This is a genomic window from Bacillus sp. LJBS06 (assembly GCF_016924995.1).
Lineage (GTDB): Bacteria > Bacillota > Bacilli > Bacillales > Bacillaceae > Bacillus > Bacillus stercoris.
In genome coordinates this window covers 1,812,956-2,274,328 of record NZ_CP070483.1, presented here as the reverse complement: position 1 = coordinate 2,274,328, position 461,373 = coordinate 1,812,956, and the positions used below count along the sequence as shown (strand labels likewise).

Annotated in this window: 390 protein-coding genes, 1 tRNA gene, 2 other RNA genes, 17 pseudogenes and 2 riboswitches (1 of these 412 running past the window's edge); of the genes and pseudogenes, 209 read left to right on the top strand and 201 right to left on the bottom strand. The window is 42.4% G+C overall.

Annotation, left to right across the window (positions count from 1 at the left end; translation table 11 throughout):
- The first annotated feature begins 56 nt into the window (after positions 1–56).
- The 6 genes from cotD (at position 57) to JQX68_RS11345 (ending at position 3,615) form a co-directional block, all read left to right on the top strand.
- The gene (cotD, locus tag JQX68_RS11370) at positions 57–281 is read left to right on the top strand and encodes a spore coat protein CotD (RefSeq protein WP_040082809.1); all 225 of its coding nucleotides are present in this window, start codon (positions 57–59) and stop codon (positions 279–281) included.
- Positions 282–370: 89 nt separating this feature from the next.
- Positions 371–913 carry an SLOG family protein gene (locus tag JQX68_RS11365; protein WP_147772163.1) on the top strand — a complete coding sequence of 181 codons (543 nt, stop codon included), beginning with the start codon at positions 371–373 and terminating at the stop codon, positions 911–913.
- Between the two features lie 77 nt (positions 914–990).
- On the top strand, positions 991–1,287 hold the full coding sequence (gpsB, locus tag JQX68_RS11360) for a cell division regulator GpsB (RefSeq protein WP_003225629.1): 297 nt from the start codon (positions 991–993) through the stop codon (positions 1,285–1,287).
- Positions 1,288–1,351: 64 nt separating this feature from the next.
- Positions 1,352–1,733: RNase P RNA component class B (gene rnpB, locus JQX68_RS11355), an RNA gene on the top strand.
- Between the two features lie 100 nt (positions 1,734–1,833).
- The gene (locus tag JQX68_RS11350; RefSeq protein WP_147772162.1) at positions 1,834–2,982 is read left to right on the top strand and encodes a THUMP domain-containing class I SAM-dependent RNA methyltransferase; all 1,149 of its coding nucleotides are present in this window, start codon (positions 1,834–1,836) and stop codon (positions 2,980–2,982) included.
- Between the two features lie 183 nt (positions 2,983–3,165).
- Complete coding sequence (locus JQX68_RS11345) at positions 3,166–3,615, top strand: hypothetical protein (RefSeq protein ID WP_147772161.1); 450 nt, start codon at positions 3,166–3,168, stop codon at positions 3,613–3,615.
- A 212-nt stretch (positions 3,616–3,827) separates the two neighbouring features.
- On the opposite strand, the gene JQX68_RS11340 is transcribed toward JQX68_RS11345, so the two are convergent.
- Complete coding sequence (locus JQX68_RS11340; protein WP_010327933.1) at positions 3,828–3,980, bottom strand: YpzG family protein; 153 nt, start codon at positions 3,978–3,980, stop codon at positions 3,828–3,830.
- A gap of 163 nt (positions 3,981–4,143) precedes the next feature.
- On the opposite strand from JQX68_RS11340, the gene JQX68_RS11335 reads away from it, so the two are divergent.
- Both JQX68_RS11335 and JQX68_RS11330 read left to right on the top strand, forming a co-directional pair.
- Positions 4,144–4,335: a hypothetical protein gene (locus tag JQX68_RS11335; RefSeq protein ID WP_014664362.1), complete on the top strand. Its 192-nt coding sequence runs from the start codon at positions 4,144–4,146 to the stop codon at positions 4,333–4,335.
- 102 nt (positions 4,336–4,437) lie between these two features.
- Positions 4,438–6,363 (top strand): ATP-dependent DNA helicase, encoded by a 1,926-nt coding sequence (locus tag JQX68_RS11330; protein ID WP_205440309.1) that lies wholly within the window; start codon positions 4,438–4,440, stop codon positions 6,361–6,363.
- Between the two features lie 41 nt (positions 6,364–6,404).
- Here JQX68_RS11330 and kduD read toward each other — a convergent pair whose 3' ends face one another.
- Both kduD and kduI read right to left on the bottom strand, forming a co-directional pair.
- Positions 6,405–7,169, bottom strand: coding sequence for a 2-dehydro-3-deoxy-D-gluconate 5-dehydrogenase KduD (gene kduD / locus JQX68_RS11325; protein WP_014664360.1), 765 nt, complete (start codon positions 7,167–7,169; stop codon positions 6,405–6,407).
- A 1-nt stretch (position 7,170) separates the two neighbouring features.
- A complete protein-coding gene (gene kduI, locus JQX68_RS11320) occupies positions 7,171–7,998 on the bottom strand; it encodes a 5-dehydro-4-deoxy-D-glucuronate isomerase (protein ID WP_069149766.1) in 828 nt (275 codons plus the stop codon).
- 221 nt (positions 7,999–8,219) lie between these two features.
- Here kduI and kdgR point away from each other — a divergent pair, with 221 nt between their 5' ends.
- The 14 genes from kdgR (at position 8,220) to exnP (ending at position 22,855) form a co-directional block, all read left to right on the top strand.
- Positions 8,220–9,239: a pectin utilization transcriptional regulator KdgR gene (kdgR, locus tag JQX68_RS11315; RefSeq protein ID WP_148343702.1), complete on the top strand. Its 1,020-nt coding sequence runs from the start codon at positions 8,220–8,222 to the stop codon at positions 9,237–9,239.
- A gap of 37 nt (positions 9,240–9,276) precedes the next feature.
- On the top strand, positions 9,277–10,251 hold the full coding sequence (gene kdgK / locus JQX68_RS11310) for a 2-dehydro-3-deoxygluconokinase (protein WP_069149764.1): 975 nt from the start codon (positions 9,277–9,279) through the stop codon (positions 10,249–10,251).
- A gap of 1 nt (position 10,252) precedes the next feature.
- A complete protein-coding gene (gene eda, locus JQX68_RS11305) occupies positions 10,253–10,843 on the top strand; it encodes a bifunctional 4-hydroxy-2-oxoglutarate aldolase/2-dehydro-3-deoxy-phosphogluconate aldolase (protein ID WP_069149763.1) in 591 nt (196 codons plus the stop codon).
- A 44-nt stretch (positions 10,844–10,887) separates the two neighbouring features.
- On the top strand, positions 10,888–11,880 hold the full coding sequence (gene kdgT, locus JQX68_RS11300) for a 2-keto-3-deoxygluconate transporter (protein ID WP_040082818.1): 993 nt from the start codon (positions 10,888–10,890) through the stop codon (positions 11,878–11,880).
- Between the two features lie 111 nt (positions 11,881–11,991).
- On the top strand, positions 11,992–13,497 hold the full coding sequence (gene ypwA / locus JQX68_RS11295) for a carboxypeptidase (RefSeq protein WP_205440308.1): 1,506 nt from the start codon (positions 11,992–11,994) through the stop codon (positions 13,495–13,497).
- Between the two features lie 140 nt (positions 13,498–13,637).
- A riboswitch (purine riboswitch) is annotated at positions 13,638–13,738 on the top strand.
- Positions 13,739–13,828: 90 nt separating this feature from the next.
- Positions 13,829–14,413 (top strand): xanthine phosphoribosyltransferase, encoded by a 585-nt coding sequence (gene xpt / locus JQX68_RS11290; RefSeq protein WP_040082820.1) that lies wholly within the window; start codon positions 13,829–13,831, stop codon positions 14,411–14,413.
- On the top strand, positions 14,410–15,726 hold the full coding sequence (gene pbuX, locus JQX68_RS11285; protein ID WP_205440307.1) for a xanthine permease PbuX: 1,317 nt from the start codon (positions 14,410–14,412) through the stop codon (positions 15,724–15,726). The genes xpt and pbuX overlap by 4 nt, the downstream gene beginning before the upstream one ends.
- A 73-nt stretch (positions 15,727–15,799) precedes the next feature.
- The gene (bpsA, locus tag JQX68_RS11280; protein ID WP_240345544.1) at positions 15,800–16,897 is read left to right on the top strand and encodes a type III polyketide synthase; all 1,098 of its coding nucleotides are present in this window, start codon (positions 15,800–15,802) and stop codon (positions 16,895–16,897) included.
- Between the two features lie 3 nt (positions 16,898–16,900).
- Positions 16,901–17,407: an alkylpyrone methyltransferase gene (gene bpsB, locus JQX68_RS11275; protein ID WP_205440306.1), complete on the top strand. Its 507-nt coding sequence runs from the start codon at positions 16,901–16,903 to the stop codon at positions 17,405–17,407.
- Positions 17,408–17,477: 70 nt separating this feature from the next.
- Positions 17,478–17,567 (top strand): Fur-regulated basic protein FbpC, encoded by a 90-nt coding sequence (fbpC, locus tag JQX68_RS11270; protein WP_100069434.1) that lies wholly within the window; start codon positions 17,478–17,480, stop codon positions 17,565–17,567.
- Positions 17,568–17,742: 175 nt separating this feature from the next.
- Entirely contained in the window at positions 17,743–21,324 is a 3,582-nt protein-coding gene (dynA, locus tag JQX68_RS11265; RefSeq protein ID WP_205440305.1) for a dynamin GTPase, read from the top strand.
- Between the two features lie 64 nt (positions 21,325–21,388).
- Positions 21,389–21,646, top strand: a complete 258-nt coding sequence (locus JQX68_RS11260) for a YpbS family protein (protein WP_014664348.1) — start codon at positions 21,389–21,391, stop codon at positions 21,644–21,646.
- A gap of 74 nt (positions 21,647–21,720) precedes the next feature.
- Entirely contained in the window at positions 21,721–21,867 is a 147-nt protein-coding gene (locus JQX68_RS11255) for a hypothetical protein (protein ID WP_003230761.1), read from the top strand.
- A gap of 97 nt (positions 21,868–21,964) precedes the next feature.
- Entirely contained in the window at positions 21,965–22,855 is an 891-nt protein-coding gene (gene exnP, locus JQX68_RS11250; RefSeq protein ID WP_014664347.1) for a 5'-3' exonuclease ExnP, read from the top strand.
- 7 nt (positions 22,856–22,862) lie between these two features.
- On the opposite strand, the gene sspL is transcribed toward exnP, so the two are convergent.
- Genes sspL through JQX68_RS11235 form a run of 3 tightly spaced genes read right to left on the bottom strand, consistent with a single transcriptional unit; the run spans position 22,863 to position 24,120 of the window.
- Entirely contained in the window at positions 22,863–22,991 is a 129-nt protein-coding gene (sspL, locus tag JQX68_RS11245) for a small, acid-soluble spore protein L (RefSeq protein ID WP_003218255.1), read from the bottom strand.
- Between the two features lie 41 nt (positions 22,992–23,032).
- Positions 23,033–23,431 (bottom strand): reverse transcriptase-like protein, encoded by a 399-nt coding sequence (locus tag JQX68_RS11240; protein ID WP_147772151.1) that lies wholly within the window; start codon positions 23,429–23,431, stop codon positions 23,033–23,035.
- Positions 23,431–24,120, bottom strand: coding sequence for a queuosine precursor transporter (locus JQX68_RS11235; protein ID WP_040082830.1), 690 nt, complete (start codon positions 24,118–24,120; stop codon positions 23,431–23,433). The genes JQX68_RS11240 and JQX68_RS11235 overlap by 1 nt, the downstream gene beginning before the upstream one ends.
- Positions 24,121–24,202: 82 nt before the next feature.
- On the opposite strand from JQX68_RS11235, the gene JQX68_RS11230 reads away from it, so the two are divergent.
- Entirely contained in the window at positions 24,203–24,883 is a 681-nt protein-coding gene (locus JQX68_RS11230; protein WP_014664344.1) for a ribonuclease H family protein, read from the top strand.
- A complete protein-coding gene (locus tag JQX68_RS11225; RefSeq protein WP_004397944.1) occupies positions 24,876–25,058 on the top strand; it encodes a zinc-finger domain-containing protein in 183 nt (60 codons plus the stop codon). Before JQX68_RS11230 ends, JQX68_RS11225 begins: the two co-directional genes overlap by 8 nt.
- A 27-nt stretch (positions 25,059–25,085) precedes the next feature.
- Here the strand turns inward: JQX68_RS11225 and JQX68_RS11220 are convergent, their stop codons facing one another.
- Positions 25,086–25,355, bottom strand: coding sequence for a DUF2564 family protein (locus tag JQX68_RS11220; protein ID WP_040082832.1), 270 nt, complete (start codon positions 25,353–25,355; stop codon positions 25,086–25,088).
- A 155-nt stretch (positions 25,356–25,510) separates the two neighbouring features.
- Between JQX68_RS11220 and degR the strand changes: the two genes are divergently transcribed.
- Positions 25,511–25,693, top strand: a complete 183-nt coding sequence (gene degR / locus JQX68_RS11215; RefSeq protein WP_014664342.1) for a transcriptional regulator DegR — start codon at positions 25,511–25,513, stop codon at positions 25,691–25,693.
- Between the two features lie 51 nt (positions 25,694–25,744).
- Here degR and cspD read toward each other — a convergent pair whose 3' ends face one another.
- The 4 genes from cspD to metA form a co-directional block, all read right to left on the bottom strand.
- A complete protein-coding gene (cspD, locus tag JQX68_RS11210) occupies positions 25,745–25,945 on the bottom strand; it encodes a cold-shock protein CspD (protein WP_003153604.1) in 201 nt (66 codons plus the stop codon).
- A gap of 15 nt (positions 25,946–25,960) precedes the next feature.
- Entirely contained in the window at positions 25,961–26,107 is a 147-nt protein-coding gene (locus JQX68_RS11205) for a hypothetical protein (RefSeq protein ID WP_136654129.1), read from the bottom strand.
- 80 nt (positions 26,108–26,187) lie between these two features.
- The gene (locus JQX68_RS11200) at positions 26,188–27,336 is read right to left on the bottom strand and encodes a diglucosyl diacylglycerol synthase (protein ID WP_095431546.1); all 1,149 of its coding nucleotides are present in this window, start codon (positions 27,334–27,336) and stop codon (positions 26,188–26,190) included.
- Between the two features lie 230 nt (positions 27,337–27,566).
- Positions 27,567–28,472: a homoserine O-acetyltransferase MetA gene (gene metA / locus JQX68_RS11195; protein WP_014664339.1), complete on the bottom strand. Its 906-nt coding sequence runs from the start codon at positions 28,470–28,472 to the stop codon at positions 27,567–27,569.
- Positions 28,473–28,799: 327 nt separating this feature from the next.
- Between metA and JQX68_RS11190 the strand changes: the two genes are divergently transcribed.
- The 10 genes from JQX68_RS11190 to JQX68_RS11145 all read left to right on the top strand — a co-directional run bounded on the left by JQX68_RS11190 (position 28,800) and on the right by JQX68_RS11145 (position 37,130).
- Positions 28,800–29,282: a glutathione peroxidase gene (locus JQX68_RS11190; RefSeq protein WP_040082835.1), complete on the top strand. Its 483-nt coding sequence runs from the start codon at positions 28,800–28,802 to the stop codon at positions 29,280–29,282.
- Between the two features lie 13 nt (positions 29,283–29,295).
- Positions 29,296–29,913 carry an Mn(2+)-dependent (deoxy)ribonucleoside pyrophosphohydrolase gene (hdhQ, locus tag JQX68_RS11185; RefSeq protein ID WP_147772150.1) on the top strand — a complete coding sequence of 206 codons (618 nt, stop codon included), beginning with the start codon at positions 29,296–29,298 and terminating at the stop codon, positions 29,911–29,913.
- Positions 29,914–29,972: 59 nt separating this feature from the next.
- A complete protein-coding gene (locus tag JQX68_RS11180) occupies positions 29,973–31,106 on the top strand; it encodes a conserved virulence factor C family protein (protein WP_147772149.1) in 1,134 nt (377 codons plus the stop codon).
- Positions 31,107–31,394: 288 nt separating this feature from the next.
- Positions 31,395–33,071 carry a dihydroxy-acid dehydratase gene (gene ilvD, locus JQX68_RS11175; RefSeq protein WP_147772148.1) on the top strand — a complete coding sequence of 559 codons (1,677 nt, stop codon included), beginning with the start codon at positions 31,395–31,397 and terminating at the stop codon, positions 33,069–33,071.
- A gap of 107 nt (positions 33,072–33,178) precedes the next feature.
- The gene (gene brxA / locus JQX68_RS11170) at positions 33,179–33,613 is read left to right on the top strand and encodes a bacilliredoxin BrxA (protein WP_040082838.1); all 435 of its coding nucleotides are present in this window, start codon (positions 33,179–33,181) and stop codon (positions 33,611–33,613) included.
- A gap of 41 nt (positions 33,614–33,654) precedes the next feature.
- Complete coding sequence (locus tag JQX68_RS11165) at positions 33,655–34,437, top strand: class I SAM-dependent methyltransferase (RefSeq protein WP_147772147.1); 783 nt, start codon at positions 33,655–33,657, stop codon at positions 34,435–34,437.
- Positions 34,438–34,697: 260 nt separating this feature from the next.
- The gene (locus JQX68_RS11160; protein ID WP_009967559.1) at positions 34,698–35,309 is read left to right on the top strand and encodes a YpjP family protein; all 612 of its coding nucleotides are present in this window, start codon (positions 34,698–34,700) and stop codon (positions 35,307–35,309) included.
- Positions 35,310–35,326: 17 nt separating this feature from the next.
- On the top strand, positions 35,327–35,860 hold the full coding sequence (locus JQX68_RS11155; RefSeq protein WP_040082840.1) for a phosphatidylglycerophosphatase A family protein: 534 nt from the start codon (positions 35,327–35,329) through the stop codon (positions 35,858–35,860).
- Positions 35,861–36,002: 142 nt separating this feature from the next.
- Positions 36,003–36,509 carry a dihydrofolate reductase DfrA gene (gene dfrA, locus JQX68_RS11150; RefSeq protein WP_147772146.1) on the top strand — a complete coding sequence of 169 codons (507 nt, stop codon included), beginning with the start codon at positions 36,003–36,005 and terminating at the stop codon, positions 36,507–36,509.
- A complete protein-coding gene (locus tag JQX68_RS11145) occupies positions 36,510–37,130 on the top strand; it encodes a lysophospholipid acyltransferase family protein (protein WP_147772145.1) in 621 nt (206 codons plus the stop codon).
- 32 nt (positions 37,131–37,162) lie between these two features.
- Here JQX68_RS11145 and trhA read toward each other — a convergent pair whose 3' ends face one another.
- Both trhA and JQX68_RS11135 read right to left on the bottom strand, forming a co-directional pair.
- On the bottom strand, positions 37,163–37,804 hold the full coding sequence (trhA, locus tag JQX68_RS11140) for a PAQR family membrane homeostasis protein TrhA (protein ID WP_014664329.1): 642 nt from the start codon (positions 37,802–37,804) through the stop codon (positions 37,163–37,165).
- Positions 37,805–37,824: 20 nt separating this feature from the next.
- The gene (locus JQX68_RS11135) at positions 37,825–38,820 is read right to left on the bottom strand and encodes a sigma 54-interacting transcriptional regulator (protein ID WP_147772144.1); all 996 of its coding nucleotides are present in this window, start codon (positions 38,818–38,820) and stop codon (positions 37,825–37,827) included.
- A 248-nt stretch (positions 38,821–39,068) separates the two neighbouring features.
- Between JQX68_RS11135 and ilvA the strand changes: the two genes are divergently transcribed.
- The 7 genes from ilvA to JQX68_RS11100 all read left to right on the top strand — a co-directional run bounded on the left by ilvA (position 39,069) and on the right by JQX68_RS11100 (position 44,437).
- Positions 39,069–40,337, top strand: coding sequence for a threonine ammonia-lyase IlvA (gene ilvA, locus JQX68_RS11130; RefSeq protein WP_040082842.1), 1,269 nt, complete (start codon positions 39,069–39,071; stop codon positions 40,335–40,337).
- An 85-nt stretch (positions 40,338–40,422) separates the two neighbouring features.
- Positions 40,423–40,674 (top strand): YpmP family protein, encoded by a 252-nt coding sequence (locus tag JQX68_RS11125; protein ID WP_014664326.1) that lies wholly within the window; start codon positions 40,423–40,425, stop codon positions 40,672–40,674.
- 147 nt (positions 40,675–40,821) lie between these two features.
- On the top strand, positions 40,822–41,403 hold the full coding sequence (locus JQX68_RS11120) for an SCO family protein (RefSeq protein ID WP_134975421.1): 582 nt from the start codon (positions 40,822–40,824) through the stop codon (positions 41,401–41,403).
- A 77-nt stretch (positions 41,404–41,480) separates the two neighbouring features.
- Positions 41,481–42,248, top strand: a complete 768-nt coding sequence (locus JQX68_RS11115) for an SGNH/GDSL hydrolase family protein (RefSeq protein ID WP_134975422.1) — start codon at positions 41,481–41,483, stop codon at positions 42,246–42,248.
- Positions 42,249–42,257: 9 nt separating this feature from the next.
- The gene (locus tag JQX68_RS11110) at positions 42,258–42,821 is read left to right on the top strand and encodes a YpmS family protein (protein ID WP_040082845.1); all 564 of its coding nucleotides are present in this window, start codon (positions 42,258–42,260) and stop codon (positions 42,819–42,821) included.
- A gap of 12 nt (positions 42,822–42,833) precedes the next feature.
- Positions 42,834–43,028, top strand: coding sequence for a protein YpmT (gene ypmT, locus JQX68_RS11105; protein WP_147772143.1), 195 nt, complete (start codon positions 42,834–42,836; stop codon positions 43,026–43,028).
- Positions 43,029–43,099: 71 nt separating this feature from the next.
- Positions 43,100–44,437, top strand: a complete 1,338-nt coding sequence (locus JQX68_RS11100; protein ID WP_147772142.1) for an MATE family efflux transporter — start codon at positions 43,100–43,102, stop codon at positions 44,435–44,437.
- Between the two features lie 49 nt (positions 44,438–44,486).
- On the opposite strand, the gene JQX68_RS11095 is transcribed toward JQX68_RS11100, so the two are convergent.
- Complete coding sequence (locus JQX68_RS11095) at positions 44,487–44,912, bottom strand: MarR family transcriptional regulator (protein WP_004398634.1); 426 nt, start codon at positions 44,910–44,912, stop codon at positions 44,487–44,489.
- A gap of 131 nt (positions 44,913–45,043) precedes the next feature.
- On the opposite strand from JQX68_RS11095, the gene msrA reads away from it, so the two are divergent.
- The gene (gene msrA, locus JQX68_RS11090) at positions 45,044–45,577 is read left to right on the top strand and encodes a peptide-methionine (S)-S-oxide reductase MsrA (RefSeq protein ID WP_014664320.1); all 534 of its coding nucleotides are present in this window, start codon (positions 45,044–45,046) and stop codon (positions 45,575–45,577) included.
- Positions 45,578–46,012, top strand: a complete 435-nt coding sequence (gene msrB / locus JQX68_RS11085) for a peptide-methionine (R)-S-oxide reductase MsrB (protein ID WP_134975425.1) — start codon at positions 45,578–45,580, stop codon at positions 46,010–46,012.
- A 43-nt stretch (positions 46,013–46,055) separates the two neighbouring features.
- Here msrB and JQX68_RS11080 read toward each other — a convergent pair whose 3' ends face one another.
- Positions 46,056–47,081 (bottom strand): SDR family NAD(P)-dependent oxidoreductase, encoded by a 1,026-nt coding sequence (locus tag JQX68_RS11080; RefSeq protein WP_014664318.1) that lies wholly within the window; start codon positions 47,079–47,081, stop codon positions 46,056–46,058.
- A gap of 343 nt (positions 47,082–47,424) precedes the next feature.
- On the opposite strand from JQX68_RS11080, the gene JQX68_RS11075 reads away from it, so the two are divergent.
- The gene (locus JQX68_RS11075; protein ID WP_136654119.1) at positions 47,425–48,573 is read left to right on the top strand and encodes a phytase; all 1,149 of its coding nucleotides are present in this window, start codon (positions 47,425–47,427) and stop codon (positions 48,571–48,573) included.
- Between the two features lie 74 nt (positions 48,574–48,647).
- Here JQX68_RS11075 and cgeB read toward each other — a convergent pair whose 3' ends face one another.
- Together cgeB and cgeA are read right to left on the bottom strand one after the other, a co-directional pair.
- The gene (gene cgeB / locus JQX68_RS11070; protein WP_014664316.1) at positions 48,648–49,601 is read right to left on the bottom strand and encodes a spore maturation protein CgeB; all 954 of its coding nucleotides are present in this window, start codon (positions 49,599–49,601) and stop codon (positions 48,648–48,650) included.
- Positions 49,602–49,607: 6 nt separating this feature from the next.
- Positions 49,608–50,009 (bottom strand): spore crust protein CgeA, encoded by a 402-nt coding sequence (gene cgeA, locus JQX68_RS11065; protein WP_040082853.1) that lies wholly within the window; start codon positions 50,007–50,009, stop codon positions 49,608–49,610.
- 205 nt (positions 50,010–50,214) lie between these two features.
- Here cgeA and cgeC point away from each other — a divergent pair, with 205 nt between their 5' ends.
- The 14 genes and pseudogenes from cgeC to JQX68_RS10995 all read left to right on the top strand — a co-directional run bounded on the left by cgeC (position 50,215) and on the right by JQX68_RS10995 (position 60,647).
- Entirely contained in the window at positions 50,215–50,520 is a 306-nt protein-coding gene (cgeC, locus tag JQX68_RS11060; protein WP_014664314.1) for a spore maturation protein CgeC, read from the top strand.
- Positions 50,521–50,583: 63 nt separating this feature from the next.
- Positions 50,584–51,864, top strand: coding sequence for a spore maturation glycosyltransferase CgeD (gene cgeD / locus JQX68_RS11055; RefSeq protein WP_205440304.1), 1,281 nt, complete (start codon positions 50,584–50,586; stop codon positions 51,862–51,864).
- A 28-nt stretch (positions 51,865–51,892) separates the two neighbouring features.
- On the top strand, positions 51,893–52,672 hold the full coding sequence (gene cgeE / locus JQX68_RS11050; RefSeq protein ID WP_040082856.1) for a spore maturation N-acetyltransferase CgeE: 780 nt from the start codon (positions 51,893–51,895) through the stop codon (positions 52,670–52,672).
- A 43-nt stretch (positions 52,673–52,715) separates the two neighbouring features.
- Positions 52,716–52,865, top strand: a complete 150-nt coding sequence (locus tag JQX68_RS21975) for a YjcZ family sporulation protein (protein WP_370881202.1) — start codon at positions 52,716–52,718, stop codon at positions 52,863–52,865.
- A pseudogene (locus JQX68_RS11040) lies at positions 52,859–53,013 on the top strand (hypothetical protein). The gene JQX68_RS21975 and the pseudogene JQX68_RS11040 overlap by 7 nt, the downstream one beginning before the upstream one ends.
- Positions 52,994–54,328 (top strand): aspartate aminotransferase family protein, encoded by a 1,335-nt coding sequence (locus JQX68_RS11035; RefSeq protein ID WP_205440303.1) that lies wholly within the window; start codon positions 52,994–52,996, stop codon positions 54,326–54,328. The pseudogene JQX68_RS11040 and the gene JQX68_RS11035 overlap by 20 nt, the downstream one beginning before the upstream one ends.
- Positions 54,329–54,334: 6 nt before the next feature.
- Entirely contained in the window at positions 54,335–55,024 is a 690-nt protein-coding gene (locus JQX68_RS11030) for a CoA transferase subunit A (protein WP_136654114.1), read from the top strand.
- Positions 55,009–55,662 carry a 3-oxoacid CoA-transferase subunit B gene (locus JQX68_RS11025; RefSeq protein ID WP_205440302.1) on the top strand — a complete coding sequence of 218 codons (654 nt, stop codon included), beginning with the start codon at positions 55,009–55,011 and terminating at the stop codon, positions 55,660–55,662. Before JQX68_RS11030 ends, JQX68_RS11025 begins: the two co-directional genes overlap by 16 nt.
- An 8-nt stretch (positions 55,663–55,670) precedes the next feature.
- Positions 55,671–56,981: a peptidase gene (locus tag JQX68_RS11020; RefSeq protein ID WP_205440301.1), complete on the top strand. Its 1,311-nt coding sequence runs from the start codon at positions 55,671–55,673 to the stop codon at positions 56,979–56,981.
- Positions 56,959–57,786 (top strand): putative beta-lysine N-acetyltransferase, encoded by an 828-nt coding sequence (ablB, locus tag JQX68_RS11015; RefSeq protein ID WP_205440300.1) that lies wholly within the window; start codon positions 56,959–56,961, stop codon positions 57,784–57,786. Before JQX68_RS11020 ends, ablB begins: the two co-directional genes overlap by 23 nt.
- A 28-nt stretch (positions 57,787–57,814) precedes the next feature.
- Positions 57,815–59,230: a lysine 2,3-aminomutase gene (kamA, locus tag JQX68_RS11010; protein WP_040082863.1), complete on the top strand. Its 1,416-nt coding sequence runs from the start codon at positions 57,815–57,817 to the stop codon at positions 59,228–59,230.
- On the top strand, positions 59,227–59,505 hold the full coding sequence (locus JQX68_RS11005; protein WP_040082864.1) for a YokU family protein: 279 nt from the start codon (positions 59,227–59,229) through the stop codon (positions 59,503–59,505). The genes kamA and JQX68_RS11005 overlap by 4 nt, the downstream gene beginning before the upstream one ends.
- An 86-nt stretch (positions 59,506–59,591) precedes the next feature.
- On the top strand, positions 59,592–59,816 hold the full coding sequence (locus JQX68_RS11000) for a YozE family protein (RefSeq protein WP_003241575.1): 225 nt from the start codon (positions 59,592–59,594) through the stop codon (positions 59,814–59,816).
- Positions 59,817–59,966: 150 nt separating this feature from the next.
- Positions 59,967–60,647, top strand: coding sequence for a hypothetical protein (locus tag JQX68_RS10995; RefSeq protein ID WP_014664302.1), 681 nt, complete (start codon positions 59,967–59,969; stop codon positions 60,645–60,647).
- Here JQX68_RS10995 and JQX68_RS10990 read toward each other — a convergent pair.
- The gene (locus tag JQX68_RS10990; protein ID WP_040082865.1) at positions 60,644–60,787 is read right to left on the bottom strand and encodes a hypothetical protein; all 144 of its coding nucleotides are present in this window, start codon (positions 60,785–60,787) and stop codon (positions 60,644–60,646) included. The genes JQX68_RS10995 and JQX68_RS10990 overlap by 4 nt on opposite strands.
- Positions 60,788–60,905: 118 nt before the next feature.
- Here JQX68_RS10990 and JQX68_RS10985 point away from each other — a divergent pair, with 118 nt between their 5' ends.
- From JQX68_RS10985 to yodL, 3 genes are all read left to right on the top strand, one after another.
- Positions 60,906–61,082 (top strand): YozD family protein, encoded by a 177-nt coding sequence (locus JQX68_RS10985; protein ID WP_003231166.1) that lies wholly within the window; start codon positions 60,906–60,908, stop codon positions 61,080–61,082.
- A gap of 78 nt (positions 61,083–61,160) precedes the next feature.
- Positions 61,161–61,772, top strand: a complete 612-nt coding sequence (gene pgpB, locus JQX68_RS10980; protein ID WP_147772022.1) for a phosphatidylglycerophosphatase PgpB — start codon at positions 61,161–61,163, stop codon at positions 61,770–61,772.
- A 60-nt stretch (positions 61,773–61,832) separates the two neighbouring features.
- Positions 61,833–62,147, top strand: a complete 315-nt coding sequence (gene yodL, locus JQX68_RS10975) for a shape determination protein YodL (RefSeq protein ID WP_014664300.1) — start codon at positions 61,833–61,835, stop codon at positions 62,145–62,147.
- Between the two features lie 38 nt (positions 62,148–62,185).
- On the opposite strand, the gene JQX68_RS10970 is transcribed toward yodL, so the two are convergent.
- Complete coding sequence (locus JQX68_RS10970; RefSeq protein WP_003231174.1) at positions 62,186–62,311, bottom strand: hypothetical protein; 126 nt, start codon at positions 62,309–62,311, stop codon at positions 62,186–62,188.
- A 201-nt stretch (positions 62,312–62,512) separates the two neighbouring features.
- Between JQX68_RS10970 and deoD the strand changes: the two genes are divergently transcribed.
- Positions 62,513–63,214, top strand: coding sequence for a purine-nucleoside phosphorylase (gene deoD / locus JQX68_RS10965; RefSeq protein ID WP_003241589.1), 702 nt, complete (start codon positions 62,513–62,515; stop codon positions 63,212–63,214).
- 82 nt (positions 63,215–63,296) lie between these two features.
- Positions 63,297–64,118: an LD-carboxypeptidase LdcB gene (gene ldcB, locus JQX68_RS10960; RefSeq protein WP_014664298.1), complete on the top strand. Its 822-nt coding sequence runs from the start codon at positions 63,297–63,299 to the stop codon at positions 64,116–64,118.
- A gap of 80 nt (positions 64,119–64,198) precedes the next feature.
- Here ldcB and JQX68_RS10955 read toward each other — a convergent pair whose 3' ends face one another.
- Together JQX68_RS10955 and JQX68_RS10950 are read right to left on the bottom strand one after the other, a co-directional pair.
- A complete protein-coding gene (locus tag JQX68_RS10955; protein ID WP_205440299.1) occupies positions 64,199–64,450 on the bottom strand; it encodes a hypothetical protein in 252 nt (83 codons plus the stop codon).
- A gap of 86 nt (positions 64,451–64,536) precedes the next feature.
- Positions 64,537–65,238, bottom strand: coding sequence for a class I SAM-dependent methyltransferase (locus JQX68_RS10950; protein ID WP_014664296.1), 702 nt, complete (start codon positions 65,236–65,238; stop codon positions 64,537–64,539).
- 152 nt (positions 65,239–65,390) lie between these two features.
- Between JQX68_RS10950 and ctpA the strand changes: the two genes are divergently transcribed.
- Positions 65,391–66,791, top strand: a complete 1,401-nt coding sequence (gene ctpA / locus JQX68_RS10945) for a carboxy-terminal processing protease CtpA (RefSeq protein WP_069149737.1) — start codon at positions 65,391–65,393, stop codon at positions 66,789–66,791.
- Between the two features lie 34 nt (positions 66,792–66,825).
- Here the strand turns inward: ctpA and JQX68_RS10940 are convergent, their stop codons facing one another.
- Complete coding sequence (locus JQX68_RS10940; RefSeq protein ID WP_147772021.1) at positions 66,826–68,316, bottom strand: sodium:solute symporter family protein; 1,491 nt, start codon at positions 68,314–68,316, stop codon at positions 66,826–66,828.
- Positions 68,316–68,516 carry a DUF3311 domain-containing protein gene (locus tag JQX68_RS10935; protein ID WP_014477095.1) on the bottom strand — a complete coding sequence of 67 codons (201 nt, stop codon included), beginning with the start codon at positions 68,514–68,516 and terminating at the stop codon, positions 68,316–68,318. Before JQX68_RS10935 ends, JQX68_RS10940 begins: the two co-directional genes overlap by 1 nt.
- 183 nt (positions 68,517–68,699) lie before the next feature.
- Here JQX68_RS10935 and JQX68_RS10930 point away from each other — a divergent pair, with 183 nt between their 5' ends.
- Both JQX68_RS10930 and JQX68_RS10925 read left to right on the top strand, forming a co-directional pair.
- A complete protein-coding gene (locus JQX68_RS10930; RefSeq protein ID WP_147772020.1) occupies positions 68,700–69,611 on the top strand; it encodes a ring-cleaving dioxygenase in 912 nt (303 codons plus the stop codon).
- A 14-nt stretch (positions 69,612–69,625) separates the two neighbouring features.
- A complete protein-coding gene (locus JQX68_RS10925; RefSeq protein WP_071577941.1) occupies positions 69,626–70,228 on the top strand; it encodes an alpha/beta hydrolase in 603 nt (200 codons plus the stop codon).
- A 43-nt stretch (positions 70,229–70,271) separates the two neighbouring features.
- Here the strand turns inward: JQX68_RS10925 and JQX68_RS10920 are convergent, their stop codons facing one another.
- Positions 70,272–70,880 carry a nitroreductase family protein gene (locus JQX68_RS10920; protein ID WP_014664292.1) on the bottom strand — a complete coding sequence of 203 codons (609 nt, stop codon included), beginning with the start codon at positions 70,878–70,880 and terminating at the stop codon, positions 70,272–70,274.
- A gap of 129 nt (positions 70,881–71,009) precedes the next feature.
- On the opposite strand from JQX68_RS10920, the gene yodB reads away from it, so the two are divergent.
- Positions 71,010–71,348: a transcriptional regulator YodB gene (yodB, locus tag JQX68_RS10915; RefSeq protein ID WP_147772019.1), complete on the top strand. Its 339-nt coding sequence runs from the start codon at positions 71,010–71,012 to the stop codon at positions 71,346–71,348.
- 366 nt (positions 71,349–71,714) lie between these two features.
- On the opposite strand, the gene JQX68_RS10910 is transcribed toward yodB, so the two are convergent.
- Complete coding sequence (locus tag JQX68_RS10910; protein ID WP_147772018.1) at positions 71,715–72,104, bottom strand: tautomerase family protein; 390 nt, start codon at positions 72,102–72,104, stop codon at positions 71,715–71,717.
- Between the two features lie 451 nt (positions 72,105–72,555).
- Between JQX68_RS10910 and JQX68_RS10905 the strand changes: the two are divergent.
- A pseudogene (locus tag JQX68_RS10905) lies at positions 72,556–72,735 on the top strand (GntT/GntP/DsdX family permease); the annotation flags it as partial.
- 86 nt (positions 72,736–72,821) lie between these two features.
- Entirely contained in the window at positions 72,822–73,058 is a 237-nt protein-coding gene (locus JQX68_RS10900; RefSeq protein ID WP_069149732.1) for a hypothetical protein, read from the top strand.
- 31 nt (positions 73,059–73,089) lie between these two features.
- Here the strand turns inward: JQX68_RS10900 and JQX68_RS10895 are convergent, their stop codons facing one another.
- Positions 73,090–73,563, bottom strand: a complete 474-nt coding sequence (locus JQX68_RS10895) for a spore germination protein GerT (protein WP_147772017.1) — start codon at positions 73,561–73,563, stop codon at positions 73,090–73,092.
- Between the two features lie 98 nt (positions 73,564–73,661).
- On the opposite strand from JQX68_RS10895, the gene rarD reads away from it, so the two are divergent.
- From rarD to bshB2, 4 genes are all read left to right on the top strand, one after another.
- A complete protein-coding gene (rarD, locus tag JQX68_RS10890) occupies positions 73,662–74,558 on the top strand; it encodes an EamA family transporter RarD (protein ID WP_147772016.1) in 897 nt (298 codons plus the stop codon).
- 75 nt (positions 74,559–74,633) lie between these two features.
- Positions 74,634–74,912 carry a hypothetical protein gene (locus tag JQX68_RS10885; protein WP_040082881.1) on the top strand — a complete coding sequence of 93 codons (279 nt, stop codon included), beginning with the start codon at positions 74,634–74,636 and terminating at the stop codon, positions 74,910–74,912.
- Positions 74,909–75,259: a YojF family protein gene (locus JQX68_RS10880; RefSeq protein WP_003231213.1), complete on the top strand. Its 351-nt coding sequence runs from the start codon at positions 74,909–74,911 to the stop codon at positions 75,257–75,259. Before JQX68_RS10885 ends, JQX68_RS10880 begins: the two co-directional genes overlap by 4 nt.
- Positions 75,260–75,277: 18 nt before the next feature.
- A complete protein-coding gene (gene bshB2, locus JQX68_RS10875; protein WP_040082883.1) occupies positions 75,278–75,943 on the top strand; it encodes a bacillithiol biosynthesis deacetylase BshB2 in 666 nt (221 codons plus the stop codon).
- 25 nt (positions 75,944–75,968) lie between these two features.
- Here the strand turns inward: bshB2 and rsbRC are convergent, their stop codons facing one another.
- Both rsbRC and JQX68_RS10865 read right to left on the bottom strand, forming a co-directional pair.
- Positions 75,969–76,817, bottom strand: coding sequence for an RsbT co-antagonist RsbRC (gene rsbRC / locus JQX68_RS10870; protein WP_147772015.1), 849 nt, complete (start codon positions 76,815–76,817; stop codon positions 75,969–75,971).
- A 14-nt stretch (positions 76,818–76,831) separates the two neighbouring features.
- Positions 76,832–78,190, bottom strand: coding sequence for an MATE family efflux transporter (locus JQX68_RS10865; protein ID WP_014664281.1), 1,359 nt, complete (start codon positions 78,188–78,190; stop codon positions 76,832–76,834).
- 265 nt (positions 78,191–78,455) lie between these two features.
- On the opposite strand from JQX68_RS10865, the gene cdaS reads away from it, so the two are divergent.
- The 8 genes from cdaS to odhB all read left to right on the top strand — a co-directional run bounded on the left by cdaS (position 78,456) and on the right by odhB (position 90,071).
- Positions 78,456–79,079, top strand: coding sequence for a cyclic di-AMP synthase CdaS (gene cdaS, locus JQX68_RS10860; RefSeq protein ID WP_147772433.1), 624 nt, complete (start codon positions 78,456–78,458; stop codon positions 79,077–79,079).
- Positions 79,080–79,314: 235 nt separating this feature from the next.
- Positions 79,315–80,532 carry a macrolide family glycosyltransferase gene (locus JQX68_RS10855; RefSeq protein ID WP_147772014.1) on the top strand — a complete coding sequence of 406 codons (1,218 nt, stop codon included), beginning with the start codon at positions 79,315–79,317 and terminating at the stop codon, positions 80,530–80,532.
- Positions 80,533–80,911: 379 nt separating this feature from the next.
- Positions 80,912–82,150, top strand: a complete 1,239-nt coding sequence (gene cwlS, locus JQX68_RS10850) for a D-gamma-glutamyl-meso-diaminopimelic acid endopeptidase CwlS (protein ID WP_069149728.1) — start codon at positions 80,912–80,914, stop codon at positions 82,148–82,150.
- Between the two features lie 93 nt (positions 82,151–82,243).
- Positions 82,244–82,834 (top strand): superoxide dismutase family protein, encoded by a 591-nt coding sequence (locus JQX68_RS10845; protein ID WP_147772013.1) that lies wholly within the window; start codon positions 82,244–82,246, stop codon positions 82,832–82,834.
- A gap of 63 nt (positions 82,835–82,897) precedes the next feature.
- The gene (locus JQX68_RS10840) at positions 82,898–83,812 is read left to right on the top strand and encodes an AAA family ATPase (RefSeq protein ID WP_080478239.1); all 915 of its coding nucleotides are present in this window, start codon (positions 82,898–82,900) and stop codon (positions 83,810–83,812) included.
- 10 nt (positions 83,813–83,822) lie between these two features.
- Positions 83,823–85,739, top strand: coding sequence for a vWA domain-containing protein (locus JQX68_RS10835; RefSeq protein WP_014664274.1), 1,917 nt, complete (start codon positions 83,823–83,825; stop codon positions 85,737–85,739).
- A 228-nt stretch (positions 85,740–85,967) separates the two neighbouring features.
- Positions 85,968–88,802, top strand: a complete 2,835-nt coding sequence (gene sucA, locus JQX68_RS10830) for a 2-oxoglutarate dehydrogenase E1 component (protein ID WP_147772012.1) — start codon at positions 85,968–85,970, stop codon at positions 88,800–88,802.
- A 15-nt stretch (positions 88,803–88,817) separates the two neighbouring features.
- Positions 88,818–90,071 (top strand): 2-oxoglutarate dehydrogenase complex dihydrolipoyllysine-residue succinyltransferase, encoded by a 1,254-nt coding sequence (gene odhB / locus JQX68_RS10825; protein ID WP_147772011.1) that lies wholly within the window; start codon positions 88,818–88,820, stop codon positions 90,069–90,071.
- 48 nt (positions 90,072–90,119) lie between these two features.
- Here odhB and JQX68_RS10820 read toward each other — a convergent pair whose 3' ends face one another.
- Positions 90,120–91,085 carry a bile acid:sodium symporter family transporter gene (locus JQX68_RS10820; RefSeq protein WP_147772010.1) on the bottom strand — a complete coding sequence of 322 codons (966 nt, stop codon included), beginning with the start codon at positions 91,083–91,085 and terminating at the stop codon, positions 90,120–90,122.
- Between the two features lie 220 nt (positions 91,086–91,305).
- On the opposite strand from JQX68_RS10820, the gene JQX68_RS10815 reads away from it, so the two are divergent.
- Positions 91,306–92,643: a sodium-dependent transporter gene (locus tag JQX68_RS10815; protein WP_040082893.1), complete on the top strand. Its 1,338-nt coding sequence runs from the start codon at positions 91,306–91,308 to the stop codon at positions 92,641–92,643.
- Positions 92,644–92,676: 33 nt separating this feature from the next.
- Here the strand turns inward: JQX68_RS10815 and JQX68_RS10810 are convergent, their stop codons facing one another.
- The 3 genes from JQX68_RS10810 to dhaS all read right to left on the bottom strand — a co-directional run bounded on the left by JQX68_RS10810 (position 92,677) and on the right by dhaS (position 96,998).
- Positions 92,677–93,522: a superoxide dismutase gene (locus JQX68_RS10810; protein ID WP_014664269.1), complete on the bottom strand. Its 846-nt coding sequence runs from the start codon at positions 93,520–93,522 to the stop codon at positions 92,677–92,679.
- Positions 93,512–95,410, bottom strand: a complete 1,899-nt coding sequence (sqhC, locus tag JQX68_RS10805) for a sporulenol synthase (RefSeq protein ID WP_147772009.1) — start codon at positions 95,408–95,410, stop codon at positions 93,512–93,514. The genes JQX68_RS10810 and sqhC overlap by 11 nt, the downstream gene beginning before the upstream one ends.
- Positions 95,411–95,510: 100 nt before the next feature.
- Positions 95,511–96,998 (bottom strand): aldehyde dehydrogenase DhaS, encoded by a 1,488-nt coding sequence (dhaS, locus tag JQX68_RS10800; RefSeq protein WP_147772008.1) that lies wholly within the window; start codon positions 96,996–96,998, stop codon positions 95,511–95,513.
- A 229-nt stretch (positions 96,999–97,227) separates the two neighbouring features.
- Between dhaS and JQX68_RS10795 the strand changes: the two genes are divergently transcribed.
- Positions 97,228–97,431 (top strand): DUF6501 family protein, encoded by a 204-nt coding sequence (locus JQX68_RS10795; protein WP_003231245.1) that lies wholly within the window; start codon positions 97,228–97,230, stop codon positions 97,429–97,431.
- 354 nt (positions 97,432–97,785) lie between these two features.
- The gene (locus JQX68_RS10790; RefSeq protein ID WP_003220141.1) at positions 97,786–98,130 is read left to right on the top strand and encodes a PH domain-containing protein; all 345 of its coding nucleotides are present in this window, start codon (positions 97,786–97,788) and stop codon (positions 98,128–98,130) included.
- 78 nt (positions 98,131–98,208) lie between these two features.
- On the opposite strand, the gene JQX68_RS10785 is transcribed toward JQX68_RS10790, so the two are convergent.
- Both JQX68_RS10785 and JQX68_RS10780 read right to left on the bottom strand, forming a co-directional pair.
- On the bottom strand, positions 98,209–98,442 hold the full coding sequence (locus JQX68_RS10785) for a hypothetical protein (RefSeq protein WP_014664266.1): 234 nt from the start codon (positions 98,440–98,442) through the stop codon (positions 98,209–98,211).
- A 4-nt stretch (positions 98,443–98,446) separates the two neighbouring features.
- Complete coding sequence (locus tag JQX68_RS10780; RefSeq protein ID WP_004399338.1) at positions 98,447–98,710, bottom strand: hypothetical protein; 264 nt, start codon at positions 98,708–98,710, stop codon at positions 98,447–98,449.
- A gap of 66 nt (positions 98,711–98,776) precedes the next feature.
- Between JQX68_RS10780 and yocM the strand changes: the two genes are divergently transcribed.
- Complete coding sequence (gene yocM, locus JQX68_RS10775; RefSeq protein ID WP_014664265.1) at positions 98,777–99,253, top strand: salt stress-responsive protein YocM; 477 nt, start codon at positions 98,777–98,779, stop codon at positions 99,251–99,253.
- Here the strand turns inward: yocM and JQX68_RS10770 are convergent.
- Positions 99,240–99,467, bottom strand: a complete 228-nt coding sequence (locus tag JQX68_RS10770; RefSeq protein ID WP_069149723.1) for a hypothetical protein — start codon at positions 99,465–99,467, stop codon at positions 99,240–99,242. The two genes, yocM and JQX68_RS10770, sit on opposite strands and share 14 nt — an antisense overlap.
- 76 nt (positions 99,468–99,543) lie before the next feature.
- On the opposite strand from JQX68_RS10770, the gene JQX68_RS10765 reads away from it, so the two are divergent.
- From JQX68_RS10765 to JQX68_RS10740, 6 genes are all read left to right on the top strand, one after another.
- Positions 99,544–99,876 carry a hypothetical protein gene (locus JQX68_RS10765; protein WP_147772007.1) on the top strand — a complete coding sequence of 111 codons (333 nt, stop codon included), beginning with the start codon at positions 99,544–99,546 and terminating at the stop codon, positions 99,874–99,876.
- A 74-nt stretch (positions 99,877–99,950) separates the two neighbouring features.
- A complete protein-coding gene (locus JQX68_RS10760) occupies positions 99,951–100,442 on the top strand; it encodes a TraR/DksA family transcriptional regulator (RefSeq protein ID WP_014664262.1) in 492 nt (163 codons plus the stop codon).
- Between the two features lie 150 nt (positions 100,443–100,592).
- Complete coding sequence (gene azoJ, locus JQX68_RS10755; RefSeq protein WP_014664261.1) at positions 100,593–101,219, top strand: FMN-dependent NADH-azoreductase AzoJ; 627 nt, start codon at positions 100,593–100,595, stop codon at positions 101,217–101,219.
- A 232-nt stretch (positions 101,220–101,451) separates the two neighbouring features.
- A non-coding RNA gene (gene ssrS / locus JQX68_RS10750) (6S RNA) lies at positions 101,452–101,638 on the top strand.
- 141 nt (positions 101,639–101,779) lie between these two features.
- On the top strand, positions 101,780–103,555 hold the full coding sequence (gene recQ, locus JQX68_RS10745; protein ID WP_014664260.1) for a DNA helicase RecQ: 1,776 nt from the start codon (positions 101,780–101,782) through the stop codon (positions 103,553–103,555).
- A gap of 247 nt (positions 103,556–103,802) precedes the next feature.
- Positions 103,803–104,666: a LysM peptidoglycan-binding and 3D domain-containing protein gene (locus JQX68_RS10740; RefSeq protein WP_014664259.1), complete on the top strand. Its 864-nt coding sequence runs from the start codon at positions 103,803–103,805 to the stop codon at positions 104,664–104,666.
- A 570-nt stretch (positions 104,667–105,236) separates the two neighbouring features.
- On the opposite strand, the gene desR is transcribed toward JQX68_RS10740, so the two are convergent.
- The 5 genes from desR to JQX68_RS10715 all read right to left on the bottom strand — a co-directional run bounded on the left by desR (position 105,237) and on the right by JQX68_RS10715 (position 109,846).
- On the bottom strand, positions 105,237–105,836 hold the full coding sequence (desR, locus tag JQX68_RS10735) for a two-component system response regulator DesR (RefSeq protein WP_014664257.1): 600 nt from the start codon (positions 105,834–105,836) through the stop codon (positions 105,237–105,239).
- Positions 105,837–105,854: 18 nt separating this feature from the next.
- Positions 105,855–106,967 carry a two-component sensor histidine kinase DesK gene (desK, locus tag JQX68_RS10730; RefSeq protein WP_014664256.1) on the bottom strand — a complete coding sequence of 371 codons (1,113 nt, stop codon included), beginning with the start codon at positions 106,965–106,967 and terminating at the stop codon, positions 105,855–105,857.
- 120 nt (positions 106,968–107,087) lie between these two features.
- Positions 107,088–108,146 carry a Delta(5) desaturase DesA gene (desA, locus tag JQX68_RS10725; RefSeq protein WP_205440298.1) on the bottom strand — a complete coding sequence of 353 codons (1,059 nt, stop codon included), beginning with the start codon at positions 108,144–108,146 and terminating at the stop codon, positions 107,088–107,090.
- Positions 108,147–108,307: 161 nt separating this feature from the next.
- Positions 108,308–109,285, bottom strand: a complete 978-nt coding sequence (locus JQX68_RS10720; RefSeq protein WP_205440297.1) for a S66 family peptidase — start codon at positions 109,283–109,285, stop codon at positions 108,308–108,310.
- Between the two features lie 63 nt (positions 109,286–109,348).
- A complete protein-coding gene (locus JQX68_RS10715) occupies positions 109,349–109,846 on the bottom strand; it encodes a hypothetical protein (RefSeq protein WP_205440296.1) in 498 nt (165 codons plus the stop codon).
- Between the two features lie 170 nt (positions 109,847–110,016).
- On the opposite strand from JQX68_RS10715, the gene JQX68_RS10710 reads away from it, so the two are divergent.
- Positions 110,017–110,799: a VLRF1 family aeRF1-type release factor gene (locus JQX68_RS10710; RefSeq protein ID WP_205440295.1), complete on the top strand. Its 783-nt coding sequence runs from the start codon at positions 110,017–110,019 to the stop codon at positions 110,797–110,799.
- Positions 110,800–110,936: 137 nt separating this feature from the next.
- A complete protein-coding gene (locus JQX68_RS10705) occupies positions 110,937–111,473 on the top strand; it encodes a DUF420 domain-containing protein (RefSeq protein ID WP_003231280.1) in 537 nt (178 codons plus the stop codon).
- Between the two features lie 89 nt (positions 111,474–111,562).
- Here JQX68_RS10705 and JQX68_RS10700 read toward each other — a convergent pair whose 3' ends face one another.
- On the bottom strand, positions 111,563–112,240 hold the full coding sequence (locus tag JQX68_RS10700; RefSeq protein WP_040082907.1) for a lysozyme family protein: 678 nt from the start codon (positions 112,238–112,240) through the stop codon (positions 111,563–111,565).
- A 192-nt stretch (positions 112,241–112,432) separates the two neighbouring features.
- Between JQX68_RS10700 and czrA the strand changes: the two genes are divergently transcribed.
- A complete protein-coding gene (czrA, locus tag JQX68_RS10695; protein ID WP_003231284.1) occupies positions 112,433–112,756 on the top strand; it encodes a Zn(II)-responsive metalloregulatory transcriptional repressor CzrA in 324 nt (107 codons plus the stop codon).
- Between the two features lie 26 nt (positions 112,757–112,782).
- Here the strand turns inward: czrA and csk22 are convergent, their stop codons facing one another.
- Entirely contained in the window at positions 112,783–113,328 is a 546-nt protein-coding gene (gene csk22, locus JQX68_RS10690) for a mother cell-specific sporulation protein Csk22 (RefSeq protein ID WP_014664250.1), read from the bottom strand.
- 206 nt (positions 113,329–113,534) lie between these two features.
- Between csk22 and JQX68_RS10685 the strand changes: the two genes are divergently transcribed.
- The 7 genes from JQX68_RS10685 to csaA all read left to right on the top strand — a co-directional run bounded on the left by JQX68_RS10685 (position 113,535) and on the right by csaA (position 118,326).
- On the top strand, positions 113,535–114,473 hold the full coding sequence (locus JQX68_RS10685) for a helix-turn-helix transcriptional regulator (RefSeq protein ID WP_014664249.1): 939 nt from the start codon (positions 113,535–113,537) through the stop codon (positions 114,471–114,473).
- Positions 114,474–114,526: 53 nt separating this feature from the next.
- Complete coding sequence (locus JQX68_RS10680; RefSeq protein ID WP_040082911.1) at positions 114,527–115,009, top strand: GyrI-like domain-containing protein; 483 nt, start codon at positions 114,527–114,529, stop codon at positions 115,007–115,009.
- A 77-nt stretch (positions 115,010–115,086) separates the two neighbouring features.
- Complete coding sequence (locus JQX68_RS10675; protein WP_134975445.1) at positions 115,087–115,788, top strand: MBL fold metallo-hydrolase; 702 nt, start codon at positions 115,087–115,089, stop codon at positions 115,786–115,788.
- Positions 115,789–115,793: 5 nt separating this feature from the next.
- Positions 115,794–116,369 carry a TetR/AcrR family transcriptional regulator gene (locus JQX68_RS10670; protein ID WP_134975446.1) on the top strand — a complete coding sequence of 192 codons (576 nt, stop codon included), beginning with the start codon at positions 115,794–115,796 and terminating at the stop codon, positions 116,367–116,369.
- A gap of 76 nt (positions 116,370–116,445) precedes the next feature.
- Complete coding sequence (locus JQX68_RS10665; protein WP_148343713.1) at positions 116,446–117,189, top strand: GNAT family N-acetyltransferase; 744 nt, start codon at positions 116,446–116,448, stop codon at positions 117,187–117,189.
- Positions 117,190–117,203: 14 nt separating this feature from the next.
- Positions 117,204–117,929 carry a helix-turn-helix domain-containing protein gene (locus JQX68_RS10660; protein ID WP_080478332.1) on the top strand — a complete coding sequence of 242 codons (726 nt, stop codon included), beginning with the start codon at positions 117,204–117,206 and terminating at the stop codon, positions 117,927–117,929.
- Between the two features lie 64 nt (positions 117,930–117,993).
- Positions 117,994–118,326: a chaperone CsaA gene (gene csaA, locus JQX68_RS10655; protein ID WP_014664243.1), complete on the top strand. Its 333-nt coding sequence runs from the start codon at positions 117,994–117,996 to the stop codon at positions 118,324–118,326.
- A gap of 476 nt (positions 118,327–118,802) precedes the next feature.
- On the opposite strand, the gene JQX68_RS10650 is transcribed toward csaA, so the two are convergent.
- Positions 118,803–119,072: a hypothetical protein gene (locus JQX68_RS10650; protein WP_134975448.1), complete on the bottom strand. Its 270-nt coding sequence runs from the start codon at positions 119,070–119,072 to the stop codon at positions 118,803–118,805.
- On the bottom strand, positions 119,047–119,397 hold the full coding sequence (locus tag JQX68_RS10645; RefSeq protein WP_014664240.1) for a winged helix-turn-helix transcriptional regulator: 351 nt from the start codon (positions 119,395–119,397) through the stop codon (positions 119,047–119,049). Before JQX68_RS10645 ends, JQX68_RS10650 begins: the two co-directional genes overlap by 26 nt.
- A gap of 168 nt (positions 119,398–119,565) precedes the next feature.
- On the opposite strand from JQX68_RS10645, the gene JQX68_RS10640 reads away from it, so the two are divergent.
- Positions 119,566–120,312 carry an SDR family NAD(P)-dependent oxidoreductase gene (locus JQX68_RS10640; RefSeq protein ID WP_148343714.1) on the top strand — a complete coding sequence of 249 codons (747 nt, stop codon included), beginning with the start codon at positions 119,566–119,568 and terminating at the stop codon, positions 120,310–120,312.
- Positions 120,313–120,754: 442 nt separating this feature from the next.
- Here the strand turns inward: JQX68_RS10640 and JQX68_RS10635 are convergent, their stop codons facing one another.
- Positions 120,755–120,928: a hypothetical protein gene (locus tag JQX68_RS10635; RefSeq protein ID WP_169051584.1), complete on the bottom strand. Its 174-nt coding sequence runs from the start codon at positions 120,926–120,928 to the stop codon at positions 120,755–120,757.
- 44 nt (positions 120,929–120,972) lie between these two features.
- On the opposite strand from JQX68_RS10635, the pseudogene JQX68_RS21895 reads away from it, so the two are divergent.
- From JQX68_RS21895 to JQX68_RS10625, 3 genes and pseudogenes are all read left to right on the top strand, one after another.
- Positions 120,973–121,125 (top strand): annotated as a pseudogene (locus tag JQX68_RS21895) (ABC transporter ATP-binding protein); the annotation flags it as partial.
- A gap of 13 nt (positions 121,126–121,138) precedes the next feature.
- A complete protein-coding gene (locus JQX68_RS10630; RefSeq protein WP_041906951.1) occupies positions 121,139–121,351 on the top strand; it encodes a bacteriocin-like WGxF protein in 213 nt (70 codons plus the stop codon).
- An 81-nt stretch (positions 121,352–121,432) separates the two neighbouring features.
- Positions 121,433–121,966 (top strand): GNAT family N-acetyltransferase, encoded by a 534-nt coding sequence (locus tag JQX68_RS10625; RefSeq protein WP_003230849.1) that lies wholly within the window; start codon positions 121,433–121,435, stop codon positions 121,964–121,966.
- Positions 121,967–122,088: 122 nt separating this feature from the next.
- Here the strand turns inward: JQX68_RS10625 and yokF are convergent, their stop codons facing one another.
- Positions 122,089–122,979: an endonuclease YokF gene (yokF, locus tag JQX68_RS10620; protein WP_148343715.1), complete on the bottom strand. Its 891-nt coding sequence runs from the start codon at positions 122,977–122,979 to the stop codon at positions 122,089–122,091.
- Between the two features lie 180 nt (positions 122,980–123,159).
- Here yokF and JQX68_RS10615 point away from each other — a divergent pair, with 180 nt between their 5' ends.
- The 9 genes and pseudogenes from JQX68_RS10615 to JQX68_RS10580 form a co-directional block, all read left to right on the top strand.
- Entirely contained in the window at positions 123,160–123,411 is a 252-nt protein-coding gene (locus tag JQX68_RS10615; protein ID WP_042976294.1) for a SunI/YnzG family protein, read from the top strand.
- A gap of 87 nt (positions 123,412–123,498) precedes the next feature.
- Positions 123,499–123,774, top strand: a complete 276-nt coding sequence (locus JQX68_RS10610) for an SMI1/KNR4 family protein (RefSeq protein ID WP_240345543.1) — start codon at positions 123,499–123,501, stop codon at positions 123,772–123,774.
- A pseudogene (locus JQX68_RS21890) lies at positions 123,758–123,949 on the top strand (hypothetical protein); the annotation flags it as partial. The gene JQX68_RS10610 and the pseudogene JQX68_RS21890, both read left to right, overlap by 17 nt.
- Positions 123,950–124,547: 598 nt before the next feature.
- Positions 124,548–125,327, top strand: a complete 780-nt coding sequence (locus JQX68_RS10605; protein ID WP_205440294.1) for a sulfite exporter TauE/SafE family protein — start codon at positions 124,548–124,550, stop codon at positions 125,325–125,327.
- 447 nt (positions 125,328–125,774) lie between these two features.
- Positions 125,775–126,848: a sensor histidine kinase gene (locus JQX68_RS10600; protein ID WP_148343717.1), complete on the top strand. Its 1,074-nt coding sequence runs from the start codon at positions 125,775–125,777 to the stop codon at positions 126,846–126,848.
- Positions 126,841–127,485 (top strand): response regulator, encoded by a 645-nt coding sequence (locus tag JQX68_RS10595; RefSeq protein WP_046559696.1) that lies wholly within the window; start codon positions 126,841–126,843, stop codon positions 127,483–127,485. The genes JQX68_RS10600 and JQX68_RS10595 overlap by 8 nt, the downstream gene beginning before the upstream one ends.
- 178 nt (positions 127,486–127,663) lie before the next feature.
- On the top strand, positions 127,664–128,863 hold the full coding sequence (locus JQX68_RS10590) for an FAD/NAD(P)-binding oxidoreductase (protein ID WP_148343718.1): 1,200 nt from the start codon (positions 127,664–127,666) through the stop codon (positions 128,861–128,863).
- Positions 128,864–129,021: 158 nt separating this feature from the next.
- Entirely contained in the window at positions 129,022–130,434 is a 1,413-nt protein-coding gene (locus JQX68_RS10585; protein WP_148343719.1) for an MBL fold metallo-hydrolase, read from the top strand.
- A 62-nt stretch (positions 130,435–130,496) separates the two neighbouring features.
- Positions 130,497–131,126 (top strand): annotated as a pseudogene (locus JQX68_RS10580) (DinB/UmuC family translesion DNA polymerase); the annotation flags it as partial.
- Positions 131,127–131,180: 54 nt separating this feature from the next.
- On the opposite strand, the gene phrK reads toward JQX68_RS10580, so the two are convergent.
- The 4 genes from phrK to JQX68_RS10560 form a co-directional block, all read right to left on the bottom strand.
- On the bottom strand, positions 131,181–131,303 hold the full coding sequence (gene phrK / locus JQX68_RS10575; protein ID WP_069839317.1) for a phosphatase RapK inhibitor PhrK: 123 nt from the start codon (positions 131,301–131,303) through the stop codon (positions 131,181–131,183).
- Positions 131,300–132,415 (bottom strand): response regulator aspartate phosphatase RapK, encoded by a 1,116-nt coding sequence (gene rapK, locus JQX68_RS10570; protein ID WP_103032192.1) that lies wholly within the window; start codon positions 132,413–132,415, stop codon positions 131,300–131,302. Before rapK ends, phrK begins: the two co-directional genes overlap by 4 nt.
- A 180-nt stretch (positions 132,416–132,595) precedes the next feature.
- Positions 132,596–132,688 carry a phage holin gene (locus JQX68_RS21730; RefSeq protein ID WP_234698031.1) on the bottom strand — a complete coding sequence of 31 codons (93 nt, stop codon included), beginning with the start codon at positions 132,686–132,688 and terminating at the stop codon, positions 132,596–132,598.
- A gap of 815 nt (positions 132,689–133,503) precedes the next feature.
- Positions 133,504–133,878, bottom strand: coding sequence for a YoqO family protein (locus tag JQX68_RS10560; protein ID WP_134975449.1), 375 nt, complete (start codon positions 133,876–133,878; stop codon positions 133,504–133,506).
- 348 nt (positions 133,879–134,226) lie between these two features.
- Between JQX68_RS10560 and JQX68_RS21725 the strand changes: the two genes are divergently transcribed.
- The gene (locus JQX68_RS21725) at positions 134,227–134,568 is read left to right on the top strand and encodes a GNAT family N-acetyltransferase (RefSeq protein WP_240345542.1); all 342 of its coding nucleotides are present in this window, start codon (positions 134,227–134,229) and stop codon (positions 134,566–134,568) included.
- A 411-nt stretch (positions 134,569–134,979) separates the two neighbouring features.
- On the opposite strand, the gene JQX68_RS10550 is transcribed toward JQX68_RS21725, so the two are convergent.
- Positions 134,980–135,129, bottom strand: coding sequence for a hypothetical protein (locus JQX68_RS10550; RefSeq protein WP_147771997.1), 150 nt, complete (start codon positions 135,127–135,129; stop codon positions 134,980–134,982).
- Between the two features lie 231 nt (positions 135,130–135,360).
- Positions 135,361–135,818, bottom strand: a pseudogene (locus JQX68_RS10545) (ATP-dependent DNA ligase); the annotation flags it as partial.
- A gap of 160 nt (positions 135,819–135,978) precedes the next feature.
- Here JQX68_RS10545 and JQX68_RS10540 point away from each other — a divergent pair.
- Positions 135,979–137,268, top strand: a complete 1,290-nt coding sequence (locus JQX68_RS10540) for a Na+/H+ antiporter NhaC family protein (protein ID WP_205440293.1) — start codon at positions 135,979–135,981, stop codon at positions 137,266–137,268.
- Between the two features lie 132 nt (positions 137,269–137,400).
- On the opposite strand, the pseudogene JQX68_RS10535 reads toward JQX68_RS10540, so the two are convergent.
- Together JQX68_RS10535 and JQX68_RS10530 are read right to left on the bottom strand one after the other, a co-directional pair.
- Positions 137,401–137,960: pseudogene (locus tag JQX68_RS10535) on the bottom strand (transposase); the annotation flags it as partial.
- A gap of 273 nt (positions 137,961–138,233) precedes the next feature.
- Complete coding sequence (locus tag JQX68_RS10530) at positions 138,234–138,407, bottom strand: hypothetical protein (protein ID WP_205440292.1); 174 nt, start codon at positions 138,405–138,407, stop codon at positions 138,234–138,236.
- Between the two features lie 305 nt (positions 138,408–138,712).
- Between JQX68_RS10530 and xynA the strand changes: the two genes are divergently transcribed.
- The 5 genes from xynA to JQX68_RS10505 all read left to right on the top strand — a co-directional run bounded on the left by xynA (position 138,713) and on the right by JQX68_RS10505 (position 141,596).
- Positions 138,713–139,354, top strand: a complete 642-nt coding sequence (xynA, locus tag JQX68_RS10525) for an endo-1,4-beta-xylanase XynA (protein WP_069149704.1) — start codon at positions 138,713–138,715, stop codon at positions 139,352–139,354.
- Between the two features lie 314 nt (positions 139,355–139,668).
- Entirely contained in the window at positions 139,669–139,839 is a 171-nt protein-coding gene (locus JQX68_RS10520; protein ID WP_169051583.1) for a hypothetical protein, read from the top strand.
- Positions 139,824–140,726, top strand: coding sequence for a CPBP family intramembrane glutamic endopeptidase (locus JQX68_RS10515; RefSeq protein WP_205440291.1), 903 nt, complete (start codon positions 139,824–139,826; stop codon positions 140,724–140,726). Before JQX68_RS10520 ends, JQX68_RS10515 begins: the two co-directional genes overlap by 16 nt.
- A 187-nt stretch (positions 140,727–140,913) precedes the next feature.
- Positions 140,914–141,108, top strand: coding sequence for a hypothetical protein (locus tag JQX68_RS10510; protein ID WP_103032170.1), 195 nt, complete (start codon positions 140,914–140,916; stop codon positions 141,106–141,108).
- An 86-nt stretch (positions 141,109–141,194) separates the two neighbouring features.
- Complete coding sequence (locus tag JQX68_RS10505; protein WP_240345541.1) at positions 141,195–141,596, top strand: UPF0715 family protein; 402 nt, start codon at positions 141,195–141,197, stop codon at positions 141,594–141,596.
- A gap of 72 nt (positions 141,597–141,668) precedes the next feature.
- On the opposite strand, the pseudogene JQX68_RS21970 reads toward JQX68_RS10505, so the two are convergent.
- Positions 141,669–141,761: pseudogene (locus JQX68_RS21970) on the bottom strand (hypothetical protein); the annotation flags it as partial.
- Positions 141,762–141,908: 147 nt separating this feature from the next.
- On the opposite strand from JQX68_RS21970, the gene JQX68_RS21720 reads away from it, so the two are divergent.
- Entirely contained in the window at positions 141,909–141,989 is an 81-nt protein-coding gene (locus tag JQX68_RS21720; protein ID WP_240345573.1) for a hypothetical protein, read from the top strand.
- Between the two features lie 29 nt (positions 141,990–142,018).
- Complete coding sequence (locus JQX68_RS21715) at positions 142,019–142,333, top strand: hypothetical protein (protein ID WP_240345572.1); 315 nt, start codon at positions 142,019–142,021, stop codon at positions 142,331–142,333.
- Between the two features lie 604 nt (positions 142,334–142,937).
- Here the strand turns inward: JQX68_RS21715 and JQX68_RS10500 are convergent.
- Positions 142,938–144,374 (bottom strand): flavin monoamine oxidase family protein, encoded by a 1,437-nt coding sequence (locus JQX68_RS10500; RefSeq protein ID WP_205440290.1) that lies wholly within the window; start codon positions 144,372–144,374, stop codon positions 142,938–142,940.
- A gap of 128 nt (positions 144,375–144,502) precedes the next feature.
- Between JQX68_RS10500 and JQX68_RS10495 the strand changes: the two genes are divergently transcribed.
- Both JQX68_RS10495 and ppsA read left to right on the top strand, forming a co-directional pair.
- Positions 144,503–145,057 (top strand): SMI1/KNR4 family protein, encoded by a 555-nt coding sequence (locus JQX68_RS10495; RefSeq protein WP_205440289.1) that lies wholly within the window; start codon positions 144,503–144,505, stop codon positions 145,055–145,057.
- 333 nt (positions 145,058–145,390) lie between these two features.
- Positions 145,391–147,991: a phosphoenolpyruvate synthase gene (gene ppsA / locus JQX68_RS10490; protein ID WP_205440288.1), complete on the top strand. Its 2,601-nt coding sequence runs from the start codon at positions 145,391–145,393 to the stop codon at positions 147,989–147,991.
- A gap of 410 nt (positions 147,992–148,401) precedes the next feature.
- Here ppsA and JQX68_RS10485 read toward each other — a convergent pair whose 3' ends face one another.
- The gene (locus JQX68_RS10485) at positions 148,402–148,620 is read right to left on the bottom strand and encodes a hypothetical protein (RefSeq protein ID WP_240345571.1); all 219 of its coding nucleotides are present in this window, start codon (positions 148,618–148,620) and stop codon (positions 148,402–148,404) included.
- A 414-nt stretch (positions 148,621–149,034) separates the two neighbouring features.
- Between JQX68_RS10485 and JQX68_RS10480 the strand changes: the two genes are divergently transcribed.
- Positions 149,035–149,400, top strand: a complete 366-nt coding sequence (locus tag JQX68_RS10480) for a DUF3221 domain-containing protein (RefSeq protein ID WP_041521357.1) — start codon at positions 149,035–149,037, stop codon at positions 149,398–149,400.
- 194 nt (positions 149,401–149,594) lie between these two features.
- Here JQX68_RS10480 and JQX68_RS10475 read toward each other — a convergent pair.
- Positions 149,595–149,798, bottom strand: a pseudogene (locus JQX68_RS10475) (hypothetical protein); the annotation flags it as partial.
- Positions 149,799–150,121: 323 nt separating this feature from the next.
- Here JQX68_RS10475 and JQX68_RS10470 point away from each other — a divergent pair.
- Complete coding sequence (locus JQX68_RS10470) at positions 150,122–150,553, top strand: hypothetical protein (RefSeq protein ID WP_172640281.1); 432 nt, start codon at positions 150,122–150,124, stop codon at positions 150,551–150,553.
- A gap of 165 nt (positions 150,554–150,718) precedes the next feature.
- On the opposite strand, the gene JQX68_RS10465 is transcribed toward JQX68_RS10470, so the two are convergent.
- Entirely contained in the window at positions 150,719–151,597 is an 879-nt protein-coding gene (locus JQX68_RS10465; protein ID WP_148343729.1) for a DMT family transporter, read from the bottom strand.
- Between the two features lie 100 nt (positions 151,598–151,697).
- Between JQX68_RS10465 and JQX68_RS10460 the strand changes: the two genes are divergently transcribed.
- Positions 151,698–152,570, top strand: coding sequence for a LysR family transcriptional regulator (locus JQX68_RS10460; RefSeq protein WP_168780992.1), 873 nt, complete (start codon positions 151,698–151,700; stop codon positions 152,568–152,570).
- A gap of 127 nt (positions 152,571–152,697) precedes the next feature.
- Here JQX68_RS10460 and JQX68_RS10455 read toward each other — a convergent pair whose 3' ends face one another.
- The 3 genes and pseudogenes from JQX68_RS10455 to JQX68_RS10445 form a co-directional block, all read right to left on the bottom strand.
- Complete coding sequence (locus JQX68_RS10455) at positions 152,698–153,495, bottom strand: DUF817 domain-containing protein (protein ID WP_147771985.1); 798 nt, start codon at positions 153,493–153,495, stop codon at positions 152,698–152,700.
- 105 nt (positions 153,496–153,600) lie between these two features.
- Positions 153,601–153,857, bottom strand: a pseudogene (locus tag JQX68_RS10450) (helix-turn-helix domain-containing protein).
- 10 nt (positions 153,858–153,867) lie between these two features.
- Positions 153,868–154,350, bottom strand: coding sequence for a DUF2975 domain-containing protein (locus tag JQX68_RS10445; protein ID WP_147771984.1), 483 nt, complete (start codon positions 154,348–154,350; stop codon positions 153,868–153,870).
- Positions 154,351–154,686: 336 nt separating this feature from the next.
- Here JQX68_RS10445 and JQX68_RS10440 point away from each other — a divergent pair, with 336 nt between their 5' ends.
- Together JQX68_RS10440 and JQX68_RS10435 are read left to right on the top strand one after the other, a co-directional pair.
- A complete protein-coding gene (locus JQX68_RS10440; protein WP_069149695.1) occupies positions 154,687–155,598 on the top strand; it encodes a VanW family protein in 912 nt (303 codons plus the stop codon).
- An 85-nt stretch (positions 155,599–155,683) separates the two neighbouring features.
- Positions 155,684–156,178 (top strand): hypothetical protein, encoded by a 495-nt coding sequence (locus JQX68_RS10435; protein ID WP_147771983.1) that lies wholly within the window; start codon positions 155,684–155,686, stop codon positions 156,176–156,178.
- 388 nt (positions 156,179–156,566) lie between these two features.
- Here the strand turns inward: JQX68_RS10435 and JQX68_RS10430 are convergent, their stop codons facing one another.
- On the bottom strand, positions 156,567–156,953 hold the full coding sequence (locus JQX68_RS10430) for a hypothetical protein (RefSeq protein WP_147771982.1): 387 nt from the start codon (positions 156,951–156,953) through the stop codon (positions 156,567–156,569).
- 308 nt (positions 156,954–157,261) lie between these two features.
- Here JQX68_RS10430 and JQX68_RS10425 point away from each other — a divergent pair, with 308 nt between their 5' ends.
- The 3 genes from JQX68_RS10425 (at position 157,262) to oxdD (ending at position 159,969) form a co-directional block, all read left to right on the top strand.
- Entirely contained in the window at positions 157,262–158,023 is a 762-nt protein-coding gene (locus JQX68_RS10425; protein ID WP_147771981.1) for a GNAT family N-acetyltransferase, read from the top strand.
- A gap of 162 nt (positions 158,024–158,185) precedes the next feature.
- Entirely contained in the window at positions 158,186–158,668 is a 483-nt protein-coding gene (locus JQX68_RS10420; protein WP_147771980.1) for a DUF4944 domain-containing protein, read from the top strand.
- A 122-nt stretch (positions 158,669–158,790) separates the two neighbouring features.
- A complete protein-coding gene (oxdD, locus tag JQX68_RS10415; RefSeq protein WP_147771979.1) occupies positions 158,791–159,969 on the top strand; it encodes an oxalate decarboxylase in 1,179 nt (392 codons plus the stop codon).
- A gap of 499 nt (positions 159,970–160,468) precedes the next feature.
- Here oxdD and JQX68_RS10410 read toward each other — a convergent pair whose 3' ends face one another.
- Positions 160,469–161,149 carry an SOS response-associated peptidase gene (locus JQX68_RS10410; RefSeq protein ID WP_134975462.1) on the bottom strand — a complete coding sequence of 227 codons (681 nt, stop codon included), beginning with the start codon at positions 161,147–161,149 and terminating at the stop codon, positions 160,469–160,471.
- Positions 161,150–161,380: 231 nt separating this feature from the next.
- A complete protein-coding gene (locus JQX68_RS10405) occupies positions 161,381–162,418 on the bottom strand; it encodes a polysaccharide lyase family 1 protein (protein WP_103032155.1) in 1,038 nt (345 codons plus the stop codon).
- A 172-nt stretch (positions 162,419–162,590) separates the two neighbouring features.
- Here JQX68_RS10405 and JQX68_RS10400 point away from each other — a divergent pair, with 172 nt between their 5' ends.
- Positions 162,591–163,268 carry a YoaK family protein gene (locus JQX68_RS10400; protein ID WP_069839340.1) on the top strand — a complete coding sequence of 226 codons (678 nt, stop codon included), beginning with the start codon at positions 162,591–162,593 and terminating at the stop codon, positions 163,266–163,268.
- Between the two features lie 273 nt (positions 163,269–163,541).
- Positions 163,542–164,240 carry an expansin ExlX gene (gene exlX, locus JQX68_RS10395; protein WP_040082974.1) on the top strand — a complete coding sequence of 233 codons (699 nt, stop codon included), beginning with the start codon at positions 163,542–163,544 and terminating at the stop codon, positions 164,238–164,240.
- Between the two features lie 37 nt (positions 164,241–164,277).
- Here the strand turns inward: exlX and hpaB are convergent, their stop codons facing one another.
- Positions 164,278–165,729 carry a 4-hydroxyphenylacetate 3-monooxygenase, oxygenase component gene (hpaB, locus tag JQX68_RS10390; protein WP_147771978.1) on the bottom strand — a complete coding sequence of 484 codons (1,452 nt, stop codon included), beginning with the start codon at positions 165,727–165,729 and terminating at the stop codon, positions 164,278–164,280.
- 326 nt (positions 165,730–166,055) lie between these two features.
- Between hpaB and JQX68_RS10385 the strand changes: the two genes are divergently transcribed.
- Entirely contained in the window at positions 166,056–167,741 is a 1,686-nt protein-coding gene (locus JQX68_RS10385; RefSeq protein WP_205440287.1) for a methyl-accepting chemotaxis protein, read from the top strand.
- A 114-nt stretch (positions 167,742–167,855) separates the two neighbouring features.
- Here the strand turns inward: JQX68_RS10385 and JQX68_RS10380 are convergent, their stop codons facing one another.
- Together JQX68_RS10380 and JQX68_RS10375 are read right to left on the bottom strand one after the other, a co-directional pair.
- The gene (locus tag JQX68_RS10380; protein ID WP_014664192.1) at positions 167,856–168,143 is read right to left on the bottom strand and encodes a YozQ family protein; all 288 of its coding nucleotides are present in this window, start codon (positions 168,141–168,143) and stop codon (positions 167,856–167,858) included.
- 43 nt (positions 168,144–168,186) lie between these two features.
- Positions 168,187–168,312 carry a hypothetical protein gene (locus JQX68_RS10375; protein WP_014664191.1) on the bottom strand — a complete coding sequence of 42 codons (126 nt, stop codon included), beginning with the start codon at positions 168,310–168,312 and terminating at the stop codon, positions 168,187–168,189.
- A 275-nt stretch (positions 168,313–168,587) separates the two neighbouring features.
- On the opposite strand from JQX68_RS10375, the gene JQX68_RS10370 reads away from it, so the two are divergent.
- On the top strand, positions 168,588–168,992 hold the full coding sequence (locus tag JQX68_RS10370) for a UPF0715 family protein (protein ID WP_040082980.1): 405 nt from the start codon (positions 168,588–168,590) through the stop codon (positions 168,990–168,992).
- A gap of 386 nt (positions 168,993–169,378) precedes the next feature.
- On the opposite strand, the gene JQX68_RS10365 is transcribed toward JQX68_RS10370, so the two are convergent.
- Entirely contained in the window at positions 169,379–169,672 is a 294-nt protein-coding gene (locus JQX68_RS10365) for a hypothetical protein (RefSeq protein ID WP_147771976.1), read from the bottom strand.
- Positions 169,673–169,775: 103 nt separating this feature from the next.
- Positions 169,776–171,818 carry a molybdopterin oxidoreductase family protein gene (locus JQX68_RS10360; RefSeq protein WP_147771975.1) on the bottom strand — a complete coding sequence of 681 codons (2,043 nt, stop codon included), beginning with the start codon at positions 171,816–171,818 and terminating at the stop codon, positions 169,776–169,778.
- A gap of 146 nt (positions 171,819–171,964) precedes the next feature.
- Positions 171,965–172,056: riboswitch (SAM riboswitch) on the top strand.
- Positions 172,057–172,151: 95 nt separating this feature from the next.
- Here JQX68_RS10360 and JQX68_RS10355 point away from each other — a divergent pair.
- The 6 genes and pseudogenes from JQX68_RS10355 (at position 172,152) to JQX68_RS10330 (ending at position 179,359) form a co-directional block, all read left to right on the top strand.
- Complete coding sequence (locus JQX68_RS10355) at positions 172,152–173,186, top strand: 2-hydroxyacid dehydrogenase (RefSeq protein WP_147771974.1); 1,035 nt, start codon at positions 172,152–172,154, stop codon at positions 173,184–173,186.
- Between the two features lie 4 nt (positions 173,187–173,190).
- Positions 173,191–174,654, top strand: coding sequence for an FGGY-family carbohydrate kinase (locus tag JQX68_RS10350; RefSeq protein WP_147771973.1), 1,464 nt, complete (start codon positions 173,191–173,193; stop codon positions 174,652–174,654).
- Positions 174,655–174,748: 94 nt separating this feature from the next.
- A complete protein-coding gene (locus tag JQX68_RS10345; RefSeq protein ID WP_071580939.1) occupies positions 174,749–175,993 on the top strand; it encodes an MFS transporter in 1,245 nt (414 codons plus the stop codon).
- A gap of 189 nt (positions 175,994–176,182) precedes the next feature.
- Complete coding sequence (locus JQX68_RS10340) at positions 176,183–177,013, top strand: lipase family protein (RefSeq protein WP_147771972.1); 831 nt, start codon at positions 176,183–176,185, stop codon at positions 177,011–177,013.
- A gap of 24 nt (positions 177,014–177,037) precedes the next feature.
- Positions 177,038–177,865, top strand: a pseudogene (locus tag JQX68_RS10335) (lipase family protein); the annotation flags it as partial.
- Positions 177,854–179,359 (top strand): arylsulfotransferase family protein, encoded by a 1,506-nt coding sequence (locus tag JQX68_RS10330; RefSeq protein ID WP_147772430.1) that lies wholly within the window; start codon positions 177,854–177,856, stop codon positions 179,357–179,359. The pseudogene JQX68_RS10335 and the gene JQX68_RS10330, both read left to right, overlap by 12 nt.
- A gap of 156 nt (positions 179,360–179,515) precedes the next feature.
- On the opposite strand, the gene JQX68_RS10325 is transcribed toward JQX68_RS10330, so the two are convergent.
- From JQX68_RS10325 to JQX68_RS10315, 3 genes and pseudogenes are all read right to left on the bottom strand, one after another.
- Positions 179,516–180,049, bottom strand: a complete 534-nt coding sequence (locus JQX68_RS10325; protein WP_147771971.1) for a GNAT family N-acetyltransferase — start codon at positions 180,047–180,049, stop codon at positions 179,516–179,518.
- A gap of 41 nt (positions 180,050–180,090) precedes the next feature.
- Positions 180,091–180,863 (bottom strand): annotated as a pseudogene (locus JQX68_RS10320) (hypothetical protein).
- A 69-nt stretch (positions 180,864–180,932) separates the two neighbouring features.
- Entirely contained in the window at positions 180,933–181,238 is a 306-nt protein-coding gene (locus tag JQX68_RS10315; protein WP_014664180.1) for a DUF948 domain-containing protein, read from the bottom strand.
- A 152-nt stretch (positions 181,239–181,390) separates the two neighbouring features.
- Here JQX68_RS10315 and JQX68_RS10310 point away from each other — a divergent pair, with 152 nt between their 5' ends.
- The 4 genes from JQX68_RS10310 (at position 181,391) to proB (ending at position 184,918) form a co-directional block, all read left to right on the top strand.
- Positions 181,391–182,107 carry a 3-ketoacyl-ACP reductase gene (locus tag JQX68_RS10310; RefSeq protein ID WP_040082991.1) on the top strand — a complete coding sequence of 239 codons (717 nt, stop codon included), beginning with the start codon at positions 181,391–181,393 and terminating at the stop codon, positions 182,105–182,107.
- A 289-nt stretch (positions 182,108–182,396) separates the two neighbouring features.
- Complete coding sequence (gene rtp, locus JQX68_RS10305; RefSeq protein ID WP_003220337.1) at positions 182,397–182,765, top strand: replication termination protein; 369 nt, start codon at positions 182,397–182,399, stop codon at positions 182,763–182,765.
- A 147-nt stretch (positions 182,766–182,912) separates the two neighbouring features.
- Positions 182,913–183,806 (top strand): pyrroline-5-carboxylate reductase, encoded by an 894-nt coding sequence (proC, locus tag JQX68_RS10300; RefSeq protein WP_010886524.1) that lies wholly within the window; start codon positions 182,913–182,915, stop codon positions 183,804–183,806.
- Complete coding sequence (gene proB, locus JQX68_RS10295; RefSeq protein WP_172640265.1) at positions 183,803–184,918, top strand: glutamate 5-kinase; 1,116 nt, start codon at positions 183,803–183,805, stop codon at positions 184,916–184,918. Before proC ends, proB begins: the two co-directional genes overlap by 4 nt.
- Before the next feature lie 49 nt (positions 184,919–184,967).
- On the opposite strand, the gene gltC is transcribed toward proB, so the two are convergent.
- Positions 184,968–185,870: a glutamate biosynthesis transcriptional regulator GltC gene (gene gltC / locus JQX68_RS10290; protein WP_014664178.1), complete on the bottom strand. Its 903-nt coding sequence runs from the start codon at positions 185,868–185,870 to the stop codon at positions 184,968–184,970.
- 146 nt (positions 185,871–186,016) lie between these two features.
- Here gltC and gltB point away from each other — a divergent pair, with 146 nt between their 5' ends.
- Together gltB and gltD are read left to right on the top strand one after the other, a co-directional pair.
- Positions 186,017–190,576, top strand: a complete 4,560-nt coding sequence (gltB, locus tag JQX68_RS10285; RefSeq protein WP_205440286.1) for a glutamate synthase large subunit — start codon at positions 186,017–186,019, stop codon at positions 190,574–190,576.
- A gap of 16 nt (positions 190,577–190,592) precedes the next feature.
- A complete protein-coding gene (gltD, locus tag JQX68_RS10280; RefSeq protein WP_069149677.1) occupies positions 190,593–192,074 on the top strand; it encodes a glutamate synthase small subunit in 1,482 nt (493 codons plus the stop codon).
- A gap of 59 nt (positions 192,075–192,133) precedes the next feature.
- Here gltD and JQX68_RS10275 read toward each other — a convergent pair whose 3' ends face one another.
- Entirely contained in the window at positions 192,134–193,123 is a 990-nt protein-coding gene (locus JQX68_RS10275; protein WP_069149676.1) for a zinc-binding dehydrogenase, read from the bottom strand.
- A gap of 128 nt (positions 193,124–193,251) precedes the next feature.
- On the opposite strand from JQX68_RS10275, the gene yofA reads away from it, so the two are divergent.
- Complete coding sequence (gene yofA / locus JQX68_RS10270; protein ID WP_205440285.1) at positions 193,252–194,109, top strand: LysR family transcriptional regulator YofA; 858 nt, start codon at positions 193,252–193,254, stop codon at positions 194,107–194,109.
- A 126-nt stretch (positions 194,110–194,235) separates the two neighbouring features.
- On the opposite strand, the gene ggt is transcribed toward yofA, so the two are convergent.
- Positions 194,236–195,999, bottom strand: a complete 1,764-nt coding sequence (ggt, locus tag JQX68_RS10265; protein WP_205440284.1) for a gamma-glutamyltransferase — start codon at positions 195,997–195,999, stop codon at positions 194,236–194,238.
- Positions 196,000–196,183: 184 nt separating this feature from the next.
- Here ggt and JQX68_RS10260 point away from each other — a divergent pair, with 184 nt between their 5' ends.
- From JQX68_RS10260 to JQX68_RS10250, 3 genes are all read left to right on the top strand, one after another.
- Entirely contained in the window at positions 196,184–196,414 is a 231-nt protein-coding gene (locus tag JQX68_RS10260; RefSeq protein WP_003231472.1) for an excisionase family DNA-binding protein, read from the top strand.
- A 316-nt stretch (positions 196,415–196,730) separates the two neighbouring features.
- Positions 196,731–197,276, top strand: coding sequence for a site-specific integrase (locus tag JQX68_RS10255; RefSeq protein ID WP_147771967.1), 546 nt, complete (start codon positions 196,731–196,733; stop codon positions 197,274–197,276).
- 52 nt (positions 197,277–197,328) lie between these two features.
- Positions 197,329–197,401: transfer RNA gene (locus JQX68_RS10250), tRNA-Arg, on the top strand.
- Between the two features lie 90 nt (positions 197,402–197,491).
- Here JQX68_RS10250 and iseA read toward each other — a convergent pair.
- The gene (gene iseA, locus JQX68_RS10245) at positions 197,492–198,037 is read right to left on the bottom strand and encodes a DL-endopeptidase inhibitor IseA (RefSeq protein ID WP_014664171.1); all 546 of its coding nucleotides are present in this window, start codon (positions 198,035–198,037) and stop codon (positions 197,492–197,494) included.
- Positions 198,038–198,321: 284 nt separating this feature from the next.
- On the opposite strand from iseA, the gene JQX68_RS10240 reads away from it, so the two are divergent.
- The 20 genes from JQX68_RS10240 to nrnB all read left to right on the top strand — a co-directional run bounded on the left by JQX68_RS10240 (position 198,322) and on the right by nrnB (position 252,316).
- Positions 198,322–199,713: an MATE family efflux transporter gene (locus JQX68_RS10240; protein WP_014664169.1), complete on the top strand. Its 1,392-nt coding sequence runs from the start codon at positions 198,322–198,324 to the stop codon at positions 199,711–199,713.
- Positions 199,714–199,845: 132 nt separating this feature from the next.
- Positions 199,846–200,823, top strand: coding sequence for an aldose 1-epimerase (gene galM, locus JQX68_RS10235; RefSeq protein WP_147771966.1), 978 nt, complete (start codon positions 199,846–199,848; stop codon positions 200,821–200,823).
- A gap of 33 nt (positions 200,824–200,856) precedes the next feature.
- Positions 200,857–202,332: a D-alanyl-D-alanine carboxypeptidase/D-alanyl-D-alanine endopeptidase gene (gene dacB, locus JQX68_RS10230; RefSeq protein ID WP_147771965.1), complete on the top strand. Its 1,476-nt coding sequence runs from the start codon at positions 200,857–200,859 to the stop codon at positions 202,330–202,332.
- Between the two features lie 369 nt (positions 202,333–202,701).
- A complete protein-coding gene (locus tag JQX68_RS10225; RefSeq protein ID WP_205440638.1) occupies positions 202,702–210,387 on the top strand; it encodes a non-ribosomal peptide synthetase in 7,686 nt (2,561 codons plus the stop codon).
- A gap of 24 nt (positions 210,388–210,411) precedes the next feature.
- The gene (locus JQX68_RS10220; protein WP_147771963.1) at positions 210,412–218,091 is read left to right on the top strand and encodes a non-ribosomal peptide synthetase; all 7,680 of its coding nucleotides are present in this window, start codon (positions 210,412–210,414) and stop codon (positions 218,089–218,091) included.
- A gap of 18 nt (positions 218,092–218,109) precedes the next feature.
- On the top strand, positions 218,110–225,777 hold the full coding sequence (locus JQX68_RS10215; RefSeq protein WP_147771962.1) for a non-ribosomal peptide synthetase: 7,668 nt from the start codon (positions 218,110–218,112) through the stop codon (positions 225,775–225,777).
- A 25-nt stretch (positions 225,778–225,802) separates the two neighbouring features.
- Positions 225,803–236,617: a non-ribosomal peptide synthetase gene (locus JQX68_RS10210; RefSeq protein WP_205440637.1), complete on the top strand. Its 10,815-nt coding sequence runs from the start codon at positions 225,803–225,805 to the stop codon at positions 236,615–236,617.
- A 7-nt stretch (positions 236,618–236,624) separates the two neighbouring features.
- Entirely contained in the window at positions 236,625–240,464 is a 3,840-nt protein-coding gene (locus JQX68_RS10205) for a non-ribosomal peptide synthetase (protein ID WP_147772429.1), read from the top strand.
- 110 nt (positions 240,465–240,574) lie between these two features.
- Complete coding sequence (locus tag JQX68_RS10200) at positions 240,575–240,967, top strand: DUF1360 domain-containing protein (RefSeq protein ID WP_014476970.1); 393 nt, start codon at positions 240,575–240,577, stop codon at positions 240,965–240,967.
- Between the two features lie 153 nt (positions 240,968–241,120).
- Positions 241,121–242,653 carry a glycoside hydrolase family 10-like protein gene (locus tag JQX68_RS10195; protein ID WP_147771960.1) on the top strand — a complete coding sequence of 511 codons (1,533 nt, stop codon included), beginning with the start codon at positions 241,121–241,123 and terminating at the stop codon, positions 242,651–242,653.
- A 108-nt stretch (positions 242,654–242,761) separates the two neighbouring features.
- Entirely contained in the window at positions 242,762–242,926 is a 165-nt protein-coding gene (locus JQX68_RS10190; RefSeq protein WP_129093188.1) for a hypothetical protein, read from the top strand.
- Positions 242,916–243,218, top strand: a complete 303-nt coding sequence (locus tag JQX68_RS10185; RefSeq protein WP_147771959.1) for a DUF5367 family protein — start codon at positions 242,916–242,918, stop codon at positions 243,216–243,218. Before JQX68_RS10190 ends, JQX68_RS10185 begins: the two co-directional genes overlap by 11 nt.
- Positions 243,219–243,269: 51 nt before the next feature.
- Positions 243,270–244,412: an acyl-CoA dehydrogenase gene (locus tag JQX68_RS10180; protein ID WP_014664158.1), complete on the top strand. Its 1,143-nt coding sequence runs from the start codon at positions 243,270–243,272 to the stop codon at positions 244,410–244,412.
- A 43-nt stretch (positions 244,413–244,455) separates the two neighbouring features.
- Complete coding sequence (locus JQX68_RS10175) at positions 244,456–246,105, top strand: AMP-binding protein (RefSeq protein WP_147771958.1); 1,650 nt, start codon at positions 244,456–244,458, stop codon at positions 246,103–246,105.
- A 9-nt stretch (positions 246,106–246,114) separates the two neighbouring features.
- Positions 246,115–247,449 (top strand): acetyl-CoA carboxylase biotin carboxylase subunit, encoded by a 1,335-nt coding sequence (locus JQX68_RS10170; protein ID WP_014664156.1) that lies wholly within the window; start codon positions 246,115–246,117, stop codon positions 247,447–247,449.
- Between the two features lie 14 nt (positions 247,450–247,463).
- Positions 247,464–247,685, top strand: coding sequence for an acetyl-CoA carboxylase biotin carboxyl carrier protein subunit (locus JQX68_RS10165; protein WP_014664155.1), 222 nt, complete (start codon positions 247,464–247,466; stop codon positions 247,683–247,685).
- Between the two features lie 14 nt (positions 247,686–247,699).
- Complete coding sequence (gene ldeG, locus JQX68_RS10160) at positions 247,700–248,599, top strand: hydroxymethylglutaryl-CoA lyase (protein WP_014664154.1); 900 nt, start codon at positions 247,700–247,702, stop codon at positions 248,597–248,599.
- 20 nt (positions 248,600–248,619) lie between these two features.
- Entirely contained in the window at positions 248,620–249,402 is a 783-nt protein-coding gene (locus tag JQX68_RS10155) for an enoyl-CoA hydratase (RefSeq protein ID WP_069149665.1), read from the top strand.
- 10 nt (positions 249,403–249,412) lie between these two features.
- Complete coding sequence (locus tag JQX68_RS10150; RefSeq protein ID WP_081483621.1) at positions 249,413–250,948, top strand: acyl-CoA carboxylase subunit beta; 1,536 nt, start codon at positions 249,413–249,415, stop codon at positions 250,946–250,948.
- Between the two features lie 168 nt (positions 250,949–251,116).
- The gene (gene nrnB / locus JQX68_RS10145) at positions 251,117–252,316 is read left to right on the top strand and encodes an oligoribonuclease NrnB (RefSeq protein ID WP_147771956.1); all 1,200 of its coding nucleotides are present in this window, start codon (positions 251,117–251,119) and stop codon (positions 252,314–252,316) included.
- A 48-nt stretch (positions 252,317–252,364) separates the two neighbouring features.
- Here the strand turns inward: nrnB and uptA are convergent, their stop codons facing one another.
- The 3 genes and pseudogenes from uptA to JQX68_RS10130 all read right to left on the bottom strand — a co-directional run bounded on the left by uptA (position 252,365) and on the right by JQX68_RS10130 (position 254,385).
- Positions 252,365–252,961 carry an undecaprenyl phosphate transporter UptA gene (uptA, locus tag JQX68_RS10140; protein WP_003231529.1) on the bottom strand — a complete coding sequence of 199 codons (597 nt, stop codon included), beginning with the start codon at positions 252,959–252,961 and terminating at the stop codon, positions 252,365–252,367.
- Between the two features lie 72 nt (positions 252,962–253,033).
- Positions 253,034–253,927 carry a UTP--glucose-1-phosphate uridylyltransferase GalU gene (galU, locus tag JQX68_RS10135; RefSeq protein ID WP_147771955.1) on the bottom strand — a complete coding sequence of 298 codons (894 nt, stop codon included), beginning with the start codon at positions 253,925–253,927 and terminating at the stop codon, positions 253,034–253,036.
- Between the two features lie 6 nt (positions 253,928–253,933).
- Positions 253,934–254,385 (bottom strand): annotated as a pseudogene (locus tag JQX68_RS10130) (GtrA family protein).
- A 576-nt stretch (positions 254,386–254,961) separates the two neighbouring features.
- On the opposite strand from JQX68_RS10130, the gene xynD reads away from it, so the two are divergent.
- The gene (gene xynD / locus JQX68_RS10125) at positions 254,962–256,503 is read left to right on the top strand and encodes an alpha-L-arabinofuranosidase (protein WP_147771954.1); all 1,542 of its coding nucleotides are present in this window, start codon (positions 254,962–254,964) and stop codon (positions 256,501–256,503) included.
- A gap of 109 nt (positions 256,504–256,612) precedes the next feature.
- The gene (xynC, locus tag JQX68_RS10120) at positions 256,613–257,881 is read left to right on the top strand and encodes a glucuronoarabinoxylan endo-1,4-beta-xylanase XynC (RefSeq protein WP_147771953.1); all 1,269 of its coding nucleotides are present in this window, start codon (positions 256,613–256,615) and stop codon (positions 257,879–257,881) included.
- Between the two features lie 547 nt (positions 257,882–258,428).
- Here xynC and JQX68_RS10115 read toward each other — a convergent pair.
- The 3 genes from JQX68_RS10115 to JQX68_RS10105 form a co-directional block, all read right to left on the bottom strand.
- A complete protein-coding gene (locus JQX68_RS10115; protein WP_040083025.1) occupies positions 258,429–258,692 on the bottom strand; it encodes a YnfE family protein in 264 nt (87 codons plus the stop codon).
- A 74-nt stretch (positions 258,693–258,766) separates the two neighbouring features.
- Positions 258,767–260,266: a cellulase family glycosylhydrolase gene (locus JQX68_RS10110; RefSeq protein ID WP_147771952.1), complete on the bottom strand. Its 1,500-nt coding sequence runs from the start codon at positions 260,264–260,266 to the stop codon at positions 258,767–258,769.
- A gap of 329 nt (positions 260,267–260,595) precedes the next feature.
- The gene (locus JQX68_RS10105) at positions 260,596–261,993 is read right to left on the bottom strand and encodes an alanine/glycine:cation symporter family protein (protein WP_040083027.1); all 1,398 of its coding nucleotides are present in this window, start codon (positions 261,991–261,993) and stop codon (positions 260,596–260,598) included.
- Positions 261,994–262,503: 510 nt separating this feature from the next.
- On the opposite strand from JQX68_RS10105, the gene JQX68_RS10100 reads away from it, so the two are divergent.
- Together JQX68_RS10100 and JQX68_RS21865 are read left to right on the top strand one after the other, a co-directional pair.
- Positions 262,504–262,857 carry a hypothetical protein gene (locus JQX68_RS10100; RefSeq protein ID WP_014664143.1) on the top strand — a complete coding sequence of 118 codons (354 nt, stop codon included), beginning with the start codon at positions 262,504–262,506 and terminating at the stop codon, positions 262,855–262,857.
- A gap of 25 nt (positions 262,858–262,882) precedes the next feature.
- Positions 262,883–263,008, top strand: coding sequence for a hypothetical protein (locus JQX68_RS21865; protein WP_003231548.1), 126 nt, complete (start codon positions 262,883–262,885; stop codon positions 263,006–263,008).
- Between the two features lie 40 nt (positions 263,009–263,048).
- Here the strand turns inward: JQX68_RS21865 and parC are convergent, their stop codons facing one another.
- The 3 genes from parC to JQX68_RS10085 all read right to left on the bottom strand — a co-directional run bounded on the left by parC (position 263,049) and on the right by JQX68_RS10085 (position 268,244).
- Positions 263,049–265,469: a DNA topoisomerase IV subunit A gene (gene parC, locus JQX68_RS10095; RefSeq protein ID WP_014664142.1), complete on the bottom strand. Its 2,421-nt coding sequence runs from the start codon at positions 265,467–265,469 to the stop codon at positions 263,049–263,051.
- Between the two features lie 3 nt (positions 265,470–265,472).
- Positions 265,473–267,440: a DNA topoisomerase IV subunit B gene (gene parE, locus JQX68_RS10090; protein ID WP_014664141.1), complete on the bottom strand. Its 1,968-nt coding sequence runs from the start codon at positions 267,438–267,440 to the stop codon at positions 265,473–265,475.
- Positions 267,441–267,836: 396 nt separating this feature from the next.
- A complete protein-coding gene (locus JQX68_RS10085; protein WP_040083030.1) occupies positions 267,837–268,244 on the bottom strand; it encodes a CoA-binding protein in 408 nt (135 codons plus the stop codon).
- A gap of 169 nt (positions 268,245–268,413) precedes the next feature.
- Here JQX68_RS10085 and plsY point away from each other — a divergent pair, with 169 nt between their 5' ends.
- On the top strand, positions 268,414–268,995 hold the full coding sequence (plsY, locus tag JQX68_RS10080) for a glycerol-3-phosphate 1-O-acyltransferase PlsY (RefSeq protein ID WP_014664139.1): 582 nt from the start codon (positions 268,414–268,416) through the stop codon (positions 268,993–268,995).
- Positions 268,996–269,082: 87 nt separating this feature from the next.
- The gene (locus JQX68_RS10075) at positions 269,083–269,370 is read left to right on the top strand and encodes a HesB/YadR/YfhF family protein (protein ID WP_014664138.1); all 288 of its coding nucleotides are present in this window, start codon (positions 269,083–269,085) and stop codon (positions 269,368–269,370) included.
- 30 nt (positions 269,371–269,400) lie between these two features.
- Here the strand turns inward: JQX68_RS10075 and JQX68_RS10070 are convergent, their stop codons facing one another.
- The 7 genes from JQX68_RS10070 to acnA all read right to left on the bottom strand — a co-directional run bounded on the left by JQX68_RS10070 (position 269,401) and on the right by acnA (position 274,234).
- Complete coding sequence (locus JQX68_RS10070; RefSeq protein ID WP_014664137.1) at positions 269,401–269,700, bottom strand: hypothetical protein; 300 nt, start codon at positions 269,698–269,700, stop codon at positions 269,401–269,403.
- Between the two features lie 15 nt (positions 269,701–269,715).
- Positions 269,716–270,132 (bottom strand): YbgC/FadM family acyl-CoA thioesterase, encoded by a 417-nt coding sequence (locus JQX68_RS10065; RefSeq protein ID WP_014664136.1) that lies wholly within the window; start codon positions 270,130–270,132, stop codon positions 269,716–269,718.
- Positions 270,133–270,216: 84 nt separating this feature from the next.
- Positions 270,217–270,468: a small acid-soluble spore protein Tlp gene (gene tlp, locus JQX68_RS10060; protein ID WP_147771951.1), complete on the bottom strand. Its 252-nt coding sequence runs from the start codon at positions 270,466–270,468 to the stop codon at positions 270,217–270,219.
- A gap of 35 nt (positions 270,469–270,503) precedes the next feature.
- A complete protein-coding gene (gene sspN / locus JQX68_RS10055; protein WP_003221249.1) occupies positions 270,504–270,650 on the bottom strand; it encodes an acid-soluble spore protein SspN in 147 nt (48 codons plus the stop codon).
- Between the two features lie 64 nt (positions 270,651–270,714).
- Positions 270,715–270,840 (bottom strand): FbpB family small basic protein, encoded by a 126-nt coding sequence (locus JQX68_RS10050; RefSeq protein WP_003244964.1) that lies wholly within the window; start codon positions 270,838–270,840, stop codon positions 270,715–270,717.
- A gap of 80 nt (positions 270,841–270,920) precedes the next feature.
- The gene (locus JQX68_RS10045; RefSeq protein ID WP_071581690.1) at positions 270,921–271,433 is read right to left on the bottom strand and encodes a redoxin domain-containing protein; all 513 of its coding nucleotides are present in this window, start codon (positions 271,431–271,433) and stop codon (positions 270,921–270,923) included.
- A gap of 71 nt (positions 271,434–271,504) precedes the next feature.
- Positions 271,505–274,234, bottom strand: a complete 2,730-nt coding sequence (gene acnA / locus JQX68_RS10040) for an aconitate hydratase AcnA (RefSeq protein WP_147771950.1) — start codon at positions 274,232–274,234, stop codon at positions 271,505–271,507.
- Between the two features lie 226 nt (positions 274,235–274,460).
- Between acnA and sspO the strand changes: the two genes are divergently transcribed.
- The 4 genes from sspO to yneK all read left to right on the top strand — a co-directional run bounded on the left by sspO (position 274,461) and on the right by yneK (position 275,919).
- Complete coding sequence (gene sspO / locus JQX68_RS10035) at positions 274,461–274,607, top strand: small acid-soluble spore protein SspO (protein WP_003244839.1); 147 nt, start codon at positions 274,461–274,463, stop codon at positions 274,605–274,607.
- 30 nt (positions 274,608–274,637) lie between these two features.
- Positions 274,638–274,784, top strand: coding sequence for a small acid-soluble spore protein P (locus tag JQX68_RS10030; RefSeq protein ID WP_003221237.1), 147 nt, complete (start codon positions 274,638–274,640; stop codon positions 274,782–274,784).
- Positions 274,785–274,864: 80 nt separating this feature from the next.
- The gene (cotM, locus tag JQX68_RS10025; RefSeq protein WP_147771949.1) at positions 274,865–275,257 is read left to right on the top strand and encodes an outer spore coat protein CotM; all 393 of its coding nucleotides are present in this window, start codon (positions 274,865–274,867) and stop codon (positions 275,255–275,257) included.
- A 233-nt stretch (positions 275,258–275,490) separates the two neighbouring features.
- Positions 275,491–275,919 (top strand): DynA interaction protein YneK, encoded by a 429-nt coding sequence (yneK, locus tag JQX68_RS10020; RefSeq protein ID WP_147771948.1) that lies wholly within the window; start codon positions 275,491–275,493, stop codon positions 275,917–275,919.
- A 30-nt stretch (positions 275,920–275,949) separates the two neighbouring features.
- Here the strand turns inward: yneK and JQX68_RS10015 are convergent, their stop codons facing one another.
- The 3 genes from JQX68_RS10015 to ccdA form a co-directional block, all read right to left on the bottom strand.
- Positions 275,950–276,441, bottom strand: coding sequence for a CcdC family protein (locus JQX68_RS10015; protein ID WP_080478227.1), 492 nt, complete (start codon positions 276,439–276,441; stop codon positions 275,950–275,952).
- 78 nt (positions 276,442–276,519) lie between these two features.
- Positions 276,520–276,882 (bottom strand): response regulator, encoded by a 363-nt coding sequence (locus JQX68_RS10010; RefSeq protein WP_014113939.1) that lies wholly within the window; start codon positions 276,880–276,882, stop codon positions 276,520–276,522.
- 88 nt (positions 276,883–276,970) lie between these two features.
- Positions 276,971–277,678 (bottom strand): cytochrome c-type biogenesis protein CcdA, encoded by a 708-nt coding sequence (gene ccdA / locus JQX68_RS10005; protein WP_095432849.1) that lies wholly within the window; start codon positions 277,676–277,678, stop codon positions 276,971–276,973.
- A 219-nt stretch (positions 277,679–277,897) separates the two neighbouring features.
- Here ccdA and ynzD point away from each other — a divergent pair, with 219 nt between their 5' ends.
- The gene (ynzD, locus tag JQX68_RS10000) at positions 277,898–278,071 is read left to right on the top strand and encodes an aspartyl-phosphate phosphatase YnzD (protein ID WP_024121579.1); all 174 of its coding nucleotides are present in this window, start codon (positions 277,898–277,900) and stop codon (positions 278,069–278,071) included.
- Between the two features lie 73 nt (positions 278,072–278,144).
- On the opposite strand, the gene JQX68_RS09995 is transcribed toward ynzD, so the two are convergent.
- The 6 genes from JQX68_RS09995 to yneA all read right to left on the bottom strand — a co-directional run bounded on the left by JQX68_RS09995 (position 278,145) and on the right by yneA (position 282,510).
- A complete protein-coding gene (locus JQX68_RS09995) occupies positions 278,145–278,363 on the bottom strand; it encodes a YneF family protein (protein ID WP_003221221.1) in 219 nt (72 codons plus the stop codon).
- An 85-nt stretch (positions 278,364–278,448) separates the two neighbouring features.
- Positions 278,449–278,895 carry a sporulation inhibitor of replication protein SirA gene (sirA, locus tag JQX68_RS09990; protein ID WP_003231591.1) on the bottom strand — a complete coding sequence of 149 codons (447 nt, stop codon included), beginning with the start codon at positions 278,893–278,895 and terminating at the stop codon, positions 278,449–278,451.
- A gap of 152 nt (positions 278,896–279,047) precedes the next feature.
- Positions 279,048–281,051 carry a transketolase gene (gene tkt, locus JQX68_RS09985; RefSeq protein ID WP_147771947.1) on the bottom strand — a complete coding sequence of 668 codons (2,004 nt, stop codon included), beginning with the start codon at positions 281,049–281,051 and terminating at the stop codon, positions 279,048–279,050.
- Positions 281,052–281,219: 168 nt separating this feature from the next.
- Complete coding sequence (locus JQX68_RS09980; RefSeq protein ID WP_003231595.1) at positions 281,220–281,453, bottom strand: DUF896 domain-containing protein; 234 nt, start codon at positions 281,451–281,453, stop codon at positions 281,220–281,222.
- A 67-nt stretch (positions 281,454–281,520) separates the two neighbouring features.
- On the bottom strand, positions 281,521–282,174 hold the full coding sequence (locus JQX68_RS09975) for a YneB family resolvase-like protein (RefSeq protein ID WP_040083041.1): 654 nt from the start codon (positions 282,172–282,174) through the stop codon (positions 281,521–281,523).
- Between the two features lie 18 nt (positions 282,175–282,192).
- On the bottom strand, positions 282,193–282,510 hold the full coding sequence (yneA, locus tag JQX68_RS09970) for a cell division suppressor protein YneA (RefSeq protein ID WP_147771946.1): 318 nt from the start codon (positions 282,508–282,510) through the stop codon (positions 282,193–282,195).
- Positions 282,511–282,659: 149 nt separating this feature from the next.
- Here yneA and lexA point away from each other — a divergent pair, with 149 nt between their 5' ends.
- The gene (gene lexA / locus JQX68_RS09965) at positions 282,660–283,277 is read left to right on the top strand and encodes a transcriptional repressor LexA (protein ID WP_003238209.1); all 618 of its coding nucleotides are present in this window, start codon (positions 282,660–282,662) and stop codon (positions 283,275–283,277) included.
- Between the two features lie 433 nt (positions 283,278–283,710).
- Here the strand turns inward: lexA and fosM are convergent, their stop codons facing one another.
- Entirely contained in the window at positions 283,711–284,145 is a 435-nt protein-coding gene (gene fosM, locus JQX68_RS09960; protein WP_136654421.1) for a FosM family fosfomycin resistance protein, read from the bottom strand.
- Positions 284,146–284,360: 215 nt separating this feature from the next.
- Here fosM and JQX68_RS09955 point away from each other — a divergent pair, with 215 nt between their 5' ends.
- Positions 284,361–284,810 carry a YndM family protein gene (locus tag JQX68_RS09955; RefSeq protein WP_014664120.1) on the top strand — a complete coding sequence of 150 codons (450 nt, stop codon included), beginning with the start codon at positions 284,361–284,363 and terminating at the stop codon, positions 284,808–284,810.
- A gap of 26 nt (positions 284,811–284,836) precedes the next feature.
- Here JQX68_RS09955 and pghL read toward each other — a convergent pair whose 3' ends face one another.
- The 9 genes from pghL to JQX68_RS09910 all read right to left on the bottom strand — a co-directional run bounded on the left by pghL (position 284,837) and on the right by JQX68_RS09910 (position 293,766).
- On the bottom strand, positions 284,837–285,595 hold the full coding sequence (gene pghL, locus JQX68_RS09950; RefSeq protein WP_014664119.1) for a gamma-polyglutamate hydrolase PghL: 759 nt from the start codon (positions 285,593–285,595) through the stop codon (positions 284,837–284,839).
- Positions 285,596–285,820: 225 nt separating this feature from the next.
- Positions 285,821–286,135, bottom strand: a complete 315-nt coding sequence (locus tag JQX68_RS09945; protein WP_147771945.1) for a hypothetical protein — start codon at positions 286,133–286,135, stop codon at positions 285,821–285,823.
- 77 nt (positions 286,136–286,212) lie between these two features.
- Positions 286,213–287,853, bottom strand: a complete 1,641-nt coding sequence (locus tag JQX68_RS09940) for a YndJ family protein (RefSeq protein WP_147771944.1) — start codon at positions 287,851–287,853, stop codon at positions 286,213–286,215.
- Entirely contained in the window at positions 287,850–288,467 is a 618-nt protein-coding gene (locus tag JQX68_RS09935) for a DUF4166 domain-containing protein (RefSeq protein ID WP_136654425.1), read from the bottom strand. Before JQX68_RS09935 ends, JQX68_RS09940 begins: the two co-directional genes overlap by 4 nt.
- Before the next feature lie 4 nt (positions 288,468–288,471).
- Positions 288,472–289,278: a hypothetical protein gene (locus JQX68_RS09930; protein WP_147771943.1), complete on the bottom strand. Its 807-nt coding sequence runs from the start codon at positions 289,276–289,278 to the stop codon at positions 288,472–288,474.
- A 147-nt stretch (positions 289,279–289,425) separates the two neighbouring features.
- On the bottom strand, positions 289,426–290,640 hold the full coding sequence (locus JQX68_RS09925) for a Ger(x)C family spore germination protein (RefSeq protein WP_147771942.1): 1,215 nt from the start codon (positions 290,638–290,640) through the stop codon (positions 289,426–289,428).
- The gene (locus tag JQX68_RS09920) at positions 290,630–291,721 is read right to left on the bottom strand and encodes a spore germination protein (RefSeq protein WP_014664113.1); all 1,092 of its coding nucleotides are present in this window, start codon (positions 291,719–291,721) and stop codon (positions 290,630–290,632) included. The genes JQX68_RS09925 and JQX68_RS09920 overlap by 11 nt, the downstream gene beginning before the upstream one ends.
- 28 nt (positions 291,722–291,749) lie before the next feature.
- Complete coding sequence (locus tag JQX68_RS09915; protein WP_147771940.1) at positions 291,750–293,312, bottom strand: spore germination protein; 1,563 nt, start codon at positions 293,310–293,312, stop codon at positions 291,750–291,752.
- Between the two features lie 265 nt (positions 293,313–293,577).
- Entirely contained in the window at positions 293,578–293,766 is a 189-nt protein-coding gene (locus tag JQX68_RS09910; protein ID WP_014664111.1) for a hypothetical protein, read from the bottom strand.
- A 258-nt stretch (positions 293,767–294,024) separates the two neighbouring features.
- Between JQX68_RS09910 and JQX68_RS09905 the strand changes: the two genes are divergently transcribed.
- Positions 294,025–294,459 carry an SRPBCC family protein gene (locus JQX68_RS09905; protein WP_136654429.1) on the top strand — a complete coding sequence of 145 codons (435 nt, stop codon included), beginning with the start codon at positions 294,025–294,027 and terminating at the stop codon, positions 294,457–294,459.
- 67 nt (positions 294,460–294,526) lie between these two features.
- Here JQX68_RS09905 and JQX68_RS09900 read toward each other — a convergent pair whose 3' ends face one another.
- Positions 294,527–294,925: a hypothetical protein gene (locus JQX68_RS09900; protein WP_014664109.1), complete on the bottom strand. Its 399-nt coding sequence runs from the start codon at positions 294,923–294,925 to the stop codon at positions 294,527–294,529.
- A gap of 185 nt (positions 294,926–295,110) precedes the next feature.
- On the opposite strand from JQX68_RS09900, the gene JQX68_RS09895 reads away from it, so the two are divergent.
- From JQX68_RS09895 to JQX68_RS09875, 5 genes and pseudogenes are all read left to right on the top strand, one after another.
- Positions 295,111–295,299: a twin-arginine translocase TatA/TatE family subunit gene (locus tag JQX68_RS09895; protein WP_014664108.1), complete on the top strand. Its 189-nt coding sequence runs from the start codon at positions 295,111–295,113 to the stop codon at positions 295,297–295,299.
- A 175-nt stretch (positions 295,300–295,474) separates the two neighbouring features.
- Positions 295,475–295,720, top strand: coding sequence for a hypothetical protein (locus tag JQX68_RS09890; protein ID WP_014664107.1), 246 nt, complete (start codon positions 295,475–295,477; stop codon positions 295,718–295,720).
- 182 nt (positions 295,721–295,902) lie between these two features.
- Positions 295,903–296,258, top strand: a pseudogene (locus JQX68_RS09885) (YoqO family protein).
- 163 nt (positions 296,259–296,421) lie between these two features.
- Positions 296,422–297,138 carry a YrpD family protein gene (locus JQX68_RS09880; RefSeq protein ID WP_040083056.1) on the top strand — a complete coding sequence of 239 codons (717 nt, stop codon included), beginning with the start codon at positions 296,422–296,424 and terminating at the stop codon, positions 297,136–297,138.
- A 455-nt stretch (positions 297,139–297,593) separates the two neighbouring features.
- Positions 297,594–297,806 carry a hypothetical protein gene (locus JQX68_RS09875; protein ID WP_040083057.1) on the top strand — a complete coding sequence of 71 codons (213 nt, stop codon included), beginning with the start codon at positions 297,594–297,596 and terminating at the stop codon, positions 297,804–297,806.
- Positions 297,807–297,834: 28 nt separating this feature from the next.
- Here JQX68_RS09875 and JQX68_RS09870 read toward each other — a convergent pair whose 3' ends face one another.
- Positions 297,835–298,401 carry a hypothetical protein gene (locus JQX68_RS09870; protein ID WP_069149648.1) on the bottom strand — a complete coding sequence of 189 codons (567 nt, stop codon included), beginning with the start codon at positions 298,399–298,401 and terminating at the stop codon, positions 297,835–297,837.
- Between the two features lie 539 nt (positions 298,402–298,940).
- Positions 298,941–299,780: a thymidylate synthase gene (locus tag JQX68_RS09865; protein WP_136654431.1), complete on the bottom strand. Its 840-nt coding sequence runs from the start codon at positions 299,778–299,780 to the stop codon at positions 298,941–298,943.
- A gap of 314 nt (positions 299,781–300,094) precedes the next feature.
- On the opposite strand from JQX68_RS09865, the gene JQX68_RS09860 reads away from it, so the two are divergent.
- On the top strand, positions 300,095–300,742 hold the full coding sequence (locus JQX68_RS09860; protein WP_345774682.1) for a VanZ family protein: 648 nt from the start codon (positions 300,095–300,097) through the stop codon (positions 300,740–300,742).
- 92 nt (positions 300,743–300,834) lie between these two features.
- Here JQX68_RS09860 and dutA read toward each other — a convergent pair whose 3' ends face one another.
- Positions 300,835–301,263, bottom strand: a complete 429-nt coding sequence (gene dutA, locus JQX68_RS09855) for a dUTP diphosphatase DutA (RefSeq protein ID WP_069149646.1) — start codon at positions 301,261–301,263, stop codon at positions 300,835–300,837.
- A 34-nt stretch (positions 301,264–301,297) separates the two neighbouring features.
- On the bottom strand, positions 301,298–301,759 hold the full coding sequence (locus JQX68_RS09850) for a DUF2691 family protein (protein ID WP_147771939.1): 462 nt from the start codon (positions 301,757–301,759) through the stop codon (positions 301,298–301,300).
- 645 nt (positions 301,760–302,404) lie between these two features.
- Here JQX68_RS09850 and alr point away from each other — a divergent pair.
- Positions 302,405–303,589 (top strand): alanine racemase, encoded by a 1,185-nt coding sequence (alr, locus tag JQX68_RS09845; protein ID WP_103032104.1) that lies wholly within the window; start codon positions 302,405–302,407, stop codon positions 303,587–303,589.
- Positions 303,590–303,692: 103 nt separating this feature from the next.
- Here the strand turns inward: alr and JQX68_RS09840 are convergent, their stop codons facing one another.
- Positions 303,693–305,108 carry a sugar porter family MFS transporter gene (locus JQX68_RS09840; protein ID WP_147771938.1) on the bottom strand — a complete coding sequence of 472 codons (1,416 nt, stop codon included), beginning with the start codon at positions 305,106–305,108 and terminating at the stop codon, positions 303,693–303,695.
- Positions 305,109–305,517: 409 nt separating this feature from the next.
- On the opposite strand from JQX68_RS09840, the gene JQX68_RS09835 reads away from it, so the two are divergent.
- Positions 305,518–306,129 (top strand): thermonuclease family protein, encoded by a 612-nt coding sequence (locus JQX68_RS09835; RefSeq protein WP_147771937.1) that lies wholly within the window; start codon positions 305,518–305,520, stop codon positions 306,127–306,129.
- A 213-nt stretch (positions 306,130–306,342) separates the two neighbouring features.
- On the opposite strand, the gene JQX68_RS09830 is transcribed toward JQX68_RS09835, so the two are convergent.
- The 3 genes from JQX68_RS09830 to xylA form a co-directional block, all read right to left on the bottom strand.
- The gene (locus tag JQX68_RS09830; RefSeq protein WP_147771936.1) at positions 306,343–307,041 is read right to left on the bottom strand and encodes a glycoside hydrolase family 11 protein; all 699 of its coding nucleotides are present in this window, start codon (positions 307,039–307,041) and stop codon (positions 306,343–306,345) included.
- Positions 307,042–307,284: 243 nt separating this feature from the next.
- Positions 307,285–308,787: a xylulokinase gene (xylB, locus tag JQX68_RS09825; protein WP_136654436.1), complete on the bottom strand. Its 1,503-nt coding sequence runs from the start codon at positions 308,785–308,787 to the stop codon at positions 307,285–307,287.
- 146 nt (positions 308,788–308,933) lie between these two features.
- Positions 308,934–310,271 carry a xylose isomerase gene (gene xylA, locus JQX68_RS09820; RefSeq protein WP_147771935.1) on the bottom strand — a complete coding sequence of 446 codons (1,338 nt, stop codon included), beginning with the start codon at positions 310,269–310,271 and terminating at the stop codon, positions 308,934–308,936.
- A gap of 250 nt (positions 310,272–310,521) precedes the next feature.
- Between xylA and xylR the strand changes: the two genes are divergently transcribed.
- Positions 310,522–311,676 carry a transcriptional repressor XylR gene (xylR, locus tag JQX68_RS09815; RefSeq protein WP_069839403.1) on the top strand — a complete coding sequence of 385 codons (1,155 nt, stop codon included), beginning with the start codon at positions 310,522–310,524 and terminating at the stop codon, positions 311,674–311,676.
- Between the two features lie 108 nt (positions 311,677–311,784).
- Here the strand turns inward: xylR and xynB are convergent, their stop codons facing one another.
- The 21 genes and pseudogenes from xynB to spoVK all read right to left on the bottom strand — a co-directional run bounded on the left by xynB (position 311,785) and on the right by spoVK (position 331,496).
- On the bottom strand, positions 311,785–313,386 hold the full coding sequence (xynB, locus tag JQX68_RS09810; protein ID WP_147771934.1) for a xylan 1,4-beta-xylosidase: 1,602 nt from the start codon (positions 313,384–313,386) through the stop codon (positions 311,785–311,787).
- Positions 313,387–313,416: 30 nt separating this feature from the next.
- A complete protein-coding gene (locus JQX68_RS09805) occupies positions 313,417–314,808 on the bottom strand; it encodes an MFS transporter (RefSeq protein WP_147771933.1) in 1,392 nt (463 codons plus the stop codon).
- Between the two features lie 876 nt (positions 314,809–315,684).
- The gene (locus JQX68_RS09800; RefSeq protein WP_205440636.1) at positions 315,685–315,849 is read right to left on the bottom strand and encodes a hypothetical protein; all 165 of its coding nucleotides are present in this window, start codon (positions 315,847–315,849) and stop codon (positions 315,685–315,687) included.
- A 268-nt stretch (positions 315,850–316,117) separates the two neighbouring features.
- Positions 316,118–316,759 carry a DUF3885 domain-containing protein gene (locus JQX68_RS09795; RefSeq protein WP_040083078.1) on the bottom strand — a complete coding sequence of 214 codons (642 nt, stop codon included), beginning with the start codon at positions 316,757–316,759 and terminating at the stop codon, positions 316,118–316,120.
- Between the two features lie 280 nt (positions 316,760–317,039).
- Positions 317,040–317,552 carry a GNAT family N-acetyltransferase gene (locus JQX68_RS09790; RefSeq protein WP_040083079.1) on the bottom strand — a complete coding sequence of 171 codons (513 nt, stop codon included), beginning with the start codon at positions 317,550–317,552 and terminating at the stop codon, positions 317,040–317,042.
- Between the two features lie 513 nt (positions 317,553–318,065).
- Positions 318,066–318,818, bottom strand: coding sequence for a hypothetical protein (locus JQX68_RS09785; protein ID WP_240345563.1), 753 nt, complete (start codon positions 318,816–318,818; stop codon positions 318,066–318,068).
- Between the two features lie 46 nt (positions 318,819–318,864).
- Positions 318,865–319,056 (bottom strand): hypothetical protein, encoded by a 192-nt coding sequence (locus JQX68_RS09780; RefSeq protein ID WP_147771931.1) that lies wholly within the window; start codon positions 319,054–319,056, stop codon positions 318,865–318,867.
- A gap of 104 nt (positions 319,057–319,160) precedes the next feature.
- Positions 319,161–319,337: pseudogene (locus tag JQX68_RS09775) on the bottom strand (peptidoglycan-binding domain-containing protein); the annotation flags it as partial.
- A 35-nt stretch (positions 319,338–319,372) separates the two neighbouring features.
- A pseudogene (locus JQX68_RS09770) lies at positions 319,373–319,591 on the bottom strand (terminase large subunit); the annotation flags it as partial.
- Between the two features lie 118 nt (positions 319,592–319,709).
- The gene (locus JQX68_RS09765; protein ID WP_481748476.1) at positions 319,710–320,102 is read right to left on the bottom strand and encodes a phage terminase small subunit P27 family; all 393 of its coding nucleotides are present in this window, start codon (positions 320,100–320,102) and stop codon (positions 319,710–319,712) included.
- 226 nt (positions 320,103–320,328) lie between these two features.
- Positions 320,329–320,694 (bottom strand): HNH endonuclease, encoded by a 366-nt coding sequence (locus JQX68_RS09760; RefSeq protein ID WP_147771930.1) that lies wholly within the window; start codon positions 320,692–320,694, stop codon positions 320,329–320,331.
- Positions 320,695–320,752: 58 nt separating this feature from the next.
- Positions 320,753–321,415, bottom strand: coding sequence for a hypothetical protein (locus JQX68_RS09755; RefSeq protein ID WP_071581925.1), 663 nt, complete (start codon positions 321,413–321,415; stop codon positions 320,753–320,755).
- A gap of 18 nt (positions 321,416–321,433) precedes the next feature.
- Positions 321,434–322,384: a hypothetical protein gene (locus tag JQX68_RS09750; protein ID WP_205440635.1), complete on the bottom strand. Its 951-nt coding sequence runs from the start codon at positions 322,382–322,384 to the stop codon at positions 321,434–321,436.
- 578 nt (positions 322,385–322,962) lie between these two features.
- Complete coding sequence (locus JQX68_RS09745; protein ID WP_071582071.1) at positions 322,963–323,493, bottom strand: hypothetical protein; 531 nt, start codon at positions 323,491–323,493, stop codon at positions 322,963–322,965.
- A 662-nt stretch (positions 323,494–324,155) separates the two neighbouring features.
- A complete protein-coding gene (locus JQX68_RS09740) occupies positions 324,156–324,782 on the bottom strand; it encodes a hypothetical protein (RefSeq protein ID WP_147771929.1) in 627 nt (208 codons plus the stop codon).
- Between the two features lie 145 nt (positions 324,783–324,927).
- Positions 324,928–325,305 (bottom strand): ArpU family phage packaging/lysis transcriptional regulator, encoded by a 378-nt coding sequence (locus JQX68_RS09735; protein WP_147771928.1) that lies wholly within the window; start codon positions 325,303–325,305, stop codon positions 324,928–324,930.
- A 634-nt stretch (positions 325,306–325,939) separates the two neighbouring features.
- Entirely contained in the window at positions 325,940–327,274 is a 1,335-nt protein-coding gene (glnA, locus tag JQX68_RS09730) for a type I glutamate--ammonia ligase (protein WP_014664076.1), read from the bottom strand.
- Positions 327,275–327,332: 58 nt separating this feature from the next.
- Complete coding sequence (gene glnR / locus JQX68_RS09725; RefSeq protein ID WP_014664075.1) at positions 327,333–327,740, bottom strand: transcriptional repressor GlnR; 408 nt, start codon at positions 327,738–327,740, stop codon at positions 327,333–327,335.
- Between the two features lie 109 nt (positions 327,741–327,849).
- Complete coding sequence (locus tag JQX68_RS09720; protein WP_014664074.1) at positions 327,850–329,115, bottom strand: methionine gamma-lyase family protein; 1,266 nt, start codon at positions 329,113–329,115, stop codon at positions 327,850–327,852.
- A gap of 17 nt (positions 329,116–329,132) precedes the next feature.
- A complete protein-coding gene (gene hflX, locus JQX68_RS09715; protein WP_040083090.1) occupies positions 329,133–330,395 on the bottom strand; it encodes a GTPase HflX in 1,263 nt (420 codons plus the stop codon).
- A gap of 132 nt (positions 330,396–330,527) precedes the next feature.
- A complete protein-coding gene (spoVK, locus tag JQX68_RS09710) occupies positions 330,528–331,496 on the bottom strand; it encodes a stage V sporulation protein K (RefSeq protein WP_003231746.1) in 969 nt (322 codons plus the stop codon).
- Positions 331,497–332,142: 646 nt separating this feature from the next.
- On the opposite strand from spoVK, the gene cwlC reads away from it, so the two are divergent.
- Positions 332,143–332,910, top strand: a complete 768-nt coding sequence (cwlC, locus tag JQX68_RS09705) for a sporulation-specific N-acetylmuramoyl-L-alanine amidase (RefSeq protein ID WP_147771926.1) — start codon at positions 332,143–332,145, stop codon at positions 332,908–332,910.
- Positions 332,911–332,973: 63 nt separating this feature from the next.
- On the opposite strand, the gene JQX68_RS09700 is transcribed toward cwlC, so the two are convergent.
- The 9 genes from JQX68_RS09700 to JQX68_RS09660 form a co-directional block, all read right to left on the bottom strand.
- Positions 332,974–333,594, bottom strand: coding sequence for a hypothetical protein (locus JQX68_RS09700; RefSeq protein ID WP_147771925.1), 621 nt, complete (start codon positions 333,592–333,594; stop codon positions 332,974–332,976).
- A gap of 48 nt (positions 333,595–333,642) precedes the next feature.
- Positions 333,643–334,632 carry a class 1b ribonucleoside-diphosphate reductase subunit beta gene (gene nrdF, locus JQX68_RS09695; protein ID WP_014664066.1) on the bottom strand — a complete coding sequence of 330 codons (990 nt, stop codon included), beginning with the start codon at positions 334,630–334,632 and terminating at the stop codon, positions 333,643–333,645.
- A gap of 17 nt (positions 334,633–334,649) precedes the next feature.
- The gene (gene nrdE, locus JQX68_RS09690) at positions 334,650–336,752 is read right to left on the bottom strand and encodes a class 1b ribonucleoside-diphosphate reductase subunit alpha (protein WP_014664065.1); all 2,103 of its coding nucleotides are present in this window, start codon (positions 336,750–336,752) and stop codon (positions 334,650–334,652) included.
- Complete coding sequence (gene nrdI, locus JQX68_RS09685; RefSeq protein ID WP_014664064.1) at positions 336,712–337,104, bottom strand: class Ib ribonucleoside-diphosphate reductase assembly flavoprotein NrdI; 393 nt, start codon at positions 337,102–337,104, stop codon at positions 336,712–336,714. The genes nrdE and nrdI overlap by 41 nt, the downstream gene beginning before the upstream one ends.
- Positions 337,105–337,347: 243 nt before the next feature.
- A complete protein-coding gene (locus JQX68_RS09680; protein ID WP_003245262.1) occupies positions 337,348–337,578 on the bottom strand; it encodes a hypothetical protein in 231 nt (76 codons plus the stop codon).
- Between the two features lie 81 nt (positions 337,579–337,659).
- Positions 337,660–337,932 carry a YmzC family protein gene (locus JQX68_RS09675; RefSeq protein WP_040083098.1) on the bottom strand — a complete coding sequence of 91 codons (273 nt, stop codon included), beginning with the start codon at positions 337,930–337,932 and terminating at the stop codon, positions 337,660–337,662.
- 200 nt (positions 337,933–338,132) lie between these two features.
- On the bottom strand, positions 338,133–338,354 hold the full coding sequence (hfq, locus tag JQX68_RS09670; RefSeq protein WP_003221097.1) for an RNA chaperone Hfq: 222 nt from the start codon (positions 338,352–338,354) through the stop codon (positions 338,133–338,135).
- A 39-nt stretch (positions 338,355–338,393) separates the two neighbouring features.
- Positions 338,394–339,338, bottom strand: a complete 945-nt coding sequence (gene miaA / locus JQX68_RS09665; RefSeq protein WP_014664061.1) for a tRNA (adenosine(37)-N6)-dimethylallyltransferase MiaA — start codon at positions 339,336–339,338, stop codon at positions 338,394–338,396.
- Between the two features lie 99 nt (positions 339,339–339,437).
- Entirely contained in the window at positions 339,438–339,851 is a 414-nt protein-coding gene (locus JQX68_RS09660) for a YmaF family protein (RefSeq protein ID WP_080478223.1), read from the bottom strand.
- 89 nt (positions 339,852–339,940) lie between these two features.
- On the opposite strand from JQX68_RS09660, the gene JQX68_RS09655 reads away from it, so the two are divergent.
- From JQX68_RS09655 to ebrB, 3 genes are all read left to right on the top strand, one after another.
- Positions 339,941–340,216 carry a hypothetical protein gene (locus JQX68_RS09655; RefSeq protein WP_069149627.1) on the top strand — a complete coding sequence of 92 codons (276 nt, stop codon included), beginning with the start codon at positions 339,941–339,943 and terminating at the stop codon, positions 340,214–340,216.
- A gap of 135 nt (positions 340,217–340,351) precedes the next feature.
- Complete coding sequence (ebrA, locus tag JQX68_RS09650; RefSeq protein ID WP_014664058.1) at positions 340,352–340,669, top strand: multidrug efflux SMR transporter subunit EbrA; 318 nt, start codon at positions 340,352–340,354, stop codon at positions 340,667–340,669.
- A gap of 13 nt (positions 340,670–340,682) precedes the next feature.
- Positions 340,683–341,036, top strand: a complete 354-nt coding sequence (gene ebrB, locus JQX68_RS09645) for a multidrug efflux SMR transporter subunit EbrB (RefSeq protein ID WP_040083104.1) — start codon at positions 340,683–340,685, stop codon at positions 341,034–341,036.
- 13 nt (positions 341,037–341,049) lie between these two features.
- Here the strand turns inward: ebrB and JQX68_RS09640 are convergent, their stop codons facing one another.
- From JQX68_RS09640 to JQX68_RS09630, 3 genes are all read right to left on the bottom strand, one after another.
- The gene (locus tag JQX68_RS09640) at positions 341,050–341,502 is read right to left on the bottom strand and encodes an OsmC family protein (RefSeq protein WP_095432816.1); all 453 of its coding nucleotides are present in this window, start codon (positions 341,500–341,502) and stop codon (positions 341,050–341,052) included.
- Positions 341,503–341,571: 69 nt separating this feature from the next.
- Entirely contained in the window at positions 341,572–342,279 is a 708-nt protein-coding gene (locus tag JQX68_RS09635; RefSeq protein WP_014664055.1) for a poly-gamma-glutamate hydrolase family protein, read from the bottom strand.
- 279 nt (positions 342,280–342,558) lie between these two features.
- Entirely contained in the window at positions 342,559–342,792 is a 234-nt protein-coding gene (locus tag JQX68_RS09630) for a hypothetical protein (RefSeq protein WP_014664054.1), read from the bottom strand.
- Between the two features lie 222 nt (positions 342,793–343,014).
- On the opposite strand from JQX68_RS09630, the gene aprX reads away from it, so the two are divergent.
- The 4 genes from aprX (at position 343,015) to JQX68_RS09610 (ending at position 347,157) form a co-directional block, all read left to right on the top strand.
- The gene (aprX, locus tag JQX68_RS09625; RefSeq protein ID WP_147771924.1) at positions 343,015–344,343 is read left to right on the top strand and encodes a serine protease AprX; all 1,329 of its coding nucleotides are present in this window, start codon (positions 343,015–343,017) and stop codon (positions 344,341–344,343) included.
- Positions 344,344–344,453: 110 nt separating this feature from the next.
- On the top strand, positions 344,454–345,278 hold the full coding sequence (locus JQX68_RS09620; protein ID WP_147771923.1) for an MBL fold metallo-hydrolase: 825 nt from the start codon (positions 344,454–344,456) through the stop codon (positions 345,276–345,278).
- A 78-nt stretch (positions 345,279–345,356) separates the two neighbouring features.
- Complete coding sequence (gene ymzB, locus JQX68_RS09615) at positions 345,357–345,713, top strand: protein YmzB (protein ID WP_147771922.1); 357 nt, start codon at positions 345,357–345,359, stop codon at positions 345,711–345,713.
- Positions 345,714–345,942: 229 nt separating this feature from the next.
- A complete protein-coding gene (locus JQX68_RS09610; RefSeq protein ID WP_147771921.1) occupies positions 345,943–347,157 on the top strand; it encodes a cytochrome P450 family protein in 1,215 nt (404 codons plus the stop codon).
- Between the two features lie 42 nt (positions 347,158–347,199).
- Here JQX68_RS09610 and JQX68_RS09605 read toward each other — a convergent pair whose 3' ends face one another.
- From JQX68_RS09605 to JQX68_RS09535, 16 genes and pseudogenes are all read right to left on the bottom strand, one after another.
- Entirely contained in the window at positions 347,200–354,807 is a 7,608-nt protein-coding gene (locus JQX68_RS09605; RefSeq protein ID WP_147771920.1) for a beta-ketoacyl synthase N-terminal-like domain-containing protein, read from the bottom strand.
- Between the two features lie 14 nt (positions 354,808–354,821).
- A complete protein-coding gene (locus tag JQX68_RS09600; protein ID WP_205440647.1) occupies positions 354,822–371,285 on the bottom strand; it encodes a non-ribosomal peptide synthetase in 16,464 nt (5,487 codons plus the stop codon).
- 67 nt (positions 371,286–371,352) lie between these two features.
- Complete coding sequence (locus tag JQX68_RS09595) at positions 371,353–384,114, bottom strand: type I polyketide synthase (RefSeq protein WP_147771919.1); 12,762 nt, start codon at positions 384,112–384,114, stop codon at positions 371,353–371,355.
- 15 nt (positions 384,115–384,129) lie between these two features.
- A complete protein-coding gene (locus JQX68_RS09590; protein ID WP_205440634.1) occupies positions 384,130–397,755 on the bottom strand; it encodes a type I polyketide synthase in 13,626 nt (4,541 codons plus the stop codon).
- Positions 397,739–412,858 (bottom strand): non-ribosomal peptide synthetase, encoded by a 15,120-nt coding sequence (locus JQX68_RS09585; protein WP_205440633.1) that lies wholly within the window; start codon positions 412,856–412,858, stop codon positions 397,739–397,741. Before JQX68_RS09585 ends, JQX68_RS09590 begins: the two co-directional genes overlap by 17 nt.
- A gap of 44 nt (positions 412,859–412,902) precedes the next feature.
- Positions 412,903–413,652, bottom strand: coding sequence for a polyketide synthase (locus JQX68_RS09580; protein WP_095431334.1), 750 nt, complete (start codon positions 413,650–413,652; stop codon positions 412,903–412,905).
- A 39-nt stretch (positions 413,653–413,691) separates the two neighbouring features.
- Positions 413,692–414,471, bottom strand: coding sequence for an enoyl-CoA hydratase/isomerase (locus tag JQX68_RS09575; RefSeq protein ID WP_082033004.1), 780 nt, complete (start codon positions 414,469–414,471; stop codon positions 413,692–413,694).
- A complete protein-coding gene (gene pksG, locus JQX68_RS09570) occupies positions 414,459–415,721 on the bottom strand; it encodes a polyketide biosynthesis 3-hydroxy-3-methylglutaryl-ACP synthase PksG (protein WP_134975504.1) in 1,263 nt (420 codons plus the stop codon). Before pksG ends, JQX68_RS09575 begins: the two co-directional genes overlap by 13 nt.
- Complete coding sequence (gene pksF / locus JQX68_RS09565; RefSeq protein ID WP_147771916.1) at positions 415,722–416,969, bottom strand: polyketide biosynthesis malonyl-ACP decarboxylase PksF; 1,248 nt, start codon at positions 416,967–416,969, stop codon at positions 415,722–415,724.
- Positions 416,947–417,195, bottom strand: a complete 249-nt coding sequence (locus JQX68_RS09560) for an acyl carrier protein (RefSeq protein ID WP_003231809.1) — start codon at positions 417,193–417,195, stop codon at positions 416,947–416,949. The genes pksF and JQX68_RS09560 overlap by 23 nt, the downstream gene beginning before the upstream one ends.
- Positions 417,196–417,256: 61 nt before the next feature.
- A complete protein-coding gene (gene fabD, locus JQX68_RS09555) occupies positions 417,257–419,560 on the bottom strand; it encodes an ACP S-malonyltransferase (protein ID WP_147771915.1) in 2,304 nt (767 codons plus the stop codon).
- A complete protein-coding gene (locus JQX68_RS09550; RefSeq protein ID WP_134975507.1) occupies positions 419,557–420,531 on the bottom strand; it encodes an acyltransferase domain-containing protein in 975 nt (324 codons plus the stop codon). The genes fabD (JQX68_RS09555) and JQX68_RS09550 overlap by 4 nt, the downstream gene beginning before the upstream one ends.
- A 500-nt stretch (positions 420,532–421,031) precedes the next feature.
- Positions 421,032–421,898 carry an ACP S-malonyltransferase gene (gene fabD, locus JQX68_RS09545; RefSeq protein WP_147771914.1) on the bottom strand — a complete coding sequence of 289 codons (867 nt, stop codon included), beginning with the start codon at positions 421,896–421,898 and terminating at the stop codon, positions 421,032–421,034.
- Positions 421,895–422,092: pseudogene (locus JQX68_RS21965) on the bottom strand (hypothetical protein). Before JQX68_RS21965 ends, fabD (JQX68_RS09545) begins: the two are co-directional and overlap by 4 nt.
- A 182-nt stretch (positions 422,093–422,274) precedes the next feature.
- Positions 422,275–422,952, bottom strand: coding sequence for an MBL fold metallo-hydrolase (locus JQX68_RS09540; RefSeq protein WP_040083127.1), 678 nt, complete (start codon positions 422,950–422,952; stop codon positions 422,275–422,277).
- A 185-nt stretch (positions 422,953–423,137) separates the two neighbouring features.
- Positions 423,138–423,755: a TetR/AcrR family transcriptional regulator gene (locus JQX68_RS09535; protein ID WP_147771913.1), complete on the bottom strand. Its 618-nt coding sequence runs from the start codon at positions 423,753–423,755 to the stop codon at positions 423,138–423,140.
- 120 nt (positions 423,756–423,875) lie between these two features.
- Here JQX68_RS09535 and JQX68_RS09530 point away from each other — a divergent pair, with 120 nt between their 5' ends.
- The 3 genes from JQX68_RS09530 to JQX68_RS09520 all read left to right on the top strand — a co-directional run bounded on the left by JQX68_RS09530 (position 423,876) and on the right by JQX68_RS09520 (position 425,747).
- Positions 423,876–424,433: a hypothetical protein gene (locus JQX68_RS09530; protein ID WP_041521340.1), complete on the top strand. Its 558-nt coding sequence runs from the start codon at positions 423,876–423,878 to the stop codon at positions 424,431–424,433.
- Positions 424,434–424,587: 154 nt separating this feature from the next.
- Positions 424,588–425,043, top strand: a complete 456-nt coding sequence (locus JQX68_RS09525) for a regulatory YrvL family protein (protein WP_014664034.1) — start codon at positions 424,588–424,590, stop codon at positions 425,041–425,043.
- A 578-nt stretch (positions 425,044–425,621) separates the two neighbouring features.
- Positions 425,622–425,747, top strand: coding sequence for a YjcZ family sporulation protein (locus tag JQX68_RS09520; protein WP_014664033.1), 126 nt, complete (start codon positions 425,622–425,624; stop codon positions 425,745–425,747).
- A gap of 201 nt (positions 425,748–425,948) precedes the next feature.
- On the opposite strand, the gene JQX68_RS09515 is transcribed toward JQX68_RS09520, so the two are convergent.
- Positions 425,949–426,602 carry a BA5345 family protein gene (locus JQX68_RS09515; RefSeq protein WP_014664032.1) on the bottom strand — a complete coding sequence of 218 codons (654 nt, stop codon included), beginning with the start codon at positions 426,600–426,602 and terminating at the stop codon, positions 425,949–425,951.
- Between the two features lie 222 nt (positions 426,603–426,824).
- Between JQX68_RS09515 and JQX68_RS09510 the strand changes: the two genes are divergently transcribed.
- Complete coding sequence (locus JQX68_RS09510; protein ID WP_014664031.1) at positions 426,825–427,013, top strand: hypothetical protein; 189 nt, start codon at positions 426,825–426,827, stop codon at positions 427,011–427,013.
- A 62-nt stretch (positions 427,014–427,075) separates the two neighbouring features.
- Here the strand turns inward: JQX68_RS09510 and JQX68_RS09505 are convergent, their stop codons facing one another.
- The 30 genes from JQX68_RS09505 to asd all read right to left on the bottom strand — a co-directional run.
- A complete protein-coding gene (locus JQX68_RS09505; RefSeq protein ID WP_205440632.1) occupies positions 427,076–427,456 on the bottom strand; it encodes a hypothetical protein in 381 nt (126 codons plus the stop codon).
- A gap of 409 nt (positions 427,457–427,865) precedes the next feature.
- Positions 427,866–429,749 (bottom strand): DNA mismatch repair endonuclease MutL, encoded by a 1,884-nt coding sequence (mutL, locus tag JQX68_RS09500; protein ID WP_147771911.1) that lies wholly within the window; start codon positions 429,747–429,749, stop codon positions 427,866–427,868.
- A gap of 15 nt (positions 429,750–429,764) precedes the next feature.
- Positions 429,765–432,356: a DNA mismatch repair protein MutS gene (mutS, locus tag JQX68_RS09495; protein WP_147771910.1), complete on the bottom strand. Its 2,592-nt coding sequence runs from the start codon at positions 432,354–432,356 to the stop codon at positions 429,765–429,767.
- A 132-nt stretch (positions 432,357–432,488) separates the two neighbouring features.
- The gene (gene cotE, locus JQX68_RS09490; protein WP_003221022.1) at positions 432,489–433,034 is read right to left on the bottom strand and encodes an outer spore coat protein CotE; all 546 of its coding nucleotides are present in this window, start codon (positions 433,032–433,034) and stop codon (positions 432,489–432,491) included.
- 262 nt (positions 433,035–433,296) lie between these two features.
- Positions 433,297–433,728 (bottom strand): regulatory iron-sulfur-containing complex subunit RicA, encoded by a 432-nt coding sequence (gene ricA, locus JQX68_RS09485; RefSeq protein WP_014664027.1) that lies wholly within the window; start codon positions 433,726–433,728, stop codon positions 433,297–433,299.
- 1 nt (position 433,729) lies between these two features.
- Positions 433,730–435,259: a tRNA (N6-isopentenyl adenosine(37)-C2)-methylthiotransferase MiaB gene (gene miaB / locus JQX68_RS09480; RefSeq protein WP_014664026.1), complete on the bottom strand. Its 1,530-nt coding sequence runs from the start codon at positions 435,257–435,259 to the stop codon at positions 433,730–433,732.
- Positions 435,260–435,403: 144 nt separating this feature from the next.
- Positions 435,404–436,582, bottom strand: a complete 1,179-nt coding sequence (locus JQX68_RS09475; RefSeq protein ID WP_147771909.1) for a glycine C-acetyltransferase — start codon at positions 436,580–436,582, stop codon at positions 435,404–435,406.
- Between the two features lie 13 nt (positions 436,583–436,595).
- Positions 436,596–437,639, bottom strand: coding sequence for an L-threonine 3-dehydrogenase (gene tdh / locus JQX68_RS09470; protein ID WP_147771908.1), 1,044 nt, complete (start codon positions 437,637–437,639; stop codon positions 436,596–436,598).
- A 263-nt stretch (positions 437,640–437,902) separates the two neighbouring features.
- On the bottom strand, positions 437,903–438,163 hold the full coding sequence (gene spoVS / locus JQX68_RS09465; protein ID WP_003154135.1) for a stage V sporulation protein SpoVS: 261 nt from the start codon (positions 438,161–438,163) through the stop codon (positions 437,903–437,905).
- Between the two features lie 198 nt (positions 438,164–438,361).
- A complete protein-coding gene (gene ymdB / locus JQX68_RS09460) occupies positions 438,362–439,156 on the bottom strand; it encodes a 2',3'-cyclic-nucleotide 2'-phosphodiesterase (RefSeq protein ID WP_040083141.1) in 795 nt (264 codons plus the stop codon).
- A 69-nt stretch (positions 439,157–439,225) separates the two neighbouring features.
- Entirely contained in the window at positions 439,226–440,788 is a 1,563-nt protein-coding gene (gene rny / locus JQX68_RS09455; protein WP_003221010.1) for a ribonuclease Y, read from the bottom strand.
- Positions 440,789–441,064: 276 nt separating this feature from the next.
- Positions 441,065–442,240 (bottom strand): serine hydrolase domain-containing protein, encoded by a 1,176-nt coding sequence (locus JQX68_RS09450; protein ID WP_014664022.1) that lies wholly within the window; start codon positions 442,238–442,240, stop codon positions 441,065–441,067.
- A gap of 167 nt (positions 442,241–442,407) precedes the next feature.
- Positions 442,408–443,454: a recombinase RecA gene (gene recA / locus JQX68_RS09445; RefSeq protein WP_003245789.1), complete on the bottom strand. Its 1,047-nt coding sequence runs from the start codon at positions 443,452–443,454 to the stop codon at positions 442,408–442,410.
- Between the two features lie 172 nt (positions 443,455–443,626).
- Positions 443,627–444,877: a competence/damage-inducible protein A gene (locus tag JQX68_RS09440; RefSeq protein ID WP_147771907.1), complete on the bottom strand. Its 1,251-nt coding sequence runs from the start codon at positions 444,875–444,877 to the stop codon at positions 443,627–443,629.
- A 17-nt stretch (positions 444,878–444,894) separates the two neighbouring features.
- Entirely contained in the window at positions 444,895–445,476 is a 582-nt protein-coding gene (pgsA, locus tag JQX68_RS09435; RefSeq protein ID WP_014664019.1) for a CDP-diacylglycerol--glycerol-3-phosphate 3-phosphatidyltransferase, read from the bottom strand.
- A gap of 49 nt (positions 445,477–445,525) precedes the next feature.
- Positions 445,526–446,440: a cell shape determination protein RodZ gene (gene rodZ / locus JQX68_RS09430; protein ID WP_069839434.1), complete on the bottom strand. Its 915-nt coding sequence runs from the start codon at positions 446,438–446,440 to the stop codon at positions 445,526–445,528.
- 18 nt (positions 446,441–446,458) lie between these two features.
- Positions 446,459–447,250, bottom strand: coding sequence for a DUF3388 domain-containing protein (locus tag JQX68_RS09425; RefSeq protein WP_040083145.1), 792 nt, complete (start codon positions 447,248–447,250; stop codon positions 446,459–446,461).
- Positions 447,251–447,379: 129 nt separating this feature from the next.
- The gene (locus JQX68_RS09420) at positions 447,380–447,637 is read right to left on the bottom strand and encodes a DUF3243 domain-containing protein (protein WP_003245199.1); all 258 of its coding nucleotides are present in this window, start codon (positions 447,635–447,637) and stop codon (positions 447,380–447,382) included.
- Between the two features lie 80 nt (positions 447,638–447,717).
- Positions 447,718–448,446, bottom strand: a complete 729-nt coding sequence (gene ymfI / locus JQX68_RS09415) for an elongation factor P 5-aminopentanone reductase (RefSeq protein ID WP_041521338.1) — start codon at positions 448,444–448,446, stop codon at positions 447,718–447,720.
- Between the two features lie 54 nt (positions 448,447–448,500).
- Positions 448,501–449,787 carry an EF-P 5-aminopentanol modification-associated protein YfmH gene (gene yfmH, locus JQX68_RS09410; protein ID WP_040083147.1) on the bottom strand — a complete coding sequence of 429 codons (1,287 nt, stop codon included), beginning with the start codon at positions 449,785–449,787 and terminating at the stop codon, positions 448,501–448,503.
- Positions 449,784–451,064, bottom strand: a complete 1,281-nt coding sequence (gene yfmF / locus JQX68_RS09405; protein ID WP_147771906.1) for an EF-P 5-aminopentanol modification-associated protein YfmF — start codon at positions 451,062–451,064, stop codon at positions 449,784–449,786. The genes yfmH and yfmF overlap by 4 nt, the downstream gene beginning before the upstream one ends.
- A gap of 198 nt (positions 451,065–451,262) precedes the next feature.
- Positions 451,263–452,474: a bacillibactin exporter BcbE gene (gene bcbE, locus JQX68_RS09400; protein WP_080478329.1), complete on the bottom strand. Its 1,212-nt coding sequence runs from the start codon at positions 452,472–452,474 to the stop codon at positions 451,263–451,265.
- A gap of 136 nt (positions 452,475–452,610) precedes the next feature.
- Positions 452,611–453,336 (bottom strand): GntR family transcriptional regulator, encoded by a 726-nt coding sequence (locus JQX68_RS09395; RefSeq protein ID WP_003245732.1) that lies wholly within the window; start codon positions 453,334–453,336, stop codon positions 452,611–452,613.
- A gap of 144 nt (positions 453,337–453,480) precedes the next feature.
- Complete coding sequence (gene spoIIIE / locus JQX68_RS09390) at positions 453,481–455,844, bottom strand: DNA translocase SpoIIIE (RefSeq protein WP_205440631.1); 2,364 nt, start codon at positions 455,842–455,844, stop codon at positions 453,481–453,483.
- Between the two features lie 130 nt (positions 455,845–455,974).
- On the bottom strand, positions 455,975–456,187 hold the full coding sequence (locus tag JQX68_RS09385; RefSeq protein WP_003231871.1) for a YlzJ-like family protein: 213 nt from the start codon (positions 456,185–456,187) through the stop codon (positions 455,975–455,977).
- Positions 456,184–456,921 (bottom strand): translocation-enhancing protein TepA, encoded by a 738-nt coding sequence (gene tepA, locus JQX68_RS09380; protein WP_014664011.1) that lies wholly within the window; start codon positions 456,919–456,921, stop codon positions 456,184–456,186. Before tepA ends, JQX68_RS09385 begins: the two co-directional genes overlap by 4 nt.
- A gap of 116 nt (positions 456,922–457,037) precedes the next feature.
- Positions 457,038–458,705, bottom strand: a complete 1,668-nt coding sequence (rnjB, locus tag JQX68_RS09375) for a ribonuclease J2 (protein WP_014664010.1) — start codon at positions 458,703–458,705, stop codon at positions 457,038–457,040.
- 177 nt (positions 458,706–458,882) lie between these two features.
- On the bottom strand, positions 458,883–459,755 hold the full coding sequence (dapA, locus tag JQX68_RS09370; protein WP_003245816.1) for a 4-hydroxy-tetrahydrodipicolinate synthase: 873 nt from the start codon (positions 459,753–459,755) through the stop codon (positions 458,883–458,885).
- 30 nt (positions 459,756–459,785) lie between these two features.
- On the bottom strand, positions 459,786–461,000 hold the full coding sequence (gene dapG, locus JQX68_RS09365; protein ID WP_205440630.1) for an aspartate kinase: 1,215 nt from the start codon (positions 460,998–461,000) through the stop codon (positions 459,786–459,788).
- A 91-nt stretch (positions 461,001–461,091) separates the two neighbouring features.
- Positions 461,092–461,373, bottom strand: partial view of an aspartate-semialdehyde dehydrogenase gene (gene asd, locus JQX68_RS09360; RefSeq protein WP_014664007.1) — the final stretch only. The gene runs 759 nt beyond the window's last position; only the last 282 of its 1,041 coding nucleotides appear in the window; its start codon lies off the right edge, out of view; it ends in the stop codon at positions 461,092–461,094.

Sequence of the window (461,373 nt, the reverse complement as noted above, 5' to 3'; positions counted from 1 at the left end):
CCCCTTATGTTTCATAACCTAATATTGTAATAAAGTTATGGAAAGGGGATCTTATTATGTACCACTGCAGACCGCACGTGATGGCGCCGATTGTCCATCCTACGCATTGCTGTGAGCACCATACGTTTTCCAATACTGTCGTGCCGCATATTCATCCACAGCATACGACAAATGTAAATCACCATCATTTTGAGCATGTTCACTACTATCCACACACATACTCTAGCTATGATCCGACAACACATCAGCATTTTCAGGCAGGAAAACCTTGCTGCGATTAGTATTGAATCGTGCAGACTGATTGGTGTAACACGCAACATTAAAAATGGGGCCCTGAAGGGGACCCCATTTTTTAAAAGCAGGTGAAAACTTGAAAGTTTTGGCTATTACGGGATATAAACCGTTTGAATTGGGGATTTTTAAGCAGGATGATAAGGCGCTGTATTACATAAAAAAAGCGATTAAAAACCGGCTGATCGGATTTTTAGATGAGGGCTTAGAATGGATTTTAATTTCGGGACAGCTTGGAGCGGAGCTGTGGGCTGCTGAAGCTGCATATGATTTGCAGGAGGAATACCCTGATTTAAAGGTAGCTGTAATTACCCCTTTCTACGATCAGGACAAGAACTGGAAAGAGCCTAATAAAGAGCTTTACGAAGCTGTCCTGGCACAGGCTGACTACGAAGAAAGCCTGACTCACAGGCCGTATGAAAGCCCGCTTCAGTTTAAACAAAAAAATCAGTTTTTTATAGAAAAATCAGACGCCTTGATGCTGTTATATGATCCTGAAAAGGAAGGATCTCCAAAGTATATGCTTGAGACGGCTGAAAAGAGACGCGAACGGGACGGGTATCCCATCTATTTTATCACGATGGATGACTTGAGAGTGACAGTGGAGGAAGACAGCTACTAACAAAGAGAGAGAAATTTGACAACCGTACAGATTTCTGAAAAAATATATGTGATGATTCACGATACGAGGTGAAAAAGATGCTTGCTGATAAAGTAAAGCTTTCTGCGAAAGAAATTTTGGAAAAAGAATTTAAAACAGGCGTTAGAGGCTACAAGCAAGAAGACGTTGACAAATTTTTAGATATGATTATTAAGGATTATGAAACCTTCCATCAAGAGATTGAAGAACTGCAGCAGGAAAATCTGCAGCTGAAAAAACAGCTTGAAGAAGCCAGCAAGAAACAGCCTGTGCAATCTAACACAACAAACTTTGATATTTTAAAACGGCTGTCTAACTTAGAAAAACACGTTTTTGGCAGCAAGCTTTATGATTGACGCGCTTGAAAAAAATGGCGCTTGTAAATTGTAATCAGTTGTTATATAATAATTCATGTTCTTAACGTTCGGGTAATCGCTGCAGATCTTGAATCTGTAGAGGAAAGTCCATGCTCGCACGGTGCTGAGATGCCCGTAGTGTTCGTGCCTAGCGAAGTCATAAGCTAGGGCAGCCTTTAGGGGCTGACGGCAGGAAAAAAGCCTACGTCCTCTGGATATGGCTGAGTATCCTTGAAAGTGCCACAGTGACGAAGTCTCACTAGAAATGGTGAGAGTGGAACGCGGTAAACCCCTCGAGCGAGAAACCCAAATTTTGGTAGGGGAACCTTCTTAACGGAATTCAACGGAGAGAAGGACAGAATGCTTTCTGTAGATAGATGATTGCCGCCTGAGTACGAGGTGATAAGCCGTTTGCAGTACGACGGAACAAAACATGGCTTACAGAACGTTAGACCACTTACATTTAAAATGATGAAAACAAGCTCTCCCGTATAAGGAGAGCTTTTATCTTGAAATGAGAAAAGTTTTAAAAGACAGGGTGATACGATGAAGAAGTATACACTAATTGCAACGGCGCCGATGGGTATTGAAGCGGTTGTCGCAAAGGAAGTACGAGATTTAGGATACGAATGCAAGGTTGATAACGGGAAAGTTATTTTTGAAGGTGATGCGCTCGCCATCTGCCGTGCAAACCTTTGGCTTAGAACAGCCGACCGCATAAAGGTTCAGGTTGCTTCCTTTAAAGCGAAAACATTTGATGAGCTGTTTGAAAAAACGAAAGCGATTAACTGGCGCTCATTTATACCTGAAAACGGGAAATTCCCTGTCATCGGAAAATCGGTAAAATCAACACTTGCAAGCGTTCCCGACTGTCAGCGGATTGTCAAAAAAGCAATTGTCGAAAAGCTTAAGCTGCAGTCCGGCAAAGCCAATGATTGGATTGAAGAAACAGGTGCTGAGTATAAAGTGGAAATTTCTTTATTGAAAGATCAGGCTCTTATTACACTGGACTCATCAGGGACAGGCCTTCACAAACGAGGATACCGTGTCGATCAGGGCGGCGCGCCAATTAAAGAAACACTTGCAGCTGCTTTGGTGCAATTAACCAATTGGACGCCGGACCGTCCGTTTGCCGATCCTTTCTGCGGTTCCGGAACAATCGCGATTGAAGCGGCATTAATCGGCCAAAACATCGCTCCGGGATTCAACCGCGATTTTGTCTCAGAGGATTGGGAATGGATCGGCAAAGACCTGTGGGACAAAGCGCGGCTTGAAGTCGAAGAAAAGGCAAACTATGACCAGCCGCTTACGATTTTCGCAAGCGATATAGACCACCGCATGGTTCAAATCGCTAAAGAAAATGCAGAGGAAGCAGGACTGGGAGATTTCATCCAATTTAAGCAGATGCAGGTCAAAGACTTCACAACGAATCTGGAGTTTGGCGTAATTGTCGGCAATCCGCCATATGGAGAGCGTCTCGGCGAGAAAAAAGCTGTTGAACAGATGTACAAAGAAATGGGGCAGGCGTTCGAGCCGCTTGATACTTGGTCTGTGTATATGCTGACATCAAATGAAAACTTTGAGGAAGCATACGGCAGAAAAGCAACGAAGAAACGCAAGCTCTTTAACGGGTTTATTAAAACGGATTATTATCAATATTGGTCAAAGAAAAAGAAAATTCGCAATAAAGAATAGTCTTATTAATTGTTTAGTCAGATAATGGATATTAAGATCTTCCATATCTGGCTTTTTTGTTTGAAATAATAACGTGTTTATTACTTTAAGGGAAAAAAAAGAAATTTAATAGTTAAATAGGTTGATTTCTATATATAGTTATTTTAAAATAAATTTTGTATAAAAAAGAAGGAGCTGGAATATATGAGATTTTTATTAAAGAAAAGTACTTTGTTGATTACTACTCTACTTATAATAAGTACTTCTTTTGCTTTTGATTCTACAGCAGAAGCTGCAACTAGTTCATGGCAAACTGTAAATGGTGTAAAAGGTTGTAAAGTTAGAGTGTATACTGATGCTTCTACATATACAAAAAGAGCAAGTTCAATAGATACCTATGCTGAGACAAATGGTAAATGTGGGACATTAAACTACCGGATGGGCGTAACAACTAGAGATGGTGGGTGGAATCTTGGTAATTATTTTATAAAGGGGTCTTTTTCTAAAAGAACGCCTATTAAGAAATTTTACTTTAGTAAATTAGCAAAACCCGAGTTTAAAGAACGTTGGGAAGTAAACGTGGAGTTATACAAAGGAAGTAAATTCAAAGATGCTGTACAATCTAAAATATTTTATGTAGAAAAAAGAAAATAAAATATATTGATACATGACTTGTCAACTTTTATTTAAAAGTTGACAAGTTTTTTTAAAATATTGCATATTCAATATATACATTTCTTACAACTACTGTATTAATAAGATTTGATTTTTTTGTTTTAATATGAATTTTTCATATTACTTCAACTTAAGAAAGAACAAAGGCATAATTTGCCTTTGTTCTCACATCTTTCAGCCATATTCTATCGTTACCAACGGTGAGCTTTCGCATTGCTTCTCAATATAATGTTGGTTTGGGACATTTCAGTGTGACCGTTTACTTGAGACTTAGAACGTTTAGGCCGCGTCCAATTGTGATGAAACAGTTCAGAATGCTGATCTAATCGGTTTCTATAACTCATGTCAACATCACTCCCTGATAGAATATTGTTGATAAGACGGATAATCCAAAGACGGAATATCAAGTGTAGTTTGTGCAAGTTTCGGGGATAACATGCGGTAAAGCATGTATATAAAATGAAAAGTTCGCATACAATGATGATTATTTCCATCAGAGGTGATCTCATGCTGAACAGCGAACATTTTAATCTTATTCAAAGGGCGCTTGACGCAACAGCAAACGAGCTGAAGGAGCTCGGGACTGATTCGTCTCCGTCTGTGATGTCGCATGCGCAAAATGATTTAGAAAAAGCGGTAGAACATATTTATTCAACAGACCATCCTTTTTTATCGTCGCATGTGATCAATCGCAAGTAAACTGCAAAAAACTTGGCAATGCCAAGTTTTTTTATTGTATTCATCAGCGGAAAATGATATTATTGGTGGTCTGAATGTCGAATAGTTGGGGGTTGGAACTAGGTGACAACATCACGTTTGCCTTTTTCTTTAACGAAAACAAAGAATTTTTATGAAGAATTGAACAATTGGATTGGTGACGTGTTTTACGATATCCTTCCCGAAAAAGGGTTTGATCTTCGGGATGAGCAAGTATTTATGGCTTTTCAGCTGGAGCGGGCGTTTAAAGAGAAAAAAGTCATGTTCGCCGAAGCTGGAGTGGGAACGGGGAAAACGCTGGTTTATCTTCTGTTTGCGATCAGCTATGCAAGGTATGTCGGCAAACCGGCCATCATTGCTTGTGCCGATGAAACATTAATCGAACAGCTGGTGAAAAAAGAGGGCGATATTTCAAAGCTGGCTGAGCATCTTGATCTGAAAATTGATACAAGGCTGTCAAAATCACATGAGCAATATTTATGCTTGAAGAAGCTTGAAAAAACAATGCAGCGTTCTGATGATGATAAATGGCTGGATCTTTATGAATCGTTACCGTCATTTGTCCATGAGTCACAGGCGATGCAGCGCTTTTATCCGTATGGCGACCGTAAGCAGTACGCAAATCTATCAAATGAAGAATGGTCTGACGTAAGCTACGACTCGTTTCAGGACTGTCTGACTTGTGATATGAGACACAGATGCGGCCTGGCGCTTTCCAGAGATTACTACCGCAAGTCAACGGACTTAATCATATGTTCTCATGATTTTTATATGGAGCATGTATGGACGGAAGAATCACGCAAACGAGAAGGGCAGCTGCCGCTTTTGCCTGATCATAGTGCAGTTGTATTTGATGAAGGGCATTTGCTAGAGTTTGCTGCACAAAAAGCGCTTACCTACAGAGTGAAGCAGTCTACACTTGAATTGTTTTTAGAACGTTTGCTGCAAAATGACATCAGAGAAGAGTTTGCAGAATTGATTGAAGATGCACTTGCTGCAAACGACGAATTTTTCTATGTTCTTTCTGAAGAATCAAAAGAAGTAGCCGGTTCACACCGTTTAGAAATAAAAAATGACCAGCGTGTCAAAAAGACGGCGGACGAGCTTTGCCGTTTACTTGATAAAATCGGTGAGGCACTTGTATTCGAGTCTGAAATGTACACGATTGATCAATACGAGCTGTCAGTTGTAGAAGAGTATGTTGAACAAATGGCGTATTCATTATCTCTATATCAAAAGGACGCGATCAGCTGGCTGGAGAAAAAGGAAGCAGAATCCACTTTTGTCGTGATGCCGAGAACGGTAGCAGAAGTACTTGGCGAAAAGGTGTTTTCTAAGAAAATCCCTTATATCTTCTCGTCTGCTACGTTGTCAGAAGGCGGTTCATTTGATTATATTGCCGACAGTCTCGGGATTCATGATTATTTGTCATTAACTGTTGATTCCCCTTATGATTATGACGAGCAAATGACTGTTAATCTATACACAAAAACAGACATGGCGGCTGAACAAAAAGCGGCTGAGACGATTGAAACAATCAAACGTTACAAAGGTAGAACCCTTGTGCTATTCCCTTCTTTTGAAGAATTAAACGAGTTTAAAGAGCTGTCGGCTGCATGGGAGCTGCCGTATCCGATTTTCTTTGAAGGTGATGAAGAAATCAGCAGCTTAGTGGAGAAATTCCAAGAGGAAGAGGAAACAGTACTTTGTTCGGTTCACTTATGGGAAGGACTCGATATTCCTGGTGACGCATTGAGGAATGTTACAATTTGGTCATTGCCATTCCCGCCTCATGACCCTGTATTTACTGCGAAACGCAACGGAGCGAAAAAAGATCCGTTCGAAGAAGTGGATCTGCCATATATGTTGTTACGCGTACGGCAGGGCATCGGGCGTCTGATTCGCTCGAATCAAGACAGCGGCTCGATTCACATTTACGCTGGCGGAGAAAATGAACGCATCATTGATGAGGTCAAAAAGGTCCTGCCTGTTGAACCGCATATGATGTAATAGGAAAAGCTGACGATCTTGTTCGTCAGCTTTTTTCATTGTCAGCGGGATAGCCAGCCTCCATCAACAGCTAAGATATGTCCATTCACATAATCTGAAGCACGTGACGCCAAAAAGACTGCTGTCCCTCCGATATCATCCGCTTGGCCCCAGCGGCCGGCAGGAATTCTTTTTAAAATGTCCTCATTTCGCTTTTCATCATCCCGAATAGGCTTTGTATTCGCAGTAGAAATATAGCCTGGGGCGATTGCATTGACCTGAATGCCCGATGCTGCCCACTCATTTGCAAAGGATTTTGTCAAACCGGCAACAGCGTGTTTGCTCGCGGTGTAAGCAGGAACGAGTATCCCGCCTTGAAAAGACAGGAGAGAGGCGATATTAATTATCTTTCCATAACCTCTTTTCAGCATGTGTCTGCCTGCCAGCTGTGTCAGAATAAACAAGCTGTTTAGATTGACATTCAGTACGTGCTGCCAGTTCTCTTCTGCAAAATGTTCCGCTTTTTCTCGATGAATAATACCCGCATTATTAACAAGGATGTCGATCTGCCTGTTTTCGAACAGCTCAGCTGCTGAATTCTTGATCGCTTCCGGCTTGCTCATGTCCAATGTAAAAGATGTAAATGTCCGGCCTTCCTGTTCCACAAGCTGCTGTGTTTCAGACAGACTGCTTGTATGTGATGTGCCGATAATATCAGCGCCAGCCCCGGCCAGCGCTTTGGCAATTCCTTGACCGATCCCTGTTCCCGGGCCTGTCACCAGCGCTGTTTTTCCTTCTAGTGAAAAGGCGTCATGCAGATAACCCATCTTATTTCAGCCCATCCATCGGAATGAGATCCATGTCCGTAAAAGTATAATTTTCTCCAGCCATCGCCCACACAAAGCTGTAATTTGATGTTCCTGCGCCAGAATGAATAGACCAGGCGGGGGAAAGGACAGCCTGCTCATTACCAACCACAAGGTGGCGTGTTTCGTCTGGCTGGCCCATGAAATGAAACACCTTTGAGTCTTTTTCAAGATCCAGGTAAAGATAAGCCTCCATCCGACGGTCATGAACGTGAGCCGGCATGGTATTCCAGTTGTTGTTTTGATCTAACATCGTTATTCCCATCATCAGCTGGCAGCTTTTAATGCCATCCTGATGTATGACTTTGTACAGGCTTCTGACATTAGACGCTGCATCATCACCAAGGCGGTCCGGTGTCAGCTCAGATAGGGCGGCTTTTTGTGTCGGATAGCTTTTGTGGGCGCAGGAGGAGACGAAGTAAAACTTCGCTTTTTCCCCGTTCAAGCTTGAAAACGATACATCCTGATTGCCCATTCCAATATAGAGAAAATCCTTTGTTTGAAGCACATATTCATCATCGCCAACCCTGACAGCACCAGGCTGGCCGACATTAATAATCCCGATTTCACGCCGTTCCAAAAAGAAGTCTGTTTTTAGAAAATCACCTGCATCAAGCTTCAGTTCACTTTGCCCTGGAGCGGCTCCGCCGATGACAACCCGGTCTTCATGTGAGTAATACATCGTAAGTTTGTTTTCTGTAAATAAAGAATCCATTAAGAAATGACTGCGAAGCTCCTCTGTTGTAAAGCGTTTTACTTGTTCAGGATGTACAGAATAACGATTTTCCATTATATTTCCCCCTTGGTTAGGATTTCAGCATCACTTGAATGAAAATATTTTGGTAACGGTTTCAAAGAAAATTTTAGGATAAATAGTGTAAAGAGTCAACGAAAAAATAATGAATTGACACATTATTAAAAAAACTCTTCCCAAATGTTAAAATTATGGTATTCTTTTGTTGTAACGGTTTTGAAATCGGTTTCAAATATAAGAGATACAGGAGTACTTGAATGAAAAAGAAAACAACAGGCCATACAACCATCAAAGATGTAGCTGAATATGCAGGAGTTTCGAAATCAACAGTTTCCCGCTATATTAACGGAAAAATTGACGCGATTTCTCCTGAAAAAGTGAAAAACATTAAAAAGGCAATCGCAGAACTGAATTATCGGCCGAGTAAAATGGCCCAAGGTTTGAAAATAAAAAAAAGCAAGTTAATTGGATTTGTTGTAGCGGATATTACAAACCCTTTTTCGGTCGCTGCTTTTAGGGGAGTCGAAGAGGTTTGTGATCAATATGGCTACAGCATTATGGTGTGCAACACAGATAACAGTCCTGAAAAAGAGCGGGAAATGCTCTTAAAGCTAGAAGCCCATTCGGTTGAGGGCCTGATTTTAAACGCAACAGGGGAAAACAAGGATTTGCTGCGCGCTTTTGCTGAACAGCACATTCCGACGATCTTAATTGACCGGAAACTGCCGGATCTGAAACTGGATACCGTAACGACTGATAACAGATGGATCACTAAAGAGATTCTTCAGAAGTCTTACAGCAAAGGGTATACTGATGTCGCGCTGTTTACCGAACCAATTTCCTCTATCAGCCCTCGTGCAGAAAGAGCAGCGGTGTATCAGGAAATGGCTGCGGTTCAAAATGTGAACGGGCTTGTCAGAATGTATGAAATTGACGTAAAGGACAAGGAGCAGCTTAAAGCGGCGCTTCGTTCTTTTCACAAGGAGATGCCGGAGCAAAAAAAAGCGATTCTGGCTTTGAATGGCTTGATTATGCTGAAAATCATCAGCTGTATGGAAGAGCTTGGCCTGCGCATCCCTCAAGATATAGGGATTGCAGGGTTCGATGATACGGAATGGTACAAACTGATCGGTCCAGGCATTACAACGATCGCTCAGCCGTCACATGATATGGGCAGGACGGCGATGGAACGTGTATTAAAAAGGATTGAAGGTGACAAAGGAGCGCCTCAAACCATTGAATTGGAGGCAAAAGTCATCATGAGAAAGTCACTTTAATCCTAGGTGCCCTCAACTAAGAGGAGGTTGGGAAGAGATGAAGCTTGATGCGGTGACATTCGGTGAATCAATGGCCATGTTTTACGCAAATGAGTATGGAGGCCTTCATGAAGTATCCACTTTTTCTAAAGGGCTTGCCGGAGCAGAAAGCAATGTCGCCTGCGGCCTTGCCAGACTCGGATTCCGAATGGGATGGATGAGCAAGGTCGGCAATGATCAGCTCGGCACGTTTATTGTACAGGAACTTAAAAAAGAGGGAGTGGATGTGTCCCGCGTGATCCGCTCGCAGGACGAAAATCCCACCGGGCTGCTGCTGAAGTCAAAAGTGAAGGAAGGTGACCCGCAAGTTACCTACTATAGGAAAAACTCAGCTGCAAGCACATTAACTTTTACTGAATATCCAAAAGATTATTTTCAATGCGCAGGCCATTTGCATGTGACAGGCATTCCGCCTGCCTTATCAGCTGATATGAAAGACTTCACGTATCATGTCATGAAAGACATGAGAAACGCCGGGAAAACCATTTCATTCGACCCTAATTTAAGGCCTTCGCTTTGGCCTGATCAAGCAACAATGATACACACAATCAATGATTTGGCTGGGCTTGCAGACTGGTTTTTTCCGGGGATTACAGAGGGAGAGCTATTGACCGGAGAAAAAACACCTGAAGGTATTGCTGATTATTATCTGAAAAAAGGAGTCAGCTTTGTTGCTATTAAACTCGGAAAAGAAGGCGCTTACTTTAAAACGGAGACAAGTGAAGGATTTCTAGAAGGCTGCAGGGTCGATCAGGTGGTTGATACAGTCGGCGCCGGAGACGGATTTGCAGTCGGTGTAATCAGCGGTATCCTAGATGGTTTGTCGTACAAGGATGCGGTGCAAAGGGGAAATGCGATTGGCGCTTTGCAAGTTCAGGCACCGGGGGATATGGACGGTTTGCCGACCAGGGAGAAATTAGCTTCTTTTTTATCTGCTCAAAGAACGGTTCGCCAAAAGAAAGGGGATTATTAATATGGAGTCCAAAATCGTTGAAAACCGTCTGAAAGAAGCAAGGCTGATTGCAGTCATTCGCTCAAAGGATAAACAGGAGGCCTGTCAGCAGATTGAGAGTTTATTAGATAAAGGGATTCGTGCAGTTGAAGTGACGTATACGACGCCCAGAGCATCAGATATTATCGAATCCTTCCGTAATAGGGAAGATATTTTAATTGGCGCGGGCACGGTCATCACCGCGCAGCAAGCTGGGGAAGCTGCTGAGGCTGGCGCACAGTTTATTGTCAGTCCGGGTTTTTCAGCTGATCTTGCTGAACACCTTTCTTTTGTAAAGACACATTATATCCCCGGCGTCTTGACTCCGAGCGAAATTATGGAAGCGTTGACATGCGGTTTTACTACATTAAAACTGTTCCCAAGCGGTGTGTTTGGAATTCCGTTTATGAAAAATTTAGCGGGCCCTTTCCCGCAGGTGACCTTTATTCCGACAGGCGGGATTCATCCGTCTGAAGTGCCGGATTGGCTTAGAGCCGGAGCAGGTGCCGTCGGTGTCGGCAGCCAGCTGGGCAGCTGTTCAAAAGAGGATTTACAGGCTGTTTTCCAAGTGTAAGGGGTATTGTTTTTTCATAACCGGAGGATGGGAGAATCCACAATATGAAAATCAAGGCGACAATTGAACGGGTACCTGGCGGAATGATGATTATTCCGCTATTTCTTGGAGCGGCGCTCAACACGTTTGCTCCTGGAACAGCGGAGTTCTTTGGAGGTTTTACGGGTGCTTTGATTACTGGAACGCTGCCGATACTGGGTGTTTTTATCTTTTGCGTAGGAGCAACGATTGATTTTCGTTCTTCAGGCTACATCGCAAGAAAAGGAATCACGTTATTATTGGGGAAGGTCGGATTTGCAGCGCTGCTCGGCGTGATCGCAGCGCAATTTATACCTGACGAAGGCATACAATCCGGCTTTTTTGCAGGCCTTTCTGTTTTAGCAATTGTCGCGGTAATGAATGAAACGAACGGCGGACTGTATTTGGCGCTTATGAACCATATGGGAAGAAAAGAGGATGCGGGCGCTTTCGCCTTTATTAGTACAGAATCAGGTCCTTTTATGACCATGGTGACGTTTGGTGTGACGGGACTTGCCGCATTCCCATGGGAAACGCTGGCAGCGACAGTCATCCCGTTTTTGCTCGGATGTATACTTGGAAATCTGGATCATGATCTCAGGGACTTATTCAGCAAGGTTGTGCCAGCGATCATTCCATTTTTCGCCTTTTCGCTCGGCAATACCTTGAATTTTGGAATGCTGATCCAATCAGGGCTGCTCGGCATTTTTATCGGAGTTTCTGTCGTCATTTTATCGGGCAGCTCCTTGTTTTTGCTTGATCGTTTTGTCGCGCGGGGGGACGGTGTCGCGGGTGTGGCGGCTTCTTCTACGGCGGGGGCGGCTGTAGCTGTCCCATACGCATTAGCGGAAGCGAATGCCTCATTTGCCCCAGTTGCTGAATCGGCAACTGCAATTATAGCGACGAGCGTTATTGTCACCTCGCTCTTAACCCCGCTGGCAACAGTGTGGGTGGATAAAAAAATCAAACAGAAAAAGAGGAGAACACCTCCGCCAAAAAATCAAATGACGATCAACTGAATAAAAAGGCTGCCGCCAAACGTACCGGCAGCCTTTTATACAAACAATTTGACTTTCATTCCCCCTTCCATTAGCCTGTAATGGAACGGCTAGAATAGGGAGGGAATGGATATGGAGATACATACATATGAAAAGGAATTTTTTGATCTTTTAAAACGAATTTCACATTACAGCGAAGCAGTCGCGTTAATGCACTGGGACTCCAGAACAGGCGCGCCGAAAAACGGCTCAGAGGACCGGGCTGAAAGCATCGGCCAGCTTTCAACAGATATATTCAATATCCAGACATCCGATCGAATGAAAGAGCTAATCGATGCCTTGTATGAACGATTTGATGACTTGTCAGAAGATACGAAAAAAGCGGTGGAACTGGCAAAAAAAGAGTATGAAGAGAATAAGAAAATCCCTGAGGCTGAATACAAAGAATACGTGATTCTGTGTTCAAAGGCAGAAACAGCATGGGAGGAAGCGAAAGGAAAATCTGATTTTAGCTTGTTTTCTCCTTATTTAGAGCAGCTGATTGAATGTAATAAACGTTTTATTACGTACTGGGGATATCAAGAGCATCCTTATGATGCATTGCTTGATTTGTTTGAGCCCGGTGTTACGGTAAAGGTGCTTGATCAGCTGTTTGCTGAGCTGAAGGAAGCGATTATCCCTCTTGTTAAACAGGTGACAGCTTCCGGAAATAAACCAGATACAAGCTTTATTACAATAGCGTTCCCGAAAAAAAAGCAAAAAGAGCTCAGTCTGTATTTTTTACAGGAGCTTGGCTACGATTTTGATGGCGGAAGACTTGATGAAACCGTTCATCCGTTTGCAACTACGCTGAACCGGGGAGACGTTCGAGTCACGACGAGATATGATGAAAAAGATTTTCGGACGGCAATCTTTGGCACCATTCATGAGTGCGGGCACGCGATATACGAGCAAAATATTGATGAAGCACTGAGCGGCACGAACTTGTCAGACGGTGCATCAATGGGAATTCATGAATCTCAATCATTATTTTACGAGAATTTTATCGGCCGCAACAAGCATTTTTGGACACCGTACTATAAGAAAATTCAAGAGGCATCACCTGAACAGTTCAAGGACATCTCCCTGGATGATTTTGTCCGGGCAATCAATGAATCAAAACCTTCATTTATCAGGGTTGAAGCGGATGAATTGACGTATCCTCTTCATATCATCATCCGTTATGAAATTGAAAAAGCGATTTTCAGCAATGAAGTGTCTGTAGAAGAACTGCCATCGCTTTGGAATCAAAAATACCAAGATTATTTAGGGATTACACCGCAGACGGATGCAGAGGGGATTTTACAGGACGTCCATTGGGCAGGAGGAGATTTCGGTTACTTCCCATCCTATGCGCTCGGCTACATGTATGCGGCTCAGCTGAAACAAAAAATGCTTGAGGATCTCCCTGAATTTGACGCTCTCTTAGAAAGAGGGGAATTTCATCCGATAAAGCAATGGCTGACGGAAAAGGTGCATATTCATGGAAAACGGAAAAAGCCGTTAGACATTATTAAAGATGCGACAGGAGAAGAACTGAACGTTCGCTATTTAATTGACTATTTATCAACCAAATATTCAAATCTCTATTTGGCATAATCAAAGCCTGGCGGCGCGGCCGCCAGGCTTTTTATGATCGGATTCCTTTTAAATACGAATGATATCTAAAAAAAAGAAAATAAAGTTCGGAAATTTTCACTTTCAGCCTATGCAAGAGATTAGAATCTTGATATAATTTATTACAATATCATAGGAACACTCATATAATCGCGTGGATATGGCACGCAAGTTTCTACCGGGCACCGTAAATGTTCCGACTATGGGTGAGCAATGGAACCGCATATGTACGGTTTTTTGTTATATCAGCATTGCTTGCTCTTTATTTGAGCGGGCAATGCTTTTTTTATTCTCATAACGGAGGTAAGACTGGATGGAAGCACTGAAAAGGAAGATAGAGGAAGAAGGCGTCGTGTTATCAAATCAAGTATTGAAAGTGGATTCTTTTTTGAATCACCAAATTGATCCGCTGCTTATGCAGAAAATTGGTGACGAATTTGCGACCAGGTTTGCACAAGATGGTATTACCAAAATTGTGACAATCGAATCATCAGGTATCGCTCCCGCTGTAATGACTGGCTTGAAGCTGGGTGTGCCCGTTGTCTTCGCGAGAAAGCATCAATCATTAACACTCACCGACAACTTGCTGACAGCGTCCGTTTATTCCTTTACGAAGCAAACAGAAAGCCAAATCGCGGTGTCTGGGACCCACCTGTCGGATCAGGACCATGTGCTGATTATCGATGATTTTTTGGCAAATGGACAGGCAGCGCACGGACTCGCGTCAATTGTGAAGCAAGCGGGTGCTTCTATTGCAGGAATTGGCATTGTGATTGAAAAGTCATTTCAGCCGGGAAGAGATGAACTTGTAAAACTGGGCTACCGAGTGGAATCTTTGGCAAGAATTCGGTCTTTAGAAGAAGGGAAAGTGTCCTTCGTACAGGAGGTTCATTCATGAAAAATGGATTCGGCAAAACGCTGTCATTAGGGATTCAGCATGTTCTTGCCATGTATGCCGGTGCCATTGTCGTTCCTCTGATTGTCGGAAAAGCAATGGGACTGACTGTCGAACAGCTGACCTACTTAGTATCGATTGATATTTTTATGTGCGGTGTGGCTACACTTCTGCAAGTATGGAGCAACCGCTTTTTCGGGATCGGACTTCCGGTAGTGCTTGGCTGTACATTTACAGCTGTATCGCCGATGATTGCAATTGGATCTGAATACGGGGTTTCAACGGTTTACGGAAGCATTATTGCTTCAGGCATTCTAGTGATACTTATTTCATTTTTCTTTGGAAAGCTCGTCTCGTTTTTTCCGCCGGTTGTGACAGGCTCTGTTGTTACGATTATCGGTATTACTTTGATGCCGGTTGCCATGAATAACATGGCCGGCGGAGAAGGAAGTGCAGATTTCGGAGATCTCTCCAACCTTGCCCTTGCTTTTATCGTTTTGAGTATCATTGTGCTTCTATACCGTTTTACAAAAGGCTTTATCAAGTCCGTCTCGATTTTGATCGGTATTTTGATTGGGACCTTCATCGCTTATTTTATGGGGAAAGTTCAATTTGATAATGTGTCGGATGCGGCAGTTGTACAAATGATTCAGCCATTTTACTTCGGAGCGCCGTCTTTTCATGCAGCGTCTATCATTACGATGTCCATCGTTGCGATTGTCAGTCTTGTGGAGTCTACAGGTGTTTACTTCGCCTTAGGTGACCTGACAAACCGCCGTTTGACAGAGAGAGATTTGTCTAAAGGCTATCGCGCTGAAGGGCTGGCTGTGCTTCTGGGCGGTATTTTTAACGCTTTTCCTTACACGGCATTCTCTCAAAATGTCGGGCTTGTTCAGCTCACAGGAATCAAAAAAAATGCTGTCATTGTGGTCACAGGTGTGATCTTAATGGCATTCGGGCTGTTTCCAAAGATCGCTGCTTTCACGACGATTATTCCATCTGCCGTTTTGGGCGGTGCAATGGTGGCGATGTTTGGAATGGTGATCGCTTACGGAATTAAAATGCTTAGCCGCATTGAATTTGCGAAACAGGAAAATCTGCTGATTGTTGCCTGCTCAGTGGGTTTGGGACTCGGTGTGACCGTTGTGCCGGATATTTTCAAACAGCTTCCGAGTGCACTTACGCTTCTTACAACGAATGGCATTGTAGCGGGCAGCTTCACTGCAGTTGTCCTAAATATTGTATATAACGTATTTTCTAAAGCCAAAAAAACAGAACAAGAAGCTGACCTTACGGAAAAAAAAACAGCAGTCTAACTCCGCCGCGGCGGAGTTTTTTTTGCATATAAAAAAGATCGTTGCGGCACAATGTATGCAAAGAGGTGATTGCATGGCGTTTATTTTATCCATTGGAACAAGTCTTCCTGTATATGATGTAAATCAAGAGAAAGCGGCTGAGTTCGCCCGCTATATGTTTCAGCATTCCTTTAAGGATATTGACCGGCTGTTATCCTCCTTTAAAAACGGGCAAATCCATTCGAGACAGTTTGTTAAGCCGATTGAATGGTATAAAGAGGAGCACAGCTTTGAAGAAAAAAATCAAATATACATAGAAGAAACACTTAAGCACAGCAGGGAGGCTGTTCGTGAGTGCCTCTCTCACCCTGAATTTGTTCAAGAAGCCATACCTTATGAGAAAGTGGAAGCGGTTTTTTTCGTCTCCAGCACAGGTCTTTCCACACCGAGTATCGAGGCGCGGCTTATGAATGAACTTCCGTTTTCTCCATATACGAAGCGGGTTCCGATTTGGGGCTTAGGCTGTGCAGGAGGGGCCAGCGGGCTTGCGCGCGCAGCCGAATACTGCAAAGCGTATCCGGAGGCTTTTGTGCTTGTCATTGCTGCTGAGCTGTGCAGTCTGACATTTCAGCCGGAAGATAAAACGAAAAGCAATCTGATCGGCACCTCGCTATTTGGTGACGGCGTTGCCGCAGCGTTATTATGCGGAGAGAAGGCAGACCGCAGGGTGTCAAAACTGAAGCTTGCCCCGAAGATAACAGACTCCCAATCTGTTTTGATGAAACAATCAGAAGATGTCATGGGCTGGGACTTTACCGATCAAGGATTCAAAGTCATTTTCTCACGAGACATACCAACTTTGGTAGAAAATTGGCTCAAAACAAATGTACAGATTTTTTTGGACAAACATCGGCTGTCATTCTGTGATATAAGTGTTTTTTTGGCGCATCCAGGCGGAAAAAAAGTGATCGACGCATACATCAAAAGTCTTGGACTGTCGTCAGAAAAGCTTTCATCAGCGCAAAACATATTGCGAAAACACGGAAATATGTCTTCAGCCACACTCTTGTATGTGGTCAAAGACCATCTGCAGAACGGACATAAAAAGGAAGCTGAACGGGGACTGATTGGCGCATTAGGGCCGGGTTTCTCATCAGAACTGCTATTATTCAGCTGGGAAAAGGGGGCTTGACTTATGTTTTGGTTGTTGATCGCCATTCTCATTGTTCAAAGAGCAGCAGAAATGGCAGTAGCCAGACAAAATGAACAAAAGGTAAAGAAGCAAGGAGCAATTGAATTTGGCGAGAGCCACTATCCGTATATCATTACGATGCATATCCTTTTCTTTATGTCTTTAATTGCTGAAGTGCTGCTGATGAATAAACAGCCGTCAAGCTGGTGGATCGGTATCGCCGCAGTTATTTTAAGTGTACAGGCAGTGCGATATTGGGCGCTTTGTTCCTTGGGAGCATATTGGAATACGAAAATCCTTGTCGTTCCAGGTGCGGAGCTTGTAAAAAAAGGTCCTTATAAATGGATGAAACATCCAAACTATGCTGTTGTTATACTTGAAATTTTGCTGATTCCGCTGCTTTATCAAGCGTATGTCACCATGTGTCTGTTTTCCGTATTCAATGCCGTGTTGTTAACCGTCAGAATTCGCGCAGAAGACAAGGCATTACATGAATACAGTGTAAAATAGCGATTGAAAATCATTCTCACTCATGTTAAAATGAATTTGAAAAAGATTCTCAATCAGGATGGTGAATCAAATGACAATGCTGTTTTTGCTCGGAGCGGTTTGTACATATAGTGTTTTGATTGGTTTTGTATTAAAAGGAATCTCTAATAAATCTGTTTGATGAATCTGGAACTTGTAAAAGTTGCAGATTTTCTTTTATAGAGGCTGCCGTAATGGCGGCTTTTTTCTATTCTCCTAAAGAAATTTGGTTTATTCTTGTGTAAAATGAAAAGGGAATGAATTCAGACCTTTCGAAAAAGGTTCACAATTGAAACGGCACAAAGGGGTACAGGCTTATGACAGATCAAAACAGAAACGAGCTTTTGCACAAAACTGGGGAACTTTATCAGCAATTTATTGAGAATCAAGATGAACAAAGGGCTGCTAAACTGGCTGCGGTCATGAAAAAAGCGGCAGATGAAGAGGTTTATATCGCGTTTACGGGGCATTATTCAGCGGGGAAATCATCACTGCTGAACTGCCTGTTAATGGAGAATATTTTGCCGACAAGCCCGATCCCAACGAGCGCTAACCTTGTTGTGATCAGAAACGGGGAAAAGCGAGTTCGGCTTCATACAACAGACGGAGCGTGTGCTGAGCTGGAAGGGGCTTACCAGAAAGACAAGGTACAGCAATATTGCAAAGACGGTGAACAGATTGAAAGCGTCGAAATTTTTGACAGGTATACTGAGATCGATTCCGGGGTTGCGTATATTGATACTCCAGGGATCGATTCAACGGATGATGCGCATTTTCTATCGGCTGCTTCTATTCTTCACCAGGCGGATGCGCTGTTTTACGTTGTTCACTATAATCACGTACACGCTGAGGAAAATGTAAAGTTTCTCAGATCAATAAAAGATAGCATTCCGAATGTGTATTTTATCGTTAATCAAATTGACCGCCATGACGAGACGGAGACAAACTTTGGAGACTATAAAAAACAGGTAGAGGAGATGCTTTGCAATGAAGGGATTTCAAAGGAAGCGCTCTATTTTACGTCAGTAACAGAACCTGATCACCCGTTTAATCAGATTGGGGCTTTGAGAGAAGAGTTAAAAAGAATAGAAAAGCAATCAAAAAACAATTTGCAGGCTTTAACCGAACAAAAGATCCGTAATCTGCTGAAGAAACATACGGAAATGCTGAAGAAAGACGAAACAGACGGCCCGAGTTTCGCTGAACAGCTTCACATCCAAACTGGACTGGTCCAATCGCTGCGTGATCAATTGGATGAGGCTGCAAATCAGGCGGCTGAGGCAGAGAAGAGGATGCAGGAAGAAATCAATCGTATTTTAAAAAACGCCAACCTGACGCCTTTTGAAATGCGTGAATTGGCGGCTGCATTTTTAGAGTCACAAAAGCCTTCTTTTAAAACCGGCTTTTTCTTTTCTAAAGCGAAAACTGCACAAGAAAGAGATAAAAGGCGGAATGTTTTTTTCTCTGATGTGACCAAACGAACAGAGGCCGAAGCGGATTGGCACATAATAGACACGCTCCATAAACTCGCCAAAGCATTTGATGTCCATAACGTTGAGAGTGAAAAGCTGATTCAGTCCTATCGCACTCCGCTTGATATAAGCATCATTGAACGCGCGGTCAAGCAAGGTGCAGCCTTTTCTTCTGAATATGTATTGCAATATACAAAAGACTTGGCAGAGCTGGTCCGGAAAGAGGCGAAAAGAGAGGCCGCAGACATCATAAAGGTACTCTCCGCTATGGTGAAAGAGCGTGTTTCCAAAGACGTGCAAACAATTAACGACCGGCTCGCCCAAGAATCAGAAAAACTTGTCCTTCTTCAAGAACAGGCTCGTTTAGAGAATCATGCCCGAGAGAAAATCAATCGCCTGTGGGCCATTTGGGAAGAAGAGTCCGAATGCCCGATGCATATAGACACAGAATGGTTTAAATTGAAGAAAAAAAGAGTGGCGGCTCCAGAACAGAAACAAGGCCGAGGCCAGCTGGCGGAGCAGCAGATGCCGAATTCAGAAATCAAAATAGAACAAGAACTGCCGCTTCAAGACCAAATCAATCGCTTTTACACTTTGTCTGATGTTTTAGGCGAAAGCAGCATGTTGTCAAAGCATATTTCAGCGTTTCGTGAAAGGGTTAAACGGCTTGAGGAACGGAAATTTACACTTGCTCTTTTTGGAGGCTTCAGTTCGGGGAAATCATCTTTTGCCAATGCGCTTGTTGGCGAAAGAGTGCTGCCATCCTCACCAACGCCAACCACAGCAACAATTAACAAAATCACAAAGCCAATCAATGGCAGCCTAAACAAAACAGCGGATGTAGTATTTAAGACGGAGGATGACATAACAGCTGAAATTTTGCAGCTCACCGGAATATCAAAAGAACCCACAGGTCGTTCCTTCACAGAGAAGTGGGAAAAGGCAGTCAAAAAAAACAGGCTGCAAGAAGAGCACGTGAAATTGATCAGAAATTTCGTGCTTGCATACGAGAGGTATCAGCAGTATATAGAGGAACAGAAGATATTAACGATTCCGCTGTCTGAAATAAAGCCGTATGTAGCAGAGGAAACAACGGCCTGTGCGGTGAAAGAGGTAACAGTCTACTATACATGCCCGCTCACTGAAAAAGGGATTACGATTGTTGATACACCCGGCGCGAGCAGCATGAATAAACGGCATACAGAGCTGGCATTCCAATATATCAAAGATGCGGATGCATTTTTTTATATGACCTATTATCAACACTCCTTTTCAAAAGGAGATCGTTCATTTTTACGAAAGCTCGGACTTGTGAAAGAATCGCTCAGCATGGATAAAATGTTTTTCGTTATTAATGCCGCAGACCTTGCAAAAGATAAAACAGAGCTTGAAACAGTGACCGATTATGTCAGCGCAGAGCTTGTAAAAGAAGGGGTTTATGAGCCGCAGCTCTTTACCGTTTCAAGTAAGGAGGAGCTGCTGGGAAAACCGGAATCATTTTATAACCAGTTCCCGAAAGTAAGAAAACACTTAGATCGGTTTATCGAAGTGGACGTAAAAAAAGCGTCCGCTACACAGCTCAGTTTGGAAGCAGACAAACTATGCGAAACTGTTTTCCAGCTTCACAAATCCCAGCATCAGTCCATAGAAGAGAAGGAAGCGCAGAAACAGCGTCTCATGCTGTCATTTGAGCAGGCAGTTGCCGATATCGAGAAACGGCGGAACTCAGAAACCATCATTGAGAAAGTGAAAAAAGATACAAGAGAGCAGCTTTATCACATTACACAGCGATTATCGTATTTTGCAAATGATTTATTAAAATCGGCGTTCCATCCCGGGCTGCAAAACGGGGATTGGAAAAAGAATGTGAGTAAGGCGATGACAACAGCCTTGCATGAATACCAGTTTGAATATATTCAGGAAATCAAAACGCTTGATGTTCGCATGAGCGGTTTCATCGAACGGCATATCACAGAAGAATGGCTGGATAACTTTCAAAAAACATTAAACGCAGACGGTTATTTTTCCATTTATGCGGGTGATCAGCATTTGAGCGGCATACAGCTGAAGGAAGTTGAACCAAAAATGGAAGAACGTGTTTTTGAAAAGGAACTAAAAGAGGTCAAATCACCGAAGCAGTTTTTTGAGCAGAAAGGAAAAGCGGCCTTTATCGAAGCTGTACGGTTGAAACTTACGAAAATCACAGAGGCATGGATAAAAAATGAAGAAGAGAGCCTGATCTCTCATTACACAGCTCACCTCAGACGCTTACAGGAAGATATGGCTGAAAAGGCAATCGCGCAAATAACGGATCAAAAAGAGACGTATTTCAGAGGATATGCAGAAGGGGAACATGCGAAAGAGATTGAAATGGCGTACCAAGCGTGCATCTCCTGGAAAAGTTCAGACAATACAATAAAAATGTAAAATTCAGTTGGCTTGTATGTCAGGTCATGATAGACTAAATAGAAAAAAGCGAGATGAACGATTAATGTCAGAGGTACATAAAGCAATTTCAGCACATTCATCAAAACAGCACGAGCATATCAAAGCATTTATGCGTCTTGAAAATATGCGTGAAATGGCCATTGAAGAAGCTGTTGCTAAATGCAAAAACGATGAGCCTTTTACTACAGACGCTATTAATGACATCACCGAGCAAATGAATCAGCTCGCTAAAAAAGGCATCGTCCCGACAAGACGGCTTGTATCAAAAGAAATGGTCAGAGAATACGTAAGCCGCGTGTAAGCTGGATGATCCTGCCGCGATTGAATCTCCTGCCGGATGCACATACTATGGACATCCGACGTAAGGGGGGATTCATGTTGGGCAGAACAAAGCTGGGAAACAGAAATGCACAGGCGAATAACAATGCCAAAAAGAAAAACGGATTTCAAACCCATTTTGACTCTTACGCAGGACGCGAAGCTGAGAAGCTGATCGCCAGCAACAAAAGACACAACGACTGATGATACCCAAACAGTATCTCTTTATTAGAGATACTGTTTTTTATTTTGGGCCGCTTTATGCTAAAATAGAAGGAATGAAAGAAAAGGGAGTTATCAGATGAATAATAATAAACTATTGCTGGTTGACGGCATGGCTCTTTTATTTCGGGCTTTTTTTGCCACGGCCGTACATCGCAACTTTATGATAAATGACAGCGGGGTGCCGACGAACGGCGTCAACGGCTTTTTAAAGCATTTGATTACAGCCGTGGAAACATTCCAGCCGACACACGTCGTATGCTGCTGGGACATGGGGAGCAAAACGTATCGTAATGACTTGTTTCAAGATTATAAGGCAAACCGCAGCGCACCACCTGTGGAACTGATCCCGCAGTTTGATTTGGCAAAGGAAGCAGCCGCTGAGCTTGGGATCATGAATATTGGCTTTGCCGGTTATGAAGCAGATGATTGTATTGGAACTCTTGCCGATTTATTTGCAAATGAAGCAGACATTACGGTCGTAACAGGGGACAGAGACTTACTCCAGCTGCTAACGGATAAAGTAAGCGTTGCTCTGCTTCAAAAAGGAATCGGAAATTATAAAGTCTATACAAAAGAGACTTTTTATGAAGAAACAGGGGTAATGCCAAAAGCTTTGATTGATATTAAAGCGCTTATGGGTGATTCCAGTGATAACTATCCCGGCGTCAAAGGGATTGGAGAAAAAACAGCCTACAAACTGATTCGTGAATATGAAACGATTGACCGTTTATTGGAAAATCTTTCTCTTCTTCCAAAGGGACAGCAGGGAAAAATTCAGCAAGGTTTAAGTGATTTGGAGATGTCGAGGAAGCTTGCGGAAATTCATTGCTCTGTGCCGCTGGTCTGCACACTGAAAGACGCTTTATTTACTTTGCAAATGGAGCAGGCGGCTCAAATGCTTCGCCGCCACCAAATTAAAGGAATTGAGCGCATGCTTGAAAAGCTGAACGCTAGAGAGATCGTATAGATCTTCTCTAGCGTTTTGTATTGCTTTTTTTTGCCCTTTCCTCAAGCTCTGTTTTAGGGTCATTATGTGTATTGCCTTCCAGGTCGCCTTGCGGAGTAACGCCGCCAGTCAGCCGGCCTTTATCTTTCTTTTTCATGTTAGTTCACCTCGCCATTAGGATGAACCAATGACTAAGATTTAATTCTTTTCATTCAGCCGAATTGCTTCTTTTGCCAGAAGATCGGCTTTTTGGTTTTGCTTGCCCGGTATCCATTTGATGAAAAAAAGAGGGAAGGCTGCTTTTAGACAGGTGATTTCCTCTACAAACGGCTGAAACGTTTTATTTTTAACCATTTCAAGCTCAGCGGCGCGCTCCACAATATCTGAATCCGTTCGAAAGGAAACCGATTGATACCCGCGCGTTGCGCATAGCTTCATCCCTTCAATTAATGCAAGAAATTCCGCTTCCTGGTTTGTATGCACTCCGATTGGAATAGAGAAAGATTCTGCTTTCCCCTCATGTTTGATAAAAATGCCGATACCGGAAGGCCCGGGATTACCAGCGCTTGCGCCGTCTACATATATTTCTGTAGGCATTATGAACTCCTTTCATCATTAGGTATCATTTTTTTGGCTGCATAAGCATAAGGCAATGAAATTAAAGATACCGCAAACTTAATCAAATATGTAGAAATAAAAATATGAAGCCAAACGTCTGCCGGATAAATGCCGAAAAAAGCGACAGCAGTGAATATGAATGTATCAAACAACTGGCTGACTGCTGTACTGCCGCCGTTTCTGAGCCATAAAAGCCGATCAGAAGGAAATATCCTTCTAATTGCCGAATATACATAAACATCCAGCGTTTGGCTGAAGATAAAGGCAAGCAGACTTCCTAACGCAACTCGCGGAAGGAATCCAAAAATCGTTTCCAGCGCTGTTTGTGATATGTCGCTGGAAGCCGGTTCGAAAAGCAGCACGCCCTGCATGACAAATGTCAGCGTCAGGAGCGTTGAGAATCCGAGCCATACCGCTTTTCTGGCTTCAGCCGGTCCGTATTTTTCATTCAGTACATCTGTCGCAAAAAAGATTGTGCCATACATCACATTCCCGAGTGTCGCTGTTAAGCCAAACAGTTCCACTGTTTTGACGACTTGGAGGTTGGCGCAGACTGTCGCAAAACCGATCCAAACAAACAGTCCCATTTTGCCAAATCCTTTATAAAATAAAAGAACAATGATAAAATGAATGATCGCAAAAAAGATCCAAAACGAATTATTAAACAAGATGAAAAAGCTTCCTTTCCGGGGTAAGATTGGTTTGATTATAGCATAAGCCCGGCAACTAATGAATGGTAAGGTGATCGTAATGAAGCTCAGACCGCATTTAAAAATAGAAGCAAAAGGAACGGGATCCGTCTCATTTTTCAGCGAAGACTGGCTGACAGCACAGCAGGCACGTATGCTCGCCAGAGAGCTTGGACGTTTTCCATACATGAAAGAGCTAGAGTTCGAAGACGAGAAAGGCGGCAGCTGGACGCTGAAGGAATTGGAAAAGCTGACCGAGGAGCTTGCTCAAGAGCCTGATAACATCACTGTTTATTTTGATGGCAGTTTTGATAAGGAGAGCGAACTTGCGGGTCTAGGGATTGTCATCTATTATTCGTTGGGAGGAGTCCAGCATCGTTTGAGAAAAAATAAAAGCTTTAGGCTGAAAACCAATAATGAAGCTGAATATGCGGCACTTTATGAAGCAATAAGAGAAGTAAGAGAGCTTGGGGCAAGCAGAAATTCAATTACAATCAAAGGGGACTCACTTGTTGTACTGAATCAGCTTGACGGCAGCTGGCCTTGCTATGATCCATCTCATAATGAATGGCTGGACAAAATAGAAGCACTCCTTGAATCACTGAAGCTTACTCCAACCTACGAAACGATACAACGGAAAGACAACCAGGAAGCTGACGGCCTCGCTAAAAAAATTCTATCCCATCAATTCGTAGAAAGCCACACGAAATTAGACCGTAACGGAGATGACGATATTGGATAAGAAAATGATCTTTAAAGAACTGACAGAACTGCACGATGAATATTGCAAAGACTGTTTTATTAAGAAGCAATTTCGCAAAGAATTTGGCAAAACTTATGCACATTCATTTTGTATCAATAAATGTACGGTTGGTGAAAAATTGAAAGCATACGGAGATGTCTTAACCAATCACTAAAAATAAAAACCGCAGAAGCTGCGGTTTTTATTCTTTGAATTCATCGAGCTGATGCTCGCTGTCATCCAGCAGCTGCTGTTGCTGCTTTACAAATTCAGGATCGTCGAGAGCTGCCAGCTCTTCAGAGTGTGACAGTTCTCTAGCATCCTCAATGGCTTGGTATGCTGAGTCGACTAATGTTTTGCTTTGGCCTCTCGTCGCAGCTCCTGTTGTTTTCTGCGCTGTTTCCACTGCTAGTTCCAGCTGCCGCTTATCCGTAAAGCCAGTCTGATCCTCATTATGGAATTTTGAAGTCAACAAAAACACCTCCACAATTATTTTGCAGAGTTTTTTTGAAATTTATGTACCAAAATAGAAAATAAAATAAAAATAAGCCGATATAACTATTGAACCAGAAATAATAGGACTGTTTTACTATTTGAGGTATCTTGATAGAGAAGGGGAACGCAGCTATGGATGATAAAGATTTGAAGTCGATCCTTCACAAAACATTTATAGAAATATACAGTGATTTAGAAGAACTGGCGGATATCGCGAAAAAAGGAAAACCGTCAATGGAAAAGTATGTTGAAGAGATTGAACAGAGGTGCAAACAAAACATTTTGGCGATTGAAATCCAGATGAAAATCAAATAGGAGAGGCGAATGCCTCTCCTCTATTTGTCATCTCATCATCATGTATTGAGTTTAGAGTTTTACAACATTAGAAGCTTGAGGTCCACGATTACCTTCGACAATTTCAAAAGAAACTTCTTGTCCTTCTTCTAATGATTTGTATCCTTCTCCTTCGATAGCTGTGAAGTGAACAAATACATCGTCTCCGCCTTCAACTTCAATGAAGCCGAATCCTTTTTCGTTGTTGAACCATTTTACTTTACCGTTTTGCATATTGCTTAATTCCTCCTAGTACTGTAGCACCCATGTGCTAAAAAAAATTTTGTCATCATTTAACTTTGATTCATTGTTAAATGATGGTTCAACTATACACCATCTGGGAGCACCCGTCAAGTTGCGAATCGGCTTATTTTTGAAAAGGAAGGCGAGTTTCACGAAAAAATGTAACCGCTTTTATTAATGGCTAAATATAAATAAAAAGAGCACACGGTTTTCGTATGCTCTCAAGTACGCCATTAAGATAGCGCTTTGGTCTTTTGTTTGGCTGTCATCATTTCTGATTCTTTCAGGATATCCTCTAAAATGACTTCAGAGGAGTTTGCTAAATGAAGGCCCTTAATGTTTTTCTTCATGCGCTGCAAGGTATCTTCATCTGCAAGAAGGGAAGTGACTGACTCGAGAATCTCCTCATGACGGTTCACGACGATGGCAGCTCCGCGGTCTTCAAAGAAGTTTGCATTTTCTTTTTCCTGGCCAGGCACAGGTTTGTACAGAATGACAGGCACACCGATGGCAGTTGCTTCAGTCAAAGTTATGCCGCCTGGTTTAGTAATCATGCAATCTGTGATCCGGAATAGCTCATCAATGCGCTCCACATAGCCCAGAACTTTTAATTTGTCACCGTTTTCCGCCTCAAGCGGACTCAAAGATTCTTTTAAAGCCGTATTTTTCCCGCACACGACAACCACTTGCACTTGCTCATCTTTGACAAGGTTTTCGCACAGCTCTTTTACGTTCTTTAATACACCGTGGGCACCTGCCATGATCAGAAGCACTTTTTTGTCTGGCGAAAGATTGTACTTTTTATATATCGGTCCAACCGGCATGGATTCTTCAAATTGCGGCCTGATTGGAATTCCTGTGATTTTTACGTTGCTTGGATGAGTGCCGATCTCCAGCAGTTTTTCCTTCACGTAATCTGTCGCCACATAATATTTATCCACGTTCTCGTGAACCCAAATTTTATGAAGGCAAAAATCAGTCATAACATTGAAGGTAGGAATGACTCTTCCTGTTCGGCGTCTGTACTCCGGCACGACAATCATCGGAAATGTATTAATAATAATATCGGGCTGATGTTCATCAACAAGTTCGCCCAATCTTTTATTACCCATTTTAAAGTAAATATTGAATTTACGTTTATTATAGATTTTGTCAACTCCGTAATAAAACAAACGATAAAACTGTTTCCCGATTGAGAAGCTTTTTAAATAAAGGTATTGAGTTACCTCTGAAACAATCGGATTTGACTCTTGGTACAAATTAGAAACTGTTACATGCTGAAAGCCGAGCCTTACACATTGTTCATAAAGTGTTTTGGCTACCTGCACATGTCCATTTCCGTAATTTGCAGTCAAAATTAATACTCTTTTATTGGTATTCAAGTAAATTCACCTCAATGTAATCAACAACAAGCAAGCTTCATGCATCGTAAGGAGTTATTGTCTATACATAAACATAACACAAATACATAATCGAATTATTAATGCAGTGAAAAAGTTAAGCTAATTTTAAATGATTTGGATTCCAGTATTTTAAATTTTTGTTATAGGCAGACTGAATCAGATGTATTTTATCATATTTTTTGCTCAGCGTATCACTAAAATAAGAAAAATTAGTCCCATTCATAAGGAGTTTCTTGGTAAACGTAATAATTCAGCCAGTTCATAAACAATAATGTGGCATGCGCTTTCCAGCGATTCACTGGCTCGTTGCTGCCTTTTGCAAAATAATGTTTAGGCGCCTCGACAGTAGAAAGGTTTCGTTCCAAATCTCTTTCATACTCTTGAAGAAGCGTATTTGTATCATATTCAGGGTGCCCTGTCAAAAAGACTTGTTTTTCGTCTTTAGACACAATTAAGCAAACCCCGGCTTCCTTTGATGCGGTAAGAATGTTTAACTCGGACACTGCTTGAAGCTGTTCCATATTTATATCTGTATGCCGGGAATGCGGCACGTAGTATAGCTCGTCAAAACCTCTTACCAATCTTTCGTGTTTTGAAAGAACGGTATGCTCGAACACACCGAAGATTTTTTTCGGCATTTGAATTTTTTCCACACCATAATGGTAATACAAACCTGCTTGAGCGCCCCAGCAAATATGCATGGTTGAAGTAACATTTGTTTTGCTCCACTCCATGATTTCCTTGAGCTCTTCCCAATATGAAACCTCTTCAAACGCCAAATGCTCGATCGGCGCACCGGTGATAATCATTCCGTCAAACTTCTTGTGACGGATATTGGAAAAAGTCGTGTAAAATTCGTCAAGGTGTTCTCTTGCAGTGTTTTTCGGCGTGTGTGTGCTTGGGATTAAAAATGTGAAATGAACCTGTAAAGGCGAATTTCCAAGCAATCTGAGAAGCTGAGTCTCTGTTTGGATTTTTTTCGGCATCAAATTTAAGATAATAATTTTTTGCGGCCGGATATCCTGATGAAATGCTCTGCTTTCATCCATTACAAATATATGTTCACTTTCAAGCACCTGTTTTGCCGGCAGGTGTGTTGGTATATTAATAGGCAACGTGCCACCTCCATTATTTCCCCGTTTAATTTTCTTCATTATAGGAATTTTCACGCCAATTTTCAATCTATCTATACGTGTTGAGGGGGAAACAACAGAAAACTCTTTATATAAAACGCACTGACACATCTTTTGGTTTCACAGAAAATGATTTTCCATGATGTCGGAGGGAATTGAAATGTTTTATAGAATGATAAGATAAAAACGAACCCTAGGAATTGAAAATAAACGACTGCTCATGTCGTCAAGTTTCTTAATTGATGTTTACATTTTGAATTGAAATTTAAAAAAGATAAAATATTCACCAGGGACATAGGAGGGAATTACATGTCTATATATCATATGAAGGTACGTACAATAACAGGGAAAGACATGACACTTCAGCCTTTCACGGGAAAGGTACTGATGATCGTGAATACTGCAAGCAGGTGCGGTTTTACTCCCCAATTGAAGCAGCTGCAGGAATTATATGATACATATCAGCAGGAGGGGCTTGAGATCTTAGGGTTCCCCTGCAATCAATTTATGAACCAAGAGCCTGGAGAAGAGGCTGACATACAGGAATTTTGCGAAACAAATTACGGTGTTACGTTTCCCATGTTTTCAAAAGTGGATGTAAACGGAAAAAACGCCCATCCGCTGTTTGTGTATTTGACAGAGCATGCAAAAGGAATGCTGGGAACTAAGGCAATTAAGTGGAACTTCACGAAATTTATAGTGGATAGAAATGGAGAAATCGTTGGCCGTTATTCACCAAATACAAATCCGAAAGAGCTGGAAGATGCTATCGTGAAGCTATTAGGGCAATGAAGAGGGTGTTTTTGTGAAGAAATTGAAGCAGGCAGAGCAAATCAGGACATGGGTTCAATCTATCCTGACTGGCGAAAGCTCTGGACATGATTATCATCATGTATCAAGAGTTGCAGATCTTGCTGTGTATATTGGAGAAAAGGAAAAAGCGGATTTGTTCATTGTTGAAACGGCGGCTTTGGTTCATGATTTAATTGATGTGAAGCTGCCTGACACGGTCAGGCTTTCTGTGAGCGAAGTGTATGATCAGCTCGTTTTTTTCGGGGTAGGAAAAGAGGATGCTGACAGAGTGATTCATATTATAACAAGGATGTCCTTTCGGGACAGGGGGAAATTGGCGAAGGAGCCGCTCTCAATTGAAGGAAAAGCTGTACAGGATGCTGACAGACTTGATGCGATTGGTGCTGTCGGCATTGCGAGAGCTTTCATGTTTGCGGGCGCAAAAGGGTATGGCCTTTATGGAGATGATCAAAGCGCCTACGCTCATTTTTTTCATAAGCTGCTGTGGCTGAAAGATATGATGAATACAGACACTGCACGGGAACTGGCAGAAGAAAGACACGATTTTATGCTTCAGTTTGTCCGCCAATTAGAAAAAGACATACCCGGGATTGATGCCAAAACGTCGTAATAGAAGGCTTGGAACGACTGTGATAGAATAAGTCACAGATATGCTATAGGAGGACGATCATGAAGATAAAATCAATTGAACCTACACCAAGCCCGAATACAATGAAAGTCATCTTAACGGAAGAGCTTCCGGCGGGCAAAAGCAATAACTATAAACCTGAGCAAGCAGAAGGCGCACCGCCCGTTATAGCGGAAATCCTTAAAATAGATGGAGTTAAAGGGGTATATCACGTCGCAGATTTTCTAGCTGTTGAACGGAATGCAAGATACGACTGGAAAGACATTTTACCGCAAGTCCGCACTGCATTTGGGATGGAAAGTGCTGAAAGCGCAGAAGAAAACCGCTCTGAACAAGAATCTTTTGGAGAGGTAAAAGTTTTTGTGCAGATGTTCAGCGGCATTCCTATGCAAGTTAAATTGACGGATGGGGAGCGGGAAGAGCGCTTCGGCTTACCTGAGCGCTTTCAGCAGGCGATCTTAAAACTCAGATCTGAGGCTTCCAATGTTGTATTTGAACGGGCCTGGAAAGAACAAGGTGTCAGATTCGGCGACTTTAATGAAATCGGCCATGACGTGACAGAAGAGCTTCAGGCGGCATACAGTGATGAACGGCTGAAACGACTAACAGAAGCAGCTGTTCAAGGAAAGAGCGAAGCAAAACAAGCAGTACAGCGCAAAGCGTATAAAGTAACGCTCGACATGCTCGATGATGAGGACTGGAAAAAGCGTTATGCGCATCTGGAACAGATGGATCCAAAAGAAGAGGATATCCCGGTTTTACAGAAGGCATTGGATGATCCAAAGGTGTCCATCAGAAGACAGGCTGTTGTGTACTTAGGAATGATTGAAACACCTGATGTTCTTCCTCTATTGTATAAAGCACTTGAGGACAAAGCGGTCTCAGTCAGAAGAACGGCCGGAGACTGCCTGTCTGATATCGGCGATCCTCAAGCCATTCCTGCTATGATCAAGTCGTTAAGCGACTCCAGCAAGCTTGTTCGTTGGCGTGCGGCTATGTTCCTGTACGAAGTCGGCGATGAAAGTGCAATTGAAGCTTTGCGCGCTGCCGAAGATGATCCCGAATTTGAGGTCAGCCTTCAAGTGAAAATGGCGCTTGAGCGTATTGAACATGGAGAAGAAGCAAAAGGATCTGTTTGGAAACAAATGACAGAGAGCAGGAAAAAGGGTGAATAGAGATGAAAAAGGTGCAGATCATGCACCTTTTTTATGTGAATTCACTTTTTATAAAAATTATTTCGAATATTGTTGAAAAATATTCGAAAACTATTTATAGTAAGTAACAATATTAATAGTTGGAGGGTTCAAATCGAAAGAAAGCTATATAAATATAAAAACACAAAAGAACAAACCAAGGCGAGGGCGGCCTGAAATTATCTTTTTCGCAAAAACAGTCCATAAATAAACTGAAAATTGTTAAAATAAAATCCAATCTAACAATTGAAAGAATTTAGGGGGATCACCATGGCAGAATTACGCAGTAACATGATCACACAAGGAATCGATAGAGCTCCGCACCGCAGTTTGCTTCGTGCAGCTGGTGTAAAAGAAGAGGATTTCGGCAAGCCGTTTATCGCGGTGTGTAATTCATACATTGATATCGTTCCCGGTCATGTTCACTTGCAGGAATTTGGAAAAATTGTAAAAGAAGCAATCAGAGAAGCAGGAGGCGTGCCATTTGAATTTAATACCATTGGAGTAGATGATGGCATCGCGATGGGGCATATTGGTATGAGATATTCGCTGCCAAGCCGTGAAATCATCGCTGACTCTGTGGAAACGGTTGTATCCGCACACTGGTTTGACGGAATGGTCTGTATTCCGAACTGCGACAAAATCACGCCGGGAATGCTTATGGCGGCAATGCGCATCAACATTCCGACGATTTTTGTCAGCGGCGGGCCGATGGCGGCAGGAAGAACAAGTGACGGGCGAAAAATCTCCCTTTCCTCAGTATTCGAAGGGGTAGGCGCCTACCAAGCAGGAAAAATCAATGAAAACGAGCTTCAGGAACTAGAGCAGTTCGGATGCCCAACGTGCGGGTCTTGCTCAGGCATGTTTACGGCGAACTCAATGAACTGTCTGTCAGAAGCACTTGGTCTTGCTTTGCCGGGTAATGGAACCATTCTGGCGACATCTCCGGAACGCAAAGAGTTTGTGAGAAAATCGGCTGCGCAATTAATGGAAACGATTCGCAAAGATATCAAACCGCGTGATATCGTTACTGTAAAAGCGATTGATAACGCGTTTGCACTCGATATGGCGCTCGGAGGTTCTACAAATACCGTTCTTCATACGCTTGCTCTTGCAAACGAAGCCGGCGTTGAATATTCTTTAGAACGCATTAACGAAGTCGCTGAGCGCGTGCCGCACTTGGCCAAGCTGGCGCCTGCTTCGGATGTGTTTATTGAAGATCTTCATGAAGCGGGCGGCGTGTCAGCGGCTCTGAATGAGCTTTCCAAGAAAGAAGGAGCGCTTCATTTAGATGCGCTGACTGTTACAGGAAAAACTCTTGGAGAAACCATTGCGGGACATGAAATAAAGGATTATGACGTTATTCATCCATTGGATCAGCCATTTACTGAAAAGGGCGGTCTTGCTGTTTTATTTGGTAATCTGGCTCCGGACGGCGCAATCATTAAAACGGGCGGCGTACAGAATGGGATTACAAGACACGAAGGGCCGGCTGTCGTATTCGATTCTCAGGACGAGGCACTTGACGGCATTATCAACCGAAAAGTAAAAGAAGGCGACGTTGTCATCATCAGATACGAAGGGCCAAAAGGGGGACCTGGCATGCCGGAAATGCTGGCGCCAACATCTCAAATCGTTGGAATGGGACTCGGACCAAAAGTGGCATTGATTACGGACGGACGTTTTTCCGGAGCCTCCCGTGGGCTCTCCATCGGTCACGTATCCCCTGAGGCCGCTGAGGGCGGACCGCTTGCCTTTGTTGAAAACGGAGACCATATTATCGTTGATATTGAAAAACGCATCTTGGATGTACAAGTGCCAGAAGAAGAGTGGGAAAAACGGAAAGCAAACTGGAAAGGTTTTGAACCGAAAGTGAAAACCGGCTACCTGGCACGTTATTCTAAGCTTGTGTCAAGTGCCAACACTGGCGGTATCATGAAAATCTAGTAGGTGAGGACACTTACTTCTGTATTTTAAGGCGTGAACATTTGAAATCCGGCCCTCTCTATAGTATCCTTTACTTCAGATGAAGGATACTAGAGGGGGCTTTTTTTATGTCAATGGCTTATGAAGAATACATGCGTCAGCTTGTCGTACCGATGCGCCGCGAGCTGACTGGAGCAGGTTTTGAAGAGTTAACAACAGCGGAAGAAGTAGAAAACTTTATGGAAAAGGCAGAGGGCACAACTCTTGTAGTCGTTAACTCTGTATGCGGCTGCGCCGCAGGCCTTGCACGTCCTGCAGCAACACAGGCAGTTCTCCAGAATGACAAAACGCCTGACAATACGGTGACTGTATTTGCGGGCCAAGATAAAGACGCTACTGCAAAAATGCGTGAGTATTTTACTGGCCAAGAGCCTTCTTCACCGTCAATGGCTCTTTTGAAAGGCAAAGAAGTTGTACATTTTATTCCGCGTCATGAAATTGAAGGACACGACATGGAAGAAATTATGAAAAATCTGACTGCTGCCTTTGATGCACACTGCTAAGTGCCCGTTTTCCGGGCATTTTCTTTTTGGGAGTACAGAAGATGATAACAACAAGCTATAGACCGTCTGAACACACCATAAAAACTGCAAAGCGGCTATCTAAAGAGCTAAATATGCCATACTGCGGCCGAAATAAACAAACGGTTGAAAACCTGCTGAAGTCAGCTGAACGTGATTTGCTTGTGGTCGGCAAAGAGCGATTTGAGCTATTTACGAAACAAGGTGCCAAATTCTTTTTTCATCCGAATACCGCGATGTTCAGAGCCAAACGCTTCTTACGCGGTGAGCAAGAGCCGATGCTTCGGGCTGCCGGTTTATCGGAAGGGGATACGTTTTTAGATTGCACACTCGGGCTGGGGTCAGATGCCATTATTGCAAGTATGGCGGTAGGCGAAACGGGGTCTGTGGTTGGGATGGAAAAAAACCATCTTGTATCCGTTTTAGTGAGGACGGGGCTGCATTCATGGGAAACAGGTATAGAAGAGCTTCAAGCAGCGATGAGAAGAATCCAGGTAAAGAATGGTGATTGCTTAGAATACATCAAGCAGCTTCCTGACGGCTCTGTTGATGTGGTTTACTTCGATCCAATGTTTCATGAACCTGTAGAGACCTCTGACGGTATTGCGCCTTTACGCGATTTGGCTGAGGATTCCGTTTTGCACGAAGAGTGTATCAAGGAAGCGGTACGCATTGCCAGAAAAAGTGTTGTGCTAAAAGACCACTGGAAAAGCCCGCGGTTTGAACAGTTTGGTTTTCATGTCATAAAAAGAAAAACAGCACTGTTCCATTATGGTGTCATTCAGGCAAGTAAAGAAATCCCGTGATTCATACCACGGGATTTTCTGTTAATCGGTGACTTCCATGACGACAAAGTATAACAATGTCAAGAGTGAAACTGTGGCAAACAGAGCGTCAATCATGCGGAAAGCCTCCTTTCACAGAATATTGTAAGCGTTTTTACACAAAGTGCATAGCAACGAATCTCCTAATTTGTATATCAGTTTCATATAGTACATGACTTGAATGTTTTGGTTGTGCTAAAATAAGAGAAACATGACAATAAAATAGAGAGGAATAAGCAGTCATGAAATTGTGGATGAGAAAGACCCTTGTGGTTTTATTTACCATTGTGACGTTCGGGCTCGTATCTCCTCCGGCTGCTCTTATGGCGGACAAGCCTTCCGGACAGCCGAGCAGTCTTGAGCAGAATGATTACACCGCTTTTTATGATGAGCATGACCTGTACGATGATGAGTCGGATGACAGGCGAGATCCTGAACTGCTTTTTCAATCGTACAAGGAACAGCTCCTTGACAGTGCTGAGGATCAGTCCTTTTTAAAATTCGGCAGCAGAATCGCTCCGGTCATTGAAGATGATTATCGGAAAGAGATCCTGCCAAAAATCGAAAATGTGATTAGTGATTATTTAGCGACATTGCAAGATGATGAAGCGTACCAAGATGTTGTGATCTCAAGCATGCCTTCAGCAGGCAAAACGGAAAAAATATTCAACGTCTACAATCGGACAACTGGAGAAGATCTTCTGAGATTCCATGTGCGCAGAGACCATCCGCCTCATGACGGCTACTGGTTTAATTTTCATTATCATACAGCAGAAGATGGATTTCAATCACATCATGAGCTTGGGAGCATTTACTGGGACCGCAACACGCCTCCCAACTGGATGAGTGCCTAAAGGAGATGCCATTAGACATGAAAAAGTACACAATGAATGAAATGGTCAATATAACAAAAGATATGCTGAATAAACGGGGCGTTATGATAGAAGATATTGCACGCATTGTTCAAAAACTTCAGGAAAAATACAATCCAAACTTGCCGCTCAGTGTTTGCATGGAGAATGTAGAAAAAGTCTTGAACAAACGTGAAATTATTCATGCTGTTTTGACAGGACTTGCACTCGATCAGCTTGCAGAACAAAAGCTTCTCCCCGAACCGTTGCAGCATCTTGTTGAAACAGATGAACCGCTTTACGGCATAGATGAAATCATCCCGCTTTCAATCGTTAATGTGTATGGGTCGATCGGCTTGACCAATTTCGGTTATTTGGATAAAGAGAAGATTGGTATTATTAAGGAACTTGATGAAAGTCCAGACGGTATTCACACCTTTTTGGATGATATTGTGGCAGCTCTTGCTGCAGCAGCGGCGAGCAGAATTGCGCATACGCATCAGGATCTGCAAGATGAAGAAAAAGAACAGGATGAAAAGCCTGTCGTCAGCTGACTATAAAAAAATCATTTCTGGGTTCAGAAATGATTTTTTATTGTGTTACACTACAAGAAGACTACTTTTAAAGGATGAAAAAAATGAAACAGTATAAGGATTTATGCAGACATGTTTTAGAGCAAAAAGGGGCGGTCAGCGTATGATTTCATTTATTTTTGCGATGGATGCCAACAGGCTTATCGGCAAAGACAATGATTTGCCGTGGCATTTGCCCAATGATCTTGCATACTTTAAGAAAGTAACATCGGGCCATTCAATCATTATGGGCCGGAAAACATTTGAATCGATCGGACGTCCGCTTCCAAATCGGAAAAATATTGTCGTCACATCAGCGCCGGCTTCAGAATTTCCGGGATGCACGGTTGTCAGTTCGTTACAGGATGTACTGGATATTTGTTCAAGCTCTGAAGAATGCTTTGTGATCGGAGGGGCTCAGCTCTATACGGACCTGTTCCCTTATGCGGACAGACTGTATATGACGAAAATTCATCACGAGTTTGAAGGTGACCGTCACTTTCCTGAATTTGATGAAGGCGATTGGGAACTGATTTCTTCTGAGCAGGGGATCAAGGACGAAAAAAACCCGTATGATTACGAATTTCTCGTGTATGAAAAAAAGAATTCTTCTAAAGCGGGAGGATTTTAATTGGTTCGCTACAGCTTTCTAATGGTTTATATTGTGTATATGCTGTTGAAAAATATGAAACAATTATTTAATCAAACAATGCTCGACCCTCGTCTGTCATATAAAAAACAGATGACTCTTGTGTACGAACAGCCAAAGGCATTTTTGGAAGGCTGTATTGGCATCTCCGGTTCAGTTGTGACAATCCATCAGCCAGAGCCAATCCCACATGGTCCTGTTTTGTATGTGCACTCTCGTTTGCGCTTGGCTGAACTGGCCTTAATTGCTGGATATATTGAGGAACCGGCCGGCTTTATCGCCAACCCAAAAGTGTTCCGCTTGCCTTTTATCGGGCAATGGCTGGATCGGATGGATGTGATTTCAGACGGTCATTCAGAGAAGGTATATGAAAATGTGACAAAACAGCTGGAAAAGGGGCAAAGCTTGATTCTTTCACTAGATGGTTCTATTGATCCTGTAGAACTTGCAGCCCGCTATCAACTTCCGTTAGTGATGGTGGAAACGAAAGGAACAGAGCACCTGCAAAAGGGGTCGCTTTTTAAACGCTTAAAACCAGCCGACATTGAATTGTCATTTTCAAAAGCTTATATACCTGCCAATGAAAAACAATTACGTGCATAAAAAAGCGCAGTCGTTAAGACTGCGCTTTTTTGTTACGAAAGGAACGGTACCTTTACACAATAGAAAAGCACGCAGAAAAACATAGCAGCGCTCCCGCCCAATACGAAGCTGTGCCAAATGGCGTGATGGAAGGGAATTTTTTTCCAAATGTAAAAGATGGTTCCGACAGAGTATAGAATGCCGCCGAGAAAAAGAAGGCTGAATCCCGCTCCGCTCAGCGAAGCATATAAAGGTTTAACCGCAATAATCATCAGCCAGCCCATGATCAAGTACACTATGGTTGACAGTAGGATAAAGCGTTTCACGAAGAAAATTTTAAAGACAATTCCACCCAGGGCAAGTGACCATACGATAACCAGCAGGGTAAAGCCGAGTGTGCCTTTCAGCGGTCCGAGTAAAAAAGGCGTGTAGGTTCCTGCGATGAGTACGTAAATCGCGCTATGATCGATAATCTCCAAAATGTCCTTCGTCTTTTTATGTGTGATGCTGTGAAGCAGTGTAGAGCTCAAATATAACAGCAGCATAGAGACACCGAAAATCGTAAAGCTGACAATGTCCCAGGCAGACCCGTAATTAGCCGCGAATATGATTAAAAACACTAAAGCAGGGATGGATAAGAGTACACCAATGCCGTGTGTAATGGCATTGGCGATCTCTTCTTTCATTGTAAACAAGTGCATTCTCCTTTCGATCGCTAAATCATTTGATTTTTTAACGTCTCTATAAAGCGCAAGCCCTCAAAGGTAATTTTTGTGCCGGCGCGTCCGCGGCTTTTGGTGACATAGTCTTTTTTCTCCAAATAGTCGAGACGGCTTCTGACCTGCTGTGGCGTTAACGAGGTTTGGGTATTTTTGCTGTGTTCAGAAATGATCCGTCTGCTGGCAGGTTCTCCTTTTTCATTCAATACTTTTATTGTTTCCAAAATAAACAAAAACTCAGCTTTTTCCATTAAAGTCAGCAGCTTTGCTTTTTTCTTTAAGGTTTTTCCGTCTATCGCGCCTCTAATATATGGCGGCAGGTCATGTGGATGAATCGTTCCCCCGCTTGATACTGCCGCCATATAATCTGCAGCGTTTTTTAATTCCCTGACATTGCCTTCAAATGTATGCTGCTCAAGCACCGGAAAGACAGAGGGGTCGATTAACAATTGCTGCCCGGAATTTGAGAGGAAATATTGTGTCAAAAGCGGTATATCGCTTTTTCGTTCAGATAATTCGGGCAGTGTGAGCGTTAAAATGTTCAGCCTGTAAAATAAGTCTTGCCTGAAGGAATGTTCCACGGATCCGTCTGCAGAGGCACAGATCATTCGCGGCTTCTCCATGTCTGAATCAAACGCTTTTAACAGCTGAGCTTGTACAGAAGCCGGCATGCGCCATACTTCATCAAGAAAAAGGGTTCCTCGTGCCGTTTTGTGAAAAGCACCTGAGTTTCCGTTAGGACCAAAAAGCTCATGCATAAGGCTTTCTTCAGAATGCGTGCTGCAATTGACGCTTATAAACGGTTCATTGCTTCTCGAAGATTCCAAGTGTATGGCATATGCGAAATGATTTTTGCCTGTTCCGATTTTTCCTGTTATTAAGACAGGAAGCTCAGATAATGAGAACTGCTTGGCGATTCGCTTTGCTTCCAGGAAAGTTTGATGTTCTCCGATTAGTTGTTGAAAGGTATTGAGTTTTGGTGCGCTATTCATCAATTGGCTCCTTTTGGTTCTAATTGGTTTCATTATATCATGCCTTTTGGCTGAAAACACTCTTTATTTTACGATCATCTTTTTTCTTGAGTCTGCAGGATAATGGTTAAACAGAAGTTTCCACGAGATGTAGTGGACATAGTCTGTATTTTTTTAATTATTAAATAAAAATAATTGTCTTATTTTTTGAATATTCGTGTTATAATGGCATATTAAATAGGGATTTAAAACAAGAAAGGAATCTGTACATGAAACCGTTGTTGAAAGAAAACTCTCTCATCCAAGTGAAAGACATTTTGAAGGCTCATCAAAACGTAAAGGACGTTGTCATTCACACACCTTTGCAGAGGAATGACAGACTTTCTGAGAGATATGAATGCAATATCTATTTAAAACGTGAAGACTTGCAAGTTGTTAGATCTTTTAAGCTCAGAGGGGCTTATCATAAAATGAAACAGCTTTCCAGCGAGCAGACAGAAAACGGAGTGGTGTGTGCAAGCGCCGGAAACCACGCGCAAGGCGTGGCATTCTCGTGTAAACATCTTGGCATTCACGGAAAAATTTTTATGCCGTCTACTACACCGAGACAAAAAGTATCTCAAGTTGAACTATTCGGAAAAGGATTTATCGATATTATTTTGACAGGCGATACGTTTGATGACGCGTATAAAAGTGCCGTAGAGTGCTGTGAGGCGGAATCTCGGACGTTTATCCATCCGTTCGATGATCCGGATGTGATGGCCGGACAAGGAACGCTCGCAGTCGAGATTTTAAACGACATTGATGCAGAACCGCATTTTCTTTTTGCAAGTGTCGGAGGCGGCGGTCTTCTCTCAGGGGTAGGTACATATTTGAAAAATGTGTCTCCTGATACAAAGGTAATTGCTGTTGAGCCGGCGGGAGCGGCATCCTATTTTGAATCAAACAAATCTGGGCATGTCGTCACACTTGATAAAATTGATAAGTTTGTAGATGGGGCAGCAGTTAAAAAAATTGGAGAGGAAACCTTTCGGACGCTGGAATCTGTTGTTGATGACATTCTCCTTGTCCCTGAAGGAAAAGTATGTACATCCATTCTTGAATTGTATAACGAATGTGCGATTGTTGCTGAACCGGCCGGAGCTCTTTCTGTCTCAGCGCTTGATTTGTACAAGGATGAAATTAAAGGAAAAAATGTGGTGTGTGTGGTTAGCGGGGGAAATAATGATATAGGAAGAATGCAGGAAATGAAGGAGCGATCCTTGATTTTTGAAGGTCTTCAGCATTATTTTATCGTCAACTTTCCGCAAAGAGCGGGGGCACTCCGTGAATTTCTTGACGAAGTCCTAGGGCCGAATGATGACATTACAAGGTTTGAATATACGAAGAAAAATAACAAAAGCAACGGACCTGCTCTTGTTGGCATCGAGCTGCAGAACAAAGCCGATTATGGGCCGCTGATTGAACGGATGAACAAAAAACCGTTTCATTATGTAGAGGTCAATAAGGATGAAGACTTATTCCATCTGCTGATCTAATTTTTTTCGCAACCGCGCAAAATGACAGACAGCCAGGCTGGCATCATATATAATAGAAGAAAAACAAAAAAAGAGGATTGATAGCTTGTTACTCAAAAGCCTAGAGTTCAAACGCGGTGACGGGATTCAGGTGAAAGTGACAGAAATACCTGTATTAAAGGAAGATGAGCACTATTTCTTTATGTTACATCACCATTTGCAATTCTACTTAAAAGAAGTGTTTTCATCAAACAGCAGGACAAAAGTGTATTCTTTCCGACATTATATGAAGCGCCGGATGAAGTGGGCAGATTATCAGGCTGTTTTTCATCAAGAGGTGTTAAAGCACAACGCATAACATGCCGTTTTTTACCTGTATGTCCTCCTTTGTAATCGTTAATGGGGAGGCATGCAGGATTTTTTTTGCTCAGTATCGAATACAAATATGGGACAGTAAGGACAGGTTTTAGAAAGCGTTTTTATGCTGGCTGAAAGGATGAATGTCATGAAGGTTATCAAAGGTTTAATGGCTGGGCTGTTTTTTCTGCTTTTGTGTGCCTGCGGAGGACAGCAGATTAAAAATCCGCTCAATTACGAAGTGGAGCCTTTTACATTTCAAAACCAAGACGGCAAGAACGTTTCATTAGAGAGTTTAAAAGGAGAAGTATGGCTGGCGGATTTTATTTTTACCAATTGTGAAACTGTATGTCCGCCGATGACTGCTCATATGACCGATCTGCAAAAAAAACTGAAAGCCGAGAATATAGATGTCCGCATCGTATCATTTAGTGTTGATCCAGAAAACGATAAGCCGAAACAGCTGAAGAAATTTGCCGCAAATTATCCATTATCTTTTGATAACTGGGATTTTCTCACCGGATACAGCCAGAGTGAGATTGAGGAGTTCGCACTTAAGAGCTTTAAAGCGATCGTAAAGAAACCGGAGGGAGAGGACCAAGTCATTCATCAATCTTCTTTTTGGTTAGTAGGCCCGAACGGCAAGGTGCTGAAAGATTATAATGGAGTGGAAAATACACCGTACGATGAAATTATCGCCGATGTAAAATCAGCAGGCGCACTCAAGTAAGCTAGAAGACTAGGCATTTGCAAATCTTCTAAAACATGATACACTTTCCACTAGTAGAATGGGAAGGAGCAACAAGATTGAAGCTGCGCATTTTTTCAATCATGGCTGGTTTGATTTTGCTTCTTACTGCTTGTACGAGCATACGTACAGCATCTGAGGGAAAACAAAAAGATCATGAAACGAAAACGAAAGAGCACATTGTCATAGCGGCTGTCGGAGATTCGCTGACAGAAGGAGTTGGAGATCCCGATGGAAAGGGATATGTCGGCAAGGTGGCGGATTCTATCCGGTCAGATAAACAAGTCAAAACGGTTGACGTGAAAAATTATGCCGTAAAAGGGAACCGTTCGGATGATTTATTAGAAAAACTAAAAGATAAAAAGGTTCAAAAAGGCATAAAGGACGCAGATTATGTCTTTTTTACAATTGGCGGTAATGATTTGATGAAAGTCCTTCGCCAAAACTTCCTGCAATTAACCGTTGAACCGTTTCAGGAAGCGGAAAAACCGTACGAAAAGCGCTTTGAAAAAATCATTTCTGAAATTCGCAAGCTGAATGATCACGCTGAGCTGATTTATGTCAGCATGTACAATCCGTTTACGTTTACATTATCTGAACTAAATGAAATAAACGGTGTTGTCACGGATTGGAACCATATTGCTGAAAAAGAGCTGAAAAAGGATAAGCATGCGAAAATCATTTATATCGAAGATTTGTTCAACAAAAAAAGTGACAGCAGCCGAATTTCTGAGGAAGATGATTTTCATCCTAATGGTACGGGTTATTCTCTAATCGCGAAGCGCGTCTATCAATCCATAAAAAAAGAAGGATTACCGAAAGAGTAGGGTGACAGCATGAATAAGTGGAAACGACTGTTTTTTATATTGCTTGCAATCAATTTTATCCTCGCTGCCGGGTTTGTTACACTTGTTTTGCTCCCGGGAGAGCAAGCTCAGGTGAAGGATTCATCTGAGAGCGAGTATGGATTTCAAGTGACAAGCACAAAAGAATCATTAGCTGCGTTTGTTAACTCATATTTAAACGACAAGGCATCAAACAAGCTTGATTATAAAGTAGAGATTGATGATGATGTTCATGTCGCAGGGAAAATCAAGGCATTTTCTACCTCTATTGATGCTTTTATCGCTTTTGAACCGACCGTGAAAAAAAACGGTGATGTAGAGTTGAATGTTACGAAATTTTCGTTAGGGAAATTGAGTATACCGATTAGCTTTGTGTTAAATTATATGGACAGCTTTTATGAATTGCCGTCATTTGTCCACGTTCACCCCGGAGATAAAAGCATTGAAGTGCGTTTGTCAGAAATGCCTTTAACGAATGGTATGTATGTCAAAGCGGATAAAATAAATTTAGAAAATGATGAAATTGAATTTTCCTATTACCATCCTAAACAATAGAGGTGACTGAAAATGAAACAGGTTTACCAGTATTTCAGTTTATTATCCTTTACATTTTCCCTGTACTTCGGCTGGCTGGCTTATCATCATCTGGCCGCTGAAGACATGGATCAAATGTATTTGAATGTTTCCTATTGTGCCTTGTTCCTAAGTGTGATGGTGTTTACATTCGGTATGGGAGACCGGAAAAAAACCGATAAATCATGAAAAAAGAGACATGAAACAACGTCTCTTTTTTCGTGCGGTCCGAAGAAAATTTGAGAACACAAGGAGAAAAGATGAGAGCAAACGATTTTACACAGGGGAACGTGCTGAAACAGCTTGTACTGTTTTCAACGCCTATTATGCTCGGAAACGCATTGCAGGTTTCCTTTCAGTTTATAGACAGCTTGTGGATCGGCAATTTACTGGGGGCACAGGCTCTTGGGGCAGCTGCGGTATCAAGCACGATTGTTCTAACCGTGCTGTCTTTTATTTTGGGCCTTAACAATGCGACGTTAACCATTTTATCTCAGCAAAAAGGAAAAGATGATGTAAAGGGAATGACGTCGTATATTAACGCTTTTGTTGTTTTATTAACAGGCCTAAGCATCGGATTCGGCGCGGCCGGTTTTTTTCTGTCAGAGCTTTTGCTGCGTCTTCTAAAAACGCCGGAGTCAATGCTGCCGCTTGCTGAGACTTATTTACAGATTCAATTTATCGGCATTTTATTTTTATTTGGTTATAACTTTATCAGTACTGTGCTTCGGGCGCTGGGCGACAGCAAGACACCGCTCCGGTTTATTGCGTTTGCTGTTGTACTGAATACAGTGCTGGCGCCGCTCTTTATTTCTGTGTTTCGCATGGGAATAGCGGGTGCGGCTTATTCAACGATTTTGTCACAAGGCGTTGCGTTTCTGTATGGGTTGTTTTATGTCATCAAACACAAGCTTGTGCCATTCTCAATGCCGAGAGTGCCCAAGTGGGGAGAGTCCGCGTTGATTTTGAAACTAGGGATTCCGGCAGGTCTGCAGATGATGGTGATTACAGGCGGTATGATGGCGATTATGAGTGTTGTCAACTCATACGGGGAGCACGTGGTATCAGGTTTTGGCGCGGTCCAGCGGCTCGACAGCATCATCACGCTTCCAGCAATGGCTGCCGGTACGGCCGTCAACAGTATGGCAGGGCAAAATATCGGAATCGGAAACAATAAAAGAGTAGGAACGATTGCAAGGCTTGGTGTGCTGGCTGTTATTTCCTGCATGCTGGTGATTGCGGTTATGATTTGGGTGTTTGGTAAATACCTTATAAGGTTATTTATCAGCGAGCCTGATGCGGTCGCATTTGGTGAACAATATTTGCGGTGGATCGCGTTTTTCTACCCTTTTATTGGGATTAATTTCGTGCTGAACGGAATCGTAAGAGCCGCGGGAGCGATGCTGCAGGTGCTGGTTTTAAATTTGATCTCGTTTTGGGTGCTGCGATATCCTTTCACGGTTCTCTTTTCAGCTTGGCTTGGACAAAAAGGAATCGGGCTTGGAATCGGAATGAGTTTTTTATTTAGCAGCTGCGCGGCATTTTTGTATTACAGGTATGGCCGCTGGAAAACAATGAAGCTGTTCACTGAAAAATAAGTGAAGAACTGCGAAAAGCACATACCTATATAGCGGTATGTGCTTTTTTTTACCGTTTTTTATCAAGTTTGCTGAAGAGCTCGATTAAAGTGGCAAGTTCAGCATCAGTGTAACAGTCAAAGCGTTTAAAGAAATATTCCGTTTTTTTCTCGTTAAAGTGCTGAAGGACTTTTTCGCCAGCTTCAGTGATATGAATGCGAATGATACGTCTGTCTTCCTTCGATCTGATTCTCGTAATCCATTCCTTTTCTACCAGCGCATCAGTCACAGCCGTAATGTGGCTTGCCGATACCTCTAAAATAGGCGCAAATTCAGTGACTTTTTTAGGCCCTTGCTCACTGAGGATCCGAAGAATGGTGAATTCATTCCGCGACAGCTCTTTATCTAAAATTTCATTTATTTCATTGCGTATTTGTTTAAAGACTTTACGGAGTAAAGTTTCCATATCGTACATCATCTGTGTTCTTACTTTCAAATTTGTGAACCTCCATTACATAAGCATATTGCTTAAAACCTATAGATTTTATTGAAAAGCAGAATCATTTTCATTTTATTTTTACATGCTATAATATAATAATACCACGTATTAACAAAGGAGGCACCAGTATGTCTGAAAAAAAAGAAATCGCCACATTTGCAGGAGGCTGTTTTTGGTGTATGGTTAAACCTTTTGACGAACAGCCGGGAATTGAAAAAGTGGTGTCCGGGTATACAGGCGGCCATACTGAAAACCCTACGTATGAAGAGGTGTGCAGTGAAACGACAGGACATCGTGAAGCTGTTCAAATCACGTTTCATCCTGATGTATTCCCTTATGAAAAACTGCTTGAATTATTTTGGCAGCAAATCGATCCGACAGATGCCGGCGGACAGTTTGCTGATCGCGGCAGTTCCTACCGCGCAGCCATTTTTTATCATAATGATAAACAAAAGGAGCTTGCGGAAGCTTCCAAGCAACGTCTGGCGGAAAGCGGGATCTTTAAAGATCCGATTGTAACGGACATTTTAAAAGCTGAACCTTTCTATGAAGCGGAAGGCTACCATCAGCATTTTTATAAAAAGAATCCAGCACATTATCAGCGCTACCGGACAGGTTCCGGACGTGCCGGATTTATTAATGAGCATTGGGGAGATAAATAAATGGCGTACAATAAAGAAGAAAAATTGAAGTCATTAAATCGCATACAATATGAAGTAACGCAAAAGAACGGCACGGAGCCGCCGTTTCAAAATGAATATTGGGATCATAAGGAAGAAGGGCTTTATGTAGACATTGTATCAGGCAAGCCATTGTTTACATCCAAGGATAAATTTGATTCCCACTGCGGCTGGCCAAGCTTTACAAAACCGGTTGAAGAAGAAGAAGTGGAAGAAAAACTGGACACGACTCATGGCATGATTCGCACAGAAGTAAGAAGTCGAACTGCCGACTCTCATCTTGGCCATGTATTTAATGACGGACCGGGGCCAAACGGGCTTCGTTACTGCATAAATTCAGCAGCGCTGCGGTTTGTACCAAAGCATAAGCTGAAAGAGGAAGGATACGAAAGTTACCTGCATCTCTTTGATAAATAAAATATTAAAAACAGGCCTGCCTAATGGATAGACAGGCTTGTTTTTATGCCTTTTTCTCTTGATGCAAGTCTTCAATAATCTGGGCAATTCTTTCTTTCGTAATGAGCGGGGCCTGATCAGATTGATACCCAGGCAGATTGACTTTGCGAAAGTCAGGATGTTTTTCAGGCTCTGGAAGGATCGCATAAAGGTTGCCCCATTCATACAGTGATTCAATTTCATGCGGGGATGTTAATTCTTCGTGAAGCTTTTCACCTGGACGCTTGCCGACTTCTACTGCAGCCGGCCGCGGGAGCCCGTGCTGCGATGCATATTCTTCAAATCCATGAATCAGTTCTTCAAGTTTCAGTGATTCCATTTTAAAAATAAAGGTTTCTCCGCCTTTTGTAATCGCAGCTGATTGCAAAGTCAATGTAGCTGCATCGTCTATTGACATGAAAAATCTGGTCATGTTCTTGTCTGTGATAGTCAGAGGCTGACCCTCCATCATCTGTTCAAATAATATAGGGATGACCGAACCCCTGGAGCCCAGAACATTTCCGAAGCGGACCGAACAAAACACGGTTCCTTTGTTTTGAACGTGGCGGTTTGCTTGATGAAACAGCTTTTCAGATAACAGCTTGGTGGCACCCATTGTGTTCACAGGAGATACAGCTTTATCTGTACTGATATTAATGACATGCTGCACTCGGTGTAAAAGGGCAGCTTCCACCACATTTTGTCCGCCGATGAGATTGGTCTGGATCGCTTCAAATGGATGATCCTCACATGTCGGAACCTGTTTTAGCGCAGCCGCGTGAAAGACGATATCGACGCCTTTCATCACCTGATTCACCCTTCTGTGATCGCGCACATCTCCGAGTACAAATAATAGCCGCTTATCCTCCGCATACTTTTGGCTCATGACATACTGTTTACTATCGTCTTTGCTGAATACAATCACTTGTTTAGGTGTAAGCAGCAAAAGGCGTTTGACAATTTGACTCCCGATTGAACCTGTTCCGCCAGTGACTAAAACTGTTTTGTTATGAAAAAATGGTTTTAGTTCTGCTGTTTGCTGTTTAGGCATGGCTTATCCTCCAACTCTCGTTTCTCTACCATGCATCATATGTTCAACTTTATAATCGAATTAATGAAAGCAACCAATAAAACAAAATTTAGGGGAATGATCATGTCACAACGTGTTCTTTTTTAATAGAAAATGATGAAACTAAATAAACAATGTACTAAATATTCATTATGTTTTTATTTCGCACCTCAAAAACAAAGCTGACAAAGTCATCTCACGTACCTCTTTAGGGAAAGTTGTTTATGAGCCAGAAACCCTATAAAAAAAAGTTCATTTTCCTCACGGTAAATACTTGTATATATTTTACAATAAGGATGATAGTGAAAAAAGAGGAGGGTACCAAATGAAGGTTTCAAAAACAATGCTGCTAAGCACCGCCGCGGGTTTATTGCTTAGCCTGACAGCAAACTCGGTGTCGGCTCATGATGTGAGTGAGGAACATCATTTCAAAGTGACTGCGCAAACGGAGACAGATCCGGTCGCTTCTGGCGATGACGCAGCTGATGATCCGGCTATTTGGGTACATGAGAAACATCCGGAAAAAAGCAAATTAATTACGACAAATAAGAAATCAGGGCTCGTCGTGTATGATTTAGATGGAAAGCAGCTTCATTCTTATGAATTTGGCAAGCTCAATAATGTCGATCTGCGCTATGATTTTCCATTGAAAGGTGAAAAAATTGATATTGCTGCCGCATCCAACAGGTCTGAAGGAAAAAATACAATTGAAGTATATGCAATAGACGGGGATAAAGGAAAATTGAAAAGCATTACAGATCCGAAACATCCTATTTCCACTGGTATTTCTGAGGTTTACGGATTCAGCCTGTATCACAGCCAGAAAACAGGAGCATTTTACGCATTAGTGACAGGCAAACAAGGGGAATTTGAGCAATATGAAATTGTTGATGGTGGAAATGGTTTTGTAACAGGAAAAAAAGTGCGTGAATTTAAGTTGAATACTCAGACTGAAGGGCTTGTTGCGGATGACGAGTACGGAAATCTATACATAGCAGAGGAAGATGAGGCCATCTGGAAATTTAACGCTGAGCCAGGCGGAGGATCAAAGGGACAGGTTGTTGACCGTGCGACAGGAGAACATTTGACAGCTGATATTGAAGGACTGACAATCTATTATGCACCAAATGGCAAAGGATATCTCATGGCCTCAAGTCAAGGAAATAACAGCTATGCAATGTATGAACGGCAGGGGAAAAATCGCTATGTGGCCAACTTTGAAATTACAGATGGAGAGAAGATAGACGGTACTAGTGACACGGATGGTATTGATGTTCTCGGTTTCGGGCTTGGTCCAAAATATCCGTATGGGATTTTTGTGGCGCAGGACGGTGAAAATATAGATAATGGACAAGCAGTCAATCAAAACTTCAAAATTGTATCGTGGGAACAAATTGCACAGCATCTCGGCGGGATGCCTGATCTTCATAAACAGGTGAACCCGAGGAAGCTGAAAGACCGTTCTGACGGCTAGAAAAGAAAGAAAGCAGCTGAACAAGCTGCTTTTTTCTGTGAATGAAAAAATCGTTCATAGCAATGAACGATTTTTCAAGAAAGCGCCAGATGAATCGCCTTTAGTGTTGCGGGAAGCTCATCAAACGTAAATGCAGGTACGGTCTCATTATAATTGGCTGCTGCAGCTTTATGCCGTTCTTCAGGGTTTTTGATATAGAAAGCGGTTTTTTCCTTAAAGTCGTCCATGCCGTGATAAGAAATAAAGGATGAAAAAGGATGGGCCGCGGGTAAATCGGTTAATTGAAATGCTTCGCATGCAGCGATATCAAACGTTCGGTTATTAAAACTGGCATTTTTGATGCGCATAGTATTTTGGTTGAAAGCAAAATGATAGGGCCGATGCGCATTGATTACGATATCTGCTCCGTTATAATAATGAACGGCCTGTTCGGGTGGAACCCATGTGCTGACGACATCAATGTGCGGCTGTTTGAGCACTTTTTTAGGCAGATATTTTCTCCATTCCTTGCCGATTACCCGAACCGTGAAAGGCAGATGGACCGCTTCTTTCATAAGCTGAACCCGATTAGGGTAAGGATAGCCGATGATTAACAGATTTGAATGATAGGAATGTTCGGTGCCCATTTTTTTAAACAGCCGATGGTTAACTGGTATCGGAACATAATAGACGTTCTGGTAGCCGAGCTCTTGATAATAGAAAGCGGCATTTTGTTCAATCGTTAATATGGCGTCAGCAAGCTTAATTACCTGTAGGCTGATATCAATATAAAATGGGTCTTCGGTCAGCCAAACATACACGGGGATATCCTTACCCTTTAACCAGGTCAGCCAGTCGTGAGGAACGCGGTCTCCAACCATTATAAGTGCGAAGTCCGGCTGAAACGCTTCGATCTTCACCAAATATTCTGCTTCAGGTTTATCTGCAATCATATACTCTGTATGAGTGTTCTGAAAACATTCTTCAGCCCAGCGATCAAAATAACTGTATATGCCTCCGTATCCCGACTGGATATACAAGACTTTCATCGGATGTTATGAAAAGAACGTAACGCTTTCTACTTTGTCTACATCAATTAATGTTGTAGCTTGACCTGCCGGAGTGACGGAGCTTTCCTGTGTTACAAAGACGATACCGTGAACTTGATCGAAAGCAACGAAAACAACCGGCCCGATCATGTCACCTGAATCAGTCACAATGCTGATTGTCGTGCCTGGCGTAATTCTGGCAAAAATCCATCTTGCCGGAAGGGAAGGGTCTAAAATAGATTCTGCCGTAACCGTTTCACTTTCATCTACTTTTTGATCGATGGCAGCTTCAAGCAAGGCTTTAAGATTACTTTCCATGTTTTCTCCTCCTTCTGTTGCAGTTGGAAATAAAGGACTTAAAACGGTTTTAATTAAATCCTTTTTTAACTGTGCATTTTCAGAGCTCATTACACACACCTCCTATTCGATAGTGAACTCACGTTAATCTATTCTTCTGGCTGTTGTTTGGTATGAGTCGAACGCCGTACCAGACCTATTTTTCATGTATTTAAGGAAAATGCTGATTTTTTAATGGAGTGGACATAGCCCTATACCATACATCAAAGTCGCTCATATTGTGAAACAGAGTAAAGGGATAAGGGAGAGGGATTATTTGGATTTAGAGAAACAAGTGGATCGAGAAGAAAACCAAGATGAACTGCATTTTATTTTGCTTTTGCTGATTCTGCTTATTCGTCAATCATCTACTGAAGGAAATCCATCTGATCTCAGACGCCAGCTCGTTTTTGCAAAGGAGCTGGGCGTACCGGTTTCAAAAGTTCATTTGATCAACGGAGATACGCTTCAGAATGTCATCGTAAAAGAAGTACTGACTGATTTGGTTATTTTTCAAAACCCGTTAAATAACACGAGATCTCATGTGTCACTCTCAAGTGTTGTAAGCTGGGGTGCTTTTTAAATGATGACAGAGGCTCTGCTTGCTGCGGAGCCGTTTTTATGTTTGACGGCGGGGGCGGTATAGATGGGAGAGAAAGTGTCTATTATTTTAACAAGTTACAACAAACCTAAATATTTGCAAAAAGCGATCGAAAGTGTGATTCAGCAAACGCATGATCTTTGGGAGCTTTTTATTATGGATGATCATTCGAATGAAGAAACAACTGCGGTGATTCACAAGTATCTCCATGACCGGCGCATTCAATATCATAACAGTTTCGTGCAACCTGCAGATCGATTAAAAACAGCCCGTTATGCCACATTAATTAACAGTGCGCTCCCATTTGCAGACGGTGATTACATTTCCTATCTTACTGATGACACTGTTTATCATCCCGAGCGGCTGAGCCGTATGGTGCAAGAATTTTCACATCAGCCTGAAGCGCAGGTTGTCTATTCAAAACAAAAAGTTGTACATGTAAACGAAAGGGGAGAGGAAATCTCACATTTCTACAGAAATGCCAATGCAGTGCTAGAGCAGGCGGCTTTTCATGTTGATCATTGTTCAGTAATGCATCGCCGTTCGCTACTTAATCTCATTCACTATAAATATGGAGGCTATTGGGATGATGATATGAAGCATTGGAATCATGGCGACGCAATTTTTTGGGCGAGACTCAACAACTTTACCCCATTTCTGCCGATAAATGAAGTATTAGATACAACTTATAAAACCCCAGATTCATTTCAAAATGCATATCGGTTTCTGCCCGCCGATTTGATTGACGGCTCTTTTGTGAAAGGTTCAGATCAAACTGTGTATTTTCTTGATCAGGGTGTACGGCACCCTGTCGGGGAAAAGTGGAGTTTTTGGTATCTAAATCGGACTGTCGCTGTTCCAGACCCATATTTATTCCAATATAGGATGGGGAAAATTTTAAACATTCCGAATTATATTTTATTAAAGGAAGCTGACCATCCTGCCATATTTTATATCGAAGCCGGAAAAAAAAGGCGCATTGTGGACCAGTATGCGTTTCAATTTTATCAATTTCAAAGAAAAGACATATTGACAGTTGGAAAAGAGGAGCTGGAGGCGCTTTTGGAAGGACCGCCGATTATGTGGAAACGATCTGAATTGATCAAAAATCCGCCTGGCCGAAGACTGTTTTTCATCGATCGCGAGCCGTTTTTGTTTCTAAACGGCTTCTTTCACCCAATTAGTGAACAAGTAGCAAGGAAGTTTTTTTTACATCAGAAGCCAATCTCCGCTTCTTTCCGAAATATTCAGCAATTTCCAATTGGAAAGCCGTTTTATCCGGTGTACGATGAGATTATAAAGAAATTGAACATTGCAACAGAGTAAAGGGATAGGTCATAAAAAGGAGACGTTCATGACAGGACATTATGCAAAAACGGAACATCAATATATATTGTTAACGTCTGAATCGACATCGTTTGATCATTACAGCGTATACAGAGATCCTCAGCTTCCGCAAATTTTTTCTCATAATTTTGTTCAGCTCCATGATACGTTTCCATTGGAGCGGTTATTGAATTTTTTGCCCTCCGTACCAAAGCTGCTTGAAGCGAATTATCTCCATTTAAAAGCATCGCCGCAGCATGTTTTTCCGCTCGGTTTGAAGCAGTCGCTTGTAAAAAGCGGTTTTGTCGTCGAGGATGAGCTGCTATATGACATGAAGCTTAGTGACTGGAAGGGACAGATGGGACATCCTTTAACCGCATGGGGGACGGCAAAGAGCCTTAGCGACGGATCTTCTATTATGAAAATTTACGATTCCATTTATATTGGAGAAGCGATCGCCGAACAAAAATTAAATAGAAAATATCCTTTCTACGAAGCGGGTACAATCATTCTTGTTGTTTGTTATAGCGACCAGGCACAGAAAATTCCCATTGGGTGCGGAGAGCTGTTTATCGATCAGCAAGAGAAAACAGCTAAAATCGAAGAAGTGGCAATTTTAGATCAGTTTCAAAGGAGGGGCTACGGCAGTATCTTAGTGCAAGAAATGCTGTCCATCGCCAAATCACTAGGAATGGAAGCAGCCTACTTAGTCGCTACAAGCACAGACGGTGCAACCCATTTTTACGAAAAGCTGACATTTAAAAAATATGAGCGGGTGCATACTGTTTTTCATTATTTCCTTACATGAAATAGGCGTTTGCACAAACCATTTGGGACTTGGCCCGCATAAAATGCCGTATATCGTGATAAGAAAGGATGAAAACAGCATGTATGGATACCCTGGATACGGTTACGGATTTGGCTGCGGGACAAATACATTTGTATTGATTGTCGTCTTGTTCATTTTATTAATTATTGTCGGAGCCGCTTTTATTTGCTAGATGCTGAAATTCAAAAAGAGCCTTCCCCTTCAGGGAGGCTCTTTTTATGTGAAAAAGTTTTTGCTGGGAACGTCATGCCGCCATTTGGACACTCATACAATATGTTAAAAGGGTTTTGAGGTGGGAGCATGAGCAGTTATTTGATTAAGCCGGAGCTTAGCTCGGTCTATCCGGTTGTCGGTTATGCGAGGGGTTCATATGTTTATGATCAGACCGGAAAAAAATATCTTGACGGCTCGTCAGGTGCGGTGACATGTAATATCGGCCACGGAGTTCGTGATGTGACTGAGAAGCTGAAAGAACAGCTTGATCAGGTGTCTTTTGCTTACCGCTCACAGTTTACGAGCGAGCCCGCCGAGCAATTAGCCGCTCTCTTGGCACGGGAGCTGCCGGGAGATGTGAATTGGTCTTTTTTTGTCAACAGCGGATCAGAAGCGATAGAAACAGCGATGAAAATCGCCATTCAGTATTGGCAGGAAAAAAAGCAAACACAAAAATCCATCTTTTTGTCTCGGTGGAGCAGTTACCACGGAATAACTTTGGGAGCGCTTTCATTATCTGGTTTTTATGAAAGGAGATACCGGTTCACCCATCTCATAGAGCGGTATCCAGCTATCTCAGCTCCACACCTTTATCGGCTGAATCAAGAGAAGGCAGAAAATTTTGTTCAGTCTGCAGCTGATGAATTGGACACTGCGATCAAGAGAATCGGAAGCCAATTCATCGCCGGCTTTGTGGCTGAGCCAATTATTGGTGCTGCAGGAGCAGCGATTACTCCGCCTCCGGGATATTATGAGAAATTAAGCGAGGTATGCCGCACACACGACGTGCTTTTTATTGCAGACGAAGTCATGACAGGGCTTGGGAGAACAGGAAGGATGCTTGCGACAGAGCATTGGCACACCATTCCTGATATTGCTGTACTGGGCAAGGGTCTCGGTGCGGGGTATGCCCCTATTGCTGCTGCTGTTGTATCTGATTCTATTGTTGAAACGATTAAACAAGGATCAGGTGTGATTATGAGCGGCCACACATATAGTGCACATCCCTATTCAGCCAAAGCTGCTCTTGAAGTTTTGCGGTATGTGTTAAAGCACGGCTTGATCAAACAATCAGAAATAAAAGGAGCTGTGCTGAGGAAGAAGCTTGAAGAGGCGGCGTCTCAAAGCGGCATCATAGGTGATGTGCGCGGAAAGGGTCTGCTATTAGGCATTGAATTTGTGGCAGACAAGAAAACGAAGAAAGTGTTTCCGCCAGAACAGGCGGTAACCCAGCTTATTGTCAGCGAGGCGAAAAAACGCGGGCTGATTGTTTATCCTTCCAAAGCTGGGATAGACAGCGGAGAAGGAGATGCTGTCATTATTGCCCCTCCTTTTACCATTTCTGACGGTGAAGTTGAAGAGCTTATCTCTATTTTTTTAGAAACAGTTGCAGCGGTCGAAAAAAACTTAAAAAAGGATTGACATCAAATGGCGCCATTTCAAAAAGCAATCAGCATTGAAACAGCAATTGCAGATGTTCAGGACGGATCGGTTCTGATGTTTGGCGGTTTTGGAGGAGTCGGGTCGCCTCCTTCATTGATTGAGGCTATTTTGGACAGCGGTGTAACGGATTTAACTGTTATTTGCAATGACGCCGGTTTCCCGGAGATAGGGATCGGCCCGCTTATTGTTAATCAACGGGTCAAAACCCTGATCGCCTCGCATATCGGTTCCAATCCTGTAGCGGGGAAACAGATGACAGACGGGACATTAGAAGTTCAATTTTCACCTCAGGGAACGCTTGCGGAGCGGATTCGCGCCGGCGGAGCAGGACTTGGCGGTATTTTAAGCGATATCGGCATTGATAATCAAATGGTTTGCGAGGAAAAGGACATCGTAACTGTGGCGGGAAAACGATATTTGATAGAAGAAGCGCTGACGGCTGATTTTGCTTTCATCAATGCGTGCATTGCCGATGAATTCGGCAATCTAACGTATGACAAAACCGCGCGCAATATGAATCCGTTAATGGCAATGGCCGCCAGGAGAACCTTTGCCGAAGCTGGGCGTATCGTCCCGATGGGAGAGATTTCTGAAGAAATGATTGTCACACCGGGGGTTTTTGTCGAGGGGGTTGTACGAAGTGAAGGAGTGAAGTGGAAATGGGCTTGGGAGTAGCAGAAAGAGAACAAATCGCAAAACGGGCTGCTGCTGAAATTAAGCAGGGCATGATTGTGAATCTCGGCATCGGCATCCCATCCTTGGTCCCTAACTTTTTGCCAACTGACATGCAGGTCATGTTTCAAGCCGAAAACGGTGTCCTTGGCATTGGAGAAAGTCCTGAAAAGGGAGAAGAGGATGCGCATTTATGCAACGCTGCGGGATATCCTGTCCGGGCTGTAAAAGGGGCTTCCTATTTTGATACTACGATGTCTTTTGCAATGATCAGAAGAGGCAAAATTGACATTACCATCTTAGGCGCCCTGCAGGTGAGCCAAACAGGCGATTTGGCAAATTGGCTTGTTCCGGGAAAAAAGGTGCCGGGTATGGGCGGGGCGATGGAGCTTGCCCAAAAAGCGAAAAAAGTGGTTGTTGTCATGAGTCATACAGATCAAAAGGGTAGGCCTAAATTAACAGAAAGATGTACGCTGCCGTTAACTGCCGCAGGCTGTGTGGATTTGATTATTACCGAAAAAGCGGTTCTTGAGGTCGATGGCCATCACTTTATTTTAAAAGAGCTGATGAATGGCTCGACAATCGAAGAGGTGACGAGGCTGACAGAGGCTGAAATCAAAATAGATATGCCTTTTTCTTAAGAGGGGGAATGAGGATGCAAGACATTGAAAGAAAAGTTATCGGGTGGCTTGATCAGCATTCGGCCAAAGCCATTCGTCTTCTCAAAAGGCTGATTGGGGAAAAAAGCACTTTGGGGTCAGAGTTTAACGCCCAAGCTGTTGTGCTTGAAAAACTCCGGCAATTTCATATGGACATTGATGTATGGGAGCCAAGCCTAAAGCAATTAAAACAGCATCCCTACTTTAAATCAAATCGTTCTGATTTTCATGAGAGCCCGAACATCGTGGCGAAAAAAACAGGAGCAGGCGGAGGCAGGTCCCTGATTTTGAACGGCCATATCGATGTTGTGCCTGAAGGAAACGTAAAGGATTGGAAGTATGAACCGTATCAAGCTTTCGAAGAGAACGGTAAAATATACGGCCGTGGCTCAACGGATATGAAGGGAGGCAATACAGCCCTTCTTTTTGCTTTAGAAGCCTTGCACGCCTGCGATGTCAAATTGAAGGGAGATGTATTGTTTCAGAGTGTTGTAGATGAAGAGTGCGGCGGCGCCGGAACACTGTCTGCCATCATGAGAGGCTATCGTGCTGACGGGGCGCTGATACCTGAACCGACGAATATGAAACTATTTATAAAGCAGCAGGGCTCAATGTGGTTTCGAATCACAGTGAAGGGATTAGCGGCACATGGGGGCACACGCTACGAAGGGGTAAGCGCGATTGAAAAAAGCATGCATGTTATCACAGCGATACAAGAGCTGGAAAAGGTCCGCAATGCGAGAATCTCAGATCCGCTGTATGACAATATCCCAATACCGGTACCGGTGAATATCGGCACCATCTCAGGCGGTGCCTGGCCATCTTCGGTTGCAGACCGTGTCGTCATAGAAGGGAGATGCGGAATTGCCCCCCATGAGAAACCAGAAGCTGTCAAACTTGAATTGGAAAACTGGCTGAAGGATTTAGAATACCGTGACGAATGGTTTAAACGCCATCCCGTAGAAGTAGAATGGTTTGGCGCTCAGTGGCTGCCGAATGATTTACCAGATGACCACCCTTTAATTTCTGTGCTGCAATCAGCCTATCAAAAAATGAAACAGACAGAGCCGATTCTCGAAGCTTCCCCGTGGGGAACGGATGGAGGGCTTTTATATCATGCAGGAGATACGCCAGTGATCGTCTTCGGGCCAGGGGAAACAAAAGCGGCCCATCAGGCCAATGAATACATTGAGCTTGAAGCCATGATAGAATCTGCTAAAATTATTGCACTTTTTGTCATGGATTGGTGCGGGCTTCATACAGACGGGGAGGATGCGGATGCTCAAGTCGATAAAGAGTAGCGGTGTCACAGCAGTTTTGGACCATGACAGCTTTAATAAACGAATCAGAGTGGTCTGTTATGACGGAGCCATTGAGAAGGCCCTGCCAGATATCGTGGCAGCGGCGAAAGAAGAGAATGCGGAAAAAATCATCGTCTATACGAAGCAGCATGATGAACCAATGCTTGTCAAACAATTATTTGCGCCGGAGGGTTATCTAAAGGGCTATTATCTCGGCCATTCGGCTTGTGTCATGGTTCGTTACCTTTCAGAAAACCGGAGACAAACAGATTCATATACTGAGGAACAGGAGATCATCGAATCCTTATATCGCACAGTGCCCTGTCTCCGCAACGACAACATACCCGTATTTACGATGAGAAAAGCAGAAACAAACGACATGTATCAGCTGTCAATGCTGTATAAAAAAGTATTCCGTACGTATCCGACCCCCGTATTTGACCCCGCTTATATTGAAAAGACGATGAAGGCAAATACGGTGTATTATATCATGCTTGATCATGACCGCTTGATCAGCGCAGCAAGCGCAGAAATCAATCCAGAGCTGGGGCATGCAGAAATAACCGATTGTGCTGTGCTGCCGGAATACCGCGGCCATTCGCTGACAAGCTTTTTAATCAAGGCGTTAGAAAAAGAAATGGCTGGAAGGGATATCTTCCATGTGTTTTCTCTCGCCCGTGCTTCGTCTTTTGGGATGAATGCTGTGTTGTACCATTCAGGTTATCAGTATGGCGGAAGGCTGATCAATAATTGCTTTATAGCCGAAGGTCTTGAAAACATGAATATTTGGTGCAAACAACTGTAAGTCAAAACATGCGCGAGGAGGAGTTCGTTTGGAAAACAAATGGTATAAACCGAAACGGCATTGGAAGGAGATCGAGTTATGGAAGGACGTTCCGGAAGAGAAATGGAACGATTGGCTTTGGCAGCTGACACATACTGTTAGAACGTTAGATGATTTAAAGAAGGTCATCAATCTGACCAAGGAAGAAGAGGAAGGTGTCAGAATTTCTACAAAAACGATCCCCTTAAATATTACGCCTTACTATGCTTCTTTAATGGACCCCGACAATCCGAGATGCCCGATCCGCATGCAGTCTGTGCCGCTTTCTGAAGAAATGCACAAAACAAAATACGATCTGGAAGACCCGCTACATGAGGATGAAGATTCACCGGTACCGGGTCTGACACACCGCTATCCCGACCGTGTGCTGTTTCTTGTCACGAATCAATGTTCCATGTACTGCCGCTACTGCACAAGAAGGCGTTTTTCCGGACAAATCGGAATGGGAGTCCCTAAAAAACAGCTGGATGCTGCAATTGCTTATATCAGGGAAACACCTGAAATCCGTGATTGTTTAATTTCAGGCGGTGACGGGCTGCTTATTAATGATCAAATTTTAGAATACATTTTAAAAGAGCTGCGGAGCATTCCGCATTTGGAAGTCATCAGAATCGGAACAAGGGCGCCCGTCGTCTTTCCGCAGCGCATTACCGAACAATTGTGCGAGATATTGAAAAAATATCATCCGGTCTGGCTGAACACCCATTTCAACACAAGCATCGAAATGACAGAGGAATCCGTTGAAGCCTGTGAAAAGCTTGTGAACGCAGGTGTGCCGGTCGGAAATCAGGCTGTCGTATTAGCGGGTATTAATGATTCGGTTCCAATTATGAAAAAGCTTATGCACGATTTGGTAAAAATCAGAGTCCGTCCGTATTATATCTACCAATGTGATCTGTCAGAGGGTATCGGGCATTTCAGGGCGCCTGTTTCCAAAGGTTTGGAGATCATTGAAGGGCTGAGAGGGCATACCTCAGGCTATGCGGTTCCTACCTTTGTCGTTGACGCACCAGGCGGCGGAGGTAAAATCGCCCTGCAGCCAAACTATGTCCTGTCACAAAGTCCAGACAAAGTCATCTTAAGAAATTTTGAAGGTGTGATTACGTCATATCCGGAACCGGAGAATTATATCCCCAACCAGGCAGACGCTTATTTTGAGTCCGTTTTCCCTGAAACCGCTGACAAAAAGGATCCGGTCGGGCTGAGTGCTATTTTTGCTGACAAAGAAGTTTCATTTACACCTGAAAATGTAGACAGAATCAAAAGGAGAGAGGCATACATCGCAAATCCGGAGCATGAAACATTAAAAGACCGCCGTGAGAAAAGGGATCAGCTTAAAGAAAAGAAATTTTTGGCGCAGCAGAAAAAACAGGAAGAGATTGAAAGCGGAGGAGATTCTTCATGAAAACATGCGAATGGTGCGGCGAACTTGAAGCGGTGCCCGGAAGGAACACGGTGTACTGGGAGCTCCCTGATGGAACGAGGGCTATAGAATTGACAGACACCCCCGCCATGGTATGTGCTGCCTGCGGTATGAGCTATCAAGAGGAAAATACGGTTAAGGAGATTGAGGATCAGCTGCTTTTGATTCAAACAAAAAAACTGCCTGAAAGCCTAACGTATCAGCAGCTCATGGAGACAGAAAGGATTTTGAAACGCAACTATTTTGACTTCTCCTGAGTCATGTTTCAGTATTCTTTTGTTGTAATTTTACACTTGAACTGTATAATAGAACAACAAAAGACAGACACCAGGAGGGGAAACCCATGAAATCCTTTTATCACTATTTATTAAAATACAGACACCCGAAGCCGAAGGACAGCATCAGTGAATTTGCCAATCAGGCGTATGAGGATCACAGCTTTCCGAAAACATCAACCGATTATCATGAAATCAGTTCGTATTTGGAGCTGAATGCTGATTATCTTCACACGATGGCAACGTTTGATGAAGCTTGGGATCAATACGAGGCTGAAGTGCACGGCAGATAATAGCTGTTTCATCCGCAGATCACTGCGGATTTTTTTATGTCCATATTCATACCATAATTGGATATTTCCTTTGGTTTTCATGCCCATGCGAATTGGCTTCCCCCGGCATACGATAGCGTATGAGAAATGTTGCGGCGAGGGGGAGACACCATGAAGCAAAATAAACCGAAATTCCAAGTAGGGGATATCGTAGTCGTCATTATGTATGGAACAGTTGGCACCATCACAAAAGTGCATCAAATTGATAAACACTATCTTTATGAAGTCAATCATAACGAAGTTTTATACTTTGAATCGTCCATTCAGCTTTATAAAGATTATGAGGGTGTCATTGTCGACATGGAAAAGCTTGATATTGAATATGAATTCCTTATTGGGGACGTTGTTTATGTAAAAGATTATGGAAAAGAACTCTTTCGCATTATCGGCCACAGAACAGAAATTTGGAGATATTTAGAAGATGGCTGGGAGGATATCATTTATGAGCTCACCCGTTTAAAGGATGGAGAGTGGCTTGAAACGGAGGAAGAGGATCTCACGCTGGTGCTTAGAAAATATGAAATGGACCAGTTTGTACACCAGCTGTTGTTTGTCCACTATGTCGGAGAAACTGGCCATGAGATCGGCGAAGATATCGCATCGTCTGCTCTTCTTCAGTTTGAAGGCGATGATGAAGATCAAGATACCCTTCACATCCTTGCTGTATCAATTGTTGATGAGCTTCTGGATATTTATAATGATTACAAAATTCTGTACGAAATGTTTCATGATGAAGAGTATAAAGATATGATGAAGTTTGTTCTGGAAAGTTTAAAAGAGCATTTCAGTTAGTTTGTGAACATACGGATCAAGATATATAAAAAATAAGGCAGACAGCCCCAAATCATGACACGCGTCATCCCTTTGAGCGTTTTTTCCATTATGATATCAAATCTTTCTCCGTCCAGTGCTTCCATCATTTTAGCGATCATAGCGTCAGCCTCCCATGGCTCGTTTTTTATTCAATATATGACTGAAAGAATTGTTTAGAACACCGGGTATAATTCAGCCTGTTTTTTCATAAAACATAAAAAAGGAGGCGGTACGGAGATGAAAGAGATAGATCTTGTGATTGATACGGAAGAAATCGCTGAATTTTTTTACAGAGAGCTTGCAAGACGGGGCTACATACCGAGTGAGGATGAGCTGTTTGAAATCGCTGATATTACCTTTGATTATTTGATAGAAAAATGTATGATAGATGAAGAGCTGGATGAAGATGAGTGAGGCTTAAAACCGGAGCGGTCAGCTCCGGTTTTATTATTCATGTTCTATGACTTCTGTGAAATTGAGGTGGTTACATTGTTGTACAAGCCCGTTAGTTTGTTTCTTTTCTTCCTCATTCTAGCTGCGGCCATTCATACAAATGCTGTTCAGTCTGCAGATGAAGCCATAAGCAAAGCGGCTGTTTTGATCCGCCAGCCATGGCTTAATGATGTCATGACAGGAATCACGCATCTTGGTGCTTCTTCTTTTCTGCTTCCTCTAATTGTGATCATCGGAGCGGGCCTGTTTTTCTACAGAAAAACATGGGATGGCCTGTTGATGCTCTTGGTATTCGGCGCAGATCGGCTGTTAAACAAAGTCCTAAAAGAATGGATCGAAAGAGTGAGGCCTGATTTTGCACCGCTGGTTCATGAATCATCCTACAGTTTTCCGAGCGGCCACTCTATGAATGCTGCTTGTGTCTATCCTGTCATTGCTTATTTTTTAGTGAAACACCTCCCGTTTTTGTCCAAGCATAAAAAAATGGTATATACCATTGCCGGCGTAATCACTGTTTTGGTCGGCTTAAGCAGAGTCTATCTGGGGGTTCATTTTTTGACAGACGTGTTAGGAGGCTTCAGTTTCGGCTTGCTTCTGTTTTTCCTGGTAAAAGATTTTGACGAAAAGATTAAGCGGTTTCGACAAAAATAGAGAGAGGAAAACACAGCAAAAAAGCCAATATGTTAAAGAAATAAAAGGGAGGGGATCTTGATGATGTTATCCGTGTTTAAAAAGAAGTCTTGTTCCTATGACGTGACAATATTTCAAACACCCCGGTTTGGCGAAAAAAAGGGCTACAAAGCCGTCTATCGAACTGAACTGAACGGGAGCGATCATCAAGATGTACTGAAAAGAGCGTTCTCTTTGTTTAATGTATTCGACACTGTTCCGAGTGATTATGATGCGAGATTTATGGCTACAGGGGACGTGATCCTGATTGATGAAGGCAGAAAAGGGAAAACATATTATCAACTGCTTCCCGCCGGCTGGAGGAAAATCAACCGTCTGATTGTACAAACAACATAACGAAAAGAAAACTGCGGAAATCCGCAGTTTTCTGCAATTTAAGGCTTGCGTTTGGCAGCGGAATATTCTTTCCCGTGTGCTTCTTCAGCTGCAATGATATCTTTTTCAGGTATATGATTGTTCTTTTTTTGGCCGGTGATCCGGTTACGATGTTTTTTACCCATGTCCCACCCCTCCTTCCTGCGGTTAGGTTTTCAAATTAACACCCCGATTATCCGCTTTTCTCAGAAAGCGCCTAACAGATCCCCGAACATTTCTTTTTTCTGCATATTCCTTTATAATCAATGCTGAAGTTTGTTTCATCATGACATTCGTTGTAAAATGGACGGGCTGGATGATAATTTAGATTTACAGGAGGATATGAGATGAGCGTACATATAGGTGCTGAAAAGGGACAAATTGCGGATACTGTGCTTTTGCCGGGTGATCCTCTCAGAGCAAAATTCATTGCAGAAACGTATCTTGAAAATGTAGAATGCTACAATGAAGTCAGAGGCATGTATGGGTTTACCGGTACATATAAAGGCAAAAAAATCTCAGTGCAAGGCACGGGAATGGGCGTTCCGTCTATTTCAATTTATGTGAATGAATTAATTCAAAGCTACGATGTGCAGAATCTAATAAGAGTAGGTTCTTGCGGCGCTATCCGTAAAGATGTCAAAGTGCGAGATGTCATTTTAGCGATGACCTCCTCAACTGATTCACAAATGAACAGAGTCGCTTTCGGAAGCATTGATTTTGCGCCTTGTGCAGATTTCGAGCTTTTAAAAAATGCCTATGATGCCGCAAAGGATAAAGGCGTGCCGGTGACTGTAGGAAGCGTATTTACTGCTGACCAGTTCTACAATGACGATTCACAAATTGAAAAGCTTGCAAAATACGGTGTGCTGGGTGTTGAAATGGAAACCACTGCATTGTATACATTAGCAGCGAAGCACGGAAGAAAAGCGCTGTCAATTCTCACCGTGAGTGATCACGTATTAACAGGAGAAGAAACGACAGCGGAAGAGCGTCAAACCACATTTCATGATATGATAGAAGTGGCTTTACATTCCGTATCACAATAAAATAAATCAAGAGGCGTGCTGGGTGCCGGCAGCCTCTTCTTTATGAATGCGGAAACGATTGATAAAAGGAAGGTAATGTAATATGAAAAAGTCCGGTAAATGGTTCTCACTGGCTGCCGCTCTGAGTGTAACGGCAATAGTCGGAGCCGGCTGCAGCATGTCAAATGGAGATGCTCAAAAGGATACGAAAACCACAGCAGAAACAAAGCAAGCAGAACAAAAAACAGCTGACAGCAAAAAAACAAACACCCAGGACAGTGAGTTTTCATTGGAAAGCAAGTATTTCAATGATATTAAAAAAGTGGACGGTCTGGAAACCATTCAAAATCCAGAAAATATACTCGCGCTTGTCAATAAACAATACGCGCTGCCCGGAAACTATGAACCTAGCGATCTTGTCATACCTGATGTGGAGTTTTCTTTTGAAGAAAAGATTCAAAAACGTTATATCAGAAAGGAAGCGGCAGATGCGTTAAAAACGATGTTCGATGCTGCGAAAAAGGAAGGCTATGAACTGGCGGCTGTCTCAGGATACCGTGCGTATGACAGACAGAAAGTCATTTTCGACAATGAAGTAAGCCTTAAAGGAGAAAAGAAGGCAAGAGAAGCGGTTGCTTATCCAGGTGAAAGTGAGCACCAAACAGGCCTTGCGATGGACATTTCCAGCCGAAGCAATGGCTTTGAGCTAAATGAAGCCTTCGGTAGCACGGCCGATGGGAAATGGGTGCAGGACAATGCTTATAAATATGGCTTTGTCATTCGCTATCCGAAAAATAAAGAAGATATTACGAAATATGAATATGAGCCATGGCACCTGCGCTATGTAGGCAAAAAGGCCGCGAAAGTCATGCATGATAATGATTTAACGCTGGAAGAGTACTTTGAAAAAGTGAAAAAAATCTAAAAGAGATAGCCCGCTTACCATTGATAAGCGGGCTTACTTGTATTCGGTAATCTAGCATTGATCTGACTATGATTCTCTATTTACCAGAAGAATAAACCAGCCAGAGCCACTCCTGCAATTAAACCGAGGGAAATCCCGTAAGCTGCTCCGTATCCCCAATAACCGCCCAAATATCCGTAACCGAAACCTCTTGGCCCTGCGCCGACCGGAGCAATAAAAACTCTGTCTCTTGTTACACGGGTAATTCTGCCGACGTGAACTCTTCCGCCTCTCTCTGTAATTCTGACGACTTTACCTTGATGGTTACGGCAAAGATGGTAATATCTCTCCAATATTGTTCCCTCCTATACTGACTTTCTATCAGCATATGATAGATAGGAAAAAAAGGTTGGACGAAAATAGGGGGCGATACGCCGTTTTACTTATACGCGATAAAAATACAATGACCCATATACTCACTATATATTTGCATGAGCTGATAGTGTGTTTGAAGCGTATCGTAATAGATGGGGGCGATCGTTTGCGATAAATCCATTTCTGTGGTTGGTTCAAATTCCATGTCTTCTGGAAGCAGTGTCATCGCTTCCGTTTTTTGAAAGCCATAAGATCTTAAGAGTTTATGCCATTCGCTTTCTTCATGCAAGCAAGTAAATCCGTAAAAATCCATCATTTGATTCTTTTCTGCAGGGGGCATCGGTTTTTTTAAAGCTGCTTCAATACCAATCAGCATCCCGCCAGGTTTTAAAACTCTTGAAATTTCTTGAAGAGAGGAAGTCAGGCGTGAAAAACTGAGGACCGACTCTGACAGGACGCAGGAAAAGGACTCAGAAGAAAACGGGAGATGTTCCAGCTCTGCCTGATATGCAGGGATGGCAAGCCCTTCATTTGCAAATCTTTTTTTCGCTTTTTCAAGCATGATAGGATCTTTATCAACGACTGTCACAGGATACAGCAAATGTCCTAAATAAGCCGCTGTTTGCCCTGTTCCGCATCCAGCATCAAGTATCGGCTGGTCCGGGGAGGGCGCAGCCTTTTGCAAGACTGCTTTTGAAAAAGCCAGCCCGCCTGGGTGCGCTCCTGCGACACCGAATAAGGACAGCATTTCTAAATATCGGCTCAATATCGAATCCTCCTTTTTCTTTATCATATGTCGTATAAAGACATAGGTTTATGAAAAGCAAAAGAAGGGCGTTTCTCTCTCATTTCTGCTCCGAGTTGACGAATAAGAATTCGTCCATGATAATAATGTAAGAAGAAAAAGGTGGTGTTTAATTGAAACGGCAATTAAAACTGTTTTTTATTGTGCTGATCACTGCGGTTGTCGCTTCAGCGCTTACTTTATTTATTACGGGCAATTCCAGTATCCTGGGCCAAAAATCAGCAAGCACAGGAGACAGCAAGTTCGACAAATTAAATAAAGCGTATGAGCAAATCAAGAGTGATTATTACCAAAAAACAGATGATGACAAATTAGTAGACGGAGCAATTAAAGGAATGATTCAATCTCTGGATGATCCGTATTCCACATATATGGATCAAGAGCAAGCGAAATCATTCGACGAAACGATTTCTGCATCTTTTGAAGGAATCGGTGCCCAAGTGGAGGAGAAAGACGGAGAAATCCTTATTGTATCACCAATTAAAGGTTCACCTGCTGAAAAAGCCGGTATTAAACCAAGGGACCAAATCCTAAAAGTGAATGGAAAAAGCGTTAAAGGCATGAATGTAAATGAGGCCGTTGCTTTAATCCGAGGCAAAAAGGGCACAAAGGTGAAGCTTGAGCTGAACAGAGCGGGAGTGGGTCATATCGATCTTTCCATTAAACGCGATACCATTCCTGTAGAGACTGTCTATTCAGAGATGAAAGACAACAACATCGGAGAAATTCAAATCACTTCTTTCTCTGAAACAACAGCTAAAGAGCTGACAAATGCGATTGACAGTTTAGAGAAAAAAGGCGCCAAAGGCTATATTTTAGACTTGAGAGGCAACCCGGGCGGCTTAATGGAACAAGCGATTACGATGAGCAACCTGTTCATTGATAAAGGGAAAAACATCATGCAGGTTGAATACAAAAACGGTTCAAAAGAAGTCATGAAGGCTGAAAAAGAACGTAAAGTGACCAAACCGACCGTCGTTTTGGTAAATGACGGTACAGCAAGCGCCGCCGAAATTATGTCCGCTGCCCTTCATGAATCGTCAAACATACCGTTAATCGGTGAAACGACATTCGGCAAAGGCACAGTGCAAACGGCAAAAGAATATGATGATGGCTCTACCGTCAAACTGACAGTCGCCAAATGGCTGACTGCTGACGGTGAATGGATTCACAAAAAAGGCATCAAACCTCAAGTGAAAGCAGAGCTGCCTGATTACGCGAAGCTGCCGTATTTGGACGCAGATAAAACGTACAAATCAGGTGATTCAGGCACAAACGTTAAAGTGGCCCAGAAAATGCTCAAAGCACTTGGTTACAAGGTAAAGGTTACCGGTACGTATGACCAGGATTTTGTATCTGTCGTCAAACAGTTCCAGAAAAAAGAGAAACTGAAAGAAACAGGCGTATTGACTGGCGATACAACAACGAAATTAATGACAGAACTTCAAAAGAAGCTGTCAAATAATGATACGCAAATGGAAAAGGCAATTGAAACACTAAAAAAAGAAATGTAAAAAAACCATACGCGGCTGCCGCGTATGGTTTTTTTTATGCACCTTTTTGATTCGGGTTAGCGTCTTGTTTTTTGCCAAATAAACCTTCAATGACAGGATTGGATCCCGCTTTTTTAACGAACAGCGGATTCAGGACAACCACAGCGATCATGTTAGCGGCCAGTCCCCAGAATCCTTCATAAATGCCATGTGCGGACTGAGTGGTGTACACAATAAACGTTACCGCAAGACCGGCTAATAATCCGATAATCGTCGCTTCTTTCGTTTGGTTTTTCCAGAACAGGCTGACAGCAATCGCAGGGAAAATTTGCACCATACCGGATACGCCTAATAGCTGAAGTGTCACTAAAGCAGTCGGAAACAGCATTCCAAACAGAAGCGCAAGGCCGATGACAACAAACACCATTGAACGTGTGACGAGGGTCAGCTTGCTTTGAGACACAGTCGGATGAATCAAGTCGCGGTACAAGTTATTGGCGAACAAATTTGATGCCCCGATTGCCATGATGGAACAAGGGATCAATGAAGCAAGAGCAATCGTGGCATATGCAAAACCTTGTGCCACGCCGCCGTAAGATGTTTGAATCAAATGCAGCAGCGCCAGTCTTGGATTTGTATCTTCCGGCAGAACAAGAAAGGCGATAAAGCCAAGAAAAATGACCAAAATTAACACAATATTGTATAGCGGCAAAAACATGCTGTTTTTTCTTACTGCATCGGCGCTTTTCGCTGTAAAAACGCCTGTAGCGGCGTGTGCCCACATAAAAAGTGCCAAGGCGGAAACAATAGATGCTGTGATAAACCAAGGAATGCCTTTTGGCCCTTCTGCCGGTATCGTCAGCATTTGCGGCGCTTCCTTCACTAACGTGTCAATCATTGGCGTCCAGCCGTTAAAATGAATGAGAGGGAGGGACACCACCATAAACAGCATAATGACCCATACTAAAATGTCTTTAATGATAGCTGTAAATGTAGGCCCTTTAATCCCGCTGAAGAATGTATAAAGAGCAACGAGAATAAATGAAATGATTACAACGAATTTCACATTAATATATCCGGTGCCGGCAACCTGAAGCGTGTCTTGAATGCCGCTCAGCTGAAGGCATATGTACGGAATAAGCATGAGTACCCCGACGATGGCAACAAGGCTTGCCAAAAGCTTACTGTTAAAACGTTCCCGAGCGTAATCCGCGAGTGTTGTTAATTTATGAATTTTTGCAACTTTCCAAAGTTTAGGTAGGAAGAAGTAGGCAATAAAGTAGGCCAACACAGAGTAGGGAATGGCGAAAAATGCAACGCTTCCCCCTGTAAAAGCCGTACTGGTTAACCCCAAGAACGTATAGGCCGTATAGAGGTCAGCGCCTACTAAAAACCAGACGAGAAGACCGCCGAAGCGCCTGCCGCCGACAGACCATTCTTCCACAGAAGTGCGTGAGGATTTGTCTCTTCCAGCAAGAAACCCGATACAGACAACGGTTAAGACGATAATAGCTGTAATAAGAAGTGCAGTCAGATTCCCTTGCATTATTCAAGTCCTCCATCTTTTTTTTGCATCTGATAAATGCCAAACGAGCATAACGGCGTAATGATAATCCACAACAGCAGCCAAAAGTGGAAAAACGGCAGGCCGAACATAATCGGTTCTATTCGATTCACAAGCGGCAAAAGCGCGAGCTGAACGAATGGCAAAAGAATAAGAATAACAATAAGTGCTTTTTTAACCATTTACTTTCCTCCTGAAACATGATAATGCTCACTATAATAGCAGTTGTAAGATAAGATCACAAGATAATTATTAGAAAAAAATGATTTTTTCAATTATTTAATCAAAACACATGGTTTGCATCCTTTTCAATAAAGGTTTAAAATGATAAATATCTTGAAATCGAGATAAATAGGAGTGAGTAAATGAAAACTGAAGGATTGCACCATGTCACAGCATTTGCGAGAGATCCGCAGGAAAACTTGCGATTTTATACAGAAGTGCTTGGGCTCAGGCTTGTTAAAAAAACAGTAAACTTTGATGATCCCGGAACGTATCATTTTTACTTTGGGAATCAAAATGGAGATCCCGGCACAATAATGACCTTTTTCCCGTTCCAAGGAAGCGGACAGGGAACGGTCGGCAAAGGCCAAGCGGGCCGGGTGTACTTTTCAGTTCCTGCAGGCTCCCTGTCTTTTTGGAAGGAGCGTCTTGAGAAAAACGGGCTGAACCTAGAGGAAAAGACGTTATTCGGTGAAAAGAGCCTTATTTTTGATGATACAGAAGACCTTCCGCTGGCGATCATGGAGGATGCGAAAAGCAGCAAAAGCGAGTGGACGCCTGATGGGATCACAACAAATGAAGCAATTACGGGAATGAAAGGCGTGCTGCTGTATTCCTACGACCCGCAGGCAACCATACAATTGTTAACGGAAAGCTTTGGATATATCAAAGTGGCCGAAGAAGATCAGATTGTCAGGCTGACATCCTCAGCAGCTGTCGGCGGCGTCATTGACGTTCATTTACATCCTGAAAAAAGAGGGGTGGGAGGTTATGGGACGGTACACCATGTAGCGTTTCGGACAAAGAAAGAGGAACAGGCGAAATGGCTGCCGATTATTGCTGAACACCATCTGCCTGCGTCAGAAATCCTTGACAGGGAATACTTTACATCCGTTTATTTCAGAGAGAAAGGCGGTATCTTATTTGAAATCGCCACAGATGAACCGGGTTTTATGACAGATGAATCATTTGATAAGCTGGGGACTTCCTTAAAACTGCCTGATTGGCTGGAGAAACATAGACAACAAATTACAGACATTTTGCCTGAACTTTAAAGGGGGAATTTATGATGAAGCATATTTATGAAAAAGGGACATCTGAAAACGTACTTTTGCTGTTGCATGGCACGGGCGGAAATGAACACGATCTGCTTTCATTGGGCCGGTTTATAGACCCTCATGCCCATTTGCTTGGTGTCAGAGGATCAGTGCTTGAAAATGGAATGCCGCGATTTTTCAAACGTCTGAGTGAAGGGGTTTTTGATGAAAAGGATCTTGTGGTGCGGACAAGAGAATTGAAAGATTTTATCGACGAGGCTGCAGAAACGCATCAATTTGATCGCAGCCGAGTGATTGCAGTCGGTTATTCAAACGGCGCAAATATTGCGGCAAGCCTGCTTTTTCATTATAAAGATGTGTTAAAAGGGGCTATTCTGCATCATCCAATGGTCCCGATTCGCGGTATCGAGCTGCCTGATATGGCGGGGCTTCCCGTTTTTATCGGTGCCGGGAAATACGACCCTCTCTGCACGAAGGAAGAATCAGAAGAGCTTTACCGCTATTTACGTGACAGCGGAGCATCAGCCTCCGTTTTCTGGCAGGACGGGGGCCATCAACTGACTCAGCATGAAGCTGAACAGGCCCGTGAATGGTACAAAGAAGCGATTGTATAAAAAAAACCTTAGTCCGTATGTCGGACTAAGGTTTTTCATATCCTTACAGCCAAGTTGACACTTTTGAAAGCGGCAGGCGGTTGCTTTGATGGGCAGGTTTTACTGCTTTGCCGATTGAAATAAGCATAACAGGAACATAGCGTTCACTGATATCAAACTGCTTTTGGAACTGCTCTTTGTTAAATCCGCCGATTGCGCAAGTATCATAGCCTTTTGCTTTTGCGGCAATCATAAGTTGCATAGCAGCTAAAGAAGCATTTAAGAAAGCGGAATCACGTGCGAATTGCTCGCTTTGGTAGGCACCGTTGATTTGGCCGAGCAAAGTCTGTTTGATTTCATCTGTAATATAGCCTTGGCTTGCTAATTCAGCGTAAACTTCTTCACCGTTTTCATTTGCCTTTAAATCGCCTAAAATGGCAACAACAGCAGAAGACTCAACGATTTGTTTTTGATTATACGCTACAGGAAGAAGTGCCGCTTTTGATTCATCGCTGTGGAATACTGTAAAATGCCAATGCTGAAGGTTCCAAGCTGAAGGCGCTTTAGCGGCAAGATCCAATAGCTCAGTAAGCTCTTCCTTAGAGATCGGGGCATTTGTATCATATTCCTTTACAGATGCTCGTGCTTTTAAAACATCCAGAGTATTCGTCATAGTGTTTCCTCCTTCGGATAAACGTGGTATGATAATAGAAAAGTTAGAAGCTTACTAAATGTAACTTGAAAGATTATTGTAATGGATCATTGAATACATGTCAATCAATAGATGAAGGGATGAGGACTTGTGGGAAATACAATGTGCCCTAAAATGGAAACCGCTTTCTCATTGCTGGGAAAACGATGGAACGGTCTGATCATCCATGTGCTTATGGATGGGCCGAAACGGTTTAAAGAGATAACGGAAACAATACCGATGATCAGCCAAAAAATGTTGGCGGAGCGCCTGAAAGAGCTTGAACAAAACGAGATTGTCGAACGGCAGGTTCTCCCTGAAACGCCGGTCAAGGTCATCTACACGCTGACTGAAAAAGGGACAGCGCTTCAAGCTGTATTCCAAGAGATGCAGGTATGGGCAGATCAATTTTGCGAGCCTGGTGACACAGTGTGCGAAGAAGAGAAATAAGGAAATTAGCGTCTGGAAAAAGAGCTTTTGTTTCAATGATGAGTCATGTAAGTGTCGGTTCACACCCGTTTACATGACTTTTTATATTTGTCAGAATGGCATTTCGGGATTTGCAAACGTGTCATGTAGAAGGAAGTATGCTTAAAATAAGAAATAACCCATAAGTTACAGCGTGCAGCCTGTTGTGGTTTACCCTGTTATGCAAATTACAATGCGGAATGCTAACCGCCAGCAGTTTCCAATTGGCATAGAGACTGGATTTCAAAAAAGATCCAGGCACCTCGTTTTGCAGGATGATTTCATTCTGGTTCCGTAAGAAGAGAGAGCTCTTTTGAGCTCTCTCTTTTTTTATGAAGAAGCGAAATCTTATAGTTTTCCATTCAAAAATTGAGCCTCACCGAGACCGAAACTCCAGTCTGCGTCACCATTCTCAGTAATAGATACCATGAGGTCTTCAGGGGAGATTCCGCATTTTTCTTCTAGCTTTTCAGCAAGCAGGGCATACAATTTTTCCTTTTGGCTCTTTGTTCTTGTTTTGCTTGTCATACTGATAATGACCAGATCCTTGCTTCTTTGCAATCCTAATCCTGTATCCTGGATCATAAGCTCGTTTGCAGGATGCTGGTGGACTATTTGATAACGGTCTCTTTCGGGAACACCAAATGCTTCAACCATTGCTTGGTGAGCAGTATCTAATAACAATTGCAGCGATTTTTCGTCACGTCCTTCAATTACATCAAAACGCAATAATGGCATGTGAACGCCTCCTCTTGTGAAGTTGTTATCCGTCTGTTTTCATATGGGTTCAGTTGCTTTCAGACAATGGATAGAATTATTGATTGGCAATCAACTTTAAAAAAACATAACACATAACCAACAGTTAATCAACATATAACTAATAAATCGTTGTGACAGACGATAGGTAATCGAAAAAACTCATAAAACAATTGAAAGTTATTGATTAGGAGATGAGTATAAAAACATTAGTTAATCAAAATATAACAATCATATAACCAAGACGTTTTTTAGATATTAATGAAAACGATTTCTTTTTATCAAGGCATGAAAAGCGCTGAAACATCGCGAGATTCATATCAAACACTTTTGGAGGGTACCATGCCGATTCTAATTGTAGCTGCCGGTGATTTACAAATTCAGGAATAAAAGTATGCAGACGGCGGTTGTGATTGCCTCTTTTATCATTGGCATTGCCCTAACCGGAGCGGGCAGTGTCATTGCGTGTCATGTAAATGATGCAGGATTTTGGATGGTAAAGGAATTTTTCGGTTTGAGCCTGAAAGAAACATTTCAAACCTGGACGCTGCTTACAACAGTTCTTTCCGTTACAGGGCTCGGCTGTGTGTTATTGGCAGGGCTTGTTGTGTAACAATCTATAGATTCAGTCTATAGCCCAATCGTTTTTCTTCTTTATTGAATACCTTACGTATAGGCAGACATAAAGGAGGAAAAATCTTGTACCCTCATCATTCGTATTATCGCGGGAATCTCGGTCCAGCCGGATACCCGGCGCGTAGTCCTTTTTTGTTTGGCGCTCCTTTAGTCGGCGGTTTATTAGGCGGTTTTCTTGGGAGTGCCCTGTTTAACTATTCTCGTCCCTATGCTTATCCGCCTGGCCCTTATGGATACGGAGGCGGACCGTACGGTTTTGGTGCCGGCGTGCCATATGGGGGATATCCCGGCTTCTATTAATAAAAACGGCCTGCATTTTGCAGGCCGTTTTTTATCGGATGATTTCTACCTCAGACATATTGTAGTCTTGCTGCTTCTGAAACATGACTTCCAGAAGGCCATCCTTATAGACGGCTTTTGTTCCTTTGCGTTTGACTAAACAAGGAAGGTTTACTTTTTTCGGATGATCTGACCTTGGGAAGTTTTCCAACCATAATTCGTGAGATGTGTGTTTAATTCTCACTTGTTCCAGCTGTTCTTCGCCGATTGGAACCTTTACAAACACATGGTCTGCTGTTTCGAATATATCAATATCAGGTTTGACATCAGATTTTGCATCAGGTTTGGCGGGCTGTTCTTTTTGGGGGAGAGGATCGCGGAAAGGAAATTGAGCCGCATAATCACTGCCGAACACACTTTCCATCACACGATTGACATACGTTTCAACTTCTTTCGGATCAGCTTTTTTTAATGCTTCTTTAGAAAATTGATTGTGGAAAGGAAAGTACTTGTTCCACTCAAACATTGTCTTCACATCCTTTCTTCACGGACAAAATAGTATATGCCCGCCAGATCTTTCACGTGATATAATATAAGATGCTCTAAAGAAAGGCAGGGATATCAATGCAACATGCAGAAACAAAAAAAGGCGTTCTTTACACAGCCGTTTCCTTTATCATGTGGGGGCTGTTTCCGCTTTATTGGAAGCTTCTCGAACAGCTGCCGGCTCTTGATATTTTGGCTCATCGTATTATATGGTCTTTTGTTTTTATGTGTATCGTACTTTTTTTCTTGCGCCAATGGAAAATAGGATGGCAGGAGCTGCGCTCTTTGAAAAAGAACGGAGGAATTCTTTCTTTATTTCTCGCTTCTATCCTGATTTCGATTAACTGGTTTGTTTACATATGGGCTGTCAATCATGGCTTTTTGCTTGAGGCTAGTCTTGGTTATTACATTAATCCGCTTGTATCAGTGCTCCTTGGGATTATATTTTTAAAGGAAAAACTGAATCGCCTGCAATTAGTGGCCGTTTCGATTGCGGCGGCCGGCGTCATTATCTCGGCGTTCCAATACGGCTCCATTCCTTATGTCTCGCTTCTGCTCGCATTCAGCTTTGGACTGTACGGGTTAAGTAAAAAAAGAACAAGCCTGCCAAGCGCCATCGGTTTAACGCTGGAAACATTCATGATTATGCCGATTGCATTGGGATATTTACTGTTCAGCGGACATGCTCAGCCAGCGGGTGCAGAAAGCGGAGGGACGTGGCTGCTTCTCTTTTTGGCCGGTGTGTTTACGGCATTGCCCCTTTTATTGTTTGCGGAAGGAGCGAAACGGCTGCCGCTGTACCAAGTCGGTATCTTACAATATATTGCGCCAACCATTACTCTGCTGATTGGGCTGTTTGTTTACCATGAGCCATTTTCAAGCTCGAAGGCTTTTACATTCAGCTGTATATGGGCTGCGCTGCTCTTGTTTACGTTTTCACAAGTGAAGTGGAAACGGGCGTCAAAAAGCCATTGAGGCCTTTGGCTTTTCAGCTGATGCATATATTATGTATAATCATTTCATGTATGTAAGACATAAAGGAGCAAGACGATGGACAATGATAAAGAGATAGTGAAAGCCTACGCTTCACTTTGGAATAACCGATCTCTCGCACATGATGACGCAGAAGCGGTAGCAGAGGCGATTGATCTTGAGCTTTTGGATAAACGTACACATCCAAGACTCCGAAAACCGATGCTGGAAAAATATTTTGCCGCAATTCAGCGCATTGTGAATTCACAGCTCGAACCGGCTGTGAAATATCAGCTGGTCAAATTACATACAAAACGTGCAGAGTATTTAAAAGAAGAAAGAGGGGAGCAATCATGAAAGCAATCATAAAAGAAGATGTGCAAGCATCTTTAGAACGATATGCGGACCGCCCTGTATATATCCATTTAGAAACCACCACAGGTTCTTATTCAGCGCATTTAAATGAAAAGAACATGACGGTTGTTGCATATATCCGCAATGCAAAAGTCACTTATCATCAGGCAAAAATCAAAGGCAATGGACCTTACCGCGTTGGCTTGAAAACAGAAGAAGGCTGGATTTATGCTGAAGGCTTGACTGAATACACGGTAGATGAAGAAAACCGTCTATTAATGGCGGGACACCTGCCGGGCGGTAAACTGGCTATTTCTCTGCAAATCAGTGAAAAACCGTTCACAGTTTAAAGAAAAGGGTGAATAATAATGAAAGAACATGTATTAGTAATCCTGCCTCACCCTGATGATGAATCATATGGAGTGGCAGGCCTCATTGCCTTAAACAGAAAAAAAGACATTCCCGTTACGTATGCTTGTGCCACTTTAGGTGAAATGGGCAGAAATATGGGCGATCCATTTTTCGCGAATCGGGAAACGTTGCCGCTGCTAAGAAAACAAGAGCTCATCAACGCTTGCAAAGAAATGGATATCAATGACCTTCGTATGCTTGGACTCCGTGACAAAACGCTCGAATTTGAAGATGATGAGTATTTAGCTGATATTATGGAAGAGATCATAGATGATGTAAAACCAAGTTTAATTGTCACATTTTATCCCGGACACGGTGTGCACCCTGACCATGATGCATGCGGGGAAGCGGTTATCCGTGCATTGTACCGCAAAAAGAAAGAAGACCGTCCGCGTACAATCTGCATGGCTATTACCCGCAACAGAGAAGAGATTCTCGGCGAAGCTGATGTGGTACTTGATATCAAAGAAGTAGCTGATATTAAAATGAATGCGTTAAGAGCTCACCGCACACAAACAGAAGGTATGCTCAGAGAGCTTGAAGAGAAATTAAAAAATAATGAACCTGTTATGGCAACATGGTTTGAAGAAGAAATATATTGGACGTATCAATGGAATGATTAATCAAAAAGGTATAAGGCCTTAAGCCTTATACCTTTTTTAATTTTAAGTCCGATGCAATTGCTGAAGCGAGGGTGGATCTCAAGGAAATGTCATCGAAAGACAACCCTAGCTGAACCGCTGTTTGCGCGATTTCCGGACGGATTCCCGACAAAGTTGAAGAAACACCGATTAAACGCAGCGCCTCAATTAAACTGAACAGCTGGTGGGCAACCATTGTATCAATAATTGCTACCCCTGACAAATCAATATACAGCTGTGTCACCTTTTTCTTCGCACATTGATGCAGAGTGTTTTCCATAATCAGTTTGGCGCGAACCGTATCAATATCTCCGATTAAAGGCAGCAGCCCGACGCTGTGAAAAAGCACAATGACCGGCGCGCTCAATTCAGTAATCATATCTTTTTGGGCCTGCAGCTGAAGGCTTGTGTTTTTGTACATTTCTTCTATAAAAATATGGATCACAAGATCAAACGCTTTGATAAGGGAATGATACAGGTCTTCAGCTTCTTCGCCTTTCACAGTATCCTGATTGAGATGGACAAATTCTTTCACATAGGAAACATATAAATCTCTCACTCTGACAAACTCACGAATAATATAGTGGATAGGAGTCTTTAAATGCTCAGGATCCTGTGTCACTTCAAAGGCCCATTCTTTCAGGATAGGCAGGTATACTTCCTCATCATCTATGAAAATACGATTGATCTTATAATTGAAGGCGAGGTTCTGGCTTTTTAAATTGTGAATGACAGCAGGGTCTGTTGATGCATAAATGGAATTTGGATCAGTCTCCTCAATTGTTTCATACCATGTTGAACTGATGGTCTCCGCATGCTGAGAAAGATACTCGTATAATTTGTTGTTTTTTGCCATGATTGACACCTCTTTTACATGTATTGTTTTTGCGAATAACGTTTTTGCAGTTTTGCCAGCCTGAAAAACAGCCCAACTGCGCCGGCGGCGAGTCCTGCGATTAATCCAATCCAATAGCCGAATGCACCCAGACTTGTAAACGTACCGACCATATAACCGACCGGAAGGCCAATGATCCAGTAAGAGACAAAAGCAGCCGCAAGCGTATAGTTCACGTCTTTGTACCCCCTGAGCGCTCCTTGGATCGGTGCGGCCACAGCATCGGAAAGCTGAAAAAACAGCGCATAAATTAAAAAGTGCTGTGTCAGCCTGAGCACATCGGGGTCAGAAGTGTACATGCCCGCAATTTGTTCTCTGAATAACAGGATACAGGCGGCTGTGAACAAAGAAAAGCCGATCGCCATCATGATGCCGATTAAGCTATATGAGCGTGCATCTCTAAATCGGGCTGCACCCGCTTCAAACCCGACTACAATTGTTAAAGCCATGGACACGCTGAGCGGCAGCATATATAGAAGAGACGCAAAATTCATGGCTGCCTGGTGGGACGCGATGGTCACTGTATGAAAATGGCTCATTAGAAGCGTAACAGCTGCGAAAATGCTCGTTTCAAAAAATACAGCGAACCCAATAGGCAAGCCGATTTTGAGTAGATTTTTGCATGCTTCCCAAGAGAACTTATACATCGTAAGGAAAATCCCGTATTCAGAAAACGGTGCGTTTTTATGGATAATGAAAAAACTGAAAACGCAGATACACCAATAAGTAAGCGCGGATGCCAGCCCTGCGCCGACGCCGCCAAGTGCCGGCATGCCGAATTTCCCGAAGATAAATACATAATTCAATACAAAATTGATTGGAAGAGAACTGAGTGTAATCATCATTGTGACTCTCGTTTTTCCTAATGAGTCGATGAATGATCTCAACACGGTGTAAACAAATAAAGGGAAAATTCCCAGTGATAAAAAGCCTAAAAAGTGTTTAGCAATCTGATGCACGTGAATATCAAGGTTCAATCGGCCAAGAATAAGGTCAACTGCAGCATATCCAATCACTAAAACGGCGATGCTAAGAAGCGCGGCCACGTATACAGCTTGTAAAACAGTAAAAGGAATCTTCTGTTTTTTCTCGGCGCCTAATAACTGAGCGACAATCGGGGTGACCGCCATTAATATACCTGCCAGTCCTGTGTAAACAGGGGTCCAAAGGCTTGAGCCAATCGCGACACCCGCTAAATCAGCGGGGCTGACTTTCCCTGACATCACCGTATCTAGAAAAGTCATTAGAGAAAGCCCCGCCTGGGTAATGAATATCGGGATTAAAATGTGCAAGAGCTGTTTGATCTTTTCCCGGGCGTTTTGAGTTTCTTTCATACATTGATCCCCGTTTCTTTTTCATAACGAGAGAAATTATAACATTTTATGTATAAAAAGCAATGAACGCCTGGCCTATTCTTTTTTTGTCGGTTTCGTTTTTCTAAACATTTGGGCATAAATAAAAGAAAGCGAAATCACGCCTAAAAAGGTGCAAATATACTGAATGATTCTTTCGATTTCCATTCTTTACATCCCTCCTTTCCCTATAGAATGTGCATCAATAAGATAAGCATTCGTGAAAAGTTGGAAATTTGAACAGGAGATGAAGGCTATGCGTTATGAACAGATATCAGAAAATGCATTCAAAGGGAAAATACAGGTGTACTTAGAGCAAATATTAGGGGATGCATCGTTAATTTTGAAAACGCTTCATGAACAAGACCAGTGCCTTCTTTGTGAATTAGATGAGTTAGGGCACATTTTTCAGGATATGCAGGGGATTGCATCATCTTTTTATTTGCAATCATACATTGAGGAGTTTACGCCGGCATTCATAGAGCTGGCCAAGGCGATTAAAGCCTTATCGGAGCATAAGCACGGCGCCTTAATTGTGATTGAAAGAGCGGATCCAGTTGAACATTATATTCAAAAAGGCACCGCTCTTCATGCCGAGATCAGCTCATCATTAATTGAAAGCATCTTTTTCCCCGGAAACCCTCTTCATGACGGTGCTTTATTGGTGAGAGAAAACAAGCTTGTGTCAGCAGCCAATGTGCTCCCGCTGACGACGAAGGAAGTGGATATCCATTTGGGAACCCGGCACCGGGCGGCTCTCGGTATGTCGGGCTATACGGATGCGCTTGTGCTTGTGGTTTCAGAGGAGACAGGGAAGATGTCGTTTGCCAAAGACGGTGTATTATATCCGTTAATTTCACCAAGAACGTAAAAATAATGAAAATGGCCTGATTTAGAATCCTGCCATGAGACAAAATGACTGAATTCGCATCTTTATTAAAGCATTCGCTTCAAGCTGAATGCTTTTTGTCTTGAAGACAGAAAATATAAAGTGGTAGAAAAGTTATATGTTATTAATATTAATTAAGTGAAATACTTTACCTGTTTATGTATTTATAGTACCGTATGAAATATTACATAAATTTTCAAAGGAAGGGTGCTGCCGCATGGCTAATGTATTAATGATCGGTTTTCCCGGTGAAGGGCATATTAATCCCTCTATCGGTGTGATGAAGGAGCTGAAATCCCGGGGGGAAAACATTACGTACTACGCAGTGAAGGAATATAAAGATAAAATCACAGCACTTGATATTGAGTTTCGTGAGTTTCATGATTTCAGGGGGGATTACTTCGGCAAAAACGCAACCGGTGATGAAGAAAGAGACTTTACTGAAATGATCTGCGCTTTTTTGAAAAGCTGTAAAGATATTGCGACTCATATTTATGAGGAAGTCAAACATGAATCGTATGATTATGTCATCTATGATCACCATCTTCTCGCGGGTAAAGTCATTGCCAACTTGCTGAAGCTGCCGAGATTTTCATTGTGTACAACCTTTGCGATGAATGAGGAATTTGCTAAAGAAATGATGGGAGCGTACATGAAAGGGTCACTTGAAGATTCGCCTCATTATGAATCATATCAGCAGCTTGTAGAAGCTTTAAATACTGATTTTCAAGCAGAGATCAAAAAGCCATTTGATGTTTTTTTAGCTGATGGTGACTTGACGATTGTCTTTACATCAAGGGGATTTCAGCCAATGGCTGAGCAATTCGGTGAGCGGTATGTTTTTGTCGGCCCTTCCATTACTGAAAGAGCCGGAAACAATGATTTCCCATTTGATCAAATTGACAATGAAAACGTGCTGTTTATTTCAATGGGAACCATTTTTAACAATCAAAAGCAGTTTTTTAATCAATGCCTTGAAGTGTGTAAAGACTTTGATGGTAAAGTTGTGCTTTCCATCGGCAAACATATTAAAGCAAATGAGTTAAACGAAATTCCTGAAAATTTCATTGTACGCCCGTATGTTCCTCAGCTTGAGATCCTGAAAAGAGCCAGCTTATTTGTGACCCACGGCGGGATGAACAGCACAAGTGAAGGTTTGTATTTTGAAACACCACTTGTTGTCATACCGATGGGAGGTGACCAATTCGTGGTCGCAGATCAGGTGGAAAAAGTCGGCGCAGGAAAAGTAATTAAAAAGGAAGAATTATCTGAAAGTCTGCTGAAAGAGACGATTCAAGAAGTGATGAACAATCGCACGTATGCTGAAAAAGCAAAAGAAATTGGACAATCACTGAAAGCGGCAGGCGGCTCTAAAAAAGCGGCCGACAGCATTCTTGAAGCTGTAAAACAAAAAACTCAATCAGCAAATGCATAGTGTAAAAACCTGTTCTTATCGAAAGAACAGGCTTTTTGCCTTTTCATAAGAATGCAGAGGAAGGGATTTGGCAGATCGATAGAGAATGATAAGAAAAACAGACAAGAAAGGAGGAAAATCTGCTTCATTCATCAATAGAAAACCATCATTTTTACCCTCACTTAAATAGTTCCTTAGACTTTCGAAAAACATATCGTGTTTATGTAAAATGTTAGATGTTTATTTGAAGGTTTAAAGGTCGAATGATGCTGAAAATGCTGCCAAATGTTTGAAAAAGGGTTTAACTTGCTGAAAAATTGACGATAAAACAGTTGTATGCCATTTTTGGAAACAAAATACTAGCTGTTTTTGCCAAAAAACAGTTTAGGAGGTTGAATGAATGAAAAAGAAAATTGTAGCCGGCTTGGCTGTTTCTGCAGTTGTTGGGTCGTCGATGGCCGCAGCACCCGCGGAAGCAAAAACGATAAAAGTAAAAAGCGGTGACTCTCTTTGGAAACTTTCCCGCCAGTATGATACGACAATATCAGCTCTGAAATCCGAAAACAAATTGAAATCAACGGTGCTTTACGTCGGACAAAGCCTTAAAGTTCCTGAAAGCGGCAGCAAAAAAAGCACGACATCCTCGTCTAACTCAAGCAAAACGTCAACATACACAGTTGCCTATGGTGATTCCCTATGGATGATTGCTAAAAATCATAAAATGAGTGTATCTGAGCTTAAAAGCTTAAACGGCCTGAGCAGTGACCTGATTCGTCCGGGGCAAAAGCTTAAGATCAAAGGGACAAGCAGTTCAAGCGGATCAAATGGATCAAAGAAAAACAGCGGTTCCAATTCTTCAGGTTCTTCAAAAAGTACATATACAGTTAAGCTCGGTGACTCACTGTGGAAAATCGCAAACAGCTTAAATATGACTGTAGCTGAATTGAAAACATTAAATGGCTTAACATCAGATACGCTTTATCCTAAACAGGTGCTCAAAATAAAAGGAAGCAGCTCACCTAAGAGCGGAAACAGCGGTTCCAAGAAGCCGCCAAACGCCAATTCCCCAAAAACAACGACGTACAAGGTAAAAGCAGGCGATTCACTGTGGAAAATTGCAAATCAGCTTGGAGTCACTGTCCAAAGCATCCGTGATAAAAACAATTTATCATCGGATGTGCTGCAAATCGGGCAGGTTCTGACTATTTCGGGAACATCAAAATCTAATCCGACAAAGCCAACAAAGCCAAAAGATAACTCAGGGTCAAACATTCAAATAGGCTCGAAGATTGACAGAATGATAACGGAAGCGAAAAAATATGTCGGAGTGCCGTACCGATGGGGCGGAAACACGCCTGCCGGTTTTGATTGCAGCGGCTTCATTTATTACCTCATTAATAATGTATCATCTATATCAAGATTGAGTACGGCAGGATATTGGAATGTCATGCAGAAAGTAAGCCAGCCGTCAGTAGGAGACTTTGTCTTCTTTACCACATATAAATCCGGCCCGTCTCACATGGGGATTTATCTAGGCGGCGGTGATTTTATTCATGCAAGCTCATCGGGCGTCGACATTTCCAATCTCAGCAATTCGTATTGGAAACAACGATACTTGGGCGCACGAAGTTATTTTTAAAAATGAGCATGGCAAAAAGCCTTTTACAGGCTTTTTTGTTTATATCAGACAATGATTGACCACACTGTTAGAAAAAAACAAGGGGGAGACAGTATGTACCGTCTCTTGCTGTTGATAATGCTGACGGCACTGGGAGTTGCGGGATGCGGACAAAAAAAACCTCCAGACCCGCCTAATCGGGTGCCGGAAAAAAAGGTGGTTGAAACGTCAGCGTTTGGTCACCACGTCCAGCTGGTCAATCGTGATGGGAAAGCAGTCGGTTTCATAGAGATCAAAGAATCGGATGATGAAGGCCTCGATATTCACATTTCTGCAAACAGCCTGCGTCCAGGGGCTTCCCTCGGTTTTCATATTTATGAGAAAGGTTCTTGTGTCAGGCCGGATTTTGAATCAGCGGGCGGTCCCTTTAATCCGCTGAACAAAGAACATGGCTTCAACAATCCGATGGGGCATCATGCCGGAGATCTGCCGAACCTTGAAGTCGGTGCTGATGGAAAGGTAGATGTCATTATGAATGCGCCTGACACCTCATTGAAAAAAGGAAGTAAACTAAATATTCTCGACGGAGACGGGAGTGCGTTTATTATTCATGAGCAAGCCGACGACTATTTGACAAACCCAAGCGGCAATTCTGGTGCGCGTATTGTCTGCGGAGCCCTTTCGGGAAATAACGAGAAGCAGTAATATCATCCAAGCCCTTTTGTATTGAGCATACAGGGGCTTTTTTAGTATACTCGTTAATGGAATATGAATAGGAAAGGGAATCTGTCTATGACAACTCAACTACAGCACTTAACATTGCCGGAAGATATACAACAAAAGCTATTATCATATAAAGATCAGCCAATTTCCCCAGAGTTTCAATCGCTCATCGGAACATCAGGCTATGAGGCGGAGGATGAAGCCATTTTATTCGATGCCATTATTGCATTAGCCATGGGAAAAAATGTCCTGCTGAAAGGGCCTACAGGTTCAGGAAAAACAAAGCTGGCTGAAACATTGTCCAGCTATTTTCATAAACCGATGCACAGCGTCAACTGTTCAGTCGACTTGGACGCTGAGGCATTGGTCGGCTACAAAACGATTGAAAATCAATCTGGCCAGGCGACAATCGAGTTTGTTTCAGGGCCTGTTACAAAGGCAATGAAGGAAGGCCATTTTCTTTATATAGATGAAATCAATATGGCGAAGCCGGAAACACTGCCTATTTTAAACGGTGTATTAGATTACAGAAAAATGATGACAAATCCGTTTACAGGAGAGGTCATACGGGCTAAAGGCGGTTTCGGAGTCATTGCAGCCATCAATGAAGGCTATGTCGGAACTGTTCCTCTAAATGAAGCTTTGAAAAACCGTTTTGTCATCATTGATGTGCCTTATATTAAAGGCGAGCTGCTGAAACAAGTGCTTATGTCTCAGTCAGCCTTGAAAGACGAGAAATTGATTGACAGATTTATTACGCTTTCCTCTGATTTGATTGTTCAGGCCAATAACGGACAGGTGTCTGAAGAAGCGGCATCCATCAGAGCTTTAATCGATACATGTGATTTAGCCGCTTATATTCCGCCGCGCCGTGCCATTGAGCGGGGAATTGTAGAAAAGCTTGATGATGACCGGGAAAAAGCCGCCGTCCGAAATATTGCAGAAACTCTGTTTGAATGAGGGGGCTGCGATGAAATTTATCAAATTTAACGACAGCACGATTGATTCGTTTTTATTTATGATGCTGGCTGATTTGGCCAAAACACTCACCAAGAGTGAAGCGGTAGAAGTAGAGTATGGCGTTCAGTCCTATTACAATCCATTCGAAAAGAAAATCTATATGAGCCACTTTTGGAAAGACAGGGCAGCAGAGGACATGGAAGCGGGGCTGAAAAGCGACGTCTACCTGCGTTCAGTCGGAACAAGATATAGCTCGCTGCATGAGTTCGCGAACTTTTTGAGTGATATCCATCGCCGCCTTACATTCAAAAGTTTTGCCAAGCAGCTGTTTATGCTGCTTGAAGACATCAGGATCGAAGAATGCATCAAACGTGAGCGCCCGGGTACGAAACATGTATTTGCAAAACGAAAAGACATGTACAGAAAACATTTCTCAACCCAGCTCACCTTAAATTTGGAACGAAGCATTTTTACGGATGCGCTCTTTTGCGCGATCTATGTCAAGCTCACTGCGGAATCACCGCTTGAGACCCTTCCGTCCATGCGTGAAGATATCGATCTGATGCGCCCATTTATTGAGCAGCAGCTCTTGCTTGTGTATGAAGCAGATTCGACACGGCAGGTTCTGAAAATTGTGGAGGACCTCATGGACGGGCTTGAAGAGGTGCTCGATAAAGATATGCTCAACACTTACTTTTTTTTGCCGGAGCTGGATTATGCAAAAGCTGCTGATCAGCCGTTATTCGAAGAAGAGAAAAAAGCGCCGAAGCTGAGTGATGACATTACGCTTCCAAAACAATCAGACGGTGATGAGGATATTCATGAAGAAGAAATGCCGACATGGCACAGGGAAACAGAAGCACCGTCTAAAAGTTTTCTTCAATTTGATATTGAGCACGGCGCAAAATCGGATTTAGGAAAAGATGCAGCAAGGGAAGGCGACGATGGAGATCAGGCCCTTGGCTCTGTTCAAGGATCAGCCAGACAAACGAAACGGAAAGACTATTCCAAGCTGGAAGCGCTGGAATCCCAAAAAGATCAGCCGAATGGAGCGGGTATGGCTGACGGCAAAGAAAATAAATACGCATTCCCAATTTATAAAGAACCGCAGCCGGCAACAAACGAAGAAGAGCTTTCTTATAAACAGCAGGCAAAAACGATAGAATCGTATCAAAAGCGTTTGAAACAAATGATTCAAAAAACGCTGGAGCATAAAAAAACATTGCCAAGAACAGACCTTCATGCAGGGAGACTGAACAATAAGCTTCTCCGGTATTTCACTGAGCGAAATCCGCGCCTGTTTTATAAAAAGCAAGAACCATCTTCAGAAATCGACGCTGTTTTTACATTACTGGTGGACTGTTCAGCCAGCATGTTCGACAAAATGGACGAAACAAAACGAGGAATCGTGCTCTTTCACGAAGCGTTGAAATCGGTAGCGGTTCCGCATCAGATTGTCGGCTTCTGGGAGGACACAAATGATGCGACCGAAACAAGCCAGCCAAACTATTTCAATACGGTTATTCCCTTCCAATCATCATTAAGACAAGAATCTGGGCCGGCAATTATGCAGCTTGAGCCAGAGGAAGATAACCGTGACGGGTACGCGATCCGCCAGATGACAAAAAAAATGCTGCAGCGCAGCGAGGCGCAAAAGTTTTTAATTGTTTTCTCAGATGGAGAGCCGGCTGCATTTGGCTACGAACAAAACGGAATCGTCGATACAAGTGAGGCGGTTATCGAAGCTCGAAAAAGAGGAATAGAAGTGATAAATGTTTTTCTCTCCAACTCAGAAATAGAAGAATCGCAAATGAAGACAATTCAGGATATGTACGGAAAATTCAGTATATTTGTCCCGGATGTTGATCAGTTACCGGATGTTCTGTATCCGCTGCTGAAAAAACTGCTTCATAAAAGCATAGGATAGCCCTTAATCCTATGCTTTTTGGCGTTTCTTTTTTCGAATGATTAAATTTTTTGTTTTTTATAAAGGTTTTTTACTATTTTGTGAACAATCAAGGTAGAATCAAATTGCAAACAGTGGTAAAATATCGTTGGAAGCGTTTTTATTACATAATTTTGGACACAGCGTTCGAAAGTTATTTCAAGATAGTGAATCAATCACTTGATTATCTAAGTTGGGGGTAATATTCAAATGTTTCAAAATAGTATGAAACAACGAATGAATTGGGAAGATTTTTACGGTCCGAACCTCGGCTATGCGCTGGAGCTTTACGATCAATATACCCAGGATCCGGACAGCATTGACCCGGATTTGAAGGAAATGTTCGACGAGCTCGGTGCTCCGCCAAGCGAGTTAAAAGAGGCCTCGGGAACAAAAGAAAAGGGACGTGTTACAGCTGATCTGATTCAAAAGATCGCATCCGCAGTCAGACTTGCAGAAGATATCCGAACCTATGGCCATTTAAACGCTTCCGTCAATCCGCTCAGAAAGGATGGGAAAAAGAGTGAACTTTTTCCATTATCCGATTACGGGCTAACAGAAGAGGAAATAAAAGCAATACCTGCGTCAGTCATCTGTAAAGACGCTCCTAAAAACATTACGAACGGTTTAGAAGCCATTCAGTATTTACGAAATACGTATAAAAGAACCATCTCATTTGAATTTGACCATGTGCATGACTTCAAAGAGCGCGAATGGCTGACAAAGATGATTGAATCTGGCGAGCTGTTCCAGAAGAACTCAGATGAAAAGCTGTCAGCTGTGTTGGAAAGACTGACAGAAGTAGAGGGCTTCGAGCAGTTTTTGCACCGCACATTCGTCGGACAGAAGCGCTTTTCCATTGAGGGTCTGGACGCTCTTGTTCCAGTGCTTGATGACATTATTGCACAATCTGTCAAATCAGGAACGACAAGCGTCAACATCGGGATGGCGCATAGGGGACGCCTGAATGTCTTGGCACATGTGCTTGGCAAGCCGTATGAAATCATCTTCTCCGAATTCCAGCATGCGCCGAACAAAGATCTTGTTCCGTCTGAGGGATCAATTGGGATCAGCTACGGCTGGACAGGGGATGTCAAATACCATTTGGGGGCGAATCGGGAGCTTCAAGACGCTGAAACAAAATCAGCGCGAATTACGTTAGCAAACAACCCGAGCCACTTGGAATTTATCAATCCGATTGTTGAAGGCAGCACAAGAGCGGCACAGGAAACGCGAACACAAAGCGGATATCCGGTGCAAGACGAAACAAAATCGCTTGCCATTTTAATTCATGGAGACGCTGCATTCCCTGGGGAAGGAATCGTCGCTGAAACATTGAATTTAAGCTCCTTAAAAGGGTATCAAGTAGGCGGTGCGATTCATATTATCGCCAATAACATGATCGGATTCACAACAGAAAGCGCTGAATCAAGATCGACAAAATATGCCAGCGACTTGGCAAAGGGCTATGAAATTCCGATTGTTCACGTGAATGCGGATGACCCAGAAGCTTGTCTTTCTGCTGTGAAGTTTGCAGTCGAATACCGAAAAACATTCAACAAGGATTTCCTGATTGACTTGATCGGGTACAGACGCTATGGACACAACGAAATGGATGAGCCGTCAACCACTCAGCCAATGCTGTATGATGCTGTCAGAAAGCATCCGACCGTCAAACAAATTTTCGCTGAAAAACTCGTAAAAGAAGGTGTGCTTACCGAGGAAGTCGTTCAAAATATCGAAAAATCGGTAACGAAGCGCATTGAGGACGCTTATCAGAAAGTACCGTCTAAAAAGGAACATATCACCTGTGAAATTGAACTTCCAGAGCCTGTATCAAACGGTTTCCCTGATGTGGACACATCGATTGATTTTGATGTGCTTCGCAAGCTGAATGGCGAATTGATCAACTGGCCGGAGTCATTTAATGTTTTCGGCAAGCTAAAGCGCATTTTAGAAAGACGCGCCAAGGCGTTTGATGATGACAGAAAAGTGGAATGGTCTTTGGCAGAATCACTTGCGTTTGCTTCAATTTTGAAAGACGGAACACCGATTCGTTTAACAGGACAGGATTCCGAGCGCGGAACGTTTGCCCAAAGAAACCTTGTGCTTCATGACAGTGAGACGGGCGAAGAATTTGTGCCGCTTCATCACTTATCTGACTGCAGCACATCATTTGCCGTTCATAACAGCCCGCTGTCGGAAGGATCAGTTCTCGGGTTTGAATACGGCTATAATGTTCATTCACCAGAAACGCTTGTGTTGTGGGAAGCGCAGTACGGAGATTTTGCCAACGCTGCTCAAGTGTATTTTGACCAATTTATTTCTGCCGGACGCGCAAAATGGGGCCAAAAATCCGGATTAGTCATGCTGCTTCCGCACGGTTACGAGGGACAGGGGCCTGAGCATTCAAGCGGAAGAATCGAGCGGTTCCTGCAGCTTGCCGCGGAGAACAACTGGACGGTTGCCAACCTGACAAGCGCGGCACAGTATTTCCATATTTTAAGAAGACAGGCTAAAATGCTGCTTCGTGAAGAAATCAGACCGCTCGTCATTATGACGCCGAAAAGCCTTCTTCGCAACCCAAATACGGTGTCGGAAGTGCAGGAGCTAAGCGAAAGCCGCTTCCAGCCTGTTTATGAACAGTCGGGACTTTCTCATGACTATGAAAAAGTAACCAGACTCGTGTTATCCAGCGGTAAAGTGTCAATAGACATCAGTGATCATTTTAATAAGCTAGAAGACGGTAAAGAGTGGCTTCACATTGCGAGAATTGAACAGCTGTATCCATTCCCGGCAAAAGGAGTCAAAAAATTATTTGCAAAACTTCCGAACCTGAAAGAAATCGTTTGGGTGCAGGAAGAGCCGCAGAACATGGGAGCTTGGAGTTATATCAGCCCGTATTTGACAGAGATTGCACCAGAGGGAGTAAACGTTCAATATATTGGACGAAGAAGACGATCCAGCCCTGCAGAGGGAGATCCGACAGTTCATAAAAAAGAACAGGAACGTATTGTATCTGATAGCTTGACTCGCAAAAACTAAGGGGGAAATGAAAAAATGGCGGAAATTAAGGTACCTGAATTAGCAGAATCAATCTCAGAAGGAACAATAGCCCAATGGTTAAAGCAGCCTGGTGACTATGTAGAACAGGGTGAATATCTGCTTGAACTAGAAACGGATAAAGTGAATGTTGAATTGACAGCAGAAGAATCGGGTGTACTTCAAGAGGTATTGAAAGATTCGGGTGATACCGTCCAGGTCGGAGAAATTATCGGTACGATTTCAGAAGGCGCGGGTGAAAGTTCTGCCCCTGCTCCTACAGAGAAAGCAGAAAGCAAGGAAAGCGTGAAAGAAGAGAAACAGGCTGAACCAGCTGCACAAGATGTGAGTGAGGAAGCGCAATCTGAAGCAAAATCAAGAACGGTCGCTTCTCCGTCAGCCCGTAAGCTGGCGAGAGAAAAAGGAATTGACCTGTCTCAAGTTCCAACTGGAGATCCGTTTGGAAGAGTGCGCAAGCAGGATGTCGAAGCGTATGAAAAACCAGCATCAAAACCTGCTCCTCAGCAAAAACAGCAGCCTCAGGCTCAAAAAGCACAGCAAAGCTTTGACAAACCTGTCGAAGTGCAAAAAATGTCACGCCGCAGACAAACGATTGCAAAACGCCTTGTAGAGGTGCAGCAAACATCGGCGATGCTGACTACATTTAATGAAGTGGACATGACGGCTGTCATGAATCTCAGAAAACGCCGCAAAGATCAATTCTTTGAGCAAAACGAAGTAAAGCTCGGCTTTATGTCTTTCTTCACGAAAGCGGTCGTCGCTGCATTGAAAAAATATCCGCTGTTGAATGCGGAAATTCAGGGCGATGAGTTGATCGTTAAGAAATTCTATGATATCGGTATCGCTGTTGCGGCTGATGAAGGCCTTGTTGTTCCGGTAGTACGTGATGCGGACCGCCTGACATTTGCAGGAATCGAAAAAGAGATCGGCGAGCTGGCGAAGAAAGCAAGAAACAATAAATTAACCCTTAGCGAGCTTCAGGGAGGTTCCTTTACGATTACAAACGGAGGGACTTTCGGTTCACTGATGTCAACTCCGATCTTAAACAGCCCTCAAGTCGGTATACTGGGCATGCATAAGATTCAGCTGCGCCCAGTAGCAATTGATGAAGAACGTTTCGAAAACCGTCCGATGATGTATCTCGCTTTATCTTATGATCACCGGATTGTAGACGGTAAAGAAGCGGTTGGCTTCCTCGTGACAATCAAAAATTTACTGGAAGATCCTGAACAGCTTTTATTAGAAGGATAATAAAAAAAGGTACATCACTTTATCGTGATGTACCTTTTTTGATGATATTTAAAGTGATAGATTGCTGCTTTTGGATCCTGCTTGTTTCTTTTTCACTTTTTTAGACCAATATGTTGCAAGCATAGAACCTGAAAGGTTATGCCACACACTGAATATTGCGCTTGGCACGGCAGATAGCGGTGAGAAATGGGCCGTGGCAAGTGCAGCCCCAAGTCCTGAGTTTTGCATGCCGACTTCGATTGCAATCGCTTTTTGAGAAGGGTAATCCATTTTTAAAAGCTTTGCGCCCATAAATCCAAGCAAATAACCGATACCGTTATGCAGGATAACAACTGAAAAAATCAGCAACCCTGATTGAAGCAGATTTTCCCGGTTGCCGCTGACGACAGCTGAGACAATCGCCACGATGCCAATGACAGAAACAAGCGGAAGGGCATGTACGGCTTTCGCCACTTGTTTTCTGAAAAACATTTTGACGATCACACCTGCAATGATTGGAAATAAAACCGCTTGTAAGATTGAAAGAAATAAAGATCCTGGCGAGACAGGAAGCCATTCCTTGGCAAACAGCATAATCAAAACCGGAGTTAAAACGGGTGCCAACAAGGTAGATACTGTTGTAACAGCAACAGAAAGGGCCGTATTTCCTTTTGCTAAAAATGTCATGACATTAGAAGCAGTTCCCCCTGGACAGCAGCCGACAAGAATAACACCTACTGCGATTTCAGCCGGAAGATGCAGTCCAATTGAAAGGCCGAAAGCAACGAGCGGCATGATGGTATACTGAGCAATCACCCCAATAATGACATGCCAAGGTTTTCTGAGCAGCTCTTTGAAATCATCGGCTTGCAGTGTAAGTCCCATCCCAAACATGATAATACCAAGAAAAATCGTAATATAAGAACTGATCCATGTGAAAAAAGACGGGAAGGAAAATCCCAGCATGGCAAACACAATGACCCATATGCCAAAGGTTTGTCCCGCAAAATGGCTTATTTTTCTAATGGTGTCCATAAAAACACTCCTAACACATTCATCAAGAACTTCAGCAGAAATTCTCACAGATTTTTAAACATTCTCTTATTATAATTAATTTTCTGAATAATTCAATATCAATCGTCTAATAATAGTCGATAAATTTATTATGTAAACTAATCAAAATGTTCTTGACTATATAGGAAGATATTCTTACAATGAACCTTTATAATGGGTTAGACAAAATAGGAGTGATAGGGTGAAGGAAGCGAATCAATGGTCTTCGAAGATCGGCTTTATTTTAGCCGCGGCAGGATCAGCTATTGGGCTTGGCGCGATATGGAAATTCCCATATGTAGCTGGAACCAGCGGAGGAGGCGCATTTTTACTTATTTTTATTTTATTTACGGTTTTAATCGGATTGCCTTTATTGTTAGGTGAATTCATCATAGGTAGAAAAACGCAGAAAGATGCCGTTCAGTCCTATAAAACACTTGCTCCAGGAACGAAGTGGCATTGGATCGGATATTTAGGCATGGTAACGTGCTTTATTCTTCTCTCCTTCTACAGTGTCGTCGGCGGGTGGATTTTAATTTATATTATAAAAGGCTTCACTGGCGGTTTGTCGCAAACATCTGGTTTTGATACGATATTTGCAAGTACCATTTCAAATCCTTATTTGGCTGTAGGAGGCCAGTTGCTCTTTATGGCAGTGACCATTTTGGTTGTTGCAAAAGGAGTTAGCAGCGGAATTGAAAAGGCTAGCCAAGTATTAATGCCGGCGCTATTTATATTATTTATTATTTTAATGGTGCGTTCTGTTACCCTTGACGGTGCGATGGAAGGGCTCAAGTTTTTCCTGATGCCTGATTTTTCAGCGATTGACGCTAATACGATTTTGTATGCGATGGGCCAGTCCTTTTTCTTATTAAGTGTCGGTGTATCTGTCATGGTTACGTACAGCTCTTATTTAGGGAAACAGGAAAATCTTGTGCAGTCCGCTGTATCAGTAACTGTATTGAACGTACTTGTTGCAGTTATGGCAGGGATTGCGATTTTTCCAGCTGTATTTTCATTTGGTCTCAAGCCAGACCAAGGACCGATTCTGTTATTTAACGTGCTGCCAACTATATTTAATCAAATGCCGTTCGGAATTATCTTTTTATTAGCATTTTTAATTCTATTTTTATTTGCTGCATTGACATCTGCTTTTTCAATGCTGGAAATTTTGGTCGCAGTGCTTTCAAAAGGTGATGTCAATAAGAGAAAACGATTCGCTTGGTTAGGCGGAATCGCTATATTTATTGTCGGTGTGCCGTCTGCACTATCATACGGTGTCTTAAGTGACGTTTCTATATTTCACTTATCCATTTTTGATGCGGCCGACTATCTTGTGAGCAATATTTTAATGCCGTTAGGCGCGTTATTGATCTCGATTTTTGTCCCGCTTAAAATACCGAAACAGGATTTGTTTGACGAACTGAAAAGCGGTTCCAGCCTCAAACGGAAGTGGTTTGCGGTTTGGCTGCTGCTTATTCGTTATCTATCTCCTGTTGCCATCATCATCGTGTTTTTGCATGTGATAGGCATTTTTTAAACACACGAAGCCCCCGGGGAAAGGGGGCTTTTTTTAATAGAGTTTCCAAACGACTTCTTTTGCCTGCTCAAAACGTTTTTCTGCCTCGCGCCAATCCACGACATTCCACCAGTGATCGACATAGCTGGCCCGGTCATTTTTATATTGCAAATAGTAGGCATGCTCCCATACGTCAAGCGGTAAAAGAGGGATCACATCCCACTGGCTGAAGAGCTGGTGTTTTTCTGCTGTTAGAATCTCCAGCCGTCCTGATCGAGGTGCCCAGACCAGAATGGCCCAGCCGACACCTTCCACTTTTTTAGCGGCTTGGGTAAAATGTTCTTTAAAAGCGGAATAGCTTCCAAATGAAAGGTCAATCATTTGAAACAATGCCCCTGTAGGGCGCCGCTTTCCGTTTGGATGCATGGAAAACCAGAAAATACTGTGCAAATAATGGCCTGCTCCATGGAACGCAAGCTCTCTTTCCCAATGAGTGATCAAGTCAAAATTCTTTGTCGCCCTCGCTTTTTTAAGCTCCAATTCTGCTTTGTTCAGCCCATCGACATAGCTTTGATGATGTTTTGTATGATGAAGGACCATAATATCGCGTGAAATATAAGGCTCTAAGGCGGAATATTTGTATGGAAGCTTTGGCAGTACATGTTTCCCTATAGGGACATAAGCGCGTCTTTCATTTGTATCATCTGATTCTGTAATATCCCGGTAAAGGGCAGCTGCCTGCTTATACCAATCTTCTTCTGTTGTTTGGTCATCTTCCAGAGCCTCAATCATCTTGTCGATTTGATCTTCGAACTGGTCAAGCTGTCCCCGCTTTTGAATCTGGTCTTTCAGTGCTTCACACCAATTGAACATCTCCGTTTGATAAGATTCACGTTTCATTTGCTGTCTCCTTTTCAATAGAATCAAAATACTTCCCGACAGCCAGCAAAGAGAATACATATGGATAACTGTGATAGCGAATATAAAATTGCTTTGGCAATCCGATTCCTGCTGGATATGCGAGGTTATCGGCGCTGTATGAACTGCTGTCAGTAAGGTAGTGCATGCCTTTTACAACAGACGGATGTTCGGGATTTTCGTATGTGAGCAAAGCGTCTAAAGCCCAGGCCGTTTGTACAATGGTTCCTCTTTGAAGCGGTACGTATGTTTTGATTTCGGCGCTTTTGCAAGATTCTCCCCAGCTCCCGTCATCATTTTGTATGGATTTGAGCCAACGCAGAGCCTTTTGTATAGCGGGGTGCTTTCGGTCAACCCCGCATGCATGCATACCCATAAGAGCAGCCCAGGTGCCGTAAATGTAGCAAACACCCCATCTCCCGTACCATGACCCATTTTGTTCCTGATTCTGGAAAATCCACTTCACTGCGCGTTGAATATGCTGATGTTTTTCTGTGAAGCCAACTTTCTCGCCTAAAAAATGCAGTACACGTCCGGTGAGGTCGGCGGTTGAAGGGTCAACTGCAGCGTCCTCGGCGGATTCAAGCGGCAGATGGCGAATCAGTGGATGGTTCACATTTTTTTCAAAAGCAGAAAATCCGCCATCATTGTTTTGCATCGATAAAAGCCAAGACACCCCTCGTTCCCAAGCTGCAGGAGAATAATTGCGGGGAATCGCTTTTAAAACAGCTGCAGTGTCGTCACAGTCAGGGTTATTTGTATTAATGTTTGAAAAACCCCAGCCGCCGGGAATTGAATTTGGATTTTTGACAGACCAATCTGCTATTTTGGCATGCTGGCGTTCTAGCAAAAAGTCGGCTGCTTTTGTAACAAAGCCATCCGTTTCGGTCACACCATTTTTTTGAAGAGCATAGCTGATTAGAGCTGTATCCCAAACAGTTGAAGTAGAGTTTTCTAGATAAGGAATCCCGTTGCATTTAGTCATCAGTGATTTGATGCCGTTAATCGCCCTCCTGATAACAGGGGAGTAGCGCGACACACCTAGTGACAGAAGGCTGTAAACCATAAATATGGTTGCACTCGCATAGCTGTATAATGTTCCGTCTTTTTCAATCCGGTCCAGCATATACGTTTTAGCTGTCTGTAAGCCCAGCTGCTGGAACGCAAATGGCGCATGGAAAATGCGTTTCCAATGTGACAAAATAGACGTGAGATCTCTTTCTTCAAAAGCATCAGACCGAAGCCAAGTGAAAGGGTTTTTTGTCATGTGCGGATCGAGATGGCGAAGAGATTGAATATTGCGGTTATTAAGGATAAATCGCTGATTGAGTGTTACAGCCATAGGAGCAAAATGAATACGGGCATATGAGCTGAACTGATAGAAATGAACCGGCAATGTTGGAGGGAGCGCCATAAGTGATAATGGTAAATACAAAGCAGGCCAAGGATAAAGCCCGTTCGCGGCAAGCATCCATTTTGTCATGAAATGTACATGTCTCAAACCTCCATGTGAGATGATAAATTGTTCGGCTTTTTTCATGTGTGGGTCAGATCTGTGAAAACAGCCAGAAGCCAGCATCCCGACATATCCTTGGACAGTAGCCGTTAGATTTCCGGGAGTTTCATCGGGATAATTGATAAATGTGCCATCGGGCTGCTGTTTTGCACGTATGCCAGCGGCAAGTGCTGATATCAGTTCTTTTTCATTTTCGCCGTCATCTAGGGAGGTCAGGAGCAAAATAAAAAAGGAATTTGTCATGATTGGTCCTTCAAAGCAAAATGTCCATGAACCATCAGCATTTTGCCTGTCTCTTAACTCCGTAACGGTTTTCTTTTGAAAACGCCTCACTTTCTCCTGAAGTGTGCCCACCACGCTCAACTCCTTCAGAAGCATATATATTCAGCATCTTTTATGGGCATTACAGAAAGAAAAAAACTGCTGGCAGGCAGCAGTTTTTTAAACATACATGTTAGTCTTCAAGATTTATCCAAACACTTTTAACTTCTGTGTAATTATTCAAGGCATATGATCCCATTTCTCGTCCGAGTCCTGACTGTTTATAACCGCCAAATGGAGATGCCGCGTCGAACACATTATAGCAGTTCACCCAAATGGTTCCGGCTTGAAGGCGGTCCGCGATATAGTGCGCCTGCTTGACGTTCTCTGTCCACAGTCCGGCCGCAAGCCCATATTCTGAATGGTTTGCCCGTTCAATAACTTCATCGACTGTTTCGTACGGAATGGCAGTCAGCACGGGTCCGAAAATTTCTTCTTTTGCGATGGTCATTTCATCTTCAACATTCGCAAACACAGTCGGTGCGACAAAATATCCTTCTTCAAAAGGACAGCTTCCGCCAGTCACTGCTTTTGCTCCTTCATCTTTTCCTTTTTGAATATAGGAAAGAACGCGTTCATGCTGTTCCTTGCTTACGAGAGGCCCGATTTGCGTATCTTTATGAAGACCCGCTCCTTGGCGGAGTGACTCAGCATAGGACACCATTTCATCAACAACTTCATCATATTGGTCTTTATGAATGAAGACACGGGAGCCCGCACAGCAGACCTGGCCCTGGTTAAACATCACACCGTTTAAAGCGCCCGGGATTGCTTTTTTCAAATTCGCATCCGGCAGAAGAATATTAGGCGATTTTCCGCCCAGCTCCAATGTAACACGCTTAATGCTTTTCGCTGCGGTGGACATGATTTTCTTTCCAATTTCAGTCGAACCGGTAAAGGCAATTTTATCAACCGCTTCGTGGTTCGTCAGCGCTTCTCCCGCATCTTCACCGAATCCTGGGATGATGTTGATTACACCGGCAGGGAAACCGGCTTGGTCAATTAATTCTGCCAAATAAAGGGCTGAAAGCGGTGTTTGTTCAGCTGGTTTGAGAACGATTGTACAGCCTGTTGCAAGTGCCGCGCCCATTTTCCACATCGCCATCAGGAGCGGGAAATTCCATGGAATGACCTGGCCGACGACACCGACAGGCTCATGACGCGTATAATTAAAATAAGCGCCGGAAACCGGAATCGTCTGTCCTGTTATTTTTGTACACCAGCCTGCGTAATAGCGCATATGCTCGATAGCCAGCGGAATATCTCCATTAGTCGTTTCATTAATTGGTTTCCCATTATCAAGTGTTTCAAGCTGAGCAAGCTCAGTTTTATGCTCTTCCATTAAGTCTGCCAGCTTATACATCAGCCTGCTTCTCGAAGCTGGAGACATTGTTCTCCATTCGCCTTGATCAAAGGCTTTCCGGGCAGCTTTCACCGCTTTGTCCACATCCGCAGCCTGGGCTTCATACAGCGTCATCAAGGTTTCGCCGGTCGCCGGGTTGGGAGTGTCAAAGGTTGCCCCTGAGGCACTCGGAACAAATTTACCATCAATATAAAGCTTCTTTGTTCCCTGTAAAAATGTCTCCAGCCTTTTCGTCACTTGCATCGTTAAAGAACTCATTCGTAACAAACCTCCAGTCATTTTTTATGGTCTGTCCTGAGATTCTTGGTGATAGCACATTGATTTCTTGATTGCATAGCAGAAATAAGCTGTGATATTTGCTGCAAACGTAAGCGTATACAAACATTCTATAATAGAAAACAAGGCAAAATCAATGAATAACCGATATTGCAATTTACAAAAGAAAAAAGCTACAATAAGCTTATAGATAAGTAAAGGAGATTTCATCATGATTCATAAAAATTGGCTTGAAAAAGAAACAATCAAAAAGGTAAAATGTGTGCAGACAAACGCAAAAAAATATATCGTAAACCGGGTCTTAACTCCGGGAAAAGAATATGAAGTGAAAAATGAAACAGAGGAGTTTCTCTTTGTGGTCGACAATACGAATAAAGTGGGCGGCTACTATAAAGAATACTTCGAAGAGATGTAATGTTTCCTTAAAGCATCAGACAAACTAGTTAAAAGCAGTCGATACATAAAACCGCAGCTCAGCTGCGGTTTTTTTGTGATTAAACAGGAAATATAAAACAAAATGCATGAAACATTAAAAACAACTTTTTTTATAAAAACATTGCTGAATATTGAAACTTTTTCCTCAATATGTGCGTATTACTTGATGACAACAGCTTAAAAGCCGAAAAACAAATCAAAAATTTGAAAAATGTAATCTGTTCGTAATGGTTTAAATGTCTTCTATGTCGTATTCTTATATAGGGATAAAGGACTTATTTTTATGTAGTGAATGATAAAACAAATAGATAAATGCAGAAAGAGGGGTTCTTCATTGGGTATTTTTTCTGTTAGCAGATCAACGGACGCAAAGAAGCTTGAAGCTTTGCTCGTTGAAGGGGAAAGAATAGAATCGATTTATAAGCTCCGAGTGGACCAAATTTGCTTTACAAATAAGCGGATCATTTTCTTTGACAATAAAATGTTTTCCAAAAAGAAGGTTCGTGTATTTCTTCCATATAAAACAATTGAAAGCTTTGCCATCCAAGAAGCGGGAATGTTTGATCCGGACACTGGGCTTTTACTGATGACAAGAAGCAAAACGTTCGAATTAGAATTTGCGAAAGACACCGATTTAAGCGAAGTTCAGGCGGTGTTGACAAAGCATTTGTGCAGCTGAATATTTCATGAGCCAGCCGTTCAAAAAATGGTTAGGCTTTTTTTTATAAAAAAACAGGGCATATGCGCCCTATTCTGGTTATACCACACTGTTTTTCGCTGAGTTCGAATCAATAAGATCTGCATCTAATACATTTGAAATCGGTACGACAAGAGGAGTAAAGTCGCCATTTTCTTCTCCAAAGCCTTGATTTATTTTGGCTGATAAAAAGTAATCGACCTGCTGATACGGACCGAGTGTTAAAGAGGAACCACGGTCCATCGTATTGATTTTAAATCCGCCGACATTCACGACGGAGGGTGAAAAGAACATCTCATCACTTCCTTTTGATCGAAGAGTTAACCGCTTCACTTTCAAAAGAGGCCGGAGAATCAATTTGGTCTCTGTCATCCACATGGCTTCTCGTGCCCATAAATCCGCTCGCATCTCCAAAATTCTGTCCGTAGCCTTGATTTTTTTTATCTGAATTTTGCCATTCTGCCAATAAATTTTGTCCTACGTTAACCGCTGAAGCATTTTCAAAGGAATTAATTTTCAGCATGAAAATATTAATATTGATATACGGAGTTGGTTGAACCACAGGCAAACCTCCTTTCTATAGTTGTATGCTGGCGGTTATAAAGTATGTTAAGACAGGGGGCTTCAAATGGATTTCGAAAAGATGAAGCAGTGGATGGAATTCGCACAGCAGATGTACGGCGGTGACTTTTGGAAACAGGTATTTGATGAAGACCAAAAAACCCCTTTTATGACAAATGGCCAATCTCCGTTTCCGTTTTCGCAGCAAGATCAGCGAGGGAAAGGAGATGCTTCATTTCCAAGCATGGATATTGTAGATACCGTTACGGAAGTCCAGTTTTTGATTTATCTTCCAGGCTACCGTAAACAGGACGTTCACATATTATCGTACGGAGATTATTTAGTGGTGAAGGGGCAGCGCTTTTCCTATTTTAATGAACAGGACTTTCGCCAAAAAGAAGGGAAGTACGGAAGTTTTGAAAAGAAAATTCCGCTTTCCGATCATCTTCATGGAAAGATGAGTGCCATTTTTAAAGACGGAATCCTATACATCACCATTCAAAAAGACGAGGGTCAAGCGAAAACCATTGTTATTGATGATTGATTTTCATACTGAGTGCATCTGCCCCGTCACGGTCATCAATTGATTCAATCGGAATGACCATGGCCACAAAATCTGCATTTTGTTCCCCGAAACCGTTATTTCTTTTGATAGCAGAGCACTTGTTCCTTAATTCCGCAGAACCAAAGGTAAGGGATGAGCCGCTGCCTATCGTGTTAGTTTTGAGATGAGCAATATTGATGTTAGTCGGAAGCATGAAAACCTCTCCTTTCTTTGGGATATACACATTATATATGTAGACGAAAGAGGAGTATGCAAAGGGTCGTGATGTCATGAAAAAAATGCTTAGGTCCCTGATCAGGCATTGTTTGAAATCAGAACTTGACAAACTGCGTGAATGTGAAGAAAGGCTTTCACGGCTTGAGGAACAGAACAACAGCAGCAAACAGCAGGCTGAAGAAACCTATATACATATTGAAACGCTGAATGTTGAAAAAATTGATTATCATCTCGAATTCGGCGAGCTGACCATTGATGAACTGAGCGGCAGATTAAATATAGGCGCAACCTATTATATGCCGCCAGAAGAGAAAGACAAAAAGTGCCAGCGAAAATCCGAAGCGCCACCAACACCAGCGGTCACGATCCGTTCAAAAAGGCAGTAGCTCATCCTTCCATCCATGTTCCCATGTTTGACAGGAGGCAAAACGGGAAACAGAATAGAAAGGAGAGGATATACATGGCACTGACAAATGAACAAACACAGCATCTCTATCATAAATTGCTCGATATGCAAAAAGAATTGTCTGGAGAGAAAAAGGAAACAGAATCAATGACAGAAGAAGTGGGGGAGCTTTCCAATGGGGTTGACAACCATATGGCAGATCACGGTACGCTCGTCACAGACCGGATGACAGACCAAACGGTGAGAGAGATTGACCGGGAGCTGTTAGAGGAGGTTAACCATGCATTACAAAAGATGAAAGAAGGAACTTACGGGGTGTGTGAAAAAACGGGCCAAGACATTCCTTACGAAAGACTTGAAGCTGTTCCCTATGCGAGAATGACAGTTGAGGCGCAAGCTGATATGGAGGATGACCTTGAGGCAGATGCTCCTTCATATGAACGAGCGTTTCACGAACAGGTAAAAGATCTATCCAACAAAGAAACAATTGATCAAAAAAGTTCACAGACGTATGAAATCTTGGATCGTGAACAAGATTCGAAGTAAAAATGCCAGGCAAGTACACCGATATTAGATGTACTTGCTTTTTTTTTGAAAAAAATCTCATATTCAAAATAAAGTGATTGACTTTGAGTAAAAAAGAAAGTAACATACTATTTGTAAGTAAATATAAAAAGTTTACCGGGAGGAATACAAATGTCTACAGTTTTATTTGTAAAATCAAGCGACCGTACAGCTGAAGAAGGCGTTTCAACTAAACTTTACGAAGCTTTCTTAGCTGCTTATAAAGAAAATAACCCTAATGATGAAGTGGTTGAATTAGACCTTCATAAAGAAAACCTTCCTTACCTTGGAAGAGATATGATTAACGGAACATTTAAAGCAGGTCAAGGAATGGAAATGACAGAAGAAGAGAAAAAACAAGCAGCAATTGCCGACAAATATCTGAATCAGTTTGTAAAAGCTGACAAAGTTGTTTTCGCATTCCCGCTTTGGAACTTCACAGTGCCAGCAGTGCTTCATACTTATGTTGATTACCTGTCTCGTGCAGGCGTTACATTCAAATACACACAAGAAGGACCAGTTGGTTTAATGGGCGACAAAAAAGTTGCACTCCTTAACGCGCGTGGCGGCATTTATTCTGAAGGACCAATGGCTTCTTTAGAAATGTCATTAAACTTCATGAAAACAGTTCTTGGTTTCTGGGGTGTTCAAGACTTACACACAGTTGTCATCGAAGGACATAACGCAGCGCCTGATCAAGCGCAAGAAATCGTTGAAAAAGGTTTACAAGAAGCAAAAGATCTTGCTGCAAAATTCTAATGAACAAAAACTCCTATCATTGCGATAGGAGTTTTTTTGTATACATATTTATATAGAAGAAAGTGATGAATCCTCTTAGCGAAAAAAGGCTGTTTTTTTATTGTAATATATTTTTTGATTTGTCGAATCTTTGGATATAATAGCGAAAAAACATTTTTATTGGCTGGAAAAAGTTTTTCTAAACAATTGTTCTGGCCTCTTGATTAAAACCGCCCGATGGTGTACTATATAAAAGAAGCTACTTTGTGCGTATTGTTAATTAAGTTTTAACCTTTAAGCTGTAATAGGGAGTTTTATATCGAAGCCGGAATGTCATGCCTCCATTGCTGAGGACGACAGGAACGTTTCTGCAAACACCCACTTTGAGGAGTGGTGGTTTAAAACTTTCTTACTTGCATACGGCAAGATGTAGCGAAAGCCATTTCCTTTTCGGAAATGGCTTTTTATTTTATCTGAAAAGGTTGGTATAGCAAAAAAATCAATTTTTGTGTGAAAGAAATGAAGGCCTCTTTTTTATGATATGATGGGAGAAATTCAAGGAAAAGCGAGGTTTACACATTATGTTACATAGAGCCCAATCCCTTCTGGCTCATTATTTTGGTTATGAAAAGTTTCGCAGCGGCCAGGATGAAGCGATCCGCTTGGTAACGGAAGCGAGGCAAAATACGGCCTGTATTATGCCAACGGGAGGCGGCAAATCGATTTGCTATCAAATTCCAGCATTAATGTTTGAAGGGACGACGATCGTCATTTCACCGTTGATTTCCTTGATGAAGGATCAAGTTGATGCATTAGAAGAAGCGGGGATTAACGCCGCCTACATTAATAGCACACAATCCAATCAGGAAATATACGAGAGGCTGAACGGACTCAAAGAAGGGGCTTATAAGCTTTTTTACATTACACCAGAGCGACTAACGTCCACGGAGTTTATCCGGATTTTGCAGGGCATAGATGTTCCTTTGGTCGCAATAGACGAGGCGCATTGTATTTCTCAATGGGGGCACGATTTCAGGCCAAGCTACAGAAATATTGAAATTTTGTTCCGTGAATTACACGACAAGCCTGTCATCATGGCGTTAACAGCAACAGCCACACCCGAGGTTCATGATGATATTTGCAAACAGCTGCACATTCAAAAAGAAAACACGGTATATACCGGATTTTCACGAGAAAATTTAACCTTTAAAGTAGTAAAAGGAGAAAATAAAGATCGTTTTATAGATGAATATGTGCAAAACAACAGACATGAAGCAGGAATTGTCTATACCGCGACCAGAAAAGAAGCTGATCGGATATATGAGAGATTGAAACGAAATCAGATCAGGGCAGGGCGGTATCACGGGGGTTTGGCTGATGATGTGAGAAAAGAGCAGCAGGAAAGGTTTCTTAATGATGAGCTTCAAGTGATGGTGGCAACCTCTGCTTTTGGAATGGGGATTGATAAATCAAATATCAGATTTGTTCTGCATGCACAAATTCCAAAAGATATGGAAAGCTATTATCAAGAGGCTGGACGAGCTGGGCGGGACGGCCTTGCCAGTGAATGTGTTCTCCTGTTTTCACCGCAGGATATTATGGTGCAGCGCTTCTTAATTGAGCAATCAGAACATGAAGAAAAACAAAAGCAGGATTTAAAAAAGCTGAGACAAATGGTCGACTATTGTCATACGGAAGATTGTCTGCAGCGTTTTATCCTTATGTATTTCGGAGAAAAGGAGCCTGATGCGTGCGGACAATGCGGAAACTGCACTGATACAAGGGCGGCCCATGACGTGACGCGGGAGGCGCAAATGGTCTTATCTTGTATCATTCGCATGAAAGAACGATTTGGCAAGACGATAGTTGCCCAAGTGCTTGCCGGCTCCAAAAATAAAAAAGTTCTTGAAAACGGTTTTTCGGACCTTTCAACATACGGAATATTAAAACACCAATCAGTTGGCGAAATCAGTGATTTTATTGAATTTCTTATTTCTGACGACTTTATCAGGATGTCAGATGGTACGTTTCCGACTCTTTTTGTCAGCAGTAAAGGAAGGAATGTGCTGAGAGGAGAATTATCAGTCACGAGAAAAGAAGCGTTAAAAGCGGCAGCGATTACTGAAAATGACGAGCTGTTTGAACGATTGCGCATGGTTCGGAAAGAAATCGCGGCTGAGCAGGGTGTTCCGCCATTTGTTGTTTTCTCTGACCAAACGTTAAAAGAAATGTCAGGAAAACAGCCCGTAAATGATGAGGAACTTTTGTCTATAAAAGGAGTCGGAGAACAAAAAAGAGCAAAATACGGCCGGCTTTTTTTACAAGAAATACAGGCTTATGCAAGGATGACAGACTAAAAAAACAGAAAATCAATCTTTTTTTCTATAAAAAACACATTTTATTTTCTCTGTTTTGCCTTAAAATAAAAAGACTTGCGAAGCCTATTATATCAAGGGTTCAGCAAGTCTTTCCATCAGAGAGAAATCCTTCATGTAAAGGAACTGTAATCTAAATCATATCTTTTTGTTATTGATTTGACATTTACGTGTGTTACGATATCACCTGTTAGCCGCCAATAAAAAGCTAACAAGGGAGGATTTACTTATGAAGAAGACGATTATGTCCTTTGTGGCAGTTGCTGCACTTTCAACAACTGCATTCGGAGCTCACGCTTCTGCAAAAGAAATTACGGTGCAAAAGGGTGATACGCTCTGGGGAATCTCTCAGAAAAACGGAGTGAACCTAAAGGACTTAAAAGAATGGAACAAGTTAACTTCTGATAAAATCATTGCAGGAGAAAAACTGACCATTTCTTCAGAAGAAACAACCACTAATGGGCAATATACAATTAAAGCGGGAGATACGCTTTCTAAGATTGCTCAAAAATTCGGCACGACAGTCAACAACCTGAAAGTTTGGAATAACTTAAGCTCTGACATGATCTATGCTGGATCAACTCTTTCAGTAAAAGGTCAGGCAACAGCAGCAAACACAGTTGTTGAGAATGCGCAAACAAGCGCACCTCAAGCTGCACCAAAACAAGAGGCTGTGCAAAAAGAGCAACCTAAACAAGAAGCTGTACAACAGCAACCTAAACAAGAAACAAAAGCTGAGGCAGAAACTTCTGTTAACACAGAAGAGAAGGCTGTTCAATCAAATACAAATAATCAAGAAGCTTCAAAAGAATTAACAGTTACTGCTACTGCTTACACTGCTAACGACGGCGGCATCTCCGGCGTTACGGCAACAGGCATTGACTTAAATAAGAACCCGAACGCGAAAGTTATCGCGGTTGATCCTAATGTGATTCCGCTAGGTTCTAAAGTCTATGTTGAAGGCTACGGGGAAGCAACAGCAGCAGACACTGGCGGCGCTATTAAAGGAAATAAAATTGACGTATTTGTACCAAATAAAAGCGATGCATCAAATTGGGGCGTCAAAACTGTAAGTGTGAAAGTCTTAAACTAATGATATAGATTGTGATAAAAGACATGAGCTTTTGGCTTGTGTCTTTTTTTCTTTATCATATGCTGATAAAGAAAAGTGGTCCCGTTTTTCTTTTTATGTGCGATTCAGGGGCTCCGTGTTCAATGAATGATTTCACATTCCAGAGACATTTTGCACCATGGCATTTATAGCTGGTTGTTAATATCCTTGATCGGCGAAATGAGCTGTTGTGTATCTTTTTTTGCGGATAAAAGGCAGTTGGATGTAGCAGTTGCCCTATACGGAATCGGATTCATTTTAGGCGGTTTTTTATTGTCATATTAGGCACTCTTGCAGTTGGGCAAGGCAGCTTGTGAGCGGAGTTGGTCAGCAGATGACTTTCCATATTAAATACGCAATTCAATTGATATCAGCAATTCAGCAGATGTGCAGTGGCGGCGATTTTAATAGGACAACTAGTCAATCTGAGGCTGTTAAGCATATCATCGTCCAGCTGGCTTTAAGAGTGAAGGATATCGATCCGTCTTATTCCGGTTCCGGCGATGTATTCAGGTTAACAAAAAAGATCTTGGCATCTGCCAAGATCTTTTTTTATTTAAACCAGCCTTTTTCTTTTGAACGGGTAATGGCTTCAATTCGATTTTTCACTTCAAGTTTTTCTAGAATCATTGAGATATAATTTCGCACCGTTCCGCTTTTGATGCTGAGTTCTTGAGCGATTTCTTTGGTATTTTTACCGTTAGCCACAAGTTCAAGCACTTCTTTTTCTCTATCTGTAAGAGGGTTAGCCTCGCTGTATAAGTCCTCCATCAGCTCAGGTGCATAGATGCGCTTTCCGTTCATAACGCTACGGATGGCGCAGGCGAGCTCTTCGCTCGGACTGTCTTTTAATAAATAGCCTTTTACGCCTGCTTTAATAGCTCTCTGAAAGTAGCCGGGTCTGGCAAAGGTGGTTAGGATTATAATTTTGCAGCCTGTATTCTTTAACTCCTCGGCAGCTTCAAGGCCTGTTTTTCCAGGCATTTCAATGTCCATAATACATACATCAGGCTGGCGTTTTTTGACAAAATCAACAGCATCTTGGCCGGTTGTCCCTTTTCCTACGACTTCCATATCGTCTTCTAGGTTTAGAAGTGATCCTAAAGCGCCCAGCAGCATTTGCTGATCTTCTGCAATAAATATACTAATCATGTAAGCCATCCTTTATGTTTATTTTGAATTATTAGGAATTGCCATGGTAAGCTTGGTGCCGTTTTCGGTATCGATGTGAAGGCTTCCGTTTGCAAACTCAAGCCGTTCTCTCATCCCGAGTAAGCCATGTCCTTTAGAAAAGGAATTTTCTTCTCCTTTAAATGTTCCATCGTCAGACACTGTAATGACAACTTCCTTCCAGAGCTGCTGAATGTCTACTCGGCAAGTTTTAGCCTGACTGTGTTTGACGACATTTGTGACAGCTTCTTTTAAGCACATGCTCAAAATGTTTTCATTTAGCAATGAGATATTTTCGGGCCACTTCTCTTCTTCATAGATAAACGTAATGTCTGCGGCTTCGAGAATCTGTTTGATGTTGATCAGTTCATCCTTGAGACGGATGCCTTTCATGGAGGATACGATTTTTCTTACTTCATTTAAAGAAGTTCTCGCTGTTTGCTGAACACTTTTCAGTTCACGAGCTGCTTGTTCGGGATCTTTGTATATCAATTTTCTCGCTAAGTCGCTTTTTAATCCGATAAGAGAAAGCTTTTGTCCAAGCGTATCATGGAGATCGCGGGCAATTCGCTGCCGTTCTTCTAATTTTACCAGTTCTGCAATCCGTTCATTTGCATCCTCAAGCTTTTCTTCCAGCCGTTCGCGTTCCTTGCGGCTTCTTATACTGAAGGGCAATAAAATCGCGCTGATGAGGGTAATGACGACAAAAGGAATTTGAGTCAAGAAGAATTCCTTTTTTAATACGAGACTGAAATTAGCTGCGACAGCCGCGCTTATTAAATGGACATAATATAAAATGTGAAAAGGGACGCGTTCCTTAATGTTTCCAATAAAATACGCGATAAAAAAAGCAAAATAAATATAACTGAACAGAGTAATGGAGGACGTCGAAATGCCGATTAATAAAAATCCCCACAAATAAATGGTCCAGCCTTTTGAGACGAAAGCAAATCTATATACGGAAAAAAATAAAAGCGTCAAAATGATGCCGACAATAATAACAAATGTAGATGATGATTTCCATATAAAGTAGAAGGGGAGAATGAAAAATATTGTCCATATATAGGGCGTAATCCCGCTTAGTTTTTGAAATGTAAAATGCTTTTTAATCATGATCTTACCTCATTTTCAGCCTTTTCATCTTACTTGTAACTTTATCATTGTGAAAGCCGGAATGCACCCTCCAATAATAAAAAGGAAGTCCTCTAGTATATTAGAAGACCTCCTTCATCATCAGGCGTTCTTTCGCAACTGCTCTTTATCTGGTGAACCAGGCGAAGAGCTTGAAGGTTTATGTTTGATGTCCCGAAAGGACACAAATTGTTTTTTATCTTCATCCCAAAGGCGGAATGCAAGTGATTGCAGACTTGTTTTTAAGGTAATTGTCGGTACGTTTTTTAATGGTTCGTGATGTTCATGAGCCACTTCAAGCTTATAGTTAGGCACTTTTGGACTCAAATGATGCACGTGGTGGTAACCGATATTGCCTGTCAGCCATTGAAGCAGCTTCGGAAGCTTATAAAATGAACTGCCTTCAACAGCGGCCTGAACATAGCTCCAGTTTTCATCCGCTTCAAAATAAGAATCTTCAAAGGTATGCTGCACGTAAAACAGCCAAACACCGATTGAACCTGAAATCAGAAATATCGGGCCTTGAACGAGCAAAAACGATTGCCAGCCAAAGATCAGACAGCAAGCGGCAGCCAACGCGGCAATTGCCAGATTCGTAAGGTATGTGTTTACACGCTCCTTGCGTCTTGCGCCTTTTTTGTTAAAACGGTTCGTGATCAGAAAAACATAAATCGGTCCGAGAATAAACATGATAAACGGGTTTCTATAAAGTCTGTAGGCAAGCTTTGTTCGTCTGGATGCAGCCTTATATTCGTTCACTGTTAACATCCAGATATCACCTGTTCCGCGTTTATCCAGATTGCTGCTTGTCGCATGGTGAATCGAATGGCTGTGCTGCCATTGAAGATACGGGAATAAAGTCAGGACACCTGTCAGAAAACCAAGAATATGGTTATAGCGTTTTTGTTTGAAAAAAGATTGATGGCAGCAGTCATGGAAGATGATAAAAATTCTTGTCAGAAAACCCGCGGCAATCACTGTTAATGCGAACGTAAGAAGATAGGAGACATTGAGGCTGAGATAAGCAAGAAACCACAGGCCGAAGAATGGAATAAACGTGTTCAAAAGCTGAATCAGGCTGTTTTTCGTTTCAGGCTGAGCAAATGCAGCGACTTGCTTTGTCAGCTGTTTTTGTTTATGTGCAACGGTTTGTTCAGTCATAGTAAGTATCCTCTCATTGTGTGTCTCGGTTCAGTATACACTAATGAGAGAAGTCTTTTGTAGTAGCACACATCATGCCTCCTATATGACATTTGTCATGTCTGGTGCGCCTTGCATAACCGATTACGCTAAAAAAGCTTGTAAAAAAATTTACAAGCTGATTAATGTTTATCGATCCATATTCGCGATGTGCCCGAAACAGCTTCAATTCTGCATGTTCCCCCTATAGGGAATGTGGCAATTGGCGAGGTATGTCCAGCATTTATGTTTGCGATGACCGGGATGCCGGATAATTCTTTTTTTGTTTCGATCATGGCTTTTACGAGATCTATTGATACGTTTGATGCTTTCTGAAATCTGCCGATCAAAATACCCTTTACATGTGAAAAAGCGGGGAGGTGGATGAGTGATTGCAGATCGCGGTCAAACATGTGGATGTCTGACATATAATCATCTTCAATCAATAAGATGGTATGTTCTGTTTCTGGAAAATACTCCGTTCCCTGCAGCAAATTAAGCGTGCATAGGTTTCCGCCAATCAAAGTGCCTTCCGCATAACCCTCTTGAATCACAACAGGTCCGTTATTTGGATAAAAGCGTCTGCTTTCTTGATCCAAATACCAGCGGTCATCGCTCCATTCGCTCGAAGGATGAATCTCAAACGGATTGTCCGAAGCGCAGCAAGAAAGAAAATAATCTTGTGTATAATCGAGCCCTTTTTTCATTGCAAATGTTGAAAAGTGGGGGCCTGAATACGTAACAAGACCCGTTTTTTGATAAATGGCATTGCTGAGGGCCGTTATATCAGAATAGCCGCACAGAATTTTTGGATGCTGTTTGATTTTTTCGTAATCAAGATAGCGCAGCAGCTGATTTGAATTGAAGCCTCCGAGTGTCGTTAAAATCGCTTTGACGCCTGGATCAAAAAAGGCCGTGTGCAGATCATGGACTCTTGATTCGATAGAGGATGAATCAAATTCGTTACATTCATTTGCATGTTCAGCAATGGTGACCCGATAACCTAAGCGTTCTAATGTTGTTTTTGCTTGAACTTTTGCTTCGTTTGATAATATAGACATGCTGGTTGCGGGAGACACGATCCGGATCTCGTCTCCCTTTTTCAGTTTTGAGGCGTACATAGAGCCCTCCATCAATGGTTTTACACCATTACAGCACATCTTGGCTCATTATTCCAGATTTTTTTACAAATCAACCCACTTAATGCTGCCGGATTGTGTATCAGGATCGACGCATACTTTGAATTGATGTTTTTCATAAAAATGAATCAGCCGGTCTACATGATTCCAATCACGCTTGGCAATGTCGCCTGTGACTTTCGGAATATTGTGGTCTCTTGCAATATCTTTTAAATATTTCATGCAAATGGAACCAAACCCGTGATTCGGAGGGCCTTTAATGTCTCCGATATGAATGGCATCATCCTTGTAAGACGCTACAAGTGAAAAACTGCCTTTTCCTCTGTAAGCCGTTTTACAATCAGTAAGCATAATTTTGCATGTTTGGCCATCATCAATCGAGGAAACAATCATCCACTCTTGATGTTTCGATTGATCAATACCAAGCACTTTGGCATCCTTAGATAAATCCTTCATATTCTCCTGCATTCGGTAAATTTGAAATTCTAATTCATTTAGCTCTTTCTCAAGCTCTTGACGATTTTTTTCTTTAATAGTAAACAAGATCAAACTCCTTTCAAAAAACTGCTTAGAAACACAGTTACCAATTGTATTAAAAGAGAGGCGTATTGTAAACAACAATTCCATTATTACTAGAAATTAGCGCTAAGTCAGGTTTGATCATTTTTAAGAGAGGAAAAAGAAAACTAACCTGTGAAAAAGGAGGAAGCGGAATGGCGATTGATTCATTGATTAACAAATTACAATATGTCCAATTGGAACCGCCGGATAAAATTCTCTCCCTGTATCTCAATACAGATACGAGAGATCCAGAGCAGCAGAGGGGGGAATGGAAGATTGTCCTAAAGTCAGGATTCAGCCGATTAAAAGAGTATTTGGCTGCTAGTAATCCAGAGGAGGAGAAGTGTCTGGATGGAATCAGAGCTAAAATGAATCAATACCTGAATGCAATGGGAAAAGACATGCCCCGCAGTCTCGTGTTTTTTGTTTCCGACAGTGGCATATGGGAAGCGATTAAGCTTCAAGTCCCTGTAGATACTAGATTTTACTGGGAAGAAACAGCTGTCCTGGATCAGCTAAGGGATTTGCGCCAAACATACCCAAGTACGGCGTTTATTTTAACTCAGCAGCATGAAGTGAAAATTATTGAAACCGTTTTAGGGGAAATTGAGACGGTGGAGCGTTATGAGTATGATATGATCAATGAGTCTTGGAAGAATTGCCGTTCCGCTGTAAACAAAGCGGAAGCATTTGAAGAGAACCGGATGAGGGAACATGTAACAGAGAACCAATCGAGACTATATAAGCGGCTGGCTGCCAGCCTAGATCAAAAAGCTGCTGCGAAAAGATGGGAACGAATGGTCATCGCCGGGGATAAAGAAACGGCTGATATCTTGGATCAGCATATGAATAAACCCATTCATTCGAAAATTCAAAAGAACCTGCTGAATGAAAATGAACATAAGGTCATTGAACATCTGATAAAAGAAGCGTAAACCTAACAGGGCCGGGGCTAATAGCCGCCGGCCTTTGAAGTGTGTCTAATTTCTGACGAAGCAGTCGAAAACGTTGACATCTTCTTTGAATTTGCATACGATTTGGATAGCCAGTACAAATTAGGAGAGGTCACCAAATGAATCAAACAGAAAATAAACCGAAAAATTACACGGGGATTGTCCTCACGCTGACAGTTCTGATTAACGGTTTAATCGCAGTGCTGTTTTTTATGCCTAAATTAGATCAGTTCAGCCATGCGAATATTCACATTTTGCCCATGCTGAATGCGATATTCAACAGCTTTACGTTTATCTTCTTATTGGCCGCGCTGATTATGATTAAACAGAAAAATATTAAAGCTCACAAACGCTTTATCTTAGCCGCATTCACAACAACATTACTATTTTTGATTTGCTATGTGACTTACCACTCGATTGCGGAAAATACGCTTTATGGCGGAGAAGGTATTATGCGTCCGATTTACTTCTTTATTTTAATTACACATATCTGCCTTTCTGCAATCATTGTGCCGCTTGCGCTGTTTACGCTGATCAGAGGCTTCAGCATGCAGGTAGAGCGCCATAAAAAAATCGCCAGATGGACAATGCCTTTATGGCTGTATGTAAGCCTTACAGGCGTTATTGTATATTTGATGATTTCACCATATTATTAAAAGCCATACTGAGTATGGCTTTTTTTACATGTAAACATGACAAAAGCCCAAATTCATGTTTGGGCTTTTATCAGCAAATTGATAGACTCTTATTCATGAGCCTTGGATTCCATGGTTTCAAGTGTTGCAACCTGCATAGATTCTTCAACAGTTTTTGTTTTTTCTTTTACTTTTTCTGCATACGTATAATCACCGTAGCAATACGGATAGCGGAAATTCTTCATGTTTCCCCCGCAAGTATACAGATCAGGATTTTTTTTGACTTGCTGCTCGGAGTATTGTTTTGCCAATTCCTCAGTATGCGTTCCTCCATGTTCAGCTACAAAATCAATGTAACCTGCCCCCATGTTGTAGCTTTGAATAATAGTATCCAAATCCACACCTTTTTCCTTACCGGTCTTGTACATGAGGGTAAATTGCTTGATGCCTTGTTTAACACTGAGTTGAGGGTCTGTTATCTCATTGCGTTTTAACCCCAGAGATTCAGAGGACTGCATGGGATCATTGCCTTTTCCTTTTGACTCCTGATACATCATGCCTAATATGAGTGATGTATAATGAGAGAGTCCTTGGCTTTCAAGCTCTTCTTCCACCAAGGGTTTGTAATCGGTTAAACGTTCCAAAACAATCGTTTTTGTATCGATCGGAAGTTTTTTGATTAAATCCCGGTTAAAAAAAAGCAATACCAATAAAAAAGAGGCGATGACAAAGACAAAAATCATCATAAAACCCGCAGCAGCGAAACAGCCTTTTCTCTTTTTCTTCACTGTGTTTCACCCTCAATGTTTGGAGCAGTATGACCTTTTTATTATGACATAGAACGATAAATCAGACCAAGTAAAAACCTAATTTGAAACATAAATTTAAACTATGAGATTGAAATGGAATACAAGCAGGCTGTTTTGCACTCAAGCGCATTTGTTATAAGATAAAATTATGAATAAAGAAAGGTGATACATATGACTGAATTTAGAGAAACGGAACAATCGGCTGCTGATCTGGACGAGGAGACTTTGTTTCTAGTAGCGCAAACATTCAAAGCGCTTTCTGATCCTACCCGAATCAGAATTCTTCATTTATTGTCACAGGGTGAACATGCAGTAAACGGAATTGCAGAAAAGCTGAATTTACTGCAGTCTACAGTGTCCCACCAGCTTAGATTTTTAAAAAATCTCCGGCTTGTCAAATCGCGCAGAGAAGGAACATCAATTTATTACTCTCCGGAGGATGAACATGTTTTAGATGTTCTTCAGCAAATGATCCATCATACACAGCATGATTGAAAAAGACATCCTTGCTTAACTCGCTGTTAGCGGGCAAGGATGTCTTTTTCTTTATTGTGTCTGTGCTGTTCGAGTTCGTTTCGGCTAAGCTTGATGACAAAAGAGGAAAAACCGATATAATAAACGGCTATCAGAAAAAAGACGCCAATTGTCAGAGGGTCCGTTCCGATTGACTGACTGTATGATCCAAGGCTGTTTAGATCAGGTGAGGTAAGATAAAGCTCCGTCACTCGATACAGAAATCTTGATAGAAATAAAGTTAAGAGAATCATCTCTACCCAAATATGAGTCCGAAAATAGATCTTTCCTCTGCGTTTTTTAAAGGAGATGTTTTTCTTAGCGAAAAAGACAAGGAGCCATCCGCCAAGAATACCCATAATGAGATATCCATATAAAAAAGGGTGGATGAGGCTGAAGATTGAAAGCACAAAAGCAAACAGCGAGAAAAGAATGATGCGGGTGAACAGCCAGCGGGGCTTCAGCGGCTGGTATCCGATGGACCTTTTAATTTTTTTATACAGAAAAAAGATGATGATCATGGCAGGATAAACGCTTTGAAGTGTAAAATGCATGATGTGAAATCCCCTCCGTTGAGAAGTGTATGCTTATCCGGTTGGAAATAGTAGCTGAAATCAAATACTGAACACAAAAAAGAAGGGGGAACCCCTGTTTTCATAACATATGCGAGGTGTATGTGGCCGCATAATAGATATGCCCAAGCTTTATCAAAATGTTATGATTGTTTTGATGGGAAATACAAGAAGAAAAGGTGCGCAGAATGAAACTGGAACGTTTGTTAGCGATGGTTGTATTATTAATCAGCAAAAAACAAGTGCAGGCTGCTGAACTTGCTGAGCTGTTTGAAGTATCAGTCAGAACCATTTACCGTGATATTGAGACGATCAATAGGGCTGGTATTCCAATTGTGACCTCACAGGGCTCCGGGGGCGGAATTGGCATTATGGAGACGTATCGGCTTGAGAGAGAGTGGCTGAAGGAGGAGGAGCTGTTTGCGATCGCTTCTGCTTTGCAGAGTGTTTCATCTATGCACGAACCTGTTTCTCACAGCACAGCTTATCAAAAAATCAAGCACCTCATACCTGAGCAGTCAGCCGAAGCATTTAAGCACCAAACTGAAAAATGGTTTATTGACATGACGGCTTGGGGCCAGACTGAGGATCAAAAGGCGCTTCGTGAGAAAATCAGCGCCGCCATCGATCGATTGTCAACGATATCTTTTACATATACAAGCGCAAGCGGGGAAACACTGCTTCGGGAGACTGAACCTTATACATTGGTTTGCAAGGCGGGGCACTGGTATTTATATGCCTACTGCCTGGTAAGAAATGATTTTCGTTTTTTTAAACTAAACCGGATGAAAGATCTGGCCATCTTACATCAGACCTTTATTAGAAAAGACATTCAGCTGGACACTTTGCCATGGGATAAGAGATGGTACCAAAAGGACCGTTTAACTGAATTGGTTATTCTTGTTCAGCCGGCAGCACGTCAGCGCATAGGTGAATGGTTCGGATATGATGTCCTTCACTGTGATGAAAATGAAATCTGCCGGGCAGTGATTTCGCTTCCTGAAGATCAATGGCTGATCGGTTTTTTGCTCCAGTTCGGAAAGGATATTGAGGTTCTGCAGCCTCTTCATATACGAGATAAAGTAAAAGAAACCATTCATCACATGCAAAAAATATATGAAACCTGACACACTGCTGTCAGGTTTCTTTGTCTATAATCTTAAAAAAAGGAGGAGATCGTATGGGCTTTTCACATATGACACACTTAGACCGGAAACGATTTGCCGGACTTTCACAACGGACAAGCAACGCACTGGAAATGACGGAAGAAAGGAGGATTCCGGCACTGTGGGACCAATTCTGGAAGCAGGATATGAGCGTTCTTTTATCACAGGGAGAAAAAGACCAGAGCATTATTGCCTTATATTCGAATTATGAACAGGAGACAAATGGGCTTTACACATTTTCAATCGGAACGTTTCAGGAATACGACGACATCCTTCCGGAACCATATGAAAACATTGATTTGCCGGCTTCCGCTTATGCCGTTTTCACTTCCAGAATCGGTCCTATTGAAGAGATTGTGCTTGAAACGTGGAAGGACATTTGGACGTGGGATAAGCGACATCTGCGCACGTTTACAGGTGACTTTGAGGTGTATGATCGAAGTGCTGCAGTGCCACAGCGGGCACAAGTTAACATTTATGTAGCGATAAAAAAATAATAAACTCTTGAAAAACTAATGGTATTAGTTAATAATAAAACTAACGCCATTAGTTTTTTGTTAGGGGGAATAAAAAGATGAGAATGACTCAGTATCAAACCGTTTGGCAGCTGACTTTTTTTCCAGCATTGTTTCCAGTCAATTGCTATTTAGTAGAGGAAGAAAACGAAGTCACCCTTATTGATGCCGCGCTTCCAGGCAGCTATAAAGGAATCATTCAAGCTGTGAATCAAATTGGAAAACCGCTTCAGCATATTTTACTGACTCATGCACATGGGGACCATGTTGGATCACTGGATACATTGGCACAAACATTTCCGCATGCGAAGGTCATGATCTCGGAACGGGATTCATTCTTGCTTCAAGGTGACACATCCTTGCGGCAAGATGAGCCGCAGACGCCTATAAAAGGAGGTATTCCGAAACACATACAAACAAAGCCTCACCAACTGCTGACGGGCGGTGAAACAATTGGTTCCCTGCTTGCCATCCCTACACCCGGCCATACACCAGGCAGCATGTCATTTCTTGATACAAGAAACGGCACTTTAATAGCAGGGGATGCGTTTCAGTTGCGCGGAGGAATCGCTGTATCAGGCCAGATAAAATGGACGTTTCCTTTTCCCGCTTTCGCCACATGGAATAAGGAGGAGGCCATCAAAAGTGCACAATTGCTCGCCGATAAGTCGCCTTCCTGTCTCGCTGTCGGACATGGGAATTTTCTGCGATCACCCTCAGAGCGGATAGGACAGGCGATCCAAAAAGCAAAGAAAGGATGATGAGCATGTCACCGAGAATAGGATTAACCCAAAAAATGATTATAGACACTGCAGCTGAGATCGCTGATCAGGAAGGGGTAAATGGTGTCTCACTTGCAGCGCTTTCTAAAAAAATGAATGTACGCCCTCCGTCATTGTATAACCATATCAACGGGCTGCAAGCAATCAGAACAGAACTTGCTGTCAGAGGGCTGACAAAGCTTTTTGATCAAATGGCGGACTCCGTAACGGAACGAAAGGGAGATTCGGCTATGCTTTCTTTAGCTCATGCATATGTTGATTTTGCAATTGAAAATCCCGGATATTATGAAGCGGCTCTGCTTAAGGTTCAGGACAAAAGAGCGGAAATCGCTTCAAATCAAATTGTCCGTCTTGTGACAGAGCTGCTCATTGAAAACGGCTATGCAAGTGAAAAGACTGCCATTCATGCGACAAGGGGGCTTAGAAGCCTGCTGCATGGCTTTGCTGCTTTAATTGCAAAAGAAGCATTTGAACGCGAGGAGAACATTTCAGAAAGCCTGTCATTTTCAATTCGGACGTTTTTGTCAGGTTTATTAATAAGCAATAAAACTATTATGTAAACCTATAAAAGGTGTCTTATATTTCTGAATATTGTATAATGTCAAGGGAGTATACAAAGGGGAGAGGCATTATGCAATGGATGACATTCACAAGATTGAACGGTTAGCGGCAGCTTCATGGCCGCCTTATATTCAAAAAAACATAGGGAAATGGCTTCTCAGAGCGAATTTTGGCGTAACCAAAAGGGCAAATAGTGTATGGACTTCTGCGGATATGCCTGAAGGTGATTTTCAGCTTGAGGCCGAACTTTTTTATCAAAGTTTAGGCTTGCCTGTTTGTTTTCATATTAGCAACGCATCACCGAAAGGGCTTGATGACGCATTGGCAGAAAGCAGATATGAAAAGGTTGACGAGTGCTTCCAAATGACGGCGTTGTGCCGGTCGATTATGAGCCGAACAAATGACAACAGCCGATTTACATACAAGTGGGAACAAGAGCCATCATCTGTTTGGATAGATGAATTTATTCAATTAGAAGGGTTTTCGCCCGAGCGTCACAAAGGTTACAAACACATTTTCGAACGCATGCCGCCGTGTAAAACTTTTTTTAAGATGTATGACAAAGGAAGCCTGACAGCGCTTGGCACGGTTTCTGTTATTGATGGTTATGGCGGACTCAGTAATATCGTTGTAGCCGAGGAGCACAGAGGAAAAGGAGCAGGAACCCAAGTGATCAGGGTGTTGACTGAATGGGCAAAAAACAACGGAGCGGAACGCATGTTTTTACAAGTGATGAAAGAAAATCTGGCGGCAGTTTCGTTATATGAAAAAATCGGATTTTCGCCTATATCGGAACACCATTACCGGATGAAAAGATGACCAAAGAAAGGGGGTTGCTGATGGAATCGCTTCAAGAGATTATTTGCGAAAAACGGACATACACACGCCTATATCATTCACATAAGCACGCGTACAGCCAATTTCTATTTCCGCTTCAAGGAAGTATAGATCTTGAGACTGAGGGGCGCCAGGTGAAATTAAATCCGGATCATTTTTTATATATTCCGCCGGAGTGCGAGCATCGCTTCCGTTCTATCGGAAGAAATGAATGTCTTGTACTGGATGTTCCGCTTCATGCAATGAAAATTGATGAGTATCGTGCAGGATCGGGAATTGAAGCTGCACTCGATCCTTTCTGGTCTTCGATCAGGTACTTGCTGACAGAGGAAGCAAAGGCCGGAACAGCCAACTCGCTTCATATGCTAGTACAATACATAAAAGAAAAGCTTCAATCCCATAGCTATGCTTCAATTGCATACATTCACAGCCATTTATTTGAGCGGCTGACGATTAAGAAGCTGGCAGAAATCGAGCATTATCACCCAGCTTACTATTCAAGCTGGTTCAAAAAACAGACAGGGAAGTCCCCGCAGAACTATATTGCCGACCTTCGCCTTGAGGAAGCAAAACGAATGCTGATGGAGAGAAATGAAACCCTTACCGTCGTGAGCGAGGCGCTGGGCTTTCAAAACCTTTCTTCTTTTACCAGATGGTTCACAAAAAGCACAGGAATGCCGCCCCGCCTGTATCGAAACACCTTATATTCAGATAAAAAATAATGGCTGTTTGGTTAAGCGAATCTTGAATATCTCCTTTACAATAGGAGAAAAAGGAGTTATTGATATGGCAGTCATTGAAGACTTTGAGAAATTGGATATCAGAACGGGAACAATTGTAAAAGCGGAAGAATTTCCTGAAGCAAGAGTACCGGCAATCAAGCTTGTAATAGATTTTGGGACGGAAATCGGCATAAAACAATCGAGCGCGCAGATCACGAAGCGTTACCAGCCGGAAGTTCTCGTCAACAAGCAAGTCATAGCAGTCGTGAACTTTCCGCCCCGCCGGATCGCTGGATTCAAATCGGAAGTCTTGGTCCTTGGCGGCATTCCCGGCCAGGGCGACGTCGTTCTGCTGCAGCCAGATCAGCCTGTTTCAAACGGAACAAAAATCGGATAACACAAAAAAGACGTTTGCCTAAGGCAAACGTCTTTGCGTATTGAGGCGATGCACCACACGCCACATTCGTGTGTACCGTAAAGGCATGTACATCGGCTTACACAATTCAGCTCATCGCTATATGAATATAGCATGGCGGGCGTAGGAATGCAAGGTAAATTTGTAATTGTGAGTGAATTTGTTGTCAGAAATCGTCTTATTTTGTCGAACATAAGCGAAACACACAATTCCAATCATGATATTGTTAATTTGTATTTACAATAGATAGCTTATGTTTTATCGTCCAAACTTAGAAAAGTGACTTAACTGTGACCTGAGTGTGACCTCCAACACCGTTTTGATAATGTGAATAAAACCTGTTAAATCAATAAACACGTACTAAATAATAAGGTGAATACAGGGGAGTAGTGTGACCTGGATTTTTAATTCAGGTCTTTTTTATGCACAAAAAAATGCCTATCTAAAGATCATAGGCATTAAATATTATTATCAATATCTTCATTTATTTTTTGGCTAAGTTTCTGAACCTTCTCTTTAACATTTGAAACAGCTCTTTTTTGAATCTCATCAAAGTTCTCTTGAATATAGTCCATGACACTTCTTATTAAAACTCCGCTTTCAAAATTGAATATCTCATTTATTTCTGACTGTTCTTCATCTGTTAGGTGATGGTATTGAAGTTGTTTAGCATTTACTTCAGCAGCTACATCAATCCTAACTTTAGTTGTCTGGTTGTACAATTTCATATTCGCCTTCTGCATACTCTTGCTCCGCATAATGGCTTCCCCATTGACATAGCTCCTGCAAGATAGGTTTAAGAGATTCTCCAAGTTCAGTGGATGAATATTCAACCTTCGGCGGTACTTGATTATACATCTTTCTGCTCACAAGTCCACTGGCTTCAAGCTCTCTAAGTGTTTGAATCAGCATTTTCTGAGTTATATTTGGGATAATGCGCTTTAATTCACTCGTTCTCTTTGGTCCATTCATTAAAAAGTATAATACAAGGCCTTTCCATTTTCCACCAATAACTTCCTTTGTCACTTCAAACCCACAGCTAAATTTTTTCATGTCGAAAGCTCTCCATTCCACATTTATTACTTTTTAGTTACTATATCACAAAAAAGTGGGTACTTCCGATAATGTGCTTACTGAAGGATACTATATCTTGTAAGTTGTTCTTCAAGTACTTAAAGGTACTAGACATAAAATAAAATTAATTCTAAAGGAGTGTTAAGTATGGGTAAATTTGAAGGTAAAATAGCGCTTGTAACGGGTGGAACAAGCGGGATTGGTCTTGCTACAGCACAAAAATTTGTAAACGAAGGTGCATATGTTTATATCACGGGACGTAGACAAAACGAACTTGATAAAGCTGTTAACCAAATTGGCAAGAACGTAACCGGTGTTCAAGGTGATATATCTAAGCTTGAAGACTTAGACAAACTATATGACATTATAAAGCAGGAAAAAGGTAAGTTGGACATTCTTTTTGCTAATGCAGGCATCGGCAACTTCCTTCCATTAGGTGAAATTACTGAAGAGCAGGTTGATAGGACGTTCGACATTAACGTTAAAGGAACCATCTTTACTGTTCAAAAAGCGTTATCACTATTCCCGAACAAAGTAGGTTCTATTATTGTAACGGGCTCTACTGCTGGATCAATTGGCAACCCTGCGTTTAGTGTATATGGAGCATCTAAAGCAGCATTAAGAGCACTAGTTCGCAACTGGATTCTTGACCTAAAAGGTACTGAAATCCGTGTAAATGTGGTTAGTCCAGGAGTTATTCTTACACCTGCATACGATGAGCTTTTTGGTGATGCACTTGAAGGAGCAATGGAAAATACCAGAAATACTGTCCCAGCTGGAAAAGTTGGGACACCTGAAGAAGTAGCAAACGCTGTATCTTTCCTTGCTTCAGACGAAAGCAGTTACTTGACGGGTGTTGAATTGTTCGTAGATGGCGGGCTAGCACAGGTATAATTTCACTGCGCAGAGATTACAAATAGTCCCCAAAAAAGGTTAATGGGGATTTACTTGAAGAAGTCGTATAAAAAAGTCGTTTTCCTTAAAGGACAGGGAATTCGACTTTTTTATGTTTGAATTTGATTAACGTTGTAAATTTGCATTTACCTGGGGCTACCACTAAATGACCTGTAAAAAAGATTACTTTGTGAATAAATGTACTTAAAGTAACGAGGGCGTTAATTGAAGAACAAACAACACCGTTGTTGTAGTAAATGAGGTCATTTGTTGTACAAAAAAAGGATAGTTGAATACAGGCATTTTCACCCTGTTCATCTATCCTCTTTTTTTGTTTATAAAATGTGTGACATTTCAGTTGGTTGCTTAATTATTAATAATATTAAACATTTTCTTGACTTTTAATAAAAAATAATATTCCTGTCCTTGTATTCTAATACTTTTAAAAATATTTAAAGGAATCCTTATGTCCTGAATAACCACAAATGCTGCATACATAATCACCTGTGCTTGTACCAAGGTAATACTCTTTATCGGGTCTATTAGGATGGTCGCAAGGTGGATTCCCTTTTTCTTTCCAAGCTTTTCTTAACTCAGCTGCTTCGCTCATTTGCATACTAGTATTTTCCTTTCCGGTTGTATAAAATAGTATATACCTAGGCCGATGAACCGACCGGAAACCTTGATGAGTACAATAAGAACATTATTCTTTCTCTTTTCCATCAGTTGAAAGAAATGGGGAAAACAATCATATGTGTAACGCATGATCCAGAAATAGTTAACTGCTCTGATAGAGTAATAAATCTTTCGTAAGGAGTTGTTCTTGATGAAACATATTACCTTTGCAATTTCTACAAGCATCCTGATTATTATTACCGGTATTGTTCACAGGGTTATTTTTAGACTATTTGGATTTCCATTCGATGAAGCGCTTTTCTTCTGGGGCGGGTTTGTAGTTGTTTATTTTGTTTTAGCTTTGATTGCTTCCTTACTCTTTAGAAATGTTGGTTCTAGTAGCAGCAGGAGATATCAGGCGTAACTATCTGGTCATTAAGGGAGTGCAATTTATAGGATGAAGAAAAATCTTATGGTAATTAATTAAAAGAACAGGAGACTATGAATGGAATTCTTAATTAGACAAGAACTCACACATGAATATAATACGACTGAAGAAATTGTTAAAAGAGCTTTTTTAAATGAAGAATATAGTGACAAGAAAGAGCATTTACTTGTAAATAGGATTAGAAAATCAGATGCATTCATTCCTGAACTTTCATTGGTCGCATTAAATCAAGATAAAGATATCGTAGGCCATGTCCTTTTATCTAAAATAAAAATCATAGATGGCGATAACACTGTCGATTCTTTAGCACTCGCTCCAGTTTCGGTTGCGCCTGATTATCAGAAAAAAGGAATTGGGAGTAAATTAATTCGTACTGCGTTAAAAAACGCAATAGAGCTTGGTTATCGTTCAGTAATTGTTTTAGGACATAAAGATTATTATCCAAGGTTTGGTTTTAAGCCAGCTAGCTTATGGAATATAAAAGCCCCATTTGAGGTGCCTGATGAAGTGTTTATGGCTCTAGAATTAGCAGATAATTCTCTTGAAGATGTGCAAGGTATCGTTAATTATTCAAAAGCTTTTTTTGAGTAAAAATTAGATGATTGATTAGATATTGTTAAAAAGAGGTTGTCCCGATTTTTTTAATCTGTGGATAGCCTCTTTTTGTGTAAAGAGCCCAAAAAATAAAAAAGAAAGCCAATAAGGGCTTTCAATTAGCGTTCACATGCATAGTGGTCATGATCCCTGTCCATTTTAGATTGGTAAGCAGGGTGGGAGCTAGGCACTCCATTCGGATATTTCTTTCTTAACTCTGTGCAATTTTTAAATGTTTCTGTTTCTCCAGTTGTCTCTGAAGAAGCTTCTTTTTCAGTTGTAGTCGAAGTTTCACTTGATGCCTTTGGAGTAGTAGGCTGTTTAGCTGCCGGTTTAGATGTTGTTGCTTTTTTAACTGCAGTGGTTTTCTCTTTCATACAGCCATTAAATCCTCGGTCGGTCACATATCCATTCTTGCTCCAGATTGAAAGCTTCTCTGATTTTGCCTCCTGCTCGTCTTTCTTAAATTGGTCTATGTATTTGGTGTTTGGCTCATATACATATGCTACTCTGGCCAATCCTTCTTTTAGCAATGTTTCCTGAACAGATTTGCCATCCACATAAACATAAGCTAATAGTCTTCCGTATTTATCTCTGCGATCGCCTTTGTCAAATTCAAGCTGCAGCTTACCACTGTTAACCAATTCCTTGTTTCGCTTAGACGCATCTTCACCATATGGTTGAACACAAGAATTTGGTTTCTTAGTTTCAGGTGTATCAACGATCAAGTAGCGGACTGTATCTACATTTCCGTTGTAGGTAACTTTAATTGTGTCACCATCAACAGATCTATCTAGAGTAACATCGACCAATTCCTTTTTGTCTTTTTCCTTAGATTTGTCAGCAGTTTTTTCTTTAGTAGATTCCTTTTGTTCTGTTTTCTTTTCCACATCCGTAGACGCTTGTGGTGTCTCTTTTTCTGTGCTTACTTTTTCAGAATCATTTGAGCTGCAGGCTGCCAATGATAAGCTCAAAGTGAATGCTGCAAAACCTAATAGTACTTTCTTCAATTTCATTTCCCCTTTTAGAATGTTTGTTCTCTATTTATATCGGTAAACCATCAATAATTATAATCCTGTATCCAATTATTGTTAATTTAATTTTTCCTTAATATCTTCGCATTTCTCTTTAAAACTTCCAGGCGCATGTTAAAATTTCACTGAATTCATAGTCAAAAGGGGAATGTTTTTATGCTTGGAATCAACGTTGAAAAATTAAATGAAAACTTAATTATCAATTGGCAGCTATCCAAAATTGAAATTCCAATCAAAGAAATCAATGATGTATTTCTTGATCCAAACTATGGGGGAGAGGAAAAAAGTGCAGTAAGGATTGGATTTCCTTATGGCTCTACGGATAGGGTAGTGATTAAAACAGCAAATAACACTTACATTTTGTTCACCACTAATGCTGCTTCTATTATGAGTAAAATTGTTTCCTAATAACAAAGTAATGTCCTATTAGTAATGCTTTCCTTATAGCTGTATGACATGGTAAAATCTAGATAATTTTTGATAGGGAGATGGGGTATGGAAGAAGGCAAACTTATTCATTTGACACTTGCTGGTATTAAAGAAGCTGTTTCTAAGTATGGCACTTTTCCAATGATTCAACCAGGTGGTTTCGTATTAGAAGATGCTACATTTGAATTTAATGAACCCGCAACACAAGATGAAATTACAAAATTAAAATCTCATTTCAATGTAAGTCTACCCAAGGATTATGAAGAATTCCTAGCTCTACATAATGGAATGAAGTTTTTTGATGGGGTTGAAATACTTAGTATTGAAGAAAAGCTCACTTGACCTAAATAAGTCTTTAGATTATTAGAAATCAAGATTTACTACAGGAGGTAATCTCTCTGCATTAAATTTCACAGGTATTAGATATTATCAAAAAAGTTACAACTTAGGCATGGGTAACAAAAATAATATGCTGTTGCGAAACGAAGCAATTAATGCTTATAAAAATTCAATTTAAATATGAAAACAGTGTCCAGCATAAAAGTTGGACACTGTTTTTTATTGATCATCTTTTTCTTCTTGAAGTTACTTTTCATTTCCTTCGTTCTTTATTATTGACAAATATATGTAAAATGCACAAAGCTTAAAAGGGAAAGATTATTAAGATAGAGCAAGTGGTCTTTCTTTGATTATCTTAGGACGTTATGAAGGACAATCAACATGAAGAGGCTTTAGAATTGCTTATAAAGAAATCTGAGTCAAAGAGAAAATGAGAAAACTGGAGAGGATTTGATAAGAAGTTTATCCGAGGACAATCTTAGTGGTAACAGCCCTTGGATTATCAAGTTTTGGTATTTACGCTAATAGTAGTACAGCAGCTGATAAGGATGCACTGTAAGAAATTTATTAAAAAAAGCTGATGCCAAAATTGAGTTTCAAGGAGAAATCTAAAGATAATCAGGTTGCATTTTTCTGTTCCCCACTTTTATTGGAAGTCAAGTGTCATGAGTTGCTTAAAGATACAGAAGAAAATGGTATATTAAAGTTTTGGATTAAAAAAGGGTAAATTAAAGGAAAGCAATTCTCTCTTTTTTTGTTGGAAAGGAAGAAAGTTAGTGGGCATATCTTTTATTCTTCTAATATTTTTAATTGGATTAGTGGGTTCTTTTATGTCTGGGATGCTTGGTGTTGGGGGAGCAATTATTAATTACCCTTTGTTATTATACATACCTGTTTTATTTGGGTTTACAGGCTTTAATGCTTACCAGGTTTCAGGTATTGTGGCAGTCCAGGTTTTTTTTGCAACATTATCCGGTGTAGGGGCTTACCGGAAAGGTGGTTACTTAAATAAAGAGCTTATCACCATCATGGGATTAAGTATTTTGATTGGAAGTCTAATGGGTGGTTATGGGTCACATTTTTTCTCTGAAGATATCATAAACCTGGTCTACGGAATATTGGTGATAATTGCCGCAGTCATGATGTTTATTCCAAAGACAGGAACAGAAGATAATCAAAGTGATCACATTCGCCCTCCAAAGATATTGACCTCAATAATGGCTTTTGTTATCGGTTTGGCTTCAGGTATAGTCGGTGCTGGCGGCGCTTTTCTACTTTTTCCTCTTATGTTAGTCGTTTTAAAAATCCCTACAAAAATCACAATCGCAACATCACTCGCAGTTACATTTATTTCATCGATTGGAACAACAGTTACAAAGCTCGTAATTGGACAGGTGCCTTTTATGCCAGCTTTAGTAATAGTGGCTGCCAGCCTGATTGCATCTCCGAAAGGTGTTTTAATTGGCAAGAAAATGAATGCTAACATTCTTCAAGGTATTTTGATATTCGTTATTTTGATTACAACAGTAAAAGTTTGGTTTGATATCTTACATTAATTGTTGAAGATGTTCTATATTAAGACATAATTTTTAGAGAAATCAAAAAAACCGCTTTGAAGGAGGAATTAGATGAAGGAGGTTGCAGAGCTAACTTCACTGGTGTCAATTGGAAATTCATAAACGATCATAAATTAAGTTATATATATCAAGGTATCAATGCACGGTATGTCACGCTGCTTAGAAAGTACTGTTGGCTCGATTTCCAAGGATCAAAATGGAATACATAAATGCTGACATAGTGGAGGGGGAAGGTTTTCTCAGTTCCGTGCTTTTTTTGTTTATTAAGGAAACTGGTTTCTAAGAGTAGCACATGTTTTTCGATTTGAACAGATTGAATAGAAGTTAAGTCTATCAATTGTGTGAGGAATTATAAGACCTTCGAATCTCAACTCTTTAATTTCTATAGGATAGCTGTCTTAAAATCATTATGTTGGAGGGTACATTATGTGTCAAAACCCAACTTTTTTTGAACGGCGTAAAGAAGAAAAGTCAATGGAAAGCGGCTATTTAAGGCAAATCTTCTACTATTTGCAGGATGGAATCATTATTATGGATCAGGAACGTAGAATTTTGGTGATGAATCCGTCCGCAGAGAAAATGACGGGATGGAAATTAGGTGATAAGGTTCCATACTGTTCCTACTGTCAAAAGAGAAAACTGGAAGCGGGAGAAGAGCGTTGTTACTTGTTGGCCAAGCGTGAAGTCCCTTATTTTCTTTCTGCAATGCCGACCTATGAGGGACGATTCGTCGACATGGAGATGAGCACGGCTGTTATATATGAAAACGACGAACAAAAGAAACAAGAAGTACTTTTGGTTCTGAAAGATATAACAATAAAGAAAGCAGAAGAGGAAGCTAGGATCTCCAAGCTGGTTCTGCAAAAAACATTGGAGGCACAGGAAAACGAACACAAACGATTGGCTCAAGAACTCCACGATGGAGTAGGACAATCGCTTTATTCAATTTCAGTAGGCATTCAAGCAATTCAATCTCGTATTCATCAGGAGGAAAAATTTAAAGAATACATGCAGGAGATCGTTGATGAACTGGAAAATGCGATACAAGACATCAAGCTCTATACTCTTCAGTTGCGTCCGCATAGTCTCGATCGGTTGGGGCTGGTCCCTACTGCTAAGTACTTAGTTTCTAGCTTGAATAAAACTCATAAGGATTTTTCTATTACGTTTACCTGCAGCAATGTCTGCGATCGCATGCACCCAGTTTTGGAAATCAATTTATATCGCATCATTCAGGAGGCGCTGCATAATGCTCTGAAATATTCGCAAGCGACATTTATTGAAGTCATATTGCAAAAAGAAGCCAATAAGCTAACTTTGATGATTCGGGACAACGGCATTGGTTTTGATCGTGACCTAATAGCGGAAGGTCTGGGGCTCAAACATATGAAAGAGAGAGTAGATCAAATGGAAGGAAGTCTTCGAATTCACTCCGTTCCCTATAAAGGTACGTCTATTAAAGTGGAAGTACAGTATAAGGAGGGGAAGGAGAGTGATTAGGGTATTGTTGGTCGATGACCATACAATGATTCGAAAGGGTCTCCGTGTGCTTTTGGAAGGCTATCCTGAAATCAAAATTGTTGGGGAAAGCCATAATGGGAATGATGCGATCCTTAAGACAAGACAGTTGAAACCGGATGTGGTGTTGATGGATTTGTCGATGCCAACTGGATTGGATGGATTTACAGCAAGCAGTGAAATCCTTAAATTGAATCTACCGGTTAAAATCATCATTTTAACTATGTATGATGAAGAGATATTTGTCCAAAAAGCAATCGAAGTAGGGGCTTATGGATACATTTTAAAGAACAGCCATTACGAACTGCTTTATAAAGCGATAGTCGAGGTTTCCTTAGGGAAACTCTTTTACAAGACATCTGTATCACAAGAGATTCTCTCTCAATGGATGACATCAGAATCTAAAAAGATTTCTTCTGTTTTAACAGTTCGAGAAAAGGAGATTGTTAGATTAATAGTACTGGGCTATACAAATAAAGAGATTGCTAATGAGCTATCGATTAGCTTCAAAACCGTGGAAAACCATAAGACGAATATTATGCAGAAGTTAGAACTGGATTCGAAACATGAATTGATTCAATATGCGATCAATAACAACTATTTGGATCTTACATTGTAACGCACTGTTCCATGAACTGCCTATCATAAACTCATGGGATTTTTTTTGAAAAGAACTGGATTTCAGAAAAATAGGGGAGTCCCCCTATTTAGAAAAATTGATATGAAACTAAACTTGAAAATAGAGCTACTCCTCTATAAAAAAACAACAAATTTTTAAAAAGAAAAAGGGGATATCTATGGCAAAACAAGTTCATTATTCCATTGTAATTGTAGGAGCTGGAACTGCTGGTGTTTCTGTAGCTGCCCGTCTCGTCCGAACTTCCAAAAACCTCAAAGGACAAGTTGTTATCATCGACCCAAAGTCCAAGCATTACTATCAGCCTTTGTGGACGCTAGTTGGAGCTGGCGCAGCGAAGAAGGAAGAGTCAGAGCGTGATCTAGTTTCACTGATTCCTGCTGGGGTTGATTTGATTAGCGATGCTGTAACGGTGTTTCGGCCGAGTCAGAACACACTCCTTACAAAACAAGGAACGACCGTTTCCTATGATTATCTCGTTGTATCAGCCGGTTTGCAAATCGATTGGGATGGGGTAAAAGGCTTGAAGAACACTGTCGGAAAGAATGGCGTTTGCAGCAACTACTCGTATCATACGGTAGACAGTACTTGGGAAAACATCCGCAACTTTAAAGGCGGAACCGCCATTTTTACTCATCCGGATTCTCCCGTGAAATGCGGGGGAGCTCCACAGAAAATCATGTACTTAGCAGACGATTATTTCCGTAAGTCGAATGTACGCAATCAATCCGAAATTATATTTGCCTCCGCAAAATCAACTATTTTTGATGTTGCGAAATATGCTAGTTCGCTCGAGAAAGTCGTCCAGCGCAAGGGCATCCAAACAATGTATAAAAGAAACCTGACCGAAATTCGACCGAATTCAAGAGAAGCCGTGTTCAAGAATCTGGAGACTAAGGAGCTGGAGATCATGAAATACGATATTCTTCATGTTACTCCTCCGATGATAGCTCCAAAATTTATTAAAGAGAGTACATTGGCGGATGACGGCGGATGGGTGGACGTTGATCCGTACACTTTAAAGCACAAAAAGTTTAACAATGTTTTTGGAATCGGGGACTGCGCCAACTTGCCAACTTCTAAAACAGGAGCAGCCATTCGCAAACAAGCTCCGGTAGTGGCTAAAAATTTGATTTCTTTGATGACTGGATCGTCACTAGGTGCGAAGTATAATGGATATTCCTCTTGTCCGCTGGTAACAGGGTACAACAAAGTGGTGCTTGCTGAGTTTGACTATAACAAGGATCCGCAAGAAACATTTCCGTTTGATCAGTCAAAAGAAAGATTCAGCATGTACTTGTTGAAAAGAAGGTTGCTTCCCATCATATATTGGAATGGCATGTTAAAAGGATTGATGTAAGGAGAGGTCAGGAAGACAAGGACAAAGGTTTTGGTAAATATATAGATTGATATGTATGATAAAAAGTTCGAAAATCCTAAACATATTCCGCTTAAACTCGCTTCTCTATCCGATAAACTTTTTGTGGAATATGTAATGATGTAAGAGGAGGAAACAACATGTTATTGCGCTACTTTTACGATGAAAAGCTGGCCCATGCATCCTATCTTGTTGGTTGCCAGAAAACGGGAGACGCAATTGTGATTGATCCCAGCCGCAATATAAAACCATATTTGCAATTTGCAAAAGAAGAAGGACTAAACATCGTAGCGGCTGCAGAAACTCATATTCATGCCGATTTTGTTTCCGGTGCTCGCGAACTCGGCGTTACGCATCAAGCAAAGCTGTTCCTTTCCGATGAAGGTGATGCAGATTGGAAGTATCAATATGTCGATGAAATAAAACATCAACTTGTGAAAGACGGTGATCGCTTTTCCATCGGAAAGCTGATTTTTGAGGTTATGCATACCCCCGGCCATACCCCGGAGAGCATTTCCTTTCTGTTGACGGATCGCGGAAGTAATGCGGATCGTCCAATCGGCATCTTTACAGGAGATTTTGTCTTTGTAAGCGACGTCGGAAGACCCGACTTGCTGGAGAAAGCGGCTGGCATCAAGGGTACGGCAGATTGTGGCGCAAGAGCAATGTTCAAGTCCCTATTGAAGTTCAAACAACTGCCAGATTATCTGCAGGTCTGGCCGGCTCATGGTGCGGGAAGCTCTTGTGGTAAGGCATTGGGGGCGATTCCTTCTTCCACTGTTGGTTACGAAAAGCTATTCAACTGGTCAATGACTTACACCAACGAAAAAGATTTTGTAAAAGCCTTGCTTGAAGGGCAACCAGAACCGCCAAAATATTTCTCTGTGATGAAACAAATTAATAAAAAAGGCCCTGCGTTGCTTAAAGATTTACCTGTAGTGTCAGAGATCACCTCAATGGAACAAGTGAGAGGCTTGCTGGATAGCGAACAAATTGTAGATACCCGTCCCTCTCAAGAATTTGCTAAAGGGCATGTGAAAGGTGCAATAAACATCCCATTTAACAAAGCTTTTTCTAACTGGGCGGGTTGGATTATTGATTACAATCGTCCTGTGTATTTTATTACGAACCCGCATGAAGCAGATAAACTTCTGAAAGCACTTCACTCCATAGGCATAGAAAATGTGGCAGGATTCATGGACAGTGGAAAAATCATTGCAAGCGGTATGTTTTCGCTCGAATCATACACGGAGGTAACATCGTTAGAAATAGCAAATGCGGTGGAGAACGGACTCGTACAAGTGGTTGATGTTCGCAATCTGACTGAATGGCAAGAAGGTCACATTCCGAACGCACAACATATCATGCTAGGAACGCTTCAAGGACGGCTAAATGAAATCAAAAGTGACAAACCGATTCTTGTTCAATGTCTTTCCGGAGCTAGGTCTGCTATTGGTGCCAGCATCCTCCAAGCTAATAACGATTTTAAACAAGTATTGAAATTGGATGGTGGAATTTCCCAGTGGCAGAAAGCTGGTCTTCCAATCGTGTGACAAGGACCAATCCCTTGTCTCTGTTCAAGTTTTCTCTTCAATGCAACTGAGTACACTAACTTATGTCAACTATAGGACAACTAGCTAAATTTCCTTTAGAGCTGCTTGAAAAGAAATTTGGAATAATGGGAAACCAGTTGTATTATCATGCTCATGGAATCGATTTATCAGAAATAGGAGCTCCTTTGATGCAGGGGCAGATTAGTTTTGGTAAGAGTCAGATCTTGCTGAGGGATTATACAAGGAGAGAAGAGATTAAGGCTGTTCTTTTGGAGATTTGTGAGGAAGTCGCAAGAAGGGCACGTACACATAATAAAGTTGGTCGGACAATCAGCCTGGGAATTGGCTACAGTAAAGATGAGCTTGGTTGTGGATTTCATCGAGCCAAAACAATTGATCTTCCTACAAATATCACAATGGATATTTATAGATGCTGCTTAATGCTCTTTAATAAATTTCACTCGGGTAAAACAGTGAGAAGTATCTCAGTTACGTTATCAAATATTGAGAAAGATGTTAACCAGCAGTTGAGTTTATTTGAAGCGGATAATGAAAAGAGAAGGAAACTCGGTTTTGTCATGGATGGGATTAGAAGCAAATACGGATCGAAAGCAATTCTTAGAGCAGTTTCTTATACATCTGCTGGTACTGCGCTTCACAGAGCAGGGCTGACTGGTGGACATAAATCATAAAATAAAAGCCCACTCAAATGTTTGAGTAGGGCTAAATAAATTAATCAACCTTTTTTAACCTCCGACAGGCCTTTCAGCTACCTGGATGTTAGATGGTGAATCTGTACTCAATTGCGTTAAAGCTAATCCACTTAAAATCACAGCTAAAATAGATACGCAAAGCACAAGTTTTTTCATAAGATTCCCTCCACCTGATTCATTTTCTGTTCAGCCCAAATTTTCGCATTGAAAAAGCTCGTTGCTTCTTCAAAAGCACCTATTGATTCAAACCTTTTTGCAGCTATGTAGGACAATTCATCTACACTTTCAAGTTCATTTTGCTGTTTTAAGAACTCAATATTACTAATACAATTATTGAAATTATTTTTTAACTCCCCACAATAAAGGTTATATAAGATGCTGATTTTGGCTTCGTATACTTTATTCTCCATTAATATGAGTCTTTCCTGTGCTTTATTGTAAAAATTAATGGCTTTCATTTTTTCGTCAATTTTAAAGAGTTCTTTAATCATCATGAATAATGAATTTATATAATAAATAGAATTTAACCAAGATTCATTTCCTATTGCTTTTTCAAGAGATTCAATGCATTTATCAGGTTGGTTCCAATCCGAATAAACGATACTGAGGTTGTGATATAATTGAGCTTTCAAAAATTCATCTTTTGTTTCTTTTGCAATATCAATTGCTTCTAAATAATATTTTTCTGCTTCCGCAAATCGCTTAATATCAGCATAGTTAGCAGCTGCAATCATTGTTGAAGTAGCTAGTTTGCATTTATAATCAGGGTGTCGCTTATATATTGAAATTGCATTTTTTATATAGTGTTGTGCCACAATGCTTTGTTTAACAAGAGTGTATAAGTAAGAGACTTTAGAGTAAAATTCAGCTGCTTCAATTTCATCTGGAATTTCTGCAAGCTTTTTCTCAGCTAATCCATATAGGTTAATTGCTCGATCATAGTTTTTGTTGTATGCCTCATACATTGCTTCAAATAAATAAAAGTTGTATTCTAATTTGTCATTTGTTTTTTTAATGAAGTTTTGATTGTCTTCAGTGAAATAGGTGTGCATTTGTAAAGGTTCTCCTCGTGAGGAATGCAGCAACATTTTATGTCTTTCTTCTAATAGACTATAATACGCAAGAACCTCTTGATCTTCTTCCATTTCATCAAAAAGTTTCTTTATCTCTGAATAATATTTTATTGATTCATCAACCTTTTGTTTTTTTATAGCAATGTACCAGTCATTCAGTGTAGTAGCGACAACTTCAGAAGCGATCTTACTCATTTAAACCCCTATTTCTGAAAATTTCAAAAATCTCTCGAAGAAAATCATAACATATTCATTGAAAAAATTGTAAAAGGATGTAAAGTTTTCTGCGATTTTTTCATTTGAAAAAACGAAAAAATACCCTCCTCAATCAAAAGAAGGGTAGGGGAGTTATCTTGGTGAATCATAATCCATTGCTTATTCACTATCAGAAATATCTTGAGTTGTTGGGTCAACAATGATACCCATTGCAGTTAAAAAAGTTAGAAGTGCATTAAATTTCTCAGTCAAATTGTCGCCAATTACAGTTAAGTTGTATATCGTACACGAATAACATGCTTATCGTAAAAATTTATAATGAACTAAAAAAAGACAGTAAACATAAGGATTTTTGATACTTTAATTAGTGAATAGGGGATAAACGATCGTAAAACATAAGCGGGAGTAGGGAAAAGCGGTTGTTTTAAGGAGATATTGATAAAAATGGTAAAATTTCGAGAAGGCAAAACGTTGATACTATAGGCTTTTACGATAACGATTACGATGTAAAAAAGGACGATTTAATGTGAAATTAGGAAAATGAAAATTTGGAAAGGGTGTGGAAATGGAAGTACTATGGGTACTTATGTTCTTGCTTTTGAGTATTTGGATGTTAACATAATCCCACATATTGGTAGTTGAATCACTGTATAATAAGTATTATACCTGCATTTCAGTTCCATATAAGGTTTATGCTCGAATGCTTTATGGATATATAAGTGAAAATCAAGAATATTTTTAAAAAAAGCAGAATAATTTCTAGCTTGAAATGGGATAGATAACTCTGTTTTTTGATCATTATCGTAACAGGAAAAATTAATACGAATACTAATAAGCAAAATGTTCTGAGTGAAGTACTCTATATTCAACCTTGTCTTTTTAATAGAAATGGAGAATCCATCGTTTTTTTATTTGGCCATATTTTAATCCCTCAATGATCTCGACTGACTAAACTTTATATGCAATATAAGATATGGCCAAGTAATTGTTATTACTCAGCGGTAACAGAAGAGAAGGAATTAGGGAAAGCATTTGATTCCATATATAAGAGACTACAAGGCAAAGAGTTAAAACTCTTTACCATGAGGTGTTTTCCTTAACCGGTTCGCAATGAACTTCATTAAATTTACTGCAATAGATACCAAAACAACAATCAAAGCGATTTCAAGTAAAATGATAAGTCCAATATTTAAGTTAAGCCTATCAAAGTAATCACCGGTAAAGGAAATGAGTTGATAAATCCCTAGCATTAGAGCTATAAAGATTGCTCCTAAAACAATTAGAGATTTTTTAGAGAAATCCTTAGCATGTTCAAAATTATAAATTATTAGAAATACAAATAGACAAGCCTTAGCAATCTCGTGAGTCAACGAACCACTTGCTGAAAACCCTTGCACAATTAAGGAAACAATTAATCCAATTATTCCGATTATTTTATTCAAGACATCACCTGCTTTGTATGATCCTAGGTGCCAGATTACCAATTAAAGGGGCATTTCTCAAGATGATGTACTTTAAAATTAACTTAAAATCGTGATTTTACCGGAAGATTATGAATCTTATGTTGAGTGTTAATTTGGAGAATCGACTAAAAAGACAGGGAGTTTCCGGTGCATTCATATATTTTGCAGGTTATCAAATCCAAGCTATTGAAATAAGGAGTCAGGGTTACAAATTATATTTAAATTAGTTTTTCTTTTTCTTTGCTCTAGTCATCATCTAAAATAAATTTAAAAAGTGTAATCAGGTGATACTTTAGGGGAAAATCAATTGAATAAGGAGGAGATGAATTGAGAATCTATAAAAAACCTGAATACGAAATCAATAATGAACTAGCAAAAAAGATCCAAGGATTGTTGACTGAATGTTTTCCTGATATCTATCCGAAAAATAGAACATATTTTAAGCAATTACCCCATTTTAGATTTTTAGCTATAAACAAAGAAAGCGCCCTTTTAGGACAAGTGGGATTAGATTACAGAGTAATGAATCTTAATGGGAAACCAGTAAGAATACTAGGGGTGATTGATTTATGTGTTTCAAAAAAATATCGTTCACAGGGAATAGGATCATGGTTGCTTTTGGAGATTGAAAAGTTTTGTAAAGAAAAAAATATCGATTTCTTAGTTTAATTTGCACATAATAAGAAATTGTATTTAAAAAAAGGTTTTAAATCAGTTAAGAACAAATGTAAATGGTTGAAAATCGATAATGAAAGTCAAAATACTAAGGGTATAGGCTTTGAAATATTGGATGAATTAATGATTAAGAAAGTAGGGAAGATCGATTGGAGTGAGGGAGACCTCGATTTTCTAGGATATCTATTTTAAGACTGGTTAAGAATCCAAGAATACTGTAATAAATACTACAAAACCGCCAATCGATTTTGCTTTTTAATATATCTGGAAAAATACTCCAGATATCATTTATTCTGTACTAAGTTCAGAGAGAAGAAGATATTTAAATGAAAAAAAGTTTTTAACAAATATATAAGGATGGATCGTTATCGAAAGAGCACATGTATCGATAACGATCATAAAGTATTAATTTCTATGCCGGCGTTTTTCTTCGAAGTGATCAGGATAATTCTGTTTAGATTCCGATTTGAATACAAAGTAAAACCCTGCGATTAAGATATTGTCCATGATCTTTTCAATTGACCAATTCACTAAATAATTTAAGATCAATTCCATTTATTCCACCTCCGAGACAAAAATGTCCAGCCTCTTTTATATGGCAAGCGTATGACAACCTGCTTGCAGTAATAGAGGTGAAATGAATCTTGGAAATTTAAAAAGGTTTAAAGAAATATCTTCTTTTAAATAAAATATTTATATTAAAGAAAGTAACTAATTGATCCATGTACTAATTTCCATTTGGTTTTTAATGGCTTGCGCTAAGGAGTTATGTAACGGAGAGATTACTCACCAGGATTCAAAGGAAGGTATGCGGAGTTTGCCATGCTTAGTCTTAAATCTGTGTTTAACCTTACATAAGATCGGTTCTACAAATACATATTCATCAGATTCAGACTTTACTTGTTTCATAGAGTGGAATTTACTTCGTTCTGCGTTCGGCATGAATTCCATAAATTCAGCTGTAGCTCCATCAGGGTAAGACAGAAGGAATTTTATATCCTTTTTGGTGTAGCCCGTAATAAGAACTTCAGTGTAATCATATTTGATCACTTTCAGCCAATTATGTGAACGTTTATTGCCTCATAAGTGGAGTTAGCTTTCTTGAGTACGATTCCCTCTAAGTTCTTTTCTTTGGCCAGGTTGAAGTAAGCGAATCCGTTACCTTGAATTCCTTCGATTACAAAGACATTAGGATGATTCAGTCCAAGTGAGTTCAGAGCTGTCTTACGCTCAGTGAGTGGTTTTCCTCACCTTGAATAATCCTTATTTCTTTTCTGTTATTAATTTAATAAATACTAATACTATTTTTCAGCTTGACTTTTTTACTGTAGCCTTTTAAAGTATGGAATGTTGTTTAGACTATGTTTAACGGTTTTGATATTGAAATTAGAGGTGGCTACTTAGATGAAACAGAATGGAAATCCTTGGGCGCTATTGCCGCTAGTTTTATTTGTAGGTCTTTTTGTCGGCTCTGGTGTATTGACTGGAGATTTCTATAAATTACCAATATTGATTGCGGCAATTATAGCATCAGCTTTCGCGCTATCATTTAACCAGAAGCAATCGCTCAATCAGAAAATTGAATGGTTTGCTTCCGGTGCGGGACATCCTGATATTATTATTATGGTTATCATTTTTATATTAGCAGGTGCTTTTGCTTCTGCAGCTGAAGCGATGGGAGCGGTACACTCAACCGTCAACCTTGCTTTGAGCATTATTCCGCAGCAGTTTATACTGCCAGGGCTTTTTATCATTGCTTGTTTTATTTCTGTTTCGATGGGAACATCAATGGGGACGATTGCGGCAGTTGCTCCAATTAGCGCTGGTATGAGTGGAGAACTGGGCTTGTCTTCTGCAGTCGCAATTGCAGCTGTTGTTGGCGGAGCTATGTTTGGAGATAATCTTTCTTTTATTTCGGACACCACCATCGCAGCAGTACGTTCACAAAAAACACAAATGATGGATAAATTTAAAACGAATTTTTTGATCGTTTTGCCTGCTGCTATCATAACTATCATTTTATTATTTTTTATACCGACAGGACACATAGGACATACTGGAGCTGAATCTTACAACTGGTTTAAAGTACTTCCTTATGTTGCCGTGTTAGTCTTTGCGTTAATTGGTTTTAATGTGGTGGCTGTCATTTTTGGCGGATTGATCTTAACAGGAATTATAGGGTTTGTAAGCGGCAGCTTAACGCTTGAGTCTTATTTTAAAGCAATTACAAATGGAATTGCCGGAATGTCTGATCTTATCGTCCTTTCAATGTTAATTGGCGGAATGGTCGGTGTCATGAAACAAAACGGCGGGATTGACTTTTTACTGGGAGTCATTTCTAAAAAAATCCATTCGAAAAAAGGTGCTGAAGCCGGTATTGCCGGATTGGTCAGCGTTACTAACCTAGCTACTGCCAATAATACGATTGCTATTATTACAGCCGGGCCGATTGCCAAAAATATCTCTGATGAATTTAAAATCGACAATCGAAAGTCGGCAAGTATCTTAGATATCTTTTCCTGCATGACACAAGGTTTAATTCCTTATGGAGCGCAGATGTTATCGGCCGGGAAGTTTGGAAATGTTTCACCCGTCAGCATCTTGCATTACTCCTTCTATCCTGTTTTAATCGGGATCTGTGGCATCATAGCAATTATATTCGAACTACCAAAATTCACAAGAAATACGAAGTGAAGGTAAAAAAGGTACCAAATGGTACCTTCAGCTTGTAGAGAAAACGATGTTTTTTCTACAAGCTTTTTTGTTTTATACAGTTTCTTTAGATATTCATCAGGTTTCAGATGCAGAAAAAGATCTCCCACATGCCTAGCCCTGCTTGGCTAGGTATGTGGCAATCTTCTTCATGTTCTGGCATGCGGCTGTGAGGAGAACTTGTTCACTCACATTTCGTTTTCCCCTCAACCTGCAATAGCGAAGCCCATGCAGCTGTTTTGAATCTGCCAAGCTTCGCTCTATTTTTTCTTTTCTTTTTTTGTAGAGGTTTTTTCCTGAAACAGACAAGCGATTTTGTCTGTCCTTTTTTTATGATCTTCCCAAACATGCCGAGTAATCACTTTCTGCCGATTCTTTGATTTTGTCAAGTTTTCAAGCAGCGGGCATGAGGAACATATTTCAGGATTTGATTTGTATGACCGGTAGCCTTTTCGGTCAGTTGTTGCGTATGTAAGTGTTTGGTGATGTGGACAAATGTATCTGTCTTGTTCACTGTCATAACGAAATTTCCATTTTGGAAACAAGCCTCGGATAGAGTGATAACGTCTATGTGCGATGACACCAAAGGTTTGGCGGTCAGATAATCCTTTACAGATCGGAGTCGTTAAATATCCGGAATCAAGGGCGACGGCTTCTACTTGAAAACCAAATCGTGTCTTAACATGTGGCCTGACGAAATAAAAAAGCGATGAACTGCGCTGTGTAAGGCTTTGTCATACCTCTTTGACCACACCACATTCGTGTGTGCCACAAAGGGCATGTACATCGGCTAACACAATTCAGCGCATCGCTATCTGAATAAAGCATGGAGGGCGAAGGAATGCAAGGATTACTTTGTTAATGCGATTGAAAACGTGATAAAACTTTTCTTATTTTGTCTAAATTAATCGTGAGTAATTCTATAACTATAGTGAATTCAAAATGTCTTACGCACAGTGAGCGAGCGGTTTAGAGGCAATTGACTGACTTTCTTTATACATAACATGGAAGACACAGTAAACAATCATATAAGCTAATTTTTTGGACAAGAAACGTTGCATTAGAGCTTGAAAGTCAAGATCACCACCTGGATCAGCTACAATAATTTCAAAATCTCTCATGAATATCACCTTTATACGAAATGGTTCCAATGGGAATTCGTTACAGATGTTACTCCATCAGATTTAGAAACAAGAATTGTTATCCTGCGAAGAAAGAATTAGAATATGGCAGAACAAAACCATCTATAATATGATTTTTAGGTATTTGTAATTAAATTACAAATACTTTTAATATTCACTCGTGAATTCGTGGTATTATACTGAAGGGAACGATCAAAAGCTATGGCGTTAGTCATTAGAATGTTTTAAATATATACAAGTGCTACCTCATGACAAAGTCAGAAAAAAATTATAGGAGGTAACAAATGTTTAAGTTTAAAAAGAATTTCTTAGTTGGATTAACGGCAGCTTTAATGAGTATAAGCTTGTTTTCGGCAACCGCCTCTGCAGCTAGCACAGACTACTGGCAAAATTGGACTGATGGTGGCGGAACAGTAAACGCCGTCAATGGGTCTGGCGGGAATTACAGTGTTAATTGGTCTAATACCGGAAATTTCGTTGTTGGCAAAGGCTGGACTACAGGTTCGCCATTTAGGACGATAAACTATAATGCCGGAGTTTGGGCGCCGAATGGCAATGGATATTTGACTTTATATGGTTGGACGAGAGCACCTCTCATTGAATATTATGTAGTGGATTCATGGGGTACTTACAGACCTACCGGAACGTATAAAGGTACTGTAAAGAGTGATGGAGGTACATATGACATATATACAACGACACGTTATAACGCACCTTCCATTGATGGCGATCGCACTACTTTTACGCAGTACTGGAGTGTTCGCCAAACGAAGAGACCAACAGGAAGCAACGCTACAATCACTTTCAGCAATCATGTGAACGCATGGAAGAGCCATGGAATGAATCTGGGCAGTAATTGGGCTTACCAAGTCATGGCGACAGAAGGATATCAAAGTAGTGGAAGTTCTAACGTAACAGTGTGGTAACAGATCATCTTTAATCAGGGGTAGCTAACGAGCTGCTGATGATCGTTCCTTTAATCATTGTTTATTGTCAGTTACTAAGAGGCGATGGTCTTTTAGTTGAATCCTAATATATGCCTCGGATATTAGTAGGGTAAAGGTCGTTTTCTACTCCGGCCTTGGTACTGCTGGAGGTAGGATATTCTCAAAGAAACGTACAATGGCCTTATCAGAATCAATAGTGATTGACCGCGTATCCCTCTCACTTTATTGCGAAGCGAAAGAATGGTTTAGCTGACGCCGAATATACTCGAAGAACTTAGAAGCGCATCTGTAGCATGAAAGCAGAGCGTTTTTTTTATGGAGAACTCAATAAAACAACATTTTTTAATGAAAATAAAAGTAGGGGGATTAGAGAAAATACAGCTTTAGAACGTATAGGGACAGTAGGGAAAATAGTGCTTAGCATGAATGATGTGAAAGGGGTATTCAAATGCAAATTCATTTGACCAAAAGCGGAAAACAAGACAATCATCGTAAATGGTTTGGAACCGTCTTGCTCAGTTGGGGAACGTTCGTATTTGCTTTGTTTATAGCTACTTTAGTCGGTTCAATGGTTAGTCAAGCAGGAGCTTCTAAGCTTTTGCAGCAAGGTATCCAAGCAGGTTTAGTCACATTAATTACTGTCCCGTTACTCTACATTCTTCTTAAACGGATATCTAGTAGACCATTTGACGCTATAGGACTGCCTGGGTGGCGGCAAGCCATTCCGAAGGCCTTGATAGGGGCAATGTATGTGATTGTATTATCCGGGTCTGGTTTCGCTATCGCCCATTTATTAGGCTGGATCAAAGTTACGCAATTTCACGTCTCTGTCCATTTAGTGACAGCATTGCTCTTAAATATGATTATCGCTTTCTTTTATGAAGCTTTTCCAGAGGAATTAGCTTTTCGCGGGACGGTGTACTATGCTCTAAATAAGCGATGTAACTGTTTCACGGCCTTGCTCTTACAGCCGATCCTGTTTGTGCTTGCTCCAATAACTGTAATTGGCTTGCAATATATAGCTGGAATTGAATCATCTGCTATCACATTAGATTACATCATTTTATTGTTGTGTTTTGGATTCATTCTTCAACTTCTGCGTATTGTAACAGGCAGTTTGTGGACGTCTATCGCTTTTCATCTAGCTTTTCTCGAAAATTCTCGGTTCTTCGTCCTGCAGGGGGAGGAGCGTTTTATTACCTACGAAGAAATTGTTCCGGGAACAGGAGTGCTGTTTGTGGTCTTTTTTATGTTGCTTATTGTCGGGACTCTACTATTAATACCTTTTGCAATAACTCGCCGAAATACTATTCAATGGCGGAAGAATAAGAAAGACGACCACGATGTTTAATTTCTGAATAAATCAGCAGTTTTACACTTAAAATTAGGCAACAGATTAACCTGGTGAAAATGAACTGAACGTGACTAGCAGTTTAAACAGGATAGACCCAGATGTATGCTCGGTTGTATATATAAGGTAAGATGTACATATATCAACAAAATACTTTTTAAAATTATTTTGATAAGGAGAAATAATTATGAAACAATTTCGGTTTAAGGGTACAGTGGTGTTATTAAGTAATGAATTGTGGTGTCTAAAAGATGAAAATGGCGTTATTCAAGATGCAGGTGAGTTATTAACCGGAATTGATATATTAACGGAAAATAATGTGCCAGGTAGCTTTGAACTTATTGAAGGTGATGAAATTGAAGTCGTTGTTAAAAGAAAATAAAGTGGGATTTTCAGATTAATCAAATAAAACCTAGATTTTAAAGTAGTATTAAGGGGGAGCTGAACAATATTGAAGAAGGTTCTAACATGAAAGGGGTACTAAATATGCAAGTTTTAAAGATTTTTATTGTTCATGTCTTGTCTGCATTAACAGCTGCTGTTGTTTATGTTTGGGGAAGTGATTACGATGGCTATATTCCATACTTCTTAATAAGTGTTATTCTCTTTATCTTCTATTTAATCTTTGCTGCACCTGTTCAATATTTTTTGAATCGCAATCCAAAAAGGTTTAGCTTGAAATATTTACTCATATACATATTCTTTTCCTTCTTAGTGTGGTTAATCTTTGCTGTAACTACTGACCCAAAGGCAACCATAGGTTTTCTAATGGGATACGAAATTTACTTATTTGGCATTTCATTTGCTCTAATCTTTTGGGTATGGGACTCAGTTTTTCTGCAAAACAAGGAAAAAATAGCAGCTAAGTAATCTAAGTTATATTACCAACTTCTAAATTACCAAAATATTATATAATTAGGTGAAGGGAGGAGAGGGAATGAAAAGGTTAATCGTTTTGACTATAGAGCTTTTGAACAGAGTGTAATCACAAACAATTTAAGTATCGTACCCGTTTGTTTCAAATTTCTCTTCCAAAAGATTACCTACATAATTTATTCAACATATTCAAGAATAGCAAATTTCCTTCGATTAGCAATGAGGATTACAAAATTATTATGTCTTCACTTGTTAGGTGATGGAAATAAGACGTAAGAGTCGTTCCATGTGTTTTGACTAGAGTGGATTGAGGACGGACAAGGTTGGATTGAATGGGCTGCTATACTTGAAGACCTATATCAGAAAAGGTTTGGGTATGTTGAATAGAAGCGGCTTTAAAAAAGGGGGAAGACACCATTAAAAAATTAGTTTTATTATCCAGCTTTTTTGGGATTATGCTATCAATTATAGGGCAATTATTTGGAGCCCTGACAGATTTCTTTATTCCGGGTATTGCACGGCTTATGGGGGTTTTAGCTGGCCTCCTAGTATTACTTTGCTTGAAGTCAAGAAACACAGAAATGCAGACATTTATAGTGACTTCAAGTACTGCATTAGGAATAATAGGTGCAGGAGTTTTGTATCTTCCAGCAGCTATTGTCAATGTCTTAATTGGGTTCACACTAAACAAAAAGCTAAAAGAAGAAAACACGAATGGGCAGTCTAATTGACTGCTTTTTGTTTAGTGTGACCATGGAAAACAGTAAGAAAATAATCATGTTAAAAATTTTACAGACTTCTTAGAACAAGTGAAGTCGAGTTTTTTCAGGTTATACAAAAAGAAACTTCAAACATTTACGGCTATATCTTAATCGTTGATTCAAAAAGAAAAGGAGAGCTGTCTGATAATCCAGTGTTAATTGGTATAGAGGATGAAAATAAAAATGAGGGTTCCTCAAATTATATTCAAGTAATTGCATTCACTGAAGAAAGATATCTTGAAAACTTTACAGCTGATACCTTTTCTTTTATAGATGGTCTGTTAAACATGAAACCAGATTGCCAATTTTTTATTAAAGAACAGGTATATAATTCAGCTTCTGAGTTCCTGAACTTTGATTTCCCTTTTGATATGACACCTATAGTGCATTTGATTGCACCTTTATGCACAAATGATAAATAAAAACATACATCTTAACAACATTCAAAACAGTGATTTTAATTACCTTTCACAAAAATAATCGAAAAAATTAAAGCGAAAAATGACTAATGAGTGCTTAATTAATTATTACTAATTCAGAATTGCTTGCCCTTTAGTCAGAAGATGAGCATGATCTAAGGTAAGCGATTGACCCCATCAGCAACGCGTATTCCAGATTCAATTGCGCCCTGCATCCACGCATGGGTGAGTGAGGCGTGTTCTCCGGCGAAATGAATTTTGCCCTCAGGGACAGGAATATAGGGATACAGCTCTAATTCTTGTCCTGGTTCGAAAGCTGTAAATCCCCCCGCAGAATAGGGGTGCTGGCTCCAGCTGAAAGAAGCGCCTGATACAAATTCAGACCATACAATATCACCATAGATTTTAGATAAATCCAGTAAAGTATACCGGATACGCTCTCCTTCTGAAAGACTGTCCCATATCAGCGCCTCATCTGCCCATGTATAGCTGGCCAGAATGACAGCATGTCCATTTGCTCCAATATTTCTGCTTGGATAATACGAAAAACGAATCGGTAAATCAGTAATAGATTTGCCGCCGCGCTGCCCGGCTTTTTCCCAAAATCGGCTTTTAAACTCTATTCCGATTTTTGTTGCACTGATATAGTTTAACTCACGGATGGCCCTCCGTTTATAGTACGAGAAAGAATGGTATGGTTCGACTTTTACAAATCGCAAAGTTGAAAAAGGAATGGTTACAATAGCGAGATCAGCTGTAAACGATGCAAATTCTGCCGATTGTTGATGCTGGCAATGGATCGTAACACGATTTTCATCCTGAGATATTTTCATCATTTTTTGATGGTATAGAATGTTTGTTTTTAATTGGGGAAGAAACGCGTGTGGAAGCAGATCCATGCCGCCTGTTATCTCATAGAAGTGAGCGGGTGATGAAAAAAAGATGGATTCCCGCAATACTTCAACAAGGGACATCCCCATATACGCTTCCATATCCAAAAGTACACCAATCATATCGATCACGCCATAGGAAAAATACCTATTCAAAAAAGAGCTTAACGAATCATTTTTGTATTGTTCTTCGACAATCCGCCAATTTCTCGCTGGATTTTGAATGATGAAATTTAGAATAGGCTGCAGTACAGAAAGCATCAGCTCTTCAGACGTTTTCCCTTGTTCATGTGATGCGACTGGGTACCCCAGTATTCCAGGAGCTCGTTCAAACATGTGGAGACGTGTCTTGATTCCATTGGCATAAATGATGTCCAGAGGGGTTCTGTTGATAAATACATTTGTTGGCAATTTGAATTTTTTGATATATTCTAAGGTTAACAAATGGTTATTCGGTATGCGCATCGGGCCAACGTTAAAATACAAATCACCACTAAAGGGAGATCTCAAAGTGCAGACACGGCCGCCCGCTCTGCCGCTCGCTTCGAGAATCGTTACTCTGTGACCGGCATTTTTCAGCAATGATGCTGATACAAGCCCGGACAATCCAGCTCCTACAACAAGAATATGCTTTGGGTGCTGCGTTGCACTAAGGCCATTTCGAATGATCTTCACCATGTCATCATTCTTTAGAAAATTCACTTTTGGGAGGCACCTCTTTTTAGGATTTATTGCATTGTATTCACTGAAAAGAGCGTCTAACACGGATCTGTTCACATTTTTTGGAAGTTGAAGGATAATTGTTAAAAGGAAATAAAGGGGTGATGTATTTGACTAACTTTGTTCATAAGACAGTAAACGGTTTGAAAAGTCTCTTAGATGAAAAAGGAGCCATTCAATTGTTTTGTTCTGAAGGAGTTATTATGGAGTTCCTTGTTACATTTTCACAGGACAAAGCAACCCTGAATGACATTCAAAGCTTTGAGGCGAAACACCAGCTTACCCTTCCAGATGATTATCAGAAGTTTATTACACTGCATAATGGTGCGAAAATTTTTGAAATTCTTTCTGATGGGGAGAATATAGGCGGAGGACTTTATTTATTTAGCCTTAAAGAGATTGAAGAGGAACTAAAATATGAGGATTTGTTTGAAGGCATCAATGGTATTCCAATTGGTCATTTATTAGAAGGATGCCATTTGATGATCGACAAAGATAAATTGGATAAAGGGGATCCCAACTATCTTTTCATATTAGGAATAGGGGAATATACACCATTAAATTTAAATTTTGAGATATTTCTAGATCGGTATATAGAATCCAATGGGGCAACTTTTTGGGAATGGCGCTACTATACCGCAGAAAATTATTATAAAACACGATAGCACTATGTATAAGACAGTCTTTGGCTGATAAAGTTTAATGAATAGGGACTTATGACTCGAAGTTTCTTACACAAAAAATAAGTCTAATTTATGAATGGGGACTAAACGAACAAAGTTTGAACCAAGTTTTTTATGTGGCTAATAGTTGCGGAAATTAAGAAAGAACCTGGTGAAATTGCCCAGGTTCTTTTTATATTGCACAAAAACAGACACGGTGATATAATCACACTACGTGCGCTTCCTAGTTAAAAAGCCATAGTTATCCATCTTATAATTTTATTATATCCTACTGGGAAGCTCTTGTCAATATTTTTTTTGAAGGGGAGATGTAGAATGAGTTCTTTCGTGCTCGGTTTACACGAAATTGAAAAAACACAGCATTCGCTCGTTGGAGGAAAAGGAATAAATTTAGGAGAATTATTAAAAATTCAAGGAATACAAGCACCAGAAGGATTTTGTGTTACAACAAGAGGATTCCAAAAAGCCATTGAACAAAACGAAACGTTACATGCGATGTTGGATCAATTGGCCATGCTAAAAGTTGATGACCGAGATCAAATTGGTAACATCAGCCGGAAGATTCGGCAAATCATTATGGAAGTAGATATTCCTTCCGATGTTGTGAAAGCAGTGGCTCACTATCTCTCCCAGTTCGGTGAGGAACATGCCTATGCCGTGCGTTCAAGTGCGACTGCTGAAGATTTACCACATGCCTCTTTTGCCGGTCAACAAGATACCTACTTAAATATTATCGGCGTCGATGCAATCTTGCAGCATATCAGCAAATGCTGGGCTTCCCTATTTACGGATCGAGCGGTAATCTACCGCATGCAAAATGGATTCGACCACAGCCAAGTCTATTTATCCGTTATCGTTCAAAGGATGGTTTTCCCTCAGGCTTCGGGGATTTTATTTACCGCTGATCCGATTACCTCTAACCGAAAGGTGTTATCCATCGATGCCGGCTTTGGACTTGGTGAAGCTCTGGTCTCCGGCTTGGTATCTGCCGATTGTTATAAAGTACAGGATGGGCAAATCGTCGATAAGAGAATAGCAACTAAAAAAATAGCTATCTATGGACGGAAAGAAGGCGGAACAGAAACACAGCAAATCGAGCCTGATCAGCAAAAGGCTCAAACGCTGACTGATGAACAAATTTTACAGCTTGCACGCATCGGAAGACAGATCGAAGCTCATTTCGGCCAGCCGCAAGATATCGAATGGTGTTTGGCCCGAGATACTTTTTATATTGTACAGAGTCGTCCAATCACTACTTTATTCCCCATCCCTGAAGCGAGTGACCAAGAAAATCACGTCTATATTTCTGTAGGTCATCAACAAATGATGACGGATCCCATAAAACCACTGGGATTGTCTTTTTTTCTGTTGACGACCGCTGCACCCATGCGTAAAGCCGGTGGAAGGCTATTTGTTAATGTCACACATCAACTGGCATCCTCTGACAGCAGAGAAGTTTTCTTAAAAGGCATGGGACAGCACGATCAGCTCTTAAAAGACGCACTTATGACTCTAATAAAGCGACGAGATTTCATAAAATCGGTACCAAATGATAAAACAGCACCAAATCCCAGCAGAGGCAATGCAGATATGCCAGCTCAAGTTGAAAACGATCCGACAATCGTGTCAGATTTGATTGAGAGCAGTCAAACATCAATAGAAGAGTTAAAACAAAACATCCAAACGAAATCAGGATCAGATTTATTTCGTTTTATTCTGGAAGATATCCAGGAATTAAAGAAGATTTTATTTAACCCAAAAAGTTCGGTTGTGATTCGAACTGCTATGAATGCTTCATTATGGATTAACGAAAAAATGAACGAGTGGTTAGAGGAAAAAAACGCAGCAGATACGCTTTCTCAATCTGTACCCCATAATATTACGTCAGAAATGGGTCTTGCGCTATTGGACGTCGCAGATGTGATTCGTCCTTATCCAGAGGTAATTGCTTATTTACAAGATGTCAAAGATGATCACTTTTTGGATGAGCTGGTTAAGTTTGAAAATGGACAGGAAATTCAAGACGCGATCTATGCTTATCTGAACAAATACGGAATGCGATGTGCCGGAGAGATTGATATTACAAGAACTCGATGGAGCGAAAAACCAACTACACTTGTCCCGATGATTCTTAATAATATCAAAAATTTTGAGCCTAATGCCGGCCAGCGGAAATTTGAGCAAGGTCGAGAGGAGGCTTTAAAGAAAGAACAAGAGTTATTAGATCGCTTAAAGCAATTGCCCGATGGTGAACAAAAAGCCAAAGAAACCAAACGGATGATCGACATCATCCGGAATTTCAGCGGGTTCAGGGAATATCCAAAATACGGAATGGTTAATCGCTATTTTGTTTATAAGCAGGCTTTACTGAAAGAAGCCGAAAAACTCGTAGAAATGGGCGTTATTCATGAAAAAGAAGATATATACTATCTTACTTTTGAAGAACTTCACGAAGTCGTACGCACAAATAAACTTGATGATCAAATCATCAGCAAACGAAAAGACGAGTACACATTATATGAAAAACTTTCTCCACCACGTGTTATCACGTCTGATGGTGAGATCATTACAGGCGAATACAAGCGAGAGAATCTCCCAGCCGGAGCAATTGCAGGTCTCCCTGTTTCCTCGGGAGTGATAGAGGGGCGAGCACGTGTCATCTTAAACATGGAAGATGCAGATCTAGAAGATGGAGATATATTAGTCACCTCCTTTACTGATCCAAGCTGGACACCATTGTTTGTATCCATAAAAGGCCTGGTCACCGAAGTTGGTGGACTGATGACCCATGGAGCTGTTATAGCGCGCGAATATGGCTTGCCTGCAGTTGTTGGCGTTGAAAATGCTACGCAACTGATAAAAGATGGGCAACAGATTCGCGTTCATGGTACAGAAGGCTACATTGAAATACGATAATGGCTGATGAGTGTAACGAGCCATCAGATATTTTTCCATGTTCTCAGAAGCTGTAAGCTGATGGAATAGCATTTGTACCAAGAAAAGCCGGAACCTCTTAGAGGAGATCCGGCTTTTTATTTTAAATCGGTGTAGTGTGAGAAAGCCGATTTTGCGGGCGACAACTTTTTAAAGTGAATTTTTTTATTATCAGCATTTAAACTGAGCTTACTTTTTGTTCGTGTCGAAAATAAAGAACGGCTTTAAAGGAAATTGAACAACAGTGAATCAATCGTATTATATTGAGAATATTGAGATCCGGAAAAGAAGAGAACCAGAGAGGTTGATATTGTATTTGATAGAAGACTACATAGAAAGAAACACCTTGCTTAAAACAAGAGAAAAAGGAGCTAAAAAGCTCCTTTATAAGTTTAAACAACTTTTGTATAAATAGCCGTGTAAAACCCGATTGAGTAATCAAAATAATGGCGTGTAAGCGTATAAGTATAACCGTTATATTCTATTGTCGGCTGGAAGTTCATTGGCCGAGGACTAATGCGGTATATAGTGTCATAATCATATTCTTCATTTTTTACTGCAACTTCAGGCGAATTTTCAGCAGCCAATGCGGGAACCGCGGATATTAGCATGCCAAAGGATAAAACAGAACCCAATAAGATTTCTTAATGTTCAATTATACCAACTCCTTTTACAATTAATACATATATTATGTAACGATTGGAAGTCGTTTTAGAAGTGAATAATGGATCATAAAATGTGAAAATTTTGATTTTAATGGGAGTCGTGATGTAAACGACAGTAATGATAAGTATATTTATGCTGGACTCCACAAAGAAGGAGCCTTCAAGTTTAAAAGCGTAAAAGAGTAAGGGGATAATGTCGAAGGCAACCACATATAAACATTTGAGAAAGAACAAAAAGAAGTTTGAGGAATTGGAGAATGGCGTATGCTGCTGTTATGAATTGCAAAAAGAAGTAGATGGGTTGGGTGATCCTGTTGTTTATTTTAAAGATCAAAAGAGGTTTAAAGAGGAGGGAGAAAGGTGCCTAAAATCGGAGTAAGCTTGATAGTGCTCATGATTTTCCTTGCTGGCTGCAATAAAAATGAACAAAACGGAGACGAAACAATGATGCAGAGCCTAGTCGGCTATGTCGGGTTTAAAGACAATAATAGGGCCATTCTCATTACTGATACGGAAGCCCTAGCGAAAGAAGATTATAATCTTTCGGAAGAACAACTGATGAACAAGTTTAAAAATAAGATAGTCATAGTGGGATTAAGTGAGATTGATAGCACAGCTGATCTCAAAAGAGGTGAAAAAGTAAAAGTGTGGTTCCATACACGAAAAGAGTCAAATCCACCAAGTGCAACGATACAGCAATATAAATTATTACAAAAAAATAATTGAATTCTCATATAGATAACCTCTGATGGTCTGTTCAATCTTTACTTGGTTTCATAAATGAAAACTTGCCATTCATGTTAACGATTCGTGTTTGTAGTGTTTTAAGATACTTAAAAAAAGAGGTATTAGTGAGAATATGAAAAAACCGTTCATTAAAAATGAACGGCGAGGTTGACAAAAGTAATGTCTTTTTTCCTTTATGGCAAAAGGATAAAGCAATTCGCAATATTGTGCTTTAATTTGAGAACGTTAAGGACGACTTTAGCTGCCTCAGCGATAAGAGCATTATCATAATTTGCATCTTTCGTAAACCGCTTTAATAGGATTGCCAAAACAATAGGAGCTCTGTTAGGCGGCCAAACGATAGCAATGTCATTTCGTGTCCCGTAACTTCCGGCTCCTAATTCAAATGATTTTGTATTGCCTTCTAATTAACCTCGCAAAAGCAGATATAAAAATAATATTTTTCCAAAATGTTTCCCATGACAGTTAGTGTAACAAACCCCTTTAAAGTTTCAGATTTTAACATCAGGAAAGACTTCAGATGACATATCAAATTAAATATAAAAGCTTCACTGGCTCTTAAAAAGGAAATAGATTCGGATGAAAACTGTTCTCTTTAAGGCTCATTTAATGGTGCTAAAGATTCATTTGAAGAAGGCGGTCTTGATCAGAAAAGATCCTTCCAATATATTGAAGTAAAAAGATATCGGGAGGAACTCTTTTGAAAAAGATGTTGATGCTAGCTTTCACATTTCTTTTGGCTTTGACTATTCATATAAGGGAAGCTTCGGCAGTTATAGTGAAAGATGAGGAGAAAGTGAGCTTTACAATGACAGAAAATGAAAAATGGTTTATGAAATCTGATGATTTAAATCCAAACCATTGGACGTCTTACTTTGGATACAGATTCACCATTTTCGATACTGAAGGATGTACAATTAACGCAAGAATCATGCGAATGACTTTGTCTGGATACGAGATAACCGTTAGTGAAAAAAACTTCTCAGGGGATCATTATGATTTTAGTGCAACTGATCGAGTTGAGGCGATGCCTTATAAGACTCATTATTTGATTTTAACAAAAGATCCAGATTGCGGAGATGTTAAAGTAAAAGGTCTATACGGTTTTCAGTTTAATCAGCCGGAATGGTAATAAAAAAGAATTTTGGCAACCTAAACGCCAATAAAAAAAGCTAATGTCTCACATGCAGATATTAGCTTTTTTTATTGTTTAATAGGCTGACGGCAGGATTTTAAAAGACAGCCGTCTCCTGTCACACGAGGCACAAATCGTAAAGAAAGCGTATCCTCTATCCATTCACACTTTTCGTCGTGAAAATGTAAATGTATTCATAAAGATGCCGCAGCATATCAGCAGTGCGCCGAGGATAATGTTGATGGTGATCTGTTCGTGCAATTGCAGCCATCCAAAAAATAGGGCCAATACGGGAACAAACATTAATGCCATGGATGCTTTTGACGCTTCGATTTGATTGAGCACCCAAAACCATACGACAAAGGTAAAGCCGGTGGAAAGCAAGCCATTAAACAGCAATGACCATACCGCCTGATATGTCCACTCGGCTGAAGGGACCGGCTCAAATATAAAGGAAAACACCAATAACATGACGGCCCCCATCATAAGTTGCCAGGCATTCATATGAATAACATCGATATGCTTGAATTGTAGCTTACTGAACACATTCGCGATTCCCCAGCTAAGCGCTGCCGCAAGGACGCACAGCTCTCCAAATAAAGCGCTTTGATCGATAGCAAGTATTTCCTTTCCAAATATAAATAACAGTCCGAAGAAACCGCATATCAGTCCGATCGTTTTATACGCATTCATTTTCTCATTTAATGTAAAATGGCTGAGCACCGTAACAAATATGGGCATCGTATAGACCAAAACAGAGGTTTTTCCTGAATCGACAAACTGCATTCCATACGTTAAGATCCCCATATAACCCAGCCCCATCAGCAGGCTCATGATGATATAGCTTTTGAGATGTTCTTTTTGAATTGAAAGCTTTTTTCTTTGAATGAAGAGAATGAGAAATAATGGAACCGCTCCGATGAACAGGCGCAAAGCCGAAAATAAAAGCGGGGGGATGTCATGAATTCCTACTTTCATTGCAACCCAAGTATAACCCCAAATAAATGTGACAGATAAGATTCCCAGCATGACTTTTACCATGATGAAGCCGCCTTTCTTGTTTAAATATCGTGCTGGTTTCTATCATATGTTACATTTGTATATAACTGAAATACATTTTTATTATCGGAGGTATAACCAAATGGTTATGAACATGAACCATCTTCACATATTTGTAAAAGTCGGGGAGAAATTGAATATTACAGAAGCGGCAAAAGAATTGTTCATCTCTCAGCCGGCGGTAAGCAAAGCGATAAAAAACCTGGAGAGCTCGCTGCAGCTCAAATTATTGATCAGGGATAAACATCATGGTTTAATGCTGACTGACGTCGGAAAAGAAATTTTGCTGCTGGCGAGGCAAATGAAGGGAATTGAAAGCAAAATATATCAAATAGCCAACCGGGAAAACAAGCTGTTAAACGGGAAGGTGAAAATTGGTTCATTTCCTGCAGTTTCAACAAATATCATGCCCCAGGCGATTGCGGCATTCAGATCAAACTACCCGTTGATCCGCATCGAATTGATCGAGGGGACCTCTGACCAAATAAAAGGATGGGTTGAGGATCGGACGGTTGATATTGGAATCGCAGCATCTCCATTTGAACCATTTGAAAATCAGCTATTGTGTAACGACTATATGGTGGCCGTCATCCCGCCGCAGCGTGATGAATTAAAACAGGAAAAGCATGTCAACCTTGAAACATATCAAGATGACCTCATTTTCTGTAAAGGCGGTCATGAAATCGCGATGTCAAACGCATTTTCGCAATACAACATCGAATTAAAGGAAAACTTGACTGTGCAAAATGCCGAAACCTTGATTAATATGGTCAAAAACAACTTGGGCATAGGCATTATTTCAAACTTTACACTTTCATCCGTCCCGCATCAATTAAGTAAAAAGGACATTTTTCCTAGGATCACACGCGATATCGGCGTCATCGCACATTCATTTGAAGAGATAACGCCGGCGGCGCATGAGTTTGTCAAGTCGTTGAAAGCAGTCGTAATCTGAATCAGTTCTCGTGGTGCGACGAAGTTTGAAGAAGATGGATACCCGCAGGCAGAGTGACAAAAAAGAAAAGCAACACATTTGAACGTTGCTTTTCTTTTTAGCTGGAGTCTTGTATGCCAGCAGACTGTTAACCTAAAAAAGATTCACCCCTCTCTGCCTTTGTGGGACTCTGCTCCTTAACTTGTTTTAACGATGCTACTATAAGAAAGCTAACAATCACCAGCAAGAGCCATGAACTTACCTTTCCGAGGTGTACGAGACTCCATGTCTCGATTTGGTTTGGATATTTCCAAGCCCCAAAAAACGTAGCGATATTTTCCGCTATCCATATAAAAAATCCGATGAGTACAAAAGAAAGTGCGAGCGGCATACGGTAACGAGCTCCATTCACCTCGTATGTAACCCATGTTTGCCAAAAGACAATGAGGACAAGTCCAGATAACCACCATCGAATATCAATCGAAAAATGATGGATGAAAAAATTCAAATAAATCGCAGCGGCAAGCGGAACAACCGCAAAAAAAGGCGGCCACTTAACCAATTCAACCTTAAGCCTTCTCCATGCCTGGCACAAATAACTGGCTACACTTGCATACATAAAGCCGCTATACAAAGGTACTCCAAATATTTTGGAGTATCCTTCTTCTGGATAAGACCAAGAGCCCATATGGACTTTAAAAAGTTCCAGAGCAAGCCCGATAAGGTGGAACAATGTGATCACTTTTAATTCATCCCGAGTTTCAAGACCAGAACGCACCATCCACAATTGCATGAGGACGCAGATCATGAGGAGCCAGTCGTACCGCGGCAAGAAGGGTAGTGTGATCATTTGTGTGATAGCCAAAGAGGCAAAAATAACGACAGGAAACAAACATGAAAGCGCTTGTTCCCAGCCGAAATGAACGATTTGTTTTAGAGCTCTCATGTTATATGCGCCCTCCAAAGGAGTATTCTTCGTGTATGTAAGGGACGCTTAGTATAGGAGCTGGATGGATATAAGGTTAAGTCCATAGGCTCACCGCCAATCACTTTATTTTTCTGTTGATGCCACATATTTGCTTTTTACGACTCCTTTGTGTCTTCATCACTTCGGTATTCCAATATATCTCCGGGCTGACATTCTAAAGCCTTGCAAATCGCTTCTAAAGTTGATAATCGAATGGCCTTTGCTTTTCCGTTTTTCAATATCGAAAGATTAGCCATGGTGATGCCAACTCTCTCCGAAAGCTCTGTTACGCTCATTTTTCTTTTAGCAAGCATCACATCAATGTTGATAATAATTGCCATAGTCATCACCTCAGACCGTTAAGTCATTTTCTGATTTAATATCAATCGCTTCTTTTAATAGTTTTTGCAGAACAGCAGCAAAGACCGCAATGACCATTGAAGCAAAAATAATAACCAATCCGATGACTATGATACCCGGGGCGTCGTCTATATCGGCTATCAGATAAAAGACAGGCATACCTGCTGCATAAAAGATACTGATAGTGACCGCACAGTATTTTATATTCTTCAAAGCCCTTACTGACAATCCCGAGAAAGCTTTATTCTTGTCAATATAGCTTAAAAGTTTGAACGCTTGATAAAGAGCAAAGTAAAAAGGAATCGCCGTTACATACAAATAGATGAAAACGAGATATTTTATATAAACGATATTTGGAAGTAATTCTGTTGAATAGTTGGCTATCTTAGGCACTAAAAAAATGCATAAAGCAAGAATTGGAATTCCAATAAAAATAACAGCTATCTTTAAAAAGAGTGTTGACATTCGATTCATAACGCACCTCATTTGTTTGTTGTCTATTTGAATGTAACAAAAAATTTATCGTTTCTCAATAAAAAAATATTGAAAAGGACTAATTTGTTGTTGTTATGGGAAATTCTTTTTCATTTTTGAGCAAGACAAAAAAGCATCCCACATCACTGAGATGCTCTGCTATTTTAAACTTGGCGAGTGAATGAACCGTGTACTTCAGTGGGCTCAAGGGATCGGTGTGAACAATTAAAGTGATAGCTCTTTTATGAACATCTAAAGATTCAAACAAACGATGGGAAGAAATACATCAAAGGAGAAGCTGCTGTTCATACTAATGATCGGGAGGTAAAGCAGCTTATGATACAAATTTTGATCACTGGTCTTTTTTTATTGGCTCAGCCGAGTGGGCCGGATGACAGCTTAACGGTTACACAGCAAGGACGAACAATTGCCACTGTTCACCGTGAAGACTTTACAATGCCTCTTCCCGGCACTCCAATGGTCGACGATGAAAAATACAGTAAATTTATCAAACAGCTTGATCAGAAAGTGTACCGGGAGCCGATAAACGCTGTCCTTAACGATCATGGAAGCATCGTCCCGGGCAGGGTTGGCTACAAACTGTATCAACAGGCTTTTAAGGAAAAGTTTTATGCGTATTTTTATGGCCAAGGCCCCTCCAAGGTAGAAGTGCCGGAAATGAACATTTATCCGAAGGTTGACAGCGAGCTGCTTTCTCACATCAGTACGCAGCGGCTTGGTCAGTACGTGACTTATTTTAATTCAAGCAATAAAAGCCGCTCACACAATATTTCTCTTTCTGCAAAAGCCATTGACAATCACGTTGTTTTCCCTAATGAGACGTTTTCGTTTAACCAAGTTGTAGGCATGAGAACTCGGAACAAAGGGTATAAAAGTGCGCCCATTATTGTAAAAGGGGAGTTGTCTGAAGGTGTAGGAGGCGGAATTTGCCAGGTGTCCTCAACACTTTTCAATGCAGTCGACCAGGCAGGGCTGCAGGTTGTTCAGCGCTATTCTCATACTAGAAGCGTGCCATACGTTCCACCCGGACGGGATGCTACGGTCAGTTGGGGAGGCCCTGATTTTCGTTTTCAAAACCAATATAACCAGCCAATCTTAATTCGGGCAAAAAGGTATGGGGGAAGTATGATTGTTACGCTATACTCTTCTGATGTGATCAACAACAAGTTGAGAAAAATCCCAAAAGCTCCATCTCGGATACCGAAAGAAATAAATGCTGAGCAGTAAATACACAACCGTAGTTAAGGCTATGGCTTAAGAGAGCTCAATTTTTTAAGGGATCGCCAGTGAAAAGAAAGGAGGGACAAATGAAATGAAAAGGGTATTCTTTTCCGTATGTGCGGTAATAATAGTTGGATTTGTTTTTTGTCAATCAAAAGCGCACGCTCTGACTTTTACGGTGTTGCCTATTACACAAAAAACAGACCAGTGGTCAGTAAAAGTAAGTGAAGCAAAAAATGCAAAGGAATTTGCGGAATCTCAAAAAGGAGAATATCAAGTATATTCCTTGGAAGTCAAAAATGTAGGAGAAAAAGCAGCTGCTGTAGATGTGCAATTGTATAGAAATGATCCTGATTCAATCACACGGTTTTCGCTTTTTGGATGCCCTGATGAAAACTGTGACAAACCAGAAGATCATAAAATGTTAGCCAAAAGTTTAAACGATGGCTCACCGCTGAAGTTCAATCATCTTATGCTGGCAGATAAGGCCTCCGAATTAGAGGTTGTCATTATTTGGACGCAAAAGGGACAAGAAGGGAAAAATTTAAAACAGACCTTTAAATTCACTGAGGATGGCGTTAATTAGGCAAAAAACTTGTCAGTCATCGATATGAATAGTCATATCTCTTAGATAGATAAGATTAACCAGCATTGAGCATACCGCAGAGAAAGGGGAGAGGAATACGAATATGATGTGGGTTTGATGATGAAGCCAGTACATTGCCAAAGAAAAAAATGACAGTTGGAAAGCCAATCACAGATGAATCAACTGCAAAGTGACTGCAATTTATCACTATAGTGAAGAACCAGAAGAGGCTCCAATTGAAGTGAATGTTTGTTGATTGTCATAAGGTCATTGAATACGAATAAAGAAAGCATGGAAATGTACAAGCGGTTGAATCACTCCTGCTCATTTTAGCTTGAAATGTGTGGATAAAGAGTGTTACCCCTTTGAAAAACAAAAAACACCCCACTTAATCATTAAAACCGTTCACTTCAAAATTTTCTATGTCAAGATTTAGGTTTTTTAATTGTTCCAGCAAAACGTCGAATTTTAAGCAACCACCATTTTTCAATTCTTCTGGAATATCTTCCGGATGAGCAATTTCCATCCCGCTCTCAATCCATTGTTTGCGATACAATTGAAATGCAGCCTCAATTAAATGATCAGGAGTTACAATAAAACCTAATCTCACATCATGATCCTCACTGTAGCCAAATTCAAAGCCGCAACATGGACAAATGTCAAACGTTTTTTGATATTCTCCTTTATACAAAGGATTTTGAATTAATCCTTTGTATCCGCAAATTAAACAAGAATAACATTTTTCCGCTAAGTTTAATCCTCCTTTAACTGTTATTTGCTTTTGCTGTCACGTAACAAATATTACTTCAAATAAAAAACTTCTTATACTATATATTTATAGCATAATACCCGATATTTGTATTATTTTTTCCATTACGTAAAGCAAGAGGAGTGCATCTAATCCTTGAAGATGAACACACTTGCAATTTGAAATGGGTGATAGAGGAATAAAGTTAAAATCTTAATATAAGAAGGGTTTTTTAATTAATTGGCATAATGGAAGATAAGAAAAAGTATTTGAGTTGGGACGGGTAAAATGAGTTGAATTCCAAGTAATTGTGTTAAAGGAGGAGAAAAGAGGAGATGCGCTACATTGAAATCACAAAGGACAATATTGAAGACAATCATATTTGCTGCGCATTAGGCGCGAAACAATATGAGCATGCAGTTCATGAAAAGAAGAGATGGCTCAAAGCTCGAATGGATGAAGGATTGGTGTTCTATCGCTTACATGAACGGGCAAAAGTCTTTATTGAATATCTACCTGCGAATGAGGCATGGGTGCCTATCAATGCGCCTAATTTTATGTATATTAATTGTTTGTGGGTATCTGGCACATATAAAAATAACGGCCATGCGAAACGATTGTTGGACAAATGTATAGCAGATGCGAAAGTCCGCGGCATGGATGGCATTATCCATATCGCAGGCAAGAAAAAACGTCCCTATTTAAGTGATAAGCGTTTCTTTGAGCATATGGGGTTTACTCTACAAGATGAAGCTGACCCTTATTTTCAATTAATGGCTTTAACTTGGAATGGCCTTGCAGCTTCTCCTGCATTTAAGGACCAGGTGAAAAGTGATTCCGTCAATGAAAAGGGGATTACCATATACTATACAGCTCAGTGCCCGTTTGCAGTGGGCATGATAAATGATTTGCGGGAATTGACTGAAAAGAAAGGGGTTCAATTTCAGTCAATTCATTTATCTTCAAAAGAAGAGGCACAAAAGTCACCAGCTATTTGGACAACTTTTAGCGTTTTTTTTGATGGGAGATTTGTGACTCATGAGATTATGAGTGTAAATAAATTTGAAAAGTTACTTAATAAACTCTTGTTAGCTTGATTTTTAAGTATATAAGCCCATTCTAAAACTATGTAAGGCGTGATATACGTTTAAATTTTGTCTCTGAAAGAGCTTTAATTTAAATTCGAAGTTTTTTATTTTCTTTTCAGTAACATTTTGATCATGTTTTCCTACTAAAGAATCAGGAAAGTGGGGAAAAACATGATAAAAAAGAACAACTTTAAGAAATGGCTATTGATCATTGCTGGATTCTTGATCATCTGCGCCATCGCATTATTTGTAATGGTGTCAGGAAACAAAGTGAAATATGAGGGCAGCGGGAAAAGCGGACTGTGGATGTCTAACCTTGAAAAATCAGACAAAACTTCAATTGGACCTAATTACTTTCTGAATTTGTATTGGCAGGGGAGTAAGGAAGACGAGAAGCGGACCGTCATAGAAAAAATCACCTTATATATAGATGGTAAAATGTATGATGACAGGGAAAATTACGACTTATCAGAATACACGGGTGAAGAAATGCCAGGTGGGGGACGTATGGAGGACCATATCGCCACCTTTGATTATATGCCTGAAGATGAAGTGATAGGACATGATGTATTAGTGAAAGTGGAGTGGAAGACAGGCCAGAAAAAACAGACAGAAAAAATCAAATTACATAAGAAGCCATGGTATAAAAAATAGCTTATTTGATATATTTGTGATCACATTCGTGGTCACTTTTTTATTTGCGGATTCCTAGACACAGCAATCTAAGACTCTGCATAGGCTGGAATAAAATCTTGTTCATTTCTAAAACGAGGTGCATGCTGTTGGAACAACAACCAATCAATCATGAAGACAGAAAAGTGCCGCAGCCTATTCGAAGTGATGGAGCTGGAGCTATTGATGCAGGTCCGCGAAATATGATGCGGGATATTCAAAATCCGAATATACTTGTTCCGCCTGTTACAGATGAAGGTATGATTCCTAACTTGAGATTTTCATTCTCAGACGCTCCCATGAAATTAGATCATGGCGGCTGGTCAAGAGAAATCACCGTCAGACAGCTTCCGATTTCGACTGCGATTGCAGGGGTAAACATGAGCTTAACTGCGGGAGGTGTCCGCGAGCTTCATTGGCATAAGCAAGCGGAGTGGGCTTATATGCTTTTGGGACGGGCACGTATCACCGCTGTTGACCAAGACGGACGAAATTTCATTGCTGATGTTGGCCCCGGCGACCTTTGGTACTTCCCGGCAGGAATTCCGCATTCCATACAGGGATTAGAACACTGCGAATTTCTGCTCGTTTTCGATGATGGAAACTTTTCTGAGTTTTCAACGTTAACCATTTCTGATTGGCTTGCACACACCCCAAAAGATGTTCTCTCTGCGAATTTTGGTGTGCCGGAGAATGCTTTCAACTCTCTTCCTTCAGAGCAAGTCTATATCTACCAAGGGAATGTGCCGGGATCAGTCGAAAGTGAAGACATTCAGTCACCATATGGAAAAGTACCCATGACCTTTAAACACGAGTTGCTAAATCAACCCCCAATTCAAATGCCAGGGGGGAGCGTACGAATTGTGGATTCTTCTAACTTCCCGATTTCAAAAACGATAGCCGCTGCACTTGTTCAGATTGAGCCTGGCGCGATGAGAGAGCTTCATTGGCACCCTAATAGCGATGAGTGGCAGTATTATCTAACAGGGCAGGGACGCATGACAGTATTTATCGGGAATGGGACTGCCCGCACATTTGACTATAGAGCAGGTGACGTTGGATACGTGCCTTCTAATGCTGGACACTATATACAAAACACTGGTACAGAAACCTTATGGTTTTTGGAAATGTTCAAAAGTGACCGCTATGCAGATGTGTCACTCAATCAATGGATGGCATTGACCCCTAAAGAATTAGTGCAAAGCAACTTAAATGCTGGATCAGTCATGCTTGATTCTCTGCGTAAGAAGAAAGTGCCTGTTGTAAAATATCCAGGCACGTAAAGACTGAACCGATCACACAGTGGTCTTAAAGTGACTAGAGCTAGGTGTTGGCCTGCGTTTTTATTTAATCCCTATGTATGCGTTATGTAGGGGTTTTCTGCTTGAATCGTATTGTAATGAGCTTTAAACTGTTTAGGTATTACACTGGATAGACAAAGAAAGAAGACCTTAATGTAAGATAAAAAAATTTAATTCTTAGGAGGAAAGGATATGGATTTACCTATATGGGCGTATATCATATTTGCAATCACAGGTGCGGCAGGTTTTATCAGTTTAATGTGGTTCAGTTTTTTTGCTGACAAAATTGAAAAGTGAAATTTTATAAGCGATGTAAATTCTTTTTACATTATTGGATTAACATTAAGTTTACATAATGATATTATTTAAAACTGAAAAATAATAACTAATTGATCTGTGTACTAAATATTCATTGAAACAAAAATAGATTGGCCCTAAGGAACAAAGCCATTTTGCAAGTTCTTACTATAGAGCGCAATCACTACAGACTCTGTACATCAAGAAGCTCAGATGAATTATTTTTAGGTGAGTTTACTAATGATGAAACCCGGTATGCTTCCATGTCATCAGCTTCATAAGGCACAAGCAAGCTTTGCAGATATTCAGGGTTTGTATTGTGAGGATTTAGCCATTCCTTTTCAAAATCACGGGCCAATATAACCGGCATCCGGTCGTGTATATCTTTCATGAGCTCATTAGGCTCAGTTGTTATGATGGTGCAGGTATAAAGAGGGTCTCCTTGATGTGTGTTCCACTTTTCATATAAGCCAGCAAACGCAAAAAGAGCAGATGATTTCAATTTGATCCGCAATGGGATTTTGGTTTTGGAATCAAACCGTTTCCATTCATAAAAACTGTCGGCAGGGATGATGCAGCGTTTGCTGACAAGCGGTCTTCGAAAAGCCGGTTTCTCGGTTATTGTTTCGGCTCGAGCATTGATCATTTTATAACCGATCTTTTCATCTTTTGCCCAAGGAGGAATAAGTCCCCATCTAAGCTTGCCTAAGCGATTATTTGATCCATCATTGATGATCGCAAGAATGTTTTGTGATGGTGCGATATTATAGCTCGGCTGGTATTCATCTTTAGGAAAAAATTGATCGATGTCAAACTGGTCAATAATATCATCAAATGCAGAGAATAAAGTAAACCTGCCGCACATGTCCATCATCCTTTTTAGGGGTTTTTGAATAGTGTGTGGGACGAACGTTCATTTCATACAGGACCAGACAATGATTTCTTTTTACTTGCAATAAACTGGTATAATAAGAAAGACAGTTAAGAAGTTATTGTGAAAAAGAAATAATGCTTTTTGGTTTGACCAAGGATCGTTTAAAAATCGCGTTTAAGAACAAAAAGAGGCACGGCGTTTTTTACGCAGGCCTCTTTTATATCAGTAGCCAAATACCAGAGTTGTACTTTGTGATCCGGCATATTTCGTGACAAATTCTTTTGTATACTCCGGTGTTTGAACGCGATAACTGTAATTTGACCCAGGACTCCATGAAGTCAAAGGGGAGGTTTGCTTGTTGAGTGAAGGGTAGCTGCCTATATCCTTGAAATAACCGGTGCCCTTGTCGTCAAGGATTCCGCCTTTTTCACTGCCTTTCCCAAAGTAATTATATTCGGAATATATTTTTGCTTTTGTGGCAATCGTAATCGCCTGGTTAAAATTGTTGCTGTAATTGTTTTTAACATGAAAGTATCCGTATCTCATCAGACCCGGGCCTCTAACATACAGGTTCTCAAAATAATTATTTGCGATTGTCATGTGGGGGTAGCCGTCATATTGATGCTGAGAATCATCTGGGTATCCTAAAATCAAACCGTATTTATGATTCGCAAATTTTGAGTTGCTGATCGTGATATAATCTGCTGATTTACCGATATACAGGAGTTTGTCCAAATCACTCCCGCTTGCACTATAGCTGTGGCCTGAGAATGTGACGTGATCTATCCAATAGTTCATGCCGGAGTCTAAATAAAGCTGGATATCATTATTTCCGTTAATCTGCGGACTGTGTTCAAACGTTAAATTTTGAAAAATGACATTTCCAGAAGCTGAAGAAGTTGTTAAATAAATATTTTTCAGCGTTTTTTTCGCGTAAGAGCCCACGAGTGTTTTATTTGAGCCAACGGTAACTGTTGTTTTCGCAGATGCGGAAAGATCATTTTGGAGCACTAAAATTTTTGGTGTGGATCCTCCTAGATGGGTTTTTAAATCATTTACGCTTTGAATGTAAACAATCTGCCCGTTTTTCCCACCCGTTGTACCCGCTTTGGAAATGCCTCTTTCATTTTTAGCATTTCCGGCAAATCCTAAAAGGCCATTTGTCGAGGTATTCGGAAAATCAACTGCGCCTAACGCTTTATTAGGCAAGAGAACCAATAACAAACCAAACACGGCGAACCATAAACAAAATCGTTTCATTACAATATACTTCCTTTCAATTTTAATCATTTCCTTGCGGAGATTATTATTACAGTTAATGGAAAGGAATGATAGGTTCTATCTTCCCAATTAACGCTTGGTTACTTAAAAAATACAGATTGCGCCAAAAGACATACTAACAATTGAAATAGAAGAAAGGATTGATACAACGTTGACTGCAGCCGCTTATCGAAACACCTTGCTATCACTTTTATGTTTAACAGCTGGAATCGTGGATGTAATTGGGTATTTAAGCTTGGGACATGTGTTCACAGCTAATATGACTGGAAACATTGTATTATTGGGATTAGCTATCGGTAAATCCCTTCAGGTCACTGTTTTCAATTCCTTAACTGCGCTCATTGGATTTATATGCGGCGTGATCATTGCAACACTGATTGTCGGAAAGGCGGAAAATACCCTTTGGCCTGCTGCTGTAACAAAAGCCCTTGCACTTGAAGCATTCATTTTATTTGTCTTTGCTTGTCTTTCTTTTTACCGGGCTTTTGTTCCTGTGCACATTCTGATTATACTCATGAGCATTTCCATGGGGATTCAAACGATAGCAGCCAAAAAACTGGGGATCGCAGGTATTTCTTCAACTGTATTGACCGGAACACTCGCTTCTCTATTAGAAGATATATCCGGCCGTTTGTTTTTTAAGAAGCAAAAGAAGACTTTCTTAAGAGATACTGTGTTAAGAGCACTGGCTATTATTTTATATTGTGTGGGAGCTATTATTGTTGCTCTGAGTGAACCTAATTTTAACCGCTTCATTATTTGGGTTCCGATTGTGCTGATCTTTGGCATTATGATGACAGCTAAGTTGAAACTAAGCGGGGAAAAATAGCTTTTCCTGCATAGCTGTTATCAGGCCAACAGCCTGTCTCGTTTTTTTTGATTGGTTATGTGAATTTTGTGAGGTGAAAATAAGAAATTCGGCTGATGTGCACATTCGTTCATTCGAATTGCTTTTTTCATAAGTACGCTTCATTAGATATATGAATGATAGTGAATCCGCCTTAAAATCAACTATGAATCTATTTCCTCTTTCAAACCAGTTGGATTGAGTCTTATAATGATAATGATTCTCATTTGAAGTCTGGTTTGAGGAGGACCAAGTATGAAAAAGATCATGAGTGCATTTGTTGGTATGGTTTTATTGACGATCCTCTGTTTTTCCCCGCAAGCTTCGGCAGCATATGACGACCTGCATGAAGGATATGCAACGTATACAGGGTCAGGTTATTCAGGAGGAGCTTTCCTGTTGGATCCCATTCCTTCCGATATGGAGATTACTGCAATAAATCCAGCGGATCTCAATTACGGAGGAGTAAAAGCAGCTCTTGCCGGCTCTTATTTGGAAGTTGAAGGGCCAAAAGGGAAAACAATCGTTTATGTTACTGATCTATATCCCGAAGGTGCTCGGGGAGCTCTCGATCTGTCACCTAATGCCTTCCGTAAAATCGGGAATATGAAAGATGGAAAAATCAATATTAAATGGCGTGTTGTCAAAGCTCCAATCACCGGAAATTTCACGTACCGGGTCAAAGAAGGCAGCAGCAGGTGGTGGGCGGCAATTCAAGTCAGAAACCACAGATATCCTGTTATGAAAATGGAATATGAAAAGAATGGCAAGTGGATTAACATGGAGAAAATGGACTATAACCATTTTGTCAGTACGAATTTAGGGACAGGCTCTCTCAAAGTCAGAATAACTGACATTCGCGGGAAAGTCGTGAAAGACACCATTCCAAAGCTGCCTGAAAGCGGAACGTCCAATGCATATACAGTGCCAGGGCATGTACAGTTTCCTAAATAAAAAATACGAAACAGCGGTTCTTTTCCCGCTGTTTTTTTCATTGTTCTACATCTGCTTGTAAAAATGCTTTTATGATGTTCAACTGCTCCTGCTTTGGATAGCTGGTATACAGCCTGCTTGAAATCCGAATAGGATCTCCGAAAAAGTATCTTTCGTAATGGGTTTGTCTTGTTCCGAATGAACTCATTGTTAAATCCCATGCCAATCGGAAAATTTTCACCCGTTCTTCAGCATTTGTATTGGTTGCTTGAAGATATTGGTCAAGATCTTCCCGTATCTCTGAATCAAATGCATTTTCAGTAGGCAGTGTCACCATTCCGCTAGCTCCAATTAATTGTATGATTTCAGTAAATCGAGGATATAGCTTAGGAATAATGGTACTGATGACTTGAAGAGGAATTAAACTAGGGCGCATATAGCCGAATTCATCTAATTGAGCGTCATTTTCCGACTTGTCAATGAGCGCTTTGATTGTCTCCAATCCTACAATGATTTCAGAGAGCTTTTCTTGTATGTGCTGATATTCGGAAACATTAATGGTGTCAACCAGAAGCTGTGCAACGCCTAATAGAAATTCAATTTTTATCATTTGCCTAATGACAACCTGGTGAAAGGTAAAAGCATGAAATGAGCTTTTTGTCATAAATTCTTTAGCTGCTTCCACATTATCGTAAAAAAACACACGATTCCACGGCACTAACACATGATTAAAAACTACAATTGAATCCATCTCTTCATACCTTGAGCTTAAGGGGTGATTAAAGGCAGAGTCGCTTAACACAAATGATTCTCTTGTGATGAATTTGACGCCTTTTGTATTAGAAGGGAGTGAAAAAGCATAAGCTTCATCTGTTTCAAAGAAAAATTTAGGCGCTGAAAAAACCAATATTTCATCAGTCAACCCGCCTTGTGTTGCAAGCAGACGCGCGCCATGAATGATTAAACCTTTATCGGTTCTATCAATGACTTTAGCAGATATCGGTTTTTCACTTAGCCCGAAATAGGACTGTGACCGGTTCACTTGCGGGGTAATGAATGTATGGGTAAAAGAAAGGTCATGCTTAGCAGCTTGTTTATACATATCTAGTATATGTTCAGGAAAGCAATTCTCTTTATCTTTTAGAAGCTCTGCTGACGAAGCAAAGCTCATCATAACCGTATTCATGTAATCCGGACTTCTCCCCATCATTCCGTGAGTGTGTCTAGCCCAATGTTCAATCATGTTTCTTCTTTTTTTCAAATCATTCTTGGTCTTAGGCTGGAGATAGGAAAGGCCGATTCGATCATGATCTCCAAGAAGGCAATAAGTCATTTCGTTTATTAACTCATCCTTTGTTTGCAGTTCATAAAGCGAGCTTTTTGTTTTGAGTATTCCTTTAAATGCCGGATGATCAGAAATGTTACCCTTTATTTTTTTGCCATCATACCATATTTCGTTTTCTAGTTTGTTCAATCGGTCAATGAATTCTTTGCCATTGATGATCCCCATTTTAGTGTATCGCTCCTTAAATGTATGCTGCGTATTGTCATTATATTTTCGAGAAAACAGCCTGTTCAGCCAATTTGAGATGGGAAAAGCCTTTTTTAGAAAAACGAATAAGAGTGACTTACATACCGTAAAAGTCTGCAAATTTCATTTAAGGTTTTTCTGCAAGTTCAGAGATGTCAAAACATTTGCTTATTCATGTGAAAACATTACTATAAAACTTGATAACACGTGTCGATATTATGGGCATAAGCGTAAACGAATTGGATTCATACGCTTGAATATATTTTATTTCAGCCATTACTTCGTGGAGAAAGGGAAAACGACACATGAAAGTGAAAACAAAATTGCTGGGGATTATATCAATACTAGTTGTTTCAATCATTGGAATTGGAGGCTCCTCAGTTTTTATGATTTCTTCTATTGTGAAAAAGAATGAAGAACTTAAAGACAAAATGGAATTCCAAAAAGAGATGAAACACATTCAGTATGAATTGACCGGGTTATCAAATGATGAAAGAGGCTTCTTGATTACTGGAGACAAAGAATATGACGAAGGCATGAAGGAAAAATCAGACGATGTCTTAAAGAGCCTTGATCGGATTTATGACTTGATTGATGATGAGAAGTATCAATCCAATATTGAAGACATTAAGACAAGTTTTACTCAGTATAGAGCTTTGAATCAGCAAGTATTAACAGCCTACTCTTCAGATCCGAAAAAAGCAGAAACCATCCATTTTGGAGAAGAAAGAACACTAAGAAAAGAAGTCGTAGATCCGGCTGTCAATAAGCTGTCTGATCGCCTGGATCAAGAGGTAGAGGATCTAAAGGATGAAATACGGGGCAATGGGAAAATGAGTCAATGGCTCATCATCACTGTCACAGGAATATCAGTAATATTAGGCATTGTTCTAAGCATAATGCTGTTAAGGTCCATTATGGTGCCACTAAGAAGCATAAATAAGCAGCTAGAAGAAATTGCTCACGGCGAGGCTGATTTAACCAAAAAAGTCATAGTGAAAAATAAAGATGAATTTGGCCAGCTTGCCCAATCTTTTAATGCTTTTACTCATTCATTATCGCAAATTGTGAAGCAAATCAGCAGTTCATCTGAACAAGTCGCCGCTTCCTCCGAAGAATTATCGGCAAGCGCAGAAGAATCAAAATCAACATCTGAACATATTTCCCAATCCATGCAGATGGCTGCAGACAGCAATGTGAAGCAAAGCTCAATGACAGAAAAGAGCGCAGAATCCATCACTGAATTATTAGACAGTATATCATCTGTTGCTTCAAATACAGGGAACATAGCGGATCTTTCTTCTTCGATGAGAGACAAGGCTGAAATAGGATCTAAATCAGTTAACAAGATGTTAGATCAGATGAAGTTTATTGATAAATCCGTAGATTCAGCCGGGAATGGATTACAGGCATTGGTAGCGAGCACAGCAGAAATCAGTGATATTTCCTCGCTTATCACAACAATTTCCGAGCAGACCAATTTGTTGGCCCTAAATGCAGCGATCGAGGCGGCCAGAGCGGGAGAGCAAGGAAAAGGATTTGCTGTGGTGGCTGAAGAAGTTCGGAAATTAGCGGACGAAACAAATAAATCAGCAAACCACATTCAATCGGTGGTAGCGACCATCCAAAACGAATCGATAGAAACGGTAAATAATATTAAGGTTGTTCAAGAAAATGTGACCTCAGGTATTGTTCTTTCTCAAGAAACAACAGGAAATTTCAATGAAATCCTGAACCTGGTGGAACAGGTCACTTCTCAAATACAAGAAGTCGCAGCAGCAACTCAACAGCTTACTTCAGGCGTTGAAGTGATTCAGCACACAGTTCATACACTGGCCGCTGGAACAAAAGAAACGTCAGCAAATACAGAAGCGGTTGCAAAATCATCACAGGAACAGCTACATTCAATGGAGGAAATCTCCTATGCTGCAGAATCTTTATCTCAGTTGGCGGAAGAACTTCAATCCGTCATTAACCGTTTTAAATATTAATCAGATTACTAAAGCGCAAAACCCCATCTCATGAGGTGGGGTTTTACTGCCTTTATTGAGATTGTTTCTAAAAACGGAACCGGCTTTTTTCTCAAGCTCGTTCCGTTTGAATGACTAGTCCAAGTTTTGATCGATCGTCCCTTCAAAATAGTCATCGCTGACTTGTTCATGAGTTTCAGCCAATCCTTTTTCTAATTGTGTGGTCCCTTTATAATCTGAGGGCTCAAAGGATTTCCCGGCTACACCCGTTGTGTCATTTATGTTTTCTTTGTTATGAGTTTGTGTTTCAGTGTTTTCTGTCTCAGCATTGCTGCTTACAGATTGCTGAAAATTATATTCCTTGTCTATTGAAGAAAATCTTTTATAATCATCAGGTCTGTCGGCTCCGTTTTTTTGAGTCACTTTACTTCCTCCAGATTATTGAAATTTTAATGAGGGCAAGAACTTATTTCGTTCTTTTAGGATCAGAAGAACCATGTTTTTTAGGATCATCTGCTTTAAAAGCTGTCTCAGTCTCATGGTCATTTTTTATTTGTTCAATACTTGAATTTTGAATTCCTTTTTGGCTCATAGGTTTCACTCCTTTACGAAAAGTGTTGAAATATCAACTCTTCTTATTTTGTCTGTTGATCAGGTATTCATTCGTTTTTTTCATTCGCGATTTGGACAATCAGGAGAGGCATCTCCATGCCAATCGTATTATTTAATAAAAAGCCGGCATTTTTGAAACTTTTTATCATCGCATTGCGTATGGCAGTGGGGGAAGACATCTCGATAAAAGAAATGCAAAGGTTGTGAATGTATACTAACAGCACTGTGAATAAATCAAACAAGGGGGGTGAAAAAATGAAAAAAATCGCAGCATATTATCTAATGACATTAGGGCTATCCAGCCTTACGTTTGGTTTGTTTTTCGGGCTATATTCTTTCGTTATGTATGGCGATATGATAATTGCATTGTTTACAGCAGCAATTGCTTTATTATACGGTTTTATGATGTATGGCCTTTTTGCTGTTCCGCTGCAAATGATGTTGCAGAAAAAAGCGAGAACATTCAATGTCATGTATTTATTGATTTACAGTGTGATTGCTTTTATCGTAGCTTTCCTGTTATTTTTTATTGGTGAACCTGCGTCAATAGCATGGACATTGCAATCGTATATTTATTATCTGTTAAGTATTACAGCTGCAGTGATTTACTGGTTCTGGGATTCCCTGATCCTTTATAAACGTACAGCTTCGGGCGTATAAAGCAAATCAGAGAAACTGAAGTCGAATATGAAAAAAGTCGGGGATTCATTAAAAATTGAGGATATTGCATTTACATTGCTGCGTGAATCTAAAAGTTTTAGGTTTCTTAGTTTAAAAAGAAAATTCTCCGCGGATAAAGGCGCAGTATGGAAGGGCATAATGAGAGCACATAATTCAATCCGAATAGGTTTTCTAAGTTTTTACGATACATACGTTCATCAAGATGATAACGTCATCAATCAAAGGGAATATAAAATCTATTGTAGTGGAACGGACATTTTGTCCTGTTTGAGGAAAGAAATTGATGGGGTTAATCGTTTTAACATCGCTTATGGCAAAGGGCTAAACTAAACTGAGGAGAGCATTGCGCTCTCCTCAGTTTTTCTTTATTCACCCTGCTGTTTTTCAATTAATGTGAATGTCCATTCTTTTAACATCTGTTTCTGTACATATCTTTTTCCGTTTATTTCGATGTAAGGGATGTCTTTCATATCTCCGGCTAACTGTTTAGCCTCAGCTGTAGTAATTCCTAAAAAATGTCCGATGTAAAAGTGAATATCTCGTTCTTTTATAAGATAGGTATCACTTTTTTCATATGCTTTTGGATGGTTCATTTGCTTTAAGCCTTCACCGATAAAATAGCCAGCCAAAGCAATACCGATTCCTAAAAAAACGTCCATATGCATGCCTCCATTATGTCAATGTTATGATATACGGGCTTGGCATGCTCCAGGTTTCATTAAATTTGAAAGAAAACAGCCAAAACGAATACTGGCTGTTTTTTCAAACCTTTTCAATCTGTACACGGCCTGAAAAAAAGGTGGCGCCGCCTCCCATATCGGACAGCCGGTCTGGGGTTAGCGCGTTTACAAGCTGTTTTTTTCCTTGCTCATCTGCCCATAATCCTTGGCTGACAACGACACCTGGCAGCACTTGTTCTCCGACTGATGCGGTCAGCTCACATTCTCCCCGGCTGTTCCAAACTCGTACAGGAGCCCCATCAACGATTCCATGTTCTTCAGCATCTTTTGTGTTGATAAAGAGCTTTGGCGTCTTTTCGAGCTTGATGTGTTTTTCATTGTTTGAAAACGTTGAGTTTAAGAAATTATGGTTTGGCGCCGGAACATACATAAAAGGATGTTCATTATCGGTTACAAGAGGCGTAAATGTCGGTAAAGCCGGGAAGCCAGCTTGTTTCATTTGTTCTGAATATAATTCTATTTTTCCGCTTGGCGTTGGAAGTTTGCCAGGAAACAGCGGTTTATCGCGTTTCGCTTTCATAAATGAATGCTTAGTAAGTGAATCGTAATTAATCTCTGCCAAATGCGGATTATCTGGATGGTCAAGCGCTTGGCGGATTAATTCTTCATCTGAATCCTTGAGTTCCTGGTCTGTGAATCCCATTGCTTCAGCCAGTAATCGGAACACCTCAGTATTAGACTTGCTTTCTCCATAGTTCTCAATCACCGGCTGCTGAAGCTGAATGTAATGGTGCCAGTAGGAGGTATAAAAATCAGTGTTCTCAAAAGCGGATGTTGCAGGCAGTACAATGTCCGCATAGGCAGCCGTTTCCGTTAAAAACAAATCATGAACCACAGTAAACAAGTCTTCCCGCAGCAAGCCCTGTCTGACTTTGTTTGCTTCCGGCGCGACGACGGCAGGGTTCGTTCCGTAAATAAAAAGAGAGCGGATAGGCGGATCTGTTTCCAAAAGCACCTTGCCAAGCTGATTCATATTAAACGACCTCGGTGTGCGTCCTTTCAATAAGTCGGGCCGCTGCAAGGCATTTGTGTTATATTCTAAAATTCCGCTGTTATGCTTAATTGCGCCGCCCCCTTTATGCAGCCATTGGCCGGTGATCGCCGGAAGACAGGCAATCGTCCTTACAATCATCCCGCCGTTATCGTGATGCTGGATTCCATTTCCAATTCTGATAAAAGAAGGGGAGATTTTACCGTACATTCTTGCCAGCTGATAAATATCTTCAGTGCTGATCCCGGTGATCATTGATACCTTTTCCGGATTATACTGTTTCACGTGTTCACGGAGCTTGTCGTAGCCGACCGTGTATTCAGACAGGAATGCTTCATCGTGAAGGTTTTCTTTAAATAGAATGTGCATAATGCCGAGAGCAAGTGCGCTGTCAGTTCCCGGCTTTATTGGAATAAACCAATCTGCAAGACGCCCTGTCTGATTTTTATGTACATCGATCACGACAATTTTGGCACCTTTTTTTCGCGCTTTTTGGGCGATTGTAATTTGGTGCATGTTTGTGCTGACAGCGTTAATTCCCCAAAAAATAAATAGTTTTGTATGAATGGTTTCCTCAGGATCGATTCCCGCGCTTATGCCCATTGTATATTTATAGCCTTCAGATCCCGCTTTGCTGCAAATCGTCCGTTCAAGCTGGCTTGATCCCATGCGGTAAAAAAAGCGGCGGTCCATTCCTTCAGCTGTCAATTTCCCCATATTTCCGTAAAAGCTGTAAGGAAGTATGCTTTCAGCTCCCTCTTCATCAATCAGCTGCTTCCAGCGGGAGGTGATCGTATCAATCGCCTCTTCCCAGGAAATCGGTTCAAATATCGCTTGGCCTTTCGCGCCTTTCCGTTTAAGCGGTGTAGTCAGCCGCTTTTCATCATAGATGCGCTCCGTCATGTTTCGAACTTTGTTGCATATGTTTCCAGCTGTGACAGGATGATCAGGATCTCCCTGCACTTTCACAATTTTTCCGTCTTTTTTATATACTAATAATCCGCACTGATCCGGGCAGTCCAGCGAGCAAACGGATTTAAAAATGCCGTTTTGTTGTGTGGCAAAAGATTTCATGGCCCAGTTCCTCTCTAGTTAGATATTTTGTAAGAATTATAACATTTCGGATGATAACGTCAATTCTGAAAAAAAGAGATTGACATCAATCTGAGACTTCTTTATGATAAACGTATTCTTTATTCTGAAAATTACATACTCAACATTTTCTATCCAGAGAGGTGGAGGGACTGGCCCTATGAAACCTCGGCAACATTATTGTGCCAATTCCAGCAAGCGTTAGCTTGAAAGATAGGAAAGCAAGGTTTATACCGGCGTCTGCCTGTAACAGAGCGCGCCCATATATGAATCTCTTTCCATCTTCGGAAAGAGATTTTTTTATGAAAAAATACGATGAAAAGGATGTTTTGCACCATGACGGTTTTGGTTACAGCACCGTACAACGAAGAAGGACGAAAAGAGCTAAAAAACTTGTTTGGCTCAGTTATTTATCAATCTTGGAAAGAACAAGGCCGGGCATATCGGGAGGATGAACTCATTCAGCTGCTCAAAGCAACAAATGCGACAGGTTTGATTACTGAGCTTGATCAGGTAACAGACAGCGTATTTGCTTCTGTTCCCGAACTTTCATTTGTCGGTGTTTGCAGGGGAATGCCCTCCAATGTGGATGTGGCAGCTGCTTCAAAAAGGGGCATACCTGTTTTTTATACACCAGGGCGGAATGCACAAGCCGTTGCCGAAATGTTTATTGGAAATGTGATTTCCTTTCTCCGTCATACCAGCGCCTCGAATCAGTGGCTGAAGGATGGGAAGTGGGACAGTGATTACCTGCAGGCTTATGTCAAATTTAAAGGAAATGAGCTAACAGGAAAAACGGTTGGCATGATTGGGTTCGGCGCGATTGGTCAAAGGATTGCAAAACTGCTGACTGCGTTTGACTGTAAGATAAAGTATTACGATCCATACATTCAAGACGATTATCCGCTGTATGAAAAAGTATCTCTTAAAACGGTATTTTCAGACAGTGATATCGTTTCTGTCCATCTGCCTCGCACTGAGGAAACACTTGGACTGATAGATCGGCAATATTTTGATCTGATGAAAGAGAGTGCGATATTCGTCAATACTTCAAGAGCAGTTGTTGTAAACCGTGAAGATCTTTTATCTCTATTAAAAGAACATAAAATCAGAGGTGCGGTACTAGACGTTTTTTATCATGAACCTCCAGAGAAATCAGATTATGAATTGATCTCATTGCCTAATGTTCTGGCAACACCGCATCTCGCTGGGGCAACCTTTGAAGTAGAGGATCATCACGTGTCGATCATGAATGATGCCCTCAAAAAGTGGAAGGTTGAAAAAATTCCCAATATTCAGACATTGTATAACAAAGACAAACTGAGAACAGAGGTAAAGAAAAGAGGTTAACAGAATGAAAAAACAAAAAGGCTATCTCGTTTTCGATATCGGCACAGGCAATGCGAGGGTAGCGGTCGTGAGTGTCTCAGGCATTGTTCAAACGGTTGAACGGGAGGACATCGAGTATTCCACTGAGACGCTTTACCCGGACAGCCGTTATTTTTCTCCTCAGATACTGTGGAAGCAAGTAATGAGGTTGGCAAAACGTGCGCTATCCCGTTCGCGTGATATTGACATCATTGGGTTGACATCGACGAGTCAAAGACAGGGGATTGTTCTGATCGATCAAAACGGTGACTCTTTTCTCGGGCTGCCGAACATAGATAACCGTGGCCGAGAGTGGGAGGAGAGCATTCCCGATCGGGAAGAGATATACAGCCGTACAGGCCGTCTGCCGACTGCGCTTTTTTCTGCGCTCAAGCTTTATGGTTTGAAGCAGCGCCAGCCTTCTTTATGGGAAAAGACTGCCAGCTTTACTAGCATCAGTGATTGGGTGACATACCAACTGAGCGGAATTCTAACATATGAACCATCGCAGGCAACAGAAACGCTGCTGTTTGATGTGAAGCACAATACTTGGTCAGAAGAGATGTGCGACATATTCGGCTTTTCTCCATCTCTCCTTCCGCCTCTTGTAAGAGCGGGAACAGCAATTGGAACAATAGCAAATGAATATGCAGCCGAATTAGGTGTTTCAATAAATGCTAAGGTAATAACTGGGGGCGGGGATACACAGCTAGCTGTGAAAAGCACAGGAGCTGGACTTGAGGACATTGTCATCGTATCAGGGACAACAACGCCAATAACCAAAATTACTGCGGATCATGGCGACACAAAACATAAAGCCTGGCTGAACTGCCATACAGATCAAGGGCATTGGCTAGTAGAAACGAATCCGGGAATTACCGGTCTGAATTATCAAAAATTAAAACAGATTTTCTATCCGAATGAATCGTACGACGTAATGGAGGAGGAAATTTCTGCACTAGCAAAAGAAGACAATGCGTGTGTAGCGGCTCTCGGCTCTTATTTATCAGCTGAAAAGAATGCATTAACGAGAGGCGGTTTTCTTTTTGACACTCCGCTTTCAGCAGATTTAAAGAGGGCACATTTTGCACGTGCGGCGCTAGAAGAGATCGCATTTTCAATCAAATGGAACTTTGACATTTTAACAGAGGTTACTCCGTTTAAACGTGACTATGTTTGGGTGTGCGGAGGGGGACTCCAAAGCAAAGCGCTCACTCAATATATCGCTGACCTTCTTCAGAAAAAAATCTATGTCAAAGAGGGATATCATCAGGCATCTGTCGTTGGTGCTGCAGTCATTTGCAATGAAAGCTTTCAATTAACGGAGGATATGTCAGCAAATGTCCGGGTGATCGAACCGAAGAGCTGTCAGACAGAATTGGCTTTATATGAGGAATGGAAGCAAACTCAGCGCTTTTTTTCAGGGTCAGAAAGCAAAGTGTTGATATAAGGCGGCATATCCGGATGTTTTGAGGAATTGTCTAATTTTTAGCTTTAATAAGGTAATACGGTAATGTATATAAGCATCTAAGGAGGAAACAGATATGTTGGATAAAATTGGTATACCAAAGCGGCTTGCGTGGGGATTTTTAGGAGTTGTTTTGTTTATGATGGGAGACGGACTTGAACAAGGCTGGCTCAGCCCGTTTCTGACCGAAAACGGACTGACTGTTCAGCAATCTGCTTCCATTTTTAGCATTTACGGGATTGCGCTTGCCATAGCTTCCTGGTTTTCAGGTGTATGTCTCGAAGCATTTGGCGCAAAACGGACGATGTTTATGGGGCTGTTGTTTTATGTAATCGGTACAGCCGCCTTTATCGTGTTTGGGTTTGAACAGCTAAACCTCCCTGTGATGTATGTGACTTACTTCGTAAAAGGGTTAGGCTACCCGCTATTTGCTTATTCTTTCTTGACATGGGTCATTTACAGAACACCGCAAAATAGACTGAGCACTGCTGTCGGCTGGTTTTGGATTGCCTATTGCCTCGGCATGTTTGTATTCGGTGCTTGGTACTCAAGCTACGCGATCAAAGCGTTCGGTTATTTGAATACGCTTTGGAGCTCTATATTCTGGGTATGTCTCGGTGCATTCTTCGCATTGTTTATCAATAAAGACCGTTTTGAAAAGAAGAAAAGAAAACGATCAGAAACAGCCGAGGAGCTTTTAAAAGGGGTTACGATTCTATTTACAAACCCGCGCGTGCTTACAGGCGGAATCATCAGAATCATCAACAGCATTGGTACATATGGATTCCCAGTCTTTTTGCCGATGCACATGGCTCAGCACGGAATTTCAACCAATGTGTGGCTGCAAATTTGGGGAACCATTTTTCTGGGGAACATTGTGTTTAACCTTATCTTTGGAATTGTCGGCGATAAATTCGGCTGGAAAAATACTGTTATGTGGTTCGGCGGAGTCGGCTGCGGTATTTTCACCGTCTTATTATACTACGCACCGGTTTTCTCCGGCGGAAGTGTAGCGGTTGTCAGTGTGATCGGCTTTATTTGGGGCGGTTTGCTGGCAGGCTATGTGCCGATCGGTGCAATTGTGCCGACGGTGGCCGGAAAAGACAAAGGGGCAGCCATGTCTGTATTGAATTTGGCTGCAGGTTTATCAGCGTTTGTCGGTCCCGCGCTTGCTTGGTTGTTCATCGGCCTTGTCGGTGCGCAAGGCGTCGTCTGGATCTTTGCGGTTCTTTACCTAGCGAGTGCAGTCATGACGAAATGCATTCATATACCTGAAGAAAAAGCGGTAAAGGAGGAAACATCTCCTCAATATGCATCTTAATCAAAAAGCGTCCCTGCAACAGGGCGCTTTTTGTCTTTTTACATTTTCTTTTATTCCGTCATAAAGTAACTTCCCAGTTTTTTTACCAATATCCCCGTTCATTTCACCATCATTAGCAATTCCGGGTTTCCATTCATATTGTACCATTAACATCATATTTACCTGTATTAAGAAAGGAATTGCGTATATATGGTTTCTTTAGATAAAAACAGTATTTTTAATAGCAAAACTGCAATATTTCTTGCAGCAATGAGCTATCAGACATATCCATTCTTTTTAGAAGGGAAACTTACCTTACCAAAAGACTTTAAACTTCGATATACCATTCGTGCTTTTGCTGACGTAGAGAATCCTATGGAAGAGGTATTCGGTTTTATTGCCGAATCACAAGATCAAATCGTTATAGCGTTTAGAGGATACGCAGCATATCCCAAGGATCTTTTAGCATCCTATGACATATTTCAAGTTCCCTATCCCTATGTTAAAAATGGCGGGAAAACGTCTCGTGGATTCACATGTCTTTATCAATCAACAAGAAACAATTTAATCAGACAAATAAATAAACTTTCTACGTCAAAAAAGCTGTTTGTTACCGGGCACAACTACGGAGGAGCTTTGGCAACGTTAGCTGCTTTAGATATTGCTGCGAACACTGGGTTTAATCATCCTTTCTTGTATACGTATGGCAGTCCGCGTATCGGTGACCCTGTCTTTGCTTCCCAATTTAACAAAGTGGTGATAAATAGTATACGAATTGTAAATATTCATGACTCTTTTCCAACTTTCCCAGCAAAAAAGTATCCACCACCTTTTACGGAGGAAGGATTATACTATCACCATGTAAAAACAAAGTATCCAATCTCTTTTCAATTGAATAATACGCCGCGCAATGATGCGATTGCTTGTTATTTTAAATACCTTAGTAAAATGAATCCTGATTTCTCCGAAATATTATGCGATAAAAATCCAGGGTTTTGTCCCGATCCTGACATGTGTACTCCGTTTCGAGGAACATGCTAGGAATAAAAGAAAGGAGCAGCTCGGATGAATCACTCAAGCTTATATTATATGTTTAACCGTGAGGATTCGATATTGCTATCGGCCATGATCTATCAGTCATATCAACTCTTTGAAAAGGAACCGCTTGTCTTGCCAAAAGGATATAGCCTTCGATATACCATACGAGCTCTTGCTGGTGTTGAGGATCCGGAATCTGAAGTATTTGGTTTTATTGCCGAGTCACAAGATCAGATCATTGTAATTTTTAGAGGAACCCGAACATTTAAGGACAATGAGTCGGATCAAGACTTATATCAAGTACCATATCCGTTTGTCAGAAATGCAGGAAAAACCCATCGTGGATTTACATGTCTTTATCAATCGACAAGAAATGAGCTGATCGGGGAATTAACCAAGCTTTATGCAGCAAAAAGAATATTAGTCGCAGGCCATAGTTTAGGAGGAGCTTTAGCCGTGTTAGCCGCTTTTGATATTGCGGTGAATACCCGATTTAAAAATCCTTTTGTGTATACTTATGGCAGCCCTCGAGTCGCTGACCCTGTCTTTGCGTCCCGGTTCAACCAAACGGTAAAGAATAGTATTCGTATTTTCAATATCCATGACATTATTCCCACCTTGCCGGATCAAGCATATCCGCCTCCATTTACAAAGCAAGGATTATTCTATCAGCATGTAGACAAGAAGGTAACGCTCTCTTTTCAGCTGAACAGTTTACCTGTTCGCAATCATGAGATTGTCTGTTATTTTAAAAACCTCAGCCAACAAAATCCTGCCTTTGCCAAATCATTATGTGATGAAAACCCGGGATTCTGTCCCGATACGGAATTATGCGTGCCATTTATGGGGGGATGCGGTGATAAGGCATCCGCAAATCATTCAAGCTCACAAGAATGGAACTTTGTTTCGGCTCCTGCCCTGCATCCCATGAAGGTTTCTATAAATGTCAACAAGCCAGGGGCAGCACCCGGCTTAATATTCGTTGCACCCTATACTGTGTTCGGCGCGACTATGATTGGGCAAACAGGTGCACTGATCATAGATCAAGCTGGTAACCCAGTATGGTTTAGACCTCTTGATAGTAGATTTACACAAAATACGGACTTTAGGGTACAATCCTACAAAGGGGAACCCGTTCTTACCATGTGGCAAGGAACAATATCTGGAACTCAGTCTGAAGATCCTAATCTCCCGGCGGGGGATCCGGAACCTGGAGCTTTTTTTCAAATCATCAATCAGAATTATAAAGTGATTAAGAAACTCACCGCCAAAAAAGGATTTACCTCTGATGTTCACGAGTTTACGATTACAAAGCAAGATACGGCTTTGTTTACTGCTGTGAAACAAGTGCCAGCGGATCTCACAATGTATGGAGGTCCGGCAGATGGGTACTTTGACAATTATTCCATTCAAGAAGTAGATCTTGATACAGGAGAGCTTCTTTTCTTCTGGGATGTGCTTGCTCATGTTAATCCGGATGACTCGATGTTACCTGCGTCATCCGCCACAAGCGCTAACAATATTTGGGACTGTTTTCACGTGAATTCAGTTGAGGAAGGGCCGAACAATACTCTTCTAATAAGCATGCGTAACATGTGGGCGATTTATTTGGTTGATAAAACAACAGGAAAGATTGTCTGGCAGCTTGGTGGCAAAAAAAGCGATTTTACTTTTGAGCCAAATGCAACATTTTCTTGGCAACATGATGCACGTTTTAGGTCTAGAACACGGATAAGTCTATTTGATGATGCTTGTTGTGCTTCTTCAAGCTCTCCGCCTGAGGGAGAGGCTCGTGGTTTAATCCTTCAACTTGATTTCCATAACATGACTGCAAAAGCAGATCGAACTTATTATCATGATCCAGCGCTGTATGTTCCAAGTCAAGGAAATGTTCAGAAACTATCAAATCGAAATCAATTCGTTGGATGGGGACAGGAACCGTATCTTTCTGAATATAGGAGTGCTGGTAATAATAAAAAAGATCCTTCGTTGAATTTGTTATATGATATGCAGTTTCCTGGTCAAAATCTTTCTTATAGGGCGTTTAAGGATAAATGGGTAGGCTTGCCGTTTTATCCACCCAGTATTGCTGTAAATCCATTATGTGAAGATGCAGCCATTGTTTATGCATCATGGAACGGTTCAACTGAAACTGTAGCCTGGAAAGTGTTAGCTGGTCCAGCACCTAACAAATTGTCTGAGGTGGGAACGGATGCTCCCCGAACCGGATTTGAAACAGATATACTTGTTCATTCGATTGGGCCATATTTTCAGGTGAAAGCATTGAATTCTTCTGGCCAAACCATTGGTACATCACAGATCATTCATGCGGGGCAAGAAAAAGAATAAGCCTCTTCACTATATTTTGTGATGTGTTCTATCAGGCCATTTAGCATTTACTGTCCTATACTGGAGTCAGTGCAGAGGCTGGCTGCCCCTTCTATTTTGGGCAGTCACCAAGAAGAGGAAGGGAGTGTGCATACAGATTGAGAGAATGTCGTCCGTTCATTTGCTTGATGTTAAAATAGAATATACATTTGTATCATAGGGAATTCCATTTTGATACATGTACTGTCTTAAAACACCTTCTTTTTGAAATCCCATTTTTATAAGCAGACGATTTGATGCTTCATTTTGGGTAAATACAACTGCGCCAATACGCGTCAGGCCAAGGGAAGTAAACCCGTAGGAGACAGCCTCTGAAATGGCTTCTGATGCAAAGCCGTTTCGCCAATGCGCCGGGGTGATTTCATAGCCGATCTCTGCACGCATATGTTTTTGGGCCAGAGCGTGAAAGCCGATTGTTCCGATCAATTCTTTCGTGTCCTGTCTTTCTATTCCCCACCTTATACCGCGTTTTTCTTGATAGAGGGCGGCAAAGGTTTGAATCATTGAAATGGCCTGTTCTATAGATTCCATGTTTTCAAGTCCGTAATAGCGTGTCACTTCATGGTTTGAGAAACAAGCAAAAATGGCTTCCGCGTCCTGATCTGTCATTTGCCTAAGTGTAAGCCGCTCCGTTTCTAATACAGGAAACATTCAACCACTCCCCACGTTTGTTTCTGTTTATCATATCCCTTTTATTTCCTCTTTTCTATAAAAAATTCAAAACTGAGGAAGCAAAAGAATGAATTTGTCTTTCTAGTTGCTCTTTGTTTTTGGCGAATTGTTTTAAACGATGACCGTTTGCGCCTGATGGGTGGGGAAAGCCGCTAAGGCAAATCAAATTCTGGAGTCTGTGTTGTCTGATCAATGTTTCACATACTGTTTCGGCGGCTTTTCCTAACGGAATCAGAAGAGCTGGTCCCGCCACATGATTGAGCTCCGCAGGGAAGTGATCAAAAGCATAAGTGCTTAGGATAGGAGAGCGAGTGATGGCCGGTTTGTATCCGGTATAGTTTTTTTGCTGGATAAAGACAGGATATTTAATAACGGAAGTTGTATGGAGCAAATGCCGTAAGTCACCAAAAAGCTGCGCGGCGCTTTGAATGCCGAAAGCCTGTGGCAGCCCGCATAAATCCAGCATGGTAATAAGGTTATGCCTCATCGATCCGGAGAAACCCGCTGCTATTTTTGTGTCTACTGCCATTTGCTCAAGAGTCCCGCCTTGCAAAAGGCTTTCGGCGGCTGTTTCGTACGCTGTCTTCATCTGGAAAAAACCCGGCGTGATCCCGGCAATCACAAGTGAGGCTTCCCGATTGATAAATTCATTATGAGGTGAATAGTAGATGCCAAGTTCGTTTTCTTGATGGAGACGAAATGGATCAGTAAGTAAATCGGACTTTGTAAGTGAAGAGGGAAGAAAATGTAGTTTTTCTGCGAACTCCTTTAAGCAGCTGCGGTTTATAATCATATGTAAGCCTCCTCGAAAAATGAGATCTCATTGTCCATTTTGATCGTAACAACGAGATCTCATTCATCTTTATCTGCTATTAAAATGTCCTGCCTGCCACACCTCTTTGACTGCTTGGGGAACTTCTTTCACTTCAGCTGCTGTCTGCTGAAACGCGTATTTTTTCATTTGGACATCATGCTGAATCTTCTTTTGTTTTTGCGTCAGCAGCTCTGCTTCTGTTTTTAATCCCTCGACTTGTTTTTGCATAGCCTGCGTAACAGAAGTGAGCTCCTTTAGCGCGGGGTCTATTTTTTTCTTGTTTTGGATCACATTAAACCCTAAAAATATGATAGAAATAGCCAATACTGCCAGACTGATATAAACAATAACCATATGTTCACTCCTTTTTTCTTTTGTCATTACCCTGTTTCCGCTTTTTTAATCCAAAGAAATGATGATTGCACAGTTCGTTTGATTTGCGTATTGGATATATTCTACTTATAATGTGATATCGTACATAGGTAAACAAAGAAAGGGTGCTTCAATTGCAAAGTTTACAAAATAAAACCGCTTTAATCACAGGCGGAGGCAGAGGGATCGGCCGCGCTACAGCTCTTGCTCTTGCGAAAGAAGGCGTAAATATTGGGTTAATCGGCCGGACTGCCGCTAATGTTGAAAAAGTGGCAGAAGAAGTCAAAGCGCTTGGTGTAAAAACTGCATTTGCTGCTGCAGATGTAAAAGATGCCGAGCAGGTTAACCAAGCCGTAGCTCAAGTGAAGGAACAGCTTGGTGATATCGATATTCTCATTAACAACGCCGGAATCAGCAAATTTGGCGGTTTTTTAGATCTATCAGCCGATGAATGGGAAAATATAATACAAGTCAACCTAATGGGTGTGTATCATGTGACTCGCGCGGTGCTTCCGGAAATGATCGAACGCAAAGCCGGAGACATCATTAATATTTCGTCTACAGCGGGTCAAAGAGGAGCTGCTGTAACAAGTGCTTATAGCGCTTCTAAATTTGCCGTTCTCGGGTTAACAGAGTCTCTTATGCAAGAAGTGAGAAAACATAATATCAGAGTCAGCGCGTTAACGCCGAGCACTGTCGCTAGTGATATGTCTATCGAATTGAACTTGACAGACGGTAATCCTGAAAAAGTGATGCAGCCTGAAGATCTTGCTGAATACATGGTGGCGCAATTGAAATTAGATCCTCGTATTTTCATCAAAACAGCGGGATTATGGTCAACAAATCCGTAAAAATGAGAACCTGTCTTTCGACAGGTTTTTTTATTTGAGTGAAATTCATACCGACATATGCAAATCTGAAAATCGTTTTAAATTGAAGCTGGCAGTGAATGTAGGCTATAATAGAACTAAGAAAACTATGTGCCAAATGTTCAACGACTTATTTATTTTCCGCTTCACCTATAATCAGTAACCATGAGATAACTCGACGATCAGTCTTTAATATAAGGAGGAAAACAATAAAAGAAAATTGAATATTTAGTACATAGTGTTGTCATTGACAGAAGAAGGAGTGCATATCATGAAAGAAGAAAAAAGGAGTTCAACCGGCTTTTTAGTGAAACAGCGTGCATTTTTGAAGCTTTATATGATAACAATGACAGAGCAAGAGAGACTCTATGGATTAAAGCTGCTTGAAGTACTTCGGTCTGAATTTAAAGAGATTGGTTTTAAACCAAATCATACAGAAGTATACCGGTCTTTACATGAGCTTCTTGATGACGGGATACTAAAACAAATTAAAGTAAAAAAAGAAGGGGCTAAGCTTCAGGAAGTCGTCCTCTATCAATTTAAAGATTACGAAGCTGCCAAACTATATAAAAAACAGCTGAAAGTTGAGCTGGACCGCTGTAAAAAACTGATTGAAAAAGCTCTCTCAGATAATTTTTAATAGAAACAAACACCCGGTACACACTGCTGCACCGGGTGTTTTCTGCTTTACATTATACATATTTGTCGAAAAGAAACAATACAAATCAATGATGACCTTCAAACTTGACATCATTTCCTCACGTGGTAACATTTAAAACGTGTGAAAATGCGAACAAAAAAGCGAACAAAGGAGATGTTACCGATCTTTGATCAAAAGAAAGTAGCCTTTATAGGAGCAGGATCTATGGCGGAAGGAATGATATCAGGTATCGTTCGTGCCAACAAAATCCCGAAACAAAACATCTGCGTTACAAACCGCAGCAATACAGAGCGATTAACTGAACTTGAACTTCAATATGGAATCAAAGGCGCCTTGCCGAACCAACTATGTATTGAAGACATGGATGTGCTCATTTTGGCAATGAAGCCAAAAGATGCCGAAAACGCTCTGTCATCACTAAAATCACGTATCCAACCCCATCAATTAATATTGTCGGTCCTTGCCGGCATAACCACCTCTTTTATTGAACAATCATTGCTTAATGAACAGCCGGTTGTCAGAGTGATGCCCAATACTTCCAGTATGATCGGCGCTTCTGCAACTGCTATTGCCCTCGGCAAGTATGTGTCAGAAGACCTGAAGAAACTGGCCGAAGCATTGCTCGGATGCATGGGCGAAGTCTATACAATCCAAGAAAATCAAATGGACATATTCACCGGAATTGCCGGCAGCGGTCCCGCGTACTTTTATTATTTAATGGAATTCATTGAAAAGACAGGTGAGGAAGCGGGTCTTGATAAACAGTTATCTCGAAGCATCGGCGCACAGACGCTATTAGGCGCAGCAAAAATGCTCATGGAGACAGGAGAACATCCCGAGATCTTGAGAGACAATATCACGTCACCGAACGGAACGACAGCGGCGGGGCTGCAAGCCTTGAAAAAGAGCGGCGGCGGAGAAGCGATTTCTCAAGCGATAAAGCATGCGGCTAAGCGTTCAAAGGAAATCAGCGAAGATATTGAAAAAACAGCAGCGCCGCTATCAGGAGTGATAAAGTGACGCCTGATACAAGCATAAAAAGAGTTGTTGTGAAGATTGGAAGCAGTTCATTAACAAGCCTCCATGGAGAAATCAGCATTCGAAAATTAGAAGCGCTGGTCGATCAGGTCGTCAAACTGAAAGACGCCGGATATGAAGTGATTTTGGTTTCCTCAGGCGCAGTGGCGGCTGGATATCGGAAGCTCGGATTTATCCAAAGACCCGAGAAGCTTCCAGAAAAACAAGCATCAGCTTCAATCGGCCAGGGATTGCTGATGGAAGCTTATTCAAAATTGTTTTTGGCACACGGCTATGTCGCATCCCAAATTTTAATTACGAGAAGCGATTTTTCTGATGAATATCGGTATAACAATGTCAGGAATACAATGAATGTGCTGCTTGAGCGCGGCATCATCCCGATCATAAACGAAAACGATACAGTTACAGTCAATCGGCTCAAGTTTGGCGACAATGATACGCTCGCAGCAAAAGTCGCTGGATTGATTGATGCAGATATGCTTGTGATTTTATCAGATATCGACGGGTTATATGACGGCAATCCGCGCACAAATCCAAAAGCGAAAAGGATACAGCGAGTGAGTGAAATAACACCTGACATCGAAGCGTGCGCAGGTGACAGTGGGAGCGGTGTCGGAACCGGCGGCATGCGCTCTAAGCTTGATGCATTTAAAATCGTAATGGCTTCTGGCATTAAAGGTTTTCTTGGTCAGGCAGATGCCGGCGATATTTTATACCATGCTGTTCGTGAAGAGGCGGCAGGCACCTATTTTGAAGCAAAAGGAACGCTTCCGTTGAATCGAAAGGAACAATGGATCGCTTTTAATTCCGGTCCTGAAGGTGAAATGATTTTATCAGATGATTATTCACGAAAAATAACAAATGGGCAATCGAGCTTATACCTGGACGGTGTACAGAAGATTAAAGGAAAATTCAAAAGCGGTTCAGTTGTTCGGCTAATGGATTCACAAGGAACAGAAATCGGGCTTGGAATCGTTAATTATTCTTCTGTACAGCTTCAAGAACCAGAAAAGAAGAAAGAACTGATCAACAAAGCGCTAATTGATCAAGAAGCATTTGTTTGCCATGTGGATTTTACTTTGCCTGTTAATTAATTTGCAGCAAAAAACCCGAGCTTCTATACAGAAGATCGGGTTCATTTTTTTATTGATACTGCTCCAGCTTAGAGAAGAATTGAATGACAAACTCATAAAAATCATTCGCAGAAGGCGCAAGCTCTCTATTTTTCGGTTTAATGATTCCGACAGTCCGTTTCACTTGAGGGAACTCAATTGGAATTTTCACAGTAAAACGAGGTGTTGTTTCAGCAAACGTACTTTCAGGCAGAAGGGTAACGCCCATTCCTGCGGACACTAATCCTTTGATAGCATCCAAATCCTCACCCTCCGTTGAAACGAGAGGAGCAAAGCCGGCTTGTTTGCAGGAATCGATTGCCATTTTTCTGAGTACAAATCCTTCCGGGAACAATACAAATTGATCGTTGCGCAAATCGATTAAATGAACCGTTTTTTGTTGAGCAAGCGGATGATTTAATGGAACAAGCGCGTAAATTTTTTCAGTGAATAAAATTTTTCCCGCTATATCAGAGAAATTCGTCGGCACCGGCCCTAATAAGGCTAGATCAATATCGCGGTTTCTGACAGCTTCGATCAGAAACTTATAGGAGCCTTGGCGCAGCAAAAATTCGACGTGCGGATATTCTTCCTTAAATGCTGAAATGACAGTCGGCAAAAGCTGGCTGGCGAGGCTCGTAGGAAAGCCGATCTTTACCGTTCCGCGGTGCGGGTCAAGATACTCATCAATTTGTTCTTTTGCATAATCAATGGCTTTCATTGCGGTCTTCACATGAATCAAAAATTCTTTCCCAATTGGCGTGAGTTTGATATTTCTCCCTTCACGCTCAAATAAGGTCACATTTAATTCCTCTTCAAGATTGGCAATTTGTCTGCTGATTGCTGATTGGGCCACATGCAAATGATCAGCAGCTTCTGAAACGTGTTCTCTTTCAGCCACCTCCATAAAATAACGCAGTTGGCGCAACTCCATGTTTGTCTCACATCCATCTATCTCAATTTGAGATTCTTTTGATCTAAATTATATATTGTTTATATCGTTTTGAAAACCTACAATGATTATAGAGTTGTTAGATTTTATGACCGGTATTATCGGAAATTGATCGGGGGAGAGGAATTATGACGTACAATCAAATGCCAAAAGCTCAAGGTCTCTACCGTCCTGAATTTGAACATGATGCATGCGGAATCGGCCTATACGCACACTTAAAGGGCAAGCAGACTCATGACATTGTCAAACAAGGACTTAAGATGCTTTGCCAGCTGGACCACAGAGGAGGCCAAGGCAGTGATCCGGATACAGGAGACGGAGCCGGCTTACTGGTTCAAATCCCTGATGCTTTCTTTAGAAAAGAGTGCAAAGACATCAATCTGCCGGAAAAAGAACGTTATGGGGTAGGAATGGTCTTTTTCTCACAGAAAGAAGATGAAAGAAAAAAAATTGAAAAGCAAATCAATGCACTGATCGAACAAGAAGGCCAAGTCGTTCTTGGATGGAGAACTGTACCTGTAAATGTCGGAAAAATCGGAACAGTGGCACAAAAAAGCTGTCCGTTTGTCCGTCAGGTATTTATCGGCGCAAGCTCTGACCTAAAGGACAATTTATCTTTTGAACGAAAGTTGTATGTCATTCGTAAACAGGCTGAAAACTGGGGTGTAACGGAAGGTTTTGATTTTTATTTTGCCAGTCTTTCAAGCCAGACCATTGTTTACAAAGGCCTTTTAACACCTGAACAGGTTGATGCGTTTTATTCTGATCTGCAAGATGAAGCATTCGTTTCAGCTTTTGCGCTTGTTCATTCACGCTTCAGCACCAACACATTCCCTACCTGGGAAAGAGCGCATCCTAACCGCTATTTGGTTCACAACGGTGAAATTAACACCCTTCGCGGAAATATCAATTGGATGAGAGCACGTGAGCAGCAATTTGTATCTGAAAGCTTCGGTGAGGACTTAAATAAGATTTTGCCGATTCTCAATGCTGACGGCAGTGACTCTTCCATTTTAGATAACGCATTTGAGTTTTTTGTGATGGCTGGGCGCAAACCGGCACATACAGCAATGATGCTCATTCCTGAACCTTGGACGGAAAATACGCATATGTCTAAGGAAAAAAGAGCGTTCTACGAGTACCATAGCTCTCTGATGGAGCCTTGGGACGGACCGACAGCCATTTCATTTACTGATGGAAAACAAATCGGCGCAATTCTTGACCGGAATGGTCTCCGTCCGGCCCGTTATTATGTCACAAAAGATGATTATATTATTTTCTCATCTGAAGTAGGCGTTATTGACGTTGAACAGGAGAACGTTTTATATAAAAACCGTCTTGAGCCTGGGAAAATGCTTTTAATTGACCTGGAAAGAGGCCGGATTATCTCCGATGAAGAAGTCAAAACACAAATTGCAACTGAATACCCGTACCAAAAATGGCTAGAAGAAGAGCTTGTCCAAGTGAATCCTGATCCGGAATCAAGAGAGGAAGAACAATTTACTGATCTTCTAACTCGCCAGAAGGCATTCGGATACACATATGAGGATATCCAAAAATATCTCATTCCTGTTATTAAAGAAGGCAAAGACCCCCTTGGTTCAATGGGGAATGACGCGCCGCTTGCTGTACTTTCCGATCGCGCGCAATCACTGTTTAACTACTTTAAGCAGCTGTTTGCACAAGTAACGAACCCGCCAATCGACGCGATTCGTGAGCAGCTTGTCACTTCAACGATGACATGGCTCGGTGCGGAAGGCGATCTTCTTCACCCAAGTGAACGAAACGTTCGCCGGATTAAACTGTATACACCTGTTTTATCCAATGAACAGTTTTACGCATTGAAAACGATTGTTCATCCTGATTTAAAAAGCCAAAAAATCGATGTGCTGTTTTCAGAGGATCTTGAACGCGGATTAAAGGACATGTTCACACAGGCAGAGAAAGCCATCAGTCAAGGCGTAAGCCTGTTAATTTTATCAGACAAAAAGATGAATGAGAGCTTGACACCAATTCCGCCGCTTCTGGCAGTAAGCGCGCTGCATCAGCACTTAATCCGCAAAGGGCTGCGTACGAAAGTCAGCATTATTGTGGAGTCGGGAGAAGCACGTGAAGTACATCACTTTGCAGCATTAATCGGTTATGGCGCAGATGCTATTAACCCTTATCTCGCTTATGCGACCTACAAGCAGGAAATTGATGAAGGCCGTTTGGATATCAGCTATGAAGAAGCGGTCAGCAAATATGGAAAAAGCATTACTGAAGGCGTTGTAAAAGTCATGTCCAAAATGGGGATTTCAACCGTACAAAGCTACAGAGGCGCCCAAATTTTTGAAGCGGTAGGAATCAGCCGTGATGTGATCGACCGCTATTTCACAGGTACTGCATCACAGCTCGGCGGCATCGATATACAAACAATTGCAGAAGAGGCGCAGCGCCGTCACCGGGAAGCTTATCAGGATGACTACAGCAAAACGCTTGAACCGGGAAGTGACTTCCAATGGAGAAATGGCGGAGAGCATCATGCGTTTAACCCGAAAACGATTCATACCTTGCAATGGGCTTGCCGCAGAAATGATTACACTCTGTTTAAACAGTATACAAAAGCGGCAGATGAAGAACGCATCGGATTTTTGCGGAACTTGTTCGCATTTGACGGAAACCGCAAGCCTTTGAAGCTGGAAGAGGTTGAATCCGCTGAATCGATTGTCAAACGCTTTAAAACGGGTGCGATGTCATTTGGGTCCTTGAGTAAGGAAGCACACGAAGCTTTAGCCATCGCAATGAACCGTCTTGGAGGAAAAAGCAACAGCGGTGAAGGCGGAGAAGATCCAAAACGTTTTGTTCCAGATGTGAACGGCGATGATAGAAGAAGTGCGATCAAACAAATTGCATCAGGACGTTTCGGTGTCAAAAGCCATTACCTTGTTAATGCTGATGAGCTGCAGATTAAAATGGCTCAAGGCGCTAAGCCGGGTGAAGGCGGTCAGCTGCCTGGAAACAAAGTATATCCATGGGTTGCCGATGTCCGAGGGTCAACACCAGGTGTCGGTTTAATCTCACCTCCTCCTCACCATGACATTTATTCAATTGAGGATTTAGCCCAGCTGATCCACGATTTGAAAAATGCCAACCGTGACGCAAGAATCAGCGTAAAGCTGGTGTCAAAAGCAGGCGTAGGCACAATTGCTGCAGGTGTGGCCAAAGCGACTGCAGATGTCATTGTGATCAGCGGCTACGATGGAGGTACAGGTGCTTCTCCGAAAACCAGTATTAAACATACAGGGCTGCCATGGGAACTTGGTCTTGCAGAAGCACATCAAACATTAATGCTTAACGGCCTTCGTGACCGTGTTGTATTAGAAACGGATGGAAAGCTCATGACGGGCCGCGACGTTGTGATGGCTGCCTTGCTCGGTGCAGAAGAATTTGGTTTCGCAACGGCTCCGTTAGTTGTACTCGGCTGTGTCATGATGCGTGCCTGCCATTTAGATACATGCCCTGTCGGTGTAGCAACACAAAACCCAGAGCTTCGCAAAAAGTTCATGGGGGATCCCGACCATATTGTGAACTATATGCTGTTCATTGCTGAAGAAGTTCGTGAGTACATGGCCGCGTTAGGCTTCAAGACATTTGATGAAATGATCGGCCGCACTGATGCACTTCATGTAAGTGAACGGGCGAAGGGGCACTGGAAAGCAAGCCAGCTAGATTTGTCTACACTTCTTTATCAGCCTGAAGGCGTACGGACGTTCCAATCACCGCAAAATCATAAAATTGATCAATCGCTAGATATCACAACGATTCTCCCGGCAGTACAAGAAGCCATCGAATCTGGAAAAGAAGCTGATATATCGATTGAAATCAATAATACAAACCGTGTAGCCGGAACGATAACCGGCAGTGAGATCTCTAAGCGCTACGGAGAAGAAGGGCTTCCTGAAGATACGATCAAGCTGCACTTTACTGGATCAGCCGGCCAAAGCTTCGGAGCTTTCGTTCCTAAAGGAATGACACTTTATTTGGACGGAGACTCAAATGATTACGTCGGAAAAGGGCTTTCTGGCGGAAAAATCATCGTCAAGTCACCAGAAGAATTCAACTCTGCTTCGGATGACAATGTCATTATCGGCAACGTTGCTTTTTACGGTGCGACAAGCGGAGAAGCATATATTAACGGACGTGCTGGTGAACGCTTTGCCGTTCGGAACAGCGGTGTGAACGTAGTTGTAGAAGGCATCGGCGACCACGGCTGTGAATACATGACTGGCGGCAGCGTTGTCGTTCTCGGTGATGTAGGCAAAAACTTTGCGGCAGGTATGTCCGGCGGAATCGCTTATGTATTGGCTGAAGATGCCAAAGCCTTTAAACGCAAATGCAACCTTGAGATGATTTTATTTGAATCATTAGAGGATGAGAAAGAAATCCAGCAAATCAAAGCAATGCTTAAAAGACATGCTGCGTATACAAACAGCCAAAAAGCACAAGATCTGCTTGCTCAATGGGAAGACAGCGTGAAAAAATTCGTTAAAGTCATTCCGAAAAACTATAAACAAATGCTTGCGAGCATCGAAGAGCAAAAAGCTGCAGGTTTATCAGAAGAAGAAGCCATCATGTTCGCTTTTGAGGCCAACACGAAGCCAAAGCAGAATACAGCAGCTGGACAAAAACAAGCGGTAGTACAGTAAGGAAGGGGAGAGGAACATGGGGAAACCAACTGGATTTATGGAGATCAAACGAGAAAAACCTGCTGAGCGGGACCCTCTCACTCGCTTAAAGGATTGGAAAGAATATTCTGCTCCTTTTTCAGAAGAAGCATCGAAACGCCAGGGGGCGCGGTGTATGGATTGCGGTACACCGTTTTGCCAGATCGGTGCGGACATTAACGGATTTACATCCGGCTGTCCGATTTACAACTTAATTCCTGAATGGAATGATCTTGTCTACCGGGGCAGATGGAAAGAAGCATTGGAACGTCTGTTGAAAACAAACAACTTTCCTGAATTCACAGGGCGGGTATGTCCTGCCCCTTGTGAAGGGTCATGCACTTTAGCGATTTCAGACCCGGCCGTTTCAATTAAAAATATCGAGCGAACCATTATCGACAAAGGATTTGAGAACGGCTGGATTCAACCCAGAATTCCTAAAAAACGAACAGGCAAAAAAGTGGCCATTGTCGGGTCAGGCCCAGCCGGACTGGCGAGTGCTGACCAGCTGAACCAAGCGGGACATTCCGTCACTGTTTTTGAACGAGCAGACAGAGCGGGCGGCCTTTTAACATACGGCATTCCAAACATGAAGCTTGAGAAGGGCATTGTAGAACGCCGAATTAAATTACTGACGCAAGAAGGAATTGATTTTGTCACGAACACAGAAATCGGTGTTGACATAACAGCGGATGAGTTAAAGGAGCAATTTGATGCTGTGATCCTGTGCACAGGCGCTCAAAAGCAGCGGGACCTCTTAATTGAAGGGCGCGACTCAAAAGGAGTCCATTACGCGATGGATTACCTAACGCTCGCAACGAAAAGCTATTTAGATTCTAATTTTAAAGACAAGCAATTCATTGACGCCAAAGGGAAAGATGTCATCGTTATCGGAGGCGGAGATACAGGAGCTGACTGTGTAGCTACTGCTCTGCGACAAAAAGCCAAAAGCGTGCATCAATTCGGCAAACACCCAAAACTTCCGCCAGCCCGCACGAATGACAATATGTGGCCTGAACAGCCGCACGTCTTTACGCTTGAATATGCGTATGAAGAAGCGGAAGCAAAATTTGGAAGAGATCCGAGGGAATACTCCATTCAAACGAAAAAAATGGTCGCGGATAAAAATGGCCAGCTGAAGGAGCTCCATACCATCCAAATGGAAAAAGTGAAAAATGAGCATGGAAAATACGAGTTCCGCGAGCTGCCTGGAACTGAAAAAGTATGGCCTGCTCAGCTTGTCTTTATCGCTATCGGCTTTGAAGGCACAGAACAGCCGCTGTTGAAACAGTTCGGTGTGGATTCTGTAAACAACAAAATCAGTGCAACATATGGGGATTATCAAACAAATATCGATGGCGTATTCGCCGCAGGGGATGCAAGAAGAGGCCAAAGCTTAATCGTATGGGCGATTAATGAAGGCCGTGAAGTAGCGCGTGAAGTGGATCGGTATTTGATGGGGAGTTCAGTTCTTCCGTAAATAAAGGGGATTATCATATAAAAAAAGACACCGGTCTGGTTGCCAGCCGGTTTCTTTTTTTAATCCATTACGACCCCAATGTTTCCAAACTGCCTGCCTTCCTGCATTCTTTTATATGCATCACATGTTTTTTCTAAAGGATATGTGCGGTCGATTACAGGTCTCAGCTTATGTTTTTCAATGAAAGCGAGCATATCGCGAAATTCCTCACCGCTTCCCATCGAGGTTCCCAAAACATTGATCTGCGGAAAGAATAGAGAACGCACCGGAAAACTGAGATCGTCTCCTGAGCTTGCCCCAAAGCTGACAATGCGGCCATTCGGCTTTACATGACGGAAGTATTCCGAAAAGAGGGCAGGGCCTATGCTGTCAAGAACAACATCAGCCTTTTTTCCCTGCATCTGTTCATCCCAATTGCTATAACTGTCAAATGCGTAATCAGCACCTAATTGCAGCGCCCTTTTTCTTTTCTCCTCACTGCGGGAGGTCACGCTTACTGTTGCCCCAATCGCCTTCGCCATCAATAAAGCGTAGGTTGCAACTCCGCTTCCGATGCCGGGTATCAATAGATGCTCGTCTTTTTTCAATTGTCCCTTCGTAAACAGGGCCCGATATGCAGTTAAAGCGGATAAAGGTAAAACGCCCGCTTCTTCCCAAGATAAATAAGGAGGTTTTTTGATTGCATTTTGTGAAGGAATGATCACATATTCAGCAAGTGTTCCGTCAGAAGGACCTCCCAGAATCTCAGGTACAGGTGGAACATTCTCTGTCAATTCCCAGTTTAATGTCGGGAAAATGATGACTTCTGTTTCAACAGTCACATTTTTCACGCCTTCACCAATCTCTTCAATGAGACCGGCGCCGTCAGAACCGAGTATCACGTGAGGATCTTGTTCAGATTTGTTTTTCATGAGAAACAGGTCACGATGATTCAGCCCCGCAGATTTTAATTTTACCTTTACCTCGCCATATCCAGGCTTTTTCGCAGGGACGTTTTGAAATAATAATCCTTGCAGTCCGGTTGTTCCATTGTGAATTACAGCTTTCATGTTGTCTTCCTCCTCATTGAATTGTATTTTCATATCTTTACATATTTTACTTAGCCGTTTTCTTCGAGTAAAATGAACAAATATGATAGCCGATATCACTTTTAATCATAGCAAGTAGGTGAGAGCCCGTGGAAAGCGGAGATTTAAAGATTTTTCAGGCTGTGGCCCGTGAAGGAAGCATAACGAAAGCAGCGCAAATGCTGAATTATGTTCAATCGAATGTGACAGCCAGAATACATAACCTTGAGGAAGATTTGAATATCAGGCTTTTTCATCGAACGAATCGCGGGATGAAGCTGACTGCTGCGGGAGAAAATCTTTTGCAATATGCTGATCAAGTATTATTGCTGTTAGACGAAGCTGAAAAATCGACACAGATGAGCCGGCATCCGAAAGGGCCGTTGCGGATCGGCTCACTAGAAACGACGGCGGTAACGCATCTGCCCGAACATGCCGCCTCCTTCCTCAGACGTTTTCCTGATGTGGATTTATCGGTGAACACAGCTGATACGCATCATCTGATTCAACAGGTTCTTGATCATAAAGCTGATGGCGCTTTTGTATATGGACCGGTTGAACACACTGCTGTCAGACAAATCCATGTTTCCCATGATGAATTAGTTTTGATTTCATCACGAGAAGGGACGGCCAAGGATATGCTCCAACAGCCGATGCTCTTTTTTGGAGCAGGCTGTTCTCATCGTGACAGGGTCAAAAGATTACTGGAGGAAGCAGGCATACCCAACCAAAAAATCATAGAGTTTGGCACATTGGAGGCGATTATAAAAGGAGTTTCCGCCGGGATGGGTACGGCGCTTCTCCCAAGGTCCGCTATTGATTGCTCCGAGCATCGAACGAATGTATGGATTCATCAGCTGCCAGCAGCATATCAAGACGTAGAGATCGTATTTATATACAGGAAAGACTTTTTTATTACGAGTGCGTTCCAGACATTTCTTGATGAGATACACGAAATGAAAAGATGAAGATAGACGTGTTAGATTTCTGGTCTGATACACTGCATTGGCAGAATAAAACCGTTTATCAGTTTTTATTTTAAAGATGGGCATAAAAAAACTGTACTCATTTGAAGCGAGTACAGTTTTTTCTTTTTATTTGCGTTTTAAATTAATGCCGATCGCTGCGCCGTTTCTGCTTGAATCAGCTACGCCTTTAAAGGTGCCGTTTTCATGGTCGATCGATATGCTTTGCACGTTTCCGATATCCACCGGACTTGTGCCAAATTTGTGGCCCATGCCGTTCAGCTTGCTGAGGACATCTTTAGGAACTCCGTCTTCGTAACGGTAAGAGCTCATGCTGTTTGTGTAAATTCTTGGCTCTTCAACAGCCGCTTTTAATTCCATACCATATTCTATATGGTAGAGAATGGTTTGCAAAACGGATGAAATAATTGTGGCCCCGCCAGGAGATCCAACAGTGAGGACAGGCTTGTCATCCTTAAATAAAATCGTCGGGGTCATGCTGCTTAAAGGCCGTTTGTTTGGCTGTACTTCATTAGCTCCGCCTGGTATCGCATCAAAATCCGTTAATTCATTGTTTAAAATAACACCGTAATCAGGGACCATAATACCCGTTCCGAATAGCTGTTCGATTGTTGTTGTATAGGAAACAACATTTCCCCATCGATCAGCAACTGTAAAGTGGGTTGTTTGGCCTTCTACTTTATCTTTCGGCTGTTCGACTTGTTTATAGTTTGCTGATCCTTCTTGGTATTTCCAAGGATCACCGGCTTTCGGTTTTTTATTCACTTGATCTAGGTTGATTAATTGCTGGCGTTCTTTAATATAATCGGGGTGAAGCAGGCCTTTGAGAGGAACATTTACAAATTCGGGATCACCAGCGTATGACGCACGGTCGGCATAAGACAAATGCATCGTTTCGGCAAGCAGCTGATATTTCTCCCATGAGCGGACATCGTATTGTGAAAGGTTAAAGTCATCAAGTATTTTCAGCATTTGCAATAAGAAAATACCACCGGAGCTTGGAGGAGGAGTAGTGGCGATTTGATAGCCTTGATAGTCTCCCCAAATCGGTTCATCAATCGTAATGTCGTAATTTTCTAAATCTTCTTTCGTCATTGATCCGCCAAAATCCTGGACAGTGTCAGAAAGCGCCTTGGCGAATTTTCCTTTATAAAAAGCGTCAGTGCCTTTGGAGCGAATAAGTTTAAACGTTTTGGCCAAATCTTTTTGAATAAGGGTATCGCCTTCTTTCAGCGGCTCGCCATTTGGCAAAAATACATCTTTTGCGGCTGTCTGTGACAGTTTTTCCTGGTAATTAGAAATGGCATCTGCCAACACTGAATCAATCGGGAAGCCTTTGTCAGCGAGTTTAATAGAAGGGGTAATTAATTGCTTCATTGAACGGGTTCCCCATTTATCCAAGGCTTCTTCCAGCCCTTTCAGCGTGCCTGGAACACCAACGGCAGTACCTTTTGTCACACGTTCAGAGAAAGGAATGGCTTTGCCGTTTTCATCCAAAAACATGTCAGGGGTTGCGCCTGCTGGTGCACGCTCACGGCTGTCGATTATCGTTGTATCCTTCGTTTTTCCGTCATACACCATCATAAAACCGCCGCCGCCAACGCCTGACATCATCGGCTCCGTTACATTGAGTGCGAATTGAATAGCGACCGCTGCATCAATGGCATTTCCTCCTTTTTTCAGCACATCAGCACCGATTTCAGAAGCGAGAGGATGTGCGGTCGCAACCATGCCGTCTTTTCCGACATCTACTTGTTTGTACTCATCGTAGCTTTTGGGCGGTTTTTTAGCTTCCGCGTGAAAAGGGACACTTCCAGCGACTAACAGAACACTAAGCAGAGCTGTTAAACAGACGTTCCACGTTCTTTTCATGTTCTCCCTCCTATATGAAGCTGTATTGTTACAATCTTAGCGTAAAAAAATTACAGCGTTTTCACAAGTGACAAATGGTATATTATATAGTACATAAAGCCGTTTTTCTGTGCAAAATTGATTATATTGATATGAGCCATGTGCTATATTAGAATCAGCATACGGATGAAGAAGGGACTGCTATATGTATTTAACGATTGAAGAAACAGCAGAATATACAAATCTTTCAGAGGATTATATTAAAAGCTTGGTGCTCGAAGGAAAAATCAGGGCCGTTCATGACGGGGAGCAATTTTTGATTTATAAGGAGCAGTTCAAAACGCATCTCGAACAGCTGGAGAATTACAAAGCACTTGTGCAGGAAATATTAAATGAACCAATCCCGGAAGATATTGATGTAAAGGATGAAGATTAGGACACAATTTGAAATTGTGTCTTTTTTTGTATGTTTTTTGCAGAAACGCTGAAAAATCAGGAACGTCAGATTTCGTTTTAAGAGGCTTTTTGATCATAACTAGGGGGATAAGTATCTGAGAGATTAAAAGCTTTATAAGAGGATCTAAAGGCCATTAAAAAGGAAGGGGGTTTATATAAACTTACTCACACGCTTATGTAACACTATGTATATTATGTTACATAAATACCGTCACGCTTTGACATTCAAGGTTTTTCAGCTATAATAGTAACATAAGCCTCAAAACGTTACATAACGGTTTTTAAGGAGTTTTTTGATGCATATTGTACAGCCGATTCGCAGTCTAGAGAAAATCCAAGAAGTCAAACAGTATTTGCTTAACAAAAACAAGCGGGATTATTTTCTGTTTATTTTCGGCATCAACAGCGCGCTCCGCATTTCTGATATTCTGCCGCTGCAAGTGAAGGACGTTAAACATAAAGATCATTTATGGGCGACTGAAAGCAAAACGAAAAAGAAAAGAAAGATTCTTATTTTAGAGTCACTGAAACAGGAAATTTACGAGTATACGAAAGATATGAAGGAAAACGACTATCTTTTTAAATCTGTGCGGACCAGAAAGCCGATTTCCCGCATTCAGGCCTACAGAATTTTAAGAGAGGCCGCTGCGGCGTGCGGACTTGAGGAGATAGGGACACATACACTCCGGAAAACGTTTGGCTATCATTTTTATCAGCGGACAAAAGACATCGCCGAGCTGCAGAGAATATTGAATCATTCATCACCCTCAATTACAATGCGGTATATCGGTATTGATGAAGATACGACAAGAGCCGCGTATAAGGTTTTTGGAGGGCTTTAATACAAATCGCTTGAAAATATTGATTATCAGAGCTACTATATAAATACCAAAAGCTCTAGTAGCACAGCGGATAGTGCAGCAGTTTCCTAAACTGCAGGTCGGGAGTTCGAATCTCTCCTAGAGCGTTATTTTCACAGAAAGACAACAGGCACTTTTCGCCTGTTGTCTTTCTTTTTTCACAAGTAAAAAACGCCCGCTTATGCAGGGCGTTTTTCTTATATAACTGCGTCAAATTGATTAACTTTCCACTTTTTATTTTCTTTCACATATGTCACTTTCCGTTTTGCAGAAGGGGATCCGTCTAAAGTAGGAACGGTAAATTCGTAAGTGATTGTGCTGCCTTTTTTAGAGATCAGTTTAGCGGTTGATTTTTTCCAATTTAAAAGGTTGTCTCCGTCACCGATCGGAACAGCGAGTTTTCCTTTTGAAACAGTGAAATGATAATCTTTAAAGCCTTTTTCGATTGCTGTTTTTGTAAAAATAGGAGTTAGGTAATTCACCGCTTTTGCTTTAGTGCCTAGATCACTGCACATGTATACATATTGAAGATTTTGATACTCAAATGTGCCGGACGGGCAAACTGCTTTTTTCACCTTTGGATTGTGGCCGCTCATTGTGTTCCAAAAATGTTCTCTTGCGGATAACGCCAGCTGCAGTGCTTGTTTTTGTGATAAATCGCCTGATGTATTTTTCGCAAATGCATTTGTGCTTAATGACAGAATAAGTGCAATGGTTGTTAGAAATAGAAGACATTTTTTCATTATCGCTCTCTCCTTCAAAATCTCTTTCTCTTATGTTACAAATGTTACAATAATTACGTACAGATTACAATAGTTTTGCATAAATTATTTTTTATTCTTTTACTCGCAAAAAATACGCCATTACTTGCTAGTTTATTCTTCATAAGCTAAAAAGATGTGTAAAATGAGAAGAATCGGGAAGGGTTTCATATATACAGTGATGAATAATAACATGTTGCATCTCCTGTTTTTGTCAAAAAATGAGGGCATGTTCAAAACGAATTCAAATAAAGGAGTCCTTCAATATGGAAACATCACAAGAACCTCATGTAACTCAAGAGAAAAGCAAACCATCAGTCTGGCGGTCTATGTCACTCTTTTTGGTGCCTCTTCTGCTGAGCAATGTGCTGCAATCAGTCGGCCAGCTTGTCGGGATGATGGCTGTAGGCAGATGGCTCGGTGTTGACGCAGTGGCAGCTGTATCATCCTTTTTCCCGTTATTTTTTCTTTTAATCTCATTTACGATTGGGATTGGTTCAGGAAGCTCGATTCTGATCGGACAAGCCTATGGGGCGAAAAATGAAGAACGGCTAAAGGCTGTTGTCGGGACGACGCTCACGTTTACATTTTTATTAGGCGTTGTGTTAGCCGTCATCGGCAGTATATTCACCCTGGATATCCTTCGTTTAATGGGCACGCCTGAAAATGTCATTCATGTCAGCGCTAACTATGCACGTATTTTATTTTACGCTATGCCGTTTATGTTTTTATATTTTGCATATACTACCTTTTTGCGGGGAACAGGAGATTCCAAGACACCGTTTTATACACTGATTGTGAGTACGGTTATCAACATCTCCCTTTTGCCTGTCTTAATCCTTGGCATGTTTGGTCTTCCGAAACTGGGCATATACGGCTCGGCATATGCAACTGTCATTTCCACGATTGCGACTTTTCTTGTGTTAATGGTGTATTTACGAAAACGAAAACACCCGCTGCAATTTGATAAAACAGTGCGGCGTTATTTGAAAATGGATAAGGAGCTGCTGGCTCTCCTGCTGCGTCTTGGGATTCCAGCAAGCATCAATATGATTCTTGTCTCATTATCAGAGATAGCGGTTATTTCATTCGTCAATCATTACGGCTCTAATGCAACAGCTGCATACGGAGTGGTCAACCAGGTGGCCAGCTATGTACAAATGCCGGCCGTCAGCCTTGGTATCGCGGTTTCTATTTTCGCTGCGCAATCGATTGGCGCGAACGAATTTGACCGCTTAAAGCAGGTCATTCGCGTGGGGATTTGGCTGAATTATATCATTGGCGGCGTACTGATCATTTTGATCTATGTTTTTTCACATCAGATTTTAGCGTTATTTTTAACCGAGCAAGAGACGCTTTACATTGCGCACCGTCTATTGATGATTACATTGTGGAGCTATTTGCTGTTTGGAAATGCCCAAATTATTTCCGCAACGATGCGGGCAAGCGGAACGGTTTTATGGCCGACCGTTATCAGTATATTTTCGATCTGGGGAGTTGAGGTGCCTGTCGCCTTCGTCCTTTCTCACTACACAAAGCTTGAAATACTCGGCGTCTGGGTTGGCTATCCGGCTGCATTTGCCGTCAGCCTGCTGTTGATTTATGGGTATTATCAATTCGTGTGGAAAAAGAAACAGATCACACGTCTCATCCAATAGTCTCCCGAATCACACCGTTCATGAGTTTGAACGGTGTTTTTTATTTGATAGGGGAAACATAAAATGGAGGAAATATGGCACAGTACATTGAATTCTTATACTAGCAATGAATCAAGGAGAGGTTGAGTATACATGGCAAACTTTATTGAAAACATCACGTATTTGGGAACGCCAGCCATCAAAGCGGGCAACGAACTTCTAGAAATGATTGTTGTCCCCGAGTGGGGGAGCAACGTCATTTCACTCGTGGACAAAACAACAAAAGTCCAGCTTTTGCGTGAACCGGAAACAGCAGAAAGTTTTCACGATACACCAACATTGTATGGCATTCCAATCCTGTTTCCGCCTAACCGCATAAGTGACGGTACATTCAGTTTCCGGGACAGAACGTATCATTTTGATATCAACGAGAAGGATAAACACAACCATCTTCACGGGTTTCTTTACCATGAAAAGTGGAATGTCGTGACCACGAAGCAAACTGATGAAGAAGTGATTGTTGAAACAGAAATTGATCTTTCTGAGCTCCCACATGTGCATAAGCAATTTCCTCATCATGCCGTCGTTCGGATGACATACACGATCAAGGGGAATACCCTATTTAAACATGCGACGGTCATGAACAAAGGAAAGGAAGCGTTTCCTTGGGGAATTGGTTATCATACTACATTTGTATTTCCGGCAGAAAGCTCGTTATTCTCCCTGACAGCAGATCAGCAATGGGAATTGGATGAACGCTTGCTGCCGACCGGGAAACTGATGGATGTACCGTATAAAGAAGCTTTGCATGAAGGAATAGATTTGCGCCACAAGCAGCTGGATGATGTCTTTTTATCTTCTTATCAGAAGAGAGGCGGAGAAAATCAGGCAGTCATTTATCATCAGCATGCACATATAAGCATTATTTATAAGGCAGATGCACAGTTTAAACAATGGGTTGTATACAATGCGGACGGAAAACAAGGGTATTTGTGCCCTGAACCTTACACATGGGTAACAAACGCCGTGAACCTTGATTTACCTTCATCACTCACGGGTTTACAAGTGCTGGATCCGGGAGAAGAAACGACAGCCAAAAGCAGTATCACCATTGAACTGAATCATCAATAGCCAATGATGAAGCGCAGAGAGGCGGGGAAATGAATGAAAAAAAGCATAAAGGTTTATGTTGCTGTTTTACTGCTTTTCGTCGTTGCTTCGGTTCCTTATATGCATCAGGCTGCGCTTGCCGCTGAAAAACAAGGTGCACTTTCCGGGCAGATTGATAAGATTTTAGCTGATCATCCTGCACTCGAAGGCGCAATGGCCGGCATCACCGTTCGCTCCGCGGAAACAGGTGCTGTTCTATATGAACATTCAGGAGACACCCGAATGAGGCCCGCCTCTTCTCTAAAGCTTTTGACAGCGGCCGCGGCACTTTCTGTCCTTGGCGAGAACTATTCTTTTACAACCGAGGTCCGGACGGACGGCGTACTGAAAGGGAAAAGGCTGAATGGTAACCTTTATTTGAAAGGGAAAGGAGATCCGACACTTTTACCATCTGATTTTGACAAAATGGCTGAGAAATTAAAAGAATCCGGCGTAAAAGTAATTAAAGGCAATCTGATCGGTGATGATACGTGGTATGATGACATGCGATTATCACCTGATATGCCTTGGAGCGATGAATACACATATTACGGTGCGCCAATCTCCGCTCTAACAGCGTCTCCGAATGAAGACTATGATGCAGGCACTGTGATTGTTGAGGTCACACCAAATAAAAAAGAAGGAGAAAAGCCTGCTGTTTCTGTCTCTCCGAAAACCGATTATATAACGATTAAGAATGATGCCGAAACGACAGAGGCCGGCTCAAAGAAAGACCTCACGATCGAAAGAGAGCATGGAACAAACACGATTACAATTGAAGGGAGCGTGCCGGTTGACGCAAACAAGACAAAGGAATGGATTTCTGTCTGGGAGCCTGCCGGATATGCCTTAGATTTATTTAAGCAGGCACTTAAAAAACAAGGGATTACTGTGAAAGGGGACGTCAAAACGGGTGCAGCACCTGGTTCTTCAGACGTGCTGCTCGCTCATCGCTCAATGCCTTTATCGAAACTCTTTGTGCCGTTCATGAAATTAAGTAATAACGGACATGCCGAAGTACTCGTAAAAGAGATGGGGAAAGTGAAAAAAGGAGAGGGAAGCTGGGAGAAGGGGCTCGAAGTGTTAAACAGTACGCTTCCGGAATTTGGTGTTGATTCCAAATCACTCATCTTAAGGGATGGATCAGGAATCTCACATATTGATGCTGTATCCTCAGATCAACTCTCACAGCTGTTATACGACATTCAAGATCAGAGTTGGTTCTCGGCTTATCTAAATTCTTTACCTGTTGCAGGCAATCCTGACAGAATGGTAGGCGGAACGCTGAGAAACCGCATGAAAGATACTCCTGCACAAGGAAAAGTAAGAGCAAAAACCGGATCGCTAAGTACGGTCAGCTCTCTATCTGGTTACGCAGAAACAAAGAGCGGAAAAAAGCTTGTTTTCTCTATTCTGCTAAACGGATTGATTGATGAAGAGGATGGAAAAGATATTGAGGATCAAATTGCTGTCGTTTTAGCAAATCAATAATGGTATCAGGCCTGTTTTCCAAGAGAAAACAGGTTTTTTTATGTCTGTAACAACGCCCTGTCGAACCTTAGAAGAATTATCACAAAAGCAAATTAGTTTGATCAAAAAATAGTGTGTAAGACCTTACGTGAAACCATACTTTTATCACTTTATATCCGAAAATTAGATAAAAAAGGAAACTAAAAATAAAGAAATAATACTATATTCAAAAAAATGTTATAAAAATTTAATATTTTTTATTGTACTTTAAAAAATATCCGTTAATATAGTGCATATATGGATTATACAGGCATATAATTTCTTTTATTGTCATTTTTCTGCTTTTTTCTACTTTTTTATCCTCTTATTATGAGAACTGGAGGGAATCCGTTGAACGTACATACTTATTCTTTAACCCATGCCCAAAGGAGAGTGTGGTTTACCGAACTGCTGGAGCCAGGTACTAGCATTTGCAATCTTACCGCCTGCGTGAAATTCAGGGGCGATATTGATCTTGAGGCCCTAGAGGAAGCACTGAATCATTCCGTCGCCCGCAACGACGCCATTAGATTTCAGCTGCTAGAAGGAGAAGAGCCTGAACCGCGACTGTACCTTACTGAATATAAATACGTTTCACTTGAAATAATAGATTTTTCAAATGTTGAAATGATAGAAATGGAGCAATGGATACAAGATCAAGCGAGAATCCCATTTAAACTGTTCAACTCACCTCTTTATCAATTTTACCTCCTCAGAATTGACTCTCATGAAGTTTGGCTGTTCGCGAAATTCCATCACATCATCATGGATGGAATCTCTTTAAATGTGATGGGAAATCAAATTATAGATCTTTATCAAAAAATAAAGAAGAAAGATCCTTTACCAGATCAGCCGGAGCCTTCTTACTTGAGCTATATTGAAAAAGAGAGTCAATATCTACAATCTTCACGTTTTGCAAAGGATCGTTTATTTTGGACGCAAACCTTTCAGCGCCCGTTGGAATATCACTCGTTAGCCGGCCAGACGTCCTTACAAAAACAGAGCACAGCCGCATCCAGAGACACCATTATTCTTTCACCTGATCTAGAGCAAACGATTCGAATCTTCTGTAAAGAACACAAGATCAATATCATTTCCTTATTTATGGCTTCATTTTACATATGCATCAGCCGAATCACTTCTAAAAAAGATCTTGCCATTGGCACCTATTATGGCAACAGAGGGTCAAAGGCTGAAAAAGAAATGCTCGGCATGTTCGTCAGTTCTCTTCCAATCAGAATAACGGTTGATCCTGACACAGATTTTCTTTCCTTTGTCCGCAGAATAGGCAGGGAACAGCTTTCCGTTATGCGTCATCAACGGTTTCCTTATAATTTGCTTGTGAATGAATTAAGAAATGAACAGAAGGATTTACACAACCTTATCGGTATATCTATGCAGTATCAGCCACTTCAGTGGCATAATGCAGATGGTTTTGACTATGAAACAGCGCTGTATTTCAGCGGATACACCGCGAATGAGCTTTCTGTTCAGATACAGGAACGTGTAGACACCGGAACCATACAATTAAATTTCGACTATCAAAATACCTTGTTTTCTCTTGAGGATATTAAACGTATTCAACACCATCTGCTTACCTTACTGGAAAGCGCCCTTCAACAACCGTACAGCTTTATAAGAGAATTAGATATGACGAATACAAGAGAAAAGCAAAAATTGTTGTATGAGTATAACAAGACAGAAGCTGTTTCGCCTGAAGCCCCAACTTTGCACGGTCTGTTTGAACGACAGGCGGCTTTCACACCGGAACGGACAGCCATTCGATTTTCAGGCGGTTCGCTGACGTATGCTGAGCTTGACATGTATGCCAGCCGGCTGGCTGCCCGCCTTGCGGCACGCGGCGTCTCAAAGGAAAGCATCGTAGGTGTTTTGTCTGAGCGGTCACCTGACATGCTGATCGCTGTACTTGCTGTATTAAAAGCTGGCGGGGCGTATTTGCCGCTTGATCCTGAGTATCCAGAAGAGCGGCTGAGCTACATGCTGAAAGACAGCGGGGCGGCTCTCTTGCTGACACAGCCAGGATGTTTTGCGCCGAGCTTTTCTGGAGAGACGCTTGAGGTTGACATGTTATCTCTTGCGCGTGAAGAAACAGAACGTCATATGTCTGCTTCTGTTAGCGACGAATCTCTCGCCTATGTCATCTATACGTCTGGCTCCACCGGGCAGCCAAAAGGGGTAGCCGTCGAGCACCGCCAGGCTGTTTCCTTTCTGACCGGCATGCAGCACCAGTTTCCGCTTCAGGAAGATGACATTGTTATGGTGAAAACCTCTTTTTCCTTTGATGCGTCTGTGTGGCAGCTGTTTTGGTGGACACTTTCCGGCGCTTCGGCTTATCTGCTTCCTCCGGGTTGGGAGAAAGATCCGGCATTGATCGTAAAAGCCATTCATCAGGAAAACGTGACAACGGTTCATTTTATTCCGGCTATGCTGAACAGCTTTCTCGATCAAGCGGAAATCGCAACACTAAGTGACGGGACAAGCCTGAAGCGTGTATTCGCCGGAGGTGAACCGCTTGCACCCCGTGTGGCAGCGCGATTTGCTTCTTTATTTCCGGAGGTATCGCTGATCCATGGCTATGGGCCGACAGAAGCAACGGTTGACGCGGCATTCTACGTGTTGGACCCAGAGCGGGACAGGGACCGCTTGCGGATTCCGATCGGGAAGCCTGTACCCGGTGCGCGTTTGTATGTTTTAGATCCCCATTTAGCCGTACAGCCCTTAGGGGTCTCCGGTGAACTGTACATTGCTGGAGCGGGTGTGGCCAGAGGCTATTTGAATCGGCCGGCCTTAACGGAGGAGCGTTTTCTTGACGATCCGTTTTACCCGGGTGAACGCATGTACAAAACAGGGGATGTAGTCCGCTGGCTCCCTGACGGGAATATGGAATTCCTCGGCCGCACGGATGATCAGGTGAAAATCCGCGGCTACCGGATTGAGCCTGGAGAAATTGAAGCGGCGCTTAGAAGCATAGAAGGCATAAGGGAAGCGGCCGTTACCGTACGGACAGACAGCGGCGAGCCGGAATTATGCGCTTATATAGAAGGGCTCGAAAGAAACGAAGTGCGGGCGCAGCTTGAGAGACGGCTGCCGGGCTACATGATCCCAGCCCATATGATCGACATGGAACAGTGGCCGGTTACGCCAAGCGGAAAGCTGGACCGGAACGCCCTGCCAGCTCCTAACGGAGCGGCAGATGCAGAGACCTACACAGCGCCAAGAAATGTGACCGAGATGAAGCTTGCCCAGCTGTGGGAGGATGTCCTGAAAAATGGCCCTGTCGGGATTCATGACAACTTTTTTGACCGCGGAGGACATTCCTTAAAAGCAACGGCGCTTGTCTCCCGAATCTCAAAAGAATTTGATGTACAGGTGCCGCTGAAAGATGTGTTTGCCCATCCGACGATAGAAGGACTGGCTTCTGTTATCCGTGAAGGAACGGACAGTCCATATGAAGCAATAAAGCCGACGGAACAGCGTGAGACCTATCCGGTTTCATCTGCCCAAAAGCGGATCTATGTCCTTCAGCAGCTGGAGGACGGGGGGACAGGCTACAATATGCCGGCTGTATTAGAACTGGAAGGGAAGCTTGATCCAGAAAGGCTGGACAGGGCTTTCAAAGAGCTGATCAAGCGCCACGAATCGCTGCGGACCTCCTTTGAACAGGATGGAGGCGGTGAGCCGGTGCAGCGCATCCATGACGAGGTGCCGTTTACATTACAGACGACAGGTCTCGGCGACCAAACTGAACAGGAGGCCGCAGCCTCGTTTATCAAGCCGTTTGATCTCAGCCAAGCGCCGCTGTTCCGTGCCCAAATCGTAAAGGTATCAGATGAGCGGCACCTTTTGCTGGTTGATATGCATCACATCATTTCAGACGGTGTTTCCGTCAACATTCTGATTCGAGAATTCGGAAAGCTGTACAACAACCGGGCCCTTCCGGCGCTTCATATTCAATATAAAGACTACGCCGTATGGCAAGAAGGATTCAAAACAGGAGACACGTACAAAACGCAGGAGGCGTACTGGCTGAAGCAGCTCGAGGGCGAGCTGCCGGTGCTGGATCTCCCGGCTGATCAACCCCGCCCGCCGGTGCGAAGTTTCGCGGGTGACAAGGTCTCCTTTACGCTTGATCAAGAAGCGGCATCAGGGCTTCACAAGATGGCACGGGAGAACGGAAGCACACTGTACATGGTGCTCCTTGCGGCCTACACAGCGTTATTGTCACGCTTAAGCGGACAGGAAGATATCATCGTCGGCTCGCCAATTGCCGGCCGGCCGCACAAGGATCTCGAGCCGATACTCGGCATGTTTGTGAACACGCTGGCGCTTCGGGCACGCCCGGAGGGCGGGAAGCCGTTTGTACAGTATTTGCAGGAAGTGCGCGAGACAGCATTGGAAGCCTACGAGCATCAGGATTATCCGTTCGAAGAGCTTGTCGATAAGCTTGAATTGACAAGGGATATGAGCCGGAATCCAGTATTTGATGCGATGTTTATCCTTCAAAATATGGAAAAGCAGGAGATGGATCTGGAAGAGATAACAGTCCGGCCTGCCACATTCGCACATCACATTTCTTTATTCGATATCACGTTAATAGCAACCGAAACAGATGAAGCCGTATGCTGCGAATTGGAATTTAGTACAGAAGTGTTCCTGAAAGATACGATTGAACGCTGGGCAGCTCATTTTATCGAATTACTGCATGCGGTCATTTCTAATCCTGAAACAAGGCTTTCACAAATAAATATAATTAGTGAAAAAGAAAAACAAAAAATTCTCACTACATTTAACAAAACTCAAGTTGAATTTGCTCAAAGTGATGTTCCTTTCCATCGCATATTTGAGGCGAAAGCTGAAGAAATTCCAGAACATATAGCTGTTATTGATAACGAAACAGAGATTAGCTATCGGCTTCTAAATGAAAGAGCCAATTGTCTGGCACGAACATTGCAAAACAGAAAAGGTCCGAAGCCAACTGTGGCAGTTTTAGCCAAGCGGTCCATTGATGCAATTGTTGGCGTGCTGGCAGTGATGAAAGCTGGCGGAGTGTATATCCCAATCGATTCACACTATCCAAAAGCTCGTATTGAATACATTCTTCGTGATAGCGGGGCAGATATTCTTCTTTTACAGAGAGAGTTGGAGCATTTGATTTCGAACTCGCCTGAATCTGAGATGTATCACATCTTCCTTGACGATGAGAGCTCTTATGAAGAAAGTAACTGCAACCTTAACTTATCTCCTGCTCCTGAAGAGGAGGTATATATCATTTATACGTCAGGAACGACGGGTACGCCTAAAGGTGTGATTGTCACCCATCAGAACTTTACTCATGCTGCTCTTGCTTGGCGTCAAATTTATGAGCTTGATCGGAAGCCTGTCAGACTGCTTCAAATCGCGAGCTTTTCATTCGATGTCTTTTCAGGAGATTTGGCGAGATCATTGATAAACGGCGGGACGCTAATCATTTGTTCAGATGAAAAGAGGCTGGAACCTGCTGAATTATATGGAATCATGAGCGCCCGGCGAATTACGATAATGGAGTCAACACCGGCTCTCATTATCCCGCTTATGGAGTATATATACCGTAACAAGCTCAAGCTTCCTGACTTAGACATACTGATTCTTGGTTCCGACATGGTGAAAGCTCAAGATTTCAAAATATTGTCAGACCGATTTGGTCAAAGCATGCGCATCATCAATAGTTATGGTGTCACAGAGGCAACCATTGATTCGAGCTTTTATGAAACAAGTATGGGTGAAGAGTGTACGGGCGATACCGTACCAATCGGCAGCCCTCTACCGAATGTACGCATGTACGTACTCAGCCAGACTGATCAAATTCAGCCGATCGGTGTTGCCGGCGAGCTGTGCATCGGCGGGGCAGGTGTTGCGAAAGGCTATCATCATAAAACTGACTTAACGAAAATGAAATTTACAGAAAATCCATTTGTCTCTGGAGAAAGGCTGTACAGAACCGGCGATCGCGCCTGCTTCCTTCCGAACGGAACGATCCGGCTTCTTGGCCGAATGGATTATCAGGTGAAGATAAATGGATACAGAATTGAAACAGAAGAAATTGAAAGTGTTCTGCTTCAAACGGGGCTTGTCAGAGAAGCTGTTGTTGCCGTTCAGCATGATAAAAATGGACATGCAGGTTTGGCAGCATACATTGTGCCTTCAGATGTCAATACGAATGCTCTCCGTGCTGCTTTAACAAAGGAGCTGCCAGCGTATATGATTCCTGCACATCTGATTCCTTTAGAAAACATGCCGCTGACCCTAAACGGAAAGCTGGACAGAAATGCCTTGCCGGCTCCAAATAATGTGTTATCGCGTCCATATTCCGCACCAGTTAACGACATACAAAAAACGATGGCGTATATATGGGAAGATGTACTGAGCATGTCACGAGTCGGCATTCACGATTCCTTTTTTGAGCTTGGCGGAGACTCAATTAAAGCATTACAAGTGGCAGCACGTCTGGCAGCTGAAGGCTGGAGCATGACTATACGCGACTTATTCCGTTATTCAACGATTCAGGAACTATGCGGACATATCACACCATTGGCATCTCAAGCGGACCAGGGACCTGTGGAAGGTGAAGCTGAACTCACCCCGATTCAGAGAAGATTTTTCGGACAGGTCCATGCTTTTCACTATCATTACAACCAGTCCGTCATGCTTTTCAGTGACAAAGGATTCAATGCTAACGCGCTTCGTCTAGCGCTGCGTAAAATAACCGAGCATCATGATGCCACTCGCATGATTTTCCAGCATGACCAAAGCGGCCATGTCATTCCGTTTAATCGCGGAATCAATCACAAGGATGATGAACTATTTGGCCTTTATATTTCAGATTGGACAAAAGCATCGCTGGAAAGGACTCACCTTGATGAAAAACTAGCGGCTGAGGAAACCGTCATTCAAAGCAAAATGAATGTACAACAAGGGCCTCTGCTGCAAGCAGGTTTGTTTAAAACGTCAGAAGGGGATCATCTTTTGATTGCGCTTCATCATCTAGTGATGGATGGTGTTTCTTGGAGGATTCTGCTTGAGGATTTAGCGGCGGCATATCAGCAGGCTTTAGAAAAACAAGAAATCCAATTGCCGCCAAAAACCGATTCTTATTTGTCCTACGCCAATGGCCTTGCCCAAATAGCTGAGAGTAAACAATCGCTTTCAGAAAAAACGTATTGGCAAACGATTTTAGACGCTCACACTGCTTTTCTTCCTAAGGACATAGAAAATGTGCCGGGCAGACTCCAAATGAACAGCGATGCACAAGCGTTTGTGCTATCCGGAGACTGGACTGAAAAATTGCTGTTTGAAACTCAGCAAGCCTATGGAACTGATGTCAACGAACTTTTGCTTACAGCTTTAGGAATGGCGCTTTCTGAATGGACAGGGCATGACCGAATCCTGATTAGCACTGAGGGACACGGTAGAGAAGGGCATGTGCCAAACATTGATATTTCACGGACAGTTGGTTGGTTTACTTCCATTTATCCTATTCTGCTAGACATGGGTATTCCCGAGCCTTTGGAGGATCCGCTCGCATACCGAATTAAGATGACAAAAGATATGCTGAGAAGAGTCCCAAACAAAGGAACTGGTTACGGATTGTTAAAACACATAGGAGAACTGCGTCATAAAGAGCCTGAGGTCAGCTTTAATTATCTCGGCCAATTTAGCGAAGAGAAGGAAGCTGAAACGTTTCAATTGTCATATTACCAGCCCCGTTACGAAATAGCGGGTGAGAGAGAACGAGAATATGAGCTGGACATCAATGCTCTCATTACAGACGGACGGCTTCACGTAAAAGCGGTATACACCCAAGTATTCAGCAAACACTCGATTGAGTGCTTTATGGATCGTTTTCACAGGCATCTTATCGAGACGATTGAGCATTGTTCACAGAAAAAAGCACGCGAAAAAACGCTGAGTGATTTCAGCAATAAGGAATTAACGTTGGCTGCATTATCTAGCATCGAAAATTTGGTGAAAGATCTTTAACTTTTGAAAAGGTGTGTGGAATTGATGGCACAATCGGCGCAAATTCAAGATATTTATCCGTTATCGCACATGCAAGAAGGAATGCTGTTTCATTCACTGATGGATTTCAGCTCAAAAGCCTATGTCGAACAGACCTCGTTTACGATCACAGGCAATCTATGTATCGACTCGTTTCAAAAGAGCTTAAACCTTCTTGTCTCCAGGTATGATATTTTCAGAACAATTTTCATTAAAGAAGTACCAGATCTTACAGGGCCGCAGCAGGTAGTCTTGTCAAACCGTGAATTGACAGTATATCGAGAAGATATTTCTCGCTTGGCTGATCAAGACCAGCAGACGCTGATTGATGCTTTTATGACCAAGGATCGGGAAAAAGGATTTGATTTGCAAAAAGATCCATTAATGCGCCTTGCCCTTTTTGATAGAGGCGACAGCCAATATACATGTGTCTGGACACATCACCATATCATCATGGATGGCTGGTGTCTCGGCATTATTCTGAAAGAGTTTTTCAGCATGTATGATTCACTCAAAAATAACTCGTCTGTACAGCTTGGCAGGACGGTGCCGTACAGCCGTTATATTGAATGGCTCGGAGAACAAGATCAAGAAGAGACTGCTGCTTATTGGAGCGGATATTTGAAGGAGTACGGGAATACTGCTTCTATTCCCCGGATAAAGAGCCGCCCAGCGGACAGGGATTACGAAGCCGCTCAGGTCCGATTTTCTTTAGCGCCGGAAATGGTTGAGAAACTGACTGAGGCCGCCCAAAAATGGGGAGTCACACTAAACACGTTGTTTATGAGTATTTGGGGCGTGCTTCTCCATCGATATAATGCCGCTGATGATGTCGTTTTTGGCTCCGTTATTTCTGGACGTCCGTCAGCGATTGACGGGATTGAATCAATGGTCGGCTTGTTTATTAATACGGTCCCAGTGCGAATTCGATCTGCTGAGGGCATGACGTTTTCTTCGCTGGCCAAATCTGTGCAGGAGGATTTTTTATCATCTGAACAGCACGGGTATTATCCGCTTTATGACATTCAAAACCATAGTCCATTGAAGCAAGGTTTGATCGATCATATTTTTGTTTTTGAAAATTATCCTGTACAGCTTGATCAGGCATTACGCATCGAGAGCGAGAATGAGGAAAATGCGCTGAGGCTGGGTGACATTTCAATGTCTGAGCAAACCAATTACGACTTTAATATCGTGATCGTTCCGGGAGAATCATTTTATATCAAATTCAGCTACAACGCAGCCGTTTATGAACGTGAGGAGATGCTGCGGATACAAGGCCATCTAAATCAAGCGCTTGAATGCATTGTGACACATCCCGATGTTGCCGTCAGTGACATCAATATCGTGCCGCCGGAGGAACAACAGGTTATCCAATTGTTTAATGAAACAGAGCGTCCTTATGTGAACAAAACGATATCCCAATTGTTCGAGGAACAAGCTTACAAAACACCCGAAGCGGCTGCATTGAAAATGGGAGACGAATGCTGGACCTATCGTCAATTAAACGGAAGGGCCAATCAGATTGCGCATGCTCTCATAGAAAAAGGGGTTGGATCTGGAGATATCGTCGCTGTGATGATGAGGCGGTCAATGGAAATGCCAGCAGCTTTACTAGGGATTTGGAAAGCGGGGGGCGCTTATATGCCGCTTGATCCAAATGTTCCGACAGAACGTCTTTCTTTCTTGCTGAAGGACAGTCAAGCGGCTCAAATGCTGATAGAAGAAGACCTTATGACATTTATCCCGCCGCACTATGAAGGAAACATGATATCGATAGAACGAACAGAAAGCCTTCAATCAGCAGCTCCAGATGTGCCGCCTGGTGATCTTGCCTACTTAATTTATACGTCGGGAACGACAGGGCGGCCTAAAGGTGTTCTTGTTGAACATCAAGGCATTGCCAATACATTGCAATGGAGACGGGAAGAGTATGGCATGACCGAACAGGATATATCCCTCCATTTGTTTTCATACGTGTTTGACGGCTGTGTAACGAGCTTATTTACCCCGCTTTTATCCGGTGCTTGCGTATTGCTGACAACGGATGACGAAGCGAAGGATGTGCTAGCCCTTAAGCGAAAAATAGCCCGTTATAAGGTCAATCACATGATCATTGTTCCTTCTCTGTACCGGGTGTTATTGGAAGTAATGACTGCTGAGGATGCAAAAAGTCTTCGTATTGTGACATTTGCTGGTGAAGCGGTCACACCTGACCTGGTTAAGATGAGCGAAAAGATTTGTCCTTCTGCAGAATTGGCAAATGAATACGGGCCGACCGAAAATAGTGTGGCAACAACAATATTGCGTCAACTGAACGAAAAAGAGAGGATCACGATCGGACACCCGATAGCAAACACGAAGGTATTTGTTTTGTACGGAAATCAGATACAGCCGATCGGCGCGGCGGGCGAACTGTGTATTTCCGGCGCGGGCCTTGCGAGAGGATACTACAAACAGGCGGAGCTGACAGAGAAAGTATTCTACGATCATCCATTCCTTGAAGGGGAGCGCGTATACCGAACAGGTGATGCAGGCCGTTTTTTGCCGGATGGAACGATTGAATATATTGGACGTTTTGATGATCAAGTGAAAATTAGGGGTTACCGCATTGAACTGGGAGAGGTTGAAACGGTTCTTCGACAGATACCAGGTGTAAAGGAAGCAGCCGTACTGGCCCGTGATGTTTCTGCTGGGGAAAAAGAGCTTGTTGCTTATATCGTTCCGGAAAAGGGAAACAGTCTCCCAGATTTGTATCGGCATCTTGTTGGGACATTGCCGTCCTATATGATTCCAGCAAGTATGATCAACATCAGCCGAATGCCATTAACATCCAGCGGAAAGCTTGACCGCTCAGCACTTCCTGAACCTGAAACAAATACGAGCCTCACATATATGGCGCCCCGAACCTTAATCGAAGCTGATCTCGCACGTATTTGGGAAGATGTGCTGAATAAACAGCCAATCGGCATTCGTGATGATTTCTTTCAGTTAGGCGGACAGTCCTTAAAAGCGACCTTACTTGTATCAAGAATACATAAAAAGCTTAATATTGAGCTGCCGATCAGTGAGGTTTTTTCAAATCCGACAATTGAAAGCATGGCTGTCAAATTGATGAGCTTAAAAGAACATGCTTTTACACAGATTGAACCTGCGGATCAAAGAGATGTCTATCCGCTGTCTTTCGCACAAAAACGATTATATGCTCTTCATCAGCTGGCAGATGACAGCACTGGCTATAACATGCCCGCTGTACTTGAATTAAGCGGATACCTCGATCGTCAGCGGCTGAGAAGCGTTCTCACAGAACTTGTGATTCGGCATGAAGCATTGCGGACTGTTTTTGTGATCGATGGAGGAGAGCCCGTACAGCTCATTTATCCTGAGATGGACTTTGATCTGAAAGAGCTTGAAATGGAATCAGACCAAATGCTTGAATCTGCAATTGAGTCCTTTATCAAACCGTTTGATTTATCGTCCGGCCCGCTTTTTAGAGCATGTCTCGTTTCGATGGGCAATAACCGCGGATTTTTGCTGCTTGATATGCATCATATTATCGCTGACGGTGTCTCGATGAGCACTTTAGTCCAAGAATTTACTGACTTATATTGTGGAAAAGAGCTTCCAGCATTAAGCCTGCAATATAAAGATTTTGCTGTTTGGCAACAAGAGAAGTATCCTGAAGAATTACACAAAAAACAGGAGGCCTATTGGCTCAATCAGCTAGGGGGGAGACTTCCTGTATTAGATTTACCGCTTGATCAAACAAGACCGCGTCTCCCCGATTTCAGCGGCGGAACAATCGAAGTCAACATTGATAAAGACACGGCTGATGAGCTGCACCGTGTAATGGCAGAAACGGGAACAACATTGTATATGATTCTTCTGGCTTCCTATTCTATTTTGTTATCTAAGCTAAGCAGACAAGAGGATATTGTTGTCGGCTCACCTGCTTCCGGAAGACCGCACGCCGATCTGGAGCGCGTCATCGGGATGTTCGTCAATACACTAGCAATTCGCTGCCAGCCCGAGGGCCGCAAAACGTTCAGCTCGTATTTGCAGGACATTCGCCACCTGGCTCTGACAGCTTATGAGCATCAGGATTATCCTTTTGAGAAGCTGGCAGATAAGCTCGATACACATAGAGAAGTAAATCGCAACCCGCTGTTCGATGCGATGCTCGTGCTTCAAAGCAGTGATGATTTTCAGTTCGAAGTGCCGGGTCTATCGATTTCGTCTGTCACTCCTAAACACGATATATCTAAATTTGATTTGACCTTGCACGCTGAGGAGCATTCTGGCGGAATCCGCTGCCGTTTTGAATACAGCACTGCTCTTTTTGAAGAAGAAACCATTGCACGGTGGGCATCCTATTTTATTGAGCTGATAAAAAGTGTAATGGCGGATACCGAGATGAGGATTTCGGATATGCAATTGCTTCCTTCTGAAGAGCGTGACTTGCTCCTTGAAAAAATGGGACAGTATGCAGCTTATCCAAGAAATGAAAACATTGTAAGCTTATTTGAAAAAAAAGCCGCTGAACATCCGGAGCATCCCGCAGTGGTGTGCGGTGACTCTCAGCTTACTTATCGAGAGCTGAATGAAAAAGCCGAGCGGACAGCTGCTTTGCTGATCAAACGAGGAGTCGGCGCTGGAGATATCGTCGGTCTGATGCTCGATCGGTCACCTGATATGATCATTGGTGTTTTATCGATTTTAAAAGCTGGAGGGGCCTACTTGCCGATTGATCCTGAATATCCTCAGGAACGTATTAGCTTTATGCTCAATGATAGCGGGACAGAGATATTGCTGACAGATCGCAGTCAAAACAAGCCCGCAGGCTACAACGGACATATTTTGTATATCGATGAAGGCGAAAACGACTCAATTCCGGCTGATTTAAACATTCAAATATTAACAGATCAGCCTGCATACGTGATATACACATCCGGAACGACTGGCCAGCCAAAGGGCGTCATTGTCGAGCACCGCAATGTGATCAGTCTCTTAAAGCATCAAAACCAACCTTTTGAATTTGGCCATGAAGACATCTGGACGTTCTCTCATTCATATTGTTTTGATTTCTCTGTATGGGAAATGTTTGGTGCGTTATTGAACGGAAGCACACTAGTCGTGGTCTCTAAGGAAACAGCCCGTGATCCCCAGGCATTCCGATTATTGTTAAAAAAAGAACGCGTCACTGTACTCAATCAGACCCCAACAGCTTTTTACGGCCTGATGCATGAAGATCAAAACCATTCGGACCGATTAACCATCCGCTACGTCATTTTTGGCGGTGAAGCTTTACAGCCAGGCATGCTTCAAAGCTGGAATGAAAAATATCCTCATACCGATCTCATCAATATGTACGGTATTACAGAAACGACGGTACATGTAACGTTCAAAAAATTGTCCGCAGCAGATATTGCAAAAAATAAAAGCAATATCGGCCGGCCTCTTTCAACTCTGCAGGCTTATGTGATGGACGCTCATATGAATCTGCTGCCTATCGGAGTTCCAGGGGAGCTGTATATAGGCGGTGAAGGTGTGGCACGGGGATATCTAAACAGAGATGAGTTGACCGCTGACCGTTTTGTACCCAATCCATACCTTCCGGGAGACAGATTATACCGCACGGGAGATCTTGCTAAACGCCTGTCAAATGGCGAGCTGGAATACTTAGGACGTATTGATCATCAGGTTAAAGTCAGAGGACATCGCATCGAGTTGGGTGAAATCCAAGCGGCTCTTCTCCAGCTTCCAATGATTAAGGAGACGGCTGTCGTTACCAGAGCAGACGAGCAAGGGCAAACAGCTATATATGCTTACATGGTGATAAAAGATCAACAAATTGCGAATATATCAGATATCCGGGCTTCTCTAAAAACCATGCTGCCTGACTTTATGCTGCCCGCCCGCTTGATACAGATTGACAGCATCCCGCTAACTGCTAATGGCAAGCTTGATCAGAAAGCTCTCCCGGAACCTGAAAAACACACTTATACTGCTGATGATATCAGCCCAAGAAATGAGATTGAAAAGGTGATGGCTGAAATTTGGGAGGAGCTTCTTAATGTAGATGAGCTGGGCGTAAACGCCAATTTCTTTGAACTGGGCGGAGATTCTATTAAAGCGCTGCAGGTTTGTGCCAGACTGAAGCAGCGCGGATATGAAACGACAGTACGTGAGATGTTTGAACATCAGACTCTTGGTGAACTGTCCGCTCGTGTCCAAAAAGCCGTACGCGTCATTGACCAAGGTCCGGTCGAAGGTGAGATCACTTGGACACCTATCCAGCAATGGTTTTTCTCGCAATCTCTGGAAAGCCATCATTTTAACCAGTCCGTTATGCTCTACCGGTCTGAACGATTTGACGAGATTGCGCTCAAAAAGGTGCTAAAAAGCCTGGTAACCCATCATGACGCACTGAGAATCATATGCCGGTATGAAAATGGCAGTCCGGTTCAGCTAAACAGAGGCATAGATCTGCCAGATGAGGAGCTATATGCTTTTGAACTGTTTGATGTAAAGGATAACGCAACAGACGCACATAGCAGGATTAAGAAAGCAGCCAGCCAAATGCAGGAGCATATGCGTTTGGAAACCGGCCCCTTGCTTCACGCTGGATTGTTCAGAACCGAGAATGGTGACCATTTGTTTCTGACGATTCATCACTTAGTCGTTGATGCGGTTTCTTGGCGCATTTTGTTTGAGGATTTTTCAACAGCTTACAAACAGGCAGTCTCAGGAGAATCTATTAAACTGCCGCAAAAAACAGACTCATATTTAACGTATTCACAAAAAATAGCTGACTACTCAAAAAGCCGGCAAGTGCAGCGCGAAGCAGTGTATTGGGATGAGTGCGAGAACCTTCACATTCAGCCTGTTCCAAAAGACAATGACGCAGCACCTAACACATTCATAGATACAGAAATGATTGATTTTGAGCTGTCCCGCCATCATACAGAATTACTGTTAACGGCTGTGCATAAAGCTTACAGCACGGAGATGAATGATATCCTTCTGACAGCTTTAGGACTTGCTTTGCAGCAATGGACGGGCAATAACCAATTTAAAATCAGCATGGAGGGCCACGGAAGAGAATCCTATCTTGACGACATTGATATTAGCAGAACTGTTGGCTGGTTCACCTCCATTTATCCTGTGTGGCTTGATATGAGCGATTCTGAACATAAGAATAACGATGAGCGGCTGGGCCACCTCATTAAACAGACAAAAGACATGCTGCATCGTATACCGCATAAAGGCGTGGGCTACGGTGTGCTGAAATATATCAGCAAAAAATGGGGCTCGGAGAAAAACAGCCCGGAAATCAGCTTTAATTATTTAGGTCAATTTGATCAGGATATTCAGTCAAAAGCCTTTGAAGTGTCTGACATCAAGCCAGGAAATGAGATCAGCCCGAACTGGGAGCGGCCTTATGTACTGGATATCAGCGGTGCCATTTCTTCGGGATGCCTGAACCTGCACATCATCTATAACAGGCTACAATTTGAGGAAAAAACAATCCAAACATTTGCCGGGCATTTTAAACAGACACTGGAAAACATCATTGAGCATTGTACGGGCAAAGAAAGCCGAGAATGGAGCGCATCGGATTTCACTGATGAAGATTTAACGCTTGATGAATTGAACGAGATTATGGGAGCCGTCAACAAACTATAGGGAGAGGAGATTCATCTGATGCCGCAACAACCCGAAATACAGGATATATACCCTTTGTCTTTTATGCAGGAAGGGATGCTTTTTCACTCATTGTATGATGAACAGTCTAGAGCTTATTTTGAACAGGCCTCTTTTACGATCAATGGACAGCTTGACTTGGAGCATTTCCAGAAAAGTATGGATGCTGTTTTTGACAGGTACGATATCTTTCGAACAGCATTCATCTATAAAAATGTAGCCAAGCCTCGTCAGGTCGTGCTCAAGCAACGTCCTTGCCATGTTCATTTTGAAGATATTTCTCATCTCAATGAAAAAGATAAAGAACATTGTACAGAGGCATTCAAAGAGCAGGATAAATCCAGGGGATTCGATCTGCAAACGGATGTACTAATGAGAATATCTATTTTAAAATGGGCGCCTGATCGTTATGTCTGTATTTGGAGCCACCATCATATTTTAATGGATGGCTGGTGTTTAGGTATTGTCATTAAAGATTTTCTTCACATTTATCAAGCGCTGGGTAAAGGCCAGCTTCCTGATTTGCCTCCCGTACAGCCGTACGGGACGTATATTAAATGGCTGATGCAGCAAGATCGTGAAGAAGCAGCTGAGTACTGGAAAAAGCGGCTTCAGCATTTCGAAAAATCTACACCTCTACCGAAAAGAACAGATCAAATTCCGAATGGGACATTACAACAGATCACGTTTACCATTCCTGAAAAAGAAACCGCCGAATTACAGAAAATCGCAGCAGCTTCTGGTGCGACACTAAACACTGTTTTCCAAGCTTTATGGGGGATTATGCTTCAAAAGGTCAATCGCAGCAGCGATGCTGTGTTCGGTTCAGTTATATCAGGCAGACCTTCTGATCTAAAAGATGTGGAAAACATGGTCGGGCTTTTTATCAATACCATTCCTATTCGAGCCCAAAGTGATTCTCTGTCTTTTTCTGACCTAGTCAGGAGAATGCAAAAGGACATGAATGAGGCAGAAGCCTATAGTTACTTCCCCTTGTATGATATTCAGGCGCAGAGTGCTCTAAAGCAAGAGTTGATCGATCATATTATCGTCTTTGAAAATACACCTACCCAGCAAGAGATCGAAAAACTGAATCAAGCGGGGTCATTTGATTTCTCCGTCAAAGATTTTGAAATGGAAGAGGTGACCAATTATAAATGCAGTGTCAAAGTGATCCCAGGCCGTACCTTGTACGTTCGGATTCATTTTCAGACCGGCGCTTATCAACCAAGCATGATGTCCGAAATAGAAGATTATTTGCTGCGCATGGTCTCTGACGTCATCTCTGATCCATCTCTTCCTGTGTCAAAGATGACATTGCTTGATGAGAACAAAACACAGAAAATCGTTTCTCAAAACAACAGGTCAGTATCTGTTTCGCCTGAAGCCCCAACTCTGCACGGTCTGTTTGAACGACAGGCGGCTTTCACACCGGAGCGGACAGCCATTCGATTTTCAGGCGGTTCGCTGACGTATGCTGAGCTTGACATGTATGCCAGCCGGCTGGCTGCCCGCCTTGCGGCACGCGGCGTCTCAAAGGAAAGCATCGTAGGTGTTTTGTCTGAGCGGTCACCTGACATGCTGATCGCTGTACTTGCTGTATTAAAAGCTGGCGGGGCGTATTTGCCGCTTGATCCTGAGTATCCAGAAGAGCGGCTGAGCTACATGCTGAAAGACAGCGGGGCGGCTCTCTTGCTGACACAGCCGGGATGCTCCGCACCGAGCTTTTCTGGAGAGACGCTTGAGGTTGACATGTCATCTCTTGCGCGTGAAGAAACAGAACGTCATGTGTCTGCTTCTGTTAGTGACGGATCTCTCGCCTATGTCATCTATACGTCTGGCTCCACCGGGCAGCCAAAAGGGGTAGCCGTCGAGCACCGCCAGGCTGTTTCCTTTCTGACCGGCATGCAGCACCAATTTCCGCTTTCGGAAGATGACATTGTCATGGTGAAAACCTCTTTTTCCTTTGATGCGTCTGTGTGGCAGCTGTTTTGGTGGTCGCTTTCCGGTGCTTCGGCTTATCTGCTTCCTCCGGGCTGGGAGAAAGATCCGGCATTGATCGTAAAAGCCATTCTTCAGGAAAACGTGACAACGGCTCATTTTATTCCGGCTATGCTGAACAGCTTTCTCGATCAAGCGGAAATCGCAACACTGGGTGACGGGACAAGCCTGAAACGAGTATTCGCCGGAGGTGAACCGCTTGCCCCCCGTATGGCAGCGCGATTTGCTTCTTTATTGCCGGAGGTATCGCTGATCCATGGCTATGGGCCGACAGAAGCAACGGTTGACGCGGCATTCTACGTGTTGGACCCAGAGAGGGACAGGGACCGCTTGCGGATTCCGATCGGGAAGCCTGTACCCGGTGCGCGTTTGTATGTTTTAGATCCCCATTTAGCCGTACAGCCTATCGGTGTCTCCGGCGAACTGTACATTGCCGGAGCGGGTGTGGCCAGAGGCTATTTGAATCGGCCGGCCTTAACGGAGGAGCGTTTTCTTGAGGACCCGTTTTACCCGGGGGAACGCATGTACAAAACAGGGGATATAGCCCGCTGGCTCCCTGACGGGAATATGGAATTCCTCGGCCGCACGGATGATCAGGTGAAAATCCGCGGCTACCGGATTGAGCCCGGAGAAATTGAAGCGGCGCTTAGAAGCATAGAAGGCATAAGGGAAGCGGCCGTTACCGTACGGTCAGACAGCGGCGAGCCGGAATTATGCGCTTATATAGAAGGACTCCTGAGAAACGAAGTGCGGGCGCAGCTTGAGAGGCGGCTGCCGGGCTACCTGATCCCAACCCATATGATCGAGATGGAACAGTGGCCGGTTACACCAAGCGGAAAGCTGGACCGGAACGCCCTGCCAGCTCCTAACGGAGCGGCAGATGCAGAGACCTACACAGCGCCAAGAAATGTGACCGAGATGAAGCTTGCCCAGCTGTGGGAAAACGTCCTGAAAAACGGCCCTGTCGGGATTCACGACAACTTCTTTGACCGCGGAGGACATTCCTTAAAAGCAACGGCGCTTGTCTCCCGAATCTCAAAAGAATTTGATGTACAGGTGCCGCTAAAAGATGTGTTTGCCCATCCGACGGTAAAAGGGCTGGCTTCTGTTATCCGTGAAGGAACGGACAGTCCATATGAAGCAATAAAGCCGACGGAACAGCGTGAAACCTATCCGGTTTCATCTGCCCAAAAGCGGATCTATGTCCTTCAGCAGCTGGAGGACGGAGGGACAGGCTACAATATGCCGGCGGTGTTGGAGCTGGAAGGAAAGCTTGATCCAGAAAGGCTGGACAGGGCTTTCAAAGAGCTGATCAAGCGCCACGAGTCGCTTCGGACCTCCTTTGAACAGGATGGGGGCGGCGATCCTGTGCAGCGCATCCATGACGAGGTGCCGTTTACATTACAGACGACAGTTCTCGGCGACCAAACCGAACAGGAAGCGGCAGCCTCGTTTATCAAACCGTTTGATCTCAGCCAAGCGCCGCTGTTCCGTGCCCAAATCGTAAAGGTATCAGATGAGCGGCACCTGTTGCTGGTTGATATGCATCACATCATTTCAGACGGTGTTTCCGTCAACATTCTGATTCGAGAATTCGGAAAGCTGTACAACAACCAGAACCTTTCCGCACTTCATATTCAATATAAAGATTATGCCGTATGGCAAGAAGGATTCAAAACAGGAGACGCGTACAAAACGCAGGAGGCGTACTGGCTGAAGCAGCTCGAGGGCGAGCTGCCGGTGCTGGATCTCCCGGCTGATCAACCCCGCCCGCCGGTGCGGAGCTTCGCGGGTGACAAGGTCTCCTTTACGCTTGATCAAGAAGCGGCATCAGGGCTTCACAAGCTGGCACGGGAGAACGGAAGCACACTGTACATGGTGCTCCTTGCGGCCTACACAGCGTTATTGTCACGCTTAAGCGGACAGGAAGATATCATCGTCGGCTCGCCAATTGCCGGCCGTCCGCACAAGGATCTGGAGCCGATACTCGGCATGTTTGTGAACACGCTGGCGCTGCGGGCACGCCCGGAGGGCGGGAAGCCGTTTGTACAGTATTTGCAGGAAGTGCGCGAGACTGCATTGGAAGCCTATGAGCATCAGGATTATCCGTTCGAAGAGCTTGTCGATAAGCTTGAATTGACAAGGGATATGAGCCGGAATCCGCTCTTTGACGTCATGTTTGTTCTTCAAAACATGGATCAGGAATCGTTGGACCTGGATGAACTGTGTCTCAAACCTGCAGCAAACAATGGGCATCAAACGTCCAAATTTGATTTAACCCTATATGCTCAGGAACAGCCCCACGGTTTGCTGACGTTTCAAATGGAGTTTAGTACTGACTTATATAAGAAAAAAACGATAGAAAAGTGGCTTCAATACTTCATCAATATGTTACTCTCCATCATCCAGGACAACAAAGCCGTTCTCGGAACAATAAATATCCTGAATGAAGATGAGGCCCATTACCTTATCCATGAGCTCAATCGTACAAAAATAGAATATCCAAGAAATGAAACCATCAGCAGACTCTTTGAAATGCAGGCGGAACAAACGCCTAATGCCATAGCAATTGTCAGCGATACACAAGAGTTAACTTACGCGGATCTGAACAGCTGGGCAAATCAAATTGCTTCACTTCTACAGAGAAAGGGAGTCGGTCCCGATCGAGTCGTAGCCTTGTTGGCAGGACGAACGCCAGAACTCATAGCAGGTATGCTGGGCATTCTGAAAGCCGGGGGAGCCTATCTGCCTATCGATTCTAATCTGCCTGTTGAACGCATAGCTTATATGCTGTCTGACAGCAGGGCAGCATTACTCCTTCAATCTGAAAAAACAGAAAAACAGCTAGTAGGCATTGAATGTGAACAAATCATAATCGAAGATATTCAAAAGCAAGGAGAGGCGAAGAACGTTGAATCTTCAGCAGGGCCCCATTCACTTGCATATATCATTTATACCTCTGGATCAACCGGTAAACCAAAGGGTGTCATGATTGAGCAGCGAAGTGTCATTCGTCTTGTGAAAAACAGCAATTATATTACGTTTACACCAGCTGACCGTCTTCTGATGACATCATCAATCGGTTTTGACGTTGGATCATTTGAATTTTTTGGACCGCTGTTAAATGGTGCCGCTTTGCATCTGTCCGATCAACAAACCTTTCTCGATTCCCAACAGCTTAAGAGATACATAGAACATCAAGGAATCACAACGATGTGGCTGACCTCGTCTCTATTCAATCATTTGACAGAGCAACTCGAGACAACATTTTCGCAGCTTAACCATCTGATCATAGGCGGAGAAGCTTTGTCGGCAAGCCACGTCAATCGAATCAGAAATGCCTGCCCGGAAGTATCGATATGGAACGGATATGGGCCAACCGAAAATACAACTTTTTCGACATGCTTCCACATTCAAAAAACATATGAACTCTCCATTCCGATCGGGCGGCCGGTTGGCAATTCCTCCGCTTATATCTTAAATCAATGGGGAATGCTGCAGCCGGCCGGAGCTGTTGGCGAACTTTGTGTCGGCGGAGATGGCGTTGCCAGAGGGTATTTACGCCGTCCTGATTTAACGAAAGAGAAATTTGTCCAAAACCCGTTTGTACCCGGCGATCGACTGTACCGCACAGGTGATCTGGCGCGCTGGCTTCCCGATGGCACAATTGAGTACGTTGGCCGTATTGATGATCAAGTAAAAGTCAGAGGCTATCGGGTAGAGCTGGGTGAGATCGAATCAGCACTTCGCCACATAGACGGAGTCAAAGAAGCGGCGGTGTTGGCACGTACAGGACAGTCAGGGAGCAAAGAGCTGTTTGGCTATATCAGCGTAAAAGCGGGCACGAATGCTGAACAAGTGCGTTCTCTTCTCGCCCGTTCACTGCCTAATTATATGATTCCGGCGTATATCATTGAAATGGAGAATCTTCCGCTCACATCGAACGGCAAATTGAACCGGAAAGCACTGCCTGAACCAGATTTCGCATCTAAACAAACATACATCCCGCCACGCAATGAACTTGAAGAGCAGCTGGCATTGATCTGGCAGGAGGTTCTAGGCATCCAGAGGATCGGAATAGAGGATTCATTCTTTGAATTGGGCGGCGATTCCATCAAAGCGCTTCAAGTTTCTGCACGTCTCGGGCGCCACGGGTTAAGCTTGCAGGTAAGTGATTTATTCCGTCATCCAAAGATAAAAGACTTATCACCATTTATTCGTAAAACAGAGAGAGTCATAGAACAAGGACCTGTTCAGGGAGATGTTCCATGGACGCCTATTCAGAAATGGTTTCTCTCACAAGACATAGAAGAACGACACCATTTCAATCAGTCTGTCATGCTTTTCCATACTGACCGTTTGTCTGAAGACGCTCTTAGAGCATCCTTAAAAAAGCTGGCGGAGCATCATGATGCGCTTCGGATGGTTTATCGTAACGATGGCGGGCGATGGATTCAAATCAACCAAGGCATTCATGAATCACAGCTATACAGGTTAAAAATATCTGATCTTTCACAATCTGAAAACGATTGGGAAACACAAATCAAACGAGAAGTTGCAGATCTTCAGCAAAGCATCAATTTGCAGGAAGGGCCATTGTTACATGCCGCGTGGTTTAAAACACTGACCGGGGATTACTTGTTCCTCGCGATCCATCATCTAGTCGTTGATGGTGTGGCATGGCGGATTTTGCTGGAGGATTTGTCAGCAGGGTACCAACAAGCGTCTTCAGGCCAGGCGATTCAGCTTCCGCCTAAAACTGATTCCTATCAGGAATACGCCAGACGGATTCAGGAATATGCCCAAAGCAGCAAGCTGATTCGTGAAGAGGCGTATTGGCGAAGTGCAGAAGAACAGCAAACTGCGGAACTGCCATATGAAATGCCGTTTCATGAGAACACCGACTGCAGCAAGAGGGACTCGGTAAGCTTTTCACTCTCTGAAGCAGACACTGACGTTTTGCTGCAAAACGTCAATCACGCCTATAGTACAGATACACAAGATATTCTGTTAACGGCGGCATCGTTGGCGATTTGTGAATGGACAGGAGGAAGCAAGCTCCGAATCGCTATGGAAGGACACGGAAGAGAGCACATTATGCCGGAGTTAGATATCAGCCGGACGGTCGGCTGGTTTACATCCATGTACCCGGCCCTCATAAGCTTTGAAAATCAAAGGGATGAGCTGGGAACCGCAGTAAAAACCGTTAAAGATACACTGGGCCGGATACCAAACAAAGGGATAGGTTACGGTATGCTGAAATACCTCACACACCCTGAAAACAAAAGCATTGCGTTTTCAAAAACACCTGAAATCAGCTTTAACTATTTGGGCCAGTTCAACGACATCGAAAGACAGGGCAGCTTCCGTCCATCAAGTCTTGGAAGCGGAAAAGATATCACTCATACATGGAAGCGTGAGCAAATCATAGAAATAAGTGCAATGGCAGCAGACAAAAAGCTTCATTTCAATCTTAGCTATCCGCCGGCCCGTTTCCATAGAAACACAATGGACCAGCTTATCAACAGGATCGAACACTTTTTGCTGGACATTATGAAACACTGCGCCGGTAAACAAAAAGCAGAAAAGACACTGAGCGATTTTAGCAGTCAATCATTAACGGCAGAGGATTTGGACAGTATATCCAGCTTGGTGGAAGAATTGTAGAAAATCGTGACAGGGAGACATGAACATGACAAAATCGAATTCAATTCAGGATATTTATCCGCTGTCTTACATGCAGGAAGGGATGCTTTTCCATTCCCTCCTGCAAAAAGATTCACAGGCATATGTTGAGCAAGCTTCTTTTACAATAGCAGGAAAAGTCAATCCGCAGTATTTTCAAAACAGCATCAATGCTCTTGTCGCAAGACACGATATTTTCAGGACGATTTTTATCAGTCAAAATGTTTCCTCTCCCCAGCAGGTTGTCCTGAGAGAACGCAATGTCGTCGTGCAGGAAAAAGACATTACGCATTTAAACAAAGAGAAGCAATCACAGTTTATCGAACAATTGAAAGAAAAAGACCGCGCTCAAGGGTTTCACTTGCAAAAAGATCTGCTCATGCGCATCACTCTGATTCAAACAGGAGAGGGCCAATACACTTGTATTTGGACCTTTCATCACATCATGATGGACGGCTGGTGCCTCAGCATTGTGTTAAAGGAGTTTCTTCATATTTATGCATCTTATGTAAATGAATCCGCTATATCACTAGAGCCGGTTCAGCCATACGGAAGGTATATCAAATGGCTGATGGAGCAAGACAAAGAGCAGGCGGTTTCATATTGGGATCATTACCTTTCCGGCTATGAACAGCAAACCATGCTCCCAAAACAGAAAAAAACAAAAGGGAGAAGCAGGCAGGAACACGTTACGTTTTCATTCTCTAAGAAAGAAAGCAGCAGGCTTTCGGAGCTTGCAGCAAGAGAAGAAGTAACACTCAGTACGATTTTCCATACCATTTGGGGCATTCTGCTTCAAAAATATAATAATCATTATGACGCCGTATTCGGTTCTGTCATTTCAGGAAGACCCGCCGAAATCGAAGGCATTGAACAAATGGTAGGTCTTTTCATTAACACGATACCGGTTCGGGTACAGGGGGTAAAAACACCATTTCTACAGCTCATAAAAGATATGCAAAAAGACCGACTTGCCGCTGAAGCATACAGCTACCATCCTTTATATGAAATTCAAGCCCGGTCAGCGGTTAAGCAAGGGCTGATTGACCATATTCTCGTATTTGAAAACTATCCGGTGCAGCAAGAGATTCAAATGCTCAACAAACAGGACCATGCTTCAGATCTTTTTCAGATTCATAACTTCACTGTGGCAGATGAAACCAACTACAGCTTTTATCTTATGGTAGCGCCAGGAGAAGAAATCCATATAAAAATGAGCTATGATGCTGAGCAGCACGATCGGTCTTTTGTGCTTTCTATCAAGGAGCATCTTCTGAATGTTGTATCGCAAATCTTACACAATCCGAATCTTCCACCTGGTGAAATCGAGATTACAACAGACACTGAAAAGCGGCAGCTGATTGGAGAAATCGCAGATCGAACACCAGTTTACGAAACCATCCATGCCATGTTTGAAACACAAGCAGAAAAGACGCCGGATGCTTATGCGGTAATTGATCAAGCCTGCTCGTTAACATACAAAGAACTGAATAAATCGGCTAACAGATTGGCGCGGCATTTACGAATGAAGGGTGTTGTGAGACAGGAGCCCGTTGCAATTATGATGGAACGCTCAGCGGCGTTTATCACAGGTGTTCTTGGAATCTTAAAGGCAGGCGGCGCTATTGTTCCGATTGATCCGTATTATCCAGCTGACAGAATCCGTTATATTCTAAATGACTGCGACTGTTCGCATGTTGTTTCACAAGCGCATCTTTCCTCATCGTTAGAAAACAATTACATTATCACTCATGCAGAAGATATCGAAAGCAAAGAAGACGGCAGTAACATGAAGTCAGTCAACAATGCGGACGATCTGCTGTATATCATTTATACGTCAGGTACAACAGGTAAACCAAAGGGTGTTCAATTTGAGCATCGAAACATGGCTAACTTGCTGAAGTTCGAATATGCACACTCTGGCATTGATTTCGAAGCAGATGTTCTGCAATTTGCGACGCCTGCCTTTGACGTCTGCTATCAAGAAATATTTTCTGCGCTTCTTAAAGGCGGCACACTGCACATCGTGCCAGAAGTCATAAAAAGAGATGTGCCCCAGCTGTTTGCATTTATAAACAAGCAACAGACGAATATTGTGTTTCTCCCAACTGCTTTTATCAAAATGATTTTCAGCGAGCAGCAACTGGCGAACTCGTTTCCTTATGGCGTCAAACACTTGATTGCAGCCGGGGAACAATTAATGATTTCAGACCTTTTCCAAGAGGTTTTACATGAACGCGACATACACCTGCACAATCATTACGGACCTTCAGAAACTCATGTCGTATCAACGTATACCATTCATCCGGGAGATTCTATTCCGGAGTTTCCACCAATCGGTAAACCGATAAGCTGTACTGATCTATATATTTTGAATCATCAAAAACAGCTGCAGCCCTGCGGCGTACCAGGTGAACTCTATATTTCCGGCGCAAGTGTTGCCAGAGGGTATGTCAATCACGATAAACTGACACGCGACAAATTTTCATCCGACCCATTCAGGCCTGGTGCGATCATGTACCGTACAGGTGATTTGGCCAGACGGCTTGAAGACGGCAACATCGAATATATCGGACGGGCAGACAATCAAGTGAAAATCAGGGGTTATCGAATCGAGCCGCAAGAAATCGAAGTCACGTTAATGAATCATCCGGACATAAAAGAGGCTGCCATTCTCATCAGAGAAGATGAAAACGGTGAACATGAATTATGCGCTTACTATTGCAGTGTACAAAAGCTGAATGCAATAGATTTACGCAGCTATATGGCTAGTGAGCTACCAGAATACATGATTCCGGCGAAATGGGTATGGGTTGACAGCATACCTCTTACCCCAAATGGCAAAGTAGATCAATCAGCACTTCCAGAGCCAGATGCTTCGATCAGCGGAAATCCATATACTGCTCCTCGTAATCTGTTAGAGGCAAAGCTTTCACAACTATTTGAAGATGTGCTGAAGGATGGCTCTATTGGCATCCAAGACAACTTTTTTGACCATGGCGGCCACTCTCTAAAAGCAACAGTGCTGATGTCACGGATTGCAAAGGAATTTCATGTGCAAGTTCCGCTTAAGGACATTTTTGCCTATCCGACAGTGGAAGGGTTAGCTTCAATCATTCGAAATGCAGAAGAAAATCCGTATGCAGCAATTGAACCGGCAGAAGAAAGGGAGGCATATCCTGTATCTTCCGCTCAAAAACGGATCTATGTGCTTCAGCAGCTTGATGAGGGTGTCGCCTATAATATGCCTGCGGTCTTAGAACTGGAAGGGACACTGGATGTCGCTAACCTGTCTGCTGTATGTAAAGAACTGATCAGTCGGCATGAGCCTCTTCGAACTTCCTTTGTATCCGGGGCAGATGGCGAGCCTGTTCAGCGTATTCACACCGAGGTACCGTTTGAATTAAGCAGAGAGACCGATATCGAGAGATTTGTTCGTCCCTTTGATCTCAATCAAGCGCCGTTATTTAGAGCGGGTCTTGTAAAAGTGTCGAACAAGAAGCATGTATTGCTGGTAGATATGCACCATATTATTTCAGATGGCGTATCCGTTCAGCTCCTAATCCGAGAATTCACCGATCTTTATGCGAAACGGCAGCTTAAGCCGCTGCGGATCCAGTATAAAGATTACGCCGTCTGGCAGCAGCTTTTTAAAAAGGGAGACTCGTATCAAAAGCAGGAGACTTACTGGCTGCAGCAGTTTAGCGGAGACCTCCCTGTACTAGAGCTTCCTACAGATAAACGCCGTCCGGCAGAACGGCAATTCGCTGGCGGAAAAGTAACCTTTCAAATGGATAAAGAGCTCACGTCCCGGATAAAACAGCTCGCCCATAAAAACAGCAGCACACTTTACATGACACTGCTCGCTTTGTATTCAGCTTTTTTATCACGGCTAAGTGCTCAGGATGATATCGTAATTGGTTCACCTATCGCCGGACGGCCCCATGCCGACCTTGAAGCTGTTCTTGGGATGTTCGTCAATACATTGGCTCTCCGCACACGCCCGGCCGGTCATAAGACATTTGAAGAATTTCTGAAAGAAGTCAGACAAACGGCACTGGAAGCGTACGAGCATCAGGATTATCCGTTTGAAGAGCTCGTGGATAAACTCGGCGTGCAGCGGGAAATGAGCCGGAATCCACTGTTTGACACAACGCTTGTCCTTCAGAATATGGAACAGCAAAAGCTGAAAATGAAAGATGTACAGCTTCAATGGAAGGACTTGCATCATCCAATATCAAAATTCGATATTTCCTTGTATGTTACAGAACACGATTCCGAACTTTTCTGTCAGTTTGAATACAGTACAGCTTTGTTTGAGAAAGAAACCATCCAAAGGTGGGCCGGCCTTTTCACCACGCTTGTGGAACATACAGCTGCCAGTCCTGAAACAGAATTGGACAACATCCCAATCTTAACAATAGGAGAAGAGAGAGAGTTCATTGAAGCATGCCATCCGGTTCAGGAGACGGGCTATCTGATGAATCAAACGCTCCACCATGCACTCGAACAGCAGGCAGCAAAAACGCCTGATCAGACAGCCGTTATCTTTGAAGCTGGAGCGATGACCTATAAAGAATTGAATGAACAGGCTAACCGTATCGCCTGGGAGCTGATTGGACGGGGAGTAAAATCTGAAACCACAGTTGCCATTATGGGAAGGCGTTCGCCTGAAATGCTGATTGGCATTTATGGCATTCTTAAAGCGGGCGGCGCTTATCTGCCCATTGACCCGGATTATCCGGAAGAACGAATCAGCTTTCTGCTCAAAGACAGCGGTACAAACATTCTCCTGCTTCAGTCTGACGGCTTTCATGTTCCGGCATTTGCAGGAGAGATTCTTTATCTCAATCGGACAAATAACGGGCTGAAACATCGTTTGTCCAATCCGAATGTTGACGTTCTCCCGCAATCTTTAGCCTATGTCATCTATACATCCGGCTCTACCGGGATGCCTAAGGGCGTTGAAGTTGAACATCGATCAGCGGTGAATTTTTTGAATTCCCTTCAGTCCCGTTATCAACTGAAGCAATCAGATGTGATTATGCATAAAACATCTTATTCATTCGACGCTTCAATATGGGAGCTGTTTTGGTGGCCTTATGCCGGTGCTTCTGTTTATCTGCTTCCTCAGGGAGGCGAAAAAGAACCTGAAGTGATTGCAAAGGCCATAGAAGAACAAGAGATCACAGCTATGCATTTTGTGCCTTCAATGCTACATGCCTTTTTAGAACATCTAAAAAATCGCTCTGTACCGATGAAGAAGCCAAACGGACTCAAGCGGGTGTTTTCCGGCGGAGAGCAGCTGGGGGCCCATCTCGTCTCCCGATTTAGCGAGTTGCTTCCAAATGTTACATTAACCAATTCCTACGGGCCAACAGAGGCAACTGTAGAAGCTTCATTCTTTGATTGTCCGATGCATGAAAAACTTGAACGAATTCCTATTGGCAAACCTGTTCACCATGTCAGATTGTATATTCTCAATCAGAAGCAGCGGATGCTGCCTGCCGGATGTATCGGTGAACTGTACATTGCCGGAGCGGGTGTGGCCAGAGGCTATTTGAATCGGCCGGCCTTAACGGAGGAGCGTTTTCTTGAGGACCCGTTTTACCCGGGGGAACGCATGTACAAAACAGGGGATATAGCCCGCTGGCTCCCTGACGGGAATATGGAATTCCTCGGCCGCACGGATGATCAGGTGAAAATCCGCGGCTACCGGATTGAGCCTGGAGAAATTGAAGCGGTGCTTAGAAGCATAGAAGGCGTCAGAGAGGCAGCCGTTACCGTACGGACAGACAGCGGCGAGCCGGAATTATGCGCTTATATAGAAGGACTCCCGAGAAACGAAGTGCGGGCGCAGCTGGAGAGACGGCTGCCGGGCTACATGATCCCAGCCCATATGATCGAGATGGAACAGTGGCCGGTTACGCCAAGCGGAAAGCTGGACCGGAACGCCCTGCCAGCTCCTAACGGAGCGGCAGATGCAGAGACCTACACAGCGCCAAGAAATGTGACCGAGATGAAGCTTGCCCAGCTGTGGGAGGACGTCCTGAAAAATGGCCCTGTCGGGATTCATGACAACTTTTTTGACCGCGGAGGACATTCCTTAAAAGCAACGGCGCTTGTCTCCCGAATCTCAAAAGAATTTGATGTACAGGTGCCGCTGAAAGATGTGTTTGCCCATCCGACGATAGAAGGACTGGCTTCTGTTATCCGTGAAGGAACGGACAGTCCATATGAAGCAATAAAGCCGACGGAACAGCGTGAGACCTATCCGGTTTCATCTGCCCAAAAGCGGATCTATGTCCTTCAGCAGCTGGAGGACGGGGGGACAGGCTACAATATGCCGGCGGTATTGGAGCTGGAAGGAAAGCTCAATCCCGAAAGGCTGGACAGGGCTTTCAAAGAGCTGATCAAGCGCCACGAATCGCTGCGGACCTCCTTTGAACAGGATGGAGGCGGTGAGCCGGTGCAGCGCATCCATGACGAGGTGCCGTTCACATTACAGACGACAGTTCTCGGCGACCAAACTGAACAGGAGGCCGCAGCCGCGTTTATCAAGCCGTTTGATCTCAGCCAAGCGCCGCTGTTCCGTGCCCAAATCGTAAAGATATCTGATGAGCGGCACCTTTTGCTGGTTGATATGCATCACATCATTTCAGACGGTGTTTCCGTCAACATTCTGATTCGGGAATTCGGAGAGCTGTACAACAACCGGGCCCTTCCGGCGCTTCATATTCAATATAAAGACTACGCCGTATGGCAAGAAGGATTCAAAACAGGAGACACGTACAAAACGCAGGAGGCGTACTGGCTGAAGCAGCTCGAGGGCGAGCTGCCGGTGCTGGATCTCCCGGCTGATCAACCCCGCCCGCCGGTGCGAAGCTTTGCGGGTGACAAGGTCTCCTTTACGCTTGATCAAGAAGCGGCATCAGGGCTTCACAAGCTGGCACGGGAGAACGGAAGCACACTGTACATGGTGCTCCTTGCGGCCTACACAGCGTTATTGTCACGCTTAAGCGGACAGGAAGATATCATCGTCGGCTCGCCAATTGCCGGCCGGCCGCACAAGGATCTGGAGCCGATACTCGGCATGTTTGTGAACACGCTGGCGCTGCGGGCACGCCCGGAGGGCGGGAAGCCGTTTGTACAGTATTTGCAGGAAGTGCGCGAGACTGCACTGGAAGCTTATGAGCACCAGGATTATCCGTTCGAAGAGCTTGTCGATAAGCTTGAATTGACAAGGGATATGAGCAGAAACCCGCTGTTTGATGCCATGTTAGTTGTCCAAAATAATGATTACGAGCCATTGCAACTGCATGATTTGCAAATGAAGCCGGCACAAGTTTCTCATCTCGTGTCTAAGTTCGATTTAACATTACAAGCATCTGAAGGTGACGGAAACATCCATTTCCTTTTTGAATATTCAACAGCACTGTTTGAGAAAACCACCATTGAACGCTGGGCGTCGCACTTGACAAATATACTTCGCATCATCGGCAAACACCCGGAGGTGACACTCAACCATATCGACGTCCTGACACAAGAAGAGCGGAACCAGCTGCTCAATGAGTTTAACACCGGGCAAGCGAATCAGTACGAAGTACAAACCATCAGTCAATTGTTTGAGCAGCAAGCTGCGCGAACACCAAAAGCGTCTGCACTTGTCAGCGGAGACAAAACACTGACTTATCAGGAGCTAGACGAGTGGTCCAATGGAATCGCACACACATTGCGCAGCAGAGGTGTTAAACCGGACACACCAGTAGGCATCATGGTGCATCGTTCGTTTAGTATGGTGGCAGCCATACTGGGTGTGTGGAAAGCCGGAGGCTGTTACGTGCCCATTGATCCTACATACCCATCGGAACGGAAACGATATATTCTCAGCGACAGCGGAACGAAACTGCTAATGACAGTAAATGAAGCGGATTGGGGAGAACTTGCTGATTTTGAAGGAGAGGTCTTGACGATAGAGAGCGCGGAGGCTTATGACAAATCGCCGCTGCCGCAAGTGTCGTCTGCCCATCATTTGGCTTATATCATTTATACTTCAGGAACGACGGGCCGTCCAAAAGGGGTGATGGTCGAGCATAAAGGGATTGCCAACACGCTTCTGTGGCGGCAAAACGCTTATGCATTCAACGAGACAGATGCCATCTTGCAGCTCTTTTCTTTCTCATTTGACGGCTTTTTAACTAGTATGTTCACACCGCTTTTGTCAGGTGCAAAAGCAGTTCTGCTTCATGAAGAGGAAGCAAAGGACATTCTGTCCATTAAGCATCAGCTGTCTCGTCACCGGATTACACATATGATTATTGTGCCTGTTTTATATCGAGCGCTTTTGGACGTAGTGCAGCCGGCAGATGTAAAGACACTTAGAGTCGTCACACTAGCGGGAGAAGCAACTGACCGCGAATTGATCCACCGCAGCTTGGCCATTTGTCCGCATACCGAACTCGCCAACGAATATGGGCCTACAGAAAACAGCGTGGCAACAACCGTCATGAGACATATGGAAAAGCAGACATGCGTAAGCATCGGCCAGCCGATTGACGGGACTCAAGTACTGATTTTAAATAGCAGTCATCAGCTTCAGCCAATCGGTGTTGCGGGAGAACTTTATATAGCTGGAACAGGGCTTGCAAGGGGGTACGTCAATCTTCCGGAACAGACAGAGAGAGCCTTCACAAAGAACCCATTCAAACCTGAAACACGAATGTACCGAACAGGAGACGCCGCCAGATGGATGGCCGACGGAACACTCGAATATCTGGGAAGAATCGATGATCAAGTCAAAATTAGAGGATACCGTGTAGAAACGAAAGAAATTGAATCGGTCATCCGTTGTATAAACGGTGTACAAGACGCCGCAGTAGTTGCTCATGTAACAGCGTCAGGACAAACCGAATTAAGCGCTTATGTTGTGACAAAACCAGAGTTGAGCACAAATACTGTACGCTCAGAATTACAAAACAAGCTGCCGGTGTTTATGCACCCTGCGTTTATTGAAAAACTGGATGCACTTCCATTGTCACCTAACGGTAAGCTGGATCGCAGAGCACTTCCGAAACCCGTATCGAAGAGCGGAGCTGAACGTCCATTCCTCGCGCCAGCCAGCAAGATGGAACAAATACTGGCGGATATATGGACAGAAGTACTGGGGGCAGAAAAAATCGGAACTGCTGATTCGTTCTTTGAACTTGGAGGAGATTCGATCAAAGCGTTACAAGTATCCGCGCGGCTTCATCGGATAGGAAAGCAAATGGCAGTAAAAGATTTGTTTAGCCATCCGACCATTCAAGAACTGGCAGCTTATATCCGTGATTCAGATACAAGTTCCAGCCAAGCTGCGGTTGAGGGAGACGTACAATGGTCGCCTGTTCAAAAATGGTTTCTTTCTCAAGAGATAAAAGAAAGACACCATTTTAATCAGTCCGTTATGCTGCATCGGAGCACTTCTGTACAAGAGGAAGCACTTCGTAAAACGTTAAAAGCAATAACGTGTCATCATGATGCGCTGCGGATGGTATTTACACAGATTGAACAAGGAAAGTGGAGTCAATATAATCGGCCGCTCAGTCATTCGGACGACGCGCTGTACGGCCTTCAGATTATTGATTTGTCGGCTCCGGACGGCACTGATGGTAATAGACCGTATGAATCTCTTATCAAAACCCATGTACTTGATATTCAGCAGAAAATGGATTTGAAAAATGGTCCGCTGCTGCAAGCCGGTCTTTTTCACACAATTGACGGTGATTTCTTATTTTTATCTGCTCATCACCTCGTTGTTGACGGTATTTCGTGGCGAGTGCTGTTAGAAGATTTGGCTTTAGGCTATCGTCAAGCTGCAGGCGGGGAAGAGATTCAGCTGCCCCCTAAAACAAGCTCATTTAAAGCGTATACGAAAAAGCTCTCTGACTACGCTGAAAGCCAGCAGCTAATGAAACAGCTTAAGTATTGGCGCGAAACCGAAGAATATCAAACAGAAGCACTGCCTTTTGATCAAATCGGCGGAACCAGAGAAAACGAGAGAAAACGGTCCACGATTTCGTATACCTTAAACGAGAAAGAGACAGTTGCGCTCTTAAAAGACGCCAACAGCGCATATAACACTGATACGCAGGACATGCTGCTGTCTTCTGTCATTCTTGCGCTGCACCATTGGACCAATCGATCCGCCTTCAAACTATCCTTAGAAGGACATGGTCGAGAGGGTGTATTAGACGGGATAGATGTGAGCCGTACGGTTGGATGGTTTACCGCCATTTATCCGTTATTGGTTAAACTGAACACAGACTTGCCAGCTTCGGAAGAATACATGGTTCATGTGCTAAAAACAACAAAAGATACACTGAGACGCGTACCGGACAAAGGATTCGGCTACGGTGTCATTAAATATTTGACGCCGCCTGACAAAAAAGACATCAATTTCACAGGCACGCCAGAAATCAGCTTCAATTATCTGGGGCAATTTGAAAGCAGCGGCCCAGCTGAAGTACCTGAAGAGGACTCCTTCTCATTCTCTCCGCTTGGTGCAGGAGATGATATCAGCACAACATGGAATCGTGAACAGTTACTGGATATCAGTGCAATCGCTGCAGAAGGGAAAATGACTGTCAATATGACTTATGACACTACCCGTTTTGAGCACAAAACCATCGAACAGCTTAGCGAAACATGCCGTCAATGTTTATTACAGCTGATCGAACACTGCCAGAACAAAAGAGAAACAGAAAAGACCATCAGTGATTTTGATGACCAAGAACTAACCGAGGACGCCCTGCAAGAGATTGCTGATATGCTCAGTTTTCACTAATGAATCCGTGAAGAAAGGTGCAGACATTATGAATAACATCAAAAAAATCAAGAACATTTATCCTCTGAGTCACATGCAGGAGGGAATGCTCTTTCATTCCTTCCTCCGTAAAGAGGAAGGGGCATACGTTGAACAGTCGCTCTTCACCATTAAAGGAAGCCTCAGTTATGAATGGTTTCAGCGCAGCATTCAAACCATCATCGACCGCCATGACATTTTCAGAACCGTCTTTTTGCCGCACGTCCCGCATTTGTCGGGACCTCGGCAAGTCGTGATGACTGAACGCGAATTTCATTTGTGCAGTGAAGACATTTCCCATCTGCCAACAAACGACCAGAATGAGTATATTGAATGCTTTAAGGAAAGAGACAAACAAAAAGGCTTTGATTTGCAAAAAGACATGCTGATGCGAATTTCTCTGTTCAAAACAGCTGAAGAGGAGCATGTCTGTGTCTGGAGCCATCATCACATTTTAATGGACGGCTGGTGCCTTGGCATCGTACTTCAGGAATTTATGCAGATTTATCAATCTATCTGTACAGGTAAAACACTTTCTTTAGCCCCTGTCCGTCCGTACAGCACCTATATTTCCTGGCTGACAAACCGTGACAAAGCACAAGCGGCGGAGTACTGGGATTCATATTTAAAAAACTACAGCACCCCATCACCGCTGCCTCGTGTGTCTGATAAAGAAACAAAAGAGGGGTATCTCCGTGAAGATTTGGTATTTTCATTAAGTAAGTCACTGACTGACAAGCTGAAAGAGAGTGCCAAACAACACGGCGTCACCCTCGCTACCCTAATTCAGGCCGTCTGGGGCGTTATGCTCCAGCAATATAACCGCACCGACGACGTTGTATTTGGTGCGGTTGTATCAGGCAGACCGTCAGAAATTCCGGGCGTGGAGCAAATGATAGGATTGTTTATCAATACCATTCCGGTTCGCATTAAAACACAGCAAGACGAAACGTTCCAAGAACTGCTCAGACGATGCCAGAAAGAAATGCTGGAAGCTGAGCCGTTTACCTGTCAGCCTCTATTTGATATTCAGGCAAACACAACATTAAAACAGGAACTGATTGATCACATTTTCGTCTTTGAAAACTATCCGTTACAGCAGAAAATCGCCGATTCCGCTGATCATACCGATTCACCGCTGCAAATCGATCAAGTTCAAGTATCCGAGCAATCAGGATATCACTTTAATCTAGTCGTTGCTCCCGGCGAAGAACTTGTCATCAAATTCAGCTATAATGCGTTCGTTTTCGATGCTGCCTGGATCAGCTGTATCAAGAGGCAATTTACGCAAGCACTAAGCACAGCTGCACATTATCCTGATATTCCTATTGCTGATTTTTCTTTTCTTGATGCAACAGAAAAAGAGCAGATTGTCACACAGTTCAACAATACAAAAACAGAGTATCCAAAGAATCATACAATTATCGATTTATTTCGAGAACAAGCAGAAAAAACACCAGACCATACCGCACTTGTATATGGGAATATGTCTTTTTCGTATGAAGAGCTTGATAAACGCTCTAATTCACTCGCCAGAGCGTTATATCAAAAAGGGTTTCGGAAAAACGAGACAGCCGGCATATTGGCTGCACATTCTCCCGAATTCATCATCAGTGTGCTTGCCGTTTTAAAAGCAGGGGGAGCATACCTCCCGCTTGATGCTGAGCTCCCTCCTGAACGAGCCAGCTTTATGCTTGAGGAAACACAAGCAAAAATGCTGATTGTTCAAAAGGGGCTGGAGCAAACAACTGCATTCTCAGGAACAAGTATCATTTCAGATGCGCAGGGATTGATGGAAGAGAACGATATCCCTATCAACATCAGCTCCAGCCCAGATGATCTTGCGTACATCATGTATACCTCAGGATCAACAGGCCGGCCGAAAGGCGTCATGATCACCAATCGCAATGTCGTGTCCCTTGTCAAAAACAGCAATTATACGTCTGCGTCCGTTAATGACCGATTTATTCTGACTGGATCTATCAGCTTTGACGCCGTCACCTTTGAAATGTTCGGGGCGCTATTAAATGGTGCAAGCCTTCATATCATTGATCAATCGACACTGCTGTCACCTGATCGGTTTGGGGCGTATTTGATTGAAAATGACATCACCGTGCTATTTTTAACGACAGCTCTTTTTAATCAGCTGGCACAGGTACGAGCAGACATGTTCAGCGGGCTCCATACATTATATGTCGGAGGAGAAGCACTCTCTCCCGCCCTGATGAATGCTGTCAGACATGCCTGTCCTGATCTTGCGCTTCATAATATTTACGGACCTACGGAAAACACGACATTTTCAACCTTTTTTAAGATGAAAAGAGATTATGCAGGGCCGATTCCGATCGGGAAACCAATCAGCAATAGCACCGCTTATATCTTAGATGCAAAAGGGAAACTTTTGCCAATAGGCGTTCCCGGCGAGCTTTGTGTAGGCGGTGATGGAGTCGCAAAAGGCTATTTGAACAGAGAAGATCTGACAAATGCTGTTTTTTCTCCACATCCTTTCTTGCCTGAAGAAAGAATATACCGTACCGGTGATCTGGCGCGCTGGCTGCCCGATGGAAACTTAGTATACATCAGCAGGATGGACAGGCAGATGAAAATCCGCGGAAAACGAATTGAGCCCGCCGAAATTGAAGCGCGCCTGTTAGAAATGGAAGGTGTGCAGGAAGCGGCAGTGACAATGAGAGAAATTGACGGAGAGGGACAGCTGTACGCTCATTACGTCGGCGATGACAAACGAACAGAAAAGGAGATACGTGCCGATTTGACGCGTGTGCTCCCAGACTATATGATCCCACAGCACTGGGTGCGTGTGGACCGGATGCCGCTGACCGGAAACGGAAAAATAGACCGCAGCGCTCTTCCTATACCAGAAAATAAGCCTGACAAACGGAAGGACATCACACTGCCAAGAAACTTGGTTGAGGAAGAATTGGCGAACATTTGGAAGCATGTTCTCGGTGTCAACACAATCAGTATTGATGATGACTTCTTTGCACTTGGCGGACATTCACTAAAAGCACTGCAGGTCATACACACCCTGAAGCACCAGCAGAAAATTGATATACCGATTGATTTGTTATTCGAACATCCGACAATCGCTCAGCTTGCCGAAACACTTTACTCTAAACAGCTGACAGACGCAAATGAACAGCATGTGATCAAACTGAACCAGCACGGCGCGCAAAACTTGTTCTGCTTCCCGCCGATATCAGGATTTGGCATTTATTTCAAAGACCTTGCTTTATTGCTGAATGACAAGGCATCTGTCTACGGATTTCACTTTATAGAACACGACACCCGCATTGAACAATATGTTAATTGCATCACGGACATACAGCCTGAAGGCCCATACGTTTTATTAGGCTACTCCGCAGGCGGAAACCTGGCTTTTGAAGTGGCACAGGCTATGGAGCGCAAAGGATTGGAAGTCAGCGACTTCATTATCGTGGACGCTTATCTCAAAAAACAGTCTTTGCCTATCGATACAGGAAATGACGAATCTGCAGCATATCTGCCTGAAGCGGTCAGAGAAAAGGTGATCAAGAAAAAGAGAAACTATCAGGCATATTGGGCACAATTGCTGAATGAAGGGCACATCAAAGCAAACATTCATTTCATTGAAGCTGGAATTCAAACCGAAACCAGCGGGCATACAGGCTTGACGAAATGGGAGGGAGCCTGTGGAACCTACAGTGAGTACACGGGCTTTGGCGCTCATAAAGACATGCTGGAAGGAATATATGCTGAAAAGAATGCTGACATCATCCTCGACATAATAGACAAGATCACTTTAAATAACGCGATACTGCAAAAACGATAAGCAAATTAGCGGACAGAGGCATGCATTCTCTGTCCGTCTTTCTGTTTGTACAAGAATGGATAAAGGACACTAGGGAATGATAACATCATCCTTTTTCTTGGAGGCTTCCCATGGATCACCTATCTTTTCTTACATTTATCATGCTGATTCTAGCCAGTTACAGGCTAACACATTTGATTGTATTCGACAAAATCACAGAATTTATCCGAAAACCTTTTATGAAAAAGAAAAGGATTGTAGATCAAAACGGGCATGTAGACGAAAAAAGCGTGCCGGCTTCTAATTTTGGATACATGCTCAATTGCTACTGGTGTGCCGGTGTTTGGTGTGCCATCTTGATCGGACTTGGCTATCTTTTTTTGCCTCGTATTGCTATACCGCTGATCTTTATTTTAGCCATCGCCGGGGCACAAGCGATCCTTGAAACCGCTGTCGGTGTCGGCGTAAAACTCATTGATGTGTTAAAAAGCCTGCAAACCATGATGAATGATAAAAAGTCCTAAAAGCGGCTCACAACATGCTTTAGGACTTTTTTCGTTTATTTAGTGAGATAGACATAAATCCTGATTTCTTCATTCTGTTAATCACCCTTTTATAGCCCGGGAATACCGTAATAGCGAATAGTGAAAGTGATGTAATGGGGGAGAAGAAACAGAATGAAGGTTTGCCAAAAGTCGATTGTCCGTTTCCTTGTCAGCTTGATCGTCGGAACGTTTGTCATCTCCGTTCCGTTTATGGCCAATGCACAGTCTGACAGGGAGCTGAGAGCCGTATGGATAGCTTCCGTATTGAACATTGATTGGCCGTCAAAAAAAGGGTTATCGGTTGAAAAGCAAAAGCAGGAGTATAGCAAACTGCTGGATGATGTACAAAAAATGGGAATGAATACCGTTATTGTTCAGATTAAACCGACGGCTGATGCCTTTTATCCATCCGCTTACGGACCTTGGTCTGAATACTTAACAGGTGTCCAAGGGAAAGACCCGGGCTATGATCCGCTTGCATTTATGATTGAGGAAACCCATAAACGAAATTTGGAATTTCACGCGTGGTTTAATCCTTACCGTATTACAATGAATCATACAGATCTTAATAAATTGTCTGAGGATCACCCGGCAAGAAAACATCCAGATTGGGTTGCCGCCTATGGAAACCAGCTGTATTATCATCCAGGCATTCCAGAAGCGAGAGATTTTATCGTCAAAGGCATTGAAGAAGTCGTAAAACATTATGATATCGATGCTGTTCATATGGATGATTATTTTTACCCTTATAAAATAGCAGGACAGGAATTTCCCGATCAAGCACAGTATGAACAATACGGAAAAGACGCTTTTTCTAATATCGATGACTGGCGGCGGGACAATGTGAACCAGCTTGTCAAACAAATCAACCAAACAATTAAAGCTGCAAAACCGTATGTCAAATTCGGCATCAGTCCCTTTGGAGTATGGAGAAACGCCGCAGATGACCCGACCGGATCGAATACAAAAGCAGGCGTCAGAAATTATGACGATCTATATGCAGACACAAGACATTGGATCCAAGAAGGCGACATCGATTATATTGCTCCGCAAATTTATTGGAGTATCGGCTTTAACGCAGCGGCGTACGACGTGCTGGCTGATTGGTGGAGCAATGAAGTCAAAAATAGGCCTGTTCACTTATATATTGGCCAGGCAGCATATAAAATCAATAACAATTTTGATCCGCCTTGGTCCGACCCTGAGGAATATGTGCGGCAAATCACTTTGAACCGCCAGCTTGAACTGGTGAAAGGAAGCATGCATTTCAGTCTCAAGGATCTCAACAAAAATCCGCTTGGCATCAAAGACAGGCTCATCGCCGATCTTTACAGCAAGCCGGCACTGGTTCCGCAAATGCCTTGGCTTGACAATACCGCCCCAAAAAAACCGAAGCTTACGAAAGTCACCGAAGACAAAAACGGCAATTTTCTACAGATTAAAGATCACCCATCAAATCTAAAAACGAAAGAAACAGCCTATTATGCGATATACAGAGCCGAAGGGAAAAAGCAGAGAACATTGCTGGCAACGCAAAGAAAAACACATGAGCAGCAAACCTTCTTAGATAACACGGCAGATCCTAACAAGAAATATACGTATTATGTCACTTCAGCAGACCGGCTTCATAACGAAAGCAAGGCTTCCAAACGAACAACAAAATAAGAAATGAGAAGGACGGCTTTCTAAGTCGTCTTTTTTAGTGATTTTGGAGACAGGAAACGATGGTAAATCGCTGTATTTTTTTAAAAAACAAAGGTGAGATTCACATAAATATTGGAGGCGGTGTTTGGACATTTTCCATTATTGGAATCTGAGAAATTAGTACTAAATAAAATCGAAGAGAAACACGTACAGGACGTGTTTTACGTTTTCATTTCTAGTCTGGTTAGTTGCCACATTATTTTTTGTGCTGTTCGGAGATGCTGTGTTGACTGATCCGGCTGAAGAAGCCTTTTTGCCGAACTTTCTTCTCTTGGGAGCGGGCACCGCTCTTGTTTTATGCCTTGTGTTCTTTCTCTATCAAAAACTCGATCAATCACAGTTCGCGGTGATCAAGCTAGGTATATGGGGATCAGCGGTCGGTTTATTGATTGATACGATTTCCCTTTGGAATCATCCCCTCATCTTCCCGGCTTTATCAAAGGGTCAAGTTATTGCGTTTGCGATATGGATGGTATGCGCCTACGGATTCAGTTTTAATTTTCAGACTTTTCTTGTCAGGGAATGATTATAGAACTCGCCTAATAAAATGTTACAAAGATGTGAAGGGGGAAACGACGTGAATTTTGAGCTGACAAAAGAACAACAAATGGTGCGTGAAATGGTAAAAGATTTTGCGAAAAAAGAAATTGCTCCTCACGCTGAACATGTAGATCAAACGGGCGAGTTCCCGATCCAAACATTTAAAAAAATGGGTGAACTCGGGCTGATGGGTATTCCATTTCCAGAAGAGTACGGCGGATCTGGCGGTGATACGATTTCATATGCCTTAGCGGTTGAAGAAGTCGGCAAAGCTTGCGGCAGTACTGGATTAAGCTACGCTGCAGCGGTCTCATTAGGCGCCAGCCCTCTTTATTACTTTGGAACAGAAGAACAAAAACGGACGCATTTGACGCCGCTGGCTTCGGGAACAGCACTCGGATCATTCGGCCTGACGGAACCAAATGCCGGCTCAGATGCGGGAGGCACTCAAACAAAAGCGATTTCAAATGGTGACGAATATGTAATCAACGGCGAAAAGTGCTGGATCACAAATGCAAGCTACGCACGGACAGTTATTGTGACCGCGGTAACAGGCAAAAACAAAGACGGAAAAAACATCATCTCCGCATTGATTGTGCCAACTGACACACCAGGACTCACGATTACGAGCCCGTACGATAAAATGGGCGTCCGCGGTTCGAATACAGCAGAAATTTTGCTTGAGGATGTAAGAGTGCCTGCGGGCAACTTACTCGGCGATCCAACAAAAGGATTTAAACAATTTCTATATACGCTGGACGGCGGGCGAATCTCCATTGCTGCTCTTGCGGTTGGCATTGCCCAGGCGGCACTTGACGCATCATTGGCATATGCGAAAGAACGGAAGCAATTTGGACAGCCGATTTCTTCCTTCCAAGCGATTCAATTTAAGCTTGCTGACATGGCGATGGAAATTGATCTGGCACGGCAAATGGTGTTAAAAGCCGCCTGGCTGAAAGACCATAATCGTCCGTTCACAAAAGAAGCGGCGTACGCCAAGCTGTTCGCTTCTGAAATGGCGACTAGAGCTTGCAATCAAGCCATTCAAATCCATGGAGGTTCAGGATATATGAAAGAGTACGGGGTGGAACGGATGCTGCGGGATGCAAAATTAATGGAAATTGGTGAAGGCACATCTGAAATTCAGCGCCTCGTGATCGCCAGACAGCTTTTAAAATGAAAATGTAAACGCTTTCTAATCATTAAGAAAGGAGGAACAATCAATGGCTGAACTCATCCATTCCACAATCGGCAGGCTGCTGGAACAAACAGCTGAAGCGCATCCCGCTCGAGACGCTGTTGTTTATCCAGACCGGAATATCCGCTATACGTACGCCCAATTTGACAGTCTGTGCCGTCAAACCGCTAAAGGTCTCATGCGGATGGGGATTGGAAAAGGAGATCACGTCGCCATATGGGCTTCTAATATCCCTGAATGGCTTGCCGTGCAGTTCGCAACTGCGAAGATCGGAGCCGTGCTCGTAACCGTCAATACCAATTATCAAGCACACGAGCTTGATTACTTGTTAAAGCAATCGGATGCCGCGGCACTTATCATCATGGATTCATACAGGGGCACTTCTTATCCAGACATCGTGAACAGTTTAATACCAGAACTGCAAGAAGCAAAGCCCGGCCAACTGAAATCTGAACGCTATCCCTTTTTAAAAACGCTGATCTATATTGGCAATAAACGATTGCCTGGCTTGTATCAGTGGGACGATATAGAGATATTGGCAAAAACAGTGACAGATGCTGAGCTGGAAGCAAGAATGAACAGCCTGGATAAAGACGATGTGATTAACATGCAATACACATCAGGAACAACAGGGTTTCCAAAAGGCGTGATGCTGACCCATTTTAATGTCATCAATAACGCTGCCAATATCGCTGAATGTATGGCTTTATCCGCTCAAGACCGCATGTGCATCCCGGTTCCGTTTTTTCACTGCTTCGGATGCGTGCTCGGGGTTTTGGCATGTGTGTCCGTCGGGGCAGCCATGATACCTGTTCCAGAATTTGATCCCGTTACCGTCCTTAAAACGGTAGAAAAAGAGAAATGCACAGCGCTGCATGGTGTGCCTACCATGTTTATCGCCGAGCTGCATCATCCGGATTTTGATGCATATGATCTATCAACGCTCCGAACAGGCATCATGGCCGGCTCTCCCTGTCCAAGTGAAGTAATGAAAGCTGTGATTGAAAGGATGGGCATGAAAGACATTACAATCGCCTATGGACAAACAGAAGCCTCGCCGGTCATTACGCAAACGAGGGCAAATGATTCCTTCATAAGAAGAGTCGAAACAACCGGCCGAGCCCTGCCGCATACTGAAGTGAAAATTGTAGAGCCCGGGACATGCCAAGAAGTTCAAAGAGGCGTGCAGGGAGAGCTATGCACCCGCGGCTATCACGTCATGAAAGGCTATTATAAAGACAAAGAAGCGACCAGAAAAGTAATCAATCATGACGGATGGCTATTTACAGGAGATCTTGCTGTCATGGATGAAGACGGGTACTGCCGTATCACCGGAAGATTAAAAGATATGCTCATCAGAGGCGGGGAGAACATTTACCCGCGGGAAATTGAAGAATTTTTATACCGGCATCCCGCTGTTTTAGACGTACAGGTCGTTGGTGTGCCTGACGCCAAATTCGGGGAGGAGGCTGCAGCCTGGATTAAACTAAAAGACGGTAAAAGCGTTTCATCTGATGAGCTTAAAGCCTATTGCAAAGGAAAAATCGCCCGCCACAAAATTCCGCGTTATGTGATTTTTACAGACGACTATCCGATGACGGCTTCAGGTAAAATTCAAAAATATAAACTGCGAGAAAAAACCATTGAAATGTTCAACTTATCATCAACTCAATGAGGTGAAATCATGTTTACTAAAGTACTGATCGCCAACCGCGGAGAAATTGCAATGAGAATTATCCGAACGTGCAGCCGTCTAGGCATCAAAACAGTCGCGGTTTATTCAGAAGCAGACAAGGAAGCGTCCCATACAAAAGCCGCTACAGAGTCTTATTTGATCGGGGAATCAAGAGTCAGTGAAAGTTATTTAAATATAGAGAGAATCATAGAGACGGCAAAAAAAGCAAATGCCGACGCCATCCACCCGGGATATGGATTGTTATCAGAAAACAGCCGATTTGCTGAACGCTGCAAGCAAGAAAACATCGTGTTTATCGGACCTTCACCCGATATCATTGCAAAGATGGGCAGCAAAATTGAAGCGCGCAAAGCAATGGAGGCTGCGGGTGTCCCTGTGGTGCCCGGCGTTTCAGAACCCCTCGAAGACATAGAGGCAGCCTGCCGCACTGCTAGTCAAATCGGATATCCTGTCATGCTGAAAGCTTCAGCGGGCGGAGGCGGCATCGGAATGCAGCTTGTTGAAAATGAAGAAGCATTAAAAAAAGCGTACGAGGGGAACAAAAAGCGCGCGGCAGATTTTTTCGGTGACGGATCAATGTATATAGAAAAAGTCATTGAACATGCACGCCATATCGAAGTTCAGCTTTTAGCCGATCAACACGGCCATACAGTACATCTGTTTGAACGTGATTGCTCAGTTCAGAGGCGCCACCAAAAAGTCATTGAAGAAGCGCCGTCTCCATTTGTAGACAATGAACTGAGAATGAGGATTGGGCAAACGGCAGTAAAAGCAGCAAAGGCGATCGGCTATACGAACGCAGGCACCATCGAATTTATAGTTGACCAAAAGCAAAATTTTTATTTCCTCGAAATGAATACGAGACTGCAAGTTGAACACCCCGTGACTGAAGAAATAACAGGCCTGGACTTAGTTGAGCAGCAGCTGCGAATTGCTGCGGGCCATACACTCACATTCTCTCAAAAAGACATCAAACGAAACGGGCATGCGATAGAGGTGAGAATATACGCGGAAGACCCCAAGACCTTCTACCCGTCACCAGGCACGATCACTGCGTTCTCACTCCCTGACCATAAAGGGGTCAGACACGAATGTGCGGTAGCAAAAGACAGCATTGTTACCCCTTTTTATGACCCGATGATCGCTAAGATGATCGTCAAAGGCCAGTCCAGAACAGAAGCAATTGAAAAACTGGAGACAGCGCTTCGCGACTACCATGTAGAAGGAATCAAAACAAATCTTCCGCTTCTCATACAGGCTGCGGCATCAAAGGCATTTAAAGAAGGGGATGTTACGACTGACTTTTTGAAACAACACCTATAAAGGAGGCAGTTGTTATGACAGTTAGCATACAAATGGCAGGAAACCTGTGGAAAGTCCACGTCAAAGCCGGCGACAAAATTGAAAAAGGCCAGGAGGTTGCCATTTTGGAATCGATGAAAATGGAAATCCCGATCGTTGCAGATCGAAGCGGAGTCGTAAAAGAAGTCAAAAAAAATGAAGGCGACTTTGTAAATGAAGGCGACGTACTGCTCGAATTAAGCGATTCCACTCAATAATTTGGAGGAAGACCATGTCATATCCTAAAAAAGTGACAATCAAAGAAGTCGGCCCGCGTGACGGTTTACAAAACGAGTCCGCATGGATCGAAACAAAGGATAAAATAACCTGGATCAACCAGCTTTCCCGGACAGGGCTTTCGTATATTGAAATCACATCCTTCGTTCATCCGAAATGGATTCCAGCGCTTCGAGATGCTATTGATGTAGCAAAAGGCATTGACCGTGAAAAAGGGGTAACGTACGCGGCGCTTGTCCCGAATCAAAAAGGACTGGAGAATGCGCTTGAAGGAGGCATTAACGAAGCTTGCGTTTTTATGTCCGCCAGCGAAACGCACAACAGAAAAAACATCAATAAATCCACTTCTGAAACTCTTCGTGTACTCAAACAAGTAAACAATGACGCAAAAAAAGCAAACCTCACAACAAGAGCCTACCTCTCGACTGTTTTCGGCTGTCCGTACGAAAAAGATGTCCCCATTGAACAAGTCATTCGCCTTTCAGAAGCTCTATTTGAATTTGGGATTTCTCAACTGTCGCTTGGAGATACGATTGGAGCGGCTAATCCTGCCCAAGTGGAAACTGTACTTGAAGCTCTATTGGCACGGTTCCCCGCGAATCAAATCGCCCTGCATTTTCATGATACGAGAGGAACAGCGCTCGCCAACATGGTCACAGCGCTCCAAATGGGCATCACGGTATTCGACGGCTCGGCAGGCGGGCTTGGCGGATGTCCATATGCGCCAGGTTCATCAGGAAACGCCGCAACTGAGGATATCGTGTACATGCTTGAACAGATGGGCATCAAAACAAATGTAAAGCTCGAAAAACTGCTATCTGCGGCCAAATGGATTGAAGAAAAAATGGGCAAACAGCTGCCGAGCCGAAATTTACAAGTATTTAAATCATCTTGATAAAAGAGAGGACGCATACAATGGGAGAATCTATTCTTTTCACTGTGAAAAAAGAACATATTGCGTTGATAACCTTAAACAGGCCTCAAGCGGCAAATGCTCTTTCAGCAGAAATTCTTAGAAACCTGCAAATGATTCTTCAAGAAATTGAATTCAACTCAAACATTCGCTGCGTCATCCTCACCGGCACCGGCGAAAAAGCGTTCTGTGCGGGGGCAGACCTGAAAGAACGAATAAAACTAAAAAAAGATCAGGTTCTGGAAAGTGTAACTCTCATTCAAAGAACAGCGTCTTTCCTTGAAGCCTTGCCGCAGCCAATCATAGCCGCGATAAACGGCAGCGCATTAGGCGGCGGGCTAGAATTGGCATTGGCATGCGATCTTCGAATTGCATCTGAATCAGCTATGCTGGGACTCCCGGAAACAGGGTTAGCTATTATTCCAGGCGCTGGAGGGACCCAAAGACTGCCCCGGCTGATTGGCAGAGGAAAAGCCAAAGAATTAATTTATACCGGCAAACGCGTAACTGCTCATGAAGCAAAAGAGATAGGCCTTGTAGAGCATGTCACGGCTCCTTGTGACCTTATGCCAAAAGCAGAGGAACTGGCTGCAGCTATTTCTGCTAACGGGCCGATCGCTGTCCGTCAAGCTAAATTCGCAATCAATAAAGGATTGGAGACAGATCTCGCTACAGGTCTTGCGATTGAACAAAAGGCGTATGAACATACCATTCCTTCAAAAGACAGGAGAGAAGGACTTCAGGCGTTTCAAGAAAAAAGACGGGCCGTATATAAGGGAATATAAAAGGGAGGCAATGCTCATGGATTATGAAAAGGAACGAACAGAATTGGCCGAACGAATCCGAAAAGGCGGAGCGGAAAAGTATCACCAAAGCAATCGAGAAAAAGGCAAGCTCTTTGTCAGAGAGCGGCTCTCGCTTCTCTTTGACGATGGCATTGAGCTAGAAGACGCTTTTTTTGCGGAATGCATGTCAGACGGCCTTCCCGCTGACGGAGTGGTAACAGCGATCGGCAAAATCGGCGGCCAAACCGTTTGCGTCATGGCAAATGATTCAACAGTGAAAGCGGGCTCCTGGGGAGCTAAAACCGTTGAAAAAATCATCAGAATTCAAGAAACTGCCGAAAAACTAAACGTTCCGCTCATTTATTTAGTCGATTCAGCAGGCGCCAGAATCACCGATCAAATCAATGTCTTTCCAGGGAGACGCGGAGCAGGAAGAATTTTTTATAATCAAGTTAAATTATCGGGACGCATTCCGCAAATCTGTTTGCTTTTCGGACCGTCTGCGGCAGGAGGCGCTTATATTCCGGCCTTCTGTGATATCGTCGTTATGGTAGATGGTAACGCCTCCATGTATTTAGGCTCGCCAAGGATGGCGGAAATGGTCATTGGCGAAAAAGTGTCCCTCGAAGAAATGGGCGGCGCTCGTATGCATTGCTCCATCTCCGGCTGCGGAGATATTCTTGCAGAAACTGAAGAAGAAGCCATACATCTGGCGCGGGCTTATTTGTCTTACTTTCCGGCGAATTTTCAAGAAAAGGCGCCCATTCATGAGGAACGCCCGCCAAAACACTTCGACATCCCGCTTGCCGACGTCATTCCGCAAAACCAGAACGCACCTTTTGATATGCATGAGCTGATTGAGCGGATCATTGATGAAGGGTCATTTTTTGAGATCAAAGCCTTATTTGCACCAGAATTAGTAACAGGCTTCGCACGGATCGAGGGACAGCCTGTCGGCATTGTTGCAAACCAGCCGAAGGTTAAAGGCGGCGTCTTATTCCACGATTCAGCAGACAAAGCGGCTAAGTTTATTACCTTATGTGACGCGTTTCATATCCCGTTGCTGTTCTTAGCGGATATTCCCGGTTTTATGATTGGCACAAAAGTGGAACAGGCGGGGATTATCAGACACGGAGCGAAAATGATTTCTGCGATGTCGGAGGCAACTGTTCCAAAGCTCTCTGTCATTGTCCGAAAAGCGTACGGAGCGGGGTTGTATGCAATGGCAGGGCCTGCCTTTGAACCGGACTGCTGTCTAGCGCTCCCAACTGCCCAAATCGCCGTCATGGGACCCGAAGCCGCTGTAAACGCTGTCTACGCTAAAAAAATCGCCGAACTGCCAAAAGAAGAGAGAGCCGCATTTATCGGCGATAAACGGGAGGAATACAAAGAGGACATCAATATCTACCGTCTGGCTTCAGAAATGATCATTGATGCTGTTATCCCAGCCAATTCGCTGCGTGATGAGCTGGCCAAACGGCTGAAGGCCTACATGACAAAGGAAATGACATTTACCAATCGAAAGCATCCGGTTTATCCGGTATAAAAAGCAAGAACTTAGGAGCGCCAAAAGCGCTCTTTTATATATTCACAATAATAATATTATGTAAACTAATCGCCTTTGCATAAAACGCTTTGTTTTTTAGAATAGTAAATAAAGGCTGCCGCATCTTTAGCGGCAATTGTCAGTTTATCATAAAAAGGGGCCTACATTATGTATCATTTATATTCACATAACGACTTGGACGGAGTAGGATGCGGAATCGTAGCAAAATTGGCATTCGGAAAAGACGTTGAGGTCCGGTATAACTCTGTCAACGGCTTAAACGCACAGGTGCAGTACTTTTTGGAAAAAATGAAGGCGAGCAACAGACAAGATGCATTATTCATCACCGATCTCGCCGTCAATGAAGAAAACGAACAGAGATTGAATGATTATGTTCATGCAGGGGGCAAAGTGAAGCTTATTGACCATCATAAAACAGCCCTTCATTTGAATGAGCATGAATGGGGATTAATCCAGGTGGAATACGATGATGGAAGGCTCACATCCGCGACGTCACTTTTATATGGCTATCTTGTTGAAAATGGCTTCATGAAACCGACAAATGCCTTAGACCAATTCACAGAGCTCGTCCGCCAATACGATACATGGGAATGGGAGCGGTACGATCAAAAACAGGCGAAGCGGCTTAATGATCTTTTCTTTTTGTTGTCAATTGATGAATTTGAGGCAAAAATGATTCAGCGCCTTTCCTCGCATGACGAATTTTTCTTCGATGATTTTGAAGAAAAACTGCTTGATTTAGAAGACGAAAAAATTGAGCGTTACCTCCGCAGAAAGAAAAGGGAAATGGTACAAACCTTTGTGCACGAACACTGTGTAGGCATTGTTCACGCTGAATCGTACCATTCAGAACTGGGAAACAGGCTAGGGAAAGATAATCCGCACCTCGATTACATTGCAATTTTAAGCATGGGATCAAAACGAGTCAGTTTGCGCACCATTCATGATTACATCGATGTGTCAGAGATCGCCGGCCGATATGGCGGCGGAGGGCATGCAAAGGCATCCGGCTGTTCAATAACCGATGAAGTATACGAGTTGTTTGTAACTGAAGCTTTCCGGATTGATCCTGTACGGCCTGATGCTTTCCGTAACATCTATAATCTAAAAGGATCTGCGAACGGATCATTATATGAAAATCGTGCTCAAATGAGATTTTTTCTGTTTCCTTTAGACAACGAGTGGAATATCCAAATTAACGGGGAAACACAGGATGAAACATTCGCAGCGTTTGAAGAAGCAGAATGGTTCATTAAAAGAAATTATGCCGCATCGCTCGTGCGGGATGAAGTGTTTGTCGCATTTTTAGCGGAGAATCTGAAGCTGGCAAATCAACATCGCAAGTAAAAAAATATGCATAGGGGAGCTTCATTCACCCCTATGCATATCCGCTAGCTATCGTTTGAATATGGCTGTACGTTTCTTAATCACAAAATAAAGGGCTATCACAACAACAGCCAATATCATAATCGGTGTTGTATAAGTACCCGCTATGTTCTCTACATCATCCCACTGGCTTCCTAGCTGTATGCCTAAATAAACAAACAGGATAGACCATGGAATGATAGCAAGCACAGTCAGTACCACAAACTTGAGAAATGGCATTCTGGCAATACCTGCAGGAATGGATATCGCATGTCTGACAACCGGTATAAAACGAGCCGAGAAAACAACCCCGGCGCCGTACTTTTGAAACCAGTTTTCCGACATGTCGATATGATGCTTTTTAATCAATAAATACTTCCCGTATTTGTCCAAAAATGGTCTGCCTCCATAGCGGCCGATCCAGTAAATAAAGATCTGGGCAATGGTACCTCCGATAACACCCGCAATAATGGCGCCAATAAACCCAATCGTGCCTTCCGATACCATATAGCCGCCATAAGCTAATACAATCTCACTCGGAATGATTTCAATCATTAACCCAATCGCAATACCCGCATATCCCATGTTCGTCAGCCATGTTAAAATTTCGCTTATCAAACTGCCCATATTCTTCACAACCTGTCCTAATCTTTTTCACTATTATATGACTGATTGACGAGCAAGATGGTTACAATTTTTTTACCGCAGCATTTCTTTCGTTTCCCGTTTGATTACACCTTCTAAATAGGTCAAAAGCTGAGATCTCATTTCGGGACGCATTAAGCCGATTTCAGTGCTCGCTTTAAAACAGCCCAGCTTATCGCCAATGTCATATCGATTTCCTTCCAGCAGCCGAGCATGGATCGGCTCATTACGGCAAACCTCACGAAGCGCATCTGTGAGCTGAATTTCGTTTCCCGCGCCTCTGCCAATTGACTTCAAAACGGGGAAGATCGAAGAATTCAACACATACCGTCCCATTAGGGCGATGTCGGAAGGCGCTTCTTCAGGTGAAGGCTTTTCAACTAAATCTTTCACTTCATACACATGCCCTTGAGACCCTGATGTATTTATAATACCATATTTGCTGACATCCTCAGGGAGAACTGACTGTACACCGACAACCTCTGTGCCATAAACGTCATATACATCCATTAATTGCCGAAGAGCCGGTGTTTCAGACACCATAATATCATCACCTAAGAGAACGGCAAAAGGCTCATCTCCGATAAAATGCTCCGCACACAGTACCGCATGGCCTAATCCGAGCGGTTCTTTCTGGCGGATGTAATGAATGTTGGCCAAATCGGCGATCTGCTGCATTTCTTCAAGTGTCTCCGTCTTGCCTTTTTCCCGCAGATTGAATTCCAATTCCGCCGATCGGTCAAAATGATCTTCAATCGAGCGTTTGTTTCTCCCTGTAATAATCAGTATATCTTCAATTCCTGACTCTACGGCCTCTTCTACAATATATTGGATTGCTGGTTTGTCGACGATTGGGAGCATTTCTTTAGGCTGCGCCTTTGTCGCCGGCAAAAATCTCGTTCCTAAACCCGCTGCGGGAATAACCGCTTTTCTCACTTTTTTTCTCATTCATCTTCACTCCTGATCCTGTATATTTTTCAGCGAATCTCCAAATACCCAGATTCGGTTTCCGATAAAATTCATCATCATTCCGCCGATAGTGGCGGCGAGCTTACTCACCAAAAGCGAGCATCCGCAGTTTTGAAACAAATAAAGCAGCAAAAAGGTGATCCCCGACGCGGCAATATTAATCATGAGAAAGCGTACGATCTCTTTCCCGTCAGCCTTACGTTTTACACGAAATGTCCAATTCCGGTTCCACACATAGCTGTTGATGATACCTGCCGAATAGGAGCAGATCTGCGCCGACAGATAAGGGACATGACAAGCAGTAAGGAGAAAGAAGACACCAAAATCTATCAGTGTATTGCCGACGCCTACGGTGCAAAAGCGTCCTAATGTTTTTATTTTTTCTTTCAGCATAACGGCACCGACCTCCCTTCATAAAAGATGCGAATAGCTGCCATATTTGTTGATATTGATTACTTTTATGGACAGTGTTGAATAAACAATTAATAAAATATGAACAAAACATGAAAAAGCGGGTATACCGCTCTCTTTACATAAGGATGGACAAAATATGCAGTATGTCGAAGGGGAAGAGGGCGGAATGATAACGAAATGTCTTACAAAGAAGAGAACAATGTAAACAGGAATCAGCAGAAAAAGCAGCCCGAATTCAATAGATTGAGAAGTTTCGAGCCATGATTTCCTATCTGCAAAGATGTCTATTATGTCAATAGCTCTAAAACAACGAGATTCGAGGGAACAGGAAGCGAAGAAGAAGTCGGTAACAGCCGTCTATGTTAGCCCCATCTTATCAATGAATAAATGTATCCAGTTCCTTTGTAGAATCGAACACGAATTCCTCCAAAAGTATCCTATACACAATTTTTTTAATAAGGTAGGATGTTAGACAAAGGGATATTTTGGATAAATATGCATCTCCGTTCAATGGGTTTAGTGGTGCGCTCTTCATGACCTGTTGTTATCAAATTCCAAAAGAACCCCCCCATTTTAAGGAAAAAGGAGGATGTTAAGTGATGAGGAAAAAGCGTAGCGTATGTTTATGGATTCTAGTTTTATTATTGAGCTGCTTATCTGGAAAGTCTGCGTATGCTGCCACCAGTACTACAATTGCAAAACATATAGGGAATTCAAACCCGCTTATCGACCATCATTTGGGAGCAGATCCGATTGCGCTGACCTATAACGGAAGGGTTTACATTTATATGTCAAGTGATGATTATGAATATAATAGCAACGGAACAATTAAAGATAATTCATTTGCCAATTTGAATAGAGTATTCGTCATATCTTCAGCGGATATGGTGAACTGGACAGACCACGGAGCCATTCCGGTAGCAGGTGCCAATGGAGCTAATGGAGGCCGTGGAATTGCAAAATGGGCAGGTGCGTCATGGGCACCGTCAATCGCAGTTAAAAAAATAAATGGCAAGGATAAATTCTTCCTTTATTTCGCAAACAGCGGCGGAGGTATCGGGGTTCTCACCGCAGACAGCCCGATTGGTCCATGGACCGACCCAATCGGAAAACCGCTCGTAACGCCAAGTACGCCAGGAATGTCTGGTGTTGTATGGCTTTTTGATCCGGCAGTATTTGTAGATGATGACGGCACCGGTTACCTGTATGCCGGGGGAGGCGTTCCTGGCAGTTCAAATCCAACGCAGGGACAATGGGCCAATCCTAAAACGGCAAGAGTCATAAAATTGGGGCCTGATATGACGAGTGTTGAGGGAAGTGCATCCACAATTGATGCGCCTTTCATGTTTGAAGATTCGGGATTGCACAAGCATAACGGAACATACTACTATTCCTATTGCATCAATTTCGGCGGCGCGCACCCGGCCGATAAACCCCCGGGTGAGATCGGCTACATGACCAGTTCAAATCCCATGGGTCCCTTTACATATAGAGGGCACTTCCTGAAAAATCCGGGTGCATTTTTCGGAGGCGGCGGAAACAACCATCATGCTGTTTTCAATTTTAAAAACGAGTGGTATGCAGTGTACCATGCGCAAACTGTCAGTTCCGCTCTGTTCGGGGCCGGCAAAGGTTACCGTTCTCCCCATATTAATAAGCTGGTGCATAACCCAGATGGATCCATCCAAGAGGTAGCAGCAAATTATGCAGGTGTAACACAGCTTTCCAATTTAAACCCATATAACCGGGTAGAAGCTGAAACGTTTGCCTGGAATGGACGCATTTTGACAGAGAAGTCCACAGCACCCGGCGGGCCAGTAAATAATCAGCATGTAACAAGCATTCAAAATGGAGACTGGATTGCTGTAGGAAATGCAGACTTTGGAGCGGGCGGTGCCAGGTCATTTAAAGCAAATGTAGCATCCACTTTAGGCGGAAAAATAGAAGTGCGCCTCGACAGTGCTGATGGTAAGCTTGTTGGAACCCTGAATGTACCTTCCACAGGCGGAGCGCAAACGTGGAGAGAAATTGAAACTGCGGTAAGCGGGGCAACCGGTGTGCACAAAGTATTCTTTGTATTTACCGGAACAGGTACAGGAAACTTGTTTAATTTTGATTACTGGCAGTTTACACAAAGATAGGATTCGTAATGGGACCGTTTAAAAACGAGACGGGTGGCCAGCACCGGAATAGCCCGCCATTATGAATTTTCTAATACCGTAAAAGACACAGGACGAAGGAGCGAAATAAATGATTCCACGTTTTAAAAAAACAATTTGTATATTATTAGTATGTTTCACTATGCTGTCAGTCATGTTAGGGCCAGGCGCTACTGAAGTTTTGGCAGCCAGTGATGTAACAGTTAATGTATCTGCAGAGAAACAAGTGATTCGCGGTTTTGGAGGGATGAATCATCCGGCTTGGGCTGGGGATCTTACAGCAGCTCAAAGAGAAACGGCTTTTGGCAATGGACAGAATCAGTTAGGCTTTTCAATCTTAAGAATTCATGTAGATGAAAATCGAAATAATTGGTATAAAGAGGTGGAGACTGCCAAGAGTGCGGTCAAACATGGGGCAATCGTTTTTGCTTCTCCCTGGAATCCTCCAAGTGATATGGTTGAGACCTTTAATCGTAATGGTGATACATCGGCTAAACGGCTGAAATACGATAAGTACGCCGCATATGCGCAGCATCTTAACGATTTTGTTACCTTCATGAAAAATAATGGTGTGAATCTTTACGCGATTTCGGTCCAAAATGAGCCTGATTATGCTCACGAGTGGACGTGGTGGACGCCGCAAGAAATACTCCGCTTTATGAGAGAAAACGCCGGCTCGATCAATGCCCGCGTCATTGCGCCTGAGTCATTTCAATACTTGAAGAATTTGTCGGACCCGATCTTGAACGATCCGCAGGCTCTTGCCAATATGGATATTCTCGGAACCCATCTGTACGGCACTCAGGTCAGCCAATTCCCTTATCCTCTTTTCAAACAGAAAGGAGCAGGGAAGGACCTTTGGATGACGGAAGTATACTATCCGAACAGTGATAACAACTCGGCGGATCGATGGCCCGAGGCATTGGATGTTTCACAACATATTCACAATTCGATGGTAGAGGGAGATTTTCAAGCTTATGTATGGTGGTACATCCGAAGATCATATGGTCCTATGAAAGAAGATGGTACGATCAGTAAACGCGGTTACAATATGGCTCATTTCTCGAAGTTTGTGCGTCCCGGTTATGTAAGGATTGATGCAACGAAAAACCCTAATACGAACGTTTACGTGTCAGCCTATAAAGGTGACAACAAGGTCGTTATTGTTGCCATTAACAAAAGCAACACAGGGGTCAACCAAAACTTTGTTTTGCAGAATGGATCTGCTTCAAACGTATCTAGATGGATCACGAGCAGCAGCAGCAATCTACAACCTGGAACGAATCTCACTGTATCAGGCAATCATTTTTGGGCCCATCTTCCAGCTCAAAGCGTGACAACATTTGTTGTAAATCGTTAAGGACACCTAAGGCAAGCGGTACCGCATTGGAGCGGATACGGACATTAACCGCCGAGGGTGCCGCAAATAAACCTGCACGGGAATAAAAAGTCGAAGTCAAAAAAAAGCGATTTTCCGTTCAGAAAATCGCTTTTTTTCTTGTCGTGCGTCGTTTTGAAGACGCATGATTCAAGGTTTTTAAATGTGGGAGGGCATCAGCTTGTTAAAATAAATGTACAAGGAATAAACATATCAAATAAGTATTTTATCATTTAATGGATTCACTTTTATGTTCTCTTTACAGAAAGTAAAACTAGATCCATTCTGAACGACAATGGAAGGGAAATGTAGAACGCTATCGAAAGTTTGACTTGTTGACAATTCAAACTTTAAGAAAAGAAAAGACCGGAAGGCCAAGATTTAATAACCAACTACTAAAAGAATTTGCTTTTTAGTTTACATAATATATATTCTAGGAAGTAAACAAAATAAATGAATTTCTGTCTCATATCAAAAGTATACTTAAGTTAGTGAGACAGAAATTGAAATTTTATTGGTTTGTTGCCAATCAAAAAAATGGCGTTGTTAATCCATAATAAACTGCTTCTAAATCTTCCAGCGTCATATCGCCATATGCGCATTTGATAACAGAGTCAGCAAACACATCATAGTCATAATCTGTAGAAAATCCTTGCTGCAGCTGTTTTTCGTAAGCTTCAATCTGTTCTTTTTGATACTGGATGTCTTTTTCCTTACCTGGATAGTCCGGACCATTTATCGCATGATTCATTTCTTTGAACAGCATCATATATTGCTTCAGTGTTTCATCCACACCCTACACCTCCTTGTTTTACTGGATAAGATAATGAAAACGGACATCATTGCTGATGTCCGCCAACAGTTAAACTATTTGGGTTCTGTTCCCCAAATCAGTTTTCCGTGATTATATAATGTGATTTTTTTCGTTGTTTTAAACGTATTTGATTGGAAAAAGGAATAATCGCCGCTTTGTGCATAATTGCTCCAGTCATCGTTGTGAAGACGAAGCTGAATATTTCCTGTGCTTGCTCCCGGTGACAGCTTTCCTTTTTTAAACCCCAGTTCCAGATAGGTATCTGCACCTTGCTTAGGTTTATGCAGCGTCACAAATTTGTGTGTCAGATTGCCGCATCCAATCTGCGCGTAGTCACAGTCAAAGTTTTGGCCTTTGTTTTTCGCGTTATACCAGTAACGGGCAGTGACATCTTTTAAATCAACCGTGGTATTCCCGTTATTTTTTATGTGAAGCTGCGGGCGGATTTGGTTGCTGTTCACACCCCCATCCCCTGCTTTGTATTGTACAGAAATGCCGTTTTCCTGTGCGGGGTTATCTTGTGCCGGCGTTTCAGGGCGTTCTTTCGTTGAATCTTTGTTGCCGAGAATGTTTTCTCTTACGAATGTTCCTGAAGCAGTTAAATCTGTAAGCGGCCAGCCGCCTGTTTTAGATGCTCCCGGCTTTAACGCTGAGGATGATTCCTGCTTATCAGAAAGATTCCAGTTCACCCAGCTGATTTTCTTGCTGTCAAGATAATTCAGCCATTCCCGCGACTGGTCAAGGAATACACCGCCATTTCCAGACGCATCGCTAGTTCCCCATTCCGTCACGAAAATAGGCGCTCCTTTACTGAGTGCATAGTTTGCTTTATCCCGTAAAGATTGGCCGTGTGTGCCGGCATAAAAATGAAGCGCGTACATGACGTTTGCATCTTTTAGCTGATCATCGGCAGCATCATTCACATCCTGGCTCCATGTACCGGTTCCGACAATGATGGTGTTGTCTGGATCATTTTTGCGGATAACGGAAATCACTTCTTCCGCATACGGTTTAATATCACGCTTCCAGTTCACATCACCGTTTGGTTCGTTTGCAATTTCATAAATGACATTTGGCGTGTTTCCGTAAAGGCTTGACATTTCCTTGAAGAATTCTTTTGCCTTCTCTTTATTTTGGTTTGGATTACCGTCATTTAAGATATGCCAGTCAATAATGACATATATCCCAAGCTCTTTTGCCACTTCAACCGCTTCTTTTACTTTGTTTTTCACGGATGGGTTGTCAATATAACCGCCATCTGCTGTATACATCGCCGCTCGGAAAACGGTAATGCCCCAATCGTCTCTCAGCCATTTTAAGCTGTCTTTATTGACAAAATCGCCATACCATTGCAATCCGTGTGAACTGATCCCCTTCAATTGCACCGCTTTGCCGTTTTGATTGATTAGCTGCGTGCCTTTTATGCTAAGCTGGCCATTTATGGCGACTGGCGTTTTTGCTCCTGCAGCAGATGCTGCTGGATTTCCTAAGCCGCTGGTTGCGAGTATTGAAATTAATAAACACACGATTAAGATAGAGACTTGACGTTTCATATATAGTATTCTTTCCTCCTTTACATCATGACGAAAATATATGCCTATTAACTCGTACGCTCCACCTCCCTTCCGTTTTTGTTTGGCACGGACTATTGTAAAAATTTATCTCATCTTTGTCTATCAACCTAATTTCTTGTTTTTAGACGGATTAAAAAGCCTGTCAATTTGCTCTTTTTGTCTTGTTTCAGATACTGCTGACACATACGGACCAAATAGAAAATTGTTTAATCAGGACTATTCACGTTACTTTTTGTTTAATTTGAAAGATTCTGCTTCTTTATGCCAAATAAAAAGCCGCATTCAATGAATTGAATGCAGCCGTGTTCTTATGCTTCTTGTTTCTCATCTTCCCATGTTTCAGCATTTTTCAGCCCTGGAATGTTTTTCGCTTTAAATACAGGATCAAGTCCTTGTTTACGCTGTTTCGCGTAATCTTTATACACTTTGTAAGCAACGTTTGACAGCAGCGTAATCACAACTAAGTTAATTAGCGCCATGATACCCATAAAGAGATCCGCCATGTCCCAAACGATTTGGAAGCCTGATAGAGAACCGTAGACAACCATAGCAATAACCGCAATCCGGTAAATATTCAGCCATGTTTTGCTTGTTTTAATAAATTCAATATTTGTCTCACCATAATAATAGTTGCCGACAACTGAACTGAATGCAAACAAGAACATTGCGACTGCGATGAAGCTAGGCGCCCAGCCACCGATATGATGATTAAGGGCAGCCTGGGTTACTTGGATACCATCACCTTTTGGCGTTACACTGTACAGCAAAATGATAAACGCTGTGGACGTACATACAATAAATGTATCGAAAAATACGCCTAATGTTTGAATAAAACCTTGTTTTGCCGGATGCGATACATGAGCTGTTGCAGCCGCATTCGGAGCGCTTCCCATCCCTGCTTCGTTTGAAAAAAGTCCGCGCTGCGCACCGATAACGATGATGCCGCCAATTCCGCCGCCGACGACTTGTTCAAACCCTAAAGCATTTTTAACAATTGTAGCGATAACGCCAGGGAAAGCCGTAATATTTGTGATGACAACAAATAAAGCAATAATAATATAAATGCCAGCCATAACCGGTACGATTAGCTGTGTTACAGCCACAACACGTTTCAAACCGCCAAAAATGATAAACGCAGTTAAAACAGCCAAGACAATGGCTACAACTGTTTTATTCACATGAAATGCGCCATCCAACGCTCCTGCAATAGTATTCGTTTGAACAGCGTTAAAGATTAAACCGAATGATACCGTAATTAAGACAGCAAAAACGATGCCGAGCCATCTGGCTCCAAGGCCCTTCTGAATGTAGTAGGCCGGACCTCCGCGGAAATCCTCCCCGTCTCTTACCTTATAAAGCTGCGCTAGCGTACTCTCAACAAAGCTAGAAGCCATACCTACAGCAGCTACAACCCACATCCAAAACACAGCGCCCGGTCCGCCTGTCGCAATTGCTAAAGCTACACCAGTCAAATTCCCAGTACCGACTCGGGATGCAGCGGAAATAAAGAATGCCTGCATAGAGGAAACGCCTTTATTTCCTTCAGGCTTCTCACCTACTATTCTGAACATTTCAATAAAATAACGGAATTGGATAAAACCAAAACGTATGGTAAAAAATAATCCAAGCCCTATTAAAATATAAAATAGGTATTTCCAAATGAAATCACTTGGAATATGAATTAAACTATCGAAAAAAGACGCCATATTTACCTCCCGTTTTCATCAATTCAATACGAATTCGTTTTGATGTTAGATTTTTTAACATAACGAGTTTTATTATATCACAATATGACGAATTAGGAAGTTTTTTCGCGAAGAATATTGTCATAGCCAGATGTTACTCTGTCGACCCTTTCCCTAGCATTTTCCTATAAAAAATAAAAACATTCGTTGCAAGTTTGCATTTTAAAAAAGTACCTATTAACAATGCAATCATTTCCTCTCATTCTCTTACCTTTCCTTTGATTTTAGCTCACAAATAAAGGAATAAACCTTAAACAACAAACATATCATCTAAAATATGCTTTTATTCACACCATAAACCGGGTATACATATACTAATAAAGAATGTTTCTCTTTCAAAAATAAGCAAAAAGATATATACTTAACAAAGTGAAATTTAGTTTTTAAATTTAATAAATCAGGTTTACTTTTAGGATGGATTAGGGTATTATTATAAAAATATTCAGTAATATTAAAGGAGGGGGAGGTCATTTGAAAAAAGTAACGATATTGAAAGCATCCATCTTATTCTTGGCGATCGCCAGTTTTCATTTGCTCTCAATTCCCCACGCCTTTGATATCGGCCATCATTATAAAGCCGTAGCCGACCAGCAGGAAATGCACGAGATGAAAGCCGGCCAAAATGCTGATGATGAGAAGAAATCCATCACAGGGGCATTTGCGCTAACCGCTTTGTGGGCAATGGCTGTTCTGCTTCTGACCGCTGAAAGCAAAAGTACGGGATACACCCGCAGGCGCCAGCGGAAAAAAAGCTTTATACTGGCCAAATTTTATCAGTCGTCTTATTTCGGCAAACTTCATGTTCAACATCACCCGATTATATAACGATAATATGAGGAGGCTGTTTAACATGTTGTTTATCTTAAGAATGGTGATATTAGGCTTATTTTCTTTCACAGCGCTGAATTTATTTGTATGGCAGGGAATTGAAGTCATTCATGCCGTAACAGATCTATTCACCAACCATGAAAGCTAAATAAACGAAACCCGCTCACGTAATATGAGCGGGTTTTTTATTATTGTTCTGTATGAACGCGCCAAACAGCTGTAACCTTGCCTGATTCCTCTTCATCAAAAAAGAAAGAGCCATTGCTGTATCTGTCGTTTGTCCGCAGCTCTTTTGCCTGCAGTTCTTTTCTGTCGCCTTTTTCTGTTTCTGCCATAAGCCGCTGTTCAAGACCGCAAGCGAACAGTGCTGCAACACGGTGAGGATTCTTTTTCAGTTCCCTTAGCATCACGACACCGCGTTTTGCGCGGGATGTTTTCTCGAACTCAGAAAGACTCATGCGTTTTACCGCTCCCCGCTGTGTGAACAAAACAATTGAATCAGATTCTTGAAGGATCTCTCCTGAGACAACAAAGTCATCCTCTTTTAAGTTAATCCCTTTGACACCTGCCGCACGCGCGCCAACTACATTCACTTCGTCTTCGCCAAACCACAGGCCATACCCTAAGTGAGTGGCCATAAAGATCTGGCTTTCCCCATTTGTTACATGAACATCAATCAATTCATCTTCACCCTTCAGATTTAAGGCCACAAGCGCCTTAGAATAACGCTGTGCTTTGTAATGGGTGAGCTCTGTCTTTTTCACCATGCCGTTTTTCGTAAAGAACAATAGATATGCCGACGGATCAAATTCTTTTATCGGTATGGCCTTTACAATCGTTTCATCACGGTCAATGGTGATGATATTAGAAAAATGCTGACCCATGTCCTTCCATCTGATATCAGGCAGCTGGTGAACAGGACAATAAATGTAGCTTCCTTTGTTCGTAAAGAGCAGCAGTACGTCCGTCGTATTCATCTCAAATTGATGCAGCATCCTGTCCGTATCTTTCATTCCGAAATCCTGGCCGTTGGAAGCGGCATATGAGCGCTGGCTTGTCCGTTTTAGATAGCCATCCTTCGTAACGGTTACATATACATCCTCAGACGCAACCATAACTTCTAGGTTGATTTTAATTTCCTCAATTTTCTCTTCAATCACTGAGCGTCTTGTGTCTGCATATTTCTTTTTCAGTGCTTTTAAGCTGTTTGTGATCACTTTTAACAGCTTTTTATCATTGCTTAGTATAGATTCAAGCTCTTCAATTTTTTCACCGAGCTCTTCTGCCTCTTCCTTAAGCGCTGTGATATCGGTATTGGTTAAACGATATAACTGCAATGACACAATGGCTTCAGCCTGAGGCTCTGTAAATTCGTATTTCGCAATCAAATTATTTTTAGCGTCACGTTTATCGCTTGAAGAACGGATCGTTGCAATGACTTCATCTAAAATGGACAAAGCTTTCATGAGCCCTTCTACGATGTGATGTCTGTCTTTTGCTTTTTGAAGCTCGTAAACAGACCGGTTTGTGACGACTTCCTTTTGGTGTCCAATATACGCATCCAAAATAGACGGCAGGCTCATCAGCATCGGACGGCGGTTATGAATAGCCACCATATTGAAGTTATATGTGATCTGCAAATCAGTGTTTTTATATAAGAAATTCAAAATGCCTTTGGCATCCGCTTCTTTTTTCAGCTCAATGACCACTCTCAACCCTGTTCGATCCGTTTCGTCACGAACCTCTGAGATGCCTTCAACCTTTTTATCAATACGGAACTCGTCCATTTTTTTCACAAGGTTTGCTTTATTTACTTCAAATGGAATTTCAGTAATGACTATTTGTTCTCGTCCGCCTCTGATTGTTTCAATTTCAGCTTTTCCGCGGATAATGATTTTTCCTTTTCCAGTTTCGTAAGCTTTTCTTATGCCGTCAACGCCTTGAATAATACCGCCTGTCGGAAAATCAGGCCCTTTAATGACTTCCATGAGTTCATCAACAGAGCAAGATGGCATTTGAATACGCTTAATGACAGCATCAATGACTTCTCCCAAATGATGAGGGGGAATGTCGGTCGCGTATCCCGCTGATATCCCGGTTGATCCGTTGACCAATAAGTTAGGAAACATCGCCGGGAGTACGACAGGCTCCTTGCTTGTGTCATCGAAGTTAGGCACAAATTCAACCGTGTTTTTGTCAATATCCCGAAGAAGCTCAGATGCTATCGGAGATAATCGTGCCTCTGTATAACGCATGGCTGCCGGGGGATCTCCGTCGATGCTTCCGTTGTTTCCATGCATTTCGATCAACACATTACGAACTTTCCAATCCTGACTCATCCGCACCATTGCTTCATAAACCGAACTGTCACCGTGCGGATGATAGTTACCGATGACGTTACCGACCGTTTTGGCCGCTTTTCTGAAGTTTTTATCAAACGTGTTTCCATCTGTATGCATCGCATACAGAATTCTGCGCTGTACCGGCTTTAATCCGTCTCTCGCATCAGGCAGCGCTCTGTCTTGAATAATATATTTACTGTAGCGTCCAAAACGGTCGCCGATCACCTCTTCTAATGGTAAATCATGAAATAATTCTGGCTGTGACAATCATTAAACCTCCTCAGCGACCGATAAGTTTTCATTTTCTAAAATATTGCTTTCTTCATCTAAGCCGAAAGCGACGTTTTTCTCAATCCACTTTCTGCGCGGCTCTACTTTGTCTCCCATTAACGTCGTTACACGTCTCTCTACACGTGCCGCATCGTCAATTTTGACCCTAACAAGGGTGCGGGACTCCGGATTCATTGTCGTTTCCCAAAGCTGGTCTGCGTTCATCTCTCCAAGACCCTTATATCGCTGAATGGTATAGCCCTTGCCGACTTTTTTCAGGACATCACCCATCTCTTCATCAGACCATGCATATTCAATGATTTCCTTCTTCCCGCTTCCTTTACTGACCTTATATAAAGGTGGCAGCGCTATAAACACCTTGCCATGCTCAATGAGCGGCTTCATATAGCGATAGAAAAAGGTAAGAAGCAGCACTTGAATATGGGCGCCGTCAGTATCGGCATCGGTCATAATGATGATTTTGTCGTAGTTGATGTCATCGATTGAGAAATCTGCTCCGACACCCCCGCCGATCGCATGAATGATCGTATTGATCTCTTCATTTTTAAAGATATCCGCAAGCTTAGCTTTTTCTGTATTAATGACTTTACCGCGTAAAGGCAGAACTGCTTGGAATCTGCGGTCTCTTCCCTGCTTGGCTGACCCGCCTGCTGAATCACCCTCAACGAGATACAATTCATTTTTTGCCGGGTTTCTCGAACCCGCAGGCGTCAGCTTTCCGCTTAAAGTCGCTTCTGATTTTTTTCGTTTTTTGCCGCTTCTTGCTTCTTCACGGGCTTTGCGTGCCGCTTCGCGCGCCTGGCTCGCCTTGATTGCTTTTTTGACAAGAAGCGTTGCGGTGTCCCGATTTTCCTCTAAAAAGTAAGCAAGCTGCTCGGAAACAATTGCATCAACCGCTGATCTTGCTTCACTCGTTCCGAGCTTTCCTTTTGTTTGTCCTTCAAATTGAAGAAGCTCCTCAGGAATGCGGACAGAAATAATGGCTGAAAGCCCTTCCCTTATATCGGTGCCTTCAAGGTTCTTATCCTTTTCTTTCAGCAAAGCCACTTTTCGCGCATATTCATTAAAAGCCCGGGTCATCGCAGTTTTTGCACCCGACTCATGCGTCCCGCCATCTTTTGTTCTGACATTGTTAACAAAAGACAAAATATTTTCAGAATAACCATCGTTAAACTGGAACGCAAAATCCACTTCTATGGAATGGTGCTCTCCCTCAAACGAGACCACTTCAGATAAGACGTCTTTTTCTTCATTTAAGTAAGCGACAAACGCCTCTATGCCGTTTTCATAATAAAAGACCTCATGCTGGTCATTGCGTTCATCAATCAGCTCAATTTTCAATCCTTTTAACAAAAACGCAGACTCTCTTAAGCGCTCGGAAAGCGTTTCAAAATTATAGGTTGTTGCGCTGAACATCGTTGGATCTGGCTTAAAGTGTGTGAGTGTTCCCGTCTTTTTCGTTTTGCCGATCTTTTCGAGAGATGTAACCGGTTTTCCTCCATTTTCAAATCGCTGCTGATAGATAAAACCGTCCCGTTCAATGGTAACTGTCAGCCATTCAGATAAAGCATTCACGACTGACGCACCCACTCCATGGAGCCCGCCGCTTGTCTTATAGCCGCCTTGGCCGAATTTTCCTCCGGCATGAAGTACCGTAAAAATCACTTCAGGGGTTGGCTTGCCGAGCTTATGCATTCCGGTCGGCATGCCACGGCCTCTATCCTGTACAGAAATGCTATTGTCTTTATGTATTTTGACGATTATGTGATCTCCATGGCCGGCAAGCACCTCGTCGACAGAGTTATCTACAATTTCATAAACCAAGTGGTGCAAGCCGCGCGCGTCAGTAGAGCCAATATACATACCCGGCCTTTTCCGGACAGCCTCAAGGCCTTCGAGCACCTGTATGGCATCTTCGTTGTAATCAAATTGCTGTTTTCTAGCCAAACGTACAAACCCCTTTCAAAAACTAACATTGTCTTTCTCTTTTTCAGTGTTACACATCATTTGTATATAAGATATTTTTTATAAACCTCGCCTCAAGCCGGTACTGCCTTGGACTCCTCATTATAACCAATATGTTTGCAATCGCAACATAGAGCTAACGAATCAGTTCTCAAAACATCGGCTAGTGCTGTTTTCGCACTATGAGAACGTATGTTTGTTTATTATATATAAAGCAGCAGACCTTCGCAAATCGAACGGCCGAAACCCAGCTGGACAAGGTATTCAAAAAAAGCTGTTCAAGCTTTATTGTATCTGTTTCACCGTAATACGCAAACAATATCTTAAAATTAAAAAGCAAAAATCCTTGAATTCACAAGGATTTTTGCAGTTCTGCACCTATTTTGTTACAGCGTGTGCCACTTTTATGCACAGATCCATGATAACCGTTCTGCCTTTTTCTTTTAGCTTCTGGTATGCTTCCTCGTTTACCAGCCCTTGCTGCGCCCAAAATACCGGGGCATCTGTCTCTAAAAACTCTTCCGCCACTCCAGGAAGCTGTTCTGAGCGCCGGAATACATTGACGATGTCAATCGGACCGTCAATCTCTTTTAAAGATGAAACGGCTTTGACACCTAGTGCCTCATCAATTGTCGGGTTCACTGGGATAATTTCATAACCCGCGTCCTGCATTGCTTTTGAAACCATATGTGACGTTCTATCCGGACGGTCTGAAAGCCCCACTACTGCTATACGTTTGCTTCTTTGAAGAATCTCTTTAATTTCCGCTTTAGAAGGGTTTTGCATCATGAGTCACTCCTTTTCCACTTATTTTACACGATCAAAACAGGAGAAATCAAAATATGATGCAGGTTTGATTAGATTTGTAAGCAAACTTTACAAAAAAACTTATCATCAGATCATGACATCTCATGTTAAAATAGAAAGAAGGGAATTTGAAAAAGGAGAAATGTAGATGTTAATTGCTTTATTGATTATTTTGGCCTACTTGATAGGTAGCATTCCATCTGGCTTAATTGTGGGCAAGCTTGCCAAGGGAATCGATATTCGGGAGCACGGAAGCGGCAACTTAGGCGCTACCAATGCATTCCGTACACTGGGCGTAAAAGCAGGTTCGGTCGTCATAGCCGGAGATATTTTGAAAGGGACACTGGCAACTGCATTGCCTTTTCTCATGCACGTTGATATTCATCCGCTTCTTGCAGGAGTCTTTGCGGTTATAGGCCATGTGTTCCCCGTCTTCGCTAAATTTAAAGGCGGTAAAGCCGTGGCAACATCAGGTGGCGTTTTGCTATTTTACGCACCTCTGTTATTTATCACGATGGTTGCGGTATTCTTCATCTTTTTATACTTGACTAAATTTGTTTCTCTATCATCAATGTTAACAGGGATCTATACTGTTATATATAGTTTCTTTGTCCATGATACGTATTTATTGATTGTCGTTACCCTGCTCACTATTTTTGTGATATACAGACACCGGGCAAACATTAAACGAATCATCAATAAAACAGAACCTAAAGTAAAATGGCTATAAGCTTAAAAACCTTCTCTTTTGACACAGAATAGCCTAATACGTTTATAATAGAGAAAATTCAAATGAAGAACAAAGGGGTGTGCTGTTATGAATATGACAATTAACGAAGACGCATTGAACTGGTATAAAGAAGAGCTCGATTTGGAAAGCGGAGACCAGGTTCGCTTTTTCGTCCGCTACGGAGGCTGCAGCAACGTTCAAAAGGGTTTTTCTCTCGGTGTAGCGAAAGATGCCCCACAAGAGGCTGGAGTCACTGCAGAAGCAGACGGCATTACCTTCTTTATTGAAGAAAGTGATTTATGGTACTTTGATAATCACGACCTTCTCGTCAGCTATTCAGAAGACGCTAATGAACCGGTTTTTGAATACCAATAAAAAAGAACGCACATGATGTGCGTTCTTTTTTTACAAATGAAATCGTATAAGATGATCGGTTAGGTTTTCTTGTTCCAAAATATATTTTTGGGTCTCCCCCAGCAGATCAAAGTGAGGAAATTCACTTTTCTTATGTATCCATTCTTTCTTTAACCCGTAGGCTGCTCCCCACCGGATCAGCTTATCAATATCTGCACAGCCGGCTTTTGTCACAGTCTTTGCTTCCGGAAACCGGTCATCTAGCCAATAATGTGTTAAAAATGCGATTTCTCCTTTTTTCACTGCTTGTTTCCACCGGTTCAGTTCCTCCCGTTTCACACCAAACGCCATATCCCGTTCACTTCCCTATTTTTTGGCCTTTTCATATGCTGCGTGCCAATCAGGAAAAGCTTTGCGAAACTGAATAGGCTTAAAGCTTTCTTTATCCACACATATATGAGATGAGGTGGCTTTGATGGAAAGCTCACCGGCCGGATTATAAATGTGATAACCATAAACGGTTTTAAAGCCGTTATATTCCTCTATCCATGTATGGACAACCGCGGTTTCTCCGTAATGAAGTGGCTTTTTATAGGAAATGTTGATATCAACGACTGGAGACAGAACACCTTTTTTCTCCATATCACTATATAAAAAGCCTAAGTCCTTGATTAAAGCTGTTCTGCCGACCTCCATCCACACAAGATAATTTGCGTGATAGACAATCCCCATTTGATCTGTTTCTGCATAACGCACTTCTATTTCTTTTTTTGATACATGCAAGATTACTCTGCTCCCTTAACGTCAATTTAGCCCCATTTTACCATAACCAAATCAGAAAGAAAAAAACCAGGTTTCCCTGGTTTTTTAAGAGCGGTATCCATTTTGTCTCGCTGCGGATTCGTCCTGTATTTCATTGCGAAATGCTTCAATGCTCTGTTCGCGTCTTGCATTTTTTTCTTTGATACGCTCTTTATCTTCTCCTGAAGCAAACTCCATTGTTGCTTCTGCTTCTTCTATATTTTCAATTGTATTTTGAACCATATCCTGCAATTTTTCTACATTATCAGAACGATCATCAGGATTAGGCTGCTGATATTGATTTTGGTTCTTTGTCATCGGATGTACCTCCTAGAAATAAACTCGATTTTTCGCTACTCGCCCTTTGTCTGCATGATGATCGGCTGCTGTCCTGAAGTATCATGCATTTTTTCCCCTTTATTGGCTTTATATTTCACAGGCTTTGTACCCAAGTGGCTTGGAGCATATTGAGGCTGACCGTTTTTCTTGTTGTTTCCCATGCTTATCCCTCCTCAACAGATAGGTTTCTCAAAAGGAGGGGTAAACATGAATACAAATTAAAGGTTATTTTTGCTTAAATCGCTGTTCAAGCTTTTCCTCAAGCTGATTTAAATACTCTGTATTAGTCATCAGCTCTTTTTTGTTTTCCATGACGAGCTCATGAAAAGAACGTTTTCTCATCTTCTTCACGCTTCTCACCTCCGCATATTCTTTTATTTTTTCCAATTCTGAAAACTTGTAAGCACATCTGAACATAAAAAAAACTGAATCTAATCAAGATCCAGTTTTTGTTCCATTTCTTTTTTTGTCATGGTGCCAATGTGTATGTCTTGAATAACACCTTTTTCATCCAAGATATATGTCGTTGGATATGACATCACGTTATAGTCAGCATTGATCCCTTTTTTATCAATCAGAATGGGGAACGTTAAATCATACGTATCAGCAAACGCTCGGACTTGTTCTTCACTTTTCTCAGCTGAAGTGAAATTTACCGCAACAACCGCAAGTTTGTCGGCATACTCTTTTTGCAGCTCTTCCATCGCCGGCATTTCCTGACGGCACGGCTTACACCAAGTTGCCCAAAAATTGAGTAATACTTTTTTGCCTTGTGAATCCTTTAAGGAGCTATTCTCTCCCGACAGCGTTTTCAAAGAAAAATCAGGTGCTTGTTGCCCCTCTTCAATTCCGACTTCTTTTTTGCTGTATGTTTGATACAGGTTCCAACCCATATAACCGGCAAGCATAATAAGCAGGATCCCTGCAAGCCATTTTTTCAGCATATGCCACCTCCGTAGCACATTTTGTCATAAAAAGAAGAGAAAGCGAAATGCCTTCTCTTCCTATTGATTCATCAGGACTGCTTCATTTTTTCACGAAGCACCATTTGAAGGATGCCGCCATGGCGGTAGTAATCAATTTCAACTTCACTGTCAAAGCGGACGACTGCTTCAAAAGTTGTTACATTGCCGTCTTCATTGATTGCTCTTACCGTCACAAGGTCACGAGGGCGAACTGTTTCATCAACATCTACCTCGATGACTTCTTTACCCGTTAAGCCAAGTGTATCCGCATTTTCACCTTGTTTAAACTGAAGCGGCAGCACACCCATGAATACAAGGTTGCTTCTGTGAATTCTTTCAAAGCTCTCTGCAATTACCGTTCTGATGCCGAGTAGGTTTGTTCCTTTTGCGGCCCAGTCACGTGAAGATCCCATACCGTAATCTTTTCCTGCTAATACAACAAGACCGGTTTTATCTTCTTTGTATTTCATGCACGCATCATAGATGGATGTTACTTCACCAGTTGGCCAGTACGTCGTAAATCCGCCTTCTGTACCCGGTGCGATTTGATTTTTGATGCGAATGTTTGCAAATGTCCCTCTCATCATGACTTCATGGTTTCCGCGGCGGGAACCATAGGAGTTAAAGTCACGAGGAGAAACCCCTTTTTCTTGCAAATACTTTCCGGCAGGCGTATCTTTACCGATTGCACCAGCAGGAGAAATATGGTCAGTTGTGACTGAATCGCCGAATTTACCGACAACACGCAAACCTTTTAATGGTTCAACCTCGCCTGGTTCAACAGACATTTCTTCGAAGAATGGCGGATTTTGAATGTAAGTTGATTCGTTATCCCATTTATATAACGCTTCATCTGTTGTTTCAATCTCGTTCCAGCGCTCGTTGTCATCAAATACCGTTTCATACTCTTTACGGAAGAGCTCAGGCGTAACTGTTTGCTTAACAAGTGAATTGATTTCGTCTGTTGACGGCCAAATATCGTTAAAGTATACGTTTTGACCATCTTTACCCACACCGATCGGGTCGGTTTTCAGGTTAATGTTTACCGTTCCAGCCAGCGCATATGCCACAACAAGCGGCGGAGAAGCAAGGTAGTTTCCTTTAACAAGCGGGTGAATACGTCCTTCAAAGTTACGGTTTCCGGAAAGGACAGACGTAATCAGAAGATCATTTTTCGCAACCGCTTCTTCGATTTCTGGTGAAAGCGGACCTGAGTTTCCGATACATGTTGTACAGCCGTACCCAACGAGGTTAAAGCCAAGCTCTTTCATGTATGGAAGAAGGCCTGAATTCACAAGATATCCTGTAACGACTTTAGAACCCGGTGCAAGTGACGTTTTCACGTAATTAGGCACCTTAAGCCCTAGCTCAACCGCTTTTTTCGCTACTAGTCCGGCGCCGATTAGAACATATGGGTTAGATGTATTCGTGCAGCTTGTAATCGCGGCAATAGCGATCGCACCCGTTTTCATAACTGTTTCTTCGCCATTGAGAAGTTTAAACTTAATTTCTTTATTCTCTTCTTCAGCGTTTAAACCGAACCCTTGGTTACCCGCAGGGCTGATTAAGTGCTTTTTAAACGTTTCCTGCATAGCAGAAAGCGGAATTAAATCCTGAGGACGCTTTGGACCTGATAGGTTTGCTTCAATTTGTGAGAGGTCGATTTCAACCACATCAGTAAATTGAGGGTCTTCCGCATCAGGAGTGTAGAACAAGCCATTGCTTCTGCAGTACGCTTCGACAACATCAATATGTTCAGGATCACGGCCTGTCAGGCGCATGTAGTTGAGCGCTTCTTCATCTACTGGGAAGAATCCGCATGTAGCACCATATTCCGGAGCCATGTTGGCAATTGTTGCGCGATCTGCAAGCGGCAGTTCAGCAATTCCCGGTCCGAAGAATTCAACAAATTTGCCGACAACGCCTTTTTCACGGAGCACTTGTGTTACTTTTAACGCCAAGTCAGTAGCTGTTGTTCCGTTTGGAAGCTTGCCGACAAGTTTCGCGCCGATTACCTCTGGAACTGGGAAGTAAGAAGGCTGTCCAAGCATTCCCGCTTCAGCTTCAATTCCGCCGACACCCCAGCCAAGAACACCGATACCGTTAATCATTGTTGTATGTGAGTCTGTCCCGACAAGCGTATCAGGATACGTTACAAGCTCACCGTCTTCTTCAATGGCATGGACAACACTTGCCAGGAACTCAAGGTTGACCTGATGCACAATACCTGTTGCAGGCGGCACTGCTTGATAATTGTTAAACGCTTTCTTTGCCCAGCTTAAAAATTTGTAGCGTTCTGCATTTCTTTCGAATTCCAAATCCATATTTACTGCTAACGCGTCTTCCGTACCCGCTTTATCAACCTGTACAGAGTGGTCGATAACGAGATCAACAGGAATTTCAGGGTTGATTTTATCAGGATCTCCGCCGACAGCTGCCATCGCTTTACGCAGTGAAGCAAGGTCTACTACTGCCGGAACCCCTGTGAAGTCTTGTAAAATAACACGAGACGGTTTGAACGGAACATCGATTTCCTTTAATTCGGCAGTTCCCCATTTTGCCAAATTTTCCACATGTTCTTTTTTGATGACGAATCCGTCCACTTGACGCAAAACTGATTCTAAAAGAACTTTGATGGAATAAGGAAGCTTCGAAACCTTCCCGATACCTGAATCTTCTAATGCTTTTAAAGAGTAGTAATGATATGTTTTCCCATTTGTAGTAAACGTTTTTCTCGCTTGGAAAACGTCTTTTGCTGCAGTTTTTTGCTCGTTTGCCATTCTCCAAAATCCCCCTTCAGATCAGATCATTCTCAGATGAACATTACATTCCATCACAATTTTCTCACAATTTCATATTAAAACAAAATCATACATAAGTAAATATCAATGTTTTTATTAAATACAATAAGTTCGACTTATGAGAAAATACACCGGTAATTTTTACTGTTTATGCTCTCTCATAGAACACACTAAAAGGAGCCATATTATGATTGAGGTGATAATGATGGTTAAAAGAAAAGCGAATCACGTTATTAACGGAATGAATGACGCCAAAAGCCAAGGCAAAGGCGCCGGCTATATCGAAAACGATCAGCTTGTACTGACTGAAGCTGAACGCCAAAATAATAAAAAGAGAAAAACCAATCAATAACATCGACTCTTTTAAGGAGGTCCTCATTTTATGACCAATAAAAATACAAGTAAAGATATGCATAAAAATGCGCCAAAAGGACACAATCCGGGACAGCCTGAGCCTTTAAGCGGAAGCAAAAAAGTGAAGAACCGAAACCACACAAGACAAAAGCACAACTCAAGCCATGATATGTAAGAAAAGCAGACCTTAGTGTCTGTTTTTTTATGCGTTCACCCATTTATTATCCACCGCATATACTGTAAGGCAAGGTTGATATGTGGAGGAATGCTTCCATGACCCATTCAAAACGTAATGATGCAAATGATTTCGATAGTATGGATGAATGGCTTCGGCAATTTTTTGAAGACCCCTTCGCCTGGTACGACGAAACATTGCCTATTGATTTATATGAAACAAGTCAGCAGTATATTATAGAAGCGGACCTGACTTTTTTACAGCCGACAGAAGTAATGGTTACCCTGTCTGGCTGCGAGTTCATTTTAACAGTCAAATCATCTGGACAGACTTTTGAAAAACAAATGATGCTTCCTTTTTATTTTAATGACAAAACCATTCAAGCCGAATGCGAAAATCAAATACTCACAGTCGCCGTCAATAAAGAAACAGAAGATGGCTCTTCTTTTTCTCTTCAATTCCCTCTCAGTTAAACATAAAAAGTCACTTTCATCCCCTATAATGAAAGTGACTTTTTTTCCGTCCGTTTATCGTCAAATACCCTCTAGTGACTCTCCCATGGCCAAATAGCAGATTCACTATACAATAGAATATGATCTACTCTCTCTTTTGACTAGACATCTATCACTTTTTTCTATTCTTTTTTTACTGTGTTCTTCTAATCTCTCTTCGTATACAATATGGTTAGAATAAGGGGGGATGATTGATGCTGGAAGGATGGTTTTTGTGGTTTATTCTATTTTGGGTAATCATGATGATTGTCTTATTATCAATCGGCGGTTTTTTCATGTTTCGAAAGTTTTTAAAGCGTTTACCAAAAGAAGACGGCAGGTCAGAACTTGATTGGCAGGATTACTATATTGAAAACAGCAGACATTTATGGAACGACGAAAACAAACAGTTTCTAGATGAATTGACAGCGCCGGTGCCAGAACTGTTCAGAGATGCAGCAAAAGCCAAAATCGCAGGCAAAATCGGTGAGCTTGCATTAAAAGAAAAGGTAGCAAAGATTGATCAGCAACTTATGATCAAAGGTTATATTCTCGCAACTCCTAAAAGAGACCATACCTTCTTAAAAAGGCATCTGCGGGACAAAAAAATCGATCTGGAGCCTTATCAAACCCTTCTCAAATAAAAAACCTTTCCTGGCAAGAGGAAAGGTTTTTTAATTCATTTGAATATTAGCTGACTGCAGCTCGTTATGAAGTTTTCGATATGATAAATACATGGCGATTCTCCAAGGCACAATCATACCGAAAGCCAGAATCCAAAACATTCCGCTCAATGCACCATAATCAATTGATGTGCTCAAAATCGATTTCATCACGATTCTGATCACCAAAAGACCGACTAATATAAAAACAAATGCTTTAGAGCGTTTCATGTAAATCTCATTATTTTTAACTTCGAACTTAGAGGTTTTGATTAGAAAAATAGAGAAAATCACACCTAAAGTGAATGCTTCCAAAAACTCTGCACCAGTTACCCAAAATACCGGAAATAAAAACATTAACGCTCCCGTACTCATAAAAATCGGCGGGAGAATGATTTTTTTTGGTGAAACAGGCTTGTCAGAGGACTTTATTCTGACAACCATGACAGCTACAGCCATGAACACAGCAATAATCGATGAAATTATAATCATCATACTTATCATTCCTTTGTTTCTCGGAGTGTTGATACTATATACTATACTCCAAAACAATAAAAAAAACCATTTTGAAAAGAAATGACTTTAATATCCCATAACGCGGCTGACAGCTTCCAGCACTTTTGTTTCCTCGAACGGCTTCACAATAAAATCCTTTGCCCCCAGCTCAATTGCTTCCGTTACAATTCTTTGCTGGCGCATGGCAGTGCACATGATGACCTTCGCTTTAGGATCAAAGGTTAGGATATCACGAAGCGCTTTTATGCCGTTTTTCACTGGCATTGTAATATCCATTGTCACAATGTCCGGGCGCAGTTTTTTATACAGATCCGCTGCTTGCTCGCCGTCCGCCGCTTCGCCTGCGATTATGTAATTTGCCTCTTCCAAGATCTCTCTGATTTTCACTCTCATGAACTTGGCGTCGTCTACAACTAAAACTCTTGTCATATGCCCCTCCAAAAAACGATTTCCACAAATAATAGTCTTATTGTACCAAAAACAACAGGTTTAGTAGTAGTGCGAAAGTAATTCTCCATCAAAAACCAGTAAATCCTCCAAATAGATCTGACAGCAAAATAATGATCAGGCTCATCCAATCAAAGAATAACAGCACACCAATCACAATCATTAAAACGCCGCCTGCTTTCATGATCAAAAGCTGGTTCCTTCTTATCCATTTCAGCTTTGTGATAAAGAAAGACAATAAAAGAAACGGTACAGCAAAACCGAGTACATATAACATCATGTATGGCACGGCTGAGCCTGGATTGGTGCCTGCAAGTGAGATAACAGCACCTAATATTGGACCGGTACACGGTGTCCATCCCGCCGCAAATGCCATTCCTATTAAGACTGAACCTAAAAACCCGCTCGGTTTATGCTTAAAATGGATTCTCCGCTCTTTCATCATAGCCTCTGGCCGGAACACGCCGAGTGTAAAGAAACCGAACAAAATAATAAGCAACGCGCCAATTTGCCGAATCGCATCATGGTAATCCCTAAACAGGCTGCCAATTAAAGATGTTCCATAGCCTAAAGCAATAAAAATGACTGAAAAGCCGAGCAAAAAACACAAAGTATGAAACAGGCTTCTTTTCTGCAGCAGCAGCTTTTCTGTTTTTACATCATCCATGCTGACCCCTGTAATATATGACAAGAAAGCTGGGTAAAGCGGCAGGCAGCAAGGCGAAATAAAAGATAAAAACCCCGCTCCGAATGTCAAAAAATAATTTACGTCTCCCATGTCATCATCCCTTCATGATTTGACATTCCTTCAAGTTATGACAAAATCATTTCATTTTTTTAACACTTTCACCTGAAGGATTTCTATTTTCAGAAAAAACTTATATAATTTAATTTGACATTGAGATATTGTACTCCTTCTCATTTGAAAATTAGTATAAATATGGATATAATATAAACATTCAACTTGAAGATTTAATGTATGAAAGGATACATCCCTGTGATTAGAGAGCATCTATTAAATGAAATTGAAAAAAAAAGAGCAGAGCTGCTGCAAATTGTCATGGCGAACGGAATGACATCTCATATTACGATAGAGCTCAGTCAGGAGCTTGACCATCTTCTCATACAATATCAAAAGCAGCGCCTTCGAGCAGTAGCGGGTGATGAATGATCGCAAAATAAAAAACCCGTATAAGGGTTTTTTATTTTATAACCATGTTTCTCTATATCATAATCTTTACGTATTATTTCGTTTGATTATTCATGGCTTTCATCATTTGATTGATTTTCTTTTGAGAAGGTTTCATTCCCATTTGCATCATCATCATGCGTAACATTTGTTCATTAATAGGCGGATTCTTTTTCAGGTAGCTCATCATATATTTACGAGCAATAAAAAACCCGAGTGCAACACCTATGAGCAATGCAACAACGCCCACTAGGATGCCAACCCATAAAGTCATTTTATTTCCTCCTTCATGTTGTCTAGTTTAAAGTGTACTAAACCAAAAGCTATTATACAACATTTACATCTCTTTTTCTTCGGTTTTAGACAAAATTTCTTTCTTTCACCGGATTTAGCCATCCGTAACGCTTCGAATTGAAATCCATCGCTAAAAAGCAAGGGCTTACTTTTCTTAACACTTCAAAGAATATCGTTTCTGCCTCATAATCTCCCGAAGCCACTATTTCTATCATGTGCTCTTTCATCATAAATGTCGCATGGCCTTTTGCTTTTGGCAAAGCTATTCTATAAATATAATCCAGCTGCCTGTAATCCGTTTTGTTTAAATTCATTTTTAATCGCTGATGCATATGTAAAATCGGGATTGGTTGTGTAATATATTGAATCTGTTTCTCTGTCATTTCATACTGCTGCTTTTCAAGGCTTGTCCAATGATAGTCTTGAAACAGCTCAAACATAACCGATTCCCGCCCGAAATAGTGATTGGCAAACTCCTCTTTTATCAGGTACGTATAGTAGTGACGTTCCATCTTTTCATCCCCTTTTCCAGCAGCATTTCATTTGCTCTCTATTATACAAAAGAAGAAAAGAAAGAATTGTCTATTACTGTTAAACAGCCAATACTATTTTTGTCGGATAAACAAGAAAAAGAGGATGATTTGACTCATCCTCTTTCAAAGACTTACTTATTAATTAATGCCTTTACTCGATTCACTACGTTCGGTACTGAGAAGCCGTATTCGTTAATGATGGTTTCACCAGGGGCAGATGCACCGAATCGGTCTATGCCAAGTACGTCTCCTTCAAGCCCCGTGTATTTGCCCCATCCAAATGATGAGCCCATTTCAATTGCTAGGCGTTTTTTCACATCTGCAGGAAGGACTTCGTTTTTGTATTCATCAGATTGTTTCTCAAAACGGTCCATTGAAGGCATGCTGACAACAGAAACATCAATATTTTCTTTTGCCAATTCTGCTTGCGCTTCAATCGCAAGACCTACCTCAGATCCTGAAGCGATGAGAAGAGCGTCAGGTGTTTCGTTTTTAGATTTAGAAACAACATATGCACCATTTTCTACTCCTGCCAATGCTTCTTCAGGTGTTTGATCGATGGTAGGAAGGTTTTGGCGTGTTAGCACTAGCGCTGTTGGCTGATCAGTGCTTTGTACTGCAAGCTTCCACGCTGCTGCTGTCTCATTGCCGTCTGCAGGACGGATCAAAGAAAGATTAGGCATCGCACGGAGTGAAGCAAGCTGTTCAACAGGCTCGTGCGTCGGGCCGTCTTCACCTACAGCAATACTGTCATGTGTGAAGACATATGTGACAGGAAGGCCCATTAACGCTGCAAGGCGAATAGAAGGACGCAGGTAATCAGAGAAGACAAAGAAAGTTCCGCCGAATACACGCAGTCCGCCATGAAGCGCCATACCGTTTAATGCTGCACCCATCGCAAATTCACGTACACCAAACCAGAAGTTTTTGCCTGAGTAATCAACCGCTGTAAAATCACCGGCATTTTTAATTGTCGTTTTGTTCGATCCCGCTAGGTCGGCAGAACCTCCGACAAAGAAAGGAATTTTTTTCGCAAGTCCGTTGAGAACTTCACCGGAAGATGCACGGGATGCCAGGCTGCTTCCTTTTTCATAAACAGGAACCTCTTGATCCCAGTCCTTCGGAAGCTCTCCTTTGATTGCCAGTTCAAGCTGTTCAGCAAGTTCAGGATAAATTTCTTTATATTTAGCGAATTGAGCATTCCATTCCTGTTCTTTTTTCTCGCCTGATTCTTTTACAGCTGCAGCGAAGTGCTCATATACTTCTGACGGAACGTAGAAATCTTCTTCATATGTCCACGCGTATGCTTCTTTTGTTAATTTGCTTTCCTCTTTACCAAGCGGCGCGCCGTGAACACCGGATGTACCTGCGCGGTTAGGCGATCCGAATCCGATTGTCGTTTTCACTTCAATTAATGTAGGTTTCTTATCATTTTGGCGTGCTTTTTCGATAGCCGCTGTTAATTCTTCAATATTGTTTCCATCCTCAACATAAAGAACTTCCCAATTCATTGCTTCAAAACGCTGTTTTACGTTTTCAGAGAATGAACGGTTCAGATCTCCATCGAGAGAGATGTCATTAGAATCGTATAGTACGATTAGACGGCCAAGCTGAAGATGGCCTGCGAGTGAAGCGGCTTCAGAAGAAATCCCCTCCATTAAATCACCATCACCACAAATACTGTATGTATAATGATCGACTACGTTAAATGAATCACGGTTGTAAGTTTCCGCTAAATGGCGTTCAGCGATTGCCATACCGACTGCCATGGCAATTCCTTGGCCAAGCGGACCTGTTGTCGCATCCACACCGGCAGTATGTCCGAATTCCGGATGTCCAGGTGTTTTGCTGCCCCACTGGCGGAATCCCTTAAGATCTTCAATACTAAGATCAAACCCGCTTAAATGAAGCATGCTGTATAAAAGTGCTGACCCATGTCCAGCAGATAAAACAAAACGGTCACGGTTAAACCAGCCAGGGTTTGCCGGACTTACGTTCATAAATTTTGTCCACAGCGTGTATGCCATTGGAGCAGCCCCCATCGGCATCCCTGGGTGACCAGAATTTGCTTTTTCAATAGCGTCTATTGACAGTGTGCGAATGGTAGCAACTGATTTCTTTTCAATTGTATCCATAAAAATCCCCTTCCTTATGTGTTGTACCCTTACATCATAAATGTCTGACGACTTTTTCTCAACTGTTTCAGCTTAAATTTGAGAGAAACTTGTTGAATTTTGTCACATAAGAGTTTTGATTATAGTATATGCAAAAGAGGAATACGATATTGCCGTATTCCTCTTATATTAGTGAAGTTTGTTATTTCTTTGTTCTCTTTTTAGCTTTTCTGGTGTTACATCATTGCCTTCTGGATCAATGATTTTGACACTTTTCAAAGTGTTCTTCATAGAAGAACGAAAACCTTTCAAGTACTCTTGACGGAGCTTTTGCTGTTCGGCTTTTTCTTCTTCTGTAATAACGCCAGCTTTTGCTTTAGCAGCAAGCTCATTAATTCTGGCAATTTTCGCGTTTGAAATCATGTTAAACTCCTTTATTTATTGCATTTTGTCTATATAGTACTAGATCAAAAAAAGTTTTACAACTGATTCACTCCGCTGTCTCTTCATTCTCTATGTATTCCTGAAAACGCCGGTGAACGGTTGCTTTAGAGACATCATAACCAAACCCTCTTAAGGTAGCCGCGATTTCAGCAAACGTCAGTTTATTCGCTCTCAGGCGGACGATCTCAGAGATTGGCACCTCTATTCTATCTTTTCCGCTGTTCTCGTGTTGGTTTTTTAAGTTTTTTTGCGGTTTAAAACCGTTTTTTACCGCACGCTTCATTCCCCGTTTGATTTTCATGTTGTGAATTTTACGTTGATACTCTTCCACAATGCTGACGATTTCCAGCACCATTGAGTCAGCCTCCGATAACTCCAATTCACCTCTGTGTGCAGTTGTATAGACTTTCACACCTTCTCTGTAAATGCAATGAAGCAGTGCGATTTTTGCGTTTCCCCTTCCGAGCCTTGTCTCATCCTGAACCAAAATGACATCGATTCCAGCGTTCTTAATCTCATCAAGCAGCTCAAATACACCATCCCGATCCATTTCATATCCGCTGGCTTTTTCAGAAATCACTTTGACAACTTCCATGCCGTTCTCAGCTGCAATGGCCGCAAGCTCTTCCTCCTGCCGCTTTAATGACGTTTCCTGTTGTTCTTTATTTGTGCTTACGCGGGCATAAATGAGTGCTTTCATTTTTTCTATCTGTCCTCTCTATCTTACAGTTGCCAATTCATATGCATCTTGATGCTTCTTTTTCAATGGGATCACTAATTCATCACCCGGCTGGATATCAGACGTCTGAAGATGATTTTTATCAGCCACCCATTCGATAAAATCATTTTTATTTATCTTTTTTGTATCAGCTACCTGATCAGCAATTGACCATAGTGTGTCCCCTTGCTGGACTTTTATTTTAACATACTGATTAAGCTCTTGGCCGCTGCTTGTATATGACAGCATCAGGATAACCGCGCTCAAAATCACTGTGAACAGACCGACAAAAATAATAGATTCTTTACTCATGATCATACCTCCAACAGGAATGTTTGTTCGCATTTTTTATAATTTTAGTATATACGAACAAACGTTTCTGTCAATTGTTTTTTCGAACCTATGTTTGTACTGTAAGGAAAATCATGCTATAATCTTCTTAAAATCGACGTTTTGAGGTGCGAAAAATGACGAAGCTATCAAAAAGGCAACTTGATATCCTCCGTTTTATTAAAGCAGAGGTTAAATCAAAAGGATATCCGCCTTCCGTGAGAGAGATCGGAGAGGCTGTCGGGCTTGCGTCCAGCTCTACTGTCCACGGCCATTTGGCCCGATTGGAAACAAAAGGGCTGATCAGACGGGATCCGACAAAACCAAGAGCAATAGAAATTCTTGATGAAGAAGTAGACATTCCGCAAAGCCAGGTTGTTAATGTACCTGTCATTGGGAAAGTCACAGCAGGATCTCCTATTACAGCAGTAGAAAATATTGAAGAATACTTTCCGCTTCCTGACCGCATGGTTCCTCCAGACGAACACGTATTTATGCTGGAGATTATGGGAGACAGCATGATAGACGCTGGTATTCTCGATAAGGACTATGTCATCGTTAAACAGCAAAACACAGCGAACAATGGGGAAATTGTAGTTGCGATGACAGAAGATGATGAAGCTACGGTAAAACGTTTCTATAAAGAGGATACTCACATTCGCTTGCAGCCTGAGAACCCAACGATGGAACCCATCATTTTGCAGAATGTCAGCATTCTAGGGAAAGTAATTGGCGTGTTCAGAACGGTCCATTAATCTATTGATCTATCAGACGCATGAAATAACCCCCTCTTCCTTTACGGAGAGGGGGTTTGTTGTTCAAAAAAAGCAGGCTCGCCCTGACTTTGGGTGCGAGCCTGAATAGGAGGAAAAAGAACATCATGTTTACACCATAATTATCCACTAAAAGATTGTTGAAGTCAAGAAATTTTCTTTCCTTCAGGAAACTTTTAATCAACATAGGCATGTTTATAATATTAGACGCTACCTTCTTAAAAATGTTTCATGCTTTGAAGCGTGAAGGGATATGGTTTCATATTTATTAAGGGGCGAGGCGATTGAATATATTGAAAATTTAGCACATAGTTTATTTAGTTCAATTTTCTGTTAAAAACCGCTCACTTCTCTAAATCGTCGTGAGCTATATAAAACAAGTAAATATGATTTAAACAATATATGGTGTGTGATATCAAAAGGCCGTATCGTCGTAAAAGGACATATGTGTTTTTTCTTGTTTGTAATATCGAAGCCTGTCTTGAAGTGTTCCGGTATGAAATTCAAATTTGTGGCCGTCAGGATCGGTAAAATAAATTGATTTTCGATCGCGTTCATCTCGTTCTCTGCCAGGCAGAATATTGACATGAAGTCTTTTTAATTTCGCTGATACTTCCTCGAATTCATGATCCTCAATCGTAAAAGCAATATGAGTATAAGAAAGCTTAATTTCATTTCTGGGGACATCTGATTCTTCATTAAGTGCAAGCCAGATGCCGTTCATATCAAAATATGCAGTTGTCTTTCCCTTTACCAGAAGCTTTGCGCCAAACACTTTTTGATAAAAATCAATCGATGTATCCAAATGCGAAACTGAAAATAGCAAGTGATTGATTCCTTTTATCTTCATAAACCATTCCCCCTTGAAAGCTGATCATCTACATATATCACCTTTTTCATAAGAAAGTTTCATACAGCTGAAAAAAATACCAGTGTAAACAAAAACGGATTGTTTAAAATAATCACTGTAATCGTCATGACCATTATGACTGAGATCGAATTGCCGTGTTTATCACTTGTTTCTCCCAAGAATTTTCTTCAAAAAATAACAATTTAGGTGGTCAAATGAAACATATCATTGCGCTTGCTTCAAAGATTGCTTTCACTCTCGCCCTTTTATATGTGATTTTGGACAGAGTCTATCACGCATCCTTTTTGAGCGTGATGTTTATTGCACTTTTCTTGGGTTTTGTTTCCTATCTATCTGGCGACATGCTCGTCTTACCGAGAACAAACAATATTACAGCTTCACTTGCTGACTTTGGCCTTTCTTTCGTGATTCTTTGGGTCTTTGTTTTAACCCAAACAAGAAACGATTTTTCACCATTTGGAGCTGCTCTTCTGTCCGCTGCCTGTCTTACTGTATTTGAATACTTTTTTCATCGGTATTTACTGAAAAATGTGCTTGATGAAAATTTCCGAAATGAACTGTCAGCCAGAGATAACACGTTGCAGTATCAAACGGAAACCGCGGACGAGCTGTTTCCCGAAACGAATGAGAAGCATAAGGAATAGGAGGCTGTCAAATTGCCTCCTATTTTTCAGTAGCTATTTTTGAGAAAACGGGACATCTCTTCTGTAAAATCATAAAACCTCTCATTTTGAGTAACAGCTCTGCTTTTTAAAGAAAAGATGCCGAACAAAGACTTTCTAAAGCCTGTGCTCATTTCTATCTGGATACTTAAACCTGTTTTTGATTTATTTGCAATATTATTTGGACTAACGCCCGCATGCGGATGGTCTGTATTGAGCAATACAGCAGGAAAACCGGCATGTTGCAGCTTCTCAACTAAATCTGCCGCTCTTACGCGATCTGTACCGCCAACTTCGATCTGCTGATCTTCTTCTGCGTATCCGTGCAATGAAATGACATATTCATGATTTTCCGTCATTCTCAGGGCCTGAGGTTCATCAAAATGTGTGCTCGTAATGTGCAGGACTGAGTTTCCCGACGATTTTAAGCCTTCAAATAAATACAGCGAGTACTCTTTGCTGAGCTCTCTCGCTACCTCACTTGTTCCGCCTTCAATACCTCCTCCGTGAATGGCTAAAACAAGTACAGGGCTTTCGGTTTCTTTCGTAACAATGTCGTAATCAGAAGGGTCTTCATTGTTTTTTAATTCCTCAAAATTCTGATATACATCTTCAGCATAAATTGAAGAAATCGGAGTAAACACCATAAAAATTAACAATAATTTTACAATTTTAATAGTTGATGGAAAACGTTTGGCTATGTTACAATCAACATGCTTCAAGGAATGGAGCAAACGGCGGAGCAGGGATACTTTGGCCGGTTTCATCTACTCCGCCTCTAAGTCCAAATCAACAGGATGTCGGTTTCTTTGAGGCTTTAGCACGAATTCTCTCGTCCTCCTTGTTAAGTTTTTGTTAAATTCACAATATTATATACCATTAGCCCGGGCGCTGTTCTTCTCATTTTTGAATTTATGAAAAGGAATCTGGCACCACTTCCCCACATTTCCATACAAAACAAAAACGCACCTGCCATTTGGCCTGTGCATTTTTTATTTTCTCTTCATTCTTCGTTTTTTTGCTTGATTTAATTTCATGATGTTTTTTTCAATTTTTCTTATGTTTCGCCTTTGCGGAATTGTTTTAAGTTCATGATAAACAGAAATAAATCCGCTTAATGTCACTGCTGCGATATAAAGGACACACTGTTTGATCATCCGGTCAGCGTGTCCATGATCATTCGCTTCTTTTTCCAGCCTTTCGATCACAGCTTTATCAAACAGTTGATCGACATACACTTGTTTCATTCCCACAGCAAACCCCGCAGCCAGCCAAAGAATCAGAAATAAACTGATATAAAACATCATAAATTCTTCCTTTCCTGTCTAGATGCGGCGCAGAATTTTGAAATGCAGCAACTGGCAAACGAAGCTTCTTCTTTATGTTAGGTTCTTTCAATAGGTGGTGTAATATGTGTCATGCTGTAATGAACAGTTAGAAATTTTATTCCAAAGAGCCACATGTGATGAACAGCGGTTAATTTGTTGTCATGTGCAGCTTCTATCAGAAAGGTTTCAGATAAAGGAAGCGGACAAGTTCCCGCCCTTGTTTGCAGATAAATTCCCTCATCCCCCGCTCTGCTTTTTCTCCGCCTGCTTGTTAAAATCAGCTTCTCCTGATGATGATATGGTTTTAAAATACCTGTCATGCTGCTGAATGGAAGCGGCAAAGAAATATTCATATACCCCTCTCCATTTGAACGGTACACTGAATATAGCGCGGTAAAAATGGTTTCGTTTTTTTCATTTGTTCTAATCCAGGCACGTACTTTTTCTCTTCCGTCTTTTTTTGAATGAACACCTTTTATTTCGCTGTACATTCTATACCAGTCAGGGTTCGTCGAAAGATGTATTTGGCCGGTTCTTCTGCTAAACCATTCGTAAACAATTGCAAGCGGACGAAACCACGTGTTCCATGTTACTTTTGCTTTGATATTGTATTCGATGGTTTGTTCATAAAACGAAAGAATGAGCGGTGCCAGTTTTTCGGGTGAAAAATCCTTTGAACGAAGGCTGCCCATATCGTCCACAAGTCCGCTGTACTGGACGTTACTCTCAGCTTGAATGTTAGCTAAAAAGTCTTTTCCAATCTTTCTTTTTCCGAAGATATGGCTGAAGGTCTTTATACGGCCTGCATCAAAAGGCTTCGGATCCTCTATTCTCCATCCTATGAGAGCGGGCAAGATAACACCAAACGCGTTGACAAAACCGTGAATCCAAATCATCTGATTAATGGTCAATGTAACTTCTTGCCGAAATACACCAAATGAATAAATCATAGAGAAAGCAATCGTAATCATTAAAACAGCGGAAGAAAGCCGAATAAGATATGCCCCCGTCTTGGTGCGAAAAGCTGCCGTGAACACCAAAAATGCATGAAGATAAATCGCCGCCATATAAATGCTAACCGCAATGACATCAAGTGTTTTTGAATAGGTTATGCCCAGTGCGATCAGAAGGGGCGAAAGCAAAATCACCCATGTTATCCAATTGTACAACATTCGATGCTTTCTAATGGTTCTGCCGAGTAAACCGTTGAAGATCGGGATCAGAAAAGCAGAATAGTGAAAGTGGACAGCGGTCAGCAAAATGATGAGAGGAGCAAATTGCATGATCTGCAAATGGGCAGCATAAGCAAAAAACCAAAATCCTCCTCCCGCCAAATAAATAAGACCGAACAAAACCGATGTCTCTTCAATTCTATGTATCTTCGTTTCCCAAAGGCGGAGGATTGCATACAATGCAATAAAAACTGTGTACATCCACCAGATTAGCGCGAAACCACCAATCTCTGTCACAAGAGCCAGCACTGCAAAGAATGCGGCTGCCGGATAGCACTGGATTAGCCCGTATTCAATGAATTGAGCAGCACGAAGCTGCGATTGACGAAAAACAAAAGGGAAAATTCCCGGCACGAAAAAAAGAATGGATAACAAAACGAGTGCCTCTGCCACTGAAATTTCCGGTGCTTCTGCTGCAATAAATCCTATAAAACAAAGCGCACTGACAATGCCATTTCGTTTCATGATTCCCTCTCTTCCTCCTGAAACGTTCCTTTATAAAAGAAAAGAGTGCCGAGAATTGTATTTCGCACATGCACTTCAATGGTGAAACAATTCTTTCTTTCATCAAATGTTTCGCAAACTATGGATGTACCGGTCAGCCATTTTGGTAGCGGGATTCGTTTTCCGCATATCAGTAGCCATTGCTTTCCCGATGTGATCGTAAGAGAGCCGTCATGAGATGCCTCGAACGACAAAACAGACAGCAGTAGATGAGGTTTACCAAAGAAATCAAGGATTCTATTTTCTTTCTCGTCGTATATCATAATCGCGTCAAAGAAACGTTTTTTGCCTTTAAAGAAAAATGTACGGTTCCATTCTATCCCGATATGTTCCGAGTTCATAAGGCAAGATCTATTTTGTATCGTAAATGGGATGTCTTTGCCTCTTTCTGAAAAGAAACATCTGAACAAAACGCCCAGCTTTAACAGTATTCTAACCAGAAAAGAGCCTCCGCTGATTTCTGACATCGTTCCCGTCCCGCTAAAGGTATGAGACCCGTCTAATTTGTACCGTTTCCGCAGCTTGGGATGGAGCAAATGGTAGTTAATAATTGATTTTTCATAAATCGAACTCACAATGTCACTTCTTTCTCTTTCGATTTGTGCGCATGGCACTAGGGAGCTGCAGGCTAAGAGCACCGCTTGCCGCAGAACACACACTCAACAGAACCCATATGAGCATCTCGGAACCTAGACAAGCGAACAAAGCAAAGATACAAGCCTGGACACCATGAATGAGCCATTTTCTTTTTAAAGGAATCAGCCACAAAATAGCTAAACCTATCTCCGCTGTCCCTGCCAAAATGCTTGTTTCAACATCTGTAAAGCCTTGATTAAACCAAAACAGGCTGAAAAACAGGCACATGAACACATAGACGACAGCAGATCGAATGAAATGTTTCGGATGTTTATTTTGCTCAATCCAAAGCCTTAATGCATCAAAGCTCCAGGCAGTCGCCCATCCAAGCAGCGGCCGAAATAATAAACGGTCGATCCACATTCCCGGCAGTCCGTAGGCTGTTTTGTATTGGTACTGTGTTAAAAACGTCATTTTCCCATTTTCTCTCTGTATATACCTCCAGTACCCGCTTCCATGCCGAATCAGAGATAACGGATGATCTGAGCCGAACGCCAGTGAGGAAGATCTTTCAGCTGAACATTTGTCGAAAACGCCGACGGTTTCTCCTGTACCTGACACCTTTAATCCAAAACCTATTCTTGTTTCGTAAAGAAACTTCTGTTCTTCGCATGGCTGTCTATCCAAATACGTGATATTTGAAAACCGGAGATCCCACTCCTTATGCAGTGATGGATTTTGTGTATATTCCCAGAGTGTATCCAAATCAGAATTCATTTCGATTTCTACATAAATCGGTTTCTGTCTCATAGCCCCTCCTCCCTTCTATTTCAAGCAATTCCTATATTAGCATATTGGTCGTTTTGAAAAGTGTATATCTCTTCAAAAAAAAGGATCTTAATCCTAAAAAATGCAAGAAAAAAAGAAGAGAGGTTTTCTTCTCTTCCTTGTGATTCATTACTGAGTCTTAACCGTTCCGTAATGAGTAATTGTGACGTTCACACTGTATGTGATGTCGGCTTTACTGAAGGTGTCATCCCAGTTATTTTTCACCCTTTTCCATAAGTGGGGATATGCAAGTCTTAAAGATTCATCAAAACCCGCAACATCCGCTTTATACTCATGCTGTATTTTTTTTAGTACATGACCAACTATTTTCTTTACCTCATTTTCAATATTCATTTCGAGGCGATCTATAAACTGAGTGTCTAACACCTCTTTAGTGTTCCAGTTTTCAACCAAATCGCCTTCTGATTCAATATCGACATGAAAAGAAATATCTGATCCTTTGACGATTGGCTTAATTTTGCTTTTTATTTTATTGATATCGTACGCTATCGTTTGTTGGCTCTTTTTATCATGGCTTTTGACAACTCCGCCTTTTCCTTCTCCTTTAATCCATGTAATCCCCTCAGTTTCATATTCATTTAACGTACCGATCATTTTTCTCGATTTTCCGTTGATTACAGCTGCACCGGAATACTTGACCGCTCCATTCGCCGCAACCACATTTTGCAGTAAAAAACTGCTGCCAGAATGCAGTTTTCCGATTAGTTTTGCGAGTGTCATTGGGGGAAGAATTCTGGAAGCTTTATGTTTATTTTCGCCTAACCCAATCAGCCGAAATGCCGGAATTTCTCCGTTCTCTTTCAATTGGAGAGCTTCTCTTGCTTCCCCTTTTGCAGATAAAACAAGACAGCTCAGCCTGATTTCATTATCACGAAAAAATTGATCCAGCATTTTGTCGATAGAATATGTGCGCAGCACATATTCACTCAGAACAACAACTTTTAAATGCGGGCTAAACACTTCCCGGTCTCGTCTTAACGCAACCTCACTTCCGATCTGCTGTAATGAATCCCCTGTTTCACTTATATTTATATATGCTTTTTGATCCCCTTTTCCGCTACCGCCTCCCCCGCTTGTGCCAGCACCTGCCGCTTTTTCATTAACAAATTGATAGGTCAGCGTAATGTTGTCTTTTTTCGGGTAGCTCCCTCCCTCTTCTTTTAACTCTTTTTCAGTGTTAGTTTCTTTTCCTTTATCAATTGCGATAGCGAATGTGAGACCCAGATCCTCTATTTCCCGGCTGCTCCAGCATCCTGTTATGCAAACCATCAGCGAACATACTATGACAATAGCAGGCACTGGACGTTTTAATTTACTTTTCACCTCTTTTCCTCCATTTCGAAATGACTAACAGCAAAATCGGCAAAGCGCCAAATATATACAAAGCGATATGACTGACCGTATCGCCCAAAATAAAGACATCATTTTCATTTTTCGGCATGCAAGAGAGGATATAAATAACAGGAAGCAGCCCAAACATGCATGAAAGGGGTTTCTTTTTAAAAACCTGTGAGACTCCCAGGGAAGCTGCATAAAACGTAATAATAAACGTGGCAAAAAGCTGCATAATCCAAATCACAAGCAGAAATGACTCAAACCGTTCAAATATTAAACCAGGTATTTCAAAACTTCTCATCAGGTCAAGCCCCGGCCATGTTCTCGTCACAACTCCTTCAACTGAGAGTGCACCGATGACCATAATCAGCGTAATCATATAAAAACAGGTCACAACGCCTGTCCCGATCACAACCGCTTTCCCCGCATTTTTCGGCTTTTTCATAAATGCTACTAAAATGAGCATAATTTCTGAACATGTAAATGAAAGGTTCGTTGTCTTTATCCCTCTGAGAACCGGCATGATTCCATCACCTAATACAGGGCGCAAATTGTTGATTTCAAATATGCCTAAACTCATGAGGGCTATCGTTAAAAAGATGATGACCGTAATCGGAAAAATCATTTCAAAAAGCCGTGCAATTGGATCAAGACCTTGTGTAATTGAATAAAGCCCAATCCAAAGAACTGTCATAATGATGGCCCAAGACGGTGTCCCTTCGAGGAGGAAGAAATCCACGATTTCGGACATGACTCTGACTTCAAATGCACCGAGTGCCAGAAAATAAGTAATAAAAACAATACTGATTAGATGTCCGAGCCATTTTCCTACAATATGTCCGGAGTATTCATAAAAGGTTTCCTTAGGGTATTGCTGGCTTAATTTAACTATAATCATCCCTGCTATTACCGCTATGCCCCCGCCTAATAAAACTGAAATCCATCCATCAGGAGATTGTGTTTGTTCTGTTACTGTCCGAGGGAGCGTAAGAACTCCGGAAGCAAGCATATAATTAATGATGATAATCGTTGCCTGACCGGTTGTGATTTTACTGGTTGGGCTGAACATGTGGCTTTTCACCATCCTGTCGAGTTCATCACTTCACCCGTTTTGTATTATCTGTATTCATCATTTTAGGCCGGCGCTTCATGACTAAAAGAGGCATTCTGATGACAAAGTCTTTCCAATCTTTTAAGCGATAAGGCACTGCCGGACTTGCGTATGGCACACCAAAGCTCTTTAGCTTCACAACATGGCTGCTTAGCAGCAGATAATACATAATAACTCCAAACAATCCAAACACCGCCGCACAAAACATCGCGCCAAACCGAAGCATCCGAAGTGCTATGCCTGTGCTGTAATGCGGAATGGCAAATGAAGAAATTGCTGTGAGCGCAACGACAATGACCATGATTGGACTGACAATTCCCGCCTGCACAGCTGCTTCTCCGATGATTAATCCGCCGACTATGCCGATTGCGGGTCCAATGGGTTTTGGCAGACGAAGCCCAGCTTCTCTTAAAATTTCGATTGCAACTTCCATAAATAAGGCTTCAATGAGGGATGGGAATGGAACGCCTTGGCGCGTCCCGGAAATTGAAATCGCCAGCTTGGTCGGAATTAACCCAGGATGAAAAGAAATAAATGATATATATAAAGCCGGTGCGAATAACGTAATCAATGCTGCTATGAACCTCAGCAATCTGATGAGCGAGCTCGGGAACCACCGTTCATAATAATCTTCAGGCGATTGAAGCATCATGCTGAAAGTGACCGGAACAATCAAAGCAAACGGAGTGCCGTCAAGCAGAATGGCTACTCTTCCTTCCATTAATCCGCTTATGACGCGATCAGGACGTTCTGTACTCTGAACTTGCGGGAATGGGCTCAAATAACTATCCTCAATTAACTGTTCAACATAGCCTGACTCCGGCAAATGATCGATCTCAATCCCTCTCACTCGTTTTTTTACTTCCTCGACCACTTTTGGATCTGCAATATCATTCATATATGCAATGATTAAATCCTTCTTTAATCGTGTCCCTACTTCAAATCTCTGCAATGTTAATTGATCATTTTTTCCTTGCTGTCTTAAAAGAGCTGTATTCGTACTCAGCTCTTCTGTAAAGCCTGTGCGCGGCCCTCTGACAAGCGCTTCTGAAAGCGGCTCCTCGATACTTCGATTTTGTTTTTTTACGGTTCCCAGAAGAAAGGCCTGCGGCATTCCATCGATGAGAAGCGCTGCCGAACCCATGAAAACATTCAATACGATATCACTGATTTTCTCTGATTCTATAACATCACCGATTGACACGATTTGATTTTTTATCTGTTTCGAAGTAAAAATGTCTTTTCCGGCTTGAGAAAATTGGTCGCTGACCTGATGAGTATGATTCATGACTAATACTGTTAGGACTTTATGAATCAAATCTTGGTCAGACAGCCCTTCAACAAAGATTAATGACGCTTTTACATGTAAATGAGTGATTTCAAGCTCTCGGAAATGAACGTCCCCGTTATGTCCAATTATTCTTTTTACCTGTTCTGTATCGTATCCGATGTTACCGGTTAACACACCTTGATCCTTCTTTTCAGTTGTTGAATGATCTGATTCTTGCTGCTTCTGTGTTTTAAACTGATTGCTCCGCCACCTCATCATTGCACCTTCTTATACATGAATCCAAGTAAACACTTTATAGATGACATATGGAACGAGAAATACAACTAACGCTTGAAACCACACATTCCAGTCAGTAAGAGTTGATATCATGTTATCCATCTGTCAATTCCCTTCTCTCGCTAATAGGATTATTTTTCCCGTATATCTATATTTTATGTTCGTCTTTTTCTCAATAAGAAAAGCATGATGAACATTTCATCATGCCTTCAAGAAATCAAATCTTTTTTAGACAGCCTCGAATGAACTAAAATTCCAGTTTAAAGCTTTCTGCCTGATCTGAAACTTCCACAGGAATCCCCATTATCGTTTTCGGTTTGGATACGTAAACAAAGCGCATTTCTTCCTTTAATTGCTGAAACGCTTTTTCACTAACTACGATTCTGGCTGGCTTCCCTGGACTGTTATCAATGGCTGCTTTAATTTTTCCAAGCATAAAAAACCTCCTGTTTTAGAAAAATGGTAGATTTACTATTAAAATAAAACTGATAAGCACAGCAAAATCGCGCAAATTAAATGGGCTGAATAGGAACCTGACCCAAACATAAGCAAGAATGCAATCACAACTATACATTTTCGGCTGATACACTATTCATCAGCAGCTGCAGCATAAACAATGCAAGCTATGGACATGATCTTATTAGTTATTATATGATTAAATTGAAAAAACATCATATGTCAAGAGGTAAACGAAATGGCTCAAAATCATGAAAATACATTACCAGATATTACGAAAAGCATTACCCTGGAGGCTCCCATTCAGAAAGTCTGGGAGACAGTCTCCACTTCAGAAGGCATTGCCAAGTGGTTTATGCCCAATGACTTTCAGCTCAAAGAAGGACAAGAATTCCACTTGCAATCACCGTTTGGACCGTCCACTTGTAAAGTTTTAGCTGTTCAAGCTCCAACTGAACTTTCTTTTGAATGGGATACAGAAGGATGGGTCGTTACCTTTCAATTAGAAGACTTGGGGGAAAAAACGAGGTTTACCCTTATTCACGGCGGCTGGAAAGAGCCGAATGAATTGATCGGCAAAGCCAACGAGAAAAGCTCCGTCATTCGCGATAAGATGGATGGCGGCTGGACTGGCATCGTAAATGAACGGCTTCGTAAGGCTGTCGAAGAATAAAAAAAGAGAGAGATACCTCTCTCTTTTTTGTTTTTAACAAAGGGTTGTACTTCACAATTTGAGCACATCAATCATAAAACGTAACCGCTTTAGATTTTCCAGAGTAATCGGTGACAAAAAACTCAGCCTTGTTATTGCTCCCATCTACAAATTTTCCAATACTGCCAAAGGTGTAGCATTCTCCGGGTGAAAAATAGTTTGACCCTACATAATCATCAGGATTGTCGCCGGCATCATCCTCATATAAGTGCAGTGAGACAGAAAAAGGAGTGCTTCCTGAAAGGCACACTCTAAAATCTCCTCCGCTCGAGTATACCGCGGGACTTGAGTAGGTATATGTGTAAGACCCCAACTTATCCCACTCTCCAGCTCCCGCAGTTCCCGCTTTTTCTGCTTGTGCCGTTAATGGAAAAACCGCCGCCAGCCCTAAAACAGACAAAAATCCAAATACCTTAGTAAATCTCATCAGCCACACCTCTCCTTTATTTCAATCACCTTAAGCAGGGCATTGGACATTATATTCAGCAGCAGCCGTTTTAAGAATCCGCTTTTGAGCTTGTTTTAATTTGTCAAAATAAATGCATTCCCATTTGAACTGCCATCTCTTATAATTTGTGTAAAAGGTTGTACTTCAATCAGGAGGAAAGGGATATGGAATTAAGCTTCACAAAAATACTCGTTATTTTGTTTGTAGGTTTTTTAGTGTTTGGACCTGATAAACTGCCGGCGCTTGGCCGTGCAGCAGGAAAAGCCTTATCAGAATTTAAACAAGCAACCAGCGGACTGACTCAGGATTTAAGAAAAAGTGATGCAGACAACAAAGAAGACAAACAAATATAAGATAAATCGTTTGGGCCGATGAAAAATCGGCTCTTTATTTTGATTTGTTTCTATGTCACCTGTCTTTTTTCTTCCATTTGGACAGCCCTTTTTTCCTTCTATGATTTTAACTGTCCAAGCCGCAAGATCAACTCGCCGTATAATAAAACGTATTATAAATAAAGGAGGAGTATATATGGGTTATTACAAAAAATATAAAGAAGAGTATTATACGGTCAAAAAAACGTATTACAAGAAGTATTACGAATATGATAAAAAATACCACCATGATAAAAAAGATGACGACTGTGATTATGACAAAAAATATGATGACTATCATAAGAAAGATGATGACTGTGATTACGATAAAAAATATTATGATCACGACAAAAAAGACTATGATTATGTTGTAGAGTATAAAAAGCATAAGAAACATTACTAAACTCCATTCACATCTCCTCGTTTTCACCTTTCCCCGGCTAATGCCGGGCTTTTTTGAGCACTATCATCTTGAAGCTTCCCTTCACTTTCTATAAAAACCTTGGTGACTGAATTAAAAAATGAATGATGAATATTTAGTACATAGTTTATTTAGTTCTCTTATAGCATAAAAGGAGAGGTTGTTTGTCTAGAAACATCGTATTTTATCTCATTTTACTTTGTCTATTTATATCAGTTGCCATGACAAGCTTTGAGGTGATAAGAACAATCGCCAATGTTAGCTGCTTTGTTTTCGTATTGCTGTATTTTAAAGATGAAATGAAAACATACTCACGTAAAGCGTTAGCAATCCTAAGCATTTGTTTTCTTTTCTTAGTCGGTATCTGTGCTTTTATCATGTTACAAGGACAGACATTGATGAAACAGCACCCTTTTTTACAGGCTGGGAAACGATAGCGCGCATTCTTTTGATTATCGTTTCTTTAAGCATTTGTGCTTTTATTATGAGGAAAATTTCAAATCGGTTAAAACGATTATGATCTTATTATTTCCTTTGTTAAAGGTATATAGCTTTCAGATTTCAGAAACGTTTCGTCCCTTACATCACTCAAAATGAAATATTTTGTCGATTTATATACATAAATCCAGTTCCAAAATAAGGTATAATAAATGACGGAATCACTATCAAAAGGGGGAATTTGAGTGAAAAAAGTATTGATTGCAGGTGCAGTAGGAACAGCCATTCTTTTCGGAACACTTCCATCAGGTATACCAGGCTTGCCCGCGGCAGATGCTCAAGTCGCAAAAGCAGCCTCCCAGCTGCCTAAGGGAATCGGCGGCCGCGCCTATCTGAATAGTACAGGCGCCGTTTTCACAGCTAAAATCAATCTTCCTGACACTGTAAAATATGATACGGTCTCTACTCCTTATATTTATTCAGGATTTAGGGCAACAAGCGGAACTGAGGCAGATATCGGGCTTCAGTACAGCAAGCAATACAACGTCTGGAAGCCCCTCATGAAGGTAGGATCCAAAAATGAAGAAACGTACATCGAAGGAAAAGACAAGTTCACATACAATAAAGGCTTCCGCCCTGGAAGCACAGTCCAAATGACAATCTATAAAAATTTAAACGGCAATACGCGCATGACCCTTTGGGGAACGAACAATGACGGCTATACCGGACGAATTATCACAGAAATTCAAGGGACCAACATCGGCACGATTTCAAAATGGAAAACACTTGCTACTGCAGCAGTTTCTTATGAAAGCCAGCGTGATGCCATCAAAACAGCCTTTTCGACATCTTTTAACAGCATCACAATCGACAATAAAGCTATCACTCCTGTGGTAGATACACAGGATTTCGCAAAGGTTTCTGTTTCAGGAAATAACGTTACAATCTCTGTTAATAAATAAACGAAGCAGCAAAAGGCCGCCAGCATTGCTGGCGGTTTTTGCTAGCATTTTCGTCCTCTCTAAAAAACCCGCTCAGTTTCCAAAATTATAGAGATATATGAACAGAGAACCTTTTGTCCAGCTATGCGATAAAATAAGACGTTTTGTTTAAGGGATTAAAGAGTAAGAAACAAAAGAAATTCTCTCCTATAGTTGAAAAGGTTAACAATGTTAATAAATATTAGTAAAACAAAAGTTGAAATTTTAAAATAACTTTGGTATGATTTATTTAAGTAATATAGAACTAGATACTATTAAAAGCCCCTCATTTGTGGGGCTTTCAATTATTTCTTTATTACAAAAATAATATTCAAAGACAGTTTGACAATATTCTATTGTTTGCTGATTATTGAATTATCTTAATATTCAGCTCTTTCGTTTATTTATATCACATTATAATATAGGGTGGAATTTGTATGAAATACGAAAAAACAGGTCTTTTTGGGATAATTCTTGTTATTATTGCTCTTCTGGTATCAATGTATTTTATGTTTAATACAAAAGCCTTGATTCCTGCTGGATATGATTTAGCTATTCATGGAATAGTTATATCAAGAACATTAATGATCGCTTTCACTTTGTATCTAGTTTCAAAATTAGGATATTTTCTTCTTAATAAAAAAGATTAGCTTTTAAGCTAATCTTTTTTATATAAAATTAATAGTTTTTCAGAGCATATTCTCCATACATAGGTTTTTTAACTACATATTTTTTCTTTGATACACATTTACCAGTAACAATATCCTTGCGACAGTTGTACCCTTCTTCTACATTATATCTAACTCTATATGCCATATAGACTCTTTTATTTGCTCCAACATTTAGAGTGTATCCTTTAGAGCTAGCTACAGAGCCTGCAGTAGATATTCCTAAACCACTAATAGATCCGCTTACAGTTGTTGTAAAAGTAACTGTTTTGTTTGCAGTAATAGATCCCCCTTTACTGCCAGTTGCTATATTATCGGATACCCTTTTAAAACTAGACCAGCTTTTATACGTTTTAACATTCATCTTAACATTGCGAAAATCGTTCACAAATTGCGCAGTAAACTCTCCGCCTCCAGATCCAGTCGACTCGTTTGCAAATACAGTATGTACTTGTGATGCCACATCGTTAACAGTCTTGTCTGCTCCTTTTTCAGCAGCTAATACATTGCCATTAGGAACACCTAATATAAATAGAGCAATCGAACTAATGGCTAACTTACAAAAAACTTTTTTCATCAACAACAGTCCTTTCTATGTATTCATTTAGTACCATATAAGTATACAATTTCTAGAAATATATTTAAATGGTTATTTTTAAATGTTGGGAATATTTTTTATATATAGGCTGAGTAAGAGAATAATAGATGAAAAACAGAGATTATGACGGCGATTCTTTAATGTGATCGCATGTATAAATACAAAACCAGCCAATTCTAACGATAAAAGTTTGAAGCATAGAATAGACTCAACAATCCTTACAGCTATCGTATAGACTTTTCTTCGCAACACAATATTCTTAAGGCCTATAATATTATTAGCAGGAATTACACCTGATAAAACGAATTGCCTTTTCACCGCGTATTCAATTTTTTCAGATCAAAGAATCCGCCATTCCTCTTGTACGTAAGACCATCTGACGCTTTTAAACAATACCTTCGGTTACATGCGCTCTAATTTTGTTTTCTCTTTATTTGCAACTTATATTCTGTTATAGAATATCCTTTCATATTTAAATTTTATAAAAATTACCAACAATAAAATAAAAAAAGGCAGCATTAAACTGCTACCTCAAATGAAAGCTTGTCCCCATGCTTATAGTTGATTAACTTAAAATCATCGATTGTAAAATCATAAAAATCTTTCACTTCAGGATTGATCCATAGTTCCGGTGCTTCAAACTGTTCTCTTTCCATCTGGATTTTCAAATTGTCTATATGACGGGTGTACACATGGCAATCCCCAATGTTAAAAATATATTCACCAAGCTCATAGCCAGTCACTTGAGCAATCATGCGCTGCAACACATTATACTGAAATACATTGAACGGATTCCCCAAGGCCATGTCATTGCTCCGCGCTCTTACCTCAAGGTGGAGTTTCCCTTGTTTTACATACCACTGTGTCTCGTATACACATGGCGTTAAGGCCATTGCGTCTAATTCATCCGGATTCCACAGCATGGTAATGTGTCTGCGTGAAGATGGATTGTTCTTCAATTGATGAAGAAGATAATCAACCTGATCCACCTTTTCTCCATTTAAATTTCTGTTTTTCTTCCCCAGCTGAAATCCATATGCATGACCAATAGTGCCGTCTTCTTGTTTCCACTGATCCCAAATATGTACGCCCATCTTGTTTAAATCATTAACATCGTTCGATTTCAGCTGCCAAATCCAGAGCAATTCTTTAATGGCTGTTTTCCAGGCAACTTTTTTTGTCGTTAAAATCGGAACCTCTGAGTTGTCGAATCTCATTTGCTTACTAATCACACTTAGTGTATGAGCCGGTGTTCCATCTGAGTCCCACTTTGTTCTTACTTGAAATTCTTCGTCTGAGATTCCATTATTTATAATGTCATTTATGATTGAGTTGTATTGTTTATCGAATTGAGTCATGGCAATTCATTTCCTTCCTTCATTTTCAGTTGCTTGGCATAATATATTACGAATACAATATTATCGCAAATAGTAAGCACGCACCGATAAAATGAGATTCTTATTCCATCCCTTTGTGTGTAAAGAGGAGTTACCCCCTCTTTTACATCGGTATTTCTCCATAACATAGTCTGTCACATTGCTTTTAGTTACCGCAAGTTTTGACCCAGACACACCATTTAACTTGGTTAATGATGATATCCTAGTTTTTATTTGCCCTCTGATCAAACATTCTTTTATTTTAGAAATTCCTTCATTTTCCTATTTGTGTTAAAATGAATCAAAAAGGAAATTGTGGTGTACTTATGCTCGACTCGTCTTTTCTCTTGCCATTTTTAATGGTCCTCTATTTTTGCTTTCTAGTTTATCGACTCATTAAACGAGCCCTTTTTAAAAAAGATGGATTACCCATACATAAGCATATCGTTATCTTTTGTTTATTGGTTTACTTTTTCAATTTGATAAGTGTTACATTATTTCCTCTGCCCGTAGATGCTGGTTTGATAAAAGATATGAGGTACGACTCTTATCTCCCATTTGTATCAGGGAATAACTTCATCCCATTTTATTTCTTTGTAGATGTTTATCACGAAGGCCTACAATTTTATGTAATCAGATCAATCGGAGGAAACCTGATATTACTGCTCCCAGTTGGCTTTTTATTTCCACTGTTATTTGAAAAGCTTAATAACCTTAAAAAAATATTACTAATTGGATTTTTCATTTCTTTGTTTATTGAACTAACACAGCTTTCGTATTCAGTGTATATAAAATCTGTTTACAGAAGTTTTGACGTGGATGATTTAATGCTTAACACCTTAGGGACTTTGTTAGGCTATTGGTTCTTTTACATATTAAGCATGTATTATAAAAGACTAGCTAATCGCTATAAAAATAAAAATGGGACCTCAATAAACATTTAATCATTTGCTGTTCAAATTAGATAATATGTACCTTGGCTGTAATCTGCATTGATCAATCACACATCATGAAGACAGCCAAGGATTTATTTTGTTTACTTAGTACCTGTTGAACCGAGTCCTCCTCTATCCTCGTTTCCCAAATGCTCTACTTCAACCAATTCAACCGCCGGCATTTTCTTCATGATTCTAAACTGACAGATACGATCACCCTTCTTAATTTCAGTATCGCGCAATGCATAAGCAGGAAAGAACCAAAAATCGTTGTCTCCCTTGTATGACTCATCGATAACACCCATTGAATTTGTTTGAATAACGCCAAAGTTCTTATATGTGCTTGACCGAGGAACGACATGTGCTTCGTAACCTTCTGGCAGCTCCATTGCTACACCTAATGGGACAAGCTTAAATTCATCTTTTTTGATTGTTACATCTTCAGCTGCTCGAAGATCGATCCAGTCTCCCTTCTCAATTTTGCTGATTCTTGTTTGTGTTTCATCTAGATATTTGATTTTAATTTGCATTGTTATGTATTAGCTCCTTTTATTTTATTGGCTATCATACAGTAAGGCCTGTTCTTGTGTCATTTTCATCAGTTATAAACTGAACGTCTTCAAAATCATTGTGTAAAGCATTAAAATAAAGTTTTTCAATGGTATTTTTGTTTTTACAGTAAATCGAAATGTAGCTATTATCTGCTATCAAAAGGACAAATTCGCAATCACTGTCAGCAAACTCTTCATATGTATTGACTTGATTAACTGTTTTTCTATGTGGAAATGCTTTCAATTCAACGAAAATGGTATAGTACTGATTCGTTTTTAATAGTTGCGCAAAATCTGCCCCTTCAACAATAGCAAAGTCATGAAAGAGCTCCTCATTATCGAGCTCTCCATCTACTACAAAATAAGATTCACCACTCGTTTGCCACTTATAATGAGCTATGTCTACTGGCTGCAGTATTCGCCATAGAAAATTTCCATATTCATTCGGTATTTGAAAACTAACTCCCCTTTTCATGTATACCCCTTACTTAAACGATTTTTTGAATACGAATTTAATTATATACTCTGATGTCAGGTTTATGGAACAAGGAATTGACTGCTTTTTGAACGGATTATCTTTTACAGAATTTTCTCAGTCCTTCTCATTTAAAAGGTTCTTCTAATGTTCATACCTTAGGCGCCCCCTTTCCTCTAGGCTCAGTCAGTATCTTTATATAAAGTGTCTTTCTTGTTCTATTCTCTGCAGACCGTGCTTTTTCGCTTTAATCATCTTCATGTTCTGGCCAGTTTGCTCCGTCATAGTGTTCAACACTCTAACCGGTATCCCTTGTTATTGAGAACGGTGAAACCTCCCTGTTTGATTTCTGGTTATCATTCCTCCTATGAGAGTGTACCAAAACAAATAATCACTGCAGATTATTTTTGATTAGTTGTACTTCTCATATCCTCAGCCTCCATATCCATTCTCATCCCCTTACAAGCCTCGTTTATCCGTATTTGCTATTCGAACATTGATAAGCACCTTTTCGTATCACATGGATTTGCTGTTGAATGATTTCAAATGAAACTGAATAAAATAAGATCGAATCATCCAACAATTAACATTTATTCTTGCGGCAATAGGTGGTAGTTACAATCCATAAGAAGGAAGGAAGCGTTGATGATAAAGCTTTGCCGAGAAGTTTGGATCGAAGTCAATCTTGATGCCGTTAAAAAGAATTTGCGAGCGATCCGCCGTCATATTCCACATAAGAGCAAAATTATGGCTGTCGTAAAAGCGAACGGTTATGGTCACGGGTCTATAGAAGTGGCGCGTCATGCACTTGAACACGGGGCGAGTGAGCTCGCTGTTGCCAGCGTGGAGGAAGGAATCGTTTTACGAAAAGCGGGGATTACAGCACCTATCCTTGTGCTTGGTTTTACGTCCCTTAGTTGTGTGAAGAAGTCAGCGGCTTGGGATATAACATTATCAGCATTTCAGGTTGATTGGATAAAAGAAGCAAACGAGATATTGGAGAAAGAAGCAAGTACTGATCGGCTGGCTATTCATATTAACGTGGATACCGGCATGGGACGATTAGGTGTACGCACAAAGGAAGAGCTTTTAGCAGTAGTGAAAGCCCTAAAGGTAAGCGAATTTCTCAGGTGGACAGGGATTTTTACACATTTTTCAACAGCTGATGAACCAGACACGACACTTACAAAGCTGCAGCACGAAAAATTCATCAATTTTCTCAGCTTTTTAAAAGAACAAGGAATTGAGCTGCCCACCGTGCATATGTGCAACACGGCTGCAGCTATCGCATTTCCGGAATATAGCGCTGATATGATCCGTTTAGGTATCGGTTTATATGGTTTATATCCTTCTGCCTATATTAAACAACTACATCTCGTTAAGCTTGAACCTGCGCTAAGTTTAAAAGCGCGCATTGCTTATGTCAAAACCATGCGGACAGAGCCCCGAACCGTTAGCTATGGTGCTACATACGTTGCAGAACCTAATGAAGTAATTGCTACAATCCCGATCGGCTATGCTGACGGCTATTCTCGTGCCCTTTCCAATCGCGGGTTTGTTCTTCACCGCGGAAAACGAGTGCCTGTAGCGGGAAGAGTAACAATGGATATGATCATGGTCAGTTTAGGAGAAAACGGTGAAGGTGAACAAGGAGAAGAAGTCGTAATTTACGGTAAGCAAAAAGGAGCTGAGATTTCCGTTGATGAAGTGGCTGAAATGCTCAATACGATTAACTATGAAGTGGTGTCTACATTAAGCCGCCGCATCCCTCGTTTTTATATAAGAGATGGCGAGATTTTCAAAGTATCAACTCCCGTATTATACGTGTAGAACATCTTAACATGCTGAATCAAAATCCCTCTGGCAGAGGGATTTTGTTTTTTCTGAAGCTAAACAAAAATCCCCCCTCTAAGAAGAGAGATGTTCAACATATCTATACCTCAATAACTGATTGTTCAGGAGTATTGTGATCATGTCGAAAACGGAAATGCTCTTCTAGTTCTTCAAGTGTACGCCCCATTGTTTCCGGCATGAATTTGTACACAAAACCAATTGCCAATACACCTAAAGCCACGAATATAAAGAATGTAAAAGACAACCCTACAGAACTAAGCAAGATCGGGAAAGCAAAACCAATCACAAAGTTTAATATCCAGAGAAAAAAAACACTTATCCCAGAACCAAGTCCTCTCAATCTTTGAGGAAATATTTCCGCTATGACCAGCCAAGTCACAGGTCCTACACACCCTTGCATAAAGGCAAGAAATAAAACGGTCAAAGAAAGCACCACATAAGGAAGTGCCATAGATCCATCAAGCACAATTGAGAAAATTGCAATCAATAGGAGCGCTGTAGTCGTCCCCGCCAAACCAATCAACAATATTGGACGCCGCCTTACTTTTCCGACCAGCCAAATCCCAAATATAACTGCAATAACGGATATCAGCCCATTCCCAATATTAGCGATTAAAGCCGCTTTTGTGCCAAAACCGGATTCTTTAAGGATTTGTGTGCCATAATACATAATCGAGTTCACACCTGTAATTTGATTTACGATGGCTACACCGATTCCAATCAGCAAAAGACGGCGCAGCCATGGGGTAGAAAAGTCCTTGAGCGATGCCTTCTCAAGCTGTGTATCTTTTTCTACCGCTTTTTCAATTTCCCGATATTCAGCTTCTGCACGTTTATCTTCACGAATTTGTTTAAGAACACGCAGCGCCTCATTTTTTTTGCCTTTGGAGATTAGCCATCTCGGGCTTTCTGGCACCTTAAGCATACTGGCAAATAACATGATAGCCGGAACGGCACAAATGACTAGCATGTATCTCCAAACATGTCCCGTATTTGCCATTGTTACACCAAGGATGGCATTAAAAACATATGCTAAAAATTGCCCGCCAACAATCATTAGCTCATTTTGGGTTACCATACGTCCTCTCTTCTCATGCGGTGCCATTTCTGCTAAAAAGGCCGGTACCATCGCTGAGGCTCCCCCAACAGCCAGTCCCAATAAAAAACGAAAGACCGTCATGATGAAAACACTAGGTGCAAACGCTGTCCCAAGTGATGCCAAGAAAAATAAAAAAGAGAGATTAAGGATCATTTTACGGCGGCCATATCGATCAGCTAATCTTCCGCATAACAACGCTCCAAACGCCGCACCTAATAAAAGAATACTCGTAACAAGCCCTTCTGTAACCGCTGTTAAATGAAGCTGATCTGGTCTTGCCATAAAAGGCAAAGCTCCATTTATAACTCCGGTGTCATACCCAAAGAGAAGTCCTCCAAAAGTTGCTGAGATCATTATTAATTTTAACCTTCGATTTCGATGTTCATTCATATCCATCTCCCCTGCCTTTATTAAGAATACTTAATAAGCTCTTTCAGTGTGGATATTGATACAAAACTAATGTCATCTCGATCTTAGATTTCTGCGTTTGTAATCGTTTGCATTTTTAATCAATAACATAATCCGTTAATTGTTATATTGTAGTGATGTTTTTGTCATATTATTGTCACTTCTGATATTATCATAATTCCAAAAGCATTTTCAGTCAATATCATTTTCAGAATTGTTTATCTTCCTTCTGTAATGGTAATATTTTGGTCACCTTATTACAAAGTTAACCATTGGTAATTTCAGTGTAAGAAGTTCCCCTGAAGTTATAGGTATTTTCCATTCACAAAAAATGTCCATATCGTTATAATGTTGATGTTTAAGCGCGAAAAGAGAAAATGATAAAGAGGGAATGAATATGAAGAAGATTTTGGTCAGTATGATCGCAGCCGTTTTAAGTATTACTTTGGGAGCTTGCGGATCAAATCGCACATCACCAAACCAGTCAGGTTCTAGTGAGGCTGAGCATACTCACTCTAATGAATATAAACAGCCAGAACAAGAGGCTGGCACGCCTCATAAGAAATTGGTAGATGTTACATTAGATAGAACAGTTGATGGAGATACGATTAAGGTGATTTACAACGGAAAAAAAGACACAGTTCGCTACTTGCTCGTTGATACACCTGAGACGAAGAAACCGCATTCTTGTGTTCAGCCATACGGTGAGGATGCGTCAAAACGAAATAAAGAATTGGTCAACAGCGGTAAGCTGCAGCTGGAATTTGATAAAGGCGATCGCAGAGATAAGTATGGAAGACTGTTAGCTTACGTTTATGCTGACGGCAAATCTGTTCAGGAAACATTGTTGAAAGAAGGATTGGCCAGAGTAGCATATGTATATGAGCCAAACACCAAATACATAGACCAATTCAGACTAGATGAGCAAGAAGCAAAATCAGAAAAACTTTTCATCTGGAGCAAGAATGGATACGTGACCAATAGAGGTTTTCATGGCTGTGTGAAATAGAAAAACACTGCCTATGAAATTTTCTGCTGTATAGCACACGAGATAGCTGATTTCGCAACTCCTAATAGTTAGAGTTGATCTTACTTTTTCAACATGAATCTTTTTGAATAATATAAAAAGTGTAGATAATAAAAAACCCCTTTCACGTTAATGTGAGGGGGTTTTTTGTGCATGAACATACTACCAATATTCATCGTAAATCAAGAGAAAGGATTATTGACTTTTCCCACCAACAGTCAATACATTGGTAGTTACATTAGCACTGCCATTACTTTGATAGCCCTCTACAGTAAATGCGGTTTCATACATCTTACCCATTGGCATTCCTAAGCTTTCCCACTTTTTGAAGTGTTCGCTGACAGATACGGTTCCGCTTGTTCGTTTTGTCTGCCGGACACTCCAATACTGTTTAAAGGTTGTGATACCTATAATGGAAGGTTGGTTGATTCTAGTGGTCTCATAAATGTCATATGTCCCTCCATCAACAGTAAATGTACCTTTAGGCGTTCCAGTCGGTCTATAGGTGCCCCAATTATCGACGATGTAATATTCTACGAGCGGATCTTTTGTCCATCCATAAACACACAGATATGAATTTCCTCCCGGATTGAAGGTTGCGTTGTAACGAATTGATATATTTCCAAGTTGTGAGTGAGTCTTGGTTGTATCGAATTTCTTGCCTTTTCGGAATAAAGCATTCCCAATGTTACTCCACTGGGCGCTAAACGCGCCACCGCTATTTAGCGTCATACTAGTGTTCCCATAATCCTTCCACAATTCATAATCATAGCCATCTTGGGAACCAGTTTGATTTGAGGTGATTGTAGTTGCCGCCTGTGCGGACCATGCAGGTAATGTCAGTGCTAGACTAAATAAAACTGCTAATAAAAACTTCATTCTTTTTTGCTTCATTTGGTATTCCTCCTGTTTGATGAGGGTGTATTTGGTCTTACCGTTGTGCTCACCAACTTTCAAAAGAGGCTGCCATGGTAGTTAGACTATTATTCTCTCTTTCCCCTTAAAAAACTTAGTTTATAATGTAATAGACTTTTGTTTTTTGAAAATAGAATTGCATGAAATGATTTTTTGATAACGTTTTCAATTTTGTTAACAGATAATGCTTTTGATGGTGATTCGTCGCTAATTGTTCCATTGTCATTCGTTTTTTCGAAAGCTCTGCAAAGCTGTATTGAGATCCTTTGTGTGAGTGTAGATGTTCTTATACAAATCAAATAGTGTTTTATATTTTTGGACATTTTGTTCCATTGGATAAAATGTAGCAGCCTTACGAATGAACTGCTTTGCACAATCTTCAAGGGATTCAAACCACCCATTTCCAAAAGCAGCCAGCATAGCCGCTCCCATGGCTGGACCTTGTTCATTTTCTAACTTAATCACCCTCGCATTGAAAATGTCAGCTTGCATTTGCAGCCACGTTTCATTTTTAGCACCCCCACCAATAGAAACGACAGTATTAGCTGATTTTCCCGCTTCGCGGAATAGCTCAATTGATTCATGCAAAGAGAATGTGATACCTTCCATTATCGCCCTCAAAAAGTGCTCTCTTTTGTGGGCTCCATCCATTCCGATCAAGCTTCCCCGGATAGAAGAATCAGCATGCGGCGTTCTTTCACCCACCAAATAAGGAGTGTATAGCAGCCCATTGGCTCCTATCGGAATAGATTCCACCCCCTGCAATAATTGCTCAAACGATTCGTTTGGCGCAAACGTATTTTTAAACCAATCCAAGCTGTATCCTGCAGCGAGCGTGACTCCCATCGTATAAAAAGAATCCTTTTTTCCATGATTAAAAAAGTGCACTTTCCCTTTAAAGTCTCTTTCATTGTCTTCTTCATAGGAAAGTATGACCCCTGAGGTCCCAATACTGCATAATGTTTTGCCAGAAGAAAGAATATCCGCTCCAATAGCACCGCAAGCATTATCCGCTCCCCCGGCGTACACTTTTGTTTTTTCCAATAGTCCTGTCTCCGCGGCGACGTTCGGAAGCAGCGATCCTACACAATCATGAGATTCAACAAGCGGAGGACAAATATCTACAGGTATACCAAATTGTTTGCAAATATCATCACTCCACTTCTTGCGGGCAATATGTAAAAGTAAAGTCCCTGCTGCATCGGAGTATTCAGTGTGAATGGCACCAGTCATACGAAATCTCACATAGTCTTTTGGAAGCAAAAAAACAGCCGTTTTTTTGAAAAGTTCAGGTTCATTTTCCTTCACCCATAACATTTTAGGTAATGTAAACCCTTCAAGAACGCGGTTTTTTGTGATGTCAAGCAGATGATCGCCAAATGTCTCGGTAATCCTGATACATTGAGGCGTCGTTCTGGTATCATTCCAAAGAATTGCATGGCGCAACACCTGACGATTTTGGTCAAGCAGCACCAACCCATGCATTTGTCCCGAATAGCTTATCCCATCAATATCCTTGGCTTGAATTTCAGATATAGAAACCAATTCAGCCAATGCTTCAATTGTTTGCTGCACCCAGTCTTCAGGATTTTGCTCACTATATCCCGCCTTCTCTTGGATGAGCGGATAACGTTTGGACGTTTCTGCACAAACCTTGCCGTTTTGATTGACTAAAATAGTTTTAACAGCACTCGTCCCAAGATCAATTCCAATGACGTACTTCATTTTTTCACTCCTTACCCTTTTAAAAAATCATTCACTCTAAATAAATCCCAATTATAAAAATTACCCGTCATAACAATCAGAAAGAGTAAAGGAATTATGACGGGTAGTTCGGTGACTTTGTATCGCAGGATCTGGAGCTTATCCCGTTATACTTCTAAAATGTATTGGTTCAATATCGCTTTTAATCGCTCCTGTCTTCCAGATTCGTTTTTAATTGATTGATTATTTAGCGCATATTGCTCAAGTGTATTGAAATTAGCTCTTCCTTCTATAATGTCAAGACCAATCCCTTCAGTAAAGCTGCGGTAGCGGTGTTGAATCACATCTTCAAACACACGATCTTCGATTAATTTATGGGCGACTTTCAATCCTCTTGCAAATGCATCCATCCCTGCAATATGGGCATATATTAGATCATCAGGCTCAAAAGAAGATCTTCTGACCTTCGCGTCAAAGTTTAATCCTCCGCTTCCAAGGCCGCCATTTTGCAGAATTTCGTACATTGCTAGTGTAGCAGAATATAAATCTGTCGGAAATTCATCTGTGTCCCAGCCTAACAGAGGGTGTCCCTGGTTCGCGTCAACAGAGCCAAGCAGACCATGCACTCTTGCCATGCGTAATTCGTGTTCGAATGTATGCCCGGCTAATGTGGCATGATTGGCTTCGAGATTTAATTTAAAATGATTGTCTAAGCCATATTGCTTTAAAAAGGCAATGGTTGTTGCTGCATCTGTATCGTATTGATGGACGGTCGGCTCTTTTGGTTTTGGCTCAATCAAAAACTGCCCTGTGTACCCGATTTCCTTCGCGTAATCCACTGCCATATGCAAAAATCTTGCCAAATTATCAAGCTCAAATTTTAAATCGGTATTTAACAATGTTTCATATCCTTCACGGCCGCCCCAAAATACATAGTTCTCGGCGCCAAGCTCTTTTGCTGTTTCTAACCCTTTTTTCACTTGTGCTGCAGCGTACGCAAACACATCTGCATTGCAAGAAGTCGCAGCGCCATGGACGAAACGGGGATTTGTAAACATGTTTGCAGTATTCCATAATAGCTTAACGTTGCTATTTCTCATGTAATCTTTAATCATGCTCACGATCATATCCAAATTTTGGTTAGTCTCTTTTAGCGTACTTCCTTCTGGTGCAATATCCCGGTCATGAAAAGCAAAATATGGTGCATCTAGTTTTTCAAACATCTCAAATGCTGCTTCTACTCTCACCTTCGCTAGATCCATGCCTTTATAGTGATCCCATGGTCTTTGCATCGTAGCCGCTCCAAAAACGTCTGTGCCATCAGCAGTAAATGTATGCCAATAAGCAATAGAAAATCGCAAATGCTCTTTCATCGTTTTTCCGCCGATTACTTCTTGAGGATTATAATATTTAAATGCTAAAGGATTAGTCGAATCTTTCCCTTCGTAAACCACTTTGTTTGCGCTTCCAAAATAGTTGACTGAACTAGAATGAGATTGAGCCATGTGATTTCCCCCTTAAAAATAAATTCAGAACAGATCACGCAAATACAGATGCATTTTATTCATATTGTAAGTAAGTTGCACATTAGTTTGTTGCCTGAACAAACTAACTTATTTTCATCTTATATAACCTCATCAGTATTTTCAATATTTTTTTTAGTTTTTTATGAACACATTAGATATAATAAAGGGAAGATTCGCTATGTACTATGTTCATACTTAATTTAAAGGTTATACAAATGGAGTGGATGAAGTGGATATCGCAGATCAAGCCTTTGTTAAAAAAGTAAATCAAAAGTTATTATTAAAAGAAATACTTAAAAATTCACCGATTTCAAGAGCAAAATTATCTGAAATGACTGGATTAAATAAATCAACTGTTTCATCACAGGTAAACACATTAATGAAAGAAAATCTTGTATTTGAAATAGGTCAAGGACAATCAAGTGGCGGAAGAAGGCCTGTCATGCTTGTTTTTAATAAAAAGGCAGGATACTCCGTAGGAATAGATGTTGGTGTGGATTATATCAATGGCATTTTAACAGACCTTGAAGGGACGATCGTTCTTGATCAACACCACCATTTAGAATCAAATTCTCCAGAAATAACGAAAGACATTTTAATTGATATGATTCATCACTTTATTACGCATATGCCCCAATCTCCTTACGGTCTTATTGGTATAGGCATCTGTGCGCCAGGACTCATTGATAAAAATCAAAAAATTGTTTTCACTCCGAACTCGAACTGGAGAGATATCGACTTAAAATCTTCTATACATGAGAAATTCAATGTGCCTGTTTTTATTGAAAATGAGGCAAATGCTGGCGCATATGGAGAAAAAGTATTTGGTGCTGCAAAAAATCACGATAACATTATTTATGCAAGTATCAGTACAGGGATAGGGATCGGTATTATTATCAACAACCATTTATATAGAGGGGTAAGCGGATTCTCTGGAGAAATGGGACATATGACAATTGACTTTAATGGTCCTAAATGCAGTTGCGGAAACCGAGGTTGCTGGGAATTGTATGCTTCAGAAAAGGCTTTATTAACATCTCTTCAGACGAAAGAGAAAAAAGTGTCCTATCAAGATATCATAGAGCTCGCCCATGCAAATGATATCAGCACCTTACATGCATTACAGAATTTTGGATTCTATTTAGGAATAGGCCTTACCAATATTCTAAATACATTCAATCCACAAGCCATCATTTTAAGAAACAGCATAATTGAATCCCATCCTATGGTTTTAAATTCAATTAGAAGCGAAGTATCGTCCAGGGTTTATTCCCAATTAGGCAATAGCTATGAATTATTACCATCTTCCTTAGGAAAAAATGCACCGGCATTAGGAATGTCCTCCATTGTGATTGATCATTTTCTGGATATGGTTACAATGTAATGTCGCTCTCCGCTCATCTTTAAAGATGAGCTTTTTGTTTGTTATATATAGGCACATTCTAAGATGAAAAAGGAGTCCTAAAATAGAGCCTCCTTTTTCACATACACTTTATTTTTCTGTATAACGAAAATATCTAAAGTCGGCCGGAATATGATGACCGCTGGTATCTTGACATTGCATCCCTACAAAGGCTCCTGTAAAGAATCCTCCCCCACGGATGTAATCATCTGATAATTTTTTCGATTCCAATGCAATATCAATTTTGTGCCAATCTTCTTTGTTAAAAGAATAGAAATAATAATATTTTTCCTTGTCGATATTTACTTTTAAATATACATACTTTACTTCACGAGGAATAACAATTTTATTGTGTAATGGCTGTGAAAAAGAAAAGTTATCACATATTGTTAATTCAAGAATACGGCCAAGTTCTTCATCATGCGTGATTTGAAGAGCCGTCCAGTTCTCTGTATTGTAGTAGTTCACCAATCCAGCAGCTTGTTGAAAATTTTCCGGGAAAAACGCTACAGCTGTTTCCGCTTCAAAATGGAGGCTTTGCCAACGCCTGGCTACAAATGCCTGAGTAAATGTCGAGGTTAATGATTCATGACCGTATAATCGTAAATGATTTGGCACCTGGATTAATGAACCTAATTTTTCTGTAAACGGGATTCTTAACGTTTGAAAATTGATATTTAATGTTGAATCCTCAAATTCATCAACTTCGGGGTACGTGGCTTCAAACACGGTTTCCGGTATAGAAGGCGCTTCCACCTCCAAGCTTCCTTCTTTTCCGCCTGCTACATAGGGCCATTCATCTTTCCAGTAGAGTTTTTGAATAGCAGTTTCTCTGCCCAAAGGACAATATCCTCTCTGCTGAAAAATTGACTCATCGTCTGGATGTATGGGACGTCCCGTTAAATGAGCTAAATACCACTCACCTGTATGTGTTTGAACAATGGATGCATGTCCGCATTTTTGCAATGGATTTCCTGGATCATGCCATGACGTTAAGATTGGATTATCGGGATGAACTTCATATGGTCCCTCAATATTTGCAGATCGGGCAATTGTAGCAGCATGTTCGAACCGTGTTCCTCCTTCTGCAGTTAGTAAATAATAATAATTCCCGATATGATAAAGGTGCGGAGCTTCTGTTAGCTTTCTGTCAGTCCCTTTAAATATCACTTTCGGTTTACCGATTAATTTTTGCTCCTTATCAGAATATTCCTGGATGACAATTCCTCCAAATGAGTGCCGGTCAATACGGTGATCCCATAACATATTTAATAAATATTTTTTTCCATCTGTATCATGGAATAAAGAAGCATCAAACCCGGAGCTGTTTAATGGTATCGGCTCCCCCCAATCACCATTAATCGTTTCACAAGTCACTAAATAATTGTGACAATCTTTCCAAGCGCCATCTACTACCTTAACGTCCGTATAGATCAGCCAGAACCTTCCATCACTATAGCTTAAACATGGTGCCCAAACCCCACCTGAATTAGGATTCCCTTTCATGTCTAATTGTGAAACTCTCTGTAATGGGTGTGCAACTAAGCGCCAATTGACTAAATCTTTTGAATGGTGGATCTGGACTCCCGGAAACCACTCAAATGTAGATACAGCGATATAATAATCCTCTCCTACCCTGCAAATACTTGGATCGGGATTGAATCCTTTCAGTACTGGATTGGTAATCTTCATTTTGGACTCCTCCTCAGTTTATTTTCTTTTTTAAGCTTTGAAATCATCAATATGATCCAAATAAACTTTGTCTCTATTCTCTAATTCTCGAACCATGTTTTTATATTTTTTCTCATCTAAGTTATAGAAATTAATATCAATTAAAGCCAGAGCCAGCAAGAACACGGGAATAATGGTGGTTGTAATTAAAATCCCCGTTAATGCCGCCGGAGTTTGTGCCTGATTTGCCACATATCCAAACTTATCAAGAACCAGACCTGGAACAACTCCTCCTAAGGCCATACCGAATTTAAAGAAAAATCCAATAATAGCGTATATGAGACCGCCCATTCTTTTCCCAGTCCTGTACTCTCCATATTCTATTGTTTCAGGAATAAGCGCCCACATATATCCCCCGGCAGTGAGACTTCCAGCAGCAGCGATTAAGCGACAGACAAGTATGAGGTATACATTACTTGGCGGAACAAACAGTAAAGCTAAGAGGCCGATTATATTCAGTAATAATGCATAGTTTAGTAATTTCTTCTTCCCCAATAATTGATGTAGCCTTGGAATAAACGGTAAAATGACCAAAGCGGGCAAACTTCCTATCAAACCGTACCACTTCACCAAATCCTCTCTTTCTAAGTTATACGTTACGTAATAAATGCCCACCGAATTACTGATGGAATTCACTCCAAAAATAATGATAAAGAAAATACTTAATACAACAAGTGGACGATTAACACGAAATTGCTCAAATATATCCGTAAATTTAATTTTTTCTTCGGATTTTTGAAGAGTGACACGCTCTTTTGTGCTTTTAAAACAAAAGATTAAAAGGCACCCGCCTATCATTCCCAAAATACCCATAGTTAGTTGCCAGCCAAGAGATTCGTTGCCGGAAGTATCGCTTAAATAAGCAGCCAGTAAAGGAACAAAAAATGCAACGACAAGTCCCCCAAGATTCGCAAATAACATACGGACAGACGTTATACTAACCACTTCTTGATTATTTCTGGTCATTGCAGATGTTAACGCGCCATATGGCACGTTTATCATTGTGTATGTAAGCGACAAGCCGACATAGGTGATATAGGCATATATTAATTTCCCCATATCCGAAAAATCCGGGGTTGTAAAACAGAGTATGGCCAGTATGACAAATGGAAAAGCTCCGAATAAAAGATACGGTCTAAAGCGTCCAAATTTGCTATTCGTTCTGTCAACTATTGTTCCAATAAAAGGATCAGCGAGTGCGTCGATTATTCTAACCACTAAGAACATAGTACCGGCGGCGGCTGCCGATAAACCAAATACATCTGTATAGAAAAACAAAAGATAAGTAGACACTGTTGCATAAATTAAATTACACGCAAAATCTCCAGACGCATATCCAACTTTTTCAACCATGCTAATCTTCTTTACATTTTCACCGAGCATGATTTCTCTCCTTTTCGATCCTTTAATATGGAACAGTGTGAAACGGTTTAAAAATCCCCTCAAACTTATGGACTGGACGTGTTTATAAAAGCGCTTTCAAAACAGAGCATTTTCATCATCTAAATGGTGATCAGCAAGCAGTAAACTCATCTTTTTTCGTCATACTTTATATGCTGAAAAAGGATAAAAGCTTCTTTCTTTTGTTTGTTCCCACCTTCCATCCAAATTTAACAAGAGATTTATCGATAAACAATTAAAGTTCCCCTCATTAGTTTGTTGATCGAACAAACTAACTTGACTTAATATTATAAAATCCCTTTGACTTTTTCAACATCTTTTTCAGAAAGTTTAAACAGGAATGAAATAAATATTGATTTTTGACTCTTCCGTTATATTCAGTGTCTCAAATATTTGCGAATGTCATGTATCAATTAACAACGATCAGTCCGAAAACAGATACTTGTGTAACCACATGACAAAGATGATCTATGCGAAATAAGGAATTGGTTAGTGGTAAGCTGCATTTAAGAGTTTGATAAAGGTGATTACAGGATGTATGGAGACTGTTAGCGTATGGCAAGCTTGGTCATGAGTAGAAAGAAAAGGAATGGCCAGAGTAGTTTATGTTATAAGTCCAACCCTACATACATATATCAATTCAGGAATAAATAAGAAGCAAAAACAGAGAAGCTTTCAACAGGAGTAGAAATGGCTATTTGACTGTCTGAGGACTAATGGCTTTGTTAAACACTATGATTTTTCCTTTCAAACGTATTTTAATCTTAAAAATTTAATTGAGGGTGAAAACAAAAGAGAATACAGAAATTAATTCTGTATTAATTTATTCAATAATCGTGAAAGTCATCTGTACAATATCTAAAAAGCCCTAAATACTGAATTAAAGAAAAACATCAATATGATAATGGCCAGCACAACAACAATTTCAAAAGTATGTGAACTGCCATCATCTTTTTCTCGTTCTTTCTTCTCCCTCATTTGCTCCCTATACTTTCTTTGTATTTCATCCTTTTTTTTATCCATCTTACTCGACCCCTTTCATCATAAAGTAAAGTCAAGCAATTCTGAAATTTCCCATCCCTTTCTGTTGACACTTAATTTAATCCAATCCTCATCATCAGCATATGGTTTTTTGAAATGGAAAACTAATTGAATCATTCATTTCTCAGCCCGACCTTTAGAATCCTTCCCTAATTACGTAAAACCATTTTAGCTGTTGTCCCATGGCTTGTCGAACTGAACTAGAGCCATATAAAACTTAGATTTTTTCAGTTTCTATTAAAAAAGAGTATTACACGTACTTATACTCTTCTACCCAGTCGTGGTATTTTTCATAAAGGTGACGTATTCGTTTGAAATCAAGAGCTATGACTTCACATCCGCGGTCATCATAGATAAAGAAAATAATGTCTTTTGTAATGTTCACAAAGAAAACATCAGGGTAATCAATAGAGTAACCTCCGAATTTCGGTTTCAATGGAAAATCCTCGTTACTGGCGGCTTTAAGTAATTCAGTTACACGTAAGTCTCGAGGTTTGCATAACAAGGAAAATTGCTGCATCTCATATTCTTCAGCTTTATTGATTTCAAAAGGGTAGGGATATGTCTTCACCATCATTTGATTCAAAAGATTTTTACACTTTAGAAACGGTTGATATACCTTTAATTTTCTTATACATTTCTCTTTCTTTTTGTGCTTATACATATTCGCCACAAGGAATATGTCATCATTTTGTTCGAATAATTCATTAAAAATGATTGAGGTTTGTTCATATACAATCTGAAACATCTTTAGATTCAATTCTTCATTTGCTTTGAGTTGATAGATATTTTCCCCAAGACAAAAATGGATTCCTGTGCCCCATTGATTATAGATGCTAGGAATTAATTCGAGGTTTTGAAACCTTTCCTCCATATACCCTATTACATTCATTCATACATTCTCACTTTCGGTTAATCAGATGATTTTATGTAGACCTAGAAAAATTGTAATTCCTTCCTATGATTGTAACTTTAGTATACCATTTTCACTCTGAGCGATCGATAGGAATATGGTCTTTTTGGAACCCCTTAAAAGATAATGAACATCTGTGGCTTGTTCACTTTATTCTCTGAGTTCAATGACATATTAAGCAATTCACCATAGATCAATTCTTACTAAGGCAAAAGTGAGAAGATCGGTTATAAAATGATTAACGCTAGATCAGTATAGTTCAATTCCACTCTTCCTCTAAAATAGCGTAATAATATTCATCCCACCACTCATTGCCTTTTGGAATACACTTTTTAAAAAAGCCTTCTCTTCTCATTCCAATCTTCTCCATAACTCGGTATGATGGAATATTCTCAGGTTGACAAGTAGCTATAATCCTATGTAATTTCATTTCTTTAAATCCATATTCCAAGATAGCCTGCGCTGCTTCAGAAGCATACCCTTTATTTTGATAATTCGGATTAAACACCCACCCAATCTCATATGTATGTTCACCAAAATACTTATGAAAAACAATATGGCCTATAAGTAAATCTTCATCTATTAATATGACAGGGAATTTTTCAGCATTATTACCTTTGTTTTTATTTACAAATGCTTTTGCGTCTTCTTCAGTAAAAACCCCTTCTGGTATATACTTCATCACATTAATATCTGATGTATACGCATATACAGCTTGCCAATCTTTGAATTCGAATTCACGTATCAATAACCTTTTTGTTGTTATATGCATTAAAGTAACTCCCCCTCACATTTACTTCATCTTTATTTCGATATGAAGACAACAATAACCTCTTTAAATGACTATCCTTATTCAACAATATTGCCTCTTACTTGAATCAACTGATTCTGATAGTGAGGACGCAATTGAATATGATTCTCCAAAATAATCCACTTGTTTTTTCGTTTTAGTCTTAGGTCCATAAACATTGTCCAGCCTACCCCCGCGTGTATTATTTTCTTCAAGAGTTGATTGCATGTGACTGATTTGGAGCGAAAATTATATCGGGAAAAGCGAAAAAGAAATACGAGAGAGCACAAAAGCCTGATCCGCAAAGGCACTCTTTCATGGGATAAAGAAAAGAAATTATGGATTATTTAAAGCCCGCCTTATGAGACGGGCTTTTCGGGCGAGGTTATTACCTTTACACTTTCTTAACGCCTCCGTAAACACTTCCTTTTGCAGTAGACCCTATAAACGCCTCAACAAGAGCTGAGTTTAAAACGATGCCGGCCCATTTAAAACCTAAATGGATTCAACATATGTACGTGAATAAACCTCTCTATAGGCATATCCTCCATGGCTGGCGTCCCGGTCTTGTCCTAATGCCCTAGGAGAGATTGCCAAAGCTGTCCCCAACGGGTGGCGCTGATAGTCGCCATCTTTATAAGTAGCCGAAACTTTTTTGCCGTCATATTTAAATCTTCCTTCGGCCCAAAGTGTGAAGAGCTTCGGTCCACCAAGTCCATAAGCAATACCAGTGGTCCTTTCTGTTTTTGTAGTGCCTTGGACGCTTGCATGAGAGTCTGGAGAGTCAGTTAAAGTTTTTTGCTCAAGTATCTGGATATCCCCCAGATCACCTAGATAAACCTTAACTGTACTGTTTTGTGTTTCAAAAGTAAGCACATCCCCATAGGATTTGCTTTTTTCTTGTTCAGCCATAAAGCTGTTCATATTGAAAGCTTTATGGCTGAATTTTTCTAGTTCTGATTTCATTTCTGGGAAAACATCATAAAGTGATATGTCTGGATTGCTAAACGCTTTTGGTGCTGGATTGTTTTTGTAGTGATTCGAAATAGTTTTTTCAATTTTTTCCAAAGAAGAATTTTGGGGTAGATTTTCTAGGTTGGATTTCAACAAAGGAACTGTTTTTTCAACGTAATTTCTAATGTCAGTTATATCTTGCTGTGACTTTTGTTTAGGTGCTGCGCTCGCTGCTCCTCCGAAGATACTAAATACTAAAGAGAAAGTCAGACAAAAAAGCAATATCTTTTTCACAATAATCTCCTCCTGTTTATCAGTCACCTCGCCCTCTTATATACATTTATTTACATTTTTTACTTTTTCCTCCCGCTGTTTTTTGGGTATAATGATATATCAGATAAACAATCAGAAAGACTAATGCAGCTACGGCAATATAGTATAAAGGCATCACCAAAAATGGAGCAAAATTAGCTATGACCACCAATATAATGATGGCTATTCCATACAAGCTTATAAAGCGTAGTAATGCCATATTATCCCCCCTTGCTGTTTCCATCATTTTAACAAAAAAAGCCAGCTACTAAAGGGCTATTTTTTGATGCGTGATGTCACAATTAGCAAGGGAGGATCATTATATTATTTCAATAGCGCTTCAATTTTCACTTTTGTCTTAGGACCATAAATGCCATCAGCAGAAAGGCCACTTACTGACTGGAACCGTTTGACCGCATTTGCTGTTTTTGATCCATACACGCCATCAATACCGTTATTCTTCGCCCTTTTTTCCGGATAGAAATAATGAGCAGCCAGCGCTTTTTTGAATCTCCCTTACGTCATCCCCTTTAAGTTCCCTGCAAAGGCCCTTTCGTAAGTTTAAACTGAGTCATCCAGTAAAGAAACTGGCGGGCTTTTTCATCATTAAACACATAAGGAAACTCCCTTGTGCCTTCCCGACTCACATCATTTAAAAAACGCTCGCAGGTCCAAATGTGTTTTTCACAAGCCACAATCTCACCCGATATCACATCGCGCGAGTAATCAATAAGAAATTGTTTGATTGTCTTCATACGTTTTTAAACTCCTTCTCCGCAGCCGCTTTTCCCGCTCTTCCTGGGTACGGGTGATAGCAAGTTTTGCCCGGGCAGACGGTGTAAGGCCAAAGTCATTCGATGCTGATTTCATTTGTCAAAATAATTCTTTTGCCGCTTTTAACAAAGGATGCTCTTCACCAACAAGCTTTATTGGATTGCCGTCTTTGTCTTTTCCTTCTGTATGGACCATGATCCCGTCTTCTTCAATAATTTTAGAAATTGATACATACTGCGAATAGGCATTACAATAGGCAGCCAACATGCTGATATCCGCTTCCGTAATGATTTCAACTTCTGTTAATAGAGCAGCAACCCGTTTGAATTCTTTTTTCCCGACCTTATCCAACCACGTTGGCGGTTTTATATTATCGGATCGCATTTTCATTTTCTTCTCGTGCTCAGCCCGTGCGGCCAGCTCTTCCGTATTCTTTTTATTTGGGTTGCCTTGTATCAATTGAAGCATAGCGGATTTTGCAGGCCTCGGCATGTTCTCACCTCATTTCACATCAAAAAATTGCATTTTTTTCTTGTTTTTTTCATCAATCGTGATACGATGGAATTAACAACAAAACCAGTCGTACCAAGCCCTCTCGGCAATTTCGCCGGGAGGGTATTTTGTTTTTCCGGAACTTTGAAAAGCGTTGTTTGTTTGCAGAAGAGGGGGCGCCGTTCTCCAAACGTTTCCTTTCCAGAGATTTGGATAGGGGGGAGGGTCACTTGCCCTTACCGCCATGAACCTTGTTGTGACAGGCTTTACACAGACTTACAAGGTTGTCCAAGTCTAATCTTTTCGACCAATCTTCCTTTACTTCCACAATATGATGCACCATGTCCGCCGGAGTGAAGCAATGATCTTTCAAACAATGCTGACAGAGATAATTGTCTCGTCTCAAAGCAAGTTGTCTTGTTCGTTTCCATTCAGTTGATTTATAAAAACTTGTTATTGTTTTGTTTCTTGAATGTTTGTTGTAATGTTTTGTTTCTTCCAGCTGAGCGTTCCTGTGGTCATGGCAGTATCCCTCCCTTGTAATTGCCTTACACCCATGGACCTTACATTCCCTCAATGGCTTAAGCGGCATTGGAATCACCTCCTCCTTTTAAAATAAAAAGACATCCGTTATGGATGTCATAAAGTGATTATTTATCTTTTTCTTCTTTCTCAATTTCACTTTTTACAAAGTTTATACCATTAGATGCGGCATTAGTAACGAAAACTTGAAACAAGTTATAAATAACACTTTTCAGCTCAATTAAAAAATTCAATATAAAAGTGATGTAAAGACTAATCAACAATGCAGATATAAATTCATTGGTTTCTTTACTCAGACAGATAAAATACCAGTTACTGGATAAATATTTAAAAATAATCATCAACATAAAATTAATGATTATTATAATTAAATAAAATACTCCCACACCTAAAAAATACAAATTATATATTTTAAATTTACTACTTTGCTCTTTATGTTTTACTGTAATTAAGGTGATCATGGTCTGGTCGTTAGCTAGTGCTTGAAATATAGCATACCCTGTAACAATAATTGTGAAAATAGGAATTATGATTGTATTAACATTGACTGTTATATCCGATATGATATCAATTGCACTAGCTACATTAAATAGAATAAATTTTAGGAATATAAATGCAGCCACAAATATTAAAATCAAAAAGCTCAATCTTAAGTAAGATAATTTAAAAAGACCGATACTTTCTAAAAATATTTGATTAGAGTTCATTCTTTTGTATTTAAGTAAATCTTCAATATGCTCCTTAATCTGCTCTTTTTTTTCCTCATCCATTTAATCACCTTTTAAAAGCTATTTTTTAAATAATTTATTGTATGCATTTTCATGTTTTGTATACATTCTATCGTATATTGACCTATTTTCTTCACTTGTTTCATTAAATTCCGTTTTATTTATAACTTTACCAGTAATCTCATCAATATTCTGATTGAACGTTTCTTCTTCATCTAAAGGTATACTCATTACCTCTGTAAACGAATCATCCTTTAAAGTCCCTGAAGTTCCATTATTAAATTTTACTCTTATTGTAGGTTTCATTAAACCCTTTGTGTCTTTAATAATCGATACCACATTATCTTTATTATCTGGTGTATTATATGTTATATTCCCTGTTTTCGAACCTAGTTTTTCTAAAGATTCGGTTAAATAATCGACTGTTTCATTGTCAATGATATCACCATTTAAAGGATAAAACCTTAAGGTTACATTCTTGATTTTTTTTACTTTCTTTAACTCTTCCTCGATTGCTCCTTTAAAAGGGATAGCTACCACATTTAAATTGACATTAGGTAATTTTTCTTCCCTAACTTTATTCTCTTCCCTAATAAAGGTTTTAATTTTATCTCTAGCTGTTACTGAAAAATTCTTTAAAGTTGGACTTCCTTTTTGATTTTTAACTAAAACCATGCGATGGTTTTTTAAATTTATTAAGAAATAAGAGTAAGGATCCGAAGGATATACTTCATTTGTCCTTACTAATTCACCATCGATGATTCTCGATTTCACTTCTAAAGTAGTACTTCTAACAATTAAACCAGCAAGGACAAATTCACCTTTTACATTAGTCAGTTTAACATCGCGAAAAAAGAAGTCAGCATCCTTTTTTTTACTTCCTTTTTTTTGATCTTCTTCTTTTAAAAAAGCCGGTAGTATAATTTCAAAAAAGTAATCCAACATAGGTTGATTTTCTTTTCCAAAGGTACAGTTGAAATTTGCAATATAAGATTGTTTGTCTTCTAACAAAGAATATTTCCCCCTTTTTATATTTCCAACTCATAGAATTCGACAAAAAAAGGGGAATCCCTGCTACTTTTTACTCATCTTTTATAATACACGAACAAATGTTCTTTATCAAGACTTTTCATTAAGAGAACTTAAATAGGCAATGCAATTATTTAATAAAGAAGTTAATCTAAGTTTGAAAGAGCTTGGATATTCTTTCTAAACTGCCACCGTACTCAAGCCGTTAACTTGCCAATAGTCTATCCTGAGATTTGCCGGAAGCAGTTTACAGAGAATACAAAAAAGCACCAACCTAAGGGTGCTTTTTTATTTCTTTATTAAATTATCGGTATCAAAATAATTCCTAATGTATACGATGATATTTTTTGCGCATTCCTCTAAACCCTCATCCTTAGGATATACTGAATAAATCCAATTGGTTGATGCCATTCTTAAGGAATCAATATTTTTGTACCGATCGGGCATCTCCTGAGCACACCTTGTTACTACCTCATCTATTTTCGTAATACATTTATGCATTTCTTTCATATATTCATTCAATAAGTCTGAAAGCTCAGTCGGAATCATCGGGCTGGATGCTAGTTTATATATTTTTTTTCATATGTACTAAATTCGTTAGAAACGCTGATCATACCAAGTTGATATCGACTCCAAATTTCTAATGCCTCTTCATTACTATAGATAACCTGCTCTTTAGAAGCAGCAACTTCTCTATTATTTACATCATTATCTGCTAAAGCAAAATTTTTTTTGAAATAATCAGCATTAACTATTGCACTTGGAAATTCAGAGTACAATCTATTCTCTTTATTAACTTTAACATTAAAAAAGTATTTGGCGAATGAATCAAACATTCTCAAACAATTACCTTCGAAAATTCTTCGAAAATCTAAATCATTTCTTAGATCAATCTGACTTTTACCATTAAACAATTCCAATATTTCACCCATAATTTTTATCTGTTCCTTAAAAACCTCAGTTCTTAATGGTTGAAGAACAGTCTTTCTAGCTTGTCTAAAAGTAAGAATTGCCACAGTACCTGTTGTTATAAAAAACAATGTGTTAAAAATGTTTTTAATGTCTTCTAAATTTAAATTAAGCCATCCCATTTTTGTCACCTCAAATATATTATCGGTAAAAATTAAATCAAATGGAACGACTTGCAGAATTTGTCGAAAAAAAGTTTAATGCCTCCTTATGCTAATCGCTTATTAAAATTGATCTCACACATACTCCGAGAGGAAGCCAAGTATAGCAAGATCGCACAATGAAACACGATAATACTATTCTCCCGATACGGACGCCGCAGACTAGCTGCTATCCAGGCTCAGAATGTTCTTCTCGTTTTGGCTTCATTCCTCAACACCTTTGTTCCGTATCCGAATTCGTCTTGATAAGGGAAAGACGATTCTCCTGTATATTTCGATAAATTTTATTTATTGTATTTCGTTGATAGGTTAAGTTTATCGAGATTTCAAACATAATAGTCCCCCTTTTTGTCCCCCTAAAATGTCCCCTGTTTTGTCGGGAATTTGTCGGCGATTAATGATTCAATACAAAAAAAGAACAGGTTTTATCCTGTCCTTTTCGATTCATTTCTTATTATTATCATCTAATCTTAGAACAACAATGCTCAATAAGATCAAACCAATAAACGTACCGTACTTCCCTGTGTCTAAATTTGTGAGTGGAGCTATAAAATATTCAATTATGAATATGATTATAGCAATTGAAACTAATATACGATTCATTTATTATTTAACACCTCGTTTTATGCATTTCTCCATGGAACAATAACTGTTGTGCCAATTAACCAATGATAAGATATCCCATACTTACCATTATCAGAAACCTTCTTTATCGCCCATTTACTTGCCCACAATGCTCCAGCAAGAGCACCTGCGTACACAGAAATTCCTGGTAACGTTCTGAGCAATGCCGCGATACCAGCAATGGCTCCGGCTGCTCCATCTGCATCTTCAATGATATTTAAAAAGCTTTTGATTTTACATGAATTCATATTAACCTGTACAATTGGAACCTTAACTCTCACACTCTGCTTTCCTCTGCAAGCCATAGCTGAAGCATCACTGGTTACCTCAGAGACTCTAACCGTAGCCGTATCAACTAACTTTTTTGAGCCCTCTGTTAGTAAATATTGATCAACCTTGATAGCTTCATTTGACGTGCCTTTATCAAGTGTCTTTTGATCAATAAGATATTGTTTGCCATCAAGTTCCATTGTGTAAGTTGAGGCATCCTCAGACTGGTTAATAATCTTCATTCCATTAACAGGTGGTACATTTTCATTATTCGTAGAGGTTTTCGCAAAAGAAGGTAGTGCAAATCCACAGACTAAACTGAATACAAGAAACAAGCTTACGATTTTCCTTTTCACCTTTTAATCCCTCCCAAGGCTCAAGACTATCACAATCAAAATTAAATAAACACCATTTTCCATAAAATAGGTTATTTACTCCTACAATTTCATGATCAAGTACATCTCACCTAAACTTTATACCCAATTTAATTAAAAAAAGCACTCAGATGATTCCGAGTGCTGTAGCAATACGTAGAATGGCACGCTGTTTTATTTCATAATAGGTGTCCTTTTTCATGCCAAGCACTATATAGATATGAATGTCTTTTGTTTGGCTGGCTGTTAAGTATTTTTTCTCAATGATCATCCGTTCTTCATCGTCCAGACTGTTTTCTAGCGCCCTTTCCATCTGTTTGACCTTCAATTCATTTAAGATGAAAGAATCTCTGATAGAAGGAAACGGGCTGATACCAGCGTCGACTGATTCCTTTTTATTCTCAAGCTGTACTTTCAAAGCTCGATAATCTTTGAGTTCTTTGATCACGATTTTACGGACTACCTTCAAATCCACAGGATGAAGGAATGAAAGTTGTTCTGTCACACCATCCTCCTTTCCTCTATTTTTCTTGTTCCCATTTTTGTATTCGACGTTCTGTTAAGCAAATCCATAAGGCAAGAGCCGCTGAATTTATAGCGAAGATTGAGCCAATAAATATGATCATTTCATATCAATAGGCGCTTCTCTTTCCGCTGCTTTACAAAAACATAAGAAATGGCAATTTGACAATAAACAAATGCTACGGATGATTATAAGCATGATCTCAATTTAGTATTTTGCAGAGTTGACGGGAATTTTTTACCTAAGTCCACCCTTTTTTATGCGTTTAATCGTATTTTAAAACGAGCTGACATCATTAAATGCCTAGATCCACGCAATACGCCATACACATGCTGTTTTACTTTTAGAGTAGGCGCTGATATGAAATACATTCAAGAACATTTAGGTCATAAAAGCATGATGGTAACTGCCGATGTTTATTCACATATTAGTAAGAAGCTTGACCAAAATCGAATAAAGGATTACGAGAAATACGTGTCCTCAATTGTGGAGTTAGATTCATAACTTCAAATTTTTTTGGTCTTATTTTGGTCAAGGACCAAAAATATCGATCTTTTAATCTTATGACCAAAATTTAAAAATCCCCTGACACCAATAGTGCCAAGGGATTGAGAGATTAATATTGAGACATATATTGTTCGCGCTCCCAAGGATGAACTTGTGTGCGGAACATATCCCATTCGATTTCTTTTGCTTCGATGAAGTGTTCGAATAGGTGCTCGCCCAGCGCTTTGACCATGACTTCGTTTGATTTGAATTCTTCTAGCGCTTCCGCAAGAGTTGCTGGAAGGTCAACGATTCCGTTTTCCATGCGCTCTTCTTTGCTCATCACATAGATGTTGCGGTCGATTGGAGCTGGCGCTTCCAGTTTGTTTTTGATTCCGTCTAATCCTGCAGCAAGCAATACGCTAAGTGCAAGGTACGGGTTAGCAGCTGGGTCTACACTGCGTACTTCAACACGTGTGCTGATGCCGCGGGAAGCCGGGATACGGATAAGCGGGCTTCTGTTTTGCGCGCTCCATGCTACATAACAAGGTGCTTCATAGCCAGGAACAAGACGTTTGTAAGAGTTTACTGTCGGGTTTGTTACTGCTGTAAAGCTTGTTGCGTGCTTCACGATACCTGCAATAAAGTGTTTCGCTGTTTCACTTAGCTGAAGATCTGCGTTTTCGTCAAAGAATGCATTAACACCATTTTTGAAGAGTGATAGATTGCAGTGCATACCTGAACCGTTCACACCGAACAATGGTTTTGGCATAAATGTCGCATGCAGGCCGTGTTTGCGGGCAATTGTTTTGACAACTAGTTTAAATGTTTGGATGTCATCACAAGAGCGGACTGCTCCAGCATATTTAAAGTCGATTTCGTGCTGACCAGGTGCTACTTCGTGGTGAGACGCTTCGATTTCAAAGCCCATCTCTTCAAGCTCAAGTACGATATCGCGGCGGCAGTTTTCTCCTAAATCAGTTGGAGCTAAGTCGAAATATCCGCCTTTGTCGTTTAGTTCAAGCGTTGGCTCGCCTTTTTCGTCTAATTTGAATAAGAAGAATTCAGGCTCAGGTCCAAGGTTGAAATCGCTGAAGCCGAGGTCTTCCATTTCTTTCAGAATCCGTTTTAAGTTGTTTCGCGGGTCACCTTCGAAAGGTGTGCCATCCGGATTATAAATATCACAGATGAAACGTGCTACTTTACCTTTTTCAGCTGTCCATGGGAAGATAACAAATGTATTTAGATCTGGATACAGGTACATGTCTGACTCTTCGATACGAACGAATCCCTCAATAGAAGAACCGTCAAACATGACTTTATTATCAAGCGCTTTTCCAAGCTGGCTTACAGGAATCTCAACATTCTTGATTGTTCCAAGAATGTCAGTAAATTGAAGACGGATATACTTCACGTTTTCTTCTTTTACTAATGTTTCGATATCTTCTCTAGTGTACTTTGCCATTTGGTAAAATTCCTCCTCTTAAAAGGTAAATGTATATAGCAAAACAGTTGCTAACGGATTAATGAAAGAAGCGGGACATGTCGCCTTGACGGAATGTATTCCCTCTTTGAAAACGGCCGGCTTGCATAAGCTCGTTTTTCAGGAGCTGTCTCAGTTCGTCATCAGACAGATCATGTTTCATTGGTTTTTTCGTCTTCTCATTTTGTTTCTTCTCCGGCTCGGCTTCCGCCTTCGCCAGAATCTGTTTAATTCCTGCCATGTTTACACCTTGTTCTATCAGGTGCTTGATTTCTAACAGTTTATCTACATCATGAAATGAAAATAATCGTCTATTCCCTTCACTTCTGGCTGGAAATATCAGTCCATTTTCCTCATAATATCGAATTTGTCTTGCTGATAACTCCGTTAACTGCATGACAATTCCTATTGGAAATAAAGGCATTGAGCGGCGAATATTATCACTCATCTCAATTTCCTCCTTTTCTTAACTTAGTTTCATTATAGGTGATGTTATATTTTGTGTCAATACGATGTAAGGATTCTTAACATCAAATTAAGAGAAATTTTTAAAAAATTTAAATTAATTGCTTTTCCATCAATGAGTCTACCGCACTGCATATGGCATTCTTCACATGCGAATAGGTTAATCCTCCCTGAACATACGCTACATACGGCGGGCGAATAGGGCCATCAGCTGATAATTCGATGCTTGCTCCTTGAATAAATGTGCCTGCTGCCATAATGACATCATCCTCGTATCCCGGCATATAGGCCGGATAAGGCGTCACATGAGCATTGATTGGCGATGCAAATTGAATAGCCTGGCAAAAAGCAATCATCTTTTCTCTGTCAGAAAACTCAACGGATTGTATTAAATCCGTTCTTTTCGCATCCCATTTCGGGTTTGAAGTGAAGCCGAGCTTTTCAAGAAATCTCGCTGTAAACACCGCTCCCTTTAGACTTTGAGACACAACGTGAGGGGCCAAAAAGAATCCTTGATACATTTCTTGGAGCGAGTAAAGAGACGCCCCTGCTTCTCTGCCGATGCCAGGTGACGTCATACGGTATGAGCAAGCTTCAATCCATTTCGCTTTTCCAACAAGGTAACCGCCTGTTTTCGCAAGACCTCCGCCGGGATTTTTAATAAGAGATCCCGCCATCAGGTCGGCTCCGACATGGCAAGGCTCAAGCTCTTCCACAAATTCTCCGTAACAGTTGTCCACAAAGACGATCAAGTTTTCATTGATTTCTTTTACAAAACGGATCATTTCTTTTATTTCACTAATTAAGAAAGAAGGGCGATTCGCATACCCTTTTGAGCGCTGAATGCCGATTACTTTGGTCTTCGGATTAATCGCAGCGGCGACTGCATCGTAGTCTATCCTTCCGTCTTCCGTCAGATCAACCGCATTGTAGCCGATTTGAAAATCCTTTAATGATCCAGCGTTTTCTCCGCCTCTGACGCCCACAATTTCCTCTAACGTATCATACGGCTTGCCCGTTATATAAAGGAGCTCGTCCCCCGGTCTGAGGACACCGAACAAAGCAATCGAGATGGCATGTGTGCCTGAAATGATTTGCGGCCTTACAAGCCCCGCTTCTCCGCCAAACACATCCGCATATATGCTTTCAAGCGTGTCTCTTCCGATATCATCGTAGCCGTATCCAGTAGACGGCGTGAAATGCGTGTCGCTTACTTTGTGTTTTCTATAGCTTTGAAGCACTCTCCATTCATTGCGCTCGCTGATTTCTTCTATTTGTTTATGAACGCCGGCAATGTCCGCTTCCACTTCCATTGCCGTTTTTTTCAGTAATTCTCCGTGCGTTAATGTGTCAAACATGTCTTTATATTTCCTTCCTACATATACTTCTTTAATTCACCGATGATACTTTGCTCTTCTTGGACATAGCCCGATATGTCATACCGTTCATTTTCTTCATTAAAATAGAAGCGGTCTACCATCGTTTCCGATTTGATTCTGGAAAGGAGCTTCCCTTCACTCGCCGGCACATGTGCTTCAAAAGACGTTAACAGCTCTTTGCGCAAATAGCGCTGAATCGCTTCTTTAAAGGTTTCATCGTCGTCCTCAAATTTCGCACTGACCATAATATGATCCCTTCCGGCGGACGGTATAAAATCAGGCAGTCTTTGATCACGTTTATTGTAAGCCGTGAGCATCGGGATATCGTCTGCTTCAAGTTCCTCAAGCAGACGAAGGACTGTTTTTTCATGTCCCACATAATCCTCATTTGAAGAATCAATTAAATGCAGGATCAAATCCGCTTCTTTTACTTCCTCAAGCGTTGACCGGAATGCAGCAATCAATGTCGTTGGAAGATCCTGAATAAATCCTACTGTATCTGAAAGAAGAACACTGTAGCCGCTTGGCAGGACCATTTTTCTGGTCATCGGGTCCAGCGTGGCAAACAGGAGATCTTCTTCATAGCTGTCAGCACTCGTCAGGCGGTTGAACCATGTTGATTTCCCCGCGTTTGTATAGCCGACAAGCGCAATTTGAAGCACACCGTTTTTCTTTCTTCTTTCTCGGTATCGGCTTCTATGACGAATGACAGTTGAAAGCTGTGTGTTGATTTCATGAATGCGATTTCTGATATGGCGGCGGTCGGTCTCCAATTTCGTTTCCCCGGGACCTCTGGCACCAATTCCTCCGCCTTGCCGGGAGAGGTTGATCCCTTGTCCCGTCAGACGCGGCAGTGCATATTGCAGCTGAGCCAGCTCAATTTGAAGTTTGCCTTCTCTTGTTCTCGCCCGCTTTGCGAAAATATCTAATATCAATTGCGTGCGGTCAATCATCTTCACTTCGATTGCTGTTGCCAATGACTTCAGCTGGCTTGGCGACAGTTCATCATTAAAAATGAGGAGATCAGCATCAAGCTCTTCCACCAGCGCCTTCAGCTCTTCTACCTTCCCTTTTCCTATATATGTAGCGGCGTCAGCCCTGTTCCGTTTTTGCGTGACGCTGGTCAATACTTTTCCGTCTGCTGTTTTTGTCAGAGAGGCTAGCTCTTCCATAGAATTTTCAAAATGCTCATCCGTGATATGCGGCAGCTGACATCCGACTAAAATGGCTTTCTCCTGAATCGTTTCTTGTTCGTTCAAATGGATGTTCCTTTCTTTTGCATATTGGGCAGTAGTATTATCATACCAAACCCTGCATGTGTATACCACAAATCGATTGCTTTGAAAAGCAGAAATACAAGCAAAAAACAGACCTCTCAAAAACTGAGAGGTCTATGCAGATCCAGATGCTTCTTCTTTAATGGAAAGATCTTGGCTTTTGATTGTCATCAAGTCGCTTTTTAAGTATTGGTCTCCCATTAAAAGCCTCATGGCTTGTGCTCTGATCGATTTTTCGATCACATTTCTGACAAAACGTCCATTGCTGAATTTAATGGGACTTGTCGTGCTTTTCACTGTCATTAAGTAATCTTTCAATTTCCATTCCGCTTCTTGACTGAGCTGGTATTCCCTTTCATCAATCATTCGTTTCGCAATCTCCATGAGCTGGGTCACAGAATAATCCGGAAAATCAATAGAGATGGGAAATCTTGATTGGAGACCCGGGTTTAGCGAGAGAAAATGATCCATTTCCCGAGAATATCCGGCGAGTATCAAAATAAACTCATGCTGTTTGTCTTCCATATGTTTTACAAGTGTGTCGATCGCCTCTTTCCCAAAGTCCTTTTCGCCGCCTCTTGCCAGCGAGTAGGCTTCGTCTATAAACAAAATGCCGCCTAATGACTTTTTGATTAAATCTCTCGTCTTTTGGGCGGTGTGTCCAATATATTCCCCAACCAGATCAGCCCGCTCCGCTTCGATTAAGTGGCCTTTTGAGAGGACATTCATTTCAAAGAACAGCTTGCCGATCAGCCGTGCAACCGTCGTTTTTCCCGTTCCCGGATTTCCTTTAAACATCATGTGCAGCGCTTGTTTTCCCACCTTCAAGCCTTGCTCCGCGCGTTTTTGGTTCACAAAAATCCAGGCGTATATTTCCTTGATGTTGCGTTTCATTTCCTCCATCCCAACTAATGCGCTCATCTCTTTTTCAATTTCCTTCAAAATGCCGTGCTTTGCTTCGTTTTTTTGCAATGCAGCCTGATATTCCGCCTCTGCCTCAGCATTCGTCAGCACCTGCTTTTGCCCGTTCAGAATAATGTTGATCTGTCCGTTGTTTTTATAAGTCACAGCGCGCTCCAACATCTTCACCTCTCTGTTCTCTCTATATGATATTCAAGCGGATGCCGATTGTGACAAACGCCTATCATGTGTCGAATCAGTTGCTTTTTTCGGGAACGATAGGGAATCCTGCGCTTTCCCGAGAAATACTTTATTTCTTATTGTATTCACGGACATGGGGTGGACAAACCATGAGATTTTGTTTTTAATCATTTTATTAGAGTAATATCTACTTTTCTCCCTTCACGTTAGAAACATTGTTAATCCTTTTTTCATTCAAACGGGCTGTTTTTTGTGCAAAGCGTATCATCCGCCCGAAGATCCCTGCGAAGGTGTTTTCCTTTTCTTCTAATGATATCTTTCATGACCGTTCCTTTTTTCAAAATGAACGGCGCTCTCATATCTAAATGCATGCTTTTTAAAATGAAAGCACAGCTTAAAACCAGCAGGAATCAGTGCAGATAGAATCGAACCCATAATACTCACTAACATCTGACATATGCACATTTTTCATTTCAGACCGTATCTGTTGTCGCTTCATGTTGAATTGTGCGCTTTCCCGAGAAATAATTTCCGGATGTTGAAGGGATATTTCCTCATTTTTCAGATAAATGATAATCGTACAAGCAGAAGCCGTGTTTTTTCATATCCTGTAATGAGGTGATGAAGAATGGTTAAAATTTTTATTGATCCTGGCCATGGCGGGTCTGATCCTGGCGCAACAGGAAATGGCCTTCAAGAAAAAACGTTAACGCTGCAAATCGCTTTTGCCTTACGTACGATATTGACTAATGAATATGAAGGTATTTCTTTGCTGCTGAGCCGGACAAGCGACCAATATGTCAGCTTAAATGACCGCACATCTGCCGCAAATAACTGGGGAGCAGATTTCTTTTTATCCATTCACGTTAATTCCGGTGGAGGCACAGGTTTTGAAAGCTACATTTATCCAGGTGTAGGTGCCCCAACGACGTCTTATCAATCGACAATTCACTCTGAAGTGATACAAGCAGTCGACTTTGCCGATCGCGGCAAAAAAACAGCCAACTTCCACGTCCTAAGGGAGTCGGCCATGCCTGCCCTATTGACCGAAAACGGCTTCCTTGATACCGTTGCCGATGCAAACAAACTGAAAACAAGCAGCTTTATTCAAAGCTTAGCAAGAGGGCATGCAAACGGGCTGGAGCAAGCCTTTAACCTTAAAAAGACTTCCAGCACAGGGTTATATAAGGTTCAAATCGGTGCATTTAAAGTCAAAGCGAATGCGGACTCGCTGGCAAAGAGTGCCGAAGCTAAAGGGTTTGACTCGATTATCCTTTTAAAGGATGGATTATACAAAGTGCAGATTGGTGCATTTTCATCCAAAGACAATGCGGACGCTCTCGCTGCCAGAGCGAGAAATGCCGGCTTTGACGCTATTGTGATTCTGGAATCATAGTCGAGACGGAGACGAGCGTCTCATAAAAAAACCCGGCTCCTCATCACGAGAAACCGGGTTTTTTTATTCAAGAATATCAACAACAAACTGTGACCATGTTTCCAGACGGTTATAGATGTCATCCTGTTTTAATTCAGAAACTTTCATCCATTTACCTGCAATTTGGTCTTTCTCTTTCACTTCCACTTGTGCGCCGGGCTTCAATTGAAGCGCAGAAAGAATACCGATATGCACTTTACCGACACTGTTTTCATCATCATTGATCAATCCCAGTGTGACAATCGCCTGTTTATCTTCTTCATTTATTTGCAGTTCTTCCTCAAGCTCACGGTCTGTGTTCAGCTTTAAGACTTCAGCAAATGAAGCTGCCCCTTCGATCGCGTTCATATGGCCGCCAAAGCCGAGAGAAAGTTTGTTGTGCAGGCGTGATTCACCGCCGCCGGCCAGCCGCTCGTAAAGGAAGACTTCATCTTCGCGCTTGATGACGACATAAGGTATCGGCTGCTTGAAACGCGGATCTTCTTCTGCGTCCCCTCTTCTCATTTCACGATAGGCAGCTCCAATCTGAGCCATGATTTCTGCTACTCTGCTATCTTCACTGTACACGCCCTGGAAGGTTAAGCTTTCTTTCTTAAACACATCATCACGCGGGGCGACTAAAATCATTTCGTCCATTTTTCCCATGGGTACTGCGTCCTCCTCATTTAACCTTCAAGCCGAAAAGAGCAGATATTATATCTGCTCTTTTTCATCTTCAAAATAAAAGTCATCATCTTTGAGCGGCTCAACTGTCGCTTTTTTATAACCGTTCCCCTTCATGGAGAAGAAGTCATGCGATTTAGTTTTTGTATTTAATCCGTTTAAAACGATCGGATTAATGTCTTCCTCTTCGAAGTATGGATCAAATCCAAGGTTCATGAGCGCTTTATTTGCATTATAGCGGATGAATTTCTTTACATCGTGTGAGAGTCCGACTTGATCGTACAAGTCCTCTGTATACTCAAGCTCATTTTCATATAACTCATTCAGAAGGTCGATCGCAAATTCACGAAGCTCTGCTTTTTTCTCTTCTGTCTGTTTATTATAAATTTCCTGAGCAAGGAGACCGACATACACGCCGTGAATCGCTTCATCACGAAGAATCAGGTTAATGATCTCACCGCTTTGCATCAGTTTTCCTTGTCCGTAGAAATATAACGGATAATAGAAACCGCTGTAGAAAAGGAAGCTTTCCAGATAGACGGAAGCAACCATCGCTTTGAACAGTGATATTTCATCATCTTTTTGAATGGCTTTGTAAAGTCCGACAATCATTTGCGCTTTTTTCTGCAAATATTTATTTTGTTTAACCCATTCGAATACTTCATTGATCGTTTCAGTCGGTGCAAGGGTCATGAAGATATTAGAGTACGATTTCGCATGGACAGCGTTCTCCATCATCGCCATAAAGTTCAGCACCGCTTTCCGCTGGTGGCCGTCTACGTGTTCAGCCACGATCGGCATCCCCGTATTCCCCTGCTCTGTATCAAGAAGCGTAAGTCCGGCAAGTACCTTCATATAAGTGTCCTGCTCATTTTTTCCGAGGTACTTCCATGTGAGGAGATCGCCGTTTAAAGCAATCTCTTCCGGAAGCCAGAACTGTTTTACGTTTTGGTTATAGAACATTTGGGTAAAATCGTCTTCATGCTTTGACCAGTTTGCTGCGTCATAAATTTTTGTCACTATAAACTCTCCTTTAATCAAACAACACAAGAAAGGCAGCTGTCTTGCCCAGTATCTTTCGTTCTTGCATAGTAAATGGTTTTAATTCCTCTATGATGTGCATACAGATCGATTCGGTTTAAATCACGGGTCGTCATTGTGTCTTTTAAGAACAATGTGAAGCTGATGCCCTGATCAATGTGCTGTTGGATAGTCGCGATCATATCCACAACCTTGAACATGTCCATATCGTAGGCTTCTTTATAGAAGAACCAGTTATTAGATGCAAGCCCAGGCATTGGGTAGTACGTTTTTGAGTTGCCGTATGTTCTTTCTTCAATTCGTTCCATAATCGGCATAACAGACGCCGTACTTGATTGCACGTATGAGATAGAGCCTGTCGGTGCAATGCATAATCTGTAGCTGTGATACATACCGTGTTCAGCGACAAATGCTTTTAGCTGTTTCCAGTCCTCTGTCGTCGGGATATGCATACCTTCAAACAGATTGGCGATTTTTTCGTATTTCGGCGAGAAATCAGCAGAAACGTATTTGTCGAAGTATTCACCTGTCGCATAGGTTGAGCCTTCATATTGATCAAACGTTTCGCCTTTCTCTTTTGCAATTTCCGCAGAACGCTGGATGGAGTAGAAGTTCACCATCATAAAGAACGTGTTTGCAAAGTCACGCGCTTCCGGGCTTTCATACGCAATGCCGTTTTGCGCAAGGTAGCCGTGAAGGTTCATAGCGCCTAGACCGATTGATTTCATTGCTTTGTTTGCACGTCTTACAGCAGGTGCATTACGGATGTCAGTCGTTTCAGACACATGTGTTAAAGAGTCTGTCGCAAGCTTGACTGTTTTTTCGATTGATTTATGCTCCATAACATTGAGAATGTTAAGTGAGCCCAGGTTGCAGGAAATATCCAAACCGATTTCATCTTCTACATCATAGTCTGTGTATGAAGACACTTGAGATGCCTGCAGCACTTCAGAGCAAAGGTTAGAAAATTTCACCTTGGAAATATGGTTATTCGCATGCACTTTGTTCACGTTATCTTGGAACATGATGTATGGATAGCCTGATTCAGAACGAAGCATCGCCAGTTTTTCAAGCAGTTTCCGCGGGTTGATTTTTTCCTTTTTGACCCGAGGGTTGTCGACAAATTTGTCGTACATTTCGTTCATGTCCATCTCATCCATGTGCTGGCCGTACTCTTTATAAATCGTGTGCGGATAGAATACATAAGCCGCTTTGTCCTCACGTGCAAGCTCAACGAACTTATCCGGAATGACAACACCGATAGAAAGCGTTTTGACACGCACATCTTCATCCGCAGAAATCTTTTTCGTATCAAGAAAATCATTGATATCGCGGTGGAAAATGTTTAAGTACGCCGCGCCGGACCCTTGTCTTTGCCCCATTTGGTCAGCGTAACGGAACGCGTTATCAAGAAGCTTCATGACGCCTACAACGCCTTTTGTCGCATTTTCAACATCTTTAATGGCTTCACCTTTCGCACGGAGCTTGGACAGGTTAAGAGAAACCCCGCCGCCCAGTTTAGAAAGCTGCATGGAGATATCGATCGCTCTTGAGATATCGTTTAAGGAATCATTGACTTCCAGCAAGAAGCAGCTGACAAGTTCTCCGCGGCGTTTTCTGCCGGCATTCAAAAATGTCGGTGTGCTCGGCTGATATTCCTGATTGATCATCAGGTTCACATATTCTTTTGCTTTCTCAGTGTCGCCGTTGGCGAAGAACAGCGCAACAATTGAGATCCGGTCCTCATAACGCTCGAGGATTTTTTTCTTGTCATTCGTTTTCAAAGCATAGTCATTATAGAATTTAAACGCACTCATGAAGGAAGGAAAACGAAACTTCTTAGCGTAAGCTGTCTTAAACACTTCTTTAATGTCTTCAAAAGAATAAAGGCTTAAGAATTCCTCTTCGTAGTATTGGTTTTCAATCAAATAATCCAGCTTCTCTTTTAAATCGTGAAAGAAAACTGTGTTTTGATTGATATAGTCTACAAAATAGCTATGTACAGCCTCTTTATCCTTATCAAACTGGAATTTTCCATCTTTTTGGATCATGATTTCGTTATTTAACTGGATCCATTTTGGCACTTGATTTTGTGACAACTCTTTCTACCTCCTGAGTAAACAATTCAACGTCTTTAGATGTGCCGCTGAGTTCAAATTTGTGCAAGATCGGCACCTGATATTGTCTAGAAATGGTATCGGCGCTTTTTGCAAAGTTATCGCCCCATACTTTATTGCCGCTCGCAGCGACTCCTAATAAGAGATGGGCGTATTTTTCGAGAAATGATTGTGTTGATGCCGGTACCTGACCGAAGTTTGTCGTGTAGGTGACCAAAACAAACGGAGTGTCCACGTGGTCTATTTCGTCCACCTTGCGTATCTGCTGAAAGCCTAATTTATTCACAAACCGCTGAACATTCCCTGTTTTCGAATCAAATATGATTTGTACCACGTTTTATCACGACCTATCAAAAAATATGAATCTCTCATCACTAACACTATATATAGTATACTACCCTCTAGCAAAAACACAATATATAGATTCGTTTTTATGAAAAATTCATATTTTGATCAAATCAGGCAAATAGACAGACTCATTAGGGCCCAAAAAAGAGAGCAGAACGAGAATCATCTCTCGTCCTACTCGGGGTGTCGTTTTTTAGCCGATGTTTATCATAACATGAAAAAAAACTGCTTAGTAGTCTAGATTTTTTTTTCTTAAGCTATCACAGCATTTTTCGCTCTCTACTGTTTCTTCTATTTCAACATCCGCGCCGATTTCTTCTAAAACCGCCTTCAAAGCAGTGATAATTGACGCTTCTCTGATTAATTCTTTTCCGTTCACAATGATACTTGTTCCGTATTCATAGCAAGAATCATCTTCGCAAATTTCTTCCCAATGATTCACGATCACTTTATGCTTCATTTTTTCACCCTCTGTTTGATCTGTGTCTGTATTTAGTTTAGCGGCTGGCATCTGCTTTGTAAATTCGAATGCTTGTGAATTTTATTCAAGCTCATCATCCGCGTATTCTTTCTTCAGCTTTACCTCATTGCGGGACTCATTATACTCATAAATTTTGATATAGCCGTCCTCCATCACGCCAAAATGATTATGTTCAAGCGGAAACGAGGTTGGCTGAGGCGTTTCATAGTCTGAATTGCCGCTGTCTGTTTCAATGATGGTATCTTGACTCCCGCACGCCCCGAACAGTAAAAAAACAGCTATCCACACAAGGGCGATCCTGATTCGTCTCAGTTCTGCTTCACTTTCAAACAAGGTCGCGTCACTCCTTAAGTTCATATTTATACATAATATACCATTTTTTCTTTAGTATGTTGTTCTCATAAAAAAAGACCGTGCCTTGGCATGGTCAGCTTACTCAAAAAAGTTTGGAGCAAAAGTGAATTTACATGTTAAAAATGGCTGCCGAGAATCCCCCGACAGCCTCCTTATGTCTTGACATGGCATTTTTTGATCTATTCGAGTTCAAGCTGGACGTTTTTTTGCGGCGCAAACGTAGAGATCGCATGTTTATATATAAGCTGCTGCTTACCTTCCGATTCCAGCAAAACGGTAAAGTTATCAAAGCCTTTCACCTGGCCCCGCAACTGAAAGCCGTTCAGCAAAAAAACAGTGACATACGTATTTTCTTTCCGGATTTGATTCAAAAACTGATCCTGAATATTAATCGGTTTCATGTTTCGTCCTCCTTGATTCTCTATATCATACAGTTTCGATTAAAGTTCGAGTTTTCCTGCTATATGTGTGAAAATTTCCTTTTTTTTCAGCTCCATATCAACTGGCGGTGTCATATCGAACCATGTAACTTGCATTTTATTGCGAAACCACGTCAGCTGGCGTTTCGCATACCGTCTTGAATTCTGCTTTAGTTGTTCAACAGCATCGGAAAGTGTCACAAAACCGTCAAAATATGCATAAAGCTCTTTATAGCCTATCGCCTGTATCGATTGACAGTCTCTCACGTTCTTGTCGTACAAGTGTTTCACTTCCGGGAGCAGACCTGCCTCCATCATCATATCGACCCGCCGATTAATTCTTTCGTAAAGCGTGTCTCTATCCATTGTCAGCCCGATTAACACTGCATTATACAGAAGTTCTCGTTTTTGTTCTTTCAAATGCTGCGACATCGTTTTTCCGGATGTATGTAAAATTTCCAGCGCGCGAATGACTCTTCTTGTATTATTGGGATGAATCACAGCTGCCGCCTCGGGATCTGCTGCAGCAAGTTTGGCATGAAGAAAATCAGCGCCTTCCCGTTCAGCTGCCATTTGCATGCTCTCTCGAAATGCAGGATCATTTGCCTCTTCCGTAAATGTATAATCGTAAAGCACAGATTGTATATATAGCCCTGTACCACCGACAATCATCGGAAGCTTTCCTCTATTTGCAATCTCGCTGATTTTGTTTCTTACTAAGCTTTGATAATCGGCGGTAGAGAAAGAGTCTTGGGGTTCTAAAATGTCAATCAGATGATGAGGAACTCCCTCCATCTCCTGTTCGGTAATTTTAGCTGTTCCAATATCCATCCCTTTATAAATCTGCATTGAATCTCCGCTGATAATTTCCGCGTTTAAAGATTTGGCTAGCTGAATACTTAAATTGGTTTTTCCCACTGCCGTCGGTCCGACTAAAATGACAACGGGCTGCTTCGTATTATTCAATATGTATCACTCTCTTTTATAAATCTCCCCCCATTATAGCATTCAACATGGACAACCACCTATCCATTTTGCCCTTTTTTTGCATCGGTAAACATCCTTCTACCAGCCGATCGGCTCATTGCCGACAATTTCCCTCGTCTGTCCTTTCAGGGTATGACGGTGCGTTTTTCTTTCGTCATCTCCGGGAGCATAAACAACCCCTCCGTACTGGATCTCAACCGGCTTGTTATAGGCCAGATACGTCGTTTCTTCGATTTCATGATAATGTGTGCCATCTGCTAAAGGAATCGCCGGCCCTGAGATTCCGTAATACCGATGAAAATGGCCGTTTTCAAATGAAGTGATCCCTGTATAGTAATGTGTATGCTGATCGGTATTTGATCCGTTTGCGGGCTGAGTAAACCCTTCAATCAGATGATAATGGCCCTGTTCCCTCGATGTTTTGACATGATAAGCATGTGCGTGGGGCGGCGCTTTCGACCAGTCAGACTGATACAGGCCCAATGTGTTCACATCCTCTTTTTTCCTTAATTCGCCCAATCAAATCCGGGCAGGCTGAATACACTGCATCATCTACACTTTATTACAGGAGGAAAGAAAACATGAACGAGTTAGAGAATTTCAGTCCTGAAGATACAAGAATATTTGGAAGACCTTTTGGATTCGGGAGACCATTTGGATTTGGAAGACCATTCGGATTCGGTTACGGGTTTGGAAGACCCGGATTTGGCTATGGATTTGGCCGGCCATTCGGATTTTTTGGAGGTCCGTTTATCGGCGGCCTTGCAGGCGGGCTTATAGGAAGCGCTTTATTTAATCCTTATTTGTATGGCGGATACCCCTATTATCCGTATGCCCCGTTCCCTTATTATTATTAATCGCAAAAGACCCCTTAAAAAGGGGTCTTTTTAAGTGTGTAAAAATGAATCTCTTGACTCATACATAGGCATACACTAATATTTTTCTAGCTGAAGCTCTTTTCTAATCTAAAAATATAGTGAGGAGAATTTAAGATGTTAATAGGATATATATTCCTCACGATTGCCATATGTTCGGAATCGATAGGGGCAGCCATGCTGAAAGTATCTGATGGCTTCAAAAAGTGGAAGCCGAGTGCCTTGGTCGTCATTGGCTATTCCCTCGCCTTTTATATGCTGTCACTGACGTTAAACCATATTCCCCTAAGCCTCTCCTATGCGACTTGGAGCGGGGCGGGAACGGTGCTGACGACAGTAATCGGAGTGAAATGGTTCAAGGAAGAACTGAATGCGAAAGGGCTTTTCGGGATTCTTTTATTAATATCAGGGGTCGTATTACTTAACTGGCAGTAAAGGAGTGAGGATGATGAAAGGATTGCTTTATTTGGCTCTCGCCATTTTATCTGAAGTGTTTGGAAGCACGATGCTGAAGCTTTCAGAAGGATTTACACAGGCCTGGCCCATTGCCGGAATCGTAGTCGGATTTCTTTCCGCTTTTACTTTTCTAAGCTTTTCTTTAAAAACAATTGACTTATCAAGCGCGTACGCAACATGGTCGGGCGTTGGTACCGCGCTTACAGCCATTGTCGGTTTTTTGCTTTTTGGCGAAACCATCAGTTTAAAGGGAATATTCGGTCTCACGCTTGTCATTGCGGGCGTGGTCGTGCTAAATCAGTCGAAAGCCCACGCTGAAGATAAAAAACAGACGGTCTGTGAGTAACCGTCTGTTTTCATTATTCTCCCCCCGCTTTTACAGAGGCTTTAAGCTGCAGCTCAACATTCCCTTGAATCGCGCGCGAAATCATGCATGACGACTCCGCTTTTTCACAAAGCTTGTGCGCCAATGCGATGTCGTCTTGTGAAGCATCATGTTTAAGCACAACAGAGGGACGGTGAATAATCTTTTTGTATGTAAAGACTCCTTTCGTGACGTCGACAATACCTTCTGACTCCATCTGCAAGTCTTCTTTTTCCAGCCCGCTTCTTTCCATCATCGCTGCAAGTGTAATAATATAACAGGTCGCTGCCGCACCGAGAAGCATTTCATCAGGGTTGGTCCCTTCTCCCGGTCCATCCATTTCTTTAGGGATGGAAATCGATGTGATCAGGTTACCGCTTTCGATCGTACCCACATCATTGCGTTTACCTGGCCAGTTCGCTTTTAAATAAAAATGATGATCTGCCATTGTTTTGCCTCCTTGTTCATCCTATTTCAGTCTACTGACCTTCTCGTATTTTGTCTCCTGATCTGCTTGTTACGAATACTCTTTTTCCAGGACACCCTTGATCGCACTGACATAAGCATAAAATTCACTGTTCTTTGTGTATTTTCTATTTTTATAATAAAAATCATCAAAAAATGCTTCTCTCTGCTCGCGGCTGATTTCCAGCTGTATACTTAGCCCCGTTTCTCCTTGGTTGTTAATGTTTTCGGCATTCAATCCAGCGAGACCGCTTTTAGACGACGCTAATTCAGCGGAAAAACCTCTCCGCTCAAGAGCTCTCACAATCATTTTTGCCCGCTTTCGATCCGTTCCCCCTACAAGGGTATTTTTGTTCTCCCCTTTATATCCGTGAAAAGCCACCACATATTGATGCTCCTTGATTTTCTTTTTAGCTAATGGCTCATCAAAATTGGTGCTTGTAATATGCAGCGTTTGGTTATCATGGGACTTCAGCCCTTCAAACAGGTATGTAGAGTATTCATGATTGAAATACCGAACAAGCTCACTTACTCCGCCTTCAATTCTTCCGCCATGCGGAGACATAATTAAGACTTTGCTTCCTTTTTTCTCATTATATGAAATATCGTAATCGGCTGGACTCTCATTCTCTGCCAAGCTGCTGAAATTTGAATATGTATCTGGCTGATTTGATGGTTCAGGTTCTAATGAGTAATGAACATATCTCAAGAACAAGACAATGGCTAAGACTAATATGACATTTAGTAAAAATCTTCTCATGTTTAACTCCTTTCATAAGAATGGCACGGTTCATTATATGAGGTTTAGCCAATAGGTTTTATCTTACCATTGTATACACGATATCATCAGTGAAAAAGTTCCCGGTTTCAAAAAATCAATTGATTGTCACGGTTATTAGCGGTTCATTTCAAATAAGAGTGAAAAAAGGTTGAGAGGAAAGCCAAAAAAGGTAGGAACAACCTCACTTGGCAAATAAATGTATATAGGTTTAAGGAGGGTTTTCGTAACAGGCTGTCCGTTTGCTTAGACGGACGCCTGTTACTGGCCTGCAAAATAAAGATTTTTCTTATTTGTTCTCACAAAGTCACAGGAGAGGATAGAGTCCAATAAAAATGTTCTGATTTGTTGTTTCGAAAAACAAAATGCTTTGATTTTCGTTTTGCTTTTCTGCCTTACAATAATCGTTCTTTTACTAATTGTTCCGTCTTTCTTCATATATATAATGCTGATTGGCATTTGGCTTTCCAAAGATCGATGTAAGTAGAAATTCATACAGCCGCTCTCCCCTTCCAGTTTGATATGACCACATTATAATACGAACAAATGTTCCTTTTCAATCCCCAATGATTTCCTCAACCTCTCATCCATCGTATCTAATACGAAAGATTCATAAAAACAAACTCTTATCCGCCTCTTATAAAGGACAAACAAACTTACCAAACCTATCATCTGTTCATAGAGTATACAGAGAACCTTATAATAGGAGGAAAATACATGTTTGGGTACTCTATGGTACAAATGGTGAGAGCAAATGCTCATAAGCTAGATTGGCCGTTACGGGAAACCGTATTGCAGCTTTACAAGCCCTTCAAATGGACTCCTTGCTTCTTGCATAATTTTTTCGAAACCAAATTGAAAAACAGAAAAAGAATGTCAGTCATTATTGAATTTGAGGAAGGCTGTCACGAGACCGGCATTCAAATGGCTGGGGAGGTACTGCAAAAAGAAAAACGCAGTAAGCTAAAAACCCGCTTCAACAAAATCAACTGCTGCAGTGCGGAGGTTACCCCCTCAGCATTACATTCTCTTCTTTCTGAATGCAGCAATATCCGTAAAGTGTATTTAAACCGCGAAGTCAAAGCGCTTTTAGACACGGCAACTGAAGCAAGCCATGCGAGGGAAGTCGTCCGAAACAGGAAAACCCTGACAGGAAAAGGCGTTACTGTCGCTGTTGTCGATACAGGAATCTACCCGCATCCTGATTTAGAAGGCAGGATTATCGGGTTCGCGGACATGGTCAATCAAAAAACAGAGCCATACGATGATAATGGTCATGGCACACATTGTGCAGGTGATGTCGCAAGCAGCGGCGCATCCTCTTCCGGAAAATACCGCGGACCCGCACCGGAAGCCAATCTCATTGGCGTAAAGGTATTAAACAAGCAGGGTTCAGGAACGTTAGCAGATATTATAGAGGGTGTCGAGTGGTGTATTCAATACAATGAGGACAACCCTGATGAGCCGATTGATATTATGAGTATGTCGCTCGGGGGCGATGCCCTTAGATATGATAATGAACAGGAAGATCCGTTAGTCAGAGCGGTTGAAGAAGCGTGGAACGCAGGGATTGTCGTCTGTGTCGCTGCCGGAAACTCAGGCCCTGATTCGCAGACCATTGCAAGCCCGGGCGTGAGCGAAAAGGTGATTACAGTAGGTGCGCTTGACGATAACGATACTGCAAGCAGCGATGATGATACGGTCGCTTCCTTCTCAAGCCGCGGTCCGACAGTATACGGGAAAGAAAAGCCCGATATTTTAGCGCCGGGTGTTAATATTATTTCCCTTCGCTCTCCGAATTCCTATATTGATAAGCTTCAAAAGTCAAGCCGTATAGGATCTCAGTACTTCACAATGTCAGGAACCTCGATGGCAACACCAATTTGCGCAGGAATCGCAGCTTTAATTCTCCAGCAAAACCCGGATCTTTCTCCCGATGAAGTGAAAGAGCTTTTGAAAAACGGCACGGACAAATGGAAAGATGAAGATCCGAATGTGTACGGAGCGGGCGCTGTCAACGCGGAAAATTCCGTTCCCGGCCAATAAACAGCATCAAAAATCCGGCAATTTTCTCTCAGCAGAACTGCCGGATTTTTGTTTGAATATTCATAATCATAAGGTAAAATAATGGGAAATGGATGAAGGAAGTGAAGAAAGTGCCATATTATATCTGCAACACATGCGGTGTGCAGCATGCACAGACTGTAGATCCGCCCAACTCGTGTCTGATTTGTGAGGATGAAAGACAGTATATTCATCCTAATGGACAAACTTGGACAACTCTTGAAGACATGCGTGAGAAAGAAAACCTTCAAAACATTCTCAAAAAGGAAGAAGACCATCTTTACAGCATCAAAACTGAACCAGAGTTTGCGATTGGACAAACAGCCCATCTGATCCAGCATAAGGGCTTTAATGTGCTGTGGGATTGCATTTCATATCTTGACCAAAGGACAATTGACCAAATCAACGAATCAGGCGGTATTCAAGCCATCGCTTTGTCTCATCCACATTATTACTCTACTCAGGTTGAGTGGGCTGAAGCATTTCAGGCCCCGATCTATATCCATGAAGATGACAAAAAATGGGTGACAAGACCAAGCAATCACATTCACTTCTGGTCAGGGGAAACGCTCAGCATGAAGCCGGGGCTGGACCTTTACCGACTGGGCGGACATTTTAAAGGCGGTGCTGTTCTTCATTGGAGCAACGGCAATAAAGGGAAAGGATGTCTATTGACTGGAGATATCATTACGGTTACGGCGGATCAAAACTGGGTCAGCTTTATGTACAGCTATCCAAATCTCATTCCCCTTCCCGCATACAAAGTTGAAGAAATAGCAGCCAAAGTGAAACCGCTTCAATTCAACAGGCTTTACAATGCTTTTTCTAAAGTTGTCAAAGAAAATGCTGGCGAAGCTGTCCAGCGTTCTGCCATACGTTATATCAAGGCTTTGAACAGCGAATTGTTTCATACATAAGGGGTGAGGCGGCTCTTTTCCGTGTAAAAGATGCTGCAATTGGGAATAGTATCGTGTAGATCAAAAGGAGGAATATTGATGGCATACACGAATACACAGCTTTCCCAATGGCTGGAATCAAAAGTCGGCCAGACACTTGATATTAGAAAAGGTGAATTGACCCATGATGAAGAGATATCAGACTTGGATCAGATTGTTCTCCACCTTCAAAAAGTGGCTATACGAAGCACGAGTCACCCTGATGACTATGTAGCGAAAGAAGAGCTCGTTTTAGAAGGTGAAGGAACAACCTTCACTGAGGACGGAAACGTGCCGCTTCCGCAAAATGCCTATGAGATTCCTTTATTAGGTGATATTCATATTCATCAAGAAAACGAAGGATTGAAGGTCGTAACAGATCGTGCAGTATATACAATTGATATCCAGCACAGCTGACACTCACTTTCATCAAAATAATGCAGCTTAGCGCCTTTGAGCATTCGTTCAAAGGCGCTAATTTACATCAAGCCCTTTTTTCGCTTTTTCGTTCTTCATCCTATTGAATGACGCCTATAATAGATATATAGTTTTAGAGACAGGATTACATTTCAAATTATTCTGTTTTTTGTAAACGAGTTCAGCAATTTGATTCATCTATTTACCCTATTAGGCGAGGAGAATGCAAATGGAAAAATTGATGTTTCATCCGCATGGTAAAGAGTTTCATGATAACCCTTTTTCAGTTTTAGGACGATTTAGAGAGGAAGATCCCATTCACCGATTTGAATTAAAACGGTTCGGAGGCACGTATCCGGCTTGGCTAATAACCCGATACGATGATTGTATGGCCTTTTTAAAAGACACTCGAATTACAAGAGACGTGAAAAATGTGATGAGCCAAGAACAAATCAAAATGCTCAACGTTAGTGAAGATATCGATTTTGTTTCCGATCATATGCTGGCAAAAGACACACCTGACCATACCCGCTTGAGATCACTTGTTCATCAAGCATTTACTCCCCGAACCATTGAAAATCTGCGCGGCAGCATCGAACAAATTTCTGAACAGCTTTTAGATGAAATGGAAAAAGAAGATAAAGCGGATATCATGACATCCTTCGCTTCCCCTTTGCCTTTTATTGTTATATCTGAATTGATGGGAATTCCTAAAGAAGATCGAACACAGTTTCAAATCTGGACCAATGCGATGGTTGATACCTCTGAAGGTAACAGAGAGCTGACTAATCAAGCCCTTCGTGAATTTAAGGAGTATATCGCCAAGCTGATCCATGACAGAAGGATAAAGCCAAAAGACGATTTAATCAGCAAACTTGTACATGCTGAGGAAAACGGCAGCAAATTAAGCGAAAAAGAGCTTTATTCCATGCTGTTCTTGCTCGTTGTAGCGGGCCTTGAAACGACTGTAAACTTACTCGGCTCCGGCACCCTCGCATTGCTGCAGCACAAGAAGGAACGTGAGAAGCTCAAGCAGCATCCCGAAATGATTGCTACAGCAGTTGAAGAATTGCTGCGATACACCTCACCTGTCGTTATGATGGCAAATCGGTGGGCCATCGAAGACTTTACATACAAAGGGCATTCGATCAAAAGAGGAGACATGATTTTTATAGGCATCGGATCTGCCAATCGCGATCCGAACTTTTTTGAAAACCCCGAATTTTTAAATATAAATCGGTCGCCTAACAGACATATTTCTTTCGGTTTTGGCATTCATTTCTGCTTAGGAGCGCCTCTTGCCAGGCTGGAAGGCCACATTGCATTTAACGCACTTCTGAAGAGGTTTCCTGATATTGAACTCGCGATGCCTGATGACATTCAATGGAGAAAAAATGTCTTTTTAAGAGGATTAGAAAGTCTCCCTGTTTCACTTTCAAAATAACATTCAAAACGCCCCCTTCAAAAGAGGGGGCGTTTGTGTTTCTCAGCGCTTCACCAATTCATCTTCTTTTTTCGCTTCATGTTTTTTCCTGAAAGCCTTAAGGAAATTCGCATTTACTACTCCCTTATTTGAATAGAGCTTTTCACAAAATTCTAACATGGCTGCTGACGCTTTCGGTTCGGTTAATATCATGAAGTGGTTGCTTGAATCGACATCTACCAGGTGGAAATGGGGAATTTGCCGCTCCCATTCCTCCCAATAGGCAGCTTGATCAAACGGTTCTTTTTCATTTGATAAAGTGAAATAAATGTCTAAATCACCAAAGAAAGACCTGCTTTTGTTGCGGAAATAATAACATTTTACTGCCTCAGGGTCAGGGAGAGGCTTAACAGTATACGACTCCAAATCATAGGCGCGCTGTGTTTTCATCATTTGCTGAGCCTGTGAACGTATTTGCTTCTCTGATTTGTTTAACCCTCGTTCTTTTGCCAGTTCAATCAACACAGACAGGAATTCTTCATCCTCTAAGCTTATGTCCACCTCTTCACGGCTGATGAGGACATCAGTAAGCTTATCCCGTTTCGCAATCGGTGCCAGCATCATATTAATTGTTTGCAGCATTGACGTTTTCATAGATGCCTCATACTCTTTTGTCTCAGAACGATATGGGGAGTCAATCATCACCATGCTTTTGACAGAAAGGCCTTGGCTTTGCAGCTGGCGTGTGACTTCATATGCAATCATCCCGCCTAATGAATATCCGCCTACATCATAAGGGCCTTCAGGCTGTATGGATCGAATGATCTCTATATAATAGGAAGCGATTTGTTTAATTCCGTGCAAAGGAGCATACTCAGTCATGAATCCTCTGGCTTGAATGCCGTAAAAAGGGCGCTGGCTCTTTTGTGCAAATTGCTGATAGATTTCAACCCCTCCTACTCCGCCATGGAACCAAAAGACAGGACGCCCCCGCTTCCCGTCATTTAACGGTATCAATTCCGGAAACGTGCGAGCGTGATCATTTTGCAAGGATGTATCCTCCTGTTTCTTTGCGATCAAGTCCGTCATGTCCTGAACCGTATGACATGCTTGAAGCTCCGTCAAGACTATGTGAGGGTTTACCTTTGATTGCAATTGCTGTAATAACTGTATGCAAGAAATCGAATCAAACCCGTACTGCTGCAATGGCTTTTGAGGCTGCAGTTCATCTGGAGCCATCCCTAATACATTTGCTAATATGTGAGGATCGCCGCTGTTGTTGATATGCTCATCCTGTGAAACAGAAGGCGTATTCTCTACTGCTTGAAAGCCGTTCCAGCAGCTTCTCTTTTCAAATGGATAGGTTGGCAAAGGTATTCTGTGGGCACCTTTTCCTTTATAAAGCTTCTCCCACGGGATTTGCACCCCTTTTGTCCAGCAAAACGCGATCTTTTCAAGGTTGTTTCCGGACAACAAAGACTCGATCACCATTTCTCTTAATGGCCCATCAAGCAATGTTTCGATATCTGACGTGCCATTTTCTTCATTTCCACTAAAGACAGGTACAGCATTTTTCGGCTTATCGCCTTTTTTCTCAGCCAAGCAGGCTTGCAAGCCGTTTACCAGTTCTTCTTTATTGCGGACGACCAGTGCCAGGCGATCACCCATCTCCTCTCGGCCGGTTTGAAGTGTATAAGCATAATCTTGTAATGACAGTTCTTGTTGTTTATTCACATAGTCAAGCTGCTGTTGAACAACTGCTTTTAGCCTGTCCTGATTCTTTGCGGAAAGAACCACAATGTGGGGATCATGCTCATTCATACTAACCGGTGGTTTTGGTAAAGGAATATATTCTTCTAAAATGACGTGCGCATTTACGCCTCCAAAGCTATAGCTGTTGATACTCGCTCTGCGAGGAATTTTGTTGCCTGCATCGTCATGTAAATCTCCCCATGGCTGGTTCTCGGCAGTCACTCGGAAGCGGGTGCCCTTTATTGACACCTGGTCATTCAAAGATGAAAATCCCGATATGCCTGGTATTATTTGATGCTTCATCGCCATGCTGACCTTCATAATAGCAGCCATGCCGGAGACGAGTTCACCGTGTCCGATGCTCGGCTTTAAGCTGCTGATATAACATGGCGCTTCCTCCTGTACTTCCTGAAGTTCCATCTGACTGGATCCTGACTTTAACGCCTCCAATTCTATCGCGTCTGCCAATGGAGAGGCGATCCCATGCGCTTCTATATAGGTCACCGTTTTGGGATCAATTTGTGCTCCTTGATAAGCCTTCTTCATTGCATCCTTCATACCGACCGGATTTGGCGCGTGAAGCGACATTCCCCTGCCGCCATGCGATACACCCGAACCCTTAATAACCGAATAAATATGATCAGAATCATCAATGGCTTTTTGCAAAGGTTTAATAATGAGAACTCCTGCTCCTTCACTTCTGACAAAGCCATTTGCATCTGCTTGAAAGGATTTGGCCTGTCCTTTCTTACTCAAATAGCCCATTGAGTCGAAGCCAATAAAGCCTTTTGGTGAAAGCAGCAAATTCACAGCCCCGACAATGGCTTGCTCACATTCGCCGTTTCGAATGGATTGTATAGCTCTGTGCAAAGCCACTAGAGCTGAGGAACAGGCAGCTTCATAATATTCACTTGGCCCTTTTACATCAAGCGCATAGGATATACGGTTTGGAATTAAGGAAGGAATCACAGCTGTATCCGTATTGCCGGCTGCGACAAATACTCCTGTCGGGCGGCTTGATAAGACCTGTCCGGTTAAGCCTGCGTCTTCCATCGCCTTCCATGCATGTATCAAGAGCAGAAACTCCTGTGGATCCATATTCGCCGCTTCTTTAGGCGATATGCCAAAAAACAGGGGATCAAACTCACCTATTCCTTCTATAAAACCGCCCCATTGAAGGCTTGATTGCCCTTCCTTATCGGCTGAGGCATATTTTCGCCAGTCCCAGCGTTCTTTCGGCACTTCAGAGACACAGTTCTTTCCTTGAATCATGTTATTCCAAAATTCCGTTACGCTGTTTGCTTTCGGAAACTGTCCCGACATGCCGATAATGGCTATCCCGTCAGCCGCGTTGTTGGTTGCTTTATCTGTCTTCATCTCAAAAGCCGGAATCTGTTTCATTTTGATTTCGGATTGAGCTGGGCGTTTCTGCTGCTGATCAGTTTGGCCAAACAGCCGCACAAATGATGTTTCATGTTTGGATTCAAAAAATTCGGTCAGCTCATCAACAGTCGGATATTCAAAAAACAGTGTCGGATTTAATTCGATCTTTGTCTCTGACTCCATCTCCCTTGTCAGTGCAACCAACTGAGAAGAATCGATTCCAAAATCCATGATATGCGCTTTTGCAAGAGACAATTTTGATGGATCGGCCATGTTGACTGCCAGTTTATCTGTTACATAGCTTCTGATACGTTCTTTCAGATTGCTGTCCTTGATGGCCGTATTTTCAATTCCTCCTTGATTCGAAATACGAAGCTGCTTCAACGAGTAGCCTGAATAGTGGAGGACTGTTTCTGACGACTCATTGATCACATCTACATTAAACAGAAGCATGTCACCTGTATTTTTAACCATTGTAATTAAAAGCCAGCAATCCTCTTTTATCGTTTGCTTTGTAAACTGGATATCATTGATTCCAAATGGCAGGTACCCTCCCGTCATGTCAAACTGCTCTAAGAAGCTGAGGATGGCCAAGTAGGCGCTGTTTGTCACCAATGGGCTTACAGTGTAGTGATGATCGTTTGCCAGCCCGTTTTGAGGCAGGCGAATTTTTGCCAGTATAGACTTGTGATCTCTGTAGAGATGAGTAATTGTCTTAAATAACGCCCCCCATTCAGGGCCGTTTCCGGTTTTATACATCTGATCAATGTGATGAAGCTTGGTTAATGAATGCTTTACGTTCTCGATATTTACTTTTTTCGGCTTAAAAGAACCGATTTCGCATTGTCCGATTGCGGCAGGCTTCCACGAACGAGAAGCCGGCTCACGATACATGATTTGCAGTTCTATGACATGATCTTTTTGCAGCGGCTTTGCCTGCAGTTCAATGGTCTCGCCTTGTTTGATAACAATTGGATTGATATAGCTCAATTTGCTGATACGACCGCTGTTCTCCTCAGGGAACAAGTTAAAAAACGCTTCTATGGCCAGACTGCCATAAGTGGCACCGACAAGCACCCGTTCATTGTTGAAGATATGTCCTTGAACATAAGGCTCATCATAAGTGAATTGATCCTGTATGACCGGCTGATGGATATCACCTTCAACAGCTGACGAATTCTCATTGATCGGCGTTACATCGAAATGAAATGATGTATTATGGTCAAATACATAGTGAGGCAGATGAACCCAGCCTGTTCCTGTAGCTTCTTGAAAAGCAATCGATCCCCCTTGTACCCACTGCTCTGCTGCGCTTATTTCTCTATCATTAGTTACTGATTCCGCACATGGCTGTAAATCGAATGATGTATAAATGCCTTGCTGGAGTGAGCTTTTTTCTGATGTTCGGAACATCCTTAGTTTTTCGATCAGCTCCTGTGTCGATGTCACTGTAAATGCAGCCCTATGCTCTAAATTGTGGTTGATCCGGTGTAAAGCCTGTACAACGGGTTCAATATCCAGAGACGCTTCCTTCCCTAAAAACAATTCCATGTTTTCAAGGTAGCTAAGCAGGCTCCATTTGGTTTTGGCTGAAAAAACGGCAGTGAATTCCGGCTGGCGGGAAGCGCGATGTTTTTTCTCCGAGGCCGTCTCTATATATTCTTCTATAATGAGATTAGCATAGGCACCCCCCGCCCCGAAGGAATTGATCATGCTTCTGCGCGGCAACTGCTTTCCAGTGCCAGGATCATTCAAACGATGCCATGGCTCTGTTTGGTCCTGAAGATAGAAAGCCGTGTTTTCCAGCTTAATATTTGGATTGACAGGCGTCGCGTTAATTGTCGGCACCAGTGTCCCATTCTTCATCTGCAGCAAAACTTTTGTCAGCTGAGAAATGCCGGAAGCCGCCTCTAAATGCCCCAGATTGGATTTGACAGAGCCTATCGCACAAAACTGTTTCTTGTTTGTATATTGCTGAAACGCGTTTGTTAAGGCAATTACTTCAATAGGATCGCCAAGTGCCGAGCCATTTGCCGCCGATTCAATATAGCCGATAGTCTCTGGATCAATGCCGGACTGCTGAATTGATTTGGCAATTAATTTCGCTTGCTGCTTCGGGTCCGGAGCTGTATACATCTGTCTTCCGCCGCTATGGTTGGCAAAACTGCTTTTGATCACAGCGTAAATATGATCCTGATCCTCAATTGCCTTCGATAGCGGTTTTAACAGGACAGCACCGACGCCTTCCCCGGGAATAAGCCCGTTTCCTGTGCCAAAACTTTTGCTTTGATTGCCGCTTCCCAGCAGATTGGCACGCTCCAAAGAATCATATTTAGAGAGATCGAGTGTTAAATTGACACCTCCAGCAATCGCCATTGAGCAGCTTTTCAATTTCAGGCTTTCACATGCAAGATGTATGGCGTTTAATGAACTGGAGCATGCTGAGCTGACCGCGATACTCGGTCCGGTCAGGTTAAAAAAGTGGGAAACCCGATTTGCAATGTGCCAGTCTCCCCCATTTGAGCTGAGGACTGCCTGCTCTAAAGATGGGATATTCCAAAAATACTGGTTATACATATTCCCTATAAAAACACCTACTCCGTCATCATCCCGCAATTTATCCAGCCGGGTTCGCGTATAGCCGCCGTCCTCAAACGTTTCCCAGACGGTTTCTAAACATAAACGGAGTTCCGGTGTCATTTCCATGACTCGGTTTTGCTCCACCTCAAAAAGCTGATGGTCAAACGCCTCTATATCTTGTAAAAATCCGCCATAGCGCTTTTTATTCGACGGCTTTTTTGCATCTTTTGATAATGTTTTCAATAAAGATGTGCGCCATCTGGATTCCGGTGCCTCTGTAATACAATTGTCTCCGGCGATTAAATGCCCCCAAAGCTCTTCTAAACTGTTAGACATCGGATAGCGCCCGCTCACCCCGATTATTGCGATATCTTCTGTACTAGAATCATTAAAATGTGTTCCTTGCAAATTACTTGTCTTTTCTTTTTTTGATGGTTCGGTATTTGCTAGCTGAGTTTCAGTGACTTCCTGCTCTGTAACAAAGCGGCGTGTATGAAAAGTAAATGGCTTATTAGGATCTGTACGCTCTGTTTGAAGAGGAGCTTCATTTTTTGCAGGCTTCTTTTTTTCCTTTAACAATGCTGTCCGGAGCTTATTTTCATGCCCCTTTACTAAATATTCGACGAGTTCTTTTGTGTTGTTATGTTCAAATAAAATGGTTTTTGGAAGCTCTCCCGTCACTTTTTCTAATTCACGAATGAAATTCACCTGCAAAATCGAATCAATTCCATACTTCTCAAATGTCGTATCTTCGTGAATACGTTCTGGTGATAGTTTGATTGATTTTGCCAGCGTATGCTTCACAAATTGTGCCGTTTGTTCGATGAGAGAATCGCTTTCCTGTGAATGATCGATTTCAACATTCATTTGTATATGGCTTGGATCTTCTTCTGCCCCCGTTCTCTTCTTTTGACGGACGACTCCGTTACTTTCAGCGGCAATGATCTGCTGGCCGAGCTGATGCGATTGTTCAGCCATAAAGGAAACATAGCGAAATCCTTCACTCTCAAGCACCGTTTTCCAAGTATCCGGATACAGGCCCGGACAGCCCGGTATGCGAAGATCAGGGTCCCCATACAGCCACCAGCCTTCCAAAAGGCCGAACGTCAAATGCGAGTATATATTATGATTACTTATTTCATTTAAAAGGAGCAGCCCGTTTTTTTTCAAAACTGCTTTTGCATTTCGCAATGTCTGCCGGATATTTTTTGTGGCATGAAGCACATTTGCCGCGATGACCGCGTCGTAGCCTCCCGCATCAATATGCTGTTCAGCCGCCGGCTCCTCGACATTAAATCGTTTATATGTCAAATATGGATTGTCAGGACCATACTTATTTTCTGCATGCATTAAAAAAGCTTTAGACAGATCTGTATAACAATATTCTTTTATATGTGTCTGCCATGCTTTCAATTTTTGAAAAACAGCCGCGCTTGTCCCGCCGGTCCCAGCTCCGATTTCTAATATTCGAATCTTCGCCTCAGGCTCTTGCTTCAGACGTTCTTGCAGATAGGCTGTTAACGTATCTGCAAGCACATCATTAAAATAGTCTGCGACTTGATTGTTTTTATAGACCCCTTCTACTAAATCCATAGATGAATTCGGAAACAGGATATCGGTGGCTGACGCCTTGCCGGTCAGAATCTCCGGCAAGGCTTTAAGTGCTGTCTCCACCAATGTCACCATGGCTTTCATATTATTGTCTTGAAGCAGGTCAGATTTTTGTTCATTCCATTCTTTCCACAGCTCGCTCATGGTGCCTATTGAGCGTGTTGGAACATATCCGTTCTCCGTTCGCTTGAGAAATTGATGCCGTTCTAAAATGGATTGGCTTTCTTCGAACCATCTGCCATAGAAATTCTCCAATACCGGCTGAGATTTACTTTCAGTGAAAAAACCTATGGACTGCAATTGTGCAAAAAGCATTTTACAGAGAATGTCTTCTGTATTCAGCATTGGCGCTTCCCCTCCTATAACAGTTGTTGAATCTTTGTGCTGTCACCCGGGTGATAGCTTCGCAGCTTTTGAATGGCGGAGCCGTGAGTTTCCGGGTACACTTCAATTGTTTCTTCTGAATGTTCCGATTCATCATTCGTTTTGTTTGCCATTTTCATCATCACTAGCTGCTTCAGCGGTCCCCCGAGTAGCAATTCCAAAGCTTCCATTGCTTCAGGGGCTTCAATAGAGCCAATGCCTGCCTGAGCCATTCTCTTCTGGTAATCCGGTGATGAAACAACACCAATGCTCCCCCAATAACTCCAATTCATCACGGCCACTGTACAAGGCCATATGTGAGATAGCCGCTGTGCAAAAGCATCCTTAAAACTGCAGCCCGCAGCGTAATTGCTTTGTCCCGAAGCTCTCGCAAACGATTGGACGGAAGAGAAAAACAAAACAAAATCCAGTGGTTCATACCGGAAAACTTGTGCCATTCGCACGCTTACATCAACCTTTGCCGCAAGAACGTTTCTGAAACATTCTTCACTCATATTCATCAGGCTTCGGTCTTGTAAGACAATCGCAGAATGAATGATGCCGTTGATTTCACGATGCGTTTGTTTCATTGTTTTATAAGCGCGTTCTAATTCCTCTCGGTTAGCCGCATCAGCTTGAATGTAATATGGGGCTGGCCCTAGAAGCGCAAGTCTGTCCAGCTTGCTTTGAATGGCTGCATCCTTTTTCCTTCTGCCAATCCAAACGATCTGCGCCTGATATGTTCTGATCATATATTCACTCCAGGCCTCACCAATACCGCCAGCTCCGCCTATGACAACATAAACGCCTCCGTGCTTATACTTCGTGTGCACCGGTTGATTGTTGTGTACTGGAATCAGACGAAGCTTATGCCAAATCCTGTCTCGATAGGCCCACGTATTCCCTTCTTGATCAAAAGGCAAGGAAAGGAGTTGAGATAGCGGCAAGTCTTCGTATTCTTTAACATCGATCAGCTTTGTCTGCCAATTTGGATATTCTTTTGCCATTGAACCAATCAGGCCGTGCACCCCGGCATCGACCGGGTTGACAATATCTTGCTGATCAACATATTGTGTGTTCACCGTCACGACCGTCCAGCTGATCTCCTTCCATGCATAGCCTAAAGAAAGCATTGCCTTAATGAGCCTATACAATTGAATGACGCCTTGATCTTGGGCTCCAATCATTTCATCGCCGACTTCGCAATCTGGCACACGAGATGGAGACATCCACACAATATGCTCAAACGATCCAAGTGCTTCAAGCTCATCTGCAATTCTCTGAATTGATGCGTTCGGCTCAATGTTCAGCTCCTTGGACAACGGGAACTGCCTTTGAACAGCTTTTCTGCTGTTGTCATCCCCTCCGAGGATGACAACACGCTCATCAGCAGGTGAAATGATCTTCTTCTCCAGCTGCACTTGATCCCATATCGGCGCCATAAGAAGCGCTCCGTCAAGAGTTGCTTTGGAGTTTAGTGATGTCGGCTCGTCTGGCGGTTGTATACCTTCTTCCAGCACCCTTGAGGAAATCCCCTTGATTCTTACACACACTCGGCCTTGTTCATCACACAAATCAATATCCAGTCTCTGTATTTTGTCCTCATTTGGGCGAGATGTCACAGATACCCACATTTTATTTGTACACGGGCTGAATATTTCTAGCTCTTGCAGCGCAAAAGGCAGAGAAAGCTGCTCGTCACCGGAATTCAGCTTCAGCCCGATCGACGCTTGTAAAGCAGAGTCCGCCATACTTGGATGCAGAACGAATTCATTCATTGTGTGAGTTACACCAGCAGGCAGGGAAATCTCTGCCAAAGCTTGATTGCGGCCGATGTAAAGCCGATCTATCCCTTGAAAACCAGGGCCGTAGTCAATGCCGATCGCCTTAAACAATTCATAACATTGGTCGTGTGAGAGTGTGCTTAAACTGCACTGGTCTCGAAGCACGCTGATATCTTGGACTGGCAGGTCTTCTGCCCCGCGGATTGAAGCACTGCCTTGACAATGTATCTTTCGATTATTGTGTGCATCCTCTGCCTCTGTATAGATGGCAAAAGCAATCTCACCGTCCTGCTGGGGATGTAGACTGATATCCACTTGAACAGGCTGGCCGTCCGCCACAATCGGCTGCACCCACACAACATTTTTGATGTGAATAACAGATTGTTGATCTTCGGTTCCTCTCACTGCTCTTGTAACGGCAGCATGTACCATCTCAAGGTATGCCACCCCCGGCATAACCGGTTTTCCCTTCACCCTATGATCGGCGAAAAAGAACTCAGCGCCTGTAAAGGTGGAGCTGAAACGCTGCTCTGATAAATCTGAAGTGTTGAGCTGGACCAATGGGTGCAAAGCTGCTGGTTCGACAGTTTTTAGAACTGTTTGATGAGCAGTTGCTTCCTCTTTCGTATCCGTTATCCAGTAGCGTTCTTTCGCAAATGGATAGGTAGGGAGGCTTATGCGTTTCGGCTGTTTGCCGTCATACAGTTTACTCCAGCCTATCTCCATGCCTTTCACCCATAAATCAACCAGTTTTTCATATATGTGAGGCTCCCAGCTATTTTCGAGCGTTTTCTGTACTTCATCATCTGATCTCAATGTTTGTACGATGCCTTTTTCTGCTCTGCCTCTGTACATGTACTTCGCGTAGGTGTCCCCTTCTATAAAGAGGTTCAATTTTTCCAGCAAGTCCCCAGTCGAGACAGCGATGATCCCTAATCTCTCCTCCATTGCATCACGACCCTCTTGGAGTGTATAAGCAATATCAGTGAGGTCATGAGCCGTGATAGATTGCTTGCTAATAAAGTCTGCTAATTGCCGGGCTTGGTCTTTCAGACGGTCTTCATCCTTTGCCGACAAAATAAAGATGCCCGGGTGCTGTGCTGTCACAGCTGGTGCTTGTGCAGGATGGGTTGTTTCTTTCGGAATATACTCCTCAATGACCACGTGGGCATTGACGCCGCCTATCCCAAATGAACTGATACCTGCGCGGCGCGGCAGCTCTCGGCCGGCTTCATCACGAAGCGCCTGCCATTCTCTCGATTCCTGCACAATGTAAAACGGGCTGTCATCCAGTCTGATATACGGATTAATGGTTTCACTATACAGACTTTTGACAAGCGTTTTATGCTTAAGCTGTAATAACACTTTAATGACACCCGCCACACCGGCCGCCAGCGATAAGTGACCGATGTTTGTTTTCGCTGAGCCAAGTCCGCAATGGCTGCCATGAACAGCCGGGTCCCCCGTTTTTTTATACAGCTCTTTAAATGCCGCTTTTAAGCCGTTGATTTCTACTGGATCACCCAGTTCTGTTCCAGTCCCATGCGCTTCAATATAAGTTACGGTTCTTGGATCAATTCCCGCTTTTTCATATGCTGTTTTTACGACATCCGCCTGGGCTTTCGGATTAGGAGTCGTAAGAGAATTTGCGCGGCCTCCGTGGTTTACCGCACTTCCTTTAATGACACCGTAAATATGATCACCGTCCCGTTCAGCCGCTGTCAGCTTTTTCAGGAAGAGAATGCCGGCACCTTCACTGACTGCGAAGCCATCGGCTTTGTCAGAAAATGTTTTGCATCTTCCTTCTTTGCTCAGCGCTCCGGCCTTATCATAAGCGATATGGCCTTGCGGAGTTACGACCGTGTTGACTCCTCCCGCAATCGCCATGTCACAGTTTCCATTTTCAATGGCGCAGACCGCATGATGAATGGCGACTAAAGAGCTTGAGCACGCAGTGTCGATCGGTTCACTCGGTCCATGAATGTTCAGGAAATAACTGACTCTATTCGGTCCGGCAGAAGGACTCATATTCGCAGCCGCTGAGCCTTCGATGTCTACATTAGACAGAAGCGAACTGTACCCTGTGTTTCCTGTCCCAATGAAGATGCCCGTTTTGGTTCCTGCCAGGCTTCTCACTGAATGTCCCGCTTCTTCTACCGCCTTCCACGCATAAGTCATTAACAAACGCTGCTGAGGCTCCATCTGCTCAGCCTCCAATGGAGATATGCCGAAGAACAATGGATCAAAGTCAGCTACTTCATCAATAAAACCGCCCCATTTGACGTTTGTTTTATTCGCTTCTTTCAGAGGGTCTCCGTAATACTCCTGCCAATCCCAGCGGTCTTTTGGAACCTCTGTAATACAATCCGTGCCCGATGACAGGTTCTCCCAATATTCCTCGACGTCCTTTGCCTTTGGGAAAACGCCGCTCATCCCCACAATCGCAATAGGCTCAGGCTTATGATCAGCTTCCTTTTGCTTTGGTGTTACCGAGCGTTTTGCAAAGCGGTTTTCAGTCAAAAACGTCATATTTTTTATATTCTGTTCGACAGGCTGCATCCGCACCTCAGCTTTGGCAGGTGTTTGAGCTGCAAAAGCATTTGGATATTCTTCTGACAGATACCCTGCAAATGCATTAACCGTTGCGTGCTCAAAGAAGATCGTCGGCGTGAGATCCAGCTTGTACTTCTCATTCAGTGTATTCGCGAATTCAGTTAAGGTAATCGAATCAAATCCATATTGATTAAACTCCATGTCCGGGTCAATCTCTTCAGGTTTGATTTTGAGCAATTGAGAGATTGCTTGCTTTAAAGCTTCTTGAATGTGGTCAAACATATTCCCTTGATCCATTCTTTTTCCAGCTGTCACCGGTACTTGTACTGTTTTCAGTGGCACTTCATCAGAAGACGGCTTTTGAGCCAGCTTTTCCCTCATCATGTCTTTGATTCCTTCCATGACGATGACTTGATCCTTGCCAAATGCCAAAGCTGTATACAGTGCTTGAATGCCAGTCTTAGTCCGCATTGGCGTCACACCTGTGTTTTTCAACGTCATGTTTTCAATTTCTTTATTCGCGCGCATGCCGCCTTCTTTCCAGAGCGGCCAATTGATCGACAACGTTTGCCCGTGCCTGTACATGGCGGTTACAAGCGCATTTCGATAAGCAGCATACCTGTCCATAAATGCGTTAGCCATTGCGTAATCCGCCTGTCCCGCGCTGCCGGCAACACTTGATATTGAAGAGAAGAGGATAAAGAAATCTAACGCAAGGTGCTCAGTTGCCTCATCCACATTCACAAGCCCTTTTACCTTAGGTGCAAAAACTTGTGTCAGCTCTTCATTGGTTTTGCTCATCAGATAGTTATCTTTAATCAGCCCTGCGCTGTGAATGACGCCATTCAAGTCTCCGTAATCAGAGGTAATGCTTGTGATAAGCTCTGAGGCTGCTTCCGTTTGTGTCACGTCTACCTGCCTGTATTCTGCGCGAGCCCCTAATTGCTGAAGTTCGTTAAGCTCCGCCTGCTGATCCGCATTCAACGCAGATCTGCCTGTCAGAATGAGCACAGGCTGTTCAGATTGACGAGCAATCTCTTTTGCAAAAATAAACCCAAGTCCTCCCGCGCCGCCCGTGATGAGGTATACGCCTTTATCTCTCCACGGCAGGCTTATTTCCCGATCAGCCATTGGCAATTCACGCAAATCATTGATGTACCGTTTGCCTTTTTCATATTTGATACGCTGATCTTCTATGTGTCTTTTATTCTCTTTCAGTTTTTCTATCACACTTTCAATATTTTCAAGTGAATCGATTTCAATCGTCTGGCCGATTAGTTTTTTGTTCTCCTGACCGGCTGTTTTAAGGAGCGCCGATAGCCCTGAGAATGAGTACTGCTTTTTTTGTGCTGAGGTAAGAAGCTGGATCAGGACATTGCCCTGCGGCTTGTTTTTGAGAAGACCCTGTATTGTCTCAAGCGCTTGTTCGGCATAATCTTGGAACCTCTCTGCAAGTCCTTCGCGGAATGACTCCAAAGCGATGCATTCCGCCCCTGTCATTCTTGATTCAATGCTATCTTTTGAGAGGCCATTCATGTCGCAAAGCATGACAATGTGCCGTTCGTATTGAGGCTCAGGACTTTCTTTTACACAAGCCTTAGGCACCCATTGTTCTTCAAACATCAGGGTTTCCAGCGTTTGATCAGGTTCCGCCGATCCAAAGCCGCCTTCCGCTGCCCTGAATGACAATCCTTTCATCCGAACACAAACATTGCCGTTCACATCTAAAATATCAATATCCCGTTTTTGCACCTTATCAGTTGCCTTGCTGCCTTGGCTGTATCTTGCGTATACCCACATTTCCGACGAACATGCTCCGAAGACTTCAAGCTCCTGGACCGCAAAAGGCAGTGTCAGCTGGTTATCCCCGGCGCCTGTCAAAATGCTTGACGCCTGCAAAGCAGAATCCATCAGCCCCGGGTGCATGTTGTATTGGCTGAGCGTATCTGCAGCTGACGGATGCAATGACAATTTTGCCAAAACAAATTGTTCAGCTGTATAGATTTTTTTCACTCCGCGATAAGCAGGACCATATTCAAAGCCAATCATTCGATATGCGTCGTATACTTCGTTTACGCTGAAATGGCTTTCCTTACACTGCTCCAGCAGGGATGGCAAATCAACCGCCGGCAGATTTCCAGCAGGGTTCAATACCGCGCTGCCTTGACTGAAGACGATTGACTGTTCACCTGCAACGTCTGAATGACCATAGATTTCATAAGAAATTTCACCACTTTCCTCTGGTGAAAGCCTGATGTGTACTTGCATCGGCTGGTCTTCTACGACAATTGGCCGCACCCACACCGCGTTCTTTAGCTTTATGGTGCACGGAACACCTTGTACCTCTGCGGCCTGCTCAACAGCTGCCCGCGCCAATTCAAGATGAGCCACTCCCGGCAAGATCCGTTGGCCTTTCACAACATGATCAGCAAGGAAAAACTCTTCTCCCGTATAGATAGAGCTAAACCTTTGTTCTGAGAGGTGCGATGTGTTTTGATGCATCAATGGATGTAGCACAGCTCCGCCAACGCTGGAGGCTGCTTTATTTACATTCGTGCTGCCGCTATCTTCAATATGATCAGAGATCCAATAACGGTCTTTTGCGAACGGATACGTCGGCAAGCTCATGCGCTTAGGCACAGTCTCGCCATACATGTTCGTCCAGTCTACATCAAGTCCCTTTACCCATAATTCAAGCAATTTTGCATACTTTCCCCGTTCCATCCATTTCTTGACGGCTTCTTGAATTTCTTCGTCCTCTGTCAGCATTTGCAGTGTGCCTTTATCAATCCTGCCTCTAAATACATCCTCCACATCGTTTTTGCCTGCTGCGAAGTCTTTTAATTTTTGCCGCAAATCCTCAACGGAACCAGAAATGATCCCAAGACGTTCCTCCATCGCGTCCCGTCCGGCTTGCAGTGTATAAGCGATCCGGGTGAGATTAGCGTCTCTGTATGCTTCCTTATCAAGCGCATCTGCCAGCTGCTGTGCGTATTCTTTTAACCGCGCTTCATTTTTAGCAGATAAAACGAAGATACCCGGATGTTCCGGCGTGATAGATGGTATATTCTCATCAGCTGCTTCTGGAATATATTCCTCAATAACCACGTGGGCGTTTACGCCGCCGATTCCAAATGAACTGACACCCGCCCGGCGAGGAAGTTCTTCTCCCCGTTCATTTTTCAGCGCTTTCCATTCTCCCGTTTCCCGTACGATATAGAACGGACTGTTTTTTAGCTGAATGTACGGATTTACGGTTTCGCAATGAAGACTTTTCACTAAGGTTTTATGCTTAAGCTGCAATAATATTTTAATAACTCCTGCAGCACCGGCTGCCAGCGATAAGTGGCCGATGTTTGTCTTTACAGATCCTAATCCGCAGTAAGGATTGGCTGTTGTGTCTCCTTCATTTATCCCCAATGCTTTAAAAGCTGATTTTAAACCGTTAATTTCAACCGGGTCGCCAAGCTCCGTTCCGGTTCCGTGGGCTTCAATGTAGGTCACGGTTTTCGGATCGATTCCCGCTTTTTGATATGCCGACTGAATAACATCTGCCTGCGCCTTCGGATTAGGAGTCGTTAAAGAGGCTGCACGTCCGCCGTGATTGATAGCACTGCCTTTGATGACTCCGTAAATATGGTCTCCCGCTTCTTCAGCCGCTTTTAATTTTTTCAAGAACAGTATGCCGGCACCTTCCCCATGCGCAAAACCATCGGCTTGATTTGAAAACGTTTTGCATTTTCCTTCTTTGCTCAGCGCACCTGCCTTATCAAAGCTGATATACACCTCAGGAAGGATAATCGTATTTACACCGCCGGCTAACGCCATGTCACAAGTGCCTTCCTCAATGGAAGAAATGGCATGGTGGATCGCCACCAATGAACTTGAACACGCTGTATCAATCGGTTCGCTCGGTCCGTGCAGATTAAGGAAATAACTGACCCGGTTTGGACCGACCGAAGGGCTTGTATTGGCTGCCGCTGATCCTTCTATTGCCGAGTTCGCTTTAGATAGAAGAGAGCTGTATCCTGTATTTCCTGTTCCGATGAAAACGCCGGTCTTTGTGCCTGACAACCTTTTCGCCGAATATCCTGCATCTTCGATCGCTTTCCAGGCATAAGTCAGCAGTAAGCGCTGCTGAGGTTCCATTTGTTCAGCTTCACGCGGAGAAATGCCAAAGAATAATGGATCAAAATCTGCTATTCCGTCAATAAAACCGCCCCATTTTACGTTCGTTTTATTGACTTCCTTCGCCGGATCACCTTCATATTCACGCCAATCCCAGCGTTCTTTCGGAATTTCCGTCATGCAGTCTTTGCCCTCTTTTAAGATGTTCCAGTATGCCTCAATATCTTTCGCCATAGGGAAAATCCCGCTTATGCCCACGATGGCAATTGGCTCAGGCCCAGTATCACTCTGTATGGCGTTTGGCTGCATGACTTGCTGCTTTCGGCGTCTTTTAGCTTTGGCGCGAACGGCTTGTTCCTGTTTCACGGCTGGCTGAATCTGAGCCGATGCAGCACGTACAGCAAATGTCTTCGCAAATACCGATTGATATTCTTCTGACAAATGCTTGCCAAACGCATGTATCGTCGGATGGTCAAAAAATACGGTTGGCGTTAGTTCTAACTTATAGGCGCGATTGATATGGTTGGTGAATTCAGTCATTGAGATTGAATCAAAACCATACACCGTCATCTCGGCATGATCATCAATCGTTTCAAGCTTAACCTTTAACAGCTTGGCAACCTCTCGCTTTAACATCGCCTTTACTTTATCCAGCAAACTGTCTGTATCAATGCTATTTACTTGTTCAGTCATGTCTTTTGCTTCCTTCTTTTCCATAGGTGCTGAGGCGGTTTTTGCCAGCATGTTTTGTTTTATTTTCTGCCCATCGCCCTCGATCACCATTACTTGGTTTGCCTCTGAATGAAGCGCTTGATATAATGCCTGAATTCCCTTTTCTGCCCTCATAGGAACAATACCGGCTACTTGTACAAGCCTTTTCTCAGTTTCTTGTTCGACCTTCATGCCTCCATCTCTCCATAAAGGCCAGTTTACAGAAAGCGTCTTCCCATGCCGCTGGCTGAGGTCGGCAAGCCTATTTCGATAGCCCGCATACATATCCATAAATACATTGGCTGCCGCATAGTCAGACTGACCGATGCTTCCTAAACTTCCTGAAAGAGATGAAAAGAGAATAAAGAAATCCAAAGGCAAATCCTTGCTTGCCTCGTCTAGATAAACAAGCCCTTTTACTTTAGGCGCCAGTACATCATGCAGATCTTCTGCCTGTTTATTGACCATGTAGCTGTCCTTGATGATTCCCGCGCTGTGAAGAATACCATTCAGGCGGCCATATTTTTTTTGAATGTCGTCAATGAGCTGATAGACTTCAATTTTATTGGTAACATCCGTTTGCCGATAGGTGACCTCAGCCCCCTTGCTATGAAGCTCTTTCAGCTTTTGGCTTTTGCTTTCGCTAAGAGAGGATCGGCCCGTCAGAATGATTGTCGCATTCTTCGTTTGTTCCGCGATTTCCTTTGCAAAAATATGGCCTAGTCCGCCGGCGCCTCCTGTAATGAGATAAACGCCATTGTCTTTCCACGGTTTGCTGACGTCTCCTTTTGCCTGTTTGACTTCACGCCAGTCAGCAATATACCGTGTCCCGTTTTGATATTTGACATATGAATCTTTGCTCAATTGATTTTCTAATAGTTTGCTGGCAATGCTTTCTCCGCTTTCTTCACTGCTGACTTCAATCATTTGGCCGGTTAGTTTGGCATTTTCCTGACAAGCTGTTTTCAGCAGTCCTGTCAATCCTGAAAACAATTGCTGTTCTCCCTCTGCAGAGGTTACGATCTGAATGAGAATGCCGTCTTTCGGTTTCGTACGAATGATCTCTTGTACCTTTTTAAACACTTGTTCTGTATAAGAATGGAAACGTCCCTCCACTGAAGAGGGCCTTGCTTCCAGGCTGTATACACGGACATCCCCGATGGCTGCTTCAATTTGTTGTCTCGTCACATGATCATATTCACATAGGAATACGAGATGCTCTGCATATTTTTTTGCAGCTAAGCCGCCGGCTTCCTTTTCCTGCCAAACAGGCTCAAGCAATAAAGTTTCGCTGTTGGTGTTTGATGGTTCGGTTTGTACATCTGCTTCCATCACTCTCGCCGAAAATCCTTTCAGCCGCACGCAAATCATGCCATGCTCATCGCATAGATGAATATCGACTTTCTGTATCGCATCTCCTGGTTTGTTTTTCGAGTTGAATTGAACATAAACCCACATGTCAGAAACGCACTGACGAAAGACCTCAAGTTCCTCTAAGGCAAATGGCAGTGCTGCCTTAAAGTCTTCCGTGTCTGAAAGTTCCGCTCTGACGACATTTTGCAAATATTCAGCCGCCTGTAACGCTCCGTCCAATACACTCGGATGAAGAACATAATCGGCCAACGTATGTGTGACAGATTCCGGCAGTGATAGTTTGGCAAGCAGCTGTCCGTCGCCTTTATATACGGCCTCTACGCTCTTGTAACCCGGACCGTAATCGGCGCCGATCATGCTTTCATAAAACGAGACAGCATCCATTCTGCTTTGATCACATTGTTTCTTGATCTCAGAAAGATCCAGTGCTTTTTCTTGCTTTAACTGAATCAATTCCGCTGTACCTTGGTTATATACAACTGGTTCTGCATCAGCGGATTCCGGCTCACCATACATCCGATAAGCGATTTGTCCGCCATCTTCATCGTAAAGTCCGATATTTACCTGAACCGGCTCACTTCCTGCTACAACCGGACGAATCCATACGACATTTTTCAGCCTGATTCCAGTATTATGATCCTCCAATCCGCCAATTCCTTGTTCTATAGCGGCTCTTGCCATTTCAAGCGTGACTGCCGCCGGCAAAATGGCCATGCCTTTAATGATATGCTCGGCAATAAAATACTCTTGTCCTGTGAAAATGGAGCTGAAACGTTGCTCTGACAGAACCGATGTATTATGGTGCACTAAAGGATGCAAACGCGCCGGTTCAATTGCTGTGATGGTATTGCTTTCAGGCCAGTATCGTTCTTCGGCAAAAGGGTATGTCGGCAAGCTGATGCGGCGCGGCTTTGCATCAGGATAGAGCCTGCGCCATTCAACGTGAAAGCCTTTTGCCCACATCTCGGCAAGCTTTCTCACTTCTTCTTTTGATATCCGTGATGAAGCCATATCTTCTGCCTCGGCATTTCCAAGCAGCTGTTCAGCAGATGTCATTTTCGTTCTTTCTCCTTGAATATAACCCTCTGGAAGCGTCTCCCCATTCACAAAAGCTTCCAGCTGCTGTTTCCATTGTTCCGGATCACTCGCCATAAAAACGATCCTGTTATCCATTGCTTCACGGCCGACCTGAAAGGTATAGGCAATATCTTTTAAAGAGAAATTCTTTTTCTCGTCTTGACTGATATAAGACAGCATTTCCTTCGCGTATGCATGGAGCCGTTCTCTATTTTTTGCTGATATCGGAATGATGTAAGGCTGATTGCCTTCGTTTTCGGTACCTGCATCAGTATTGTTTTCATATTGCTCAAATATAGCATGAGCGTTAGTTCCGCCTAGCCCGAATGAGCTCAAAGCCGCCCGATGAACACCTGCGTGTTTCTCTAACGATTTTCGTTCACGGACCACATAAAAAGGAGAGCTTTCAAACTTTATATTCGGATTTGGCTCCGTGCAGTTGATGGTCGGTGCAAGTTCATTATGGTATAAGCTCATCGCAACTTTAATGCATCCAGCTAACCCCGCAGCTGTATCCAAATGGCCGATATTCGTTTTCACTGAACCAATTCCGCAAAATTGTGTTTTGTCGGTGTATTGCTTGTACACTTTATTTAGCGCAGACATTTCAATAGGATCGCCTAATTTCGTTCCCGTCCCGTGCGCTTCAATATAACTGACCGTTTCAGGATGAACCTTGGTTGTATCCAATACATGCTGTATCACCTCTGTTTGGCCTTTTACACTTGGCGCATAGAAGCCGGCTTTTTCTGCCCCATCATTATTGATGCCTATTCCGCGCATAATGGCATAAATATGGTCTCCGTCTTTTACGGCATCCACAGCTTTTTTCAGCAGGATGACCGCTACACCTTCGCCCCCAGCCATTCCATCCGCCGAAGCATCGAACGCCTTTACATGCCCGTCGCTTGAAAAATTCAACCCGTTTTGGTGCACATAGCCGATCGCTGATTGTGCGTGCAATGTTGCGCCTCCGACAAGCGCATATTCTGATTCGCCTGATGTCAGGCTTTTGTATGCTTGATATAAACCAACTAGTGATGAGGAGCAGTTAGAATGAACAAAGTAGCTTGGCCCTTTTAATCCGAGCTTATGCGAAATCATTGTCGGAATGGTTCCGCTTTGGGCTAACACCCATGAAACATAGCCATCAGGTGATTCATGTCCATCTGTTGTTTCCTTCGGCAATAACGTTCTATATGAATTGCTGCTTGCAGACATATATACACTTGTTGCCGGAATCTCCTTAGCCACATATCCTGCATCTTCAATCGCTTTCCAGGAATGCAGCAATAAGAGGCGGAGCTGAGGATCCATATACTCAGCATCTTTTGGCGAGATTTGAAAGAAACCGGGATCGAATAAGTCTTTCCCTTCGATCACAGATTGCACTGGCACATAGTCAGGGTGCTGTATCAATTCTTCGGGAACTCCATTTGCGCGTAGTTCTTCTTCAGAAAAGAATCGTATGCTTTCTTTGCCTTCTTTGATGTGGTTCCAGAAGTCATGATGATTTTTCGCGCCTGGGAACTGGCACGATATCCCCACAATCGCAACACTGTCGTCAAAATAAGGGGGAATCGTCTGTTGCGGGTATTTTCCATCTTTTTTGTCATCATGATCATCTTCAATTTGCGTCACGGCTGGATCTGAGTTTTTCATCTCCAAAATGTATTCACTAATTGCACGGATCGTGGAATACTCAAACAGCTCAGTAACACTAAACTCACAATCGAATTCTTTTTTGATTCGTTCAGCCACAGCTACAGCCAGAAGCGAATCGCCGCCCGCATCGAAAAATCCGTCTTCCGGCCCAAATCCGCTGACCTGGAGAGTTTCCTCCCAAATGCGTAGCACCTGATCCTCTATTTCCGTTACCTGCAAGTGATTTGGTTCCCTTCTATTGAAAACAATCTCACGTTTTTCCAGTTCTTTACGGTTCACTTTTCCGCTGGGCGATAATGGAAGCTCATCCAAGCGGATAAAGTGTGAAGGTATCATATATTCCGGCAGACTGGACTTTAAATGGCAGCGCAAATCTTTCGGATCGGCAGGAGAATGTCCGCTTTCCTCTGTATAATAAGCAGCGAGCTGTTGATGGCCCTCCAGCTGCTTTACCACTACAGCCTGATCTAAAATGCCCGGGTATTCACTCAGCTTTGTTTCTATTGCGCCCAGCTCGACGCGAAAACCGCGTATTTTCACTTGGCTGTCCATCCGTCCCAAGTATTCTATGTTGCCATCAGGAAGCCATTTGGCTAAATCACCCGATTTATATAGCTTCATCCCTGGTTCAAAGGGATTGTCAATAAATTTTTCAGCCGTAAGCCCCTGCTTATTATAGTAGCCTCTTGCCAAGCCGGCTCCAGCGATGCAAAGCTCTCCAGGCTTTCCGATTGGCACAGGCTTCAAATGCTCATCCACAATATAAATTTTCGTGTTGGAGACAGGCTTTCCAATCGGTGTATGGTGACTTGCAATATCTCCTTTTCCGCACCCGAAATAGGCAGCGTAAATGGAGGCTTCCGTCGGTCCGTATATATTTTCAACACGGCAGTTTGTAAAGAGCGATACCGCCTTTTTCACTAATTCTTTAGGGAAGGCTTCACCTGCAACCATCATATACTTCAGTGGTCCATCCTCTGTAAATCGTTTGTTGTCTTTCGCCATTTCTAAAAAAACATGCAGCATGGCCGGCACAAAATTAACGTGAGTCACTTTATAAGTTTCAATGTAATCCATACAAAGCTGCGGTGATTTCTCCCCATTAGGCGGAAGAATCACAAGACGGCCGTCTCCAATAAACCATCCGAATAATTCTGAGATCGATACATCAAACACATAGTTCGTCTTCAGTAAATAGGCATCCTCAGCCTTAACAGGATAATGAGATTCAAGAAAATTCAGGGTATTCATAATGCTCCGATGCTCTACCATAACCCCTTTAGGCTGTCCGGTGCTTCCTGATGTATAAATGATATAAGCGAGGTGCTTTGGCTTTACTTGCCGTTTTAAGCCGTTGCTTTGCTGATCAGGATAACCGTTTCGGCAAGCTAACTCGATATTGATCGCTTTTACATGGCTCCCCGTTAATCCGCTGATTCTATCATGAACGTTAGATTGGGTGAGGACAACGGATGCCTGACTATCTTTGAGCATGTACTCTAATCGTTCTTGCGGGAAGTTTGGATCTAACGGCACATATGCTCCTCCGGCTTTCAGTATTCCTAAAATTCCGATGATCATATCAAACGAACGCTCTGCACAAATGCCAACTGGCTGTTCTGGTCCAACCCCCTGATGTTGAAGGTAGACTGCCACAGATGTGCTTTTTTCATCTACTTCTTTGTATGTAAGTGATCTGTCTTCAAACATCACAGCAACCGCATCTGGGGTTTGTTTCGCTTTTTCCTCAAACACTTCATGTATACACTTGTCATTTGCGATGTTTGTCCCTGTCGCATTCCATTGTTCCAGCAAACTAGTTTGTTCTTGATTTAATTGCAAAGAGTAGGCCTCAAGCGGCAAAGACGGGTCCTCCATCATGTGCTGCGCAAGCTTCATATAGTTCTCCATCATGCTTTCAATGGAGGACACATCATACAAATCAGGGTTAAACAAAAGATGAAGCACTGTTTCATTTTCTTGCTCATATATTTCGAGTGCCAGCTCAAATTCACCCTCTTGCCGAATGTCTTCAATATATTCGATGCCAAGCGTTTGATACGGCTCGAGCACTTTTTGCAAGCCTGTTGCCTGAAAAAAGTTTTGGTACAGAAAGGCTGTTTGAAAAACCGGAGAATCCGCGGACGATCGGTCTACATTCAGCTCTCTTACCAATGCAGGGAACGGATACGCCGCATGATCCAGACCGTCAGCCATTGTCAGCTGCAGTTCCCGAATAAATGCTGTTAATGGCTGAGCTCCGATATTCTTGCTCCGAACAGCCATCATATTGATAAAATAACCGATTAGGGTTTCAAAGCTATCTTCATGCCGACCCATTGTCGGAACGCCGACAATGAGATCCTTTTGTTTTGTATAATGATGCAGCAGTACTTTGTAAATGCCGAGAAACACAACAGATTCATTCACATGATAAGTGCGGGCAAACGATTTAATTTGATTTCTTAGGTGATGAGGGAGCAAGCTTTTATAAGCTTGCCCCTTGAATTTTCGTGTTGAAGACCGCGGACGGTCAGCTGGCAGATCAAGAACTGGCAGACTCCCAGACAACTGTTCTTTCCAGTAAGCGAGATGCTCTTCCCCTTCTCTGCCAGTCAGCATCCGGTTTTCCCAAGCGACAAAATCGTAATAATCAGCTGTTATTGGCTGCTGCACGGGCTCAATCCCATTCAGCAATTGTTGATACGCTTCAAATAGCGCCGCCATCAATGTCAGCATCGACACACCATCGAATATGATATGGTGAATCGTTATAAGAACAATGCATTCTTCTTTCGATCGATGAAAAAGATGTGTGCGCATTAACGGATCAGCTTCTAAATGGAAAGGTTCTTTTGCTTTTTCTTTTAGAAAAGGCAAGATATCTGCTGATTTCATTGCTGATATATCCTCTTCCACAAAATAAAGATTCTCTGATAACTGAACCGTTTGAAATGGAATGCCATCCACTTCTTGAATCACACTGGCTAAGACAGGATATTGTCTCTGTACAAACAGAAGGGCCTTCTTGAACGTTTGTGCATGTATTGGCTTGCTGAAACGAAAGCATAAAGGAATATTATATGCACTCATCCCAGGAGACATTTTTTGAAGCATCCACAGCCCTTTTTGCCCTTCTGAAAGCGGACTTTTCAACTGCCGCTTCATGCCTTTAAGACGTTCTTCCACCTCAGAAATGGTTAATTCTCCTGATCTGAAGGCATCAAGAATTTCTTTATGATTCATACGATTTACTCCCTTCTATGATGTTTTGCACACTCTTAAAATCCAATTTCCCTTGCGCCACCTCTTGCATCAATCCGATGATTTGCTCGTCTGTATACGTGCCCGTTGTTTGATGTGCTGCGCTATGATTTTGTTTTTCAGCCTTTGAGGCCAAATGATTAGATAGAGCTTGCACTGTCTGACATTCAAGGATTTCTCGGCCGGTCATCTTCAGCTGTGTGGTTTTTTCGATATGCCGCATCAATTTTCGGCCAAGAATTGAATCCATCCCATAATCCAGAAAATTTCTATTAAAATTGATTCGATCCTCAGATAAGTCCAACTCTCGTGCTAAAAATTGAACAATGATCTTTTGAATATGGGTTTCCCCACTCATATATTGTGAATGCTGTTTAACGGCCTCTGATTGCTGAGTGCCTGACGAAACCCAATACCGCTCCCTTGCAAATGGATAACCAGGTAAAGAAACCATCCGTACGTCATCGCCATCATGAAGGAGTTCCCAAGGAATCTGATATCCTTTCACCCAGCGTTCCGCAATGTTTTCCAAATTTCTTTCTTTTGCGAGAGCTTGCAGAGCTTCCTGTTCTTCTAATATCCCTTCTGTATATCCTGTATAAAGGGATCTCTGTTGGCCCGATACCCCACCATTCTTCATTGCTTCTGCATATTCCTTCAATTTTCGCACCAATTGCTCCTGATTGTTTACAACGATCGCGAGCCTTGCTTCCATGGCTTTCCTCCCAACCTGAAGCGTATATGCTACATCAGGTAAAGAAAGGTTGTGATTCTGCTCCAGATACGCAATCATGCGGCAGGCAGCATCCTGAAGCCGATCGTCGTTTTGGGCTGAAAGCACGATGACCTGCGGTGACTCATTACGCCGCTGCGTGAACGGCTGATCATCTTGGATGTATTCTTCAATGACTGCATGCGCATTTGTGCCGCTGATTCCCGTCGTGCTGATCGTTCCCATCCTCGGCTTCTGATTATTCCTGATCCATGGACGGTTTTCTTTGCAAAGCACAAACGGGCTTTCTTTAAACGGAATATACGGGTTTTCCGATTCACAATGATGAGTAGCCGGGATGATCTGGTTTTTCATAGCCATCAGCATACTGATTAAAGATACCGTTCCTGACGCTGCAAATGTGTGTCCGATTAAAGGTTTAATTGAGCTGATCATACAGAATTGCTTCTGCTTCGTATATTTGCTGAACACGTTCGTTAAGGCTTGGACCTCAAGCGGATCACCAATATTCGAGCCGGTACTGTGCGCCATCACATATTGAATATCGAGCGGATTGATTTCATTTTTTTCATAAATGTTTTCGATCAATTCTGCCTGGCTAAAAGGATTTGGCGCAGTAATGCCGTTGGTTTTTCCATCGTAATTCACGCCGCTGGCCTTGATGCAGCCATAAATATGGTCTTTATCTTCAATTGCCTTTGATAATGGTTTCAAGAGAACAGCAGCCACCGCTTCACCTGGCACAAGACCATTGGCATTCTCGTCAAATACTTTGCATTGTCCATTCGGAGACAGCATTTCGGCTCTTGTCAGCGCCTCAAAAGACATGTGAGAAATATTCAAGCTGACGCCGCCGGCTAAAGCCATTTCACAATCCCCCTGACGCAGAGCTGAACATGCCTGGTGAATCGCCACAAGTCCAGATGAACATGCTGCTGTCAACGCCATATTAGGCCCTTTTAAATCCAATGCGTACGCAATTCTCGCAGATAATGTGGCGTTTTGTGTTCCATTAATGTAATCCGTATCTCCTGTTAAATGCGCATATTCTCCTTCTTCCACACCTACATAGACACCGCAGGATTTTCCTTTTATCCGGTCTCCCATATAGCCGGCGTCTTCAAACGTGCGCCATGCTTCCTCTAGAAAAATGCGCTGGCGCGGATCCATGCTTTTGGCTTCTTTAGGCGATATTTGAAAAAACAGCGGATCAAACCGGTCTATGTCCTTCAAAAATGCGCCCCACCTTGGCACTGCTTTTTCTGGATCTCCGTTCGATCCCCCACAGTCCATGCGTTCGTCCGGGATGTCAGAGATACACGTTTTTCCGTTTTGCAGATTATCCCACAGCTCATAGACCGAATCAGCTTGAGGGAACCTGCCGCTCATGCCGATAATGGCGATCGGCTCATTGTGACCCTGTCCGTTGCTTTTTTTACTGGTTTCTGCTTCGGGAACTACAGGATTTGCAGCAGGAGCTTCTATGGACTTTTGCGACTCAGATGCATCATCCCGGTAAAATGCTTCAATCAGCTCTTTATGATCCGTTAAGAAAAAGCCGATCAATTCCTGTAAAGTCGAATAGCCGAAAAATAAAGCCGGTGTTACTTCGATGTTGAAATGCTTTGATAACACATTCGAAAATTTAGCCAAATAGATTGAATCAAATCCGAAGTCAGCCCAATTTTTGTTCACATTCAGCTTGTCCTTTGAAATCTTAAGCAATGTGTGGATATGCTCTTTCAAATCGTGTTCTAACCGCTTTTCAACGCTTAGTGTTTTTACCTCATTGTTTTTTTCTTGTACGACAGGGACTTGAGTGGCCGGTTCTGGAATTACTGGTTCAGTCATTCCTAAAAATCGGCTGACACGGCTTGGTTGACCGGCTATCACGAGGTGCTGAGCATCCTGCTGAGCTAGAATATGCTCAAACATACGGATGCCTTCCTCGGCTTCTAGGAAGCGTTGGCCGCTTGATTTCAGGTACATATCAGTTGTTTCTTCATCACCGATTTTCATTCCGCCATCTTTCCATACAGGCCAGTTGATGACAAACGTTTTGCCGCTATGCAGCTGGTTTCTGTATTGTGCGTAAGCCATCTGAAATCGGTTGCCAATCGCATAATCACAACATCCAAAATCCCCCAAAACCGCCGAAGAAGAAGAAAAATAACACATAAAATCAAGGGCTTCATTTTTAAGCCATTCATCAAGCGCTATTGTTCCGTTGATTTTCGGTTCAATGACGTGCTGAAAGTTTTCGATCTTTTTGTCAAAAATAGCAGAGTCGCTCTCAATTCCGGCTGCATGAATAACACCGTTGATTTCACCGAATCGGTCTTTCCCTCTTTTTACGCAGTCTCCCATCGCGATAGGGTCAGATACATCTGCTTCTGCATACATCGCTTCGCCGCCTAGATTCTTTAATTCTTTTATTTTCTTTTGTTTTTCTTCATTGAAAGGCGACCGCCCTGTCAAAATCAGGTTTGCGGCATAGTTTTTAGCCAAATGCTTGGCGAATAAATAGCCGAGCCCTCCTAACCCGCCTGTAATCAGATAAGTCCCGCTAGATTTTAATTTGCTGTTGTTCGGTTGTAACGTTGTCCGTTCTATGTGACTTACATATCGTTTCCCATTTTGATACAAAACGGTTTGTTCTATTGAAGCCTGTAATTCTGACCACATATTACGTGCCCAATTATCCATCGATCCTTGATCTGCCGGCTGAAAGATTCCAGTCACTTTTGTGTGCGGAAGGACAAGCCCGAGCGATCGTTCGAATCCAATCCATGATTCCAGATAGCTTCGGTCAAGGCCATTTTCAAAACATCCTGCCAGCATCAGCCGTAAAGGATGCAGCTTTGCTGCGGACATACCTTGTAATAAATAGACAATACAGGAATGGTCCTTTATACAGCTCTTGTCTTCCGCAGGCCACATATAGAGAATTGCATCTGGCTCTCCATGTTCTTCTTTAATGCTCTGGAAGGCCTTTTCAAAAGTAACGGGTTCTTGCCGCACAATCTGGTAGCTATATTCAGACTGTTTGCTGTACACTTCGCCCTGTGATATAAAAATGAGCTTGGTGTCTTGATCAACGTTTTTCAGGGCTGAATCAAATGCGTTTTGCTTTTCTCTTTCAGTCAGAAAACAGATGATCGTTTTGATACGTTTCGGAGCGTGGGTTGCCGGCTCTTCTTTCCACACTTCTTGAAATGTCATAACCTCGAAAGGTTCTTCTCTTTGCTGATCAAGATTTTTTTCTATAGGCGCCGGGGCCTTTGCCGAGCCTGGTGCCCAATATCGTTCTTTTGCAAATGGATATGCCGGGAGACTGATCCGGACAGGCGTTTGGGTGCCGTACAGCATATCCCAGTCGAAAGACAAGCCTTTCACCCAAAGATCCAGCAGTTTCGTGAATTTCCCTTTGCTCATCCATGCTTCTATGATTTTTTCCGTATCCTCATCCGCTGATAAGACTGCTAATGCTTTTTTGTTATCATCAATGCGATCCAGATACAGGCTGTCTGCTTTGTTTTCGATAAAATCGTTCAGCTTTCTCTCAAGATCCTCTAGTGATTCCGCTATAAAGGCCAGCCGTTCCTCCATTGCTTCACGTCCCGTTTGCAAGGTATAGGCGATTCTAATCAGATCTGATTCGTGGTACCTTTTTTGTTTGACGGCTGTGAACAGCTGTTCCGCTCTTTCTTGCAAACGTTCCATGTTTTTGGCCGACAGCACAATCAGCGCTGGGGGATGGTCTTCCGGCGTTTGCACTCCCATTCTCGGAATATATTCTTCCAGAATGATATGGGCATTGGACCCTCCGGCGCCAAAACTGCTCAATCCGGCGCGCCTAGGCACCTCTTGTCCGCCAATCACCGGGCGTTTCCATTCACCAAGCTGCTGCTGAACGACAAATGGAGTATGGCTGAACTCAATGTTCGGATTCAACCGCTGAGCATGCAATGATGGCGCAATTTGTCCATATTTAAACTGAAAAAGTATTTTTGTCAGCCCTGCAATTCCGGCTGCACTTTCACAATGACCGATGTTTGATTTGCTGGAGCCGATCGCGCAAAACTGTTTCTCCTGCGTATCTTCCTCAAATGCTTTTGTTAAACCCGCTATCTCAATCGGATCTCCTAATGTGGTGCCTGTTCCATGCGCCTCCACATAACTGATGGTTCGGGCAGGAATGTTGGCGCGCTCCATTGCATCTTTAATCACCTGTGCCTGTGCATGAGGATTTGGAACCGTGTATCCATTTGTTTTTCCTCCGCTGTTAACGGCACTTGCCTTTATCACACCGTAAATATGGTCGCCGTCCGCTATTGCTTGCTGCAGCGGCTTTAACACAATCGCGCCTACGCCTTCACCGTCGACAAATCCATCTGCATCAACTCCGAATGATTTACATGTATCACTAGTAGAGAGCATATTCATGACAGATAAGTTCTGATAGTGAACCGGGTCGACGACTAAATTGACACCGCCGGCAATGGCGCAATCACTCGATCCGCTATAAATGCTTTCCAGCGCTAAATGAATCGCTGTCAGAGAGGATGAGCAGGCTGTATCGACGGCAAGGCTCGGGCCTTGGAAATTCAGCAAATAGGATATTCTGTTGGCGATAGACCAATAGCCGTAGCCTGTCGGATAATTTTTGTTCATAACTCCGGCAAAGACGCCGATTTTTCTGCTTGAACTGAGCGAGTCAGGCGTGTATCCCGCGTCTTCAATACTTGCATAAGCGGTTTGCAGAAATAATCTCTCCTGAGGGTCCATTCGTTCTGCTTCAAGCGGCGAAATCTGAAAGAATAATGGGTCAAACTTGTCCATATCCTTGATAAATCCGCCCCATTTCGTATAAATCGATCCTTCTTTTCCTTTTTCTTTATCGTAATAAGCTTTCCAATCCCAGCGTTCTTTCGGAATTTCCTCAATACAATTTCTTCCTTCTTTTAGGTTATTCCAAAAGTCTTCTGCTGTTTCCGCCTGAGGATAGCGTCCGGAAATGCCGATAATGGCAACGTCACGGCTTGCAAGAGTGTTTGTCGGTGTTTCTTTTTCCCTGGTGAAGCCAAGCTTGCGATAGCGCCGTGTTCTTTTAGCGGCCCCATCAGGTTTCTGTGAAGATTGGGTTCTGCTTTCGGCCGGTGTCTGTTGTTGAACTTGACGGTCAAGACCTGTTAATTTCATCAGCGCTTCTGTTTTTGTTTTGATGAAATGCTCCACTAATGCGTCAATGGTCTGGTACTCGAAAAATAGAGTGCTGCTTACATGGTCAAATTCTTTACGCAATGTATTCGTCAGCTGGACAACAACGATAGAATCAATGCCATACTTTTCAAGCGGTTCAGATGACTCAATCTTACCTGCAGGAATTTTCAACGTTTCTCCGATTAGTTTTTTCATATAATCTGTGCTTTTTTCTCTTAGAAGAGCATGTTTAGATTGGCCTGCTCCCTCTGAATCTATGGATTGAATGCAGGCTGGCTCCTGATAAGACGCTTGTGAAACATCCTTCTCCGGCAAGAGCTCATTTTTCATTATACGGCGAACCAGCCCGTTGCTTGAGGCTGCGACGATTTGGTGACTCAGATCATGGGCTTCCTCGGCCGGGAAAAAGACAGATTCAAAGCCTTCGCTTTCGAGTGCCGCTTTCCAGCTGTCAGGATGTAAGCCTGGACAGCCGGGAATCCGCACTGCAGGATCTTCATACAGCCACCAGCCTTCCAAAAGACCAAAGGTGATGTGAGGAAACAGGCTGTTTCCCGCCATTTCATTCAGCAGCAGCATTCCGTTGTTTTTCATCACTGCTTTTGTATGCCGCAGGGTTTGACGGATATTTTTTGTCGCGTGAAGGACATTAGCCGCAATGACGACATCATAGCCGCCAGCCTCGATTTCCTGCTGATCAATCGGTTTTTCCACGTCAAATAGCTGATAAGTCAGGTACGGATTTTCCACCCCATATTCCTTTTCTGCATGCAGCAAAAATGCTTTCGACAGATCTGTATAGCAGTATTCGTTAATATGCTTTTGATATGGTTTCAGTTTTTCAAAGATTCCGGCACTCGTGCCGCCTGTGCCCGCGCCTATTTCCATAATGCGAATTGATGCCTCAGGATCTTGCTTCAGACGTTCATCCAGATAAGCTAATAATGTATCGGCAAGCACTTTATTAAAATAGTCTGCCACTTGGTTATGCTTATAAATGCCTTCCACCAATTCCATCGAGGATTGCGGGAACATGACATCTGTTGCCGGGACTTTCCCTGTCAAAATATCCGGCAGTGCTTTTAGCATGGCCTCTGCTAAGACAACCATCGCCTTTGTCTCGCTGTCTTTGAGCCACTTTTCTTTTTTGGCGTTCCATTCTTGCCAAAGCAGCTCGATATCCTCTGCTTGATCCTTCCTCACCAATGAATCTCCATCTTTCTTAAGATAGCCATGCTGCAAAAGAAATTCGCTACTTTGCCGAAGCCACTTTTCATAAAATTCACGAGTCTTATATTGTTGAAGACGTTCAACCGATAATGTATGACCATCAAACAGTTCAGCCTTTTGCAGCTGTCCTAACAACAGCCTGTAAAGAAGATCGTCTAGTTCTTCATGTGTTGCTCTTTGTATTCGTCCCGTTTTCGGCAGACGCTCCATCAGGCTCTCTGCATCTGCTGAAGGTTGCTCGGGATATAGAGTGATGCATTCATTCTGATTCACGCCTTCGACTGCTACAGGCTTTGTCGTATGAATGAAAGCCGTTTGGCCGACTGGCCCAGAAAGCAGTACGTCCAGCGCCTTCATTGCTTCCGCAGGCTCAATTAAACCTAAGCCGATTTGATTCATAAGCTGTACATAATGTTCATCCTCAGCCGCTTCACTATTCCCCCAATATCCCCAGTTCATGACTTTTACAGGGCATGCCCAGCTCTGGGAAAGCTGGTGAGCAAAAGCATCTGCAAATGTACAGCCAGAGGCATAATGGCTTTGCTTCACATTTTTGATATGTGCCACAAGCGAAGAGAAAAATAAAACAAAATCTACATTCTCCCGGCGGAACACTTGGGCCATCCGAATACTGACATCGATCTTCGCCGCCAGTCCGGCGGTGAATTCTTCAAACGTCATATTTTCTAGGCTTTGTTCAAATAAAACCATCGCAGAGTGAACAATCCCGTGAATATGAGGATGGCGTTTTTTCACTTGATCATATGCCTGCTGCAATGAATGCTTATCGGCAGCATCGGCTGCAATATAGAAAGGCTCAGGGCCAAACACCGAAAGACGGTCTATTTTCGACTGGATGGCAGCATTGATTTGACTGCGTCCAATCCAAACAATTTGCGCCTGGTAGCGGCGGATCATGTACTCACTCCATGCCTCTCCAATGTACCCGGCGCCTCCAATGACCACATACACCCCGCCTTTTCGATAAAGCGTGTCATTTGCCGGTGAGTGCCGATACGGGATCAATTGCTGCTGATGCCATTGCTGATTCCGATAGGCCCAAGCGTGTCCGAGACGGTCAGCAGGGAGCGTAAACATTTGATATACCGGCCATGTGCAGTCTTTTTCCAGATCAAGAAGACGGATTTTCCAATGCGGATATTCCTTTGCCATTGTGCCGGCAAGTCCATGGATGCTTGCATGAGCTGGTTGTACTGTCTCATGTTGCGTAACCGGCTGCGCTTGGATTGTCACAAGAGACCATTCAAGTTGTTTCTCGCCATAGCCTAATTGCAGGCAAGCTTTCACAAGCTTAAATAAGTGAAGAACAGCTTCTCCTTGTCTATCACTATTCTCCAGGTCTGACGGGGCAATCCACAAGACATGGACAATGCTTCCGTACGTTTGCAGTTTGTCCGCTATTGCCTCAATGTCATCTGCAGGGCGGATATCGACAAAGGAAATTTGCGGATAATGATGCTTTATGAAAGTCCGATCAACTTCAGCAGCTCCGCATAAAACAGCTCCTGTACCAGCAAACGAAGCATTATCCTCCGCTTCTGGAGAGACTGGTTCCCAGACGGGGATCATCATCGTATGCCCGGTCAGCTGAGAAGCAGTTACTAGTTGAGACCTTGAATGCCGCTCTCCATCAAGCGCCCGCATTGAGGCACCCTTCATTCGCACACAAACATTTCCGTTCTCATCGCATAAATCAATATCATACTTTCTGACGTTGTCCTCCGCTTTACTGTCTGAACTGTATCGAATATAAGACCATATCTCCTCTGGACATAGGCTGAAAATATCAACCTCCTGCAAAGCAAATGGAAGAGACAGCGTTTGCGCTTGTCCAGCGGCATTGACTGAGCTAACGATAAAACCGACTGTGGCATGGAACGCGGAATCCATTAAACTCGGGTGGAGCGCAAAATGCTGCTTATCGTTTTTTAGAAAAGCGGGTAGCGAGATTTTTGCAAGCAATTGATCTTTGCCGACATAGATTTTTTCAATCCCTTGATAGCCCTTTCCATAGTCAAGCCCAATCTTTCGAAACGCTGCATAGCATTGTTCTTGCGTCACTGTGTCCAGACTGCATTCTGTCTGTATTGATGATAGGTTTAAAATGGAAGTGTCCGCTTCATCTGAAATGACAGCGCGGCCTTGGCAGTATATCGTCATGGTTTTCTCTTGCTCAGAGCTGCTATAAATGTCAAAGGAAATGTCTCCGTTATCCTCAGGATAAAGGCCAATATGTATTTCTTTTGGGTCATTTTCTATCGTGATAGGGCGTATCCACACAATGTCTTTAAGCGACACAATTCTTTGTTCGCCGTCCAGGTCGCCTGCAGCTTTTTCCGCTGCTTCCCTTGCCATTTCTAAATAGGCAACGCCAGGCAAAATCTTCTGTCCCTGTACAACATGATCAGACAGGAAAAATTCCTTGCCTGTAAATACAGAGCTAAAGCGCTGCTCAGTAAAGTCTGATGTATTGCGGTGCACCAGCGGATGTAAGGTGTGATTCACAGAGCTGGTTTTCGTTTCAGGAGCTGGGATCCAGTAGCGTTCCCTTGCAAACGGATAGGTCGGAGCACTGATTTTAAACGGCTTGTGATCGCCGTATAGGTCGTCCCAGGTGACCCGCTTTCCTTGAACCCATGATGTCGCCATTTCCTTCATTTCACTGTCTGTGATCAAATTGTTATTCAGCGCATTCACCGACGCTGGACCAGCCGCCTTTTGATCTTCCTTGACTTGTCCGGTCCAGCAGCCCTCGATCTTTTCTTCGCCATTAGCAAACGCCTGAAGTTTAGCAGCTAAATCTTTTTTGTCTTTTGCGAAGAAAGCTGCGCGCTCCTCCATTTCAACCCGTCCTGTCTGCATGGTATAAGCTAACGCTATAAGATTGACGTCCTCGCTAAGAAAATCCAGAAGTTTAAGTGCGTAAGCCTGCAGACGATCTTTGTTTCTCGCGGACAAAGGTATCACTATTCCTTCATTTTTCGTTAAAATCGTCTCTGAATGGCTCTCTGCCGGAATATATTCTTCCAAAATAAGATGCGCATTTGATCCTGAAGCACCAAACGAACTTAAACCTGCGCGGCGGGGAAATGTGACGTCCATCCCGTTTTCTTCAAAAGATGGCTGCTCCCATTCCTTTGTTTCATGCTGAACAAAAAATGGGGTTTGATCGAGCTGCAAATAAGGATTCAGCTCTTCTGAGTGTAATGACGGCACCAATGTTTTATGATGCAGCTGCAGGACTGTCTTCGTTAAACCGCTAATGCCGGCTGCCGCTTCAGCATGGCCAATATTTGATTTCACAGAACCGATTGAACAGAATTGCTTGTCCTGCGTATTGCGGCTGAAAGCTTTTACTAATCCTTGTATTTCAATCGGATCTCCCAATGAGGTGCCCGTGCCATGGGCTTCAACATAGCTGATGGTGCGCGGATCAATTCCTGTTTTTTCTAGACATGCTTCAATCACATCAGCTTGGGCTACCGGGCTCGGTACTGTAATTCCGCTTACTTTTCCTACATGATTTATCGCACTGCCTTTGATGACAGCATAGATTCGGTCACCATCTTGTTCAGCTTTTCGCAGCGGCTTTAGCAATACTGTGCCGACACCTTCTCCAGATACGTAGCCATCCCCGCCTTTGCCAAAAGTATGGCAATAACCGTCACTTGAGTGCATCCCTACACTGCCATAGCTGATATATTTAGCCGGATGCAGTGACAAATTGACGCCTCCGGCAAGCGCGGCCTCGCATTCTCCATTCCGGATGCTCTCTATTGCCAAATGAACCGCAGTTAATGAGGAAGAGCAGACCGTATCCACAGCCATGCTTGGGCCGTGGAAATTACAATAGTAAGAGACCCTGTTGGCTATTTGCGCGTAATTCAGCGATAAAGGAAATGGATTGTTTTCTGATAGAGCTTCCGCCCCTATAAGCGAATAGTCCTTATGCATAACACCGGCAAACACTCCGACATGCTGCCTTTTATTTTCTCCCTTTGGCGAAGCAATTGTCTCAGGTGTATAACCCGCATCTTCAATAGCTTCCCAGCACGTCTCTAAAAATAACCGCTCCTGAGGGTCCATCATTTCCGCTTCACGAGGAGAGATTCTGAAAAATTGAGGATCAAAGCAATCAGCTTCCTCGATAAACCCGCCCCATTTCGAGAGCGGCTTGCCTGCAGGAGAATCCAGACCATCGTTTTCTTTCCATTCCCAGCGTGAGTTCGGGATCTCTGTGATGCAGTCGGTACCAGCTTTAAGATGTTCCCAAAATTCCTGAATGTTTTTTGCCTTAGGATAGCGGCCTGCCATCCCGATAATGGCAATGTCCTCCCCGAGCTCCATTGAAGAGGCAACACCTTCTGAATAATCCTTCTTTTGTGAAGGAGATTGGCGGACAGCATCGTCCGCCTCTCTAATTGAATAGTGATCAGCAAGATGTGCAGCCAGTTCTGCAATTGTTGTGAATTCAAACAGCAGTGTTGGAGCAAGATCCGCTCCAACCTTATCTCCAATTTCCTGAACCACTGTAAGCAACGACGGTGAATCCAGACCAAGCTCATAGTACCCAGCGTGGATATCCATTTGTTCTGCCGGCCTTTCAAGCTGCTCAGCAAGCAATTGACGCAAATACGTTTCAAATGCGTTATAGTCTAGACTGGTGTGCTGAGAGACAGCGGCTCTTTCTTCTTGAATTTCTTTTGCAGAGTGAAAAGCTGACCCATTCCGTACAGACTTGCCTGCAAACTGTCTCAGCTCGGCCACTTTTTGTCCTGATGAATTAAAATATTCAATCGTCATATAAGTGAGCTCTTTCTTCTGGAGCACAGATGAGGAGAGGATCCGTGCTGTACATCCTTTTTGCAATCGTTCTGAAGCTGAAAACGATTCATAACACAATGGCAGATGCATCGTTTGATCTGAGAGCAGGCAGCTTGACCCTATACCGCTCCCGTCAATGAGCGTGGGATGAAACAGAAAAGCATCAGAATGGCGCAGCGCTTCCTGTCCGACTGCTAAATCAATTACAGCCCCCTCTTTGGTTTCATAAATCTGCCCTTCCGCCTTCATCATGCCGGTATGCACTAATTCTTGAGATCGGCATTGTTCATATATTTCATCTATATTCAGAATCCTGTCAGCTGTACGTTTCCACTGATTAAGGTCTATTGATTCTGCAAAAGCGGTTTGCTCTTTACGCTGCATGTCAGCAGTCACATATTGTCTCTTGTCAGATAGCGACTCTCCATGCTGTTTTTGTCCGTCGATGATAATGGACCATGTCCCTTCCTTTCTTTCAGACACGTGAATGGTCAGGGCAATGTCATATGACTCATCTGCGATCAAAGGGTTAAAAATGGTCAGGTTTTTTAATTCAAGCTCTTGGTATGCATAACCATGTTCTTGGAATACTTGATAGATCAAATCTATATAAGCAAGGCCGGGTAATAACGCTTGTCCATATACCTTGTGGTTGGACACGATTGGATTTTTTAATGAAATGTGCAGTTGTTCAGTTATCATTTTCCCACTCCTCTCTTATTTGAAAGTTTTCCAAAACATTTCGTTAGAAGCCTTCGTGTCTGAATGCACTTTTTTCTGCACGTTTTGAGCCATTGATTCTGTTAAAATCGGCTGTCGATTTAATTCCGGCAAAGCCAGAGGTTTTCTTCTAATTGGACGCTCAGAAGAGTCTTTCCAACCTTCTACAATGAGATGGGCATTCGTTCCGCCATCGGCAAAACAATTAATTGCCGCAGCAGGCGTTGTCTCCTTCCATTCGGCCTGTGATCTGCAGAAATACAAATCTGTCTTTTCTATATCAAAGTACGGCATATGTTCGTTACCTGACAGGAATGGAACCAATTGTCTATGTTTCAGCATTAAAGCTACTTTAATCAGGCTCGCGATTCCCTCTGCACACAATGGATGCCCGATGTTAGGTTTCACCGATCCCAGCCCTAACGGAGCCTTTGATTCAGAACGGTAAATGGATTGAATCGCCTTTAATTCAAGTAAATCTGTTACTGCCGACCCCGATCCGTTCGCTTCAAGATAGCTGATCTCTTCTGTCCTTTTGCCACTTTTTTCAAGCGCTGTCAGCATGACATCCTTTTGCGCTTCTAGATTCGGAGATGATGGGCCTGCCGTTCTTCCGTCATTATTAATCGCAGCGGCTTTAATGACTGCATATATGGAATCTCCGTCTTCAAGCGCTTGGCTGACGGTTTTGACGAGAACCACGCCAACGCCTTCTCCTAAAATGACACCGTCTGCCCGCTTATCAAAAATATGGAATGACGGTTTGTCACATAAAAGTCCGCGTTCATGAAACATTCGATGCGCATCAGCATCAAGCAAACTGACGCCACCTACAACCGCTGCCTCAATATCCCCGCTTCGCAGAGCCTGAATGGCCATATTCAGCCCCACAAGCGCAGAGGAACAAGCGGTATCCAGGACAATACTCGGTCCCTTCAAGTCAAAAAATTGTGAGATGTTAGCCGCTAAATAGTTTTGTCCGCCAGCGACTATCGGGTTTCTTGCTTTTGAAAGACTGGCCGGATCAGGCTTGTGCTGGCTGCGGCCTCCTATATAAACACCAGCTCTCATGCCCTTCACTTCTTTCTCTGTATAACCGGCGTGATACCACAGTTTCAAGCTTTCCTCCAATACAGCCAAAGCTTGGGGATCCATCGCTCTGACATCGTTTTCGGACATCATGAAGAAATCATGATCAAATCGGTTCATTTCCTCAATGAGGCCTGCGTAATTGGAGCTGGAATTCCCGAATCGGTCAGGCGGAACAGGTGTAATCGCGGACCGTCCTTCACGTATTAAATCCCAGTATTCTTCAAGAGTTTCCGCTCCTGGGAACCTGCAACTGAGACCGATGATGGCGATGTCCTCAGCAAGAAGTGCCGTTTTCTCATGGCTTATCTGCTGCGGCCGCTGTTCTGGCACCGGCTTTTGCTTCATTGCTGATTGCGGCTTGCCAGGTGTCTGTTCCTCAGAAACAGATGGTTGTAAAACAGCTGCTATGTCATATTTCGAAATGAGCCAGTGTGCAAAGGATTCTATTGTCGGATATTCAAACAAAATTGACGGATCAATATCTCCATTTAATTGTTCGTTCATCTGCTGTACCAGCTGGGCCAATATAATTGAATCAATTCCGTATTCTTGGAAAGGCTCATCCGTTTCAAAGTCTTCTGCAGCTATCTTCAGTTCTTCTGAAAAAAGCGTTACGAGCCAATCTACTGTTTCAAGAAACACGGTTCGAGTGCCGGCCTGCTCTTTCATCTCAGGATGCGAAAGAGCTTCGGCAGGCAGTGACGGCTGCATCAGCTTGTCCGGCTTCCAAACATTTTTATCTGGAACCGCCGGCAGCACGACAGCATACTGTCTGTCAGATAGAATTTGGTCAAGCAGCTGTAATCCATCATCGTTTGTTAAACTGATCAATCCAGTTTGTTCTAAAGCTTTGCTTCGGACCTCACCTAACCCGGTCTCCTTCCAGTTAGGCCACTGAATGCTTACAATGGGACATTTATCTCGATGAGCCTCTGCAAAATAATCCATAAAAGCATTTGCCATCGCGTAATCAGCTTGTCCTGCTGCTAGGGCAGGAATCGCCGCTGAAACTGAGGAAAACAAAGCAAAAAACGCCAATGGTTCATCATAAAGCAGGTCAAACAACGTTTGCAGACCTTCGACTTTCGGTTCAAGCACCTGTTCGATCTCTTCAAGTGATTTTCTGATAAAAGCCGGGTTTTGTTTGTTCACCATCCCGGCACAATGGATGACTCCGCCAATCGCTCCCATTGTATCGCGTATTGTCTTCAGGCTCTGTTCGACAGTAACCCTGTCTGTCAGATCCAGAGAAAGCACCTGAACTTGCGCACCCATGTCTTCTAGCTCTTGAACGGCTTTTATTTTCTCGGCAAGCGAGACAATGTTCACCGAATTCCACTGGTCTCGCGGCGGAAGCTCTTCACGGCCGATAAGCACCAGCCGCTTAACGCCGAATGTTTTTACAAAATGCCGCGCACACAGCAAGCCTAGGCCTCTTGTCCCGCCTGTAATGAGCAGAACTTTGTCTGTTGAAAACGATACTTGCTTATGACTATGAGCGGCTTCTGCTGGCTGCTCTGCCAAATATGCGCGATATCGGTGTCCGTTTCGATAACAGACTTCTGCTTGTGTGCTCTTGGCATAAAACTCCGCTGCAATCAGTCTGGCCAGCTCCTCAAGAGAGGCTTCGCACTCCATATCTGCATGTCTTGAAGTAAGGTGGCTGTACTCGCTTTGAAGCATGCGGTATAACCCGGCCCGCGAAGCACCAGACAAATGAACAGCGTCATTTGCATAAGCCTCCAGCCCCTTTGTTACACCTAAGATCGTCAAATGATGCTTGCTTGTACGTCCTTGCTCGATCAGCTTTTGGAGCCAGTTTATCCAGCCCAAAGACTGCTCGTGGCTCGTTCCGCATCCGATCAGATCGATTGCTCCAGCAACGTGTTCATAGTCCGCAGCAGACACCCGATCCAGCTCTTGACTGTCAAATATACGGTATTTCGAGAAATACATCGAAAGCTCTTCCGCTAATGCCATTGTCTCCTCATTTGCCAAAATGGCGACGGTTTGATTCGTCATTTCTGCCGGTTCAATCGGACAAGGCTGCCACTGTTTACGCAGAAAGCAGCGCTTTGGCATCAGTTCGGAATGAGGGAGTGCTGTAGCAATGGTTTCGAGTTCACCTTCTTGAGTTGGCAGCCAGTAATACTCTTCCGCGAACGGATAAGCAGGCAGGCTGATTCGCCGAGGCGTGTATTCTCCATAAAGCTCATTCCAATCTATCTGCAGCCCTTTCACCCATAGTTCCGCTACTTTCTCCAGCCTTTTTTTCTCTATCCATGTTTGCAGCAACGCTTTGGCATCTTGATCCGTTTCAAACAGCTTGATTTCGCTCTTTTTCGTTTTCACGTGAGCAGCAAATATACTGTTGTTCTGCATTTCAGCCAAATAATCATCTAAAGCTTTGATCAGCATTTCTCTCGAATCCGCCAAAAATGCCAGCCGATAATCCATTGCTTCCCGGCCCGTCTGAAGTGTGTATGCCATATCCTCCAAATTGATATCTTCATTGGCGGTTACGAAATCTTTCATTGCTTCCGCATAGGCCTTCAATTGCTTCTCTTTTTTCGCTGAGAGTACAAATAATTCTGAGCGGTGCTGCTTTGTTAATCGATCGTTCCTCTTTTCAGGCTGGTATTCCTCTATGACGATATGGGCATTCGTTCCGCTATATCCGAAAGAGCTCACACATGCTCTCCGCGGTTTTCCATCAGCCGTTTCCCAAGGCTTGAGCTTCGTATTTACGTATAAAGGAGAATGCTCAAATTGAAAATGCTCATTCGGCGTCGTGAAGTTCAATGTCGGCACAAGTGTTTTATGATTCATGCACAATAACACTTTTTGAACCCCGGCTACTCCTGCCGCCGCCGATGTATGGCCAATATTGCTTTTGACGGAACCGATTGCGCAAAACTGCTTTTTGTCTGTTTTTTCTTGAAATACGGCAGACAGGGCTTCTAATTCAATTGGATCGCCTTGTTTTGTTCCTGTTCCGTGCATCTCGACATAACTGATACTCTCAGGATGTATGCCGTATGTTTCATATATGCCTCTTTCCAGGTCCATTTGGCTTTTCGCACTCGGTGCTGTGATTCCGTTTGTTTTCCCGTCCTGATTAATACCCGAGCCAATGATGATGCCATAAATATGGTCACGGTCCGCTTCTGCATCTTTCAGCCTTTTCAGAACAAGCGCACCCGCACCCTCGCCGGGCACAAAACCATTCGCGCCATTGTCAAAAGCTTTACATTGTCCATCAGGTGAAAGCATGCCGGCCTCACACATACTGATGTAAGATTCCGGCGTTAGATATAAGCTGACACCACCGACCAGCGCCATATCAATTTCTTTGTTTATAAGTGCCTGGCGCGCTAAATGAGTGCCGACCAATGAAGATGAACATGCGGTATCAATCGGAATCGCAGGCCCTTTTAAATTTAGAAAATACGGAATACGCGCCGCTGCGATCGCAAAACTGTTTCCGGTGGCATTTGTTCTTGACTGCCGATTCAGCATGACCCCGTATTCATTGCTCATAATGCCGAGATATACGCCGCATTTTTTCTCATTTAAAGTTCTGGCGTTATACCCAGCGTCCTCAAAGGCTTTATAGCCTTCCTGCAAAAAGATTCGATGCTGCGGGTCCATCAGTTCAGCTTCTGACGGCGGAATATTAAAAAACAACGGATCAAAATGTTCAATATCATCAAGCATCCCCATTGATTTGCAGTAGACTTTCCCTTTCTTGTTGAGGGCAGGATCATAGTATTTGTCAACATCCCACCGTGATGTTGGAATGTCCCGAATGGCATTCCTTGCATGAACCAGGTTATCCCAATACTCTCTTACATTACGAGCGCCCGGGTATCTTCCCGACATCCCGACAATCGCGATCGCATCCTCGGGGCGGTCTTGACGAACAGGAACTTGTTCCTTCTCATGTTCTTTCTTTATAGGATGTTGAACTGACTGTAGCGGTCGCTCTGCCGGATTTGGAATAGATGGTGCTGCTGGTTTTTGCTGCGTTGCTTCGGTCGGGACAGTATGCTCTATCTTTCTATCATGATGAGTTCCAAGCTCAGACTTTAGCATTTCGGCAAAATCACGTATCGTTGGATAATCATATACAGTGGTCACTGTGAAAGACGTTCCGTACTGCTTGTTCACCGCTTTTATCCATTCGAGTCCGGTAATCGAGTCCATTCCGATATCTATGAACGCTTCGTCAATATCCACCTCGTATGGCTCCATGTATAACACGTCCGCTATGCTTTCCTTCAATTTTTCATGCAGCGTTTCAATTGCTTCCGTATATTGTCTTGATACAGATATTTCTGCCGCGGCATATTGAATCGTTTCTTCAGGTTCTTCTTGCACTGGCTGATGTTCTAACGGCTGCAATGATATATTAGCCGGTTTAGCAGCAGGCACAGCTGTTTTTTGTCTGATTGGCGGGTACGTCTCCGTTTGTTTTTTCTCCCTAGCGTGTGGGCTTAACTCACGTGCTAAGTAAACAGCGAATTCTCGTGTTGTCGGATAATCATATACCTTTGTGACATTTAACGATGTGCCATACTGTTTATTTATTGCTTTTATCCATTCGAGCCCGGTAATCGAGTCCATTCCGATATCTATGAATGCTTCATCTGAATCAATCTCGTTTTGGTCCATGTACAGCACTTCCGCTAAGCTCGCTGTCAGTTCATCGCACAAGGACTCCGCTGTAATGGTCTCTATTTCTGTATCTGGAGGAAGCTGGACTGCTGAAAGCTGCGGTTTTCCCTGGTCTGCTGTTAAAGGCTGTAGCGTTATATTGGCAGGCTTGCCGCTGGCTTCTCTGGCTACAGACGGCTTTGAAATAACGGGCTGTACCGGAGCGAATGTCTCTACCGTTCTTTTTTTCTCAGCCTTTGCATTTACGTCTATCCAATAGCGATCTCTTGCGAAAGGATAGACGGGTAAACTGATTCGCCGCGGTTTTTGATCCTGATAAAGCGTGCTCCAGTCGATTCGCAAACCTCTTACCCACAGGTCTAAAACCTTCGCGTATTTTCCTTTCTGCAGCCATGCCTCAATTGTTTTTGACATATCTTCATCAGCAGCAAAAGCAGCAATGGCTTCTTTGTTGCGCTTTACTTGTCCGCGATAGACATATTCACGATTTTCTGTTCCCGAGATACATTCATTCAGTTTTTCTTCAAGCTCCTGCATCGTTTCCACAACGAACGCCAGCCGTTCGTTCATCGCTTCCCTTCCGACTTGCAGCGTATAGGCAATTCGGTGCAAATCTGCTTCAACATATTTTTGTTTCCGAATGGCATCCAGCAAATCTTCCGCGCGTTTTTGAAGTCTTTCCTCATTTTTTGCTGAGAGCACAATGACAGCTGGCTGCTTCCTCGCTTGGGAACGTTCTTCCACAGGTTCCGGAGCATACTCTTCTATTAAAATATGGGCGTTCACACCCCCGGCACCAAATGAAGAGATTCCTGCGATTCTCGGTAATTCGATGTCTTTGTCATTGACACTGATGATCGGCCTCTTCCACTCTTCTAGCTCTTGCTGTACTTGAAACGGTGAGTTAAGGAAGTCAATATTCGGATTCAGCACGTTTGAATGCAGGGATGGCGCAAGCTGCCTGTATTTCATTTGAAGCAATACCTTCGTTACTCCTGCAATACCTGCCGCACTCTCACAATGCCCGATATTTGATTTGGCTGACCCTATTGCACAAAATTGTTTATCATCGGTTTCTTGCGTAAACACTTTGGACAGCCCTGTGATTTCAATAGGATCACCGAGAGAGGTTCCGGTGCCGTGGGCTTCGATGTAACTGACTGCCCGCGGGTCAATCTCCGCTTCTACAAACGCCTTTTTGATGACATCTGCTTGGGCATTCGGGTTGGGAACTGAGTACCCGTTTGTTTTTCCGCCGTGGTTGATGGCCGTCCCCTTAATGATTCCATAAATGTGATCACCATCTTCAATGGCTTTAGACAATGGCTTCAAAAGCACTGCTCCAACGCCTTCTCCCGGCACATAGCCATCTCCGCCCTGTCCGAAGCTTTCACACCGGCCTTTGCTGGACATAAATTTGTTCTGCCCAAGCATCAAATATTTATTTGGGTGGATTGACACATTCACGCCGCCCGCGAATGCCGCCTCACACTCTCCGCGCTGTAAGCTTTGACATGCCAAGTGGATAGCCGTTAAAGAAGAAGAACACATGGTGTCTAAAGCAATACTCGGCCCGTGAAAATCAAAATAATAAGATACCCGGTTCGCGATGGATGATGGATTTCCTGTTAAAGCCAAAGACCGTCCCCGCACCTGCTCTTGCGCCCCGTACAGCTGATATTCTTCGTACATGACACCGACGTAAACACCGACGCTTCCGCCAAGCTCAGCATCACGCTTACGGCCGAGGTGTTCTCTTGTATAGCCTGCGTCTTCCATCGTTTCATACACGCACTGCAAAAATAAACGCTCTTGCGGGTCCATTAATTTGGCCTCACGCGGCGATATATGGAAAAACTGCGGATCAAACTTGTCTACATCCTTTAGGAAGCCTCCCCACTTGCTGTAGGTTTTTCCAGGCTTGTCTTTATCTTCATCATAATAAAGACTGTGATCCCAGCGATCTTCCGGAATTTCAGTAATACAGTCTCGACCGTTTCTCAGGTTTTCCCACAATTCATCAATATTGTCTGCCTGTGGATAGCGGCCAGAGATACCGATGATGGCGATTTCTTCCGTTTCCTTTTCTCTTAACTTCTTCTGCTCTTTGCCTTGCAAAGGAAGAAATCCAGACTTTCTTGGAGTAACTGGAATTTCTTGTTTTTCAGGTTCTGGTTGTCTTTCAACAGAAGCTTTTCTTGTTTCAATTCCCAAGATGTCCAGCAATTTTTCTCTGTGGGAATCAATAAAATACCGTGTTAATGACCGAATATCCTGATATTCAAAGAACAACGTCTTGGACAAAGAACCGAATCCTTTTTCTAATTGACCCGTTACATGCATGATCATGATAGAATCGATCCCGTAATCTTCGAGAGGAGCTTTAGCATCAATCTGGCCGGCTGGCAGCTTGATCACCGAAGAAAGCACCTGTTTAAAATAGTTCTCGGCTTTTTCTCTCAGTATCTCTTCATCGGCTTCCCCGATCATGCCTGCTTTTTCTGCCTCCTGATTGAGACTGGCTTTTTTGATATTGTGAGATTGGCCCTTGCCATGTCCCGTTTCATGTAAAAATGCACAAATCCGATCAGTAACACCGGAAGCAACTAACACTTGCGGCTTTCCAGACGACCAGCAATGATATAGCGCCTGAATCCCACGATCTGTTTCCATGGCCACCATGCCTGTTTCGCTTTTCAGCATTCTTGCAGTCTCCGCATCAATTTGCATGCCCCCGTCTTTCCACAGCGGCCAGCACACTGAAAGAGTCTTTCCGTAACGTTTGTGAAGTTCCGCTTGGCCATTTCGATATTCGCTGAATGCATTCATAAATGCATTGGCCATTGCATAATCAGCCTGTCCCGCGCTTCCTACCGCCCCGGCACCCGAGGAAAAAAGGATAAAGAAATCGAGCGGAATATTTTTCGTTGCTTCGTCAAGGTGAATCAGTCCGGCTACCTTTGGAGCTAGAACGGTTTGAACCTCTTCTTTCTTTTTCTTCATAATGAAATTATCTTTTATTAAACCGGCGCTATGAATGACGCCGTCTAAGTCGCCATAAACGTTTTGGATCTCTTTTAATAAAGTATCAACCGCTTGTTTCTCGGTCAGATCCGCTTGTCTGTAAACCGCTTGGATGCCAAGTTTCTGTAAGGCTTGAAGCTTTTTCTGTTTTCTTTCATCAAGCGGAGAGCGCCCTGTCAGGATCACAACCGCGTCAGTCGTTTGGTTTGCGATTTCAGTTGCAAAGATAAATCCAAGACCCCCTGCACCGCCTGTGATCAGATACACGCCATTATCCTTCCATGGCATGTCAGTACTTAGGTGCACACCAGACGCTTCTTTCCACCTGCTGACAAATCGCTTTCCTTGCCAGTGGCGGATATGCGTGTCACGCGGACAGCGTCTGTTTTCCTCCAATATTTTGAATAGGTCACCGGCTGGCATCCCGGTTTCTATTTCAATCAACTGCCCTGTCAGTTTTGGATTTTCCAGTTCAGCTGTTTTGAGCAGTCCCGTTAAGCCGCTTAACAGCTGAGGCTCTTCCAACGCAGGCACCGCCACTTGAATGAATGTATGTCCCCCTGTATTTGAGTGCATCAGCTGTTTGATTTCTTCAAATAACTGTATGGCATAACCTTCAAACCGTTCATCAATTGCCTCAGCATCATGCTGCAGAACTGTACAGTCAAGATGATTTCGGATGCTTTCCATTTGTTCTCCAACATCACAGACAACGACTTTATACGTGTCGTACTCTATGAACTCTTGCTTCTCTGCAGCACGTTCTTCCCAAATGTGTTCGAACAATAGCGTGTCAGTCGCTTCAGAAGAATCTTCATCATCTGTTTCTAACACTCTTGCAGAATAGCCTTTCAACCGCACGCAAACCTGCCCCTCTTCATTGCATAAATCGATATCAAGCTTCTGCATACGATCCCCAGCTGTACTTCCCTCGCTATATGTGATCCGCGCCCACATAGATGCCTCGCAGCCTTTGAAGATTTGGACATCCTGTATTGCAAAAGGCAGCATTGCCTTTCTGTCTCCTAAACTTATATCTTCTCCCAGCCTCAAACCGATAGATGCTTGAAATGCCGAATCTATCATGCTCGGATGCAGAATATAATGGTCTTTTGTATCAGAAACTACAGGAGGCATTGTCAATTTCACTAGAACTCCGTTTTTACCGGCATATAGGCTGTCGATCGCTCTGTGGCTGTCACCATAGTGAATCCCCATTTCTCTATAAGCCTCGTAGCAATCAAAAGGTGACAGAGTCCGCTCATGATAGCCTGCCTTCAGTTCTTCAATGTTGATGACCGGATTTTCCCCCGTCTCACCAAGCACTGCACTTCCTTGCCCGTATATAATCGGAGAGCTCTCTGTGTTTTCAGGGGCCCGGCAGATTTCAAATGCAATCTCCCCATTGTCCTCAGGATATAGACATACATCTATATCTTTTTGCTGTTCCGTGAAGGCAAACGGCCGAACCCAGACGATGTTCCGGAGCTGGAACCCTGCCGGGAACTGATCCGCAGCTGCCCTTTCCACAGCTGCCCGAACCATCTCCAATAATGCCGCGCCAGGTAAAACGCGTTCGCCCTTTATGACATGATCCTTCAAGAAAAATTCACGTCCTGTAAACGTTGAACGAAAGCGGACACCCGATATGTCGGACACATTTTGATGCAGGAGAGGATGCAGGATGTGTCGTTTCTCCTTTAAACGATCAGTCTTTTTCTCCGCTTTCGGCACCCAATAACTCACCCTCTCAAATGGGTAAGTCGGCAGGCTGATCCGCTTTGGTTTGTTTCCGTCGTAAAGCAGCTTCCAGTCAACACCGGACCCTTTCGCCCACTGCTCCGCAATCTGATCGAACTTTCTTTGCTCCAGCAATTTATGTACCGATTCGGCAGAAAGCGATGATTCGCTTCCTCGTGACACGCGGCCCTTCCAGGAATGCTGAATGGTTTCTCGTCCTTCTATAAAAGCCTTCAATTGGTCGCTCAATTCTTGAATTCCGGATGCTAAGAAAGAAACTCGTTCTTCCATCGGTTCACGGCCTACCTGCAATGTATACGCCAAATCTCTAATCAGAATCCCATCATGAAGAAAATCCAAGAGACGTTTTGCATATACACGAAGACGTTCTTGATTACGCGCAGAAAGCGGAATTACTGCGGACATGTCAGAATCTGAGGACAATGAAACGTCCTGCTCCGCTGTTTGAGGAATATATTCCTCAAGAATAATATGTGCGTTTGAACCTGTTGCGCCAAAAGAACTGATCCCCGCCCGCCGCGGATAAGGGACGTCTTCCCCATTCTCCTTGATAACAGGCTGCTTCCACGTTTCTGTTTCATGCTGTACATAAAATGGAGACTTTTCAAAATCAACGTACGGATTCAGTTCTTCGGAATGCAAAGAAGGCACAAGTTTTTGATGATGAAGCTGAAGGGCAACCTTGCTTAAACCGCTGATCCCCGCGGCGGATTCGGCGTGCCCGATGTTTGACTTTACAGAACCGATTGAACAAAACTGCCGATCCTGCGTATATTGGCGGAACGCCTTCACTAACCCCTGTATTTCGATTGGATCTCCTAAGGACGTACCCGTTCCATGAGCTTCCACATAACTGATCGTCCGCGGGTCAATTCCCGTTTTCTCCAAGCATGTCTCAATCAGATCAGCTTGAGAAACAGGGCTCGGCACTGAAATGCCGCTGACAGTGCCCACATGATTCACAGCACTTCCTTTAATAACTGCATAAATGCGATCTCCGTCTTCCTCCGCTTGTTGCAAAGGCTTCAATAAAACCGCGCCTATACCTTCGGCCGGCACATAACCGTCCCCACCCTTTCCAAACGTACGGCAGTGTCCGTCAGTGGAAAACATATCCCAGACCCCGTATGTCATATATTTATTCGGGTGCAAAGACAGGTTAACTCCGCCTGCTAACGCGACATCGCACTCACCGTGGCGTATGCTTTCCAACGCCAAGTGCACTGCGGTCAGAGAGGATGAACATACCGTATCGACCGCCATACTCGGACCGTGAAAATTGCAAAAGTAAGAAACACGGTTGGCGATTTGAGCATAGTTGAGCGAGAGAGGAAACACATTTTCTGCTGATGCTTCTTCAGCTCCTACTAATGTATAATCCTTGTGCATGACGCCAGCAAAAACGCCTACATGCTGCCTTTTGTTTCGTCCTTTAGGCTTGGCTAACGTCTTTGGCGTATAGCCCGCATCCTCAATCGTTTCCCAGCATGTCTCTAAAAACAGCCGCTCCTGAGGGTCCATTGTCTCTGCTTCTCTCGGCGTGATTCTGAAAAATTGGGGATCGAAGCATTCGGGATCATCAATAAATCCGCCCCATTTGGAAATGTCCTTACCCGAAGGAGATGTGATTCCTTCAAAGCTCCGCCAATCCCAGCGCGATTCAGGGATCTCACTAATGCAGTCCTTCCCCTCTTTCAGATTGTTCCAAAATTCATGAATATTGGCTGCCTTCGGATACCTGCCCGCCAAGCCGATAATCGCAATGTCGCCTGCTGCCTCGATAGGTACAGCACGAGATTCTTCAACAGTCTTACGATCGTTTATTGTGTCGGAAACGCGTGCTCTTTCATTCTGGCCAAGGGAACCAGCGGCACTAAAATGCTCAGCATATTCCTCGGCAAGAAACGCTGACAGCTCAGCTATGGTGGTATGCTCAAACAGAAGAGTCGGCAAAAGGCTTTCACCGATCTTATCACTGATCGTTTCTACCACCTCAAGCAAGCCCGATGAATTCAGTCCCATTTGGTAATAACCGACCTGTTTTTCAACTTGTTCTATCGGCTTATTGATTTTCTCTGCGATTAATTGACTTACGAACTGTTCAGCCCCGCTATAGGAATCTATGGGAGAAGATACCGCGTCAGCAGGTTTATCACGCTCAGCAGTGTCCGCTCTTGTCATCTGGGTCTCCTGTGCATCTTGATGTTTTCCGCTAATCAGCTCCGCTTCTCGCACCAATTTGCTTGTAAAGTTTTTCAACTCAGCCACTTTTTCTCCCGATGCATTAAAAAATTCAAGTGTTACATAAATCAGCTCTTTTTCCCGCCGGACGGAGGAGCGCTTAATTCTCGTCATGCAATCCGACTGCAAAAGTGCAGAAGCGGAAAAGGATTCATAGAACAGAGGCAAATACAACCTCTGTTCTCCTTTAAGCAAAGATGTGAGCAAATGATTGGCACCCACCCCGCTCCCGTCTATGAGAGTCGGGTGAAACATAAAGCCTTCTGCGTGAAGCATGGCTTCCGAACCGAGAGAAAGCTCAAGAAGGACGCCGTCTTCCTCTTCATAGATGCAGCCACTTGCTTTCATATATTCGCTGTGCACCAATTCCTGACGTCTGCATTGTTCATATACATCATCAAGCTGAACAACGTTCTGTGCAGATGCTTTGATTTGACTGAGATCCAGTGTTTCTTCAAATATGGCTGGGGAGTCTGCGTACATGTCAGCCTTCATATAGAGCTTTTCTTCTGAAGCTTCTTTCCCATCACGTTTTTCAATTCCCTTGGCTGTGATTTGCCACTGTCCTTCTTTTTTCTCCGCGCATTGGATAGTAAGAACAATTACTGCATCCTGTTCAGCCGTCAATGGCTGATAGATGGATAAATTGCGCAGCTGAAGCTCTGAGCAGGAGAAGCCGTATTCTCTGAATATCTGGTAGATTATATCGATATAAGCCAATCCCGGCAGGACATTTTGTCCGTAAACCACATGGTGATAAATAAACGGATTTTTTAACGATAATGTGAGTTGTTTCGTTATCTTTTTCACGTTAGACCTCCACCTCATAAGTATCCCATATGTTTGCCGCAGTCATTTTCGAAGTCTCCGCCTCCAGCTTTGGCTCGCCTGGCGAAAGCATTCGTTTCTTTAATTGAGGAGGCGATATTGGACTCCGCTTGATGGCGTGTTTTTCATCTTTTTCCCACGCCTCTACGATGACATGGGCATTCGTCCCCCCATCGGCAAAGCAGTTAATGGCCGCCGCAGGCCGTGAATCTGTCCATTTTTCCTGGGCTCGGCTGAACGTGATGTTCGCTTTCTGTTGATCGAAATGCGCCATCTCTTTTTCACCTGATAAAAATGGGACAAGGCGGCGCTCTTTCAGCATCAGCACAACCTTAATAAAGCTGGCAATCCCTTCAGCACATAGCGGATGCCCGATGTTCGGCTTGATTGAACCGAGAGAAAGAGGCGATGAATGACTGGAACGGTACACGGATTGGATCGCTTTTAGCTCAAGGAGATCGGTTACGATTGAACCCGACCCGTTTGCCTCGAGATAGCTGATGTCCTCTGGTTTTTTTCCGCTTTTGGAAAGCGCATCTTTCATGACTTCCTTTTGCGCCTCCAGATTAGGTGTTGCAGGCCCCGCCGTTCTTCCGTCATTATTGACCGAGGCCGCTTTCACAACAGCATATATGGTATCTCCGTCTTCCAGCGCCTGTTTTACGGTTTTTAGCATGACCATTCCGACGCCTTCACCTAACACAACTCCATCAGCACGCTCATCAAACACATGGAAGGATGAATGCTTGCTTAAAATGCCGCGCCGATCAAACAGACTGTGAGAGGCATCAGAGCTCAGCAAGCTGACACCGCCTACTATGGCGGATTGAATTTCTCCGCCACGCAGCGCCTGAATGGCCATATTCATGCCGACCAAAGCTGATGAGCATGCAGTATCAACTACAACACTCGGGCCGCGGACATCAAAAAATTGTGAAATATTTGCCGCTAAATAATTTTGGCCGACTGTCACGATCGGATTCTTAGCATGATCAAGGCTCTCTTCATCAGGTTTGTGCTGGCTTCTGCCTCCAATATAAACGCCTACAGGCTTGCCCTTTATTTCCTCAGGTGTATAACCGGCGTGATACAAGAGTTTCAGACATTCTTCCAATACAAGCAGTGCTTGCGGGTCCATCGCCCTTACGTCTTCTTCATGAAGCAAAAAGAAATCCGGATCAAAATACCTGACGTCATCAATCATGCCGGCATAATATGGCGTCTTGCGGCCCCAGCGCTCTTCCGGAACCGGGCCGATTGACGAACGCCCCTCAGATAGTAACGACCAATAGGTTTCCAGTGTATCTGCTCCAGGGAAACGGCAGGAGAGTCCGACAACAGCAATATCTTCTGCATGAGAGCCCGGTGACAAAATCGCTGGCGCCTGAATCTGAGTGGCAGGAGCTCGATCCTCCACAGGAACAGGTACCTCCGCCTCTATTTTGTTATCCAAAGGGGCTGATGCATCCGATACCCTGCCTCCAAATAGAGCGGACAGCATTTCGGAATAAGAACCAATCAGCCAATCTGCGAACCTTTGAACTGTCGGGTATTCATATAGAATTGACGGATCGAGCGCTGCTTCTAATGTGCGGTTTATACGCTGGAGCACCTGCGCCAAAATGATTGAATCCACGCCATAATCCTGAAATAACCCGTCAACCTCGAAGTCTTCACGATCTATTCTCAGCTCTTCGGCAAATAAGTCAACAAGCCAGGACTGTGTTTCAGATAATAATCCATCATTTTCGGAAACTGCATCGACATCTTCAATGTCTCTTGCTGACGTGCTCTGTAAAGCAGCTTCCTGCAAACCGCCCTCATGCCGTTTTCTCCTCATCATCAGCAGTTCCGGCTCCCAGTTTGTTTGATTCGCCATCGCAGGGAGAACAACCGGCCCGTACATTCTCGCTAAGATTTGATCGAGAAAACGTAATCCTTCTGAATTCGTAATGCTCAATAAGCCGCTTGCCCGATACGCTTGATTTGTCACTTCACCCATACCGGTTTCTTTCCAGTTCGGCCATTGAACACTGATGATCGGCACATGTGTCTGATGTGCTTCTGCAAAATAATCCATATAGCTATTGGCCATCGCATAGTCAGCCTGCCCCGCCGAAAGCTCCGGAATAATGGCTGAAACAGAAGAAAATACGACAAAAAACTGTAATGGCTCGTCACACACATGGCGATATAACGTTGTAAGACCTGACACTTTAGGTTCTAGCACACGCTGAATATCATCGGCAGTTTTTCTGATAAACGCCAGCGTATCCATATCCGTCAGGCCTGCACAATGAATGACACCGCCGATCGGCCCTAAGGTTTGCCTGATATGTTGCAGCGTTTGCCCGACCTGAGCATCATCAGATAAAGCAAGGGACAGCATTTGCACCTGCACACCTTGTGCTTCCAGTTCCCTCACTGCCTGGATTTTCTGGGCCACTGATGTGTTCGAGGTGTCAAAACGAGCCCATTCCTCTCGCGGAGGAAGCTCCTCTCGTCCGGTCAGCACCAGCTTTTTCGCTCCATAGTGCTCCGCAAAATGTCGGGCGCATAATAGCCCAATGCCTCGTGTGCCACCTGTAATGAGAAGCACATGATCTTTCGGGAAGGCCGCGTTCTGTTCCGCTTCCTTACCTGTTTCTGGATGAGCTTTTAGAAAAGCTTGATACCGTAAACCATCCCTGTAGCAAACCTCCGTATCATGAGAATCTGAATAAAACTCATCAGCGATCTGCTTCGCGAGACGGTGATGATCAATAATTCCCTCTGCATCCATATGCCTTGAAGTAAGGTGGCTGTATTCGCTTTGAAGCATCCGATATAACCCAGCTCGTGAGGCGCCAGCCATCCGGACGGATGCATTTTGAAACGATTCGAGCCCCTTCGTCACACAAAGCAGCCTGAGTCCTTCTTTATGCCCAAATTCAACCATTTTTTGCACCAATTCAATCCAATCTAGCCGGTCTTCATCATGCTCGCCGCAGCCGATGACATCCACTATGCCGTCAAACTCTTTCCAATCGATGTCTGACTGATTATTGTCTATCCGGCTCACATCTAATAAGAGATGATTTGGAAAATACGAAGACACTTCTGCTGCTAAACCTGCTGTCTCTTGGTTGCTCAGGATAGCAACCGTTCTTGTTCCCGGCACTGTTGAGCCAATTGGACTCAATCTCCATTGTTTTGTCAAAAAGCATGGGACGCGGTCTTCAATTGCATTCACCAGTTCTTTCTTGTCCCTTTGTGAATGTTCCTTTGCCGGCACCCAATAGTAATCCTTCGCAAACGGATATGAAGGGAGGCTGATCAGGCGCGGTTTGGTCTCTCCGTATAATGTGTTCCACTCAATGGTGACGCCTTTGACCCATAAATCAGCAAGTTTGGCGTATTTTCTTTTTCTGATCCAAGCTTCAATTGCCAACGCCATATCCTCATCCGCTGTAAAAATAGCCTGGGTCTCTTTATTTCGATGAGACTGTCCCTTGAAGAACCCTTCTGTTTCTTCCTTACCGTCAACAAACGCCTGCAGTTTCTCTTCAAGTTCCTGCATCGTCCCCGCAACACACGCAAGACGCTCATCCATTTCTTCGCGTCCAACTTGCAGGGTGTAAGCGATGCGGTGTAAATCCTGCTCTGTATATTTTTTATCGCGGATCGCTTCAAGCAATTGCGAAGCACGATCTATCAGCCTGTTTTTATTTTTAGCCGATAGCACAATCACGTTTGGCTGTTCTGTAGCCGTGTGTTCTGAATTGGCTTTTGGCATATATTCTTCAATCACAATATGAGCGTTTACTCCGCCAATCCCAAATGAACTGATTCCCGCACGGCGCGGAAGCTCGTTTCCGTCACGATCTGTGACAGCCTTCCATTCCTGTTTTTCCTGAACGATGTAAAACGGGCTGTCAGTCAGCTGAAGATAAGGATTAAGCGTCTCACAATGCAGGCTTTTCACTAACGTTTTATGCTTCATTTGAAGAAGCACTTTGATCAAACCGGAAATGCCTGCTGCTAGCTCTAAATGACCGATATTGCTTTTAACTGAGCCAATGCCGCAACGGTGATCAATAACATCCAGCTGTCTCTCGTTGGTTAGTTCCTTAAACGCGGCTTTCAGCCCGTTTATTTCAATCGGATCGCCCAATTCAGTCCCTGTTCCATGTGCTTCGATATATGTGACAGTGTTTGGGTCTATGCCTGCTTGTCGATATGCACGCACCAACAGATCAGCTTGTGCTTTCGGATTAGGCGATGTCAGGGTATTGGCTCTTCCGCCGTGATTTTCCGCCGTCCCCCGTATAACACCGTAAATGTGATTTCCGTCGCGCTCGGCATCTGCCAGCTTTTTCAGCATGACCATTCCGACCCCTTCGCCTCTGACATAACCATTCGCATCCGCGGAAAAGGTTTTACACCTGCCGTCTTTGCTAAGCATGCCAGCTTTGCTGTAGCTGATGTGCGCCTCTTCTGTTAAGATCGTATTCACGCCTCCAGCGATCGCCATCTCACAATCACCGTTTTGCATCGCAGTCACAGCACGGTGAATGGCTACAAGAGAGCTGGAACAAGCCGTCTCGACTGGTTCGCTCGGACCGTGGATATTCAAAAAATAACTCATTCTATTCGGGCCAACCGAAGGAATCATATGACCTGTAGCAGCATGGCCTTCAATTGGAAGATTCGCTCTATGAAATAGATCTTTATAACCGGTGTTTCCCGTACCGATAAAGATACCGGTCCCTGTACCCGAAAGGTTTTGCGGCGAGCACCCCGCATCTTCCAGTGCCTTCCATACGTATGTCATTAACAAGCGCTGCTGAGGGTCTACATAATCAGCTTCTCGCGGCGAAATACCAAAAAACAATGGATCAAACTCTGCGATACCGTCAATAAATCCGCCCCATTTGATGTCGGTTTTATTGACATCAGTGTCTGGGTTTCCATAATGCTCCCGCCAATCCCAGCGTTCTTTCGGGACTTCTGTAATGCTGTCTTTGCCTTCCTCAAGATTTCTCCAAAATTCATCTATATCTATAGCGCCAGGGAATCGGCCGCTGATGCCGACAATTGCAACCGGCTCAAAATCGGCAGCCTGCTTTTTGTTTCTTTCTGCTTTTGCAATATCTGGCTGTGTAAAGCGGCGCTTTCTACGCGATTTGATTTTCGGCGCTTCAGAGGATATTGTTTTTCTCTCTTCCTGCCCCTTTGGTTTTTCTCGCTCCTGAACTAGGGTGTCCCCATATTCAGCAGTCAAATACTCAGCTAGGCTTTGGATGCTTCCATATTCAAAGAAAATGGTCGGCGTTAGCTCCAACTCAAATTCTTCGTTGATCTTGTTTGTAAAGACAGTGAATGTAACCGAATCAAATCCGTATTCACTTAGCTCTGTATTGACATCAATATCTTCGCTATTTACTTTTAAAATCGCACTGACCATGCTGCTTAATGATGCCTCCAGGCTGTTTAAACTGTGCAATGAATTTGTTCTTTCATCTATGCCTTTAGCAGTAGCATCTTGATTCCATTCGCCCTGATACGCAGCAACTACATATTCAGCCAGGCTTTGGACACTGCCATATTCAAAGAAAATGGTCGGCGTTAGCTCCAACTCAAATTCTTCGTTGATCTTGTTTGTAAAGACAGTGAATGTAACCGAATCAAATCCGTACTCACTTAGCTCTGTGTGGACATCGATATCGTCAGTGTTCACTTTCAAAATCGCGCCAACCATTTGGATTAAGGCTGCTTCCAATTGTCGAGCTTGTCCGTGATCCTGATCCGCCTTTTTCTGATCGTTCCGCTTGGCTTTCGTTCCTGCAGAAAGCAGTTTTTGTTTCATTTTTTGAAGCTGTCCTTCCATCACAAAAACTTGCGGCTTATCAGATGTCATCCCTTGATAAAATGCTTTCAAGCCACTATCTGTCGGCATCGGGACCATTCCCGTCGTTTTCAGCATTCTCTTTTCATCCTCAGCGCCGACATGCATACCGCCTTCTTCCCACAACGGCCAGTTGAAGGAAATGGTGGAGCCGGATCGCTTTTTAGATGCCGCAAGAGAACGGCGGTACGCGGCAAAGGCATCCATAAACGTATTGGCTGCTGCATAATCGGCTTGTCCAGCGTTCCCTAAACATCCGGAAACGGATGAGAATAAAACGAAAAAATCCAATGGGAAATCCTTGCTGCATTCGTCTACATGTAACAACCCGTTTATTTTCGGCTGCAGCACTTCTTGAAGCTCTTCATTCGTTTTATGAATGATGAACTGATCTTTAATGCTGCCTGCACCGTGAATGATTCCATTGAGAGTGCCATACCTTTCTTTGATTTCCTCAAAAAGATGATGAACAGCCTGCCGATCACTTACATCAGCCTCTCGATAGACAACCTCCGCTCCGATGCTTCGAAGAGCCTCCAGCTCGTTTTCCTTATCTTCACTTAAAACAGACCGTCCCGTCAGCACAATCGTCGATCGGCCAGTTCGATTGGCAATTTCCTTTGCAAACAGAAGGCCTAAGCTGCCTGCTCCGCCTGTGATAAGATAAACGCCTTCGTCTCTCCATGGCATATGGGGCGTATCAGCTGAAGGAATCGCCATTTCCCGCCAGCCTTTCACAAAACGGTTTCCAGCTTCATATCGAATCTGTTTGTCAAATGGCCTCCGGCTATCGTCTTTCAGCATGAGATGAAGGTCTTTTATTTCTTCAGGTTTCTCAATTTCGATAACCTGAGCAGTCAGTTTGCTGAACTCTATTTCTGCTGTTTTAAGCAGACCGGAAACGCCGGCAAACAATTGCTTCTCTTTTTCTAACGGAACGATCGCTTGAATGATGATGCGGCCTGCAGAAAGCTCACGGAACTTGCTTCGCAGGAGTTCAAATAGATTCTGCATGTAACATTGATAACGTTCAGCAATATGTCCTTCAGCTTCGTTCAGAGTAATCACAGGGGCATCTTTCATGTGGGAGGCAATGCTGTCTGTGACACTTCGTTTAGTTTCGAAGAGAACAATGATATGCTCCGTGTACGAAGGATTTTCGTCCTCTCGTTCTCCATTCTGTTTTTCCCACACCGGCTCTAGCATTAAGCGTTCGTGGCGTGTTGAAGGCTTTGAAGTATGAACCTCTCCTTCTAATACTCTTGTTGAGAATCCTTTGATCCTGACACATACGTTTTCACTCTCGTCAATGACATCGATATCCGCTTTCTGGACACCCCCCGCGGAGTGGTCGCTGTCACTTAATCGAGCATAAGCCCACATAGAAGATGAACAGCCTTTGATCACCTCAAGCTCTTCAAGCGCAAATGGCAAAATCAGCTTTTGATCCGCTAATTCCTGCATGATGCATATCGTTGCCGTCTGCAAGGCGGAGTCCATGATACTTGGGTGCAGCGCAAACTGTTCATTCGTTCCAGAAACGGTTTCCGGAAGCTCCAGCTGCGCCAAAACCTCTCTGTTTCCTATATTCACATACTTAATTCCTTGGAAGGCCGGACCATGGAACATCCCTCTGCTCCTGCCTTCCTCGTAAAATTGATCGGGTGACATCTCTGCTTCGCCGCAGCGACGTGATATGTCAGCGAGGTCAGCGATCGGCGTTTCGGCTCCAGATACCAGCTCCGCGCTGCCTTGACTATGAATAACAGGGTCGTCCCCGTCTTCCTGTGTACTGTAAATATCAAAAGTGATTTTTCCATCTTCTTCAGGAAAGAGACTGATATCGACTTGAGCTGAATGTTTATCAACCACAACAGGCTGAACCCAGACTGTATGATTCAATCTGATTCTGACATCTTGGGCAATTTCACTTCCTGCCGCCTGGTTTATAGCCGCGTACGCCATTTCAAGGTACGCAACACCAGGAAGCACTGGCTTTCCTCTTACCACATGGTCTCTCAGGAAGAATTCGTCACCAGTGAAAACCGAACTGAATTTCTGTTCAGAAAAATCAGATGTATTCTGATGAAGCAACGGATGAATAGAGCCGATCCCTGTCTCATTTCCGGATATCTGCGCCACCGGTTTGCGGTCATCCTGCGACGGCCAGTATCGTTCCTTTGCAAATGGATAAGTCGGCAGGCTCATTCTGTATGGGCGCTCTCCCTTGTAAAGCTGCATCCAATCCATATGCGCTCCCTTGCTCCACATGTCCGCAAGCTTGTTTACTTTTCCTTTGGCCATCCACTTGCGGATAAGTTCAGCACTGTCCTCATCCTCCGTCAGCCATGAAACCTCTCTTGCATTGTGCTTACTTCCGTGAAAACAGCCTTCAATCGCTGTTTTTCCATTAATAAAATCTGCGAGCTTCTGTTTTAACCCATTTACATGCTCAGCTATAAAGGCAACGCGATGCTCCATCGCTTCCCGCCCCACCTGAAGGGTATACGCCAAATCAGGCAGCTGGCTGTTCTCAAGCCCTCTTTTTTCCAAATAGGCCAGAATATCTTCTGCATACTCTTGCAGCCTCTCTTTATTTTTCGCCGAGATCGGGATAATGCAGGCCTTGTCTATCTTTCTCTGATTTGAATCCCTTTTGAATTGTTCAAAAATGGCATGGGTATTTGTCCCGCCAAGCCCGAACGAGCTAAGTGCAGCCCTGTGCGTTTTGATCTCACGGCTTAACGTTTTCTTTTGATCGACGACGTAGAAAGGAGAGCTGGCTAAGTCTGTATTTGGATTCGGTTCCTTATAATTGATACTCGGTGCAAGCTCTTGATGATAGAGACTCATCACGACCTTAATGCAGCCCGCGAGACCGGCGGCTGTATCTAAGTGTCCGATATTGGTTTTCACTGATCCAATGCCGCAAAATTGCGTTTTATCTGTATATTGCCTGTAAACGTTCATTAAAGCCGCCAGCTCGATTGGGTCGCCCAGCTTTGTTCCGGTCCCGTGTGCTTCCACATAACAGATTGATTCAGGCTGTATCTTCGTTTGATTCATGACCTTTTGCACGACGTCAGCCTGCCCTTTGACACTTGGAGCATAAAAACCGACTTTGTCAGCGCCGTCGTTATTTACACCTATGCCTCTCAGCAAGGCATAGATATGATCCCCGTCTTTCACAGCTGCAGCAGCTTTTTTCAGCAATACAACAGCAACGCCCTCACCGCCTATCATTCCATCAGCTGAAGCGTCAAAAGCTTTAATATGTCCGTCACTTGAAAAGTTCAGCCCAGGCTGATGCACATATCCGATATTTGACTCGGTATGCAGCGTTGCACCGCCAACTAAAGCATAATCAGATTCACCCGACAGCAGGCTTTTATAGGCAGAATGCAAGCCAATCAGAGATGATGAGCAGTTGGCATGGACGAAAAAGCTTGGCCCTCTCAGTCCGAGCTTATGAGAAATCATTGTCGGAATCGTCCCGCTCTGTGCAAGCACCCACGAAACATAGCCGTCCGGCGTCTCCAGGCTCTCTGTTGTATCTGACGGCAGCAGCGCGCGATAAGAATTATTGCTTGCCGACATAAAAACACTGGTTTGCGGAATCTGTCTCGCAACATAACCGGCATCTTCTATTGCTTTCCATGAATGAGTCAGCAGCATTCGAAGCTGAGGGTCCATAAATTCAGCATCTTTAGGGGAGATTTGAAAGAAGCTTGGATCAAATCTGTCTTTCCCCTCAATAAAAGATTTAGCCGGGACATAGTCGGCATTCTCCGCTATTTCCTTTGAAATGCCAGAGCGCTGGAGCTCTTCTTTACTGAAAAACGTAATGCTTTCCTTGCCGTCTCTGAGGTTCTCCCAAAATTCATCATGATTTTTTGCCCCTGGAAATTCACACGATATGCCAATAATCGCCACACTATTCTCATAATAGTCCGGGAGATCGCTCATCTCGGTAGAATGGGCAATATGAGCTGCTGGCTCTGTCGGCACATGATCGCTTGCATCGTTCATGCGCTGTTCAGCGATGTACTGGCTGATATTTTTGATCGATGAAAACTCAAACAGGTCTGTGACAGAAAACTCACAGGATAGTTCATGTTTGATGCGGTCAGCCACAGTGACCGCGAGAAGCGAATCCCCGCCCACATCGAAAAATCCGTCTTCCCATTCAATCTCACTCGTTTTCAGCACTTCCTGCCAAATGGCCAAAACAGTATCCTGAATGTTCTTACGTGAGGGCTGCTTTTCCATTAGCGGTTCCCCTGTTACATCGATAGTCTTAAGGCTGTTTCTATCTATCTTTCCGTTCGGAGTTAACGGCATATGATCAAGCTGAATAAAATAAGAAGGCACCATATAGGCAGGCAAAGCTTTTTTCACAAAATGACGCAGCTCTCTTGCTGTGAGTGAAGCATTTTCATGTTTAGCTGTATAATAGGCAGCTAGATTATCCATATCTGCGACCACAACGCATTCCAGAATGCCGGGATGCTCACTAAGCCTGCTTTCAATATCACCAAGTTCAATACGGAATCCGCGGATTTTCACCTGATTATCGATGCGGCCTATATATTCAATTCGTCCTCCCGGAAGCCAGCGGGCCATGTCTCCCGTTCTATAAAGCTTAGACCCCGGCTCAAAAGGATTGTCAATGAATCTCAAATCCGTTAATTCTTCCTTTTTGTAGTAGCCCTTCGCCACACCGTCTCCTGCAATGCACAGCTCACCCGGGACACCAACCGGAACTGGCGCGAGCTGAGAATCCGTAATATAAATTTGTGTATTGGCGATCGGCCTTCCTATCGTGGCATGAGAGCATTCATCGTGAATGCGCTGAACCGCCGACCAGATTGTTGTTTCGGTTGGCCCGAACATATTCCAGGCTTCGCTGCCCGTATGCAAGAAATATCGTTTTAATGTCTCAGGCAATGCTTCGCCTCCGCATAAAATTTTCACGCTCTCTTCATTTTCCCAGCCTGAATAAAAGAGCATCTTCCACGTAGCGGGGGTTGCCTGCATCACTGTTGGTTTGATCATTCGGATGTCCCGTTTCAGTTTTTCAACGTCTTTTGTATGCTCGGTTTGACAAATATAGCAGTGTGCGCCTTTTATTAAAGGCAAAAATAATTCCAGAGCGGCGATATCAAAACAGTAGGTTGTGACAGCAAGCATTTTATCCTCTGGCGTAAGACCTGGTGTTTCCCCCATCGAAACGAGAAAGTTTGTTAAAGCTTTATGCGGTATCATGACACCTTTTGGCTTTCCTGTACTGCCAGACGTATAAATGACATATGCCAAGTTTTCCGGTGTGACAGTTCGTGTAAGCACTTTTCGATCTGAGGCTGTTTGAGCAATCTCACCCCAATCTTGATCTAAAAGAACAGTTTCGATACCGTTCCAACTCAAAGTATTTACTAATTCTGCTGTCGTCAGTGTAATGAAAACTTCACTGTCCTTTAGCATGTATTCCAATCGTTCAGCCGGATAGGATGGGTCTAGCGGCACATATGCTCCCCCGGACTTAAGAATCGCTAATAATCCCACTAGCATCTCTAGCGATCGATCCACATAGATTCCCGCCAGACGGTCCGGACCCACTCCATGCGCCTGCAAATAAATGGCGAGCTGTGTGCTTCTTTCATCAAGCTCCCGATACGTCAATGTTCGGCCTTCATAGCTGACAGCTGCTCTATCAGGCGTCTTTTTCGCCTGCTGCTCAAACAACTCATGAAAACATGTATATGGATACGTTTTGTCAGTGGCGTTCCATGTTTTAAGAATCATCTGCTTCTCTGCCACAGACAATAAAGCGTACTCTTTTAAAGGCTGTGAAGGATTCAACATCGCCTGTTCTGTTACATAAACAAACTGGTCGAACATGGCCGATATCGAAGCCGCATCAAACAGAGCTGTGTTGTACTTGATGTTCAGCTCCATTTTTTCTTCTGTTTCCCACAGCTCAAAAACTAGTTCGTATTCGCCCTCTTGATGAATACAATCAACGAAATCGACAGAAAAGAAGTCAGCATAGCGGCTCAACAAGCTTTGATAGCTTCCGGATTGAAGAAAATTCTGATAGAAAAAAGCAGTTTGAAATACCGGTGAACCTGCTTGACTCCGAGGAATATGCAGATCCCTCACCATTTTTGGAAAAGGATAAGCTGCATGATCAAGCCCATCCAATATCGTTAATTGCAATTTTGAAATAAAGCCAGAAAAAGTGTCTGCCGGGTTCAGCTCACTCCGAATCGGGAGCATATTGAGAAAATGTCCAATGGCATCATCAAATCTTTCCTCCGGCCTCACCATGGCCGGCATGCCGACGATCTGTTCCTTTTGCCCGGTGTAACGGCCAAGCAGCATCATATAGCAGCTTAAGAATACCGTCGTAACATTTACAGAATGCTCTTTCGCAAACGTCCTGACCTGATTCATGAAGCCACTGGACAGCTGCCGGGTGTATGTATCCTCTCCAAACTCAGAATCGCCTGAACTTGCGCTGACCTTAGGCAGTTGAAGATTCGGCAACGTTCCCGATAGCTGTTTTTGCCAATACGTACGATGCTTCACACCGTCTTTGTCGGCAAGCATGTTTTTTTCCCATGCCGCAAAATCATGATAAATGGCAGGAGAAACAGCTGTATCCGGCTGCTGTCCTTGTAAAAGAAGCTGATAGGTATCAAACAGACTGCGCATCAATGTGACAGACGAAACTCCGTCAAAAATCAAATGGTGAATGACAACTAATAGAAAATGCTCTTGTTCAGATCTGGAAAAGCTCATGACACGCACTAACGGGCTGTTTTCCTTTACATACGGTTCCTTTACTTTCTTTCTAAGAAAAGCAGGAATATCAGACTCTTTCATACTTGAGATGTTTTCTGTCTTGATTTCAATTGAAAGCGCTGGCTCATTTTTCAGAAATGGCACTCCGTCTTTCTCTTGGATGACGTGCTTTAAGATTGGATGCTGATTCAATACAGAGTCGAAAGCCTGCTGTAATGTTTTAAGGTGAAGCCCTGATGAAAATCGAAAACAGAGCGGTACGTGATATGCACTTTTTTCGGGTGACATTTTTTGCAATGTCCATAATCCTTTTTGAACCTCAGAGAGGGGCTGAAAAATTGCCTGACTCCTTTCCGGTTCCGTTTTATATGTGTCAGTGCCCTTTTTGTCAGCAGACAAACTGCTGATGCCTTCATGTTCAGATAGATAGCTGGCTAAGCGTTCAATTGTAGGATATTGATGTATCTCTCTGGCTGTAAGTTTGATTTGATAATGTTTCTCGATCGATCGAATGAGCTTCATCATCTTGATAGAATTCACACCAAGACTTTGGATATTTGCATTTGGCTCCGCCCAATCGCGGGAAATTTGCAGTTCCTCAGTCAAACAGGTGAGCAGATGCTCCTGTATTTCTTCCCTTACTCTTTTCACATGGTCTGCTTGCTGTATCTCCTCATCCTGGACCGCATTTTTCATCTGGTTGGGTTTATGAAGCAAGTGGTCGAATTCTCCATTTTCAAATGAAGTTTTCAGCTGGGTGCGCTGGATTTTTCCGATAGCCGTTTTTGGTATCTCTTCTTTTTGTACAGGCAGCAAATATTCTGGAGTGACTCCGATCACTTGCGAGACATGGGATTGTATGTTTCTAAGAAGCTGAGACATCTGCTCATCATTTAATTTTGCGGAAGTAACAAAGAAGATAGCCAGCTGATCTGTTGAATTCTGGCCCAAACGGACAGCGCAGGCAGCAGTATAAGAAGTTTCAATTTCAGGTAACTCTTCAACTGCAGACTCAATCGCATGACTGTAATAATTAATGCCGTTAATGATAATTGCATCTTTCGTACGGCCTGTTATCGTTAAGCGCCCGTTTCGCAAAAAACCAAGATCTCCAGTTTCAAACCAGCCGTCTTCTGTAAACACACTCTCATTCAAATCAGGCCGCTTGTAATAACCGCTAGTAACAGAAAGACCCGAAACTTGAAAACGGCCGATCTCGCCCTCTTCAACCAATTCATTATGGTCATTCACAATTCTCATAGAGAAGCCGGGGATTGGAGAGCCTATTTCAACAAAATGATCATCATCACTTGTTCCAGCCCGGGTAAACTCATGAGAAAAAATAACGCCCGATGAAGTTTCGGACATTCCCCATGCAGGTCGGATGGCATCTGCAGGCAGTCCATGAGGTTCTAAAAGCTCAAGTATTCTGCGCCCTACCTTGGCTACCATTGCTTCACCGCCATTTAGCATGTACCGCATTGAAGATAGATCCCATTTCCTATTTTTTATTTCTTCTGCAAAATCAGTGACAAGACCAAACGCAAAATTCGGCGCCCACGTAACAGAAGCTCGGTAATGATCAATCCAATCCAGCCATTTCAACGGCTCCATTAAGATCGTTTCGCTTGAGACGTTAATTTCCTGACAGCCAAGATAAACATCTCGCAAATGCAGCATTCCGATGCCTCCGACATGGTCAAACGGCATCCAGTTAAACGTAATATCCTCTCTGGTGAAGCCTTGCATTTGAATAATCCCTTTCACCATGCTCATAATGTTACGATGATTAAGCATCACTGCTTTAGGTGTTCCCGTACTGCCTGAAGTCAGCAATAAAAGCGCTAAGTCTTCGGGACTGGCTTGATGCCAATCTGTGTCCGCTTCAGCGCTGAGCAGATCCTCCACAGCAATCGCCCTGAACCCTTCAAGCCCTTGTTCTTTTGCCCAATCGAGCATTTCCTGGTACATCCCCCGGTCTGTAATGACCGCCGGCTTGTTGAGAAGCGTCCATGCGTCTTTCAGCTTTTGAGTGCCGCTGCTCGATTCAGCATACGTTGGCGGAACGGCTAACGGAGCCGGAACAATCCCTGTTAACACACACCCCCAGAACGCAGGGAGAAGCTGTGAATTGTCACCAAGCTGCAAAATCACGTTTTGTTTTGCTTTCAAACCTGATTGGCGAAGTCCCTTCACAATGCGCAATCCATCATCCCATAATCGTCTATAGGATTGGTAAACTTCAGTTCCATCCGGCTGCAAATAAATGATTCCCTTTGTATCTCCAAGCTCCGCAGCCGTTCTGTATAAAACTTCAGGTATTGTTGACGGCTGCTCTTCAGATATATGTAAAGGCTCACCATGACTGACAGAAGGATTAGCTAATAGGCGGATATTATCATTATTTCTCATCGCGCTGCCTCCATTTCACCTGCGAAATTTTTATAGATTTTCAGTTAATTCCCGTATAAACCTTTGATCCTTGTTTTGACTTCTTCATGATGAAATGTTTTCTCATGCATCATCAATTCCTGTTCAATGACGCGCGGCAGCTGATCACGAAGCGGGGCAACCAGATGATCTTTCAGGGTAACCAATGAGTTTCTTGGCTTTTCCGCCAGTTCTTGCGCCAGCTCCACTGCATAATCCAACACTTCTGCACGGGGCAGCACTTTAAAGGGGACCCCTCTTTTTTCAAGCTCAGCTCCGCGGTAGCTTCCCGCATTCAATAATATTTCCTGGGCCAGGCTGAATCCCAGTTTTTTAGGAACGATAAAGGTAGCGCCCATTCCAGGTGTAAATCCGTATTTCATAAAATTAGCCGTATACACGCTTTCTCTGCTCAGAATGACAAAATCAGCAAAGAGCCCCATGACAAAACCGCCTCCAATTCCATGGCCCTGCATTGCCGCAATAACTGGAATCTCGCAATCCAGCGCCAGAGAATAAAGATTGTCATCAGTGAACTTGGTCAACCCCTGCTGAATTCGAAGCAGTCCTTCTTGCGTTCCTCCTGAAGCAAAATAATTATCATATCCTGTCAAAATGACCGCTTTATATTTGGGGTGCTGCCGTATGTATTCAAACGCTTGAATTAAACCGTCTGTAAGTTCTTGTGAAAACGCGTTTTTATGAGCACGATCATGCATTTTTACCTGAATAATGGCGTGTTCAATTTCAATAAGCTCCACAACGGAATGCGTCATGATGTCCTCCTAACGGTTCTGATTTCATTGCTCAAACGGTTACTGATCCTCCCATGGGAATTGTCCTGTTTCAACATACCTGATGATTCTCATTTGGTTTTGGGGATCAGAAAACATGTCTTGATTTGCAGTTAAAGCGGTGGCTTTCGAACGGCTGACTTGATGATCGAGTGAGCTCATAAACTGTTTATAATGTGCGATTCCTTTTTTATTCAGCCTCCGCAAACGCAATAAATGCTTTCTCAGCAGCACGTCACTTTGAGCATCAAAAGCATCTATTAACCCCCATTCACTGGCTTCCTGAACGGAAATCGGCTTTGTCATAAGTGTCATGTAATGCGCTTTCTGCCAGCCGATACGGCGGATCAAAAACGGTAAAACACAAGCAGGGTACAGGCCAAATAGCAGCTCAGAGAGACTGAATGACGCCGTCTGATCAGCAATGGCAATATCAGTGGCAGAAACGAATCCAACACCTCCTGCATTCACTTTTCCCCTGACATGAGATATCGTGACGTAAGGACCGGTCTGTAATTTCAGCCACAAATCATAGAGAGGCTCTTGAGAGCTTGCCTGTTTTCTGCCCCTTTTCATTTCCTGATAGATATCTTGAAAATCCGCTCCGAAACAAAACACCTCGGGAAGCCCCTCTAAAACGACAACTGTCACTGATGATGTTTCACATTGGTTTAACACTTGCAGGCATTCTTCTATCAGCGTGTCATTAATCGTATTATTCGCTTCAGGGCGGTGAAAGGTAATATAGCAAACCGACGCTTGAAAGCGGACCTTTATCGTTTGATAGGTCACGTGATCCACCTGTACTTCCGATGAAACTCAGAAATTTCTTCTAAAAACAAGCGCGGCTTCTCTTGAGTAGACTTCATGATGCCCGGTATCATCTCAAAGTCCAGCTTTACATTACGCGTCCCAAACCGCACCATCCCGTTCCCCTTAAACAGCAGCTCATACTCTTCCATAGAGAGCTGATATCGGCGATCCAAATGCTTCTCAATGTCAAATGTTCTCTGACGCTCCTGGCCTTCCGGAGTTGTAATTCCGCTGTAAAACTCGGAACAGCAGCCGGATCCGTAGGAAAAACAGCCAATTCGTTTAGGCGAATCAAATCTCCCTTGGTCGATCGTGCTGGCCAATGCCAGAAACAAGGCTGCCCCCATAATATTTCCAACCCGTTGACAGTAATTTAAACCCGGTTTTACCCGATTTAAAAAATCTGTCTCAATCCCAGCTGTTTTCATCTTCGCCACCTTACGCATCATTGTCCGGTGTGCACCTTTCACCATCCCGCCAAAGGGCGTATGGTAAGCAAGATATTGAAACGTGTCCTGATAATTGGCTCCCGGTACACGTTTTTGATATTCCAGAAAGGTCTGTTCGCAGCAATCCAGATATGACATTAAAGAGAGATCAGAATCACCCGCTTCACTGTCGGGAATGGGGCGGCACGTGTCCATGACTTCATAGCCGTAATACCCATTTGCTCCGGGATCTATTTGAAACACCTCGGGATTTTCGCCAACTAAAACGGCCACCGCTCCCGCCCCGGCGCTTGGTTCCGCATAAGACCAATCTTCGCTTAATGCGTCTCCGCCCTCTGCAATTAAAAAACGTGAAATATCACTGGCGATAACCAGTGCTTTGGCCCCCGGGGAAGTCTGGGATAATATAAAATTTACCGCCATCTGAAATCCAGCCGTTCCTGAATAACATGCCTGTTTAATCTCAAACAAACGGCAGTTGCGGTTGAGGCCTAAATGCTCGTGGATATATGTACTTAACGATTTTCCAAAGTCAATCCCGGATTCAGAGCAAGTGATTAATAATTCAATCCGGTCCTTCTCTGCTTCAGATAAAGCATCAATTATCGGCTTAGCTGCATTGACTCCGAAGGTCACGGGATCTTCATAAGGCAGTGCTACCGCTTTTTCTTTCATTAATAAGTTTTCAAATCTGGCAGTGTCTAAGCGTCTGTATTTGGCCAGCTCCATGACATCAAGGTATGCCGTTCCGCCAAAGACATTCATCGCTTCTATTCCGGCTGAAACCATTTATGATTCGCCTCCACATTTCTCAATGTTTTGTATACAAACCGCAGTGTTCATTCCACCAAACCCCATGCTTAAGCTCAGCGCATTTTTGATGCGGTATGAAATCGATTTCTCATTTACCCAATGAAAGGAATCATCGATTGGATGATCCAAATTCCGGCTCGGATGCAGGGCAGATTTTTTCATTTGCAGCAAAACAGAAATAATCTCTACGATGCCCGCCGCACTAAGCCCGTGTCCGGTTATCGATTTTGTTGCATTGATATAAGCATGGGAAAGCCCGCATGCACGGAGCGCCTTTAATTCTGTTTCATCTCCAATAAAAGAACCTGTACCATGAGGATTAATATAATCAATATCTTCTGGTGAAAGGCCGGCACGCCCCAGCGCCTTCTGGATGACATGAATCTCTCCTTCTAATGAAGGATCAGGGTTCCGGTTTCCGTCCAGTTTAATTGACCAGCCAGGCAATGCTGCATAAGGTTTAACACCTCTTCGTAAAGCCGTCTCCCTTCGTTCTATTACCAATGCACCGCACGATTCTCCATAAATAAACCCGTCTCTGTTTTGATCGAAGGGCCGGCACGCTTTTTCAGGTTCATCAGCATATTTGTCCGTTCCCATAGCGCCTAAAGCCCTTAGCGCCTCACATTCCATATAAGAAAGATCCATTAAAGCACCAAGTGCTATGCAAGTATCAACTTCGCCTGACAGGACTTGCTGAATCGCATGAATGACTGCTAACTGGCCGCTGGCCGAGGCTCCTCCTACCGTATATGCCAATCCTGTGATGCCAAACTGATCTGTACATATCCCGCAAAGATCGCTATCCATGAAAGACAGGCCATACGCCGGCGAAATAAAACCAGAGCGGGCTTGATAGCTTTCATAAACCTCTAAGGTTTCTCTCTGCTGGAAATTTGACCCTCCAACTACTAGTCCGATACGTGAGGAATCTGTATCGTCCAATTCAGCCTCCTCCCAAGCCTCCGTGAGAGTTACCAATGCAGCGCGGCTGGAAAATGATGCTTTCCGCAACATTTTTTTAGAAAGCCGGTCGGGATAAGACAATGACGCGATTTCAGCTCCGATAAACCGGCTGTCTTTTTGTCTGCCTGAACGCTTCATGACATCAAAGGCATGTCTGCCGGACAGCAGCGAGGAAGCAAAATCCTCCTTCCCTTGACCGATGGAGGCCGTAACGCCTACACCGGTCACTACGACCTCAGGCAGATTGCACTTTGTCATAAAGCACCTCAGCTAATTCACCGATATTTTTCACTCCGGATAGCTCAATGCGAGGAATTTTTAACGATAAATCCTCTAGCACCATTGTGATAATTTCAGCTCTGTCTACAGAATCAGCCCCTAACTCAACTAACTGATCTTCAGGCTCAAATCTGTGTCCGTCTAATTCAGGAAGCACCTCGCAAATATTGGTGATTAATACTTCAAAGATTCTCTGTTTATCCATAACGCGCTCTCTCCTTCAATGGATCATTTTAATGATTTTTATAGGTATATTTTCATAATTTTCAAACTTCCATCCTTATATTGTCTGTTTCATGCGACGGCTGATACATCGATTGCATCCGTTCATGAAGCAATACTGCCGTTTCTGTCATTAATTTTTTCGCGATTTCATCGACATGACGGTTTCGCCAATTTTCTAATTGCGATCCTTTGACCCATTGATTAAAGGCTCCCAGCGCGGGACCGCAGTGAATTTGATAATCAACCTTCGAATGTTCGCTTCCGCTGATTGCCAATTTTGAGCTGTATCTGAAGTACCATCGGAAAATCAAAGCCATTTTATGCTTCGGGTTTTGTTCAGCCTTCTCAATGTCTGCCGCGGGATAATGCAATGCAATATCTTTATATATGTCTTCTATACTGCGTTTAAAGTATTTCTCCTCAAGCTGGGCCAGCATCTTTGCATCCAGCTCACGTATAGAACCATACCGCTGGTACAGTTCATATAACTTGTTTGCACGTGCGGGAAAGAACACGCCTTTTTTTAGCACTTGCACTTTACTGCCCGATTCAAACATATCGCCAGCAGGCGCATAGGCTGTATCTTGTACATTCATCTGCTGAAGCAAATCCTTTACTTTATCACTTGTTGCCGCCTCAACCGTACATTGATTGATTGAACCTGTTAGAATAAAATCTGCCCCAAGCATAAAAGCCGCCATCGCTGCCTCAGGTGTTCCAATCCCTCCAGCTGCACCAACTCTTATTTTTTTCCGATATTGATATTTTTTCATCATGTCATCTCTTAAAGATGTCATCGCCGGCATCAGGCTGTATGCCACACCGCCATCTGTGTGTCCGCCTGAATCAGCTTCCACACAAATATCGTCAGCCATCGGAATGCACCGCAGCAACTCTGCTTCATTCATGGTGATTTTATTTTCTCCTAAAAGCTTTTGCAGCATATTCTCAGGCGCAGGGCTCAGAAATGACTCTGCAACTTCCGGACGTGATATTTTTGCTATGAGACGATTTGAGCATATAACCTCACCATTTTCATTTCGTTTCACTCCTTTTGCGCGGTACCTTACTAATGCAGGAGTGACACTTAAAAATGCTGAAGCTTCCACAACGCTCACTTGATTCCTCAATAAAAGATCGATCATTTTTTCCTCTGATTCAGTATGTTTCATATTGTGTACCAGATTGATGCCGTAGGCTTGTCCTTTCCCTAATTCACCTTGTATAGCACGGATCGCATCTTCAACCTCATTCAGACTCAGACCGCCTGTGCCAAAGAACCCCATCATTCCCGCTCTTGAGAGCTTTACTACCATTTCTTTCGAAGCAATTCCGCGGTACATTCCTCCTGCAAGATAAGCGTATGTAAGATGATAATCCTGTTTAAATTCAGCACTTCCTAAAGATTCTGCCGTAATGCCGGCTTGAACATTGGTTTTTTCCTTTAGATGCACGTTGATCGCGAGATTCTTTTTCGGTATATATGTCAATGGTTCAGCTTCATTTTTAATCCGATGAATGAGACCGGTTAATACAGTACCAGGCCCAATCTCTTCAAACTCCATTTCTCCTCTTCCCATCAGAAAACGAATGCTGTCCGTCCATTTCACTGTGTTGTCCATTTGTTCAGATAATGTATCTTTTAACCGTTCCTGATGGTATGGCTCTGCATAGACATTGGAGATAACCGGGATCGCCAAAGGTGCAAACTGGAATGAGTCAATATATTGCTTAAAGACCTGTTTTGCTTGATTCATATATCTGGAATGAAAAGCTCCGCTCACATTTAATGGATGAACCAGCTTTACATCCTTGGTGTTTTCAAAAACAGCCCGAGCTTTTTCAATCTCTTTTTTCGGGCCGGAAATTACAATTTGCCGAGGCGTATTTTCATTTGCCACATCAATGTCATGAAGGCGGTGCTCTTCTAAAACGGCTGTAACTTGTTCCTTATTCAGGCCGATCACAGCAGCCATTCCGCCTCCTGTAATGCGTCCCATCAATTCTCCTCTTTTTTTGACAAGTCTTAATCCGGTTTCAAAATCAAATGCACCGGCAGCCAACAACGCATTGTATTCTCCTAAGCTGTGTCCTGCCGCAAAATCAGGTTTTCTGCCGGTTTCCTCCACTCGCTTCAAATAACTGAGTGCATTTACAACATATAAAGCAGGCTGCGTGTATTCAGTATGGTTTACATCCAAATAGGATTTCTCTGTACATAGCTTCTCTATTGAATAGCCCAATATTTGATCTGCTTGATCAGTCAAATGCTGATATTGTTCAAATAATCCTTGTCCCATTCCCTTTTGCTGGGAGCCTTGCCCTGGAAAGACATATGTAATCATCTTGTAAACTTCCTTTCTGGTGTACGGAAACCCTCAACCGTATTCAGATTTTTCAGCTCCTGATGAAATGGTGTTATGATTGAGCAGCAGCGGTCAGCTGAATCACCCGGAATCAGCTGTTTCACAAATGCAGCTAAGGTGCCGGATGGCCCTAAATCGATAAACTTGCATGTATGCTTGCTTTCCAAATATCGAATCGCTTCACGAAACATCATTGGTTTTCTGACCACATTCCAAAAGAAATGCTTGTCGATTACGTGAAGGCAGCTTCCCGTTAAGCTCGATACAATCGGTATGAACGGTTTTTTAAAAGATTTTGATCTTAAAAATTCTTCATAGGCACTCTCTGCCGGATCGATAAGCGAAGAATGAAAAGCATAGGATACAGGAAGCAGCTGGCAAAGAATCTGTTTCTCTTTTAAAGCCTCCATAATCTGCTTTATATGATTTTCTTCACCAGAAATGACGAAGTGCGAATCATAATTGATAGAAATAAGTTCACTATTTCTAAACAGTTGCGGATAATCTTTCAGCAATTGCGGTTTGTCAAGAATGGCCAGCATTTTACCTTTATCGCAGGAATTTTGGATGACAATAGCCTGTTCAAGTATGCAATCCAGTATATCCTCTGCGTTTGACAAACCAGAAATTGCCGCTGATGCGAATTCTCCCAGGCTTGATCCCAATACGTAATCAGGATAAATTCCCCTGTCTTCCAAAACTTTATATAAGGAATACTCAACCATAAAAATAGCTGGATGGGAAAAAAGAATACGATCAAACGGATCTGACACCCGTTTATCTTGATGGTAGATTTCTTCAACAATAGATGTGCCGATTCGCCGTGCTGCAATGGCATCCATTTCAAGCATCGATTGGCGAAACACGGCATTTTCCTTAAATAGTTCTTTCCCCATGTGATAGTATTGGGAACCTTGTCCGGAAAACATAAAAACAAGCGGTTCATTCATGTGTATAACCTTCTTTTTTTATATTTATGACGGCTATTTTGATTTTTCAGTTCTATATATGCTGTAAAGACATATAGCAGCGATTGAAAGAAAATAAATAAAAAAGTCTTATATGAAAAAAAGTAAAGGAGATTCAACTTTGGAAGGAATGCTATTAGTGCTCTGGATGCGGTTCATTTATGAAGTGATCGTAGATGTATGTTGATATCTCAAAATTGATGTAACATGATGACAGGATCAGCAAAAAACATCGACTCTATGATTGGTGGGTGCAGTTAAAAAGGGACCATCTAGATGTGAGAGCGATGGTTTGTAAATCTGGCTGACATAGTTCAAATGTCTAACTTTTTTCAGCCTCTTTATGTAACAGTATATAAAGTTATTTAATTAGAAACAGTGTCAAACGAACGATTGACTCTTTAAAACTTTCTACCTTAAAGGAAAGGAAATCTGTCTTTAGCTCTAATTAACGAGGTACAAGGCCATAGGAACAAAAGTTTTTAACGGTGCATTGGTTCCGCTTCTTTCTTTATGCGATGTATTAACCCGGTTAAAACATTTCCTGGACCTATCTCCTCAAACTCCATATGGCCTTTATTCATTAAGTAGCTTATGCTCTCAGTCCATTTCACTGAATGATTAATTTGATCGGCCAGCGTCTGCTTCATGAATTCGGATGTATACGGTTTGGCATACACATTTGAAATAACCGGGATAGACGGGGGCGAAAAATGAAAGGCATGAAGGAACTCCTCGAATTCTTCTTTTGCTTTATTCATGTACCTGGAATGAAACGCGCCGCTTACGTTTAAGGGGAGTACCATTGTAACTTCAGTCAACGTATCAAAAAGAGATGCGGCTTTTTCAATCTCATCTTTTTGCCCTGAAATTACAATTTGATATGGGGCGTTCACATTAGCAATATCAACATCATATAAATGATGTTCTTTCAGAGCCTTTGCAACCTGCTCTTCATTTAGTCCCATAACAGCTGCCATACCGCCGTTGCTTACCAGACTCATCAGCTCGCCTCTTTTTCTGACAAGCTGTAAACCTGTCTCAAAGTCAAAGGCTTCAGCTGCAAATAACGCATTGTATTCACCCAAGCTGTGGCCGGCGACAAAGTCAGGCTTAACTTCTTTTTCCTTGATTTTTTTCAGATAGCTTAGTGCGTTTACCACATATAACGCCGGCTGAGTAAATTGCGTTTTATTTAAATTGGAATAAGGATTTTCCAGGCAAAGACGTTTGATTGAATAGCCTAAGATCTCATCTGCCTGATCCGTCAGTTCTTTAAATTCATCGAATAAGCCGCTACCCATTCCTTGTTTCTGCGAACCCTGCCCCGGAAAAACATATGTGATCATTCTCTCAAAGCCACCCTTCCGATAGTAGATGTGTTTCACTTTTGTATGTTTTTATAAAAAATAGTGAGGACCGGATAAATAGTAGCATGTTCAAGTTGATGGTAACCTCTGTAAATATTATCCGTCAAGTTAATTTTTCCTACAGTTAACCCAATTGTTTTTCTGCTTCTTTCAATTGAGGAATAAAGGATCAGGAGTTATAACAGAATATAAGAAAAAGGACCTGCATCACGTATAGGGCGACATATCAAGATAATGCGCTTCATTTTCTTCCTAATAAGTTTTCAAAATAAATAACACCCTCCTATGTAATCATTTTGAAAAATAAAAAGCATTTAGATATTCGAAGAAAAATAGGATAATAGATTCAAAAAGATTATTTAAAATCAAAAATGCCTTTTTGATTTTTACGGGTGCGAAATTTCACAAAGTATTCCTTCTTATCAATTTGAAAGTAAATATTATGCTGATAAAGATCCTTTATTGAATGGCCGGGCGATTTGCCAAAAGAGTGACCAGGATACACCCGTACATGGGGTGAAACCTCCGATTTTATTCTTTGAATGCTATCAAACATCTCTCCCGCAGAACTGCCATCATCCTCACATATGCCGCACCCTTCCGTAAACACCGTATCTCCGGTAAAAATACTTTCAGAAAACAAATAACACATTCCGCCGGCTGTATGCCCCGGTGTGAGAAGGCATTGTGCACTTGTGTTCCCTATGCTGATCGTCTGATGATCCTCTAGGCTAATTAAATTTCTGCATCGGAATTGATAATAATCAATTTCTTTTTTCGACATATAAACTTGAGCGTTAAACATCTTCGTCAGCGGGTCTACTAGGTTTACATGATCATAATGAGAATGTGTCAATGCGACTGCCTTTAATTCAGCTTTTAGTTCAGAAAGTGCAGTTGTTATTTTACTCAATTCCCATGAGGGATCAACAACAATTGCAGATCTGCTTACAATATCTTCAATGATATAGCAATAATTCGTCCAGCCCTGATACCTTGTTTTAATTGGATGCACCTTATAAGTAAGATTCATTTATACCATCCCTATCATGTAAAGTTCTTAAATGATGGACCGATGTTCACCCTCCATCTTTCATTCCACTTTATCAAACAGTATGATTGTTTTCCATTTTTTTCAGAGATCCTTGTTCTTTGCATATAGAAAAAGCGATTCTTTTGGAAGCATGTCCAACAAGAATCGCTTTTCGCACTAGTTCCTTAGAGATTTCGTTTTTGTGTCTCGCGTGTATCTTCCACGCAAATGGACTCTACATGCTGCATAATGACCCGCTTGATTCTGTCTTTATTCACTCGCACAGGGTCGAGCATCGCATGTAAAGCCAAGCCGTCAACAAGCGCGTAAAGCCTCTCAGCCTCAATGTTTTTATCAGCATTCTGCTTTAGTAAACCGGATTTATCTAAATAGGCAATCAGATTCCGCATGCCGCTGAAAATCCCGTCATGATTCGCATCAAACATATCCTTTTTATGTCTGGCATAAGCAGTAAAAGCAAACCAAACCTCCATCTCTCTTATCGTTTCTTCATTCGTTGGGACAATTTCAAGCAAAATGTGCAACACTTTTTCCTTAGGGAGTAAATCCTTCATGGCAATGTCCTTAATTCGAGCCGTCACCTTTTCTTGAACAAGTTTCATTGCAAACGCAAGCAGTTCATCCTGTGTAGTGAAATAATGGCGCAGCGCACCTAATGACAATCCTGCTTCCTTTGCAATGTTCCTGGCTGATGCTCCCTCCATCCCCCGTTCTAAAATAACGCGCCACGTCGCTTCTGCAATTTGTTTTCTTCTTTTCTCATGGTCAATTTGTTTTGGCATAGCTTTATTGTAACAAGAAAAAAATGAGAGGGCAATTTTTATAATACAGTTGTGTTACAAAAACAAAGGTGGTAACATATTATTTAAATAATACAACTGTATTGAAAAGAGGGGAATGGATTGAACGGTATCGCATGGATGATTGTTTTCTGTGAAATTGCGTTTTGGGTTGTCATTGTTTTGGGGCTTGCTGTACGCTACCTATTCAAACGACATACATTAGGACTGCTATTCCTTGCCTTAACTCCAGTTATCGATTTAATCTTATTAGCGGCAACTGGTGTGGACCTTTACCGCGGAGCCTCAGCGACCGCAGCACATGGAATTGCAGCTGTTTACATCGGTATATCGATCGCTTATGGGAAACAAATGATTCAATGGGCAGATGAGAAATTTCAATATTATGTGACAAAAAAAGGCGCAAAACCTCTGAAACGTTTTGGAATGGATCATGCCAAGCACGGTGCGAAAGGCTGGCTAAGACATGTGCTGGCCTACTTAATTGGTGCGGGACTATTGGCAGGGATGATTTATTTTATCAACGACTCTGCCCGAACCGAGGCATTGAGCGGCATTCTTAAACTGTGGACTGTCATTATAGGCATTGACTTTCTCATTACAGCCAGCTATTTTATTTGGCCAAAAAAAGAGAAAACTTCGGCGAATCTCAGAAATTAACATGGTGAAAAAGGCCCTTCCCCAGCGGAAAGGGCCTTTTTTGGTTTTGTTAAAATATGTTATACTACTTTCGTCAGAAACAGACTTATAGATATTTTGGGTTCATTTAAGGATAAAGGTTTGTATGAGTAAGCAGGTGAAGGGAGTGTCATCCTTGTGCCAAAAAGAACAGAACGAGCACTCTAAGGATTTTAACCTGAAATCAAAATTAATCGGAATTATATCTGTCATTTTTATCGTGGCTATTGCACTTGCAGTCATCTTCGGCGGCTTTTTCTTCGGGATGAAAGGATTATTCTCCATACTTGGCATCACATACGCTTCAAATCAAACATTAGCTTTATTTATTTTAGCCTGCTTTGCTGTAGGCGTAATCATAGACCCACTCACAAAGATAATCTCTATCATTTTGGAAAAATCACTTTCTTTGAAAAAGACTGCACTTTTTGCTTTTATACTGTATTTTATCAGCAATCTTATAACGATCTGTTTTGCAGATTACTTTATGCAGTCTATTTATATTCCAGATGTCTTGCTTGTTGTGATATCAGCTTTGATGGCTTTCATTGAACTTGCTTTTGATAACCAGCCAAATAGAGAAGCCGCTTAAAAATGCCGATGGCAGATATGGAGAATTCATAACACCTTATATTTGGACATCACCAGTTATATAAACGAAAAAAACTCCCTGCTCACACGAACAGGGAGCAAACACAATGTAGTATTTTAAATTCTGCATTCTAGAATGATTCTTACATTCGGATCATCAAGTTCATCTAAAAAGATAATGATCTTTGGACCACATGCCATGTGTTTCCACCCCCTCACCCAAAATATACATCATTTTGAATTTCCTGTAAATGTAAATTTTGTTATGTAGATGGATATATCCGTGAAGTATGATGGATCACACGTTTACAACCGTTTCACACTCCAATGGATACATAAAAAGCATTGATATCGCAAAACTTCATCAGGGGTTGATGTAGAGATGTATTTTAATAAGGTTGGTTCAATCGCAACTGCTGTGGATGAAGATGAAGGTGAGGTACAACTGTTAATAGTCTGCTGAAATCCACTGGTACACCTTTAGACAAAATATTCATTTCTTCTTTTTTAGACTTAAAACTATGTCGAAAGTTATTGTTTCGCATACCTTATTCTATCTCGACTAAAGGAGGTGACATCATGGGATTCTACGGTGGATATTCTGGTGGATACTCTGGCGGCGGATATTCCGGCGGAAGCAGCTTCGTATTGATCGTAGTGTTGTTCATCTTGTTGATCATTGTTGGTGCTTCATTCCTTTACTAATCTAAGAGTATCCAAAGTCTTTTTGACTCACCTCCCTGTACGGCAGACGCCATAAGAAGTTTTTATGGCGTTTTGCCATGTGATTGCCGAAACAAACTCTAAACTGCCACCGCACTAAAGCCGTTAACCGCCAATAGTCTATCTTGAGATTTACCGGAAGCAGTTTACAGAGAATATAAAAAAGCACCTTTAAAAAGCGCCCTATTTTTTAAATTCATTTAAAAAGTGCATTCTAAAAGCATTAACATTACGCGAGTAATACTTTTGATTGGCGATAGAAGGTAATAAAATAAGCAAAATTAAAATGCAATTTAAAACAATTGATCCAGTATAAAGCAATGTTCTCACATAAGTAATTGAGTAACTCAGGTGAAACAAATTTACAAATAAAGATATAAATAACGACCAGCATAGAGCTCCTAAACTATGAGTTGTTGATAATAAATGTGAAAACCGCGTCGCAATATAGGTACGCTTGTTTTCGTCAGTAATTTTCGATAATTCATTTTGCCATTCGAATTCCAACTTGTAGTATTGTTTGGCCTTGTATTTTCTATATTCACTTCGTTTGTTGAAATGATAGCACTTTCCCCATGGCCTAAGAGACAGTTCGTCACCATTTATAAACTCCCTCTCCGAGAGACCTAACAACCAATCATAAGCAAAATAAACTTGATAGATGAGGTAGCCAATTACTACGCCAATAACCGCTGTACTAAAAATAAAGCTAATACTTTTCACTGGATCATTAATAGGTACGCCTTTAGAAAATATAACAAATGGCCATAAACTCATCAGTAAAAAAACCCATCCCGGTATACCCCATCTGATCAGATATTTAGTCTCAAAATTCATCTTATCTCTCCCCCTACCTTATTATCGGTAAAAGGAGAGGATAAAGGAACAATATGCAGAATTTGTCGAACTATTTGAGAAACTTACTCTCCTTAATCACGAAATTACTTTCACAATTGAAAATTTAGTACATAGTTTTATTAGTAGCAAAAATTTAAAGCGCCCCCGCTCATTAGCAGTGCCGCTCCTCAATTTATTAGGAAAATCATTCCTAATGAGAAGATGGAAAAATTCAAAGACTTCTTTAGAGCCGTGGTGGACGAAGATGATCCCTCTGCAATTGAAAAGTTTGACGATGAATTAATAGACGATGATAATTGGTTTATTGTTGATGACAAGCAAAAAAGAATAGGAATTTCATTGCCGGGTATTTACGAGGATGACAACGAAATAAATTGGAGATGGAGATAAAAAGCAAATATTAATTATATAAAGCCCGCCTTATGAGACGGGCTTTCATTAGTTCTTGTTGGTTATACTGTTTTACAGTTGTTGGTTTTGGGCTGTAATAAGATGGTCAGGGCTATACCTGATGCCAGAGTTAAAAAATAGCCACATAGCATAAAATAGGGGACGATTTCGTTTTTGAGAAAATAAAGCCCAAAGAGAATAACGGCTGTACCGATAGTGAAATAAATCGGCTTTTTACTTTTCAAAGTCAAACGGCTTGATTGAGAAAACTTTTTGTAGATTAAAGGCAAGCCGGTATAAACCCCTATGAAAAATGTAAATAAAATAGACCAAAGGAAACTGATTGGCGAGAAATAGCTCTCGGGAAATATTCCGTCGAAAGCCCAATTGCTCAACACAACGAAGCCAAATAGATAAACAAATGCCAATATGATCTTGACCATGATATCCCTCCCCTACAATCCAATATACACGTGATATAAGGTTGTTTAAATGGGTAAAACCATTCATTTACTTTTCAATCTTCCCGCTCCTTCAAAGCCTAATACTTTAATCAATAGCACCATTCGTTACTTTCGTCTCATTTACCAATATTATACATCTGGATAAATGGGATGATTGGATGTTTTTTATATACTCCAAACGATCCTCTTCCGTCATAATCCATATAATGACTTCCCTATGCTGACGTAAGTCTTTATTTTCTACAGTCAAGATGACTTCAAATGTTTAAATTCATATCACTGAAAAAACACAATAAAAAAAGCATTGATCAATTCCGAAGAATATCTCAATGCTTGAAATGCATGGGCAAAATATGGGCAAAGGGTATATTCCCCTTCACCACCCCCGCTACATCACGCGTTTGAACATCTTTTCCATCTCATAAGTGGAATGGTGAATGATGATCGGGCGGCCGTGCGGGCATGTAAATGGGTCTGATGTGCTTCGGAGGTCGTCCAGAAGCGCTTTGATTTCGTCGTTTCTGAGGTGGCGATTTGCTTTGATGGAGCCTTTGCAGCTCATCATAATCGCGGCTTCCTCACGGAGTTTTTTAATATCAATATTTTTGGAGTCGAGCACCTGCTGAATGATTTCTTCTATCAGCTCGGCTTCTTCTCCCTTTGGAAACCAGGCCGGGTGGCAGCGGACGATGTAACTGTTAGAGCCGAATGACTCTAAAAAGACACCAACACTTTCGAGCTCTTGTTTGTGCTGGTCGATAATCAAAGCCTCGTTTGTGGAGTAGTGGAACGTCAGCGGTACAATCATATCTTGGACCTCAGGTTCAACCTCCCCCACCTTTTCACGGAAGTACTCGTATTTAATACGTTCTTGGGCGGCGTGCTGGTCGATAATATACAAGCCATTCTCATTTTGTGCCAATATATAAGTCCCGTGCATCTGGCCGATCGGGTACATAATCGGAACCCGCTCAGACGTTGGCGGCGGCTGTTCCTCATGGTATTCCTGCTCATATGTTTCAGACTGTTCTTCTGAAACACTGGACACCTCAAGGGTTTGTTCCTCATCATCGATAGGTGGAGCATCAAAATGGAGAGGAGGCAATTCTTCCTCCGCATCAACCGGCTCTTTCACGACTGAGCTGAGCTTCATTGGTGAATAAGATGGCGCAGTCGATTTTTCCGGAACTTTTTTTTCCGCAGGTTTTTCATCAAAGGTTATAATCTGCTGCTCATTTTTGATGGCAGGCGCTGATTTTTTCGGGAGCTGGGCACTCGGAATCAGCTGCTGCTGTTTAAATACATCTTTAATCCCGTCACGTATTAAGTCATGAAGCTCTGTTTCCTTGCTGAGCCGGACCTCAAGCTTCGATGGATGCACGTTGACATCGACTAAAATCGGGTCCATCGTAATTTCTATAAAGGTAATGGGATGGCGTCCGATCGGCAAAAGCGTATGATATCCTTCATGAACCGCTTTGACGAGCGGGAAATTTTTAATGTAACGGCCATTGACCACAGACGACATATAGTTTCTCGACGCCCGTGTAATCTCTGGGAGAGCGATATATCCCTTCACTTCAAAATCCAAAGAGCTTACATGCAGCGGAAGCATTTTTTTGGCGACAGCAGTGCCGTAAATCGCTGCCAGGACATGGCGTACATCTCCGTTTCCATTCGTTTGAAGCAGGTTTTTCCCATGATGGCGCAGGCGGATCGATACCTCTGGATGCGCCAGAGCAATACGGTTAACCACGTCTGTAATGTTTCCAAGCTCTGTATGAACGGTTTTCATATACTTCAAACGGGCCGGTGTGTTAAAAAACAAGTTGGAAACGACAATTTCAGTTCCCTTCCTGCTTGAGGACCGCGATTCGGAAATGATGTTTCCTCCTTGAAGGACGAGCTTCGTCCCAGCTCCTTCACCAGTGCTTGTCGTAATCTCCAGATGAGAGACTGACGCGATACTCGGCAGGGCTTCTCCTCTAAAACCAAGCGTTCTTACCCTGAATAAATCATTTTCATCTTTTATTTTACTTGTTGCGTGGCGGCGGAAAGCACGCTTGCAATCTTCATTCTCCATTCCTTCGCCGTTATCCAAAACCCGAATGGATGCAAGTCCTGCTTCCTCAATATCAATTTCAATGACTGTGCTGTCAGCGTCGATCGCATTTTCCACCAATTCCTTGACGACTGAGGCGGGCCGTTCCACAACCTCGCCCGCCGCTATTTTATTTGAAAGCTCATCTGACAGCTGGATGACTTTTGCCACATTCATCACCCCGTTTTAATGTAATTTCTTTTGCAGCTTGTACATTTCATTCATCGCTTCAAGCGGTGTCATATCAAGTATATTAAGTGATTTGAAGGCATCGAGCACCTGCTTTTCTTTTTTTGAAAGCTTTGGTGTATCAGCCGGCTTTTCCGCTGCGTCAAAAAAAGACAGCTGTGCCGGTTCTTCTTTCACCTGGGGTTTCTCCTCCTGGGATTTATGCACGGTCACCTCTGGTTTGTTTCCTGACTGCTCCAGCTCTTTTAAAATATCTTGAGCCCGCGCAATCAGATCTTCAGGCAGCTCAGCAAGCTGAGCTACATGGATACCATAGCTTTTATCAGCGGCACCTTCTTTAATTTGATGAAGAAAGACAACAGTTCCGTTATATTCTTCAGCGCGAACATGAACGTTTTTCAGCTGAGGCAGCTTGTCCTCCAGAACGGTCAGCTCGTGATAGTGTGTGCTGAACAGCGTCTTGGCGCCGATATGATCGTGAACATACTCAATAATCGCCTGTGCCAGCGCCATGCCATCATAAGTGGACGTGCCCCGCCCAATTTCATCAAACAGAATGAGGCTGTTTTTCGTCGCATTGACAATCGCATTTTTCGCTTCAAGCATTTCTACCATAAATGTACTTTGTCCGGAAATCAAATCATCTGCAGCGCCGATTCGCGTAAAAATTTGATCAAAAATCGGAAGTACCGCTTTTTTCGCGGGTACAAAGCAGCCGATTTGCGCCATAATGGAAATGAGCGCGATTTGTCTCATATACGTGCTTTTCCCTGACATGTTTGGACCTGTAATGAGAAGCATTTGTCTGTTATCGCCCATCATACAGTTGTTCGGGACATATTCCTGGCTGTCCATGACTTTTTCAACAACCGGGTGTCTGCCTTCAATCACTTCGACTTCATCTTTAGAGAACTCCGGTTTCGTGTAGTGACGATTTTCACTAATTGTCGCAAAGCATTGCAGCGCATCCAGCTCGCTCATCTGTTTTGCAAGCTGCTGAAGCCGCGGAATATACTGCTTCACTTTCTCGCGCAGCTCGGTAAACAGCTCGTACTCCAGCTCACAGATGTTATTTTCCGCTTCTAAAATAAGCGCTTCTTTTTCTTTTAATTCTGGTGTAATGTAGCGCTCTGCATTCGTTAACGTCTGCTTCCGCTCATAACGCCCTTCCTCAAGCAAATGCAAATTTGCTTTTGTCACCTCAATGTAATAACCGAAAACTTTATTAAAGCCGACCTTTAAAGAGCGAACGCCTGTGTATTCCCGCTCCTGCTGTTCCAGGCGGGCAATCCAGTCTTTTCCGTTTCTGCTTGCATCACGGTATTCATCAAGCTTTTGATTGTAACCGTCTTTTATCAGGTTTCCTTCTTTTAACGATAAAGGAGGGTTTTCGTACAGCGCTTCTTCCAGCAGTTCAAGTACATCTCCGCAAGGGTCAATACGCTCTGCACGTTCCTTGGCCTTGTCATGAGCAAGTGAAGCAACCAGCTGTTTGATGCCAGGCACTTGCTTTAACGATTCCTTCAGCTGAATCAAATCCCGGGCATTGACATTTCCGAATGCCACGCGGCCGGCAAGACGTTCTAAATCATATACTTCTTTTAACCGTTCACGTAGATCTTCCCGTTCAAAGAAATGGGACATCAATGTTTCCACCATTTCTTGGCGCTCTTCGATTTGATTGACTCTGATAAGCGGCCGGTCAATCCATTGTTTAAGAAGCCGGCCTCCCATTGCCGTTTTTGTTTCATCCAGCAGCCACAAAAGGGAGCCTTTTTTATTTTTCGAACGGATCGTTTCGGTCAGCTCCAGGTTACGCTTTGAGTACAAGTCGATTTTCATCGCTTCCTCAAGCTCATACACCTGCACGGGCTGAAGATGATCAAGGCTGCGCTTTTGGGTTCTTTTCAGATACGCATATAAGCGCATAAATGTTTTTGTTACATCTTCATTATTTAAGTGCTCAATGATCGTGACGTGTTCGTCTATTTCTCCGTCTTCAATTGAAATTGTTGCACCGCACCGCTCTTTTAGCTGTCCGACTGTATCGGCATCCAGGCTTCCTGAAACCACGATTTCACGGGCGCCGACGGAATAAATTTCTGATATGACGTCTTCAAGCCGTTCAATCAAAACAGCCAAATTTTCTCCCGTTGTTAAATCGGAAAGCGCAAGCCCGTATCCATTCGAGCAGACTGAAACAGATGCGATAAAGTTATTTTCCGATTCATGGATGCCTTTGCCGTCCATTACAGTTCCGGGCGTAATAAGCTGAACCACTTCTCTTTTTACAACACCCTTTGCGGCCTTCGGATCTTCCGTCTGTTCACAGATCGCCACTTTGTATCCTTTTTTAATAAGCTGTTCAATATACGCAGAAGCAGAATGATACGGCACACCGCACATCGGTATTTTTTCTGCCCCGCCGCCATCTCTGCTCGTTAACGTAATTTCCAGCTCTTGTGACGCTTTTTTAGCGTCCTCAAAAAACATTTCGTAAAAATCACCCAGTCGAAAAAATAAAAAGGCATCCTGGTGCTCTGCCTTAATTTTTAAATATTGCTGTATCATAGGCGTATAACCGGCCATTGTTTAATCCCTCACTATGTATCAACGTTTCTATTTTCCAGCCTTCATTATAACATAAACAAAAAGTGATAAAAGAATGATATATCAATATAAAAAAGAGACTTGGGGGTACTGTCTCCCCTAGTCCCTTTTTTATTCTTCAGGATCTCCCACTAAAAATTCCGGGTTGATGTCTTCAAGCTCTTCATCAAGCTCATCTTCCCAATCTTCCTCGTCTTCCTCTTCCCAGTCAGGATTGACCTCAACAACTACCTTTGTTTCTCCTACCACTTCCGCCAAAAATTCTCTTTCTGCCTGCACAACGATTTTATTTCCATTCGGCGAAATAGTCACTTCAAGGCAGTTTGGCTGCTGAAGCACTTTGGCAATTACTTCATGCTCATCATCTAAGTAATTATTGTCTCTGTATCTGAGTTTAATGACATCTACGTATTTTACCCGTTCTGTGACAACCTCTGTCTTTGTGTTGTCCGCGTATGAGTACCATACGTTTATATCATAATACCCTTCAATTTCTACCGTTTTTCCAATTTTTTCAGCGTCGTACTTGTGGTTAATAATCCAACCACCCAAAATGCTGCTAGGTTTTTTCTCAGGGGAGATAGTGTTGGTGCATTGGGTGAATTTTCGGCCTTTCGCTACTACTGCCTTCGTGATAATTTCCCTGTATTCAGACATTCCGGCATGCCTCCTTGTTCTTCTTCGTGTTATCTTATGCTGGGCATTTGTCTAGTGTGCATTTTTATAAATAAAATATAAAAATACAAAGTTTCTGTTCCATTGTATGCAGGTGTGCCTAGAAACTTTACTTATAAGTACGATAAAGTTTACTCGCGGCTGAGCACAGAAAAACCAATTGAACATTTAGTACATAGATTATTTAGTTCATTTATAACCAAATAAATGATAAAAAAACACGGGCCTGTAAAGGCACCGTGTTTTAGAGAGAACAGCTGTTATTTGAATGCTTCACCTTTGAACCGGTTTCCCCTTTCAGCAGGTCGCCTCCGGTTGACGTGATGATTTCATTTGTGACTTGGTTGGAAATGGTGTGTGCAACGAGCTGCAGTAGGTCATTTACCTCCATCTGCGAGTCTCTGAATTCCTGGATAACAGGAATCCCTTCAAGCTCTTCTTGCAGCGCGTCAATTTTTGCTTCTACTTGTTTGAGCGCTTCATGTTTTTCATAATGCTTAAGATTGACAGCCTGCTTTTGCAAGGCTTTAATCTGATTAACGATTGCAGACACTTTGTCATTCTCATTGATTTGCGCTTCAGCTCGTTTGAAAAAATCAACCTCTTCTGTTTCAGAGATCATTTTTGCAAGGTTCCGTGCCTGCTGCACAATGTCTTTTTTTGAGTAGAGCGTCATCTTATTTCACCTCGATTGCTTCTCCTACCATTTCTCCATCAAGCGACCATGTTTTCGCTTGCTGGATTTTCACGCGGACGATTTTGCCTATGGCTTCCTTCGGCCCTTTGAAATTGACAAGCTTGCTTTTTTCAGTATAGCCGGCAAGAATATCAGGGTTATTTTTGCTTTCACCCTCAACTAATACTTCGACAACCTTGCCTTCGTATTCCTTCATTTTTTTAGCAGAAATTTCATTCACCAGTGCGTTTAGACGCTGCAGGCGCTCTTTTTTCACACGCATCGGTACATTATCTTTCATCTTAGCAGCCGGAGTGCCCTCACGCGGAGAGTAAATGAACGTATAGGCGCTGTCAAACTCCACCTCACGATATAGAGAAAGCGTTTCTTCAAACTGTTCGTCCGTTTCGTTCGGAAATCCGACGATAATGTCCGTTGTCAAAGAAGCGTTCGGCATTGCTTCTTTAATTTTTCGAACCAGCTCCATGTAACGCTCTCTGTCATATTTGCGGGCCATCAGCTTCAGAACTTCTGAGCTTCCTGATTGAACCGGAAGATGAATGTGATCAAGCAGATTTCCGCCTTTCGCCAGCACTTCAATGAGGCGATCGTCAAAGTCGCGCGGATGACTTGTTGTAAAGCGGATTCTCGGAATATCGATTTTTCTCAGTTCATCCATCAAATCACCAAGTCCGTACGTCATATCTTCAAAGTCTTTTCCATATGCGTTTACGTTTTGGCCTAACAGTGTAATTTCCTTATAGCCTTCACTCGCAAGCCTTCTCACTTCCTGAATGATATCCTCAGGGCGGCGGCTTCTTTCTTTTCCGCGTGTGTAAGGCACAATGCAATACGTACAGAATTTGTCACAGCCATACATAATATTGACCCAGCCCTTAATTTTTCCGTTCCGGACTTTCGGAAGGTTTTCAATAACGTCCCCTTCCTTGGACCAAACTTCTACGACCATTTCTTTTGAAAGGTATGCTTCTGACAAAAGCTCCGGCAGGCGATGAATGTTATGGGTTCCGAAAATCATATCGACAAACGGATGTTTTTTCAAAATCCGGTTCACGACTGATTCCTCTTGAGACATACAGCCGCACACGCCTAAAATCAGATCGGGATTGTTTTTTTTCAGTGCTTTTAAGTGCCCGAGCTCACCAAACACCTTGTTTTCGGCATTTTCACGGATTGCGCATGTGTTTAACAAAATGACATTGGCATCATCAACAGAGTTTGTCGCTTCGTAACCGAGCGCCATAAAGATTCCTGCCATAACCTCTGTATCGTGTTCATTCATTTGGCAGCCATACGTACGGATATAAAACTTTCTTCCGTCTCCCAAGCCTTTAAATTGTTCAGAAATTTTAAAGTCATTATGATAAGTAACGGCTTCCTTGCCTCTTTTTTTCGCGTCTTTTAAGGAAGGCGGAATGTAAACAGCTTCAAAGTACTTGCTGTAATCCTTCTCGGATTTTTTGTCCGATGGATTTACTTGTCCGCTCTCTAATTTTTGTTTTTCATTCATATCATATTTTCTCCTTTCAAACCAAACTTCCACCCTTCAGTATAAAGGTTATTGAAGCTCTGCACAACTGGCAACCTATCATTGTACACTCATTGAGAATAATAATCAATAAGGAATCAAAAGAGGAAGAGTTTGCTCTTCCTCCTACAATAGCTGGAGCTCCTTTGCCGTCTTTTCGATGACATCAAGCGCCTGATCCAGTTCATCTTTGGTATGCTCAGCTGTTATAATCGTGCGAATTCTGGCTTTACCCTTTGCTACAGTCGGGAAAACGATGCTTTGGGCAAAAACGCCTCGAGCAAGGAGCTGATCAGAAAATTGCTTTGCCACACCTTCATCACCTATTAAAATAGGAAGAATCGGCGTTTCACTCTTCGTGAGAGTCAGGCCCATTTTTACAAGCATTGCTTTAAAATAAGCGGTATTTTCCCACAAGCGCTCCATATGCTCCGGCTCTTCCAGCAAGACATCGATTGCTTCCATACAAGCGGCAGTGACAGCAGGCGGATGGGATGTGCTGAATAAAAACGGACGGCCTTTATGGCGCAAATAATCGATCAGCACCTTTGAACCTGCAGCATAGCCGCCAAGCACTCCGATTGCCTTGCTTAGTGTTCCGACCTGAATATGAACTCTGCCATCAAGACCGAAGTGATTCACTGTTCCCCTGCCGTTTTCACCAAGCACTCCGGATGCATGGGCGTCATCCACCATCACAAATGCGTCATATTTCTCAGCGAGCTCTACAATATCAGGCAAAGGAGCTATGTTGCCATCCATGGAAAATACGCCGTCTGTCACAATCAGACGCATCCGATAATTCATTGACTTTCTCAGCACCCGCTCTAAATCACTCATATCGACGTGCTGATACACCTTTTTATCCGCCTTTGTCAGTCGAATTCCGTCAATAATAGAGGCATGGTTCAGCTCATCTGAGATGACAATATCCTCTTTTGTAAGAATACTTGAAAGTACGCCTTGGTTCGTTGTGAAGCCTGATTGGAATACAAGTGCTGCCTCCGTTTTTTTAAAGGCTGCCAGCTTTTTCTCAAGTTCTTGATGCATGGTAAATGTGCCGGCAATCGTTCTCACTGATCCGGTGCCGGCTCCATACCGCTGTACGGCCTCCTGTGCGGCGTTGATGAGTCTAGGATGTGAAGTAAATCCGAGGTAATTATTAGAAGAAAGCTGAATGACTTTTTGATGATTGACTGTGACAGATGGGCCTTGCATAGATTCAAGCTGTTTTATGTCTTGCCATGTATGGTTTTCTTTCATTCTATCAAGCTCTGCTTTTAAAAACTCAAATTCCTTCGTCATGTTTATCCCCCTTTTATGGAATTAAAATTACTTTTCCGCACTGGCCGCTTCTCATCAGTTCGAAACCTTTTTCAAACTCCTCTAACGGAAACTGATGGGTAATAACAGGTGCTAGATCTAGCACGTTTGAACTGATCAGTTGAGACACCTGGCGCCAGGTTGAAAACATTTTTCTTCCTGTGATTCCTTGGATCGTAAGCCCCTTAAATACCACTTTATTCGTTAAATCAATTGTCACCGGATGTTCCGGCAAACTCAGAATATGAAACCTCCCGCCATTCGCAGCCATCGCAAGACCTTGGGCAATCGCTGAGGGATGGCCGGACATCTCACAAACAAGATCTGCGCCTTCTTCATTCGTTAAAGCGCTTACAATTTTGAGCGGATCTTCTTTTTCAATAGAAACAGTACAAGTCGCTCCCATTTGTTTGGCAAGCCTCAGCCTGTATTCATTCTTATCGATTGCTATCACCTGAGAAGCTCCTGCTGCTTTTGCAACCGCAACAGCCATAAGACCAATCGGTCCGCATCCAATCACTGCAGTCGTTCCTCCTGCAGGCTGGCTCTCCAGTACGGTATGAACTGCATTTCCTAAAGGCTCTTGAATAGAAGCAATCGACGGGTCCATTTCAGCAGGATTTCTCCAGATGTTATCAGCGGGAACTTTTACATATTCCGCAAAACAGCCTGCCGTGTCCACTCCGATAATCGCAGTATTGGTGCAAACATGAGATTTTCCTGTTACACAAGGGACACATTCACCGCAGACAATGTGTGTTTCCGCCGACACAAATTCTCCTGCTTTTACACCGCTGACATTCTCTCCCACAGCTTCAACAATTCCGCTGAACTCATGACCGAAAACATAGGGTGTTTTGATTCTCTGACGTGCCCATTGATCCCAATTATAAATGTGCACATCCGTGCCGCATATGGAAGCAGCTTTCACTTTTATGAGGACTTCATGTTTATCAATCTCAGGAATAGGAACTTCAGTCAGCACAGCACCGAACGCCCCGTCCTTTTTCATTAGAGCTTTCATCTTTCCACTCTGCATGTACAATCCTCCTTGAAAAATTCTTGTTACATTCGGATTGTACCATGATATGGAATAAGCGTAAACAGCACTGTCTTTTCCAGAAGGACAAAAGTATCTGTCTTGAAAAATGGGCGGAATTTTTTTTGAAACGCTTTAGCTCATTTCTGATTTTGCATATCCGCCCATTATATGCCAAAAATACTATCGGGAGAAAATATCACAATAAATGAAAAACAACCTGTTTGCATTACGCAAACAGGTTGAGAATACTTTATTTGTTTTTAGCGAGGTTCCACGATTAATTTAATCGCTGTTCTTTCTTCCCCATCGATTTGAATATCTGTAAAAGCCGGAATACAAATCAAATCTACGCCGCTAGGCGCCACAAATCCCCTGGCAATCGCCACAGCTTTTACAGCCTGGTTTAATGCACCCGCTCCGATCGCTTGAATCTCGGCGGCTCCTCGCTCTCTCAACACGCCTGCAAGCGCACCTGCCACTGAATTTGGACTCGATTTTGCTGAAACTTTTAAGATTTCCATTTCTGCTCCCCCTTAGTTTTACAATGGATAAGTGAGTGTTCATTAGAACAATCATTATTAGATGTTGCTATCCAAAAAGCCATCCCCACAATGCTTTTCAAAAATAGCGGGCTACCTTCCATTTTTACTATATTCACTAAGGAGTTGCTATATTCCTGCTTTTCTTTTTAATATTTTTATAAAATAACCTATGTTCAATTATTCAAAGAACATGTGATCATCATTGATTAAAACACGCTCGATTTTCACGGCTTTTTTCGTTTGATCATCTATGTCAATGACAACTCCGCTGAGCGTTGTTTTCCCTTCAGCGACAGTAAACCGGACTGGAAGGTTCGTTTTGAATCGTTTAATAATCGTCTCTCTGTCCATTCCCAGTATACCGTCATATGGGCCAGTCATTCCTACATCAGTAATATATGCCGTTCCCTTCGGCAAAATGCGGTTATCCGCTGTTTGCACGTGTGTATGAGTTCCTACAACAGCTGATGCCCGTCCATCCGTGTACCAGCCAAGCGCGAGCTTTTCACTTGTCGCTTCGGCATGAAAGTCGATAAAAATGTACGGTGTTCTTTTCGCAGCTTCAGCAATCAATTCATCCGCTTTTAAAAATGGGTCATCAAGCGGCGGTAAAAACGTACGTCCCTGCAAATTAATAACCGCAAGTTCTTTGCCGTTTGCTTTCACATATGTGATCCCTTTCCCCGGTGTTCCTTCAGGAAAGTTTGCCGGGCGAACCAAATTCGGAACGTCATCTATAAAATCAAAAATTTCTTTTTTGTCCCATGTGTGGTTCCCCATTGTGATTGCATCTGCACCGGACTGGATTAAGCTGTGATAAATTTTTTCCGTCAGGCCTTTTCCGTGTGCGGCATTTTCACCATTAATAATGGTAAAGTGAGGCTTATATTTTGTTTTTAACTTTGGTACATATTCTTTGACCATGTCACGGCCCGGTGAACCGACAACATCTCCGATAAATAAAATTCTCATTTTGTAAATCCTTTCTTCTTGAAAATTCCTTAGCCGTCAAAAAAATAAAGTGATGCTTAGCGCATCACTTTATTTTGCATACTCTACGGCACGAGTTTCTCTGATTACAGTCACCTTAATATGACCTGGATAATCGAGCTCGTCCTCAATTCGCTTGCGGATATCTCGCGCCAGTCGATGAGCTTCAAGATCATTAATTGAATCCGGCTTCACCATAATGCGCACTTCGCGTCCAGCCTGAATGGCAAATGATTTTTCAACACCTTCGTAGGACTCAGAAATTTCTTCGAGTTTTTCAAGTCTTCGAATATAATTCTCGAGCGTCTCACTTCTCGCACCAGGCCTTGCAGCGGAAAGCGCATCTGCTGCAGCGACCAGCACAGCGATAATGGAAGTCGGCTCCTCATCCCCGTGGTGTGATGCAATACTGTTAATCACGACTGGGTGCTCTTTATATTTGGTCGCAAGCTCTACCCCGATTTCAACGTGGCTTCCTTCTACTTCATGGTCAATTGCTTTCCCGATGTCGTGAAGAAGACCCGCACGTTTGGCAAGCTTTGCGTCTTCACCAAGCTCCGATGCCATTAGACCGGCCAAGAATGCGACTTCCATGGAATGCTTAAGCACATTTTGACCGTAGCTTGTACGGAACTTTAAGCGGCCGAGGATCTTGATGAGATCTGGGTGGAGGCCGTGAACGCCAACCTCAAATGTCGTCTGTTCACCCATCTCACGAATATAGTCATCGACCTCGCGACGAGATTTTTCAACCATTTCTTCAATCCGTGCCGGATGAATTCGGCCATCCTGAACGAGTTTATCAAGAGCAATTCTGGCTGTCTCACGTCTGATCGGATCAAATCCGGAAAGAATGACAGCTTCAGGTGTATCATCAATAATCAGGTCAATTCCTGTCAGCGTTTCAAGCGTACGAATGTTACGCCCTTCCCGTCCGATGATACGTCCTTTCATCTCATCATTTGGAAGATTGACAACTGATACCGTTGTTTCGGCAACGTGGTCCGCTGCGCAGCGCTGTAAGGCGAGTGAAAGAATGTTTTTCGCTTTCTTATCCGCCTCTTCTTTCGCACGGTTTTCAGTTTCTTTTGTCATGATGGCGATGTCATGTGAAAGCTCGTTTTCAACCCGCTCAAGAATGATTTGCTTTGCTTCATCACGAGTCAGACTCGAAATTCGTTCCAACTCTGACTGCTGCATACGAATCATCTCATCCACTTTGCTTTCCATCTCTTCAATATGTTGTTGTCGTTCATTCAGAGAATGATCTTTCTTCTCCAACATCGCTTCCCGTTTATCAATTCCCTCATGTTTGCGATCAAGGTTTTCCTCCTTTTGGAGTAAACGGTTTTCTTGTTTTTGAAGCTCATTTCGTCTTTCACGAACTTCCTGTTCAGCATCTATTCGAAGTTTGTGGATTTCATCCTTTGCTTCAAGCAGAGCTTCTTTTTTCAGTGCTTCAGCATCACGCTTTGCATCTTCAAGAATTTGCTCGGCTGCACCGCGTGCGCCCGCAATTTTCGCTTCGGCAATGGTTTTACGAACAAAGTAGCCAACAACTAAACCGAGTAGAATCAGCAAAATGGAGATGAGAACCATCATAATTGGGGTCATACTTTCACCTCCTCTTGCTATGAACTTGGTTGTTGCTTAAATAAGTGTCGGCATGTACATTGTCTAGTTTTCTCAACATACAGAACCTTCACAGGGAATGAGTATGTTCATCGCCCTTGTCAAGTTTAAATGGTTTAACAATCATGTTAAAAAAACAAATGTTACAACTTCATTGTAAATGTGTCGGAAATACTTGTCAAGCTTGCCATCTTAACGTTTGCAGACCCGACGTCTTTTCCCGTGCCGAATGCAATTTATCCAAAAGAAGATCACGGATCATTCTTGATTCAGAAGCTGATATATTTTATTGTTTACTTGGCCCAATTTAGCGTTATTTTGAATGTTGGAGAACAAAATAACAATGGTTTGCCCAGATTTACTAAAGCTGTTCAAGATATTGAAGCCCGGCATAACGCCATGGTTTGAATAGCTTCCAGGAGCAACATAAAATCCCATGCCGTATGTGGAGCTGCTCCCTGGCGTAAACATCTTTTCATAGCTTTTTTGTGAATACAGTTTTCCATCTATCAGCGCTTGGTCAAATTTGTACATATCTATAGCGCTCATATAAATATCGCCGGCTCCATACAGCTGAGATAGATCAGGTATATACGGTGTAACCGTTTTGCTGCCCTTCATCTTATACCCGACGGCAGGATAAGGTTCTTTTTCATATGTTTTGTAAAAGCCTGCATGCGTCATTCCCGCCGGTTTAAAAATGTGTTTTTTTATGTACTGTTCATACGGCTCACCGCTTACTTCAGCAATGATATAAGCGAGAACAGAATAGTTGGAATCCTTGTAGTCCCATACGCCAGGCTGACGTTTGATTCCCTGAAGTTCTATGTCTTTTATTAAATCGTCCGGGGTAATGGCGCCGTTTCCTTCAATATGTCCGTTTATCCCCGATGTATGTGTAAGCAGATTCTTCAAAGTAATCGTTTGTCCGTTAGGAAAATGAGGTAAATACGTGCTTACCGGATCACTTGTCTGAAGTTTCCCCTTTTCCTCAAGCTGCAAAATAGCGGTTGCAATCAGCGCTTTTTGTGACGAACCGACGTAAAAAGACGTCAATGGATTATTTTGAATATGATGTTCACGGTCTGCATAGCCAAAACCTTTATTTGTTACGATTTCTCCATTTCTGACAATCATAGCGGTTCCGCTGAAACCGATCTCTTTTAAATAATTGCTGATGTTTTGATTTCGGTCTACTGTTTTGATTTGTTCCTCTGATTTTTTGGCAGTTTTCTTTTTAACCTCTTTTTTCTGATCGGTATTTGAAACCGCTGCAGTTTCTTGAGATGGCTCGTTTTCTTCACTATTTCGATGAAGCGCATTCCAAATCGTAATGCAAACCATCACTGCTAAAAGACCAAGCAACAGTTTTCCTCTTTTATTTAGTTTTCTCCGTCTACGTTTCGCAGTTCTTCTGCGGGTTGGGCTCGTCATTCATTTTTTCCTCCCGAAATAAATTCCATTTTGCACACGTTTTGTTAGACGAATAAAGCCCTAAAAAAGTTGTCAAGAAAAGCAATATTTTTATCATTTTTTTGCAAAATACAAAAAAGCTGAGTTTTTCACTCAGCCTTTTGTATCATTTGAAATTTATTTTATTTTTATTCTTCAAATTCGAGTTCTTCTTGTGTCTCTTCAGCTTGCTGCTGCACTACTCCGTTATTATCCAAGCCGTAATGTTCGCGAATCTGCTCCTGGATCATCAGCATGATATCTTTATTTTCTTTCAGGAATTGCTTTGCATTTTCACGGCCTTGGCCAAGGCGCTCTTCTTCATAAGAGTACCATGAACCGCTTTTTTGCACGATATCAAGTTCAGTTCCTAGATCAATGATTTCTCCTTCTTTTGAAATGCCTTCTCCGTACATAATGTCAACCTCGGCTGTACGGAACGGCGGAGCCACCTTGTTTTTCACGACTTTGATTTTCGTTTTGTTCCCCATTACGTCATTGCCTTGTTTCAGCTGTTCAGCACGGCGCACTTCTAGACGCACGGAAGAATAAAATTTCAGTGCACGGCCGCCAGGAGTTGTTTCCGGGTTCCCGAACATAACGCCGACTTTTTCACGAATTTGGTTAATGAAAATCGCGATCGTCTTCGATTTGTTAATGGCCCCTGAAAGCTTACGAAGCGCTTGAGACATTAAGCGTGCTTGTAGACCGACATGCGAATCTCCCATGTCGCCTTCAATTTCCGCTTTTGGAACGAGAGCAGCTACAGAGTCGACAACAACAATGTCAACTGCCCCGCTTCGAACCAATGCTTCCGCAATTTCAAGCGCCTGCTCGCCTGTGTCAGGCTGAGACAGTAAAAGCTCTTCGATGTTAACACCAAGCTTTTGCGCGTATACCGGATCTAACGCATGCTCCGCATCGATAAACGCGGCTTGTCCGCCCTGCTGCTGTACTTCAGCAATTGCATGAAGCGCCACAGTTGTTTTACCTGAGCTTTCAGGACCGTATACTTCAATAATCCGTCCGCGCGGATATCCGCCAATTCCCAATGCCGTATCAAGAGCGAGGGAGCCGCTTGGGACAGTAGAAATTCTTGTATCTGTCTTTTCTCCCAGTTTCATAATGGAACCTTTGCCGAACTGTTTTTCTATTTGTTTAAGAGCCATATCTAAGGCTGCCTGTCGATCACTCATTCTATTTTTTCCTCCTTTATGTTACCACTACATATACTATACCCTGTTTGAAGGGATTTGCCAAGAAAAAAGCGAACGCATATTCGGATTTTTTCTTGGCGTGATTCCTATCAAAATATCATAATGTATCAGAGAAATCATGTTTTCTTAGGAGGATAATGTGCTGATAATATTATTTTTGTTCTAAAAGCTTTAAGATTAAATGGCAGCCATATTTGGCGCCGCGTTTTCTGATTCCCGTTCTGGAGCCCGCAAAGTGAAACTCATGAACCTCTTCTTTCTCATTTGCGGAAATACCGATAAACACATGCCCAGGCTCATGCCCTTCTTGAGCATCAGGTCCTGCTACACCAGTAAAGCTAATGCCGATATCGCTGCCAGTGAGTTTTTGAACACCCTTAGCCAGTTCGGCTGCGCATTCCTTGCTGACCGCTCCAAAACGATCTAATGTGTCCTTCTTCACACCAAGCACATTCTGCTTCACGTCGTTTGTATAGCAAACAACACCGCCGGCAAATAATGTTGAAGCACCGCTAAGATCCGTCAGCCATTCAGAAAAAAGCCCGCCGGTAAAGCTTTCTGCCGCAGAAATTGTAATGCCTTTTTCCTTACATGCTTTAGATAGCTCTTTTACAAGAGAAGTATCATCGTACCCATAGAAAAATTCACCGACACGCTCTAAGATAACGGCCTCTGTTTCTTTTAGCAGACGTTCTGTTTCCTTTTCATCGGCGTGTTTGGCTGTCAGACGCAGCGTCACCTCTCCATCAGCAGCCAAAGGAGCGATTGTCGGGTTGGTTTGTGCATCAATAATGTCTTCCAAATCGGCTTCAAGCTGAGATTCGCCGATACCGAAAAAGCGAAGAACGGTGGACACGATTTTTTCATTTGAACCCATCTTTTTGAGCAGAAGAGGCTTTGCCTCGTTTTCAAACATTGGACGCAATTCGCTCGGCGGCCCAGGAAGAAGCATATAGAAGCGCGATTCATGCTCTATGAGCATTCCCGGGGCCATTCCAAAGTGATTCGCCAGCACGTCAGATCCTTCAATCACAAGCGCCTGTTTTCGGTTATTAGGTGACATCGTGCGTTTTGTTCGCTTGAAATAGTCCTCAATGGATTGGAATGCCTCATCATTTAACACAAGCGGACGCCCCAGCGTATTTGCAATCGTTTCTTTCGTCAGGTCATCTTTTGTGGGTCCAAGACCTCCTGAAAAAATAATGAAATCAGAGCGTTCTTCAGCAATGCGGATGACCTGCTTCAGCCGCTCCGGATTGTCTCCGACCGCTGTATGATAAAATACGTTGACCCCGATTTCAGCGAGCTGTTTGCTGATAAATTGAGCATTTGTATTGGCGATTTGGCCAAGCAGCAGCTCTGAACCGACTGCAATTATTTCTGCTTTTTTTGGAAATTCCATGACGAAGTCCTTCTTTCTTAGTTAGATGTTTTTAACGCTTCCCAGTTTTTAGAGAAATATTCCCAGCCTGAGACGACAGTAAAGAAGACGGCTACCCACAGCGCCAAGTCAGCAAACGGGAATGACACAAGTTCAAATGGAAGATTGTGAAGAAGCAATGCGGATACCGCAATAATCTGTGCCCACGTTTTGATTTTACCAAGCATGTTAGCAGCTACGACTTCTCCTGTTCCGGCCAAGACAAGCCTTAAACCTGTTACAGCAAACTCCCTGCTGATAATCACAATGACCATCCAAGCTGGCGCGAGATCAAATTGAACAAGGATAATTAACGCTGCGGATACAAGCAGCTTGTCCGCAAGCGGATCAAGAAATTTCCCGAAGTTTGTTACGAGGTTCAGTTTTCGGGCATAATATCCGTCAACCCAATCTGTTGTAGATGCAATAATAAATAGAATGGCCCCCGCCAAGTGTGCGATCGGGATCGATTCGTCTCCAACTTCGAGCCTGCCCCAGTCAAACGGCGCCAGCATGATAATCATGAAGATTGGGATTAATGCGATTCTAGCTAGTGTGATTTTATTTGGTAAGTTAAACATAAAGCCCCTCCAATTTCATACTCGGACGTGAAGAAAAGTCATCTGGTAATTAAGATGACTTTTCTTCCTTTTTATTTACAATCTTTATGGTTTGTGCCATCACTTTTTTCGGATCAAGTTCATATGAAAGAACCTTGCCGTTGATTTTTATTTTCAGATTAGGTGCATATCCTGTGCGGATTTCAACCTGTTTCTGATCAGTTATATCTTTTTTATAGGTTTCGTCTTTTTTCAGCGTTCCTTCTTTTAAAGAGCTGCTGTTTTCATCGCGCACCCGAATCCAAGAGCTGTCCGCTGCCTTCAATTCAAGCTCGATTTTATCAGCGCCGGACACTTCATAAGTCGTTAACGATCCTTCAGTGCCAGCAGCTTTAATCTCCAGCTTATCACTGTCATTTTCTTTTTTCTTATCTTCGTTTTCTTTCGTTTCTTTTTTAGTGTCTGTCTCTTTTTCAGAGCTGTTATTTTGATTCTCTTTCAGCGTTGAATCTTTAGGGATTTCGTACTTGCTCTCACTTTGCGTAATTGCTTTTTCTGATGCCGCATTGTGATCATCACTGTTTTTGTGGTTCGCAAATTGAATGATCGCGTACACAATGGCAATCACGACAATCACGCCGAGAATGACAAGTATCGTTGGCAGCAGCTCCAGCGCCTTAGATGCTGGCTTTGGCATTTCCTTTTGAAGATTCATGCCAGAGATCTTTTCAGACACATCGTCATGATACGTATTCGGGATATCTTTTTTATGCTCCTCAAACAGCTGATCCGCATCAAGCCCAACGGCTTCTGCATATTGCTTGATGAATGCCCGAACATAAAACTTCCCCGGAATAATGTCATAGTTTCCTTCCTCCAAGGCGGTTAAATACCTTTTTTGAATCTTTGTTGCCGCTTGGAGATCATCCAATGACATTGCTTTTTCCTCTCTGGCTTCTTTGAGCCGGATTCCTAGTTCAGTCACAACAAACACCTTCCAATTTTAAAAATCAAAGCTTGAAAACCCGGGTTGATCAAACATTTGGGGTTCCTCGGCATGTTCATATGTAATAACCTCATCAGGGTCATTTCTCAGTTCAATAATATAATCAAAGTCATCTAGTGTATACTCTGTATTTTGAACGAATATGTCCGGATGCTCCACCACTTTTGTTGCCGGAAGCCGCATTATTTCTCGGACCAGCTGGAGATGGCGTTCCGATCCTCTTCGTGTTGACACAATTCCGTCAACGATAAAGACATTTTCAGTGCTGTATTCTTCGGCAATCAGCTGGCTTCTTATCGTCTGCTTCAGCAAGGTTGAGGACACAAACAGCCACCTTTTGCTTGCACACACACTGGAGGCCACAATCGATTCCGTTTTTCCGACACGCGGCATTCCTCTGATTCCGATTAATTTATGGCCTTCTTTTTTGAACAATTCGGCCATAAAATCGACTAATAAGCCAAGCTCGTCCCGTTCAAAGCGGAACGTTTTCTTATCATCGGCATCCCGTTGAATATAGCGGCCATGGCGTACGGCAAGACGGTCGCGAAGCCTCGGTTCTCTAAGCTTCGTTACTTTAATTGTTTCCATCGTTTTTAAGATTGATTCTAATCGTTTAATTTGATCTATATGGCGGCACCTGAGGAGCATTCCCCTTCTGGAAAGATCGACGCCGTTTATCGTTACGATGTTAATAGAAAGCATCCCAAGAAGAGATGAGATATCCCCGAGCAGTCCGGGGCGGTTCACTTGAATTTCATATTCAAAATACCATTCGAGCTTTGCCAAATGATATACCCCCTTCATTGTGGCAAAATTTTACCTTCCTTTATCATAAAGCATTTTTCTCTAATTAGAAAGAAGAATGTTGCTGTGATGAGGAAAACATAAAAAAGAGAGGAAAAATCCCCTCTCTTCCTAGTGAGTGCTGTTATTTTCAACAAGCTTAACCATCATATTGGCAATGGCGTGCTGTTCATCTTTTGATGCTACACTCCAAAGATCTGCCAGCACTTTCTCCTGCTCGTTCTTAGATTCCACTTCATTAGCCAAGTAGCTGCCGATTTCTGTCGCAAGATCCGTAATCGTATCCTGGCTCATACCTTTATCTTGCGCATAGTTCAGACGGTCGCCAAGGAAGTTTTTCCAGCTATCCCAGTTTTCTAATACTGACATGCTTGTTTCCTCCATTTCATGTGAAGTTACAAGATTATTGTGTCCTTCGCAAAAGAAACTATACACCGAATATTTTCGGATCAGCAGTGCCAGCCGCCATTCACCGACAGAATTTGGCCGGTGATATATGATGCTTTGTCAGACAGGAGAAAAGCTGTTGCATCCGCAATTTCCTGCGGCCGGGCCAGCCGGCCGATCGGGATCTCATCAGCAATCTCTTCTTTTTCAGACGGGGTGAATTGATTCATCATATTTGTATCAACCGCGCCCGGCGCTACCGCGTTTACCCTGATTCCGCTTGGCGCCAGCTCCTTAGCCAGCCCTTTTACAAACGAATGCTGAGCTCCCTTTGCCATGCTGTACAGCACTTCACAGGATGCTCCAGTCTCTCCCCAAATCGAGCTGACAGCCACAATTGCTCCCGACTTATTCCGAATCATGCCTGGAAGAAGGTTTCGCGTCAGCATATACGGACTCGCCACATGGAGCTGAACCATTTCCTGGACTGTTACGTTATCCACATCCGTAATCAGCCCAAAATGGCTTCTTCCGCTGTTTAAAACAATCGCATCAATCGGCTGAACAATTGAACTTGTCAGCTGATCTGCCCCTTCTGGCGCGGACAGATCAGCTTGCAATATCTCCGCGTGCACGCCAAACATCTCTCTTAGTTTTTCAGCAAGCTCCGCTGCCGCGTTTTGATTTGTATTGTAATGAAGCAGCAGATTGTATCCCTTAGCCGCAAGGGTTTCGCTGATGCTTTTGCCAATGCCGCCGCTTGCTCCGGTGATTAGTGCTGTTTTGTTCATCCTCTTTCCCTCTTTCCGCACAAAAACACCCCTCACACTGGAGGGATGTTTTGTTTATGATTTAGGAACAACCTTGCATACAGTCAGTCTGTCTGCAGCAATTTCCTCTTGTATGACTTTCTGCACATCCTCGATAGTAATCTGCTCGAGTACCGTTACGACGTCAAACAGGCTCATATCCAAGAATGCATAACGGGTAAATTGATTAGCGATGTATTCAGGGGAATTCAGCGCTTTTAAGAATGTACCGATCTTTTTCTTTCTGGCCAGTTCAATCTTTTCAGCGGTAATCAATTCGCCCGCGCGCAAAAGCATGCTTGAAACGTCTTCAGCCAATTGATCAGGATCAGGCGTATCTCCGCCGATCGCTGCAAAACCGAACCCATATTCAGCAGTAAAATCAAAGCTGAACGTTTCGTCAATATATCCTTTTTCATAAAGTGATTCATACTGGGCAGAGCTTTTTCCGAAAAGAGCTTCAAGCAATAAGTTCATAGAAAGTTCATGCTTTAACAGCTCTTTGCCTAATCTAAACGGGTTCTTTGATTTTAACCCGACAAGGCATTTCGGTCCCTGCACGTTCATTTTGATCTCTTTTTCTTTTCGGAAAACCGCTTCTTGCTCTTTCACTTCTTCACGTTTGATTTCCGGCTGATCGGTATACGGCTTTTTCTCCTGATTTTCTCTGACCTGCGAAATGATCGCTTCAGGATCTACCGGGCCGACAATGAATAGGAGCATGTTGCTCGGGTGATAAAACGTTTCATAGCATTCATAAAGAAGATCTTTTGTAATATGTGAAATGCTTTCCACTGTTCCCGCTATGTCAATTCTGACAGGATGCTCTTTGTACATGTTTTCAATGACTCCGAAGTAAAGCCTCCAATCAGGGTTATCATCGTACATGTTAATCTCCTGCCCGATAATCCCTTTTTCTTTTTCAACCGTTTTTTCAGTGAAATATGGGTCCTGCACGAAATCGATGAGCGTCTCTAAATTGCGTTCAACATTTGATGTGCTTGAGAAAAGATAAGCCGTTCTTGTAAATGACGTAAACGCATTGGCAGAAGCACCCTGTTTGCTGAAATCTTGAAAAACGTCTCCGTCCGCTTTTTCAAACAGCTTGTGCTCAAGAAAATGGGCGATCCCGTCCGGCACGTGAACCATCTCATTTTTATCTAAAGGGACAAACCGGTTATCTATTGAGCCGTACTTTGTTGTAAAGACCGCATATGTCTTGTTGAAGCCTTTTTTCGGCAAAACGTATACGTCAAGGCCGTTGGACATTTTTTCATGATACAGCGTCTCCTGAAGCTGTTCATATTCGATTGGTTTGATCAAGATGCTCCCTCCGTCCCTTTTAAGAAATAAGTCGTATCAAGCTGAATCTTTTCGCCGGCTTTAATGATATCCTCTTTTGTGACATTCTCAATATTGGCAAGAAAGTCTTCGATAGGAATCTCGACTTGAGCAGCGGCCTGCTGATATAAAAATTCAGTTAAACCGTATGCAGTATCAATCGTTTCCAGCACTTGGTTGCGAATGACGGCTTTTGTCTGTGCGATGTCCTGCTCACTGAAATCGCCGTTTTTCATTGCCTGAAACTGCTCCGCAATAATCGAAACAGCCTGTTCGTAATTTTTTACTTCAATGCCTGACATCACCATTAACAAGCCTTTAAAACTTTCTATACGCGAAGCGGCGTAGTAAGCAAGGCTGGCTTTTTCCCGAACGTTAATGAAAAGTTTAGAGTGAGAGAATCCGCCGAACAATCCGTTAAACACTTGTAAAGCCGGATAGTCCTGATCTGTATAAGTGATGCCGGTGCGGTAGCCGATATTCAGCTTTCCTTGTTTGACATCTTCCTCATCAATCACTTCTTTTGCTTGAACTTTTTCATCAGCCCGATTGTTTTCAATCATGCCAAGAGTGCGCTCTTCGGTTTGGAAATACTTATCAATGGCCGTTTGCACCTGCTTACTGTCCACATCACCGACAACATAAAGATCAAGCTGGTCTTTTTGGATAGCACTTTGGTATGTTTCGTATAATTGCTCGGCCGTAATGTCATCGATATCGTCGATTTCACCATTGACATGGAGCGCGTAAGGCTCATTTTGGCACATTTCCTGTATCAGTCTTAAATTCGAGTAGCGCATTTTATCATCATAGACGGCTTGGATTCTTTGCTTAAGCGTCCGTTTTTCTTGAGCCACATATTGTGCCTGAAAAGCGCCCCCCTCTAAAGCAGGTGAAAAGACGATTTCTGCGAGAAGCTGAAGCCCTTTCTCAAGAAGCGGTGTTTGGTCTTTTAAATATTTTTCATTCGGGATTTCAAGCCTGAACGTAATGACGTGCCGCTCTCCTTTTTTCGTAAGGTCCGCCGATACTGATGTGCCGTACAGCTCATCCAAATAGGAACGCAATTCTGAGGTTTTCGGATGGCTTTTCGTTCCGCGAAGAAGCACATGCGGGAGAAGCGCTCTTTTGGTGACTTGATCCTTTGTCAGCGGCGCAAGCATCTTAAAAATAAGCGAGACGGTTTTAAATTTTTCTGTTTCTACAATGTGTGCGGTTAAACCGCCGTGCTTTGTTTTGAGTTCATTAACATATGACATATGGAACCTCCTTCGTTCATTTCTTCATTAGTATGTATTATGACCAATTTTAAGCATACGCAGAAACACTCTTTCATGTAATTATAGCAACTGTAGGATTTATAAGGAAACAATAACCTCCACATACGGTATAGTAAGTTCTTTTCCAATCTCGGCGATGGTTGGAACCTGCAAGGGCGCGCAAAAAAAGACGGTTGGCTAGACCGTCCCTAAGTTTTTTTCTTCTTCTTCACTTTTTTTAGCATCTATAGTAAATAGCACTAAAAATAAAGAAACAATGCTGCAAAACGCCGAGAGTATGAAAATAATCCAGTTTGCATTTGACATTAATGCAGCAAAAACAGGCGGGCCGAGAGCCACTCCTATAAAGCGCATGCTATTGTAGAAGGAGGATATGGTTCCGCATTGCTCACTTTCAATACCTTCGGTTATCAATGCATCTAAAGCAGGAAGAGCCATGCCAATCCCAATCCCGCCAAAGCTTAAAAAGACAAATAAAAAATAAAAACTGTGGTTCCACCACAAGGCAATAAACGACAGGGTTAACAGAATCATTCCTGTCACAACGCAAAATTTCATTCGGCCTTTATCTTTACCGATCTTTTTGCCAGCTATAAAAGAACTGGTTGACAAAAACAAAAGTGGGATTGCCAGTAATCCGCCTTTAGCTACTCCGTCAATGGCATACTTGTTCTCCAGCGTATCTGACAAATAAAATAATACGCCAAATAACAAAAACATAATGACACACCCGATAATGAAGACCGTATAAAGCCAGCGCCCATCCTGCTTAAAGATTTTCTTCACGCTCTTGATAAACTCAGAAACCGCAGGCGCATCTTCATCTTCTTCAGGCTTGGCCACTAAAAACAATACGAGCAAAAAGCTGATCAAACAGAAAAACGGAATAAACCAAAACGGTACAAACCAGTACCAGGAAGCCAGTAATGCGCCAAGTATGGGACTCAGTACCTTCCCTGACGTGTTAGCGGTTTCAATATCTCCAAGTCCAGCGCTGACCTTTTCATCGTCTCCTTCAAACAGGTCACCGATAAACGGCATGACAATAGGAGCGGCACCCGCAGAACCGATGCCTTGAAGAACACGCCCCGCCAAGATCATAGCATAAGGATTTTTCATGTAGGTTGAGGCAAAAGCAGCTACCACTCCACCTAATCCTGCAATGAGGAGACATGGAAGCAATATTTTTTTCCTCCCGAAACGATCCGACAAATATCCGGCAATCGGAATGCAAATAATTGCCACTACGGAATATACAGTAATGATTAACGACACTTGAAATGAAGTCACCGACAGCTTTTTTTCCATCATCGGAAGAACAGGAATCAGCATGGAGTTCCCAAGTGTCATCACAAGCGGGACGGAAGACAATGCAATAATATTTTTCATTCCATTTTTCTTTCTCAACATTTTCACCCATTCACTTTCTTGTCATCTCTTATATATTGCGTTAACCGGAATGAAAGTATGTACAAAGAAACATGAATCAGTGCAAATAAAAAAACAGACACACAAGCGTCCGTTTTTAGAATCGTTTACGCAAAACATGAAATCTGAATTTATCGGCTCTGAAATAATTTAACGAGTAAAGCACCGGTTTATCGTGCTGATCGTAATGGGTTTGTTTTAACAGTAAAAGTGCTGTTTCCGGATCGCATTCCAGCACTGGAGAAATGGTATCGTGATAGCCGATCGGTTCTATATCAGTTACTGCATAACTGATTACGGAGCCTGAATTTTTCTCAAGCAGGTCAAACATAGATTCTTGCTGATGAGAAAAAGAATTCGGCAAAATATTCATCGGAATTTTGTCTATACAATATACAATCGGCTGTCCGTCAGCTGTTCTAACACGTTCAAGATAAAAAAGTTCTTGCCCTTCTGCCAAATGAAACCTCTTCGTATCATCCTCAGACGGCATAAGCACTTGTGATGACAGAAAAATCGTGCCAGGGGTCATATTTGCCTGTTCTATCATCTTCGTTACACTGTTCAGCTGTTCAATGCCCGAAAGAAATAACGGCTTAGAATGGACAAAAGTGCCTACACCATGCCTTCTGATAATCACATGTTCTTCTTCCAATATCCGCAAGGCTTCTCTTAGCGTCGCTCTGCTCACACCTAGCTTTTTGGAAAGCTCAAATTCAGAAGGCAGCTTTTCCTTCTCCGTGTAGATCCCATTTTTTATATCCTCTTTAATTCGTTCAATTACTTTCAAATACAAGTGCCGATTATCAGCTTTTGTAGACATGTTTCCCCTCCGTAAACCACTTTCGATAAAAATTATTGAACAATTGGGACAACTATATCATGTTTTGTCGAAAAAATAAATAGAAAGGTTATCAGTTTACATAATGTTATTATTGATAACTAAAGGAGAATGGAACTCCCTTCATTAAGAAGAGAGCTCATCATATTTCTCTTTTGATAATAAGACTTCCCTAGGTTTGCTGCCTTCATACGGTCCGACAACGCCGCGTTCCTCCATTGCGTCAATCAGGCGCGCCGCTCTCGTATAGCCGATTCTGAATCTTCTTTGCAGCATTGAAACAGATGCCGTCTGCATGCCGACGATTAATTCAACAGCTTCATCATAAAGTTCATCAGTAACCTCGGAATGAGTTTCTGTTGTCTCCTCAGGAATCATTTCTTCTTGATATTGCGCTTTCTGCTGTGTAATCACATGGTCGACGACCTTCTCCACTTCGTCATCCGACAAAAATGCTCCTTGCACACGGACAGGTTTGTTAGCCCCTACAGGTAAAAATAGCATATCGCCGCGGCCGAGAAGCTTCTCAGCGCCGCCCATGTCAAGAATGGTCCTTGAATCCGTCTGCGAAGATACGCTGAACGCGATTCGTGACGGAATATTCGCTTTGATCACTCCTGTGATAACGTCCACCGAAGGCCGCTGCGTCGCAATAATGAGATGGATGCCGGCAGCCCGCGCCATTTGAGACAATCTCGTAATCGAATCTTCCACATCAGACGAAGCGACCATCATAAGATCGGCAAGCTCGTCCACAATGACAACAATATAAGGAAGCTCCGGCTGTTTCGCTCCTTCTTCATTGTTGGCGCGTTTTATATAATCATTGTATCCTTCAATATTTCGTGTACCCGTATGTGAAAATAATTCGTACCGTCGCTCCATTTCATTGACAACCTTTTTCAAAGCCTGCGATGCTTTTTTCGGATCGGTTACAACCGGAGCAAGCAGGTGCGGAATCCCGTTATAGACATTCAGCTCTACCATTTTAGGATCGATCATCATCATTTTCACTTCATGCGGCTTTGCGCGCATTAAAATACTTGTAATAATGCCGTTGACACAGACACTTTTTCCGCTGCCGGTTGCGCCTGCGACCAAAAGGTGGGGCATCTTATTTAACTCAGCCAATACAGCTTCACCTGAAATATTGCGGCCAAGTCCAATTAACAGCTTCGCATCCGGCCTGTCATTTAATTTAGACTCCAGCACTTCCTTCAGCGAAACCATTGCCACTTCTGCGTTTGGAACCTCAATTCCGATTGCCGATTTGCCTGGTATAGGCGCTTCGATCCTGATATCCTTCGCAGCAAGCGCCAGCGCTAAATCATCGCTTAAATTGACAATTTTGCTAACCTTCACTCCGACATCAGGATACACTTCGTATTTTGTTACTGCCGGCCCGAGATGAACCTGTGTGACTTTCGCCTTTACGCCAAAGCTTTGGAAGGTCCGTTCAAGCTTTCTCGCATTTTCATAAATATTCTTTTTATCAGCCTGCTGGCCGGTATGCTTTGGATCTGCCAGTAAATCCAGTGACGGCATCTCGTAATCCTTATTTTCAAGCTCCGTAAAGGTCATAGGAGGAGCAGAAACAGTTTCCTGATCACCTGTCTCCGGTTGGATGTCCTGAAGCGGCTCCGATACAGGTTCGGTGCGCTTTTCTATAACTGGAGACTCATCCTCTTCATTACGATCAGAAAAGCTTGAGATAATTGGTTCCGAATGGACAAGAGGCGATTCTGTCTCAGAATCCCCTTCTTCATCAGAAGGCTCTGGTTCCATTTGCTGTTTTTTGCGGATCGGTTTTTGTTTTTTGCTAGGCGCTTTTGTTTTTTTCGATGACTGCATATTTGATTTGACGGATTTCATATCATCAATAAATGCCAACCATTGTTCTTTTATAAAGCGTCCAATCGGGCTCATCCACTTTTTCAGCGTTTCTTGCAGTGATCGTCCTGTGACTAAAATCATGCCGATCAAAATCATGACAATCGCCATGATCTGAGAACCAGTTGACGCAAACAAGAAGTGTGAAGCTGCAAACAGCAGCGCACCGATCATCCCTCCGCCTAAATCAGGAGAAGCAGAGCTGCCATTCATGTCCATCAAAAACAATTCCCACGTATTGCGGACCACACTTGCGGACTCAATAGTCCCTTTGTGCGTCAAATTTTTAAACAGCTGCACGTGAGAAAGCAGCAATATGCTTGCGATGATACAGTACAACCCGGCCTTTCGTCTCGTTAATAGACTTGGGGTTTTCTTCTTCCAAAACAGCGAGACTCCTAACACCAATAAACCTAACAAGCATAAAATAAACCACTCTCCAGCAAAAAAGCGGAACAAATAGATAAATGTTTGCCCGACTACCCCCAGCTGCAAGATTGCGATAATTGAAATGGCTATACACAGCAGTCCGTTGAGTTCGTATTTTATATTGAGCTGTTTCGCCTGTTTTTTTCTTGATTTTCGTTTTTTCTTTGCCACACTCATCACCTTACTGCGTTAAAAAATGTAAGTTCATACATAATGAAGAAAGCAGCCGTTTACAGGCTGCGTTTTTTCTGTAGGATTCCCCTATTATAGCATATTTTGCCCTTAAAAAAGGATTGGATTCTTATACGTTTAATTTCAGCTTTTGTCCCGGTGAAATGTCCGGATGCAGAAAATGCATTGGGTTTGTGCTCATAATTTGAATGACTTCTGCTTCATTTCCTTTCATTTCGACCAGAAGCGGTACACCTTTATATTCAATTTGCTCATGTGCGCTCGTTTCTTGGTTCTGTTCTGCAAACACAATTTCCTGCGGCATCACGGTATACAGAATCATTGGATCATCCGTCCTTCTTCTTTCCTTGCTGCCTCTATGAGCTCATTCAGTTTATTGATTGCCTGTCCGACGCCGCCTGCGTGATCAATCAATCCGTATTCAACTGCATCCTTACCAACTACATTTGTTCCGATGTCGCGTGTTAAGTTTCCTTTTGAAAACATTAGCTCTTTAAATTTCTCTTCAGTTATATTGGAATGGCTTGTGACAAATTTAACAACTCTTTCTTGCATCTTATCCAGGTATTCAAACGTTTGCGGCACCCCGATGACCAGACCGGTGAGCCTAACGGGGTGAATCGTCATCGTTGCTGTTTCGGCGATATAGCTGTAATCACAGGATACAGCAATCGGAACGCCGATGGAATGACCCCCGCCAAGCACGATAGAAACGGTCGGTTTCGATAAAGATGCCAGCATTTCCGCAATTGCTAGACCAGCTTCAACATCTCCTCCCACAGTATTTAATATAATCAGCAGGCCTTCAATTTTAGGATTTTGTTCAATTGCCACAATCTGTGGGATGACATGCTCATATTTTGTTGTTTTGTTTTGCGGAGGGAGCTGAACATGGCCTTCTATTTGTCCGATTATAGTCAGACAATGAATATTTGTATCTTGGGGCAGCTGTGGAAGTGACGTTTCACCAAGCTGCTGTATTTTATTCATAATGCTGTCTTTCGCATCATTTTTTTCAGAACGCTCTTCTTCTGTATTTTCCATACGATGATCCATCTCGCTTTCACCCTTTCCGATTTTCTCTTTGTATTATGAACAAAGATACTCAATTCAATCCCGGCTTAAAGGGCAAAAAAATAAAGACCGGAGCTGCTCCGGTCTTTAGTCAGTCATTATACTTCCATAATAATTGGGATGATCATCGGTTTACGTTTCGTTTTTTCATAAAGGAATTGGTTCAAAGCATCACGCATTGCCTGCTTCAGCGTTGACCATTCAACATTTGATGTTTCAGTCGCTTCTGTCACGATGGAACGAACAAGCTCAGTAGCCTGTACGATAAGACCTTCAGACTCTCTTACATAAACAAAACCGCGAGTGATAATTTCTGGTCCTGATACAAGATGTTTCTTTTGTTTATCAAGTGTAATGACAACGATTAAGATTCCGTCCTGTGAAAGCAAGCGGCGGTCTCTCAATACGATATTGCCGATATCACCGACACCTAGCCCATCAATTAAAATATTGCCGTAAGGAACTTTATCCCCGATTTTTACGTTTTGGCCGCGGAACTCAACGACGTCTCCTTTTTCAATTAAGAAGATGTCACTGCGCTTCATGCCGGTTTCTTCAGCGATTTTTGAATGGGCTTTTTGCATTCTGTATTCGCCGTTTACAGGAATTAAATATTTTGGTTTAAGCAGATTGATCATCAGCTTTAACTCTTCTTGTGAGCCGTGGCCTGATACATGAACACGCTTTTGGGCAAAGATGACTTGTGCACCGGCTCTCGCAAGTAGGTCCACTGTTTTAGAATAAATGAGTTCCTGCCCGGGAATTGGAGTTGACGCAATGACAACCGTATCCCCTTCTTCAATGTTCAGCTGTTTGTGAGCTTTGTTTGCCATTCTTGTAAGGGCAGCTAATGGTTCACCTTGGCTTCCGGCTGTAATAATGGCCACTTCACGCTTCGGATATTTCTTCACATCCTGTACAGAAATAAATAATTCATCATCTGCTTCAATGTATCCTAACTTTCTTGCCAGCTGCAGAACAGATTGAAGATTTTTTCCGGCTACGGCAATCTTTCTGCCATTTTGAGCCGCTGCATGAATGACTTGCTGAATCCGGTTAATATTGGATGCGAAAACAGCAATAATCACCCGGTTCTCTGAATTATACAGCGCATCCGAAATTTCTCCGCTGACAGCCGATTCCGAAGGGGTATAACCCGGCCGTTCCGCATTTGCACTGTCAGAAAGCAAGGCGAGCACGCCGCTATTGCCGATCTTGGCGATCTCGCCAATGTCGCACGTCTGATTAAGTGCAGGTGTTTGGTCAAATTTGAAGTCTCCCGTGCATACAATAGATCCAAGTGATGTTTTAAAGCTCACACCTACAGAATCAGGGATGCTGTGAATCGTTCTAAAGAACGATACTTTTGTCGATTCAAATGTAATGACAGATTTGGAGTGAATTTCTCTTAAATCAGTTTTTCGGTTATGTCCGTATTGTTTTAATTTCTCTCTTAACAGCGCAAGCGTCAGCTTTGTTCCGTACACTGGAACGGACAGCTTGTTTAATAAGTAAAAAACGCCGCCGATATTTTCATCGTGCCCGTGCGTTAAAAAGATTGCCTTGACGCGATCAGCCCGTTCAATCAAATATGATATGTCAGGAATCACCACATCAATACCGAGCATTTCATTTTCTGGATGCATAAGGCCGGCATCAACGACAAATATGTCTGAGTCAATTTCGATGACATAAAGGTTCTTCCCAATCTCTCCGACACCGCCAAGGGCGATAATTCTAACGTTTTCTGTATTTTTCTTTTTCAAAATCTATATCCTCCTAGTCTCATACCCGTCCATCATCACTTGTTCCTATTATAACTGAAAGTAAATTTAGAAAACAAGATAAAGCAGAAGGTTTAGGGAAAACCAATATGTAAAAGAAACGGTCAAACTCAGCTGAATGTGAGAATGACCGCGTTTGTTTCACTGTATGAAATTTTCTTACAGTTCGCTGATCGTGCTGCTTAAGCTCAGACGTTCATCCTCGGTTAACGGGACAAGAGGCAGACGCACAGAACCGACATCAAGACCTCTCAGCTGAAGCGCTGTTTTGACTGGAGCAGGGTTAGGCGCTTTAAACAGTTCCTTCATAATCGGCAGCAGTTTCTGATGAATCAGTGCCGCATTAGCTGTTTGCCCATTCGTATAATTTTTGATCATTTGCTGCATATCAGTGCCTGCGATATGGCTCGCCACTGACACAACTCCTCTTCCTCCAACTGAAAGAATTGGAAGCGTCAGAGCGTCATCCCCTGAATAGACATAGAAGTCTTCAGGCGTTTCAGCAATAATTTTTGTAATTGCTTCGAGGTCGCCGCTCGCTTCTTTAATCGCAACAACATTCGGAATGTCTGCCGCCAAACGGATTGTCGTTTCAGGAGCCAGAGAAGCAACCGTACGGCCCGGAACATTATAAAGCATAACCGGAAGTGATGTCTCTGCTGCAATTGCTTTAAAATGCTGGTACATTCCCTCTTGGGAAGGTTTATTGTAATACGGCGTAACAAGCATAACAGCGTCCACGCCTGCTTCCTCAGCTTTTTTTGTCAGCTTAATGGAATCTTTCGTATTGTTGCTTCCAGTACCGGCGATAACCGGAACCCGTCCGTTTACTTCTTTTACCGTATATTCAAAAAGCGCAATTTTTTCTTCAGTTGAAAGGGTTGGAGATTCTCCAGTTGTTCCCGCTACTACTAAAGAATCCGTTCCGTTTTTCAACAAGTAGTCAATCAGTGTAGACAGTTTTTGAAAGTCTACGTTCCCTTTATTGTCAAAGGGTGTAATCATCGCTGTAGACACATTTCCGAAATTCATTTTATTCACCTCATCATGATTCAATCACATTTACTTGGAAAGTTCAAACACTTCATGCAAAGCGTTTACAGCAGGAACCATATCCGATTCATGGACGAGCACCCATATCGTCGTATGGCTGTCAGCCGACTGAAGAATCGGAATTTCTTTTTCTGAAAGAGCTGACACAATTTTGGACGTAACACCGGGAACACCCATAATGCCCGCACCGACCGCCGATACCTTCGCGCAGTTTCTTGTTACCATTGGATCATAGCCCATATCCATTAAAATACGCTGAGCTGTTTCTGTTTTATTTCCGGCTACCGTATAAACGATTTCACTAGGTGTAATGTTAAAGAAATCGACACTGATTCCCGCGTTCGCCATTGCCTTGAACACTTCAGTCTGAACATTATACTGGCCGATTTTAGAAGGCACCTTGAACTGCGTGACATCTTTGACATGAGCGATTCCCGTAATCAGCCTTTCAAAAACATCACTGCCGACCTTGGAAGAGTGATGTGATGTCACCAATGTACCTTTATCCTTCGAATAAGTCGAACGGACGCGGATCGGAACCTTGGCCTGCATCGCGATTTCCACAGCACGCGGATGAATGACCTTAGCTCCCTGATACGCCAGGTTGCAGATTTCCGTATACGTCACGACAGGAAGCGGTTTCGCATTTTCCACAACTCTTGGGTCTGCAGTCATTACGCCTTCTACATCGGTGAAAATATCGATGTATTCTGCATCAACAGCTGCTCCGAGTGCGGCTGCAGACGTATCACTACCCCCTCTGCCGATTGTTGTTGTATCACCTTTTTCAGTTGCGCCCTGGAAGCCTGCGACGACCACCGCATCATGATTGGCGAGCACACCGAATAAACGCTCCGGTCTCATTTCAATGATTTTCGCATTGGTATGCTGATCATTCGTTAAAAAGCCAGCCTGAGCCCCTGTCAGCGCAGCTGCTTTCACACCGTTATCAAGCAGCATGCTTGTAAATACAACAGAGGAAATGGTCTCTCCGCAAGATAAAAGCAAATCCTGCTCCCTTGGAGAAATCGCTGACTGATCGCCGTAAAGCAGCCCCAGCAAAGAATCTGTTGCATACGGGTCTCCTTTTCGGCCCATCGCTGAAACGACAACGACGACCTTATATCCTTCACTGATTGCTTCTTTAATATGCTCTAAAGCCAGTTTGCGGCCTTTATCATCTTTTACTGATGTTCCGCCGAACTTTTGAACAATTATCTTCACTGTTTTCACTCCAAATTATTCGGACGTAACAGAAGAGAGCAGGCTGATAGTGCCTTACTCTCTTCTATTCGTCTTTAGGAAATTCTCTCTTTTATACGAGGTTTAGTTTTTTCAGGCTTTCTGCAATTTGAACAGAGTTCCATGCTGCGCCTTTTAATAGGTTATCAGAAACAACCCATAAATGAAAACCGTTTGCTCTGTCCAAGTCTTTGCGGATGCGGCCTACAAACACATCGTTTTTGCCGACAGCATCGGCAGGCATCGGATAAAGCTGCTGGCTCGGGTCATCCTGAAGTGTCACGCCCGGAGCTTCTTTTAATAGATTTTTAATATCTTCAACTGTAGCGTCATCACGGTCTATTTCGATGTAGAC

Bases quoted from the DNA above. Each gene is read 5' to 3' on its own strand.
- ymzB (WP_147771922.1), top strand. From the start codon at position 345,357: ATGGCATACACGAATACACAGCTTTCCCAATGGCTGGAATCAAAAGTC.
- JQX68_RS10600 (WP_148343717.1), top strand. From the start codon at position 125,775: ATGTGTCAAAACCCAACTTTTTTTGAACGGCGTAAAGAAGAAAAGTCA.
- JQX68_RS10685 (WP_014664249.1), top strand. From the start codon at position 113,535: ATGAAACTGGAACGTTTGTTAGCGATGGTTGTATTATTAATCAGCAAA.
- dhaS (WP_147772008.1), bottom strand. From the start codon at position 96,998: ATGAGTTCTTTAACGATGCAAGTGACGAAAAGGCTGGAGACATTTTTA.
- bpsA (WP_240345544.1), top strand. From the start codon at position 15,800: ATGGCGTTTATTTTATCCATTGGAACAAGTCTTCCTGTATATGATGTA.
- JQX68_RS11230 (WP_014664344.1), top strand. From the start codon at position 24,203: ATGAAGCTCAGACCGCATTTAAAAATAGAAGCAAAAGGAACGGGATCC.
- JQX68_RS10385 (WP_205440287.1), top strand. From the start codon at position 166,056: ATGAAAGTGAAAACAAAATTGCTGGGGATTATATCAATACTAGTTGTT.
- cotM (WP_147771949.1), top strand. From the start codon at position 274,865: ATGTGGAGGAATGCTTCCATGACCCATTCAAAACGTAATGATGCAAAT.
- JQX68_RS10155 (WP_069149665.1), top strand. From the start codon at position 248,620: ATGGGAGAATCTATTCTTTTCACTGTGAAAAAAGAACATATTGCGTTG.
- JQX68_RS11035 (WP_205440303.1), top strand. From the start codon at position 52,994: ATGAGCAGTTATTTGATTAAGCCGGAGCTTAGCTCGGTCTATCCGGTT.
- kduD (WP_014664360.1), bottom strand. From the start codon at position 7,169: ATGGGTTATCTGCATGACGCCTTTTCACTAGAAGGAAAAACAGCGCTG.
- JQX68_RS10665 (WP_148343713.1), top strand. From the start codon at position 116,446: ATGGATGACATTCACAAGATTGAACGGTTAGCGGCAGCTTCATGGCCG.
- sspO (WP_003244839.1), top strand. From the start codon at position 274,461: ATGGTTAAAAGAAAAGCGAATCACGTTATTAACGGAATGAATGACGCC.
- JQX68_RS10195 (WP_147771960.1), top strand. From the start codon at position 241,121: ATGAAGGTTTGCCAAAAGTCGATTGTCCGTTTCCTTGTCAGCTTGATC.
- desR (WP_014664257.1), bottom strand. From the start codon at position 105,836: ATGATTAGTATATTTATTGCAGAAGATCAGCAAATGCTGCTGGGCGCT.
- JQX68_RS10940 (WP_147772021.1), bottom strand. From the start codon at position 68,316: ATGCAAGGGAATCTGACTGCACTTCTTATTACAGCTATTATCGTCTTA.
- JQX68_RS10990 (WP_040082865.1), bottom strand. From the start codon at position 60,787: ATGATCGCTAAAATGATGGAAGCACTGGACGGAGAAAGATTTGATATC.
- yocM (WP_014664265.1), top strand. From the start codon at position 98,777: ATGGATTTCGAAAAGATGAAGCAGTGGATGGAATTCGCACAGCAGATG.
- rsbRC (WP_147772015.1), bottom strand. From the start codon at position 76,817: ATGGCAAAAAACAACAAATTATACGAGTATCTTTCTCAGCATGCGGAG.
- ebrA (WP_014664058.1), top strand. From the start codon at position 340,352: ATGTTAATAGGATATATATTCCTCACGATTGCCATATGTTCGGAATCG.
- JQX68_RS10085 (WP_040083030.1), bottom strand. From the start codon at position 268,244: ATGCAAAACCCTTCTAAAGCGGAAATTAAAGAGATTCTTCAAAGAAGC.
- JQX68_RS10680 (WP_040082911.1), top strand. From the start codon at position 114,527: ATGGGCTTTTCACATATGACACACTTAGACCGGAAACGATTTGCCGGA.
- JQX68_RS10705 (WP_003231280.1), top strand. From the start codon at position 110,937: ATGAATCAAACAGAAAATAAACCGAAAAATTACACGGGGATTGTCCTC.
- JQX68_RS10855 (WP_147772014.1), top strand. From the start codon at position 79,315: ATGGCTAATGTATTAATGATCGGTTTTCCCGGTGAAGGGCATATTAAT.
- JQX68_RS10675 (WP_134975445.1), top strand. From the start codon at position 115,087: ATGAGAATGACTCAGTATCAAACCGTTTGGCAGCTGACTTTTTTTCCA.
- mutS (WP_147771910.1), bottom strand. From the start codon at position 432,356: ATGGCCGGTTATACGCCTATGATACAGCAATATTTAAAAATTAAGGCA.
- JQX68_RS10585 (WP_148343719.1), top strand. From the start codon at position 129,022: ATGTTATTGCGCTACTTTTACGATGAAAAGCTGGCCCATGCATCCTAT.
- JQX68_RS09955 (WP_014664120.1), top strand. From the start codon at position 284,361: ATGAAACATATCATTGCGCTTGCTTCAAAGATTGCTTTCACTCTCGCC.
- JQX68_RS09940 (WP_147771944.1), bottom strand. From the start codon at position 287,853: ATGAAACGAAATGGCATTGTCAGTGCGCTTTGTTTTATAGGATTTATT.
- JQX68_RS11180 (WP_147772149.1), top strand. From the start codon at position 29,973: ATGAAGATAAAATCAATTGAACCTACACCAAGCCCGAATACAATGAAA.
- kdgT (WP_040082818.1), top strand. From the start codon at position 10,888: ATGAAAATCAAGGCGACAATTGAACGGGTACCTGGCGGAATGATGATT.
- JQX68_RS10355 (WP_147771974.1), top strand. From the start codon at position 172,152: ATGAAAAGGATGTTTTGCACCATGACGGTTTTGGTTACAGCACCGTAC.
- JQX68_RS09560 (WP_003231809.1), bottom strand. From the start codon at position 417,195: ATGGATAAACAGAGAATCTTTGAAGTATTAATCACCAATATTTGCGAG.
- JQX68_RS10985 (WP_003231166.1), top strand. From the start codon at position 60,906: ATGAAAGAGATAGATCTTGTGATTGATACGGAAGAAATCGCTGAATTT.
- JQX68_RS10425 (WP_147771981.1), top strand. From the start codon at position 157,262: ATGCGCTACATTGAAATCACAAAGGACAATATTGAAGACAATCATATT.
- kduI (WP_069149766.1), bottom strand. From the start codon at position 7,998: ATGGAAAATCGTTATTCTGTACATCCTGAACAAGTAAAACGCTTTACA.
- rarD (WP_147772016.1), top strand. From the start codon at position 73,662: ATGCAACATGCAGAAACAAAAAAAGGCGTTCTTTACACAGCCGTTTCC.
- JQX68_RS10350 (WP_147771973.1), top strand. From the start codon at position 173,191: ATGAAAAAACAAAAAGGCTATCTCGTTTTCGATATCGGCACAGGCAAT.
- JQX68_RS09900 (WP_014664109.1), bottom strand. From the start codon at position 294,925: ATGAGATTTACTAAGGTATTTGGATTTTTGTCTGTTTTAGGGCTGGCG.
- JQX68_RS09755 (WP_071581925.1), bottom strand. From the start codon at position 321,415: ATGGATGAGGAAAAAAAAGAGCAGATTAAGGAGCATATTGAAGATTTA.
- lexA (WP_003238209.1), top strand. From the start codon at position 282,660: ATGACGAAGCTATCAAAAAGGCAACTTGATATCCTCCGTTTTATTAAA.
- cwlS (WP_069149728.1), top strand. From the start codon at position 80,912: ATGAAAAAGAAAATTGTAGCCGGCTTGGCTGTTTCTGCAGTTGTTGGG.
- rny (WP_003221010.1), bottom strand. From the start codon at position 440,788: ATGACCCCAATTATGATGGTTCTCATCTCCATTTTGCTGATTCTACTC.
- JQX68_RS09590 (WP_205440634.1), bottom strand. From the start codon at position 397,755: ATGAGGTGGAGGTCTAACGTGAAAAAGATAACGAAACAACTCACATTA.
- JQX68_RS10935 (WP_014477095.1), bottom strand. From the start codon at position 68,516: ATGGTTAAAAAAGCACTTATTGTTATTCTTATTCTTTTGCCATTCGTT.
- JQX68_RS10930 (WP_147772020.1), top strand. From the start codon at position 68,700: ATGAAAACTGAAGGATTGCACCATGTCACAGCATTTGCGAGAGATCCG.
- degR (WP_014664342.1), top strand. From the start codon at position 25,511: ATGGATGATAAAGATTTGAAGTCGATCCTTCACAAAACATTTATAGAA.
- aprX (WP_147771924.1), top strand. From the start codon at position 343,015: ATGTTTGGGTACTCTATGGTACAAATGGTGAGAGCAAATGCTCATAAG.
- JQX68_RS10625 (WP_003230849.1), top strand. From the start codon at position 121,433: ATGGAATTCTTAATTAGACAAGAACTCACACATGAATATAATACGACT.
- uptA (WP_003231529.1), bottom strand. From the start codon at position 252,961: ATGGGCAGTTTGATAAGCGAAATTTTAACATGGCTGACGAACATGGGA.
- JQX68_RS10645 (WP_014664240.1), bottom strand. From the start codon at position 119,397: ATGAAAAAATTTAGCTGTGGGTTTGAAGTGACAAAGGAAGTTATTGGT.
- JQX68_RS09540 (WP_040083127.1), bottom strand. From the start codon at position 422,952: ATGAATCTTACTTATAAGGTGCATCCAATTAAAACAAGGTATCAGGGC.
- JQX68_RS11335 (WP_014664362.1), top strand. From the start codon at position 4,144: ATGCTGAACAGCGAACATTTTAATCTTATTCAAAGGGCGCTTGACGCA.
- iseA (WP_014664171.1), bottom strand. From the start codon at position 198,037: ATGAAAAAATGTCTTCTATTTCTAACAACCATTGCACTTATTCTGTCA.
- JQX68_RS10865 (WP_014664281.1), bottom strand. From the start codon at position 78,190: ATGAAAGAAACTCAAAACGCCCGGGAAAAGATCAAACAGCTCTTGCAC.
- JQX68_RS10530 (WP_205440292.1), bottom strand. From the start codon at position 138,407: ATGAGAGATTTTGAAATTATTGTAGCTGATCCAGGTGGTGATCTTGAC.
- kdgK (WP_069149764.1), top strand. From the start codon at position 9,277: ATGAAGCTTGATGCGGTGACATTCGGTGAATCAATGGCCATGTTTTAC.
- azoJ (WP_014664261.1), top strand. From the start codon at position 100,593: ATGTCTACAGTTTTATTTGTAAAATCAAGCGACCGTACAGCTGAAGAA.
- xpt (WP_040082820.1), top strand. From the start codon at position 13,829: ATGGAAGCACTGAAAAGGAAGATAGAGGAAGAAGGCGTCGTGTTATCA.
- JQX68_RS09765 (WP_481748476.1), bottom strand. From the start codon at position 320,102: ATGCCGAGGCCTGCAAAATCCGCTATGCTTCAATTGATACAAGGCAAC.
- JQX68_RS10720 (WP_205440297.1), bottom strand. From the start codon at position 109,285: ATGTACGCCTCAAAACTGAAAAAGGGAGACGAGATCCGGATCGTGTCT.
- JQX68_RS10710 (WP_205440295.1), top strand. From the start codon at position 110,017: ATGGCGATTGATTCATTGATTAACAAATTACAATATGTCCAATTGGAA.
- JQX68_RS11165 (WP_147772147.1), top strand. From the start codon at position 33,655: ATGATAACAACAAGCTATAGACCGTCTGAACACACCATAAAAACTGCA.
- JQX68_RS11260 (WP_014664348.1), top strand. From the start codon at position 21,389: ATGTCAGAGGTACATAAAGCAATTTCAGCACATTCATCAAAACAGCAC.
- JQX68_RS10970 (WP_003231174.1), bottom strand. From the start codon at position 62,311: ATGGGTAAAAAACATCGTAACCGGATCACCGGCCAAAAAAAGAACAAT.
- xynD (WP_147771954.1), top strand. From the start codon at position 254,962: ATGAGGAAAAAGCGTAGCGTATGTTTATGGATTCTAGTTTTATTATTG.
- JQX68_RS09630 (WP_014664054.1), bottom strand. From the start codon at position 342,792: ATGAATTTCTACTTACATCGATCTTTGGAAAGCCAAATGCCAATCAGC.
- JQX68_RS11030 (WP_136654114.1), top strand. From the start codon at position 54,335: ATGGCGCCATTTCAAAAAGCAATCAGCATTGAAACAGCAATTGCAGAT.
- galM (WP_147771966.1), top strand. From the start codon at position 199,846: ATGGCAAACTTTATTGAAAACATCACGTATTTGGGAACGCCAGCCATC.
- JQX68_RS11345 (WP_147772161.1), top strand. From the start codon at position 3,166: ATGAGATTTTTATTAAAGAAAAGTACTTTGTTGATTACTACTCTACTT.
- fbpC (WP_100069434.1), top strand. From the start codon at position 17,478: ATGACAATGCTGTTTTTGCTCGGAGCGGTTTGTACATATAGTGTTTTG.
- JQX68_RS11135 (WP_147772144.1), bottom strand. From the start codon at position 38,820: ATGAATAGCGCACCAAAACTCAATACCTTTCAACAACTAATCGGAGAA.
- cwlC (WP_147771926.1), top strand. From the start codon at position 332,143: ATGGTTAAAATTTTTATTGATCCTGGCCATGGCGGGTCTGATCCTGGC.
- JQX68_RS10215 (WP_147771962.1), top strand. From the start codon at position 218,110: ATGCCGCAACAACCCGAAATACAGGATATATACCCTTTGTCTTTTATG.
- spoVS (WP_003154135.1), bottom strand. From the start codon at position 438,163: ATGGAAATCTTAAAAGTTTCAGCAAAATCGAGTCCAAATTCAGTGGCA.
- JQX68_RS21865 (WP_003231548.1), top strand. From the start codon at position 262,883: ATGTTGTTTATCTTAAGAATGGTGATATTAGGCTTATTTTCTTTCACA.
- JQX68_RS10670 (WP_134975446.1), top strand. From the start codon at position 115,794: ATGTCACCGAGAATAGGATTAACCCAAAAAATGATTATAGACACTGCA.
- bshB2 (WP_040082883.1), top strand. From the start codon at position 75,278: ATGAAAGAACATGTATTAGTAATCCTGCCTCACCCTGATGATGAATCA.
- cgeB (WP_014664316.1), bottom strand. From the start codon at position 49,601: ATGAAAGTCTTGTATATCCAGTCGGGATACGGAGGCATATACAGTTAT.
- yneA (WP_147771946.1), bottom strand. From the start codon at position 282,510: ATGATCATGAGTAAAGAATCTATTATTTTTGTCGGTCTGTTCACAGTG.
- JQX68_RS10910 (WP_147772018.1), bottom strand. From the start codon at position 72,104: ATGCCATTATTGCGTTTTGATGTAATTGAAGGACGTGACGAAAAATCG.
- JQX68_RS10840 (WP_080478239.1), top strand. From the start codon at position 82,898: ATGAATAGGAAAGGGAATCTGTCTATGACAACTCAACTACAGCACTTA.
- JQX68_RS09550 (WP_134975507.1), bottom strand. From the start codon at position 420,531: ATGAATGAACCGCTTGTTTTTATGTTTTCCGGACAAGGTTCCCAATAC.
- desA (WP_205440298.1), bottom strand. From the start codon at position 108,146: ATGACTGAACAAACCGTTGCACATAAACAAAAACAGCTGACAAAGCAA.
- JQX68_RS10365 (WP_147771976.1), bottom strand. From the start codon at position 169,672: ATGGACGTTTTTTTAGGAATCGGTATTGCTTTGGCTGGCTATTTTATC.
- JQX68_RS10885 (WP_040082881.1), top strand. From the start codon at position 74,634: ATGGACAATGATAAAGAGATAGTGAAAGCCTACGCTTCACTTTGGAAT.
- JQX68_RS09800 (WP_205440636.1), bottom strand. From the start codon at position 315,849: ATGGATAAAAAAAAGGATGAAATACAAAGAAAGTATAGGGAGCAAATG.
- sspN (WP_003221249.1), bottom strand. From the start codon at position 270,650: ATGGGAAACAACAAGAAAAACGGTCAGCCTCAATATGCTCCAAGCCAC.
- fosM (WP_136654421.1), bottom strand. From the start codon at position 284,145: ATGAAGATAAAAGGAATCAATCACTTGCTATTTTCAGTTTCGCATTTG.
- bpsB (WP_205440306.1), top strand. From the start codon at position 16,901: ATGTTTTGGTTGTTGATCGCCATTCTCATTGTTCAAAGAGCAGCAGAA.
- JQX68_RS09865 (WP_136654431.1), bottom strand. From the start codon at position 299,780: ATGACTCAATTCGATAAACAATACAACTCAATCATAAATGACATTATA.
- oxdD (WP_147771979.1), top strand. From the start codon at position 158,791: ATGCTGTTGGAACAACAACCAATCAATCATGAAGACAGAAAAGTGCCG.
- JQX68_RS10610 (WP_240345543.1), top strand. From the start codon at position 123,499: ATGGAAGAAGGCAAACTTATTCATTTGACACTTGCTGGTATTAAAGAA.
- JQX68_RS10275 (WP_069149676.1), bottom strand. From the start codon at position 193,123: ATGAAAGCTGTAATTCACAATGGAACAACCGGACTGCAAGGATTATTA.
- JQX68_RS09655 (WP_069149627.1), top strand. From the start codon at position 339,941: ATGAACGAGTTAGAGAATTTCAGTCCTGAAGATACAAGAATATTTGGA.
- JQX68_RS09790 (WP_040083079.1), bottom strand. From the start codon at position 317,552: ATGCATATAACAACAAAAAGGTTATTGATACGTGAATTCGAATTCAAA.
- JQX68_RS09890 (WP_014664107.1), top strand. From the start codon at position 295,475: ATGGGTTATTACAAAAAATATAAAGAAGAGTATTATACGGTCAAAAAA.
- JQX68_RS09595 (WP_147771919.1), bottom strand. From the start codon at position 384,114: ATGATAACTGAACAACTGCACATTTCATTAAAAAATCCAATCGTGTCC.
- JQX68_RS11160 (WP_009967559.1), top strand. From the start codon at position 34,698: ATGAAATTGTGGATGAGAAAGACCCTTGTGGTTTTATTTACCATTGTG.
- plsY (WP_014664139.1), top strand. From the start codon at position 268,414: ATGTTAATTGCTTTATTGATTATTTTGGCCTACTTGATAGGTAGCATT.
- JQX68_RS10240 (WP_014664169.1), top strand. From the start codon at position 198,322: ATGGAAACATCACAAGAACCTCATGTAACTCAAGAGAAAAGCAAACCA.
- phrK (WP_069839317.1), bottom strand. From the start codon at position 131,303: ATGAAAAAACTTGTGCTTTGCGTATCTATTTTAGCTGTGATTTTAAGT.
- JQX68_RS11100 (WP_147772142.1), top strand. From the start codon at position 43,100: ATGAGAGCAAACGATTTTACACAGGGGAACGTGCTGAAACAGCTTGTA.
- JQX68_RS10175 (WP_147771958.1), top strand. From the start codon at position 244,456: ATGGCTGAACTCATCCATTCCACAATCGGCAGGCTGCTGGAACAAACA.
- JQX68_RS09510 (WP_014664031.1), top strand. From the start codon at position 426,825: ATGGAAAAATTCAAAGACTTCTTTAGAGCCGTGGTGGACGAAGATGAT.
- ccdA (WP_095432849.1), bottom strand. From the start codon at position 277,678: ATGGGAGACGTAAATTATTTTTTGACATTCGGAGCGGGGTTTTTATCT.
- exlX (WP_040082974.1), top strand. From the start codon at position 163,542: ATGAAAAAGATCATGAGTGCATTTGTTGGTATGGTTTTATTGACGATC.
- exnP (WP_014664347.1), top strand. From the start codon at position 21,965: ATGAATAATAATAAACTATTGCTGGTTGACGGCATGGCTCTTTTATTT.
- ymdB (WP_040083141.1), bottom strand. From the start codon at position 439,156: ATGAGAATTTTATTTATCGGAGATGTTGTCGGTTCACCGGGCCGTGAC.
- JQX68_RS09860 (WP_345774682.1), top strand. From the start codon at position 300,095: ATGAATCAAAAAGGAAATTGTGGTGTACTTATGCTCGACTCGTCTTTT.
- ilvA (WP_040082842.1), top strand. From the start codon at position 39,069: ATGAAACCGTTGTTGAAAGAAAACTCTCTCATCCAAGTGAAAGACATT.
- JQX68_RS10995 (WP_014664302.1), top strand. From the start codon at position 59,967: ATGAAGCAAAATAAACCGAAATTCCAAGTAGGGGATATCGTAGTCGTC.
- JQX68_RS10070 (WP_014664137.1), bottom strand. From the start codon at position 269,700: ATGGCGTTTGGTGTGAAACGGGAGGAACTGAACCGGTGGAAACAAGCA.
- gltD (WP_069149677.1), top strand. From the start codon at position 190,593: ATGGGGAAACCAACTGGATTTATGGAGATCAAACGAGAAAAACCTGCT.
- JQX68_RS11255 (WP_003230761.1), top strand. From the start codon at position 21,721: ATGTTGGGCAGAACAAAGCTGGGAAACAGAAATGCACAGGCGAATAAC.
- JQX68_RS10345 (WP_071580939.1), top strand. From the start codon at position 174,749: ATGTTGGATAAAATTGGTATACCAAAGCGGCTTGCGTGGGGATTTTTA.
- xylA (WP_147771935.1), bottom strand. From the start codon at position 310,271: ATGGCTCAATCTCATTCTAGTTCAGTCAACTATTTTGGAAGCGCAAAC.
- JQX68_RS09805 (WP_147771933.1), bottom strand. From the start codon at position 314,808: ATGCTCGGTGAAAATGTAAAGAAGATTAGCATGGTTGAAAAAGTTGGA.
- galU (WP_147771955.1), bottom strand. From the start codon at position 253,927: ATGAGAAAAAAAGTGAGAAAAGCGGTTATTCCCGCAGCGGGTTTAGGA.
- cotE (WP_003221022.1), bottom strand. From the start codon at position 433,034: ATGTCTGAATACAGGGAAATTATCACGAAGGCAGTAGTAGCGAAAGGC.
- JQX68_RS10210 (WP_205440637.1), top strand. From the start codon at position 225,803: ATGACAAAATCGAATTCAATTCAGGATATTTATCCGCTGTCTTACATG.
- JQX68_RS09840 (WP_147771938.1), bottom strand. From the start codon at position 305,108: ATGGATATGAATGAACATCGAAATCGAAGGTTAAAATTAATAATGATC.
- JQX68_RS10405 (WP_103032155.1), bottom strand. From the start codon at position 162,418: ATGAAACGATTTTGTTTATGGTTCGCCGTGTTTGGTTTGTTATTGGTT.
- deoD (WP_003241589.1), top strand. From the start codon at position 62,513: ATGAGCGTACATATAGGTGCTGAAAAGGGACAAATTGCGGATACTGTG.
- JQX68_RS09385 (WP_003231871.1), bottom strand. From the start codon at position 456,187: ATGATTCTGTATACCGTGATGCCGCAGGAAATTGTGTTTGCAGAACAG.
- dutA (WP_069149646.1), bottom strand. From the start codon at position 301,263: ATGCAAATTAAAATCAAATATCTAGATGAAACACAAACAAGAATCAGC.
- JQX68_RS11110 (WP_040082845.1), top strand. From the start codon at position 42,258: ATGAATAAGTGGAAACGACTGTTTTTTATATTGCTTGCAATCAATTTT.
- JQX68_RS21975 (WP_370881202.1), top strand. From the start codon at position 52,716: ATGCCGTATATCGTGATAAGAAAGGATGAAAACAGCATGTATGGATAC.
- JQX68_RS10520 (WP_169051583.1), top strand. From the start codon at position 139,669: ATGAAAGCAGAGCGTTTTTTTTATGGAGAACTCAATAAAACAACATTT.
- JQX68_RS09585 (WP_205440633.1), bottom strand. From the start codon at position 412,858: ATGAGAAATAATGATAATATCCGCCTATTAGCTAATCCTTCTGTCAGT.
- gltC (WP_014664178.1), bottom strand. From the start codon at position 185,870: ATGGAGTTGCGCCAACTGCGTTATTTTATGGAGGTGGCTGAAAGAGAA.
- JQX68_RS10010 (WP_014113939.1), bottom strand. From the start codon at position 276,882: ATGACAAGAGTTTTAGTTGTAGACGACGCCAAGTTCATGAGAGTGAAA.
- ricA (WP_014664027.1), bottom strand. From the start codon at position 433,728: ATGACGCTCTACTCAAAAAAAGACATTGTGCAGCAGGCACGGAACCTT.
- JQX68_RS10045 (WP_071581690.1), bottom strand. From the start codon at position 271,433: ATGCTGAAAAAATGGCTTGCAGGGATCCTGCTTATTATGCTTGCCGGT.
- JQX68_RS10810 (WP_014664269.1), bottom strand. From the start codon at position 93,522: ATGAAACGTGAATCTTATCAAACGGAGATGTTCAATTGGTGTGAAGCA.
- desK (WP_014664256.1), bottom strand. From the start codon at position 106,967: ATGATTAAAAAGCATTTTACATTTCAAAAACTAAGCGGGATTACGCCC.
- JQX68_RS09780 (WP_147771931.1), bottom strand. From the start codon at position 319,056: ATGGCATTACTACGCTTTATAAGCTTGTATGGAATAGCCATCATTATA.
- rapK (WP_103032192.1), bottom strand. From the start codon at position 132,415: ATGAGTAAGATCGCTTCTGAAGTTGTCGCTACTACACTGAATGACTGG.
- pgsA (WP_014664019.1), bottom strand. From the start codon at position 445,476: ATGTTTAACTTACCAAATAAAATCACACTAGCTAGAATCGCATTAATC.
- JQX68_RS09915 (WP_147771940.1), bottom strand. From the start codon at position 293,312: ATGATGAGGTGGCGGAGCAATCAGTTTAAAACACAGAAGCAGCAAGAA.
- JQX68_RS10880 (WP_003231213.1), top strand. From the start codon at position 74,909: ATGAAAGCAATCATAAAAGAAGATGTGCAAGCATCTTTAGAACGATAT.
- JQX68_RS10455 (WP_147771985.1), bottom strand. From the start codon at position 153,495: ATGAGAGCTCTAAAACAAATCGTTCATTTCGGCTGGGAACAAGCGCTT.
- JQX68_RS10440 (WP_069149695.1), top strand. From the start codon at position 154,687: ATGATACAAATTTTGATCACTGGTCTTTTTTTATTGGCTCAGCCGAGT.
- JQX68_RS10795 (WP_003231245.1), top strand. From the start codon at position 97,228: ATGATTCATAAAAATTGGCTTGAAAAAGAAACAATCAAAAAGGTAAAA.
- yfmF (WP_147771906.1), bottom strand. From the start codon at position 451,064: ATGTCATATGTTAATGAACTCAAAACAAAGCACGGCGGTTTAACCGCA.
- ilvD (WP_147772148.1), top strand. From the start codon at position 31,395: ATGGCAGAATTACGCAGTAACATGATCACACAAGGAATCGATAGAGCT.
- csk22 (WP_014664250.1), bottom strand. From the start codon at position 113,328: ATGCATTTTACACTTCAAAGCGTTTATCCTGCCATGATCATCATCTTT.
- sirA (WP_003231591.1), bottom strand. From the start codon at position 278,895: ATGGAACGTCACTACTATACGTACCTGATAAAAGAGGAGTTTGCCAAT.
- JQX68_RS10925 (WP_071577941.1), top strand. From the start codon at position 69,626: ATGAAGCATATTTATGAAAAAGGGACATCTGAAAACGTACTTTTGCTG.
- JQX68_RS09680 (WP_003245262.1), bottom strand. From the start codon at position 337,578: ATGAAGCATAAAGTGATCGTGAATCATTGGGAAGAAATTTGCGAAGAT.
- JQX68_RS09440 (WP_147771907.1), bottom strand. From the start codon at position 444,877: ATGGAATTTCCAAAAAAAGCAGAAATAATTGCAGTCGGTTCAGAGCTG.
- JQX68_RS09515 (WP_014664032.1), bottom strand. From the start codon at position 426,602: ATGAATTTTGAGACTAAATATCTGATCAGATGGGGTATACCGGGATGG.
- JQX68_RS10420 (WP_147771980.1), top strand. From the start codon at position 158,186: ATGATAAAAAAGAACAACTTTAAGAAATGGCTATTGATCATTGCTGGA.
- tkt (WP_147771947.1), bottom strand. From the start codon at position 281,051: ATGGATACAATTGAAAAGAAATCAGTTGCTACCATTCGCACACTGTCA.
- JQX68_RS10445 (WP_147771984.1), bottom strand. From the start codon at position 154,350: ATGAATCGAATGTCAACACTCTTTTTAAAGATAGCTGTTATTTTTATT.
- JQX68_RS10200 (WP_014476970.1), top strand. From the start codon at position 240,575: ATGGATCACCTATCTTTTCTTACATTTATCATGCTGATTCTAGCCAGT.
- yneK (WP_147771948.1), top strand. From the start codon at position 275,491: ATGCTGGAAGGATGGTTTTTGTGGTTTATTCTATTTTGGGTAATCATG.
- JQX68_RS10030 (WP_003221237.1), top strand. From the start codon at position 274,638: ATGACCAATAAAAATACAAGTAAAGATATGCATAAAAATGCGCCAAAA.
- JQX68_RS10510 (WP_103032170.1), top strand. From the start codon at position 140,914: ATGAAACAATTTCGGTTTAAGGGTACAGTGGTGTTATTAAGTAATGAA.
- pghL (WP_014664119.1), bottom strand. From the start codon at position 285,595: ATGAAACCGGCCAAAGTATCCCTGCTCCGCCGTTTGCTCCATTCCTTG.
- yodL (WP_014664300.1), top strand. From the start codon at position 61,833: ATGATGTTATCCGTGTTTAAAAAGAAGTCTTGTTCCTATGACGTGACA.
- rtp (WP_003220337.1), top strand. From the start codon at position 182,397: ATGAAAGAAGAAAAAAGGAGTTCAACCGGCTTTTTAGTGAAACAGCGT.
- JQX68_RS09910 (WP_014664111.1), bottom strand. From the start codon at position 293,766: ATGCTTGGAAAAATTAAAGCAGCCATTGATAACAGTCCAGGGAAGCCA.
- JQX68_RS10640 (WP_148343714.1), top strand. From the start codon at position 119,566: ATGGGTAAATTTGAAGGTAAAATAGCGCTTGTAACGGGTGGAACAAGC.
- JQX68_RS10760 (WP_014664262.1), top strand. From the start codon at position 99,951: ATGGCACTGACAAATGAACAAACACAGCATCTCTATCATAAATTGCTC.
- tepA (WP_014664011.1), bottom strand. From the start codon at position 456,921: ATGGATCATCGTATGGAAAATACAGAAGAAGAGCGTTCTGAAAAAAAT.
- JQX68_RS10465 (WP_148343729.1), bottom strand. From the start codon at position 151,597: ATGGTAAAAGTCATGCTGGGAATCTTATCTGTCACATTTATTTGGGGT.
- glnA (WP_014664076.1), bottom strand. From the start codon at position 327,274: ATGGCAAAGTACACTAGAGAAGATATCGAAACATTAGTAAAAGAAGAA.
- ypwA (WP_205440308.1), top strand. From the start codon at position 11,992: ATGGAGATACATACATATGAAAAGGAATTTTTTGATCTTTTAAAACGA.
- cgeA (WP_040082853.1), bottom strand. From the start codon at position 50,009: ATGAGCTCTGAAAATGCACAGTTAAAAAAGGATTTAATTAAAACCGTT.
- JQX68_RS10435 (WP_147771983.1), top strand. From the start codon at position 155,684: ATGAAAAGGGTATTCTTTTCCGTATGTGCGGTAATAATAGTTGGATTT.
- ldeG (WP_014664154.1), top strand. From the start codon at position 247,700: ATGTCATATCCTAAAAAAGTGACAATCAAAGAAGTCGGCCCGCGTGAC.
- JQX68_RS09700 (WP_147771925.1), bottom strand. From the start codon at position 333,594: ATGGGAAAAATGGACGAAATGATTTTAGTCGCCCCGCGTGATGATGTG.
- JQX68_RS09995 (WP_003221221.1), bottom strand. From the start codon at position 278,363: ATGACTTTATGGGTTGGCATCCTAGTGGGCGTTGTTGCATTGCTCATA.
- JQX68_RS11000 (WP_003241575.1), top strand. From the start codon at position 59,592: ATGAAATCCTTTTATCACTATTTATTAAAATACAGACACCCGAAGCCG.
- JQX68_RS09870 (WP_069149648.1), bottom strand. From the start codon at position 298,401: ATGAAAAAAGTTTTTTGTAAGTTAGCCATTAGTTCGATTGCTCTATTT.
- JQX68_RS09605 (WP_147771920.1), bottom strand. From the start codon at position 354,807: ATGCTGAATACAGAAGACATTCTCTGTAAAATGCTTTTTGCACAATTG.
- pksG (WP_134975504.1), bottom strand. From the start codon at position 415,721: ATGGTTTCAGCCGGAATAGAAGCGATGAATGTCTTTGGCGGAACGGCA.
- JQX68_RS10590 (WP_148343718.1), top strand. From the start codon at position 127,664: ATGGCAAAACAAGTTCATTATTCCATTGTAATTGTAGGAGCTGGAACT.
- cdaS (WP_147772433.1), top strand. From the start codon at position 78,456: ATGAAGGCTATGCGTTATGAACAGATATCAGAAAATGCATTCAAAGGG.
- JQX68_RS09475 (WP_147771909.1), bottom strand. From the start codon at position 436,582: ATGACGAAGGAATTTGAGTTTTTAAAAGCAGAGCTTGATAGAATGAAA.
- fabD (WP_147771915.1), bottom strand. From the start codon at position 419,560: ATGATTACATATGTCTTTCCAGGGCAAGGCTCCCAGCAAAAGGGAATG.
- JQX68_RS10360 (WP_147771975.1), bottom strand. From the start codon at position 171,818: ATGAAATCTTTTGCCACACAACAAAACGGCATTTTTAAATCCGTTTGC.
- JQX68_RS09835 (WP_147771937.1), top strand. From the start codon at position 305,518: ATGAAGAAGATTTTGGTCAGTATGATCGCAGCCGTTTTAAGTATTACT.
- xylB (WP_136654436.1), bottom strand. From the start codon at position 308,787: ATGAAGTACGTCATTGGAATTGATCTTGGGACGAGTGCTGTTAAAACT.
- recQ (WP_014664260.1), top strand. From the start codon at position 101,780: ATGTTACATAGAGCCCAATCCCTTCTGGCTCATTATTTTGGTTATGAA.
- dacB (WP_147771965.1), top strand. From the start codon at position 200,857: ATGAAAAAAAGCATAAAGGTTTATGTTGCTGTTTTACTGCTTTTCGTC.
- JQX68_RS10635 (WP_169051584.1), bottom strand. From the start codon at position 120,928: ATGCAAATGAGCGAAGCAGCTGAGTTAAGAAAAGCTTGGAAAGAAAAA.
- JQX68_RS09610 (WP_147771921.1), top strand. From the start codon at position 345,943: ATGGAAAAATTGATGTTTCATCCGCATGGTAAAGAGTTTCATGATAAC.
- JQX68_RS09395 (WP_003245732.1), bottom strand. From the start codon at position 453,336: ATGTCTACAAAAGCTGATAATCGGCACTTGTATTTGAAAGTAATTGAA.
- JQX68_RS09505 (WP_205440632.1), bottom strand. From the start codon at position 427,456: ATGGTCAAGATCATATTGGCATTTGTTTATCTATTTGGCTTCGTTGTG.
- JQX68_RS10485 (WP_240345571.1), bottom strand. From the start codon at position 148,620: ATGCTAATATCCGCGGTTCCCGCATTGGCTGCTGAAAATTCGCCTGAA.
- hfq (WP_003221097.1), bottom strand. From the start codon at position 338,354: ATGAAACCGATTAATATTCAGGATCAGTTTTTGAATCAAATCCGGAAA.
- dynA (WP_205440305.1), top strand. From the start codon at position 17,743: ATGACAGATCAAAACAGAAACGAGCTTTTGCACAAAACTGGGGAACTT.
- JQX68_RS09895 (WP_014664108.1), top strand. From the start codon at position 295,111: ATGGAATTAAGCTTCACAAAAATACTCGTTATTTTGTTTGTAGGTTTT.
- JQX68_RS11340 (WP_010327933.1), bottom strand. From the start codon at position 3,980: ATGAGTTATAGAAACCGATTAGATCAGCATTCTGAACTGTTTCATCAC.
- xynB (WP_147771934.1), bottom strand. From the start codon at position 313,386: ATGAAGATTACCAATCCAGTACTGAAAGGATTCAATCCCGATCCAAGT.
- pksF (WP_147771916.1), bottom strand. From the start codon at position 416,969: ATGACAAAGTGCAATCTGCCTGAGGTCGTAGTGACCGGTGTAGGCGTT.
- JQX68_RS09795 (WP_040083078.1), bottom strand. From the start codon at position 316,759: ATGAATGTAATAGGGTATATGGAGGAAAGGTTTCAAAACCTCGAATTA.
- czrA (WP_003231284.1), top strand. From the start codon at position 112,433: ATGACTGAATTTAGAGAAACGGAACAATCGGCTGCTGATCTGGACGAG.
- JQX68_RS10835 (WP_014664274.1), top strand. From the start codon at position 83,823: ATGAAATTTATCAAATTTAACGACAGCACGATTGATTCGTTTTTATTT.
- ypmT (WP_147772143.1), top strand. From the start codon at position 42,834: ATGAAACAGGTTTACCAGTATTTCAGTTTATTATCCTTTACATTTTCC.
- JQX68_RS10765 (WP_147772007.1), top strand. From the start codon at position 99,544: ATGAAAAAAATGCTTAGGTCCCTGATCAGGCATTGTTTGAAATCAGAA.
- JQX68_RS09535 (WP_147771913.1), bottom strand. From the start codon at position 423,755: ATGCCAAAACAAATTGACCATGAGAAAAGAAGAAAACAAATTGCAGAA.
- JQX68_RS10650 (WP_134975448.1), bottom strand. From the start codon at position 119,072: ATGAAATTGTACAACCAGACAACTAAAGTTAGGATTGATGTAGCTGCT.
- JQX68_RS11025 (WP_205440302.1), top strand. From the start codon at position 55,009: ATGGGCTTGGGAGTAGCAGAAAGAGAACAAATCGCAAAACGGGCTGCT.
- cgeD (WP_205440304.1), top strand. From the start codon at position 50,584: ATGGGAGAGAAAGTGTCTATTATTTTAACAAGTTACAACAAACCTAAA.
- JQX68_RS10330 (WP_147772430.1), top strand. From the start codon at position 177,854: ATGGGGGGATGCGGTGATAAGGCATCCGCAAATCATTCAAGCTCACAA.
- JQX68_RS10550 (WP_147771997.1), bottom strand. From the start codon at position 135,129: ATGGAATTGATCTTAAATTATTTAGTGAATTGGTCAATTGAAAAGATC.
- JQX68_RS10370 (WP_040082980.1), top strand. From the start codon at position 168,588: ATGAAAAAAATCGCAGCATATTATCTAATGACATTAGGGCTATCCAGC.
- msrA (WP_014664320.1), top strand. From the start codon at position 45,044: ATGTCTGAAAAAAAAGAAATCGCCACATTTGCAGGAGGCTGTTTTTGG.
- JQX68_RS10630 (WP_041906951.1), top strand. From the start codon at position 121,139: ATGAAACATATTACCTTTGCAATTTCTACAAGCATCCTGATTATTATT.
- JQX68_RS10615 (WP_042976294.1), top strand. From the start codon at position 123,160: ATGCTTGGAATCAACGTTGAAAAATTAAATGAAAACTTAATTATCAAT.
- xynC (WP_147771953.1), top strand. From the start codon at position 256,613: ATGATTCCACGTTTTAAAAAAACAATTTGTATATTATTAGTATGTTTC.
- xynA (WP_069149704.1), top strand. From the start codon at position 138,713: ATGTTTAAGTTTAAAAAGAATTTCTTAGTTGGATTAACGGCAGCTTTA.
- JQX68_RS10220 (WP_147771963.1), top strand. From the start codon at position 210,412: ATGGCACAATCGGCGCAAATTCAAGATATTTATCCGTTATCGCACATG.
- JQX68_RS10105 (WP_040083027.1), bottom strand. From the start codon at position 261,993: ATGGCGTCTTTTTTCGATAGTTTAATTCATATTCCAAGTGATTTCATT.
- JQX68_RS10315 (WP_014664180.1), bottom strand. From the start codon at position 181,238: ATGGTTATTGTTTATATCAGTCTGGCAGTATTGGCTATTTCTATCATA.
- eda (WP_069149763.1), top strand. From the start codon at position 10,253: ATGGAGTCCAAAATCGTTGAAAACCGTCTGAAAGAAGCAAGGCTGATT.
- JQX68_RS11020 (WP_205440301.1), top strand. From the start codon at position 55,671: ATGAGGATGCAAGACATTGAAAGAAAAGTTATCGGGTGGCTTGATCAG.
- JQX68_RS10920 (WP_014664292.1), bottom strand. From the start codon at position 70,880: ATGACGAATACTCTGGATGTTTTAAAAGCACGAGCATCTGTAAAGGAA.
- ppsA (WP_205440288.1), top strand. From the start codon at position 145,391: ATGAGTTCTTTCGTGCTCGGTTTACACGAAATTGAAAAAACACAGCAT.
- JQX68_RS10325 (WP_147771971.1), bottom strand. From the start codon at position 180,049: ATGTTTCCTGTATTAGAAACGGAGCGGCTTACACTTAGGCAAATGACA.
- kdgR (WP_148343702.1), top strand. From the start codon at position 8,220: ATGAAAAAGAAAACAACAGGCCATACAACCATCAAAGATGTAGCTGAA.
- JQX68_RS09580 (WP_095431334.1), bottom strand. From the start codon at position 413,652: ATGACGCATTCCGTTGTGGAGCTTATTGAAATTGAACACGCCATTATT.
- ebrB (WP_040083104.1), top strand. From the start codon at position 340,683: ATGAAAGGATTGCTTTATTTGGCTCTCGCCATTTTATCTGAAGTGTTT.
- JQX68_RS09920 (WP_014664113.1), bottom strand. From the start codon at position 291,721: ATGTTCAGCCCAACCAGTAAAATCACAACCGGTCAGGCAACGATTATC.
- JQX68_RS09600 (WP_205440647.1), bottom strand. From the start codon at position 371,285: ATGAAGCGGCAGTTGAAAAGTCCGCTTTCAGAAGGGCAAAAAGGGCTG.
- bcbE (WP_080478329.1), bottom strand. From the start codon at position 452,474: ATGAAAAATATTATTGCATTGTCTTCCGTCCCGCTTGTGATGACACTT.
- JQX68_RS10165 (WP_014664155.1), top strand. From the start codon at position 247,464: ATGACAGTTAGCATACAAATGGCAGGAAACCTGTGGAAAGTCCACGTC.
- JQX68_RS10375 (WP_014664191.1), bottom strand. From the start codon at position 168,312: ATGAGCCAAAAAGGAATTCAAAATTCAAGTATTGAACAAATAAAAAAT.
- JQX68_RS10770 (WP_069149723.1), bottom strand. From the start codon at position 99,467: ATGCTTCCGACTAACATCAATATTGCTCATCTCAAAACTAACACGATA.
- JQX68_RS10015 (WP_080478227.1), bottom strand. From the start codon at position 276,441: ATGATAAGTATGATGATTATAATTTCATCGATTATTGCTGTGTTCATG.
- alr (WP_103032104.1), top strand. From the start codon at position 302,405: ATGATAAAGCTTTGCCGAGAAGTTTGGATCGAAGTCAATCTTGATGCC.
- ablB (WP_205440300.1), top strand. From the start codon at position 56,959: ATGCTCAAGTCGATAAAGAGTAGCGGTGTCACAGCAGTTTTGGACCAT.
- acnA (WP_147771950.1), bottom strand. From the start codon at position 274,234: ATGGCAAACGAGCAAAAAACTGCAGCAAAAGACGTTTTCCAAGCGAGA.
- JQX68_RS10170 (WP_014664156.1), top strand. From the start codon at position 246,115: ATGTTTACTAAAGTACTGATCGCCAACCGCGGAGAAATTGCAATGAGA.
- JQX68_RS10845 (WP_147772013.1), top strand. From the start codon at position 82,244: ATGTACCGTCTCTTGCTGTTGATAATGCTGACGGCACTGGGAGTTGCG.
- JQX68_RS10460 (WP_168780992.1), top strand. From the start codon at position 151,698: ATGGTTATGAACATGAACCATCTTCACATATTTGTAAAAGTCGGGGAG.
- dfrA (WP_147772146.1), top strand. From the start codon at position 36,003: ATGATTTCATTTATTTTTGCGATGGATGCCAACAGGCTTATCGGCAAA.
- JQX68_RS11080 (WP_014664318.1), bottom strand. From the start codon at position 47,081: ATGCCTAAACAGCAAACAGCAGAACTAAAACCATTTTTTCATAACAAA.
- JQX68_RS10740 (WP_014664259.1), top strand. From the start codon at position 103,803: ATGAAGAAGACGATTATGTCCTTTGTGGCAGTTGCTGCACTTTCAACA.
- JQX68_RS10515 (WP_205440291.1), top strand. From the start codon at position 139,824: ATGCAAATTCATTTGACCAAAAGCGGAAAACAAGACAATCATCGTAAA.
- JQX68_RS11350 (WP_147772162.1), top strand. From the start codon at position 1,834: ATGAAGAAGTATACACTAATTGCAACGGCGCCGATGGGTATTGAAGCG.
- pbuX (WP_205440307.1), top strand. From the start codon at position 14,410: ATGAAAAATGGATTCGGCAAAACGCTGTCATTAGGGATTCAGCATGTT.
- cotD (WP_040082809.1), top strand. From the start codon at position 57: ATGTACCACTGCAGACCGCACGTGATGGCGCCGATTGTCCATCCTACG.
- csaA (WP_014664243.1), top strand. From the start codon at position 117,994: ATGGCAGTCATTGAAGACTTTGAGAAATTGGATATCAGAACGGGAACA.
- JQX68_RS09640 (WP_095432816.1), bottom strand. From the start codon at position 341,502: ATGGCAGATCATCATTTTTATTTAAAAGCGAACTGGCCAGGTAAACGC.
- JQX68_RS09635 (WP_014664055.1), bottom strand. From the start codon at position 342,279: ATGAGAAGATTTTTACTAAATGTCATATTAGTCTTAGCCATTGTCTTG.
- JQX68_RS10110 (WP_147771952.1), bottom strand. From the start codon at position 260,266: ATGAAACGTCAAGTCTCTATCTTAATCGTGTGTTTATTAATTTCAATA.
- tlp (WP_147771951.1), bottom strand. From the start codon at position 270,468: ATGACAAAGAACCAAAATCAATATCAGCAGCCTAATCCTGATGATCGT.
- JQX68_RS09830 (WP_147771936.1), bottom strand. From the start codon at position 307,041: ATGAAGCAAAAAAGAATGAAGTTTTTATTAGCAGTTTTATTTAGTCTA.
- JQX68_RS10075 (WP_014664138.1), top strand. From the start codon at position 269,083: ATGAATATGACAATTAACGAAGACGCATTGAACTGGTATAAAGAAGAG.
- JQX68_RS09745 (WP_071582071.1), bottom strand. From the start codon at position 323,493: ATGGGATGGCTTAATTTAAATTTAGAAGACATTAAAAACATTTTTAAC.
- JQX68_RS10820 (WP_147772010.1), bottom strand. From the start codon at position 91,085: ATGGACACCATTAGAAAAATAAGCCATTTTGCGGGACAAACCTTTGGC.
- ggt (WP_205440284.1), bottom strand. From the start codon at position 195,999: ATGAAAAGAACGTGGAACGTCTGTTTAACAGCTCTGCTTAGTGTTCTG.
- recA (WP_003245789.1), bottom strand. From the start codon at position 443,454: ATGAGTGATCGACAGGCAGCCTTAGATATGGCTCTTAAACAAATAGAA.
- tdh (WP_147771908.1), bottom strand. From the start codon at position 437,639: ATGCAGAGTGGAAAGATGAAAGCTCTAATGAAAAAGGACGGGGCGTTC.
- JQX68_RS09980 (WP_003231595.1), bottom strand. From the start codon at position 281,453: ATGATTTCAAACGCGAAAATTGCCAGAATTAATGAGCTTGCTGCTAAA.
- JQX68_RS11190 (WP_040082835.1), top strand. From the start codon at position 28,800: ATGTCTATATATCATATGAAGGTACGTACAATAACAGGGAAAGACATG.
- JQX68_RS10150 (WP_081483621.1), top strand. From the start codon at position 249,413: ATGCTCATGGATTATGAAAAGGAACGAACAGAATTGGCCGAACGAATC.
- sucA (WP_147772012.1), top strand. From the start codon at position 85,968: ATGTTTCAAAATAGTATGAAACAACGAATGAATTGGGAAGATTTTTAC.
- proC (WP_010886524.1), top strand. From the start codon at position 182,913: ATGCGAACAAAAAAGCGAACAAAGGAGATGTTACCGATCTTTGATCAA.
- sspL (WP_003218255.1), bottom strand. From the start codon at position 22,991: ATGAAAAAGAAAGATAAAGGCCGGCTGACTGGCGGCGTTACTCCGCAA.
- miaB (WP_014664026.1), bottom strand. From the start codon at position 435,259: ATGAATGAAAAACAAAAATTAGAGAGCGGACAAGTAAATCCATCGGAC.
- JQX68_RS09875 (WP_040083057.1), top strand. From the start codon at position 297,594: ATGAAATACGAAAAAACAGGTCTTTTTGGGATAATTCTTGTTATTATT.
- odhB (WP_147772011.1), top strand. From the start codon at position 88,818: ATGGCGGAAATTAAGGTACCTGAATTAGCAGAATCAATCTCAGAAGGA.
- brxA (WP_040082838.1), top strand. From the start codon at position 33,179: ATGTCAATGGCTTATGAAGAATACATGCGTCAGCTTGTCGTACCGATG.
- JQX68_RS10785 (WP_014664266.1), bottom strand. From the start codon at position 98,442: ATGTTCTTTTCACCCTCCGTCGTGAATGTCGGCGGATTTAAAATCAAT.
- hpaB (WP_147771978.1), bottom strand. From the start codon at position 165,729: ATGGGGATCATCAATGGCAAAGAATTCATTGACCGATTGAACAAACTA.
- cspD (WP_003153604.1), bottom strand. From the start codon at position 25,945: ATGCAAAACGGTAAAGTAAAATGGTTCAACAACGAAAAAGGATTCGGC.
- JQX68_RS11240 (WP_147772151.1), bottom strand. From the start codon at position 23,431: ATGCCTACAGAAATATATGTAGACGGCGCAAGCGCTGGTAATCCCGGG.
- JQX68_RS09945 (WP_147771945.1), bottom strand. From the start codon at position 286,135: ATGATGTTTTATATCAGTTTATTTCTGATTCTTTGGCTGGCTGCGGGG.
- nrnB (WP_147771956.1), top strand. From the start codon at position 251,117: ATGTATCATTTATATTCACATAACGACTTGGACGGAGTAGGATGCGGA.
- JQX68_RS09760 (WP_147771930.1), bottom strand. From the start codon at position 320,694: ATGCCGCTTAAGCCATTGAGGGAATGTAAGGTCCATGGGTGTAAGGCA.
- JQX68_RS10255 (WP_147771967.1), top strand. From the start codon at position 196,731: ATGCATATTGTACAGCCGATTCGCAGTCTAGAGAAAATCCAAGAAGTC.
- JQX68_RS09975 (WP_040083041.1), bottom strand. From the start codon at position 282,174: ATGAAAGCACTCATTTATGCCCGCGTAAGCACAAATAAAGAACAACAG.
- cgeE (WP_040082856.1), top strand. From the start codon at position 51,893: ATGACAGGACATTATGCAAAAACGGAACATCAATATATATTGTTAACG.
- JQX68_RS09850 (WP_147771939.1), bottom strand. From the start codon at position 301,759: ATGAAAAGGGGAGTTAGTTTTCAAATACCGAATGAATATGGAAATTTT.
- msrB (WP_134975425.1), top strand. From the start codon at position 45,578: ATGGCGTACAATAAAGAAGAAAAATTGAAGTCATTAAATCGCATACAA.
- JQX68_RS10505 (WP_240345541.1), top strand. From the start codon at position 141,195: ATGAAAGGGGTACTAAATATGCAAGTTTTAAAGATTTTTATTGTTCAT.
- JQX68_RS11075 (WP_136654119.1), top strand. From the start codon at position 47,425: ATGAAGGTTTCAAAAACAATGCTGCTAAGCACCGCCGCGGGTTTATTG.
- JQX68_RS10410 (WP_134975462.1), bottom strand. From the start codon at position 161,149: ATGTGCGGCAGGTTTACTTTATTCTCTGCATTTGATGATATTATTGAC.
- spoVK (WP_003231746.1), bottom strand. From the start codon at position 331,496: ATGTTGGAGCGCGCTGTGACTTATAAAAACAACGGACAGATCAACATT.
- JQX68_RS11120 (WP_134975421.1), top strand. From the start codon at position 40,822: ATGAAGGTTATCAAAGGTTTAATGGCTGGGCTGTTTTTTCTGCTTTTG.
- JQX68_RS09520 (WP_014664033.1), top strand. From the start codon at position 425,622: ATGGGATTCTACGGTGGATATTCTGGTGGATACTCTGGCGGCGGATAT.
- JQX68_RS09450 (WP_014664022.1), bottom strand. From the start codon at position 442,240: ATGACGAGCCCAACCCGCAGAAGAACTGCGAAACGTAGACGGAGAAAA.
- JQX68_RS11155 (WP_040082840.1), top strand. From the start codon at position 35,327: ATGAAAAAGTACACAATGAATGAAATGGTCAATATAACAAAAGATATG.
- ymfI (WP_041521338.1), bottom strand. From the start codon at position 448,446: ATGAACAAAACAGCACTAATCACCGGAGCAAGCGGCGGCATTGGCAAA.
- JQX68_RS10540 (WP_205440293.1), top strand. From the start codon at position 135,979: ATGAAACAGAATGGAAATCCTTGGGCGCTATTGCCGCTAGTTTTATTT.
- JQX68_RS09905 (WP_136654429.1), top strand. From the start codon at position 294,025: ATGGCTCAAAATCATGAAAATACATTACCAGATATTACGAAAAGCATT.
- JQX68_RS09720 (WP_014664074.1), bottom strand. From the start codon at position 329,115: ATGTTTGACACATTAACGCACGGAGAATTACTGAAAAAAACGGCAATG.
- JQX68_RS10895 (WP_147772017.1), bottom strand. From the start codon at position 73,563: ATGTTTGAGTGGAACAAGTACTTTCCTTTCCACAATCAATTTTCTAAA.
- fabD (WP_147771914.1), bottom strand. From the start codon at position 421,898: ATGATCACATATGTTTTTCCGGGGCAGGGTTCGCAGAAACAAGGAATG.
- JQX68_RS09420 (WP_003245199.1), bottom strand. From the start codon at position 447,637: ATGTCAGTATTAGAAAACTGGGATAGCTGGAAAAACTTCCTTGGCGAC.
- JQX68_RS11005 (WP_040082864.1), top strand. From the start codon at position 59,227: ATGAAAACATGCGAATGGTGCGGCGAACTTGAAGCGGTGCCCGGAAGG.
- dapA (WP_003245816.1), bottom strand. From the start codon at position 459,755: ATGAATTTCGGAAATGTGTCTACAGCGATGATTACACCCTTTGACAAT.
- ldcB (WP_014664298.1), top strand. From the start codon at position 63,297: ATGAAAAAGTCCGGTAAATGGTTCTCACTGGCTGCCGCTCTGAGTGTA.
- JQX68_RS10260 (WP_003231472.1), top strand. From the start codon at position 196,184: ATGTATTTAACGATTGAAGAAACAGCAGAATATACAAATCTTTCAGAG.
- JQX68_RS10340 (WP_147771972.1), top strand. From the start codon at position 176,183: ATGGTTTCTTTAGATAAAAACAGTATTTTTAATAGCAAAACTGCAATA.
- JQX68_RS09930 (WP_147771943.1), bottom strand. From the start codon at position 289,278: ATGAGACAGAAACCGATTTATGTAGAAATCGAAATGAATTCTGATTTG.
- gltB (WP_205440286.1), top strand. From the start codon at position 186,017: ATGACGTACAATCAAATGCCAAAAGCTCAAGGTCTCTACCGTCCTGAA.
- gpsB (WP_003225629.1), top strand. From the start codon at position 991: ATGCTTGCTGATAAAGTAAAGCTTTCTGCGAAAGAAATTTTGGAAAAA.
- glnR (WP_014664075.1), bottom strand. From the start codon at position 327,740: ATGAGTGATAATATTCGCCGCTCAATGCCTTTATTTCCAATAGGAATT.